Annotated in this window: 395 protein-coding genes, 1 tRNA gene and 3 pseudogenes (1 of these 399 only partly in view); 196 read left to right on the plus strand and 203 right to left on the minus strand. The window is 70.3% G+C overall.

Annotation, left to right across the window (positions count from 1 at the left end):
* On the plus strand, nt 1-466 hold the end of the coding sequence (locus ACH4YP_RS10810; RefSeq protein WP_361064844.1) for a dihydrolipoamide acetyltransferase family protein. 1,091 nt of this gene lie to the left of the window's left edge; 466 of the gene's 1,557 nt are visible here — the last part of the coding sequence; its start codon lies off the left edge, out of view; the stop codon is at nt 464-466.
* A 131-nt stretch (nt 467-597) separates the two neighbouring features.
* On the opposite strand, the gene ACH4YP_RS10815 is transcribed toward ACH4YP_RS10810, so the two are convergent.
* Nucleotides 598-1,494 (minus strand): D-alanyl-D-alanine carboxypeptidase family protein, encoded by an 897-nt coding sequence (locus tag ACH4YP_RS10815; protein ID WP_398490260.1) that lies wholly within the window; start codon nt 1,492-1,494, stop codon nt 598-600.
* Nucleotides 1,495-1,789: 295 nt separating this feature from the next.
* On the opposite strand from ACH4YP_RS10815, the gene ACH4YP_RS10820 reads away from it, so the two are divergent.
* On the plus strand, nt 1,790-2,440 hold the full coding sequence (locus tag ACH4YP_RS10820; RefSeq protein ID WP_361057631.1) for a GntR family transcriptional regulator: 651 nt from the start codon (nt 1,790-1,792) through the stop codon (nt 2,438-2,440).
* Nucleotides 2,437-3,747: an MFS transporter gene (locus ACH4YP_RS10825; RefSeq protein WP_361057633.1), complete on the plus strand. Its 1,311-nt coding sequence runs from the start codon at nt 2,437-2,439 to the stop codon at nt 3,745-3,747. Before ACH4YP_RS10820 ends, ACH4YP_RS10825 begins: the two co-directional genes overlap by 4 nt.
* A 182-nt stretch (nt 3,748-3,929) precedes the next feature.
* Here ACH4YP_RS10825 and ACH4YP_RS10830 read toward each other — a convergent pair whose 3' ends face one another.
* A complete protein-coding gene (locus ACH4YP_RS10830; protein WP_361057635.1) occupies nt 3,930-4,754 on the minus strand; it encodes a maleylpyruvate isomerase family mycothiol-dependent enzyme in 825 nt (274 codons plus the stop codon).
* 154 nt (nt 4,755-4,908) lie between these two features.
* On the opposite strand from ACH4YP_RS10830, the gene ACH4YP_RS10835 reads away from it, so the two are divergent.
* On the plus strand, nt 4,909-5,703 hold the full coding sequence (locus tag ACH4YP_RS10835; RefSeq protein WP_361057637.1) for a carbon-nitrogen family hydrolase: 795 nt from the start codon (nt 4,909-4,911) through the stop codon (nt 5,701-5,703).
* Nucleotides 5,704-5,742: 39 nt separating this feature from the next.
* Here the strand turns inward: ACH4YP_RS10835 and ACH4YP_RS10840 are convergent, their stop codons facing one another.
* Nucleotides 5,743-6,237 (minus strand): LURP-one-related family protein, encoded by a 495-nt coding sequence (locus tag ACH4YP_RS10840; protein WP_361057639.1) that lies wholly within the window; start codon nt 6,235-6,237, stop codon nt 5,743-5,745.
* The gene (locus ACH4YP_RS10845; RefSeq protein ID WP_398490264.1) at nt 6,234-7,280 is read right to left on the minus strand and encodes a GlxA family transcriptional regulator; all 1,047 of its coding nucleotides are present in this window, start codon (nt 7,278-7,280) and stop codon (nt 6,234-6,236) included. The genes ACH4YP_RS10840 and ACH4YP_RS10845 overlap by 4 nt, the downstream gene beginning before the upstream one ends.
* A gap of 52 nt (nt 7,281-7,332) precedes the next feature.
* On the opposite strand from ACH4YP_RS10845, the gene ACH4YP_RS10850 reads away from it, so the two are divergent.
* Nucleotides 7,333-7,734 carry a cupin domain-containing protein gene (locus tag ACH4YP_RS10850; protein ID WP_361057643.1) on the plus strand — a complete coding sequence of 134 codons (402 nt, stop codon included), beginning with the start codon at nt 7,333-7,335 and terminating at the stop codon, nt 7,732-7,734.
* Between the two features lie 58 nt (nt 7,735-7,792).
* Here ACH4YP_RS10850 and ACH4YP_RS10855 read toward each other — a convergent pair whose 3' ends face one another.
* The 3 genes from ACH4YP_RS10855 to ACH4YP_RS10865 all read right to left on the minus strand — a co-directional run bounded on the left by ACH4YP_RS10855 (nt 7,793) and on the right by ACH4YP_RS10865 (nt 11,926).
* A complete protein-coding gene (locus ACH4YP_RS10855; protein WP_361057645.1) occupies nt 7,793-8,038 on the minus strand; it encodes a hypothetical protein in 246 nt (81 codons plus the stop codon).
* A 134-nt stretch (nt 8,039-8,172) separates the two neighbouring features.
* A complete protein-coding gene (locus ACH4YP_RS10860) occupies nt 8,173-9,471 on the minus strand; it encodes a M18 family aminopeptidase (protein WP_398490266.1) in 1,299 nt (432 codons plus the stop codon).
* 628 nt (nt 9,472-10,099) lie between these two features.
* Nucleotides 10,100-11,926, minus strand: coding sequence for an acyl-CoA dehydrogenase (locus ACH4YP_RS10865; RefSeq protein ID WP_398490268.1), 1,827 nt, complete (start codon nt 11,924-11,926; stop codon nt 10,100-10,102).
* Between the two features lie 285 nt (nt 11,927-12,211).
* Here ACH4YP_RS10865 and ACH4YP_RS10870 point away from each other — a divergent pair, with 285 nt between their 5' ends.
* Together ACH4YP_RS10870 and ACH4YP_RS10875 are read left to right on the plus strand one after the other, a co-directional pair.
* Nucleotides 12,212-12,709: an SseB family protein gene (locus ACH4YP_RS10870; protein WP_055615632.1), complete on the plus strand. Its 498-nt coding sequence runs from the start codon at nt 12,212-12,214 to the stop codon at nt 12,707-12,709.
* Between the two features lie 217 nt (nt 12,710-12,926).
* A complete protein-coding gene (locus ACH4YP_RS10875; RefSeq protein WP_398490270.1) occupies nt 12,927-13,898 on the plus strand; it encodes a pirin family protein in 972 nt (323 codons plus the stop codon).
* A gap of 134 nt (nt 13,899-14,032) precedes the next feature.
* On the opposite strand, the gene ACH4YP_RS10880 is transcribed toward ACH4YP_RS10875, so the two are convergent.
* Together ACH4YP_RS10880 and ACH4YP_RS10885 are read right to left on the minus strand one after the other, a co-directional pair.
* Nucleotides 14,033-14,977, minus strand: coding sequence for a Bro-N domain-containing protein (locus ACH4YP_RS10880; RefSeq protein ID WP_398490272.1), 945 nt, complete (start codon nt 14,975-14,977; stop codon nt 14,033-14,035).
* A gap of 128 nt (nt 14,978-15,105) precedes the next feature.
* Nucleotides 15,106-16,497, minus strand: coding sequence for a cytochrome P450 (locus ACH4YP_RS10885; RefSeq protein ID WP_398490274.1), 1,392 nt, complete (start codon nt 16,495-16,497; stop codon nt 15,106-15,108).
* Nucleotides 16,498-16,588: 91 nt separating this feature from the next.
* Between ACH4YP_RS10885 and ACH4YP_RS10890 the strand changes: the two genes are divergently transcribed.
* Nucleotides 16,589-17,743: an AI-2E family transporter gene (locus ACH4YP_RS10890; protein WP_361057657.1), complete on the plus strand. Its 1,155-nt coding sequence runs from the start codon at nt 16,589-16,591 to the stop codon at nt 17,741-17,743.
* Here ACH4YP_RS10890 and ACH4YP_RS10895 read toward each other — a convergent pair.
* Nucleotides 17,629-19,860: a SpoIIE family protein phosphatase gene (locus tag ACH4YP_RS10895; RefSeq protein WP_361057658.1), complete on the minus strand. Its 2,232-nt coding sequence runs from the start codon at nt 19,858-19,860 to the stop codon at nt 17,629-17,631. The two genes, ACH4YP_RS10890 and ACH4YP_RS10895, sit on opposite strands and share 115 nt — an antisense overlap.
* 179 nt (nt 19,861-20,039) lie before the next feature.
* On the opposite strand from ACH4YP_RS10895, the gene aspS reads away from it, so the two are divergent.
* Nucleotides 20,040-21,803, plus strand: a complete 1,764-nt coding sequence (gene aspS / locus ACH4YP_RS10900) for an aspartate--tRNA ligase (RefSeq protein WP_361057660.1) — start codon at nt 20,040-20,042, stop codon at nt 21,801-21,803.
* Between the two features lie 99 nt (nt 21,804-21,902).
* On the opposite strand, the gene ACH4YP_RS10905 is transcribed toward aspS, so the two are convergent.
* A complete protein-coding gene (locus tag ACH4YP_RS10905) occupies nt 21,903-22,208 on the minus strand; it encodes a hypothetical protein (protein WP_398490277.1) in 306 nt (101 codons plus the stop codon).
* 369 nt (nt 22,209-22,577) lie between these two features.
* On the opposite strand from ACH4YP_RS10905, the gene ACH4YP_RS10910 reads away from it, so the two are divergent.
* From ACH4YP_RS10910 to ACH4YP_RS10960, 11 genes are all read left to right on the plus strand, one after another.
* Nucleotides 22,578-22,748, plus strand: coding sequence for a hypothetical protein (locus ACH4YP_RS10910; RefSeq protein ID WP_157881425.1), 171 nt, complete (start codon nt 22,578-22,580; stop codon nt 22,746-22,748).
* A 77-nt stretch (nt 22,749-22,825) separates the two neighbouring features.
* Nucleotides 22,826-23,116, plus strand: a complete 291-nt coding sequence (locus ACH4YP_RS10915) for a hypothetical protein (RefSeq protein WP_398490279.1) — start codon at nt 22,826-22,828, stop codon at nt 23,114-23,116.
* Between the two features lies 1 nt (nt 23,117).
* Complete coding sequence (locus tag ACH4YP_RS10920) at nt 23,118-24,914, plus strand: B12-binding domain-containing radical SAM protein (RefSeq protein ID WP_398490281.1); 1,797 nt, start codon at nt 23,118-23,120, stop codon at nt 24,912-24,914.
* A complete protein-coding gene (locus ACH4YP_RS10925) occupies nt 24,911-25,807 on the plus strand; it encodes a DUF692 family multinuclear iron-containing protein (protein ID WP_361057668.1) in 897 nt (298 codons plus the stop codon). The genes ACH4YP_RS10920 and ACH4YP_RS10925 overlap by 4 nt, the downstream gene beginning before the upstream one ends.
* The gene (locus ACH4YP_RS10930; RefSeq protein ID WP_361057670.1) at nt 25,804-26,613 is read left to right on the plus strand and encodes a hypothetical protein; all 810 of its coding nucleotides are present in this window, start codon (nt 25,804-25,806) and stop codon (nt 26,611-26,613) included. The genes ACH4YP_RS10925 and ACH4YP_RS10930 overlap by 4 nt, the downstream gene beginning before the upstream one ends.
* A complete protein-coding gene (locus ACH4YP_RS10935) occupies nt 26,610-27,968 on the plus strand; it encodes an MFS transporter (protein WP_361057672.1) in 1,359 nt (452 codons plus the stop codon). The genes ACH4YP_RS10930 and ACH4YP_RS10935 overlap by 4 nt, the downstream gene beginning before the upstream one ends.
* Nucleotides 27,965-29,458 carry a hypothetical protein gene (locus ACH4YP_RS10940; RefSeq protein ID WP_361057674.1) on the plus strand — a complete coding sequence of 498 codons (1,494 nt, stop codon included), beginning with the start codon at nt 27,965-27,967 and terminating at the stop codon, nt 29,456-29,458. Before ACH4YP_RS10935 ends, ACH4YP_RS10940 begins: the two co-directional genes overlap by 4 nt.
* Nucleotides 29,455-30,417, plus strand: coding sequence for a JmjC domain-containing protein (locus ACH4YP_RS10945; RefSeq protein WP_361057676.1), 963 nt, complete (start codon nt 29,455-29,457; stop codon nt 30,415-30,417). The genes ACH4YP_RS10940 and ACH4YP_RS10945 overlap by 4 nt, the downstream gene beginning before the upstream one ends.
* 101 nt (nt 30,418-30,518) lie before the next feature.
* Nucleotides 30,519-31,502 carry an intradiol ring-cleavage dioxygenase gene (locus ACH4YP_RS10950; protein ID WP_361057678.1) on the plus strand — a complete coding sequence of 328 codons (984 nt, stop codon included), beginning with the start codon at nt 30,519-30,521 and terminating at the stop codon, nt 31,500-31,502.
* Nucleotides 31,503-31,682: 180 nt separating this feature from the next.
* A complete protein-coding gene (locus ACH4YP_RS10955) occupies nt 31,683-33,089 on the plus strand; it encodes an MFS transporter (protein ID WP_361057680.1) in 1,407 nt (468 codons plus the stop codon).
* 174 nt (nt 33,090-33,263) lie between these two features.
* Nucleotides 33,264-33,686 (plus strand): hypothetical protein, encoded by a 423-nt coding sequence (locus ACH4YP_RS10960; RefSeq protein ID WP_361057682.1) that lies wholly within the window; start codon nt 33,264-33,266, stop codon nt 33,684-33,686.
* A gap of 78 nt (nt 33,687-33,764) precedes the next feature.
* Here ACH4YP_RS10960 and ACH4YP_RS10965 read toward each other — a convergent pair whose 3' ends face one another.
* Nucleotides 33,765-34,226 (minus strand): ATP-binding protein, encoded by a 462-nt coding sequence (locus ACH4YP_RS10965; RefSeq protein WP_361057684.1) that lies wholly within the window; start codon nt 34,224-34,226, stop codon nt 33,765-33,767.
* 255 nt (nt 34,227-34,481) lie between these two features.
* On the opposite strand from ACH4YP_RS10965, the gene ACH4YP_RS10970 reads away from it, so the two are divergent.
* The 3 genes from ACH4YP_RS10970 to ACH4YP_RS10980 are packed head-to-tail and all read left to right on the plus strand — an operon-like array spanning nt 34,482 to nt 35,695.
* Nucleotides 34,482-35,324, plus strand: a complete 843-nt coding sequence (locus ACH4YP_RS10970; protein WP_361057686.1) for a helix-turn-helix transcriptional regulator — start codon at nt 34,482-34,484, stop codon at nt 35,322-35,324.
* 3 nt (nt 35,325-35,327) lie between these two features.
* The gene (locus ACH4YP_RS10975) at nt 35,328-35,507 is read left to right on the plus strand and encodes a DUF397 domain-containing protein (RefSeq protein WP_361057688.1); all 180 of its coding nucleotides are present in this window, start codon (nt 35,328-35,330) and stop codon (nt 35,505-35,507) included.
* 2 nt (nt 35,508-35,509) lie between these two features.
* Entirely contained in the window at nt 35,510-35,695 is a 186-nt protein-coding gene (locus ACH4YP_RS10980; protein WP_398490287.1) for a hypothetical protein, read from the plus strand.
* A gap of 67 nt (nt 35,696-35,762) precedes the next feature.
* Here ACH4YP_RS10980 and ACH4YP_RS10985 read toward each other — a convergent pair whose 3' ends face one another.
* Entirely contained in the window at nt 35,763-36,248 is a 486-nt protein-coding gene (locus ACH4YP_RS10985; RefSeq protein ID WP_361057692.1) for a hypothetical protein, read from the minus strand.
* A gap of 476 nt (nt 36,249-36,724) precedes the next feature.
* Here ACH4YP_RS10985 and ACH4YP_RS10990 point away from each other — a divergent pair, with 476 nt between their 5' ends.
* On the plus strand, nt 36,725-37,411 hold the full coding sequence (locus tag ACH4YP_RS10990) for a hypothetical protein (RefSeq protein ID WP_361057694.1): 687 nt from the start codon (nt 36,725-36,727) through the stop codon (nt 37,409-37,411).
* A 262-nt stretch (nt 37,412-37,673) separates the two neighbouring features.
* On the opposite strand, the gene ACH4YP_RS10995 is transcribed toward ACH4YP_RS10990, so the two are convergent.
* A complete protein-coding gene (locus tag ACH4YP_RS10995; RefSeq protein WP_361057696.1) occupies nt 37,674-38,372 on the minus strand; it encodes a response regulator transcription factor in 699 nt (232 codons plus the stop codon).
* 351 nt (nt 38,373-38,723) lie between these two features.
* Between ACH4YP_RS10995 and ACH4YP_RS11000 the strand changes: the two genes are divergently transcribed.
* Nucleotides 38,724-39,533, plus strand: coding sequence for a DUF3152 domain-containing protein (locus ACH4YP_RS11000; RefSeq protein WP_398490290.1), 810 nt, complete (start codon nt 38,724-38,726; stop codon nt 39,531-39,533).
* A 119-nt stretch (nt 39,534-39,652) separates the two neighbouring features.
* Nucleotides 39,653-40,996, plus strand: a complete 1,344-nt coding sequence (locus ACH4YP_RS11005; RefSeq protein ID WP_398490292.1) for a polysaccharide lyase family 1 protein — start codon at nt 39,653-39,655, stop codon at nt 40,994-40,996.
* Nucleotides 40,997-41,051: 55 nt separating this feature from the next.
* Here the strand turns inward: ACH4YP_RS11005 and ACH4YP_RS11010 are convergent, their stop codons facing one another.
* The gene (locus ACH4YP_RS11010) at nt 41,052-41,240 is read right to left on the minus strand and encodes a DUF397 domain-containing protein (protein ID WP_361057700.1); all 189 of its coding nucleotides are present in this window, start codon (nt 41,238-41,240) and stop codon (nt 41,052-41,054) included.
* A 158-nt stretch (nt 41,241-41,398) separates the two neighbouring features.
* Here ACH4YP_RS11010 and ACH4YP_RS11015 point away from each other — a divergent pair, with 158 nt between their 5' ends.
* Together ACH4YP_RS11015 and ACH4YP_RS11020 are read left to right on the plus strand one after the other, a co-directional pair.
* Nucleotides 41,399-42,556, plus strand: coding sequence for a transposase (locus ACH4YP_RS11015; RefSeq protein ID WP_361057702.1), 1,158 nt, complete (start codon nt 41,399-41,401; stop codon nt 42,554-42,556).
* A gap of 123 nt (nt 42,557-42,679) precedes the next feature.
* A pseudogene (locus ACH4YP_RS11020) lies at nt 42,680-42,973 on the plus strand (hypothetical protein); the annotation flags it as partial.
* 40 nt (nt 42,974-43,013) lie between these two features.
* Here the strand turns inward: ACH4YP_RS11020 and map are convergent.
* Nucleotides 43,014-43,781: a type I methionyl aminopeptidase gene (gene map, locus ACH4YP_RS11025; protein WP_361057704.1), complete on the minus strand. Its 768-nt coding sequence runs from the start codon at nt 43,779-43,781 to the stop codon at nt 43,014-43,016.
* Between the two features lie 198 nt (nt 43,782-43,979).
* Here map and ACH4YP_RS11030 point away from each other — a divergent pair, with 198 nt between their 5' ends.
* The 4 genes from ACH4YP_RS11030 to ACH4YP_RS11045 all read left to right on the plus strand — a co-directional run bounded on the left by ACH4YP_RS11030 (nt 43,980) and on the right by ACH4YP_RS11045 (nt 48,923).
* Nucleotides 43,980-44,732, plus strand: a complete 753-nt coding sequence (locus ACH4YP_RS11030; RefSeq protein WP_361057706.1) for a class E sortase — start codon at nt 43,980-43,982, stop codon at nt 44,730-44,732.
* A gap of 67 nt (nt 44,733-44,799) precedes the next feature.
* Nucleotides 44,800-45,519 (plus strand): Crp/Fnr family transcriptional regulator, encoded by a 720-nt coding sequence (locus tag ACH4YP_RS11035; RefSeq protein WP_361057708.1) that lies wholly within the window; start codon nt 44,800-44,802, stop codon nt 45,517-45,519.
* Nucleotides 45,520-45,624: 105 nt separating this feature from the next.
* Nucleotides 45,625-46,728 carry a hypothetical protein gene (locus ACH4YP_RS11040; protein ID WP_361057710.1) on the plus strand — a complete coding sequence of 368 codons (1,104 nt, stop codon included), beginning with the start codon at nt 45,625-45,627 and terminating at the stop codon, nt 46,726-46,728.
* A complete protein-coding gene (locus tag ACH4YP_RS11045) occupies nt 46,725-48,923 on the plus strand; it encodes a hypothetical protein (protein WP_398490296.1) in 2,199 nt (732 codons plus the stop codon). Before ACH4YP_RS11040 ends, ACH4YP_RS11045 begins: the two co-directional genes overlap by 4 nt.
* A 73-nt stretch (nt 48,924-48,996) precedes the next feature.
* Here ACH4YP_RS11045 and metG read toward each other — a convergent pair whose 3' ends face one another.
* Both metG and ACH4YP_RS11055 read right to left on the minus strand, forming a co-directional pair.
* Nucleotides 48,997-50,724 carry a methionine--tRNA ligase gene (gene metG, locus ACH4YP_RS11050; protein WP_398490298.1) on the minus strand — a complete coding sequence of 576 codons (1,728 nt, stop codon included), beginning with the start codon at nt 50,722-50,724 and terminating at the stop codon, nt 48,997-48,999.
* A 208-nt stretch (nt 50,725-50,932) separates the two neighbouring features.
* Nucleotides 50,933-52,738 carry a VWA domain-containing protein gene (locus ACH4YP_RS11055; protein WP_398490300.1) on the minus strand — a complete coding sequence of 602 codons (1,806 nt, stop codon included), beginning with the start codon at nt 52,736-52,738 and terminating at the stop codon, nt 50,933-50,935.
* A gap of 246 nt (nt 52,739-52,984) precedes the next feature.
* Here ACH4YP_RS11055 and ACH4YP_RS11060 point away from each other — a divergent pair, with 246 nt between their 5' ends.
* On the plus strand, nt 52,985-55,057 hold the full coding sequence (locus ACH4YP_RS11060) for a PhoX family protein (RefSeq protein ID WP_361057718.1): 2,073 nt from the start codon (nt 52,985-52,987) through the stop codon (nt 55,055-55,057).
* A 116-nt stretch (nt 55,058-55,173) separates the two neighbouring features.
* Here ACH4YP_RS11060 and ACH4YP_RS11065 read toward each other — a convergent pair whose 3' ends face one another.
* Entirely contained in the window at nt 55,174-56,097 is a 924-nt protein-coding gene (locus ACH4YP_RS11065) for a LysR family transcriptional regulator (protein WP_361057720.1), read from the minus strand.
* Nucleotides 56,098-56,324: 227 nt separating this feature from the next.
* On the opposite strand from ACH4YP_RS11065, the gene snpA reads away from it, so the two are divergent.
* Complete coding sequence (gene snpA, locus ACH4YP_RS11070; RefSeq protein WP_398490302.1) at nt 56,325-56,993, plus strand: snapalysin; 669 nt, start codon at nt 56,325-56,327, stop codon at nt 56,991-56,993.
* A gap of 90 nt (nt 56,994-57,083) precedes the next feature.
* Here snpA and ACH4YP_RS11075 read toward each other — a convergent pair whose 3' ends face one another.
* On the minus strand, nt 57,084-58,178 hold the full coding sequence (locus ACH4YP_RS11075) for an endonuclease/exonuclease/phosphatase family protein (RefSeq protein WP_398490304.1): 1,095 nt from the start codon (nt 58,176-58,178) through the stop codon (nt 57,084-57,086).
* A gap of 119 nt (nt 58,179-58,297) precedes the next feature.
* On the minus strand, nt 58,298-59,074 hold the full coding sequence (locus tag ACH4YP_RS11080) for an alpha/beta fold hydrolase (protein WP_398490306.1): 777 nt from the start codon (nt 59,072-59,074) through the stop codon (nt 58,298-58,300).
* Between the two features lie 77 nt (nt 59,075-59,151).
* Here ACH4YP_RS11080 and ACH4YP_RS11085 point away from each other — a divergent pair, with 77 nt between their 5' ends.
* The gene (locus tag ACH4YP_RS11085; RefSeq protein WP_398490308.1) at nt 59,152-60,474 is read left to right on the plus strand and encodes a PLP-dependent aminotransferase family protein; all 1,323 of its coding nucleotides are present in this window, start codon (nt 59,152-59,154) and stop codon (nt 60,472-60,474) included.
* On the opposite strand, the gene ACH4YP_RS11090 is transcribed toward ACH4YP_RS11085, so the two are convergent.
* The 5 genes from ACH4YP_RS11090 to ACH4YP_RS11110 form a co-directional block, all read right to left on the minus strand.
* Nucleotides 60,389-61,273, minus strand: a complete 885-nt coding sequence (locus tag ACH4YP_RS11090) for a hypothetical protein (protein ID WP_361057730.1) — start codon at nt 61,271-61,273, stop codon at nt 60,389-60,391. The genes ACH4YP_RS11085 and ACH4YP_RS11090 overlap by 86 nt on opposite strands.
* Nucleotides 61,274-61,385: 112 nt before the next feature.
* A complete protein-coding gene (tnpB, locus tag ACH4YP_RS11095; RefSeq protein WP_398490311.1) occupies nt 61,386-62,936 on the minus strand; it encodes an IS607 family element RNA-guided endonuclease TnpB in 1,551 nt (516 codons plus the stop codon).
* Nucleotides 62,933-63,517 (minus strand): IS607 family transposase, encoded by a 585-nt coding sequence (locus ACH4YP_RS11100; RefSeq protein ID WP_361057733.1) that lies wholly within the window; start codon nt 63,515-63,517, stop codon nt 62,933-62,935. The genes tnpB and ACH4YP_RS11100 overlap by 4 nt, the downstream gene beginning before the upstream one ends.
* A 94-nt stretch (nt 63,518-63,611) precedes the next feature.
* Complete coding sequence (locus tag ACH4YP_RS11105; protein ID WP_361057735.1) at nt 63,612-64,472, minus strand: ABC transporter permease; 861 nt, start codon at nt 64,470-64,472, stop codon at nt 63,612-63,614.
* On the minus strand, nt 64,469-65,524 hold the full coding sequence (locus ACH4YP_RS11110; RefSeq protein WP_326729494.1) for an ATP-binding cassette domain-containing protein: 1,056 nt from the start codon (nt 65,522-65,524) through the stop codon (nt 64,469-64,471). Before ACH4YP_RS11110 ends, ACH4YP_RS11105 begins: the two co-directional genes overlap by 4 nt.
* Before the next feature lie 377 nt (nt 65,525-65,901).
* Here ACH4YP_RS11110 and ACH4YP_RS11115 point away from each other — a divergent pair, with 377 nt between their 5' ends.
* Nucleotides 65,902-66,150, plus strand: coding sequence for a hypothetical protein (locus ACH4YP_RS11115; protein WP_361057739.1), 249 nt, complete (start codon nt 65,902-65,904; stop codon nt 66,148-66,150).
* Nucleotides 66,151-66,274: 124 nt separating this feature from the next.
* Here ACH4YP_RS11115 and ACH4YP_RS11120 read toward each other — a convergent pair whose 3' ends face one another.
* Nucleotides 66,275-66,670 carry a hypothetical protein gene (locus tag ACH4YP_RS11120; protein WP_361057741.1) on the minus strand — a complete coding sequence of 132 codons (396 nt, stop codon included), beginning with the start codon at nt 66,668-66,670 and terminating at the stop codon, nt 66,275-66,277.
* Between the two features lie 288 nt (nt 66,671-66,958).
* On the opposite strand from ACH4YP_RS11120, the gene ACH4YP_RS11125 reads away from it, so the two are divergent.
* The 3 genes from ACH4YP_RS11125 to ACH4YP_RS11135 all read left to right on the plus strand — a co-directional run bounded on the left by ACH4YP_RS11125 (nt 66,959) and on the right by ACH4YP_RS11135 (nt 70,310).
* Entirely contained in the window at nt 66,959-67,675 is a 717-nt protein-coding gene (locus ACH4YP_RS11125) for a hypothetical protein (protein WP_398490313.1), read from the plus strand.
* Nucleotides 67,676-67,770: 95 nt separating this feature from the next.
* Nucleotides 67,771-68,934: a PP2C family protein-serine/threonine phosphatase gene (locus ACH4YP_RS11130; protein WP_361057745.1), complete on the plus strand. Its 1,164-nt coding sequence runs from the start codon at nt 67,771-67,773 to the stop codon at nt 68,932-68,934.
* A gap of 179 nt (nt 68,935-69,113) precedes the next feature.
* Nucleotides 69,114-70,310 (plus strand): hypothetical protein, encoded by a 1,197-nt coding sequence (locus ACH4YP_RS11135; RefSeq protein ID WP_398490316.1) that lies wholly within the window; start codon nt 69,114-69,116, stop codon nt 70,308-70,310.
* A gap of 59 nt (nt 70,311-70,369) precedes the next feature.
* Here ACH4YP_RS11135 and ACH4YP_RS11140 read toward each other — a convergent pair whose 3' ends face one another.
* Nucleotides 70,370-71,620, minus strand: a complete 1,251-nt coding sequence (locus ACH4YP_RS11140; protein WP_398490318.1) for an amidohydrolase — start codon at nt 71,618-71,620, stop codon at nt 70,370-70,372.
* 86 nt (nt 71,621-71,706) lie between these two features.
* On the opposite strand from ACH4YP_RS11140, the gene ACH4YP_RS11145 reads away from it, so the two are divergent.
* Nucleotides 71,707-72,282: a TIGR03086 family metal-binding protein gene (locus ACH4YP_RS11145; protein ID WP_398490320.1), complete on the plus strand. Its 576-nt coding sequence runs from the start codon at nt 71,707-71,709 to the stop codon at nt 72,280-72,282.
* Between the two features lie 37 nt (nt 72,283-72,319).
* Here the strand turns inward: ACH4YP_RS11145 and ACH4YP_RS11150 are convergent, their stop codons facing one another.
* The 3 genes from ACH4YP_RS11150 to ACH4YP_RS11160 all read right to left on the minus strand — a co-directional run bounded on the left by ACH4YP_RS11150 (nt 72,320) and on the right by ACH4YP_RS11160 (nt 74,896).
* Nucleotides 72,320-73,663: a helix-turn-helix domain-containing protein gene (locus ACH4YP_RS11150; RefSeq protein ID WP_398490322.1), complete on the minus strand. Its 1,344-nt coding sequence runs from the start codon at nt 73,661-73,663 to the stop codon at nt 72,320-72,322.
* A 419-nt stretch (nt 73,664-74,082) separates the two neighbouring features.
* Nucleotides 74,083-74,469 carry a peptidase inhibitor family I36 protein gene (locus tag ACH4YP_RS11155; RefSeq protein ID WP_398490324.1) on the minus strand — a complete coding sequence of 129 codons (387 nt, stop codon included), beginning with the start codon at nt 74,467-74,469 and terminating at the stop codon, nt 74,083-74,085.
* A 49-nt stretch (nt 74,470-74,518) separates the two neighbouring features.
* Nucleotides 74,519-74,896, minus strand: coding sequence for a peptidase inhibitor family I36 protein (locus tag ACH4YP_RS11160; protein ID WP_361057755.1), 378 nt, complete (start codon nt 74,894-74,896; stop codon nt 74,519-74,521).
* Nucleotides 74,897-75,189: 293 nt separating this feature from the next.
* On the opposite strand from ACH4YP_RS11160, the gene ACH4YP_RS11165 reads away from it, so the two are divergent.
* A complete protein-coding gene (locus tag ACH4YP_RS11165) occupies nt 75,190-76,200 on the plus strand; it encodes a winged helix-turn-helix domain-containing protein (RefSeq protein ID WP_361057757.1) in 1,011 nt (336 codons plus the stop codon).
* A gap of 161 nt (nt 76,201-76,361) precedes the next feature.
* Here ACH4YP_RS11165 and ACH4YP_RS11170 read toward each other — a convergent pair whose 3' ends face one another.
* Both ACH4YP_RS11170 and ACH4YP_RS11175 read right to left on the minus strand, forming a co-directional pair.
* Nucleotides 76,362-77,489 carry a MerR family transcriptional regulator gene (locus tag ACH4YP_RS11170; protein WP_398490326.1) on the minus strand — a complete coding sequence of 376 codons (1,128 nt, stop codon included), beginning with the start codon at nt 77,487-77,489 and terminating at the stop codon, nt 76,362-76,364.
* A gap of 92 nt (nt 77,490-77,581) precedes the next feature.
* Entirely contained in the window at nt 77,582-78,196 is a 615-nt protein-coding gene (locus tag ACH4YP_RS11175; RefSeq protein WP_361066978.1) for a Uma2 family endonuclease, read from the minus strand.
* Between the two features lie 211 nt (nt 78,197-78,407).
* Between ACH4YP_RS11175 and ACH4YP_RS11180 the strand changes: the two genes are divergently transcribed.
* Both ACH4YP_RS11180 and ACH4YP_RS11185 read left to right on the plus strand, forming a co-directional pair.
* Nucleotides 78,408-79,445, plus strand: a complete 1,038-nt coding sequence (locus ACH4YP_RS11180) for a permease (RefSeq protein ID WP_398490543.1) — start codon at nt 78,408-78,410, stop codon at nt 79,443-79,445.
* Entirely contained in the window at nt 79,442-80,227 is a 786-nt protein-coding gene (locus ACH4YP_RS11185) for a TIGR03943 family putative permease subunit (protein ID WP_398490329.1), read from the plus strand. The genes ACH4YP_RS11180 and ACH4YP_RS11185 overlap by 4 nt, the downstream gene beginning before the upstream one ends.
* 100 nt (nt 80,228-80,327) lie before the next feature.
* Here ACH4YP_RS11185 and ACH4YP_RS11190 read toward each other — a convergent pair whose 3' ends face one another.
* From ACH4YP_RS11190 to ACH4YP_RS11200, 3 genes are all read right to left on the minus strand, one after another.
* The gene (locus ACH4YP_RS11190; RefSeq protein WP_398490331.1) at nt 80,328-82,193 is read right to left on the minus strand and encodes a SpoIIE family protein phosphatase; all 1,866 of its coding nucleotides are present in this window, start codon (nt 82,191-82,193) and stop codon (nt 80,328-80,330) included.
* Between the two features lie 99 nt (nt 82,194-82,292).
* The gene (locus ACH4YP_RS11195; protein WP_361066970.1) at nt 82,293-84,086 is read right to left on the minus strand and encodes a transglycosylase domain-containing protein; all 1,794 of its coding nucleotides are present in this window, start codon (nt 84,084-84,086) and stop codon (nt 82,293-82,295) included.
* Entirely contained in the window at nt 84,083-85,210 is a 1,128-nt protein-coding gene (locus tag ACH4YP_RS11200) for a sigma factor-like helix-turn-helix DNA-binding protein (protein WP_398490333.1), read from the minus strand. Before ACH4YP_RS11200 ends, ACH4YP_RS11195 begins: the two co-directional genes overlap by 4 nt.
* Before the next feature lie 241 nt (nt 85,211-85,451).
* Between ACH4YP_RS11200 and ACH4YP_RS11205 the strand changes: the two genes are divergently transcribed.
* The 3 genes from ACH4YP_RS11205 to ACH4YP_RS11215 all read left to right on the plus strand — a co-directional run bounded on the left by ACH4YP_RS11205 (nt 85,452) and on the right by ACH4YP_RS11215 (nt 87,830).
* The gene (locus tag ACH4YP_RS11205) at nt 85,452-85,961 is read left to right on the plus strand and encodes a SigE family RNA polymerase sigma factor (RefSeq protein ID WP_361066965.1); all 510 of its coding nucleotides are present in this window, start codon (nt 85,452-85,454) and stop codon (nt 85,959-85,961) included.
* Nucleotides 85,951-86,790 (plus strand): L,D-transpeptidase, encoded by an 840-nt coding sequence (locus ACH4YP_RS11210; protein WP_398490335.1) that lies wholly within the window; start codon nt 85,951-85,953, stop codon nt 86,788-86,790. Before ACH4YP_RS11205 ends, ACH4YP_RS11210 begins: the two co-directional genes overlap by 11 nt.
* A gap of 611 nt (nt 86,791-87,401) precedes the next feature.
* Nucleotides 87,402-87,830 (plus strand): hypothetical protein, encoded by a 429-nt coding sequence (locus ACH4YP_RS11215; RefSeq protein WP_361066959.1) that lies wholly within the window; start codon nt 87,402-87,404, stop codon nt 87,828-87,830.
* Here ACH4YP_RS11215 and ACH4YP_RS11220 read toward each other — a convergent pair.
* Together ACH4YP_RS11220 and ACH4YP_RS11225 are read right to left on the minus strand one after the other, a co-directional pair.
* On the minus strand, nt 87,811-88,236 hold the full coding sequence (locus ACH4YP_RS11220) for a luciferase family protein (protein WP_361066957.1): 426 nt from the start codon (nt 88,234-88,236) through the stop codon (nt 87,811-87,813). The two genes, ACH4YP_RS11215 and ACH4YP_RS11220, sit on opposite strands and share 20 nt — an antisense overlap.
* Before the next feature lie 218 nt (nt 88,237-88,454).
* Entirely contained in the window at nt 88,455-89,360 is a 906-nt protein-coding gene (locus ACH4YP_RS11225; protein ID WP_398490338.1) for a hypothetical protein, read from the minus strand.
* 193 nt (nt 89,361-89,553) lie between these two features.
* Between ACH4YP_RS11225 and ACH4YP_RS11230 the strand changes: the two genes are divergently transcribed.
* The 3 genes from ACH4YP_RS11230 to ACH4YP_RS11240 all read left to right on the plus strand — a co-directional run bounded on the left by ACH4YP_RS11230 (nt 89,554) and on the right by ACH4YP_RS11240 (nt 94,204).
* A complete protein-coding gene (locus ACH4YP_RS11230; protein WP_398490340.1) occupies nt 89,554-91,389 on the plus strand; it encodes a glycoside hydrolase family 15 protein in 1,836 nt (611 codons plus the stop codon).
* Nucleotides 91,390-91,430: 41 nt separating this feature from the next.
* A complete protein-coding gene (locus ACH4YP_RS11235; protein ID WP_398490342.1) occupies nt 91,431-92,426 on the plus strand; it encodes an FkbM family methyltransferase in 996 nt (331 codons plus the stop codon).
* 230 nt (nt 92,427-92,656) lie between these two features.
* Entirely contained in the window at nt 92,657-94,204 is a 1,548-nt protein-coding gene (locus ACH4YP_RS11240) for a protein kinase (protein ID WP_398490343.1), read from the plus strand.
* 50 nt (nt 94,205-94,254) lie between these two features.
* On the opposite strand, the gene ACH4YP_RS11245 is transcribed toward ACH4YP_RS11240, so the two are convergent.
* Nucleotides 94,255-95,346, minus strand: a complete 1,092-nt coding sequence (locus ACH4YP_RS11245; protein ID WP_361066942.1) for a helix-turn-helix domain-containing protein — start codon at nt 95,344-95,346, stop codon at nt 94,255-94,257.
* 458 nt (nt 95,347-95,804) lie between these two features.
* On the opposite strand from ACH4YP_RS11245, the gene ACH4YP_RS11250 reads away from it, so the two are divergent.
* The 4 genes from ACH4YP_RS11250 (at nt 95,805) to ACH4YP_RS11265 (ending at nt 99,730) form a co-directional block, all read left to right on the plus strand.
* Nucleotides 95,805-96,320, plus strand: a complete 516-nt coding sequence (locus ACH4YP_RS11250) for a hypothetical protein (RefSeq protein WP_361066939.1) — start codon at nt 95,805-95,807, stop codon at nt 96,318-96,320.
* 96 nt (nt 96,321-96,416) lie between these two features.
* Nucleotides 96,417-97,835 carry an SPFH domain-containing protein gene (locus ACH4YP_RS11255; protein WP_361066936.1) on the plus strand — a complete coding sequence of 473 codons (1,419 nt, stop codon included), beginning with the start codon at nt 96,417-96,419 and terminating at the stop codon, nt 97,833-97,835.
* A 168-nt stretch (nt 97,836-98,003) separates the two neighbouring features.
* Entirely contained in the window at nt 98,004-98,489 is a 486-nt protein-coding gene (locus tag ACH4YP_RS11260; protein ID WP_143641476.1) for a cation:proton antiporter regulatory subunit, read from the plus strand.
* Between the two features lie 5 nt (nt 98,490-98,494).
* The gene (locus ACH4YP_RS11265) at nt 98,495-99,730 is read left to right on the plus strand and encodes a cation:proton antiporter (protein ID WP_398490544.1); all 1,236 of its coding nucleotides are present in this window, start codon (nt 98,495-98,497) and stop codon (nt 99,728-99,730) included.
* Between the two features lie 94 nt (nt 99,731-99,824).
* Here the strand turns inward: ACH4YP_RS11265 and ACH4YP_RS11270 are convergent, their stop codons facing one another.
* Complete coding sequence (locus ACH4YP_RS11270) at nt 99,825-101,318, minus strand: alpha/beta hydrolase (protein WP_361066934.1); 1,494 nt, start codon at nt 101,316-101,318, stop codon at nt 99,825-99,827.
* A gap of 447 nt (nt 101,319-101,765) precedes the next feature.
* On the opposite strand from ACH4YP_RS11270, the gene ACH4YP_RS11275 reads away from it, so the two are divergent.
* Complete coding sequence (locus ACH4YP_RS11275) at nt 101,766-103,148, plus strand: hemolysin family protein (protein WP_398490346.1); 1,383 nt, start codon at nt 101,766-101,768, stop codon at nt 103,146-103,148.
* 5 nt (nt 103,149-103,153) lie between these two features.
* Complete coding sequence (locus ACH4YP_RS11280; protein WP_398490545.1) at nt 103,154-104,176, plus strand: hemolysin family protein; 1,023 nt, start codon at nt 103,154-103,156, stop codon at nt 104,174-104,176.
* Between the two features lie 196 nt (nt 104,177-104,372).
* On the opposite strand, the gene ACH4YP_RS11285 is transcribed toward ACH4YP_RS11280, so the two are convergent.
* The 3 genes from ACH4YP_RS11285 to ACH4YP_RS11295 form a co-directional block, all read right to left on the minus strand.
* Nucleotides 104,373-105,176, minus strand: a complete 804-nt coding sequence (locus tag ACH4YP_RS11285) for a GAF domain-containing protein (protein WP_398490348.1) — start codon at nt 105,174-105,176, stop codon at nt 104,373-104,375.
* The gene (locus tag ACH4YP_RS11290) at nt 105,173-105,994 is read right to left on the minus strand and encodes an ANTAR domain-containing protein (protein ID WP_398490350.1); all 822 of its coding nucleotides are present in this window, start codon (nt 105,992-105,994) and stop codon (nt 105,173-105,175) included. The genes ACH4YP_RS11285 and ACH4YP_RS11290 overlap by 4 nt, the downstream gene beginning before the upstream one ends.
* Nucleotides 105,995-106,073: 79 nt before the next feature.
* Nucleotides 106,074-106,457: an STAS domain-containing protein gene (locus ACH4YP_RS11295; protein ID WP_398490352.1), complete on the minus strand. Its 384-nt coding sequence runs from the start codon at nt 106,455-106,457 to the stop codon at nt 106,074-106,076.
* 775 nt (nt 106,458-107,232) lie between these two features.
* On the opposite strand from ACH4YP_RS11295, the gene ACH4YP_RS11300 reads away from it, so the two are divergent.
* A complete protein-coding gene (locus tag ACH4YP_RS11300; protein WP_361066920.1) occupies nt 107,233-107,643 on the plus strand; it encodes a DUF5994 family protein in 411 nt (136 codons plus the stop codon).
* Nucleotides 107,644-107,688: 45 nt separating this feature from the next.
* Here the strand turns inward: ACH4YP_RS11300 and ACH4YP_RS11305 are convergent, their stop codons facing one another.
* The 19 genes and pseudogenes from ACH4YP_RS11305 to ACH4YP_RS11395 all read right to left on the minus strand — a co-directional run bounded on the left by ACH4YP_RS11305 (nt 107,689) and on the right by ACH4YP_RS11395 (nt 129,889).
* Nucleotides 107,689-108,324: a hypothetical protein gene (locus tag ACH4YP_RS11305; protein WP_361066917.1), complete on the minus strand. Its 636-nt coding sequence runs from the start codon at nt 108,322-108,324 to the stop codon at nt 107,689-107,691.
* A 614-nt stretch (nt 108,325-108,938) separates the two neighbouring features.
* Entirely contained in the window at nt 108,939-112,025 is a 3,087-nt protein-coding gene (locus ACH4YP_RS11310; protein WP_398490355.1) for a beta-N-acetylglucosaminidase domain-containing protein, read from the minus strand.
* Between the two features lie 84 nt (nt 112,026-112,109).
* Nucleotides 112,110-112,679 (minus strand): GNAT family N-acetyltransferase, encoded by a 570-nt coding sequence (locus tag ACH4YP_RS11315; RefSeq protein ID WP_398490357.1) that lies wholly within the window; start codon nt 112,677-112,679, stop codon nt 112,110-112,112.
* 254 nt (nt 112,680-112,933) lie between these two features.
* Nucleotides 112,934-114,394, minus strand: a complete 1,461-nt coding sequence (locus ACH4YP_RS11320) for a PP2C family protein-serine/threonine phosphatase (protein ID WP_398490359.1) — start codon at nt 114,392-114,394, stop codon at nt 112,934-112,936.
* Entirely contained in the window at nt 114,391-114,966 is a 576-nt protein-coding gene (locus tag ACH4YP_RS11325; protein ID WP_398490561.1) for a hypothetical protein, read from the minus strand. Before ACH4YP_RS11325 ends, ACH4YP_RS11320 begins: the two co-directional genes overlap by 4 nt.
* A gap of 138 nt (nt 114,967-115,104) precedes the next feature.
* Nucleotides 115,105-115,197 (minus strand): annotated as a pseudogene (locus ACH4YP_RS11330) (beta-ketoacyl-ACP reductase); the annotation flags it as partial.
* Nucleotides 115,194-116,783, minus strand: a complete 1,590-nt coding sequence (locus ACH4YP_RS11335) for an MFS transporter (protein WP_398490361.1) — start codon at nt 116,781-116,783, stop codon at nt 115,194-115,196. The gene ACH4YP_RS11335 and the pseudogene ACH4YP_RS11330, both read right to left, overlap by 4 nt.
* Nucleotides 116,780-118,252, minus strand: coding sequence for an adenylosuccinate lyase family protein (locus tag ACH4YP_RS11340; RefSeq protein ID WP_398490363.1), 1,473 nt, complete (start codon nt 118,250-118,252; stop codon nt 116,780-116,782). Before ACH4YP_RS11340 ends, ACH4YP_RS11335 begins: the two co-directional genes overlap by 4 nt.
* Nucleotides 118,253-118,257: 5 nt before the next feature.
* Nucleotides 118,258-120,222, minus strand: a complete 1,965-nt coding sequence (locus tag ACH4YP_RS11345) for an FAD/NAD(P)-binding protein (RefSeq protein ID WP_398490364.1) — start codon at nt 120,220-120,222, stop codon at nt 118,258-118,260.
* Nucleotides 120,219-121,145 (minus strand): NAD-dependent epimerase/dehydratase family protein, encoded by a 927-nt coding sequence (locus ACH4YP_RS11350; RefSeq protein WP_398490365.1) that lies wholly within the window; start codon nt 121,143-121,145, stop codon nt 120,219-120,221. Before ACH4YP_RS11350 ends, ACH4YP_RS11345 begins: the two co-directional genes overlap by 4 nt.
* 3 nt (nt 121,146-121,148) lie before the next feature.
* Nucleotides 121,149-121,754 carry a hypothetical protein gene (locus ACH4YP_RS11355; RefSeq protein ID WP_398490367.1) on the minus strand — a complete coding sequence of 202 codons (606 nt, stop codon included), beginning with the start codon at nt 121,752-121,754 and terminating at the stop codon, nt 121,149-121,151.
* Nucleotides 121,751-123,460 carry a class I adenylate-forming enzyme family protein gene (locus ACH4YP_RS11360; protein WP_398490369.1) on the minus strand — a complete coding sequence of 570 codons (1,710 nt, stop codon included), beginning with the start codon at nt 123,458-123,460 and terminating at the stop codon, nt 121,751-121,753. The genes ACH4YP_RS11355 and ACH4YP_RS11360 overlap by 4 nt, the downstream gene beginning before the upstream one ends.
* Nucleotides 123,447-124,400: a hypothetical protein gene (locus tag ACH4YP_RS11365; protein WP_361064989.1), complete on the minus strand. Its 954-nt coding sequence runs from the start codon at nt 124,398-124,400 to the stop codon at nt 123,447-123,449. The genes ACH4YP_RS11360 and ACH4YP_RS11365 overlap by 14 nt, the downstream gene beginning before the upstream one ends.
* Entirely contained in the window at nt 124,397-125,683 is a 1,287-nt protein-coding gene (locus ACH4YP_RS11370; protein WP_398490372.1) for a beta-ketoacyl-[acyl-carrier-protein] synthase family protein, read from the minus strand. The genes ACH4YP_RS11365 and ACH4YP_RS11370 overlap by 4 nt, the downstream gene beginning before the upstream one ends.
* Nucleotides 125,673-125,993 (minus strand): acyl carrier protein, encoded by a 321-nt coding sequence (locus ACH4YP_RS11375; protein ID WP_361064984.1) that lies wholly within the window; start codon nt 125,991-125,993, stop codon nt 125,673-125,675. The genes ACH4YP_RS11370 and ACH4YP_RS11375 overlap by 11 nt, the downstream gene beginning before the upstream one ends.
* Nucleotides 125,990-126,265 carry a phosphopantetheine-binding protein gene (locus ACH4YP_RS11380; RefSeq protein WP_361064981.1) on the minus strand — a complete coding sequence of 92 codons (276 nt, stop codon included), beginning with the start codon at nt 126,263-126,265 and terminating at the stop codon, nt 125,990-125,992. The genes ACH4YP_RS11375 and ACH4YP_RS11380 overlap by 4 nt, the downstream gene beginning before the upstream one ends.
* Before the next feature lie 56 nt (nt 126,266-126,321).
* Nucleotides 126,322-127,713: a class I adenylate-forming enzyme family protein gene (locus ACH4YP_RS11385; RefSeq protein WP_398490546.1), complete on the minus strand. Its 1,392-nt coding sequence runs from the start codon at nt 127,711-127,713 to the stop codon at nt 126,322-126,324.
* Between the two features lie 77 nt (nt 127,714-127,790).
* On the minus strand, nt 127,791-129,065 hold the full coding sequence (locus ACH4YP_RS11390) for a 3-dehydroquinate synthase II family protein (RefSeq protein ID WP_398490375.1): 1,275 nt from the start codon (nt 129,063-129,065) through the stop codon (nt 127,791-127,793).
* On the minus strand, nt 129,062-129,889 hold the full coding sequence (locus ACH4YP_RS11395; protein ID WP_398490376.1) for a 2-amino-3,7-dideoxy-D-threo-hept-6-ulosonate synthase: 828 nt from the start codon (nt 129,887-129,889) through the stop codon (nt 129,062-129,064). The genes ACH4YP_RS11390 and ACH4YP_RS11395 overlap by 4 nt, the downstream gene beginning before the upstream one ends.
* 554 nt (nt 129,890-130,443) lie before the next feature.
* Here ACH4YP_RS11395 and ACH4YP_RS11400 point away from each other — a divergent pair.
* Nucleotides 130,444-131,835 carry an MFS transporter gene (locus tag ACH4YP_RS11400; protein ID WP_398490377.1) on the plus strand — a complete coding sequence of 464 codons (1,392 nt, stop codon included), beginning with the start codon at nt 130,444-130,446 and terminating at the stop codon, nt 131,833-131,835.
* Between the two features lie 141 nt (nt 131,836-131,976).
* The gene (locus tag ACH4YP_RS11405; protein ID WP_398490378.1) at nt 131,977-133,602 is read left to right on the plus strand and encodes a PH domain-containing protein; all 1,626 of its coding nucleotides are present in this window, start codon (nt 131,977-131,979) and stop codon (nt 133,600-133,602) included.
* Here ACH4YP_RS11405 and ACH4YP_RS11410 read toward each other — a convergent pair.
* The gene (locus ACH4YP_RS11410; protein WP_361064967.1) at nt 133,550-133,888 is read right to left on the minus strand and encodes a MerR family transcriptional regulator; all 339 of its coding nucleotides are present in this window, start codon (nt 133,886-133,888) and stop codon (nt 133,550-133,552) included. The genes ACH4YP_RS11405 and ACH4YP_RS11410 overlap by 53 nt on opposite strands.
* A 524-nt stretch (nt 133,889-134,412) precedes the next feature.
* On the opposite strand from ACH4YP_RS11410, the gene ACH4YP_RS11415 reads away from it, so the two are divergent.
* Nucleotides 134,413-134,853, plus strand: coding sequence for a hypothetical protein (locus ACH4YP_RS11415; RefSeq protein WP_398490379.1), 441 nt, complete (start codon nt 134,413-134,415; stop codon nt 134,851-134,853).
* A gap of 127 nt (nt 134,854-134,980) precedes the next feature.
* On the opposite strand, the gene ACH4YP_RS11420 is transcribed toward ACH4YP_RS11415, so the two are convergent.
* The 4 genes from ACH4YP_RS11420 to ACH4YP_RS11435 form a co-directional block, all read right to left on the minus strand.
* Nucleotides 134,981-135,304 (minus strand): SCO5918 family protein, encoded by a 324-nt coding sequence (locus tag ACH4YP_RS11420; protein WP_361064961.1) that lies wholly within the window; start codon nt 135,302-135,304, stop codon nt 134,981-134,983.
* 202 nt (nt 135,305-135,506) lie between these two features.
* Nucleotides 135,507-137,024 (minus strand): DEAD/DEAH box helicase, encoded by a 1,518-nt coding sequence (locus ACH4YP_RS11425; RefSeq protein WP_398490380.1) that lies wholly within the window; start codon nt 137,022-137,024, stop codon nt 135,507-135,509.
* Nucleotides 137,025-137,343: 319 nt separating this feature from the next.
* Nucleotides 137,344-137,547: a cold-shock protein gene (locus ACH4YP_RS11430; protein ID WP_055611897.1), complete on the minus strand. Its 204-nt coding sequence runs from the start codon at nt 137,545-137,547 to the stop codon at nt 137,344-137,346.
* Nucleotides 137,548-137,853: 306 nt separating this feature from the next.
* Nucleotides 137,854-139,461, minus strand: a complete 1,608-nt coding sequence (locus tag ACH4YP_RS11435) for an alpha/beta hydrolase (protein ID WP_398490381.1) — start codon at nt 139,459-139,461, stop codon at nt 137,854-137,856.
* Nucleotides 139,462-139,884: 423 nt separating this feature from the next.
* Here ACH4YP_RS11435 and ACH4YP_RS11440 point away from each other — a divergent pair, with 423 nt between their 5' ends.
* Complete coding sequence (locus ACH4YP_RS11440) at nt 139,885-140,496, plus strand: phosphoribosylanthranilate isomerase (protein WP_398490382.1); 612 nt, start codon at nt 139,885-139,887, stop codon at nt 140,494-140,496.
* A gap of 454 nt (nt 140,497-140,950) precedes the next feature.
* Here ACH4YP_RS11440 and ACH4YP_RS11445 read toward each other — a convergent pair whose 3' ends face one another.
* Nucleotides 140,951-141,277: an antibiotic biosynthesis monooxygenase gene (locus ACH4YP_RS11445; RefSeq protein ID WP_361064949.1), complete on the minus strand. Its 327-nt coding sequence runs from the start codon at nt 141,275-141,277 to the stop codon at nt 140,951-140,953.
* A gap of 276 nt (nt 141,278-141,553) precedes the next feature.
* Here ACH4YP_RS11445 and ACH4YP_RS11450 point away from each other — a divergent pair, with 276 nt between their 5' ends.
* The 4 genes from ACH4YP_RS11450 to ACH4YP_RS11465 all read left to right on the plus strand — a co-directional run bounded on the left by ACH4YP_RS11450 (nt 141,554) and on the right by ACH4YP_RS11465 (nt 151,046).
* A complete protein-coding gene (locus tag ACH4YP_RS11450; protein ID WP_398490383.1) occupies nt 141,554-144,952 on the plus strand; it encodes a S8 family serine peptidase in 3,399 nt (1,132 codons plus the stop codon).
* 244 nt (nt 144,953-145,196) lie between these two features.
* Nucleotides 145,197-147,728: a SpoIIE family protein phosphatase gene (locus ACH4YP_RS11455; RefSeq protein WP_398490384.1), complete on the plus strand. Its 2,532-nt coding sequence runs from the start codon at nt 145,197-145,199 to the stop codon at nt 147,726-147,728.
* A gap of 103 nt (nt 147,729-147,831) precedes the next feature.
* The gene (locus ACH4YP_RS11460; protein ID WP_361065020.1) at nt 147,832-149,754 is read left to right on the plus strand and encodes a cellulase family glycosylhydrolase; all 1,923 of its coding nucleotides are present in this window, start codon (nt 147,832-147,834) and stop codon (nt 149,752-149,754) included.
* Nucleotides 149,755-149,885: 131 nt separating this feature from the next.
* A complete protein-coding gene (locus tag ACH4YP_RS11465) occupies nt 149,886-151,046 on the plus strand; it encodes a serine hydrolase domain-containing protein (protein ID WP_398490385.1) in 1,161 nt (386 codons plus the stop codon).
* Nucleotides 151,047-151,103: 57 nt separating this feature from the next.
* On the opposite strand, the gene ACH4YP_RS11470 is transcribed toward ACH4YP_RS11465, so the two are convergent.
* The 8 genes from ACH4YP_RS11470 to ACH4YP_RS11505 all read right to left on the minus strand — a co-directional run bounded on the left by ACH4YP_RS11470 (nt 151,104) and on the right by ACH4YP_RS11505 (nt 158,960).
* Nucleotides 151,104-152,255, minus strand: coding sequence for an ABC transporter permease (locus ACH4YP_RS11470; RefSeq protein WP_361070067.1), 1,152 nt, complete (start codon nt 152,253-152,255; stop codon nt 151,104-151,106).
* 248 nt (nt 152,256-152,503) lie between these two features.
* Nucleotides 152,504-153,187 (minus strand): ABC transporter ATP-binding protein, encoded by a 684-nt coding sequence (locus ACH4YP_RS11475; protein ID WP_361070076.1) that lies wholly within the window; start codon nt 153,185-153,187, stop codon nt 152,504-152,506.
* A gap of 152 nt (nt 153,188-153,339) precedes the next feature.
* The gene (locus tag ACH4YP_RS11480; protein ID WP_361070064.1) at nt 153,340-154,941 is read right to left on the minus strand and encodes a peptidoglycan-binding protein; all 1,602 of its coding nucleotides are present in this window, start codon (nt 154,939-154,941) and stop codon (nt 153,340-153,342) included.
* Complete coding sequence (locus tag ACH4YP_RS11485; protein ID WP_361070061.1) at nt 154,938-155,891, minus strand: hypothetical protein; 954 nt, start codon at nt 155,889-155,891, stop codon at nt 154,938-154,940. Before ACH4YP_RS11485 ends, ACH4YP_RS11480 begins: the two co-directional genes overlap by 4 nt.
* 74 nt (nt 155,892-155,965) lie before the next feature.
* The gene (locus ACH4YP_RS11490; RefSeq protein ID WP_361070059.1) at nt 155,966-156,790 is read right to left on the minus strand and encodes a hypothetical protein; all 825 of its coding nucleotides are present in this window, start codon (nt 156,788-156,790) and stop codon (nt 155,966-155,968) included.
* A gap of 2 nt (nt 156,791-156,792) precedes the next feature.
* Nucleotides 156,793-157,401: a SigE family RNA polymerase sigma factor gene (locus ACH4YP_RS11495; RefSeq protein ID WP_361070073.1), complete on the minus strand. Its 609-nt coding sequence runs from the start codon at nt 157,399-157,401 to the stop codon at nt 156,793-156,795.
* Nucleotides 157,402-157,578: 177 nt separating this feature from the next.
* Entirely contained in the window at nt 157,579-157,749 is a 171-nt protein-coding gene (locus ACH4YP_RS11500) for a winged helix-turn-helix transcriptional regulator (RefSeq protein WP_361070056.1), read from the minus strand.
* Between the two features lie 338 nt (nt 157,750-158,087).
* Nucleotides 158,088-158,960, minus strand: coding sequence for a helix-turn-helix transcriptional regulator (locus tag ACH4YP_RS11505; RefSeq protein ID WP_398490547.1), 873 nt, complete (start codon nt 158,958-158,960; stop codon nt 158,088-158,090).
* A gap of 229 nt (nt 158,961-159,189) precedes the next feature.
* Between ACH4YP_RS11505 and ACH4YP_RS11510 the strand changes: the two genes are divergently transcribed.
* Nucleotides 159,190-160,041, plus strand: coding sequence for an aldo/keto reductase (locus ACH4YP_RS11510; RefSeq protein ID WP_361070053.1), 852 nt, complete (start codon nt 159,190-159,192; stop codon nt 160,039-160,041).
* A gap of 145 nt (nt 160,042-160,186) precedes the next feature.
* On the opposite strand, the gene ACH4YP_RS11515 is transcribed toward ACH4YP_RS11510, so the two are convergent.
* Nucleotides 160,187-160,453 (minus strand): hypothetical protein, encoded by a 267-nt coding sequence (locus tag ACH4YP_RS11515; protein ID WP_326729559.1) that lies wholly within the window; start codon nt 160,451-160,453, stop codon nt 160,187-160,189.
* Nucleotides 160,454-160,649: 196 nt separating this feature from the next.
* On the opposite strand from ACH4YP_RS11515, the gene ACH4YP_RS11520 reads away from it, so the two are divergent.
* Both ACH4YP_RS11520 and ACH4YP_RS11525 read left to right on the plus strand, forming a co-directional pair.
* Complete coding sequence (locus ACH4YP_RS11520; RefSeq protein ID WP_361070050.1) at nt 160,650-160,928, plus strand: CopG family transcriptional regulator; 279 nt, start codon at nt 160,650-160,652, stop codon at nt 160,926-160,928.
* Complete coding sequence (locus ACH4YP_RS11525; protein ID WP_398490386.1) at nt 160,925-161,368, plus strand: PIN domain-containing protein; 444 nt, start codon at nt 160,925-160,927, stop codon at nt 161,366-161,368. Before ACH4YP_RS11520 ends, ACH4YP_RS11525 begins: the two co-directional genes overlap by 4 nt.
* 132 nt (nt 161,369-161,500) lie before the next feature.
* Here ACH4YP_RS11525 and ACH4YP_RS11530 read toward each other — a convergent pair whose 3' ends face one another.
* The 3 genes from ACH4YP_RS11530 to ACH4YP_RS11540 all read right to left on the minus strand — a co-directional run bounded on the left by ACH4YP_RS11530 (nt 161,501) and on the right by ACH4YP_RS11540 (nt 162,913).
* Nucleotides 161,501-161,806: a hypothetical protein gene (locus tag ACH4YP_RS11530; protein ID WP_398490387.1), complete on the minus strand. Its 306-nt coding sequence runs from the start codon at nt 161,804-161,806 to the stop codon at nt 161,501-161,503.
* A gap of 496 nt (nt 161,807-162,302) precedes the next feature.
* Nucleotides 162,303-162,557 (minus strand): hypothetical protein, encoded by a 255-nt coding sequence (locus ACH4YP_RS11535; RefSeq protein WP_398490388.1) that lies wholly within the window; start codon nt 162,555-162,557, stop codon nt 162,303-162,305.
* Nucleotides 162,558-162,562: 5 nt separating this feature from the next.
* A complete protein-coding gene (locus tag ACH4YP_RS11540; protein ID WP_398490389.1) occupies nt 162,563-162,913 on the minus strand; it encodes a hypothetical protein in 351 nt (116 codons plus the stop codon).
* Between the two features lie 190 nt (nt 162,914-163,103).
* Here ACH4YP_RS11540 and ACH4YP_RS11545 point away from each other — a divergent pair, with 190 nt between their 5' ends.
* From ACH4YP_RS11545 to ACH4YP_RS11555, 3 genes are all read left to right on the plus strand, one after another.
* Complete coding sequence (locus tag ACH4YP_RS11545) at nt 163,104-163,961, plus strand: hypothetical protein (protein ID WP_398490390.1); 858 nt, start codon at nt 163,104-163,106, stop codon at nt 163,959-163,961.
* A gap of 191 nt (nt 163,962-164,152) precedes the next feature.
* Nucleotides 164,153-165,775, plus strand: a complete 1,623-nt coding sequence (locus ACH4YP_RS11550; protein ID WP_398490391.1) for a hypothetical protein — start codon at nt 164,153-164,155, stop codon at nt 165,773-165,775.
* A gap of 154 nt (nt 165,776-165,929) precedes the next feature.
* Nucleotides 165,930-167,057: a hypothetical protein gene (locus tag ACH4YP_RS11555; RefSeq protein ID WP_398490392.1), complete on the plus strand. Its 1,128-nt coding sequence runs from the start codon at nt 165,930-165,932 to the stop codon at nt 167,055-167,057.
* A 55-nt stretch (nt 167,058-167,112) separates the two neighbouring features.
* On the opposite strand, the gene ACH4YP_RS11560 is transcribed toward ACH4YP_RS11555, so the two are convergent.
* Both ACH4YP_RS11560 and ACH4YP_RS11565 read right to left on the minus strand, forming a co-directional pair.
* Complete coding sequence (locus tag ACH4YP_RS11560; RefSeq protein ID WP_398490393.1) at nt 167,113-167,835, minus strand: 5-formyltetrahydrofolate cyclo-ligase; 723 nt, start codon at nt 167,833-167,835, stop codon at nt 167,113-167,115.
* Between the two features lie 18 nt (nt 167,836-167,853).
* Nucleotides 167,854-169,020: a helix-turn-helix transcriptional regulator gene (locus ACH4YP_RS11565; protein ID WP_398490394.1), complete on the minus strand. Its 1,167-nt coding sequence runs from the start codon at nt 169,018-169,020 to the stop codon at nt 167,854-167,856.
* A gap of 221 nt (nt 169,021-169,241) precedes the next feature.
* Between ACH4YP_RS11565 and ACH4YP_RS11570 the strand changes: the two genes are divergently transcribed.
* The 3 genes from ACH4YP_RS11570 to ACH4YP_RS11580 are packed head-to-tail and all read left to right on the plus strand — an operon-like array spanning nt 169,242 to nt 170,496.
* Nucleotides 169,242-169,565, plus strand: a complete 324-nt coding sequence (locus tag ACH4YP_RS11570) for a recombinase family protein (protein ID WP_398490395.1) — start codon at nt 169,242-169,244, stop codon at nt 169,563-169,565.
* Complete coding sequence (locus ACH4YP_RS11575; protein ID WP_398490396.1) at nt 169,562-169,888, plus strand: recombinase family protein; 327 nt, start codon at nt 169,562-169,564, stop codon at nt 169,886-169,888. Before ACH4YP_RS11570 ends, ACH4YP_RS11575 begins: the two co-directional genes overlap by 4 nt.
* Complete coding sequence (locus tag ACH4YP_RS11580) at nt 169,885-170,496, plus strand: ATP-binding protein (RefSeq protein ID WP_398490397.1); 612 nt, start codon at nt 169,885-169,887, stop codon at nt 170,494-170,496. The genes ACH4YP_RS11575 and ACH4YP_RS11580 overlap by 4 nt, the downstream gene beginning before the upstream one ends.
* An 86-nt stretch (nt 170,497-170,582) precedes the next feature.
* Here ACH4YP_RS11580 and ACH4YP_RS11585 read toward each other — a convergent pair whose 3' ends face one another.
* Entirely contained in the window at nt 170,583-171,608 is a 1,026-nt protein-coding gene (locus tag ACH4YP_RS11585; RefSeq protein WP_398490398.1) for an NAD-dependent epimerase/dehydratase family protein, read from the minus strand.
* A gap of 334 nt (nt 171,609-171,942) precedes the next feature.
* Nucleotides 171,943-172,608, minus strand: coding sequence for a DNA-binding response regulator (locus ACH4YP_RS11590; RefSeq protein WP_361057995.1), 666 nt, complete (start codon nt 172,606-172,608; stop codon nt 171,943-171,945).
* A gap of 67 nt (nt 172,609-172,675) precedes the next feature.
* On the opposite strand from ACH4YP_RS11590, the gene ACH4YP_RS11595 reads away from it, so the two are divergent.
* Entirely contained in the window at nt 172,676-173,524 is an 849-nt protein-coding gene (locus ACH4YP_RS11595; RefSeq protein ID WP_361057997.1) for an oxidoreductase, read from the plus strand.
* Nucleotides 173,525-173,739: 215 nt separating this feature from the next.
* The gene (locus tag ACH4YP_RS11600; RefSeq protein ID WP_361057904.1) at nt 173,740-174,141 is read left to right on the plus strand and encodes a helix-turn-helix domain-containing protein; all 402 of its coding nucleotides are present in this window, start codon (nt 173,740-173,742) and stop codon (nt 174,139-174,141) included.
* A gap of 318 nt (nt 174,142-174,459) precedes the next feature.
* On the opposite strand, the gene ACH4YP_RS11605 is transcribed toward ACH4YP_RS11600, so the two are convergent.
* Nucleotides 174,460-175,476, minus strand: a complete 1,017-nt coding sequence (locus ACH4YP_RS11605; RefSeq protein WP_398490399.1) for a LacI family DNA-binding transcriptional regulator — start codon at nt 175,474-175,476, stop codon at nt 174,460-174,462.
* A gap of 364 nt (nt 175,477-175,840) precedes the next feature.
* Here ACH4YP_RS11605 and ACH4YP_RS11610 point away from each other — a divergent pair, with 364 nt between their 5' ends.
* The 4 genes from ACH4YP_RS11610 (at nt 175,841) to ACH4YP_RS11625 (ending at nt 179,985) form a co-directional block, all read left to right on the plus strand.
* Nucleotides 175,841-176,872: an alpha/beta fold hydrolase gene (locus tag ACH4YP_RS11610; protein WP_398490400.1), complete on the plus strand. Its 1,032-nt coding sequence runs from the start codon at nt 175,841-175,843 to the stop codon at nt 176,870-176,872.
* A 139-nt stretch (nt 176,873-177,011) separates the two neighbouring features.
* Entirely contained in the window at nt 177,012-178,049 is a 1,038-nt protein-coding gene (locus tag ACH4YP_RS11615; protein WP_361057910.1) for a substrate-binding domain-containing protein, read from the plus strand.
* A gap of 32 nt (nt 178,050-178,081) precedes the next feature.
* On the plus strand, nt 178,082-179,197 hold the full coding sequence (locus tag ACH4YP_RS11620; RefSeq protein ID WP_398490401.1) for an ABC transporter permease: 1,116 nt from the start codon (nt 178,082-178,084) through the stop codon (nt 179,195-179,197).
* Nucleotides 179,194-179,985, plus strand: a complete 792-nt coding sequence (locus ACH4YP_RS11625) for an ATP-binding cassette domain-containing protein (RefSeq protein ID WP_361057914.1) — start codon at nt 179,194-179,196, stop codon at nt 179,983-179,985. The genes ACH4YP_RS11620 and ACH4YP_RS11625 overlap by 4 nt, the downstream gene beginning before the upstream one ends.
* Before the next feature lie 263 nt (nt 179,986-180,248).
* On the opposite strand, the gene ACH4YP_RS11630 is transcribed toward ACH4YP_RS11625, so the two are convergent.
* The 4 genes from ACH4YP_RS11630 to ACH4YP_RS11645 all read right to left on the minus strand — a co-directional run bounded on the left by ACH4YP_RS11630 (nt 180,249) and on the right by ACH4YP_RS11645 (nt 189,710).
* Nucleotides 180,249-181,169, minus strand: coding sequence for an AraC family transcriptional regulator (locus ACH4YP_RS11630; protein ID WP_361057916.1), 921 nt, complete (start codon nt 181,167-181,169; stop codon nt 180,249-180,251).
* Nucleotides 181,170-181,414: 245 nt separating this feature from the next.
* Nucleotides 181,415-182,341, minus strand: coding sequence for a hypothetical protein (locus ACH4YP_RS11635; protein WP_398490402.1), 927 nt, complete (start codon nt 182,339-182,341; stop codon nt 181,415-181,417).
* Between the two features lie 2 nt (nt 182,342-182,343).
* Nucleotides 182,344-184,083 (minus strand): sulfite reductase flavoprotein subunit alpha, encoded by a 1,740-nt coding sequence (locus ACH4YP_RS11640; protein WP_398490403.1) that lies wholly within the window; start codon nt 184,081-184,083, stop codon nt 182,344-182,346.
* Nucleotides 184,080-189,710, minus strand: coding sequence for a glutamate synthase-related protein (locus tag ACH4YP_RS11645; RefSeq protein ID WP_398490404.1), 5,631 nt, complete (start codon nt 189,708-189,710; stop codon nt 184,080-184,082). The genes ACH4YP_RS11640 and ACH4YP_RS11645 overlap by 4 nt, the downstream gene beginning before the upstream one ends.
* 475 nt (nt 189,711-190,185) lie before the next feature.
* Between ACH4YP_RS11645 and ACH4YP_RS11650 the strand changes: the two genes are divergently transcribed.
* Nucleotides 190,186-191,430: a hypothetical protein gene (locus tag ACH4YP_RS11650; RefSeq protein ID WP_361057924.1), complete on the plus strand. Its 1,245-nt coding sequence runs from the start codon at nt 190,186-190,188 to the stop codon at nt 191,428-191,430.
* 627 nt (nt 191,431-192,057) lie between these two features.
* On the opposite strand, the gene ACH4YP_RS11655 is transcribed toward ACH4YP_RS11650, so the two are convergent.
* Nucleotides 192,058-194,517 (minus strand): tetratricopeptide repeat protein, encoded by a 2,460-nt coding sequence (locus tag ACH4YP_RS11655; protein ID WP_398490405.1) that lies wholly within the window; start codon nt 194,515-194,517, stop codon nt 192,058-192,060.
* Nucleotides 194,518-194,641: 124 nt separating this feature from the next.
* Here ACH4YP_RS11655 and ACH4YP_RS11660 point away from each other — a divergent pair, with 124 nt between their 5' ends.
* Nucleotides 194,642-197,761, plus strand: coding sequence for a tetratricopeptide repeat protein (locus ACH4YP_RS11660; RefSeq protein WP_361057928.1), 3,120 nt, complete (start codon nt 194,642-194,644; stop codon nt 197,759-197,761).
* 437 nt (nt 197,762-198,198) lie between these two features.
* Here the strand turns inward: ACH4YP_RS11660 and ACH4YP_RS11665 are convergent, their stop codons facing one another.
* Nucleotides 198,199-198,969: a polysaccharide deacetylase family protein gene (locus ACH4YP_RS11665; protein ID WP_361057930.1), complete on the minus strand. Its 771-nt coding sequence runs from the start codon at nt 198,967-198,969 to the stop codon at nt 198,199-198,201.
* A 294-nt stretch (nt 198,970-199,263) separates the two neighbouring features.
* Here ACH4YP_RS11665 and ACH4YP_RS11670 point away from each other — a divergent pair, with 294 nt between their 5' ends.
* A complete protein-coding gene (locus tag ACH4YP_RS11670) occupies nt 199,264-199,710 on the plus strand; it encodes a hypothetical protein (RefSeq protein ID WP_398490406.1) in 447 nt (148 codons plus the stop codon).
* A 56-nt stretch (nt 199,711-199,766) separates the two neighbouring features.
* Nucleotides 199,767-200,324, plus strand: a complete 558-nt coding sequence (locus ACH4YP_RS11675; protein ID WP_361057934.1) for a hypothetical protein — start codon at nt 199,767-199,769, stop codon at nt 200,322-200,324.
* Nucleotides 200,325-200,342: 18 nt separating this feature from the next.
* Here ACH4YP_RS11675 and ACH4YP_RS11680 read toward each other — a convergent pair whose 3' ends face one another.
* Nucleotides 200,343-201,596 (minus strand): Ig-like domain-containing protein, encoded by a 1,254-nt coding sequence (locus ACH4YP_RS11680; protein ID WP_398490407.1) that lies wholly within the window; start codon nt 201,594-201,596, stop codon nt 200,343-200,345.
* Between the two features lie 244 nt (nt 201,597-201,840).
* Between ACH4YP_RS11680 and ACH4YP_RS11685 the strand changes: the two genes are divergently transcribed.
* Genes ACH4YP_RS11685 through ACH4YP_RS11705 form a run of 5 tightly spaced genes read left to right on the plus strand, consistent with a single transcriptional unit; the run spans nt 201,841 to nt 207,562 of the window.
* Nucleotides 201,841-203,043, plus strand: coding sequence for a lipid II:glycine glycyltransferase FemX (locus ACH4YP_RS11685; protein WP_398490408.1), 1,203 nt, complete (start codon nt 201,841-201,843; stop codon nt 203,041-203,043).
* On the plus strand, nt 203,040-204,683 hold the full coding sequence (gene murJ, locus ACH4YP_RS11690) for a murein biosynthesis integral membrane protein MurJ (RefSeq protein ID WP_398490409.1): 1,644 nt from the start codon (nt 203,040-203,042) through the stop codon (nt 204,681-204,683). Before ACH4YP_RS11685 ends, murJ begins: the two co-directional genes overlap by 4 nt.
* A 31-nt stretch (nt 204,684-204,714) precedes the next feature.
* Nucleotides 204,715-205,395 carry a response regulator transcription factor gene (locus ACH4YP_RS11695; protein WP_361057940.1) on the plus strand — a complete coding sequence of 227 codons (681 nt, stop codon included), beginning with the start codon at nt 204,715-204,717 and terminating at the stop codon, nt 205,393-205,395.
* Nucleotides 205,392-206,870 carry an ATP-binding protein gene (locus tag ACH4YP_RS11700; RefSeq protein ID WP_398490410.1) on the plus strand — a complete coding sequence of 493 codons (1,479 nt, stop codon included), beginning with the start codon at nt 205,392-205,394 and terminating at the stop codon, nt 206,868-206,870. Before ACH4YP_RS11695 ends, ACH4YP_RS11700 begins: the two co-directional genes overlap by 4 nt.
* A complete protein-coding gene (locus tag ACH4YP_RS11705) occupies nt 206,867-207,562 on the plus strand; it encodes a hypothetical protein (RefSeq protein ID WP_398490411.1) in 696 nt (231 codons plus the stop codon). Before ACH4YP_RS11700 ends, ACH4YP_RS11705 begins: the two co-directional genes overlap by 4 nt.
* A 7-nt stretch (nt 207,563-207,569) precedes the next feature.
* Here ACH4YP_RS11705 and ACH4YP_RS11710 read toward each other — a convergent pair whose 3' ends face one another.
* Entirely contained in the window at nt 207,570-208,541 is a 972-nt protein-coding gene (locus ACH4YP_RS11710) for an AfsR/SARP family transcriptional regulator (protein ID WP_361057946.1), read from the minus strand.
* 250 nt (nt 208,542-208,791) lie between these two features.
* Between ACH4YP_RS11710 and ACH4YP_RS11715 the strand changes: the two genes are divergently transcribed.
* The gene (locus ACH4YP_RS11715) at nt 208,792-209,232 is read left to right on the plus strand and encodes a hypothetical protein (protein ID WP_361057948.1); all 441 of its coding nucleotides are present in this window, start codon (nt 208,792-208,794) and stop codon (nt 209,230-209,232) included.
* Nucleotides 209,233-209,319: 87 nt separating this feature from the next.
* On the opposite strand, the gene ACH4YP_RS11720 is transcribed toward ACH4YP_RS11715, so the two are convergent.
* A complete protein-coding gene (locus tag ACH4YP_RS11720; RefSeq protein ID WP_361057950.1) occupies nt 209,320-210,171 on the minus strand; it encodes a hypothetical protein in 852 nt (283 codons plus the stop codon).
* 371 nt (nt 210,172-210,542) lie between these two features.
* Between ACH4YP_RS11720 and ACH4YP_RS11725 the strand changes: the two genes are divergently transcribed.
* The 4 genes from ACH4YP_RS11725 to ACH4YP_RS11740 all read left to right on the plus strand — a co-directional run bounded on the left by ACH4YP_RS11725 (nt 210,543) and on the right by ACH4YP_RS11740 (nt 214,369).
* Nucleotides 210,543-212,519, plus strand: a complete 1,977-nt coding sequence (locus ACH4YP_RS11725) for a serine/threonine-protein kinase (RefSeq protein WP_398490412.1) — start codon at nt 210,543-210,545, stop codon at nt 212,517-212,519.
* 33 nt (nt 212,520-212,552) lie between these two features.
* Nucleotides 212,553-213,410, plus strand: coding sequence for an FHA domain-containing protein (locus ACH4YP_RS11730; protein WP_361057954.1), 858 nt, complete (start codon nt 212,553-212,555; stop codon nt 213,408-213,410).
* A gap of 348 nt (nt 213,411-213,758) precedes the next feature.
* On the plus strand, nt 213,759-214,094 hold the full coding sequence (locus ACH4YP_RS11735) for an ArsR family transcriptional regulator (protein WP_361057956.1): 336 nt from the start codon (nt 213,759-213,761) through the stop codon (nt 214,092-214,094).
* Nucleotides 214,091-214,369, plus strand: coding sequence for a hypothetical protein (locus ACH4YP_RS11740; protein ID WP_398490413.1), 279 nt, complete (start codon nt 214,091-214,093; stop codon nt 214,367-214,369). Before ACH4YP_RS11735 ends, ACH4YP_RS11740 begins: the two co-directional genes overlap by 4 nt.
* Before the next feature lie 232 nt (nt 214,370-214,601).
* Here ACH4YP_RS11740 and ACH4YP_RS11745 read toward each other — a convergent pair whose 3' ends face one another.
* Nucleotides 214,602-215,051 (minus strand): DUF5707 domain-containing protein, encoded by a 450-nt coding sequence (locus ACH4YP_RS11745; protein WP_398490414.1) that lies wholly within the window; start codon nt 215,049-215,051, stop codon nt 214,602-214,604.
* 291 nt (nt 215,052-215,342) lie between these two features.
* On the opposite strand from ACH4YP_RS11745, the gene ACH4YP_RS11750 reads away from it, so the two are divergent.
* The 3 genes from ACH4YP_RS11750 to ACH4YP_RS11760 all read left to right on the plus strand — a co-directional run bounded on the left by ACH4YP_RS11750 (nt 215,343) and on the right by ACH4YP_RS11760 (nt 218,844).
* Nucleotides 215,343-217,742 (plus strand): histidine kinase, encoded by a 2,400-nt coding sequence (locus tag ACH4YP_RS11750; protein ID WP_398490415.1) that lies wholly within the window; start codon nt 215,343-215,345, stop codon nt 217,740-217,742.
* Nucleotides 217,739-218,419 (plus strand): response regulator, encoded by a 681-nt coding sequence (locus ACH4YP_RS11755; RefSeq protein ID WP_398490416.1) that lies wholly within the window; start codon nt 217,739-217,741, stop codon nt 218,417-218,419. Before ACH4YP_RS11750 ends, ACH4YP_RS11755 begins: the two co-directional genes overlap by 4 nt.
* A gap of 83 nt (nt 218,420-218,502) precedes the next feature.
* A complete protein-coding gene (locus tag ACH4YP_RS11760; protein WP_361057966.1) occupies nt 218,503-218,844 on the plus strand; it encodes an SCO4225 family membrane protein in 342 nt (113 codons plus the stop codon).
* Nucleotides 218,845-219,084: 240 nt separating this feature from the next.
* Here ACH4YP_RS11760 and ACH4YP_RS11765 read toward each other — a convergent pair whose 3' ends face one another.
* Nucleotides 219,085-220,620, minus strand: a complete 1,536-nt coding sequence (locus ACH4YP_RS11765; RefSeq protein WP_361057968.1) for a carboxylesterase family protein — start codon at nt 220,618-220,620, stop codon at nt 219,085-219,087.
* Between the two features lie 822 nt (nt 220,621-221,442).
* A complete protein-coding gene (locus ACH4YP_RS11770) occupies nt 221,443-222,402 on the minus strand; it encodes a zinc-binding alcohol dehydrogenase family protein (RefSeq protein WP_398490417.1) in 960 nt (319 codons plus the stop codon).
* A gap of 151 nt (nt 222,403-222,553) precedes the next feature.
* Here ACH4YP_RS11770 and ACH4YP_RS11775 point away from each other — a divergent pair, with 151 nt between their 5' ends.
* Complete coding sequence (locus tag ACH4YP_RS11775) at nt 222,554-223,396, plus strand: helix-turn-helix transcriptional regulator (protein WP_398490548.1); 843 nt, start codon at nt 222,554-222,556, stop codon at nt 223,394-223,396.
* 102 nt (nt 223,397-223,498) lie between these two features.
* Here ACH4YP_RS11775 and ACH4YP_RS11780 read toward each other — a convergent pair whose 3' ends face one another.
* The 3 genes from ACH4YP_RS11780 to ACH4YP_RS11790 form a co-directional block, all read right to left on the minus strand.
* The gene (locus ACH4YP_RS11780; RefSeq protein ID WP_361057972.1) at nt 223,499-224,332 is read right to left on the minus strand and encodes a PIG-L family deacetylase; all 834 of its coding nucleotides are present in this window, start codon (nt 224,330-224,332) and stop codon (nt 223,499-223,501) included.
* A 579-nt stretch (nt 224,333-224,911) separates the two neighbouring features.
* Nucleotides 224,912-225,334: a PIN domain nuclease gene (locus tag ACH4YP_RS11785; RefSeq protein ID WP_361057974.1), complete on the minus strand. Its 423-nt coding sequence runs from the start codon at nt 225,332-225,334 to the stop codon at nt 224,912-224,914.
* On the minus strand, nt 225,331-225,546 hold the full coding sequence (locus tag ACH4YP_RS11790) for a type II toxin-antitoxin system VapB family antitoxin (protein WP_361057976.1): 216 nt from the start codon (nt 225,544-225,546) through the stop codon (nt 225,331-225,333). The genes ACH4YP_RS11785 and ACH4YP_RS11790 overlap by 4 nt, the downstream gene beginning before the upstream one ends.
* Before the next feature lie 252 nt (nt 225,547-225,798).
* Between ACH4YP_RS11790 and ACH4YP_RS11795 the strand changes: the two genes are divergently transcribed.
* The gene (locus ACH4YP_RS11795) at nt 225,799-225,969 is read left to right on the plus strand and encodes a hypothetical protein (RefSeq protein ID WP_398490418.1); all 171 of its coding nucleotides are present in this window, start codon (nt 225,799-225,801) and stop codon (nt 225,967-225,969) included.
* Between the two features lie 2,068 nt (nt 225,970-228,037).
* The gene (locus ACH4YP_RS11800; RefSeq protein ID WP_398490419.1) at nt 228,038-228,787 is read left to right on the plus strand and encodes a hypothetical protein; all 750 of its coding nucleotides are present in this window, start codon (nt 228,038-228,040) and stop codon (nt 228,785-228,787) included.
* A gap of 47 nt (nt 228,788-228,834) precedes the next feature.
* Here ACH4YP_RS11800 and ACH4YP_RS11805 read toward each other — a convergent pair whose 3' ends face one another.
* Nucleotides 228,835-229,263, minus strand: coding sequence for a hypothetical protein (locus ACH4YP_RS11805; RefSeq protein WP_361057983.1), 429 nt, complete (start codon nt 229,261-229,263; stop codon nt 228,835-228,837).
* Nucleotides 229,264-229,465: 202 nt separating this feature from the next.
* On the opposite strand from ACH4YP_RS11805, the gene ACH4YP_RS11810 reads away from it, so the two are divergent.
* On the plus strand, nt 229,466-233,182 hold the full coding sequence (locus ACH4YP_RS11810) for a helix-turn-helix domain-containing protein (RefSeq protein WP_398490420.1): 3,717 nt from the start codon (nt 229,466-229,468) through the stop codon (nt 233,180-233,182).
* 743 nt (nt 233,183-233,925) lie between these two features.
* On the opposite strand, the gene ACH4YP_RS11815 is transcribed toward ACH4YP_RS11810, so the two are convergent.
* Nucleotides 233,926-234,819 carry a phosphorothioated DNA-binding restriction endonuclease gene (locus tag ACH4YP_RS11815; protein ID WP_398490421.1) on the minus strand — a complete coding sequence of 298 codons (894 nt, stop codon included), beginning with the start codon at nt 234,817-234,819 and terminating at the stop codon, nt 233,926-233,928.
* Between the two features lie 282 nt (nt 234,820-235,101).
* Here ACH4YP_RS11815 and ACH4YP_RS11820 point away from each other — a divergent pair, with 282 nt between their 5' ends.
* The gene (locus tag ACH4YP_RS11820) at nt 235,102-237,024 is read left to right on the plus strand and encodes an ATP-dependent nuclease (protein ID WP_398490422.1); all 1,923 of its coding nucleotides are present in this window, start codon (nt 235,102-235,104) and stop codon (nt 237,022-237,024) included.
* A gap of 229 nt (nt 237,025-237,253) precedes the next feature.
* Here ACH4YP_RS11820 and ACH4YP_RS11825 read toward each other — a convergent pair whose 3' ends face one another.
* The 3 genes from ACH4YP_RS11825 to ACH4YP_RS11835 all read right to left on the minus strand — a co-directional run bounded on the left by ACH4YP_RS11825 (nt 237,254) and on the right by ACH4YP_RS11835 (nt 244,630).
* Nucleotides 237,254-238,807 carry a TerD family protein gene (locus ACH4YP_RS11825; protein ID WP_398490423.1) on the minus strand — a complete coding sequence of 518 codons (1,554 nt, stop codon included), beginning with the start codon at nt 238,805-238,807 and terminating at the stop codon, nt 237,254-237,256.
* Nucleotides 238,808-239,321: 514 nt separating this feature from the next.
* The gene (locus ACH4YP_RS11830; protein ID WP_398490424.1) at nt 239,322-240,989 is read right to left on the minus strand and encodes a hypothetical protein; all 1,668 of its coding nucleotides are present in this window, start codon (nt 240,987-240,989) and stop codon (nt 239,322-239,324) included.
* Nucleotides 240,986-244,630: an AAA domain-containing protein gene (locus ACH4YP_RS11835; RefSeq protein ID WP_398490425.1), complete on the minus strand. Its 3,645-nt coding sequence runs from the start codon at nt 244,628-244,630 to the stop codon at nt 240,986-240,988. Before ACH4YP_RS11835 ends, ACH4YP_RS11830 begins: the two co-directional genes overlap by 4 nt.
* 943 nt (nt 244,631-245,573) lie before the next feature.
* On the opposite strand from ACH4YP_RS11835, the gene ACH4YP_RS11840 reads away from it, so the two are divergent.
* Nucleotides 245,574-246,527 (plus strand): restriction endonuclease, encoded by a 954-nt coding sequence (locus ACH4YP_RS11840; RefSeq protein WP_398490426.1) that lies wholly within the window; start codon nt 245,574-245,576, stop codon nt 246,525-246,527.
* Nucleotides 246,528-246,548: 21 nt separating this feature from the next.
* Here ACH4YP_RS11840 and ACH4YP_RS11845 read toward each other — a convergent pair whose 3' ends face one another.
* The 7 genes from ACH4YP_RS11845 to ACH4YP_RS11875 all read right to left on the minus strand — a co-directional run bounded on the left by ACH4YP_RS11845 (nt 246,549) and on the right by ACH4YP_RS11875 (nt 254,234).
* Entirely contained in the window at nt 246,549-246,797 is a 249-nt protein-coding gene (locus ACH4YP_RS11845) for a hypothetical protein (protein WP_398490427.1), read from the minus strand.
* A 33-nt stretch (nt 246,798-246,830) separates the two neighbouring features.
* The gene (locus tag ACH4YP_RS11850) at nt 246,831-247,808 is read right to left on the minus strand and encodes a thiopeptide-type bacteriocin biosynthesis protein (RefSeq protein WP_398490428.1); all 978 of its coding nucleotides are present in this window, start codon (nt 247,806-247,808) and stop codon (nt 246,831-246,833) included.
* A 29-nt stretch (nt 247,809-247,837) separates the two neighbouring features.
* Complete coding sequence (locus tag ACH4YP_RS11855; protein WP_398490429.1) at nt 247,838-248,989, minus strand: lanthionine synthetase C family protein; 1,152 nt, start codon at nt 248,987-248,989, stop codon at nt 247,838-247,840.
* Nucleotides 248,986-252,039 (minus strand): lantibiotic dehydratase, encoded by a 3,054-nt coding sequence (locus ACH4YP_RS11860; RefSeq protein ID WP_398490430.1) that lies wholly within the window; start codon nt 252,037-252,039, stop codon nt 248,986-248,988. The genes ACH4YP_RS11855 and ACH4YP_RS11860 overlap by 4 nt, the downstream gene beginning before the upstream one ends.
* 83 nt (nt 252,040-252,122) lie before the next feature.
* Nucleotides 252,123-252,314 (minus strand): FxLD family lanthipeptide, encoded by a 192-nt coding sequence (locus ACH4YP_RS11865; protein ID WP_361057895.1) that lies wholly within the window; start codon nt 252,312-252,314, stop codon nt 252,123-252,125.
* Nucleotides 252,315-252,381: 67 nt separating this feature from the next.
* On the minus strand, nt 252,382-253,611 hold the full coding sequence (gene fxlM / locus ACH4YP_RS11870; RefSeq protein WP_398490431.1) for a methyltransferase, FxLD system: 1,230 nt from the start codon (nt 253,609-253,611) through the stop codon (nt 252,382-252,384).
* 95 nt (nt 253,612-253,706) lie between these two features.
* Entirely contained in the window at nt 253,707-254,234 is a 528-nt protein-coding gene (locus tag ACH4YP_RS11875) for an ATP-binding protein (protein WP_398490432.1), read from the minus strand.
* 521 nt (nt 254,235-254,755) lie between these two features.
* Here ACH4YP_RS11875 and ACH4YP_RS11880 point away from each other — a divergent pair.
* Nucleotides 254,756-256,081, plus strand: a complete 1,326-nt coding sequence (locus ACH4YP_RS11880; RefSeq protein WP_361057901.1) for a DNA-binding protein — start codon at nt 254,756-254,758, stop codon at nt 256,079-256,081.
* A gap of 6 nt (nt 256,082-256,087) precedes the next feature.
* Here ACH4YP_RS11880 and ACH4YP_RS11885 read toward each other — a convergent pair whose 3' ends face one another.
* Nucleotides 256,088-257,113: an NAD-dependent epimerase/dehydratase family protein gene (locus tag ACH4YP_RS11885; protein ID WP_398490433.1), complete on the minus strand. Its 1,026-nt coding sequence runs from the start codon at nt 257,111-257,113 to the stop codon at nt 256,088-256,090.
* 206 nt (nt 257,114-257,319) lie between these two features.
* On the opposite strand from ACH4YP_RS11885, the gene ACH4YP_RS11890 reads away from it, so the two are divergent.
* The 4 genes and pseudogenes from ACH4YP_RS11890 (at nt 257,320) to ACH4YP_RS11905 (ending at nt 258,861) form a co-directional block, all read left to right on the plus strand.
* Nucleotides 257,320-258,000, plus strand: coding sequence for an adenylate kinase (locus tag ACH4YP_RS11890; RefSeq protein ID WP_398490434.1), 681 nt, complete (start codon nt 257,320-257,322; stop codon nt 257,998-258,000).
* Nucleotides 258,001-258,028: 28 nt separating this feature from the next.
* Nucleotides 258,029-258,223 carry a hypothetical protein gene (locus ACH4YP_RS11895; protein WP_398490435.1) on the plus strand — a complete coding sequence of 65 codons (195 nt, stop codon included), beginning with the start codon at nt 258,029-258,031 and terminating at the stop codon, nt 258,221-258,223.
* A gap of 156 nt (nt 258,224-258,379) precedes the next feature.
* A pseudogene (locus tag ACH4YP_RS11900) lies at nt 258,380-258,454 on the plus strand (NUDIX hydrolase); the annotation flags it as partial.
* The gene (locus tag ACH4YP_RS11905) at nt 258,451-258,861 is read left to right on the plus strand and encodes an NUDIX hydrolase (RefSeq protein WP_398490436.1); all 411 of its coding nucleotides are present in this window, start codon (nt 258,451-258,453) and stop codon (nt 258,859-258,861) included. The pseudogene ACH4YP_RS11900 and the gene ACH4YP_RS11905, both read left to right, overlap by 4 nt.
* Before the next feature lie 44 nt (nt 258,862-258,905).
* Here ACH4YP_RS11905 and ACH4YP_RS11910 read toward each other — a convergent pair whose 3' ends face one another.
* The 3 genes from ACH4YP_RS11910 to ACH4YP_RS11920 form a co-directional block, all read right to left on the minus strand.
* The gene (locus tag ACH4YP_RS11910; protein WP_398490437.1) at nt 258,906-259,433 is read right to left on the minus strand and encodes a hypothetical protein; all 528 of its coding nucleotides are present in this window, start codon (nt 259,431-259,433) and stop codon (nt 258,906-258,908) included.
* 393 nt (nt 259,434-259,826) lie between these two features.
* Entirely contained in the window at nt 259,827-260,378 is a 552-nt protein-coding gene (locus ACH4YP_RS11915) for an ImmA/IrrE family metallo-endopeptidase (protein ID WP_159083194.1), read from the minus strand.
* Nucleotides 260,375-260,908 carry a helix-turn-helix domain-containing protein gene (locus ACH4YP_RS11920; protein ID WP_398490438.1) on the minus strand — a complete coding sequence of 178 codons (534 nt, stop codon included), beginning with the start codon at nt 260,906-260,908 and terminating at the stop codon, nt 260,375-260,377. Before ACH4YP_RS11920 ends, ACH4YP_RS11915 begins: the two co-directional genes overlap by 4 nt.
* A gap of 149 nt (nt 260,909-261,057) precedes the next feature.
* Here ACH4YP_RS11920 and ACH4YP_RS11925 point away from each other — a divergent pair, with 149 nt between their 5' ends.
* Genes ACH4YP_RS11925 through ACH4YP_RS11940 form a run of 4 tightly spaced genes read left to right on the plus strand, consistent with a single transcriptional unit; the run spans nt 261,058 to nt 263,749 of the window.
* Nucleotides 261,058-261,321 (plus strand): hypothetical protein, encoded by a 264-nt coding sequence (locus ACH4YP_RS11925; protein ID WP_398490439.1) that lies wholly within the window; start codon nt 261,058-261,060, stop codon nt 261,319-261,321.
* Nucleotides 261,322-261,337: 16 nt separating this feature from the next.
* Nucleotides 261,338-261,781, plus strand: coding sequence for a hypothetical protein (locus ACH4YP_RS11930; RefSeq protein ID WP_398490440.1), 444 nt, complete (start codon nt 261,338-261,340; stop codon nt 261,779-261,781).
* Entirely contained in the window at nt 261,778-262,278 is a 501-nt protein-coding gene (locus tag ACH4YP_RS11935) for a hypothetical protein (RefSeq protein ID WP_398490441.1), read from the plus strand. The genes ACH4YP_RS11930 and ACH4YP_RS11935 overlap by 4 nt, the downstream gene beginning before the upstream one ends.
* A complete protein-coding gene (locus tag ACH4YP_RS11940; RefSeq protein ID WP_398490442.1) occupies nt 262,268-263,749 on the plus strand; it encodes a ThiF family adenylyltransferase in 1,482 nt (493 codons plus the stop codon). The genes ACH4YP_RS11935 and ACH4YP_RS11940 overlap by 11 nt, the downstream gene beginning before the upstream one ends.
* Before the next feature lie 130 nt (nt 263,750-263,879).
* Here ACH4YP_RS11940 and ACH4YP_RS11945 read toward each other — a convergent pair whose 3' ends face one another.
* The 4 genes from ACH4YP_RS11945 to ACH4YP_RS11960 all read right to left on the minus strand — a co-directional run bounded on the left by ACH4YP_RS11945 (nt 263,880) and on the right by ACH4YP_RS11960 (nt 268,477).
* Nucleotides 263,880-265,604 carry a relaxase/mobilization nuclease domain-containing protein gene (locus ACH4YP_RS11945; protein ID WP_398490443.1) on the minus strand — a complete coding sequence of 575 codons (1,725 nt, stop codon included), beginning with the start codon at nt 265,602-265,604 and terminating at the stop codon, nt 263,880-263,882.
* Nucleotides 265,601-265,894: a mobilization protein gene (locus ACH4YP_RS11950; protein WP_398490444.1), complete on the minus strand. Its 294-nt coding sequence runs from the start codon at nt 265,892-265,894 to the stop codon at nt 265,601-265,603. Before ACH4YP_RS11950 ends, ACH4YP_RS11945 begins: the two co-directional genes overlap by 4 nt.
* 961 nt (nt 265,895-266,855) lie before the next feature.
* Nucleotides 266,856-267,560, minus strand: a complete 705-nt coding sequence (locus ACH4YP_RS11955) for an ATP-binding protein (RefSeq protein WP_398490549.1) — start codon at nt 267,558-267,560, stop codon at nt 266,856-266,858.
* The gene (locus tag ACH4YP_RS11960; protein WP_398490445.1) at nt 267,557-268,477 is read right to left on the minus strand and encodes a hypothetical protein; all 921 of its coding nucleotides are present in this window, start codon (nt 268,475-268,477) and stop codon (nt 267,557-267,559) included. The genes ACH4YP_RS11955 and ACH4YP_RS11960 overlap by 4 nt, the downstream gene beginning before the upstream one ends.
* A 513-nt stretch (nt 268,478-268,990) precedes the next feature.
* On the opposite strand from ACH4YP_RS11960, the gene ACH4YP_RS11965 reads away from it, so the two are divergent.
* The 7 genes from ACH4YP_RS11965 (at nt 268,991) to ACH4YP_RS11995 (ending at nt 275,530) form a co-directional block, all read left to right on the plus strand.
* Nucleotides 268,991-269,248, plus strand: coding sequence for a helix-turn-helix domain-containing protein (locus ACH4YP_RS11965; protein WP_398490446.1), 258 nt, complete (start codon nt 268,991-268,993; stop codon nt 269,246-269,248).
* Nucleotides 269,249-269,381: 133 nt separating this feature from the next.
* Nucleotides 269,382-269,594, plus strand: coding sequence for a helix-turn-helix domain-containing protein (locus ACH4YP_RS11970; protein WP_398490447.1), 213 nt, complete (start codon nt 269,382-269,384; stop codon nt 269,592-269,594).
* Entirely contained in the window at nt 269,594-270,742 is a 1,149-nt protein-coding gene (locus ACH4YP_RS11975; RefSeq protein WP_398490448.1) for a tyrosine-type recombinase/integrase, read from the plus strand. The genes ACH4YP_RS11970 and ACH4YP_RS11975 overlap by 1 nt, the downstream gene beginning before the upstream one ends.
* Nucleotides 270,743-270,949: 207 nt before the next feature.
* Nucleotides 270,950-271,591, plus strand: a complete 642-nt coding sequence (locus ACH4YP_RS11980; RefSeq protein ID WP_398490449.1) for a hypothetical protein — start codon at nt 270,950-270,952, stop codon at nt 271,589-271,591.
* A 34-nt stretch (nt 271,592-271,625) separates the two neighbouring features.
* Complete coding sequence (locus tag ACH4YP_RS11985) at nt 271,626-272,780, plus strand: helix-turn-helix domain-containing protein (RefSeq protein WP_398490450.1); 1,155 nt, start codon at nt 271,626-271,628, stop codon at nt 272,778-272,780.
* Between the two features lie 69 nt (nt 272,781-272,849).
* A complete protein-coding gene (locus tag ACH4YP_RS11990) occupies nt 272,850-274,931 on the plus strand; it encodes a GNAT family N-acetyltransferase (RefSeq protein WP_398490451.1) in 2,082 nt (693 codons plus the stop codon).
* Between the two features lie 74 nt (nt 274,932-275,005).
* Nucleotides 275,006-275,530, plus strand: a complete 525-nt coding sequence (locus ACH4YP_RS11995; protein ID WP_398490550.1) for a hypothetical protein — start codon at nt 275,006-275,008, stop codon at nt 275,528-275,530.
* 253 nt (nt 275,531-275,783) lie between these two features.
* Here ACH4YP_RS11995 and ACH4YP_RS12000 read toward each other — a convergent pair.
* Nucleotides 275,784-275,857, minus strand: a tRNA-Gly gene (locus tag ACH4YP_RS12000).
* A 571-nt stretch (nt 275,858-276,428) separates the two neighbouring features.
* Here ACH4YP_RS12000 and dcd point away from each other — a divergent pair.
* The 3 genes from dcd to ACH4YP_RS12015 all read left to right on the plus strand — a co-directional run bounded on the left by dcd (nt 276,429) and on the right by ACH4YP_RS12015 (nt 278,682).
* Nucleotides 276,429-277,004 (plus strand): dCTP deaminase, encoded by a 576-nt coding sequence (gene dcd / locus ACH4YP_RS12005; protein WP_360068004.1) that lies wholly within the window; start codon nt 276,429-276,431, stop codon nt 277,002-277,004.
* Between the two features lie 29 nt (nt 277,005-277,033).
* Nucleotides 277,034-277,531: a phosphoribosyltransferase gene (locus ACH4YP_RS12010; RefSeq protein ID WP_361058003.1), complete on the plus strand. Its 498-nt coding sequence runs from the start codon at nt 277,034-277,036 to the stop codon at nt 277,529-277,531.
* Between the two features lie 170 nt (nt 277,532-277,701).
* Nucleotides 277,702-278,682 (plus strand): hypothetical protein, encoded by a 981-nt coding sequence (locus tag ACH4YP_RS12015; RefSeq protein WP_398490452.1) that lies wholly within the window; start codon nt 277,702-277,704, stop codon nt 278,680-278,682.
* Here the strand turns inward: ACH4YP_RS12015 and ACH4YP_RS12020 are convergent.
* Complete coding sequence (locus tag ACH4YP_RS12020) at nt 278,573-279,811, minus strand: sulfite oxidase (RefSeq protein WP_398490453.1); 1,239 nt, start codon at nt 279,809-279,811, stop codon at nt 278,573-278,575. The genes ACH4YP_RS12015 and ACH4YP_RS12020 overlap by 110 nt on opposite strands.
* A gap of 215 nt (nt 279,812-280,026) precedes the next feature.
* On the opposite strand from ACH4YP_RS12020, the gene ACH4YP_RS12025 reads away from it, so the two are divergent.
* Entirely contained in the window at nt 280,027-281,427 is a 1,401-nt protein-coding gene (locus ACH4YP_RS12025) for an FAD-binding oxidoreductase (RefSeq protein ID WP_398490551.1), read from the plus strand.
* A gap of 42 nt (nt 281,428-281,469) precedes the next feature.
* Here the strand turns inward: ACH4YP_RS12025 and ACH4YP_RS12030 are convergent, their stop codons facing one another.
* From ACH4YP_RS12030 to ACH4YP_RS12045, 4 genes are all read right to left on the minus strand, one after another.
* Nucleotides 281,470-282,504, minus strand: a complete 1,035-nt coding sequence (locus ACH4YP_RS12030) for a Yip1 family protein (protein ID WP_398490454.1) — start codon at nt 282,502-282,504, stop codon at nt 281,470-281,472.
* Between the two features lie 71 nt (nt 282,505-282,575).
* The gene (locus tag ACH4YP_RS12035) at nt 282,576-284,030 is read right to left on the minus strand and encodes an FG-GAP-like repeat-containing protein (protein ID WP_398490455.1); all 1,455 of its coding nucleotides are present in this window, start codon (nt 284,028-284,030) and stop codon (nt 282,576-282,578) included.
* A gap of 148 nt (nt 284,031-284,178) precedes the next feature.
* Nucleotides 284,179-284,574 carry a nuclear transport factor 2 family protein gene (locus ACH4YP_RS12040; protein ID WP_398490456.1) on the minus strand — a complete coding sequence of 132 codons (396 nt, stop codon included), beginning with the start codon at nt 284,572-284,574 and terminating at the stop codon, nt 284,179-284,181.
* A gap of 58 nt (nt 284,575-284,632) precedes the next feature.
* On the minus strand, nt 284,633-285,025 hold the full coding sequence (locus tag ACH4YP_RS12045) for an ATP-binding protein (RefSeq protein WP_361067879.1): 393 nt from the start codon (nt 285,023-285,025) through the stop codon (nt 284,633-284,635).
* 194 nt (nt 285,026-285,219) lie between these two features.
* On the opposite strand from ACH4YP_RS12045, the gene ACH4YP_RS12050 reads away from it, so the two are divergent.
* Complete coding sequence (locus ACH4YP_RS12050) at nt 285,220-286,062, plus strand: helix-turn-helix domain-containing protein (protein WP_398490457.1); 843 nt, start codon at nt 285,220-285,222, stop codon at nt 286,060-286,062.
* Nucleotides 286,063-286,073: 11 nt separating this feature from the next.
* Complete coding sequence (locus ACH4YP_RS12055) at nt 286,074-286,250, plus strand: DUF397 domain-containing protein (RefSeq protein WP_361067873.1); 177 nt, start codon at nt 286,074-286,076, stop codon at nt 286,248-286,250.
* On the opposite strand, the gene ACH4YP_RS12060 is transcribed toward ACH4YP_RS12055, so the two are convergent.
* From ACH4YP_RS12060 to ACH4YP_RS12090, 7 genes are all read right to left on the minus strand, one after another.
* A complete protein-coding gene (locus ACH4YP_RS12060; RefSeq protein ID WP_398490458.1) occupies nt 286,228-286,983 on the minus strand; it encodes a VOC family protein in 756 nt (251 codons plus the stop codon). The two genes, ACH4YP_RS12055 and ACH4YP_RS12060, sit on opposite strands and share 23 nt — an antisense overlap.
* An 81-nt stretch (nt 286,984-287,064) precedes the next feature.
* A complete protein-coding gene (locus tag ACH4YP_RS12065; protein ID WP_361067867.1) occupies nt 287,065-287,595 on the minus strand; it encodes a hypothetical protein in 531 nt (176 codons plus the stop codon).
* 124 nt (nt 287,596-287,719) lie between these two features.
* On the minus strand, nt 287,720-289,180 hold the full coding sequence (locus ACH4YP_RS12070) for an FG-GAP-like repeat-containing protein (RefSeq protein ID WP_398490459.1): 1,461 nt from the start codon (nt 289,178-289,180) through the stop codon (nt 287,720-287,722).
* Nucleotides 289,181-289,360: 180 nt separating this feature from the next.
* A complete protein-coding gene (locus ACH4YP_RS12075) occupies nt 289,361-290,800 on the minus strand; it encodes a VCBS repeat-containing protein (RefSeq protein WP_398490460.1) in 1,440 nt (479 codons plus the stop codon).
* Between the two features lie 11 nt (nt 290,801-290,811).
* On the minus strand, nt 290,812-292,269 hold the full coding sequence (locus ACH4YP_RS12080) for a VCBS repeat-containing protein (protein ID WP_398490461.1): 1,458 nt from the start codon (nt 292,267-292,269) through the stop codon (nt 290,812-290,814).
* Between the two features lie 142 nt (nt 292,270-292,411).
* Nucleotides 292,412-293,890 carry a VCBS repeat-containing protein gene (locus tag ACH4YP_RS12085; RefSeq protein ID WP_361067855.1) on the minus strand — a complete coding sequence of 493 codons (1,479 nt, stop codon included), beginning with the start codon at nt 293,888-293,890 and terminating at the stop codon, nt 292,412-292,414.
* A 189-nt stretch (nt 293,891-294,079) separates the two neighbouring features.
* Nucleotides 294,080-295,384: an FG-GAP repeat domain-containing protein gene (locus ACH4YP_RS12090; protein WP_398490552.1), complete on the minus strand. Its 1,305-nt coding sequence runs from the start codon at nt 295,382-295,384 to the stop codon at nt 294,080-294,082.
* A 169-nt stretch (nt 295,385-295,553) separates the two neighbouring features.
* Here ACH4YP_RS12090 and ACH4YP_RS12095 point away from each other — a divergent pair, with 169 nt between their 5' ends.
* On the plus strand, nt 295,554-295,874 hold the full coding sequence (locus tag ACH4YP_RS12095) for a hypothetical protein (protein ID WP_398490462.1): 321 nt from the start codon (nt 295,554-295,556) through the stop codon (nt 295,872-295,874).
* Nucleotides 295,875-295,965: 91 nt separating this feature from the next.
* Here ACH4YP_RS12095 and ACH4YP_RS12100 read toward each other — a convergent pair whose 3' ends face one another.
* The 12 genes from ACH4YP_RS12100 to ACH4YP_RS12155 all read right to left on the minus strand — a co-directional run bounded on the left by ACH4YP_RS12100 (nt 295,966) and on the right by ACH4YP_RS12155 (nt 310,572).
* Nucleotides 295,966-297,924: an NADase-type glycan-binding domain-containing protein gene (locus ACH4YP_RS12100; protein ID WP_398490463.1), complete on the minus strand. Its 1,959-nt coding sequence runs from the start codon at nt 297,922-297,924 to the stop codon at nt 295,966-295,968.
* Nucleotides 297,921-298,478, minus strand: a complete 558-nt coding sequence (locus tag ACH4YP_RS12105) for a phage tail protein (protein WP_269654298.1) — start codon at nt 298,476-298,478, stop codon at nt 297,921-297,923. Before ACH4YP_RS12105 ends, ACH4YP_RS12100 begins: the two co-directional genes overlap by 4 nt.
* Nucleotides 298,475-300,442, minus strand: coding sequence for a putative baseplate assembly protein (locus ACH4YP_RS12110; protein ID WP_361067843.1), 1,968 nt, complete (start codon nt 300,440-300,442; stop codon nt 298,475-298,477). Before ACH4YP_RS12110 ends, ACH4YP_RS12105 begins: the two co-directional genes overlap by 4 nt.
* Complete coding sequence (locus ACH4YP_RS12115) at nt 300,442-300,873, minus strand: GPW/gp25 family protein (RefSeq protein WP_361067841.1); 432 nt, start codon at nt 300,871-300,873, stop codon at nt 300,442-300,444. Before ACH4YP_RS12115 ends, ACH4YP_RS12110 begins: the two co-directional genes overlap by 1 nt.
* Nucleotides 300,874-300,958: 85 nt before the next feature.
* A complete protein-coding gene (locus ACH4YP_RS12120) occupies nt 300,959-302,836 on the minus strand; it encodes a VgrG-related protein (protein ID WP_361067838.1) in 1,878 nt (625 codons plus the stop codon).
* Nucleotides 302,836-303,558: a LysM peptidoglycan-binding domain-containing protein gene (locus ACH4YP_RS12125; RefSeq protein WP_361067835.1), complete on the minus strand. Its 723-nt coding sequence runs from the start codon at nt 303,556-303,558 to the stop codon at nt 302,836-302,838. The genes ACH4YP_RS12120 and ACH4YP_RS12125 overlap by 1 nt, the downstream gene beginning before the upstream one ends.
* A gap of 14 nt (nt 303,559-303,572) precedes the next feature.
* Nucleotides 303,573-303,998, minus strand: coding sequence for a phage tail protein (locus tag ACH4YP_RS12130; RefSeq protein ID WP_143640083.1), 426 nt, complete (start codon nt 303,996-303,998; stop codon nt 303,573-303,575).
* 68 nt (nt 303,999-304,066) lie between these two features.
* Nucleotides 304,067-307,648 (minus strand): hypothetical protein, encoded by a 3,582-nt coding sequence (locus ACH4YP_RS12135; RefSeq protein WP_398490464.1) that lies wholly within the window; start codon nt 307,646-307,648, stop codon nt 304,067-304,069.
* A gap of 129 nt (nt 307,649-307,777) precedes the next feature.
* Nucleotides 307,778-307,936 carry a DUF6760 family protein gene (locus tag ACH4YP_RS12140; RefSeq protein ID WP_186001281.1) on the minus strand — a complete coding sequence of 53 codons (159 nt, stop codon included), beginning with the start codon at nt 307,934-307,936 and terminating at the stop codon, nt 307,778-307,780.
* A complete protein-coding gene (locus ACH4YP_RS12145) occupies nt 307,933-308,448 on the minus strand; it encodes a hypothetical protein (protein WP_398490465.1) in 516 nt (171 codons plus the stop codon). The genes ACH4YP_RS12140 and ACH4YP_RS12145 overlap by 4 nt, the downstream gene beginning before the upstream one ends.
* Complete coding sequence (locus ACH4YP_RS12150; protein ID WP_361067823.1) at nt 308,448-308,891, minus strand: phage tail protein; 444 nt, start codon at nt 308,889-308,891, stop codon at nt 308,448-308,450. Before ACH4YP_RS12150 ends, ACH4YP_RS12145 begins: the two co-directional genes overlap by 1 nt.
* Before the next feature lie 103 nt (nt 308,892-308,994).
* Nucleotides 308,995-310,572, minus strand: coding sequence for a phage tail sheath subtilisin-like domain-containing protein (locus ACH4YP_RS12155; protein ID WP_361067820.1), 1,578 nt, complete (start codon nt 310,570-310,572; stop codon nt 308,995-308,997).
* Between the two features lie 246 nt (nt 310,573-310,818).
* Between ACH4YP_RS12155 and ACH4YP_RS12160 the strand changes: the two genes are divergently transcribed.
* From ACH4YP_RS12160 to ACH4YP_RS12170, 3 genes are all read left to right on the plus strand, one after another.
* Nucleotides 310,819-312,066: a DUF4157 domain-containing protein gene (locus ACH4YP_RS12160; RefSeq protein ID WP_398490466.1), complete on the plus strand. Its 1,248-nt coding sequence runs from the start codon at nt 310,819-310,821 to the stop codon at nt 312,064-312,066.
* A gap of 125 nt (nt 312,067-312,191) precedes the next feature.
* Complete coding sequence (locus ACH4YP_RS12165; protein ID WP_398490467.1) at nt 312,192-313,604, plus strand: RICIN domain-containing protein; 1,413 nt, start codon at nt 312,192-312,194, stop codon at nt 313,602-313,604.
* A gap of 2 nt (nt 313,605-313,606) precedes the next feature.
* Nucleotides 313,607-315,046: a hydrolase gene (locus ACH4YP_RS12170; protein ID WP_398490468.1), complete on the plus strand. Its 1,440-nt coding sequence runs from the start codon at nt 313,607-313,609 to the stop codon at nt 315,044-315,046.
* 12 nt (nt 315,047-315,058) lie between these two features.
* Here ACH4YP_RS12170 and ACH4YP_RS12175 read toward each other — a convergent pair whose 3' ends face one another.
* From ACH4YP_RS12175 to ACH4YP_RS12185, 3 genes are all read right to left on the minus strand, one after another.
* Entirely contained in the window at nt 315,059-317,128 is a 2,070-nt protein-coding gene (locus tag ACH4YP_RS12175; RefSeq protein ID WP_398490469.1) for an ATP-binding protein, read from the minus strand.
* Nucleotides 317,125-317,796, minus strand: coding sequence for a DUF4255 domain-containing protein (locus ACH4YP_RS12180; protein ID WP_398490470.1), 672 nt, complete (start codon nt 317,794-317,796; stop codon nt 317,125-317,127). Before ACH4YP_RS12180 ends, ACH4YP_RS12175 begins: the two co-directional genes overlap by 4 nt.
* A 196-nt stretch (nt 317,797-317,992) precedes the next feature.
* Entirely contained in the window at nt 317,993-318,661 is a 669-nt protein-coding gene (locus ACH4YP_RS12185) for a response regulator transcription factor (RefSeq protein WP_361060837.1), read from the minus strand.
* Between the two features lie 264 nt (nt 318,662-318,925).
* Between ACH4YP_RS12185 and ACH4YP_RS12190 the strand changes: the two genes are divergently transcribed.
* On the plus strand, nt 318,926-321,892 hold the full coding sequence (locus ACH4YP_RS12190; protein WP_398490471.1) for an AAA family ATPase: 2,967 nt from the start codon (nt 318,926-318,928) through the stop codon (nt 321,890-321,892).
* 12 nt (nt 321,893-321,904) lie between these two features.
* Here ACH4YP_RS12190 and ACH4YP_RS12195 read toward each other — a convergent pair whose 3' ends face one another.
* The 6 genes from ACH4YP_RS12195 to ACH4YP_RS12220 all read right to left on the minus strand — a co-directional run bounded on the left by ACH4YP_RS12195 (nt 321,905) and on the right by ACH4YP_RS12220 (nt 331,769).
* Complete coding sequence (locus tag ACH4YP_RS12195) at nt 321,905-325,276, minus strand: S8 family serine peptidase (RefSeq protein WP_398490472.1); 3,372 nt, start codon at nt 325,274-325,276, stop codon at nt 321,905-321,907.
* 108 nt (nt 325,277-325,384) lie between these two features.
* Complete coding sequence (locus ACH4YP_RS12200; protein WP_398490473.1) at nt 325,385-326,407, minus strand: ABC transporter; 1,023 nt, start codon at nt 326,405-326,407, stop codon at nt 325,385-325,387.
* Nucleotides 326,404-327,360, minus strand: a complete 957-nt coding sequence (locus ACH4YP_RS12205) for an ABC transporter ATP-binding protein (RefSeq protein ID WP_398490474.1) — start codon at nt 327,358-327,360, stop codon at nt 326,404-326,406. Before ACH4YP_RS12205 ends, ACH4YP_RS12200 begins: the two co-directional genes overlap by 4 nt.
* The gene (locus ACH4YP_RS12210) at nt 327,357-327,770 is read right to left on the minus strand and encodes a GntR family transcriptional regulator (RefSeq protein WP_361060832.1); all 414 of its coding nucleotides are present in this window, start codon (nt 327,768-327,770) and stop codon (nt 327,357-327,359) included. The genes ACH4YP_RS12205 and ACH4YP_RS12210 overlap by 4 nt, the downstream gene beginning before the upstream one ends.
* Before the next feature lie 189 nt (nt 327,771-327,959).
* Nucleotides 327,960-329,327, minus strand: coding sequence for a hypothetical protein (locus tag ACH4YP_RS12215; RefSeq protein WP_398490475.1), 1,368 nt, complete (start codon nt 329,325-329,327; stop codon nt 327,960-327,962).
* 126 nt (nt 329,328-329,453) lie between these two features.
* Nucleotides 329,454-331,769, minus strand: coding sequence for a heterodisulfide reductase-related iron-sulfur binding cluster (locus tag ACH4YP_RS12220; protein WP_398490476.1), 2,316 nt, complete (start codon nt 331,767-331,769; stop codon nt 329,454-329,456).
* Between the two features lie 440 nt (nt 331,770-332,209).
* Here ACH4YP_RS12220 and dnaK point away from each other — a divergent pair, with 440 nt between their 5' ends.
* The 5 genes from dnaK (at nt 332,210) to ACH4YP_RS12245 (ending at nt 337,329) form a co-directional block, all read left to right on the plus strand.
* Nucleotides 332,210-334,075 (plus strand): molecular chaperone DnaK, encoded by a 1,866-nt coding sequence (gene dnaK / locus ACH4YP_RS12225; protein WP_055615524.1) that lies wholly within the window; start codon nt 332,210-332,212, stop codon nt 334,073-334,075.
* Nucleotides 334,072-334,740 (plus strand): nucleotide exchange factor GrpE, encoded by a 669-nt coding sequence (gene grpE / locus ACH4YP_RS12230; RefSeq protein ID WP_361060825.1) that lies wholly within the window; start codon nt 334,072-334,074, stop codon nt 334,738-334,740. The genes dnaK and grpE overlap by 4 nt, the downstream gene beginning before the upstream one ends.
* 87 nt (nt 334,741-334,827) lie before the next feature.
* Nucleotides 334,828-336,024, plus strand: a complete 1,197-nt coding sequence (gene dnaJ / locus ACH4YP_RS12235) for a molecular chaperone DnaJ (RefSeq protein WP_143640121.1) — start codon at nt 334,828-334,830, stop codon at nt 336,022-336,024.
* Nucleotides 336,025-336,031: 7 nt separating this feature from the next.
* Nucleotides 336,032-336,499: a heat shock protein transcriptional repressor HspR gene (locus ACH4YP_RS12240; protein WP_361060823.1), complete on the plus strand. Its 468-nt coding sequence runs from the start codon at nt 336,032-336,034 to the stop codon at nt 336,497-336,499.
* A gap of 314 nt (nt 336,500-336,813) precedes the next feature.
* On the plus strand, nt 336,814-337,329 hold the full coding sequence (locus ACH4YP_RS12245) for a hypothetical protein (protein WP_361060821.1): 516 nt from the start codon (nt 336,814-336,816) through the stop codon (nt 337,327-337,329).
* Between the two features lie 28 nt (nt 337,330-337,357).
* Here the strand turns inward: ACH4YP_RS12245 and ACH4YP_RS12250 are convergent, their stop codons facing one another.
* Genes ACH4YP_RS12250 through ACH4YP_RS12260 form a run of 3 tightly spaced genes read right to left on the minus strand, consistent with a single transcriptional unit; the run spans nt 337,358 to nt 339,184 of the window.
* Nucleotides 337,358-338,098 carry a class I SAM-dependent methyltransferase gene (locus ACH4YP_RS12250; protein WP_398490477.1) on the minus strand — a complete coding sequence of 247 codons (741 nt, stop codon included), beginning with the start codon at nt 338,096-338,098 and terminating at the stop codon, nt 337,358-337,360.
* The gene (locus ACH4YP_RS12255; RefSeq protein WP_361060817.1) at nt 338,098-338,292 is read right to left on the minus strand and encodes a DUF397 domain-containing protein; all 195 of its coding nucleotides are present in this window, start codon (nt 338,290-338,292) and stop codon (nt 338,098-338,100) included. The genes ACH4YP_RS12250 and ACH4YP_RS12255 overlap by 1 nt, the downstream gene beginning before the upstream one ends.
* Nucleotides 338,293-338,302: 10 nt before the next feature.
* Nucleotides 338,303-339,184: a helix-turn-helix domain-containing protein gene (locus tag ACH4YP_RS12260; protein WP_398490478.1), complete on the minus strand. Its 882-nt coding sequence runs from the start codon at nt 339,182-339,184 to the stop codon at nt 338,303-338,305.
* 258 nt (nt 339,185-339,442) lie between these two features.
* Between ACH4YP_RS12260 and ACH4YP_RS12265 the strand changes: the two genes are divergently transcribed.
* Nucleotides 339,443-339,874, plus strand: coding sequence for an ATP-binding protein (locus ACH4YP_RS12265; protein WP_398490479.1), 432 nt, complete (start codon nt 339,443-339,445; stop codon nt 339,872-339,874).
* A gap of 130 nt (nt 339,875-340,004) precedes the next feature.
* Nucleotides 340,005-340,670: a Uma2 family endonuclease gene (locus tag ACH4YP_RS12270; RefSeq protein WP_361060813.1), complete on the plus strand. Its 666-nt coding sequence runs from the start codon at nt 340,005-340,007 to the stop codon at nt 340,668-340,670.
* A gap of 5 nt (nt 340,671-340,675) precedes the next feature.
* Here the strand turns inward: ACH4YP_RS12270 and ACH4YP_RS12275 are convergent, their stop codons facing one another.
* The 3 genes from ACH4YP_RS12275 to ACH4YP_RS12285 form a co-directional block, all read right to left on the minus strand.
* The gene (locus ACH4YP_RS12275) at nt 340,676-340,930 is read right to left on the minus strand and encodes a hypothetical protein (RefSeq protein ID WP_055618386.1); all 255 of its coding nucleotides are present in this window, start codon (nt 340,928-340,930) and stop codon (nt 340,676-340,678) included.
* Nucleotides 340,931-341,135: 205 nt separating this feature from the next.
* Nucleotides 341,136-341,420: a hypothetical protein gene (locus ACH4YP_RS12280; protein ID WP_361060811.1), complete on the minus strand. Its 285-nt coding sequence runs from the start codon at nt 341,418-341,420 to the stop codon at nt 341,136-341,138.
* Between the two features lie 43 nt (nt 341,421-341,463).
* Entirely contained in the window at nt 341,464-342,042 is a 579-nt protein-coding gene (locus ACH4YP_RS12285; RefSeq protein ID WP_361060810.1) for a hypothetical protein, read from the minus strand.
* A 29-nt stretch (nt 342,043-342,071) separates the two neighbouring features.
* Here ACH4YP_RS12285 and ACH4YP_RS12290 point away from each other — a divergent pair, with 29 nt between their 5' ends.
* Together ACH4YP_RS12290 and ACH4YP_RS12295 are read left to right on the plus strand one after the other, a co-directional pair.
* On the plus strand, nt 342,072-342,656 hold the full coding sequence (locus ACH4YP_RS12290; protein WP_361060808.1) for a hypothetical protein: 585 nt from the start codon (nt 342,072-342,074) through the stop codon (nt 342,654-342,656).
* A gap of 79 nt (nt 342,657-342,735) precedes the next feature.
* Nucleotides 342,736-342,924: a hypothetical protein gene (locus tag ACH4YP_RS12295; RefSeq protein WP_361060806.1), complete on the plus strand. Its 189-nt coding sequence runs from the start codon at nt 342,736-342,738 to the stop codon at nt 342,922-342,924.
* A gap of 447 nt (nt 342,925-343,371) precedes the next feature.
* Here ACH4YP_RS12295 and ACH4YP_RS12300 read toward each other — a convergent pair whose 3' ends face one another.
* The 5 genes from ACH4YP_RS12300 to ACH4YP_RS12320 form a co-directional block, all read right to left on the minus strand.
* Nucleotides 343,372-343,662, minus strand: a complete 291-nt coding sequence (locus tag ACH4YP_RS12300) for a hypothetical protein (RefSeq protein ID WP_398490480.1) — start codon at nt 343,660-343,662, stop codon at nt 343,372-343,374.
* 158 nt (nt 343,663-343,820) lie between these two features.
* Nucleotides 343,821-344,417: a phage tail protein gene (locus ACH4YP_RS12305; protein WP_398490481.1), complete on the minus strand. Its 597-nt coding sequence runs from the start codon at nt 344,415-344,417 to the stop codon at nt 343,821-343,823.
* Between the two features lie 70 nt (nt 344,418-344,487).
* The gene (locus ACH4YP_RS12310; protein WP_361060800.1) at nt 344,488-344,889 is read right to left on the minus strand and encodes a hypothetical protein; all 402 of its coding nucleotides are present in this window, start codon (nt 344,887-344,889) and stop codon (nt 344,488-344,490) included.
* A 301-nt stretch (nt 344,890-345,190) separates the two neighbouring features.
* On the minus strand, nt 345,191-345,403 hold the full coding sequence (locus ACH4YP_RS12315) for a helix-turn-helix domain-containing protein (protein WP_361060798.1): 213 nt from the start codon (nt 345,401-345,403) through the stop codon (nt 345,191-345,193).
* Nucleotides 345,400-345,912, minus strand: coding sequence for a hypothetical protein (locus tag ACH4YP_RS12320; RefSeq protein ID WP_361060796.1), 513 nt, complete (start codon nt 345,910-345,912; stop codon nt 345,400-345,402). The genes ACH4YP_RS12315 and ACH4YP_RS12320 overlap by 4 nt, the downstream gene beginning before the upstream one ends.
* 373 nt (nt 345,913-346,285) lie before the next feature.
* On the opposite strand from ACH4YP_RS12320, the gene ACH4YP_RS12325 reads away from it, so the two are divergent.
* Both ACH4YP_RS12325 and ACH4YP_RS12330 read left to right on the plus strand, forming a co-directional pair.
* Nucleotides 346,286-346,735: a helix-turn-helix transcriptional regulator gene (locus ACH4YP_RS12325; RefSeq protein WP_361060794.1), complete on the plus strand. Its 450-nt coding sequence runs from the start codon at nt 346,286-346,288 to the stop codon at nt 346,733-346,735.
* A 71-nt stretch (nt 346,736-346,806) separates the two neighbouring features.
* Nucleotides 346,807-347,196 (plus strand): hypothetical protein, encoded by a 390-nt coding sequence (locus tag ACH4YP_RS12330; protein WP_398490482.1) that lies wholly within the window; start codon nt 346,807-346,809, stop codon nt 347,194-347,196.
* A gap of 219 nt (nt 347,197-347,415) precedes the next feature.
* On the opposite strand, the gene ACH4YP_RS12335 is transcribed toward ACH4YP_RS12330, so the two are convergent.
* A complete protein-coding gene (locus ACH4YP_RS12335) occupies nt 347,416-347,928 on the minus strand; it encodes a hypothetical protein (RefSeq protein ID WP_398490483.1) in 513 nt (170 codons plus the stop codon).
* 417 nt (nt 347,929-348,345) lie between these two features.
* Here ACH4YP_RS12335 and ACH4YP_RS12340 point away from each other — a divergent pair, with 417 nt between their 5' ends.
* Nucleotides 348,346-349,410 carry a substrate-binding domain-containing protein gene (locus tag ACH4YP_RS12340; RefSeq protein WP_361060855.1) on the plus strand — a complete coding sequence of 355 codons (1,065 nt, stop codon included), beginning with the start codon at nt 348,346-348,348 and terminating at the stop codon, nt 349,408-349,410.
* A 96-nt stretch (nt 349,411-349,506) separates the two neighbouring features.
* Here the strand turns inward: ACH4YP_RS12340 and ACH4YP_RS12345 are convergent, their stop codons facing one another.
* The 9 genes from ACH4YP_RS12345 to ACH4YP_RS12385 form a co-directional block, all read right to left on the minus strand.
* Nucleotides 349,507-350,349 (minus strand): transglutaminase family protein, encoded by an 843-nt coding sequence (locus ACH4YP_RS12345; protein WP_361060853.1) that lies wholly within the window; start codon nt 350,347-350,349, stop codon nt 349,507-349,509.
* 44 nt (nt 350,350-350,393) lie between these two features.
* A complete protein-coding gene (locus ACH4YP_RS12350) occupies nt 350,394-351,326 on the minus strand; it encodes an alpha-E domain-containing protein (protein WP_361060788.1) in 933 nt (310 codons plus the stop codon).
* A gap of 80 nt (nt 351,327-351,406) precedes the next feature.
* Nucleotides 351,407-352,951: a circularly permuted type 2 ATP-grasp protein gene (locus tag ACH4YP_RS12355; protein WP_361060786.1), complete on the minus strand. Its 1,545-nt coding sequence runs from the start codon at nt 352,949-352,951 to the stop codon at nt 351,407-351,409.
* Between the two features lie 224 nt (nt 352,952-353,175).
* On the minus strand, nt 353,176-353,439 hold the full coding sequence (locus ACH4YP_RS12360; protein ID WP_398490553.1) for a Scr1 family TA system antitoxin-like transcriptional regulator: 264 nt from the start codon (nt 353,437-353,439) through the stop codon (nt 353,176-353,178).
* A complete protein-coding gene (locus ACH4YP_RS12365; RefSeq protein WP_398490484.1) occupies nt 353,417-353,623 on the minus strand; it encodes a Scr1 family TA system antitoxin-like transcriptional regulator in 207 nt (68 codons plus the stop codon). The genes ACH4YP_RS12360 and ACH4YP_RS12365 overlap by 23 nt, the downstream gene beginning before the upstream one ends.
* 31 nt (nt 353,624-353,654) lie before the next feature.
* Nucleotides 353,655-354,086, minus strand: a complete 432-nt coding sequence (locus tag ACH4YP_RS12370; RefSeq protein WP_361060784.1) for a hypothetical protein — start codon at nt 354,084-354,086, stop codon at nt 353,655-353,657.
* A gap of 1 nt (nt 354,087) precedes the next feature.
* The gene (locus ACH4YP_RS12375) at nt 354,088-358,080 is read right to left on the minus strand and encodes an SGNH/GDSL hydrolase family protein (protein ID WP_361060782.1); all 3,993 of its coding nucleotides are present in this window, start codon (nt 358,078-358,080) and stop codon (nt 354,088-354,090) included.
* A gap of 348 nt (nt 358,081-358,428) precedes the next feature.
* The gene (locus ACH4YP_RS12380; RefSeq protein ID WP_361060780.1) at nt 358,429-359,115 is read right to left on the minus strand and encodes a hypothetical protein; all 687 of its coding nucleotides are present in this window, start codon (nt 359,113-359,115) and stop codon (nt 358,429-358,431) included.
* A 247-nt stretch (nt 359,116-359,362) separates the two neighbouring features.
* A complete protein-coding gene (locus ACH4YP_RS12385) occupies nt 359,363-359,740 on the minus strand; it encodes a hypothetical protein (protein WP_398490485.1) in 378 nt (125 codons plus the stop codon).
* A gap of 778 nt (nt 359,741-360,518) precedes the next feature.
* On the opposite strand from ACH4YP_RS12385, the gene ACH4YP_RS12390 reads away from it, so the two are divergent.
* Nucleotides 360,519-361,562 carry a helix-turn-helix transcriptional regulator gene (locus tag ACH4YP_RS12390; protein ID WP_361060776.1) on the plus strand — a complete coding sequence of 348 codons (1,044 nt, stop codon included), beginning with the start codon at nt 360,519-360,521 and terminating at the stop codon, nt 361,560-361,562.
* On the opposite strand, the gene ACH4YP_RS12395 is transcribed toward ACH4YP_RS12390, so the two are convergent.
* From ACH4YP_RS12395 to ACH4YP_RS12405, 3 genes are read right to left on the minus strand one after another with little or no spacing between them, the layout of a single operon-like run.
* On the minus strand, nt 361,516-362,502 hold the full coding sequence (locus ACH4YP_RS12395) for a helix-turn-helix transcriptional regulator (RefSeq protein ID WP_361060774.1): 987 nt from the start codon (nt 362,500-362,502) through the stop codon (nt 361,516-361,518). The genes ACH4YP_RS12390 and ACH4YP_RS12395 overlap by 47 nt on opposite strands.
* The gene (locus ACH4YP_RS12400) at nt 362,499-363,494 is read right to left on the minus strand and encodes a LuxR C-terminal-related transcriptional regulator (RefSeq protein WP_398490486.1); all 996 of its coding nucleotides are present in this window, start codon (nt 363,492-363,494) and stop codon (nt 362,499-362,501) included. Before ACH4YP_RS12400 ends, ACH4YP_RS12395 begins: the two co-directional genes overlap by 4 nt.
* Nucleotide 363,495: 1 nt before the next feature.
* Nucleotides 363,496-364,506: a helix-turn-helix transcriptional regulator gene (locus tag ACH4YP_RS12405; RefSeq protein ID WP_361060770.1), complete on the minus strand. Its 1,011-nt coding sequence runs from the start codon at nt 364,504-364,506 to the stop codon at nt 363,496-363,498.
* A 294-nt stretch (nt 364,507-364,800) separates the two neighbouring features.
* Here ACH4YP_RS12405 and ACH4YP_RS12410 point away from each other — a divergent pair, with 294 nt between their 5' ends.
* Nucleotides 364,801-365,136, plus strand: coding sequence for a hypothetical protein (locus ACH4YP_RS12410; RefSeq protein WP_361060768.1), 336 nt, complete (start codon nt 364,801-364,803; stop codon nt 365,134-365,136).
* 227 nt (nt 365,137-365,363) lie between these two features.
* On the opposite strand, the gene ACH4YP_RS12415 is transcribed toward ACH4YP_RS12410, so the two are convergent.
* The gene (locus tag ACH4YP_RS12415; RefSeq protein ID WP_361060766.1) at nt 365,364-365,777 is read right to left on the minus strand and encodes a TIGR03618 family F420-dependent PPOX class oxidoreductase; all 414 of its coding nucleotides are present in this window, start codon (nt 365,775-365,777) and stop codon (nt 365,364-365,366) included.
* A gap of 132 nt (nt 365,778-365,909) precedes the next feature.
* Here ACH4YP_RS12415 and clpB point away from each other — a divergent pair, with 132 nt between their 5' ends.
* A complete protein-coding gene (gene clpB / locus ACH4YP_RS12420) occupies nt 365,910-368,519 on the plus strand; it encodes an ATP-dependent chaperone ClpB (RefSeq protein ID WP_398490554.1) in 2,610 nt (869 codons plus the stop codon).
* A gap of 118 nt (nt 368,520-368,637) precedes the next feature.
* Here the strand turns inward: clpB and ACH4YP_RS12425 are convergent, their stop codons facing one another.
* Nucleotides 368,638-369,156 (minus strand): DUF2617 family protein, encoded by a 519-nt coding sequence (locus ACH4YP_RS12425; protein WP_189843293.1) that lies wholly within the window; start codon nt 369,154-369,156, stop codon nt 368,638-368,640.
* Between the two features lie 930 nt (nt 369,157-370,086).
* On the opposite strand from ACH4YP_RS12425, the gene ACH4YP_RS12430 reads away from it, so the two are divergent.
* From ACH4YP_RS12430 to ACH4YP_RS12440, 3 genes are all read left to right on the plus strand, one after another.
* Nucleotides 370,087-371,304: a pyridoxal phosphate-dependent aminotransferase gene (locus ACH4YP_RS12430; protein WP_398490487.1), complete on the plus strand. Its 1,218-nt coding sequence runs from the start codon at nt 370,087-370,089 to the stop codon at nt 371,302-371,304.
* Nucleotides 371,305-371,557: 253 nt separating this feature from the next.
* Nucleotides 371,558-371,815, plus strand: a complete 258-nt coding sequence (locus ACH4YP_RS12435) for a hypothetical protein (RefSeq protein ID WP_361070121.1) — start codon at nt 371,558-371,560, stop codon at nt 371,813-371,815.
* A gap of 8 nt (nt 371,816-371,823) precedes the next feature.
* Entirely contained in the window at nt 371,824-372,192 is a 369-nt protein-coding gene (locus ACH4YP_RS12440; RefSeq protein WP_398490555.1) for a hypothetical protein, read from the plus strand.
* A 24-nt stretch (nt 372,193-372,216) separates the two neighbouring features.
* On the opposite strand, the gene ACH4YP_RS12445 is transcribed toward ACH4YP_RS12440, so the two are convergent.
* Entirely contained in the window at nt 372,217-373,146 is a 930-nt protein-coding gene (locus ACH4YP_RS12445; RefSeq protein WP_398490488.1) for a hypothetical protein, read from the minus strand.
* A gap of 620 nt (nt 373,147-373,766) precedes the next feature.
* Here ACH4YP_RS12445 and ACH4YP_RS12450 point away from each other — a divergent pair.
* Complete coding sequence (locus tag ACH4YP_RS12450; protein WP_361070112.1) at nt 373,767-374,870, plus strand: hypothetical protein; 1,104 nt, start codon at nt 373,767-373,769, stop codon at nt 374,868-374,870.
* 45 nt (nt 374,871-374,915) lie between these two features.
* Here the strand turns inward: ACH4YP_RS12450 and ACH4YP_RS12455 are convergent, their stop codons facing one another.
* Nucleotides 374,916-375,443, minus strand: coding sequence for a YbjN domain-containing protein (locus ACH4YP_RS12455; protein ID WP_361070109.1), 528 nt, complete (start codon nt 375,441-375,443; stop codon nt 374,916-374,918).
* Nucleotides 375,444-375,785: 342 nt separating this feature from the next.
* Here ACH4YP_RS12455 and ACH4YP_RS12460 point away from each other — a divergent pair, with 342 nt between their 5' ends.
* The 9 genes from ACH4YP_RS12460 to kynU all read left to right on the plus strand — a co-directional run bounded on the left by ACH4YP_RS12460 (nt 375,786) and on the right by kynU (nt 385,650).
* On the plus strand, nt 375,786-377,426 hold the full coding sequence (locus ACH4YP_RS12460; RefSeq protein WP_361070107.1) for a polyamine aminopropyltransferase: 1,641 nt from the start codon (nt 375,786-375,788) through the stop codon (nt 377,424-377,426).
* 121 nt (nt 377,427-377,547) lie between these two features.
* On the plus strand, nt 377,548-378,456 hold the full coding sequence (locus tag ACH4YP_RS12465) for an SRPBCC domain-containing protein (RefSeq protein WP_398490489.1): 909 nt from the start codon (nt 377,548-377,550) through the stop codon (nt 378,454-378,456).
* Between the two features lie 225 nt (nt 378,457-378,681).
* Nucleotides 378,682-379,479: an aldose 1-epimerase gene (locus ACH4YP_RS12470; RefSeq protein WP_361070100.1), complete on the plus strand. Its 798-nt coding sequence runs from the start codon at nt 378,682-378,684 to the stop codon at nt 379,477-379,479.
* A 10-nt stretch (nt 379,480-379,489) separates the two neighbouring features.
* Complete coding sequence (gene pyrE / locus ACH4YP_RS12475) at nt 379,490-380,041, plus strand: orotate phosphoribosyltransferase (protein WP_361070097.1); 552 nt, start codon at nt 379,490-379,492, stop codon at nt 380,039-380,041.
* A 194-nt stretch (nt 380,042-380,235) separates the two neighbouring features.
* Nucleotides 380,236-381,258 (plus strand): class II fructose-bisphosphate aldolase, encoded by a 1,023-nt coding sequence (gene fbaA, locus ACH4YP_RS12480; RefSeq protein ID WP_217458291.1) that lies wholly within the window; start codon nt 380,236-380,238, stop codon nt 381,256-381,258.
* Between the two features lie 76 nt (nt 381,259-381,334).
* On the plus strand, nt 381,335-382,828 hold the full coding sequence (locus tag ACH4YP_RS12485) for an MFS transporter (protein ID WP_361070094.1): 1,494 nt from the start codon (nt 381,335-381,337) through the stop codon (nt 382,826-382,828).
* 168 nt (nt 382,829-382,996) lie between these two features.
* Entirely contained in the window at nt 382,997-383,410 is a 414-nt protein-coding gene (locus ACH4YP_RS12490) for a DUF3151 domain-containing protein (protein ID WP_361070091.1), read from the plus strand.
* A gap of 178 nt (nt 383,411-383,588) precedes the next feature.
* Complete coding sequence (locus tag ACH4YP_RS12495; protein WP_398490490.1) at nt 383,589-384,452, plus strand: tryptophan 2,3-dioxygenase family protein; 864 nt, start codon at nt 383,589-383,591, stop codon at nt 384,450-384,452.
* A complete protein-coding gene (kynU, locus tag ACH4YP_RS12500) occupies nt 384,445-385,650 on the plus strand; it encodes a kynureninase (RefSeq protein WP_398490491.1) in 1,206 nt (401 codons plus the stop codon). The genes ACH4YP_RS12495 and kynU overlap by 8 nt, the downstream gene beginning before the upstream one ends.
* Before the next feature lie 311 nt (nt 385,651-385,961).
* Here kynU and ACH4YP_RS12505 read toward each other — a convergent pair whose 3' ends face one another.
* Nucleotides 385,962-386,570 carry a TetR/AcrR family transcriptional regulator gene (locus tag ACH4YP_RS12505; protein ID WP_361070082.1) on the minus strand — a complete coding sequence of 203 codons (609 nt, stop codon included), beginning with the start codon at nt 386,568-386,570 and terminating at the stop codon, nt 385,962-385,964.
* A 307-nt stretch (nt 386,571-386,877) separates the two neighbouring features.
* Here ACH4YP_RS12505 and ACH4YP_RS12510 point away from each other — a divergent pair, with 307 nt between their 5' ends.
* The 8 genes from ACH4YP_RS12510 (at nt 386,878) to ACH4YP_RS12545 (ending at nt 396,192) form a co-directional block, all read left to right on the plus strand.
* Nucleotides 386,878-387,744: an alpha/beta hydrolase gene (locus ACH4YP_RS12510; protein ID WP_361070079.1), complete on the plus strand. Its 867-nt coding sequence runs from the start codon at nt 386,878-386,880 to the stop codon at nt 387,742-387,744.
* A gap of 501 nt (nt 387,745-388,245) precedes the next feature.
* Nucleotides 388,246-389,307 (plus strand): alpha/beta hydrolase, encoded by a 1,062-nt coding sequence (locus tag ACH4YP_RS12515; protein WP_398490492.1) that lies wholly within the window; start codon nt 388,246-388,248, stop codon nt 389,305-389,307.
* A complete protein-coding gene (locus ACH4YP_RS12520) occupies nt 389,300-390,499 on the plus strand; it encodes an acyltransferase (protein ID WP_398490493.1) in 1,200 nt (399 codons plus the stop codon). Before ACH4YP_RS12515 ends, ACH4YP_RS12520 begins: the two co-directional genes overlap by 8 nt.
* Nucleotides 390,500-390,698: 199 nt before the next feature.
* Nucleotides 390,699-392,057 carry a sensor histidine kinase gene (locus ACH4YP_RS12525; protein WP_398490556.1) on the plus strand — a complete coding sequence of 453 codons (1,359 nt, stop codon included), beginning with the start codon at nt 390,699-390,701 and terminating at the stop codon, nt 392,055-392,057.
* Nucleotides 392,054-392,728, plus strand: coding sequence for a response regulator transcription factor (locus tag ACH4YP_RS12530; RefSeq protein WP_361070915.1), 675 nt, complete (start codon nt 392,054-392,056; stop codon nt 392,726-392,728). Before ACH4YP_RS12525 ends, ACH4YP_RS12530 begins: the two co-directional genes overlap by 4 nt.
* A 130-nt stretch (nt 392,729-392,858) precedes the next feature.
* Nucleotides 392,859-394,205 (plus strand): histidine kinase, encoded by a 1,347-nt coding sequence (locus ACH4YP_RS12535; RefSeq protein ID WP_361070917.1) that lies wholly within the window; start codon nt 392,859-392,861, stop codon nt 394,203-394,205.
* Nucleotides 394,202-394,867, plus strand: a complete 666-nt coding sequence (locus tag ACH4YP_RS12540; RefSeq protein WP_361070920.1) for a response regulator transcription factor — start codon at nt 394,202-394,204, stop codon at nt 394,865-394,867. Before ACH4YP_RS12535 ends, ACH4YP_RS12540 begins: the two co-directional genes overlap by 4 nt.
* A gap of 104 nt (nt 394,868-394,971) precedes the next feature.
* Complete coding sequence (locus ACH4YP_RS12545; RefSeq protein WP_398490494.1) at nt 394,972-396,192, plus strand: cytochrome P450; 1,221 nt, start codon at nt 394,972-394,974, stop codon at nt 396,190-396,192.
* 87 nt (nt 396,193-396,279) lie between these two features.
* Here the strand turns inward: ACH4YP_RS12545 and ACH4YP_RS12550 are convergent, their stop codons facing one another.
* On the minus strand, nt 396,280-397,917 hold the full coding sequence (locus tag ACH4YP_RS12550; protein WP_398490495.1) for an ABC transporter permease: 1,638 nt from the start codon (nt 397,915-397,917) through the stop codon (nt 396,280-396,282).
* A complete protein-coding gene (locus ACH4YP_RS12555) occupies nt 397,914-398,822 on the minus strand; it encodes an ATP-binding cassette domain-containing protein (RefSeq protein ID WP_398490496.1) in 909 nt (302 codons plus the stop codon). Before ACH4YP_RS12555 ends, ACH4YP_RS12550 begins: the two co-directional genes overlap by 4 nt.
* Before the next feature lie 104 nt (nt 398,823-398,926).
* On the opposite strand from ACH4YP_RS12555, the gene ACH4YP_RS12560 reads away from it, so the two are divergent.
* Nucleotides 398,927-399,424, plus strand: a complete 498-nt coding sequence (locus ACH4YP_RS12560; RefSeq protein WP_361070932.1) for a MarR family transcriptional regulator — start codon at nt 398,927-398,929, stop codon at nt 399,422-399,424.
* Nucleotides 399,425-399,527: 103 nt separating this feature from the next.
* On the opposite strand, the gene ACH4YP_RS12565 is transcribed toward ACH4YP_RS12560, so the two are convergent.
* Entirely contained in the window at nt 399,528-401,057 is a 1,530-nt protein-coding gene (locus tag ACH4YP_RS12565; RefSeq protein WP_361070935.1) for an APC family permease, read from the minus strand.
* Nucleotides 401,058-401,344: 287 nt separating this feature from the next.
* Between ACH4YP_RS12565 and ACH4YP_RS12570 the strand changes: the two genes are divergently transcribed.
* Together ACH4YP_RS12570 and eutC are read left to right on the plus strand one after the other, a co-directional pair.
* Nucleotides 401,345-402,739 (plus strand): ethanolamine ammonia-lyase subunit EutB, encoded by a 1,395-nt coding sequence (locus ACH4YP_RS12570; RefSeq protein WP_398490497.1) that lies wholly within the window; start codon nt 401,345-401,347, stop codon nt 402,737-402,739.
* A 35-nt stretch (nt 402,740-402,774) separates the two neighbouring features.
* Complete coding sequence (gene eutC / locus ACH4YP_RS12575; RefSeq protein WP_398490557.1) at nt 402,775-403,563, plus strand: ethanolamine ammonia-lyase subunit EutC; 789 nt, start codon at nt 402,775-402,777, stop codon at nt 403,561-403,563.
* Between the two features lie 179 nt (nt 403,564-403,742).
* Here the strand turns inward: eutC and ACH4YP_RS12580 are convergent, their stop codons facing one another.
* Entirely contained in the window at nt 403,743-404,804 is a 1,062-nt protein-coding gene (locus tag ACH4YP_RS12580; RefSeq protein ID WP_398490498.1) for a diacylglycerol kinase, read from the minus strand.
* Nucleotides 404,805-405,003: 199 nt separating this feature from the next.
* Between ACH4YP_RS12580 and ACH4YP_RS12585 the strand changes: the two genes are divergently transcribed.
* Nucleotides 405,004-406,287: an adenylosuccinate synthase gene (locus ACH4YP_RS12585; RefSeq protein ID WP_361071692.1), complete on the plus strand. Its 1,284-nt coding sequence runs from the start codon at nt 405,004-405,006 to the stop codon at nt 406,285-406,287.
* Between the two features lie 92 nt (nt 406,288-406,379).
* Here the strand turns inward: ACH4YP_RS12585 and ACH4YP_RS12590 are convergent, their stop codons facing one another.
* The 3 genes from ACH4YP_RS12590 to ACH4YP_RS12600 all read right to left on the minus strand — a co-directional run bounded on the left by ACH4YP_RS12590 (nt 406,380) and on the right by ACH4YP_RS12600 (nt 408,600).
* Nucleotides 406,380-407,192: a hypothetical protein gene (locus ACH4YP_RS12590; RefSeq protein WP_398490499.1), complete on the minus strand. Its 813-nt coding sequence runs from the start codon at nt 407,190-407,192 to the stop codon at nt 406,380-406,382.
* A 326-nt stretch (nt 407,193-407,518) separates the two neighbouring features.
* On the minus strand, nt 407,519-407,767 hold the full coding sequence (locus ACH4YP_RS12595) for a DUF397 domain-containing protein (protein WP_398490500.1): 249 nt from the start codon (nt 407,765-407,767) through the stop codon (nt 407,519-407,521).
* Nucleotides 407,764-408,600 carry a DUF5753 domain-containing protein gene (locus ACH4YP_RS12600; protein ID WP_398490501.1) on the minus strand — a complete coding sequence of 279 codons (837 nt, stop codon included), beginning with the start codon at nt 408,598-408,600 and terminating at the stop codon, nt 407,764-407,766. The genes ACH4YP_RS12595 and ACH4YP_RS12600 overlap by 4 nt, the downstream gene beginning before the upstream one ends.
* A 123-nt stretch (nt 408,601-408,723) precedes the next feature.
* Here ACH4YP_RS12600 and ACH4YP_RS12605 point away from each other — a divergent pair, with 123 nt between their 5' ends.
* From ACH4YP_RS12605 to ACH4YP_RS12615, 3 genes are all read left to right on the plus strand, one after another.
* Nucleotides 408,724-409,164: a hypothetical protein gene (locus tag ACH4YP_RS12605; protein WP_398490502.1), complete on the plus strand. Its 441-nt coding sequence runs from the start codon at nt 408,724-408,726 to the stop codon at nt 409,162-409,164.
* A 56-nt stretch (nt 409,165-409,220) separates the two neighbouring features.
* Nucleotides 409,221-409,511, plus strand: a complete 291-nt coding sequence (locus ACH4YP_RS12610; protein WP_143640208.1) for a hypothetical protein — start codon at nt 409,221-409,223, stop codon at nt 409,509-409,511.
* A gap of 124 nt (nt 409,512-409,635) precedes the next feature.
* Entirely contained in the window at nt 409,636-410,076 is a 441-nt protein-coding gene (locus ACH4YP_RS12615) for a hypothetical protein (protein WP_398490503.1), read from the plus strand.
* Nucleotides 410,077-410,122: 46 nt separating this feature from the next.
* Here the strand turns inward: ACH4YP_RS12615 and ACH4YP_RS12620 are convergent, their stop codons facing one another.
* The 3 genes from ACH4YP_RS12620 to ACH4YP_RS12630 all read right to left on the minus strand — a co-directional run bounded on the left by ACH4YP_RS12620 (nt 410,123) and on the right by ACH4YP_RS12630 (nt 413,161).
* The gene (locus ACH4YP_RS12620) at nt 410,123-410,773 is read right to left on the minus strand and encodes a hypothetical protein (protein WP_361071671.1); all 651 of its coding nucleotides are present in this window, start codon (nt 410,771-410,773) and stop codon (nt 410,123-410,125) included.
* 193 nt (nt 410,774-410,966) lie between these two features.
* Entirely contained in the window at nt 410,967-411,704 is a 738-nt protein-coding gene (locus ACH4YP_RS12625; RefSeq protein ID WP_398490504.1) for a GntR family transcriptional regulator, read from the minus strand.
* 101 nt (nt 411,705-411,805) lie between these two features.
* Entirely contained in the window at nt 411,806-413,161 is a 1,356-nt protein-coding gene (locus ACH4YP_RS12630) for an aspartate aminotransferase family protein (RefSeq protein WP_398490505.1), read from the minus strand.
* A 224-nt stretch (nt 413,162-413,385) separates the two neighbouring features.
* Between ACH4YP_RS12630 and ACH4YP_RS12635 the strand changes: the two genes are divergently transcribed.
* From ACH4YP_RS12635 to ACH4YP_RS12650, 4 genes are all read left to right on the plus strand, one after another.
* A complete protein-coding gene (locus ACH4YP_RS12635) occupies nt 413,386-413,997 on the plus strand; it encodes a DJ-1/PfpI family protein (RefSeq protein ID WP_398490506.1) in 612 nt (203 codons plus the stop codon).
* 59 nt (nt 413,998-414,056) lie between these two features.
* On the plus strand, nt 414,057-414,569 hold the full coding sequence (locus tag ACH4YP_RS12640) for a MarR family winged helix-turn-helix transcriptional regulator (protein ID WP_398490558.1): 513 nt from the start codon (nt 414,057-414,059) through the stop codon (nt 414,567-414,569).
* Nucleotides 414,570-414,647: 78 nt separating this feature from the next.
* Nucleotides 414,648-416,804: a serine/threonine-protein kinase gene (locus tag ACH4YP_RS12645; protein ID WP_398490507.1), complete on the plus strand. Its 2,157-nt coding sequence runs from the start codon at nt 414,648-414,650 to the stop codon at nt 416,802-416,804.
* A gap of 114 nt (nt 416,805-416,918) precedes the next feature.
* The gene (locus ACH4YP_RS12650; RefSeq protein ID WP_398490508.1) at nt 416,919-418,421 is read left to right on the plus strand and encodes a M20/M25/M40 family metallo-hydrolase; all 1,503 of its coding nucleotides are present in this window, start codon (nt 416,919-416,921) and stop codon (nt 418,419-418,421) included.
* 226 nt (nt 418,422-418,647) lie between these two features.
* Here the strand turns inward: ACH4YP_RS12650 and ACH4YP_RS12655 are convergent, their stop codons facing one another.
* Nucleotides 418,648-419,496, minus strand: coding sequence for an SLATT domain-containing protein (locus ACH4YP_RS12655; protein ID WP_398490509.1), 849 nt, complete (start codon nt 419,494-419,496; stop codon nt 418,648-418,650).
* A 326-nt stretch (nt 419,497-419,822) separates the two neighbouring features.
* Here ACH4YP_RS12655 and ACH4YP_RS12660 point away from each other — a divergent pair, with 326 nt between their 5' ends.
* From ACH4YP_RS12660 to ACH4YP_RS12685, 6 genes are all read left to right on the plus strand, one after another.
* Nucleotides 419,823-420,182 (plus strand): YbaB/EbfC family nucleoid-associated protein, encoded by a 360-nt coding sequence (locus tag ACH4YP_RS12660; RefSeq protein ID WP_361056241.1) that lies wholly within the window; start codon nt 419,823-419,825, stop codon nt 420,180-420,182.
* A 145-nt stretch (nt 420,183-420,327) separates the two neighbouring features.
* Nucleotides 420,328-420,927 carry a recombination mediator RecR gene (gene recR, locus ACH4YP_RS12665; RefSeq protein WP_095853428.1) on the plus strand — a complete coding sequence of 200 codons (600 nt, stop codon included), beginning with the start codon at nt 420,328-420,330 and terminating at the stop codon, nt 420,925-420,927.
* Between the two features lie 125 nt (nt 420,928-421,052).
* Nucleotides 421,053-421,712, plus strand: coding sequence for a DUF5063 domain-containing protein (locus ACH4YP_RS12670; protein ID WP_361056244.1), 660 nt, complete (start codon nt 421,053-421,055; stop codon nt 421,710-421,712).
* Between the two features lie 286 nt (nt 421,713-421,998).
* Complete coding sequence (locus ACH4YP_RS12675) at nt 421,999-423,018, plus strand: helix-turn-helix domain-containing protein (protein WP_398490510.1); 1,020 nt, start codon at nt 421,999-422,001, stop codon at nt 423,016-423,018.
* A gap of 82 nt (nt 423,019-423,100) precedes the next feature.
* A complete protein-coding gene (locus tag ACH4YP_RS12680; RefSeq protein WP_398490511.1) occupies nt 423,101-424,093 on the plus strand; it encodes a helix-turn-helix domain-containing protein in 993 nt (330 codons plus the stop codon).
* A gap of 545 nt (nt 424,094-424,638) precedes the next feature.
* Nucleotides 424,639-425,040 carry a hypothetical protein gene (locus tag ACH4YP_RS12685; RefSeq protein WP_361056253.1) on the plus strand — a complete coding sequence of 134 codons (402 nt, stop codon included), beginning with the start codon at nt 424,639-424,641 and terminating at the stop codon, nt 425,038-425,040.
* A 188-nt stretch (nt 425,041-425,228) separates the two neighbouring features.
* Here the strand turns inward: ACH4YP_RS12685 and ACH4YP_RS12690 are convergent, their stop codons facing one another.
* Entirely contained in the window at nt 425,229-425,651 is a 423-nt protein-coding gene (locus tag ACH4YP_RS12690) for a hypothetical protein (RefSeq protein WP_398490512.1), read from the minus strand.
* A gap of 84 nt (nt 425,652-425,735) precedes the next feature.
* Here ACH4YP_RS12690 and ACH4YP_RS12695 point away from each other — a divergent pair, with 84 nt between their 5' ends.
* From ACH4YP_RS12695 to ACH4YP_RS12710, 4 genes are all read left to right on the plus strand, one after another.
* Entirely contained in the window at nt 425,736-426,548 is an 813-nt protein-coding gene (locus ACH4YP_RS12695; RefSeq protein ID WP_398490559.1) for a helix-turn-helix domain-containing protein, read from the plus strand.
* Nucleotides 426,545-426,733, plus strand: a complete 189-nt coding sequence (locus ACH4YP_RS12700; protein WP_398490513.1) for a DUF397 domain-containing protein — start codon at nt 426,545-426,547, stop codon at nt 426,731-426,733. The genes ACH4YP_RS12695 and ACH4YP_RS12700 overlap by 4 nt, the downstream gene beginning before the upstream one ends.
* A 287-nt stretch (nt 426,734-427,020) precedes the next feature.
* Entirely contained in the window at nt 427,021-428,097 is a 1,077-nt protein-coding gene (locus ACH4YP_RS12705) for a hypothetical protein (RefSeq protein WP_398490560.1), read from the plus strand.
* Nucleotides 428,098-428,206: 109 nt separating this feature from the next.
* A complete protein-coding gene (locus ACH4YP_RS12710) occupies nt 428,207-428,785 on the plus strand; it encodes a Uma2 family endonuclease (RefSeq protein WP_269651754.1) in 579 nt (192 codons plus the stop codon).
* A 20-nt stretch (nt 428,786-428,805) separates the two neighbouring features.
* Here the strand turns inward: ACH4YP_RS12710 and ACH4YP_RS12715 are convergent, their stop codons facing one another.
* Nucleotides 428,806-429,537 carry a sulfite exporter TauE/SafE family protein gene (locus tag ACH4YP_RS12715; RefSeq protein WP_398490514.1) on the minus strand — a complete coding sequence of 244 codons (732 nt, stop codon included), beginning with the start codon at nt 429,535-429,537 and terminating at the stop codon, nt 428,806-428,808.
* Between the two features lie 167 nt (nt 429,538-429,704).
* Here ACH4YP_RS12715 and ACH4YP_RS12720 point away from each other — a divergent pair, with 167 nt between their 5' ends.
* Entirely contained in the window at nt 429,705-430,229 is a 525-nt protein-coding gene (locus ACH4YP_RS12720) for an SgcJ/EcaC family oxidoreductase (protein WP_398490515.1), read from the plus strand.
* Here the strand turns inward: ACH4YP_RS12720 and ACH4YP_RS12725 are convergent.
* The gene (locus tag ACH4YP_RS12725) at nt 430,192-431,571 is read right to left on the minus strand and encodes a sensor histidine kinase (protein WP_398490516.1); all 1,380 of its coding nucleotides are present in this window, start codon (nt 431,569-431,571) and stop codon (nt 430,192-430,194) included. The genes ACH4YP_RS12720 and ACH4YP_RS12725 overlap by 38 nt on opposite strands.
* On the minus strand, nt 431,568-432,308 hold the full coding sequence (locus tag ACH4YP_RS12730) for a response regulator transcription factor (protein ID WP_361056277.1): 741 nt from the start codon (nt 432,306-432,308) through the stop codon (nt 431,568-431,570). The genes ACH4YP_RS12725 and ACH4YP_RS12730 overlap by 4 nt, the downstream gene beginning before the upstream one ends.
* A 286-nt stretch (nt 432,309-432,594) precedes the next feature.
* Between ACH4YP_RS12730 and ACH4YP_RS12735 the strand changes: the two genes are divergently transcribed.
* The 4 genes from ACH4YP_RS12735 (at nt 432,595) to ACH4YP_RS12750 (ending at nt 437,401) form a co-directional block, all read left to right on the plus strand.
* Nucleotides 432,595-433,869: an aspartate kinase gene (locus ACH4YP_RS12735; protein ID WP_055613483.1), complete on the plus strand. Its 1,275-nt coding sequence runs from the start codon at nt 432,595-432,597 to the stop codon at nt 433,867-433,869.
* On the plus strand, nt 433,869-434,954 hold the full coding sequence (locus ACH4YP_RS12740; RefSeq protein WP_398490517.1) for an aspartate-semialdehyde dehydrogenase: 1,086 nt from the start codon (nt 433,869-433,871) through the stop codon (nt 434,952-434,954). Before ACH4YP_RS12735 ends, ACH4YP_RS12740 begins: the two co-directional genes overlap by 1 nt.
* A 417-nt stretch (nt 434,955-435,371) precedes the next feature.
* On the plus strand, nt 435,372-436,040 hold the full coding sequence (locus ACH4YP_RS12745; RefSeq protein WP_143640240.1) for a SigE family RNA polymerase sigma factor: 669 nt from the start codon (nt 435,372-435,374) through the stop codon (nt 436,038-436,040).
* Entirely contained in the window at nt 436,037-437,401 is a 1,365-nt protein-coding gene (locus ACH4YP_RS12750; protein WP_398490518.1) for a hypothetical protein, read from the plus strand. The genes ACH4YP_RS12745 and ACH4YP_RS12750 overlap by 4 nt, the downstream gene beginning before the upstream one ends.
* 174 nt (nt 437,402-437,575) lie before the next feature.
* Here ACH4YP_RS12750 and ACH4YP_RS12755 read toward each other — a convergent pair whose 3' ends face one another.
* Nucleotides 437,576-438,418, minus strand: coding sequence for an SURF1 family protein (locus tag ACH4YP_RS12755; RefSeq protein ID WP_361056288.1), 843 nt, complete (start codon nt 438,416-438,418; stop codon nt 437,576-437,578).
* Nucleotides 438,419-438,501: 83 nt separating this feature from the next.
* The gene (locus ACH4YP_RS12760) at nt 438,502-440,343 is read right to left on the minus strand and encodes a S9 family peptidase (RefSeq protein WP_398490519.1); all 1,842 of its coding nucleotides are present in this window, start codon (nt 440,341-440,343) and stop codon (nt 438,502-438,504) included.
* A gap of 150 nt (nt 440,344-440,493) precedes the next feature.
* On the opposite strand from ACH4YP_RS12760, the gene ACH4YP_RS12765 reads away from it, so the two are divergent.
* Nucleotides 440,494-440,907 carry a nuclear transport factor 2 family protein gene (locus ACH4YP_RS12765; RefSeq protein WP_398490520.1) on the plus strand — a complete coding sequence of 138 codons (414 nt, stop codon included), beginning with the start codon at nt 440,494-440,496 and terminating at the stop codon, nt 440,905-440,907.
* A 25-nt stretch (nt 440,908-440,932) separates the two neighbouring features.
* Here the strand turns inward: ACH4YP_RS12765 and ACH4YP_RS12770 are convergent, their stop codons facing one another.
* Together ACH4YP_RS12770 and ACH4YP_RS12775 are read right to left on the minus strand one after the other, a co-directional pair.
* Entirely contained in the window at nt 440,933-441,331 is a 399-nt protein-coding gene (locus ACH4YP_RS12770; RefSeq protein ID WP_398490521.1) for a DUF6191 domain-containing protein, read from the minus strand.
* Between the two features lie 59 nt (nt 441,332-441,390).
* Nucleotides 441,391-443,553, minus strand: coding sequence for an NAD-binding protein (locus ACH4YP_RS12775; protein WP_398490522.1), 2,163 nt, complete (start codon nt 443,551-443,553; stop codon nt 441,391-441,393).
* Nucleotides 443,554-443,741: 188 nt separating this feature from the next.
* Between ACH4YP_RS12775 and ACH4YP_RS12780 the strand changes: the two genes are divergently transcribed.
* From ACH4YP_RS12780 to ACH4YP_RS12795, 4 genes are all read left to right on the plus strand, one after another.
* Nucleotides 443,742-444,242, plus strand: coding sequence for a spore germination protein GerW family protein (locus tag ACH4YP_RS12780; protein ID WP_361056303.1), 501 nt, complete (start codon nt 443,742-443,744; stop codon nt 444,240-444,242).
* Nucleotides 444,243-444,421: 179 nt separating this feature from the next.
* Nucleotides 444,422-445,432, plus strand: coding sequence for a permease (locus ACH4YP_RS12785; RefSeq protein ID WP_398490523.1), 1,011 nt, complete (start codon nt 444,422-444,424; stop codon nt 445,430-445,432).
* Entirely contained in the window at nt 445,429-446,415 is a 987-nt protein-coding gene (locus ACH4YP_RS12790) for a TIGR03943 family putative permease subunit (protein ID WP_398490524.1), read from the plus strand. Before ACH4YP_RS12785 ends, ACH4YP_RS12790 begins: the two co-directional genes overlap by 4 nt.
* A gap of 141 nt (nt 446,416-446,556) precedes the next feature.
* Nucleotides 446,557-447,531, plus strand: a complete 975-nt coding sequence (locus tag ACH4YP_RS12795) for an SMP-30/gluconolactonase/LRE family protein (RefSeq protein WP_398490525.1) — start codon at nt 446,557-446,559, stop codon at nt 447,529-447,531.
* Nucleotides 447,532-447,815: 284 nt separating this feature from the next.
* On the opposite strand, the gene ACH4YP_RS12800 is transcribed toward ACH4YP_RS12795, so the two are convergent.
* Nucleotides 447,816-448,004, minus strand: coding sequence for a hypothetical protein (locus ACH4YP_RS12800; RefSeq protein ID WP_398490526.1), 189 nt, complete (start codon nt 448,002-448,004; stop codon nt 447,816-447,818).
* Nucleotides 448,005-448,227: the final 223 nt, after the last annotated feature.

Genomic DNA, 448,227 nt, shown 5'->3' on the forward strand with positions numbered 1-448,227 from the left:
CGCCTCGTGGGACGAGGCCAACCAGGAGATCGTCCAGAAGCACTATGTGAACCTGGGCATCGCCGCCGCCACGCCCCGCGGCCTGATCGTCCCGAACATCAAGGACGCCCACGCCAAGACCCTGCCCCAGCTCGCCGAATCACTCGGGGAACTGGTCGCCACCGCCCGCGACGGCAGGACGTCACCGGCGGCGATGCAGGGCGGCACGGTGACGATCACGAACGTCGGTGTGTTCGGCGTCGACACGGGCACGCCGATTCTCAACCCCGGCGAGTCCGCGATCCTCGCCGTCGGCTCGATCAAGCTGCAGCCGTGGGTCCACAAGGGCAAGGTCAAGCCCCGGCAGGTCACCACGTTGGCGTTGTCCTTCGACCATCGGCTGGTCGACGGGGAGCTCGGCTCCAAGGTGCTCGCGGATGTGGCGGCGATCCTGGAGCAGCCCAAGCGATTGATCACCTGGGGGTAGTGGCCTGGCTGCGGGTTGGGTCGGCGGGGGCTGGTCGCGCAGTTCCCCGAGCCCCTGAAAGCAAAAAGATTGCGCAGTTCCCCGCGCCCCTTCTCAGGGGCGCGGGGAACTACGCAATGACAGCGACCCGCCTACTTCTTGAAGGCGTAGTCCATCAGCTTCTTCGCGTCGGACTCGCGGGCGGAGATCGACGACGAGGCGAGCACGGTGCCGATCACCGTCTTCCCGTTGCGGGTCGCGGCGAAGACCAGGCAGTACTTGGCCTCGGGGCCGGAGCCGGTCTTCACGCCGATGGCGCCGCTGTAGCTGCTGAGCAGACCGTTGGTGTTGTTCCAGGCAGCCATCGTGCGGGTGCCGCCGGTCTTCGTCACGGTCTTCGCCGTGTACTTCTTCGTCTTCACGATCGCGCGGAAGTTGCCGTTCTTCATCGCGCTGCTGGCGATCTTCGTGAGGTCGCGCGGCGTCGAGTAGTTCGAGCCGCTGCCGATGCCGTCGAACGAGTCGAACTTCGTGTTCGTCAGACCGAGGTCCTTGGCCTGCTTGTTCATCTTGCCGATGAACGACTTCACGCGGGCGGCACGCGTCGAGCCGGCGCCGAACTTGTCGGCGAGCGCGTACGCGGCGTCGCAGCCGGACGGCAGCATCAGCCCGTACAGCAGCTGGCGGACAGTGACCTTGTCGCCGACGATCAGCCGGGCGGAGGAGGCTGTGTTGGCGACGATGTAGTCGCTGTACGCCTTCTGGATGGTGACCTTGGCGTCCAGGTTGAGGTTCGGCTGCGACAGCACGACCTTCGCGGTCATGATCTTCGTGGTGGAGCCGGTGGAACGGCGGGTGTCCGCGGCCTTGGTATAGAGCGTCTTGGCCGTGCCGTTGTTCATCACGTAGCCGCCCTTGGCGACGACCGTGGGGGTCGCGAGGGCCTGCGCGGGCGCCGCTGTGAGGGCCCCGGTCGCGAGCACGGCTCCGGTGGTGACGACCACTGCGGCAGCTCTACGAATCCGTGCGCCCTTTATGACGGTTATCAAGTCGATTACCCCGATTAGGTTGAAGGCACCGAAGGTGCCAAATGCCCCAGGATGGCGGTCACTTGAGAGTGGCGCCTTCTCGTGTGACATGTGAGTAGCACAAAAGGATGTGCGGTTCCTGAACTGGGGTGCCCTTTTTTACCGGCCACTTGCCCGGCCCGTCCCTCGGCTGGCCCGTCACTTGACCCCTCGCCCGGCTTCCCGCTCGTCCGGCTTCCGGCTCGTCCGGCTTCCCGCTCGTCCGAATCCTGGACGGCCCGCGACCATGCGTACGTGTTGTATCTATGATGTCGCCATGTCTTTGGCAGTGAAGCAACCCCCCGCCGCCGAACGCGTCTACGCGCACGTCAAGCAGGCCGTGCTGGAGCGTCGTTACGAGGGCGGGACCCTGCTCACCGAGGGCGAACTGGCCGACGCGGTCGGGGTCTCGCGGACGCCCGTGCGTGAGGCGCTGCTCAAGCTGGAGGTCGAGGGACTGATCCGGCTCTACCCGAAGAAGGGCGCCCTCGTGCTGCCCGTCTCCGCGCAGGAGATCGCGGACGTCGTGGAGACCCGGCAGCTCGTCGAGGAGCACGCCATCCGCAAGGCGGTCCCGGCCTCCCCCGCGCTGATCGAGCGCCTCACCGAACTCCTCGCGGAGCAGAAGGAGCAGGCAGCCGCCGGTGACCTGTCCGGAGCCGCCGTCACCGACCGCTGCTTCCACGCCGAGATCGTCCGCAGCGGGGGCAATCAGATCCTCTCCCGCCTCTACGACCAGCTGCGCGACCGCCAGTTGAGGATGGGCGTCGCCGTGATGCACGCCCACCCCGACCGGATCACCAAGACACTCACCGAGCACCAGGAGATCCTCGACGCGCTGCGCTCCGGCGACGCGGAGGCGGCCGTCGCCCTGGTCCACCGCCACGTCAGCTGGTTCTCCAACCTGGCGCGGGGGGACGTCCGATGAGCTCGTCCTCCTCCTCGGCGCTCACCCTGCCCGGTGATCCGCCCGGCGGCCGTCGCGCGGTCACGGTCTGGTCGGTCGGCGTCTCCGTCTACTTCGTCGCGGTCATCTTCCGTACGTCGCTGGGGGTGGCCGGCCTCGACGCCGCCGACCGCTTCCACGTCAACGCCTCCGCGCTCTCGACCTTCTCGATCCTGCAGCTCCTCGTCTACGCGGGCATGCAGATACCCGTCGGCCTGATGGTCGACCGGCTCGGCACCAAGAAGGTGCTGACCCTCGGCGTCGTCCTGTTCACGCTCGGGCAGCTGGGCTTCGCGCTCTCCCCCTCGTACGGGATGGCGCTCGCCTCGCGCGCGCTGCTCGGGTGCGGTGACGCGATGACGTTCATCAGCGTGCTGCGCCTCGGCTCGCGCTGGTTCCCGGCCCGGCGCGGGCCGATGGTCGCGCAGCTCGCCGGCCTCGTGGGCATGGCGGGCAACCTCGTCTCGACGCTCGTCATCGCCCGGCTGCTGCACGGCGTCGGCTGGACGGCCGCCTTCGCGGGCAGCTCGGTCGCAGGCGTGGTCGTCCTCGTCCTGATGCTGCTGTTCCTCAAGGACCACCCCGAGGGACACGAGCCGGAGCCTTTTCCGCACCGGGGAGCGGCGTACGTGCGCCGCCAGATCGCGGCGTCCTGGCGGGAGCCCGGCACCCGGCTCGGGCTGTGGGTGCACTTCACGACGCAGTTCCCGGCGATGGTGTTCCTGCTGCTGTGGGGGCTGCCGTTCCTCGTCGAGGCCCAGGGTCTGTCACGGGCGGCGGCCGGCGAACTCCTCACGCTGGTCGTGCTCTCCAACATGCTCATCGGCCTCGTGTACGGGCAGATCGTCGCCCGGCACCATGCGGCGCGGCTGCCGCTGGCGCTCGGTACGGTGCTTTCGACGGCCGTCGTGTGGGGGGCGACGCTCGCCTATCCCGCCGACCGGGCGCCGGTGTGGCTGCTGGTCGTGCTGTGCGTGGTCCTCGGTGCGTGCGGGCCCGCGTCGATGCTCGGGTTCGACTTCGCGCGGCCCGCGAATCCGCCGGAGCGTCAGGGGACTGCCTCCGGCATCACCAACATGGGCGGTTTCGTCGCCTCGATGACGACGTTGTTCGCGATCGGGGTGCTGCTGGATGCCACCGGGGGTGACTACTCGGTCGCGTTCTCCGTGGTGTTCGTTCTGCAGGCGTTCGGGGTGAGTCAGATACTGCGGTTGAGGAAGCAGGCGGCTCGGCGGGAGAAGGAGCGGTTGGTCGCGAGTCGGGTGGAGACGGTTCACGTTCCGGCGTAGGGCGGTCCGGCCGCCCGGTCTGGCCTGGCCCGGCGGGGGTGGGGCGGGGTGGGTTTTCTCGCCCCCGCCGCCCCTTCCCGTCCCGACCCTGGGGCTCCGCCCCAGACCCCGCTCCTCAAACGCCGGAGGGGCTGGGGTTCGATGCCGGAGGGGCTGAATTCGGCGCTGGACGAGCCCTGCAATCAGGGCGTGACCGCGAAGTTCCTCAGGATCGCTGCCGTCAGTTCCGGGTCGCCCTCGGTCTTGAGGCGGTCTGCCACCGCTTCCGGGGTTACGCGGCCGCAGGCCAGGCGGAAGTAGGTTTCCCAGTCGAGGGTGAGGGTGGCGGCGGGGCCGAGGGAGGGGGCGCCGTCTATCGAGCCGTTGCCCTCGGCGTCGACGCGGACCGTGCGGAGGAATTCGAGGGGGCCGTGTACGTCGAAGACGACCGCCGAGTTGGGTGGGGCGCCGGCGTCCTTGGCGACGACCTTCGGGAGCCTGCTGAGCAGCACGTCACGGGCGACGTACGCGCCGGGGGAGTCGAGGTTGCCCGGCCGGCCGAGGGCGGTGCGCAGGTCCTGCTCGTGCACCCAGAGGTCGAACGACCGGTTGCGCATGGCCTCTTCGAGCGTGACCTCGGTGCTGAGCGGGGCGCGCACGAGGGCGTCCGGCTGCCGCGACTCGTTCCGCAGCTGGCGGTTGCGGCGGATGATCGTGTACTCCAGCTCGGAGGTCATCTCCGGGGCGGTGTGGTGACGGCGTACGTCGACCTGCATCTCCATGTACCGCTGGTGTTCGTTCGTCACGTGGTACAGGTCGCGGGGGAGCGTGTGGATCGGCCGGGGGTCACCCAGCATCTCGCAGTCGAGGCCGATGACATGCGAGACGAGGTCGCGCACCGACCAGCCGGGGCATGGAGTCCGCCGGTTCCATTCCCCCTCCACCAGCGGCGACACCAGTTCGGATATCGCGTCGATGGAGGCGGTCCAGGCGTCGGCGTAGGACTGAAGGCTGGGATGCAGACTCACGGAACGGGACCCCTCGGGCGGTTGGACGCGGGCAGTGCACAGTCAGCGGGTGTCTTGGGACGCTAAGTTACGCTGCTGTGAGGCACCCCGGCAGTGCTTTCGTGTGACGATCGTAGGCCCGTATCAAAGGCTCGAATGCCAGGACGGTGGTAGTGTGCGCGCCTCCCTGCTCCAGATCGCTGTGGACGAGGGCGAATCGATCCACTCCCGCAGGGAGCGTGTCGCCTCGCTGGTACGGGAACAGGCCGGTGCCGACCTGGTGGTGCTGCCCGAACTGTGGACGACGGGGGCCTTCGCCTTCGAGTCGTTCGGTGCCGAGGCGGAGCCGCTCGAAGGGCCCACGTACGAGGTGATGGCCAAGGCGGCGAGCGACGCGGGCGTGTGGTTGCACGCGGGTTCGATTCCCGAGCGGGATCCTGAGGGGCCGCTCTACAACACCTCCCTCGTCTTCTCCCCCGCCGGTGAACTGGCCGCCGCCTATCGGAAGATCCATCGGTTCGGTTTCGACAAGGGCGAGGCCGTGTTGATGGGCGCGGGGGCGGAACTGGTTACCGTGCGGCTGCCCGAGACCGTGCTCGGGCTCGCCACCTGTTACGACCTTCGCTTTCCCGAGCTGTTCCGTGGGCTCGTCGACGCGGGCGCCGAGACCCTGGTGATTCCGGCGGGCTGGCCCGAGCGTCGCCGGGCGCACTGGACGCTGCTGGCCCAGGCGCGGGCGGTCGAGAACCAGGCGTTCGTCCTTGCCTGTGGAACGGCCGGGACGCACGCGGGGGTTCCGCAGGCCGGTCACTCGATCGTGGTCGATCCGTGGGGTGAGGTGCTTGCGGAGGCGGGTTCGGGTGAGGAGGTCCTCTCCGTGGAGTTCGATCCCGCGAAGGTCGGTGCGACTCGGGGGCAGTTTCCGGTGCTGAGGGATCGGGTGCTCGGGGTTGAGCGTCCTCGGGGGTAGCCGCCTGGCGGGGGCGGCGGCGGGGGCGAGGAAGAGTCGTCAGTCGGAGTCCCGTTCCCTTTCTGCCAGGTGGATTACGCATACCGCCACCGCGATCAGCAGGGCGGGATCCGCGTCGTCGCGTACGACCTCGACGCCGTAGGTCTCGCGGACCCGCAGCCACCGGCGGGAGATGTGGGCGAGGAGTTCGCCGTCGTACTCGACGACGAACTCGCGGTCGAGGATCTTGCCGCTGACGTCGAGTTCGGTCCCGTCGGCGAGGGCGACTCGGTAGTGGTTGCGGAGGAGTGACAGCCGCTTGCGGCGGATGGTCGCCAGGGGCTCACCAGCCCGCTCGATGACCATCGTGTCCCGCAGGGCGAGCATCTTCTTGTGGATGTCGATCAGCACCCGCCCCTGCGCGTCCTTCAGCTCGAAGGTGTCCCGCAGCCGCATCGCCTTGCCGTCGACGAGGAAGGCCTTGCGGCCGTGCTCGTCCTCGATCCAGTAGTCGTCGCCGATGCCCAGGAGCCGGTCGCGTACGAGGAATTTCATGCTCTTAGCGGTTCCCCGGCAGCAGGTCCGAAACGCCGTCGGTAGGCCGATGGGCTGAGCCCGGTCTCGCGGCGCAGCCTCGCCCGCAGGTTGGCGGCGGTGCCGAGACCGCTGCGTTCCGCGACGACGTCCAGTCGTTCCTCGCCGCGTTCGATGAGCCGGCAGGCCAGCGTCACCCGTTCGCCCGTCAGCCACGCCAGCGGGGTCGTGCCCAGCTGGGCACGGAAGCGGCGGTGGAGCGTGGCGGGCGACACGGCCGCGTGCGTCGCGAGGTCCGCGACCGTCAGCGGTTCGCCGATCCGGGCCTGCGCCCAGGCCAGCAGCGGTGCCAGCGACTCGTCCCGTACGTCGGGAAGGGGGCGTTCGACGAACTGCCGCTGCCCGCCGTCGCGATGGGACGCGAAGACGAGCCGCCGGGACACGGCGTTCGCGATCTCGGCGCCGTGATCGCGGCGCACGATGTGCAGCCCGAGGTCGAGCGCGGCCGCGCTGCCCGCCGCGGTCAGCACGTCCCCCTCGTCGACGAAGAGCACGTCCGGCTCCAGGAGGACCTTCGGGTGGAGCTCCCGGAACAGGTCGGCCCAGCGCCAGTGGGTGGTGGCCCGGCGCCCGTCCAGGATTCCGGCCTCGGCGAGCGCGAAGCTCCCGGTGCACAGGCTCACGACGCGGGCCCCGCGGGCGTGGGTGCGCCGGACGGCGTCGAGCACGGCCTCGACGCGCGGCACGACGTTGTCGGGGCGGCCCGGGACGACGAGGGTGTCCGCACCGTCCACCGCGTCGAGCCCGGGCACGCCGCTCAGCGTGAAGAAGCCGTGGTTCATGCGGACGCCGGGCGTGGGGGTGCACAGCGTCAGCTCGTACAGCGGCTCAGGGAGGCCCAGTTCGGGTCGGGGCAGTCCGAACAGCTCGGTCGTGACGCCGACTTCGAAGGGGTTGGTGCCCTCGTCGACGATCACGGCGACGCGGTGCGGCCGGCGTCCCGGAGACGAGGGCGGAGCAAGCAGCGCAGGCGGAGTCGGGTGCTGCGAGGATTCTTGCGGCATGTGCGATTTCTAGCACTCGTGCGCCCGGGCCGTCCCGCCGCACGATGAGCCCATGGCCCAGAACAGCGAACCCGTCTCCCTCGCCGCCGCCCTCGCCTCCTTCGACGACCTGTGGAGCCCGCGCATCGTCACCGCCGTCAACGACTACGACGTACGCCTCGCGAAGGTCGAGGGCGAGCATGTCTGGCACACCCACGACCACACCGACGAGTTCTTCCTGGTCGTGGAGGGCGAACTGCGCATCGCCCTGCGCGAGTCCGGCGGTGAGCGCACGGTGGTCCTGCCCAAGGGCTCGCTCTTCACGGTCCCGCGCGGCACCGAGCACAAGCCGAGTTCACCCTCCGGCGCGGCGATCCTCGTCATCGAACCCACCGGCACGCTGTCGGTCGGGGACCGTCACGAGGAGGTCCCCGACCACGTGGACGCCACCACCGGGCACGTGCTGAACAGCTGATCCGTACGGCGGTCGGATGCCGTGACCGTCGGCGGTCGGATGTCGTGGCCGTCGGTGATCAGGCGCCGTAACCGTCGCTGTAGCCGCTGCGGTTGCGGTGCTGTTCCTCTTCGACCGGGGCGCCCGGTCGCACCACGACCCGGCGACGCCTGGCGATGCTGCTGAACGTCGCCACACCGATCAGCCCGACGATCATGAAGATGATGCCGACCAGGTCGAGGTTGACCCCCTGCATGTCCCAGTCGGTCGCGAACGTGAGGATCGCCCCTGCGGCGATCAGAATGATGCACCCGCCCAGGCCCATGGGTGTCGCCTCCTGTTGAAACACAGTTCGTTCCGGGCCCGGAGACCGTGCGGTTCCCGGGTCCGGGGCGAGTACCCGGAAGCCGTACCTCCATGCAGCCGACCCTCCCCGCCCGGGCGACTCCCCGGCCGGGCCTAGCCCTCCAGGAACCCCACCAGTGAGTTCGCCAGCAGGAACGGGTCGGTGGCGCCGCAGAGTTCGCGGGCGCTGTGCATCGAGAGGATGGCCACGCCGATGTCGACCGTCTTGATGCCGTGGCGGGCCGCGGTGATGGGGCCGATGGTGGTGCCGCAGGGCATGGAGTTGTTGGAGACGAAGGTCTGGAAGGGCACGTCGGCCTTCTCGCAGGCGGCGGCCCACACAGCGCGGCCCGAACCGTCCGTCGCGTAGCGGTTGTTGACGTTCACCTTGAGGATCGGGCCGCCGCCCGCGCGCGGGTGGTGCGTCGGGTCGTGCCGCTCGGCGTAGTTCGGGTGGACGGCGTGACCGGTGTCGGAGGAGAGGCAGACCGTGCCGGCGAAGGCGCGGGCCCTGTCCTCGTACGAGCCGCCGCGCGCGAACACCGAACGCTCCAGCACGCTGCCGAGCAGCGGCCCGTCCGCTCCCGTGTCCGACTGCGAGCCGTTCTCCTCGTGGTCGAACGCCGCGAGGACCGGGATGTAGGAGAGGGACGCGTCGGGCGTCGCCACGGCCGCCAGTGCCGCCGTACCGGCGTGCACGGACAGCAGGTTGTCCATGCGCGGGCCCGCGAGCAGCTCCCTGTCGCGGCCCAGGTAGGCGGGCGGTTCGATGGAGTGCACCATCAGGTCCCAGCCGGTGGTCTCGCCCGCGGCCAGCCCCGACTCCTCCTCCAGGAAGCGGATCAGGTCGCCGTCGCGCACGTCGTTGCCCAGGCCCCAGATGGGCTGCAGATGCCGCTGCTTGTCGAGCTTGAGGCCGTCCGAGGTGACGGACCGGTCCAGGTGGATGGCGAGTTGGGGCACGCGCAGCAGCGGCCGGTCGATGTTCACCAGACGAGTCGAGCCGTCCCGGAGCGACAGCCGTCCGGCGAGGCCCAGGTCCCGGTCGAGCCAGGAGTTGAGCAGCGGGCCGCCGTAGACCTCGACCGCGACCTGGCGCCAGCCGTGCGCACCGCTGTCCGGGCGCGGTTTCACCCGCAGGTTGGGGGAGTCGGTGTGCGCCCCGACGACGCGGAAGGCGGTGTGCGGCTCGGCGCCCTCCGGCACGTACCAGGCGATGATCGCGCCCCCGCGCAGCACGTACTTTCCACCGCTCGTCCCGTCCCACGCGTCGGTCTCCGCGACCTGCCGGAAGCCCGCCTTCTCCAGCCGCTCGGCCGCGTTCGCCACGGCGTGGTACGGGGACGGACTCGCCGCCAGGAAGGACATGAGGTCGTCGGTGTGGCCGCGGTCGAAGCGTGGGGGTGTGCGCATGGGTTCACCTTAACGACGTACGAGGGCCCGTTCCCGGGGATGGGAACGGGCCCTCGTGAGGGGTGTGTACAGACCGTGAGACGGGTGGGGATGATCCGCCGCGAAGCCGACGGAAGACGACGGATCGCACTCCCGCGGGCGTCGGTTGGACGCTCCCCGGGGCGCCGGCCGGATGGTGTCGCGGGGGTCGGCCGGGCGGTGGAGCGAGTGCCGGCCGCCTGGTGTCGCGAGGGCCGGCCGGGCGTTCCCGCGGGCACCGGTCGGATGACGTCGCGGGTCCCGGCCGGACGCTCTGCAGGTGCTGACCAGGTGCTGACCAGGTGCTGACCAGGTGCTGACCAGGTGCTGACCAGGTGCTGACCAGGCGGTGTCGCCAGGGTCAGCTGGATGGTGTCGCGGGCCCCGGCAGGGTGGTGCCGCGAGGGTTGGCCGTGCGGCGTCACGAGAGTCGACCAGGCGCCTCGAAGCGACCAGGCGCCTCGAAGGCGGCCGGGCGCCTCGCAGAGGGGCGGGTGCCTCGTAGACGGTCGGCCGACTCGAAGGTTTCCGGACCCGGCGCCCACAGACGTGTGGGCGCCGGGACGGAAGACGCCCCCTCGTGGGCGGGTGGGCGGAAGACGCCCAAGAGCTAGAAGGCGGACTCGTCCAGCTCCATCAGGTCCAGCTCGACGCCCTCGGCGAGCTTGCGCGCGCCGGTGACGCCCGGCAGGACGTTCGCCGCGAAGAACTTCGCCGCGGCGATCTTGCCGGTGTAGAACGGCCGGTCCTTCGCCGAGGCCGTCTCCAGCTTCTCGGCGGCGACGGCGGCACCCTTCAGGAGCAGGTAGCCGACGACCACGTCACCCGACGCCATCAGCAGGCGGGTGCTGTTGAGCCCGACCTTGTAGATGTTCTTGACGTCCTGCTCGGTCGCCGCGAGGTCGGTGAGCATCAGGCCGACGATGGCCTCCAGCTCGACGGCCGCCTTGGCGAGGTGCTCGCGGGCGCCGGACAGCTCCTCGCCGCCGGTGCCGAGCGCGAGGAACTTCTTGATGTCCTCGGCGAGGGAGTTGAGGGCCGCGCCCTGGTTGCGGACGATCTTCCGGAAGAAGAAGTCCTGGCCCTGGATCGCGGTCGTGCCCTCGTACAGGGTGTCGATCTTGGCGTCCCGGATGTACTGCTCGATCGGGTACTCCTGGAGGAACCCGGAGCCGCCGAAGGTCTGCAGGGACTGGGCCAGCTGCTCGTAGCCCTTCTCGGAGCCGTAGCCCTTCACGATCGGCAGGAGCAGGTCGTTGAGGGCCTCAAGGGTGGACGCGTCCTCGCCCTCGGCCTCCTTGACCTGGATCTCGTCCTGGAGCGCGGCGGTGTGCAGCACCAGGGCGCGCATGCCCTCCGCGTACGCCTTCTGCGTCATCAGCGAGCGGCGTACGTCCGGGTGGTGCGTGATGGTGACCTTGGGCGCGGTCTTGTCCATGAACTGCGCGAGGTCGGGGCCCTGGACGCGCTCCTTGGCGTACTCAAGGGCGTTGAGGTAACCCGTCGACAGCGTCGAGATGGCCTTCGTGCCGACCATCATGCGGGCGAACTCGATGATGCGGAACATCTGGCGGATGCCGTCGTGCTTGTCGCCGATGAGCCAGCCCTTGGCCGGGTGGCGGTCGCCGAACGTCATCTCGCAGGTGTTGGAGGCCTTGAGGCCCATCTTGTGCTCGACGTTCGTCGCGTACGCGCCGTTGCGCTCGCCCAGCTCGCCGGTCTCGAAGTCGAACTCGTACTTCGGGACGAGGAAGAGGGACAGGCCCTTGGTGCCGGGGCCGGCACCCTCGGGACGGGCGAGGACGTAGTGGAGGATGTTCTCCGACATGTCGTGCTCACCGGACGTGATGAAGCGCTTGACGCCCTCGATGTGCCAGGAGCCGTCCTCCTGCTCGACCGCCTTGGTACGCCCCGCGCCCACGTCCGAGCCGGCGTCCGGCTCGGTGAGGACCATGGTGGAGCCCCACTGCTTGTCCACGGCGATCTTCGCGATGTGCTTCTGGACGTCGTTTCCCTCTTCGAAGAGGATGCCCGCGAACGCGGGGCCCGAGCAGTACATCCAGACCGCCGGGTTCGCGCCGAGGATCAGCTCCGCGTACGCCCAGATCAGGGAGCGGGGGGCGGTGGTGCCGCCGATCTCCTCGGGCAGGCCGAGCCGCCAGTACTCGGAGTCCATGAAGGCCTGGTAGGACTTCTTGAAGGACGCCGGGACGGGTGCCGTGTTCGTCGCCGGGTCGAAGACGGGCGGGTTGCGGTCGGCGTCCGTGAAGGACTCCGCCAGCTCGTTCTCCGAGAGGCGGGTCAGCTCTTCGAGGATGCTCTTGGCGGTCTCGGTGTCCATCTCCGCGAACGGGCCGGTGCCGTACAGCTTGTCGCGCCCGAGCACCTCGAAGAGGTTGAACTCGATGTCGCGGAGATTCGACTTGTAGTGCCCCATGGCGACGGCTCCGTTAAGGGATCGGGGAGGTGGTGAGTCCTCGGTGACGAGTCCTCGCACCCGGTTCGAGTCTTTTGAGTCTGGCGCGCATCTGGTTCGCGTACCAACTAGTAGCTACGATGATGCTACCCGTCGGTAATAAGAATCAACCCCTGATTGCCCAAGTGTGAGCAGGGTCTACATTTCGGGGTCCACCTTCGGGTGGGAGTGCACGGCTCCGCCACCTGTTCGAGGAAATCCGCCGGGGACGACCGGGCGGGCCGCCCCGCCAGTACTCTTGCCCCCATGTACGGCTACGACCAGAACGTGGGACCGGGGCAGCAGCAGTACGCGCAGTCCCAGCCACCGCCGCAGCAGCAGATGCCCGGTGGCGTCGGCGGGGTCGGCGGATACGGCCAGCAGCCGCCGCTCTACCCCGAGCCGTCGCCGCCGTCGCTCGCCGACGCGGTGCGCGCGTTCACCACGGGGTCGCTGACCCCCGAGGACTTCCAGCAGGTCTTCGCCACCTCCAAGGTCTACTGCCCGCGCGGTGACAACCCCGGTTTCCTGGCGCTGCACAACACCCAGCAGCCCGTGATCCCGATGTTCACCTCGCTCAAGGAACTGCGCCGGTACGCCGGCAAGGAGTCCAAGTACTTCGTGGTCATCGGCGCCGAGGTGATCGACCTGCTCCCCACCGGCTACGGCTTCGTCCTCGACATGGAGGGCGAGCACCGCATCGTCTTCGACGCGAAGGCGGTCGAGCAGATGGTCGACTTCGCCATGCGCCGGATGTACGGCTGACCGCGCCTGCTCCACAGGCGGCCGTCAGAGACCGCCGCGGGCAGGGGGCAAGCGCGTACTGCCCAGTAGGGCCGGCCCGCATCACCGGCCCGCACGACCAGCCGGCACGACCCGCTCCACGAACGACGCCCGGAGGGAATGTCCTCCGGGCGTTCTGCGTTCCGGGTGGCAGGAAGTTCGAGATTCAACTAAACTTCGAGCACAAGGAGGTACCGACATGCCTGCAGTGACCGTCGAGAACCCGCTGACCCTGCCCCGTGTGGCCGCGTCGACCGAGGCCGTGGCACGTCCTGTGCTCACCGTGACCACCGCGCCGAGCGGCTTCGAGGGCGAGGGTTTCCCGGTCCGCCGCGCGTTCGCCGGGATCAACTACCGTCATCTCGACCCGTTCATCATGATGGACCAGATGGGTGAGGTGGAGTACGCGCCGGGCGAGCCCAAGGGCACCCCCTGGCACCCCCACCGCGGCTTCGAGACCGTGACCTACATCATTGACGGCGTCTTCGACCACCAGGACTCGAACGGTGGCGGCGGCACCATCACCAACGGCGACACCCAGTGGATGACCGCGGGCTCGGGCCTCCTGCACATCGAGGCGCCGCCGGAGGCGCTCGTCGTGTCGGGCGGTCTCTTCCACGGGCTCCAGCTGTGGGTGAACCTGCCGGCCAAGGACAAGATGATGGCGCCGCGCTACCAGGACATCCGCGGCGGCTCGGTCCAGCTGCTCAGCACGCCCGACGGCGGCGCGCTCCTGCGCGTCATCGCCGGTGAGCTGGACGGCCACCAGGGTCCCGGCATCACGCACACGCCGATCACCATGATCCACGCGACCGTGACACCCGGCGCCGAGCTCACGCTCCCGTGGCGCGAGGACTTCAACGCCCTCGCGTACGTGATGGCGGGCCGCGGCAGTGTCGGTGCGGACCGTCGCCCGGTCCACACCGGGCAGACGACCGTCTTCGGCGCGGGTTCCTCGCTGACCGTCCGCGCGGACGAGCAGCAGGACGCCAACACCCCGGACCTGGAGGTCGTCATCCTCGGCGGACAGCCGATCCGGGAGCCGATGGCCCACTACGGCCCGTTCGTGATGAACACCCGCGAGGAACTCCAGCAGGCCTTCGACGACTTCCAGAAGGGGCGCCTCGGCACGATCCCGGCGGTGCACGGGATGAGCGAGGGCGGGCTGTAGGCGCCGTTTGACGCCAGGTCCGCGATCGGTCGCGGGGTCCGGTACGGTATGGAAAGGCCCGAAGCCGCAACTTCATTTTGCGACTTCGGGCCTGTTTCGTTGTGTCCCTGGTACAGCACTACGGGACAACGGCACTACGGCAGCACGTAGACCGGGGCTCCGTCCGGCGCACAGCCCGTCTGCCGCACACACCCCCGCTTGAGCAGCATCCGCACGCAGTCATGGACGCGCTCCTGCGGCAGCCCCGTACGGGTGGCGATCTCCTCCAGCCGGTAACGGGCACCGCCGCGCAGGAGCGCCGGGGCCAGGTAGGCCGCCACCGCGTGGACGTCTCCCGTGACGACGAGATTCTTCGCCTTCCAGGTGGCGAGGAGCTGCTGGGATGTCACTTCGAGCTCCGGCGGCGCGGTGGGGCGAGGACGGCCATGGGGAGGCTTGAGTGCCTCGGCGATCTGCTGCAGTGCCTCGGCCATTACGTTCTGGCTGCGGCTGATCTGCCGCAGCAGTTCGCTGCGCTCCTCCTGGAAGGCGAGCAGCAGCTCATCCGCCCGGATGTTCCGCTCTTCGAGCCGCACGATGGCGTCGGCGATCTGCCGGGGCATGGTGTATGCGAGGGCGCCGTCGGGTGTGGGTTGGACGGGGGCCGGTTCCAGAGAGTAGGAACCGGTGTGCTGGAGGGTCTCGATGACCTCGGCGACCCATGCCTTGAAAGGCTCACACTCGGGCTTCGTGCACCCGTTGACAAGTGCGACGAGCCCCTTCAGGTTCACCATCTTCATCGACTTTTGCAGCCGGTGACCTGCGAGTTTGCTCAAGGTGTCTGCTGTGTAGACGCCTTGAGCAAACTCACTCAGACGCTTCTGGCAGTTTGCGGCAACGTGCATCTGCAGGGCTTGACGGGTGTTTGCGTATCCCAGGTTCCCGGCTACGTCCGTCGCCGGGAACCAGTGTTCCCCGTCCGGCGTCGTCAGTCTGCGCATGCGCGCCCCCGTCGCCGCGAACACGAAGTCGTTGATGTCGATCGCGTCCTGTCGCGGTGCCGCCGCACTGTCCGGCCGCATGTTGTTCTGCTCGTACATCGAGCATCACCTCCGCCTCGGAAAGTAGGCACACGGAGGCGCAACTCATGTCCACAGCAAGGATGTTCACCCGATAGGGGGGAGGGGTATCGATTCTGTCGCCCGTTTCCGAGCGGCACCGCGTGCCGTTACCCGCGGGCCCGTAGCCGTACCCGTGCGGGACCCGTCGCCTGGAGGGTGATTCCCGCTGTCAGGGGGACCTCCGTGTCCAGCGCCTCCAGCTCGTAGGAGCGGAGGAGGGTCGCCAGGGCCAGTACGGACTCCAGCATCGAGAAGTGCTGGCCGATGCAGGCGCGCGGGCCGCCGCCGAAGGGGAACCAGGCGTAGCGGTGGCGGGCCGCCTCCCGCTCGGGGGTGAAGCGGTCGGGGTCGAAGCGTTCCGGGTCGTCCCACAGGTCCGGGTGGCGGTGGGTGACCCAGGGCAGGACCAGGACGTCCGCGCCCGCCGGGATCAGGTGCCCGTCGACCTCCGCGGCCTCGACGGACCGCCGGCCGACCACCGGAGCGGCCGGATACAGCCGCATGGACTCCTTCAGAACCCTTGAAAGGTACGGGAGTTCGTCCAGGTCGGCGGCCGAGGGTGACCGCCCCGACGGCAGTCGGTCGGCCTCCTCGTGGGCCCGCTTCTGGGCCTGCGGGTGGCGGGCGAGGAGATGAAGCGCGAAGGCCATGGAGGTCGCGGTCGTCTCGTGGCCGGCGACCAGGAAGACCAGCACCTGGTCGCGGAGTTCGGCCGCGTCGAGGCTGCCGTCCTCCTCGCTGCTCGCCCGGGAGAGAAGGGAGAGCAGGTCGTCGCCGCCGGCGGAGGCGGTTGTGGCGGAGGCGGGTTCGGCCGTCGCGTCGGCCGCCCTGCGCTCCGCGATGATCCGGTCGCAGACCGCGTACACCGCCCGGGACGCCGCCTCGGCCCGGCGGTTGGACGGGAGGGGCCAGGAGCGCGGCGGGTTGACGGGGGAGTAGCCGCGCCGCGTGACGTACTCGCTGACCACGGGGAAGTTGTCGTGGATGACGTCGACCGCGGCCTCGACGTCCGCGCCGAACAGGATGCGCGAGACCGTGCGCAGCGCGAGCCGGTCCATCTCCGGGACCACGTCGACCACGCCGTCGGGCGCGTCCCGCCAGCGCTCCACCGTGCCGTCTGCCTCCAGCGTCACCGCCCCTGCGTAGCCGTCCACCTGCCGTTTCGTGAACAGCGGCTGGATCAGCCGGCGTTGGCGCAGGTAGTCGGCGTCCTGCGCGGTGAGCAGGCCGTTGCCGGCGGACTGCCGCAGCTCCTCGTAGAACCGGTTGTCCTTGCGGAAGTTGGCCGCCTGCGAGGCAAGGATCTGCTGCACGCCCTCCGCCGAGAAGACGCAGTGCAGCACGGTGCGGGCTCCCGGTGGGCCCGCGGAGAGACGCACCACGTCGCCGTGGTCCCGCCGGGCGCGGAGGAAGGCCTCCAGCGAGTCGCGCCGGAGGTCGAGTGCCGAGCCGAGCAGGGGGAGGCCTTTGGGCCCTGGTATCTCAGTGATGGCGGCCATGGCTCGCATCATCGCGCACCGGTCCCCCGACAGGTCCCCCTTTCAGCCCTCCCGGAGCGCCACCCCGTCTGACGCGTGGTCAGGTGGAGGCGTGCAGCCCCTGCTTCCGGAATCCGCCCGGCTCCTGCCCGAACCCGTGCGCCGGGTGGCCGCCTGGTGTGTCGTCGTGCTGCTGGTCACCGGGGTCGTGGTGATCGGTGTGCGGCTGTGCGTCGAGTTCAGGACCGCGGTGGTGCCGGTGCTGCTCGCGCTGCTCGGGACGGCGCTGCTCGGGCCGCTGTACCGGCGGCTGGTGCGGGCGAAGGTGAACCGGTCGATCGCGGCCGGCGTGACCTGCGCCGCCGTGCTCGCCGTCGTCGGCGGGGCCACGTACATCGTGGTGGCCGCGCTGATCGACACCGGTGACGAGATCACCACCTCGCTCAAGCAGGCCGCCGAGTCGCTGTCCGAGCACTTCGGGGCGGCCGGCACCTCGCTCGACGACCTCGCCTCCAACGCCAGGGAGCTGCTGGGCAAGTTCGGCGGGACGGCGGCGTCCGGGGTGATCAGCGGGATCAGCGTCGTGGGCGAGGCCATCGCCATGGCCGTGCTCGCGCTGCTGCTCGTCTTCTTCTTCCTGCGGGACTCGCACCGGGCGGCCGGGACCCTGCGCTCGCTGGTGCCGCAGGGCTCGGGCGACATGACCGAGGCGATGGCGCGGCGGGCGTACCAGGCCGTCGAGGGCTTCATGCGCGGGACGACGTTCATCGCGCTCATCGACGCGATCTGCATCACCGTGGGCCTGCTCGTGCTGCGGGTGCCGGGGGCGGTCGGGCTCGGCGCGCTCGTGTTCGTCGGCGCGTACATCCCGTACCTGGGCGCCTTCCTCTCCGGCGCGGTGGCGATTCTCGTGGCCCTCGCGGACCGCGGTTTCGTGATCGCGCTGTGGGCGCTGGGAGTCGTCCTGGCCGTGCAGGTCCTGGAAGGGCATGTGCTCCAGCCGATGATCCAGAGCAGGACCGTGCAGATGCACCCCGCCGTCGTCATGCTCGCGATCACCGCGGGCGCGTCGGTGGCGGGCATCCTCGGAATGCTGCTGGCGGTGCCCCTGACGGCGGCGGCGTTCGGGGTGATCGCGGAACTGCGGGGGCGTTACGCGTCTCCGGAGGCCTCGGTGACGTCGGAGACATCGGTGACCCCGGAAAAGCCGGGAACCCCGGGTTCGGCCTCGCCGCCCGGTTCCTCCTCGCCCGGCCCCACCTCATAGAGCTCGAACCAGATGCTCTTGCCCTCGCCCCGCGGGTCCACCCCCCACGCGTCCGCGAGGAGCTCCATCAGCATCAAACCCCGGCCGGAGGAGGCCAGTTCGCCGGGATGCCGCTTGTGGGGCAGGTCGTCGCTCCCGTCCGTCACCTGGATCCGTATCCGACGGGCCCCCGCCACGCCCGTCATCTCGGCGACGAGCAGCGCGTCGGCGTCGGTGTGGACGAGGACGTTCGTGACCATCTCGGAGACCAGCAGGACCGCCGAGTCGACCTGGTCGGCGGAGGCCCAGTCGTGCAGGAACTCCCGCAGCTGCTGCCGGGCTCCCGCGACCCGCTGGTGCTCGGCCTGGGCGACGGTCACCATCGTGCGGCGCGTGGAAGGCCGCTCGGTCACGGTGTCGTCGGGGCCGCTGTGCTCCCCCGCCCTGCTCAGCAGCAGCACCGCTATGTCGTCCTCGCGGCGGTCCACCAGCGGCCCGGTCGTGTGATGCGAGGAGGGCCCGTGCACGGCCTGGACCAGTGCGTCGGCGAGCGCCTCCATGTCGCCGTCGTGGCTCTCCAGGATCTTGCGGATCCGCCGCCAGCCGGTGTCCAGGTCGTGCCCGCCGGTCTCGATGAGCCCGTCCGTGCAGATCAGCATGGTCTCGCCGGGCTCCAGGACGAGCCGCGTCGTCGGATAGTCGGCGTCCGGGTCGATGCCGAGCGGCAGCCCGCCCGCGGTCGGCCGGGTCAGCACGGTCCCGTCGGCCATGCGTATCGCCGGGTCCGGATGCCCGGCCCTGGCTATCTCCAGGACCCCGCTCTCCGGATCGACCTCCACGTACAGGCAGGTCGCGAAGCGCAGGTCCGCGACCTCCTCGTCGTAGGTGATCCCGTACAGGAAGCGTGAGGCGCGCGAGAGGACCGCGTCCGGGCGGTGTCCCTCGGAGGCGTACGCCCGCAGCGCGATCCGGAGCTGGCCCATCAGCCCGGCGGCGCGTACGTCATGGCCCTGGACGTCGCCGATGACAAGGGCGAAGCGGCCACCCCCGGGGCTGTTCCGGGAGGTGCCGCCGGGCAGCGGGATCATGTCGTACCAGTCGCCGCCCACCTGGAGCCCGCCGCCGGTGGGCACATAGCGGGCCGCGACGCTCATGCCCGGGATCTGCGGCCCCAGGGTGGGCAGCATCGAGCGCTGGAGGCCGTCCGTGAGCTCGCGCTCGGACTCGGCGACCCCGGCCCGCGAGAGGGCCTGCGCCAGCATCCGCGCCACCGTCGTCAGCACGGAACGCTCGTCGGGCGTGAACGTGACGGGGTACGTGAAGGCCGCCATCCACGCGCCCATCGTGCGGCCCGCGAACGTGAGCGGCAGGAACGCCCAGGACTGGCGGTCGAAGTGTTGGGCGAGCGGCCAGGCGGCCGGATAGCGGTCGCGGTAGTGGTCGGGCGAGGAGAGATAGACGGCACGGCCGGTACGGACGACCTCCGCGGCCGGATAGTCCGTGTCCAGCGGCATCTGGGTGAACGGCTCCTCGTCCTCGGGGCTGTGCCCGTGGTGGCCGATGACCGTCAGCCGGTCGCCCTCCGCGCCGAAGACCGCGAGCCCGTCCGGTGAGAAACCGGGCATTGACAGGCCCGCCGCGACCCGCAGCACCTCCGCCGTGGAACGTGCCTCGGCCAGTGCCCGCCCCGCGTCCAGCAGGAACGCCTCGCGCGAGCGTCTCCAGTCGCCCGTGACCGGCGTACGCGCGGCGGCTCCGGGCGGCGGTTCGGTGACCTCCTGCATGGTGCCGATCAGCTGGTACGACCCGGTGCCCGGGTCGATCGACGGCTTGGAACGGCTGCGTACGGTACGGATCACATGGCCCTGCTCGTCCATGACCCTCAGCCGCAGCTCGGCGAGGGTGCCCTCGGAGGCGGCGAGCTGGACCACCCCGTTGACCTCGTTCCAGTCGACGGGGTGGAAACGGGCCCGTACGCCTGCCTCCGTGAGCACGGTCGGCTCCGCGGGCAGGCCGAGGAGCCGGGAGGCCTCGGCGTCGAGGGTTACCTTCCCGGCGGCGTCGTCCCACCTCCACAGGCCGGTGGCGAGGGTGGCGAGGACGTCCCCCACTGAGGGAAGGGGATCACCGATGCGCATTGCCCCACTGTATGAAGAGGTGAACACAAGCTGCCACCGAGGCAGGTGGGACGCGGGGTGAGCGCCGCGTGGCAGCGGGTGGCGGAACTATTGCGAACAGCGATCTTGGGGTGGCCGGTAGGCTTGCGGTGTTTCACGTGAAACAACGCCCCCGACCGCGAAGACTGGATGAAACGACGATGCATCGGTACAGGTCCCACACCTGCGGCGAGCTCCGCGCCTCTGACGTCGGCAGCGACGTCCGGCTGAGCGGCTGGCTGCACAATCGCCGAGACCTGGGCGGCATCCTCTTCATCGATCTGCGCGACCACTACGGCATCACGCAGCTCGTCGCCCGCCCCGGCACCCCCGCGTACGAGGCCCTGGACAAGCTCTCCAAGGAGTCCACGGTCCGCATCGACGGCAAGGTCGTCTCGCGTGGCACGGAGAACGTGAACGCGGAGCTGCCGACCGGCGAGATCGAGGTCGAGGTCGGCGAGGTCGAGCTGCTCGGCGCGGCCGCCCCGCTGCCCTTCACGATCAATGCCGAGGACGGTGTGAACGAGGAGCGGCGTCTGGAGTACCGCTTCCTCGACCTGCGCCGCGAGCGCATGCACCGCAACATCCTGCTGCGTACGTCGGTCATCTCCGCCATCCGTCACAAGATGACGGCGCTGGGCTTCAACGAGATGGCGACCCCGATCCTCAGCGCCACCTCCCCCGAGGGCGCGCGCGACTTCGTGGTCCCGTCCCGTCTGAACCCGGGCAGGTTCTACGCCCTCCCCCAGGCGCCGCAGCAGTTCAAGCAGCTGCTGATGATCTCGGGCTTCGACCGGTACTTCCAGATCGCGCCCTGCTTCCGTGACGAGGACGCGCGCGCCGACCGTTCGCCGGGCGAGTTCTACCAGCTCGACGTGGAGATGTCCTTCGTCGAGCAGGAGGACGTGTTCCAGCCCATCGAGAAGCTCATGACCGAGCTGTTCGAGGAGTTCGGCAAGGGCCGTCATGTGACGTCCCCGTTCCCGCGCATCCCGTTCCGCGAGGCGATGCTGAAGTACGGCTCGGACAAGCCGGACCTGCGGGCCCAGCTGGAGCTCACCGACATCACCGACGTCTTCGAGGGCTCGGAGTTCAAGGCCTTCGCGGGCAAGCACGTACGCGCCCTGGCGGTGCCGGACGTGGCCGCGCAGTCCCGGAAGTTCTTCGACCAGCTCGGTGACTACGCGGTCTCGCAGGGCGCGAAGGGCCTGGCCTGGGTGCGGGTGGCCGAGGACGGTTCGCTGACGGGCCCGATCGCGAAGTTCCTGACCGAGGAGAACGTCGCCGAGCTGACGAAGCGCCTGTCGCTCGCGGCCGGCCACGCCGTCTTCTTCGGCGCGGGCGAGTTCGACGAGGTCTCCAAGATCATGGGCGCGGTCCGCGTCGAGGCCGCCAAGCGCGCCGGGCACTTCGAGGACGGCGTCTTCCGGTTCTGCTGGATCGTCGACTTCCCGATGTACGAGAAGGACGAGGACACCGGGAAGATCGACTTCTCGCACAACCCGTTCTCGATGCCGCAGGGCGGTCTTGAGGCCCTGCAGACCCAGGACCCGCTGGACATCCTGGGCTGGCAGTACGACATCGTCTGCAACGGCGTCGAGCTGTCCTCCGGTGCCATCCGGAACCACGAGCCGGAGATCATGCTCAAGGCCTTCGAGATCGCGGGCTACGACCGTGAGACCGTCGAGGAGCAGTTCGCGGGCATGCTCCGCGCCTTCCGCTTCGGCGCCCCGCCGCACGGCGGGATCGCCCCGGGCGTCGACCGCATCGTGATGCTCCTCGCCGACGAGCCGAACATCCGGGAGACCATCGCGTTCCCGCTGAACGGCAACGCGCAGGACCTGATGATGGGCGCGCCGACGGAGCTGGATGAGACGCGACTGCGTGAGCTGCACCTCTCGGTGCGGAAGCCTCAGCCGAAGTAGGGCCCTGCGGGCCCCGCTCTCAGGTGGTTTGCGGGCCCGGCTCTCGGGCCGGGCCCGCCCACGCGGCGGAGCCGCATGCTGCAACAGCCCCGCGCCCTTTCAGGGGCGCCCCTCGTCTGGACTTTCATCGTGGTCCGGGAGGGGCGGGAGTCGCAGGTCGCCCCGTACCGGGCCCTCGTCGTCGTGGCCGCGGGCGTAGCGGTGCACGCGTACCTGGAGGTTCATGCGCCGGGACTCCTTGCTGAGCCGGCGCCGCTCGCGTCGGCCGGCCTCGTCGTCGTCCAGCTCGTTGTACCGTCGGCGGGTCTCCCAGAACGAGCGCTCCTGGGCGGCCGCCGCCTCCCCGGGCGTGACATCCTCCGGGTCCTCCGAGTCGTTCCGGCTCCCGCCGGATTCGTCTGTCATGTGTCACAGAGTGGCATGAAGCGACGGTCACGGAGAGTAAATTTCCGGATGCTGCCATGTGGGTGACGAGGTTTGTTCCCGCGCCGTAGAGATCCGGACAGCGCAGGCGTGCCGCAGTCGTGATCTTCCCGGGAGTGTCGTGCTTCCTCCCTGGTCGGCGCCACCTTGCGCGGCTTGCTCCCGCAGAGAACGCGCCCTGCTTCACGCTCCTCAACTCTCCCTCGCGCTACGTCACTTACTGGCCATTTGCCTGTTTGACGATGAAGCGTCCCGGCCCACACGCTCCTTGGGCACGCGGTCTCCCTGTTGCTCAGGGTGACTCCGGATGGGCCCCAGGCTGCCCGGGGCCGGACGAGAGGAAGACCAACGATGGCCCGTAGCGCGGAGAAGCAGCAGAAGCCGGTCCGCAAGTCGCTGACCGAGCGCACCCACGACGAGCTGGAGATCGCAGGGTTCGACGAGGTCGATACCCCCGAGGCCGACATCGTCAGCCTCGGCGGCGCCAGCTACACCAAGATGCTCGGCAAGATCTACGCCTGACCGCTCCCCCCGGGGCTCCGGCGTGCGATGCGCCGGGGCCCCGACATCCGTCGCGCCGGACCCCGGAGAGCCCGTCGATGCTGAGCATCACCTCGGAACTGCCCTACTTGGACCAGGCCGGTCACGTCTACGTGCCGCTCGCCGGACCGGCACGGTCCTGTCTGAAGCTCAACCGTCACGCGTCCCGCGTCTGGCGCGAGGCCCTGCGCCGGCCCGTGGACCTCGACACCCTGCCCGAGCCCGACCGGGACTTCCTCCTCGGCCTCACCCGGAACGGCGTCCTGCACACCGCGCCCGCGCCGACGTCCGCCACAGGACCGGCGTCAGCCTCGGTGCCCGCGCCCGTGTCCCCGTCCGAGGGAGTCTGAGATGGGCACGCTGACACGGCCGGCCATCGCCTTCGTCAATCCCTCGGTCGGCTTCTCTGACCGCCGCAAGTCCAAGCCGATCGGGCTGGCCTACATCATGGCCTACCTGGAGAAATCCGGATTCCCCAGCTCGGGCTTCGACTTCGGGGACTCCGAGGACGACGCCGTCGAACTCGCCGCGCACTACGGCCTCGACCGCTTCGACGTCGTCGGATTCTCCGTCTACAACGAGTCGTTCCGTGCGGCGGTCGCCATGGCCGAGTGGATCAAGAACCGTAGACCGGAGTGCCTGATCGTCCTCGGCGGCCCGCACGCCACCGCCGTGCACGAGCACATCCTGCGCCGCTACCCCTGCGTCGACGTCGTGGTCCGGCGCGAGGGAGAGGAGGCCATGCTCGATCTCGTACGCGGCCTGGACGTCGGCGTGAAGGCGGATGGGGATGTGGATGGGGACATGGTTGGGGACGTGGGCGACCGGGCCGGGCTGACCGGGATCAAGGGCACCACATGGCGGGCGCCCGACGGGGCCGGCCTCCTGGTCAACGAGGACCGGGACCTCGTCCCCGACCTCGACCAGATCCCGTTCCCCGACGCCGAGTTCACCTCGCACTCCGGCTACCCCGACCTCACGTACTACGACGAGGTGCAGGGCCGGCTGAAGGCCGCGCTGACGATCTGCAGCAGCCGCAGTTGCCCGTACAACTGCTCGTTCTGCGGTGTGCTGACCATCGGCCGCAAGTACCGCTCGCGCGAGGCGGAGCGGGTCGTCGCCGAACTGCTCCACTTCCGGGAGCGGCACGGCGTCAACTACGAGCACGTGTACTTCAGCGACGCCAACTTCTTCGTCTCGCCGACCCGTGCCCTGGAGGTCGCCGAGGCGCTGTACGAGGCCGATCCGCAGGTCACCTTCAGCTTCGGCACCCGGGTCAACCAGATCCTCAAGGCCGCCGAGGTACTGCCCCGGCTCAAGGAGTGCGGGCTGCGGTTCATCGAGCTCGGCATCGAGTCCGCCTCGGAACCGGTCCTCGAACGGCTCGCCAAGCATGTGAAACCCGAGGTCAACGTCGCCGCCGTACGGCTGCTGCGGCGCCTCGGCATCGAGATCTCCCTCGACTTCATCATGCTGGACCCGGCCACCACCCTGCCCGACATCCGCGCCAACCTGGAGTTCCTGCGCGAGGCCGGCTTCTACGACTACGTGCCGCACGACCACCTCTACACCGCGCTCGTGCTCTACGAGGGCACGCCGATCCGCGACTTCTACGCCCGGCGGTTCGGCGTCGTCTTCGACCCGGACGATCTGCCCAGCCCTTTCACGCTCTTCGAACTGCCCGAGGTACAGCGGCTCAGCGACACGCTGCGGGCCTTCCGCAAGCGGTGGCAGGACCGGATCGACGGCGCCCTTGCACAGGGGGAGCTCGCGCTCGCGTCCATGGCCGACGGCTCGGATGACTCGTACGACTCGGGCCTGACCCGCGCTTCGCACGCCCGGCTGCAACTCGACGTCGTGTCGCTGCGGCACGCGCCCAACCTCTTCATGGAACGGCTCCTGGAGGACGCCGAAGCCGGATTCCCGCGGCTGGACGAGGACGGAGACGGGGAGAGGCTCGACGCGCTGCTGCCCCTGCTCGGCCACGACCACGTCCGTTTGCACGAACTGATCGAACGTACGGAGGCCGCGGCGCGGGAGGCGGGCTTCGCGCAGGCCCCAGGCGCCGGCGCCGTCGGCCCGCACGGGAGGGACCAGCGCATGGGAGAGACCGGGGCATGGAGTGCATGGGAGGCACCGACCACATGACCACAGCAGCAGTCGGCACAGGGTCCCCGATCCCCGAGCTGGGTCCGCCCGGTGTCCACGGGATCTGCTTCAGCTGCGACTCGATCAAGGACATGGACATCGCCGAGGAGACGGCGACCAGACTCGGCTCCACGGCCACCTGGTACAGCGTCGGTGTCCTCGCCACGGACCAGGAACTCGCCCTGCGGTGCGCGGAGTTCTGCCGTCGGCACGGGCTGCACGCGCTGTTCCACCCGCTGGACCTGGACGTGTGCGGCACCGACCCGCTCGACGACCGTCTGCTGCGCCTGCTCGGCGAGCGGGCCGACGAACTGGACTCGCCCTGGCTCAACATCGACCTCGCCATGTGGGTCCGTGAGGGGGAGACCCTGCTGGAGTCCCTGGTGCCCATGCCGCTCGTCGACGAGGCCGTCGACTGGGCGGTGGACCGGATCAAGCACGCCCAGGACGTCATCGGCCGCCCGCTGACCATCGAGAACGCGCCCTACCCGTTCGTGGTCGGCGACCGGGACGTCCTCACCCTGATGACGCGGATCGCGGAGCGGGCCGACTGCCTGATGACCATCGATGTCGGCCACCTCTACGGACTGCGGGTCCAGCGGGGCCTGCCACCGGTGCTGCCGAGCGACGACGACATCGCCTGGGACCGGGTCGTCGAGGCGCACATGAGCGGCACGTTCGTCCGCCGCTTCGAGGGCGGCGTACGTCTTGTCGACGACAAGCACGACTGGCCGGTCAGCGACGAGGTGTGGGAACTGGCCGACGCGCTGCTCCCCCGCGCTCCCCACCTGCGGTCGGTGATGGCCGAGGCGGAGGGAATGTCCGCCGACGAACTGACCGACGGCGTACGGCGCTTCGCCCGCCGGGCCGACCACTGGTGGAGTGCCTCATGACCGTCGATGCCATCTCTGGAGCCGTTCTCGACTACGTCCGGGTGACCGACACGACCTGGCGCGTTCTCAACGCGACCCCGAGGCGGCGGGCCGAACTGCTCGCCGAACTGCCTCCGGCCGAGCGTGCCGTCGTCGCCGAGGGCACCAGGGGACCGGGCTTCGACATGGAGCAGGCACGGCGCCGCAAGACCGTCGCCAACGTGCTGAACGTCAGCTTCCCGGTCACCTTCTTCGCGTACTACGGCCGGACCGGCGCGGAAGGCCTGCACACCTTCCTGGACAGCGAGTTCTGGCAGCGGCGGCCCGCCCAGCCCGGTTCCGTGTTCCCGCCCGCGGCCACCGCGTCAGCCGCCTTCGGCGGGTTCCTGCGGTCCACCGACTGGATCGCCCGGCAGGAGGACTGGGTCGGCGAGGCCTTCGCCTTCGAGGACGCCTACCTCTTCGGCCGGGCCACGGTCGACACGCGCCCGAGCCTCGGAGACTCCCCGGGCCGCCCTCGTCTGGTGCCCGGCGCCTGGACCGCCGAGGCCTCGTTCGACGTCCCCGAGTACGGCGGGCAGCTGCGCGAGCGGGGCACCGTGGATCCATGGACCGAGGCGTTGCTGCTGGTCAAACGCCGTCCCGCGCCCCTGGCCGTCCTCTCGGTCCCGGCCGGCGAACGCATCCGCCGGGTACGGCTCACGGGTGACACCGTCGCCGCGCTGCGCTGGCTGTGGGACGCCGACGTACCGGTGCCCGAGGACGTCACCGGGACGCCCACCTACGCCAAGGCGGTCGGCGCGGGACTGGTGGACGGGGCCGGATGAACCGTGTGGGCCGCGTGCGCCGCGGCTATCTGCTGGTCTCCGGTCTCGACTACTTCGCCGACATGCTCCTCACGGTCACATCGGTCCTGCTGCTGCAGTCGCTGGGCATGGGGTCGGGAGCGGTGTTCGCGCTGATCGCCGCGGTGTGGATCGTCGAAGGGGTCTCCGAGATCCCCACCGGCATCCTGGCCGACCTGCTCGGCCGGCGCGTCTCGGTCGCGATCAGTTTCGTCCTGCGGGCGGTCGGCTACAGCGCCCTGTTCTTCAGCGGCAGTGTGTACGTCGCCGCCGCCGGAGTCCTGCTCTCCGCGCTGGGCGGCACCTTCGCGTCCGGGGCCCTGGAGGCCTGGGCCGTGGACGAGACCGGGGCCAAGGACCCGCGCGGCCTGGACCGGCTCTTCGCCCAGGGAAGGATCGCCGAGAACGCAGGCCTGGTCCTCGGCACCCTGACCGGCGCCGCACTGGGCACGCTGGACCTGGCGCTGCCCCAGATCGTCGCGGGTCTGACCTGCGCACTGGCGGCCGTACTGTCCCTGCGGCTCATGACCGGGCACCCGGACCCGGACCGCTTCCCGGACCGCTTCCCGGATCCGGACGGCCCCCCGGCCCCGGGAAACCGGGAAGCCTTCGCGCCACGTCTCCGGGAGTCGTTCGGCGAGGTCATGACCGGGACCCGGCTCACCCTGCGCGGCGACAGGGTACTGATCGCCCTGATCGTCGCCGCCGCACTCCTGTGGCTGTTCCGGGGCATCCCCGGCGTTCAGTGGACGGTCGTGTACGAGGGACTCGTCGGCGGAAACCTGCTGGTGCTCGGCGCGATGCGCAGCGTCGGCTCCCTGCTGGAGATCCCGCTCCTCGGCTGGACCCTGAGCCTGCAGAAACGCCGGGCGTCCGCACGCCGTACGGTCATCGTCACGGCGTCCACGGCCGGCGCCCTCGCACTCGTCTGCGCAGCCGCCGCGAAGGAACCGGCTCTCTCGATCGTCTGCTATGTGTGCTTCTCCACGGCGTTCGGCCTGTGCATGCCCGGTGTGCGGGCGGCCATGAACGAACGGATCGACAGCGGACACCGCGCCACCGTCCTGTCCGTGGCCTCGCTGTTCAACAGCCTGTTCACCGGCGGCGGCCTGATCCTGACCGGACTCGCCGTCGGCGACCTCGGCAGCACCGCCCTGGCCTGGCCGCTCGCCGCCGCCGGATTCGGCGTCGCGGGCCTGTGGGTGGCGTCCCTGGCCGTACGCCCGGGGACGGCACCGCCCACCGGTCTGCCGCAGCCGACGACCTCAACGACCGAGCCGGCTGGGCCAGTTGGGCCGACCGGGCCGGCCGGGCCCCAGGAGGTGCCCGCGCCATGACCGCCGCCACACCAGCCACACCAGCCACACCTGCTGCATCTGCTGCATCTGCTGCACCTGAAGCCTCCGCCACATCCGCCGTATACGTCGAGGACCTGCTCGCCGATCTCCAGCTGGAGCGCGCCGGGCTTCCCGGCCGCGGCCCGGTACCGGCGGCCCGCCGCGCCCGGCAGGCCGCCGGTGAGCTGGCCGACCTGGGACTCTCCCGGTTCGTCGCCGAGCTCCTGGGCGGGACGGCACCCGTGCCCGCCCCCAGGGCCGTACTCGACCTGGAGGCGGACGAGGACGGCCGACGGGCCTCGTACGGGATCTGGTGCGCCGAGGCCCGTCAACTGACCGACGAGGTCTGGCGGTGGCTCGCCGAGCGGCGTCGCGTCGCCGGTGAACTCCCCTGGTGGTGCGGTGAGTCGGCGCTCCCGCTGCCCCACGACTCCGTACGGCGGCTCGCCGAGGTGAGTGCCCCGGTGCGGGACCTGTCGGACATCGCCGAGGCCTGGGCCCGCCCGGCCGGACTGCGCGGCAGCGCCACAGCCGAGTACAACTGGCGCTGGCTGCTGCTCGGCGAGGGCGTGCTCGGGCCGTCCCTCCCCGGCGGTGTGTCCAATGGTGTGCTGCCCCCGCTGAACGAGCTGATCACCCTGCTCGTCGGTCGGGCGCGAGGGCGCGGGCTGCTGCCGTCCGCCCACCGGGTGAAGGTGTTGCGGCGCCCGAACACCCCGTCCATGGTGATGCCCGTACGGCTGCCCGGTTCCTCGCTGCTGTCCCTGCCGACCGCGGTCACTCCGGTGACGGTCCAGTACCTGCAGCACGAGCTGGCCCATCTCGCCGAGCACGCGCTGCGTCCGGCCGACGCCCCGCTCGTCGAACGGTGGACGTTCGATCCGCTGCGGTCGGAGGGCTGGGCCCTGCTGCTGGAGCACCTGGCGGGATCGGCCCCGTCTCTCGCCCGGCTGGGGATCGACGAGGAGACCGCCGCGGTCCTCGCCCGTTTCTACGCCCAGGAGGAGCGCTTCAGCCGCGGCCTGATGGCGGCCGACCTGGCGCTCGACGCTGACCTCGCGGGCTGTCGTACGTCGGCCGAGGCACTGGACGCCGCGTCGGCCGTAGCCACCGGCACCGGACTGGCGTGGGCTCCGGAACTCCTCCTGCTGCGGCAGACCCGCGTCCTGCACTGGCGCTCCTACCTCGCGGGTTACGCCTGGCGGGACACCGTCCGCGCCGAACTCGCCTCCCGCTTCGGCGACGGCGACGGCGACGGCGACGGCCAAGGAGAAGGAGAAGGAGAAGGCGAGTGCGGCTGGGCAGACCGGGACGACGCCTGGGCGCTGCTCCGGAGTGCGCTGGCCCGGACCGGCCCGGCAGCAGGATCCGCCGCGGGATTCCTGGACGCGCTGAGGCTTCCCGAGCCGACCCCACCACAGGCCCCCGGCACCCACGCCGCACGCCCCGGCACCACCCCACGCCCCCGACCCCACGAGGAGGCTCGATGACGACGACCGAGGCTGCGAGCAAGACGGTGACCGAGGCAGCGAGCAAGACGGTGACCGGCGGCCCAGTGGCGACGGCGACCACCGGCCCCCCGGACGGGCTCCGGCTGCTCTGCCGTGACCCCCGTACCGCCGACGACCTGCCCTGGGGCGAGGCCCACGCCGTCTTCGACGCGGCGCCGGATCTCGCCGCGATCGTGTCCCGGCAGGACCTGGAGGACTGGCTGGACTGCGGCCTGCTCCACTACCCGGTGCTGAACGCGATGCGCGGCGGCACCCCCGTGCCGCCCGAGGCGCTGACCCGGGTCATGCACGTGTCCGGCGACCCCCGGGCGGGCTACGTGGACGGGGCGAAGGTCCGCTTCCAGCTGGCCGCCGGGGCCACCGTGGTCGTACAGAACCTGCACGAGTGGCACCGCCCCGCACAGCACCTGTGCCGTCGCCTGGCACAGCTGTTCTCGGCCAAAGCCGGAGCCGTGGCGTTCTGGACGCGGGCGGGGGAGGACGGCCTGCGCGTCCACCGCGACGACGGCCACCTGTTCGTCGTGCAGATCGCCGGGACCAAGCGCTGGTACCTGTACGACACCCCGCGCGACGCGGCCGACTGGAGCCCCGGATACGTCGAGGACCTGGAGAGCGCCCGGACCGTCGACCTGCGGCCCGGCCAGGTGCTGTACCTGCCCGAGGGCATCGCCCACCACACCCGCACCCTCGACACGGAGTCCGTGCACGTCACCGTCGCGATCAGGGAACCCCGGCTGCGGGACACGGCCGAACTGGCCGTACGCGCCTGCCTCGCGCGCATCCCGGACCACGCCACGCTCTCCGGGACCGATGCCGAGCGGGAGCGGACCGCCGACGAGCTGCTCACCCGCCTCGCCGAAGCGCTCGGACGCGTGGACCGGGCCGCCCTGGTCCGCGACCTGTCCCGCCGCGCGTCCGAGACCCGCGGCAGCCGCTGAGCCGCAGGGTTCGATCGATTCGAGCCACGTTCCGCATGGACACAGCAACCCACAGTCGGTGCCCACGCCCTTGACAGTCTTCTTACCTAACTTCCCTGTTCATGACGGGAATCCAAGGAAACCAAGCAGCCCAGGGTCCGAAACACAAGCGGAACGTGACGCGCCGCAAGGTCGTCGTGGCAGGTGGCGCGGCGGTCGCCGCGGTGGGCGTGGGCGGCACGATCGCCGCGACCGCGAACGCCGGCCAGACGAAGAAGGGCGCCTCGCCGACCGCCTCCTCCACCTCCTCGGAGACGTGTTACAAGCTCACGTCGGAGACCACCGAGGGCCCGTACTACATCGACGCGGACAAGCTCCGCCAGGACATCACCGAGGACCGGGAGGGCATCGCGCTGACCCTCCGCCTCAAGGTGATCGACAACGAGACCTGCAAGCCGATCAGAAACGCCGCCGTCGACATCTGGCACTGTGACGCGCTGGGCCTGTACTCCGGCTACGAGGACCTCTCCTCCGGTGGCGGCGGTGGCGGCACCCCGCCCAGCGGAACGCCGACCGACGTTCCGTCCGGCACGCCGACCGGCTCCCCGCCCGCGGGCGGCGGCGGTGGCGGCCACGAGGAGCCGACCGACGACAAGCGCTATCTGCGCGGCACGTGGAAGACGGACAAGCAGGGTTTCGTCACCTTCAAGACGATCTTCCCGGGCTGGTACCGGGGCCGCTGCGTCCACATCCACACCAAGGTGCACGTCAGCGGCACCTGGACGGACGCCGGCTACGAGGGCGGGAACACCTGCCACACCGGCCAGTTCTTCTTCGACGAGGAGTCCGTCCTCGCCTCGGCGGAGGTCGAGCCGTACTCCACGAGCACCACCGAGCGGACCACGCTCACCGAGGACACCATCTACGACCAGTCCGGCACGGCCGGCGGTCTCCTCAAGCTCAAGTACAAGAAGAACGGCATCGCGAAGGGCGTACTCGGCACCATCACGATGGGCGTCGACCCGGACGCGACCCACACGGGCACGGACGACGCGGTGCAGCCGGGCGCGTCGGCGACCACGTCGGCCTCGGCCTCGGCGAGCTGATGGCAGGGCGGGCCCGGAGGAGTGGGACCCCGGGCCCGCCGCCCTCGCCGCACACGCTAGTTCATATACATGATTGCAAGTCCAACCCATTGACCCGGAAGTTTCGCCTCCGCTACGTTCCCCAGGTTCCCGCGTACGTGATCGCGGTTCACGTACATGTGCGACCTAGGGGAGACAACGATGTCAGAAGTCGTGATACCCGACGCCGAGCGCCGGGCGGTCAGCAAGTTCCTGCGCCGCATGCTGCCCATCCTGGTCCTGATGCTGCTGGTCAATCAGATGGACCGGACGAATGTCGGCTTCGTCCAGGACGAGCTGAGGGCCGACGTCGGGGTGAGCGCCACCGCGTACGGTCTCGGCGCGGGCCTGTTCTTCATCGGCTACGCCCTGTTCGAGGTGCCGAGCAACATGCTCCTGGAGCGGTTCGGCGCCCGGGTCTGGCTGACCCGGATCATGATCACCTGGGGTGCGGTGATCGTGGCGATGTGCTTCATCCACAACGTGACGATGTTCTACGCGCTCCGTTTCCTGCTCGGGGTCGCGGAGGCCGGCTTCTTCCCCGGCGTGCTCCTCTACTTCACGCAGTGGCTGCCGGACTCCAGCCGTGGGCGGGCGAGCGCGATCTTCCTGGGCGGCTCGGCGACGGCGTACATCGTGACGGGGCCGATCACCGGTGCGCTGCTGGAGCTGCACGGGGCGGGCGGATTCGCCGGCTGGCGCTGGATGTTCGCGCTCGAAGGCGCCTTCTCGATCGTCGTCGGGATCGTCGCCGGTTTCTTCCTGGTCTCCCGTATCGAGGACGCCCGCTGGCTCACGCGCGAGGAGAAGGACGCGCTGAGCGCGGCGGTGGCCCGTGACGAGGAGGTCCGCAGCCGGGCGCCGAAGGTGTCGCGGATCAGGCTGATCCTCCACCCGCAGGTCGCCGTGCTGACCTCCGTCTTCTTCGCGATGGCCCTCACGGGCTACGCGATCACGTTCTGGCTGCCGAGTCTGGTGGACGACATCGGCGGACTCTCGCCCTTCCAGGTGGGGCTGCTGTCGGCGATCCCGTGGATCTGTGCCGTGATCGCGATGTACTCGATGGCCCACTTCACCGACCGGGCCCGGGACCGGCGCCCGTACCTTGCCGCCGCCCTGGTCCTGTCGGCCACGGGTACGTTCCTGGCGACCCTGGGTTCCCCCTGGTTCGGGCTCGCCGCCATCACGCTCGCCGCGGTCGGCGGGAAGTGCGCGGCCACCCTGTTCTGGCCGATGGCGCAGTCGGGCCTCGACCTCAAGATCGCGGCGCCGGGTCTGGCCGTGGTCAACTCCATCGGAAACCTCGGCGGTTTCGTCTCCCCCACCCTCTTCGGCTACCTCAAGGACTCGACCGGCAGCACGAACGGCGGCCTCTACACGCTGTCGGCGGCGTCCATCCTCGCGGTGATCGGGGTGGCACTGATCCGCAGGAACGGCGCGGGTACGGAGACCGGTTCGGGCTCGGGTCCGGGCTCTGACTCGGATTCTGACTCGGATTCTGACTCGGGCTCCGGTTCGGGTGGGACCGGCCTGGTGAAGGGGCAGGTGGCGACGGGCGAGGCACGCTGAGATCCGTTCGGTCATGTCGGCGGTCATGGATCGGCGATTCGTGGGCAAACGTCATCAGGTGGCGCACAGGCTTCTCGTCGGAGACGCACAGCGGCGGGGAGTCTCATGGGACATGCGGGATGAAATGCTCCCGCAGGAGACCGGCAGCGCCGGAGGAGACCACCGGAGGACATCATGGGACTCGCCGTGCCGCTCGCACTGCTGCTGATCGTCGGGGCGGTGACCGCGGTCGTCGTGCAGCGGCGGTCGAAGGGCGCGGGCGCCATGTCCGACCTGGACGCGGAGGCCGAGGCCAACCGCTGGGTGGTCCGGCTGGGCGGCAGCCTGTCCGCCTTCACCGCCGGGGCCCGCGCCGACCGGACCGCGGCCCGCGAACTGTCGGCCGCCGCCGAACGCCACCGCACGGCCCGCCATCAACTGGCCACCGCCCACACCCCCGCCGAGTACGCGGTGGTGACACGCACGGCCCTGGAGGGCATGCACCACATCCGCGCGGCCCGCAGGGCGCTGGGCCTCACCGCGCCCCCGGGCCAGTCACCTGCGGAACTGCCGTCCCGGGACCGACGCCGACGCGAAAGAGATCACGTCCGGACGTGACGAGATTCCTTGGCTGCCGTGAAGCAGACCTACGGCTGCTGGGCACGGTCACCTCCCAGGCACCCCTCGTCCCGGTGCTCACGCCGTCCGAGCCAGCTCGCACCACACGAACTTGCCGTTGGTGTGCGGCAGTTGGGCGGCGGCGCCCAGGGAGTACCAGCCCCACTTGTCCGTGCACTCCTCCACGAGGGTGAGGCCGCGGCCCGATTCGAGAGCCGGGTTCGGCGTGGCCGCCAGGTCTGTGGGCGCGGGAGGTCTGGGATCCGTGTCCCATGCGCCGAAACGGAGAACCGGCGCCACCCAGCGAAGCCTTATGGCCGCGGGGCCCTTCGTGTGCTGTACGGCGTTGGTCACGAGCTCCGTCGCGACCAGCTCGGCCATCTCCGTGAGGTGCGGCAGGCCGTGGAGGGCGAGGGCCAGGCGGAGCGTGCGGCGACAGATCGTGACGGCCCGGGGGTCGTTGGGCAGGGAGAGGGTGTACTGCCACGGTTCGCCGCCGAGGGGTTCCTCGGGCGGGGACGCGGACGCGGATGCGGGCATGCCGAACTCCTGGTCAGGGAGGGAGGGTTACGGGGAGAGGGAGGGCTGCGGTTGTCGGGCGGTGGCTGTGTCGCTCCCGTCGTGGCATGGCGGGGCGGTGCGCTTCCGGGGCCCCGGAGTTCCGCAGTGTGTGCGTCGCGTCACCGACGGTAGGGCCAAATGTTTCGCCCAGGCAAGTCGTTCGCGTAACCTGACACCCGATCGGGGGCGCTCAACCCCGTCTGAGGACCGTGTTGTTCAGGAAGTGGGGGCAGCGTGCCCGCGAGGATTCAGCCGACCGCTCGCCAAGTTCGCCTTGGCGCTGAGCTGCGGAAACTGCGGGAGGCGGCGGGACTGACGTCCCGGCAGGCAGCCGCGTTGCTGGGGACGAACCCGGCTCAGATGAGTCAGATCGAAGCAGGCAACGCGGGAGTCAGCGGAGAGCGGGTGCGCAAGCTCGGGGTGCAGTACGACTGCGCCGACACCGAGTTGATCGGCGCCCTGGTGGAGATGGCGACAGACCGTACGCGTGGGTGGTGGGAGGAGTATCGAGGTGTACTGCCCGCCGTCTTCCAGGACTTGGCAGAGCTGGAACACCACGCCGCCTTCATGCGGGTGGTCGGTACCGTCCACGTGCCCGGACTGCTTCAGACCGAGGAGTACGCGCGGGCGGTGTTCGCGTACGTGGTGCCGGAACTCCCCGAGAATGAGGTGGAGTTGCGTGTGCAGCACCGGATGCGTCGCCGACAGATCCTCTCAGGAGTCCCTTACGAAGCGGTGCTCCACGAGTCCGTACTGCGTACGCGCGTTGCCGATCGCCGGGGTGCCCGTGCTCAACTCGACGAGTTGCTCAGCCAGTCGGAGCGGTCGAACGTGAGTGTGCGGGTGATCCCGTTCGACGCCGATGGGTTTGCCGGGGCGGGCGCGATGATGCTCTACGCCGGTGGGCGGGTACCGGCGTTGGACACCGTGCAGCGGGACGCCCCGTACGGCTCGATGTTCCTGGACGCTTCCGCTCGACTGCTGGCCATGCGAACGCTCTTCCGTAGGGTGGAGTCGGCAGCCCTGACGCCTGCCCAGTCCCGGGACTACATCAGCCGACTGACGAAGGAGCTGTGAGACGTGATCCAGTGGCAGAAGTCCTCGTTCTCCGGTGGTGGAGACGGCAACGAGTGCGTCGAACTCGCCCCCGGTGAAAGCTCGTTGCTCCTCCGCGAAAGCGATGAACCCGCCCGAATACTCCCCGTCAGCCCCACCGGTCTCGCCGCCCTCCTGCACCACCTCCGGGCGAACCGCCCCTGACCGTGCACGACGACGAGGAGTTCACGTACGCCCTGGAAGCCGTCCTGCGAGACCTCCGCGCGCAGTGTTCCGTACAGCCGGACATCCGCAAGGACGGCGACGAGCCGAACCGGGTCATGCTCCACGCCCCCGACGGCTCCGGCCAGGGCGTGCGGCCGAGCGTCTCGGCGAGGTCGAGGCAGACGTAAACGCTCACGGCGAGGCCGCTGATCGTGCCACGTGCGCGACATGCCGGTCGGCGGGCCCGGCACCGGATCAGGTCTCGTACAGGCCGTCCCAGGGTGGGCCGAAGCCCAGTCGGTCCGGGTAGAGCTCGGCCCAGGGCTCTCCTTCGTCCTCGCCGGTCAGCATGGCGAACAGCACGCCGTCGACGGTGAGTCGGAACGGGCGGATCGCGATGTCCGTGTAGCGGCGCCGGGGGAGGCTCCTGAGGAGTTTGGCCAGGTGGGCCTGGGCCCGGGCGAGCGCTGAGTCCGGGGCGTACTGACCCTGCGGGGCGCGCTGCTGGTCGGCCCAGGTGCCGGCGCACCAGATGTCCGAGTCCCGGTAACGGCCCTCGGCGTCGAAGGTGTGGAGCACCGCGTAGAGACGCTTGTGCTCTTCCCAGCCGTCGTCGGGCCGGTACCCCTCGGGGAACGCGTACGTGATCGACCCCAGGAACTGCCCCTCCGCGTAGTGACCGATGGCCTCGGTGCGGTGGCGCGGCTCGTAGGCGATCGGGATGACCTCGGGGACTGCCATGGCGAAACCATACGGATGAAACGTGGACATGCCACAGGCGGGGCCACCGTAACAGTCCTCGGAGTCAGCCCGGAGTCCGCCCGGGGTCGGACCGGACTCCGGCGGGACTCCGGTCCGACGCCGGGCGGATGTGAGGTGTGTTCGAGATGTTCGCCTTGTTCGACTTGTTTCCGGCGGTCGTGCCTCACGATCGCGCCGAGGCAGATCGGCGGCCTCACGGCAACACAACCGTCGGCGACTCGCCCCGGGAGACCGTCCGTACGCGACCCCGTCCGCCTTGGCGTGGCTTGGCGCGTGCCCGGTTTCCGATTCGCTTTCGCGCAGGAACCCATTGGAGTTTCGCGTGTCGGCTGATGTGTTGATCGTACGAGGAAGTCCTTCAGTCGTTGCGTCTGCGACCCGATGTTTGCAGGGGAAGCTCGAACTCGCTTCCGGTGCTCTCGCACACCTGTACATTCGGATCAAAGGAGCAATGCATGAGTCCTGTACTCAGGGCCAAGTCCTCTCTGAGCCCGCTTGCCGCTCGTGGCGCGTGGCTGACCGGCGGGGCTGTCGCCTCCCTCGCTCTCGTGTTCGCCGGCGTCGCGACCCCCGCATCGGCCTCGGTCACACCGGCCGCCGACAGCGTCGTCGCCGACCCGTCGAACGACGACTGCAAGAAGGAGAACGGGCACCACGACTACCCCGTCGAGGGGAAGGCTCAGACCCCCGACGGCGCGCGCCACGACAAGTGCGAGGACAAGGACAAGGACCGCGACCGGGACAAGTGCTCGGACATCGACTCGATCATGAACCCCCTGCGGGGCATGGAGCTCAGCGCGGTGCTGACTGACGGAAAGGCGTACGCCGGAGTGCGGGACCAGTCCCCGTTCGGCGAGTACGAGTGGGACGAGATCAGTGACGAGGACAACTTCCCCAAGAACGCCTGCTCCATCACCATCAGCGTCTCGACCGCCGGAAACGACGCCTGGATCAAGGTGCTGACCACGAAGGGCCGCGTCTACGAGACGCACGGCAACAGGGACAACGAGGAGTTCATCTGGGACGAGGAGTGGGAGCGGCTGACCACGCCGAACGACCACGTCGACGTCACGAACACCACGCGTGAGAAGGGCGACCTGGCGACCCCGGTCGACCCGAACAGCGTTCCGCAGGGTTCCTGACACCTGCCTGGTTCGCCGCGCGCGCAGGGCTACAGCCGGGCGCGCGCGGCACCCCGGCACTCCGGCACCTCGATCCGGCCTCCGGCCCCTGGAACAGCAGTACCACCCGCGGTTCCGATGTCGAAGGCGCCGGGGACCTGGCTGCGTACGCCGAGCAGGGTGTCCCGCCTGACGAAGTAGAGCGGGTGCGTCGAGCCGCCGTCCCCGGCCCGCCCGCGCGTTCAAGTACGTATCCAGGTCCAGGTACGCATCCGGCTACCGCTCAGCGGGACTGGAACCGGTAGCCGAAGCCGCGGACGGTCTGGATGTAGCGCGGCTGTCCCGCGGGCTCGCCCATCTTGGTGCGCAGCCGCTTGACGCACGCGTCCACGAGCCGGGAGTCGCCGTGGTAGCTGTGCTCCCAGACCGCCTCCAGCAGCTGCTGCCGGGAGAACACCTGGCCGGGCGAGGCGGAGAGGGTCAGCAGGAGCCGCAGTTCGGAAGGGGCGAGGGCGACCGGCGCACCCCGCCGGGTGATGGCCAACCCGGCCCGGTCTATGGTCAGTTCGCCGTCGTCGCCGTGGGTCTCGATCTTCGGTATGCCGTCGGGGTTCGGCGTGCCGCCGACCCGGCGCAGGACCGCGCGGATACGGGCTTCGAGCACGCGGGCCTGCACCGGCTTGACGACGTAGTCGTCCGCCCCGGCCTCAAGGCCGACCACGATGTCCGTGTCGTCGCCCCGGGCGGTCGCCATGACGATCGGCACCTGGTCCTCGGTACGGATCCGGCGGCACACCTCAAGTCCGCTGAGGCCGGGCAGCATCAGGTCGAGCACGACGACGTCCGGCCGGAAGGTCCGCAGCAGGGCCAGTCCCTCCTCGCCGGTTCCGGCGGTGGTGACGTCGTGCCCCTGGCGGCGCAGTGCGAGCCGGACGCCCTCCCGTACGGCGCGGTCGTCTTCGATCAGCAGGACGCGTGGCATGTGCTCAGTATCCGTACGGCTCAGGGCGGTTGAGGCAGGTCCGGGAGTCGTTGGGGGAACTGTTACGGGACGATCACATTGGCCGGACGAGTGATCGACCGTTATTGACTCGTTATCGTATGAGTGATATCCCATCACATGCCGTACTCACTCTTGATGACCATGAACACGACTGCTCGTCGCGCGAAGCCGTCCTCGACCCGGGGGGCCTCCGCCTCCCGACCGTCCCGGCGTCGTCGCACAGGCTCCGCGGCATCCGGTGCGCCGGGGGGCTCCGGCAGGCGTTCGGGCAGGCGCGGCCGGAAGGGCAAGGGTCCGTTACTCGGCGGCCTGGCGGCGCTGGTCGCATTTGTGATCGCCGCCGCCGTGGCCGTGAACTGGACGGGGTCCTCGTCCTCCGACGCCGCCGACGGATCCGTCTCCGCCTCGCCGTCCGGCCGGGCGACGGACCGGACACCGGAACCGAGCGGCGGGAAGGAGTCCGGCGCGGCGAGTGAGAAGCCTGGTGGGAAGGGCGGTGGGAAGGCCGACACAGAGCCGTCCGACAAGGGCACCCCCTCCTCTTCCTCGTCCTCCTCCGCGACGCCCAAGATCCCTGCCTCGGGTCCGGGCACGTTCACCACCGCCGGCGGCGGGAGCGGGACCGTCGGAAAGGGCGGCCGGGTCCTGAGCTACCAGGTCGTCGTCGAGGACGGCCTCACGCAGTCGGCCACCGACGTCGCCAAGCAGGTGGAGGGCATACTCGCCGACCCGCGCGGCTGGACGGCCGACGGCAGGTCGGGGTTCAAGCGCGTCTCCGGCGGCACGTCCGACTTCGTCGTACGGCTCGCCACGCCGGGAACGGTGGACACCATCTGCGGCAGGTACGGCCTGAACACGGGCGGTGAGGTCAACTGCAACGTGGGCAAGGACGTCGTCGTCAACCTCAAGCGGTGGCTGCTGGCGACCCCGGTCTACGCCGCCGACGTGGACGCCTACCGCGCGCTGATCATCAACCACGAGGTCGGCCACTTCCTCGGCCACGGCCATGTGACCTGCCCCGGAGCGGGCAAGCCGGCCCCGGCGATGATGCAGCAGATCAAGGGGATGCTCGGCTGCGAGCCCAACGTCTGGCCGTACGACGCCAAGGGGCAGCTCGTCACGGGCCCGGCTGTGCCCTGACGGCCGAAGAAACTCACGGCAACCTTTCCGGTCCCCGCGACCACAGATGAGTCGGAACCCCTTTCACAGGGGCTCCACACAACGCACGTGCCCCACAAGAACCACGTAAGGACTCATCCGTGGCATCCCCCTCCCACCGCAGGTCCCTCCGTAAGCGGCGCACCGCGCTCTTCTCCGCCGCTGCCGTGGCGGCCGCGGGTCTCGGCGCCGTCCCCTTCGTGATGAACGCGAACGCGGGTGCCGTCGACCTGGCGCACCAGGCCCTGCCCGCCAAGGACGGCTGGGCGGCGTCCGGTTCGGGCACGACCGGCGGTTCGAAGGCCGACTCCGCGCACACCTTCACCGTCGGCACCCGCGCCCAGCTGGTGAAGGCGCTCGGCTCGGCGACCGACTCCACGCCGAGGATCATCAAGGTCAAGGGCACGATCGACGCCAACACCGACGACGCGGGCAAGAAGCTGACCTGCGCGGACTACGCCTCCGGCACGGGCTATTCACTGTCCGCGTACCTGAAGGCGTTCGACCCGGCCACGTACGGCAAGAAGGCGCCCGCGGGCACGCAGGAGAAGGCCCGCGCGGCCGCCCAGACCAAGCAGAAGAAGAACATCGTCTTCCGGGTCCCGGCCAACACCACCGTCGTGGGCGTCCCGGGGACCAAGGCCGGGATCACCGGCGGCAGTCTGCAGGTGCAGGACGTCGACAACGTCATCATCCGCAACCTCTCGCTCACCGCCACCGAGGACTGCTTCCCGCAGTGGGATCCGACGGACGGTTCCTCGGGCGAGTGGAACTCCAACTACGACTCGGTGTCGCTGCGCGGGGCGACCCATGTCTGGGCGGACCACAACACGTTCAGCGACGCGCCGTTCTTCGACAAGTCGGAGCAGACGTACTTCGGCCGCAAGTACCAGATCCACGACGGCGCTCTCGACATCACCAACGGCTCGGACCTGGTGACCGTCGAGCGCAACCAGTTCACCGACCACGACAAGACGATGCTGATCGGCAGCAGCGACACCGACAGCGTCGGCAAGCTGCGCGTCTCCATCCACCACAACGTGTGGAAGGGCATCACCCAGCGCGCCCCGCTGGCCCGCATCGGCCAGATCCACCTCTACAACAACGTCTACGACACGACGACCCTCAACGGTTACGCCCCCAAGTACAGCCTCGACTCCCGCGCCAAGGCCCAGGTCGTCGCCGAGCACAACAACTGGACCATCCCGTCCGGCGCGAAGGTCGCGGCACTCCTGAGCGGCGACGGCACGGGCTCGGTCGCCGGCACCGGCAACCTCGTCAACGGCAAGTCCACGGACCTCGTCGCCGCGTACAACTCGGCGAACTCGAAGAAGCTGAAGACGACGGTCAACTGGAAGCCGACCCTGACGGCAGGCCTCCAGACCTCGGCGAGCGGCCTGCCGGCGGAGCTGCTGGGTTCGACGGGTGCGGGGGTTCTTTCCTGACCCCGCCCCACTGAAGGCATGTGAGCGGCCCGGGACTTGACGTCCCGGGCCACTTTCATACGCGGCCGAGGCGTACGCAGCGGAGGAGGTGGGAGAAGGACGTGGGAGTGGTGACGAGATGTATGGAGGGCTCGTCGCTCTCGCGGAGGTGGATGGTGCCGGGGATCGAGGCGAGTTCGACGCAGTTGTTGCCATCGCCGCCGCCGGAGAACGACGACTTCTGCCAGTTCTGGGGCGTGGTCATGGTGTCAATCCCCTGGTTGCGTAGAGACGTTGGTTATGCGGCCCGGTCTTCCTGGTCGGTCCGGGAGATGCGAACAACCGCCCTATGGGTCACTGGAAGTGGTGATCTGTCGAGGGTGTGCGTTCGTGTGTGTGGTGGTCGTACTACGGTCCGATGTCATGAAGCTGGTGGTGCAGGTGAAGCTGTTGCCGTCGCCGGAGCAGGCGGCGGCGCTGTTGGCGACCCTGCGTGCCTGCAACCGGGCCGCCGACCATGTCTCGCAGGTTGCGTTCGCGTCGGGTGTGAAGGATCGCAACGGCCTGCAGAAGCTGGTCTACGCGGATATCAAGGCCGCGTTCGGGCTGTCGGCGCAGCCCGCGGTGCGGGTGGTGAAGAAGGTCGTCGACGCTTACGGCGCGCTCGCGGCCAGCCTGAAAGCCGGGAGGCTGGGCGGTCCGGGGTCCAAGCGGTACCGCAGCGCCGTCGGTTCGCCGGTCGGTTTCCGGCCGGAGGCCGCGCAGCCGTTCGACGACCGGTGCCTGTCCTGGCAGACGGACGCGCGCACGGTGTCGATCTGGACGGTGGACGGGCGGATGCGGGGCATTCGCTACACCGGCTCGCCGGACCAGCTCAAGACCCTGGCCGAGTACCGCAGGGGCGAGAGTGACCTGGTCCGGCGGGGCGGGAAGTGGTTTCTGATCGCGACGTGCGACCTGCCCGATCCGGAGGTGTACGAGCCGGTCGACTGGATCGGTGTGGACCGGGGCATCGTCAACCTCGCCACCACCAGCGACGGCAGCAATTACCAGGGCCGCCGTCTGAACCGTTACCGGCGCTGGCAGGCCCGCAAACGTGCCGAACTCCAGGCCAGGCGCACCCGTTCGGCAACCCGCCGTCTGGGTGCTCGTGCGAAGAAGGAGCAGCGTCATGCCACGGATGTGAACCATCGGATCAGCAAGGAGATCGTGTCCGTCGCCAAACGCACCGGTCGTGGGATCGCCGTCGAGCAGCTCGACGGGATCCGCGAGCGGGTACGGCTTCGCCGCGACCAGCGGGCCACGCTCTCCTCCTGGCCGTTCCACCAGCTCGGACAGCATCTCGCCTACAAGGCCCGCCGGGCCGGGGTGCCGTTCCTGGAAGTGGATCCGGCCTACACCTCGCAGCGCTGCCCGCGCTGCGGGCACACCGAGCGGGCCAACCGGTCCACACGGGACCATTTTTCCTGTCGTTGGTGCGGCCTCGCTGGGCCCGCCGATGTCGTCGCCGGGGTCAACGTGCGCAACCGCGCACGCTCGGCGTGGGTGTTCGTCACCACACCCGTCCCCGCACCGGCCTGAACCCGGCCGGACCGTGGGGAGATGCGACCCGTGACCGTCCCGTCGTAGGGGGCAGTCGGGAGCGCGACAAGGTGTGAACGACCGAGTGCACAAGCTCGGCCGTTCACGGCCGAGAAGGTGACCGAGTCGTGCCTGGCCGACCCCCAGGCGCAGCAGATCTGGAGGGACCTGATGACGGCGATCAACTACTTCTTCCGGCACGAGGTTGCCGAGAAGGTGCGGGAAGAGGGCAGGGAGGAAGGCAGGCTTGAATACCGAGCCGAGATGCCCCTGAACATTCTTGAGTGGCGGGGCATCGAGGTTCCGGATTCGGTGCGCGAGCGTGTGTGCGCCTGCAAGGACCTGGAGCAGCTCGAACTCTGGGCGCGGCGGGCGGTGCACGCGACCGAGGCGGGGCAGCTCTTCGAGGAGGGCTGACGCCGACCTCGGCATTGGTGGTCGGCGCTCGCAGGCCTTGTCAGGGCAGGGTGAGGATGCGGGGGCCGGAGTCGGTGATGGCGATGGTGTGTTCGATGTGGGCGGCCTGGCTGCCGTCGATCGTGCGCAGGGTCCAGCCGTCGGGGTCGGTGCGGTAGTCGTTGTGTCCGCCGGCCATGAGCATGGGCTCGATGGCGAGGGCGAGGCCGTGGCGCAGGGGGAAGCCGCGGCCGGGGCGGCCGTGGTTGGGGACGTGGGGGTCCTCGTGCATCTGGCGGCCGATGCCGTGGCCGCCGAAGTCGGCCGGCATGCCGCAGGCGGCCTTGCGGGCGACCGTGCTGATGGCGTGGGAGATGTCGCCGATGCGGTGGCCGACGGTGGCGGCGGCGATGCCGGCGTCGAGGGCCTGCTGGGTGGCGGCGATGAGTTCGAGGTCGGCGGGGCGAGGGGTGCCGACGGTGAAGCTGATCGCGGCGTCGCCGGTCCAGCCGTCGAGTTCGGCTCCGCAGTCGATGCTGACCAGGTCGCCGTCGCGCAGGCGGTAGTCGCCGGGGATGCCGTGCGAGACGGCGTCGTTCACGGAGGCGCAGAGCACGGCGGGGAAGGGGACCGGGGCGAAGGAGGGCTGGTAGCCCAGGAACGGAGAGCTCGCCCCGGCCTCGGCGAGCACGGTGCGGGCGGCTTCGTCGAGCTCGCGCAGGCGAACTCCCACAGCCGCCGCCGCGCGGGCGGCCGCGAGTGCGTGGGCCACGACGCGCCCCGCTTCCCGCATCGCCTCCAGTGCCTTGTCCGACTTGATCTCCACCATGTCCCGTGACTCCCTGCCGTGCGACGCCATGCGCCGCTGCCCAGTACTTCCCAATACTTATACCGGTATTAGTATCACGGTCTCGTGCGGGAACGCCCGGGCCCGTCCCGTCGTTCTTGTCTTTGAGTCGGGCTGCCGCCGCGCGTGGTGGTACGACCCGAACCCGGCTACCCAACCCGGCTACCGATCCCGAGTGCCATGTCCCGTTCCCGAGCAGTTTCCCGAGCACTCTCCGGCGCACTCACGGGTGCTGTCGTCGTGCTGCTCATGGGGTGCTCCAGCGAGACCGTGCCGACGGGGACCTCGGCCAAGCCTCCACGGGACACCCCGACGTCGGCCACTGCTACGACGGCTCCCGCGACCCCGGCTCCCACGGCCCCGGCTCCCGCCACCCCGTCCTCCGCGAGCCCGTCACCTCCGGAGAGCGACACCCGGACCCGGGCCGCCCGGCTCGCCATCCCGGCGATCGGGCTCAAGGACCTGCGCGTGGTCCCGTACGAGGGGACGACCGACGACTGGCCGGGCACCCGGATCCAGAACGGCGGCGCCGGGGCCAGCCCGTACGGGAGCCGTGGCGGGGTCGGGCCCGGTGAGGTCGGCAACTACCTCGTCACGGCCCACCGTCTCTCCGCCGGCGGCCCGCTGCGCGACCTCCCGTCCCTCGACGAGGGCGACTCGGTCGTCGTCACGTCCGGCGGCACGGTGTACGAGTACGAGATCACCGGCACCAGGGAGACCTCCTTCCGCTCCGAGCGCTCGCTCGCCGAACAGCGGGCGGCGGTACCGGGCTTCCCGGGCCGGAGCCCCACCCGGGCCATGATCACCATCTCCACGTGCGCGACACCCGAGGACAACGCGGCCGGGAACCTCTGGCGCGACGACCGGGGCAATCCCGAACACCGCATCGACAAGATCGGCGTACTGACCGAGCGGGGCGGCGGGACGCCGTAGCCTCCTCGGGACACTGAAGTCCCCGTCAAGGTGGTCGGCCCGGAACCGACCGCGTACGGAGGTGAATGTGAGGGAGCACAGCCCCTTCACGGGGGAGGAGTTGCGGCACATCCGCGATGCGGGGCGGCGGCGGGACTGGGAGCGCGGGGAGCCGCTGATGCACGAGGGGTCCCCGCCGGACAACGTCGTCCTGATCGAGGACGGCCTCGTGAAGATCACGACGGAGACTCCGAACGGCTACACCAGCGTGCTCGCCATCCGCGGTCCCGGCGAACTGCTGGGGGAACTGTCCTGCGTCGACGGCGGTCTGCGGTCGGCCACCGCCACCGCGCTCCGGAACGGCCGGGGAGTGGTCGTGACGGCCGAGCGGTTCCGGCAACTGCTGGCACAGCGGGGGCCGTTGGCCCTCGCGGTGCTGCGCAGCGTCGCCGGGCGGCTGCGCCAGTCCGACCGGCAGCGCGGCGAGTACGGCGCCTATCCGGCCGGAACACGCATCGCCCGGGTGCTCGCGGACCTCGCGATACGCCACGGCGAGCCCGTGCCAGGCCCAGGTCCGGGTCCAGGCCCAGGTCCGTCCGGCGCCGGCGCCGATGCCGGATCCGTCTCCGGACCCGTCTCCGTCTCCGTACGGATCACCCAGAGGGAACTGGCGGGCGCTGCCGGTACCTCGCGCGAGTCCGTGGCCCGCACCGTGCGCGCCCTGCAGCAGGACGGACTGGTCAGCGTCGGCCGGGGGCGCGTGGTGATGCGGGATGCGCGGGCGCTGCTGAGGTGGCGAGGCGAGTGAAGATCCGGTAACGGCGTGGGCGAAGTGGCCGCGGGCGCCTCAGGAGAGCCGACAGAGTGTCAACTGACACTGTAGGCAAGGTAGTTGTGCGGTATCCAGTTACGCATGTTGAGTTCCACAGCGCGTCATTCGGCGCGGTATTCCCTGATCGTCATCCTCGATATCGAGGGCTTCGGACGACGGACGGACCCGGATCAGACCTGGCTCCGTGAGCGGCTGCGGGCCGTCGTGACCAGGTCGCTCCAAGCCGCCCGCATCGAGGAGCCGCCGTCCGAGGACCGCGGCGACGCCGTGCTCCTGATTCTCCCCGGCACGGTGTCCAAGACCGACCTCCTGGGAGGTTTCGTACGCACGCTCGTGGGCGAATTGCGCGAGCACGCCCGCAGCCACACCGGGGACAGGGAGATGAGGCTCCGCGCGGCCTTCCACGCGGGCGAGGTGGCCCGCCACGGCACGGGCTGGGTCGGTGCGGACCTCAACACCGCCTTCCGCATCGCGGACATGGAGCCGCTGCGGCAGGCGCTGGCCGGGGCTCCCGGGGCGGTCCTGTCCCTCGCCGTGTCCCACGTGCTGCACCAGGGAGTGATCCGGCACCGTCATCCGGGCCTGGCGGACGCCGAATTCGCCCCTGCCGTGCTGTCCGCGAAGGAGCTCCGGGACGAGAAGGTGTGGATCAGGGTTCCCGGCCGGCCGGTGCCCCCGGGCCTGCACGCCGCGTCCGGGGCTCACGGTCACGGACCGCGTGCCGTGTCGCGGGAGCCGTCGGTACCACCGGTGCCGACCATGCCTCCGCCGGTTCCGCCCATGCCTCCGCGACCGTCGGCCGGCAGCGGCAACCTCGGCATCAGCGCGACGAACGTCACGGTCACCGGCGTGGGCGTGAACCACGGCGCGGTCAGCCAGTCCTGGACCTCCACCACCGGCCCGGACGCCGACGGAGCGGCCGGCCTCCTTCGCGAACTGTCCCGGCTGCGCACCGACTTGAAGGAAGCCCGCCGACGCGACCAGATCGACGACTTCACGTTCCAGGCCGCCGACGAGGAACTCCAGACCGCGGAGCGGAACGCCGAGACCCGTCACGAGGAGGGCCGGGGCCGACTGCTGCGCGCGCTGATGAGCCTGCGGGGCATCGTCGCGGACACCGCCGCGCTCGCCGGCCTCGTGGCGACCGTCACCCAACTCATACAGCTCGTGAAAGGCCAGGCATGACACCGGGGAACCAGGGAATCCAGGCACTGGACGTCAACGTCCAAGGTGTCGGGGTCAACCACGGTCAGGTCAACCAGTACGTCATCGGGGAGGACGCCACCGCCGAGGAGAAGCTCCAACAGGGCGTACGGAGCCTGCGGGCGGGGATGCGGGGAAGGGCCGAGCAGCTGATCGCCAAGGCGGTCGAGTGCAGCGACACACCTTCGCCGGAAAGGCTGTACTACTGGGCGCTGTCCATCGTGAGCCGCCGTTCCCCGGAGGACCTCACGGACGAGGACTGGCACAAGCTGCGCCATGCCCTGGACCTGCTCAGGGACGACCCCGGAGAGTACGGCGCGGCGGGCCGGGCCCTGCACGAGCTGATGAGGACATCGGTCAGCCCTCCTCGGGCCGGCGAAGCAGGAAACCGCCTGGATGCCACGCTGCTCCTGGAGGACGTCCCGGGCGACGAGATCCGCGCCGAGCTCAAGGACCATCTGAGATACCTCCTGCGCGGCATCGAACGGGACTGCCTGGACGCCGAGGAAGCGGGGGAGCTGGGCGAACGGCTCGCGAAGAACCGCAAGGAGAAGGTGCCGCTCTTCTTCACTCCGGACCCCGAGCTGAACTGCCCCCTCCCGCCCCTGGATCCGAAGTTCGATCCGGCGATCGCCGGCCTTCTCGGTGGTATGGGCGCGACGCTCGGAGTCCTGCTGCTGATCATGCAGATCCCGGACGACCTCCTCGACAACGAGAAGGCCGTCGCCTGGCTCGCGTTCACGACGGGGTGCCTGGCGCTGGCGTTCGGCGTACCCGAATGGCTGCGGTCGACTGTTCGAAACGCTCGGAGCGGCGAGTGGCAGGCCGATCCCGACGGCAAGGTCGTGTTCGACCAGGAGCACAACCCGTTCCGTCGGCACGGGGCACGACTGGGCGCGGTGCTCATCCACAACAAACAGTGGCGTGAGGAGCGGGAACAACGGGCCAAGGAACGGCGGAGGACGAAGAAGGCGAAGTTCCGCCGTACCGTCGAGGCCATCGTGCAGGACCGGTTCCTGGACTACGAGCCGAAGGGCTCCGAGAACGCCAAGCAGTGGCGGCGGCACACGGAGCGCCCACGGCAGGACCTCATCGACGACCTCACCCATCGCCACTGGCGGACCGGTGCTCCCGGTGCGCTCGACTGGCTGATCCAACTGCGCGCCAAGGAGATAGGGGGACGGCACGTCGACCCCGCGCAGGTGCGGTTCGAGGAGGGCTTCCGGCGCGTCAGGGGCCTCTGCGCGCTCATCGGGGTCGTCCTGCTCGCCGTCACCGTCGTCCGCGTCATCCCGACCCGGGATCCGGGCATGGGACTCTGCGCCGCCGCCCTGCTGGTGGGAGGCGCGTCGGGCATCTCACTGTCCGTCTACCACTACGCCCGCCTCCGGACGTACCGACGCGACAGGGAGCAGTACGAGGCCGATCTGCTGGAGCGTGGGAGATGGCAGAGCGAGCTCACGCGGGGCCGCCCGGGCGACGGGCAGATGGCCCGCTGGTACGACCTGGACCAGCGGTACCTGCGCAGGGAGGTCCTCGCCGAACACCGTATGGAGCACCGCGACATCCTCTTCAGCTTCTTCCTGGTGGAAGGCGTCCCGGGGTGCGTCCGGGCCAAGGTCAAGAACGGTCCGCCGCGCTACTCGCAGTACCGGCAGACGTTCTACGTCCTGACGTCCAGCGGGGTGTGGGTGAGCGCCTGGAACGTGGACTTCGCCACCGGTGAGCACGACGGCCGGCAGGACACGGTGTTCCGCTACGACGCCATCAGTTCGGTGACGGTGGAGTCGGTCGGCGTCCGCTTCGGCGACTCCCTGCGGGAGATCGTCTCCGTCTCCGAGGACGGAGCACTGCGTGACGTCGCGGACGAGGACAGCCTCGTACTCCACGAAGCGCTGCGGCTCGCCCTGCACAACGGGCACCGGCTGACCGCGCTGCTGGAGAACTACGAGCAGCTGTTCGATTCCGACCACGAGGACCGCGTACAGCTGCGCCGACTCGCTCTGGAGTCGTCCGGCATCACGGCCGGGTTCCGGATCCTGACCGCGCTGGCCACCGAGGGCAGACAGTGGTTCGCCCAACGCCGGCAGCGCTCCTACCAGGCCTTCGTCGGCTCCGGCCCCCTGGACGGCGACCATCCGGTCGCCGAGCCGCCCGTCCTGCTGCTGTCCGAGTAGGACGGGGCGCGGTGGCCGGCCTGCCACGGGGGACAGGCCGGCCACCTCGGCTCAGACAAACCCTAGGGCTGCCCTAGGCCGCGGGTTCGCCGCCGAAGCGCTCCTTGTACGTTTCCAGGTCCTCGTCCGTGATCTTGGCGAAGAGGACCGGGGGGACCGTGAAGGGGGTGCCCGCGGGGAGGAAGTCCAGGGACTTCACCTCGTCTGCCGTCACCCAGGTCGCCGTGTCGTCCGGCAGGGCGAACGCCGAGCGCATCGCCTTGGAGGAGGCGGGGATGAACGGTTCGGAGATCACCGAGTAGAGGTGGATGAGGTTCATCGCGACGCGGAGGGTGAGGGCCGCGCCGTCCGGGTTGGTCTTGATCTCCAGCCAGGGGGCCTTCTCCTCCAGGTAGGAGTTGCCGGCCGACCACAGGGCGCGCAGGGCGGCCGCGGCCTTGCGGAACTGGAGGGCCTCCATCTGGGTCTCGTACTCCGAGAGAAGGGCCGCGATCTCCTCGCCCAGCTTCGTCTCGGGCGCACCCGCCGCCTCGCCCGCCGGGACCTCCTCGCCGAAGCGCTTCCTGGAGAAGGACAGGACCCGGTTGACGAAGTTGCCGAGGGTGTCCGCCAGGTCCTTGTTCACCGTGGACGTGAAGTGCTCCCACGTGAAGGACGAGTCGTCCGACTCCGGGGCGTTGGCGATCAGGAAGTAGCGCCAGTAGTCCGCGGGGAGGATGTCCAGGGCCTGGTCGGTGAAGACGCCGCGCTTCTGGGACGTGGAGAACTTTCCGCCGTAGTACGTCAGCCAGTTGAAGGCCTTGAGCTGGTCGACCTTCTTCCACGGTTCCCGTACGCCCATCTCCGTGGCCGGGAACATCACGCTGTGGAAGGGGACGTTGTCCTTCGCCATGAACTCGGTGTAGCGCACGTCGGAGGCGCCCGCCGGCTCGTACCACCACGACTTCCAGTCGCGGTTCTCCTCCGGGGCCGTGTCCGCCCACTCCTTCGTCGCCCCGATGTACTCGACAGGCGCGTCGAACCAGACGTAGAAGACCTTGCCCTCGGCGGCCAGCGTCGGCCAGGTGTCGGCCGGGACCGGCACGCCCCAGTCCAGGTCACGGGTGATCGCACGGTCGTGCAGGCCCTCGGTCAGCCACTTGCGGGCGATGGAGGAGGCGAGCTGCGGCCACTCGTCCGAGACCTGGTCGATCCACGTCTCCACCTCGCCCTGGAGCTTCGACTGCAGGAGGAAGAGGTGCTTCGTCTCCCGGACCTCCAGCTCCGTCGAACCGGAGATCGCCGAGCGGGGGTCGATCAGGTCGGTCGGGTCCAGGACGCGGGTGCAGTTCTCGCACTGGTCGCCGCGGGCCTTGTCGTAGCCGCAGTGGGGGCAGGTGCCCTCGACATAGCGGTCCGGGAGGAAGCGGCCGTCCACCGGGGAGTACACCTGGCGGATCGCGCGCTCCTCGATGAAGCCGTTCTCGTTCAGGCGGCGGGCGAAGTGCTGGGTGATCTCGCGGTTCTGGGGGGACGAGCTGCGGCCGAAGTAGTCGAAGGCCAGCTCGAAGCCGTCGTAGACCGCCTTCTGGGCGTCGTGGGCCTGGGCGCAGAACTCGTCGATCGGGAGGCCCTGCTCCTTCGCCGCCAGTTCGGCCGGGGTGCCGTGCTCGTCCGTCGCGCAGATGTAGAGGACGTCGTGGCCGCGCTGGCGGAGGTACCTGGCGTACACGTCCGCCGGGAGCATGGACCCCACCATGTTGCCCAGGTGCTTGATCCCGTTGATGTACGGAAGGGCGCTGGTGATGAGGTGTCGAGCCATTGCGGGCTGCTCCCGGGTTGTTGCGTGGAGTGACGGTTTCGGTGGGTGACGCTTCGATCGTCGACCGTCTTACGAACCTTGAAATCGTAGCCGACATGGGTGGGCCGCCCGCTCCCCCTTTTATGGGGTGGGAGACGGGCGGCCCGGTGTTGCTGTTCCTGGGTTTTTCCTTGGTGCTCCTGGGTTGTTCCTGTGGGGCTGCGTGGGTCTACGGGCGCCAGTTCGCCAGTACGCCCTCGTAGACCTCCGTGTCCGTGAGCTCGCGCGGGGTCGGGCCCGCGTGGAAGAAGGCGGTGTTGTCCGTCTTCAGCTTGCGGAGGTAGTCGAAGGCCTTGTTGTCCTGCTCGCCGAACGCGACGAACGAGAAGAAGACGCCGGGGTGGTTCTTCGCCGCGTCCGTGAGGGACTGGGTCGCGGGGGTCTTGGCGTCCGGGGCGCCGTCCGTCTGGAAGATCACGAGGGCCGGGGCCGTGGGGGCGTCCGACTTCTCGTGGTGGGTGAGCACTTCCTGTACGGCGGCGTGGTAGCTCGTACGTCCCATGCGGCCGAGGCCGGCGTGGAGTTCGTCGATCTTGTTCTCGTGGTCGGGGAGGGCGAGCTCGCCGGTGCCGTCCAGTTCGGTGGAGAAGAAGACGACGTGGACCGTGGCGGCGGGGTCCAGATGGGCCGCCAGGGCGAGGGTCTGCTCGCCGAGGGCCTGGGCGGAGCCGTCCTTGTAGTACGGGCGCATGCTCGCGGAGCGGTCCAGGACGAGGTAGACCTTGGCCCGGGTGCCGGTGAGGTCGTGCTTTTCGAGGGTGGCGGTGGCCGCGTTGTAGGCGGTGAGGAGACCGGGGGCGTGGTCCTTGACCCGGGCGAGGGTGGTGGCGGAAGCGAGCCGTTCGGACTGGGCTCCACCTTCGTCCGCGTCCGGCTCCGCCGCGAGGGGGGCCGGGGTGGGCTCGACGGCGACCTCGGGTGCCGACCCTGCGGACTCGGCTTCGCCGTCGTCCGCGCCGGTCTTCCCGCCCGCATCGCCCGCACCGCCCGTGACGCCTTCGTCGTCGGCCGCGGGGGCGTCCGCCTGCGCGGCGACGGGCTCGGCCTCGGGGGCGACCTCGGCAACCACGGCCTCGGGTTCGGGCTCGACGACCGGCTCGGGCTCCGGGGTCACGTCGGCGACAACGGGCTCCGGCTCGGGCTCGGCTTCGACGGCGGGCTCGGCCTCGACCTTGGCCGCCGGCTCGGCGTCGACCACGGGCTCGGGCTTGGCTTCCGCCTCAGCCTCAGCCTCCGCCTCCGGTTCCGCCTTCACGACGGGCTCGGGCTTCACCTCGGCCTCGGGCTCGATGACCGGCTCGGGCTCGACCACGGGGTCGGCCTTGGCTTCGACGACGGGCTCGGGTTCGACGACGGGCTCAGGCGCGACGGGCTCGGCCTTGGCCTCCACGACCGGCTCGGGCTCGGGGTCGACGACCGGCTCGGCCTTCGTCTCCGGCTCAGGCTTGGTCTCGGCGACCGGCTCGGCCTCTGCCACCGGCTCGGCTTCGACGACCGGCTCGGCCTCAACGACCGGTTCGGGCTCGATGACCGGCTCGGCCTTGGCCACCGGCTCGGCGACCGGCTCGGCCTCGACGGTCGACGCGGCCTCGACCGTCGGCTCTGCCACCGGCTTGGCCTCTGTCACCGGTTCGGTGGTCTCGGTCTTCTTGACCGGCTCGGCCTTGGTTTCCGGTTCGACCGTCGGAGACGCCTGCTTCGGGACCGTCACATTGTCGAAGGCCGCCGAAACCAGGTCCTCGACCACTGAGGCCTTGGGCTCGGTGGCGGGGGCCGGCACCGAGACCTCCGGCCGAGTCGACTCAGCCGGCTCGGCCGGTGAGCTCGGCTCGGTCGCCGCAGGCGCGGGCTCGGGAGCCGTCTCCTGTCGGGCCGCCGGCACGCTCGGCTCGGCGGCAGGGGTGGCGGCAGCAGCGGCAGCGTCCCCCTTGCGTGACTTTCCGAACGCATTCCGCAGGCGGGTGAGAATGCCCATGTGCGCAACCCTTCGCATGAGTTGGTTCCGTCAATCCCTGGCCAGGACGGACACGTAAGGTTAGCGGCAGGATTTGTAGATCTTGGGCAGGGTCGTTCATGGCCTCCAAGTTAGGTTCCCCTTACCTTCCCTTTGCCTCGACTCCCCTGCGGACGCCGGGGGTTCACCCCGCGTTCACCTCGTGGCTGCGCCCCCGCACGGGCGTGCCCATAGCGTCACGCCGGACACAGACATAGGGGAGGGAACGTGCGCAACCTGCTGCCGTTGATCGGCTCGACCGGCTCACACCCGGGCGGCCGTTCCGAGATGACCTGTCGTTACCGCTGCGGTGACGCCTGCTTTCACCCGGCGCCCAACACCAGCGCCAACGAATACGTCGGCGACGTCATCGCCGGAGCGATCGGCCGCCGTTCCATGATGCGCGCGGCTGCCGCCGTGACCGTCACCGCCGCCGCCGGGGGCGCTGTCGTCGGCGCGGGCGCGACCCCCGCCGCCGCCCAGGCGCCCGAGGGCACGCCCGCCGCCTTCACCGGCGGCAAGGCGGCCCGCGGCCTGCGCTTCACCCCCGTCGCGCCGAACACCGCCGACGCGGTGACCGTCCCGGAGGGCTACGGCCAGAACGTCGTCATCCGCTGGGGCGAGCCCATCCTGCGCGGCGCCCCCGCCTTCGACCCGGACAAGCAGACCGCCAAGGCGCAGGCGGGCCAGTTCGGCTACAACTGCGACTTCCTCGCCCTGCTCCCGCTGCCGGGCGAGCGCGGTCGCCAGCTGCTCGTGGCGAACCACGAGTACACGGACGAAATCCTGATGTTCAAGGGCTACGACCCCGCCAACCCCACCCGCGAGCAGGCGGAGATCGCCTGGGCCGCCCACGGTCTGGGCGTCGTCGTGGTCGAGGAGGACCGCAGGAGCGGCAGGCTCACCGCGGTACCCCGCCACCACCTCAACCGCCGCGTCACCGCGACCACCGAGTTCCGGGTGACCGGTCCGGCGGCCGGCTCGAAGCTCCTGCGGACCTCCGCCGACCCGACCGGCAAGAAGGTCCTCGGCACGCTCAACAACTGCGCCGGCGGCGAGACCCCCTGGGGCACGACGCTGCACGGCGAGGAGAACTTCAACCAGTACTTCGCCAACGCGAGCCGCACGACGGACGCCCGCTACGGCATCGGCACCGGCGCCACCGAGCGCAAGTGGGAGCGTTTCGACAAGCGCTTCGACGTCGCCCAGGAGCCGAACGAGGTGCACCGCTTCGGCTACATCGTCGAGCTGGACCCGTACGACCCCACCTCGACGCCCCGCAAGCGCACCGCGCTCGGCCGGTTCAAGCACGAGGGCGCGACCATCCGCCTCACGGAGGACGGCCGCCCGGTCGCCTACTCCGGTGACGACGAGCGCTTCGACTACATGTACAAGTTCGTCGGCAGCAAGCGGATGCGCCACGGCAACAGCCGCTCCGCCCGCGAGCACAACCTGACCCTCCTCGACGAGGGCACCCTGTACGTCGCCAAGCTCACCGGCGACTCCCCGGCGGCCGAGATCGACGGCACGGGCAAGCTCCCGGCGGACGGCGAGTTCGACGGCGGCGGTACGTGGATCCCGCTGGCCACCGCCACCGCCAAGGGAGCCGTCTCGCACGTCGAGGGCATGACCGCCGAGGAGGTGTACGTCTTCACGCGCCTCGCCGGTGACAAGGTGGGCGCCACGAAGATGGACCGCCCCGAGGACATCCAGCCCTCGCCGCACACCGGCAAGGTCTACGTCGCCCTCACCAACAACACCAACCGCGGTGTCGGCTCCAACGCCAAGGCGGACGAGGCCAACCCGCGCAACGCCAACAAGCACGGGCACGTCCTGGAGCTCACCGAGCGTCGGGGCCGCGCCGACTCCACGAGCTTCGCCTGGTCGCTGTTCCTCGTCGCGGGCGACCCGAAGGACCCGGCCACGTACTTCGCGGGCTTCCCGAAGGACAGGGTCAGCCAGATCTCCTGCCCGGACAACGTGGCCTTCGACCCGCACGGCAACCTGTGGATCTCCACGGACGGCGCCCAGCTCGGCTCCCACGACGGCCTGTTCGGCGTGGCGACGAAGGGCGACCGGCGCGGTGAGCTGAAGCAGTTCCTCACCGTGCCGAAGGGCGCCGAGACCTGCGGCCCCATCGTCCAGGACCGCCGCGTCCTCGTGGCGGTCCAGCACCCGGGCGAGATCACCGGCGCGACCGTCGAGAACCCGGCAAGCGTCTGGCCCGACGGCCCCGGCAAGATCGTCCGCCCGTCGGTGGTGGCGGTCTGGCGCAAGGACGGCCGCGACATCGGCGTTTGATACGAGGGATGGGGGCGCCCTGTCCGAGATAGGGCGCCCCTAGCCCCTAGGGGCGCGGGGCTGTATCAATTTGCGGCTCCGCCGCGTGGGCGCACCCAGCCCCGACCGACCCGCACCTACACACCCACCCGATCCAGCCACCCCCGATACCCGGGCGCCTCCCGGGCAACCTCCGCGTACGCCTCCCACAGCCCGGGAAACACGGAGTCCAACTCCCCCTCCGTACGCGCCGCGAGCAGAAGCCGTACGCCCAGCGGATCCCCCTGAATCCGCCGGACCGCCATCTTCGGCCCGGGCTGGCACGTCGGCTGGCACACCGTGATGACCTCACCGGTCGAGACCAGGGACGCGGCCGTGTGGTAATCCCCGTGCAGCACACGGGGACTGAGCCCCGCCGCCCGCAGCATCCGATGCACCGCGTCCCACTCGCCGTCCACCGTGGGATCGATCATCCAGCGGTCCCCGGCCAGGTCGGAGAGCTGAACCTCCGAGCGGGCGGCCGCCGGATGATCCGCGGGCAGGGAGACGAACTGCGGCTCGCGTTCGACCAGGACGCGCAGGGCCAGCCCCTCCGGCACCCGCAGCGGACAGCCCTCCACCTCGTGCACGTAGGCGACGTCGAGCCGGCCATCGGCGAGCATGCGCAGCAGCGCGTTCGGGGAGACGTCCATCTGCAGGACCGGCTCCCGCTGCCGCGCGCGGAGCCGGCGCAGCCAGCCCGCGAGGGCGCGGCTGGCGGTGGAGCCGATGCGGAGCTGGGGGCCGTCGTCGTCCGTCGCGGCGGCCCGTGCCTCCGCGACGAGGGCGCGCATCTCGGCCACCAGCGGGCGGGCGCGGCCGAGAACGATGCGGCCGAGCGGGGTCGGCCGGCAGCCGGTGCGTTCGCGGAGGAAGAGCGGGCCGCCGAGCTCCTGCTCGATGCGCTTGAGCTGGGTGCTCAACGAGGGCTGGGCCACGCCGAGTTGCCGGGCCGCCCGGTGCAGGCTGCCGGTGTCGGCGATGGCGCACAGTGCGCGGAGGTGCCTCACCTCGAGCTCCATGCGGTGAGCCTAGGACGGTCACACGAGCCGCACCAGACGCACAAACCCCAACCGAAGGGGGCGAGTTGGGTCGGCTGAGCGGCGCTAAATGATCAGTAGGCGACTGTTGGTGATCATTCCTGACCGGGTGATAGCCGCGTCCTATCTCCGATTGCCATCATCACAGCCGTCCCACAGACGCAGACACTCACCGATGACGACTTCACCCCCCACTCAAGGAGTCATCGATGCGACTGTCCACCCGTCTGTCCACACCCGTTCTCTCGGCCGCGGTCGGGCTCGGTCTCACGGCCGCCGTGCTCGGGGCCGTACCGGCCTCCGCGGCGCCCGCGCCCGTCGCCCCGGCCGCCCCCTTCGCGGGTTACGACGGTTCCGGCGAGGAGGCCAAGGCCAACAAGGCGTTCTTCGACGCGGTCCTGAAGTCCGTGGCCGAGAAGCGCGCCGCGAACCCGAAGGCCGCCGCCGTCACCGTCGTCTACAACGCGTCCTCCGCGCCCTCCTTCAGCGCCGAGATAGCCCGCAGCACCCAGATCTGGAACGGCTCCGTCTCGAACGTGAAGCTCCAGTCGGGCTCCAACGCCGACTTCACGTACCGCGAGGGCAACGACTCCCGCGGTTCGTACGCCTCGACGGACGGGCACGGCAGCGGCTACATCTTCCTCGACTACGCGCAGAACGAGCGGTACGACTCCACGCGCGTGACCGCCCACGAGACCGGGCACGTGCTCGGGCTGCCCGACCACTACAGCGGGCCGTGCAGCGAGCTGATGTCCGGCGGCGGGCCCGGTACGTCCTGCACGAACGCGAACCCGAACGCGGCCGAGCGGGCCCGTGTCGACCAGCTGTGGGTCAACGGCCTCGCGAAGGCACTGGCGAAGGTGAACCAGGACCGGTAGGTCCTCCCTGGATGCACCACCCCACCCCCCACTGACGTGGGCCGTCCCTCCTGCACAGGGGCGGCCCGCGTCGCCTTTCCTCCCCTGCCTCTACGTGCTTTCGAAGAGGGTCAGGTCCACGACCAGCGCCCGGTGGTCCGTGTTTCCGAGGTCCAGGAAGCGGGCCCTGTTCGCCGAGAAGTCCCGGGACACGAGGACGTGGTCGATCTGGGCGCCGAGGGGCGGTGCCGTTCTGGCCGGCCAGGTCGGTGTACGGGCGTCGCCGGTGAGGCGGGCGGCGTCCCCGAAGCCGGCGTCCAGGATCCGGCGGAAGGCCGCGTGGTCCTGGGAGGCGTTGAAGTCGCCCGCGAGGACGGTGGGCCGGGCGCGGTTCGCGGCCGCGTAGTCGCGGAGGCCGGACAGTTCCTCGCGCCAGGTGGACAGGTGCGTCGGCAGCGGGGGCATGGGATGGGCCAGCTGGAGCCGGATCTCGTGGCCCTTCACATCGGCCGTGGCACCGGGCATGCCCATCGTCGCGGGGATGCCCGCGGCCGGCTTCAGCGGATGGCGGCTGAGGATGACCGAACCGTCGGAGCCCGCGCCCTCGACCGCCTGCCGATAGGGATAGGACCCCTTGCCCACGGCACCGCTACCGGCGTCCTCCCCGTTCTCTCCGCCTTCCTTGTCCCCGTTGTTCCCCTTGTTCCCCGTGTCCTTGTCCCTGCCGAAGGCCTGCTCCAGCTTCTCCTCGCACCCGTACTCGCATTCCTGGACGAAGACGAGGTCGGGGCGCTGGTCCTTGACCGCGTCGATCAGTTCGTCCGTGGCCTGGCCGAACTCGACGTTCGAGGTGAGTACGCGGAGTTCGGCGACCGGGGCGCCCTTGGGCTGCGAGCTCTTTCCGTACGGCTCGATGTACCAGGCGAGCGCGGCGAGCACGGCCACGCTCCAGACGAGGCCGAGGCGCCAGCGGGTGAGGGCGGCGAAGAGGAGGGCGACGGTGGTCGGGGCGAGGAGCCAGGGCAGGAACGCGAGCAGTTGGGGTACGGGAGTGATGCCGTCGGTGTCCGCGATGCGGCACCCGACGACTGTGCTCACACCGGCGAGCAGGAGCGCGGCGAACCAGGCGCCGGCCCGGGTGCCGCCGTGGCGGCTCACCGGGGCGTCGTCGGTCCACTCGTCCGCCTCAGCCGTTGCGCCGCGCAAATTTGCCCCCTTCCGTTTGCTGGATCCTCTCTCAAAGACGGGGGACGAGGGGGGACGGTTGAGGACTGCTGCCGGGTGCGGGTGCGTCGTGGCTGGTCGCGACCCCCACGCACCCGCGCTCAAAGACGACGCAGAAGCGCGGCCACGGCCGCGTTGAACTGCTCCGGCTGCTCAAGGTTCGGCATGTGGGCCGCTCGTGGGACGACCTGGAGCGCGGAGCCCGGGATCGCCGCGTGCATCGACCGGGCGTCCGACACCGGCGTGTACTCGTCGTCCTCGCCGACCACCACCAGGGTCGGAACGGTGACGCGGGTCAGCAGTTCGCGATAGTCGGGGCGCTCCGCCCGCCCCCGCAGGGCCGCCGCGGCGCCCTCGGGGGACGTGGACGTCATCATGCGGTGCACGTGGGCCGCCACGTCCGGGTGGGCGTACGGGGCGACCATCCTGTGCAGAACCTCGTCGGCGTACGGGCGCATGCCCTCGCGGAGGAGGCGGTCGGCCATGTCGTTGCGGGACTTCCTGCCGGCCGGGGTCTCGGCCGCCGGGAACATGTCCGCCAGGACCAGCGCCCGCACGCGCTCGGGGAACTGCCGATAGCACTCCATGACGATCTGGCCGCCCATGGAGAGCCCGGCCAGCGCGAACTCGCGTACGCCCAGGTCGTCGAGGAGGGCCGCGATGTCCTCGGCGAAGGTGGCGAGCGGGGTCACCCCGGGCACCACCGGGGACCTGCCGTAACCGCGCAGGTCGGGGGCGATCACCCGGCGGTCCTGGGAGAAGGCGGCCACCTGCGGGGCCCACATGGTGCGGTCGAAGGGGTGGCCGTGGATCAGGACAAGGGGCACGGAGGTTGAGGCATGCGCGCCTTTGTCCTCGTACAGGAGGAAGGGAGCCATGTTCAGGACCATAGATTCTGGGAACTCCTCGGTGCAATAAGATCTTTGCCCTCGGTGCAATCCAGAAAGGGGTGGGCGTGGAGGACTATCGGCGTATCGCCGACCGGCTGGCCGAGGAGATCCTCACGGGGCGGCTGAAGGCCGGCGAACGGCTGCCGCCGCAGCGGGTGTTCGCCCGGCGGCGGCGCATCGCGGGGTCCACCGCCGGGCGCGTGTACGGGGAGTTGGTGCGGCGGGGCCTGGTCGTCGGGGAGGTCGGGCGCGGCACCTTCGTACGGGCGGCACCGGTGCCGTCGGGGCGGGCCCTCGCCGAGCCGGCGACCACGGCGGCGGTCAACCTGGAGCTCAACTACCCATCCGTGGAAGGGCAGTCGGAGCTGCTGGCCGGCGGACTCGTGCCGCTGCTGCGGGCCGATGTGCTGGAGGAGGTGACCCGTCCCGTGCCCGCCACCGGGACCGCCGCCGCGCGCGAGGCCGTCGCCGGGCTGCTGGCCGGATCGGGGTGGCGGCCCCACCCGGAGCAGCTCCTCTTCGCCGGGAACGCGCGGCAGGCCATCGCGGGCGCGCTCGCCTCGCTGGTACGGCCCGGCGGGCGCGTGGGGGTGGAAGCACTGACGTATCCGCTGGTCAAGGAGATCGCGGCGCGGATCGGGTGCGTGCTCGTACCGCTGGAGACGGACGGGGAAGGGCTGCTGCCCGGGGCCGTCGCCGCCGCGCACCACTCCGCGCCGCTCTCCGCCCTGTACGTCCAGCCGACCCTGCACAATCCCACCTCGGCGACGATGGGGGACGCGCGCAAGCGTGAACTCGCCGAGGTGGTGCGGGAGTTGGGGCTGCCGGTGGTGGAGGACCGGATCTGGTCGTTCCTCCACGAGGAGGGCGTGCCGTTCGCCGCGTACGCCCCCGAGCGCGTCCATGTCGTCGACGGGCTGTCCAAGCGGGTCGCGCCCGGGCTGACCGTCGGCTTCCTCGTCGTGCCCGAGGGCCGTGTCGAGGCGGCGGCGGAGGCGCTGCGGTCGGGCGGGTGGACGGCGGGACGGTTCGCGCTGGAGGCGGGGACGCGGTGGATCCAGGACGGGGTGGTGGACCGGCTCGTCGCCGACCGGCGGGCGGACGCCGCCCGGCGGCAGCGGGTCGTCGCGGAACTGCTCGACGGCTTCGCCGTACGCGCCGATCCGGCCGCGTACTACGCCTGGTGGGAGCTGCCGTCGCCGTGGCGCGCGGACACCTTCGCGGCGGCCGCGGCGGCGCGCGGGATCGCGGTGACGCCGGGGTCCGCCTTCGCGGTGGGGGCGCAGGGGGCGCCGGACGCCGTCAGGCTCGGGCTCGCGTCGGTTCCGGTGCCGGTGCTGGGGCAGGCGCTGCGGACACTGCGCGACGTCGCGCGTGGTGGTCCATGAGCCAGGTCGCGGCGGCGACGGTGAGGCCGAGGGCCAGGATGAACCAGGTGGCCGTGCGAAGGGTCGAGGTCAGCGCGTCGTAGACCGTGCCCGCCGCCGCCCGCGAGACATGGGTGGGGAGGTCGGAGAGCGTCAGGGCGCGGCCGATGACCGTGGCCAGCGCCAGCAGGGCGGCGCCCAGGGCCATGCCCAGTGCCGTGGCCGTGACGGCCTGGCGGCGGCGTACGGCCAGCAGGATGCCGCCGACCGCCAGGGCGACCGCCGCGAGAGGGAGCCAGAAGCCCGCGATCTCCAGCACGTGGAACCCCTTCCGGAGCGTGCTCAGCTCCTGGGCCTCAAGGACCGTGACCTCGGTGTGCTCGATCGGGATGCGGCTCGCCAACGGCACCCGGTCGTAGGAGAGCTGGGACTTCAGCTGCTGGGTGACGGGTGCCAGGTCGAGCGTGACGGCACCCTCGCTGCCGCTGCGCAGGGCCCGCAGGACGGCGTCGTGCGCGGCCCGGTTCGCCGTGTTCCAGGCCGCGCGGAAGGCCTCTGTACCGGTGAAGGACCGCACCGCCCTGCGCACGTACGCGCGGACCTCGCCCTCCAGCGGTCCGACCTCGATCTGGTTCATGACCCCGTCGGCGACCGAGTCGGCGATCGCGCTCTGTACGTCGGGGCCGGCGGCCAGCGGCGCCATCGTGTCGACGTACCGTCCGGTGTCGCCGATCTCGTACTTCGCCCATGCCGAAAGCCCGCCCAGCGGCACGAGGACGCAGGCGAGCACGATCAGCAGCGCCGAGAGGACTTTCCGCACCTCTCAAGGAAGAACCCCGGCCGTGCCCTCCGCCATCGGGGCAGGGCCGGGGTGACTGCATCCGGGCCTGGATTGCGTTCTTCCGGGGGACATCGGGCCGTTGCTTCGAGTCTCAGCGACTCTCAGTATTCCGGGCGTTTCCGCCCGGAAGGTTCGTGACGGTGTCACCAGAGCGCGAGTTGCTCGCGCCTGGTGTCCTGTCGACGATCTCTCGTTTCCGTCCCCTGGCGGGTGTTGCGCCAGCCGCCCGCGTGCCTGTCCCCTTGCGGGTTCGGGCGGTGCGGGTCTTCTGCTTGGCTCCACGAGGCTTCGGCACCACCACAAGGGTGGGGCCCGGGTCTCCGGCCACTCCGATACCCGTTTCACGGTTGGCCGCCGCGAGGGCGGCCAGGTTGTGGCCTGCGTTCGCGTCCCGGTCCAGGACGAATCCGCAGGCGTCGCACTCGAAGACACGCACGCCGAGGGGCAGCTTGGCTTTCACCACACCGCAGCGGGAGCAGGTCTTCGAGGAGGGCATCCAGCGGTCGGCGACGATCAGACGTCCACCGTGGCGCTGGGTCTTGTAGGTGAGCTGGCGTCGCAGTTCCCCGAACGCCGCGTCGGAGATACGGCGGGACAGACGCCGGTTGCGGACCATGCCTTTGATGTTGAGGTCCTCGACCACGACGGTGCCGTACTCGGCAGGGATACGTGCGGTGGCCTGGTGGAGATGGTTCTCCCGCAGGTTCGCCACCCGGTGGTGCACCCGGTTGCGGACCGCGTTGGCTTTCTCCCAGCGGCGGGACGGGGCCTGTCCGGTGCGCCGGTCCGGGCCGCGTCGGCGGGAAGCGGTCCGCGATGCCTTCCGGAGCTGCGTGAGGGCCTGGTCGTAGTGCTTGGGGTTCGCAACCTCGCGGACTTCACCGGCCGAGTCCGCCATGACCAGGAGAGTCTTCACACCGAGGTCGATCCCGACCGCCGTGCCGGGCCGGGTGGCAGGGACGATAATGTGGCGTTCCTCGGTCTGCAGGACCGCGAACCAGCGGCCCCGATCGAACCGCACCGTCACCGACAGAATCCGCATCCCGCCTTCGGCGATCGCGTCCACGAGAGGCTGGGCGTCCTCGTGGAGGCGGATCCGGCCGAGGCGGGGCAGGACGATATGCCGCCGGTCGTCGAGGCGGATGGTGCCGGTGGTGAACTTGCACGCCGGACGGGCCTTTCGCTTCGACTTGAAACGGGGCCTGCCCATCCGGGCGCCCTTGCGCTCGCCGCGCCGGGACTTGGCGTAGTTGTCGAACGCGGCGGCAGCGTTCGCGAGGCCGGTGTTGTAGGCCTCCTTCGAGTTCTCCGCCCACCACTGCCGCAGGAACGGGTCGGTGTGTTTGGCCTCGTTGAACGCCTTCCGCAACGACGGCAGTGACCACGACCGCCACGGAACCCGTTCTGCTTCGGGGATGCCGTAGGTTTCCTCAGCCGCGCGCTGCGACCAACTCGCCAGGACATGCCGCACCGCCCAGTTGTAGGCGACCCGCGCCGCCCCGCAGTGCGAGGCCAGAGCCTGCAGTGCGGACGCGCCCGGATCAAGGGCGAGTCTGTGGCCCACTACGTGGAAGCCGGGCCGCGCCTCGAACCCCCGGCGCTTCCTCTTCTTCCCGCTCCCGGCAGGCTCCGCCCCGCTCACCCGGTCGTCTCCGCCGCCGGGGCGGTGGCCTCAGCGACAGCGCGGGCAGCACGGTCCTTCGCAGCCCGCTGCCCGTACAGTCGGGCACACATCGAGGTGAGGACTTCGGTGATGTCCCAGACCAGGTCGCTGGTCGTCTCCTGCGGATCGAGCACCACCAGGCGCCGGCCGGAAGCCGACAACGCCGATTCCAGATGCTCGACGCCGAAGCGGGCTAGCCGGTCGCGATGCTCCACGACGATGACGGCAACGGCCGGGTCCGACAGGACACGGTGCAGCTTCCGCCGCTCCCCGTTCAGTCCCGACCCGACCTCGGTCACAACCTCGGCAACGGCGAGCCCCAGCCCGCCTGCTCCCTGGACGACACGGGAGACCTGCCGGTCAAGATCCGCCTTCTGGTCGCCGGACGAAACGCGGCAATACGCCACCGTCCGCCCGACAATCCCGGGAGAGGACTCTTCCACCAGCCACATACCGGACGGCGTCTGCACGACAGGGACCGGCATACGGCCCTCCTTCGCCCAGGTCCACGCGGTCTGGTAGTGCACGCCGTTGCGTGCCGCCCACTCGGAAAGCTTCACACCAACAGGATAAAGACTGATGAAGGCAGATAACTACTGATAAGAAATACGACTGTTGTTCACCCCCTGGGACGGCGTGTGGTGGTGTCCCGCGCTACTTGCGGTTGTAGAGCCGCATCGTCACCGGGCCGAAGACCGCGACGAACAGTCCGGCCCAGCCCAGCGACCACGCGATCTCCGCGGCCGGCCAGGAGCCGTCCATCAGGCCGCGCACCGCCGAGGACAGATGCGTGATCGGGTTGTTGTTGACGAAGGCCTGCAGCCAGCCCGGCATCGTCTCGGGGCGGACGAAGATGTCGCTCAGGAAGGTCAGCGGGAACAGGATCATCATGCTGACGCCCATCACCGACTTCTCCGTGCGCAGCAGCAGGCCGAACATGGTCCACACCCAGGAGAAGGCGAAGGAGAAGATGATCAGGAGGAGCACCCCGCCGAGCACTCCCTGCACGCCGCCGTCCGGGCGGAAGCCCATGATCAGGCCCACCGACAGCATCACGACCGACGCCATCGCGTAGCGCAGGGCGTCCCCGAGCAGATAGCCGACCAGCGTCGACGGACGCCAGATGGGCAGCGAGCGGAAGCGGTCGAAGACACCCTTCTCGATGTCGATGTTGACCGCGAGGCCCGTGTACATCGTGATCATCGTGACGGACATGACGAGGATGCCGGGCAGCAGGTACTGGATGTACTCGCGCGGGGAGCCCGCCAGGGCGCCGCCGAACAGATACGTGTACATCAGCACCAGCATGATCGGGAACGCCGTCACGTCGAAGAGCTGCTCGGGCACGTGCTTGATCTTGAGCATCGCCCGCCAGCCGAAGGTGAGGGATGTCCGGATCGCGTTCGGCCGCGGCGGGCGCTCGGTGGCGACGAGCAGCGCGGCCAGGCTCTCGGTACTGACCGGCGCGAGGTCGGCGGTGTCTGTGCCGTTGGTGGGCTTGGTCGCGGTGCTCATGCCGTGGCCTCTTTCGTCTGCTGCTGTGTCTGCTTCGTCGGCGGCTGGGGTGAGGTCTCCGCGTGGTCGGACTTGCCGGTGAGGGCGAGGAACACCTCGTCCAGGCTCGGCTGGCCCAGGGAGAAGTTGTCGACGGTGATGCCCGCGTGGGCCAGCTCGGCGAGGGCGCGGGACGCCTTCTCCGCGGCCCCGGCCCCGTTCGACGAACCGTTTCCGACCCGGGCCGTCAGCGCCACCGGGTCCGGCTCCAGCTGGATGTCCGCGTCGAGGGCCTGCCTCAGCAGCCGCTCGGCGTCCGGCCGCTGGTGCGCGTCCCGCAGCCGTACGTGCACGGCTCCCGCGCCGACCGATGCCTTCAGCTCGCCCTTGGTGCCCTCGGCGATGACCTTGCCCTTGTCGATGACGGCGATCCGGGCCGCCAACTGGTCGGCCTCGTCCAGGTACTGGGTGGTGAGCAGGACCGTGGTCCCCTGGGCGACGACCGCCCGCACGATCTCCCACACCTGGTTGCGGCTGCGCGGGTCGAGGCCCGTCGTCGGCTCGTCAAGGAACAGCAGGTCGGGGGTGTTGAGGATGGACGCGGCGATGTCGATACGGCGCCGCATGCCGCCCGAGTAGTTCTTCACCTGGCGGGCCGCCGCCTCCGACAGACCGAAGGCGTCGAGGAGCTGGGCCGCGCGGTCGTACGAGGCCTTCTTGCTGTGGCCCGTCAGCCGGGCCAGCAGCACGAGGTTCTCCGTGCCGGTCAGATCCTCGTCGACCGAGGCGTACTGCCCGGTGAGGCTCACCCTGGTCCGTACGGCGTCCGCCTCCCGTACGACGTCGTGGCCGAAGACGTGGGCCTCGCCGCCGTCGGGGCGCAGCAGGGTCGCCAGCATGCGCACGGTCGTCGTCTTGCCTGCTCCGTTCGGACCGAGCAGGCCGTACACCGTGCCGGCCTCGATACGCAGGTCCACGCCGTCGACGGCGCGGTTGTCGCCGAAGGTCTTCACCAGACCCGCCGTCTCGATGGCCGGCCCGGCCCACTGGTCGGTGCGGTTCTTGCTGGTCATGTCGGTCCGCCCATCCGCGTCGTTCTCTCGGGTCGCTCTTGGTGTCGGGTCGCTCTTGGTGTTTCGAGGTCCTTCTTCGAGGTCTTCGAGTGCGCTCGCGCCGCTTCCGTAGCTCTCAGGGTGCGTCCGCGGGGCTCGAAGGGCATCGGTCGGGCGACGCAGTCCTCGATCGGTCTTGAGATGCAGACCCCGCGACGCACGAAAACTCATCGGCGCGGAGGCAGGAGATTTTCACGCGGTACGCGGGCGACGGATCCGGGCGGGTCCCCGTGGTCTCCGTGCTCGGTCTCCGCGGTCCTCCCTGGGCTCCGGTGGAGGGTTCACCCGAACGGGTGTTACCTGGTTCTGGGGACGGAGGGGGAGAAGGAGGCCGATCCATGGGCATCACTCCGGCCCTGAGGACCCTTGCGACCGCCCTGGTGGGCGGCGGTGTGCGGACGGTGGCCGCCGCCGGTACGGCGACGGCGGGCAGTTCGATTCCCGGCGGTTCGTCGGCGGGCGACTCGTTCGTGGACATCGGCGGGGCGGGGATGCCGCGGCGCTCCGGCCCCCGCGAGAGCCGGAGCCTCTCCGGCTCCTTGGACACCTCGGACTCGGGCTGGGAGTGGGTGCCCGGCAGGCGGTGAGTCCGAGGAGAACGGGTGGCCCGGGACGGGGAGATGTGGGTGAGGCCCGGGCCACCCGCACACGTACAGCGGCCTGTGCCCGACTGGCACAGACCGCTGTACGTCGTGTTCGTCGTGCGCCGGTTCAGTCCTCCGTCGTGTAGTAGCGGTAGAACACCACCGCGAACACGGCCGCGGCGATCACGAGGGAGTGGCCCGCGGACTTGAGGATGCTGGCGTCCGTGAGGCTGTAGAGGAAGCCGAACGCGATGCCCGCGAACACCGCCCACGCGAGAGCCCGGGCCTCCCGGGGAAGGCGTGGGGCGACGGTGTGGATGCCATGGGCGACCGCGGCGAACACGACCGCCGAGACCACGCCCAGGAGGACGTTCCAGCCGGTGATCGGGCCCGAGTGCCGATCGATGCCGGACGTCCAGAAGCCGTAGACGATGCCGCCGAGCGCCGGGATCGCGAGTTTCGCGGAGAGCGCCATTCCTGTGGCGGTGGGTGTGCGACGTGGTGCGGGTGCCGCGTGAGTCATCGGGCACTCCTCTCTTTCGCCCCTGCCTTCCAGAGCACACCTGGGCGACGCCCGTGGCAAGTCGTGTGCCATGTGCGGGTGCGCGGGGGCTGGTCGCGCGGTTCCGGGCGCCCCTGAAAGCGGGGCCGCATACCCGTTCCACCCATTCCTCTGCCGCATGGCTCCCATGCGATCCAGTCGCTGGTGGAATGTGCCGCCTCGCCCTAGCGTCGACGGGGCGGCCGTGCACGGGCCGCTCCGATCACCGCGGGGGGTCTGACTTCCCCATGCCGGACGAGGGGAAGTGCCGTGTCCCGAAGGACGCAGCAGCTCAGACGGACGACGAGTACGCGGGGGCACGACGGTGACCGCCCGAGCCCGCCCGCTCGCCGCCCCGACCGCCAGGACCCGACGACGAACCGGCCAGGGCGTGTCCGCGTACCGCTGCTGCTCACGGTCGTCACGGCTGTGCTGCTCAGCGCCTGCGCGGGAGCCGACTCCGACCCGGCCGAGGGCGGCGCCACACCGGCCGCACGACCGACCCCGACGGCGACCTCGTCTCCGACCCCGCCCCCGTCTCCGGCCGCAGCGCCCACACCGACCACCGCCGCCGAGATCGCCGAGGCCGTCGACGACTGGTACGTGTACGGAGGCGAGACGGCGATGGTCAGCTTGACCAAGGAAGCGGTGAAGGCTCAAGCGGGCCGCCCCAGTGCCGAAACGAACGTGGTGACACTGGACTTCGGCGGTCTCATGGTGGCGCTCGACACGGCCCGGGTGTTCGGTTCCCTCCCCGACCCCTGGACCCGGACGGCCTGGTCGGCCGCCATCGAGCACCTTGACCAGGGCGCGCGCGAGGTCCTCGATTCGGCGCCGGAGGACAGCCTGATCCAGTCGCCCGCGGAGGCCGGACAGGCGCTGCGGGGGTGGCACACGTTCGACAAGAGCCTCAAGGCCGCCCAGGCGCGACTCCACCGCGTCTTCGGCCTGCAGCCGTCTCCGGACCCGTGGGCAGCGACGAGTTAGCACCCGCACCCGCACCCGCACCCAAAAACGAGCCGGCGGCGGCCAAGTAGGACAGTCGGCGTGCGCCGGGCGCGCGGGCGTGCTTCGCTGGGCGGGTGAGCGGCGCGGATCCGGGCAGCCGCGCCCGGCGGCAGCAGCTTCTCCGGGTACGCGGCCTCAGTGTGGCCTGGGTACCACCCCTGCTCCTGCTCGTGGCCATCGCGGTGGTCGACTGGAACACCTCGGGCGAGTTCCGGGTCATCTCCTGGATCGTCCTCGTCCCCGGCATCGCCGCGGCGATCTGCGGCGTCCGGGGAACGGCCGCCTTCGCCGTGCTCGCGCTCTTCACCTACATCGAGGTCGACGCCTCCTGGCCGCACCAGGACCAGACCGGCCTGCCGGACTTCATCCTGGTCGCCGTGGGCGGTGCCCTGGCGACCCTGGCATGTGCCGTACGGGTCCGGGAGGAGCGGCGGATGCTGCACATGCGGGACGTGGCCGAAACGACCCGCCGTACCGTGCTGCGCCCCCTCCCCACCCCGTGGGGCGGGCTCGACCACGCGGCCGTGTACCTCGCCGCCGACAGCGAGGCCCGCGTCGGCGGCGACTTCTACGACATCCAGCCCGGCCCGTACGGCACCCGGGTCCTCCTCGGGGACGTCCAGGGCAAGGGCCTGCCCGCGGTCGCGGCGGCCGCCGCCCTGCTGGGCACGTTCCGCGAGTCCGCGTACCACGAGGCGTCCCTGACCGTCGTCGCCGAACGGCTGGAGGTACGGATGGGCCGTCACCGCCAGTACGTCACGGACCTCGGCGAGGACCTGGACGGCGACCCGGCGCGGGGCGTGGAGCGCTTCGCGACCGCGGTCCTCGTCGCCTTCCCGCCCCCGGGCTCTCCCGCGGGCCACGTCGAGGTCGTCAACTTCGGCCACGAACCCCCGCTGGTGGCGGGCCCGCGCGGCGTACGCGTCCTGCCGCCCGGCGACGGCCTGCCGCTCGGTCTCTCCGGGCTGGTGGGGTCCGGCGCGGGTGTCCCGCCCGTCCGCAGGGTCCCCCTGGCCGCCGACGAGACCCTCCTCCTCGTCACCGACGGTGTGACGGAGGCCCGGGACGCCGACGGCGTCTTCTTCCCCCTCCACGAACGCGTGACCCTCGCCGTCTCCACCGACCCCACGACCGCCCACCCCCACCGCCTCGTGGAACTGGTCCGCGAAGGCACCCTCCACCACACGGCCCACGTGGCGGACGACACGACGATCTTCGCGGTACGGCCGGTCCCGTAGGGGGCGCGGGGCTGTGACATCGGGCGGCTCCGCCGCGTGGGCACGACAAGCTCTCACTCACCCACAGAGGCCGAACAAACCGCCACCACCCACCCCCTATCACCCCCACCCCAACACCCTTTGCACCCGCACCGGTTACCGTGCTGACCGTGGTGATCCAAGGGCAGGAGACAACGGCGATGCCAGGAACCGTATTGCTGCTCGCGGCGTCGCCGACGGGCAGGGGCTGCCTCGTGGACGCCGCGTCCGTACTTCCCGTACTCGCCGCCGTCGCCCCCTCCGTGCTCTCCGGCACGGACACGGCGAACGTCGTCGAACTGGCCGACCCCCTGGAACCGCAGGCCGTCCTCACCCGTCTGCGCGCCGCCGCGACGGCCCCCGGACCGTTCACGGTCTTCCTCACCGGCCAGCTCCAACTCGACCGCCGCCAACGGCTTCCGCACCTCGCGCTGGCCCGTACGACCGCCGCGACCGTCCGCTACACCGGCTTCCCGTGGCACTGGATCCGCGAGGAGATCCGGCTGCGCGCACCGGGCAGCACGGCGGTCGTCGTCGACCTGCACGCGGACGCGGAGACCTGGCAGCACCTGGCCACCCAGCCGCTCACCGTGGGGCCGGGCGCCCTGCTGTACGGCCGGATCGCCCCGCCTCCCCCGCGACGGGCGGTGGCGTCGCCCACGTACATGAAGTCCGTGGCCACGATCCTGCGCAGCGGTCACCGTCCCCCGCTCGCGCACCTCCACCAGCAGGCGCTGACACGGTCGTCGGGGGAGGACCCGGAGGCGGCCCGCCGGGACATCGTGCTGGCGGTCGACCCCACGCAGCCCACGCCGCCCATGCAGCCGCCCATGCGGCCCGTCCCTGGGTTCCGGCCCGCGCCCCCTCCCGCATCCGCGCCCGTCCCGGTGTTCGTACCGGCCCCCGCCTCCCCCGCGACTCCTCCGCCCCCGCCCTCCGACCCCCACGCCGAGATCACCGCCGCCGTCGAGAGCGGGAGGCACGCCGAGGCCGCGGAGCTGGCCGGGCGGCAGGAGCGGGAAGCGCTGGGCGCGCACGGGCCCGGGGCCGACGAGGTCGTGCACTGGATGGAGGTACGGGCGGATCTGGCCATGTTCGCGGGGGACGCGGAGCTCAGCTGCCGGATCTGGCTGGCCGTGGCCGACGTACGGCTGACCGCCGGGCAGGAGCCGCGCGCCCCCGGTGTCGAGGCGGCCGTGGACCGGGCGCATCACCAGTGGGGCCGGATCGACGACTCCGCGCGGGCCCGTGAGCTAGGGCCCGCCCTGGCCGACCTGCGCCTGCGCGTGCCGGGGCGCCGGCAGGGGGCACTGGACGACGTCCAACGGCACCTCAGCCGGCTTCAGGCACAGGTGTAACACCTGCCACCGGTGCTACCGGTGTCACCGGTCCTACTGGGCAAAGCACCGGGGCCGGTTCACCGAGGGGACAGCATCTCCAGGGCCCCCGACACCAGCGTCCGTACGCCAGGACCGACCGTCGCCAGGTCGGGGGCGAAGTGCGGGCTGTGGTTGCTGGGCACGGCCGAGAGCTGTTCCATCAGGTTGCCGCCGGCCGCGCTCCCCGCGGCGTCCCACACCTCGGCGGGCGTGCTCGTCACGAACCAGTACGCGTACGGGAGTCCGCCGTCGGCGAGGAGCGGGAAGTCCTCGCTGCCCATGACGGGCCCGAAGTCGAGGACCGCGCCCGCGCCGAACACCTCGCCGTGCACGGCGGCCACCCGGCGGTCGGTGTCGGCGTCGTTCACGGTCATCGGGAAGCTGCCGCCGACCGTCACGGTGGGCTCGCGCGGGCAGCCCGCCGCCGCGCACTCGCCCGCCGCGATCCGCCGGACCGCGGCCAGCATCCGCTCCCGCACCTCGGCGGACTGCGTACGGAGGTTGAGGGCGATGTGGGCCTCGGACGGGATGATGTTGTGGCGCGTGCCCGCCTCGATCCGGCCGACCGTGAGCACGGCGGGATCGCGGGCGGCTGTCTCCCGCGAGACGACCGTCTGGAGCCTCGTCACGATGTACGCGGCCGTCACCACCGGGTCCACGGTCGCCTCGGGCCGCGAGCCGTGCCCGCCCACCCCGTGCACGACGATGTCGACGTCCGTCGAGGCCGACATGATCAGCCCGGGCGAGTGCGCGTACAGCCCGGCGGGACCGGGGGCCGCGTGCTGGGCGAGCAGGACGTCGGGGCGCGGAAAGCGTTCGTACAGGCCGTCGTTCACCATCGCGGCGGCGCCCTCGCCGGTCTCCTCGGCGGGCTGGCCGACGACCAGCAGCGTGCCGTTCCAGGTGTCGCGCCCGGCGGCGAGCGCGTCGGCGGCGCCGGTGAGCCAGGTGACGTGCAGATCGTGACCGCAGGCGTGCATGACCCCGGGCACCCGGGACGAGTACGGCAGTCCGGTCTCCTCGGCGACCGGCAGCGCGTCCATGTCACCGCGCAGCAGGACGGTCGGCCCGTCGCCGTTGCGCAGCATCCCGACGACTCCGGTGCCGCCGACACCGTCCACGGTCTCGTACCCGGCCGCCCGCAGCCGCCCGGCGAGCACCCCGGCCGTGCGGTGCTCTCTCTTCGACAGCTCGGGATTGCGGTGCAGGTCCCGGTAGAGGTCCTCCAGAGCGGGGACCGGGAGGCCGGCGGTGAGATCCAGCGCGGTGCGTGCGGCGGGAGAGGTCACCGGGTCAGGGTAAGTCCGTACGCCGTCGTGTGGGCGTGACGTGTTTCTTCAAGACCGTCGTGTGCGGGCGCTCCTAGACTCCGGCCATGGATGAGATCGAGCTGCTTTCGGGTGTTCTGTCCAAGACCGGTGACCTCGTCGAGGGTGTCGGGTCCGGGCGGCTGGGTGCTGCGACGCCCTGTGAGGACTATGACGTCGAGAGGCTGGTCGATCATCTCGTCGGCTGGCTGCTGCTGTTCGAAGCCCGCTGTCACGGCCGCGAGTTCGACGCCGACCCCGCGCGGTACCGGTCGGGGCCGGACCCCGCCGGTGAGTTCCGGGCCGCGGCGGCCGGGCTGGTCGCCGGGTGGGAGAAGTACGGCTTCGACCGCGAGGTGGGCGTGACCGGCGACGGCAAGCTGCCCGCCGCCATGGTGCTCAACATGACGCTCATGGAGTACACGGTCCACGGCTGGGACCTGGCGGTGGCCACCGGGCAGCCGGTCCCCTTCACGGAGAAGGAGGCGGCCGAGATCCTGGCCCGCGCCGAGGTCACCCTCCCGCCCCAGTACCGGGGCGAGGGCATGCCCTTCGGCGACATCGTCCCGGTGGCGGAGGACGCCCCGGCCGCGGACCGCCTGGCGGGTTTCCTGGGCCGGGACCCGGCGGCCTGGACCCGGTAGAGGGGCGCCGGGCTGTGCGGGGCGGTTCAGGTGCTCGTCAGAGCGGCGGGTGCGCCGGCGCCGGACCCAGTGTCGTGGTGCCCGGGGCGGTCCGGTGCCCCAGCCCCGTGCGGTACGCGTCCAGCGCCGCGTCGATCCGCCCCGTACGCCGCAGCAGATCCCCCAGCAGCCGGCACAGGTCGGCCAAGTCGCCTGCGGCGCCCGCCCGTTCGAGGAGGCTGAGCGCGCGCACGTAGTGCTCCTCGGCGGTCTCCGTGTCCCGGGTGTCCTCCGCGATGATGCCGAGCAGCCGGTGCGCCGCCGCGGAGTGGACGGCCCCGCGCTCCGAACTCAGGTCCCCGAGCACGTCGTGGAGCAGGGCCGCCGCCTCGTCCGACTTCCCGCGCCGGTGCAGCACGTCCGCCAGTTCCACGGCGACCTGGCTGGTGTAGAGCGTGGCGCGCTGCGCGGAGTGCATGGCCTGCGCCTCGCGCAACTCGCTCTCCGCGCGCTCCATGTCGCCGTTCTGCGCGTGCATGTACCCGCGCATCCAGTGGCAGTTGGCGAGCTCCGTACGGATCTGGAGCTGGCGGTACAGCTCCGCCGCCTTGCCCAGGGAGGCGTCCGCCTCGGCGATGCGGCCCTCGGCGATCATCGTGCGGGCGACGGACCGGTGCATTCGGGCCAGCAGCGCGGGGTCGCCGACCTGGGGGGCCAGCGCGAGCGCGTACTCCGCCGCCTGTGCGGCCCGCGCGTGCGCTCCCATGTCCATGTACGGGGCGATGACCGCCGCGTAGAGCAGCAGCAGGGCGTCCGGATCGTGCAGCCCGCCGCGGTTCAGCTCGTCGATCGTGGATTCCAACAGGTAGCAGGAGTACCGGAGTTCACCCGCGAGGTAGTGCGAGACCGCCCGGCCGCGCAGGGCCGGGACGCGGACGGGCAGCGGGGCGTCGGCGAGTCGTTTCTCCGACTCCTCGAAACGCAGCCGGGCCGTCCCCAAGTCCCCGGTGGCCAGGGCGCATTCGCCGAGGCCGAGGAGCGCGGCCGCGCACTCGGCGTTCAGCCCGTGCGACTCCGCCTCGGCGAGCAGCGCGGCGTACTGCTCGGCGGCGACCTCCGCCTCACCGGTCGCCAGCGTCCGCTGGGCGTCGGTGAGCCGCAGCCGCAGGTCCGTGGCGAGGTGTGCGGGCCGCCCGGTGGCGAGCTCCTCGTAGGCGACGCCGAGCCGCTCCGCGATGTGCCGCAGCGCCTCCTCGGAGGGCCGGACGCGGCCCGCCTCCAGCGTGGAGACGTACGCGGGTGTGTAGGCGGGTTCCGCCAACTGCTTCTGTGTCAGCCCGCGTTCCGTACGCAGCTGCTGCACTCTGCGCCCGATGATTCCCGGGTCGTCGCGCTCGGCCATGGCGTAAGCATGCCAGTAAGTCGACTTACACCCGCACGCTATTCAACTTCCCGTTGTAAGAGGGCAGTTAAGGCGGGCGGGCAGGCGGCCGATCGGCTCAATGCGGCCCTTGCCCTTGGGGTCGAGCACGCCCTAGGTTAAGCGGCGCGTTAAGCGCACGATGACGCAGACTTAATACGCTGGCCTACGTTGACGATGCGAGGTTGCCGCCGTGTTCCGACGCATTGCCACGCGCTACTTCCCGGCCCGGTTCCTCACCGCGCTGGGAGCCGCTGTGATCGCGTTCGCCGCGCTGATCAGCGCGGCGGAGGCGGGGCCCCACTAGGGTCCCGCCCTGCCCCTCGAAGGCAGGGGCCGCGCCCCTGCCTTCAAGCCCCCGTCGGCCCCGTCGGCCCCCGTCGGCCCGCCGTGTCAGTGCGTCAGCACTCGCCTCGCCAGACCACGCGGGTGATGGTGAGGCCCGCCTCGGCGTTGGCCTTGTACTTGCCGGGGCCCGGGTTGTAGTGGAAGCAGTCGGTCGACGGCCCCCCGCCCAGGAGCGACGTCACGTCCACGTGGTCCGCGCCCGGGAAGACGGTTCCGTTGTTGAAGATGGAGCCGACTGCGAGGTTGCCGGACCAGTTGCCCGCGGTCTTCAGGACGAGCCGTCCCGTCTGGTCGGGGCCGCTGTAGGCGCAGAAGTTGCCCTTCCCGCAGCCGGGCGGGTTCGCCTCGGCCGACGCGGTCGGGGACACGGCGAAGACACCGAGGAAGGCGGCCGCGACGGTTCCGGCGCCCAGGGTGACGAGTCGCTTTCCGGTCAGCATGATGAGAACTCCTCCGTGGTCAGCGCTCGTGTGGTCAGCACTCGCGTCGTCAGCACTCGCCGCGCCATACGACCTTGGTGATGTGGACGCCCTCGGCCGCGTTCACCTTGTAGGCGCCCGGGCCCGGGTTGTAGTGCAGACAGGCCGTCTCCCCGCCGCCGCCGGGCGACGTGTACGTCACGTCGACGTGGTCGGCGCCCGGAAAGGCGACCCCGTTGTTGAACACCGAACGGACGGCGACGTTCCCGGACCAGTTCCCCTTGGTCTTGAGGACGAGTTGGCCCGTCTGGTTCTCTCCGCTGTAGGCGCAGAAGTACTCCTTCTCGCACCCGGGCGGATCGGCTTCGGCCGAAGCGCTCGGCGCGGTGGCCAGCACGGCAGTGAAAGCCGCGGCCGCCACCGCCCCGAAAGCGGCACGTTTGCGCATGTCGTTCTTCCCCCTTGGCCGTTGTGAAGATCTTGGTCGCGTACGCCTCTTCAGGCTGCCCGGTACCGGCTGTTCCCGCCAGGTGTTTCGGCGCGCGCCGAAAAGGGCTGGTGGAGGGCTGGAACGGTGGTGCGTGCGAGCCCCTCGCGGCCGTGTGGCGTGCGGCGATACGGGGAATGGTGATGGCGAGTCGGCGCGAAGGGATACTTCGTGATCTTCGAATACAAGGGAACATCTCACGCCGATGCCTGAGTCGACCGCCCCACCGACTGTGAGAGTTTGCCGTGCTCCGAGTGCATTTCACGTGCGAAGACCTGCTCAGAACCCGGGTCGCCGCCGCGCCGGACCCGTTGTGGGAGACCGTGCTCAGCGCGAACCTGCTGGCGACGCGTCAGGGCGGGGCCGTCTTCGGCGCGTGGCGCGCTCAGGCACGGGCCGGGCTGCGGCGGCTGCCCCGCCACCAGCTGCACCTGGTGAGGACGTTGGCGCCGCCCCGGGGCAGCTTCCCCGACTTCCTGAATCCGGCGGAGGCCGCCCAGGGGATGTCGGAGGGGGTGCGGGCGATTCTGTCCACGCCCCGCCGGCGGCTGGCCGAGGAGATGAGCGTGCTCAGCGCGGCGCCGTCGTGGCTGCGTCCGCTCGCGGACGGTGAGCCCGCGGCCCTGGAGCACCTCGGGCAGGCGCTGCACGGTTACTTCCACGCGGCCCTGACCCCGTACTGGTCCGCGGTGCGGGCGCAGATCGAGGCCGACCGGGCGGTGCGGGCGCGGGAGATGCTGAGCGGCGGTGTCGAGGCGCTGCTGTCGAGCCTGGGTCCGTCATTTCGCTGGCGGCCGCCCCATCTGGAGGCGGAGTACCCGCTCGACCGTGAACTGCGCCTGGACGGAAGGGGGTTGCTCCTGGTGCCGTCCGTCTTCTGCTGGCAGGCACCGATCACCCTGACCGACCCGCGCCTGCCGCCCGTGCTGGTCTATCCGGTCGCCCGGACCCACCACTGGTGGCTGCCCCAGCAGTCGGGTGCCGGGCCCCGCACGCTCGGCAGACTCATCGGCCAGGGGCGGGCCGCCGTCCTCCAGGCGCTGGAGGACGGCGGCACGACGAGCGAGGTGGCCCGGCGCGCGGGGGTGACCTCCGCGACGGTCAGCGAACACGTCAGGATCCTGCGGGAGGCGGGCCTGACCGCGTCGGTCCGCGACCGGAACACCGTGCTGCACGTCCCCACCCCGCTCGGCCTCAGCCTGCTGACGGCGAACCGGTCCGGTGAGGCGCGACAGCGGGGCACGGAGGCCGAGGAAACGGCCTAGGGCCCTTCTGATGGATCTCCGCGGCGTCGCGACGCCCGGCACGCACGCTCGCCGCACGGCGCGAAGGGCCAGGTGGCTCCGCCACATGACCCTCCACACCGCACGCCGATCGCACGCACCGACCGCCGCTCCTTCTCCCACGGAGATCCATCAGAAGGGCCCTAGTTGTCCAGGCGGACCGGCATCAGCAGCGAGAAGGTGTCCTCGGTGTCGGGCCGGCGGATCGCCAGGGGAGCCGTGGGGGCGCCGAACTCCAGCACCAGCCGGTCGCGGGCCCCGGCGGCGAGCGCGTGCAGCAGGAACCCGCGATTGACGGCGACGTGGTTCCGGCCGACCGTCCCCGCTTCCCTCGCTTCCCCCTCCTCCCCTTCCTCACCGTCCGCGCAGACGGTCACCGTGCCGTCGGCCGCGGGCTTGAGCACGCTGAGGTCGCAGGGCTCGCCGTCCGGCCCGGGCGCCTCGCTCGTACGGACGGGGCCGGTCTCCAGCGCCTCACGGAACGCCCGTACGTCGATGACCACGCGGCGCCCGGCCGGCAGGCGGACGAGGCGACGGTAGTCGGGGAAGTCGTGGTCGAGGCACTGCCCGGCCGCCTGCCGGTCCCCGGCGTCCAGCGTCACCCGGGAACCGTCCACGGAGAGCTCGACAGGTCCGTCTCCGTCCTCACCGCTCAGCAGCGCCCGCATCGCGTCGGCGAGCGGGGCGGGCACGACGACCTGTTCACGTGCCCCGTCGTGCCCGGTGACGCGAGCCTGCGCGACGGCCATCCGGTACCGGTCGGTGGCCACGACCCGAAGCGCCTCGCCCTCGACGTCGAACAGGACGCCGCCGAGCATCGGCAGCTCCGGGTCGGTACCGGCGGCGAAGCGGACGGCGTCCAGCGCGGCGGCCAGTTCGGCCGCGGGGACGGTCAGCCGGACGGCGGCGGTGCGGAGCGATGTCATGGGTTTCTCCCTGCCTTCGAGTAGCGCTCGGACCGCGGAGAACTCGCTGCGGGCATCGGACAACCCCAGTTCGAGCCGGCGCAGATGCGCCTGAAGCAGCTTCCGTACGAGATCGGTGTCCGCGCCGGACCAGCCGGCCAGCACCAGCCGGATGTCGGGCAGGGGCATACCGGCCCGGCGCAGCCGCGTCAGCAGCCGCGCCTCCTCGCACTGCTCGGGGCCGTACCAGCGGTAGCCGCTCACCGGATCCACCCAGGCGGGGACCAGCACCCCGGCCCGGTCGTAGAACCGCAGGGCACTCACACTCAGCCCGCTGTCCCGGGCCAGCTCCCCGATACTGCGCATCTCGCTCTCCACATCCGGAACTCTGGGCCCTGCACAAGGTCGAGGGTCAATCCCGACCGGCAGGCACCCGCCGCGAGACGGATGACCAGGGGCTAGGCCTCGTCGGGTTCGGGCGCGAGCATCATGTCCTTGCGGGAGTAGAGCGGCAGTCCGCTGGTGTCGAGCTTCCAGGTGCCCACGTCGGTGGTGATGGCGAGCGGGGTCCCGTAGGGCTGTTTGTGGAGGCGGTTGCCGTATGCGGGACGTCCTCCGGAGGTGTCAATGTCCCACTGGTAGGTCCAGGTGCCGTCGCGGGGGTCGAGGATCAGATAGTGCTCGATGCCCATGGCTGGGTAGTCGCGGCTCTTGGCCTCGTAGTCGTTGGCGGGGTTCGACGGCGAGACGATCTCGATGGCGAGCAGGATCTCGTGCGGGTCCAGCGGATCGTCGGTCAGCATCGCCTCGCGCGTGGTGACGATGAGGTCGGGGATCCGGAGCTTGCCGAGGGCGCCGTCGTCGGTGTCGGTGGCCTCGAAGGCACCGATGCCCTCGGGCAGCTGTGAGACGAGTTGGTCGCGCACGTCGGAGGCGGTGACCTGGTGACGCGGGCGCGGGCTCATCATTATGATGAACGTCCCGTCGCTGATCTCGGGGTAGGTGAAGCCGCGTGGCGGCGTCAGATGGGCGCGCAGCTCACGCAGATGCCGATAGATGGCCTGCTGAGACATGGCCCACTCCTTGCTTCCCGTCATTCCACCAAGCTATCGCCGATCGTGTCGCGAACGGCTGACAGTCACCTGCTGGGTAAAACGAGGACCCCGCACAGAAGCACCGGTTAGCCTGCGCAGACGTACGTGCATACATACGTACGAACGAGTACATGGGGGGCGGGAAGCAAGGCGCGTGGTGGCAAGGGGCGTGGAGACCAGGGGCACGGACCTGGGCGGCGCGGACACGGGCGGTGCCGAGAACCGCCCCAGTGCCGCCGACGGGATACGGCTCGTGGTCCGGGTGCTGGTGTACGTGGTGGTCGGTGGGGTCGCGCTGGTCGTGATCGCCACCGTCGGATCCGTGCTCGGGCCGATGGTCGCGCTCGACATCGCCACGCCCGCCATGGCCGCCTGGTGGACCGTGTTCACGGCGGTCGCGGTGCAGGGCATCCCCTTCCTCCTCCTCGGCACGGTGGTGTCGGCGGCGATCGGGGCGTTCGTGCCGGAGCGGGTCTTCAGACGCGTACTGCCGAAGAACCCGGCGCTCGCCGTGCCCGTCGCGGGGGTGGCCGGGGCCGTGCTGCCCGGCTGCGAGTGCGCGTCCGTCCCCGTGGCCGACAGCCTGATGCGGCGCGGGGTCGCACCGGCGGCGGCGCTGGCGTTCCTCCTCTCGGCCCCCGCCATCAACCCGGTCGTACTCGTCGCCACCTCCATCGCCTTCCCGGGGAACCCGGCCATGGTCGGCGCCCGGCTCGTCGCCTCGCTCGCCACCGCCGTGGTGATGGGGTGGCTGTGGGTGCGGTTCGGGAGGGAGGAGTGGCTGCCGACGCGGCGTACGCCGGAGGTGGGAGCCGGAGCGGCCACCGGCGGCTGGCGGGGCTTCCGGGACGGGCTGCAGCACGACTTCCTGCAGGCCGGAGGCTTTCTGGTGCTGGGCGCGGCGGCCGCGGCGACGTTCAACATCCTCGTTCCGCGGTCCCTGCTGGACGTGTTCACCGGTTCGCCCTGGCTCTCCGTCCTGCTGCTCGCCGTCCTCGCCGTGGTGCTGTGCGTGTGTTCCGAGGCGGACGCCTTCGTGGCCGCCTCACTGACCGGCTTCTCGCCGACGGCCCGGCTCGCCTTCATGGTCGTCGGCCCGATGGTCGACCTGAAGCTCATCGCCCTCCAGGCGGGGACCTTCGGGCGGGCGTTCGCTGTCCGGTTCTCGGCCGTCACGTGGGTGGTGGCCGTGGTGAGCAGTGGGGTGGTGGGCTGGTGGCTGCTGTGACGACCCGACCGCGTACGCGTCTGCGGCCGCGTCCGCAAGGGGTGCTGCTCATCCTGTGCGGCGCAGCACTCCTGCGGATCGCCCTCTTCAGCGAGCTGTACCTGCGTTATGTGAAGGAGGGCCTGCGCCCGTACCTGGTGGTCTCGGGCGTGGCACTGATCGCGCTGGGCCTGGTGGGCATGATCCGCCGCGACGAGGACGCCCACGAGGACGAGGACGCCCACGAGGCCCACGAGGCCCACGAGGAGCATGGCCGGGAAGCCCGAGCCGGGCATGGCCATGACCACACCCGCAACCCGCGCATCGCCTGGCTCCTCACCGCCCCCGCCCTCGCCCTCCTCCTCTTCCCGCCGCCCGCCCTCGGCTCGTACAGCGCCGGACGCGAGGAGGCCAGGGCCGCCGCCCAGGGCACCGGCACCTTCCCCGAACTGCCTGCCGGGGACCCCGTCGACCTGACGCTCGGCGCGTTCGCCTCCCGAGCGGAGTGGGACACCGGGGCGTCCATGAAGGACCGCACGGTCCGCCTCACCGGCTTCGTGACCCGCGACGACGACGGCACCTGGTACATCGCCCGGCTCCTCGTCACCTGCTGCGCCGCCGACGCGCAGGCGCTGAAGGTCGAGATCCGCGGCGCGGACGCACCCGCCGCCGACGCGTGGGTGACCGTCACGGGCACCTGGCACCCGACGGGCAAGCCGGGCTCGGACACCGCGCGCCCCGTCCTGGACGCCGCGTCCGTGAAACAGGTCCCGGCACCTTCGGATCCGTACGAGAAGCGTTGACCGGTCGTGCGGCTCCGCGGGGCCGGTCGTGCCCACGCGGAGGAGGCGCACATGTCACGGCCCCGCGCCCCTGAAGGGACTGCGCCTCCTCCACTGCGGCTCAACGCGCCGCTGAACCCGGCCCCGGTCCAGGGCCCGGCCTCTTCGTCCACCCCGGTGGCAACCAGCCCAGTCGGTCCGGCTCGCTCGTCGGTGGTCTGGTGCGGGCCAGGAGGATGGCGACGTCGTCCTCCGAGGCGGCGGGGTCGAGGTGGGCGATGACGGTGTCGAGGAGGGTCGGGAGGGGTTCCGTCGGGCTGATGGGGAGGGTGGCGAGGGCGTGGAGGCCTGTTTCGATGTCGCGGTCGCGGCGTTCGACCAGGCCGTCGGTGCACAGGAGGAGGACGGAGCCCGGGGGGAGGGGGACCGTGGTGGCCGCGAAGGAGCCGAGGCCCACGCCCAGGGGTGGGGCGACGGGGAGGTTGAGGAGGGTGCGGGTGCCGTCGGGGGTGACGAGGAGCGGGGGGATGTGGCCCGCGTTGGAGAACGTGACGCGTTCCCGGCGGGGGTCCAGGAGGGCGATGAGGCAGGTTGCCACCCGGTCCAACTCCAGGGTCAGCGCGGTGCGTTCGGCCTGGAGGAGGATGAAGTCGGGGCTGCTGCCCTGGATGGCCAGGGTGCGCAGGACCGAGCGGTACTCGCTCATCGCCGCCGCCGCGCGGACTCCGTGGCCCATGACGTCCCCGACCACCAGCAGCGTGCGGTCGTGGGGGAGCGCGAGCGTGTCGAACCAGTCGCCGCCCACCTCCGCCCCCGAGCCCGCCGGCAGATAGCGGCCCAGGGTCTCCACGCCCGGGCCCGTGACCGTGGGCGCGTTCAGGAAGGCGCGCTGCATCTCCAGGGCCGTCTCGTGTTCCCGCGTGTAGCGGACCGCGTGGGCGATGCCGGTGGCGGCCCGGTCGGTGAGGTCGCCGAGCAACGCGGTGTCCGCGTCGGTCAGTCGGGGTGAGTCCCCCGCCCGGAACACCATCACCGCGCCCACCAGCTCCTCGTGGACCGCGAGCGGGAGGAAGATCCCCGAGTGCGCGCCCATCCGCAGGTAGTGCTCCTTGCGCTCGAACGACGGCAAGAACTGGCGCATCGCCTCGTCGTCGGGGTGGCTGAGGACCAGCGGACGCTGGTCGGTCAGGACATGCGCCATCGGGGAGCCGGCCCGGTGCACCACGAACTCGTCGAGCCGGCCGAGCGGGGAGGACACCTCCGCCAGGTCGGGGGTGGTGGCCAGCGCGATGCGGCGCAGGCGCAGCGGGTACCGCTCCGAGGGCACCCGGGGCGTGCCCTCCGGGTCGACCACGTCCACCGCCGCGTAGTCCGCGAAGCGTGGGACCAGCAGGTCGGCGAGCGCCTGGCAGGCCTGGCGGAGGTCGAGTGTCGCGCCGGTGGTGCGGTTCGCCTCGTCCAGCAGGGCCATCCGGTTGCCCGCCCGTACGAGGTGCTCGCGGCCGCGCAGCGCGTCGGTGACCTCAAGGACGACGGCCGCCACCCCGATGGTCTCGCCGGACGACGCCGACAGCCGGTGGTAGGCGCCAAGCCACCACCGGTTGTCCCCCGCCCCGTCGGCCGGGGTCTGCCCGCCCACCGTGACGACCTGCGGCACCCCCGTGCGCAGCACCTGTTCGAGGAGCTGCTCCGACGACTCCAGGTCCGGCAGGAGGTCCGGCAGCCGGCGGCCGATGTGGTCGGCGGCCGGGACGCCGTTGAGGAGGGCCAGCGCGTCGTTGACGTAGAGGTAGCGCAGGTTCCGGTCCAGGACGGCGATACCGGCCGGGCAGCCGTCGAGGATCCGCCGGGCCAGGGTCAGTTCCGACAGCAGCCGCTCCGCGTGCTCCCCCACCCCCTCGGCACGGTCCACCGCGTTCGCGACAGCCGCCAACTCCTCCTGGGTGAGCAGGACGCGCGGCGTGGGCTGAACCTGGTCACCGGGCACCCTCCCACGGCACCACGCCCCCGCCCCACCCACCAACGGGCGGGGCCGTCCGGGTGACGCCGGGCGCGGCACCGGGAACGGCGACGGCTCCCGTCACCGTCACCGTCCCGGTGTCGGCTTCAGGCTCAGGTCGCCCTCGCCCTCGCCCTTGTCCTCGCCCTTGTCCTCCGGAGATGCCTCCGGCGCAGGATCCTCCGTCCCGGGGGAACCCGCCAGCCGCCACACCTCCGCCGCTTCCTCTGCCGCGTACTCGGCGGGTGCGTACTCGCCGGTCAGGCCCGCGACCCGGGCCGGCTTGCCGTCGCGTTCGGCGAACAGGGCGACGGTGAGGGCGAGCCGCGGCGAGTACACGCTCTGCCAGACCGTCCGCGCCCCCGGCCCGCTGCCCGCGCCCGCCGCATGGCTGGTCACCGGCAGGAACGCGGCCTCAGCCCCCGTCGCGACCGGCTTGACCGCGGTACCCGGAGAGTCCGGAGCGAGCGAAGCGCTCATCTGCTCGGTGGCCACCGCGACCTCCTTCTCGCCCATCGCGGTACGCGTCTTCGGGCGCGCGGTGTGCACCGTACGGCCCGCCCGGGTGATCTTCATGACCGTGTACGGCTTCGCGTACGTGCCGCCGGCGGCCACGGTCGCGTACGCCGAGTTCAGTCGCAGCGGTGTCGGGGCCGTCTCCTTGGGCAGCCCGGTCAGCGGTTCGCCCAGCCGGATGCCCGCGACCGTGAACGGCTCGGTCGCCGTACCCGCCTCGACCGCCCCGTCGACGGCGTCGTTGAACGGCTGGTGTGCGTAGTCCGCGCCGCCGTACAGCACGCGGACCGCGCCGTCGCCGGGGACGGTCGCGACGACCGCGGTGTGCAGCCGCACCCCCTTCGCGTCCGCGGGCGTACGGCTCCGGACCCGTTCCGCCGTCTCGTCCTGGAGGCCGAGGTCGAAGGTGGTGTGCACCTTGTAGCCGCCGCGCGCCAGCTGGTCCTCGGTGATGCCGAGCCGGTCGGCGGCCTCGGCGGACGCCGCGTCGATCAGGTACTGACGCCCGCCGTCCGTGTCGCCCGGCGGGTAGTAGCGGAACGCCGGGAAGCGGGCCTCCGTCCGCTCGCGGTCACTGATCGCGCCCGAGGCCGCCATGGCGTCCAGCACCCAGACCCAGCGGCGCTCCAGCGTCCTGGTCACCTTCGCGTCGGCGCCGACCCGCTCGTAGTACGAGGGGAGGTTGACGATCCCGGCGAGTGCGGCGCCCTGGGACACCGTCAAGTCCTTCGCGCCGACGCCGAAGTAGTTCCGCGCCGCCGATTCGACACCGGCCGCGCCGCGGCCGAAGTACACCGTGTTGAGGTAGCCCTCCAGGATCTCGTCCTTGGACCGTGTGCGGTCGAGCTTCACGGAGATCAGCGCCTCGCGCGCCTTACGGCTCAGCGACTGCTCCGGGGTCAGCAGGGCGTTCTTCACGTACTGCTGCGTGATGGTGGAGCCGCCCTGCCGCTCGCCGCCCGTCACGGCCGCGAGCGCCGCCCGCAGGATCGCGGTCGGGGCGACCCCCGAGTCCGTACGGAAGGAGCGGTTCTCCGCGGCGATCACGGCGTCCTGGACGTGCCGGGGCACCTGCTTGAGGGAGATGTCCTGGCGGTCGACGGGCCCGCGTCGGCCCAGGTAGTCGCCCTCGGCGTCCACGAAGACCGTGCTCTGGGTGACCGTCTCCGGGTGCGGTTCGGGGATCCCGGTCATCTGGTACGCGACGACGAGCGCGGCGCAGGCCGTGAGGAACAGGACGAGAACGGCGGCCAGTACGCGGCGCAGACGGCGGGTGCGGGTGCGGCGGAGGTAGGTCCGCAGGGTGCGGAGGTAAGTGCGCGGGGACTGGAGGCGGGGCCGCCGGACGCGGTGGCCGGTACTCATGAGGAGGGGCCCGTCTGTGCGAGGAGCTTGCCGGTGGAGTCGTAGGCCTTCACGGTGATCGCCCTCAACTGGCCCTCGATGTCCGGGAGTCTGGTGTCCGCGTACCAGACGGACCAGCCGGGGCTGCCCGCCAGGGTGAGGATCCGGGCGCTGAACGTGCCGTCGGGGGTGGTGAGTTGGACACGGGCGGGTTCACGGACGCCCTGGAGGACGCCGGAGTGGAAGCTGCGAGGCCCCGAGGTGGCGTCCGACTCCAGGCTGATGGTGGGGCCCTTTCCCTTGTCGGCCGGCAGGAACTGGTTCGGCGCCTTCGGCGTCGACCAGTGCTTGCCGTCCTTGGTGAGCCAGAGCTCGACACCGGACGCGGCGGCGACCCGTTCGCCCGCGGTCACTACCCGAACCTCCGCCATCGCGACGGGAGTCGAGCTCTTGCCGCCGCCGGAGTCCGTGCCGCGCACGGCACCCACGACCAGCGGCACGAGCAGCAGGGCGCAGACGGTCGTGACCACGGCCGCCGTACGGCGGCGGCTCCGCCGGCCGTTGCGTCCCGCCTCCTCGACGGCCGGGAGAACGGTGGGAGGGAGAACGGCGGTCGCGGCGCCGGGCGTCGGGGTGCCGGGACGCGGGGCGGCGCCGGGCGCGGACAGGCTTCCGGGGTGCGGCGGGGCGCCGTACGCCGGGTGGGCACGCAGAGCCTTCAGCGCCCGGCGGCCGTGCGCCTTGACCGCGCCCCGCGAGGAGTTGAGCAGCGCGGCGATCTCGCGATGGCTCAGACCGTCCCAGTGGTACAGGACGGCGACGGCCCGGCGGCGGGGCGGGAGAGCCGCCAACACCTCCATGAGCGGGTCGAGTCGGCCGGCCGCGTACGACTCAGGGGCACGCCGGGAGCCGATGAACGGCCGTGCCCGGCTGCGCAGGAAGCCCTGTACGAGAGCCCGCCGGACGTAGAATTCCGCGTCGTCGCGGGGAGTTCTCCGCCGCGCGGACACCTCCGCGAGTGCCGCTCTCGCGAGTCTCTCCGCGCGGGCGGAGTTCCCCGTGAGCAGACAGGCCGTACGCGTCAGCCGGGGCCAGTACTCCCCGGCACGGGCGGTGAATTCGTCGTCCATGGTCAGTCGGCGCACTGTCCGTGCGCCACTCCCTCCGGCTCAGCCGTGCGTGGTGCTTGTGCTTCGATGTACGCGGTGTCCGTAACCTCCGTGCCGTCTGAGACGTCTGTGATGTCAGTGACGTATGAGACCTGTACGCATCGGGGAGGCGTCCAGGTTGCACAGGCATCCGAAAACGATGGCGAGGACGACTGCGACGACGGGAACTGCGACGACGAAGACTGCGATGTACACGGCAGGGGGCGGGGCAGGGGGTATGACCGAGGAGGAGTTCGACGGGTTCTACGCCGCGGCGTTCCCCCGGCTGACCGGGCAGCTCTACGCCTTCACCGGGGACCACGGCGAGGCGCAGGACGTCGTCCAGGAGGCGTTCGTCCGTGCCTGGGACCGGCGGCGGGAGTTCCTCGCCGAGGGGGCGCCCGAGGCGTGGGTCCGTACGGTCGCGATGCGGCTCGCGGTGAGCCGGTGGCGGCGGGCGCGGCGCTGGCTGGAACTGGTGCGCCGCAATCCGCCGCTTGAGCACACACCCGGTCCCGGTCCCGAACGGGCCGCGCTGGTAGGGGCGTTGAGGGAACTGCCCGAGGCGCAGCGCATGGCAGTCGTTCTGCACCATCTGTGCGACTTGAGTGTCGAGCAGGTAGCCTCCGAGACCGGTGCGCCCGTGGGGACGGTCAAGGCCCGGCTGTCCCGTGGCCGGGCGGCGCTGGCGCGGCGGCTCGGCGAGGCCGACGAACTGGGTGAGAGGGAGGACGACCGTGTCCGATGAGCCCACGCCCGGCACCCCGCACGAGTCCGACGACCTCGACGCCCGCCCCGGAGGCACCCGACTGGCCACCGCGCTGCGCGAGTTGGCCCACTCCCACGAGACGCCCGTACCGGTTCCGGGCACGGAGATCCGTCGCCGCGCGGGGCGTCGCCGGCGCCGGCGGCAGGTCTCGTTCGCCGCGGCCGGCGCCGCGGCCGCCGGCGCCCTCGCACTGGTCCTGACCGTGGCCCTCACGGGCGGGCAGGACACCGGATCGACCCCGCCCGCCGCGAGCTACACCACGCCCACACCCCCGGCCACCGCGGAGCCCCCTGCCGAGCTCAGTCCGGCGGGCGTCGCCGCCACCGTCGATCTCGGCCGGCGTGAGATGTCCGTCGAGGGCCGGATCCTGCCCATCTCCTCCGGGGCGCTCAAGACGCCGACGCCGACCGGGATGATGACCGTCACCGCCAAGTACCGGGCGGCGACGGTGCCCGGCGACTCGGCGGGCTGGAACGGGTACGACGTCAAGGCGACCTGGGTGATGAGGCTGCGCGCCCCCGACGACCGTACGAACTACCTCCTCGCCCTCACCTGGGACGAGCAGGCGCCCGGCAACTACGACCGCACCGGCGGTGTGATCGGCCTGCGGCGCGACGACGCGAGGTGGCTGTACGAGGCGCTGAAGCCGGGATCGGTGGTCGAGGTGGTGGGGACGCCCCGGGAGGAGACGTCCGAAGGGACGACGGGTGCGGGCGCCCAGGAGGCCACACCGACGGAGGCCCAGGAGGCCACACCGACGGAGGCCCAAGAGGCGACCCCGCCGGTGACCGACGGCGCGATGCCCTGAGGCCCGCGGGCGGCAGGGCGGACCCATGACAGCCCCTCCGGGTGAGGGCCGACGACGCACGCTCACGGCGCCGGCGCGGGAGCACCGGCGCCGGGACGGTGTCCGAGGCGCGAGGCCACTGGACGCGCGGCCGGCCCGAGAGCCCGGGGGAGGGTGCGAGGCGCATCGCACGCGGCCGACGAGATGTTCGACAGCCTGGACCCGGCTGACCGGCGTGCTGGTGATGGTGTCCTGCTACGCCGCGTTGATCGCGGGCGTCCTTCCGCTGCCGACGGACGCGGACGTACGGGATCTCCGGCTCGCCCTGGTCGGCTGCGCCATGATCTGCGTGCTGCTGTGGATCACGGCATCGGTTCGCGCGCCGCGTGCGGACACGGTCGTCCTCGACAAGCCCGGCCGGCGTGACCGCCGCCCGTCCCGGGTCCTGCCCGTGCTGCTCGCCCTCCTCATCCCGCCGGCGAGCGGTGCGGCACTGGTCCAGGCGGTCGGTCCGGACGGCGAGGAGGGCCGCTGGACGTCGGAGGTCCACGCCGCGGGCGGGGGCGCGTACGAGATCCCCGTCGACAAGGTACTGACCCGAGCCGCGGCCGACCGGGGTCGACATCAACGATGTGCACGAGCACGCGGCGGACGTCGCGGTGACGCTCCCGTTCGACCACGGCGCCCGCAGTGTCACCGTCCGAGGGGCGAAGACGGTCGGCAAGCCGGTCGAGGGCGACACGGTGGCTGTCGTATACGCTCCCGGCCGTCCGGAGCTCGGCGCGCGTCACGACGACCACGGCTTCTTCACCAGCGGCTTCGCGCTCCTCTGGATCTGGGCGCTGACGTTCTTCGTGAGTGCCTTCGCCGCGGGGATCTTCGCGATGAGCCCCGGCTCGGTCCACTCCCGGCGCAGGTTCAGCGCGCACGGCCACGGGGTGGCGGCACTGTTTCCGCTCGCCCTTGCGGCTCGCACTGACGTGGGTCCTGAAGAGAACGTAGGCCGTGCTCTTGGTGATCTTGCCCTCGGTGGCCCTGCTCTCAGTGGGCGTGCGGCATGAGGCGGTCGACCATGCGACGGGCCGCTCCGGGGCGTGGCCCGGGGACGACCGGTGGCCGCTCCCAGTCGCACGGTGGTGACGGACGGCGGGGCGTGACCGCGCCGTGCTCCTTCAGCGCGACGCTCACGAGGCCCAGCAGGAGCTGGACGTCGGCGTCGCAGTCGAGGAGCACGGTGATCCAGGACGCGCCGGGGCGGACCCTGATAGCGGTGGCGTGCGCGAGCTGGGGCAGCAGGCGCTCGACGGCCGTGCGGGTGAGGTAGAGGTCGGCGGAGTCGTCGGAGTGGAAGTGGACGATCTCGTGTCCCGCCGAAGCGAAGGCATGCCCAACGGCGCACCGGGGCGGGCCACTTACCAGGTTCGGCCAGGTCTCCAGGAGAGCCATGGCGCGATGGGCCGCGGTCATGACCCCATCCTCGCGCACGCTTCACCTGGAGGACCACCCCCATCCACTTGCGACTACTCCCCCCGCACGCCTGGTCACCCGATGACCTGGTCGCGAGGCACGAGGCCCGAAGGACAGAGCACGACGAGTTCCTGGGCACTCCCTGGACGTCACCGCGGACGCGGACGTCGCCTTCGCCCACACCCTGCTTCGCTGCGGCACCCCGCAGGCCCGGAGGCTCAGCCCTCCGCGTCAGCCCTCCGCGTCACCCCTCCTCGTTCACCCGGACGAGCCGTCGGCTTCTTCCCGGCGAGTACGTCCTGCAGCCGCTGCGTGCCGAGTTGGGCGGCCTGCCGGGTGGAGTTGGCGTCGGTGCCGTCGAGGCCGCCGTTGGTGAGGGAGAGGGCGCTGTCGCCGACCCGTACGGCGGCGAAGTCCAGGGTGAGCACGGCGGGTGCGCCCGCCGACTCGCCGTACACCCTCACGCGCAGGCTCTCGCGGGCCTCGCCCACGCCGGGCAGGGGCGAGGCGACGACCTGGACCGTCAGCTCCCCGCCCTTGACGTCCGTGGCCGTGAACTGGCCGCACTTGCCCGGCACGGCCTTCAGCCAGGCCAGCGACGCGTCCAGTGCCGCCCGGTCGTAGGCCCCGACCTGGTAGCGCACCTGCGCCCCGTTGTCGGTGTCGTCCAGGCCCCTGACCGCGCGGGCCCCGGCCGGCTCGCCCAGCAGGTCCTCCGCGTACAGGCCGTCGAGCAGCCGCTGGCAGTCCGCGTTGTCCGTCCTGCCCTTGAGGAGCGCGTCCCGCCAGGTCGCCCCGCCCTGGGTCGGTTTCCAGTCCCCGCCCAGGTCCTTGCCGGAGATCAGCGCCGACTTCACCTGCGCCTCGGTGAGGGTGGGGGCGACCGTGACCGAGGGCGACGGCGACGGGGCCTGCTCGGCCACGGGCGACGCGGCGACCGCCGCGTCGCCCTCCGCCGCCGCCCCGGAACCGGCGCCGTCGCCGGCCGAGCACCCGGCCGTCGTCAGCAGCGCGGCCACCGCCAGGGCCGGGACGAACGCGAGGGCCGTACGGCGACGGGGGCGGGAGAGGCGGAGCGGGCGCAGCAGGCCGGGCGAGCCGGGTGGGCCGGGCGGACGGGTCATCGCGGAATGCCTCCTACGGCTCCGGCGGGCGCGGGATCTCCACCCCACCGCACCACCCGCCGCCAGGGCCCACCAGCGCACCGGTCCGACCGGGTGAGGCAATCCGCCCGTTCGAGATGCCCGGTTCGAGATGGCCGGTTCGAGATGCCCGGTTCGAGATGCCCCCGGCCTCCGCCGCGCGGACACTGGCACCATGCCGGGAAGGATCGAGGACTACGCCCTCGTCGGAGACCTGCTCACCGCCGCCCTCGTCGGACGCGACGGCAGCCTCGACTGGCTGTGCCTGCCGCGCTTCGACTCGCCCGCCTGTTTCGCGGCACTGCTGGGCGACGAGAACAACGGCCGCTGGCTGATCGCCCCGCCGGACGCCGACACCGACGAGGGCGTGACGGTCCGCCGCCGCTACCGCGGCGACTCCCTCGTCCTGGAGACCGAGTGGGAGACCGCCACCGGCCGGGCCACCGTCGTCGACTTCATGCCGCGCCGCGACGGCGCCCCCTGCGTCGTACGCATCGTCGAGGGCCACTCCGGCACGGTCGACCTGCGCATGGACCTGCGGCTGCGCTTCGAGTACGGCAGCGTCGTGCCCTGGATGCACCGCGTGGACGGGCAGCTGACGGGCATCGCGGGCCCGGAGTCGGTCTGGCTGACCACGCCCGTCGCGCTGACCGGACAGGGCGAGGCCCACACCGCCGACTTCACCGTCACCGCGGGCGAACGGATCCCCTCCGTCCTGACCTGGCAGCCCTCCCACCTGCCCGCCCCCGACCCCGTGGACCCCTTCGACGCGCTGCGCCGCACCGAGGAGTACTGGGAGCAGTGGCTGCGCCCCTTCTCGTACGACGGCACCTACCGTGACGCGGTCGTCCGTTCCCTCATCACCCTCAAGGCCCTCACGTACGAGCCGACCGGCGGCATCGTCGCCGCCCCCACCACCTCCCTCCCCGAGCAGCCCGGCGGCGTCCGCAACTGGGACTACCGCTACTGCTGGCTGCGCGATGCCGGAATGACCCTGGAGGCCCTGCTGCGCAGCGGCTTCACCGCCGAGGCGCAGGCCTGGCGCGGCTGGCTGGAACGGGCGGTGGCGGGCCGGCCCAAGGACATCCAGATCATGTACGGCATCGGCGGCGAACGCCGGCTCACCGAGTGGACGGCCGACTGGCTCCCCGGGTACGAGAACTCCCGCCCGGTCCGCATCGGCAACGGCGCCGCGGCCCAGCAACAGCTCGACGTACCGGGCGAGTTGATGGAGACCCTCGCCCTCACCCTGCGCTGCGGACTGCGTCCCGAACGGCATCTCCTCTCCCTCCAGCAGGCCCTGCTGGACCATCTGGAGGAGGTGTGGTCCCGCCCCGACCAGGGCCTGTGGGAGACGCGCGGCGAACCCCGCCATCACGTCCACTCCAAGGTCATGTGCTGGGTGGCCTTCGACCGGGCGGTCCGCCTGGCCGAGGAGCACGGGCGCCCGGGACCGGTCGCGCACTGGCGCGAGGTCCGGGACCGTATCCACCGGGAGGTCTGCGAGCGGGGCTTCGACCCGGCCCGCGCCACCTTCACCCAGTCCTACGGCTCCCGCGCGCTCGACGCCGCGCTGCTGCTCATCCCGGGGACCGGCTTCCTGCCGCCGGACGACCCGCGAGTGATCGGCACGGTCGCCGCCGTGGAGCGGGAACTAGCGACCGACGACGGCCTGGTCAGCCGCTACTCGACGGGTGCCGGAGGAGCCGGTGGCACCGGCGGGGCCGAGGCCCCCGACGGCCTCACCGGTGGCGAGGGAGCCTTCCTGGCCTGTTCCTTCTGGCTGGCGGACGCCCTGCTCCTGACCGGCCGCGAGGACGACGCCCGACGGCTCTTCGAGCGCCTGCTGCCCCTGCGCAACGACGTCGGCCTCCTGGCCGAGGAGTACGACCCCCTCGCCCGCCGCCAGCTGGGCAATTTCCCCCAGGCGTTCACGCACGTTCCGCTGATCCGCGTGGCGTACGAACTGGACGGGCACGCGACCCACCACGGACGAAAACTTGTTCCGTAAAGTACCGGTGAATCCAGGGCGTCTTCTGCGAGGCTGACGGGATGCAGACCCTTTACAGAAGACTGCTCACGTTCCTTCCCCGTATAGGTGTGAAGGTCCTCGATCTCGGCCCCGGCGCCGCCGTCGTGTTCCGGCGGGGTGATCGGACCGGCGTCGCTGTGGGACAGAGCGCCCATCTGGTGACCGAAGGCAAGGGACGGTACGCCGTCACCCCTGTGGGTTCCGATACGTGGCTGGTGGCGCGCGGGGCCAAGGGGCGGAAGGCGACGAGCGTCCCCTTCGGTGCCACCGGCGCGCGGCTCCTCCTCGACCAGCCCGTGTCGGCCGAGGCGGAGCGTGAGTTCCAGCTCGGGGCCGCCCACTATCTCGGTGCCCAGCATGTGGCCGCGCTGCTGGAGCTGAACCGCGTGAACTGCGTGTTCGACGTCGGCGCCAATATCGGGCAGTACGGCAAGGGGCTCCGGCGGTTCGGCTACAAGGGGCGCATCGTCTCCTTCGAGCCGGTCTCCGTCACCTTCGAGAAGCTGCGGCAGGCCGCCGAGAGCGACCCCGACTGGCAGGTCTACAACTTCGCGCTCGGGCGCGAGGAGGCCGTGCAGTCCATCCATATCGACTGGAAGTCCATGAACTCCCTGCTGCCGCCGAGCGAGTACGGCAAGGAGCGGTACAAGCGGTTCTCCAAGGGGCGTACCGAGGAGATCGAGATCCGGCGGCTCGACGACGTGATGCAGAAGGCGTTGGAGGGGGTCGAGGATCCCCGGCCGTATCTGAAGATGGACACGCAGGGCTTCGACATGGAGGTGTTCGCCGGGGCGGGGGACCGGATCTCCGAGTTCGTGGGGATGCAGTCCGAGGTCGCGGCGCTGGCGTTGTACGAGGGGAGTCCTCTTATGGGGGAGGCCATCGCCGCGTACGAGGCCGCCGGGTTCGGTGTCACCGGGATGTACCCCGTCACCCGGGATCCTGCCACCGGGCGGGTCGTGGAGTTCGACTGCGTGATGGTCCGGCCCGGGGCAACTGAGTCCGCCGATGGTTGAGTTGGGCTGAGCGCGCCCACGACGGAGGTCCCCCCCCCCGCAAGTGAGGCCGAGAGTGGAGCAGGAGCCGCCGGTGTCACGGCCCCGCGCCCCTGACGGGGCGTTGGGGGTGGTCCCGAGTCGGTAGGCTGAGGCCTGCTGCGGATCCCCCCATCTGCGCTTCTGCGTCGCATGAAGTGCCGTTCGCGGTCGTCGTGTTGGCCTTCTGCGTTGTTGAGGATGATTCGCTGGTGCTCGTCGCGGAGCGGTATCGGTTGCACGGGTCCATTGGCCGCGGCGGTATGGGGGAGGTGTGGCAGGCCACCGACGAGGTGCTCGGGCGTGAGGTGGCGGTCAAGCTGCTGCTCGGGGACGAGGCCGACAGCGCGGCGGCCGCGCGGTTCCGGCTGGAGGCGCAGACGGCGGCCCGGCTGAGCCACCCCTACGTCGTCGCCGTGTTCGACTTCGGCGCCTGGGACGACCGCTTCTACCTGGTCATGGAACTCGTCGAGGGCCGGAGCCTCGCCCAGGAGCTGACCGCGGCGGGCAGCCTGGGGACCGAGCGGGTCGCCACCGTCGCCGCCCAGGCCGCGGCCGGACTCGCCGCCGCGCACCGGGAAGGGATCGTGCACCGGGACATCAAGCCCGGCAACCTCCTCTCGGACGCCCAGGGCACCGTGAAGATCGGTGACTTCGGCATCGCCCGCTTCGTCGACGACCCGGCGTCCGCGCTCACCACGGCCGGCCAGATCGTCGGCACCAGCCTCTATCTCGCCCCCGAACGCGCCCTCGGCAGACCGGCGTCGGCCGCCTCCGACGTCTACTCACTGGGCTGCGTGCTGTACCAACTCCTCACCGGGCGCCCGCCGTTCCACGCCGAGACCGCGACGGTCACCCTGCACCAGCACATCGACATGGCCCCGGTGCCGCCCCGCGAGCACGGTGTCCAACTGCCGCCCGCCTTCGAGAACTACCTCCTCGGCCTCCTCGCCAAGCAGCCCGAGGACCGGCCCACGGCCCAGGAGGTCGCGGACTGGTTCGGCACGGGGGCGTGGCGGGGGCTGGCCGAGCCGCTGCCCGTGGCGTCGGACACGAGGCCCACCTCGCCCTCCTCCTCTCCGCAGTACGCCTCCCGGCCGCCGCAGTCGGGTTCCGCCGAGACCGGGCCTCCGACGATGTACCGGCTGCCGTCGACCGCGGCCCAGCCCGCACAGCCCGTCCGCTCCGCGCAGCCCGCCCGTTCCGCCCACCAGGCCCACACCCCTCACGCCACCCACGCCCACGCGGCCAACTCCGCGCCCTCGCGCCGCGCGCGGTCGGGCGGGGCGAGATCGGGCGGGGCCGCGAGATCGGGCGGTGGGGTCGGTGCGATGGCCCGCCGCCGGCCCCGGGTGTTCGGCATCCTCGCCGGTGCGGTGCTGTTCGTGCTGGCCGTGCTCGCCGGCATGAAGATGTTCTCGCCGGACACCACCTCGGCGGAGACCGGGAACGGGCTGAAGGACGGTTCGTCGTCCACCGGCCCCGAGAAGACCGGGGTGCCCGCCGCCGGAACCGTGGCCCGGACCGGGGCGCCCGACTCCACCCCCGGGCCCGGTGTCAACGCGGAGCTTCCCGCTTCCCCCTCCTTCACGGAAACCCCGGCCGTCACGACGAGTCCGACCGTGACCGAGGAGGAGAAGGTGAAGGAGGAGAAGGAGCAGGACCCGCCGAAGCAGCAGGAGCAGCCGCTGCCGCAGTACGGCGGCGGCGGGGACGGCGATGACGACGACGGGTACGGCGACGGGTACGGCGACGACTAGCGGTCCCGCTCCGGCCGGCAGCCCTTCTCCGGCTGGAAGTCCTTCGTCGGCTAGAAGTCCTTCTCCGGCCAGTCGAGCAGCCGCGCCCCGATGACCGCCGTCTGCAGTGTGTACCGGTGCACCGGATCGGCCGGATTCGCGCCGGTCAGCTTGTGGATGCGGTCCAGCCGGTAGGTGAGCGCGCGGACGCTGAGCGACAGCCGCCGGGCCGCCTCCGCGGCGACGCAGCCGGAGTCGAAGTACGCGGTGAGGGTGTCGAGCAGTGGCTCCGCCCCGCCGCGGGCCTGCCGCAACGGTCCGAGCGCGCTGAGGACCAGATCGGCCATGGCCTGCCGGTCCCGGGTGAGCACGGGGTAGACGAGCAGGTCGGCGGCGCGCAGCACGGGTGTGTCGAACTCCAGGCGGTCGGCCAGGTCGAGGGCGTTCAGCGCCTCTTCGTACGACTGGACGACGCCGCCGGGCCCCGGCTGGGAGCGGCCGATGGCGACGCGCCCGCCGTCGGTGGCCGCGTACGCCTGCTTGGCGAAGAAGTCGAGCACGTCGTCCTGGTCGCCGGGCGCGATGCACACCAGACGCCCGTCCTTGGTGGTCACGAGGATGCTGCGGTCGCCGAACCGGCTGATCAGGGAGCGCTCCACATCGCGGGGCACGGCGTCCCCCTCGTCGTACGCGGCCTGCCCCTGGGCCACGGCGACGGCGTGCGCGTGCGAGAGGCGCAGCCCGAAGCGTTCGGCGCGTTCGGCCAGCAGGCCGAGGTCGCTGCGGCCGTGCAGGAGGTCGTCGATGAACTCCCGGCGGGCGGCCTCCTCCTGGCGTACGGCGAGGAGTTGGGCCCGCTCGTAGCCCTCGGCGAAGGCGTCGACGGCCTGCTCGACGGCGGCGAGTGTGCTCTCGCCCGCGGTGGCGGGCCAGTGGAGGCGGGCGGCGGCCAGGTGGGCGCCGACGAGGGCGCGCAGTCCGTAGCCCGCCTCGGCGGCCCGCTCGCCCAGGACGCGGCGGGAGTCGAGTTCGTCGCGGGTCAGCCGGCGGCCGGTCGCGGAGGCGTCGGCGAGGATGCGCGCATACCCCTCCAGATACTCCTCGGGTATGTCCCGCCCCGCCGCCATCCGCACCCCCGTCTTCCTGATGAGCCGTTGACGCATTTCTAGCGCATACGGGCGGAGCTCGGTCCCGTGAGGGAGGGGCTCACTGCCGGAAGGCGGCAGGTCCATGCGTGATCTCGGTTCCCCTCACCACGGAGGACGTTCGAAGGATGTCGGGAGGAAGTTCGTCGGCGGGCAAGAGATGGGGCCCCGGTGCCGGTCGTCTCACGACGATGTGTCCGGCACCGGGGCCCTTATCCGTCCCCCGTGCTCCCCGTTTCTGCCGGACCATCGTGACCCGGGACGGGAGTCCGCCGCATTGCCGGTTTCCGGCAATCTTTACGCGTCCTTGATGCCGGAGGACGGCGAAGCGCTCGAACACGAGTGCCGCGTACGGTGTCGGCACGTCGTCAAGAACGCGTAAAGACTGCCAGGTCACGGCAATGTGTACACGTGTACGAAGCTGGCACAATGCCCGTTGACCGAGGTGACCGGCGCAGGTGGGGGGAGGTGGACCGGTGGCTCTGTTTCTTGGTCTCGGCATCGCGGGGATCGTCCTGCTGCTCCTGACGCTGGTCTTCGACGGCGTACTCGAAGGGCTTTTCGGCGGGACGAGTTTCCTGGACGGGCTCTTCGACGGTCTGCTGTCGTTGCCGGTCATCGCCGGGTTCGTCTCGATGCTCGGCTTCGGCGGGGCGCTCGTGCTCGGCACGACGGGGCTCGGCGCCGGACCCGCCACCGCGGTGGGCATCGGCGCGGGAGCGGGGGCGGGCTGGCTGACCTGGCGGTTCAGCCGGGCCCTGATGCGGGACGAGCCGTCCGCCACTCCGCGCGGCACCGACCTCGTGGGCAGCTCGGGCTCGGTGGTCACGCCGATCCCGGCCGGAGGCTACGGCGAGGTGCTCGTGTATCTCGCGGGCCAGCCGGTGAAGCTGGCGGCGAAGAGCCCCGAGCCGGTGGCCCGGGGCGCCGAGATCTGGGTCGAGGAGTCGCTGTCACCGACGTCGGTGGCGGTCAGGCCGGTCCAGCGCTGAGGCCCTGTCGGTCCCGCGACCCGTAACCCGTAACGCTCGTACCACTCGTAACTCGTACTGAACTGCCGCCCGGGGGGTGGCAGGGGGGAATCCACCATGAGTCCAGTTCTCGTCGCGGTCGTGGGAGTCGTCGTACTCCTCGTGCTGCTCGCGCTCGTCGTCGTCACCCGTTACAAGGTGGCCGGGCCCAGCCAGGCGTTCATCGTCACCGGCCGGCGCGGCAAGAAGTCCACCGACCCGGACACCGGCCGGGTGTTCACCGACAACAGCGGCCAGAAGGTCGTGGTCGGCGGCGGTGTCTTCGTCGTGCCGTTCGTCCAGCAGAAGTTCACCCTGGACCTGTCCTCGCGGCACATCCCGATCTCGGTGCGCGGCGCGGTCACGCTGCGCGGCGTCAAGGCGAACCTCGAAGGCGTCGCCATCGTCAAGGTCGGCGGCACCGAGGACTCCATCCGCGCCGCGGCCCAGCGGTTCCTGATGCAGCAGGACGGCATCGTCGGCTTCACCCAGGAGGTGCTGTCCGGCGCGCTGCGTTCGATCGTGGGCCGGATGTCGGTGGAGGACATCATCCGGGACCGTGCCGCGTTCGCCGGGCAGGTCGCGGAGGAGGCCGAGGCGAGCCTGTCCGGGCAGGGCCTGGTGCTCGACGCCTTCCAGATCCAGGACATCACCACCGAGGGCTCCTACCTGGAGGACCTCGGCCGGCCGGAGGCCGCCCGCGCCAAGCAGGAGGCCGACATCGCCGAGGCGGTGGCCCGGCGGGCCGCCGAGCAGGCCCGGCTGAAGGCCGAGGAGGAGATCGCGATCGCCCAGCGGACCTTCGCCCTCAAGACCGCGGAGATCAAGGCCGAGACGGACGAGGCGGCGGCCCGTGCCGCGGCGGCCGGCCCGCTGGCCGAGGCCGCCCGCTCGCAGGAGGTTCTCGCCGAGCAGGAGAAGGTCGCCCAGCGGCAGGCCGCGCTGACCGACCGCGAGCTGGACACCAAGGTCCGCAAGCCCGCCGACGCCGCCCGCTACCAGGCCGAGCAGGAGGCCGAGGCCCGGCGTATCGCCCAGGTCAAGGAGGCCGAGGCGGACGCCCAGCGCTCCAGGCTGACCGGTGAGGGCGAGAAGGCGCACCGCGCCGCGCTCGCCGACGCCGTACGCATCGAGGGTGAGGCGGAGGCCGCGGCGATCGGTGCCAAGGGTTCCGCCGAGGCCGAGGCCATGCGCAAGAAGGCCGACGCGTTCGCCCAGTACGGCGACGCGGCCGTACTGCAGATGCTCGTCGAGGTGCTCCCGCAGGTCGTCGCCAAGGCGTCCGAGCCGCTCAGCGCCATCGACAAGATGACGGTGATCTCGACGGACGGGGCGAGCCAGTTGTCCCGCACTGTCGCGGACAACGTCGCCCAGGGGGTCGAACTCCTCAGCTCCACCACGGGGGTCGACCTCGCCGAGCTGCTCAAGGGCATCACGGCCCCGAAGCCGGCCGCTGCCGTGGTCGAGGCCAACGGGAAGATCGAAGTGAGTGAGTGAGGGACCGCGGGAGGGACTGACCGACTGACGGTTCGGATCGTCGGGTTCGGCCGCGGGTGGGTGAGGTGGTCGGGGGCCGGTCGTGCACGAATTCACGCCGGCCCCCGGCCCCCACCCCCTCGATAGGGTGAACGCACACCGAGATCGACACCGGACAGGGGAACAGTCATGGGCACTCCACGCCTGAGCAGTACGCCGTTGCCGGGGATCGGTGTGCGGTACGACCTGACGACGCGCGAACAGCGCCGCCTGTCGGTGGTCGCGCACCGGGACGGCGGCCGGACACTGAGCGCGTACCGGACGGACGACCCGGACGCCTGCGCCCTCTCCGTGCGGCTCTCCGCGGGAGAGTCGGCGGCGCTCATCGACGCGCTGATGCCCGCGCACCACAGCCCGAACCTGCTCTCCACCACCGAACTGGGCCTGGTCGCCGAGCGGATCGAGCTGTCGTCGACCTCGCACTGGAACGGCCGCGTCCTCGGCGACACCCGGATGCGCACCGAGACCGGCGCCTCGATCGTGGCCGTGCTGCGCCGGGCCGAGGCCATCCCGTCCCCCACTCCGGACTTCCGCCTGGCGGGCGGCGACACCCTGATCGTGATCGGCACCCGTGAGGGCGTCGAGACGGCGGCGACGATACTCGGAAGGGAGTGAGCACAGTGCACTCGTCCGCGACGTTCCTGATCGAGTTCGGTGCGATCATCCTGGGTCTGGGGCTGCTCGGCCGGTTCGCCGGACGGTTCCAGTTCTCGCCCATACCCCTCTACCTGCTGGCCGGACTCGCGTTCGGCGAGGGCGGGCTGCTGCCCCTGGGCACCAGCGAGGAGTTCGTCGCGATCGGCGCCGAGATCGGCGTCATCCTGCTGCTGCTCATGCTCGGCCTCGAATACACCGCCACCGACCTCGTCTCCAACCTCAAGACCCAGTACCCCGCAGGACTCGTCGACGCCGCCCTCAACGCCCTGCCCGGCGCCGCCATGGCCCTCCTGCTGGGCTGGGGCCCGGTCGCCGCCGTCGTCCTGGCAGGCGTCACCTGGATCTCCTCCTCCGGCGTCATCGCCAAGGTCCTCGGCGACCTCGGGCGCCTGGGCAACCGCGAAACCCCCGTCATCCTGAGCATCCTGGTCCTCGAAGACCTCTCCATGGCCGTCTACCTCCCCATCATCACCGCCCTCCTCGCCGGAGCGGGCCTCGCGGCGGGCAGCGCCACCCTGGCCATCGCGCTCGGCGTCGCCGGCCTCGTCCTGGTGGTCGCGGTCCGCTACGGACGCCACATCTCCCGCTTCGTCTCCAGCGACGACCCCGAAAAACTCCTGCTCGTCGTACTCGGCCTGACCCTGCTGGTCGCGGGCGTCGCCCAGCAGCTGCAGGTCTCCGCCGCCGTCGGCGCGTTCCTGGTCGGCATCGCACTGTCCGGCGAGGTCGCCGAGGGCGCCCACGGCCTGCTCTCCCCACTGCGCGACCTCTTCGCCGCCGTCTTCTTCGTCTTCTTCGGCCTGCACACCGACCCCGCCAGCATCCCGCCCGTCCTGCTGCCCGCCCTCGCCCTGGCCCTCGTCACCGCCGCCACGAAGATCACCACCGGCTACTGGGCCGCCAAACGCGCCGGGATCTCCGCCAAGGGCCGCTGGCGGGCCGGCGGCACCCTGGTCGCCCGCGGCGAGTTCTCCATCGTCATCGCCGGACTCGCCGTCACCTCCGGCATCGAACCGCGACTCGGGCCGCTGGCCACGGCGTACGTTCTGATCCTGGTGATCGTCGGTCCGCTGACCGCGCGCTTCACCGAGCCGGTGGCCACGCGGCTGACCCGCCACCGCGGGCCCGCTGCCGCGGGGGTTGAGGCTGCGCCGGACCGGGACCTGGTCCCGAGCCCTGACGCTCCGCTGGAGAAGTAGCGTCGAGACGGACGGACGACCACGGCAACGAGCGCGGCGGCGAGGGCGAACCGGGCGGCCGAACACGCTGAGCGGTCGGCGCCCGGTCGGGGCCTCAGTCGCAGTAGGTGTCCTCGTCCGGCCGCTCCCCCGTGGCCAGGAAGCGGGAGACCGTGGCGTCCCCGCACGCGTTGCCGTTGCTGAGGTAGGAGTTGTGGCCCGTGGCGTTCACGGTCACCATCGTGGCCCGCTTGCCGAGGGCGGCACGGAGCTTCAGGGCACCGCGCAGCGGGGTCGCCACGTCCCGCTCGTTCTGGACGAGGAGGATGGTGGACGGGCCGCGGTCGGTGATCCGTACCGGGGCCTCCTTCGGCCGGTACGGCCAGGCTGCGCAGAGCATGGCGTTTCTCGGCATCCCGGCCGTCAGCGGGTACGCGGCCCGGCTCTCGTCGACTCCCTTCTGGTACACGGCGGTCGACTTCGGCCATGCCACGTCGTTGCAGAGGGTGCCGGCGCCGACCCCGGCGACGTTCTGCAGGACCGACTCGGGCGGTGACTGCGGTGCGGGCGGGACCTTCCCCTTCCGCGCGGCCAGGATCAACTCGGCGAGCTCCGGGAAGTCGTCGGGGTCGTAGAGCACGTCCAGCATGGTCTGGCGCAGCACGTTGCCGTTCAGCTCGGCCGGGTTGGCGCCGGGCCAGGGGATCGGCTCCCGGTCGAGGTGCGCGGCGAGCCGCAGGAACATCGGCCGTACCTCGTCCGCCGTGTCGGCCAGGCGGTACGGATTCCCGGGAGCCGAGGCCCACTTGGCGAACTCGGGGAAGACGTCCTCGACCCCCTGCTCGTGCCCGGCGAGCCAGGCGCGTGAGACCTTCGTGGGGTCCGGGTCGTCGTTGCTGTCGAGCACGATGCGGTCGGTGCGGTGGGGGAACAGCTGGCTGTAGACCGCGCCGACGTACGTCCCGTACGAGGTGCCCCAGGCGGAGAGCTTCCGCTCGCCGAGGGCCGCCCGGACGCGGTCGATGTCGCGGGCGTTGTTGGCGGTGCTGAGGTGACGGATCAGTTCGCCGCCGTTGCGTGTGCAGGCGTCGGACATGCGCCGGGCGGTGACCATGTTCTCGGTGACCGACCCGTCCGGGGCGGGCCACGGCCGGAGTTTCGACAGGGCCAGGTCGCCGGTTTCGAGACCGCAGCCGACCGGCGCGGAGCGGCCGAGTCCTCGCGGGTCGAACCCGATCAGGTCGTACGCGTCCCGCACGTCCTGGGGGAGCTTCTGGCCTTTCCCCGAAGGGCTGTCGAGACTGGACCCGCCCGGTCCGCCGGGTATCAGCAGCAGGGCCCCACGGCGTGCGGCGGGCTTCTCGCTCGGGATGCGGGAGACGGCGATGCCGATCTTCCTGCCGTCCGGTTCGGAGTAGTCCATCGGCACCTGGACGGTCGCGCACTCCTGCCGGGGGTCGAGCCCGCTCCCCTCGCACTTCGCCCATGCGAGGGGCTGGGGAGAGGAGGAGGAAGCGGGCGTCGAGGCCGTCGCGGCGAGGGGTGCGGCAAGGCTCAGGACGGTGGCGGAGGCGGCGAGCAGTGCCGCGTTTCGTCTGGTCTTCGTCATGGGAAGAGCCTCGCGAATCCTGACCGTTCGTCACATGGCGCCAACAGGCCTATGCGCAGGGGGGTTTACCGGAAGTGGTCCCTCGGACCCCCGGCGGTCAGCAGTCGCGGAACTCCGGAAACGGCGTTCCAGGGCGGCCCGGATCGTGTCGCCCGGTCGGCCCACGCGGTGGCGTTGCGCTGTTCCGGACGGCCCGGCTCCCTGGCGTTCGCCGCATGGTCGCATCCGACGCGCATCGACTCCTGCGGGCGGCGTACCGCTGCGCCCCGGCTCTCCCGAGAAGCTACTTTGCGATTCCTTTACACTGGGTGGGACGTGTCCGGTCAGGGCACGTCATACGACCTTGAGTGCGAGAAGGAGCGAAGGTTCCGCGATGGGTGAACCTCCCAGTACCAGCCGTGCCATTCCCGGCCCGAGACATATGTGTGACGGGGCGGGGGTGGCACGGTGACCGAGATCCTGCTGCTCCTGCTCGCCCTGCTGCTCACGCTCGCCTGTGCCGTCTTCGTGGCGGCCGAGTTCTCGCTCACCACCGTCGAGCGCGGTGACCTGGAGCGGGCCGCCGAGGCGGGCGAGCGGGGCGCCGACGGCGCGCTGAAGGCCGTACGGCGGCTGACCCTCCAGCTGTCCGGGGCCCAGCTGGGCATCACCGTCACCTCGCTGGTGATCGGCATGCTCGCCGAGCCGTCGCTCGCCGCGCTGCTGAAGGGACCGCTGGAATCGGCCGGCCTGGGCGGCGCCGCCTCGACCGTGGCGACCGTGCTCGGTGTGGTCGTCTCCACCGTCGTCCTGATGGTGATCGGCGAGCTGGTGCCGAAGAACTGGGCGATCTCGCGCCCGCTGGCGGTCGCCAAGGTGGTCGCGGGCCCACAGCGCGGGTTCACGGCCGCGTTCGGCCCGTTCATCCACCACCTCAACGACACCGCGAACCGTTTCGTGCGCCGCATGGGCCTGGAGCCCGCCGAGGAGCTGGCCTCCGCCCGCGGCCCCGAGGAACTCGTCGCGCTGGCCCAGCACTCGGCCGCCCAGGGCGCCCTTGAACCGGACTCGGCGGAGCTCTTCGTCCGCACACTGCACCTGAGCGAGCTGACCGCGGAGAACGTGATGACCCCGCGCGTCGACGTACGGGCCCTTGAGGCGCGCGCCACGGCCGCCGACGCCGCCAACCTCACCCACGCGACCGGCCTGTCCCGCTTCCCGGTCTACCGCGACAGCCTGGACGAGGTCGTCGGCACGGTCCACATCCGTGACGTACTGGCCCTGGAGCCGGACAAGCGGGCCGTCACCCCCGTCACCGAGCTGGCCACGGCCCCGCTGCTGGTGCCCGACAGCCTGCCCGCCGACCGCCTCCTGGAGCGGATGCGGGCGAGCCGCACCATGGCCGTCGTCATCGACGAGTACGGCGGCACGGCCGGCGTGGCGACGGTCGAGGACATCGTCGAGGAGGTCGTCGGCGAGGTGCGCGACGAGCACGACCCCGTCGAGGTGCCCGACCTGCTGCCCGCCCCCGCGTCGCCGGACGGCCGCGCGGTCTGGGAGGCGGACGGAGGCGTACGGATCGACGAGCTCGCCGGGATAGGCCTGCGGGCGCCGGAGGGTCCGTACGAGACCGTCGCAGGGCTGGTCGCCACGCGGCTCGCGCGGATCCCGGCCGAGGGCGACGCGCTGGACCTCGACGGCTGGCGCCTCGACGTCCTCGACGTGGAGCACCACCGCGCCGACCGCGTCCGCATCACCGAACCGGCCGCCGCCGTCCGTGAGCCGGCTCCCCACCCGGTTCACGGGTCCGTCCGCGAGTCGGCCCGCCGGATCGTGGAGGAGTCCCGATGAGCACGATGACCACCCTCCAACTGGCCATCGGCGCCCTGACGCTGGTGACCAACGCGTTCTTCGTCGGCGCCGAGTTCGCCCTGATCTCCGTTCGCCGGAGCCAGATCGAACCGCGTGCCCAGGAGGGCAACAAGCGGGCCCGGATGACCCTTTGGGGCCTGAGGCGCATCTCCGCGATGATGGCGACGGCCCAACTGGGCATCACCGTCTCGTCGTTGGTGCTGGGCGCGGTCGCCGAACCGGCCATCGCGCATCTGCTGGAGCCGGCCTTCGAGGCGGCCAGTGTCCCGGACGCCTTCGTCCACCCGATCGCCTTCGTGATCGCGCTCACCGTGGCGACGTATCTGCACATGCTGATCGGCGAGATGATCCCGAAGAACCTGGCGCTCGCCGCGCCGGTGCCCGCCGCGCTGCTGCTCGGCCCGCCCCTGGTGGCCCTCACCCGGGCGCTGAAGCCGGTGATCTTCGGTATCAACGCCTTCGCCAACGTCCTGCTGAAGCTGCTGCGGGTCGAGGCCAGGGACGAGGTGGAGTCGGTCTTCACCGACGACCAGCTCGCCCGCATGGTCGTCGACTCCAGCCAGGCCGGGCTGTTGTCGTCCGCGGACGGCGAACGGCTGCGCGACGCCCTGGAGCTGGGCACCCGCCCGGTCGGCGAGATCCTCGTGCCGGCCCAGCGGATGCGTACGGTCGAACACACCGTCACCCCGGCACGGCTGGAGCGCGCCGCCGCCGAGGCCGGCTTCTCCCGCTTCCCGGTGACCGGCGAGGACGGCACGGTCCTCGGGTACCTCCACATCAAGGACACCCTCGGCGTCACCGACCGGGACCGGCCGTTCCCGCGTACCGCGCTGCACGCGGTCACGCGCGTCCGTATCGACACCCCGCTCGACGACACCCTCACCGCCCTGCGCGCCAACGACAGCCATCTGGCCGCGGTCACCGGTGAGTCGGGCAAGGTCCTCGGCTTCGTCACGATGGAGGACGTGCTGTCGGAACTGGTGGGGCCGACCCCGGCGGGGGTCTGATCCGACAGGACCCGGCCGGCGGTCCGACCGGCCCCGACCGGCCCCGGCCGGGCCCGACCGGTCGCGGGGCACGGCCTCTCCCTCTCGGCGCCCGAAGCCCAATGGGACACGCGCCGCCCGGTGTTCGACACGGTCAAGGCGGGCTTCCGCGTCGGCCGACGACCCGTTCGGCTGTCCCGTCGTCCAGGTCGTCCCGTCATCCCGGGCGGTTCTCCGGCGGTGCGGGGGCGGGTGCGGGAGCCGTTGCCGTTGCTGTTGCCGTTGCCGGGGCGGGAATGGCCGCGGTGTCGAAGTCCCCCGCGATGATCCGCGCGGCGAGTTCCGCGAGGCGCAACTGACGGGATCGCGCGTACGAGCGGAACGCGGCGAAGGCGTCGTCCACCGAGGTGTTCCAGCGCTCCGCCAGTACTCCCTTGACCTGTTCGACCAGGATGCGGCTGGTGAGCGCGGTCGCCAGCTGGCTGTTCTCGATGTGCGACTGCTCCAGCGTGCGCTGCTGGAGGATCGCGATGGTGGCCACGTCGGCGAGCGCCTGGGCGAGCGCGATGTCGGCGTCGCCGAGGCGGTGCGGTGTGCTCTGGAAGAGGTTGAGCGCGCCGACGACCCGGTTGCGCAGGCGCAGCGGGAGCGCGTGCGTGGTCACGTAACCCGTCTCGCGGGCCCGGCCGGCGAAGCGCGGCCAGGCCGTCGTCGTCTCCGGCCGCGTCAGGTCGATGTTCGTACGGGCCGTGCCGGTGCGGTAGCACTCCACGCACGGGCCCTGGTCGTGCTGGAGCGCGAACAGCTCCAGCAGCCGGGCGTGCTCGTCCGACGCGGCGATGATCTGCAGCTCGCCGTGCGCGTCCACGAGCAGGATGCCCGCCGCCGAGACGTCCAGCAGTTCGACGCAGCGCGTGGACAGGCGTTGCAGCAGGTCGATGACGTCGAAGTCCTCGACGAGGGAGTCCGCGACCTCCACGAAGATCTCGGCCAGACGTTGTTCGCGAGCCATGCCGATCATCCCTTTCCGTCGCCGGGCGAGTACGGCCCGTTCATGTCGTCGTCGGAGCCGTCGCCGAAGCCGTTGCCGGAGGCGTCGTTGCTGGTGTCGTTGTCGGTGTCATGGGTGGTGTCGTCGTTGGCGTTGAAGCGGACTCTGCGGGCGACCACGTCGTCCGCGATCTCTCCGAGGGGGCGCTCGCTGCCGTAGGCGCGGGCCCGCAGGCGCAGGAGGGCCTCCTCCATCGGCACACCGAGCTGGACGCTGATCATTCCCGTGGCCTGGTGCACCGCCGCGCGGTGCAGTCCCGTCGGCCGGTCCAGGAACATGCCGAGGACCGGGCCGCCGTTCCCGTTCTCGCGCCACTGCCCTCGCCCGTCCCTGTCCCCGTCCAGGAGCGCGCCGGTCAGCGCGGCGGCCAGAGCCGTCGCGTCCGCGCCCTGCTGGACTGTCATCGTGCGGTCGCCGTCGCAGAGCACGGTCAGTACGCCGACCCGGATGGCCCCGATGCCCAGCGGGAAGCAGCACACCCCGTGGACGCCCAGATCCCGTGCGGGCGGCAGCAGCGCGGGCCACCGGTCCGGGCGTACGCGGTCCAGGTCCGGCTCCATGACGGGTGACCCGGTGCGCACCGCGTCCGGGCCGGGGCCCTCGCCGAGCGTGAACTGGAGCTCCTCGAAACGCGCGCTCACCTCAGGGTGGCACCAGAGCGGCTCGGCCATGCGGCCGTTGCCCACGAGCAGCGACAGCGCGACGCCCTCGGCGCCCAGCGCCAGCGCGCACGCCCGCGCCGGATCACCGCGCCCGCCGAGGCGCAGCGACCGGAGAACGTCGGCCATGCCGTCGCTGATCACCGGTATCCGTTCCGCCGCGGCCGGGAGTCTCGAAGCGAGACACCGACCGGCCGGCCTCGTAACCCTACGCGGACCGGTCCGCCGTCGCGCTCCACTGGTCCCGGCCGTCGGCGGGCACGCCCCGCCAGGCGTCCTGGGCACTCGCGTACCGGGGGAAGAGCTCCACGACCGCGGCGGCCCGGAACACCAGACCTATGCACGGGCGGGCGTAGACGACCCGGGTCCAGCCGCACCGCGACCGGCAGTCGTCCCAGGCCGCGCACAGCGGGTCCAGGGCGCTGCCGTCCATGAACGTCAGACCGCTCAGGTCGACGATGAGGAAGAGGCGTCCGGTGCCGCGGCGCACGTCCTCCAGGTCACGGGTGAAACCCGGGGCGGTCGACAGGTCCAGCTCGCCACTCGCCCCGACCACACGGCACTCGTCGAACAGGCTGGGATACGGGCCCATGTGCCCCATCTCCTCTGGTCCTCCGGGCGCAGAGCCTCAGTTGCGCGGAACGGGACTACACGGTGAGGGCCGGGGACACGGGCTGCCGTACGGCGAGCGTACTGCCGGAAAGGCTGCGCCCGTTGAGCCTCTTCCGGTATCCGTCGGGTGGGCTCTCGAAGAGGCCGAACTTGGCCGGTACCCGACCGGTTACCGACGGCTCGGTGCCGAAGCGGCCAGGTCCGCGCGGAAGTTGACGGGGTCCGGTACCTCGCAAACCGTACGGTCTCGGCAGCCTCGTTTGCCTGGGGTCAAGGTACGGTGGGGGAACCGAGGGCATGTCGTACACCGGTGTTCGAGTCGGTCTCGTCCTCGGCGCACGCCGACGCCGGGCCGATCAGTGCCCGGGACAGGGTCCGCCCCATGGCCGGTTGAAGTCGTTCACGTCCGCCGGTCGAGTCCCGGCGCCGGGACGGCACCACCACCCTGACCGCATGCTCCGCGTCGGCGAGTCACCGAACCACTGAGCCGCTGAACCACCGAGCCACTGAGTCACCGGACCACTGAGCCACCGATTCAGTGAGCCGCCGAACCACCGAGTGACCGAACCACCGAGTCACCGATTCGCCGTCTCAGGGAAGCACGAAGGCACCGGGGCATCGAGGCCAAGGAGCCACCTGTCACCCGGCTCGACCGAGCCGCAGGAGAAGAGAGCCCGTTCCGTCGAGCGGTCCGCCGTGTCCGCCGCGAACGAACCACCGGCACGCCGCAGTCGTGCCCCAGACAGGAGCGCTCCATGACCACCGTCCCCGTCCTCGAACCCCTGCCTTCCCAGCCCCTGGCCCGCCTCCGCCTGGCCCCGCACAGCGCCCTGCCCCGCCGTATCGACGGGGCGTGGTGGCCCCACTCGCGCGATCTGCTGGCCGAACTCCCGCTGCTGATCGGCGCCCTGCCCCGTACGTGGGGGCAGATCACCGGTGTCACCGTGAACACGGCGATGTGGGCGGCCTCGCCCGGCCGGATGCTCGTCGCCAACCACGTCGTACGGCTGAGCCGGTCCTCCGGGGCGCACGGCCGGCACACCGTCTGCCTGGTCAGTCCGGGCCGGGGACGCTGGGACCTGCTGGTCGTACCCCCGGAGGTCGACGTGGCGGACGCGGAGCCGCTGATGGCGGCCGCGGCGGCGGGCGTGCGCCCGGCTCGCTGACGGGACCGCGGCGGACCACGGCGGATCACCGTGGACCGCCGCGGATCACCGAATCGGCCTGCGGATCCACACCTCGCGGCCGTAGGACGGGGAGTGAGGGGCGAGGACGCCCAGCTTCGACCAGCCCCAGGCGCGCACGGTCTCCTGGGCGGCGTTCACCGGACGGCCGCCGCTGCCACCGCTCCCGCGGTGACCGGCCCCTCCGCCCTCTCCGCCGGTGCTTCCTTCGTAGCCTTCTTCGTCGTCGGGTCCCTCCAGGTCCACGGCCGCGATGACGAGATCGGCGTCGAGCCGGGCCAGCAGCCGTTCGCTCAGGAGGGTCGCGACGCCGAGCCGGCGGTGGGCCGGCAGCACCATGAGCTCGGCGAGCAGGAAGGTACGGCCCGAGGCGGTGAGTTCCTCGATGTCCGTGGGCAGTTCGCCACGGAAGTCCGACCACCACTCGCCGGTCCGCTCCACCTGGAACCCGTACGCGCAGCCGGCCAGCCCGCCCGCGTCGGCGACCACCATGTCGAAGCCGATCTGCTGCACATGGTGCTCGAACCGGTCCAGGAAGCCCTGACGGTCGCGGTATTCGGCCCCCGCGGCCCCCCGGTAGGCCGAGACGTGCAGGTCAGCGACGCCTGCCCGCTGCTGCTCGGCCTGCCACCGGGACAGCCTGCGCAAGTACACCTCGGTCATACGGGTCCTCCCCAGGCCGCGGGACGGTCATCCCCCGATTCGGCATCATCACAGCAGGAGCCGCCGGGGTAAACGGGGCGTCGGGATCAGCCGGGTACCGCCCGGCACGCAGGTGGCAGCGCTCGTAGGGGGCGTACGGGCCGTACGCACGGGGGGCTATCCAGAACAGGCCGCCGGGCCTAGGCTCGGAGCCCAGTGAGGAGTGAGGCTCTTTCGGGAGCCGTCACAGCATCGAAGCCGCGTTCACCGGCTTCTCGCGCGCCCCTTGTCCCCGGGCGCATCCGCCCCCTGACCCCGGGCGTCAGGACGAGGCGGCGGTCTCCACCGCCGAGGCAACTTCCGTATCCCCGCCGCTCCTTCGCGGCCGGGCCCTTGACCACGTGTCCCTTTCGGCTCCCGCCACGGCGCACTCCCGCGTGCCGCGGCGACCCATGAGGGATCCCATGCCCTGCGACTCGCCGACCGGGGGGTGGCGCGACAGGGCGGTGCGGTCGCCGCCGGTACACCACCGGCGGCGACCGCCACACCACGCCTGACGGGCGGAGGGCGGGCGTACGAGGAGGACGGCGAGGACACCTTCCCGATGCCGCCCTCCCCCGCGCTCCGGGTCCCGACTAACCGACCGGTACCGGGGTCACCACCGCGGCCAGCGGATACGCGCCCGTTCCGAGGGCGGTGCCGACCGTGCCGCTCGCCGTCGTGACCGGCACGAGTTCACCGGCGTCGGCGGTCGTGACGTACGCCGTGCTCCCGTTCCAGTCGAGGGCGACGTCGAACGCGGACCTGCCGACGGTGACCGGGCTGCCGGGGGCGCCGGTGACCGTGTCGACGGGGGTGACCTTGTCGCCCGTGCTCGCGCTGACCCACAGGGTGCGTCCGTCCGGGGAGAGGGCGAGACCGTACGCCTGCTGTCCGTTCACGAGGAGCGTGGGGCGGGCGTCGTCGGTGGCGGTGTCGATCGGAGTGACCGTGGAACCACCGGAGTTGGACACGTAGACGGTCCTCCCGTCGGGCGCCGCGACGACGTTGAAGGGGTTCGGCCCGACGGGGATCGCCGTACCGGCCCTGCCCGCGGGGAGAGTTACGGGTGTGACCGTGCTGTCGTGGATGTTCGCCACGTACAGCGTGGACCCGTCCGGTGTGATCGCCATGTTCTCCGGACCGTCGCCCACCGCGATCTTCGCGCCCGCCGTGCCGGTCGCGAGGTCCACGGGCTGGACGGCGTCGTCGGAGTAGTCGGCGACCCAGAGGGTCTTCCCGTCCGGGGTGAGGGCGAGTCCGGCGGGCACGTCGCCGACCGCGATGGTGGCGGTCACCTTGCCCGTCGGTACGTCGATGACGCTGACCGAGTCGGACCCCTGGTTGGCGGCGTACGCGGTCCGTCCGTCCGCGCTGACGACGACCTCGCCGGGATTTCTGCCGACGGCGATCTCGGCCGACGCCCCGGTCGCCAGATCGACCGAACTGACCGACGCCCCACTGAAGTTGGCGGTCAGGGCGCGCTCGCTGCCGCCGTCGTCCGTCACCCGTACGGGAATGGCCCGGCCGACGAGCCCGTCCCCGCCGACGACGGCGGACCGCACCCCGCTCGCCGCCCCGTTCGCCGCCGTGAAGGTCACGGTGGCGGTTGCCGAGCCGCCCGCGGGAACGGTGACGGACCCCGAGGACGGGGAGACGGAGAGACCGTCGGGAGCCGCGATCCTCCAGGAGACGGTGCGGTCGGCCGTCGAACGGCTGTCGGCCACGGTGAGGGTGCTCGTGCCGCTCGCGCCCGGGGCCAGCGACAGCGACGACGGCTGGAAGGAGGCGTCCGGGCCGGGATCGGGAGCGGCCCGCAGCGTGGCGTCGTACAGGAACTGCTCCATGACACCGGGCGCGACCTGCTGCGGAACTGCGTCCAACTCCTTGCGCTGGGCCTGGAGTCGACCGTAGAGCGTCCGTACGGCGTCATCGTCCCCGGCCGCCTGCGCGACCATCAGCCGTACGGCCGTGCCGCCGGCGGTGCCGTAGGCGCCGAGCTTGTCCAGCCAGGGCGAAGTCTCGTCCAGGAAACCGGAGTTGCCGAGGCGGGCGCGGAGTTCGCCGGGAGCGGCGGCCATGGCGGTGAAGTAGGCGCGGAGCTTCCGGGCGGCGGCCGACAGCCCGTCCCCGCTGTCCAGCGCCTTCGTGAACGCGTCGATGAGCGGGGTGAGGGTGGGCGATTCGACTGGACTCAGCCGGGAGGAGTAGCTGTTCTCGGCGAAGATCCGCAGGGCCGGGGCCGCGCGCCCGCCGAGATCGGCGACCGAGGCGAGGAAGGAGGCCCTCGGGTCGTACGCGTCCGGGTTCCAGGCGAAGTCGGCGGAGGTGAAGAGAGCGAGCTTGCTGGCCTCGGCCTGGACCATGGGATTGGCGGTGATACCGGTGACGACGTCGGCCACACCCGCCTCCCGCCCCGTGTACGGGCCGAGCAGCAGCCGGCTCGTGGCGTAGTCGTTGACGGGGTAGTTGTCCCAGAGCAGAACCGGATGCCCGAACAACTCCCTTGCCCTGCGCGCCTGTTCGGCACTGATGGTGGGCGCGATGACACCGTCACCGGTCCACTCGACGACGACCGACGGGTCCAGCTTCTCCCGCAGGGCGGTCTTGTACGGGGAGTCGGCGAGGTCGGAGTACTCGGTCGGCACCATCTCCAACGGCGCGACGTCGGAATGGGCTTCGACGAAGCGGCCGACGACCGAGTTGAGCAGCGAGGCCTGTGCGCTCCCCGCCGCGCCGCCCCCGCTGCCGTACGCCTCCTCGTCCTCGGCGCAGTTCCAGTCGGTGTAACTGATGTCGTCCAGCGGCACGGCGAACGACCGCACGCCGATGGCGTACAGCGACTCGAACTTCGCCACGAGTGCCTTCGTGTCGGCGGGCGAGGAGTAGCAGACGGACAGGCCGGGCGAGAGGGCGTAGGTGAAGCGGACGTGGTTCGCGGCGGCGCGGTCGACGAGCTCCTTGAGCTGCGCGAGGCGTTCGGCGGGGTACTCGTCCCGCCACCTCGCCCGCAGATACGGGTCGTCCTTGGGCGAGTAGACGTACACGTTCTGCTTGGTACGCCCGTAGAAGTCCAGCTGGGACAGCCGGTCCCGCTGCGACCAGGGCGCCCCGTAGAACCCTTCGACCACCCCGCGGAGGGCGGCGGCGGGCCAGTCGCGGACGGTGACGTCGGGAACGGCTTTCCTCGCCCCGACCAACTGCCGGAAGGTCTGCGCGGCGTAGTACGTGCCGGTGACGTCCACCCCGGACAACGCGACCCGCCCCCGCCCGGCGGCAACCGCGTACCCTCCGGCCGGCAGTCCCCGGGGCGACTCGGCCCCGAGCCGCTCCAACACGTGTGCGGTGGCGGGGTTTTCGCGGGGCCCACCGACGTAGACGGTGAGCTCGGCGTCCGGCACGGCCCGACCCGCCACGACGGTCCGGATGGCCCGGGCCCCGGCGCCCCGCAGCACCCTCTCGACGAGCTTGCGCGCGGCGGGGTCGGTCCGACGGCCGACGACTGTGACGACGCGCTCGGGCACACGCCGGGAATCGCGACCGGCCTTGAACTCCTGTGGCTTCGGCCAGACTTGGGGGAGATGGGCGCTGGAGTCGGCGCGCTCGGCTGCGATGGCGGGGGCGGCTGGAGGGACGCCCAGCACGCCCAGGGCCAGGCCGGCGAGAAGCCCGACCGTGACCATCCTGGATCTCCGCTTCCGGTTCACTATTTTATCCATCGGCGAAAATGGTGGTGGATGGATTCACCGAGGGCAAGACCGCGTGGCCTAGGTGCCGATGGGCGGCTCGGTCGGCGGGTGCAGTTGGGCGAACTCCTCGGCGAGGATGCCCAGGAGGACGAGATCGTGGTGCCGGCCGGCGAGGAACACATGATCGCGGAGCCGCCCCTCCTCCACGAAACCGAGCCGACGATGGAGCGCCAACGACCCCTGGTTGTAGGCGAGGACCCGCGCTTCGCACTTGTGGTGGCGCCGCTCGGCGAACATGAACCGCAGCAGCATCACCACGGCTTCCGCCGCGTAGCCCTTGCGCCGGTGATCGGCGCCGACCGTGATGCCGTACTCGAACCGTCCCGCCTGCGGATCGGCGTCGTTGGAGGAGACGGCACCGACCATCTCCCCGGTGTCGAGAGCCTCGATCACCAGCCGGAAACAGTCACCATCGGGCTCGACCGCGGCCTGCTCCTTCGCCCAGGCGCGATACCCCTCGCCGGAACGGGGCGGCCGCACCGCATCCCCCAACCGCTCCTCATCCACGGCGAGCCGCATGAACCCGGTCCAGTCCTCGGGCTCGATCCCACGCAGCCGTATCCGGGTGCCTGTCCAGAAGGATGTCATCCACCATTGGATCAAGAGCAGGCACCGGGAGTCCAGGCCGAACAGTCTCGAACCGTGCTTTACCGAGAAGGCTTCAGTGCCATTCCTCGATTATTGCCCGAGGGGCGCGAGTGAGGGGTCCGAGTGAGGGGACCCCGCCGGTCAGGTGGTTCAAGCCGTGGAGGCGAGCGTCAAAGTCACGGCGTACCGCTTCTCGAATGTCCGCTTGGCCGCTTGAGCATGTCGTGTGGGCCGGTGGACCGGGTCGGAACAGGTCACAGTCGGATCACCACCAGTGCCGTGTCGTCGTCCGGGCCTCGGCGTGGGGCGGGGACCAGGTCGGTGAGGATGGCGTCCGCGAGGGGCTCGGGGGGCAGGGTGTGGTGGTGTTTGAGGCTGTGGGTGAGGCGGTGGAGGCCGTGGTCGATGTCTTCGCCGCGGCGTTCGATGAGGCCGTCGGTGTAGAGGACGAGGGTGGCGCCGGGGGTGTAGGACACCGTCGCCTGGGTGCGGAGGATGGTGTCGTCGCAGGCCGCCAGGGGCGGGTCGGTGGCCGTGTCCAGGAGGTCGACCGTTCCGTCGGGGTGGGCCAGGAGCGGGGGCGGGTGGCCGGCGCAGCTGTACGTGACCGTGTGGGCGGCCCGGTCGATCACGGCCTGGACGGCTGTCGTGGCGAGCGCGCCCTCGACGGTCTGCGCGTGCTGCGCGAGGGTCGTGAGCGCGTCCGCGGGCCGGCCGGTCGCGCGGATCGTGGCGCTCAGGGCGCTGCGCAGCTGGCCCATGACACCGGCCGCCTCCAGGCCGTGCCCGACGACGTCGCCGACCGCCGCGGCCAGCCGGTCCTCGTCGAGGTCGATCAGGTCGTACCAGTCGCCGCAGACGTTGAGGAAACTGGCCGCGGGCTGGTAGCGGACGGCGGCGAAGTCGTGCCGCGGCAGCGCGGTGCCGGGCAGCATGGCCCGCTGCAGCGTGACGGCGACCTCGTGCGTGCGGGCGTGCGCCTTGCGCAGCTCCTCGTTGAGTTCCTGCAGTTCCTGGGAGCGGGTCAGGAGGTCGGCGGTCATCGCGTCCTCCTGACTGAGCGTGGTGGGGGAGGCGCGCTGGGTGCCCGGCTTCCGGGCGGCGGCCTGGCGGGCACGGACCAGGGCCGTGACCTCCTCGACGCGGTGGGCGATGAGCGACACCCGTCCGTCCGCGTCGAGGACCGGGATGTTGACCGTGCTCCAGTAACGCTCCTCGAACACGCCGGGCCGGTCGGGCACCTCGACGTCGTACTTCTGCAGGGCCATGGTGTCCCGCTCGCCGGTGGCCAGCAGCCGTTCGAGCGACGTACGCAGGGTCCGGGCGCCGGTGGCCTCCTCGGAGGGGCTGTCGGGAAACACGTCGAAGATGAACCGGCCGACGAGCTCCTCCAGGCCACGGCCCGACACCTGCACATAGGCCCGGTTCGCGGAGATGATCGTCAGGTCGGGCGCGAGCAGCATGACCGGGCTGGGCAGGGCCTGGAAGACCTTCCCGAAGTCGATGTCGATGTCGATGCCGATGCCGCTCTCGCTGTCGGCTTCGGGAGAGGACGCGGGGGAGGGGGAGGGGGAGGGGGAGGGGGAGCTTGAGCTGGGCTGGGGGGACTCTGGATCGAGGTCCGCCGCGGTTTGCGCTTCCGCTTCCGCAGCGGCGTCCGAGTCCGTCCTGATGCCCGGGCTCTCTCTCCCACCAGGCGCATCACTGTCGCTCATGCCACCATGTCTACTCCCTCCCCCGGCTCCGTGCGACCCGGTCCCGGAACGGGCCCCTGCGCACTGACGTCAGGCGCGCAGGCGTGCGATTCGGCCATGGTGCGCCGCATCGGCCCGGCACCCCTGCTGGAGCCCTGGTGTCGTGGGCCCCGGCGGCGGCGGGGGCGCACCTCTGCGGAGCGCGCGACGAGCGTCGGCGGTGACTGTCGGCGTGCCCGGTCGGCGGGCTGGATCAGGCGGGTCGCCACGATGGTCAGGATCAGCAGCACACTGGCCACCAAGGCGCCGGTCCTGTCGGTCACCGCCCTGTGACCGGGTGACCGGGTGACCGGATGAACGGGTGACCGGGCCGGGTGACCGGGCCGGGCGAGCGCGTCCTCTTCGACCAGCGGAATCAGCGGCATCAGCGGAATCAGCGGCACCAGTGGCACCGGCGGAGGGCCGATCCCGTCGTCCTCCCGGGCTTCCGCGGCAGCCCGTGCCCCGTCGGTCGCCGGGGCGCCGTGCACGGCGTGTTCCGCGGTGATGAGTTCCGTGGCGGTCGCGGAGGCGCCGGACTCCGGAGGGATCACCAGGACGTCCCAGCGGCCGGTGGTGGGTGTGGGAGAACAGCGGGATCTCGTGGGGGGTCGGCTCCGTGGTGAACCAGCCCTCTTCTCCGGGCGGGCGAGGCGGCCGGCCGGGGTCTGCCGCGGCAGGTTCCCGCGCTGCTCCTCGGTGAGCGCGCGGCTCGTGTCCGTCTCGGTCGGACCGGGCGCGACCACGTTGCAGGTGATGTCCCGGGGCCCGAGTTCGTGGGTCAGCGACCGGGCGAGACCGACCGGACCCGCCTTCGACGCCGCGTGGTCGGTCTGTTCCGTGTCCGCAGTCCCACGACGGCCACGGCGAAGCCGACGAGGGCCAGTACGGCGGTCCAGAACGTGGCCGCGTACATGGCGTCGAGGAAGGCGCGGTCGGCGGTGGCCGCCAGTTCCGGCAGCCGGAGTGAACCGGCCAGTGAGCGGGCCGCCTCGGCGGAGGTGCGGGCCTGTTCCTCGGCTTCCGGCGTCAACCCACGCTCCCCGCCCGGGAGTTCGGCGTCCGCCATCCGCTCCCGGTACACCCCGGAGAGGATCGAACCGGTCATCGCCACCCCGAGCGTCCCGCCCACCTGCCGGGTGACGCTGTTGACGGCCGATCCGGCGCCCGCGAGACGCGGCGGCACCCCGCTCATCATCACGGCCGTGACCGGCGTACCGACCAGGCCCATCCCGAACCCCTGCACCCACAGCAGCGCGGCGACGGTCAGGATCGGGGTCCGTCCGTCGAACCACAGATAGCCGACGTACGTGGCAGCCGTGGCCAGGACCCCCGCCGCGACCGTCCACCGGGCCGAGAGCAGCCGGCTCAGCGCGGGGGACGCCTGACTGCCGAGGACGATGCCGACGGCCGCGGCGATCATGACCGTTCCGGCGTCGGCGGGGGAGAGCCCGCGCGGCCCCTGCAAGTAGAAGGCCGCGTAGAAGAGATGCCCGGCCAGCGCCATGAACGCGATCAGCAGCACCACGCTCCCGGCCGTGAACCCGGGCTGCCGGAAGAGCCGTAGGTCCAGGCTGGGGGCGGGCGAACTGCGCTGCCCGGCCACGAAGAGGGCGAGGAACGCGCAGCCCAGGAGGAGGGGGAGGAGTACGTGTGGGCCGTACCAGGTCCGTCCGTTGCCGAGTTCGATGATCCCGTAGACCACTCCGCCGAGACCGAGCACCGACAGGGCGAGACCCGGCAGATCGAGCACCCTGCGCCGGGGACCCTTCAACTCCGGTACGACGGCGACCACTCCGGCCATGCACAGGGCCACGATCGGCACGTTGACCAGGAACACCGAGCCCCACCAGAAGTGGCTGAGCAGCGCCCCGCCCACGACCGGGCCGACGGCCACCCCGAGGCCGCTGGAGGAGCTCCAGATCGCGATCGCCCGGGTGCGTTTCTCCTCCGGGGTGCTCTGCACGATGACCGACAGGGTCGCGGGCATCAGCAGCGCGCTGCCCGCACCCATGGCGGCCCGCGCCACGATCAGCCACGCGGGACTGGTCGCGAAGGCGCCCGCGCCGGAGGCCGCGCCGAACAGCGCGAGCCCGGCGAGGAGCGTGTTCCGGGGGCCGAAACGGTCGGCCAGCGCGCCGCCCGCGAAGAGCGTGCCGGCGAAGACCAGGGTGTAGGCGCTCGCCACCCACTCCAGCTCGGCGGGGGTCGCGCCCAGGCCGTCGACCGGGTCGGCGAGCGTGGTGACGGCGACGTTGAGGACCGAGGTGTCCAGCCAGATCAGCATCTGGGCGCAGACCACGACGAGGAGGACCGGCCAGGACCGGGACGGGACGACTCCCTTCTCCTCCACCCGGTTCACGGCGGTCATCGGCTGCCTCCCCTGTCGTCGAGATCCGCGTAGCTGCGCAGCGCCCGGTCGACCAATGCGTCGGCCGCGCCCGTGTAGTGGGCCGGGTCGAGCAGGTTCGACAGCCGTGCAGGGGTGAACTGGGCCGAGAGTTCGGGGTGTTGGGCCAGCACCTCGGCGAGGGGGCGCCCGGTGTCGGCCGCCTCGGCCGACGCGGCGGTCAGCAGCTTCTTCGCGCGCACCTTGCCGAGCGCCGGGGCCAGCACCACCGTCAGCCGCTCGGTGACGAGCGCGCCCCCGGTCAGTTCGAGGTTGGCCAGCATCCGCTCCGGGTGGACGACCAGCCCCTCGGCGAGCTCGACGGCGGTGTGCGCGGCCCCGCCCGCCAGCCGCAACGCCTCCCGCAGCGGCTGCCATTCGGCGTGCCACGCCCCGGCGGGCCGCTCGTCCTCGGCCAGCAGACACTGGGCCAGTACGAGGGCATGGGCGGGCACCTGACGGGCGGCCGACACGATCAGCGTGGCGAGCGCGGGGTTGCGCTTCTGCGGCATCGCCGAGGAGGCCCCGCGCCCGGCCGCCGCGGGCTCGGACACCTCACCGATCTCGGTACGGGACAGCGTCTGCACGTCGAGCGCGAACTTGCCGAGCGCGCCGGTGACCAGCTGGAGCACCGCCCCCACCTCCGCGACGGGCGTGCGCACGGTGTGCCAGGGCAGCACCGGCTCGGCCAGCCCCAGCGCCTCGGCGAACGGGCGGAGCAACTCGACTCCGCCCTCGCCGCCGATGCCGACCGGGTTCCGGCCTTCGCTCCCGTCCCCGCCCTCGCCACCTGCTGGGTTCCCGTCCTCCCCGCGGTCCAGCAGGGCGTACTCGCGGTACGCGGCGAGCGTCCCGGCCGCTCCCCCGAGCTGGGCCGGGAGCGCGGAGGCGACCGCCCGCACCCGGACCAGGGCGTCGCCGACCAACTGGAGCCAGCCCGCCGCCTTGAGACCGAAGGTGGTGGGCACCGCGTGCTGGGCCAGGGTGCGACCGGCGAGCACGGTGTGGCGGTGGGTGTCGGCCAGCGCGGCCAGGGCTGCGCCGGTGCGTTCCAGGTCGGCGGCGATCAGACCGAGCACCCGGCGGGCGACCAGCATGGCCGCCGAGTCGAGGATGTCCTGGCTGGTCGACCCCCGGTGTACGTACTCGGCGGCGGCCGTGTCCTTGGCGGCGACCACCTCGGTGAACGCCGTCACCAGCGCGACCACCGGGTTGGCCGCGGCCCGGGCCGCGTGGGCCAGGGCGACCAGGTCCAGCCGGTCCGCGCGGGCCACCGAGGCGATCGCCTCCACCGCGGCGGCGGGTGTCAGTCCGACCGCGAACTGGGCCCGGGCCAGGGCCACTTCGGCGTCCAGCATGGCCTGCAGCCACGCCTCGTCGGTCACCTCGGCCGCCGCGGGCGTACCCGCCCAGGTGGGGGCGAGCAGGCCGGCGTCGGTACCCACGGACATCACCTTCACGCTTCTCGACCTTCTTCGCCTGATATTTGACGTATCGTCACATCCCGTGGGAGTGGCGGTACTTCGGCCTCCGGCAGCATCAGCGCCGCCCGCGCGATCGCGTCCGAGTCCTCCAGCGTCACCGAGCCGACGCCCGGCCGGATGCCGACCGCCGTCACCCAGCGCACCCCCTCCGTCGGCACCCCGAAGGCGAACCGCCGCGGGTGTGCCCGGCCCGCCGCGTCGACCAGCCGGGGCGGATTCCTCGTCACCGCGAGCCCACCCGTCTCCCGGCCGCCCAGCCGGTACGGGGCGCAGTCACCGGCCGCCAGCAGCCCCCGTAACAGGGGATCGGCGCTCCGCCGCACATCGACGACGGGCAGCCGCGCCTCGACGAGTGCGCGGACCGGCACCGGGGGCTCGGGCACCTGCTCCGCGTCCACGAGGAAACCGCCGTCGCGCGCGGAGGGCCGTACGCGCATCCCCGGGCCGAGTACGTGCACCACCTCGGCCTCGATCAGCGCGATCAGCTGCTCGATGCGGAAGGCGGGCGGGCCGATCGACGTGTAGGCGTTCAACGGCGTGTACCAGCCGTCCAGTTCGGCCCGGTACGACGTGCCGGACACCCCACCGTGGTCGACGACGAGCCGTATCTCGTTGCGCAGGTCCCGCAGGGCGTCCAGCGCGGCCTTCACCGGTCCGGTCACATTGCCCAGCCGGGCCTCGGCGACATCCCGCCGCAGATACTCAAGGAGCCAGTGCCGGAAGTCGTCACGGCCGGTGAAGTCCCGTTCTCCATAGGGCCGTTCGATCCGCCGCCAGTCCCACGGCTCGGCGGGCGGCACCCCGTACCGGTCGGTCCATGCCTCGTCGTGGACGGTCCGCACCTCGCGGTCGATCAGCGGCCAGATGTCGTCGCGGAAGGAGACGGGGTGCCCGTCGTTCGCGCGCCGCCGCAGCCCGGCGATGACCTCCGGGGTCAGAAAGCGGGGGTGGTGGCGGCCGAGCGCGCCCTTCTCGTTCTCGCCGCGTGCGTGGTACGGCACCCCGCGCCGCGAACCGGCGTACAGCACGGGCTCGTTGCCGCTCGGCAGGTACACCAGGCCGGACTGGCTCTCCTTGAACGTGCCGCCGCGGCCCTCGGTGAGCAGCGCCACGCAGTCGAAGAAGTTCAGCCCCAGGCCGCGCAGGGCGACCGGCGTGCCCGGTGCGATCCGGCTCAGGTCGGCGTCGGCAGGGTTGGCGGGCCGTACGTAGAGCGAGCCGTTCCGTTCGGCGAACGAGCCCAGCGCACGCTCCTCCGGGCTCGGCGTCAGGTCACCGTGGCCGAGCGCCAGCACCACCGAGTCCAGCCCGGCCAGTTGATCACCACCTGCCAGGGTCACCGTCTGCCGCCCGTCCGGGGTGTCCGCCAGCGCGACCGCGGTCGTCCGGTGCGTGTGGACGGTCACCCCGGGAGGGGCGGTGCGTAAGAGATGCCGGAAGACCCACTCCAGGTAGTGGCCGTGGAAGGCCCGGGTCGGATAGGTGTCCGGGCCGAGCCGCCGCGCCTCCTCCAGGACCCGGTCCGGGTACGCCTCGGCCGAGGGCTCCCCTTCGCCGCCGATCGCGCGCGCCCACTCGTACAGGCTCGGCCCCGGCACCGACGGCCCCGCACAGGCCACGCTGTCGTCGGTGAACAGGGTCACCTGGGAGGCGACCGTGTTCATCAGCAGCTCGCCCGGCTGGTCGGTACGCCACACCGCGCCCGCGCCGGGCGGGTACGGGTCGACGAGGTGGACGGTGACCGGCCGGGCCGGCGCGACGGCCCGGCCCGCGTCCGGCCGGGCGGCCATGTCCGCCTCCGCCTCAGATTCCGCCTCCGCCTCCGCCTCCGCTTCTGCTTCCGCGTCCGCGTTGGCGCAGATCCGCTCCAGGACCGAGAGGCCGCGCGGACCGGCACCGATCACGCACACGGTGAGGGCGTCACCGGGCCCGGTCACTCCCGGCCCAGCCCGTCGCGCCAGCTCGGCCGCAGCGGCTTCCAGCCCAGTTCCGTACGGGCCCGGTCGTTCGCCGCGCCCCGCGCCGCGGTGAGCTGGTGGGTCATGAACCAGCCGAGGAGCCGGGGAGCGAGTGCCGCCGGAATCGTCCGCGGGGGCGGGCCGCCCAGCGTGCGGGCGAAATGCGGCAGCCACTGCGCGGCCGGGGCCGGATCGTCGTCGGTCACGTGGAAGACGCCGGTGGCAGCCGACTCGACCGCCGCCACGGCCGCCCCCACCGCGTCCACCACATGCACGAACGAGGTGATCCCGGCCCCGTCCCCGGGCAGCGGGAACCTCCCGGCCAACACCCGTTGACCGGTCCCGCCGATACGGGCGTACCCGGTCCCGGGCCCGTACAGGGTGCCGTACCGCAGCACCACGCCCGCGAGGTCGGGGCCGCCGTCCAGGACCTGCCGTTCCAGCTCGGCGACGGCCCGTACGGTGGCGGCCCAACCGGCGTCCGGGGCATCCACGTACAGCGGCGCGTCCTCGTCGAGGACCGGGTCCCCGGCCGGGGCGGCGGCGAAGGCGACGGACTGCGCGACCAGCCGCCGGGCGCCGGCCGCACGGGCCGCCGCGACGAGATTGGCGGTCCCCTCGGTCCGCAGCCGCGCGGTCAGCGCGAAGGCCTCAACGGGGTCGGTGGGCAGCAACCGCAACGCCGTCAGCTGGTGGACGACCACCTCGGGCCGGGTGGCCGACACCGCGGACAGCATGCCTTCCCGGTCCAGGGCGTCGGCGACCACGACCGCGTCCGCCTCCGGAGCCCGGGCCCGGGACTCCTCCCGTACCAGCGCGCTCACCTCATGGCCCCGCGCCCGCAGCGCGCCCACCAGCGGATGTCCGATCACACCTGTGGCCCCGGCGACAAGTACGCGCACGGTTCAGCCCTCCGTGGTGGTGGCGGAGGAAACGGGAGCGGGGGGAGTGACAGGCGTGGCGACCCGCATCAGCAGACGGCACGCCTTGTCGCCGTCGCGCAGACAGCTCTCGGCCCGGTTCTCCGTCAGGGTCACGCCGAGCCCCTCGGACCAGCCCGCGTGGATGTCGGTGCACGGGCACCGGTAGCCCTCCAGCGAACCGGCCATCCGGACCATGGTGATGGCGAAGTTCCGCCGCAGCGTGAGCACGATCAGGCCGTCGTCCTCGGTCACCTCCTCGACCTCGGTGGAGGCGTTGCGCAGCTCCCGCAGGAACATCCGGTCGCCGCACTCGTCGTAGCGGCGGCGCAGCTCTTCCAGGGATTTGCCGTTGTCGCCGCTGCCACCCTTTTCACCGCTGTCGCCGCTGTCCGGGAGCGGTCCGGACCTGCGGGTTACGCGCTGTCCGACGTGCAGGGCGACCTTGCGGAGCGCCTCGGCGTTGATCTCGTTCGCGGCCTGCTGCCCGAAGCGGCTCGCCACCCCCTGGTACCAGTGGGCGTCGTGCTGCCACCACAGCCGGTACGCCTCCACCGTCTGCGCGCGCTGGTTGACCTCGTCGGCACTCACACCTGCCCCCTGGCGGCGAACCGGTCGCGCATCACGCGTTTGAGGACCTTGCCGGTGGCCCCCTTGGCCACGTCGTCGGGCTTCATCCGCAGGGCGCGGGTGACCGGGGGGAACCCGGCGGCGGAGAGCACGGCGTTGACCCGCCCGATCCACAACTCGTCCCCGTCGCCGCTCTCTTCGTCGGCGCCCTCGTCGTCCGCGCTCTCCTCGTCGGCGAGTTGGAGCAGCGCGTACGCCTCGGCCTCCCCGTCGCCGTCCCAGTCGGCCCGTACGCCCTCGGGTGCGACCCCGACGACCGTGCAGTCGGCCAGCTCGGGCAGTTCCCGCAGCAGGAGTTCCTCGGTGCGGGTGCTGAAGAGGATCCCGTCGCGGGTGCGGACGGCGTCCGGTGCCCGGTCCAGGTGGTAGAAGTTGCCCTCCTCGTCCTGCTGCGCGAGGTCCCCGGTGAGCCAGTAGCCGCCCAGCCGCATCCGGTTCCAGGTCAGCGAGTCGTTCCAGTAACCGGGCGTGAGTGTCGGCGACTTGAGGCCGAGGCGGCCGATCCGCCCGGGCGGCAGCGGGGTGCCGTCCTCGGCGAGCACGGCGGCCTCGGCGAAGCTGATGGGCTTGCCGACACAGCGCGAGTACGCGGACGTGTCCTTGGTGTGCCGGTTGTGGAAGACCGAGTACCCGGCCTCCGAGGAGCCGAGCCCGTCCACGAAGACGGAGCCCTCGACGTGTACGAGCCGCAGGTCCTTGCCCATCGTCCGGTGGCTGCCGTGCTGGACGAGGGCCCGGATGTGCGCCTCGTGGGCCGCGTCCCCGGTGTTGAACCACACCTGCACGCTCGACAGATCACGGTCCGCGAGCGTCTCGGCGGCCATCTCGCCGAAGGTCCCGGCGAAGGCGAGGACGGTGGTGGGCCCGAACTCCTCGATGGCATCCAGCACTTGGGCGCCGCGCTGGCTGGAGAGCAGCTTGATGTCCGTACGCAGCAGCAGGCAGTACAGCAGTGTCGCCACCATGGCGTTGTGCGCGCCCGGCAGCCCCACCAGGGTGCGGGCCATGTCGGTGCCGGTGGAGTAGCGCAGCCGGTGCACCTGCGCGTACATCAGCGTCCGGTGCGTGTGCGGAACTCCCTTGGGCATACCGGTGGTTCCGGAGGAGTGCGAGATGAGCACCGGGTCGGTGGGGTCGTGCCGGTACGGATAGGAGGACGGGAGCAACTCGCGGTGCTCCGGGCGGATGTCGGCGGCGGTGACGCAGAAGCCGAGCCGGTCCGCCCCTTCTGCCCCCTCCACCGGCGACAGCACGTCATGGTGCTCGCGGTCGGTGAAGGCGCCGACCGCGCCCTGCCGTCGTACGTACTCCCGGGCGGTCTCCGGGGGCAGATTGCCGTTGACGAACGAGGGGACGGCGCCGAGGGCCGTCAGCGCCAGGAAGTTCACCGCGAACTCGGTGCTGGAGTAGGAGTGGACGGCGACCGGGTCGCGGGGCCGCACACCCTGGGCGGCGTACCGGCCGGCGTACGTCTCGACCACCTCGTTCAGCTGCCCGAGCGTCAGCGTCTCGGGCCGGCCGCCGTCCGGCGCCCGCCAGCCGCCGTCCGTCCACAGCACGGGTTCGTCGAGCGGCCGGCCGTACGCGGTCAGGCGCTCCAGTACGTTGCCGGCGCCGAGTTCGGTGTCGGAGCAGATCCGCGCCCGCTCCTGTCTACTGATGAGCATGGGTCTCCGTCTCGTTCCTTGCGTCGGTCGTTGCCTCTGTATCGGCGGTGAGGAGGAACGCGGGCGCGCGCGAGCCGGTCACCAGGAGGTGACTCCCGCCCTCCCGCAGTAGCCGCTGGTGGGCGGCGGCCAGGTCGAACAGGCTCTGGATGTCGCCGGGCCGCCGGGCAACGTCAGTGCCGCTGTGGGTTTCGGTTTCGTTGTCGTACGCCTCGGCCGACCGGATCGAGACCGGTGCTCCGGTGCCGGGGCGGCCGAGCAGGACCGCCGCCGCGAGTCCGGCGGACGCGGGAAGTGCCGGGGCCAAGTGGCCGTGACCGTCGGCCAGTTCCTCGTGCACGGCGGTCAGCCGCTCGCTGCCGCCCAGCTCCACGCCCACCACCAGGACCCGGTCCACCTCCGGGTCCTCCAGGAGGAGATCCGCCATGGAGAGCAGTTCGGTCACCGGGTCGTCGAGGGTGGAGAGGCTGAACATCTGGCCGGTGATCCCGAACTCCCGGCTCAGACAGCCGAGTACGGAGTTGGGGGTGGCCTGCATGAACAGCAGCGGGTTGTGGACCCGCCCGGAGACCATGCGCCGGCTGGCCACGTCCGCGGTGGTGGTGTCACCGGCCGTACTCGCCAGTGCCACCGCGGTACGCGAGCCTCCCCCACTCTCGGCTCCGCTCGACCGGGAGGTGCCCCCATCGGGCCGTTCGGCGAGGCACTGCCGGGCGGCCTCGTACGCCAGCGGGCTGAAGGCCGACTCCACGAAGCCGGGAAGCCTCGGCAGCGGGATGTCGTCGTCCCGCCCGGTGCCGTGGGTGGCGGTGGCGGTGGTGAGGATGCCGAGGGGTGAACGTAGCGTGGTTTTACGGGAGTTCGCGGTGGCAGTCGTGGTGTTCCCGTTCCTGGTCTTGGTGTTCCCGTTCCTGGTCGTCGTGTTCTGTGTCGGGGTCACGGCCGCTCCAGAACGAGTGCGGTGTTGGCGCCCCCGAAGGCGGCGTTGACGGTGAGGGCCCGGCGGGGGTCGGCCCGGCGCGGCTCGTTCGGCACGTAGTCGAGGTCGCACTCCGGGTCGGGCGCGGTGAATCCGGCGGTCGGCGGCAGTACGCCGTCCGTCAGGGCCAGCATCGTGATGACGAACTCCACGACGCCCGCCGCCTCCAGGAGATGGCCGGTGGTGCTCTTGGTCGAGCTGACCGGTATCGACTCGGCCCGCTCGGGGAAGGCGGCCCGCAGCCCGCGGGTCTCGGCCCCGTCGTTGTACTTGGTGCCGGTGCCATGGGCGTTGACGTAGTCGAGGGCGGTCCCGTCCGGGTCGCCGGCGAGCCGCATCGCCTGCCGGGCCGCGCGGGCGAGTCCGACACCTTCCGGGTGCGGCTGGGCGATGTGGTGGGCGTCCGAGGCCGCGCCCCAGCCCACCACGTTCGCCAGCGGCCGGGCACCGCGGCGCCGGGCATGCTCCGCGGACTCCAGCACGACGGCGGCCACACCGTCGCCGAGCAGCAGCCCACTGCGGTCGGCGCTGAACGGCCGCACCATCCCGTCACGCGACAGCGCCCGCCCGGAGTCGAACTTCCCGAACGTCTCCTCCTCCACCAGATAGCCGCCCGCGCAGACGGCCACGTCGATCCGCCCGGAGGAGATCAGCCGGCAGGCGTGGATGATCGCGGCGGCGGAGGCGACACAGGCGTTGGTGAAGGTGAGCCGGGGCCCGGTCAACCCGAGCTCCCCGGCGAGGAGTTCGGTCAGCCGAGCGGGCACGGCGTCGGCGACTCGCTTGGTGGCGGTGGAGGTGGAGGTGGCGGTGGCGGGCGTGGCATCGGCAACTCGCTCCATTCCGGTGGAGGTCCCGCGCGCGGGCGCCTCTTCGGGGGCGCGACCAGCCACATCCGACCCGCGGCCCGCATCCGACCCGGCGCCCCGCCAATACCGCGTCACGCTCGTGTGATCCCCGGCCACACCGAGCAGTACGGCAGCCTCCGTCCCCGGGGCGAGCCCCGCCATGGAAAGGGCTTCGGCGCCGCACTCGGCGAGGGCATACCGCAGGGCCCAGCCCTCGACACCGCCGGGCCCATCGGCCGCGGCCCCCGCCATCGCCGTACGGTAGGGCTCGGTGTCGAACCGGGTCGTGGCCGTGAACGACGGAACCCCCGCGAACACCCCCCGCCGCAAGGCGTCGGCCCCCGTACCGAACGCGGTACGCACACCGAACCCGGTGACGGTCACGTCACCGCTCATCGGGGCCGCCCCCTTCCGGGCGGTCCGTCTGGGCGGCGCGCAGATAGTCGGCGAGCCGCCGCAGCGAGGTGAACCCGGCGATGTCCTCGTAGCTGGGCTCCACGACCAGCCCGTACCGCTCCTCCACCACGTGCAGCAGCCACACCAACCCCAGGGAGTCCAGGATCAGTTCGGTGTCCTCACCGAGTTCGTCGGGCACGCCGGGGAAGATCTTGCGGTCCGCCAGCAGTTCGCGGACGGTGTCGGTGGTGAGGGGGGAGAGCGCGGGTTCCCCCTCGCGTGCGTCGCTCGCCGTGGCCCCCGTACTCATGCCTTGGCACCGCGTCGGACGATCTCGGCGACGAGGGAGCCGAGGGTCAGGGTGGCCAGGGGTTCGATGTCGGTGTCCGGTATCTCCACACCGAACCGCGACTCCAGCCGCAACGTGAGCTCGATCAGACTCAACGAGTCCAGATCCAGCCCACCGACGGTCACCGGACTCTCGTCCGTGATGCCGTCACGGCTCATCAGGATGTTCATCTCGTCGATGACGGTGCCCAGCACGAACTCACGGATCTCGTCTTCCAACGTTGACGTACTCATGATCAGAAAACTCCAGTGAAGGAAAATCCAGTGAACGAAAATGGGGGGCGCCCACTTCAGGGGCGCGGGGCGCGTTCACGCAACAGCGTCGGCTGGCGCACGAGCTTCCCGTTGGACGTACGAGGCAACGCGTCCAACAGCCGTACCACCCGCGGCAACTTGTAGTCGGCGAGCCGCTCCCGACACCACCGCAGCAACTCCTCGGCGGTAGGCCCCTCGCCTGCGGCCGAACCGGCGGCGGCGGAGGTCACGACGTACGCCTCGGTCACACCCTCGTGAACCACGATCGCCTGCTCAACCGCGGGATGCCCCCGCAGCACGTTCTCGACCTCGGTGAGGTCGACCTTGAGACCGCCGATCACGACGAGGGAGTCGGCACGGCCGTGCACCCGCACGGCCCCGGTGCCGTCCACCGTCGCCCGGTCCCGCGTACGCAGCCAGCCGTCCGCGTACTGCGTACCGCCGGAGTCGAAGAGGTACGGCGACTCGTCGAGGGCGACGTCCAGTTCGCCCTGCCGTACCCGTACGACCATGCCGGGCGCGGCCGGGCCGACCGACGGCCGCAGCGTGCCGCCGACGTCCATGGCGACGACGCCGCTCTCGGTGGTGCCGTAGGACTCGCCGACCGGCACCCCGTACCGCTCGGTGAACCGGGCGGCGACGTCCGGCGGCATCAGTTCGCCGCCCGACACCGCGACCCGCAGGTCGGGAAGTTCGGGGGGATCGCCGGCGGCGGCGAGCAGTTCGTAGTGCATCGGCACCCCGAACAGGGCGGTGACCCGGTGGTCCACCGCGGTCCGCAGGAGGTCGCGGGCCGAGATCCGGGGCGCGAAGACGACGGAGACGCCGGCCGCCAGTGAGTGCAGCAGCCCGGCGACCAGGCCGAAACTGTGCGCCGTCGAACTGAGCAGCAGTACGCGGTCGCCCTCGCCCGGCATCCCGGTGATCCCGGCGAAGCGGTCCACCTCGGCGGCGAGCGACGCGGCGGTCCTGCCGATCACCTTGGGCCGCCCGGTGGAGCCCGAGCTGAACTGGACCAGTCGGTGCCCGGTGGTGGCCGGCCGGCCCGTTCCACGGCACTCGGTGACGACCTCGTACTCGGGCCGGAAGCCGAACGTCGCCTGGACGTTGGAGCCCGCCCGGACCATGAACTGCGGCCGGCAGGACGTGCAGAGCGCCGCCACCTCGGCCGGTTTGAGCCGGAAGTCGAAGAGCATGACCTGTGCGCCAAGGCGCCACAGCGCGAGCAGCACCTCGACCTGGGTGAAGCTGGGCGGAGTCCGCAGCCCCACGGCGCTGCCCGGCCCGATGCCGAACCCGGCGAACACGGCGGCCTGCTTGGCCACCCGCTCCCGTAACTCGCCCCGGCTGACGGTCTCCTGTTGATGTGTCAGATACGGCAGGGTGTCGTCCCGCGAGTCGAACAGCCGCCGGACGAGGGAACCCATCCCGCCCGTCCCGTCGTCGTCCACGGGACCGCTGGACAGGTCGCCGGCTCTCAGGGGGTCTCTCAGGCCGCCGGCCATCAGACCTCCTTGCAGAACTCGCCGATGGGCAGGCCCACATGGCGCTTGTCCGTGGCCAGATAGCCGAGCAGTTCGTCGCCCGTCCGCAGTTCGGTGACGTTGAGGACCTTCCCGCCCGGGCCGAGCACCCGTACGTGCCAGTCGTCCTGCACGGTCAGACTGACCAGCCGTCCGTCCTCGGCGTGGGTACGGATCTCCAGGAGCGGCCGGGACTCCAGCTTGGCGCGGCCGACCACGACCCGCCGGGTGCGGCCGTCGGCGCCGACCCCGAGCAGGACGCTGCCGGAACCCACCTCGCTGAGGTAGCTGGTGCGGTTGTCGGGCCCGAGCGTGTACGAGTGCAGGGCACCGGCGTTGACCCGGAACGGCCTGGTCGGCATGTACGGCAGCGGGTGGGTCTCGCTGCAGCAGAGCACGAACCCGGAGGAGTACGAGCCGACGAGGATGCCCTCGTCCTCCTCGAAGTGCGAGCAGGTGTCCACGCAGACCCGGTCGCCGAGTCCGACGTGCCGGATGCTCTCCACGGTCAGTGTGGACAGCTCCAGTTGGGGTGTGGTGGCCTCCAACAGCCCTGCCAGCGCGAACACTTCGTCGGCGCTGCGGGGCGTGAACAGGATGCCGTCCGAGCCGCGTTCGAGGACGTCGAAGACGATGGCCGCCTCCTCCAGACCGTCCACGACGGTCACCAGTTTACCCTCGGCCGACTCGGCCGCGGCGAGCACGATCTCCAACGGGATCTTGGTCGGGTCCGCGAAGTGGATGACGGTGTACGGCAACGCCATGGCGCCCGCGCAGGACAGGGTCAGGGTGCGGTCGTCCCGTACGTCGACGAACCCGGCGGCGGGCGTGCCACCAGCGGCACGGTTGTCCGCGGCGAGGGCGTCCAGCTCCTCCTGGGTGCCGAACTTCCGCAGGTGGAGGTCTATTCCGGTGCTGGCACCGGCACCGGCACCGGCGCTGGTGACGGCCGGGGAACTGCCCTTCCCGGAGGGGAGGTTGGCACTCTTCACCTCCTTCTCGCTGAGCTTGTCTCCGGGCTTGTCGCTGGACCTGTCGCTGGACCTGTCACCGCCGGGCTTCTTCGCGGCGGCCGCGCCCGTAGCCGTAGCCGGAGCATCGGTGACCAGCACCCGGGTCACCGTCGGCGGCAGCGTCCCGAGCAACTCGGCGTCGGTGGCCACGACTCCGGCCATGCGGCTGTGGACGGCCGCGTCCACCACCGCCTGGAGCTGCGGACGGGGGACCTCACGGAGATCGATCCATGCGAACCTCATGCGACTCCTGCCACGATCGTCGAATAGTTAGTCATGCGCATGTCATCTGTGATGCCGTTGCCGCCGGGCACACCGTGGACGACCGCCGCGAGCCGGGACACCAGCGCGGCGGGCGAGGGGGCCGAGAAGATCCGGCGGCCGATGGCCAGCCCCCGGCAGCCGGTGGCCATCACGGCGGCGCCGTACTCGACCAGGTCGGAGCCGTCCGGCGGACCGCCGGCGGCGAGGACGGGGATGGGGCTGTTGGCCACGACCTCGGCCATCCGGTCGATCGGCAGGGCGACGGAGGTCTTCACCATGTCCGCGCCCAGGTCGGCGGCGACGTTGGCCAGATGGGCGAGGAGGCCGGGGTCGCGAGGGTCCTCGATGCGGGGGCCGCGGGGGTAGACCATCGCGATCAGCGGCATGCCCCACGCGTCGCAGGAACGGGCCACCGCCCCCAGGTCGGCGAGCTGCTGGGCCTCGGTGTCCGAGCCGATGTTCACATGGACGCTGACCGCGTCGGCGCCGAGCCGCAGCGCCTCCTCGACGTCGGCGACCAGCACCTTGGCGTGGACGTCGGCGGAGCGGGCGGTGCTGGCGCTCAGGTGCACCACCAGGGCGCAGTTCTTCAGGATGTCCGGCGGCAAGGCGCTCGCCCGCCCCTTGTGGACGATGATCCCGTCGGCCCCGCCGGCCACCAGTGCGCGCAGCAGGTCGTCCCACTTGTCGGCGGGGACGATCGGGCCGTCCGAAACGCTGTGGTCGAGCGGGACGAGCAGGTGCCGGTCGTCACCCGCGAGCGAAAGTCTTCTCAAGCGTAATAGCTTGCCAGTTTTCAGCATGGGTAATGCGCCTTCCCAGCCCGGAGGCCGCATTTAAGAAAGCCGAACCGCGACATCCTGTTGCGGTCTCCATGTCCGAAAAACGATGGTCGTAGAACTTTCAAGTTCAGTCGGCCATCAGCATTCACGCGTAATCGCCCGTTGGCAAGGCGTGATCATCGGCGAATTTTTATTCGGGGTCGGGAATTAATATTGACAGTGATTTGACAGGTATGGCGGGGTTGACGCCACCGGAGGGTGCTGTTCGTGGGGTGTTGTGTGGCAAATGCCAAGGTGGCGGGTGTGGTGTGCTCTATGCGCATTGAGGAGGTCTGCCCCCGCGCGTGACCGCATCGGACGCTTTCCCACGGATGTACGGATGTCACGTGTAAATGGCAGACAATTCTCGCGCGTGTTCGGTTATTCGGACGTGTGGTTTTTCTTTCGGGCTTCCTTGTCGAAATTGAATTTTCGGGCTTAGGGTGTCAGGCGCGCTCCGGAACGTGTTTCATGCGAGGCCGTCCCCCCATCTGCACCCGGACCGTACGGACCGGGCGTACCGGAAGTGACTCCCCATGCCCGAATTACCGTTCAAGACCGCTCCCGAGACCGCCGGCCCCAGACCGGCCGCGTCCCCACCGCCGGCGGCGAAGACCGCCGAGCCGTCCGCCGGGAGGGCCGAGGCCCCGCGGGTCGCCGTCGCCAGCCTGGTCGGCACCACGATCGAGTACTACGACTTCGCGGTGTACGGCACCGCGAGCGCACTCGTCCTCGGCCCCGCCTTCTTCCCCTCGGGCAACGCCACCGTCTCCTCCCTGGCCGCGTTCCTCACGTTCGCCGCGGCCTTCCTCTCCCGCCCCCTGGGCGTCGTCCTGTTCGGCACGATCGGTGACCGGCTGGGCCGCCGAAAGGCCCTGGTCGCCTCGCTCCTGCTGATGGGCGTGGCCACGGTCGGCGTAGGACTGCTCCCCACGTACGAGAGTGCCGGACTCCTCGCCCCCGTACTGCTGGTGACGCTCCGTCTGCTCCAGGGCGTCAGCATGGGCGGCGAGTGGGGCGGCGCGGTGCTCCTCGCCGCGGAACACGCACCGCCCGGCCGCCGCGCGCTGTACGCGTCCATCCCGCAGGCCGGCCCCTCGCTCGGCTTCCTGCTCTCCACCGCCGTCATCCTGCCCACCCTGAACATCGTGGGCCGGGACGGTTTCGTCGACTGGGCCTGGCGCATCCCGTTCCTGCTCAGCACCGTGCTCGTGGTGATCGGCCTGTGGGTGCGTACGACGGTCTCGGAGTCACCGGTGTTCGACGCGACGACGGACCGCAGGACGCGGCCGCCGGCCGAACCCGTGACGTCCTCCCGCTTTCCACTGGTCACACTGCTCAAGCGGTACCCCGGCCGGGTGCTGCTCGGCACGGGCGCGGCGATCGGCGGCTCGGCCGTCTACTACCTGACGATCGTCTACAGCATTTCGTACGGGCCCAAGGAACTCGGCATCCCCCAGAACACCATGCTGACGGCCGCGAGTATCGGCGCGGCGGCCGGAATCGCCATCACCCTCCCGGTCGCCAGGCTGTCCGACCGGATCGGCCGCCGCCCGGTGATGCTGACCGGGGCCGTCGGCTGCGTGGTGTGGGCGATACCCATGTACGCCTCGCTCAGCTCACGCAACGGCCTGGTGATCACCGGCGCCTACACGGTCGGCCTGATGCTCCTCGCGCTGATGTTCTCCCCGGTGGCGGCCTTCCTCCCGGAGCTGTTCCCGGCCCGGCTGCGCTACACCGGCGCCTCCGCGGCCTTCATCCTCGCCAACACCCTCGGCGGCGGCTTCGCCCCACTGGTCGCCACCTGGCTGAACACCCACTGGGAATCCCCCCTGGTCCTCGGCTTCTACACCGGCACCCTCTGCCTACTGAGCCTCCTGTGCCTACTGGCCCTCCCGGAGACCCGAGACCTGGAGTTCGACAGCTGACGGGACCCCGGTCAGGGGCCCCGACCGGTGGGGCCGGCCCCAGTTCACGGTGGGCGGCCCCGGGTCGGCAGTGTCGGCGGGGCGAATGCTGCCGTGTCCGGCAAAGGCGCGTGCCCGGCGGGCGGTGACAGGGTGTCGGACATGGCCGACGTGCGGGAAGTGAGTTGCCGCCCCTTCGGAGGACGTGTCCTGTGGTTCTTCGTCGGGCTGGGGGTGGCCGGGGCGGGTGCGGCCGCGGTGCGTCTGGCGTACGGGGGACCGGATGCGGGGCTGGGCGTCGGCCTGCTTCTCGGGCTGGTGGGCGCCTGGGCGTTGTACAAGGCGACCGCGCGGGTACGCGCCGACACGTACGGCGTGCACTCCTGGACGCTGCTGCGCCGCCGGAGCGTGCGCTGGGGAGACATCGCCGGCGTCCGCGTACGCCTGAAGTACGCGCACACTTCGCGGGTCCAGGACACCCGTGGCGTCAGCCTGTTGCTGCGTGACGGACGCAGGCTGCTCCTGCCGCAGCCGCGGAGCTGGTCCCACGACGACCCGGACTTCGACGCGAAGGTGGACGCGTTCCGTGCGCTGCACCGGCTCCACGGAACACCGGAGTCGGGCCACGTCGCCGTCGTCTCGTACCGCACCGCCGGGCGCGGGTGGGCCGGGTCGCTGGCGTTGTGCGTGCTGCTGCTCGGGGGCGCGGGCCTGGCCGCCTGGTCCGTGCCGGACGCCGCGTCGGGGGAGCGGGCATGGCGTTCGGCCACCCCGTGCACCGCCGGGACACCCGCCGCGGAGCGCGACGAGTGCCTGACCACCCTGACCGCCGTGATCGCACGGACCGACGCCACCCGGTCCAGGAACAAGAGCAGTTGGCTGTACTTCGTCGGCGGCCGGCCGATGGACCGGCTCGCGGTTTCGTCGGACGGCGCGGAGATGTTCCGCCCCGGCGACAGCGTCGAACTGACCGTCTGGCGCGGTGAGGTGAGGGAGGTCGTCGGCGAGCGTCACGTGTACCGACTGCACGTCACCGCCTCCGGAGAGCTGGCCGTCGTCGCTGCCGTGTGCCTGCTCGGCGCGGGCTACCCCGCCGCCCGGGTGCTGCTCCGCCTGCGCGGGCGCCGGCTGCCCGACGACGAGGTCCTCCCGTCGGCCCTGCCGTTCGCGGGCGCCCTCGTCGGCACGGCCCTGTGGCTGCTGCCGCTCGCCCACCTCCACCCCACGACCCTGCTCACCGATCCCGTGGCGATCACCTGGGCGGTCACGGGCTCGGCGGCCACACTCGCCTTCCTCGTCCGGGCGTGGCGTGCCACCCGCATCCGTACGCCCGGGGAGAACGAAGCGACCGGAGTCACGGGAGTGACAGGAACGGGAGCGACAGGAGGGGACAGCGGGTTCGCCGAGGTGCCGGACCCGGAGGACGACGTGTTCCTGGCCGCCCGCTTCCTGGATCACACCGACTACAACCCGTACGGCTTCGGCACCCATGTCGTCCTCGGCGGCGGGCCGCTCGCGGTGACGCCCCACCCCGGCCCGGGCAGGTTCGCGGCGAAGCCGGTCCCGGTGGAGCGGCTCGTGGTCACGGAGGTGCGGCGCGTCCGGGGCAGCGACGGCGACACCGTCCCCAGCGGCTGGCACATCGCCGAACTCGACGACGAGGGCACCCTCGTCCGTCTCGCGGCGGCCCCGGCCGACCTGACCCGCGTACTCCACGAACTGGCCTCCGACCCGCTCAGGCGGGAGTCTCAGGTGCCCCGTTCGCGGCGCGGCGGTACTCGGCGTTGATGCGCTGTGCTTCCTCTAGCTGGTCCTCGAGGATGACGATGCGGCAGGCTGCTTCGACAGGGGTTCCCTGGTCGACGAGTTCGCGGGCGCGCGCGGCGATCCGTAGCTGGTAGCGGGAGTACCGCCGGTGCCCGCCCTCGGAGCGGAGCGGAGTGATCAGCCGTGCCTCGCCGATGGCCCGGAGGAAACCCGGGGTGGTGCCGAGCATCTCGGCTGCCCGGCCCATCGTGTACGCGGGGTAGTCGTCGTCTTCCAGACGACCGCTGAGCGGAGTATCTGCTGTCATGTCACCTCGTTGACCAACGCGTCGAGGGGCCCTGGCGCCGAACGGCACCAGGGCCCCGAAGGAAATTGAACACCATCTGTCGGCTCTACTGCTGCGCCGACCTTCTGATTCCGCAGTCCGGCCCGGTAGACGGGCGGGTGTGCGGGGATCGCGAATGCGTGACCGTGGACCACCTTCCAATCCGGGGTCTTGCGGTACCCGGCCGGATGATGCCCTGGCCGGGCGATCCTGATGGCGTCTGCTCCTTCCCTTCTTACTCGGGACCTGTGGTGAAACTGTCGTCCTCTACCCGCCAGTTCGTGTCTGCCGGGTCTCTCTCGACCTTGTCTACGAGAGAAACCTTAGCCACGACGTAGGCCAATGTCTACTCTGGCGAGAATAGATTTCGGTTCGCTTGAGGCGTAGGTATTCTGCGCTCCAGGGTGACGGCCGGTAACACCGGGTGACGCCCTGGCGGGACCGGGTGGCGTCGGGCGGGGCCGGGCGGGCGAGGCGGGCCGAGCCGCTGAATAGACTCGGCTTCCATGACGAAACCCGACCGGCTCCTCGTGGACATCTCCGCCCTCGTGGAGTCCGGGCAGAGCAATCAGATGTCGCTGACCGTGGTGGTCGGCGGTGCCGTCATCACCGGCCGGCTCGCTCCAGAAGCCGTGTGGCGGGAGCGGGTGTCGGAGGTCCTGAACGATTCGGACCGGCTGGGCCCGTTCTCCGCGGTCTTCGGCGCCGAGCCGACAGCGGGCGGCCCCGAGAACGGCCCCGAGAACGGTCCCGAGAACAGCACCGAGAACGGTCCCGAGGGCGGCGACCGCGGCGGCCACGGCGAGCCACCCGCGTATCTGCACTTCCACCTCGCCCGGATCCTCCAGGGCAACATCGGGATTCCCGAGACGGGCGGGATGTACCGCGTCGCGATCGAGGACGTCAGCGCCTGGACCGTGGGCGACGTCAGCTACTCCGACCACTGAACCGCCGTACCCGACCCGCTCCGGACAGCGATGAGGGCCCTGCCGACGCGCGTCGGCAGGGCCCTCATCGCTGTTCCCCGGTGTCAGCCGGGGAGTGGTACGTACTGGTGCCGGCTTTCGCCGGTCGTCACAGGCCCAGGGGGGCCGGGGCCGGGCTGCCGAGCAGCGCCGACGCGGTCTGGAGCGGTGTGGCGGCGGCCGGGGCGGGCTCGGGCGCGGGGCCGGCGTGGCAGGTGAAGCCGAGCCGGGTCATGGCCCGTACGACCTCTCCGCTGGTGAAGTCACGGCGGTCCTGCCGGGTGATGACCTCGCCCACCTGCTTGACGGGGTAGTGGCGGCGGCCGATGATCACGGACTCGCCCGTGATTTCCTCGGGCTTGACGCCCTTCATCGAGTCCAGGACCCCGCTCTTGTCGAGGTCGAACGGGAACCGGGCGATGACGCAGCGCATGATGCCTCACAGGGAAGGGAGGGGTGGGACGGAGGAGAGGAAAGCAGAGAGGGACCCGGGCCGGCCGGGTGCGGATCAGCGGGAGAGCGCCAGGACGCCGGACGACGCCCGGCCCGCTCCCCCACTGCCCTTCGAGAGTACGCACCGGACGCCGACCGGTGCGCCGCACCCCGGGTGAGCGACGGGAAGGTGAGAGCGGGACCTAGGCCGCCGCACCGGTGGCGGACGGTCGCTGGGGCGTGCGGCGGCCCTCGCCGGTGGGGCGGCCCTTGCCGCCCGTACGGCCGCGACGGCCCCGGGACGAGGAGGAGGCGCCGCGCCGCGGACGGTCCGCGACCGGAGCGGTGATGACGACCGGGACGCCCGAGGGGGCCTGGGCGCCCGTGATGCGGTTCAACTCCGCTTCGCCGGAACGCACTTGAGTGGTCTGCGGGGTGATGCCCGCGGCGGCCATCAGCCGGCTCATGTCGCGGCGCTGGTTGGGCGTCACCAGCGTGACGACACTGCCGGACTCGCCCGCGCGGGCCGTACGGCCGCCGCGGTGCAGGTAGTCCTTGTGGTCGCTGGGCGGGTCGACGTTCACGACCAGGTCGAGGTTGTCGACGTGGATGCCGCGAGCCGCGACGTTGGTCGCCACCAGCACCGTGACATGCCCGGTCTTGAACTGGGTCAGGGTCCGCGTGCGCTGCGGCTGGGACTTGCCGCCGTGCAGGGCCGCCGCCCGGACACCGCTGTTCAGCAGGTGCTCGGTCAGCCGGTCCACCGCGTGCTTGGTGTCCAGGAACATGAGGACCCGGCCCTCGCGCGCCGCGATCTCGGTGGTCGTGCGGTGCTTGTCCGCGCCGTGCACGTGGAGGACGTGGTGCTCCATCGTGGTGACCGCGCCCTGGGACGGGTCGACGGAGTGGACCACCGGGTCGGAGAGGTAGCGGCGGACCAGCAGGTCGACGTTGCGGTCGAGCGTGGCCGAGAACAGCATCCGCTGACCCTCGGGCCGCACCTGGTTGAGCAGTTCGGTGACCTGGGGCATGAAGCCCATGTCGGCCATCTGGTCGGCCTCGTCGAGGACGGTGATGGCGACCTGGCCCAGCCGGCAGTCGCCGCGCTCGATGAGGTCCTTGAGCCGGCCCGGCGTCGCGACGACGACCTCGGCACCGGCACGCAGCGCACCGGCCTGCCGGCCGATCGGCATCCCGCCGACCACGGTGGCGAGCCGCAGCGACAGGGAGCGGGCGTACGGGGTGAGTGCGTCGGTGACCTGCTGGGCCAGCTCGCGGGTGGGTACGAGGACGAGGGCCAGCGGCTGCCTCGGCTCGGCGCGCAGGCCCGCCGTACGGGCGAGGAGCGCGAGACCGAAGGCGAGGGTCTTGCCCGATCCGGTGCGGCCACGGCCGAGTACGTCACGTCCCGCGAGGGAGTTCGGCAGGGTCGCCCCCTGGATCGGGAACGGCACGGTCACGCCCTCCCGGCCGAGAGCGGCCAGCAGCTGCTCCGGCATGTCGAGCTCGGCGAACGCCTCGACGGCGGGCAGCGCGGGGGTGGTCGTCACCGGCAGTGCGAACTCGCCCTGCGGCGCGGACCGTTGACGGCTGCTGTAGCCCTCGGAGCGGCGCGAGCCACCGGAGTAGCCGCCGCCCCTTCCGGAGCCCGAGCCGCCCGTGCGGGTGGATCCTCCCGAACGGGTGCGGGAGAAGCGGTCGTTCGTGCGTGTGCGGTTCATGCGGAACCTTCCTTGATGAGGCACGTATCAAGGAATTCCCGCAGCAAATGAGCAGCGCAGAGAATTGCAAGAACGAGCCGGAGGAAATGGGGGGCCGAATCGGATCGGCGGGGAATGCTCGCGGGATACGTCGCTGAAGTGACAGGCGATATTCCGGCGGTGTGGCCGGGTATTCCGTGTGGGAGGGTCCGGCAGTATGTCAACCGGAGCGTCGGTCCGAGCATTCCCGGGGAGCGGTCGGGAGCGGGTTTTCTGGAAAGCAGCGAGCTGGGGCCCGCACCCCAAGGTGCGGGCCCCAGCTGCGAAGTACGCGTCAGCGTCAGGCGGGAACGATGTTCTCGGCCGTCGGGCCCTTCTGGCCCTGGGCGATGTCGAAGGTGACCTTCTGGCCCTCCTGCAGCTCGCGGAAGCCCTGGGCGGCGATGTTCGAGTAGTGGGCGAAGACGTCAGCGCCGCCGCCGTCCTGCTCGATGAAGCCGAAGCCCTTTTCCGCGTTGAACCACTTCACGGTGCCTGCAGCCATGTTGAATCTCCTTACGGGGGTGCGTCGAAATCCACAACTTGTGAACTTCGAGTCGCTGTGATGATCGCCCCGTGTTAAAGATTTCGGGAACCACAACTGCAACTGAGATCGAGAGTAGCACGCTGCGGTCGGGCGTGTGCGGAGGATAATTCTGCTCTGCCTGTCGAGGAAGGAATGTTCATCGCGCGTCGTGTTCATTTCTTACTTCGCGGGCACAGATATTGACGCGCCTGGGGCGCCGGGCCGGGAGGGGCCCGACGCCCCAGGCGTCGATCGGTGTCGGTCGGAGTACGTGCGTCGGGTGGCTCAGCGCAGCGAGCCGAGCCGGTCCAGGCGCTCGTTGACGCCGTTGCGGAGCTCACCCAGCGTCGTGCCGGGCGGGGCCACCTTGGGCGTGACGGTCGGCGGCTGGGTCTCGTCCGCGCAGGTCGTGCCCTTGGCCGGGACCTTCAGGTCCACCAGGTAGCCCGTGACCGCGTCCGTGGCGCAGACGCTCCGCCCGAAGGCGGTGTGCCCCTCCGCCTTGAACGTGAGCAGCGAGGCGTTGTCGAGCTGCCGCGACAGCGCCACCGCGTCCTGGTAGGGGGTGTCCGGGTCGCCGGTGGTGCCGAGGACGAGGATCGGCTTGGAGCCCTTGGCGCGGTAGGAGCCGTCGTAGCGGCTGACGCGCTCGCCGGGCCACTGGGTGCAGGCCGTGGCGTGCTGGTGGTCGTAGGTCGGCGGGCCGAAGGCCATGGCCGGGCCGAGCAGCGGCGCCGCCTTGGCGTAGGCGGTGACGTTCCGCTTCAGCAGGGCCCGGTCGCGCGGGTAGTCCTTGTCGACGCACTCGACGACCACGTTCGGGACCAGGAAGTCGAAGCTGCCCGGGGACGGCGGACGCAGCAGGAACGAGGTGTTGTCGCGCTGCTGGGCCTTGCGCAGGGCCTCGCCGAACGCGGGCCAGATGACCTTGCCCTCGTTGATGTTGAACATCAGCCGGTAGACCAGGGTGTAGCCGTTGGCCAGCCCGCCGCTCGCGGTCGGCACCGGGCTGGCGTCCAGGTCGCGCTTGAGCTTCTCGAACGCCGCGCGGGGGTCGCCGTCCCCGAACCCGCAGGTGGCCTGGTCGGCCTTGCACCAGTCGAGGAAGCGGCCCATCGCGCCGTCCAGGGCCAGGTACTGGGGCTTGTCGTAGGAGTACGGCCGGTTGGCGTAGTGCACCGGGTCGTACGCCCCGTCGAGCGCCAGGGCGCGCACCCGCTTCGGGAAGAGCGCGGCATAGACCGTACCGATGTACGTGCCGAACGACCGGCCGTAGTAGGTGAGTTGCTCCTCGCCCAGGGCCTGGCGCAGCAGGTCGATGTCACGGGCGACGTACTCGGTGCCGACGAACGGCAGCAGGTCGGCCGACTTGTCCGTGCAGGCCTGGTTGAACTCGGCGGCCTCGCGCAGGGCCGGGCCGAAGGCGTCGGGGCCCGGGGCGCCCTTCGCGTCGGTGACGGCCTTGGTGTACCGCGTGTCGTCCCAGCATTCGAGCGCCGAGCTGCGCGCGACGCCTCGTACGTCGTAGCCGAAGACGTCGAAGGAGTCGCGCAGGGCGGCGGGCAGGTCACCGTAGTTGCCGCGGACGAAGTCCACGCCGGAGTTGCCCGGGCCGCCGGGCTGCATGAAGAGGGTGCCCTTGCGCTTCGACTGATCGGCCGCCTTCTTGCGGATGACCGCCAGGGTGATCTTGCGGCCCTCGGGCGCCCGGTAGTCCAGCGGCACGTCGGCGTTGGCGCATTCGAAGCCGCCCTGGCAGTCGGTCCAGGAGAGGGACGGTACGGGCGGCGCCGGCAGCGAGGCCGTCGATGTCGTCGCTGTGGTCGATGTCGTCGGGTCCGTCTGGGCGGCCGTCGCCGGGGCCCCCGACCCGGCGACGACGAGTGCGGTCACCGCGGCCGCGGCGATCCTCAGGCGCGTGAGCCCCTTCCGCGCCCCGGCAGCGGACTCGCGTCTCGGCCGACGCGTCGAGCGGCCGTCCCGGCCGGGCAAGACATGATCGTGCGTTGTCACTGAGTGTTTCCCCTCGAACTGGTGTGACACCAAGAGCCCACTGGTCAATGTGAGTTCGGAGAATTTCTAGCTCAACCGGACAGGGAATGGCCAGAAAAGCCGCCCATGTCGCCGCCGTTCAGCGGGATCTACACAACCGGCGGTGGCTGCCCCGGTACGGGACGGGCCCGGGACACCGGCTCCTGGACACCGGCCCGGTCCGGTCCCGGACACCGGCCTGGCCCTGGACGGGCCTTGGGCACCGGACCGCCCCGGCCCTGGACACGGCGGCCGGACCCGCCCCGGATACGGCAGGCTGAGGGGGTGAGCAGCTCCCTTTTCATCAAGATCTGTGGCCTGAAGACCGAGCGGGACGTGGACACGGCCGTCGAGGCGGGTGCCGACGCGATCGGCTTCGTCTTCTCGGCCAGCCCGCGCCGCGTCGACGCGGCCACGGCGGCGCGGCTGTGCGCCCGTGTGCCGGAGAACGTCCTGACGGTCGGCGTCTTCCGCGACGAGCCCCTGCGGGACGTACAGTCCCTGGCCACCGACTCGGGGATCCGGGCCGTCCAACTGCACGGGCCCGAGGACCGCGGCTACTACGACGACCTCGCGACGGGCGGCTGGACGCTGATCCGCGCCGCGGCGTTCGGCGAACCCGCACCGCGCCACGGGGACATGGGCGAGGACATCCTCCTCCTCGACGCGCCCGTGCCGGGCTCCGGCATCGCCTGGGACTGGTCGAGCAAGCCCCTCGCCGGGCCGGGAGAGAAATGGCTCCTCGCCGGCGGCCTCACCCCCGACAACGTCCGCGCGGCTATCGACGCCACCTCCCCCTGGGGCGTCGACGTGTCCAGCGGCGTGGAGCAAAGCCGGGGAGTCAAGGACCCCGCCCTCATCACCGCGTTCATCGGGGCGGCCCGCAACCGACCCTGACTCGGGCTGCCCGCAACAGGTCCTGATTCGGGCGGCCCGCGACCTGCCCTGACCCGCAGTCGGCCCCGAATCGCGTCGGCCCACAACCGGCCCTGGCCTGCGGTGTCCGTAACCGGCTCTGACCAGGGCCGCCTGCAACCGGCTCTGGCTTGGGCCGCGCCGCCTGCGGTCGGCCTTGACCGCGTTGCCCGTAACGGGGGCCTGGGCCCACGTCGCCCGCAAGCGACCCTGACTTGGGCCGCCCGCGACCGACTCCGACGTGCGTCGCCCGCAGTCGGCCTCGACCGCGTTGCCCGCAACGGATCCTGGTCCGCGTTGCCCGTAACCGGCTCTGACCCGGGCCGCCCGCAACGGACCCCGACCCGCGCCGCCCGCAAGGGCCCCCGCGCCGCCGCCCGCGGCAGGGCAACCGGCCCCGAACCGAGCCCCGCCGCTGCCCCTGCCCCTGCCCGCGTCAGCCCTGCCTGGGCGCGGCCTGCTGTACCACCTCGAAGGTCCACAGGGTTGAGTCCGTCGCGGCGGGCTTCGGGCGGTCGGTGCCGGGGGCTGCGTCGCGGTGGGCGGCCTGGCCGCGTCCGGACATCCAGTTCTGGAAGTCCTCCTCCGCGCGCCAGCGGGTGTAGACGAGGTAGGTGTCGGTGCCCTCCACCGGACGCAGCAGCTCGAACCACTCGAACCCGTCCGAGCTGTCCACCGTCCCGGCACGAGCGGCGAACCGCTTCTCCAGCGTCTCGCGCTGCTCCTCGGGAACCGTGAGTACGTTGATCTTGACGATGCTCATGCCCCCATTCTCCAGCAGCCGTCACGGCGGCCGGTGGCGGGCCGCGCCCACCCTCAGCGCCCACGCCCCGTGCGCGACCCCAGCAGCCTCCTGACTCATCGTCAGAAATAAATCGGATGTCTTTACAACCAGACGACAACTCGCCCCGTCTCTATGGCGAGTCGTTGGGCCTACGGGTGAGGCCCCGGGGTTTCCGGTGTCGCGGGACGACTCCGTCCGATGGTCCAAGTGTCAGGAGTTCAGGTGGAGTTGCGTGCAAGACCCCTACGTTCCGTCATGGCGGCAGGGGCGGTTTCGACGGCCCTGCTGCTCGCCGGTTTCCCGGGCGGGGCGGCCCAGGCCGCGCCCTCCGATGACCCGGCCGACGGGCGTTCCGGGGCGGTGGCCGAGGGTACGAGCGGCCCCGGCAAGGCCCAGAAGGTGCGGACGGTGACGCTGGTCACCGGCGACCGGGTCCGGCTGGACGGCGCCGGAAAGGTCATCGGCGTGGAGCGGGCGAAGGGCCGGGAGCGGGTTCCCTTCTCGGTCCGGGTGGTCGACGGGCACACCCAGGTGGTGCCGGGCGACGCCCAGTTGCTGCTCGCGCAGGGCAAGCTGGACGCCCGGCTGTTCGACGTGACCCAGCTGCTGTTGGACGGCTACGACGACGGCGGCCGGTCGGACCTGCCGCTGATCGTCACGTTCCGGGGCAAGAAGGCGCCCTCGATGAGCCCGTTCACCGGGGCCGGGGTGAAGATGGGCCGGGCGCTTCCGGTCGTCAACGGCAAGTCGATGCGCACCGTGAAGAAGCGCGGTGCCGAGTTCTGGGACGCCGTGACCGGCACCGCCGGCAAGGGCGACGGAACAACGGAGTTCACCGACTCGACCGCGGTCGAGAAAGTGTGGCTGGACGGCAGGCGCAAGGTGAGCCTCGACAAGAGCGTGCCGCAGATCGGCACGCCGACCGCCTGGGCCGCCGGATACGACGGCACCGGCATCAAGGTCGCCGTGCTCGACACCGGCATCGACACGACCCACCCCGACCTGGCGAGCCAGGTGACCGCCCAGCAGGACTTCACCGGCTCCGCCTCCGGTACCGCCGACAAGAACGGCCACGGCACGCACGTGGCGTCCACCGTGTCCGGCACGGGCGCCAAGGACGGCGGCAAGTACAAGGGTGTCGCCCCGGGCGCGAAGATCCTGAACGGCAAGGTTCTCGGCGACGACGGCTCGGGCTCCGACTCCGGGGTCATCGCGGGCATGGAGTGGGCGGTGGCCCAGGGGGCCGACGTCGTCAACCTCAGCCTCGGCGACGTAGACACGCCCGGCATCGACCCGATGGAGGAGACGGTCAACCGGCTCTCCGCCGAGACCGACACCCTCTTCGTCATCGCGGCCGGCAACGAGGGTGCTGAGGGCGAGCGCGGTGAGAGCACGGTCGGCTCGCCCGGCAGCGCGGACGCCGCGCTCACCGTCGGCGCGGTCGACAAGGCGGACGCGCTCGCCGACTTCTCCAGCCGCGGCCCGCGCATCGGTGACAGCGGGGTCAAGCCCGACCTGACCGCGCCCGGTGTCGACATCACGGCCGCCTCGGCCCCTGGCAGCCTCCTGGAGGGGGAGTACCCCTCCGACATACCCGGCTATCTCACCATCAGCGGCACCTCCATGGCGGCCCCGCATGTCGCGGGCGCCGCCGCGCTCCTGGCCCAGCAGCATCCCGACTGGACGGGTGAGCGTCTCAAGGCGGTCCTGACGGGTTCGGCCAAGCCGGGCGCGTACAGCTCCTTCCAGCAGGGCACCGGCCGCACCGACCTGGTCCGGGCACTGGACCAGAGCGTCGTCACCGAACAGCAGCCGCTCGACTTCGGTTTCCAGCAGTGGCCGCACGGCGACGACACCCCGACGACCAAGCAGGTGACGTACCGCAACCTCGGTACGGAGCCGGTCACCCTCGATCTGTCCGTCGACGCCCGCTCGGTGGACGGCAAGCCCGCCGACCAGGGCATGTTCGCCGTGTCGCCGCAGCAGGTCACCGTCCCGGCGGGCGGCACCGCGAACGCCTCCGTCACCGCCGACACCCGCGCCGGCAGCGCCGACGGCAGCTTCGGCGGCTCGGTGCAGGCCACTTCCGCCGACGGCAAGGTGCAGGTGCGTACCGCTGTCGGTGTGAAACGCGAGGCCGAGTCGTACGACCTGACGATCAAGCACATCGACGGGAACGGCGCGGCGACCGGCGACGCCGTCACCGCCGTCTCCGACCTCAACCGCGAGTTCTACGCCGAATACGCCGACGAGCAGGACGGCGAGCTCACGGTGCGGCTGCCGAAGGGCGACTACGCCCTCAACGGGATGATCCACCCGTCCGCCGAATCGGCCATCCTGGTGCAGCCGAAGCTGACCCTGGACCGGGACACCACCTTCACGGTCGACGCCCGGCAGGCGCGGCCGGTGGACATCACCGTGCCCGACCCGGCGGCCGAGAACACCGAAGCCACGGTCCACTTCACCTACGCCAGGGGCGAGGGCCTGCGCCCGCGCATAATGCAGTTCGACCTGCCCACGTTCAAGGGCACGACCTTCGGACAGCTCGGGCCCGATGTGTCCGCCGACGTGGCGCCCGCCGTGTTCGCCGGCGACTGGACCCGTAAGGACGCCGAGGGCCGGCCGGTCACCTACCACCTGGGCTGGAACCGCCCCGATGGCCTGGACGGCTTCGCCGCCAAGGTCCGGAAGAACCAGCTCGCCAAGATCGATCTCCAGGCCGGCGCGCCCGTCGCGGGGAGGCGCGTCGAGGTCGATGTGTCTCCGTACACCGCCGACGGGAACATGATCTTCGGTACGGAAAACCTGCGCACCGGACTGCCGCTGCGTGCCACGGACTACGTCCTCGGCAACGACGTCAAGTGGTCCTTCCGCGTCTGGCAGATGGCCGGCGAGGGCGAGGAGAGGCGCTCCGAGGCCTTCCAGACGCGGATGCCGAGGACCTGGCAGGCCGGTCACAGCTACACCGAGCGGTTCAACGTCGGCGTCTTCGGCCCGACCCTGCCCGCCGCCGGTGACCTCGGACCGGAGCGGGGAGAGCCCGGCATCATCCGGAACGGAAACGTCATCAAGGCCTTCCTGCCGCAGTTCGGCGACGGCGACGGACACGCGGGCATCAGCGGCTACACCTCGGTGACCAGCTCGCTCCAGGCCGACGGCAAGGAGATCCCCGACGACTACGGCCCGCCGATCGAGCTCACCGAGTACACCGTTCCCGCCGGGGACAGCGCGTACAAACTGACCGTGGACGCGTCCCGTGATCCCGCGGTGTACCCGGTCAGCACCCGCGTGCGTACCGAGTGGACCTTCCGCTCCGCCACCACCCCCGAGGACGACACGACACCGCTGCCGCTGTCGGTGATCCGCTTCTCACCCGACCTGAGCCTGTCCAGCACGGCGAAGGCCGGCAAGCGGTTCAAGGTGCCCTTCACCGTCCAGGGCGCGGCGGCCGGCCAGCGGCCCGCCAAGCTCGCCTTCGAGGTCTCCTACGACGAAGGCACCACCTGGCAGCCCACCAAGGCCGTCGGCGGCACCCACCTCTCCCTGAAGCACCCGGCGAAGGCGGGCTCCGTCTCGCTGCGCGCCAAACTGACCGACAAGGCCGGCAACACCCTGGTCCAGACGATCGAGCGCGCTTACAACACGACCCTGTGACCCTGCGACCCGCTTGACCTTGTGCCCGGCTTCGCCCGGGGCGGTGACACCACCGCCCCGGGCGAAGCTGTGTGTGAGGCGTTGCGAGGCGTTGTGAGGCTTACGTCGACTGGCGTAAATAAGGTGAAATGTGAAAATACAGGGCAGGCCAAGAGGAGTGGAGTCTCGGGTGCCGAGGTGAAGCGTGCTCGCGCGCTGAGAGTCACGCGAGGTGGAGAGCGCAACGAGAGCGAGATGAGCGGTCATGGAGCGGCGTGCCGTCGACGACCAGGAATCGAGTCCGGGCCACGACGCCGCGGGCGGGGCACTCACGGCGCGCGCCACCGTCGACGAACAGGGCGTCGTGACCGGATGGAACGCCGGCGCGGAGCGGCTGCTCGGTTACTCGCCGGCGCAGATCCTGGGCCGCCCGGCGGCCTCACTGCTCGCCGAGGAGCCCGGGGCGGGCGGTCTTCATCCCCTCCCGCCCCTCCTGGAGCTGCCGAGATGGCACGGCACGCTGGCTCTGCGGCACCGTGACGGCCACCGCGTGGAGGCCATGGTCCTGGCCCACCGCAGGACGCCGGACGGGGCACTGGGTGGTGCGTCGGGCGGTGCGTCGGACGGGGTGCGGGCAGGGGCGTCGGACGGCGGGACGCACGGCTGGCTCCTCGTCTCCGCGGTCGCCGGGGCGGCGCGGCCCCTCACCGACGACGACACCCTCGTGAGGCGGGGTTTTCTCGACTCGCCGTGCTGCTCGACCTCGGTGTACGACACCGACCTGCGCTTTCGCCGGTCCACGCAGTCCGGGCGGGGCGTGCTGGGCATGAGCGACGAAGACCTGCGCGGGCTGAGGCTGACGGACGTGCTCGACGATCCCGTGGCGGAGAAGGTCGAGCGGGCGATGCGGCTGGTCCTGGAGACCGGTGGGACGCAGTACGTCGAGAACCACGCGCTCGCCCCCGGCGAGGCCCGTGACCACGCGTGGTCGGTCCACCTCTACCGCCTGGAGGACCCGGACGGCCGCGTTCTGGGAGTGGCCACCACCGGGCACGACATGACCGAGCAGTACTGGGCCCGCAAGCGCCTCCAGCTGATCGCGGAGGCCGGCACCCGGATCGGCAGCACGCTCGACGTGACGCGGACGGCGCAGGAACTGGCGAACGTGGCGGTTCCGGAGCTCGCCGACTTCGTCAGCGTCGACCTCCTGTCGTCCCTCGACGACCTGCGCGAGCAGCCCCCGGGACCGCTGAGGGCGGGCGACTCCCTCGCGCTGCGGCGCATCGCCCACCAGTCCGTGTTTCCGGACATTCCGGAGGCGGTCGTCGCGGTGGGCGAGGTGGACACGTACCCGGAGGGCTCCCCTCCGACGGAGAGCCTGCGAACGGGACGTGCCGTGCTGCACCGGGTGGACGAGGCGGCGATCTCCGACTGGGTGGCCGAGGACCCGCTCCGGTCCGCCCGGATCCGTGAGTTCGGCTTCCACTCGGTGATGGCCGTGCCCCTGTCGGCGCGCGGTGCCACCCTGGGCGTCGTCGCCCTCGCCCGGCACCGGCGCCCCGACCCGTTCCAGCGGGACGACCTGGTACTGGCCGAGGAACTGGCCGCCCGGGCCGCGGTCTGCATCGACAACGCCCTGCGCTACACCCGCGAACGCGGCACGGCCGTCACCCTGCAGCGCAGCCTGCTGCCGCAGAGCCTGCCCGAGCAGTCCGCGGTGGAGGTCGCCTCCCGCTACCTCCCGGCCGGTGCCCGGGCCGGTGTGGGCGGGGACTGGTTCGACGTGATCCCGCTGTCCGGAGCCAGAGTGGCGCTGGTCGTGGGCGACGTCGTGGGCCACGGCATCCACGCCTCGGCGACCATGGGCCGCCTGCGTACCGCCGTACGCACGCTCGCGGACATCGATCTGCCCCCCGACGAACTGCTCACCCACCTCGACGACCTGGTCGGCCGCCTGGCCACCGAGACGGAGCGCGCCGAGGGCGCGGAGTGGTCCGCCGCCGAGGGAGAGAGCCAGGGAGACGTCGGAGCGACCTGTCTGTACGCCGTGTACGACCCCGTCTCCCGCCGGTGCACCCTCGCCCGGGCCGGACATCCCCCGCCCGCCGTGGTGAGCCCGGACGGCACCGTGGAGCTGCTCGATGTTCCGGCGGGGCCGCCACTGGGCCTGGGCGGGCTGCCCTTCGAGTCCCTCGACACCGAACTGCCGGAGGGAAGCCTGCTCGCCCTCTACACCGACGGCCTGATCGAGTCCCGCGACAGCGACCTCGACGAAGGCACCTCCCGGCTGCGCCGCGCCCTCGCCGCTCCGGCGGTCTCCCTGGAGGCGCTGTGCGACTCGGTCCTGGGAGCCGTGCTCCCCCAGCGGCCCACCGACGACGTGGCCCTGCTCGTCGCCCGCACCCGGGCGCTCGACACCGACCGGGTCGCCGCCTGGGACATCGACCCCGACCCCGCCGCCGTCGGCGAGGCCCGCAAGAACGCGCTCGGCCGACTGGCGGCCTGGGGCCTGTCCGACGCCGCCTTCGTCACCGAGCTGGTCGTCAGCGAACTGGTCACCAACGCCATCCGGCACGCCGCGCCGCCCATCCAGCTGCGCCTCATCCACGACCGGACCCTCATCTGCGAGGTCTCCGACGCCAGCAGCACGGCACCCCACATGCGCCGCGCCCGTACGTACGACGAGGGCGGCCGCGGCCTGCTCCTGGTCGCCCAGCTGACCCAGCGCTGGGGCACCCGCCCCACCTCCACGGGCAAGACCATCTGGGCGGAACAGAGCGTGGACCCGGACCCGTGACCGACGGGGCCCGATACCCGCACCCGTAGGCCTGGACCAATGCCGCCCCTTCCCTCATGATGACGCTGGCATGACAACGACAGTGTCGTCCTCGGGATTCGGGATGGTGACCGTGCGCGGTTCCTTCGTCGGGGCGGCCCTGACCGCCGTACTGCTGCTGGCGCCCCTGACGCCCGTTCCGGCGGGCGCGGCCCCGCGGGAGTCCGCGCCCCGCACCGGGACGGCCGTCGCGGACTGGTCGGCGCCGCTCAGCACGCGGGGCCGCTGGATCGTCGACGCGGACGGCGACCGCTTCAAGCTGCGGTCCGGCAACTGGCATGGCGCCAGCGGTACTTGGAACGGTTCCGGAAGCGTGGACGACGACGCCGACCACCACGCGGGGGAGAACTCCGGCCGGACACCCCTCGGCCTGGACCGGGCCCCCATGGCCGAGATCGTCGCCGGTTTCCGGGAGATCGGGATCAACAGCGTCCGGCTGCCGTTCTCCAACGAGATGGTCCACGACGGCGTACCCGTCAAGGACGACGCGGTCGCCGCGAACCCGTCCCTGCGCGGAAAGACCCCGCTCCAGGTCTACGACGCGGTGGTACGCGAACTCACCGCCGCGGGCCTCGCGGTGATCCTCAACAACCACACCAACACGACCCGTTGGTGCTGCGGGGTCGACGGCAACGAACGCTGGAACGCGAGCCAGTCGACCGCGACCTGGGAGAACGACTGGCTCCTCATGGCCCGCCGCTACAAGGACAACAAACGCGTCGTCGGCGCCGACCTCTACAACGAGGTCCGCCGCAACATCTGGGACGACCCCAACTGGGGTCTCGGCGACGACCACGACTGGTTCGCCGCCTCCCAGCGCGTGGGCGACCGCATCCTGACGGAGGCGAACGCGGACCTCCTCGTCATCGTCGAGGGCATCAACTGGACCGGCATCCCCGTCGACGGCTTCGCACACGAACGCCCCACCCTGGAGCCCGTACGCCGTCTCTCGCACACCCTCGTCGACTCCGGCAAACTCGTGTACTCCGCCCACTTCTACGACTACACGGGCCCGAACCACAGCGGCGCCACGGGCACGGGCGAAACGACCGACCCCCGCTACCGCGACCTGACACCCACCGAACTGACCGCCGTACTGAACCGCCAGGCGTTCTACGTCACCGCGGAACAGGACCAGCACTTCACGGCCCCCGTCTGGATCAGCGAGTTCGGCGTCGGCGGACGCGAGGAGACGGGTGCGAAGCCGCGTGCCTGGTTCGAGAACTTCGTGGACCAACTGATCCGTACCGACGCCGACTTCGCGTACTGGCCGGTCGTCGGCTGGCACGAGAACCGCAGGGGCAACGGCTGGGCCCTGCTGCACTGGGACTCGTCGGGCGACCGCATGGGCGTGTACGACGGTGACGACTGGCGGGCCGCGGCGTGGACCCGGCTCGTCGAGAGCCCCGGGCGCACCGGCCGCGTCGCCCCTGTGGCGGACTGGTCGATGCTCAGCCCCGACCACGCCGACTTCGTCGCCTCACGGCGGATGCGCGCGCTCCCCGACTGGGACTCGGGCGCCCGCAAGGCCGCCTGCCCCGACGGACAGCGCCTCCTCGGCCTCAGCCACACGGGCAACCGGGGCCTGTGCTCCGACGTGACCGCCGGCTCCCTGTGGGCCCCGGCAGGCGGACACGAGGTGGTCAGGGACGAGCGGCACGTCCCGCCGGGCGGTGACTGGGCCTCCGGATACACCAAACTCCAGTGCCCCGACGGCCACTTCCTCACCGGCTACAGCGTTCGCGGCTCCGCCGTCTCGGCCGCCCTGTGCGCGGCGGCCCCGACGGGGAAGCTCGGCACGGCCGGCCGTACGGTCTGGTTCGACCGCGGCGACGACAGGGGTTCCGCGCCCAAGGGCGGCGACTTCGCGAGCGGCCACCACAAGGGCCAGTGCGCGGCCGACGAGTACGCGGCCGGAATCGCGTACACCGGACGCGTCGGCTCGGCACGAACACCGGACGCGCTGTACTGCCGGAGACTGGGCTGACCGGCAAAGGGCTCAAAAGCGCTCAACCGACTCGGGCCGGTCAACCTGCCAGCTCTGCCACGGGGTCCCTCCCGTCGAAGATCCTCTGCAGTCTGCTCTGCAGATCCTCGACGGAAGGGACGTACCGACCGATGCGAGCAACCCGCACCCTGCGTTTCGCACTGGTGGGAGCCGTGGCGCTCACCGCCACGTCGCTCATGGCCTCCGCGGTGGCCGCCCCGGCCTCCGCTCCCGCCCCGGCCGGCGGAGACCACAGCGCGACGCGGAAGGCGATGGACGCCGCCGTGAAGGACGGCGTGCCCGGTGTGGCCGGGCAGGCGAAGGACAAGTACGGGACCTGGAAGGGCACTTCGGGCGTCGGCAACCTCAGAACGAAGCAGCCGCGCTCCGCCCACGACCGCTACCGCGTCGGCAGTGTCACCAAGACCTTCGTCGCCACGGTGCTGCTCCAACTGGAGGCGGAGGGCGAGCTGTCCCTGGACGACAAGGTCGACGAGTGGCTGCCCGGCGTGGTCCGGGGCAACGGCCACGACGGACGGCCGATCACTCTGCGCCAACTCCTCAACCACACCAGCGGCGTCTTCGACTACCGCGACGACAGCGAGTTCGTACGGAAGTACATCGTCAAGGACGCCTTCTTCAGGAACCGCTTCGACACGGTGACCCTCGACCGTCACGTGAAGTACGCCATGGCGAACAGGCCGTACTTCGAGCCGGGCAAGTCGTGGAGGTACTCGAACACCAACTACTCCCTTGCGGCGATGGTGATCGAGAAGGCCACGGGCAGCTCGTACGGGGACGAGGTCCACCGCCGCATCGTCGAACCGCTCGGCCTGCACGCCACGTCCGTCCCCGGTACGGACCCGAGGATGCCCCGGCCGAGCAGCCGGGCCTACGCGAAGCTCGCCGAGTCGACGACCGGCCCGACGTACGACGTCACGGAACTGAACCCCACGCTCGCCGGGGGCGGGGGCGACATGATCTCCGACGCCCATGACCTGAACCGCTTCTACGCGGCCCTGCTCCGCGGCGAGCTGCTGCCAAAGGCGCAGCTCGCCGAGATGAAGACGACCGTCGAGGCCCCCGGCCTGCCCGGCGTCCGCTACGGCCTTGGCCTCGCCGAACGCACGCTGAGCTGCGGCGTCGTGGTCTGGGGCCATCACGGCGGCATCGTCGGCTCGGTCTCGGAGGCGGTCACGACGGCCGACGGCCGCCACTCGCTGGCCTTCAACTTCAACGGGGACTGGTCCGGGGACACCGACGCGGTGATCGAGGCGGAGTTCTGCGACTAGGGCCCTAGGTGTACCGACCGGGCAGCTCGACGCCGGGGTCGGGTGAGGCGTGCGGGGCTACGACGGTGCGCGGAGGGCTTCGGCCGGTTCCATGCGGGCGGCGCGCAGGGACGGGTAGAGGCCGGCGAGCAGGCCGACCAGGGCTCCGGCGAGCGGGGCGCCGAGGGCGAGCCGCAGGTCGAGGACCGGGGTCCAGTCCTTGACGACGGAGACGCCCACCACGACGGCGATGCCCAGGGACGCCCCGATGACGCCGCCCAGCAGGCCGATGGTCGTCGACTCCAGGAGGAACTGGCCGGCGACCTGCCGTCGTGACGCGCCCAGCGCTCGCCGCAGCCCGATCTCCCCGACCCGCTCCATCACCGTCACCAGGGTCACGTTGGCGATGCCGATCGCGCCCACCACGAGCGAGACCAGACCGAGGACGAGGAAGAGACCGTTGACGTCGCTCTGGACGCCGTCGCGGGACTTGGACAGATCGGGCGGCGCCACGACGGTGAGCGCGTCCTCGTGCCCGGGCGCCAGAGCGATCGGCGCCTGGCGCGCAACCTGCCGGGCGGCGCCGAGCGAGGTGTTGACCAGTACGCGCGTGACGTCGCGCAGACCGAGCCGGTCCGCGGCGGTCGTGGGCGGGAGCAGTACGGCCGTGGACAGCTGCCGCTCGCGCTTGATGCCGCCGAGGATGCCGATGACCGTGTACGACTGGCCCCGGAAGAAGATCGCCGGGGCGTCCTCCACCTGCCGGATGCCGAGCAGTTCCGCCGCCTGGTCGCCGAGCACCGCCACCTGGTCGTGCCGGTCGATGTCACCCGTGTCGAAGAACCGCCCGGCGGTCATCGCACCCCGTACGGCGTCCGGCAGGCCGGCCGAGGCGGCGACCACGCCGAGGGTCTGGCTGGAGGTGTCGCCGGGCGCGGTCACGTCGTTGGACCGCACCTGGACGCTGTTGGTCGTGGCGGAGTCGGCCACGGCCGCGACCGACTCCACACCGGCCAGCCGCCGGACCGCGCCGGTTCCCGACCAGTCCACCAGCGGGCCGGTGTCGTCCGAGCCGGGAAGAGCCTGCGGCACGGTCACGGTCACCGAGGTCGCGGTGAGCGCGTCGAACCGGCCGACGATCTGGTTGCCCGCGGTGGAGGCCACGCCGATCGTGATGACGAGCGTGGTGATCCCGAGCACGGTGCCGAGCGTGGTCAGCGCGGACCGCACCGGCCGGGCGAGAACGCCGGCGAGGGATTCCGTCCACAGGTCCCGGGGATCCAGCCAGGGCCGCTCGACCCGCGTCGACCGGGCGGAGCGGGCGGACCGGGCGGAGCGGGCAGGGAGGACGGACCGGATGGACCTGGCCGACCCGCGCCTTCTTTTCTCCCGTTTCTCCCTTGTCTCTCTTGTCTTCCTGGTCCTCTTGGTCTTCCTGGTCTTGTTCGGCTCCGTTGTCTCCGTTGTCTCCGTGGGTATCACCCGGCCTCGGCCTCCGTGGTGAGGCGTCCGTCGGTGATCCGGACGCGGCGGCCGGCCCGGCGGCTGACCGCCTCGTCGTGGGTGATGACGACCAGGGTCACGCCCTGGTCGCACAACTCCTCGAAGAGTTCCAGCACGGAGACCGTGTTCTCGCTGTCCAGGTTGCCGGTCGGCTCGTCGCAGAGCAGCAGCGCCGGGTCACCGAGCAACGCCCGTGCGATGGCGACCCGTTGGCGCTCACCGCCGGACAACCGGTCGGGCCGGAAACCCGAACGGTGACCGAGCCCCACCCGCTCCAGCGCCTCACGGGCCCGGGCGAGCCGGGTGCCGCGCCCGCGACCGGGGCGCGGCCTGCGATAGGCCTCCGACAGCATCACGTTCTCGTCCACCGTCCGGTACGGCAGCAGATGGAAGGCCTGGAACACGAACCCGATCCGGCTGCCGCGCAGCGCGGTCCGTTCGAGGTCGCCGAGCCCGGTGGTCTCCACCCCGTCCAGCCGGTACGAGCCCGAAGTGGGCCGGTCCAGCAGGCCGAGGGTGTTGAGCAGCGTCGACTTGCCGGAGCCGGACGGCCCGACGATGGCCAGGTGCTCCCCGCGCCGCACGGTCAGATTCACGTCGCGCAGCGCGTGCACGGGCGGCTCGGAGTCGAAGGTCCGCCGCACGTCGGTGAGTTCGATGACCGCGGAGGCATCGGGCGGGTCGGGCGTATCGGAGGAGTCCCAGGTATCGACCGAGTCCCGGGCATCGGAGGGGCCGGGGACATAGGAGTCGTACGAGTCATAGGAGTCAGGGGGATGGGAGGGGCCAGGGACATAGGAGGGGTCGGGAGTCACTTGCCCACCACCACCTTGTCGCCCTGCTTGAGTGTGCCGCCGGTCGGCTTCACCTCTACGAGGCCGGCCGCGGAGAGCCCGACGGTCACGGAGACGTCGCGCACCCCGCCGTCGCGCTCGACCTGCACCCGGGCCTTGCCGTCGGCCGAGGTACGGATCGCGGCGAGCGGTACGGTCAGCACCTTGCCGTCCGAGGCGCCGACCCCGATGGTCACCTTCACCGAGGCCTCGGCCTGCCCGGCCAGCGGTCCCGGATCGGGGATGGAGATCCGCAACTGGACCGGACCCGGCGTGCCCGCCCCGGTGGCGCCGTCCGTACCGGACGTGTCGGCCGCATCGGCGTCGGCGGCGCCGTCGGACGCGTCCGAGGCTTCCGCGTCGCGGCCCTCCGACGCTGCTCCGGTGGCCGCCTCGCCGTCGCCGCCCGTCGTACCGGACGACGCGGCGGCGGAACCGATCGCCTCCACCTTGCCCTTCACCTTCTCGCCGCCCGTCGTGGTCACATCGACGGGCATACCGCGCCTCAGCAGTTCGGCGTCCTCACCGGGCACGGCCGCCTCGACGAGCAGCTCGGAGCCGGTCACGGTGCCGACCGGGCCCGAGGGGGCGTCGCCGGTCTTCACGGTCACCTTGTCCAGCCGTACGGGCAGCTTCGGGAAGAAGACGACCTCGCCGGCCGGGACCTTCGTCCCGTAGGTGGCCTGGAAGCTGCTGAGGGCGCTGTTCGCCATGTCCAGGGACTTCTGCGCGGACTTGAGCTGTATCTCCTGGACCTGCCGGTCGGTGCTGGACTGCGTGTCCGTACGAGCCCCCGAACCGGTCTCGGTGCCAGTGCCCGTACCGGTGCCAGTGCCCGTACCGGTGCTCGCCTTCCCGCCCGTCCCCGTCCCGGTCCCCGCTCCGGAGCCGGAGCCCTCGCCGGTGTCGGCACCGTCGCCGTCGCCCGCGTTCCCGCTCCGCGTCGTGAGCAGCGCCTCCTGCGCGCTGGACACCGCCTGCTGGAGCTGGCCCAGCTGCTGCTGGTCCTCCGCGCTCGGCTGCTGGGCCTCGTACCCCTTGTTCCGGTACCAGTTGGTGACCGCCGTGGCCGTGCCCTGGCCGAAGGTGCCGCCGGCCGACCCGGGGTCGAACCCGAGCCGCCGCAACGCCTTCTGGAGCTGCTTCACGTCGTCACCGGTGGCTCCGGGGCCCATCGCGCGGTACATCGGTACGGATCCGGAGAGCGCGAGCACCGGGCGGCCGTTGACCGTCATCAGTACGTCGCCCTCCTTGACCTTCGTACCCGCGACCGGTGCCTTGGTGACCCGCTGCTCCGCGCCCTCGCCGGCCGGGCTCGAGACCGCCCCGGCGCCGACCGGGCCGGCCAGCGAGAGCGGCCGGGGCGAGGAGAACGCCACCGTCCCGGTCGCCACCACGGTCGCGGTGAGCGACCGCCGCTCCACCTCCACGGTCACCGGGCCGGCCTTCGGCGCGTTGTGCGAGGCGGCGGCGTCGGCGGGCGAGCGCACCTGCGTACCGGCGAACCAGCCCCCGGCGCCGACCAGCACCACGGCGCCGACCATGGCGCCCAGCTGTCGGCGGCTGCCGAGTCGCTTCACGCGCCGTCACCCCAGTACGGGTTGGCCTTCTCCTTGGGGAAGTACGCGGCGCGGAACTTCTTGCCGCACTCCAGGTCCTTCAGAGCGATGTCGATGTCCGCGGTGAGCAGCGGCATCGCCTGCTCCTTGGTCCACTTGGGCTTGTCCTCCGGGATCTTGTTGCTGAGGTCGATCCGCACCATGTAGGCCATGCCGGTCGGCTGGGTGGTGGAGACCGGGATGCCCTGCGCCTTCAGACAGGTGGCGTACTGCTGGGCGAGCTGCACCAGTTGGGTGTCGCCGTTGAGCGCCAGCCCGTTCTGGCGGTTCTCCTCGGTCTTGGCGTTCTGCTTCTTCTTCTCCTCCGCGGCGCTCAACGGCGCCCCGTACGCGGCGGTGTTCCCCTCAAGGGTGCAGCCGGCGTCCTTCTCCTCCCCCTTGTTCTTGGCCGGGGGACCGTACAGCGCCGCCTCGTACGCCTTCATCTGTGCCGGGGTCAGACCCTTGGTGTCGTCGTCCACGGGGTCGAGGACCTTTCCGCCGACCTTGCCGCCCGCGTTGCTGAAGGGGACGTTCGGGTCGTCGGGGTACGCGGCCGCCGCGTAGGTCCCGAAGCCGTACTTCTGGCGGTACTTCTTCGCCGCCGCGTAGTCCTTGCCGTCACCGTCGGTGTCGACGTCGGCCGGGGGTGCCTCCGACGCGTGCGGTGTGTAGGTGAACCCCTCCTTCTTCATGCAGGCCGAGATGGCGTTCTCCCGGATGTACTCCTTCTTGGCCTCGGCGTTCACGCCCTCCGGGATGTTGAGCTGCGCGGCACCGTCGACGTTCTTCGTGCCACCACCCGCCGCGGAACTCCCGCCGCTCTTGCCGTCCTCGTCGCCCGAACCGCCGCAGGCGGCCAGCAGGGGGAGCATGCCGACCGCGAGGGCCGTGATCAGGTAACTGCGCAGGGTGTTTTTGGGCATGGCCATGACACCACTCCATTCAGGTCGGGTTCTGTTCTTGCCGGGTCTGGTTGTGTTCTTGCCCGTCGGTTACGGACTTGTCAGCCGCTGGTCTCCTTGACGGCGTCGAAGATCCGGGGGTCGGTGGCCAGCCGGGACAGCGTCTGGCGGACCGAATCCGTGTACTTCTGGCCGCGCCTGCGGTTCTCGCCGGTCTCGCTCGCGATCGCATGCACAGTCCAGCCGCCCGAGGTCACGTAGGCGACGCCCACCGCGTAGTCGTCGTTCGCGTCGCTCTTCGGTTCGGGCAGCTCCTGCTGGGGCAGGTAGTACTCCAGCAGGTTGTCTCCCTCTTTCCTGGGGACGACGTAGCACTTCGTCAGCCGGCCGCCCCATGGGGTCGTGAGTACGCGGCCGACACTGTCCCGGCACTCCACGTCGCCCGACGGGAGCAGGGACTGACCGGTCGTGGACCGCTCGACCGACACGTACAGATAGCTCGGACGACCGGACGTGTCGATCCAGCGGAAGTAGCGCCGCTCCCCGTCCGGACGCTTCGGATCCGCCGGCTCGACCGTGCCGGCCTTCGCCGTGACGACCGACCGCAGCAGCCCCAGCGAGGGGTACCAGACCGACGGCTCCGCGGCAGGCGGCGCGGGTGCGCGTTCCACCGGCGACGGGATCACGGCGGACCCCCCGACGAACACGGCCGCGGCCGCCGCCACGGCGCTCAGCGCCACCCCGATCCGGCGCCGACGGCGGATCCGCCTGCCGCGCACGGTCGCGCCCGGCACCAGATCCGGCATCGGCGGCTCCGCGTCAGGACTCAGCCTGCCCAACGCGTCGACGAGGGCGAACTCGTACGCGTCCCCGCTTCCGCTTTCGTTCCTGTTCCCGCGCCCGCCGGCGCCGGACTCCCCAGCCATGCTCACCACCCCGCCCTCAGATATCCGTTGCCCGGGTCCATACCCGCACCGCCACCGCTACCGCCACCGCTTCCGGGCGACGACGGTGCCAGCGGCGTGTCGCCCAGGATCCGGCGCAGTGCGGCCAGCCCCCGGGAGGTCTGGCTCTTCACCGTGCCGACACTGCATCCCAGTGCCGTCGCGGTCGCCTCCACGCTCTGGTCCTCCCAGAACCGCAGCACCAGCACCGCCCGGCTGCGCGCGGGCACCTGCCGCAGCGCGGCCAGCAGCGTCAGCCGAAGCTCCGGGTCCTGCGCCGGGGCCGCGACGTCGAACTCGTACGCTCTCGGCCGCTCCCACCAGCGCCGCCGCCGGGTCTCGTCCACGAAGGTCCGGAACAGCACCTTGCGGGCGTAGCCGTCGGGGCTGTCCTGCCGTACCCGGCGCCACGCCGCGTACAGCTTCGCGAGCGCCATCTGCGTCAGGTCCTCTGCCAGGTGCCAGTCACCGCACAGCAGATACGCCGTACGGCGCAGTTGCGCCTGGCGGCTGCGCGCGAACTCGTCGAAGTCGAGCCCGGCTTCGACCGCGCCGCCGATGTCGGAGACGTCCTGCTCGTCCGGCGTCCGGATCACAGGCCCCCTCCGCCCGACACCGCGGCGGCGCGCGGTGAGAAGTGCTTCATGCCGTACTTACGGACCGGGAGCCCCGGGAGGTTGTCATGGATTCCAAGAAAGTTTCGCGAGTTCGTGAGTTCGTGAGTTCGCGAAGTTCGTGAGTTCGCGAACTCGTGCTCTCGGCACGTGCGTTCAGGTGTGGCCCTTCGCCGCGTCGTAGTTCCCCCGCGCCCTTTCCACCTGGTCCGTCCGGTCGTTGGTCCACAGCGCCGGCGCGCGGATCCGTACGGCCGCCTCGTGGCCCAGGTCCGTCAGGGAGTACTCGACGTGGGGCGGGACCACCGGCTTGGCGTCGCGGTTCACCGGACCGTCCCGCGCCGGGGGCACAGTTGTCCGGTACTCGGCCGTCCCAGAACCGTACTTCAAAGGACGTACTCACGCTGAGTGACGAAAGCTCCTGGATGGTCGCGTCGCTCGTGCGGCAAGCGGGGGCATGGGGCCCTGCCACTCCCCTGAACGTGACTCCCCGGCGCGGTGCGGCCTGCCGCGCGGGCGGGCGCTGCGCTGCACACGTGCCATGCGTTCCAGTCTTGCAGCCGTGTGACCAGCGGGACAGCCGTGTGGGGCCCGTCATACCCCTTGGAACACGGCTCCTCGCGCAGAGCGGTCCACCGGGACGGGGTGTCTGACGAGCAGGCGGCTCACCGGGTACCTGCTCGCCACCCCGCGGTGCCGTCGCCGGGCCGGGGCGCGGTCAGGTCGAGGAGGCACATGGCGTCGTGGTCGGGGGTGCCGGGTTCGGCGGTGTAGACGCCGAGGCGTTGGCCGGGGGTGTCGTCGAGGTGCATGCTCTGGCCGCTGAGGGTGAGGACGCCGACCTGGGGGTGGTGGAAGGTCTTTTGGATCCGCTTGCGGCCGATGACGTCGTACCGCTCCCAGAGCCTGGCGAAGTCCGGGCTCTTGAGCAGGAGTTCGCCCACGAGATGCGTGAGGTCGGGGGCGTCCGGGGCGGTCCCGGCCAGCCCCCGGAGCCGGGCGACGCAGCCACGGACCAGTTCGTCCCAGTCGTCCTGGAAGAGGGGACGGGCGGTGGGGTGGAGGAAGAGGTAGCGGGCGAGGTTGCGCCGAGTGGCGGGCCAGTCGTCGAGGCCCGAGTACAGGGCGAGGCCGCCGGGGTTCCAGGCGAGCAGGTCCATGCTGCGGCTGATGACGTACGCGGGGCTCGGCCGCAGCGTCTCAAGGACCAGCTTCAGATGTGGGCGCACGGTCCGGCTGGGCGGCGGCGGAGGCCCGGGGGCGTACCGGGCGGCGCGGGCGGCGAGCTCGCGCAGGTGCTGGTGCTCGGTGTCGTCCAGGCGCAGGGCACGGGCGAGGGCGTCGAGGACGGCGGGGCTGGGGCGGGTCTCCTTCCCCCGTTCCAGGCGTACGTAGTAGTCGATGCTGATGCCGGCGAGCGTGGCCAGTTCCTCGCGGCGCAGACCAGGAGTGCGGCGCAGGCCGGTGCCGACGGTGAGACCGACCTGCTCGGGCCGCGTCTGGGTACGGCGGGCACGCAGAAACTGCCCGAGCTCCATGCCACCGCCGCTGCCACTGCTTCCACCACCGACACTGCTGCCGCTGCCGCTCTGCTCGGATGCCATACGGCCAGTGTCACACCGTGCTGACCTGCACGGCAGGCGTGTGGGAGGCCCTGTCATACCCCCGAACACCGCTCCCCGGCTCAGCTCGGCCTGCCACCGCGGAGGGATGTACGCGAGGCTGGATTCCCGTACCTCGATCGCGTACGTGCGAAAGGAAGTCCCCATGCGGTACGTCACCCTCAACAACGGCGTCGAGATGCCGATCCTCGGCTTCGGCGTCTACCAGATCCCGCCGGAGCAGACCGAGAGGGCCGTCACCGACGCCCTCGCCGCCGGTTACCGGCTGCTCGACACAGCCGCGGCGTACGGCAATGAGGAGGCCGTGGGCCGCGCGATCAAGGCGGCCGGCATCCCGCGCGACGACCTCTTCGTCACCACCAAGCTGTGGCTCCAGGACGCGGGCGAGGAGAAGACGAAGCGCGCCTTCGACACGTCGCTGCGCAAACTCGGCCTCGACCACCTCGACCTGTACCTGATCCACCAGCCCTTCAATGATGTCTACGGCTCCTGGCGCGCGATGGAGCAGCTGCACGGCGAGGGTGCCGTCAGGGCGATCGGCGTCGCCAACTTCCACCCCGACCGGCTCGTCGACCTCGCCTCCTTCAACGAGGTCACCCCCGCGGTCGACCAGATCGAGACCCACCCGTTCTTCCAGCGCACCACCGATCAGGAGGTCATGCGCGAGCACGGGGTCCAGCTCCAGTCGTGGGGCGGGTTCGCCGAAGGCCGGGGCAACCTCTTCACCAACCCGCTCCTGAGCGAGATCGCCGAGAAGCACGGCAAGTCCGTGGCGCAGATCGTGCTCCGCTGGCTGACCCAGCGTGACGTCGTGGCGATCCCCAAGTCGGTCCGCGCCGACCGGATGGCGGAGAACATCGACATCTTCGACTTCGAACTCACCGACGACCAGATGTCGGCCGTCGCCACCCTGGACACGGGCAGCTCACTGTTCTTCGACCACCGGGACCCGGCGGTCGTCACCCAGTTCGCGGGCTTCGACCGCAACACCGACTGACCTGAACCGACTGACCTGAGGGGAGGCGGGACTTCACCGTTTCCACGCTCACTGCCGAGCGGCCCGTCATGACGGCTGCTCCGGTGGGACGGGGACGGACCCTGCTCGCGTACTTCTCCCGGCCGGGGAGCTGTCGGCGCAGCCCTTACCGCGTCCGTCGTGAATGCCGGTTCGTCCGCCGGCGCAGGGTGAAGGCGCAGGCAAGCATCCCGAGGCCCCAGGCGATCAGGAGGGCACCCCACAGAGGCATGGTCACCTGCGGGACGAGCAGGCGGATCTCGACGTCCGAGCGGTTCTGGAAGATGAACACCAGAGCGATCGCGCTGATCAGCACGAACGGCGCGAGCCGCCGCACACCGGGCCGCGAAAAGAACGGCGTATGCGCCTTGTGATCTGTACTGGTCTCAGCCATGGGGCCGCCTCTCCGTCACGCACCCCTGCATCCAGCGTCCTCTTCCACGACGTGGTGCGCCACCGAAGGGGTGACGCGGGGGCGGCACGGGGGCGGCGGCACCTCGTGCCGAGCTCGTGAGACATCGACCAGCCGAACAGACACATACGCCAATCTGGTACATATGCCAGTCTGGTACATGGACTACCCTTGGTACATGTCCATGAAGCGCACCAACGTCTATGCCGACCCCGAGGATCTGGCGATCATCAAGGAGGCCGCGAAGCGGCGGGGGACAAGCGAGGCCGAGATCATCCGGCAGGGGATCCACCTCGCGGCGATGGCGAACCGGGTCTGGGACGAGCCGTTGTTCTCGCGGACCTTCGAGGGGGCGGGCCGTACGCCGTCCAAGGCCGAGGTCCGCGACACGGCCGCCGACGCGGTCCGCCGCGAGACCAGCTCCGAGCCCGGCTCCGAGCCCGGAACCGCCACGTGATCATCGTCATCGCGGACACATCCGGACTCCTGGCCGCCCTCGACTCGACCCACCCGGAGCACGCGGCGGCGAACGAGGCAATCATGTCCGCTGGCCTCCTGGTCATGTCACCGCTCCTGCTGGCAGAACTCGATCACGTGGCCACGCGCGAGCTCGGCCGGGCAGCCGCCCTCAGCGCGGTCGACGACCTCCGGCGCTGGATGAGCCGGGGCCGTGTCGTGATGCCCGAGATCACGGAGACCCACCTGGCCGCCGCCCAGTCCGTCCGCGTCCACTACGGCCCACTGGATCTCGATCTCGCCGCCGCGGTGAACGTGGCACTGGCCGCCGACTACGACACCGACGCGATCCTCGCCCTCGACCGCCGCGACTTCCGCGCCGTACGGCCACTCGGCCACCACAAGGCGTTCCGGGTACTGCCGGACGACCTGCCACTCTGAACCGATCACTTCGGCGCCGAAGTGGCCGCTCTCGAAAGGGACTTGGGCCGCTGTCCTGCGGCTGAGTGCAGACCGTGCTGCTGCTGTTCTGCGTACGGCTGGCTGCTGGGCCGATCCAGCTTCAGTGAACAGCTAGTAGCGGAAGCTTGCTTGAGTCCCTCTCACGTGGATAAGGAAGTCATCGATCAGCTCGTCGCCGTTGGCCGGCACCAAGGACAGGTGCAGACCGTCCACGGCTCTCATGGCTTGGTCAACCCGCGGCGGGTCGGGCTCCTCTGCCTCTATCGAGCGTGTCCACTCCTCAAGGATGGGGCGAACGTCCTCCCATGCAGGCGTCCCGCTGAAGTGGCCGCGAAACCACGGCTGGTCGATCTCTTCGAGCGTGAGTGTTCCGAGCAGAGTGTGCGCCTGCATGAGCTGCCAAGATCGATCGGTCATCAGGCCCCTCAAGAGTGATGCGCCAGCACATCTATTGTGCCGATGCATCTGCCTGCGTGACCTTCCGATCCGTTGACCTCTTCGAGGGGGCGTATGACAGCCAGGCGCAACGGCCAAGCGGTGGGGCGGTGGGTGTGGGATTCGGCATGTGGATCTCCGTAGTGATCGGGACCCATGTGTCAACGATGAACCTCAGTTTTAGAGGGATGAGGCGTTTGTGTCTTGTCTCGGTGATGCTTGACGCAGTGGCCTCGCTTGATGCTCGCAACGCTTGCCTCGACTTGCCTGTGCGTATCTGATCGCCGCGTCAGGAAGGCTCGGGCGACTGGACGGACGGCCAGTTGGCTAGTCGGGTGCGGGCTTCCTGCGCAATGACCGGCCACGGGTCATCAACCAAACGCGCTACTGCTGACCGCGACGAGTGAGGATGGCCTGCGACGAGCCTCCGCACAGCGTCATGCGGATCGTCGACCAGCCGTTCCAGTAATTTGGGCGGTCAGCGGTGCTTACTGGCCACCCGGTCTCGGACCCGCCAGTCCGGATCCTTGATCAGCTCAGCGAGGATTTCCGACGGCACCGTCCTGTTATGCGCGGCCCAGAAACGCATGTCGGGATGGTTGCGCACCAGGTCCCACCAGACGGGCAGCGGCATGGTTGCCCACGCTGAGCGGTTGTACTCCGCCGGGTCCTCGCTCTCCCGCAGTCGGATGAACTCCTCCACGGAGGTGATCTCAGGGAAACGGTCCGTCATGGCAGTCAGTAAGCCACGATGCCTAGGCCAGACGTCAAGCAGCACCTGAGGAAACGCCACACCCTCACGTCACGGTGCTCCTGGACGCAGCCCTCCAAGTCACCGCGGATCTTCGCCTTGGTCTTGTCGATCCGCTCGCCGCGCGTGGCGTGTGCCGCGAAAAACACCCGAGCATTCGGGCAGTAGCCGTCGTTCTTGGTGTCGCCCTTCGGTCCGGCCGCCCGCACCGGTTGATAGTCGCCGGGGTACAGCTCCAGGCCGAGCCGATCCATGCAGTCCTGGAAGGTGTTGTCCTCAAGCCGGAGGAGTTGGCCTTCAACGAGCTTCCGCAGCGAGTTGAGATCCACGGCAGCCATTACCGCACAGCTCCCCGTCCTGCGCAGCTAGGTTGCACGGATCAAGTGGCCGGGGCCGGTGTGGGGTTGGTCGAGTTGTTCAGGGCGCAGCACATACGTGCTATCACCGCTCCGTCGCAACTCAGTTGACCTACTTCCGAGTCCTTCCGATCCTGAAACATTCGTCCCCACCAACAATGAGAGGACGATCATGAACGAGGCATGGGTCAACATTGGCTGGGCGAACAACGCAGTCCGGCTCGATCCAAAGAAGGTCCAGGGCTCCAGTGGGCTCGGCGTGATGCAGCTTCGCTTCCACGTCGAAGCATCTTGTCGAGATGAAGCGGCGGCTCAGAAGCCGCTGTGGTTCGAGGGCGGGCTGTTCGCGGAGGGACTTGGAACGTCGAGTGGGTACGTGAGACGGCTTGTGGTCGAAGACTCGCCGGTCACTCTGCATAGCCTGGCAGCTACGACGAACTTCGTCCTGGTGGCCGACATCGACCATCGACAGCTCCAGGTCATCGAGGAACACCGCACAGGCGGCATCAAGTTCCGCTTGCAGCTCACCGGCACGACCATGAACGACGGCAACCTCGAACGCATCGGGGTCGGAAACGTTGAGTATGAGCTCACCCAAAGCGACTGGGCGGCCGTCCTTGAGCAGATGCAGTACCGCCGTCTGCTCCTGATCGAGCTGGACGCACCAGACGCGAACCGGTCGGCAGAGTTCGCCGTCGCCCTCGACTACTACCGTGACGCCGAAAAGCAGTACGTCAAGCACGAGTGGCGCCTGACGGTAGAAGCGCTCCGTCAGACCCTCGCAGCGCTCGTCGGCAAGAAGGCCGACGACGAAGACGAGGCGGCGGACGTTGCAACGGCAGCCAAGGCGCTCCGTAAGGAGTCGATGAACACGGCCGTCGGCTACCTGCCGCGTGCCGAACAGGTACGGCTCGCCCTCAAGTTCATGTGCGACCTGGGCGCGCACCCGGAGGTAGCCGGTACAGAGAAGGACAACGCGTACTCGGCCCTCCTGATGGTGGGTGGACTGCTGCACGGGTGGCAGAGCTAATTCGGAGGAGGAGCGTGCAGTTTCCGGGCTCATAGATCGGGCCGACCAACCCCGCGCTGGCCTAGCGTTCTTGGTGTTGCTGAACCGAAGTACCCCGCAGAGCCCAAGTATGAGCTGCGAAATACGGGGCTGGTCAGCCTCGCTGCGGAAAATTAGTTTCCGGATATGCGGAGTTAGGATAAAATATGCACATGAATGAAAAATCTCCTCTTGAATTTCCTGACCGTCTGGAGTACGTCACAAACAAGCTCGGCACGGAGCCATGGATCACGGTCTACGAGTTCACAAAGGGTGAGTGCGAGGAGGTGAGTTACTACTGTGCGCTTGCCCGGCCTGAGGCTCTAGTGGAATGCCTTGCCAACACGTCATGGGATTTGCTCATCGGCCATGGGACGCCCGGGTTTTCCTTTTACGGTGACGGTAGATGCGAGTACCATCGCTTCGGCGATGACAACGGGGTTGAACCGCTCATCATCGACCGCGATTTCCATGGTCTGAAGCCTTCGTACCTGGAAGTTTCTGAGGAGTTTCGACATTTCCACAATCTCTATGAGGACCGTAAGAAGGGCGTTTTTATTGCTCTAGACGACAACGGCGACGATGTTGAAGTTGTCCGTATGACACCGAAGAAGATTCAAGTTCGGGCGAAGCACCTGAAGGAGTACCTCGCAGCCCGTAGCATGGTGATGCTGCTCTTCTTTGAGTTCGACCGTTGGTCCTCGAAGACGCTGGACGAACTTGGTCTTGAAAAGCAGAATGTGGACGAGCAGGAAGCGAACTACCGATACATTCGGTGGGTAGAAATGATTCCTGGTATCTCCGACCCTGCCCGCCGGACCATGGCTCGTATTACAGGAAAGAAGATCATTGAGGGCTCGGGAAACCCTCTCCCATCGTGGATTCGTGATCGTGATAGCCGAGCGTACGAGCAGTTCATCATCGACGTGGACGAGGAGGGAAATAACGTCTACTTCACCTGTGACGAGGAACAGCTTGCCAACTACTTCGGCAAGAATCCCGAATCGCCCCACTATCTGACACCAGTCTTCTTCAGCAAGGCCGTCATGGCCAAGTATTACAACGATCCTGCGAAGTACCAGGTCGAAGATGGCCAGCTCTACTGCGGTGGATACTGGGGGCTTCGACTCGACAACAATCATCGGGACTATGTCGTCGTCTATCTGGGCGACCTAGGCAAGCTCTCTCAGAAGGAGCAGCTTTACTGGAAGAGCTTTAACGTGGTGCCCGATGGAAACGTAAGTGAGGTTGCGTTCCGACGCGGCATCCTGGGTGAGTGGGCTGCTGCCGACGAACCTGCACTCGCATTTAAGGCCTCCTACGAGCGCTTCCGTACTAGTTGGCGCGAGCGCTTCGGATGGGATCTGTTTAAGCTGCTCAGGCCCGAAGATGAACACAACTGGGCAATTCTGCACGTCCCTGCGAGCGAGAATCAGAAGGAATTCGACGACCAGGTCATGTCACTGTCGAAGGTTCTCGTCGAGCGTTTGAATGAACGTGAGATCGCCAAGCACATTACGGTTGAGCCTAACGACAAGGGCATCACAAAGTTTCAGAAGTACCTTGGCGAGGTCGAGTTCCCAGAACGGCAGGAACTCATCATCCTACTGCGAAACCTCAACGGTCTTCGCAGCGGTCCAGCTCACGTTAGGGGCGGTAAGGAATATCAACGAGCTGCCGAGCATTTTGACCTTGAAGAGAAAGGGTTGTCGAGCGCGTTCTCAGACCTACTCGTAGAAGCAACCGCGCTTATTAACTGTCTTCGAGACTTCATGGTGCCTGACGACCATCAGTGAGTCGTGCTTGGTTAGCTTGAATGACCTAATGCTCCGTCCGTAGATAGGGCGGAGCATTCTGTTGAAATCAATTATTGGGGGATGAGTGAGAGTCTGCTTTCTGATCAACGAAGGTTGGAGCTCGCCGGATGCCGGAACCTGGGGATGGCTCACCATGAGGGAATATCTGGTGCGAGCGTTCATGGAATCCGTTCCACGGCATAGGTGCCATGCCCGCTTTTCCACGGGTACTCTCCCACTGTGGCGGCTTGCTCAAGAGCCGGGCAGCACCGAAGGCGCTGCAAACAGCGTTCTCGGTGAGCACTGGGCAGTCTGGAGCACCTTCCTTGGGCCGGACCTTGCCAAGCACATCGAGTCATTTGATATCGCAGGTATGGTCGTGGAATCTCTGACTCCGTCGGACGCCCGTGCCATGCACATCCGGCTAAAGGAAACTGAGTGGTACTTGGGGGCAATGCAAATTCGTCCGGAGATTCCGGAGCACTGGGCGGTTTTCCTGAAGGGTATCCCCAGCCGGTTTCGGATCTTCGAAGACTCCTTCTACTTGTTTCATAGAGGATATGAGTTGGAAGTCGAGGACACCCGAGACCACGTGGAATATCGCGAGTGGGAGGCTTCCGGCCTCTTCTCCTCCGTTCATTGGGAGGACTCCGGGGTACGGGAGACCATCTTTGATCCGTATGACAACATGCAGCACTTTCGCAGGCTCGGCGAGGCGGACGAACTGCTTCATGGTCAGTTCTCATCCGCGCTGGGTGAAACTCTCATGCGCTGTTCAGACCTGGACCCGAACCTCACTCAACGGCTGCACGCTGCCCTCCAGGCGTTCGAGAGTCACGAGACAGCCGAAGGGCTGGCGCATGTGTCGCTGTCCTGCCGGCGATTCATGGAAAAGCTTGCAGACTGCCTTTACCCTCCGCGTGAAGAAAAAGTCAATGGGCGAAAGGTCGGCCAGACTGAGTACCGAAACCGCCTGTGGGCGTACGTCGCGGAAAACGTCACCTCTGGCACCATGCGAGAACTACTCATCGCAAACGTCGAGGACTTGGGAAAGCGGATCGATAGGCTGGATAACCTGAGCAACAAGGGGCTGCACTCTGACGTTTCGTCCTCAGATGTGAACCGTCTGTTGCTTTCGCTTCTCGTTGTGGCACATGACTTGATCTCGCTTCGACCGCCCGGAGGCGCCTTCTCATACAAACCGTATGAGACCACGATTCGTGTCTTTATGGAGGAGGTACTGCAACAACAGGAGCGTTCGTCGCAGGATGCCGAGGAATAGCACTGAGTCCTTGTTTTGCGTCTCGGGCCAGGGCAGGGACTTCTGACTCCAGGCGCTACTCACCCTGTTGAGCCCTCGCCGCGAGAGCAGGGATCGCTGCGATCTTCTCGGGCGTGAGGTCGTTCCAGACGAGCCCCCGTGGTCGGCGCCGGTTCGGGCACTCGATCACCTCGTCGGGTGTGACGATCAAGTCCACACTGAAGTCGTGCTCTGTCTCGGGGATCTCCTCGTCGACGACCTGGAGCTGGTGAACGGGCGCAACGATGACCGTCTCGTCCGTCACGAGACCCGCCTCGATCAGGAGCGCCACCTCCAGGTCGGAGTACCCCGCGCCCTTGCCGATGCGCGCGCCGGAACGGTTGACCGCGACACTGCCGCAGATCACCACGTCGATGGGCCGCATGTCTTCGACGCCGACTCGGCGAGCCACTTGTGAGGCGCCCTTCTTCTCCGCGGCCTGCTCGACGGGTAGTTCAAGCATCTCGGGGTCCAGCAAGTAGAACGGCTGGAGGCTCGCCATCCTCGGCACGGCCATGTACAGCAGCTTGCCGTCCTCAAGCGCGCGGATACGGACCGGCAGTTGGGCCCAGTCGGGGTTCGCCTTGACAGTCCGGGCCCGCTTCCACACGTCCAACTCGGCCAGGCGCTCAGCTGTCGCCTCCGCGCCGTAGAAGCCGGGGATCTTGCCGTACGAGCCTTCCGGTACCGCGCCCTCACGTTCGAGCAAGCGCCACACCTGGTCGCGGACGGCTTCCTTGTCCTGGTCGATGTTGCTCATGTGCCCCTACCGGTCCCGTCAGATCGCCGCCATGAGGGCGAGAAGACGATCATTGATGTCCTGCACCCACGGTTCGTGTCGCCACTCCCGAAGCTCTCGACCAGCGGCGAAGGCCAGGTTAAGACCCCCGCCACCTCGTGTCAGCTCCACGGCGTCGATCGTCCGATGCATAGTGGCCGCCGCCTCGTCGACCTTGCGTTGGCGAATCAGCGACAGGGTGAGATTCCCGAGCGCGATAGCCTGACTTTTCTTCTTTGCCGCGAGCGCCCTGGCCGTCAAGCGCAGGATGGGCTCGGCCCGCTCGGGCAAGTTCAAGAAGAGGTAGCACGACCCGGACAAGCGGCTGAACTCGTTGATCGTGTAGTACTCGGCCGCTACATCGTCGGGGCTCGCCCGGTCGAGCTGTGCCTCAGCCTTCGTCAGCGCCTCCTCGCAGGCCTTGAGGTCGCCGGTCATGGCGTAGCCCTCGGCCACATGAAGCAAACTCAGCCCGGTAAGGGAAGGGCTGGCGGATCGTGCGACCTCCGCCGCCTGCCCCGCGAGCCTGGCGCCCTTGAGGGGGTTCTTCTCGCCGTAGAGCGCCACGAAGCTCATGCGTAGAGTCGCGTATGCCTCGGCGTACGGATCACGCACTTGACGGGCCGCGGTCACCGCCTCGTTCAGATAGGCGACTGGTGCATCGTGGTCACGCCGTTGGCTCACGTCCCAAACGAGCTGCCCCATGAACGTGGCCGACTCGGCTTCGATCTCGAACAGAGCTTTCCGCACGCGGGGGTTGGTTGCGTTCCCCCGAAGGAACTTCACTTGCCCGTGGACTTGGCCGGCGGGTCCGAGGAGCGCCGTCGAGGGTGCCTTGTCGTACTGCTCGTCGAGCTGACGGATGCGCTCGTGCAGATGGGCGACTGCCACCAGGTCGACTGACGAAGGGTGTTCGAGCACGTAGCTCATACGCTCGCTCTGCTTGGTCTGGATGACCGTCACGTCGTCGAGTAAGGCCTGCAACTGATCGAGCGTCACCTTGAGTGCGGCGGCGAGCTTGCGCCGTGCCCACGGCTGAGGTTCGCTTTCGGCTGTCTCCCAGCGCACGACCGTTGAGCGCTCGACGCCCAACGCCTCAGCGAGCTTCTCTTGGCTGTAGCCCATAGATTTGCGACGCTGAGCAAGCCGTACGCGTTTGGCCGCCATCCCACTTCCCTCCCGGGGCTCGGGGGCGTACTCACCGTAGCCACCCGGGGGCCGTTTACGCAGTTCAAGGCCGCCCTTGCCTCATTTTTGCGTCGTTCTTGCCCCTCTTTCGCTCTGGGTTTCCGCAGGTCAGGGGGCTTTTCTGGCCGTTACTCCAGTCCAGCGGCGCCGAGCCTCAAGCCCGCCGTTGGACCCGGCTTTCAACGGTGAAAGGGGACTTCATGCGACCTGCAATCTATGGCTACATGCGCGTCGTGAGCGTTGACGAAATGGGCGATGAATCCGAACGCATCAAGCTCGAACTTGCCGAGTACGCCCAGCGCGAGGGATTCGCTCTCGAGCAGGTGTTCACCGAATGCATCAGGCGCTCGGAGTCGGCGTTTCACACGATGCTCGATGCGTTGAAGCACCACGACGTCAAGGACATCATCGTCCCCTCGCTGTGGCACTTTGCCCGACTGCCCGGCCTTCAGGAGGCCATGACGCAGCACATCGAGCAGGAAACCGGCGCGCGCATCTGGATCGTCCAGGGGCGGCGTCCGTGACCGACCACGAACGTCCCGTGATCTACGGATACATGCGCGTCCAGCGAAGCCACACAGACGAAGAGCTTCTTGCCCTTGAGCTTGATCTGCGACTTTTCGCCGACTCCGAGGGCTACCGGTACGTCACGACCTTTCAAGAGTTCGAATCCGGCTGCACGAGAGCGTTCGGAGCGTTGGTTGCTGAACTCACTCGTGTCGGTGGCCACCACGTGGTCGTACCGACCATGGATCATCTGGCGCTGCATCCGCTGTTGCAGATTCACCTGCTCATGAAGTTGGAACTGGATGCAGGTGCCGAGGTCTTCGAGGTGCTCCCTTCGTGACCGAGAAACAAGAGGTGCCGCCGAACCGCGATTGGGTCTACACCAGCAGCCTGCAACTGGCCGCCGTACCGTCAGCTGCCAGTTGCTCGCGCATGCTCGTCCGGCTGACCTTGGCGCGGTGGAGCTTGGCCGACTACGTCGAGACGGCGGAACTGGTGATGTCGGAACTCGTCACCAACGCCATGCAGGCGACCGGACTGACTGACCCGGAACCGAAGTCGTGGGAAATTACGGCGGAGCACGTCATCGGAGTGCAGCTTCGCGCCACCGGCACGAGCCTCGTACTTGATGTCTGGGACAGAAGCTCTGATGTACCCGTCGCCAAGAGCCCTGACGATGACGCCGAAGGCGGGCGGGGCTTGCTGCTCATCGGGGCGACCTGCAAGCAGTGGGATGTGTTCCGACCACAGGCCGGAGGAAAAATCGTGTGGGCGGAACTTGAACTGAACAAGGCGGCGAAACCGCCACCGCTCAGCACCAGCCTGCCGGTACGCATCCTCGGAGCCACCAAGCCACCCAAGGGGTCGGTCAACACGATGGCAGAGGAAGCACTGTTGCAACGCTTCCTTGATGCTCTGTACCAGTGGGACGAGTCGTGGCCTGCTTGAAGGACGCAAGTCAACCGTTGGCCGGCCACAGCCCTTGATTTGAAACATCGACCCCCGTACATGAACACCCGGTGACTGACATTGACTCAGGAAGCGGAGGCCAGGGCAGCGAGGATCTTGGTCTCCTTCTCGGGGGCGAGCCCGTGCTCCGCCCAGCGGGGGTGATCCACGGGACGACCGTCGGCGCGCAGCCACGCCCAGGTGTCCGTGATCGTCTCGGCGAGCGGGCGGCACCGCAGTCCGCCCGTCACCGCGTGGTCGGCGTTCACCGACCACACCCCTGTGTGGGTACGCCACAGGGGCAGCTCGGTCCACTGCCGGACCCCGTGCTCGACGAGCAACTCCGGTTCCACCCACACCAGGTGACCGTCCGCCTCGGTGACGGCGAGGCACGCGAGCAGGAAGTCCCCGAAGCTCATCCCCTCAGGGTGGGCCACGTTGAAGGCGCCGCCAGTGGTCGCAGCCGCCTGGTCCGCGGCGAAGGCCGCGACATCTCGCACGTCGACCGGCTGGATGAGCCGGTCGGCCGGAGCCGGCGCCAGCACAGGTCCGCCCCGGCCGGCCCGGTGCAGCCACCACGGCAGCCGACCCACGTACTCACCCGGCCCAAGAATGACCCCGGGCCTCAGAAACACCGCCCGCTTGCCGAACACCTCACGGACCGCGCGCTCCCCGCCGGCCTTCTGAAACCCGTACTTGGTGGGCGAACCGTCCGAGCCTGTATGACCGAAGGAGTCGTCCGCGTCGGACGGGCAGTCCAGCACCTCGGACGACTCGGTCAGGGTCTGGTGCGGCCAACCCGCGTACACCGACACCGTGGAGACGTGCACCCATCGGGACGCCGCATCACGCAGAGCCTGTGCCGCCAGCCGCACATCACGCGGCGGCAGCTCGGAACTCGACGTGTCGATCACGGCATCCCACGGCCCCTGGGAGGCAAGCCGGTTGAGGTCTGTCACCTCGGTACGGTCACCGTGGATCGCGCGCACCTCGGGCACGTCCCGCCCGGACCGGCCGCGGTTGAACGTCGTCACGTCCCAGCCGCGGCGTAGCGCCTCGTCCACGATGCTCTTGCCCAGGAACCACGTACCGCCCAAGACCAGAATCCTCATGCCCAGGATCCTGCCCTTCCCGAGGACTCAGGAGAAGGGACCCCTGCCCAGCGGTGGGGAACCGGCCATGGGACTGGTGAGCTCGAACGTTCAGGCCTCGCGGTGCCGGTCCCGCGACCGTGTCGCGATCTCCTGGGTGACACAACCACGCCAGCAGGCGGCGCCGTCCATGTCCCCAGCGTCCTGATACAGCCAACCGATGAATGCGGCGTACGCGGCGCCGACCCTTAGTGGTCGCCGCTGGAAGTTCTTCGGGGGTTGATGTGACGGCTGGTTATGTGGTCCGGGGTGCTCAGGGCGGGCAGACCGCTAAAGGGTCGCGATCGCTATGGTTCTAGCGGGGTAGCCCCAGCTGGCCTGCACGGAGCCCGGCCTGGAAGCGGGAGTCGGCCTCGAGGTTGGCCATCAGCTCGGCTACACGCCGCCGGTAGGTGCGCAGTGAGACGCCGAGCCGTTTGGCCGCCGATTCGTCGGTGAGGCCCGAACCGAGGGCTCTGAGGATCATGCGGCCGTCGGCGTCGAGATGTGGGACGTCGCTGCGCAGATAGGTCTCGAGATCGACGGCGGCGTCCCAGATCGCCCGGAACAGCGAGTGAACGCCGTCGACCAGGATCTGCGACGTCGTCACGGTGTACTCGCGGCCGGTGGGGGTCTCCTGGCCGGCAAGGATCATCACCCGCCGGTCGATGAGGATGGTCTCGTACGGCAGCGGCGAACGGCTAATCCGAACGAGAGCGCCCTTGCTCCGCACCAGCCGCAGGTGCGCGCGGGCCTCCTCGTCCGCGAGTGCCATCGGGCTGAGCAGCTTCCGAGGGGTGAAGTCAGCGGGATCCGCCGCGCGCATCCGATTCCGGACCGCGGCCCTGGCCCCTGGTTGCGACCAGGTCTTGAGATCCCGGGCGGCGCACAGGAACTCGGTCCGCGCGGACTCGAAAAGATGACCTGCGCGCGCGATCAGCTCTGCGTCTCCTCGCACTGAAAACACCTCTTCGTTCCGCATCCCGCCAGTCTGGCAGCAAGCTGCCACGAGCTCGCTGGGCGTCGTGCCGGCGGACACCATGAGCGTCATGACGATCAAGACTTTCTCCCTCGGCGAAGAGCTGACGATCAACCGGCTCGGCTTCGGCGCGATGCGCCTGGCGATGGGCACCTTCGCCGGTCCGGCGCGAGATCCCGAGACGGGCATCGCGGTGGTCCGCCGGGCCGTGGAGCTGGGCGTGAACCACATCGACACGGCCGGCTTCTACGGCAGGGACGCGGTGTGGGCCAACGAGCTGATCCGTACGGCATTGGCCCCCTACCGTGACGACCTGGTGATCGCGACGAAGGTGGGGCCGTTGCCCGGCCCGAACGGTGTGCCGAGCGGGCAGGCGACGGCTGATCAGCTGCGCGGCCTGGTCGAGGCGGATCTGCGCAGTCTAGGTCTCAACCGGCTCGACCTGGTCTATCTGCGGGTCGGCGGGATGACCGGGCCGGGTGACGAGTCGATCGCCGAACGGTTCGCGGTCCTGGCCGAGCTCCGCGCGCAGGGGCTGATCCGGCACCTGGGCGTCAGTAACGTCGACGCCGCCCAGCTCGCCGAGGCCCGGGCGATCGCGCCCGTCGCGGCGGTGCAGAACCGGCACACCGGTGACACAGGGTTGCTGGCGGAAAGCGATGAAGCGGGCATCGCGTACGTGCCGTACTTCCCGCTCGGCGGCGGAGTCGGCAGCGGCCCGCTCGACGCTGAACGGCTCGGCAAGGTCGCAGCACGCGTGGGCGCGACCACAGCGCAGGTCTCGATTGCCTCGCTGCTGGCGACCTCGCCTACGGTGCTGGCGATTCCGGGCACCGGTTCTCTCGAACACCTGGAGGAGAACCTCGCGGCGAACGATCTCAGTCTCAGTGACGAAGACCTGTCTGACCTGCGAGGCTAACTGGTCGACTCCGGAAGTCAGTTTGCCTGCCGTGCCCGTTGCCGCCGCCCGCCCGATATCCCCGACTGCCGCCGAGCGGCACCGGTTGAAGAAGGCAGCCTGGGGCCACAAGACCGAGCACCGGCTTCGAGTGCGCGCGCAGATCGTGCTGCACGCGGCCCGCCGGCTGCCGAACGCGCGGATCGCCGAGCGGGTCGGCGTGCACGTGGACACCCGTGCGCACCTGGCGGAGCCGCTTCGCCGAGCTGGGCATGCCGGGCCTGGCCGACCGCAAGCGCACCGGACGCCCGCCCTCCTTCACCCCGCTACAGGCCGCCCAAGTCAAGGCCCTCGCCTGCCAACTCCCTGCCGAGACCGGCACGCCGCTCTCCCGCTGGACCACCCCCGAACTGGCCTGCGAGGCCGTCAAGCGCGGCATCGCGCCCTTCCTGTCGGCCTCCACCGTGCGCCGCTGGCTCGCGCGGGACGCCCTCAAGCCCTGGCAACACCACTCCTGGATCTTCATCACCGACCCCCACTTCCGCGCCAAGGCCGCGCGCGTCCTGGATCTATACGCCCGCACCTGGAGCGGCGAGCCCGGTAGTGCCCTTCCAGCTGCGTCTGGAAGTAGTCGATGAGGGCCGGGTCGACGTGCTGGGGAGCGACCGGTCCGGCTACGAGCGCCTCAGCGGTGACGGAGGTGAACGCGCGGCGCTTCACTCGCCCCCTCATGACGCTCGGGGCGGATCCAGCCGGGCGGAGTGGTGAAGCCCAGGTCTTCTGGCCAACGGCCGAGGGCGTCGTGGAGTGTTCCAGGAGGAGGCGGCGCGGGACCCGTGGTCCGGCACGAACCGGCCGCGCGGTGGCCGTGTTCCACGAGCACAACGGGCGCAACGCGCTCAACGTACCCCTCGACAACTACCCGGCAACCGCCCCCCGACACCGAAGCGCTCCGCTCACCCGCGGCCCGGCGGCCCGTCGGGCAAGTGTGAGGCGGTCGTGGAGCGTACGACGAGTCGGGGTGCGAGTTGTACGGGGCGGGCCGGGCGGGTGGTGTCCTCGATCCGGGCGGTCAGCATGGTCACCGCGGTTGCCCCCATGTCGTGGCGGGGGGTGTCGATGGTGGTCAGGTCGATATAGCCGAACTGGCTGAGGTCGGTGTTGTCGAAGCCGACGAGCGACAGGTTCTCCGGCGCGCTCATGGCTCGGTGCTTGAGGGCTGCGAGGGCGCCGAGGGCGGAAAGGTCGTTGGCCGCGAAGACGGCGGTGGGAGGGTGCGGGCCGGCGAGCAGGGTCTCCGTCGCCTCCCTGCCGCCGTGCTCGGTGTAGTCACCGCGGACGATGCGGGTGCGGGCGGACAGGCCGTGCTCCGTCATGGTGTCGATGTACGCCTGGCGGTGACTGCGGGCACCGGGGCCGGTCCCGCCGTCGATGTGGGCGATGTCCTCATGGCCGAGGCCGACGAGATGCTCGACGGCGAGATGCGTGCCGTGCCGGATGTCGACCGCCACCGAGTCGACGCCCCGTACGTGACGGCCCACGACGACCAGCGGCACACGTTCGGCGAGTTCACGCAGGTCCTTCGCGGACAGGCGGGGTCCGACGAGGACGATGCCGTCCACCCGATGCTCAAGCAGCCCGTTCACGGCCCGCTGCTCGGTCTCCGTGGTCAGCAGTTCTCCCCCTGTGAGGAGCACCCCGTACCCGGCACGCTCGGCATGTTCCTGGACGCCGGTGAAGATCTCCGTGTACACGGGATTGCGCAGCTCGACCAGGACGACCCCCACCGTCATGGTGCGCCGGCTGGCGAGCTGGGAGGCATGGGCGTTGGGGCGGTAGCCCAGCTCGGCCGCTGCCTTCAGAACCGCTTCCCGGCGCTGGGCGGAGACGCTCGGCGAGTTCCGCATCACCAGGCTGGCCAGGGACCGGGAGACGCCTGCTCGGGTCGCGACATCCTCCAGCGTTACCGACACGCAACCTCCCGGACCTCTTGACGTGGCTATTGGAGCGCTCCAAACTCTAGCCCATTGGAGCGCTCCAATGAGAACCCGTTTCCGGTGTCATGGCACCGCTCGGCCGGTTACCGCCGGCCGGCTCGGGGTGGGGCGTCAACGCCCTCACTGGCGAAGGACGTCCACGACGGGACAGAGGAACGATCTTTCTCTCCCGAGACGTACCTGCGCCCCGCCCCTTACGCCGTCTCGTCCGCGACCGGCGGAGATCCTCGCGGGAACCCTCGCGGGAACCTTCGCGGGGATCCACGCGGGGATCCACCGCCGTCCGCCTCGACCGGCATTCGGAGACGTCCGCGACCCACGACTTCGCACCGTTCGGTCGGTGCCTGAGAAACAGGGAGACCGCATGCCGTACGCCGACCTGGGGCGCGTCCGTCTGTGCTACGAGGTGAGTGGCCCCAAGGACGGTGAACCGCTCCTGCTCATCCACGGCCTCGGGGCTCAGCTGATCGCCTGGTACCCCGGTTTCTGCCGTGCCCTGGAGGCGGCCGGCTTTCGTTTGATCCGGTTCGACAACAGGGATGTCGGTCTTTCGTCGAAGTGTGACGACGAGCCGGACTACTCCCTGCGGGACATGGCCTGTGACGTGGTGGGACTCCTGGACGCGTTGGACCTGACGTCCGCGCACGTGGTCGGCCAGTCCATGGGAGGCATGATCGCTCAGGAACTGGCGATCTCCGAACCGGAGCGAGTGCGCAGTCTGTGCTCGATCTACTCGGCTCCCGGCGCCGAGTTCCTGACGGACGACGAGGCGTTCTGGTCGGTCCTGCACCGCCCGACGCCGCAGGACCGCGAACGAGCGATCGGCCAGTGGATCGAGACCGAGAAGCTCTCCGGCCTGGACGGCTTCGACGACGCGTGGCTGCGCGCCTTCGCCACCGAGATATACGACCGCAACTACTGCGCCCAGGGTCTGCAGCGACAGGCGCGGGCCATGCTGAACGCCCCGGACCGGCACGCGGCGCTCGCCCGGCTGACCATGCCTGTGGCCGTGATCCACGGCCGGGACGACCAGATCATCAGCTACCGCGGCGGTATCGCGACGGCCGGCGCGGTCCCCGGCGCCGAGCTCCATCTCTACGCCGGCATGGGTCATCAGGTGACGCCACGCCTGTGGGACGACTTCGTGCGGGTGATCACCCGCAACGCCGAACGTGCCGCCGCATACGACGCATACGACCGATCGAGCCCGACGGCGGTAACCGCGGGCTCCCGGCCGGGAGTTCACACCGCCGACAGCGACAGCGACAGCGTCAGCGACGTCGGCCTCCATGCCGACTCCCGTGTCCGGTCCCGAACCGACTCCCGTACTGACTCCCGTACGGCAGGGACCTCCGCCGCCTCGACGACGTAGCGACAGCGATCCGAGGACCACAACCACCCCTATCCCTACCCCTACCCCTGGGGCCGATGAGCCCAGGGACAACCGAACGACAAGGTGCCGCGCGGCTGTTCGTCCCGAGCGCCGTCGGCCTCAATGAGGAGGCTCACGCATGTCACATGTCCTGGGAACCACAAGAGGGGCGCGGCGCCGGGTCGCGCTTGCCGCCGCGTTGACGTCCGTGGCGCTGTTCGCGACCGCCTGTACCGGGGCCGAGGCCTCGGGCGGGGGCGCGGGCGGAGGGCTGGCCGACGGGTTCGGCTCTCGCGCGAAGAACCGTTCGATGGACTTCTTCCTGTTCTACGACCCCGCGAGCGAGCCCACGTACGCGCAGATCGCGAACGGGGCCAAGGACGCGGCCAAGCTCGCCCACATTGATCTGACACAGCAGAACGCCGGCGGCGACGTCTCGCGGCAGGTGGAGCTGGTCGAGACCGCGATAGCGACCAAGCCCGCGGCCATGTTCATGGTCTTCCAGGATCCCTCCTGGAACGACGCGGCGTGCAAGGCGCACGACGCCGGCATCAAGGTGTACGCCTACGGTGTGCCGCCGTCGGGGAAGGCCGTCGGGTGCGTGGACGCCTTCGTCGGCCAGGACTTCACCGTGGCCGGCAAGGTCATCGGTGAACGGCTCCTGAAGGAGACCGGCCTCAAGGCCGGCGACAAGGTGCTGTGCCCCGTGGAGGACCCGACCGCGCCGTACGCGGTTCAGCGCGCGGCCGGAGTGAACGCGGCGCTGAAGAAGGCGGGCGCCAAGTGCACGATGCTGCGCACCTCGGGCGCCGACGAGCAGGCACTCAACGCCATGACCACCTGGCTGGGGGCCAACAAGGACGTCAAGGCGATCGTGCCCCTCGGCGGCACCCCGCACCGCAACGCGGTGGCGGCGGAGGACTCGGTGGGGGTCAAGGCGCCGGTCATCGGCTTCGACACCTCCCCCCAGGTCATCGACGGGATCAAGGCCGGTCGCATCATCGCGACCGCGGACCAGCAGCCGTACGTCCAGGGCTTCCAGTCGGTGATGCAGGCCGCGCTCAACCTGGACTTCGGGCTGTCGCCGGCCGACGTCAACTCCGGCGGCAACGCACTGATCGACAAGTCGAGTGTCGGCGACCTGGAGGCCAAGAGCCTGCGCGGCGTGCGCTCGTGAACGACCGCGACAGAAGGGAGAGGTGAGGAGCGATGACCACCAAGGCACAGCAGGAGCCGGGCGCCCTCGATCAGGCCACGGACCGGGCCACGGACCGGGCCACGCTCGCGCTGGAGGAACGGACGACGATACGACGCCTGGCCGACAACCGGCCGACGACCAGGGCCGGGCGGTTGAAGGAGAACCTCTACTACCTGAGGGGAAGGGGCGCCTTCGAGATCAGCATCGTCTACGTCCTGTTCCTCGTCGTGGCCGTGGTGACCGCCGCGGTGAACCCGGCCTTCCCGTTCCTCAGCGAGAGCAACCTGTCGGGCGTGCTGACCCAGAGCATCCCGGTCCTGGGCATCCTCGCCGTCGGCGTCGGCGTGCTGATGGTCGCCGGAGAGTTCGATCTCTCCATCGGTGCGGCGATCGGTCTGACCGCCATCGTCTTCATCCGGATGTCGAACAGCTTCGGCTGGCCCACCGCGTTCGTCGTGGCGGTCGCGTGCGGCATGGCCGTGGCGCTCGTCAACGGCCTGATCGTGGTCTACACCGGCATCCCTTCCTTCATCGCGACGCTCGGCCTCTCCTTCTTCTGGACCGGCGTCAGCATCTACATCAACGGGGTGACCCCGGCGATCCTCGACCCCGGCGTACGCACGGAGACGATGAACAAGATCTTCGTCGGCGACTTCGGGTTCTTCCACGCGCAGCTCCTCTGGCTGGTGCTGGTCGCGGTGGTGTCGTGGCTGCTCCTGCACCGGCATCGCTGGGGGAACAAGGTGTACGCGGTCGGCGGGAACAGGGCGGCGGCAGCCGCGGTGGCGATCAAGCCGAACGCCGTGCGGCTGCAGGCGTACGCCTTCCTGGGCGTCATGACCGGGATCGCGGGCGTGCTGATCGCCGTGCGCACCTCGACGATGCAGCCCGGCACCACCGAGGAGTACCTCTTCATGGCGGTCGCCGCGGCGGTGGTGGGGGGCTGCTCGCTCACCGGTGGCCGAGGGACCGTCATCGGGATGATCGTGGGAGCCGCCCTCATCCGCACCATCGAGGACGTGCTGATCCTGGCCAAGGCGCCCGGCTTCTACGTCCAGTTGTTCGTCGGCCTCTGCATCGTGGGCGCCGCGATCGTCAACAGGTTCATGGAGGGCAGGGCCAAATGAACACCACCGACGGAGAGCTCCTCCGCCTCGACGGAGTGACCAAGACCTACGGACCCAACACCGTGCTCGACGACGTGTCGTTCACGGTCGGCCGCGGCGAGGTCGTGGGGTTGCTGGGAGACAACGGCGCGGGCAAGTCGACCCTGGTCAAGATCATGTCCGGCGTCGTGCCCATGTCGAGCGGCGGCTACTACTGGGAAGGCGAGAAGCTCCACAACGTGACCCGTCCGGAGACGGAGCGACTGGGTGTGGAGACCATCTTCCAGGACTCCGCTCTGGTGCCGTCGATGTCGATCACCCGCAACATCTTCGCCGGCAGGGAGATCACCAACCGGCTCGGCTTCCTCAAACTGAGGCAGATGGACCGGATCACCACCGAGATCCTCGACACCGTGGTGAGCATCGAGGGAATCAAGAGCGCCAACCAGCTCGTCGGTTCGCTGTCCGGCGGCCAGTCCCAGGCGGTGGCGATCGCACGGGCGGTTCACTTCAAACGCAGCCTGCTCATCCTGGACGAGCCGACGAGCGCCCTGGCCGTGCGAGCCACGGAGGCACTGCTGAACTACCTGGTCCATCTCAAGGGCGAGGGCGTCAGCTCGGTGCTGGTCACGCACAACCTCCACCACGCGTACAAGGTCTGTGACCGCCATGTCGTCATGAACCACGGCAGGAAGATCCTCGACGTCAGGCGCGAGGACACCAGTGTCGACGAGCTCACAGCCGCCGTTGTGGAGGGCTCCGAAGGCGTCCGGCGACTCCGCGGGGGCACACCACTCGCGGAGGTGTGAACGCACCACGGCGCCCGTACGCGCGAGCCGGTCGACCCTGCCCCTTACCCCTTACCCCTTACGTCAGGGCCGAGAGGGTCGAGGCCGGGGCCGGACGAAGGGGATCGGCAGACTGCAGCGGCCGGCGGAGGCGCCGCCGGCTGTCCCCGGCCGTGCGTGGCAGCCCCCACGCGGCGTCCCCCGCGCCCTCGAACACGCCCACGCGGCCGGCCGGACAGTCCCCCGTGCCATCCGACCGGCCATCGGTTGTACGAATCGGGACGTTATCGGGAGGTGATCGGTCCGGTCTTGGACGAATTTGACCTCGGGGAGAGAGCCAGTGCCCCCTCCACCCGGCGGGCGGCCACCATCTGTCCGGGGGTGGTGCCGGCGATGGCGCGGAACTCGCGGTTGAGGTGGGCCTGGTCGTAGAAGCCGCAGGCCGTCGAGATCTCGGTGAGGCTCGCGGCCCCGTGGTTGAGCATCGCCATGGCGCGGCGGAAACGCAGCACCCGGGCGGACGCCTTCGGTGCCAGCCCGATCTGCTGGGTGAACCGCCGGACCAAGTACCCCTGGCTCCAGCCCACTTCGGCGGCGATACGGGAGATCGGGATCGCCCCCGCGCTGCCGGAGAGCAGCCGCCAGGCGTGGCGTACCTCGGGTGAGGGCTCCGGGCCGTACCCGAGCCGGTCCAGCAACGCCTCGTCCAGCAGGTCGAACCTGGCCGACCAGTCCTGGGTGGAGGCCAGTTGTTCCACCAGCATCGCGGCCTCGGGCCCCAGAACGTCCCGGATCTCGATGGCCAGGTTCGTCAGCTCGCTCATCGGCATGCCGAACAGCCGGTAGGCGCCCAGCGGTGTGAACTCGACCCGGATCGCCTCCTGGCCGCCGGGATGCACACAGATCGCGGGCCGGTCCTCCAGCCCCACCACCAGCGACCCGATGCTCCCGCTGTCCCCGCCCGGTACACCCAGCCGCCGGACCTGGGAGAACGGCTCCGCGAGGCTGATCAGCAGGGTCGCGTGCCCGGCCGGCACCAACCGCGCCTCGTACGGCGTGGTCATCGCTTCCCAGTAGCCGACGTAACTGCGCAGGAACGGCCGCAACCCCGGATGCCAGGGCCGCGTGACCCGCCACAGACCACCGATCCGCGCGACGTCGACCGCGCCCGTACGCAGCGTGCCGCTCCGTGCGCCTTGAAGCACCAAGGGCTCCCCTCACCCGAGGGACCGCCCTGAGCAGACCGCCTGGCAGCTCCGCAGTACCCTCGTCCGCTGTTCGGTGTAGCAGCCGATCGTCCCGCGTGCTTCACAGTACCCATGTCACCCCACCCAACTCGCGTGCTACGAGGTGAAGTTGAAATGCGGATGGCTGGATGGCATGGGATGGGACGGATCCGACGAGCTCCCCGGGCCGAGGAACACCCCGACCTCGCCGGACAGGCGCCAGGCTAGGCGTCGGGCAGTGACGCCGTGAGGTGTTCCCACGCCGCGTGTACGTCCTCGCCGACCATCCCGAACTGTGTGATGACCGCGACGCAGCGGCCGTCCTCGTCGTCGAGTTCGATCGCCGAGGTCGGGCCGTGGGCCGCCGTGGAGCGGACGAGGTGGCAGGCCCGGACGGCCGTGAGGTCGATCTCCACCGAGCTGTCGGCGACCGCCGCGAACACCCGGCCGCCGACGGTCCGGTCGGTGACGTGCACACGGCCGCTGCAGGCCTGCATGGCCGCCGGGGCGAACACCGCGACGCCGATCGGCAGTCCGACCGAGCAGACGTGGTCGAGGACGGCCGGTACGACGCCGGCCTCGATCTCCCGGTGTTCGCCGCCGTAGCGGTGGAACGCCCCGCGCCGGGCGATCCCGCCGTCCGCCAACACCGCGTCCAGTTGCGCCAGTTGGTCGCCGTTCTCCCACTCCGATACGTACTCCGATGCGTACTCCGGTACGTCGGGGGGTACGGACGGGCCGGCGGGCCGCCCTCTCGCCGGGACCGTGGGCGTGAGTCCGACCAGTAGCCGGTCCCCCTCGGAGAGCAGCCGGCCCTGGTGCACGGTCCGGCCCTCCGTGTCGAGCAGCCGCAGGGCGACCGCGCCCGTGTCCTCGTCCCGCGCGACCACCGCCGTGTCGACACGGTCGCCGTCGAGGCGCAGCGCGATGGAGCCCGGACGGACGGCGAACGCCTCGCCGCGCAGGCTCGGGACCGCGTAGCTGCCGGCCTGGTCGATCCGGGCGACCGGTCCCCCGGTGACCGCCTGCACGTACTGGAAGAGCGTCAGACACCGCGCCAGCTCCGGCATCCGCGCGTCGATCAGCCGTGCGGTGGCGTTCCGCCTGCCGCAGCAGCCCTCGAACGCGCACCAACTGTCGTGGTTCACCATGCTCAGTACACGTCCCGTACGTAGCGCTTCGCCCGCCGCAGCTCCGCGAGGTACTCCGCCGCGTCGTCGTCCCCGCGTCCGCGCTGCTCGGCGATGACGCCCAGCAGGGCCGCCTCGACGTCCTTCGCCATCCGGGAGGCGTCACCGCAGACGTAGACGTGCGCGCCCTCCTCCAGCCAGCCGTACAGCTCGCGCGACCGCTCCCGCATCCGCGTCTGCACGTACACCTTCTCGGCCTGGTCGCGCGAGAACGCGAGGTCCAGTTCGGTGAGTACGCCGTCCTTCCGCAGCCGGGTCAGCTCGTCCTCGTACACGAAGTCCGTCTCGCGGTGGCGGTCGCCGTAGAACAGCCAGTTGCGCCCGGTGGCGCCCCGTGCCGCGCGTTCGTGCAGGAAGCCGCGGAAGGGGGCGACGCCCGTGCCGGGGCCGATCATGACCATCGGGGCGTCGTCGTCCGCCGGGACGCCGAAGGAGGCGTTCGGCTGCACGAACACCCCGACGGCTCCGTCCTCGCCGACCCGGTCCGCGAGGTACGTCGACGCGACGCCCTCGTACGCCCGGCTTCCCGTGCCGTACCGGACGGACGCGACCGTGAGGTGGACGCTGCCCGGGTGGGCGAGCGGGCTCGACGAGATCGAGTACTGCCGTGCCTGCAACGGCCGCAGCAGCGGCAGGAGTTCGGCCAGGCGCGGCGCGGCGGCGGGCCCCGCGTCGCGGAGCAGGTCGAGCACGTCCCGGCCCCAGAGCCACGAGTCGAGGTCGGAGCGGTCGCCGTGTGCGACGACCGCGGCGAGTTCGCTCGACGGCGCCCGCTCGACGAGGTCCGCGATCAACTCCTTCGACGGGGTGCGGATTTCGCGTTCGGCGCGCAGTGCCTCGGCCGCCTCCTCGTCGCCGCTCGCACCCAGGTGCGTAAGGAGCGCTCCGACCAGCGCGTCGTCGTTCAGCGGTACGACGGCCAGCGCGTCCCCGGCCTCGTACGTCATGCCGCTGTCGCCGAGGTCGAACTCGTAGTGGCGGATCTCCTTGGCGCTGCGCGGGGAGGACAGCAGCCTGTTCACCGCCAGCCGGGAACGGTACGGCGTGCGCTTGTTCCAGGGGGAGCGGGTGCGGGGGACCACGGGAGCCTCGGTGACCGTCGTGGTCGCCGTCGCGCCGGTCTCGGCCACCAGCCGCTCCAGCACCGCCGCCGTCCACTGGGCCGCAGGCTCCTCGAAGTCGACGTCGCAGTCGGCGCGTTCGTGCAGCCGGCCGGCTCCGAGCTGTTCCAGGCGGGTGTCGATGAGCTTCGCCGCCTGGCAGAAGTCGTCGTAGCCGCGGTCGCCGAGCCCGAGGACCGCGTACCGCAGACCCTCAAGCCGCGGTGCCGTGTCGGACTGGAGTGCCTCCCAGAACAGCATGGCGTTGTCGGGCATCTCGCCCTCGCCGTACGTCGAGGTGACCACCAACACGTGGGACATGACGGCGAGTTGCTCGGGCGTGACGGCGTCGAGCGCGGTGGCCCGGCCGCCGAGGCCGCGTGCGCGGGCCCCGGCGACGAGTTCGTCGGCGAGGAACTCGGCGTTCCCGGTCTGCGTGCCGAACAGCACGTCGACCGTGGCCGTGGGCGCGTCGGCCGCCGCGTCGTCCCGGCGTCCGGCCGCCGCGATACCCGCGATGAACCCGGCGAGCCAGGACTCCTGCTGGGCGGAGAACGGCGCGTCGGCCGGGATGAGGGACCCGGTCGGGGGCATGAGGGTCATGCGGTCACCGTCTCGGTCGGGGCCTGCGGGATGTGGGTGTGGCGTGCGGCGATGTCCTCCAGCGCCGCGTTCGCGAGCAACTCGTCGAAGCGGGCCGCACGCACCCGGCCGACGTTCTTCGTGGTCTGGTGGATGATCCAGCCGTAGGTGCCGGGGGCGTCCACGCTGAGGTTGTTGCGCTGCCTCAGCGCGCGCTTGTAGTCGTCGAGGCGCTTGCTCGCGATGAGCGTGGCCAGCTCGTCGTCGTCGAACCGCTCCAGCGTGCCGCGCAGGTACTTCACCACGCGCTGCTTGACGAAGAAGTCCTCGGTCAGGACGAGGTTGCGGACGGCCTCGGCGACCCGGGGGTCGTCCGGGCCACTCGCTCCGGGCACCCGTCGCAGCGCCAGGTCCTGCGCGACGCCGAGCACCGTGTACGACGACAGCAGCGAGAACATGTCGTCGCTGCCCTGGTCGCCGAACGCCGGGGCACGGCCGCCGAGTACGGTACGGCGGTCGCGGTAGTCGACCTTGAACGCGCGCAGCTTGTCGGTGGCGATCGAGGTCGCCAGCTCGTCGAGCAACTCGCCACGGGTCGCCGCCGCGAGGATTTCACCGGCGTCCTGGTACAGGAGCAGCGCGCGGGGCATCCCGCAGTACACGTACCGCCGTTCGCTCTCCCAGTCCTCCAACAGCCTTGCCGCGAGCGGGGAGTTGGTGGCCTCCACATGCCAGGCCAGCAGCAGTCGTACGGCCGCCTCGTGGAAGTCGCCGTGCGCGGTGTCGGTCACCGGGAACACGAGCAGCGAGTCGGCGCTCACCCGGCCGCCGAGCTCGCCCGAGGGGTCGTACTGGTAGAGGAACCCGCCGCTCATGCCGTTGCCGAGGCCCTTGCCGAAGCCGCCGAGGTTGAGGACCGTACCGCCGGTCATGTACTCGCAGCCGAAGTCGCCGAGGCCCTCGACGACGGCGGTCGCGCCCGAGTTGCGCACGGCGAACCGGTCACCGGCCTCCCCCTGTACGAACGTACGGCCGCCGGTCGCGCCGAACAGCGCGAAGTTCCCGACGAGCACGTTGCCGCCGAGCTCGGAACTGCCGCCGCCCGGGGCGCGCACGACGATCCGGCCGCCGCTCTGGCTCTTGCCGACGCCGTCGTTGGCGGTGCCGGTGTGTTCGAGGGTGATGCCGTCGTTGCAGAAGACGCCGTACGACTGACCGGCGGACCCGGTGGTACGGATCCGTACGGCGTCGTCGACGAGGCGGCGACGGCCGCGGTCGTCGGTGGTGAACGCGGGCCCATCAATGGCGAGTTGGTGATTGAGCAGGCGCTCCACGTCGATGGAGAGCTGCCCGCCGACCGACTTGTCGCTGTTGCGGAGGTGGACCCCCTCGACGAGCAGCGCCGGTTCGCGCCGGTCGACGAGCGCCGCGCGGACGCGCTCGATGAGGGCGTCGTCGGTGGTGAAGTCCTTCTCCAGGTACTCCGGGTCGGCCACGGCCTCCTCGGGTACGCGCGCCAGCAGCCGGCGGACGTCGAGGCGTCCCACGCTCGCCGGGTGGTCGAGGAGTTGCAGCAGATCCGTACGCCCACGGGCCTCGCGCAGCGACCGCAGCCCGAGCCGGGCCAGGATCTGCCGGACGTCGTGCGCGATGTTGAGCAGGTACTGGGCCAGTGCGCGCGGATCGCCCTCGAAGGCCTCGGAGTTGGTGGTGAGTCCGGCGGGGCACTTCACGTTGCAGTTCTTCGCCATGACACAGCCGAGCATCATCAGCGCGGTCGTCCCGAACTCGAAGCTGTCGCCCCCGAGCAGCGCCGAGGTGACGACGTCGCCGCCGGTCTGGTGCGCGCCGGAACAGCGCAGGACGACCTTCTGCCGCAGCCCGTTGGCGACGAGCGCCTGGTGCACCTCGGCGACACCGATCTCCGCCGAACGGCCCGCGTACTTGAGGCTGGTGACGGCCGCGGCACCCGTACCGCCGGTGTTCCCGGCGACGTTGATGACATCCGCGCCCGCCTTGGCGACACCGACCGCGATGGTGCCGATGCCCTCCGAGGACACCAGCTTCACGATCACCCGCACCCGCGCGGCCTTGCAGTCGTGGATGAGCTGCGCCAGGTCCTCGATGGAGTACGTGTCGTGGTGCGGGGGAGGGGAGATGAGCTCGATGCCCGGGGTGCCGCCACGCGCGGCGGCGATATCGACCGTCACCTTCGGCGCGGGCAGCTGACCGCCCTCGCCCGGCTTCGCGCCCTGCCCGATCTTGATCTCCAGCTCCTCCAGCATCGGGTCGGCGAGATAGCCCGCCCAGATGCCGAACCGCCCCGACGCGAACTGCTTGATCCGGGAGCCGCGGATGGTGCCGTACCTGGTGTGGTGCTCGCCGCCCTCGCCGCTGTTCGACATCGCGCCGACCATGTTCGTGCCGTGCGCGACGGCCTCGTGCGCGGTCGCCACGAGCGCGCCGTGGCTCATCGCGCCGGAGGCGAGGGCACGGGTGATCTCGTGGGCGGGCTGTACGTCGGTGAGTTGGACACTGTCGGGGGCGTTGTCGAGGAGGGTGAGGAGGCGGGCGGCGGTGCCGGTGGCGGTGACGAGGACGCCGTCCGCGTCCGCCCGGAGCGTCTCGACCTCGCCCGGGTGCGCGAGTGCGAGGCCGTCGGCGAGGGCGGTGTGCCGCGCGGCGTCCCCGTCGAGGCTCAGCCGGACGGTCACCGTTCCCGGGGACCGGTCCACGACGGCCGCGACCACGCCCCGAACCGTGACGCTCGCGTTGCCGCGCGTGGAGAACCGGCCCAGCTCACGGGCGAAGTCCTCCGGGGTGCGCAGCCCGGTGACGTCCGCGGGCAGCGCGAGTACGTCACGCAGCGCGGCCGGCCGGCGCGACCGCTCCTCGTGCGTGGTCCGCAGGAAGGCGCGGTACCCCGGCGTGATCCGGAAAGCGTCGATCTCGGCGTCGCTGAGGGCGTCGTACCCGGTGTTGCGGTAGGCGGCGTCGGTGATGCCGAACGCGTCGTCGAGCTGGCCGAGGGTGAGGAGGCGGAGCGCGTCCGAGTCACCTTGCCTGTCCTGCCCGTTCGACTCTCCCTGCCTGTCCTGCGCGCCCTGGGTGCCCTGCCCGCCCTGTCGGCCGAACTCCGGTCGTTCCTCGGTCATGTCGCCGAAGCCGCGTACGGCCGTGACGCCGAAGGAGTGCCCGGCGCCGTCCGAGCGCTCCTTGAACAGGCCGAGCAGCGGGATCTGCTGCTCGGTCCCGACGGTGCGGGCCCGCTCGTGCCACTGGGTCGCGGCCTGCGCGATGCGGGCGAACCCGACACCGCCGACCGGGGCCTCCATGTGCGGGAAGGCCCGCGCGAACACGTCGTCGCGGGTGTCGAGGTAGTTCGGCTCGAAGAACGCGCCGCCGATGTAGCTCTCGGCGGTGCACAGTCCGACGCGGCCCATGGTCTTGGCGAGCGCCTTCTCGGCCGCCTTGCGGAACCGTGCCAACGCCCGGTCGGTCCCGGTGACTTCGCCCGCGGGGGCGGGATCGCTCGGGTGCTTCTCCTCCGCCCGCAGCCGTGCGCTGAGGCTGTAGACGGCCGAGGCGCCGAAGCCGAGCGCGGTGGCGACGTGGTGCGAGGACGGCAGCTGCCCGCTCTCCGCGACGACCGAGACGCGCAGCCGCAGCCCGGTCTCGATGAGGCGCTGGTTCACGGCGGCGACGGCGAGGACGACGGGCAGCGGCGCGCGCGTGGACGAGATGGCCCGATCGGTGAGGACGGCGATGCCACCGCCCGCCGTGGCGAACCGTTCGACGTCGTCGCAGAGCCGCTCCAGCGCCGCCCGGAGCGCGTCGGCGTTCGCGGTCTCGTCCCCGGACACCGGGTCGTAGAGCATGTCGAACCGCTCCAGCGGAACGATCCGCTGGTCGCGCAGCCGGACCATGTCGAGGTGCCCCAACACCGGTGAGGAAACGACGAGTTGACGCCCGCCGGCGCTCCCCGTGCCATCCGGCTTGGGTCCGAGCGCGACCCGCATGCTCATGCCGTCGGCCTCGCGGATGCTGTCCAGCGGCGGGTTCGTGACCTGGGCGAAGCGCTGCGAGAAGTACTTCGCCATGCCGCCCTCGGTGTCGCTGAGCGCGTTGATGGCGTTGCCGTACCCCATCGCGGAGATCCGCTCCGCCCCGTTGGCGAGCATCGGGTCGAGCATGAACCGGAAGCTCTCCTGGTTCAGCGCGTACGCCACGTACCGGCCGGCGAGCGTGAGATCACCGTCGTAGCCGAGGGTGGTGGTGCCGCGGTAGTAGTCGGGCGCGGGCAGGTCGTCGAGGTTCACCCGTGCGGCGTCGAGGAGTTGGGAGTACGGCCGCCGCGCGGCGAGTGCGTCGAGGACCTCGCGCGTACGCATCAGCCGCCCGCCGCGGTGGTCGACGACGAGCATGCCGCCGGCCTCGATACGCCCGCGGTGCACGACCTCCTCGTCGGGGAAGGCGACCTGCCCGGCCTCCGACGCCACGATGAGGTACTCGGCGGTCTCGACGGTACGCAGTGGACGCAGGCCGAGCCGGTCGAGGCGGGCGCCGATGACGTCCCCGTCGCTGAAGATGACGGCGGCGGGCCCGTCGTTCTTCTCCTCGTAGAGGGAGAAGTATTCGAGCATGTCCCGGACGGCGACGGGCAGGGTCCGGTCGTTCTCCCAGGCGGGCGGCATGAGCGACACGACGGCCTCGACGAGGTCCAGCCCGTCGTCGAACACCCGGCTCTGCAGGGTCTGGTCGAGGCGGCTGGAGTCGGACTGCCCGGGCGGCCGCACGATGCTCCGGGTGCGGGCCCGCGCGAGGGCCTCGTCGCTCAGCCGGTTCTTCCGGTCGGTGTTGAGCTCGCCGTTGTGCGCCATGAGGCGGAACGGCTGGGCCATGGTCGGATGCGGTTCGGTGTTGGTGGAGAACCGGGTGTGGAAGTACAGCGACCGCACGGAGTGCCGCGGATCGTTCAGGTCCCTGAAGTACTCGATGACCTCACCGGAGTTGAGCCGCCCCTTGAGCACCTGGGTCCGCGCGCTCAGCGACAGCGGGTACAGCCCGGCGTAGGTGTCGTCGGCGTAGGCGACGGCCTCGACGGCGAGCAGGGCGCGGTTGGCAGCGGTGTCGACGTCGGCACGGGCCCAGTGCTCCGGCGCCCGGAACACCCACTGCACGATGGGCAGTTGGTGCTGCTCGGCGGCGGGCCGGGCGACGCCGTGGTCCACGGGTACGTCCCGCACGAGCAGTACGTCGAAGCCCTGCTCGGCGATGCTGCGGCCGACGAGTTCGACGGCGGCGTCGCGACGCCGGGCGCCGTCGGTCGCGGCGCCGCGGGTCGTGTCGGCGCCTGTCGTGTCGGCGTCGGTCGGCACGAAGCAGTTGGCGACGCCGAAGTACCCGGCGCGCAGCTCCTCGCCGGTGATCGCGCCGAAGAACTCCACCGACAGGTCGACGCTCACGCCCCCGCCGTCGCCGACACCCTCGGCGGAGGTGCCGCCACGGTGCGGGATGGCGCGGAGCGCTTCGTCGCCCTTGCGGATCACGTCGTGGCTCGGTGCCCCGTCGAGGCGGGTGACGAAGCCGACGCCACAGGCACTGTGCTCGCGGGCAGGGTCGTACAGACCGAAGGTCGGGCGCTTCAAGTGCGGGTCCTCTGAGCGGTTTCCGGCTGGGGGTGCCTCCCAGGCCCTCAAGGCACTGGGGGAGGACGGCCAGGCTGCGTCGGTGAAGCGCTCGCCGCGGGCGGACCGGTGTGACGGCCGGGGCCCTGAGTGGTGCGAATGGGTACAGTAAGGCTTACCTAACTTCAACCGCAAGTGTCCGCCGGGCTCGGACGTGCGTGTTCGCGGCGGACGGCGACGGCGGTCGGACCGCCGTCGGGCCGCGGCACCGGTCTCGTCGACGGTGGTGGACGCCGTCAGCAGCCGCAGGGCGTGGGCGACACGCCGGAGCAGGCCCACGACCGTCCTCGACCGCCCGCCCCCGGACCCGACAACTCCCTGCCATGTGCCACACGCCAGGGCAAGGGTGTTGCAAGAGGCATGCAAGGAAAGCGTCGTGTGCCCAGGGAACCCCCTTCCCGTCTGGTGTACGCAGCGACGAGCTACGGGGGATCGCGTGTCTGTCAGAACGACGAAATCAGCACTGATCGAGCAGGGGCACTGGCTGACGGTACGGGACTGCAAGAGGGTCCTGGTGGTCGTGCACACAGTGACCTTCGCCCAACGACTGCGGGAGGTCTTCGAGCTGCTGGAGACCGACCTGCGCATTCAGCTGGTCTTCACGGTCGCACCACATGCCTTCGGCAACGGGGCCACCGAGTTCCTGCGGAGCCTGGGCATCACCACGGTGCCCTGGGAGGAGGCCCTACGGGCCGAGTTCGACCTCGCGCTGGCGGCGGGCTCGCGCGGAGTGCACGAACTGAGGACTCCGGTCGTACGGATATCGCACGGGGCAGGGCAGATCAAACTGCTCACCGACGTCACCACGCTGGCACCGGGAGAGCGGAGGTCGCCCGGGATGCTGAGCCGCCAGCACCTGCTGCACGAGGGGCGGTTGGTTCCGGCGGCGATCGTCTATGCCCATGACCGGGATCTGGCGGAGCTCGCCCTGTGCTGCCCGGAGGCGCTTCCGGTGGCTCATGTGATGGGCGATCCCTGCGTCGACCGGATCATGGCCGGCAGGCCCGGGCGAGAGTCCTACCGCCGTGCGCTGGGGATCGAGGACGGACAGCGGCTGGTGGTCGTCACGTCCACTTGGGGCCCGGCCTCGACCTTCGGGCGGCTCGACTCCCTGCTGCCGCAGCTGCTGAGCCAGCTGCCGGGCGACGGCTACCGTGTCGCGATGCTGGTCCATCCCAATGTGTTCGCGGGGCACGGCATGAGGCAGGTGCACGGCTGGCTGTCCTGCTGCCAGGGCCGGGGGATCGCGGTCGTCCCCCCGGAGGCCGACTGGCAGGCGCTGCTGATCGCGGCCGACGTGATCCTCGGAGACCACGGATCGCTGACCGCGTACGGGACTCTCACGGATGCGACGATGCTGCTGACGGCCGGACCCCGACGTGAGGTGTCGGCCTGTTCCCCGGCGGCTCTGCTGACCGCCGTCGCGCCCGTGGTCTCTCCGATGTACCCGCTGGCGGAGCAGCTGGAGTACGCGGCACAGCTGCACCGGCCGGGACAGTACGACCATGTCGCCGCCTCGCTGTCGTCGGTTCCGGGTCAGTTCCACCGGCGGATGCGTTCGGTCGTCTACCGCATGCTCGGGCTGGGAGAACCCGCCCGTCCGCCGTTCGTCGCGCCGCCCCAGTCTCCGCCGTCACTGACGCGGTGGGAGATCCCCGCCCACAGCGGGGCCGCGCTGTGAGCGACCGGCGCGCGATCCCGGAGCCGGACGCCGCGTGGGCCACGGTGTGCTTCAGTGCGGAACGGGCCGGTGGGGTGACCGATGCGGTACGCCGCGGTGACGGCTTGGACGACCGGTCGTTCCTTGTCGTCTGGCGTTCGGATGCGGCCCACGGTTCGGCTCTCGTGCGATCCGATCCGTTGCCCTCGTCCGCGGGACGGTATCCGTACCCGTTCTCCTGCGGGCACGCGCCCGGCCCGCTTCCTTGCGATGTGCTCCTGTGGGTGGACGCGGACAGCCCGGAACGGACGCGGCTCATGGAACACGCCGATGTACTCGTGAACCACGTGCCGCTGCCGCCCGAGCCGGCTCACCGACGGGTGCTCGCGTTGCTGGCGGACCACCCTGGATGCCTTGTCGCCGCCGTACCCGACACGGGCACGACGTGTGTCGTCGGGGTACGGGACCGGACGGGTGCTGTGTCGTTCGTTCGGCCGGAGCAGGGCGGGTCCGGTGCCCCGGTCCGACCGCACGCGGTCGTCTCGGTCGTCCATGCCTGGGTGGTGTCCGGGAGATCGCCCCACGTGCTGCGTTCCCTCGCCCCGATGCCACGTCGCTGACCGGTGGGACGGCCGGCCGCGGCGGCGATCACAGCTGCCGCAGCCGGTCGTCCAGGCGTTGCGCGTCCTCGGGGCTCAGGCGTCGGAAGAGATCCCGGGCGGCCTCGTAGCGGCGTATCGATTCCGCATGATCACCACGTGACTCGGCGGCTTGGCCGAGCCATTCCAGGCAGCGTGCCTCCCAGTGCTCCGAGCGGGCATCGCCCGCTCGGAAGCGCGCCAGCGCCTCCCGTAATCGCCGGATGCCGCCGTCGCGGTCCTCGCCGCGCTCCAGGACATGGCCGAGAAGGGCCAGGACGCGGGTCGCCTCGTACGTCTCTCCCAGCGCGTCCAGTTCGGTGCCGGCCCGGCGCAGTTGCCCGGCGGCCGTGGCCAGGTCACCGCCGGCCAGAGCGGTCTCGCCGAGGCGCCGCCGGGAGAGGGCGGCCCCGCGCAGGTAACCGATCGACTCCCTCAGCCGCAGGGCGTGCTCGAAGTGGTCGCGCGCCTCGTCGAGCCGGTGGGTCAAGAGGCTGATGTGTCCCAGTCCGCTCATGGCTTGCGCCTGTTGGCGCACGTCGTCGTCGGACACGGCCATCTCCAGTGCCTGCCGGTACCAGTCGGCCGCCTCCGGGTACCGGCCGGCGTTGCGCAAGCCGATCGCGCCGGAGGTGAGCATGCGCCCCTCACCTTGCCTGGATCCGCTCAGTCGCGCCCCTTCGAGACCGAGGCGGTGCGCCTCGATCCACATCTCGGACGGACGCAACCGGATGAAAAGGGGCCACATGAGGTCCGTCAGACGCCAACAGGAGGAGTGCCAGCCGGCCCGGGCCGAGTGCCGTACGGCGCCCATCAGGCCGTTGCGGTGAGTGTCCAGCCAGCCGAGCGCCTCCTCGGGACCGTCGAGCACGGTCGGAGGCGTTGTTCGCGTGAGGTGATCGTGCCCCGGCAGCCGGTGGCTGGGGGTGAGGATGCTCTCCGCCGAAGCCGCGGTGGACAGGCACCAGTCGACGAAGCCGCGCAGTGTGCGCTCGTGCCGGCCGGGGCTCTCCAGTTCTTCGCCGAGCCGACGGGCGTGAGGCTGGACGAGGTCGTGGAATCGAAAGGTGCCCGGACCCGTCTCCTCCAGGAGGTTCGCCTCCACGAGCGCGTTGACGGTGGTGTCGGCGATGTCGGGGGCGTGCCCGGGGGCACGCGGTCCCTCCCCCTCGACCGCGAGGGCGGTCAGCAACGAGAGGTCGTGGCGGTCCGCGGGCAGCAGTCCCATGCGGCGGTACAGCGCACGGCTCTCGTTCGGCAGGACGTCGTACGACATGTCGAGCGCCGTACGTATCACGGCCTCTCCGTCGATGCGCAGCGTGCCGACGGCATCCTGACCACGGGACAGACTGTCGGCCAGGGCGGACACGGAACGGTGAGGGCTCAGGGCGAGCTGGGCGGATGCCAGGGCCACTGCCAGGGGCAGTCGGCCGCACAGTCTGACCACCTCACGCGCAGCGGTCGGCTCGCGCGCCACGCGTGTCCCACCGCCGACGGCGAGAAGCTCGACGGCCGACTCGGCGGGGAGTCCCGCCAACCGGTGTACGGACGCGCCGTCGACACGCAGCCCGGTCAGGTTGCTTCTGCTGGTCACCACGGTGAGGCCGGTCGGTGTACTGAGCAGGAGCGGGCGTACCTGAGCAGCCGTGAACCCACTGTCCAGCAGGACGGCCAGCCGCAGCCCCGAGGTCATCGAACGCCACAGCGCACTCCGCTGCGCGATCCCGGCAGGCACCGATGACGCGCCGAGCGCGACCAGGAAGGCTTCCAGAACGACAGCCGGGGAGACGGGCCCGCTTTCCCCGTCGGTGGTCGGTCCGCCCAGGTCGGCGTAGAGCTGGCCGTCGGGAAAGCTGCCGGCGTGCTCGAACAGCCAGTGGGTGGCGAGGGTGGTCTTCCCGATGCCCGCGAGCCCGCTGACGACCAGTACCTGGGGTGCGTGCGGTGGCCGCTGGGTACGCAGGGCGTTCAGAGCCCGGCGGTCGGCCTCCCGGTCGATGAACCGCGCGGTCACCGGCGGCAGTTGACGGGGCACCGGGAGGAGGGGCCGGGGTGCGGGGGAGGGCGGGTGGAAGTGGATGCCCCCGTGGACGTCCCGTGCCTGCACGCTGGGGCCGTGGAGCGCGGCATCGCCACTGATGACGTTGGTGGTCGCCGCGGGTGTGGGGCTGGGTGGCGTGCGGGCCGGGCCAGGATGGCGGCGTAACCACTCGGTCAGCGCGTGCCGTGTCGCTGTGTCGCGTGAGGCCAACTCGCGGAGTTCCAGGGCAAGTTCTCGCCTGAGCGCCGCATCGGCCGGCTGTGCCCCGGTGGCCTGCGGGGGCCAGAGCCGGGCCACCGACGGGTCCGCGCGGGACGCGGTGTCCACCACCCGGGCCAGATCGCGCCACGCGGGGGATTCCGGATCGGCGTCGCAGACGGCGATGGCCGACAGCAGCGCCTCCGGTCCGTCCGAGGAGAAAGCACGCACGTCCACAACTCCTTTCGGTTCCCGGGAGTCACTCCCCGCTCCGGACAAGACGTGAACCAATGCGGCTACTTATCGGTCAATCTTGAGCGCATAGCGTCCTCTTATGGTCGGTGATGCCAGGTCCATGACACTCTCGAATGCTCGGCAATCACAGGCCCTACCGGCGGGGAGGACGCTGGTGGAGTTCGAGATCAGGCTTTCGGGATCGGTGGAGATTCGGGCAGCGGGCCGCCGTAGTGATCTCGGATCGACAAAAACGACGGTCACGCTCGCGGCTCTCGCCTGGGACGCGGGCCGTACGGTGAGCGTGGACACCCTGATCCACCGCATCTGGGACGAGCATCCGCCCGGCAAGCCCAGGGAGGCGCTGTACGCCCACATCTCGCGGATCCGGGGTTCCCTGCGGATCGCCGGGGGAGACGCGCCCGCGATCGTCAGCCGCACCAACTCGTATTCGCTGGAGGTCGACCCGGACCGGGTCGACCTGCGCTGCTACACGAGCTGCGTCGAGCGAGCCCGTCCCCTCAGGGACAGCGGGGACGGGGAAGGCGCACTGCGCCTGCTGGACCGGGCGGAGAGTCTCTGGCACGGTGAACCGCTGACCGGGATCACCGGATCATGGGCCGAGCACCTGCGCGCAGCCATCGGCGAGACCGGTCTTGTCGCCGCGATGACGAGAGCCGAGATCCTCCTCGACGGAGGGAGGTTCACCGACGCGGTTCCTGTGCTCCTGCCACTGGCCGAGGCACATCCCGTGGACGAGGCCCTGGCCGAACGACTGGTCGTCGCCCTGTACGGCAGTAACCGGACGGCTGAGGCGACCAGACTGCTCCAGCGGACGCGGCAGCGAGTCGTCCGTGACATCGGTCTCGACGCCGGCCGTGGGCTGCACCGGGTCCACCAGGGAATCCTGGCGGGGACCCCTGCGGCGGCCCTGCTCCCCCGCGCCGGAGCGGACGAGAAGGCGGCTCCGCGGCCGGCGCATCGGGTTCCGGACAATCTGCCGCGCGACGTTCCGTGGGTCGGGAGGCGCCACGAACTGCGGCGGCTCACCGCGGCGCTCTGCGAGGGACGGGGAGCCTCGGACGTCGTGACCGTCGAGGCGATTCATGGAATGGGAGGCGTGGGGAAGAGTGCCCTGGCTGTCCATCTGGCGCATCGATTACGGGACCGGTTCCCGGACGGGCGCATCTTCCTTCACCTGGGCGGGTGTTCCGCCGACCGCACCCCGCCGACTCCCGTACGGGCTCTCACCGAACTGCTGCGGCTGCTGGGCCTGGCCGCCAAGGAACTGCCGCGCGAACTCGATGAGTTGGTCGCACTGTGGCGCTCGGTGGCGCGTGACCGCCGGATGCTGGTGATCCTGGACGACGCGACCTCCTCCGCCCAGATCCGCCCCCTGCTTCCGGGCGCTTCCCCGACGGCGGTTCTCGTGACCAGCCGCCGACGGCTGCCCGAACTGCCCGGAGTGCGGCCGGTCTCTCTCGACGCGCTGCCTCCCGAGGACGCGGCGGCGCTCTTCTCGCAGAGACTGGGGAGAGGGCGCCAGACCGATCCGTCGGACGTGGCGAAGATCGTCCGGATCTGCGGGAGCCTCCCGCTGGCCATCGAGATCGCCGCGAGCCGGTTGCTGGCCCGCGCCTCGTGGACCACGTCGGACCTGTTGCGCCAACTGGCCGGCAGCGGTGGCCATCTGGCCCAACTGCACGACGTGGACAGGGCGTTGGCTCCTGTCTTCGCAGCCTCGTACGACGCGCTGAACGCCGGGCAGCAGCTCGTCTTCCGCCGCGTCGGGCTGCATGTGGGGGTGGCGTTCGGGCCTCGGGCGATCGCCGCGCTCACAGGATTCTCCCTGGACACGGCCGAATGTGTACTCGAGGAACTTCTGGCTCATCACCTTGTGTCCGAGCCCACTCCACATCGTTTCGTGATGCACCAACTTCTGCGCGACTATGCGCGGTCGCTGATCGAGGCCGGCGACGTCGATTCCGAGAGCGATGTCCGACAGGCCGAACAGCGGCTGGCGGATCACTATGTTCACACCGCGGACCGGGCCGACCGGCTGGCCTATCCCTTCCGCTCGCGCACGGAACTCGATGCCGGAGAATCCGCCGCTCCGCCGTGTCCGGAAATCGTCGACGCGCAGTCGGCAGAACAGTGGCTGATCGCCGAATCGGCAAATCTTCTTGACACCCTGAACTGGTTTGTAAATCGTGGCTCGGAACGTCAACTCGCCATGTCGGTCCACGTGTTGGCGGGATTCCTGGACATGGAGGGGCACCTTGCCGCGGCCGAGCCGTTGCTGCGACGCGCCGCGGCGCATTGGAGCGCTGCAGGTGACAGCGTGGCCGAGGCGCGAGCCCTGCTCGACCTCTGCGCCGTGTACACCCACGGTTCCCGCTACGACGAGGCGATCTCGGCCGCGCGCGAGGCGCTCGACATCGCGCGTTCCCTGCGGGACCGGGTGCTGCAGAGCGAGTGCATCCACCAGCTCTCGATCTCCCTGTGGCAGACGGGTCAGTACACGCTGGCCAGATCGCTTCAGAAGGACTCTCTTGATTTTCTACTGCAAACAGGAAATCGACTCGGGATCGCGCGTTGTCGAAACTTGCTGGGAATAACCCACCTCCACCTGGCGGAGAACGAAGAGGCGTTGGCTTGCTTTACCTCGGCTCTGGCCGATTTCACAGATATAGGAGATGAGCGGGGAAGGTATAGCGCACTGAACAACGCGGCGGAACTCTACAAAAGAACAGGACGTCTTGAGGCCGCGGAATCCGCTTACCGTCAGGCGATGGTCGTGGCGGATCGGATGGGAAATCCGAGGGACAGGGCCACACTCCGGATGAATGTGGCATCGGTCATGGACGCGCTCGGCCGGACCGATGAGGCCCTCGCGTTGTACGGCACGGTGCTACCGGTGCTGCAGGGCGTAGGCGATCGGCGCGCGGAGGCGATCGCGCTCACCCGAATCGGCAGGGCACACCGTGCGGCCGGCCGCACGGAGGAGGCCCTACGGCAACATGTCGCCGCACTTGAGGTGGCACGTGCCATTCACGCGGCGGGTGAAGAGGCCGACGTGCTCTACGACCTCGCCCTGGCCGAACGGGATGCGGGCCGCACGGCTCAGGCCGTGGCTCACCTGGAGTCCAGCGTGGAGGTCTGCCGGCGTACAGGGGCCACCGCCGAGGAGGCCCGTGCCGCGGAGGTGCTGGCCGAGCTTCGGGGCGAAGCCACTGCGTAGGCAATTGAGGGTCGGCGGGGCCGAGGCGTAGGGATACACGCGTAAACCGGCGCAGAGTTCAACTGGGTTGCCGTCGGCGTGCCAAGATTCCAGGGTTAGCCGCTATTCTTCTCGGCGTACGAGGCACTGGCGCCGCCGTTCCTGGTCGGAGTTCTGCCTCGCTCGCGTTTCAGGCGTTGTCCGTCGCTTCGTGAAAGACCGAAAGGTGCAAGGCTTCGTGAGATACCTGCTTGCCGCCGTGACACTGACATGCATCGCATATGCAATCAACAGCGTCCCCGGCTCGACCTACTTGATCATATGAACGACCCGGTGTCCGGTACCGAGGCGCCGGCAACAGGTACCGGACACCGGTGCGGGCACGGATCCGATCTCGGTGAACCTTCTCGCGGCTGAGACAGGCGCTTCTCTGAACGCCGCACGGCCGGGGCCGGAGCTCAGCGCACCGGAAACCCGAACGAGTAACCCCGCTCATCCAGTCGGGGAAGGATCCGGCGCAGGGCCTCGACCGTCTGGGAGCGGTCGCCGCCCGCGTCGTGGAAGAGGAGTGTCGGTCCGTTCGGGACCTCGCGTTCGACGGTGGCGACGATGGCGTCCGTGCCCGGCCGCTCGAAGTCCTTGCTGTCGACGTTCCAGCCCAGCGGGCGCATGCCGCGGGAGGCGGCGAGCGTGCGGCTGTAAGGGGTGAAGGCCCCGCCGGGCGCCCGGTAGTACATCGGGCGTACGCCCCCGGACGCCTCGGTGATCATGCGCTCGGCGTCGAGGATCTGCTTCGACTGGTAGGCCTGGGTGTTCTTGTCCATGGTGGTGTCGTGCGACACCGAGTGGTCGCACAGCCGGTGCCCGGCCGCGACCACCTTCTTCACGAGGTCCGGGTGGGCCTTCGCCTGCGTCCCCACCATGCAGAACGTGGCCTTCACCTTGTACTGCCGCAGTACGTCGAGGACTTGGGGCGTCCAGACGGGGTCGGGGCCGTCGTCGATGGTGATGTTGACACCGCGCGCGCCCTTGTCCGAGGCGTGCGCGATGGCCACCGCGACCGGCTTGACGTCACTGCCCGGCCTGGCCGTCGCGGGCGTCTTCGACGAACCGCCCACGGCACCGGCCTGCGCGGACCACGCCGAGGCACCCCCGGCGAGCAACGCCACCCCGAGCGCCGCGCCGAGCACCTTGCCGTACCAACCCCGCCCGCCGCCGTGCCGCGCCATGTCCGCCCCGCTTTCCCGCAGTTGCCCGCCGATGCCCTGGTCGACCCGCGACCATCAGGGAGGACGAGGATCGGCGGCCACCGGATGCGTCCGTTACCGATCAAGGACAATCCCGGAGTGGTTCCCGGACAACCGGGCCACCGGCGGGCGGAATCGAGCCGGTCGGCCCGGTCCCGCCCGCCGGTGGCCCATTGCTGACGCCCGTGCCGGCGGAACCGTTTCATCAGGACGCCGTGTCCTCCTCCGCGGATGGTGGTTCCACGCCGCGGAACCACCCGTGACAGGGGGCCGGCCATGGGGCAGGTACGCGAGGGGGCACGTTTAGGGGCTTGGGCCGTCGCAGGAGTCATCGGCCTGGCGGTGGTGTACGTGATCGGGGTGTTCGCCTTCGGTGGCGCGGGGTGGATCACCGCCCCGTTCCGCGGTGAGGCGGACGAGCGCAACAACACGGTCGGCTCGGGCGAGTTCCGGCAGGCCACGTACGAGGAGTTCTTCGATCTGTGCGAGGCCGTGCAGAACGCCGAAGGGACGATCCAGGTGCTCCAGGAGGAGCGGAAGGCCGCTTCGGAGACCCGCAGGACGCAGATCGACCAGTCGGTCACCGCGCTGAGGGCCACGCGGATCGAGTCGGTCAACGACTACAACTCGAAGGCCGCCCAGGAACACCGCGCGCCCTTCCGCGACAAGGACCTGGCGTACCGGCTTGACGCCGGCGCCGAGCGCACGACATGCACCAACTGATCCCGTCTCATCCCCGTCCCGTCCCCGCCTCGTCCAAGGGAAGAGGGCAGCACCGCATGAGGAAGTTCGCACGCACGGCCCTGGCACCCGTCGTCGCGCTCGTCGTGGGCCTCGCCCTGACGTCCTGCACCGACTCCAGCCAGGACAAGGAGAACAAGGCCAAGCAGAAGGGCTACGACCACCTGGTGGCCCAGCAGCCGGCGGGCCGCATGGAGTACTCGCCGACCCGCGAGGCGATCAACCAGTGGGTCAAGACGTGGGGGAAGCGGGGCAAACTCTCGTACGTCTACATCCAGAACGCCAGAGGCGAGTACGGGTACTTCGTCATGAAGGGCCTGCCCGTGCCGCGCTGCAAGATGCTCACTCCGACGGAGAAGGTGGAGCACTCCGACAGCGGAGTCGCGGTCCTCGCGCAGCCCGGTATGGACGGCACGTACACGACGGGGTCCACCTGCAACGCGTACTACGGCTTCGACGCCACGACGGGCGCGTACATGGAGTTCACGGTCGGCACGAACCAGTCCTTCTTCCTGTTCGACAAGCCCATGACGATGCCGGAGTACGCCAGCGCCAAGCAGCTGGGGCCGACCTCGGTGAAGGACGTCAAGAAGTAACCCCGGTCGGGCCGCCCCTCAGCGCAGCGCGCTCTTCCGCTGCCAGTCGGTCCACGAGAGGTTCCACGCGCCGAAGCCGTTCCCGGGCGCGACCACGCCCTTGGTGTCCTTGCCGGTGATCTCGAACGGGTCGCCGGGCCGCACCTGTCCGTAGAACCAGGCCGCGTTCGCGTCGCTCATCCCTATGCAGCCGGAACTCTGGTTGGAGTTGCCGAAGTAGCGGGCGTTCCACGGCGCGGCGTGGGCGTACATGCCCGACCAGGTCAGCCGCATCGAGTGCTTCACCATCTTGTCGTAGGCGTTGCCCAGGCCCACGGTCTCGGAGTTCATGTTGATCGTGCCCTCCTTGGCCATGAGCACGGCGGTTCCGCGCCAGGAGCGCTTGTCACCGCCGGGCGTGCCGCCGGAGACCGGTATGCGCCGGACCGTCTTGCCGTCGCGTACGAGGGTGAGCTGGTGGCGGTCGAGGTCGACCTTGGCGATCTGCCGGGCGCTGATGGTGAAGGTGGACTCGTAGTCGCGTACGAACCAGCCGCCGGCCGCGCCCGAGTCGGTGCCGTTCAGCTCGGCGTTCAGCGTGACCTTGGTGCCGGGCTTCCAGTACGTCTTGGGCCGCCAGTCCACCCGGTCCCGGCCCGACCAGTCGGTCAGCCAGCCCCAGGAGCCCTCGGTGTCGTTCGAGGTGGTGATCCTCAGCTGCTTCTCGACCTCGGCGCGGTTCTTCACCGGGTTGTCGAAGACCAGGGAGACCGGCTGGGCGATGCCGACGGTGGAGGCGGAGCCCGGCCGCCAGTCGACCTTGTTGACCTTGTCCGCCTCGGCCGTGGTGAAGGCTGCCTTGGTGCTCTTGGCGGTTCCGCCCTCGGACTTGGCCGCCGCCGTCACCGTGTACGCCGCGCCGGGTACGGACTTGCGGGCGGAGACCCATGACCGGCCGTCGGCGGCGACCTTGCCGGCGAGCTTGTGGCCCTCGGCGTCGGTGACCGTCACCGAGGTGAGTGTGCCGCCCGCGGCCGTGACCCGCACGGGCTCGCCCGCAGGGACCCGTTCTCCCGTGGGCGTGACGGTGACCGTGACAGGGCGGTCGTCGGAGTTCGGCTCGGCGTCCACCTTGCTGTCCTGGGCGCCGGAGGATCCGCTCGACGAGCAGGCGGCGAGCGGCGCCAGCAGGGCGGCCGTGGCGGCGGCCACGACGACGGCCCGGACGCGGGCCCGGACGTTGGCAGGGGCATTGGCATGGGCGAGTACGCGGGTGCGGGGCGACCGGGACATCGGAACCTCCGGGAAGGCGGGAACGGGGTGGGCCAGAGTCGGCGATGTCGTGACTGTAGAGCCGGAAAACCCGAGGTCAGCAGCCGTGGAGCAATGTGACGGCGACTGGTGAGGAACGGTCATGGTCCGGTCACATTCGCCGGACGGAGCCGTCATGGACCGCTGTGAGCATCCTTTGCGACCCCGCGAAAAGGCCCGCGAAATGGCCCGCGAGAAGGCCCGGGGAGAAGGAGAGGAACGGACTGTGTCAGCGCTGCTCGTGCTGCCCGGCCGCGTGCCCCGGCAACGGAACCCGGGCGTGGCCCTGCGAAACATCACCGCGGAGACCTACCGCGCCTTCCTCGCGTCCCCCGCCGGCGCCGCCCTCGGCGCCGGCTTCCTCCAGTGCCCGTCCTGGGCCGACGTCAAGGAGGGCTGGCGCGGCCAACTGCTCGGCTGGGGGCCGGATCCGGAGGCGGGTGAACTGACCGGCGTGGCCCTGGTGTTGCTGCGGCAGTTCCCCGGCACACGGAAGTACTTCGCCTACCTTCCCGAAGGGCCCGTCGCCGACTGGAACGACCCCGACGTCGACGGCTGGCTCGGTCCGCTCCTCGAACACCTGCGCCGCGCGGGCGCCTTCGCCGTACGTATCGGCCCGTCGCCCGCCTACCGGCGCTGGGACGCCACCCTGCTCAAGCCGCTCGCCGGCCCGGGCCGGCGCCTGGGCGACGTACTCGCCACTGAGGTCGACCCGCTCGGCACCGCCGTCGCCGAGCGGCTGCGTGCCCGGGGCTGGCGCCGCTGCGGTGGTGACGGGACCGGAACCGGAGCCGACGGAGATGCCCAGCCCCGGCACGTCTTCCAGGTGCCGCTCGCCGGTCGCACCCCGGAGGACCTGTGGCCCGGGCTCAACCAGGAGTGGCGGCGCAACGTGCGCCGGGCCCGGAGGGAGGGTGTGGAGGTGGTGGTGGGCAGTGCGGCCGAACTCCCCGAGTTCCACCGGCTGTTGGGCATCACCGAGCGACGCGACGGGTTCCGGCTCGGCCGCTCGCTCGCCTACTACGAGCGCCAGTACGCGGCCCTCAACGCCGAGGAACCGGGCCGGATGAAGCTGTACCTCGCCCGGCACCGGGGCGAGATCCTGGCCGCCCACACGATGATCACGGTGGGCCGCCGGGCCTGGTACCAGACCGGCGCCTCGGCCGACCACCGCCGCGAGGTCCGGCCCTCCAACGCCCTGCAGTGGCGGATGCTGCTGGACGCCCACGCGCTGGGCGCCGACGTCTACGACATGCGCGGGGTACCCTCCACACTCGATCCTGAGGAACGTACGTACGGACTGCTGCGGTGGAAGCTCGGCACCGGCGGACAGGTTGTCGAGACGTTGGGGGAGTGGGAGAAACCATTGGGCGGCAGCGCCAACCACGCGTTCTACCGCGCCTTCCAGGCGTACCTGAACCGCCGATGACGCAGACGACGCCGCCGAACTCGGCGAACCCGACGACTGGGACCACCACCGCACCGATGAAGACGGCGGCCCGCGGCAGTGCCGTCATGGCCGCCGGATCCATCGTCTCCCGGGCCACCGGTTTCGCCCGCTCCGCCGTGGTCGCGGCGGCGCTCGGCACCATCGGGCCGACCGCCGACGGGTACGCGGTCGGCAACGCCCTGCCCACCATCGTCTACATGCTGCTCCTCGGCGGCGCGCTGAACGCCGTCTTCGTGCCCGAGCTGGTCAAGGCCGCCAAGGAGCACGACGACGGGGGCGCCGCGTACACCGACCGGCTCGTCACCGTCTGCGTACTCGCCCTGCTGGCGATCACCGCGACCGCGGTGTGGGCGGCGCCCGCGATCGTGGACGCGTACACCGACTACACGGGCCCGCAGGCGGCCATGACCACCGCGCTCGCCCGCTACTGCCTGCCCCAGATCTTCTTCCTCGGACTGTTCACACTGCTCGGGCAAGTACTCAACGCACGCGGCAGGTTCGGCGCGATGATGTGGGCGCCGGTTCTCAACAACCTTGTCGTCATGACCGTGTTCGGGCTGTACCTGGCGCTGGCCATGGGCGGCGGCGACACGCTCACCGCGACCGAGACCGCCGTGCTCGGCTGGGGCACGACCGCCGGTATCGCCGTCCAGGCACTCGCCCTCCTCCCGGCGCTGCGCGCGGCCCGCTTCCGCTGGCGGCCCCGCTTCGACTGGCGCGGCAGCGGACTCACCCGCCCCCTGCGCGCGGCCGGCTGGCTGGTGCTCCTTGTCCTGGCCAACCAGGCCGCGTACTGGGTCACCACCCGCCTCGCCACCACCGCGGGCCTCGACGGCGGCCCCGGCTACGGCGCGTACAACAACGCCTATGCGCTGTGGGTCGTACCGCACGGCATCATCACCGTCTCCGTCGTGACCGCGCTGATGCCCCGGATGAGCGCCGCCGCGGCCGACGGGGACACCGACGCCGTGCGCCGCGACGTCTCCCACGCCCTGCGCGTCTGCGCGTCCGCCGTCGTACCCGCCGCCTGCGCGCTGTTGGCCCTGGCCCAGCCGGTGATGGCCCTCGTCTTCGGGTACGGCAGGACAGGCGCCGACGACACGGCCGCCATGGCCGGGATCCTGATGGCCTTCGCGCCGGGACTGATCGCCCTGTCCGGCCAGTACGTCCTGTCCCGCGCCTTCTACGCGCTCTCCGACACCCGTACGCCGTTCCTGCTCAACCTCGTGATCGTCGCCCTCAACGCGGGCCTGTCCCTGGCCGCCGCACACCTGCTGCCGGCGCGCTGGGCCGTGACGGGCATGGCGGCGGGGTACTCCCTGGCGCTGTGCGTGGGCATGGCGGTGACCGGCCTGGTGCTGAGCCGTCGGCTCGCCGTCGCCCGACCCCTGCGCTCGTCCGCCGTCGGCGCGCACGCGCGGCTGCTGCTCGCCGCCGTCCCCGCCACCGCGCTCGGCCACCTCGCGGCCGTGGGCTCGGTACGGGCCGGTGCCCTGGTCGCCGCAACTGCCGGGGCGGTCGTCGTCGTCCTCGTCTTCGCCCTGCTCGCCCGCCCGCTGCGGCTCGCCGAACTCGACGCGCTGCTGACCGGCGTACGCCGCGGACGCACCCGGACCTGACCACCCCCCTGGCACCTAGGGAGAACCGCCGATGCCCCGCGTGCTCCTCATCGAGGACGACCCTTCCGTACGCGAGGGGGTCGAACTCGGTCTGCGCCGCCGCGGCCACGACGTACGGACGGCCGCGACCGGCGAGGCCGGCCTCGCCGCGATGACCGAATTCCGCCCCGATCTGCTGCTGTTGGACCTGATGCTGCCCGGCATGAACGGCGTACAGGTCTGCCGGCAGGTCCGCGAGCAGAGCCAGCTGCCGATCATCATGCTCACCGCGCGCGGCGACGACTTCGACGTGGTCGTCGGCCTGGAGGCCGGTGCCGACGACTACATCGTCAAGCCCGCCCGCCCCGAGGTGATCGAGGCCCGGATCCGTGCCGTGCTGCGCCGCCTTGACGACAGTCCGGGCCGTCCGGCCGTCGTGGTCCACGGAGAACTCACCGTCGACCGGGTCGGGCTGACCGTCACCAAGGCGGGCCGGCCGCTCGCGCTCGCCCCCTCGGAACTCAAGCTCCTGCTGCACCTCTCCGCCGCCCCCGAGCAGGTGTTCAGCAGGCAGCAACTCCTTGAGCACGTCTGGGGGCACAGCTTCCACGCCGACGCCCGGCTGGTCGACGCGTGTGTCGCCCGGCTGCGCGGCAAGATCGAGGACGAGGTCGGCAGCCCCCGCTACGTCCAGACACTGCGGGGCTTCGGCTACCGCTTCGGGCCGCTGTGAGCAGCGGCAGAGGCGGCGACCGGGCGAGGGTCAGGGCGTTCGGGCTGCGTACGCGGCTGCTGCTCGCCTTCCTGCTGGTCGCGGCCGTCAGCGCCTGCACGACGGCCGCGCTGACCTACCGCGAGGCCCGCAACTCGCTCCTTGAGACCGCCCAGGACACGGCGGTCACCTCGTTCCGTGACCACGTCCAGCAGACGGGCTTCTCCCTGCCCGTGCAGAAGGAGGGCCTGGAGGAGGTCCTGCGCGACATCGCCCGCAAGGGCAAGCCCCACCCCTGGGTGGTGTTCGCCGAGTACGGATCGATCCGCGCCTCCTCGGGCGAGAACCCCGTCTCCACCGTCATCACCCCCGAACTGCGCCGCGCCGCACGGGCCGACGCGCACGGCAGCTTCGAGCGGGTCGTCAAGGACGGCGTCCCCTACCTGACCATCGCCATGCCCACCGTCTTCAAGGCCAGCCCGGACAGCCTGCTGCCCAGCGGACTCGTCCTGTACGCCGTCATGCGGATGACCGACGAGCAGGTCAACGTCGACGCCCTCCTCATGGCCGGCCGGGACGGCGCCCTGCCCGGCCTCGCCGTCGCGCTGATCCCCGGCCTGATCGCCGCACGCAGCGTGCTGCGCCCGGTACGGAAACTGCGCGAGGCCGCCCGGAACATGGGCAGCGGCAGACTCGACACCAGGATCCCGGTGCGCGGCAGCGACGAACTGGCCGACCTGGCACACACCTTCAACGACTCGGCGGGCCAACTGGAGCAGTCCGTACGCGAGTTGCGCGAGGCCGAGGAACGCGCCCGCCGCTTCGCCTCCGACGTCTCGCACGAACTGCGCACCCCGCTCGCCGGAATGCTCGCCGTCACCGAGGTCCTCGACGAGGACGCGGACGGCCTGGACGCCGACACCGCCCGGGCGGTCCGGCTGGTCAGCGCGGAGACCGGGAAGCTCGCCGTGCTCGTCGAGGACCTGATGGAGATCTCCCGCTTCGACGCCCGCGCGGCCGAACTGAACGCCGACGAGGTCGACGTGGCCGAGGCCATCCGCCAGACCCTCGACAACCGGCACTGGACCGACGACCGGATCCGCACCGAACTCCCCGACGGCATCCGGGCCCGGCTCGACCCGCGCCGCTTCGACGTCGTGATCGCCAACCTCGTCGGCAACGCCCTGCGGCACGGCGGCGCGCCCGTCACCGTACGTCTGCGCACAGAGGCACGCTCCCCGGGCCCGCCCGTGCTGATCACCGACGTCGTGGACAGCGGACCCGGCATCCGCCCCGAGGCGCTCCCGCACATCTTCGACCGCTTCTACAAGGCCGACGCGGCCCGCACCCGCTCGGCGGGCAGCGGCCTGGGACTGGCGATCACCCTGGAGAACGTGAAGCTGCACGGCGGAACGATCCACGCCGGGAACCGCCCCGGGGGCGGTGCCGTCTTCGCCGTCGAGATACCGCTTCACGTGGAGGGGACCGGCGGATGAGGGGTGCGCGGAGGCGCCGACGTGCGTCGGCCGTCGCCTTCGCCGTCACGGCCGCCGTACCGCTGCTCGGTGGCTGCGGAATCCGGGAGACCGACGTCATCGAGGCGGGCGGTCCCGCCAGCGTCCAGGCCTTCTTCGACCGCGAGTCGGAGATGCTGCTCTTCTTCCGTTCCCCCGACGGAGGGCTGAGCCCCGTGATCCGGACGACCCGGCCCTCGGCCGGTTTCGGCGACGGCTACGAGGAGTCGGGCTCCGGGAACCAGAACTCCCGTGGCACGGTGGGGCCGGTGCCGACGGAGAAGGTCGTCCTGGCGCTGCTCGCCGGTCCGCGGAAGGTGGACCGGGCCGCGGGCCTGGGCACCGCCCTCCCCAAGGCCCGCCCCGGCGGGACCGTCAAGGTCGAGTCCCCCTCGGCCGGCCGGGTCACGACCCGCCTGCCTCTCGACCTGACGGGCCTGAACAGCACTGCTCTAAGCCAGCTGACCTGCACGATCGCCTACAGCCAGGACGCCGACGGCCAGGTCGTCGTGGAACTGACGGGCCAGGACGGGACATCGAGATCCGGCACCTGCGGACTCGCCCCCGGCAGCACCGGCGACACCGGCGACGTACCCGCGGAGACCGGGACCCGGGCAGGGACCACCTCACGCGCCCGGCCCGCCCCGTCCGGCACGTTTGGCACGACGGGCTGAGAACGCGTCACAAGGGAGCAGTCGGCCGTTCACGGCCAGGGACCGCTTCGGCCTCCGGGGACTCCAGGGACGACGGCCCGGCCTTCGCGGCGGCCACGGGTGCTGTCATCGCGGGCGGGGGCCCCGCCACCACAGGCGTCGCCCCCGCCGTCACCGGTGTCGATCCCGGGAGCGGCTCCCACCCCACCGCTCCGGCCGGCCCGGCGGTGAGGGCCGGGTCGCCGTTGAGGATCCGCTGGTGCAGGGCCGACAGCTCTCGGCCGGGGTCCAGGCCCAGTTCGTCCACGAGCCGTGCCCGGGCCTGGTCGTAGGCGCCGAGCGCGTCGGCGCGGCGCCCGGTCCGGTGCAGGGCGAGCATGAGGAGTGCCCACAGCCGTTCCCTCAGCGGCTGTTCCACGACCAGGGCGCGCAGTTCGCCGATCACCTCGGCGTGCTCCCCGCACGCCAGCCTCGCCCGCAGCCAGTCCTCGACCACGGCGGGCCGGACCTCCTCCAGCCGGGCCAGGTCGGCCTCTCCGGAGCCGTACAGCAGCACGTTCTCCAACGGCTGACCACGCCACAGCCGCAGCGCCCGGCCGAAGTACGGTGCCGCGTCCGCGGGACACCGCTGCCGCAGTGCGTGTCTGCCCTGCGCCACCAGCTCCTCGAAGACGGTCAGATCCAACTCGCCCGGGAGCACGGTCAGTTGATAGCCGCCCGGCCGCGTCCCCAGCCGTACGGCCCCGCCGGGGGAGTCCGCTCCGCCCTCCGCGGCGGACAGCAGCCGGCGCAGCCCGGTCACATGCGTCCGCAGATTGGCCACGGCCGACGTGGGCGAGCTCTGACCCCATACGACGTTGACGAGCCGGCGCACGCTCACGACCTGGTTGGCGGAGAGCAACAACCCCGCCAGCAGCGACCGTTGTCGTGCCGCCCGCAGAGGGATGACCTCACCCCCGCCGCCCCGTAGCTCCAACGGCCCCAGCAACCGAAACTCCACGGTGCCCCCTGACAGCCATGAATCCCGCGCCCCGGCTCCCAGCGTGACAGCACAGCCGCTGCCGACCTCACCGACCTGCGCTCGGTCACCCCAATGGTCCAGCGCGGGCGCCTCGGGACCGTGCGCCACGGCGCACACGCTCCGTATGCCACCTGTGCACTCTCTGTATCCATCCTCGGTGTGCTCTGTGGCTGTTCTGTATGCCGTTCCTCGCATGCTTGATGCCCGAGGACTTCCAAGGAGGGCTTTCATGCGATTCGGACTGATGCGCAGGGCGGGAGCGGTGGTCGCCGCTTCGGTCGCGGTGCTGGCCCTGACCGTTTCCACGGCGGACGCCACCGCCTTCAACGGGCGGGAAGCGGCGCGGCCGTCGGCGGCACCGGCCGTGCTGCCTGCGGGCAGCTTCGACGGCAAGTGGATCATGGATCAGAGCAACGCCCCGCACGTGAGCCTCTTCCTGGGCGCTCCCGACGGTGCCGGCAACTTCACCGGATTCGCCTCCTGGGAGGGCAACAGCGGGGACATCAACGGCACAATCACCGGAGACGACGTCGTCTTCTTCATCCACTGGAGCTTCGGGCACACCGGTCGTTACAACGGCCACCGCGGCCCGGACGACAGGTGGTCCGGCGTGACCGTCGACATCAACGACCCGGGCAGCCAGGCTACTTGGCTCGCTCGCCGGGGCTAGAGCCCGCACCCTCCTACCGCGAAGAACCCCAGGTCGTCGACCTGGGGTTCGTCACTCGGTGCCGGCGCGTTCCGGCCGGCCCGCGGTTCAGTGGTCGTCGGTGATGGTGGTCGCGATGCCGTTGCTGATCACGACCTCGGCGGAGAAGCCCTTCTTGGCGGCCGCCTCCAGCTGGGCCTCGGTGCACTCGACGCCGCCCTCGCCGCCCGGCCCGGTGTTCACGGCGTCGCAGATGTCGTCGTAGCCCATGATCTTGGTGTCGTCGGCGACGAGGAACTGCTGCTCGGTGCCCTTCATGTCGGAGACGGTGTACTTGCCCGGCGCCAGGAAGGAGACGTTGCCGAACCAGGTTCCGTTGACGCCCTTGCCCTTGTTGACGCCCTCGACGACCGACTCGTCGCGGCCGGAGGACGAGTCGGAGTCCGACCCGGAGGAGCCGGAACCGGAGGAGTCCGAACCGGAGCCGGAGCCCGCGTCCTGCTGGGCGGCGCGGCGCTCGGTCACCAGGGTCGCGGCGCCGTTCTTCATCTCCACGTCGGCGTTCACGGCGCCCTTCTTGAGGGCCGCCTCCAACTGGTCGAGCGTGCACGGCGCGTCCACCTTGGAGCCGGCGTCGCCGCATATGGTGCCGACGCCGTAGACCTCGGTGTCGTCGGCGACCCAGAACTGCTGGTCCTCCTTGCCCGGAACGGACACGATGTACTTGCCCGGGGCGAGATAGGTGACCTTGCCGTTCTTGAACGAGCCGCTGACGCCCTTCGAGTTCTTGGCGTTCTTGGCGTCGGACGCCTTGTCCGCGGCCACCGGGCTCGCGGTACCCGTCGGGCTCTTGCCGGACGAGCTGTCGTCGGTGCCGTTCTGGCAGGCCGTCATCAGCAGTCCGGCGGTGAGCGTGGCGGCGGTGGCGACGACGGCCCGGCGCAGGCGGCGGTTCAGCACGGGAGGTTCCTTCCGAGGGGCGGGGGGTGGCGGAGAGCCGGTGGCGTGTCCGCCGTTTCCCGCTCTGTGATCACTATGAGGCCTCCCTGGTCCCGCAGGTCACGCCTGTCCTCGCTTCAGAACAGCGCGGTCACACAGCCGTGACACAGCAACACATCGGCCGCGTACGCCACTTGGCGCCGTCGGCGGCTGGCGTTCCCGGGGGCCGGGGGCGGCCGGCCGCGTGCTCCCCGCGATCCGTGAACCCGGCGGGCTGTGGGGATTCTGGGCGGGTCCGCGCGAAGTCCGGTGAAGCGGATCACCGCCAAGTCCGTGCTGAGTACACTCCGTCACCTGGCAGAACGGACGGTTGTGGGGCGAGGGGTGGCGCGGTGCTGGTGACGCCGGAGGCCGGGGACAGGATCGCCGACCGGTATCTCTTGCGGGAGCCCATCGGCAGAGGCGGGATGGGCGTCGTCTGGCTGGCCTGGGACGAGCGGCTCGAACGGCGGGTCGCGGTCAAGTGCGCCCGCCTGGACGACGACCGGGCCGCGCGACGCCTCATGGGCGAGGCGCGCAACGCCGGGCGGCTGCACCACCCGAACATCGTGGGCGTCTTCGACTTCGTCGACGAGGGCGCCACCTGCTGGATCATCATGGAGTACGTCCCCTCGCGCAGCCTCGCCCAGATCGTGACGGAGAACGGCACGCTCACGCCCGAGGAGGCCGGATCGATCGGCTGCCAGATCGCGGCAGCGCTGGCGAAGTCCCACAACGAGGGCGTGGTGCACGGCGACGTGACGCCGGAGAACATCCTCGTCACCGACGAGGGCATCGCGAGACTGACCGACTTCGGGATCTCGCGGGCGCTGTGGAGCGACGTCACCCACAGCACGACGGGCGGTGTGCGCGGCAAACCCCGTTATCTGGCCCCGGAGTTGGCCAAGGGGAAGCCCGCGGGCGAGAAGTCCGACGTGTTCTCCCTGGGCGCCTCACTGTTCGCGGCGGTAGAGGGCCGCTCGCCGTACGGGGAGGCCGAACACCTCATGGCGTATCTGGCCCGGGCCGTCGAGGGACACATCGAGCCCGCGCACCGGGCCGGCCCGCTGGACGGGCCGCTCACCGCCCTGCTGGAGGTGGAGCCCCGGCGCCGGCCCGACGCCGCCATGGCACAGCGGCTGCTGACGCGCGCCGCACCCCCGCCCCCGCACGTACAGGAGCAGTTGCACGACAGCGGTACGCGGGGAGGTCACGGGGACCTCGGGTCCGGCACGCTCCGGCTGCCGCGACTCCCGCGCCGCGCGCGGGACTTCACGCCCTTCATGCTTCAGCCGCCACGGCCCGTACGCCGAAGCCGCCGCCGCCCTTTGGCGATCACGGCGGTGGCGCTGGTCGCGGCGGGCGCGATCACGGCCGGGCTCGTCCTCTTCGGACCGTGGGCCTCGAAGGACGAGGGCGACAAGGGCGGCCGTACCGGCGAGGCCGACGCGAAACCGCCGGCCACGGCGCGGGCCGGTGCCATCGGCGACGAGCGCACGGCGGACCCCTGCGGGCTGCTCGGCGCGGCCTCGCTGAGCCGCTTCGGCGGCACCGCGCTGGACCCCGACCACGGGGAGATCGACCGGTGCGACGTCCTGGTGCGCAACAACAGCGGTGACGACAACGCGGACGTCGAGGTCAACCTCGACTCGGACCGGGACGACTTCGTCGACGTCGTGTCCACCCGGCTGGTCGGCAGCCTCACGGTCGTGACGCTCAAGCGTGACGGGAGAGTCTGCGAACGGGCGGTCCTGACCACCGACGGCAAGCAGATCCGCGTCATCGGCAAGCAGCTCAACAAGGTGGCGCCCGACCCGTGCCAGCTGGCCGACGCCGCCTCCGACCGCGTCGTCGGTGTGCTGGCCGAGGGCCCGGTGCCCCGCCGTTCGTCGCCGCCGGCCGCGAACTCCCTGGCCCGGCTCGACACCTGCACGCTGCTCGGCGCCACCGAGCTCAAGCGGCTTCCGGGCGTCAAGGTGGACAACCGGGACCGCGGCTTCGGTTCCTGGAACTGCGACTGGTCGAGCGACGACGGCGACCGCGCGGTGGAGATCCAGTTCAGCCGGGACAACTCCCTGGACGCCGACGACGGAACGCCGGTGAACGTCGCCGGAACGAAGAGCTACTTCATCGCGGACGAGGCCGAGGACGACAGCTGCACCGTACGGACCCCGCACCGCACCTACCGGAACTCGGCCGGCGACCCCACCACCGAACTCTTCCAGCTGACCGTGTACGCCCCGCGGTCGACCGACCAACTCTGCGACACCGCAACGGAGTTCGCCGCTGTCGTCGTACGGAACATCGCGAAGCGACTGCCGGGGACGTGAGGGGACGTCAGGGGACGTCAGGGGGGACGTGACATGACCGAGCCGGGAATGGCGCGGAGAGGGCCGCGGGAGCGACGGCCGGGGGAGCGGCGTCCGGCGCAGCGGGGAATGCCCGCTCCGGGTGGCCGGTTCCTGCCCGCCACCCACGGGAGCCTCGCCCGGGGCGCGTCCGCGCCGCTGCCCGGCACCCTCTTCGCCCTCGCGCTGACCGGCGGCATGACGCTGGGCCCTGGGGACGGACGTGAGGTCCTCTTCGGCCGCAACCGGCCCGAGGTGCACGTGTGCATCGGTGAGGACGACCCCCAGCTCAGCCGCCACCAGGGCACGCTCACCCACCGGGACGGCCGCTGGTGGGTGAGCAACGCCGGGCGGCTGCCAATCCGCTGCGCCGGGGCCCGCCTGCTGTTCCGGGGCGAGGAGCCACTGCCGCTCGACTCCGGGTACACCCCGCTGTTCGTCGGCGGTTCCCGTGGCCGCGAGCACCTGCTGGAGGTCTTCGTCACCGGTCCCGAGGGCGAGCGGCCCCTGCCGCGGCACGGGGACGTCACCCGCCCGCCCCGGGTGTGGGTGCTGACCGAGCAGGAGAAGCTCGCCCTCGTGGTGCTCGGCCGGCGCTACCTGCTGCACGAACCCCGGCCGCAGCCGCTGACCTGGCGGCAGACCGCCGCCGAGCTCGCCGAGTCGCAGCCGTACGCGGGCTGGACGGACAAGCGCGTCGAGCACCTGGTCAACGGCGTACGCACCCGGCTGTCCCGCGACGGCGTGCCCTGGCTGACCCGCGAGGAACTCGGCGAGCCGGTGGGCAACGCCCTCAACGACAACCTGATCCGGGCACTCCTGACCACGACCACACTCGTACCGACGGACCTGACACTGATCGACTCTGCCTGAGCGGTCACCGCGGTCACTGCGGCCGCCCGCCGGGTGCCGGGAAGCACGGGACCGACCGCGCACGCGCCGGGGTCCCCACCCAGGGGTGGCACCGGCTCGTCCGCGGTCGCGCGGAGGTGCTCGATGGCGGTGTCGAGCGCTGCCTTGTCGGCGCGGGTGTGCCCCGCGCTGTTCCGGCAGCCGGACGACAGCAGTGCCGTACCGCTGGAAGGGCGTCCGGGCCGTGGCCACACACGGCCCGGACGCCCTTCGTCGTTGTGGCCTGTCTGTTGCACATGCCTACTCCGCAAGGCAGTTGACAACTCTTCATGGCACCTGCAAGGATTTGTTTGCAGGTAGAGGAGGGGCATGGAGCTTTCCGAAGTGACGGGTGATCGCCTGGTGCAGATCCTGGCCACGCTCGCCAACCCGCACCGGGTGCGCATCCTGGCGGCCCTGGCGGGCGGTCAGGACTACGTGAGCCGGCTGGCGCGCGAGCTGGGGATCAGCCGTGCGCTGCTCCAGGTCCACCTGCGCAAGCTGGAAACGGCGGGGCTGGTCACGTCGAGGCTCGTGTTGTCCGAAGACGGCAAGGCCATGAAGTACTACGACATCGTGCCGTTCTCGCTGCACCTCACACCCGAGGCCCTCGTGGCGGCCGCACTCTCTCTCACCACTGACCGAAGCCAAGGAGACCATCAATGAACCCCGTGCAGCTGGCCGCCGACGAAGGCATGATCTGGTCCTTCGGGTCCATGGGATTCATCCTCGCGTGCGCACTGCTGGTGATCTGGCCGACGATCGCCGTGTGGCGTGCCAAGTCCCAGGTGTCCAGGGAGAGCGACTACAGGAGCATCGCGGAGAAGGCGGTGCTGACCCAGCAGGACATGGAGCGCGAGCTGGTCGAGGTGCGGCTCCAGCTCAACGACATGAGTGACCGGGTGAAGTCCGTCGAGCGGGTGCTCAAGGACGTCGAGTGACCCGGCGCCACCCCGTTCTCCGCCCGTAGGGCTCGGCCCGCAGGCCCGCACCGCTCCCGGAGAGCGGTCTCCGCCCGCCGGAAGCCGGTGGCGACCTGGTGCTGGCGAACAGCGGCATCGTGGTCCGGCTGGTTCCGATTTATCGCCATGGTCGGATCTCCTCGCAGGTTCGGTCTGCCGCAGGCCGCGCTTCCGGCAGACCGCCTCACTGAACGACGGTTCGACCGGCGTGTCAGCGTGTGAGGTCGAACGTGGCGGCGCGGGGCACGAACGTCGTGTCCCCGTCCTCGGCCGTCGCCAGTGCCGAGACGTACCAGGTGCCCTCGGCCAGTTCGGCCGCCTCCCGCTTCGTGACCTTCAGGGTGTAGGTGCAGCGGGTGGTCTCGTCCGAGGTGCTCCGGCACTTGGCGCTCTCCACCGAGCGAAGGTCCGCCTCGGTCAGGTCGATCTTCGAACTCTCGGGCCAGACAATGACCTTGAGGCCCCGGATGCCCGAGTCGTCGCTCACGTCCACGGTGTAGGCCAACGAGCCCGCGCTGCCGTCGGACGGAGCCGTGTAGCGAGCCGAGCCGCGGTCCAGGGTCGGCGCCGTGGGGCTCGCCGCCAGGGCGGGGCCGCAGGCGGTCAGTCCGCCGAGAGTCGCGGCGCCGATGAGTGACGAGAAGAGAATGCGCTTGGACATGGGAGATCCCCCTGAATTCGTTGGAAAGTTGGGCCGGATACGCGGAAGAGCACGGAAGAACCGCTGGTAGAGCCGCTGGTGGAGCCGGTCTTGGAAGTGGTCGTAGAAGCGGTGGCCGACCGCGTTCTCGATGTGATCGAGCTTATGGCCGGGGGTATGGCGCCGTCCTCGCGCTGCGGGACGATTGGCGCGTCGAACCACAGGTAGAGACTCTGCAACCCAGGTAAGAGGCCGGAATCCGCCTCAAGCCGGAGTCGGGCCGTTCACCTGCGGCCATAGCCTTGATCCGCCATGAATCGAACCGACGACCGGCTGCTCCCGGTCCTGCTGATCTGTGCCCAGGCCGTGGTGTGGCCCGGGGCGCCGCTGGTGCGCGGGGCCGTCCCGGCCCCCACCACGGCCTCCCTTCTCGTGGCGGCCCTGGTCGCCGCAGTGGTGACGGCCGCGCTCGCCCTGCGCCGTACCCGCCCGGTGGTCACCCTCGTCGTGGTCGCCGCCGCCTGTGCGGTGGGTGCCGGGCCGCTGCCCGCCGGGGCGATGGCGGTGCTCGGGACCGCGGGTGTCGCGCTGGCTCTGTTCACCGTGGCGACCGAGGGCGACACCTTCACCACCGTGTTGTGCGTGGTGGCGCTCGCCGTCTGGCAGCTCCGGCAGGGCATCAGCCTGCACGGGCTCAGCGACCGCGACGGGCTCGACCTCGTCCTGACCGCTCTGCTGTACACCGCCGCGTGCGGCGCCGGCCTGCTCGTACGGCGAACCCGTCGCGCACGGCGAGCCGCCGAACAACTGCTGAAGCGGGCCGAGTCCGAGCGCCACCGGCTCCCGGCGGTCGAACGGCGGCGTATGGAAAGGGAGTTGCACGACATCAGCGCCCACCATCTGACGGCCGTGGTGGTCACTGCGGGAGCGGCCCTCGGGTTGGGCGACCGCCGTCCCGAACTGGCCGAGGAGGCACTGGAGTTCGCGGTCGGGACCGGCCGCGAGGTCACCCGCGCGCTCGGCGCGGTACGAGCGCCGGCGCCCTCCCGCGGAGATGTGCCAGCACCGGAGGAACGGCTGCTGGACCTGGTCGCCGGGTTCCGGCGCCTGGACCAGCGGGTGGACTGCGAGATCGACCCCCTGCCGGACGGCGCCGTCGCGGACGCGGCGTACGGCATCGTGCGCGAGGCGCTGACCAACGTGGCACGGTATGCCCCCGACGCGCATACGAGGGTGCTCTGCCGGTACGGCGACACCCGCACCGACGTCCTGGTCACGAGCACGGCCCCGCCGGCCGGCGCCGTGGCGCACGGTGCGGGACTCGGCGGCGGACGCGGGCAGGGCTTCCTGCGCTCCCGGGCACGGGAGGCGGGCGGCACGGTGCACAGCGGCCCGACGGCGGAGGGCGGTTGGGAGGTACGGGCGGTACTGCCCGGTCGGACGGCCACGACGGTGGAGCCGTCGGCGCCGAGGAGCTACCGCGCGGCGCAGCTGGTGGCGGCGGCAGGCCTGGTCCTGCAACCGCTGCTCCCCACGCTGATCATCCGGGCCGAGGACGCATCGAGCGCGACGCGGGTGTCCGCGGGTGTCTTCTTCGCCCTGCTGGCGGCGGGCCAGGCGGTGGCCCTGCTGTGGCTGCGGAGGGCTCCGCGGACGGCGTACGGGATGCTGCTGGGGCTGGCGCTGCTGTGGCCGGTGGCGATGGCGGTGGGGAACTACAGCGGCCCCGTCCTCCTCCCGCCCGCGCTGAGCCTGTTGGCCACGTGCGCGGCCCTCGCGATGCAACCGACCCGAACGACAACGCCCCGAAAGGAACGCGGAGTTGTATCGAAACGCGGCTCCGCCGCGAGGGAGGTCCCCCATGAGCGGGGGAGCGACCATCCCCCACCGGCCCGCGACCACGTCACGACCGTTCTCCTCATCACGGTGCTGGTGCACGCCGCGGCCGCCACCGCCGCGGTTCTGGACCGGGGCACGGCCGCTCCCCTCTGGACGGTCGTCGCGGGAACCACGGTCGGCGCAACCCTCACAGGCACCGCGGCTCACCTGGCCGGAGGCCTGCGCACCCGGCGCCGGCAAGCCGACCGCCGCGCCCACGACGAACGCCTCGCCGCCTGGACCGGGGAGGCCGTCCGCGACGCCTGGACCGAGCGCCGCCGCATCGCCGCCGGTCTCGAAACCACGGTGCTGGCCCGCACCGCCGACATGGTCGCCGAGGCGGAGGCAGGCCGGCTCGACGCGACGGCGGCCCGCGCCCGCGAGGCCCTGGCCGCGATGCGCGCCCTGCTCGACACCGTCCCGGTGGGCGAGAGCGGGCCCGAACTGCGGCCGCAGCCCACCCTCCAGGCGCTCGACCTGCTCGCCCACCAACTCCGGGCCACCGGCCGGGACATCGAGATACGGCTGACCGACCGCGTGCCGGAACAACTGCCCACCGCCGTCGACCTGGCCGCCTACCGCGCCGCCGAGACGGTGCTCGCGGCCGGCGGCGAGGAGCCCGCGATACTCGAACTCGACGTGGACGACGATACGTTGACACTCACAGCCACCGGGGTGCCCCGCGCCGCCGACCCGGCCGTACGGGAGCGGCTGACCACGCGGATCGCGGCGCTCGGCGGCACCCTGACCACCGGCCCGCAGGGGACGGTCCGCCTCCGGCTGCCGCTCGCCGACGCGCCGGACACCCCGGACAACGAAGAGAGACACCGATGAGCCTCAACGTGCTGGTCGTCGACGACCAGGGCATCGTACGGGCGGGGTTCGCCGCCGTGATCGACGCCGAGGAGGACATGACGGTCGTCGGCGAGGCCGCCGACGGCGCCGCCGCGGTGCGGCTCGCCGACGAACTGGCTCCCGACGTCGTCGTCATGGACGTACGCATGCCCGAACTGGACGGCATCGCCGCCACCCGCATCATCACCGGACGCCAGGACGCGCCCCGCGTCCTCGTCCTGACCACCTTCGACCTCGACGCGTACGTCTTCGACGCGCTGCGCGCCGGCGCCTCGGGCTTCCTCCTCAAGGACGTGCACCCCTCCCAACTGCTGCAGGGCATCCGGGAGGTGGCGGCCGGCGAGAGCGTGCTCGCCCCGTCCGCGACCCGCCGCCTCATCGGCCACTACGCGTCCGGACCACCCGCCGCCGTCCCGGCCGGGAGCGCCCCCGAACTGGACAGCCTGACCGGCAGCCAGCGGGGCGTCCTCACCCTGGTCGCGGCCGGACTCACCAACACGGAGATCGCCGAGCAACTCGGCATCACCGTAGGCACCGTGAAGTCCCACGTGAACGCGCTGCTCCGCAAACTCGGCCTGCGCGACCGCGTACAGGCGACGATCCTCGCGTACGACCTCGGCCTCGCCCGCCCGAACCCGCCCGGCACCCACCTCTGACCACCACCTCTGACCACCACCTCTGACCAGCACCTCTGACCCCCGCGGCCGACCACCCGGTCGCAACAAAGGAGTCCATCCCCATGACCGGCACCGATAGCGATACCGATACCGATTCCGGTCGATCCGTCCTCCGCCGACTGCGCGACCACGTCGGCGCCGTCGGCCTCGCCTACCTCGGCGTCTGTGCCGTCCTGCTCGTATGGGCGCTGGTGGTGACCGCCGGCGAAAGCACGGACGCGTCCGTGGCCGGCGTCATCCCGCTCCTCGCCACCGCCCCCGCCAGCCTCGTACTCCTCGTGCTGCCGGACAACAGCCTCATACTCATCCCCGCCATCGCTCTCGGGGCGGCGGTCAACGCCGCGATCATCGGCTGGTGCACCCGCGCACTGCGCCGCGGCGGTCGCACGGACCAAATGGACTGAGCGGAATCGACGAAGTCCGGTGCGGCGCAGCCGCGACCTCCATGGGCGCTTTTCAGGTGTTCACGAAGATGCGGTCCAAGTGGTGGTGGAGGACCCTGACTGCCGCCTCCGGCTCGCGCTGGCCCACGAGGACGCTGGTTCCCATGGCCGCTGCCGCTGCCGCAGCGGCAGCGGCGTCCGGCCCCAGGCTGCGGCTGTCGGAACACGACAGCCGCAGCCCAGGACGTGGACAGCCGGGCGTCAGGACGTGGGAACGCCTGCCTGGGCGGCGAGGCGGTCCGGGTTGGTGGTGAGGCCGTCGTAGCGGATGCTGTTCCAGAACGAACACTGGTGCCGGTCCGCGTACACCTTGGACTTCAGGGCCCGGCTGTCATCGCCGGGGAGCAGGGACATGTACTTGCCGCTGCGGTACGACGGCCAGGCCGCCAGCCCCGCGGTCGTGGGGTTCGCGTGCTTCACGAACGCACCCCAGTAGCGCACCATCGCCGTCGACAACTGCTGTTGCTCCGGAGTCAGCAACTTCGAGGTCTCCATGGGCCACAGGTAGCCGAGCTCGCTGGCATGGGGGGCGCCGGAGTCGAAGCCGGCCGGGGTCTTCGCGAGCGTCGGCGGGTGCGGGTCGTCGAACTCGTAGAAATACGTCCTCGGTTGCCGAGTGGCGAACTGAGCCGTGAGGTTCTGGTACTGGCAGCCGCCCAGCCCGTAGAAGACGCTGCTGTCGCCCCACAACGCGCTGATGGCGTACGTCGCGGCGTACGGACTGTCGTAGGCGCTGTAGGGGTAGCGCGCGAGTACGGCGTCGGCCTGCCTTCCGAACTCCAGCCCGACCGCCCGCTCGTACTGGTCCTTCGTCGCCTTCGCGAACGGAAGTGCCCATTGGCGCACCTCGTCGCGGGTGCTGCCGATGAGGAGGGGGACGTTGTGGATCCGGCCGGTTCGTACGGCGACGCTCGGCGCGAGGGGCAGTTCGGGAACCCCGGAGACGGGAAGGGGACCGGTCAGGATGCCGCCGACGAATCCGCCGCCGGCGGCCAGCAGTTCGTTCGCCGGTTTGGCCCGCAGACAGGACACGCTGGTCGCCGGAACGGAACAGCCCGCTGCCGCGGCGTAGTCCTTGCCCTTGGCAGTGGACTGGGCGACCGTGAGGCTCGGGCACCCGCCGCTCTGGATGATCGCACCGGCGAACAGGCCGCGCGCCGGCGGCGAGGACAGCAGAGCGCAGACGGAGTGGCCGCCGGCCGATTCACCCGCGATGGTCACGCGGCCCGCGTCCCCGCCGAAGGTACCTATGTTGCGCTGCGTCCAGCGAAGCGCCGCCTCCTGGTCGAGCAGGCCGTAGTTGCCCGCACCCTGTTTGCTCAGCCCGGGCATGCCGAGGAAACCGAACACGCCCAGCCGGTAGTTGATCGTGACGACCACGACGTTGTCGGTCTTCGCGATCTGCGAGCCGTCGTAGAGGTCACCCGCACCGCCGGAGAAGCCCCCGCCGTGGATCCAGAACAGCACCGGCAGCGGGCGGTTCGTTCGCCGTTCGGGGGCGTAGACGTTGAGATACAGGCAGTCCTCGCTCATGCCGGGGCCGGTGCCGGCGGACGACTGCAGGCAGCGCGAGCCGTATGCGGTGGCCGACCGCGGGCTCGACCAGGCGGAAGCGGGCGCGGGAGGCTGCCAGCGTTTGTTGCCGACCGGTGGCGCGGCGTACGGGATGCCGAGGAACCGGTCGACGCCGTCCGCCGTGGCCCCCGCGACCGTGCCTTTGTCGGTGGAGATCGTCAAGGAGCGAGGGGCCGCGGATGAAGGGACCGCCGATGCGACGGTCAGCAGGACGAGCAGACTCACAAGAGCCGCAAGTTGTCGTCGGACGATGGAGCGCACTGAACCTCCCGAGAGGCAGGAACGAGCGGGAAGGCCACATGCTCCGTCTCGGACTACGGGCGTGCAACGCCGCCAGTCCGCTCAACGGACTCCGTGGGGCGGCGGCCCGGTCCACGTCCTCGGCGGTGCCCCGGGCCACATCTCAGCGGCTTCTTGGGGCCGCCGGGGAGGAAGTCCCGTACCTGTGCCGTGAGTTCGTGGTTCCGCAGGTTCGTGGTTCCGCAGGTTCGTGGTCATGATGTGCGGCTCTCCTCGGTCGTCGTCCGGCAGGTCGGTTCAGGAGCATCAGTGCCATCGCGGCGGCCGTGGCCGGCCCGCCGATCCGGGCGAACGGCCGCGGAGCCAAGGCCCAAGGCACCGCCCCGAACCGGGCCACGGCCCACAGCGCGACCACGGCGACGGCGCCCACCGTCCAGCCGTACGACGCCGGTTGCCCGTACCCCTGCCCGTGTCCGAGGTCGTGCCCCATGCCCCCGCCGAGCACCGCCCGCCACCGCACGACATGCGGCCCGGCTCGGGAAGCGACGGCGCTTGCTGAACCGAACAGCCTCTGACCTGGCTGTATACGCTCCGGCTCTGGCTCTGGCTCGGCGCTCGGAAGCGCGGGATCGCACTGTTGCCGACCGTGGTCCACCGGTGTACCGGTCTCATGGGCACGCGTGTACCGGTCTGCTGGGCACGCGACGGGCACGCCGTCGATCGGGCCGACCGGACGCCACTCCGTCATACGGAGCTGCGCGGCACCGTCACCACGTGCTTGCCCACGACGCCGCCGCGCTCGAACGCCTGCTGGGCCACGGCGATGTCCGCGAGCGGGTACACGCTGTCGATCACCGGGCGCAGCGAGCCCGACGCGACATGGTCGGCCAGGTCGCGCAGCACGGCGGTCTCGGGGTTGGCGCTGAAGGTACGGATGCGGCGGGAGCCGTGCACGCTCGACGCGGCGATCGCGCCCAGGGCCGACGCGGACAGCCCGACGGTGACCATCCGGCCGCCCTTGGCCAACCGGCTCCGGTAGCAGTGCAGTTCAGTGCCGACGGTGTCGACGATGACGTCGAAGGGCCCGATCTGGTCCGAGGTGGTGGAGCCGTAGTCCAGGACCTCGTCGGCGCCGAGGTCGGTAAGGAGTTCGGCGTGCCGGTCGCGGGCCAGCGCGGTCACATGGCCGCCCATGGCGTGCGCCAGTTGGACGGCGGCCGTGCCGACCCCGCCGGCCGCGCCCCGCACGAGGACCCGTTCCCCGCCCGCGAGTTGCACACTGTCGCGCAGCGCGATCAGCGCCGTGGCGCCCGTGACCACCAGGGAGGCCGCCTCGACCGACGAGAGGTCGGCCGGGGCGGGCGCGACACGGTTCGCGGAGACCACGACGTACTCGGCCGCCCCGGCGATGGCGTGCCGCTGCCGGGGATGCACCATGCCCCACACCCGGTCCCCGACGCGGTGGTTCTCGACACCGGCGCCGGTCGCGGCGACGGTGCCCGCGAAGTCCAGGCCCACACCGATCGGGAAGCGGCGTCCCGACATCATCTTCACTTCGCCCGAGCGGACGACCACGTCGTGTCCGTTCACGCTGGTCGCCTCGACCGACACCAGCACTTCACCCGCGCCGGGAGCGGGGCGCTCCACGTCGTTGATCCGCAGTACGTCCGAGGTACCGAAACTCATGATCTGAACGGCCTTCATGGCGCTGTCCTTCCGTGACCGGTTGTGGTGTGTCCGATGGTGGACCCCGCACGCGGAATCACGGTCGTTCTCCTTTTCCTGGGTCTGGCAGACCCACCCTCGCGGGCCGCGCCGGCCGCATACTGGCGTCGTGACCGACTCCTCCCACGCCATGAGCGACGATCCCCGACGCGAACTCGCCGACTTCCTGCGCACCCGCCGAACCCGGCTGCGCCCGCAGGACGTCGGCCTGGAGCCCGGCCCGCGACGGCGTGTCGCCGGGCTGCGGCGGGAGGAACTGGCGCTACTGGCCGGGGTGAGTTCGGACTACTACCAGCGCATGGAGCAGGGACGCGACGTACGGCCCTCCGAACAGGTCCTCGACGCCGTCGCCCGCGCCCTCAACTTCTCCGCCGAGGAGACCCGCCACCTGCACAGCCTCGCCGTCGCCGCGCGTTCCCCGGCCCAACTGCCGCGTTCGTACGAGCCGGAGGAGGTACCGGACACCACGGTACGACTGCTGCGTACGATGCCCTCGCCCGCGCTGGTCGTGGGCCGTTTCCTGGACGTGCTGGCCTGGAACCCGCTCGGCGGCGCCCTGTTGGGGGACTTCACCCGGCAGCCGCAGAGGGAGCGGAACCTGCTGGCGCTGTTCCTGCGCCCCGAGGCCGACCCGGCGTGCCCGAACCGGGCGGCCACCGTCGCGGAGCTGGTCGGGATGCTGCGTACGCAGGTCGCCGCCGATCCCGGCCACCCGCGCGCGGTGGAGCTGGTGGGTGAACTCGCGGTCCGCAGCGACGAGTTCGCGGCGCTGTGGGCCCTCCACGACGTCGAGGAACCGACCCGCGGCCAGATGCGCCTCAACCACCCCCGGGTCGGCGAACTGAACCTGGACTGGGACGCCTACCCGATACCGGGCAACCCCGGCCCCGTGCTCCTGGTCTGCACCGCCCCCGAGGACACCCCCGACGCCGAAAGACTCCAACAGCTCGCCGGCCTGCTGGGCACCCCTTGACCCACCACTCTTTGGCCTGCGGATGACTTCCTTGCTTCGCCGCCGACGCGCGCCCGCGCCGTGCGGTCGATGCGCCTTACCGGCCCAGGACGGACGGGCGGATCAGCGTAGTCCGGCGAAGAGATCGTTCTCGGGTATGGCCGCGCCGGTGGTGTCCTGGACACGTACGAAGGTCTCCGTGCCCATCAGCTCGCCGAACCTCTCCTTGCCCATCTTGAGGAAGAAGATGTTCTCGCCCTGACTGGCGTGCGCGGCCAGCGCGTCGAACTTCTGGCCGCTGAAGGCGAGGGTGTCCACCCACGTGGTGATCTCGTCGTCGGGGAGGCCGATCTCGGCCATCGCGGCGGCCTCGGCGGGATCCGGCTCCGGCATGTCCGGATGAAGCTCGCGCATGATCTCGCCGAACCGCTGCATGCCCGAGCGGGGCATCGTCGTCCAGTACACCTTCGGTGTCAGCGCGGTCATCTCCAGCGCCGCCATCGTGATGCGGTGGGCCTGGATGTGGTCGGGGTGTCCGTAGAAGCCGTTCTCGTCGTAGGTGACGACCACATCGGGCCGGTAGTGCCGCATGAGTTCCGCGAGCCGGGCGGCGCCTTCCTGCACGGGGGTCCGCCAGAAGGATCCGGGGGCGTCGTTGCTCGGCCAGCCCACCATCCCGGAGTCGGCGTAGTCCAGCATCTCCAGGTCGCTGATCTTCAGGACGTCACAGCTCTCCTGAAGTTCTTGACGGCGCATCGAGGCGACGGCCGCCGGATCGTGGCCGGGATCGCCCGGCTTGACACCCCCCGGTCCGTCACCGCAACCGCCGTCGGTACACGTCACGAGAACCGTGCGGACGCCTTCCGCCGCGTACCGCGCGAGGACCCCGCCGGTTCCGGTGGCCTCGTCGTCGGGGTGGGCGTGCACGGCCATGAGCGTCAAGGGTCGGTCAGACATGAAGCGATCCTCCTGCATAAATACGTCACGGTCCGGGTGCGCGGCGGGCGTACCGCGATCCCGGGGGCGGGACCCGCGTGGGCGGACGACCTTGTGGTCTCCGTGCTCCCCGCCCGTGCGGATCCGGTCCCTCGATCGATGCAACCCGGCCGCCCGGTCCGGCTGTTCCCGGCACGGCCGTTCGACCTCGACTCAGGGCACGCGGAGGGCACGGACCCCTCGAATCGGTCCAGAAAACAAGGAAGCCCCCAGGCCGCTGACCTGGGGGAGAATTCTGGAGCGGGTGACGAGAATCGAACTCGCACTCTCAGCTTGGGAAGCTACGGCGCTTGGAAGGTCATGCGATCGTTGACCTGCGCATATGTGGCGTAGCGGCCGCCTCACGAGAGCTGGTTCGCACCGCTGCTGACCGTGGTTGTCCGCTCTTACGGGCACGCTATGGGCACGGCTCCGGAGCGCGGTGTGCCGAGCGCCCGAGTGAACGAGTCCCGTGCCCGGCTCGGTCGGCTTGCATGTCCGCCTCGGGGAGCGCTTCGCGAGTGCAGAGCCATCCGGCGAAGCGTCCCGCCTGCGCCTGGCTCACTTGCCGGCATCAGGGCCGTACCACTGGAGTGCCTGGCCAGTGACCGTGGCGATGCACTCGAAGTCCCGGTCGCGGTGCAGCAGAGTGAGCCCCTGCAACTCGGCCGTGGCGGCCACGACGAGATCGACGGCCCCGGCGCTGCGGTGCTGTCCGCGCTGGGTGAGAAGCTCCTGGACCCGCCAGGCGCGGTCGTAGGCGCGGTCGTCGACCGGCACCCAGCCGAAGAGCAGGCGCATGTCTTCGATGCCTTGTGCGCGGTCGGCGGGGGAACGCGCACTGTAGAAGAACTCCAGCTCGGTGATGGGGCAGGTGGCGATGAGACCGGCGGCTGCCGCCTGGTCCCATCCGTACTGCTCGGCGTCGCCGCGCAGCAGTCGGGCGAGCGCACTGGTGTCGATCAGGTATTGCGCGGCGTTCACCGGCGGTAGTTCCGCTTGTCCTCGAAGAGGCCGAGGTCGAAGGCGCCCTCTTCCGCCGACGCCCGTAGGCGGGTGAGCGCCAAAGCCCGCCGCCGGTTCTCCAGCACCTCGCGGAGCGCGGTGTTCACCGTCTCCTTCTTAGTGCTGGTCCCGAGTGCCTTGGCCACGTCCGCTACCAGCTGGTCGTCGAGGTCGATCACAGTTCGGCTCATCGACTACACCTCCATGGATATCAATAGTGCCACCCATTATATCTATAACTGTGCATGAGGTGGTGCGGCGAAGCGGCGGGGCTCGGTTCGGGACGCTACCGAGAACTCAGCTCGGTCCTTCAGTTACCGCGCTCTGTCCACAACCCTCGCCGTCTCGTCTCAACTCGTCCAGCGTGCGTTCATGTCCACGAAAGTGGGCCTTGGCCGGCCGGCAGCCGACCGCCCTAGACCCACCAAGACGGGAGACCTGTCATGTCTCGACGCCCGCTGACCCGCCGTGAGTGGCTGACCCTGATGGGAATCATTCTCGGCAGTCTCGTGTCCGCCATCGTTGGAGCGGCCGCCGACGTGATGCCGAGCGTCTGGCTCACACTGCTTGCCGCGCAGGCAACTCAGGGGCCCGCGTCCAGCTCGCCCGTATGAGAGAGCAGAGCGGGGACACAGCCGGCGCCGAAGTGTTGGTCCTGCAGGCGGCCGCCGCCGGCGACAGGTGTGTGCTCGATGAGTTCGTACGGCGCAGGGAAGACAGCGGTGACAGCGAAGGCGCGGAACGCCTGGCCTCGACCGGAGACGGCGAGGTACTGCTGAATCTGGCCCTACGGTGGGAGTCGGACGGCAGAACACAGGATGCGGAGCGGCTCTATCAACGCGCGGCGGATTCAGGACAGACAAGGGCACTAGGGGAGTTGGCCCGTCTGAATCAACAGGTCGGTGACAGCGACGCGGCGGAGAAGCACGCCCGCGCCGCGGCATGGGCGGGGCATGTGGACGTGCTTTCGGACCTCGCGGACTGTGGGCCCAAGAGGGACTGCGGGACGACGCCGAGCGGCTGTACAGAGTCGCAGTCGACTCGGGTCACGGTAGCGCGTTGCTTCATTGGGCAGAGCTGCGCAGTCAGATGGACGCACGGTGGGAGCGCCTTGCGCGCTATGGTCTCGCCTCTGACGGTGACATGTCGGAACCCTGGAGCTTCGCGTCCTTGGGGACGCCGAAATCCGTTCATAGGGAACGGGGAGGGTCTTCTCAAGAATTCGAAAGCGTCAGGGCCTGCCTCGGTGACATGGCATGAGCTCACCAGACGGAGATGCCCGAGTGCCTGCATTTTCTCCTGGGTGCTGACGATCGACAGCCGGAAGCCACTGCCGGGCTCGACGCGACCGTACGCAAGGCACGCCAGAAAGCTGCTGCCATACCGGAACCGCAGCAAAAAGGCCCAGATCTCTGACCTGGGCCTTCTCCACGGAGCGGGTGACGAGAATCGAACTCGCACTCTCAGCTTGGGAAGCTACGGCGCTTGGGCGGGCCATACGGCTCTGACCTGCTGAGATGCCTTCTCCTTGAGGTGGTCGTGGGTGCCGGATTGCACCGCCGTTCACCGTGGGTTTCCGCTCTTACGGGCACGTGGAGGGCACGGCGCCGTGGAGGGGGAGAGCACGGGGCTCTGCACGCCTCATTACGCCCGGGCGCCATGGCGTCACCGGTTGCCTTGGGTATGCCGTTGCGTGTGCACATGCGGATTCCGGTCGTGGGGCCGCGTCCTCCTCCGTTCGGTATAGCCCGTCGGACCTCGCCTGCCGTCGCCTACGGTGCTTACTCTCCCCTGGGCGGGAGCTGCGGGATCCACAGTCATGCGCCCTGTTCCGAGGCGGGGTGAGTCCGACCTGGTCGGCGGGGACGTGCAGGAGCTTCCCGGTCGGGGGGTTCCAGAACACGACTTGGCCGTCGGCAATACCGAACGAGATTTACGGTTCGCCCGCTCTCAGGACGCTGGGCTTCTCGGTCAGTTCGTTCCTCGGGCACGGTGGGAACGACGCACGTCCACTCCGAACTGATGCCGAAGTGCGGAGCTCGGTGCCTCGGACGGCCGCATGCTTCAGCTTGTTGGCAGCTGACTCTGGTGATCTCAGCGTTGTCGAGACGGTCATGGTCAGAGCCACGGCCAGGGCGACCGCGGCGAATACCCCGGCGGCGATGCTGCGGGGGCGGATGAAATGGAGGTAGCGCAGGATGCCCCAGCCGGCGGCAATGAACAGGATGGCTCCGAGGGACGGCCAGCTGTACAAGCGCGCGGCTCCCGGCGTGAGCCGCGGTCATGCCTCCGTGCGCCGTGTGATCGCGCGCGGCACACGGCGTGATCTGGTCAACCGATGGCCACAGTGACAGAGTGATCAGAACACTTCGCATTCTGGTGTTGGTGCTGCTATCGGCGCTGGCGGCTGTGGTACCTGTGGAGGCTGCCCCGGCCGGACTGCCTGGCGGCAAGACCAACTTCGTCGTCTCCACGGGCTATTTCAGGGACGGTGCTGCCCACGACAACTGGGTCCGTCTCGGGACGTACGTCTTCGACCGGGCGAGCGGGCGGGTTACGGCGCGGATGTATCGCTGGGACCAGAGACATCCGGTCGGAAGGGAGAGGGCCGGGGGCACCCCCGACAGCGGCTGTGCCCCCGTGGGCAGGTGGGACTCGCCAGGACGGCGACGATGCCCGGTCATGACGGCGGAGGGCTTCCGAGGGGCGCCGAACGAGGTCCGTACCGGTGGCTACCTCCTGCGCTCGGGCTCGGGGAGTGACGCCGGCCGGGACGTCGTCTCGATCTCCTGGGGCGGCGGTATTGCGCCGGAGGAGTGGTATGTCGTCCCGGGTGAAGGGCTGGTCCGTCTGGAGTTCAAGGGCGGGGGCGGCGCGACGAAGGGCTACGGCTACGGCAGTGACGCCCCACTCGACAGCGGGCGGCCCATGTCCTCTGTGCACGACCACCCCGAGACCCCGCCGCTCAAGCTGGACACCATCGGATGGACCCACGACAAGGCCGGCCCGCCTCTCACCGGCCCCTTCCACCACCGGAAGTTCTCCCCATGTACCGAGACGACCCGGTGCATGACCCTGACCGCGAAGTCCTCGGGGAAGGCATGCCGCGCCGACGGCGGCTGCCCGCGGTACGGCACCGGCGGTACCGCCACGGGCAGGACCGACAGTACGATCCAGAACTACCTCGCCCGGGTGGGCCCGCAGGACCGCCGTGACACCTTCTGGCACTGGTGCACCTGTTTGGCGATGGAGCACAAGCAGTTGTGCCACCGGGGCAATTCGCACGTGAAGCCGATGCTCCAGATCCTTGACGACGCCGGTGCCTTCCGCGGTTGGGTCGGGGTCGAGGCGTCCTTCTACCCTGGCACTGAGCCCAAGCACGGCCCTCGATGGCACGACATGCTGGGCGTCTTCCGGATGGCGGACTCCTAGTGAGCGACGGCCCGGACACGCCGCCGTGGCGTGTCCGGGCCGATGCCTCAGGCCACCCAGTAGCTCCAGGTGACCGTGGTCCAGCTGCCCGTCGGGTCCACGGCCCGCATGGTGATGCCGGCTGTCTTGGGCTTGTTGCCTGCCGAGAACACTGCCTGGGCGGAACCGCCTGCCCTCAGCTCGATGCACCTGCCCGAGCACACGTCGATCGGGGTGTCGTCGTCCGTGGCGTGGATGACAACGTACAGCGACTTCCCGGCCGGCACAGGGATGTCGCTCGCGACGCGGTTGCGCTGGTCGGCGCGGATGTTGGTCTTCTGGCGTACGGGTGCCTGGGCGGCGACCGAGGTGACATCGGTCTGGGAGGCGGCCCCGGTGGCAGGGGTCGCCAGTGACACGGCGGGCAGCGCCAGGGTCGTGACGAGAGCGGCCGCGGTGGCCGCGGTGAACAGACCGGTCCGGATCTTTGCCTTCATGGAACGGCTTCCTTTCGTGCAGGGCGCGTCGCCGCGCCGCAAGAGGGTGATGGGGATGCGGGGTCACTGTCGGGATCGTCACTCGATGTGTTGATCCGGCCCGCTGACATCAACCTGCCCGGTCGAGCGGCGGCACGCTAGGAGGACCGCGTATCCCTTCCGCCCGAGGACTGGAATACGCCTTGTGAGCAGGGAGAACGGGATGCAGCAGGAGACGGGGCCGGAGGACTTCGCGGCGGCGATGCGCCGCCTGCGGACCGAACGCGGACTGTCACTGGCCGAGCTGGCGATCGCGACCCGGTACAGCAAGAGCCACCTGTCCAACGTCGAGCACGGCCGTAAGCGCCCGCACCGCGATCTCGCCGAGCTACTCGACCGCGTACTGAAGGCGGGAGGCGAGCTGCGTCGTCTGTGTGAAGCGCCCGCACCCCGTCCGGGCCAGCGGACCGGGCCGTGCCCCTACCGTGGACTCGCCGTGTTCGAGCAGGGCGACGCCCGCTGGTTCTTCGGGCGTGAGAAGGCCACCGCGCTCCTGGCGGGCCGGGTGCGACGGGCGGCGCGGGACGGTGGCCCTGTTGTGGTCGTCGGCGCCTCGGGGGCAGGTAAGTCCTCGCTGCTGCGGGCCGGGATGCTGTGCCGGGCGGCGGAGGGAGCCCTGGGTGGCGGGGACTGGCAGGGTGTGGTGGTCACCCCTGGACCCCGACCTGTCCAGGCCCTGGCCGACGCCCTCGCCCCAGCAACGCACTGCAGCAAGGAGGTCATCGCCGAGCGGATCCGGGTCGGCGATCCACCGCCGGGTATGGACCGGATCCTGCTGGTCGTGGACCAGTTGGAGGAGGCGTTCAGCCTCTGCGAGGACCCTGCGGAGCGCACCGCCTTCCTCGACGCGTTGTGCGCCGTACCGCTAGGCGTCCTCGCGGTGCGCGCCGACTACGTCGACCACTGCCTCACCCACCCCGGCCTGGTGGCCGCGCTGCAGCGGCCCGTCGCACTCGGCGGCATGAGCCGCAGCGAACTCACCGAGGCGATCGAGCGGCCCGCCGAGCTCGCCGGGCTTGCTGTGGAGCCCGGCCTGGTGGACGTCCTCCTGCACGATCTGGATCCCGGCGGCCACGGATACGATCCCGGTGCCCTCCCCTTGCTCTCTCACGCGCTGCTCACCACCTGGCAGCAGCGCACCGGCAAGCGCCTGACCATCGCCGGGTACCACCGCACCGGCGGCATCCGGGGCGCCGTCGCCGAGACCGCCGAACGCACCTACCTCGACCTCTCCGGCGAGGACCGGGCCGCCGCCCGGTGCCTGATGCTGCGTCTGGTGCAGGTCGGGGAGGAAGGGTCGGATACTCGCCGCCGCGCCGACCGTGGCCACCTGGGCACGGAGGAGGAGCGGGCACTGGCCGCCTTCACCCAGGCCCGGCTGCTCACCGTGGACGGCACCGCAGTGGAGATCTCCCACGAGGCGCTGCTACGGGCCTGGCCCCGACTGGCCGGCTGGATCGACGCCGACCGGGACGGCATCCGCACCCATCAGAGACTGGCCGAGGCAGCCAGGACCTGGAAGGAGGCCGACCGCGCTCCCGAACTGCTGCTGCAGGGCGCCGGGCTGGCCGTCGCCGTGCAGTGGGCGGCCGACCGTCCCCATCAGGCCGAGGAGATCGAAAGGGAATTCCTGGCCGCGAGCACCCGTGAGGCACGCAGGGGACTGCGCCGACTGCGCCGCGCCCTCGCCGCCCTGGTCGGCCTGACGGTACTGCTGATGGCGGTTGCCGGGTTCGCCGTCGACCGAGGGCTCACGGCGGCCGGCCAGGCGCGGCAGGCCACGGCCCGGGCCATGGCCGAGAGAACCACCGTGCTCCGCGCCACGGATCCGGCCCTCGCCGCGACGCTCGCTCTGGCCGCCTATCGCACCGACCCCGGTGAGGAACAGGCACGGCAGGCGCTGCTGAGCAGTTCCGGGAGGCCCTATCCGCAAGTGATCACCGGCAACGGGGCAGCGGTGTCCGCCTTCGCCGCCGGACGCCAGGGCAGCGCCGCCGAGCGCCTCTTCGCGACGGGCTCCCGCCAGGGACTGGTGCGGCTGTGGCGGCTGCACGACGGCACTCCCCGGCCGAGCGCCGAGCTGAGTCTTGGCAGCGACCATCCCGTCTTCGGCCTCGGCTTCACCCACGACGGGCGTGCCCTGGTCATCGCCAACTCCCAAGAGGTCCGCGTCTGGTGGCTGCGGGGAACCAGACGCCCGCTGCCCGGTCCGCGGCTTCACTCCTCCGGCGATGTCCGCGACGCCCGCATGTCGCCTGACGGGCGCCTGTTCGCCGCCGCATACCACGACGGCACACTGCGCCTGTGGGACCTCACCGACCCTCACCATCCCGGACCGGTACGGGAACTGACTGCCGACCGCAGGCGCCTGGTGTCGGTGTCGTTCAGCCGCGCCGCCTCCCGCATCGCCACCGGCGACAGCGACGGCGCCGCCGTCATCTGGGCGCACACCGCGCACGGCAGCTACCGCGCCGTCGACGTCGAGCCGTTCACCCAACCGGTAGTCGAGGCGGCTCTCGCCCCCGACGGCAGACACCTCGCGGTCAGTCTCACCAATGGGACTCTGTGGCTGTGCGACCTCGACAGCCGCGGTGCCTGCCCGAGGCCGCGCATCGCCCCACACGGGGGCAACTACGCCGCCGGGCTCGCCTACAGTCCGGACGGCACCCGACTCGCCGAGGGCGACGCCCTCGGCCCGCTCCGGCTGCGCGACCCGCGCACCGGCCACGTCCAGCTCACCCTCCTCAGCCCGCGCCCCCTCCAGTCCCTGACCTGGGCACCCGACCGGCCCGTCCTGCTCACCGGCTCCGCAGACGGCGGCGCCGCCCACCTCTGGTATTTCCCGCTGCCCTTGCTCCTCGGCCACACGAACGACCTCACCAGCATCGCCGTACGCACCGAACACGGCCTCGCCGCCACGGCAAGCCACGACAACACCGTGCGTCTCTGGTCGATCCGCGACCCGGACCACCCCGTGGCCCGAAGTGTGCTGCCCCACCACGGCCCAGTGACAGCCGTGGCCCTCGCCCCCGACGGCCGTCGCGTGGCCACGGGCACCAAGGACGGCAACGTCCACCTCTGGGACACCGCCGACCCCACGGGCCCCCTGCACACCGACCACCGACTACGCGACCGGGTCTCGTCCCTCGCCTTCACCCCGGACGGCCGTCGACTGGCCGCCGCCTCCACCAGCGGCAGCACCGCTCTGTGGGACCTGACAGGCAAACAGGACCACCTCACCCGCCGGGCGTTGTTCACCGACGCAAAGGTCACCGGGGTCAGCGACGTCGCCTTCGCCGCCGGCGGGCGTCTGCTCGTCACGGCGGACAGCGACCAGCGGGCCCGGATCTGGGACGCCCGAGCCCAGGGAACCGTACGCAGCCCGCTCCACCGACTGCCCGGTCACGACTCCCTCGTGACCACGGTCGCGACTGGCGGACCACTCCTGGCGACCGGGGCCAAGGACGACACCGTCCGGCTGTGGCGATTCGACCTACGGCACCCCTTGCGCCGCCCGGCCCCAGCGTCCGGCGCACTCCGCCCCCACACAGCCCACCTCGTGGGACTCGCCTTCACCGCCGACGGCCACACCCTTCTGAGCGCGGCGCAGGACGGCACCGCCATCGTGTGGAACACCACGCAGCCCCAACGCCCCACCGTCACCAACACCCTGCACAGCCCAGGCGAGACCTTCACCGACGCCGCGATCTCCGCCGACGGAGACCAGGTGTGGACCACCGCCGGCTTCACCGGACGCCGCTGGGCCACGGATCCGGAGCACACGGCGGACCTCATGTGCGCGAGGGCAGACACGCTGCCCGGCCGGCGTGAATGGGAAAGCCGACTACCGGACTTCGCATACCGGCCGCTGTGCGGATAACGGCCCCTGCGGCTGCGTGGCAGCTCTAGAACTCCTGCGCCCGGCAGAGTGTCCCGTGCGGGCAACCAGCCGTGCTTCAGGGGTCGTGTCCCGCCTCGTGGCGTAAGCGACCTTGCTCGACGCGTTCCGGTAAGCCGCGCGTCGGCCATCTGATGGGCAACGGCTACCGCGTCGCGCGCGGCTGACCTGCCGTCAGCGCCATCGGCGGCCCTGGATCACGTCAGTGTCGCGATGACCTGCGCATTCCGAGCACTTGATCGGCTACACCACCTGGCGGGACGCGATCACGGCGACAGCAAAAAGGCCCGGGTCACTGACCTGGGCCTTTGTCATGGAGCGGGTGACGAGAATCGAACTCGCACTCTCAGCTTGGGAAGCTACGGCGCTTGGGCGGCCGGATAGCTTCTGACCTGGGCATATGCGGCCGGGCGTGGCGCTCGAAGGTGCAGGATCGCACCGCCGTTGACCGTGGTTGACCGGTCTTACGGGCACGCTATGGGCACGCCGTCCGATCGGAGTCGCCGGGAGCCCCTCTTGGTGGCTGAGGAGTTGCCGAGCCCTGGAAGTGAGCGCTGGGCGGAAGGGCGCCATTGCAGGAGCGGACGGAGGAGGGTTCAACGGCGGCCGAACAACTCGGGGCGGAGAGGGGTCGGCAACGCGGGCCTGCTCGGGGTGGACACCGCCGAGGCGGGAAGGCAGGCCGACTTCAGGGAGGGGGGTCGAGAGGAGGTGTCGGTCATCCGTCAGGCCGTAGTGGCGGGGCGTGGCGTGCCGTGGAAGACCTGGCTGGTGTGCCAGGCGCGGTGGTCGGCTCCGACAGGGTGTGCGCCTGGCTGTGGGCCGATGAGCGGACGGCCGGCGAGGGCGACGACGTGTTCGCGGGCGGCGGGGCTGTGGCCGACGAAGTGCTGGGAGACGAGTATGCGGTGGCCGTCGTCGACTCCGAGGACGCCCTTGTCGAAGAGCTTGTGGTGCAGCGAGCAGAGGCACAGCCCGTTGTCGACCTTGTCCGGTCCTCCGAAGGCCCACCAGCGTACGTGTGCGGCTTCCAGCCCGACCGGGACTGTGCCGATCCTGCCGTCGTAGCCGCAGAAGGCGCACCGGTACTCGTAGGCGGTGAGCACCAGTTCGCGCATGCGCCGGTCCCGCTGTCTGCGGGCGGGCACGAGGTGCGCGGTCTCCGCCGGCTCCAGTTCCAGGCCGATGGCTTCGCACAACTCGCTGTGGAGCGAGGGCGGGAAGTGCAGGTCGAGCAGTAACCGCGCCATCCGTCCCAGCAGTTCGGGTTCGCCGCGCAGCGCGGTTCTGAGTTCCGGTGCGAGCCGGCCGGTGGCGCCCGTCTCCCGGAGGACCCGCACGCCGGTCCCGGGGCTGCCATGCCCGTGGTCGGTGCGCACTTCCCACACCCCGTCGCTGACGAGATGGTGGAACGGGTAGGCGGGCGTTGTCTTGTTGGGCGGGCCGTACTCGGTCAGCAGGCTCTGCAGGTCCTTCTCCACCGCGCTGTAGCGGAGTTCGCTGTCGGCGTCCTGCTGGAATCGGCCGAGGGCGTGCAGGAGCAGCAGTGGCTTGTGCGGGGCGCGCGTTCCGCTCCTGGTCCACTGCCTGAGCTTCGCGATCCGCCCGAGCCAGTCCATGGCCGGTGATCGTAGTGAGGTTTTGAGTTGAGTGTGTCGGAGTCTCGATCGAGCGTCGCTGGAGCACGTGGGCCGAGGCCGCGGCGGGGGAGGAGGCCAAGCCGGTGTACGCGCTGTAGATATCGGTGATCGTCGCGGGACTTCATGGCAGGAACGGTGCTCGATTCCGAGGAATCACCTATCAGGGGAAATCAACTGATGGGCTGTCAGGCGCGCTGCTAGCGTCACGATCGTCACGTGGGCACTCATATGCCCCTCCCGCCTCAAGCGCACAGGACGACCGTGAAGATCAAACGCGTTCGCATCGAGAACTTCTGCTGTCTGCACAAGGTGGACGTGTCCTTCGAAGACATCACCTCCTTCATCGGGCCGACCGGGGTTGGCAAGTCCACCGTGCTGCGTGCGCTCGACTGGTTCTTCAACGGAGAGAAGGGTGTCGCCCTCAGCGACGACGACATCCACTCGGCGGCCGAGGGAGGCCGAATCTCCGTGGAGGTGGAGTTCGACGGACTCACCGATCACGATCGCCAGACTCTCGGGCGGTACGCGCCCGACGGCGTCGCGAGCGTGAGCATCTGGCGTACCTGGCAGAACGGCGAGGACAAGATCACGGGCAAGGCGCTCGCGTACGGGCCGTTCGAGGAGGTGCGCAAGAACGAGAAGGCCATGGAACTGCGGCGTGCCTATGACCAGTTGAGGGAGAGCGATACGAGCCTGGGGCTGTCGGCCGCCGGGACCAAGGACAAGGTCCTGGAGGCGATGCGCACGTGGGAGTTGGCCAATCGCGACCGTCTCACCGAGGCCGAGGTCGAGGACACGCACTTCTTCGGCTTTGCCGGGCAGAGCAGGCTCGCCCAGCTGATCGACTTCGTGTTCGTCTCCGCTGATCTGCGGGCGTACGAGGAGGCCGACGATCAGAAGGCGACCGCGCTCGGCCGCATCCTCGACCATGCCGTGGACCGCTCACAGGCCAACGAGCAACTCGGCGAGATCGAGGAGAACGCTCATCTGGCCCGGCAGGAAGTGCACAGCAAGGTGTACGGCCCTGTGCTGGACGAGGTGTCGGCCGCGCTGTCGGCGGAGGTCGCCAAGTTCACCACTGGACGCAAGGTGGTCGTGACCCCCACGGTGCAGGCTCCGAGGCCCGCCCGAACAACCTTCCAGGTGAGCATCCGGGACGGTGCTGCTCATACCTCGGTGCACCGGCAAGGTCACGGTTTCCAGCGTGCCCTGATCATCGCGGCGCTGAAGTACCTCGCCGATCGCAGGCGTTCGGCCGACGGCATGCGGACGCTGTGCCTGGCCATCGAGGAGCCTGAGCTTTTCCAGCACCCTCCCCAGGCGCGGACCTTCGCGAAGGTGCTCCGCGAACTGGTCGCCACCTCGCCGCAGGCGCGTACTCAGGTCATGTACGCCACCCACAACCCGGTGTTCATCGATCCGAAGGGGTATCACCAGATTCGGCGCCTGGGTCGCGCTGCCGGCGAGGGGCACCCCGTCACCGAAGTGTGGCAGGCCACGGAGGAGGACCTGTGCGGGGCCTTGGACGGGCTCGTCGACAAGAAGGTGATCAGGAGCAGGACCGAGGGCACGCTGAGCGGCTCGCTGGCGGAGGGCTTCTTCGCCCATGCCGTGGTGTTGGTCGAGGGGCGCGGGGACGAGGGAGTGATCACCGGTTGCGCGGACCGGTCAGGGATCAACCTGGGCGCGGAGGGCATCAGCGTCATCGAGGTCCATGGCAAGGACAACCTCATGATCTCTGACGCACTCTTCAGCGCCCTGGGCGTGCCCTGCTACGTCGTGTTCGACGGCGACGCCGGTATGGAGGAGCGTAAGCGGGCGTCGGTGCAACTCCTCCTCCCGCAGCAACGGCAGGACAAGGAGCAGGAGTTCGAGCGTCAGGCACGGAACAACCGGACCAAGAACGCGAATCTTCTCCGGTACCTGGGTACGACGCCCGATCCCCAGCCCGCCGACGACTCGACCGGCCGCTACACCGTGTTCGAGGACACCCTGGAGACCCATCTCGACCAGCACTGGCCGACCTGGGACGAGCGCAGGCGGGAACTCGTTCGTGCCGGCGAGGGCGTCGACGGGAAGAACGCGGCGACATATCTGGAGACGACCCGAACGGTCGTTACGGAGCCCCCGTTCTTGCTGCACGCCTTGCTGGAGAACGTCCGTTCGCTGACCGGGCGACGGTAGTCAGTAGGCTCCCTTACGCGGGCTCGCGGTTCCAGGCCGGCTACAGACCCGACGCGGTGGCGGGGTGCCGACTTGGCCGTAATCGTGACGGAGTCCACCTGCGACCAAAGCCGTAAGGACAGCAGGTGAGGACCCGGCGGGGACCACGAGATTTCAACCAGTGAGGGCCTGCGCCCAAGCTGTAACCAAAAGTTGTGCCGTTTTCCCAGGTCAGCGGCTGGATGCCCGGTCACGCCACGTCGACCCCATAAGCGCGTGCCAGCCCGTCGAGTCCTTCGGCCCAGCCTTGGCCGATCGCTCGCATCTTCCATGTGGGCTGGCCGTTCGTGGTGTGCCGGTAGAGCTCGGCGATGACCATGGCGCGGATGCTGGGGTCGGAGGGTGGCTGGAAGGTCCAGGCGGCTCCGGTGGCACAGTCCATGGACAGCGATGCGTACGTGAGTGCTCCGCAGGTCAGGCCGGTGTCGACGTCCATGTTGATCGCGACCGCGATGCGATGGATCTGTGCGGGCAGGGCAGCGAGGTGCACGGCGGCTCGTTCGACGGTGTGCTGACCCTCGGCTTGCTTTCCCAGAAGGCGGGCGGCGCCCTGGGCGCCGGAGGGTTGGTTGTAGAAGACGAAGTCCTCGTCGGAGGTCACCCGGCTTTGGTCATCGGTGAGGAACAGGGTGAGGTCCGCGTCGGCACCGGCGAAGGTGAAGGCGAACCGCAGCCCGTGCCAGGCCCCCTCGGGGAGAGTGAGTGTCTGCCCTGGGACGAGGGTCGCGGGCGGGGTGCCCGGAATCGGGACGGGTGCTACGGCCGCCAGCGGCTGTGGCGGGGCGGCGTCGCTCCTCCACTGTGCGAAGGGCCGGATCTGGTAGTGGTTGAGGGCCGGTTCGCCGTGGGCGGCCGGGACGTTGACACGGAGGTCGTTGTCCAGGCCGGCCAGCGTGGCGTCGCCGGAAGCGCTGTCGTCCTGAGCGTGGTCGAGCAGGTTCTGCAGGCCGGGCAGGCGACTGGTATCCAGGGGTTTGATGGTGCCCGACGGGTTCCCGGAAGCCGTTGTGGTGACCGAGCAGGCGACGTCCTGGCCGAGGTCGAGGAACCGCAGCGCGTCTTCCGTCTCCCGCCATGGGACTGATTCGATCGCCTGGCGCGTCCATCGGCCGTACGCCACGAACCCAAGCCGTTGCGTGTCGGGCAGCCGCGTGAGCACGACCAGGTCGATGGCGGTGATCGCCGGCGCGGTGGCGAAGCCCTCCTTGAGCGTGGCGACGATGTTGGAGCCCATGGAGGTCAGCCACCACAGGGTGCGGTCTCGTTTGGTGAGGGTCTTGAGGGTGGGGCGTCCGCTGGGGGTGACGCCAGGTGTCTGGCCGGGCAGCGAATCGATGTCCTGGTGCCGCATGACCACCGACAGCACTGCACCGTCGACTCCTACGGCGCAACCCGCGGCCGGGTTGTCGGAGAAGGCGTAGTTGACCGCTTCGCAGACGGTCTCCTCGTCGTTGGCCATGAGGGCCCGCCACCACTGATCGGCCTCGGCGGTGAGCTGTCCGTGGACGGTACGGAGGCGAGCTTGCTCGGAGGCCAGGTAAGCCGGTGCGTCTTCTTCGGCCTTTCGCTTGGCAGCCGCTCGCTCGGCACGTGCGAACACGCCGAGACCGGTGAGGTGAAAGGACTGGGCTTCTGACAGTGCCCAGGGCAGGCCGAGTTGGGGAGGCCCCGGCACCGCAGGCGGATGGACCGGCGGGAAGTTCTGCAGGTGCACGCTGGTCGTCTGCTGCCGTAGCTCTCGCAACTGGGCGATTGCGGCATCCCGTTCAGCTTCTTGCTGGGCCCGTTCGGCTTGGCGCCGAACACGGTCCAGTTGGGCCGCGGACGGGGCGACGGTTCGGGAACGCGTGGTGCGGCTCGTGCTGGTGCGGCGACGCCCTCCGCTGAGTGAGCTGGAAGCGTAGAACGGGCCCAGACCGGACGAGACCCGGGTGCCCCCGCTGCCCATGCTGATGCGTGCCGCCCGGGGGCCGACGGAAGTCCGTACCCCTCGCGTCGAAACGCGCACGCTCATCCCCGGCACACCCACGCGAAAGCCGAAGCTCATGACGTCTCCCCTTTCCCTGCGAGGCAGGAGTCTCTCACCGCTCAGGAGCCGCCAGACAAAAGCGGGGCTCGCTGTGAGTAAGGCCGTAACACAGCGTCCGACCAGGGGCTGCAGGTGGGGGCGCGACGATATAGCGGCCAGCCAGGTCGGTGAGACTTTTCGGGGAACCCGCGCCAGGAGCCTCTCGCTGCCGTGATGGCGGCGCGGGAGATCACTCTCTAGGCATGGCCAAAGCCTCCGGGCGACGGATCACCGCCGAGATGCCGCGGATGCCCACTGCAGACCCGTTCTCGTGCCGACATGCGCCACCAATCCGCAGGGCGTTGCCTTCAGAACCCTGCGGGACCTGGGCGTGCTCGTCGTCCACGATCAGCTCGGCGAGGACCTGATCCTGATCCTTCAAGTGGTCTCCCCGAGCCGCGGAGACTGCGGTGTTGTCCTGGCAGCGGTCCGCCACGCGTCGCCATCGGTCGGCGGAATCCGGATCACCGCTCCACATCCATAGACCTGCGGCTGCCCTTGCCACTTGAGCCATGAACTCGGTTCCGCCCACGTGGACTGAGCGTGCCTGCAATGAGCCCGGCGACCCGGCCCATGCGTAGTCACCGATGACCGCTTCGAGGGCACCGTCCTTCCCATCGAAGATCAGGAGGCCAGCGCCGCTGCCTGTCGGCTCCTTGGCTGGTTTCACGAGATCCCGGCCCACACGTTGCGCAGCGTGGTAGCCGATCCGGTTCAGTAGGTCGACGACGGCCTGGGGGGTGGTTCCCTCGTCCGTGTCGCCGTAGAGGACATCCACGCGTACCCCCCGCGACACCGCGGCCTGGATCGCGTTGCCGAGCTTCGACAGGCTCTCCGCGTTCACCGTGGGCGAGGCGATCAGGACGTGCTTCGCTGCCGTGGCCAGCGCCTCGGTGATCAGGAGTTGGTGGGAATCCTCGCCGGACACTTCCGAGAACAAGGTGGCTTTGATCGATTGTTCCGAGAAACCGTCACCGCCGTTTCCGAGAGGATCGGCTTCGTTCAGCCAGGGGAAAGTGGCGTCTGTCTGGGGGAGCGTCGAGGCCCCGACCGCGGAGGCCGGGGATCTCCGCCCCGCGATGCTCAGCGGTGTCGGGCGGTGCGCCTGGCCGGTGGCGGGCGGCGGAGCCAGTACCAGGGGTGATTCTTTCCCGGCGGTCTGCGGCGCCGGCTGGAGGTTCGGGGCGGCGTCCAGCTCCTCCTGCCTGGCCTGCGCTACGGCTAGGATTTCGGCCGACAGCGCCTGATGCCAGCCCCGAGGAAGTCCCGTGATGGCTTGGTCGGCGAGATCGACGCGCACAGGGAGGTAGCGGCCGGTTGTCACGAGCCTGGGCCGTCCGATGCTGCGCACCCACTCGTCGCTGGCGCGCGGCAGCAGCTTCTGAACCTGGGACTCGTCCAGAGCACTGCCTCGGATACGCAAGGGCGTGGACGGGTTGAGGTCCAGCCGCGCCTCCTGCTTCGAGACGGTCGGCACTTCACCACGCCTGGCCAGCTGTCCTGCAGTGCGATCGCAGACGACCGTGCAGGGCGGGGCTGGAGCCACGACGACCGATGCCGGGTCCTTTCCCGACGAGCATGCCTGCTGCCCTTCGTCGGTGAGGACGAAAGTGGCTTCCCGGCCGCTGGTGACGGCGAACCAGCCAGCACCGACCAGAGTCACTACGGCTTCGACCATCAGTCGTTCGTGGACCCGGAAGGTGTCGCACAGCGAGGTCAGGGTTGCGCCCTGGTGGGGGGCGACACCAGCGTGTGCGGCGATCACTTCCAGGACCCGCCTCTCCAGACGGCTGTACGGGCGGCCCCGGGCCACGCTGAAGTTGACGCTGAACATGCTCACAGGTACGAGGACGATCAAGAGTTCTCCCTGAGGTCAGCCGGGATACGCACAGCCCTGCCGTCCAGGAACCATTCGTCGAGCAGGGTGACAATCTTCTTGAAGGACCACAGGGGCTGGGACTCATCCGCGAGAGGTACTGCCTGAACCTGGTGGAGGAAGAAGTCCCAGGACCCGACGAGGATCAGCATGCGCTCCGCCCGAGAGAGGAGCACGTTCATCCGGCCCGGGTCATCGAGGAACCCCAGGCCGCGGCCGATTTCCTCCTCGTTGTTGCGGACCAGGCTGATGGCGACGATGTCCGCCTGGTTGCCCTGGAAGGAGTCGACGGTGTGGGTGGGGAACCGGTTGCCGTCGATCGCTTCGGCTTTGAGACCGAGCTGGACCTGTAGTCCGGCAGGCAGGATCGTGCCCCGCAACTGCTGGCTGAGCAGGCTCACCTGCCGGGAGTACGGGGCCAGCACCGCGAGCTTGCCCTGGCATCCGCCATCCGGTCCCAGATCCCGGAGGAAGTTGGCGAGCGCGCGCGCCTCCGCTGGATTGGTGTACGGCGACTGCCCGCTGTTCGGGCCGACCTCGCGGGTAGTGGCGTCCTTGCGGCACCACGGTACGTCGAGCCAGACCACGGCCCGGTCACGGATGCCGTGCGGGGTGTGGAAGCCGTGACGCACGCGCTCCACCGGTTCGTCCTTCTCGTCTAGGGTGCGGTTCACCAGTCGCCCCTGGTAGTACGCCTCGGAGATGAGGCGGCCGATGTCTGGGTGCATGCGGTGCTGGCCGATCAACTGCCCCGCAGACGCTCCCTTCGCTTCGGTGTCCGTGACGAGACGGTCGGCACCTGTGGCCACGGCGCAGTACTCGTACAGGCGGTGGAAGGTCCTCAGCCACTCCTTGGCGTACTCGCGGAACTCGTCTCGGTCTGTCCGGCTGCGCCGTTCCCATGAGTCGAGCCATTCGTGGTCGAGCAGGCCGGACGCCCTCACTTTGAGGCGGCTGAGGGTCTGCGCCACCGGGTCCAGCTTCTCGATTCCCTGCTGGTAGTCCTCGTACCGGTAGGGATCCAGTTGCTTGTGGTCGCCGATCAGCAACCAGCGATGACCTGCCTGCAGTGGCAGCGCGAGGTCGAACGCGTGCGCCTTGCCCGCCTCCTCGACGATTGACCAGTCGAACGCCTGGCCTGCGGCGAGGGCGACCAAGTCGCCGGCACTGGTGGTGCAGTACGTGAGGTTCGCGCCGCGTTTGACCAGTTCGACGAAGTCCGACGAGCGGCGGCCGAGATCCCCTTGCTCCTGCATCATGTTGATCTCACTGACCATGGCCTTCGCGTCCTCCAGCCAGGCGAGCTGAACCTCGCTGGGGGAACTCGTGGCACTGAGTTGGGAGATGCTGCGTTGGAGCACTTGCCTGGCCACGCCCTCGACACCGTCCTCCGGCAGTGCGGTTCCGGCCTTGTGGGGTCCTCGCAGCCGGATCTGCAGTGGCCTGTCAGTTTCGGGTACGTCCTGGAACGCCTCACCCACCTTCGACCTGAGCACGTCGACGGCTCCGTGGGCCTGGGCCGTGACCAGTACCTGGACGACGGGATCCTCTGCGAGGATCTCACGCAGCAGCCAGGCGACGAGGGTGGTCTTGCCTGTACCGGGCGGCCCTTGCAACGTGTAGATGGGTCGCACCCGGAGGATGTCCTCGATGCTGGCGCGTTTGGGCTCGTCGACCCGTTCGTGGTCAAGTTCGACTGGAAGCTCGGAAGCGCCTGTGTCCATGCGGACGTGGCTCGGGGTGGCCAACGACCGCAAGAGGTATCCATGCTGGTCGAGGGCATCGATGGCCTTCTTTCGACGCCGGAACAGGCTGATCTGTCCGGGCATGCCGGCGCTGCGGAGGAATCCCTCCGTCTCCAGCTTTACGCGACCCTTGCTTAGGCCGGGGCGGCTGAGCGTGACGAACTCGGTTGCTTGGTCCATGGCATCGACCTGCCACACGTTGCCGTCGTCGTCGGAATGGGGATCCCGCGGCGGGAGTTTCAAACGGGCGCCGTCGCGGGCTCCCGACAGGATGACCTTGGACCGGTCGCTGCCCCGAACTTCCTTCTGCAAGAAGTCGATCAAGTCCACTTGGAACGCTTCGAAGACTTCGTGTCCTTCCGGGCGCGCGCGCTCCTTGACCACGGCCCACTCCACCCCGTCCTCCAGCCACGGGCCGCGGACGACCTCGTACGGGAAGATTTGTGAGTCGAGGAGAAGCAGCTCGATCTGGTTACTCACACGGACGAACTCGTGGAAGCGACTGAGCTCGCGTGAGATCTGCGCACTGCGGTCGATCTTCGGCAGCACGGGCTCCCATGACGTGGCGTTCTGCGCGATCGTACGGTCGCGGGCCACCTCGTCCCTGGCATAGGCGAACACGCGGCCGGGCGGGAGTTCGCGGAAGCTGTCGTCGCCCTCGCTGAAGAGCAGTGGCTGGGCGGACCGGCAGTCCGCGACCTGCCAGCTGGACGTTCCGTCCTTCCCCCGGTGCATCGTAATCTTCAGACTGAGCCTGCCGCCGACGAGGATGAAGTACGGCCTGCCCGGGACGGCGTACAAAAGAGGCTTCTGCAGGTCCTGGCGGACGAACTCGCATGCCTCCTTTCGGTGGACCGGATCCCCGGGGATAAAGGTCCCCATGGTGTCGAGCCGCAAGTGGTCGCGCAGCCCGCTCTCCATCAGGTGATCGATGAACTCCAGCCGCCGCAGATCGAGGGCAAGGACGTACTGCACGTCCTCCTGCTGGGTGCGCAGGGGGTTTGCCAGGGCCCGCGCGATGTCCTGGATCCGACTGATGATGTCGTACGGCGCGGTCAGGCGCTCCAGTGGATCTGCGGCGACGAGGTCCAGCAGCAGCTTGCGCTCGGCCTCGGTCAGCTCGTGCTTGGCGGTGTCGATGGCCTTGAGTACCCGTGCGTGACGCTCGGGCGGGGCATTAGTGGTGAAGCGTTCGAGGTCGAGCAGCAGCCGTGCGCAGAGGATGCCAAGGGCGAACCAGTCGTCGTCCTGCCGCCAGGCGGTTAAGCCTCCCACAGTGCGCTCCGGCGGAACCGGCCAGCCGTCAGGAGGCTGGGTCCCCACCGGCCGACCTAGTTTGACGGACCATTCGAAGCCGCCGAGCCGAAGGGATTCGGCGCCGAGGTCCTCGTCGAAGAAGATGGAATCGAGGTCCACGCCCCGGTGCAGGACCTGTCGCTCGTGTAGAAGGTTCAGCCCCGTGGCGACGCGCCGCAGGCCGCCCCACAACTGTTCGCGCGCGGCCGTTCCCCGGTTCGAGAGCCACGGGTAGCGGGCGCGGTGCTGCAACGCGTCGGCGACGCGCTTGTAGCCCGGTGCCTCCAGGACCATGACGAAGCACTGGTGGTCCCGGTCGAGGCCGGCGTCCTTGAGTACGACCAGTGCGTCGTCCGATCTCGGGCTGCTCGCGACCTTGTACAGGGTGCGCAGTTCCTGGTCCCACAGGGCGCGTTGCACCCGGTCCGGCTGCTCGCCCTCATACGTCCACGTCTTGAGCAGGTACGTGTAGCCGTCGCTGAACGCCTCCCAGATCTGGGATTCGCCATCACCTGTATGTGGACCCCCGGTGATTTCGTACCTGTTCCGCAGAAGCAACGTCCCGACGGTGGGAGTCGTCATCCATCCACCTTCATGAGCTGGAGAGAACGGCTGAGCAGACACTGCGGCGGCCCGATCCGGCTGCCGGATGGAAGGTGATCCTACTCACGTTCACTGAACCACTGTGGCCGGTTCCGGACGTATTGCTCGTGCAACTTGGCTATAGCTTGAGGCAATTGCTATATGCGGCGATGGTGCGCGGGCGTCCTCGAGGACCGTGTCGGCCACTGGATCCAGCCCTGTGTCCGTGTCTGTGTCCGTGAGGGTCACGCGCTCTCGCCGTTCGTCGTGGCGCTGTCCGTGGCGAGTTGGCCGAGCATCGCGGAGAGCTTTCCCTGCACCTCAATGACAGTGCGGGTCTTGCCCAACTCGGTTTCCAGCCGGGCGACCTGGGGTTGCAGGCGGGTGATCTCCTTGTCCCTCGGGTCGGCCTTTGGTCACTCCGCCGGCGCGGCGAGCGCCGCCTCGGCGCCCTTGTCCCGTTGCTGCCGCCAAGTCGTGATCAGTGACGAGTGCAAGCCCTCCCTGCGCAGCAAGGGCCCCTTGCCCTGCTTAGCCAAGGTCTCGTACTCGGCCAGGATCTTCGCCTTGCACTCCGGCGCGGCCCGGGCGATCGGGGTGTCACCTGCGGATCCGGGTTCCCGTGGCTGTTGGTGCTGGCCACCGCGGGCACTCCTCCTTCTCCGCCCTCGACTGAGCGAATCGGTAACTTTGCCCGACTTATCACGCTTTGATAGAGGGGGATGCGCGTCTGTGACGACAAGAGTCTTCGGGTGGCGGTGACGGTTTCGGTGTCGGCTGGGGAGGGGCTTGAACCTCGGCTGGGGCATCTCGCGAGCTGCTTTCCCGATAGCCCGTCATGCGGTCGCTGACCGCCTACGGCCACTGAGCCGCCTTGGGCCTAGGATCATGTCCGGAACACTGCTGGGGGTCTGCTAAAGGATTGCGGAGGAGACCGGTACGCATGTGGTTCGGGAACCCCGGTCACGTCAGCGACTTCACGGTTCGCTCGACGGCGGAGAAAGCCCTTGCGAGCATGCCTGGCGGTCAGCGCGCTGTATGGACGAAAGCCATGGAGGAGGCGCGCGAGGACATCCTCGGCAGCGGAACCGTGCTGGAGTCGAAGCAGTACACAGGCACGTACGATCACCGGTACGACTCGTGGGACATGCCTGTCGAGTTGGGTATCGGTATCTCGGCTGTCGATGACGGCAAAGCCACCGTGAGGCTCGTTCAGTATCGTATCGGGGAATTCGACACCACCTGCCAGGTCGTGTCCTATGTCAACGGCAGTCGGCTGTTCCACACCGTGACTGTGGGCGAGATCCTGCCCGCAGGGGCCCGGACCAACTACAGCTCGGACGATTACACGCGCCGACTCCGTGAGGCGGATGACGCTTACCGCGCTCTTAAAACGGTCTTTGAGACCTCCGACGGCCGTGCGGAGCGGTATCAGGATCTTCTTCGATTGACTGCGTTCCTGAAGGAGCAGGCGCGTGCCCTGGAGAAGCCCGCGCCTGCTCTTGCCGCGTCGCGCGTGGCACCCGACTGGTTTGCCTTGTCTCCTGCCGAGTTCGAGCATGCCGTCGCTGATTTGTGTCGTAAGGACGGCTGTACCCGTGTGCAGATAACCGGTGGGGCTGGCGACCTCGGGGCGGACGTCATCGCCTACGCCCCTGACGGGCGCAAGATTGTGATCCAGTGCAAGCAATATCGGGGCAAGGTTGCCAGCCCTGATCTGCAGAAGTTCGCCGGCACTGTGTTTCACGTCCACCATGCGGACATGGCTTTGCTCGTGACCACCGGAGGCATCACCGTCCCCGCAGCGAGACTGGCCAAGGCTGCCGGCATCCAGATCGTCCATGCCGATCGTCTAGACCGGTGGGCCGATGGTAGTGGCCAGCCTCCTTGGGTGTGAGTGCCGTCCTGCCATGTCGGCCTACCGATGGATCCTGGACGGCACGGTCGGCGTGAGCCGCGTGCCGGTCGCCTCGGGATACGACATCGGGCTCTCCGCCGCGTCGAAGGACTGAACTCCCGGTGCCTCGTGCTCGGTTTCGAGGATCTCCCGCGCGTGCATATTGGTGGAGCACCGGTCGACTTCCGCAATGCCCACCCAGAGGCTGCCTTCGCCGTCGGCTACTGCTTGCTTGCACGCGTCGCAGATGGCGATCAGTTCATACACCACGGTCGGTCCTTGAGGAGGTCTCGTCGCGACGGGCTAGCTTCCGAGGATGGTCTCTCGTGCCGCCCGTGACCAGATGGCCTGCTGACGCGTGGTGAAGCCCATGCGGTTCCAGTGGAACAGGATGTGGCGGGCGAGGATGCCGCGTGTGCCGAGGACGAGTTGTCCTTCGCGGCCGGCGTTCCCGAGGGCCTGGCCGCCGCGCTCGATCGCGTCGGCCCACTCGGCGAGGGGAGCCAGAGGGTTGCCGCCGGTGAGGGCAGTTGTGGTGTCGGCCGTCAGGAGCTTGCGCACCGTGCCGCTCATGGCGGTCACCCGCTCCGGCGGAACATCGTCGGGGAGAGGGCGCTTGGCTTCGACGTGCGCCCACACGTCGCCCTGCTCGCTCCATTCCTGGTCGGCGGCGCGCAGAAACAGGGCGGTGATGATCAGCGAGGTCGTCTTCGCGTCGGGCGGGAAGCTGTCTTCTGCTGCCGGACCATGCAGGTAGTCGAGAACTCCCACGCTGTCCGCATGGAACAAGGCGTGGGTGATCCTCATCCCGTCAGTGCCGCCGAAGGCCACCGTCTCGGCCTTGTACGGCGACGGCCACCAGCGCTTGACCACGCCCCACGACACCGCGCTGTCGAGAGCCGCATGGATGGGCTCCGATGCGCAGTCGCCCATCGGTTGCGGGCCGGGAACGACACGGAGACGCCAGCATGGGAACTTGCGGACGAACCACCAGGCGCCGATGGCCCCGATGTCGCAGGCTTCGCGTAGAGACGGCAGCAGGTAGACGAGGAAGGCGCGTTGGGCGGTCGGGTAGTCGGTGAACTCGATGTTCACCTGCTGCCAGTCGGAGGTGAACGATCGTGCGTCGAGTGCTGTTCGTCCAGCGGCGCAGTACAGCTTGACGGTTTCGGCCAGGTGTTCCGGTGAGGAGTGCAGCCGGGCGGCGACCGTCTCGATCGGCGTGCCGGCCAAGACGGCGTGGACGGCTCGTTCTGCCGTTCTGGTGTCGTGCAGGTCCACCTCTTCCTCCTTTCGGGGTCTCTGTCATGTCAGGCGAGAAGCAGGCAGGCATCCCAGTCTCTGGCCGGTACCTCGTCGGTTTCGATGCCTTGGAAGGCGAGCGCGGCTCCGGCCGTGCCTTCGAGGAACCCGGCTTCCGTAGGTGTCTCGGCGGCGAGGAAAAGTTCGGTGAGATGCGGCAGGAAGCTGGTGAAGGCGGCAGGTTCGTCGGCATCCTGGGCGACGCGCTGAACTACCCGTATGAGGCCGCCGATGCCGTGGCACAGGCCCCGACCGGTGAGTTGGTCGAGTTGGAGAGGGTCGGCCAGGCAGTGCAGGAGTGCTCGTTCGGCAATGCGTTTGCGGTTGGTGTCGCCGAGGGCGATGGCGGTGAGTTGCTGGGCGCGGGTGAGGCCGGGGGTGCCGTAGCACCAGGATGGTGCGGCCGGGTGCGTGGGGCTCAGGGTGGTGTCGGTGGTCCAGCGTGGCCATCGGGTGCCTCGGTGGTCGTCGACGCGTATGTGGTCCAGCCAGTGGCAGATGCGCAGCATCGCCTCCTGGTGGCCGGGCACGGTGGTGCCGCGCAGGTGGGCGAGTGCGAGGAGGGCCAGGGGCCCGGTGATGCCGTGGGCCAGCCCGGCGTTGGCGTGGCCGTCGGGGGTGGGTGCGCTGAGGCTGACGGGGCTGTGCCCCACCCACCAGCCGGGCCGTGGGCGTCCGCCGGGGCCGGGGAGCGGCTCGGTCAGGCGCACCAGGTATTCCAGGACGCCTTTGAGTTCTGGGCCGTCGGGGGTGCGGCGTACGAGGAGGGCTCCGAGGCCGGTGAGGCCGCGCAGTAGGTCGTACTCGGCGAAGCTGGTGGGTCGGCCCTGATCGATACGGGTGTGGGCGGCCTCCAGGCGGCTTCGGGTGTGCGTTGCCACGATGCGGTCGAGGGTGTTGAGGGCGCCGGCGTATTGGTTGCCGTCGGCGGCGGTTATGTGCAAGGCGTACGCCATCGCGGGTGCGCCGAGGAACAGGCCCGCTTGGCCGCCGTCGATCAGTGGGCCGACGGCGGCGAGTCGACGGTGGACGGCCTGCCACGATCCACGGCCTTGGCGGGCGTGTTCGATGTGGAGCAGGGCGATACCCAGGGGGCCGTGGGCGAGGGACTGCCGGAAGGCGGTGTCCTGCTCGGGGATGGGTCTGACGCCGGTGGTCACCGTGGTGCTCCTTCGGTGCGGGCGCTCCAGGACAGGGCGGCGGTGCGGGCCAGATGGCGGCAGATGGTCTCGTTGTCGGGATCGATGCCGGCTGCCCGGTTGTGGTGCATGTGCAGCAGAGACGGCAGTACGTCGGTGGGTTCGGCGCCGTGGTCGGTGAGGGCGGTCCGGTACGTCTCCAGTGCGGCGCGGCGACTGGCCCAGGCAGTGACGACGCGTTCGCCGCCTGGCAGGGCTCGTAGCGCGGTGAAGTCGCTGTCCGGGGCGGTCAGTTGTATGGCCAGTGCTTGGAGATCACGCGAAGGCATCTCGCCTTCCCCTTTGAGTAGGTGCTCGGTCAGCCAGCGGCGCCCGGCCGCCGGGCTGCCGGTGAACGTGGCGGCGATGTCCACGAAACTGGCCGCGGTGACGGCTGGCTGCAGGTGGGGAAGCAGGCCGAGCGTCCATTGGGCGATAGCGGCGGTGGAGTCGGCAGCGAAAGCACGCTCGGCGGCGGCCAGGGTGTCGCCTGTGCCGTAGCGACCGGTTTCCGGTTCGTCGGTGTCCCACTGGATGCTGCGGATCAGTCCGGTGTTGCGGAGTTCCGCCGCCCAGGCTCCGACGTGCTGCGCGGCGGTGCCGAAGGCATCGGGGGCCGGCAGTCGGAGGCGCAGACGCAGATGGGTGTCCGGATCGCTGTAGCGCGTGTACCACCACAACGGCTCGCCGCCTGCCCAGTCCTGGAACAGACCGGGCAGGTGTGTGGTCAGGATCTCCGGGACGCGTTTGGGGTGGCAGTAGATCTTCAGGTACGCCCATGGGGAGGTGCCCGGCAGACGCCCGCTGTCGCGCCGTACGACCGAAGTCGTTCGGGGGTGGTGCACTGCAGGCGGGAGGCTTGAGGCGAACGGCATGGTGATTTCGTGGGCGTGGCCGAGCCAGCCGTGTGCCTCGTCCTCGGGTGCCTCGTGCAGTGTCGCGGTGCCGGTGCGCTCCAACTCCACGCACAGGAGGTGTTGGTGGGTGGGGTGGTCGAGGTCGAGGCGGAGGCGCTGGTCGTCGGAGCCGAGGAAGACGGTGCGGGTTACGCCGTAGCGGCAGCGCCAGTTGGTGAGGCGGTGTAGCCGGCCGGGATTGTCGTTGTGGCCGAGGTCGCTTAGTCGCAGGCGCCAGCAGGCGGGCGAGAGGATGGTGCGGCCGGTGCGGACTTCGGGCAGGAAGGGGAGTCGGGCGGCGGCTCCCCAGGCGAAGGGGGTCAGCACGGCTGTGTGAGAGCGGTGCACCTCGGTGATGAAGCGGACCAACGGATGGGTGGCGTTGGTGAGTTCGACGGCGTTCATCATCGACGGCTCGATGAGTTTGCCGGTGGACAGCGAAGCCAGGTAGAGGCGCTTCGAGTCCGCGGTTACCGCGAGGTCGTCCAGGTCGAGTGTGGCGGCGGGGTTGTGTTCGCCCAGCGACAGCAGGTGGGGTGTGACGGCGAGGGCGCGGCTGACGTTCTGGGTGCGGTGGCGCAGCGGCGGGCTGGAGACCTGCGCTCGCTCCGCGTCGGCGGTGAGCGTGGGCATGGCCGCGTACGCGGCCGTCATGCGGTGGCGGTCGGCTGACTCCAGCATGGCCAGGAACCGGCCTGTCGTCGTGCCCGCCGCCTGAGACAGGCCCGCGATGCTCAGCGCGAACTGCCCCTGCTGCAGGGCATCCAGGGAGGTGGCGAGCACGGAGAAGCACAACTCGACATGGGCAGGGACCTGATTGACCTCATCGACGGCGAGCGCGGCAAGATCCTCTTCCGTCAGGACCACATTGCGTACCTGGTTCGCCGCCGCATGTTGGGCGAGGGACAGGAGGTGTTCGTCCCGGCGGGTTGTGCCTTGGACGGGGCGCTTGTGGACGGAGCCGCGGTAGCCCGCCGGAAAACCGAGGCCGATGTCTGGATCGGTGAGGTCGCGGACCGGGACGAGGGCGCCCATGCTGTAGCGCTCCAGGAAACGGGCGCGGTAGTCCTGCCAGGCCGGGGGCCCAGCCGGGAACGGCGAGATACGGGCCATGACTTGAAGGGCGTGTTCTGCTTCTCGGGCGACCTCGGCGGGCAGGACGACATCGCAGTCGGGCAGTAGATTCACCACCAGGGTCCGCTCGGTGACGCCGGGCAGGGCTGTCATGCGCTGGATGGCCTCGGTGCGTAGAGCCCGCTGTTCGTCGGCCGGGGCATGGTCGTGCCGGATCAGAAGCTGATGGATCTGCCGGAGTTGTCCAGCTGTTGCTGCCTGGGACTCGGTGCTGACGGCTGCCAGTTCTGCCAGTTCGGCCACCAGGTGCCCGAGGGCGTCGTCACAGGTCATGGGCGCCTGCAGGCTGGTGATGAGGGTTTGGTGTGCGACGAGGCTACGCACCATGTCCTCGATCACCAAGGTGGGTGTGTCTGAGTAGCCGGAGTGCAGTTTGGCGACGATGTCGTCGAACGTGATCGGCGAACGGGCGAGTTCGAGGACTGCCTCTGCAGCGGGTGTGCGGCGCAGGGTGACCTCGGCCGGATTGTCCTTGCCCGGCTGATGCGGTACGGCGATCCGGGTGCCCCGGACGATGCAGGTGGGATCGGCGATCACGGGCAGGCGTCGCAGCAGATCGGGGTTCTGCTCCAGGGCGGTGACGATCTCGCTGAGCCACTCGGCGTCGGCTCGGGCGAAAGCCCGGTGTCCGGCGCCCCATTGGACCTGAGCCCGGTTCCCGAGGTGTACGGGCGCGGGGCCGGCGAACAGGCCGAAGGGAGTGGCACGGTGCTGCATCCGCAGCAGGTAGCGAACCAGGGAGATGACCGTACGCCGGACGGTCCGGGGCCGCAGGCTACGGCGGTCGAGCACCTCGTGCACGGCCTCGACCAGAAGCGGGCTGGCGACCTCGATGGCAGCCGCCGTGGCATCGTCCCTCCAGACCTCGCCGATCCACTCCCGCCAGCGCTTCACATCGCTGGAGGAACTGCCGTCCAGGTCAGGCCAGGGAGGCACCTGGGCCGCCAGCGGCCGGGCGGCTGCCCTGATCAGAATCGCGTCAACGGCCTTGTACATCCCCATCCCATCCCCGTGGCTCCTTCGTCCGTCGTCCTGGGAGATGCGGGGCCGGGCCGAGGACGTCGGCCCGGCCCCGCACCGGTTGGTCAGCCTCCGATGCAGGTGCTGTTGGAACAGGCGGACTGGCAGGTCGCCCCGCAGCCGTCGCCGGTGTCGTTCAGAAGACCCGGCACGACCGGGGCGGACGCGATGGTCTCGATGTCGAGGTCGAAGTCCGTGTCGGCGGCGGCCGTGAAGTCCGTGGCGGCCTTGAGCGCGGTGCTGCCCTGCTGTGCCATCTCGAATTCCTCCTGTAGAGCTGGGTGGGATGTGCCTTGCTGTCCTGGCCGGTGGGTGCTGTCGGCGCTACGGCCAGGTGATCAGGACCCGCGTGTGGGGCCGGTCGACGACCCGGCCCTCGGGAAGCTGCCCGTCCGGCGTGGACGCCGGGTAGACCTCGACCTGTGCCCGGTTGTGGCGGTGCTCGCCGTCCCAGACCCGGATCTCCTCCACCAGGCGCTCGGCGACCTTCTGGCCGTGCGAGCCGTGTCCGATGGCGCCGAGCTCGAATCGGTCCGGGTTGTCCGTACGACGCACGGTGCGGTAGGCGAAGCTGTCCGCGTCGACCAGCGTGGGCACCCCGAGCGGCGAGGCGGAGGCGACCAGGCCGCGTTCGCGGGCAGCCTGTGTCGCGGCCAGAAGCGGCAGGTTGTCCAGCGCGGTCGTCAGCCACAGGTCCAGGTGCTCGCTGGACTCGTCACCGGCGAGCGCCACCCCGGACCAGGCTTCGGCGCGAGGGCTGCGCAGGGCGGCTCGCAGCCCGTCGGCATGGGGCTCGGGGTGGCCGTCCAGCCGCAGCCCGACCTCTTCGCCCTCGGTGTCGTGCAGGAGGACCAGGCGGACCCGGTTCTCGCCGACGCCCTGCATGGGCACGAAACCGCACAGCTCGACGCTGTCGCTCACCAGCCGGTCGCCGTGGCGGACGAGCGCGACGGTACGGGTCATGCCGCGCATCCGCAGGGGCACGACGACACGGCCGCCGTCGACGAGTTGTCCGGTCCAGGCCGGCGGGATGTCGGCGGCCTGGACGGTGACGATGACACGGTCGTACGGCGCGTGCTCGGCCATGCCGTATTCGCCGTCGGCGGTGATGACGCGCACCTGCTGGTCGTAGCCGGTGTCGGCCAGGAACTTCTCGGCGCGTGCGGTGACGTCGGGGTCGATGTCCACGGTGACGACGAGGCCCTCGGGGCCGACGATCTCGGCGAGGTAGGCGGCGTTGACGCCGCCGGAGCCGATCTCCAGGACGCGCATGCCGGGCCGGATGCCGGCCTGTTCGATCTGCATGGCCTGGATGCGGGCGGCGGACACCGAGCTGATGGCCACGCCGTCGGCGTCCTTCTTCGTGATCGCGGCGTTCTCGGCCTGGTACACCGCAGCCATGTCATCGTCGGGGGTGGCCAGATGTCGGGGGACCTTGCGGAACGCGGCCACCACGTGCGGGCTTCGGGCTGCATCGAGCGCGATCAGTTTCCGGACCATCGCGTCGCGCAATTGCTGGTCGGACGCGGGGGCTCCGTCGTCAGGGGCGGTCATGTCGGGGACGTTGTTCACGGGCTCCCTCTTTCTCGGCTGTGCCCGCCGAGCAGCGGCGTGCGCGTATGCGGTGCGGTTTCCGATGCTTGCTGTGGCTATGGCCTTGGCGAGGGTTTGCAGAGGGGCGCCGCCAGCCACATTTGTGTGACGAGCCCGAGAAGCCGCAGTCGGCGTTCGAGTTCGTCGGTGAGGCGGGTGGCCGTGGGACTCAGCGACCAGCTGCACCACACCCATTTACCGCGACTGTTCCCCCGCCTGCGGTATCCCCAGTCGTCCGAGAACGCCTCCACCAGGGCTAACCCGCGGCCGGACTCGTCGTCGGCCGACTCGCGGCACGGCACCGGAAGGGCGGGAGAGACGTCAGCGACCTCGACGAGAACCGTCTCGTCGCGCTGTTGCAGCACCATCACGATCGGTCCTGAGGCGTGCTGCAGGGCATTGGTCACGAGCTCTGACGCGACGAGCACCATGTCGTCCGTCAGGTTGTTGTCCAGGCCCCATGCGGCCAGCGCGTCGTGCACGGTCCTGCGCGCCCTGGACACGGCTTCCGGGCTGGGCTCCAGAAGCGTCGCGATCGCGCGCAGGATGCGGCCGACCGACGGCCGCGATTCGGTGGCCGTCATCATTCCCACCTGCGCAATGCGTCCTGGACCCGCCGTACGATTCCGGTGCTGTTGTTGAAACGGCTGGCCGAGGCGTGATCGGCGCTTTTACTGGCCGGAGTCGCCCACGGCTGCATGCGCAGGGGAGCGGGACAGGCCCGGCCACCCGGACGTAGAGGAAGCGGCCGTCTGCCCTGGAGGGCCAGTGGGGGGCTTTCCTGCATCACGGCGAGGCTCCTTGCGAAGGGACGGACAAGACCGAGCGGGATCTCAACCACCGTGTACGTTGCCGGTGATGGCTCCTCGCACTCGGTGACGGCGACCAGAGTGGGACTGATGCGGATCTCACCGCCATGGCCCAACAGATAGCGTCCGGCGCTCTTCCGGGTGACAAATGTCGCGCGGGGGTAGCGTCGAAGTGTCGTCTGAGCCAAGGGCGTTGCATGCGGAGCAGGTGACGGGATCCCCTGCATGCGAGGGAGCCGCAGGCCCAAGGCCGACGGCGGATGGTCAGTGGTCTTCTTGGCAGAGAGGGGCTGAAGATGGATGAACGTCCCAGGACGCTGCTCAAGGCTCTGGTGGCCCAACGCCACTGGCGCTACAGCGACTTCTTGGCCCACTTCACCCGCACCGCCGAGAAGGTCGTCAAGAAGGGCACGGCGAACCCGACGATCTCCGAGGCACAGTTCCGCCGCTGGACCGCAGGAACCATCCGGACCCTGCCCAGCCCGGACGCCTGCCGGGTACTGGAGGAGATGTTCGGCGTCACTGCCGCCGCCCTGTTCCAGGCGCCTCCCTCGCCCGAGTCACCCGCACCCGCGTTCAGCCTGAAAGACGAGATCGACATGACCGCACGCGACGCATCCAGCGAGGCCGGTGCCGCCGCCTCCGCGTCCATCTCCGACACCACCCTCGACCAGCTGCGAGACGACGTCGCCGAACTCGCCCGCCGCTACCACTCCTTCTCGGCATTCGAAGTCCTCCAGACCGCACGCAGGCTGAGGGAGGAGGCCGAACAGCACCGCGACCGCACCCAGGTGCCCGCCCAGCAACAGGACCTGCTGATCATCGCCGGCCAAGCCTGCGCACTGCTGTCCGCGGCGGCCTTCGACCTCGGATCCCTCGATGGCGCCACCCGCCTCGCCCGCGCCTCCGCCCTGTACGGCGAGACCGCCCGCTTCACACCGCTGCGGGCTTTCGCCGGAGGCGCTCTCGCCTACATCGCCTACTTCTCCGGCCGCCCTGCCGAGGCAGCCCAGATCGCGCAACGCGCGCAGATGTTCACCGGTCTCGGCGACGTCGCGCACCGCCGCCTGGCGGCCATCGAGGCACGCGCGCACGGCCACCGAGGTGATACCGCCTCCGCGCAGCGGGCCCTCGATGCCTCTCGTCGGGAGGGACGCGGTGAGACCGACGACCTGCACGACGGCGTGGCCGGCGAATTCGGCTTCCCCGGCGAGCGGTTGGCCATGTCCAACGCCTCGACCTGCCTGCTCCTCGGCGACGGTGAACAGGCCGAGGCCGCAGCCCGCACCGCCCTGGAGTTGGCGACCAGCAAGCCCGAGGCACACCGCTCCGCACGCGTCGTGGGTGGCGCCGCCGCAGACCTGGCCGCCGCCCGGCTGCTGAGCGGCGATCTCGACGGAGCCGCCGAAGCCCTCGAACGCGTCTGGATCGTGCCAGGTGAGCAACGCGCCACCGGCCTGCTGACCCGCACTGCGCGCATCCGCCGGGCCTTGACCGACGAACGCTTCCGCCGAACGCCCCTCGCCGACGAAATCGGCCAGCGACTGGAGCACTTCAGCCGACTCGCAGCTCAGCACCAGCTTGGTGCGGGCGCCGGAGCGGTGACCGTCCTGGAGGGGTGAGGGGACTCAGGAATCGGAGGCCAGGGCAGCGAGGATCCTGGCCTCCTTCTCGGGGGCGAGCCCGTGCTCCGCCCAGCGGGGGTGATCCACAGGGCGACCGTCGGCGCGCAGCCACGCCCAGGTGTCCGTGATCGTCTCGGCGAGCGGGCGGCACCGCAGTCCGCCCGTCACCGCGTGGTCGGCGTTCACCGACCACACCCCTGTGTGGGTACGCCACAGGGGCAGCTCGGTCCACTGCCGGACCCCGTGCTCGACGAGCAACTCCGGTTCCACCCACACCAGGTGACCGTCCGCCTCGGTGACGGCGAGGCACGCGAGCAGGAAGTCCCCGAAGCTCATCCCCTCAGGGTGGGCCACGTTGAAGGCGCCGCCAGTGGTCGCAGCCGCCTGGTCCGCGGCGAAGGCCGCGACATCTCGCACGTCGACCGGCTGGATGAGCCGGTCGGCCGGAGCCGGCGCCAGCACAGGTCCGCCCCGGCCGGCCCGGTGCAGCCACCACGGCAGCCGACCCACGTACTCACCCGGCCCAAGAATGACCCCGGGCCTCAGAAACACCGCCCGCTTGCCGAACACCTCACGGACCGCGCGCTCCCCGCCGGCCTTCTGAAACCCGTACTTGGTGGGCGAACCGTCCGAGCCTGTATGACCGAAGGAGTCGTCCGCGTCGGACGGGCAGTCCAGCACCTCGGACGACTCGGTCAGGGTCTGGTGCGGCCAACCCGCGTACACCGACACCGTGGAGACGTGCACCCATCGGGACGCCGCATCACGCAGAGCCTGTGCCGCCAGCCGCACATCACGCGGCGGCAGCTCGGAACTCGACGTGTCGATCACGGCATCCCACGGCCCCTGGGAGGCAAGCCGGTTGAGGTCTGTCACCTCGGTACGGTCACCGTGGATCGCGCGCACCTCGGGCACGTCCCGCCCGGACCGGCCGCGGTTGAACGTCGTCACGTCCCAGCCGCGGCGTAGCGCCTCGTCCACGATGCTCTTGCCCAGGAACCACGTACCGCCCAAGACCAGAATCCTCATGCCCAGAATCCTGCCCTTCCCGCAGACCCAGGAGAAGAGACCCCTGTCGACGGTCTCGTACTTCCCCGCTCTAGCGATGTCCCATGGTGTGGTCATTCCTCACCGCCAGGGGGCGGCTTACCGGATAGGCAATGACATCGGTGCGCGGCGATCATGTGTCCCAGAGACAGCTTGTTGGCCACGCATGACGAAGGGACACTACATCGATGCGCATCCTCCTGATCGGGGCGCCCGGAGCCGGCAAGGGCACGCAGGCAGTGCGCCTTGCCGCGCATCTGTCGATCCAGCACATCTCCACCGGTAGCCTGTTCCGCGAGCACATCGACCAGGGCACCGAGCTCGGGCAGAACGCCCACACGTACATTCGCGCCGGCCTTCTGGCACCGGACGAGGTCACCGTCGGGGTGGTCAAAGAGCGCCTTGCCCGTCCGGACACCGAGCGCGGATTCCTGCTGGACGGCTTCCCTCGCAATCTTGCCCAGGCGGAGGCGCTGGACGGCATCCTGGCCGACTCGAAGTCGAGGCTGGATGCGGTGCTAAACCTGGAGATTCCTGAGGCCCAGGTTGTCAGGCGGATCGCTGGACGACGGTTGTGCCGTCAGGACCGCGAACACATCTTCCACGTCGACTACGGCCCGCCTGAAGTGGCAGGAGCCTGCGATGTCTGCGGCGGTGAGCTGTACCAGCGCGATGACGACCGCGAGGCAACCGTTCGTAAGCGACTGGAGGTCTATCGCAGCGAGACGGCGCCGGTCATCAACCACTACCAAGCCCAGGGGCTGGTGACCACGATCTCGGCCCTTGGCCAGGTCCAGGAGGTCTTGGACCGCGCTCTGGTCGCGATCGGCCACGGCCAGGTCGATGCATCCGGCGCGTCGAGTTGCTGACCTCTCCGCTGGGAAGGTGCGGGCTGCTGTGCCCTCGCCGGAAGCCACCGCGTCGGAGGCAGTGAGCGGGCTGCTCACTGAGCGCGGACGGGGCCTGCACATCGTGAACGAGCTGACCCAGGGGCAGTGGGGGTTCCAGGTCACGAACTGCGGGACCAAGGCGGCCTGGGTGGTGCTGGCCGAGGCTTCGGCTGTGACAGCTACCCGAGGCGGTCAGACCTGACGAACGTGCCGATGCGGCAGATGCTCCCGCAAGGTCGTCGAGAAGGTCGGTGATCGCGTAGTGGCGATCGTCGATCTCGTCAGCCGACACCATGGGTGGCCCTTCAGCGGTCGGCTCTTGGCCAGCGGCGACCGGCGCCTGCGTACTTCCCGTTGAAACGCGGTGACCCGCTTCATCCCCGTCGATACGATCTTTCCGCCCGTACTCGCTGTGCTGGAGGAGCGGACATGATGCAGCAGAATGGAGACGAGCGGCCGGGCATCGCCGCGGCCATCGTCATCCACAACAACCGCGTGCTCATGGTGCGGCGCCGGGTCAGCGAGGGCCAGCTCTCTTGGCAGTTCCCCGCAGGCGAGGTCGAGCCAGGCGAGGCACGTGAAGACGCCGCCGTGCGCGAAACGAAGGAAGAGACCGGTCTGGACGTGGCCGCCGTCAAGCTCATTGGCGAGCGGATCCACCCGAAGACGGGTCGGCTGATGTCGTACACGGTCTGCAAGGTCGTGGGTGGTACGGCGTACGTCGCGGACACCGAGGAGCTGGCCGAGCTCGCGTGGGTGGCCCTCGCCGATATCCCCACCTACGTGCCGTACGGGCTCTTCGAGCCGGTGCAGCAGCACCTCGACGCCACGCTGAGGTGATTCACCGAACCAGGTATGGGTTGGCAACCTGGATGGCCGGGAAGCTACCCCTCGCTCACCTGTGAGTGGAGACGCTCGTTCTCCCTCTCCAGTGCGGCTACACGTTGCTCAAGCTCCGCACGGGTCGGCCTCTTTGGCGGCGGAGAAGCCGCTGGCTTCGGAGGAGAGGGCGGTTGGCCGGCCAGCCCGATGGGCTCGAAGGCCACGATCGCTGATGGGTCCTTCCCGCACTCTGGGCACTGCATTGACGACGAGCCGTGCAGCGTGGGCTTGCCATTCTCACGATGCCGCCGAGTCTCGACGATGTGGCCGCAACTGAGCCGTACGCGCCACCGCATGATGTCGCGCTCAGGCGTCTGGCAGCTACGAAGCATGTCCAGTACCTTTTCCACGACAGCACGGCGACCTGCTGCGAGCACAGGGTCTGCCCGCTCTTTGGCCTTCTCCTCAGCGGCCTGCTTCTCCACCCAACGTCTGATGTCCTCCGACTGCTTCTGCTGTCGGTGATCGGCTCGGGTGAGCTGGTAGTTCTCCAGCGGACAGCCGTAGCTCTCGTACTCCACCTCCCGCATGGCCGAAACCATAGCTCTGGGCAGTGGGAGGCTCAGGCAGAGTTCGCTCCCGATCAGCCGGGGTGCCGCCCTGAGCAGAGCTGACAGCCGACGAGCGTGAAACGGCTGTACGCGACCGAGTGGACTCCGTGACCAGTCCAGAGCCCACTTGGCCACCGTCGATCCTCGAAACAAGCAGCGCAGCCGTATGCGATCTCGGGAGCTACCCCATGGTGGGACCGCCTGGCGCCCGCTGAGTATCGACGGACCGTCACACCGCTCGTACGCGCGCGTCGTTCATCGCTCGCGGCCGCCCGGCATGCGCCACAGAGCCCGCCAACCGAAGTACTTGCCCGCTCCCGCGCCACGTCCCGGCGGTAAGCGGCAGACCGACAGCGCCTACCTCCGGCGCCGTCAGCGGCCTCGGACCTGTTTGGCCACCCCAGTGGTGTTGTACCGGTACCGGGCCATCTCCTCGGTCACTCCGTAGTGCTCGGCGATCTGCGCCGGCCCCCACTGGCGGCGTACTGCGCCGAGCAGCAGGGGGCGGGGAAGCATGAGTGTTCCGCCAAAGGCAGTGGCTTGTTCTTCCTCGTCGGGGCGGCAGGTCCTGAAGGGCATGCCATTGACTTCGCGGATCTCGGTGAGGTCATGCTTCAGGACGAGGTGGGAGAGCTCGTGGGCCACGTCGCTGGCCCTGCGACCCGGGGTTCGGAGCGGGTTGGTGACGACGATGTTCCTGCCGGAGACCTGGAAGGTCGCGGCGGAGAAGGCGTACGCCTGGACTCGTTCGAGTTCTTCGAGGCGGGTGTGGCTGACGAGCTTCTCGGCGCTGACGATCTTGACCTTGAGGTGGTCGGCGAGGTCGTCGACGTTCAGGGCATCGGTGTCGCTGAGATCGAGTTCGCGGCGCAGTCGGAGGGCTTCTCGTTCGGCGTTGGCCTTGAAGCCTCGGGGGAGGGTCACAGTTCGCCTGCTTCGACGAGTCGTTCGAGTTCGGTGTTCATGTCGGTGAGCAGGTCGGCGAGCCGCTGGGGGACGCCAGGACGCAGCACCGAGGCAGCCCGGAGGTGGCAGGCAAGGGCGGGTACGACGGGGACCGCCTCCTTCGCGAGGGCGTCGTAGAGGTCGCGCAGAACAGAGCTGATCTTGTTCGCTGCGTCGCCGGTGAGCCGAGGGTCTGCGTGGAGGTGGGTGATGGCCTGGTCGAGGGGCGAGATCTGGCGGGTGGCGGTCGAGGTGAAGAAGCGGCTCGGGGAGACGCCGAGCCAGGCGCAGAGGCGGGTGAAGGTGGCGAGGTCGGGCTGGGCGCCGGCTTCGACCCGGGTGAGGGTGCTGAAGCTGACGCCTGCTTCGGCGGCGGCCTGCCGGAGGGAGAGGGGGCCGCGGTGTTCCTTCAGGAGGCGTCCGAGTTCGGCGATGTCGAACTGTTCGACAGCGTCCGGTCCGGTCGTTTCGGGGTCCGGGAGAGGGAGCTGGCTCCGGTCGGGGCTCATGCGAGCAGCGTAGCGCGCAGTAATACGGCGATGAAGCTTGACTGCATCGACCTGACGTGATCACACTGGACTCACTACAGAAGCAGTGATGCTTTACTGAATCAGTAGAGCGCTCCTTCACCAACCCTCGAATGACCCAGGAGATCGGTATGCCCCAGACCCACGACATCAAGATCACGGTGACCTCCGCCCTCGCCGAGCACCCGTACCAGCACGACTACGCCTCGCAGGTGACCGCCACGAGCGTCCTGTCCGACACCCTCACCGCCTTCGGTTTCGCCAGCGACGGCACCACCCGCTACTACCTGTTCCACAACGGGCACGAGGTCCCGCCCGAGGCAACGGTGGGCGAGCTGGCCGGGCACGCCAAGGCCCTGCACCTGAAGCTGCGCACCGAGACCACCAACGGCTAGAGCCCGGGAGTCAGGCGTGGATCTCGAGAGCCGTCTGCGGCTGGCGGGCGACGTCCCGGCGGTCGAGGAGTTCCTCTCCTCGGCCGCCGGCCGCCTCCACCACCGCGACCAGGACCCCGACGGCCTGTTCTGGGCCGAGGTGCAACCGAACAGCGGTGAGCGCGCAGCGTTCATCGCCCGGATCGAGTGGACGGTCTACCCGGACCGGCCGCCCTCTCTCGTCTTCGTCGAGTCGATCGGCGTCTCCGGAGTCGGAGCGCCCAGTGCCTGGCCGGGAGCGGATGGCTACCGCTACGGCTCGAACGACGTGTGCAAGCCGTTCACCGCCGAAGGCCAAAGGCTCCACGCCGAGTGGAGCAGCGGGCCGCACTCCTGGCGGAGCACCGGCAATCCCTTCCTGTACGTGGTGGAGAACGTGCAGGACGACATCGATCGCGTTGACGGGAGGCGTGCCGGATGACCACCGACACGAGGAAGCTGGTGCTGCCAGCCGGCGCGGTCGACCCGGTGCTCCATCAGATTCGGTGCCACGGGCTGGCCGACCAGGAGACCGGCGCGCTGCTGCTGACCGGGCGGTCGGACATGCACGTGCGGGTCGTGGCGGTGGCCGGGACGGCGGGGATAGTGCGGGGTCCAGGGCTGTTCACGGTGAGCGCGGTCGCGTACGACCGGCTGTTCACCTTCGCCGAGGAACGGTCCCACCGGGTGCGGGCGATGATCCATTCGCACCCCGAGAAGGCTTTCCTGTCGCGGACCGACCGCGCGTACTCGTTGCGGGTGCCGGGGTTCGTCAGCGCTGTCGTCCCGACCTACGCAGCGCCGCCCGCCGACCCGGCGTCGTGGGGGTGGTGGCGTTTCGAGCAGGACTGGGTGCCCTGCACCGCTCCTGTTGTCGACCCGGCGCTGTCCCTGGCGCGCACGGTGATGTTCGATGAGGAGGGCGTCCGTGAGTACTGACTACAGCCGCAGCGTACGCCTGGGCGGCCTGGCCGCCGGCGTGGAAGACACCACCCTGCGGGAGCGGATGGAGGGCATCCTGATCCACCTGACGGCGGACGGGCACCTGCCTGCGGCCGCCGAGACTCTCGAAGTACTGGTGGCGGACCTGCGCCGGTGGCCGGTCCGGCTGAGTCTGGACCCCGGCCGCGGACCGGGACGGCTCGACGACGAACTCATCCGCAGGCTGGTGGAAACGGCGGCCGGGATCGATCCGGACCGGCCGCTTCGCATCAGCGAGGCCCGGAGCAGGGCGCCGTTGCATCTGCACGTGGGAACCGCACCACCGCTGGGTACTACGGTGGCCGGTGCGCCGGACGGGCACGGGGTCCGTCTGCGGCACACCGGTCATCCTTTCCCCCGGCTCAACGCGCCCGGCACCGGGCTGGGCGTGGTCCTCACTGCGGCGATGCTGGCCGGTGAGGCGTTCAAGGTCGTTGCCGGGCTGCCGGAGGGGAAGTTCCAGGTGACCCCGGTGGTGGACTTCTGCCCCGTCCTCCCCGGTGAGCAACCCGGGATCGTCGTCGCCCCGCTGCCCGCGCTGGAGCAGGTGCTGCTGGGCGGAGGCGGTGCGATCGGCACCGGCATCGCCCTGATCCTTGACCTGCTGCAGGTCTCCGGCGAGTTGACGGTGGTGGACAGGGAGGTCTTCGAGAAACCGAACGTCACCTCGTACAGCATCGGTACCCTGGCCGACGCGGCTGCGGGCCTGCCGAAGGTGCGGTTGATCGACGCACGCCTACGGCGGATCGAGGTGACCCCGTTCCACGGGACGATCCAGGCTTCCATCGAGGCCGTCGATGCGGGCACCCTGCCGTGGCCCCGGATCGTCCTCGGCGGACTGGACAGCGTCGATGCCCGGCACGACCTGCAGCGGCTGCAGGCCGATCTCACCCTGGACGGCAGCACCGGCGGCCCGGTCGGCACCACTGTCGCCCTGCACGAGGCACTGCCCACCGGCCCCTGCCTGCGCTGCTACTTCAAGGCCAACCACATCGGGAAGAGCGCGGAGCAACGACTGCATGAACTGACCGGGCTCCCGCTATCCCGAATCGCCTGCGGGCAGGAGCCGCTGACCGAACAGGACCTGGAATGCCTGGACAATCAACAGCGGGAGCTCGTAGGGCAGTTCCTCGGACGGCCGGTGTGCGGGCTGATCAACTCGGCTGAGCTGACCGGTAGAACGGACGACGGGTTCCGTCCTTCGGCCGCGTTCGTGGCCCAGCAGGCGGCCTGCCTGGTCGTCGGCGCCTGGATCGCACGCAGCACGGGCCTGGTCAGCGGGCCTCCACGACGCATCGAGTACGACACCCGCTTCGGCCCCCGGCCCGACCAGATGATCGACCACCGGCTTCCCACCCCCGGGTGCGTGTGCCAGAAGGACGCTGCTCTCATCAACCTCATCCGAGAAGCCCGACGCACCCGCCCTTGACGCCCGGCTGGAGGTGGCAGCAAGGAGCGGAGTGAGCAGGTGGTGACGGGCCCGACCATGGTGCGGTCGGGCCCGTCATCTGTTTACCGGGAGCTATTCAGGCACCCTCAACGCGTTCGTCGTGCCGTTATCAACGACGTCGTGCCCGCGATGCCGGTGATATCGGCATTGTCTGCGCGGCAGACATGTGATCGTTGGGGCGGTTGGCCCGGGTGGCTTCCTGGGCTGGGGCGTACAACGGGAGATCCGCGGTGCGGCGCAGACGCCAGACGAGAACGTCGCTGACGGAATCGGCGGTGTCCAGTTCCCGGCCGGCGGCGGCCTCGGCGAGCAGAGCGCGGGGATTGTGGCCGGCGCGTTCGGCGTCGGCGAGGGTGGCGGCCAGGGCGTCCCAGCCGGGCTCGGCCAGGACGGTCTCTGCTAGCTCGGGCAAGGCGGCGCGCACGGTGGTGGCGTGGTGACGGCGCAGGGGCGGGGCGATACGGCGGCCACGTTCGCGCAGCACGGCGAGGGGCTTGGCGGCTGCCTGCTGGTAGGCGGTCCGCAGGTGCGCGGCAGCCCGGCGCGCGGCCTCGGCCTGCTGGGCGTGCTGACGCTGGGAGTGCCAGTGGGCGGTGGCGATGGCGAGGAAGACCAGCGTGTCCAGGACCAGCGCGGTGCCGGCCCCGTCCTCGCCCCGCCCGAACGCGGGCCCGCTGTACACCAGGTCGCGGGCTGCCCGGCGCAGGTCCTGCGCGTGGCGGAACTCAGCTCGGGTATGGGAGCGGGAGGCCCGCTCGAACTCCCAGGCTGCCCGGCGTAGTTCGTCACGGGTGTGCAGTGCCGAGGTCTTGGCGAGAGCGTCGAGGACCTCGCCGGTGGCAGAAATCTGGGCGGCAGCCGCGCCGTCGTCGCCGCTGCGGTCGAGGACGAGCAGTGCCGCCCAGGCCGCGTGAGCGGTGGTGCGCCGTGCCACGGCGGGTGCCGAGACCGCGGTGGGGCGTTCCGGCCGCTGGCTGTCGGTGGTCTCCGGTGAGGCGGAGTCGGTGGTGAAGCGTGCCTGGATACGGGGCAGGGACAGGTCGGGGGCGAGCGTGGAACCGGCGTAGAAGATCGGTTCCTTCTCCCCGTTGCGGTCACTGGGCAAGGCGACCGTGTAGCCCTTCAGGTCACCGGAGGGCAGCACTTTGGTGCGTACGAGCAGCCCGGCGTCCTTGAGACGGTCGAGGAACTCGTCCGTGGAGGCGGCACCGGCCACCGCGCGGCGCACGGTCTCGCGCAGCTCCTCGCGCGCAGCGCGGTCCCAGCCCAGGCGATCGGCTTTGTGCCGCTCGGCGCTGGTGGTGCGCTTCGCCGCAGTGCCGTCGCCGGGGGCAACACGATGGAGGTCGTAGTCGGCTTCGATGAGGCGGGCTTCGGCTTGGGCGCGTTTGCCGGAGCGGTGGTGGTCGGGGCGGCGGCCGTCTTCGCGGACGAGGGTGGCGATGATGTGGATGTGGTCGTCGGCGTGGCGGACGGCGGCCCAGCGGCAGCCGGCGCCGTCGCCGGGGTCGATGCCGGTGGCCGCGACAATGCGGCGGGCGATGTCGGCCCACTGGTCGTCGGTCAGGATCGGGTCGTCGGGGGCGGCGCGCACCGAGCAGTGCCACACGTGCTGCTCGGGTTGCTGGTCTGCGTCGAGCAGGTGGAGGGGCTGGTCGAGGAGGTGAGCGAGGTCCTTCTTCGTGGCCGAGGGGGCGCGGCCGGGGTCGGGGGCCAGGTGGTCGAAGGAGGCGACCAGGTGCGGGTCGACGTGTTCCTCGTGCGTGCCCTTGCCGTAGAGGTAGTGGAGCAGGCCGAGGGTGCTGCTGCCCTGCCGGTGGATGCTGGGGATCAAGCCGCCTCACCCTCCTGCTCCTGGCGGTTGGCGACCCGGTCGACGGCCTTCTTCGCAGCATTGGCCGCGCGGTGGACGTCGGCGAGCACCTCCTTGAGATAGGGCACTTCGCCGCCGGAGTTGAGCGCCTTGGCCACCTGGTTGAGGTTGCTGCCAGCCCAGCCGAGCTGCCGACGCATGGCGAACAGCTCCGTGAGCACATCGCGTTCGGTGGCGATGGTGATGGCGGTGCGGGACTGGTCGCGGGCGGCGGCAAGAGCGGAGTGCGCGAGGAAGCCGGCCACACTCATGCCGACGGCATCGGCGCCAGCCTGGATGATGGCGTGCTCGTGATCGCTGAGGCGGACGCTCTGAGCGGGACGCTGCTTCTTCTCGCGCAGACGCGCCTTCCCCTTTGATCTTGGTCCGGCGCGTACGGCCGGCCTTGCCCGGCTGCGATCCGCCCTCGGTCGCAGCCTCCCCGCCCGGCGCCCCCTGGCGCCGGACGGGCCCCGCCACCCCCGGGGCGGGGTCGGGTTCGGGCGCTCCCCCTGCGGGGGAGTGTCCGAACCTCCAACTTGCTGTGCCGTTGTCTGGGGTAGTGGTCGTCTCCTGCTGTGCGGTGGGGCGGTTGTCGTGCTGGTTGTGCACGCTCGGTTCTCCGTGGGGTCTGCGTGATGAGGGGTGGTCGTGCTGTTTGGCCAGGGCGGGCCGTCGTTCCGGGCGGGTGAGGAGCGCGGAACGCGCCGGATCTGCTCTCGGCCGGTCGCCGGGGACGGTCCGGGAGCGTGGGTCGGATGGGGACCAGTGGACGGGGCTCCTGGGGACGGTCCCGAGCGGTGTGATCCACGGTCCCGGGTTCGTTGGGGACCACGCTGGGACGTTCGTTGGGGACGGTCCCCCTGACGTCGAGTCAGGGGGACCGTCCCCGTGTCACCGCACGAGACGGTCCCCAAGGTGTCAGGGCCGGTTGGGGACCGGTCCCCGCAGTTGGGGACCGTTGTGGGGACCGGCCTCATAGCGTCCTGAGCAGGGGTTTCCCAGAGCGAACCGGTCCCGTCCCGCCACTGTCCATGTCGGTCCCCGACGGCACTGCTGTAGCGGTCCCCGATCTGGTTGTGTTCGGTCCCCGGTCTGGCGTGGTGCTCGTCGATACGGTCCCCGTTTGCCGCGTACGACGGAGGGGCCGGGGACCGGCGGATGTCTGACCGGGGTGGTGCCACGTCGCTGCCCGACGATGCGAGGTAGAGGTGGGGAGGATGCGCGGGCCGGTCAGGCGGTGGGTGCGGTGCGGCGTCGTCGGTCGGGGCCGGTGAGGACGACGCGTTCGGTCATCTCGGCGAGGCGTGAGGTGACGCGGTCGCCGAGCGCGGTGCGGAGCTCGGGGATCGGGAGGTTGGTGGTGATGAGGGTGGGGAGCATGTGCTCGTACCGGTGGTTGATCAGCCGGTAGGTGAGTTCCTCGGTCCACTCGCTGGTTTTGGCCGCGCCGAGGTCGTCCAGGAGCAGCAGCGGGCAGCGGGCCAGCGTCTGGAGGTCGCGTTCGGCGTCGTGGCCGTTGCGGGGGCGTAGGCGTGCGTAGAGGTCGGCGGTGGTGGTGGCTTCCCAGCGCAGGCGGACGCCTCGGCTGAGGAGGGCGCGGACGGCGCCGTATGCCTGGTAGGTCTTGCCGGTGCCGGTGGGGCCGGCGATCAGTAGCGACGGGCCTTCGGCGATGCCTGGTCCGCCGGGTCCGGGGCGTCCTGCTCCGGAGATCTGGTCGGCCCAGGCGGTGATCTGGGGGTGGTCGGCCAGGGCGCGGCGGTAGCGGGCGGGGATGCGGGCGTCCGCGAGTTCCAGGGCGGTGACGGGCTCGGCCGGCGACTCCTCGGCAGCGGTGGCGGCGGTGGCGTCGATACCGCGGCGGGCCAGGATGCTGTTGAGCCGGTCGGCGAGCGGGCCGACGCACTGGGGTTCGCGGGTGAGGGTGGCGGTCAGAGCTCATCTCCGTAGGCGGCGGCGACATCGGTGGGGTTGGTCCACGGACGGTGCACGGCAGGGGTGTTGGGCGTGGCGTTCATGACCTCGTTCACGAGGCTGGGCAGGGAGCTGGGGTGCATGCCCTTGGCCCGGTGGCGTTCGAGCGCGGCTCGGAGGTGGGCGGGAGCCACGCCCTCGTCGAGCAGCTTGCGCACCTGTCGGCCCAGATGGCCCAGGAAGTCGCCCGGCGGGCGGTGGTTGCACGCGGCGACGTACTCGGTGATGAGCTGCTGCGCCGAGACCGTGTCGGGCGCTGGGGCGCTTGCGCCCCCCGAAGGAGTACTTCCTAGATCCATGATCTTAGGTCCTAGATCCGGGCAGTGAGGCTTCACCGACGGCTCCGGGAGTCCTCCATGAGATCTCACGGAGGATGGCGTGAATCCGTTCTGACCTGCGGATTCGCCTTCGGCTCCCGGATTCGGTGCGGGCTCGCGTATCGCCGGTGTGCCCTCACGGAGGGCTCCGGGAGGCAGCGGTGAGGATTCCGTGACGCCGACTCTTGTGACGCTCGGCGCGGCTCCGGCCCGAGCGTCGTGGTGCGGGCAGCCGGGGAGGCGGCTCACGCTGGGCCGGTTGATCTTCTGATGTTGGTGCCAGGTGACGATGTGCAGGTACCGCTTGTCGTCCGGCCCCGTGTAGCGGCAGATCAGACCGGCGTCGGAGAGCTGAGCGAGGTCCGTCTCGACGTCGGACGGGGTGTGCTCAGGGCGAAGGACCCACAACTGGCCCGCGACGATCGCGGCGTGATCGCGGTGGCGGCCCTGGTCGTCGGCCTGGGTGAGCAGGCCGAGGAAGGTGCGCTCCGCGGTCAGGGAGACGGCGGCCAGGGACTCGGAGACGAAGGCTTCGGGCTTGATGGTGCGGATTCGTGCCAAGAGGGGGCGGTCCTCACTCGGTTGCAGGTGGGCGGGCACCCACGGCTCACCGTCGATCGTGGCGGTACGGGCGTCAGGGGCAGGGGAGTTGGCCGACCGGCGGCGCGGGGCGCGCTGGTGGCCGCTCGCGCTTTCCGGGGGTGTCGTCAACATAGGCACACCCAAGCCGCGCAAGTCCAGCCCCATCCCGCGCAATCTCTTACGGCAGAAAGGCTGCCGAAAAAGCAGGCGGTAAAGGGGGGTCCTAAAACTGTAGGACACGATCGGCCGTTGACGAAATAGTTGCCCTGGACGCCGGGCCAGAAGCATCACATCGGGAAGCCGTTGACGTGCCGCCGACGGGGAAGCTACAACACAACACCCCACGTCAGGGCACCCTCAGGACGTCGTCGACCTGTCGGTCCTCGGCCCTTCCCGCTCCCGGGAGACCGCTTCGCGGCGAACCGCGAGAGCGGAACATAGACCACGATCGCCGGTTAACCAAACCGGCGAATGGACGCTTCAATTGGAGCCATGCCAGCACGCTCATTGGAAATCGGACCCGCAGGAATACGCGCGGCCCGCACCATCGAAATCCTCCGCACCGAACGCGGTTTGTCGCAACGCCAGTTGGCCGGCCGTGTGACCGCGCTCGGTCACCCGATGTCCAACGCCATGCTGTCCCGCATCGAACGCGCCCAGCGCCGATGCGACGTCGACGACCTCATCGCGATCGCCGAAGCGCTTCACGTCTCAGCGCCCGTGCTCCTGCACGGCCGGCCCGTCGTCTGAACCGCCGGCGGCCCTACCGAGCTCGTCTCTCCCATCCCGCACCTGAGTGAGGACCCACCACCCTTGCGCCTTCCCGCAATACCCCCTGCCCTCGTCCGTCCCCAGCGCTCCGCCGCGGAGGAGGTGATCCTGAATGGCTGACCGCCTCCTGACAGTGGCCGAGGCCGCCGAACAACTCGGCACGGGCGAGCGCTTCATCCGCCGGCTGATCGCCGAGCGCCGTATCCGCTACGTCAAGATCGGCCACCCCGTCCGCATCCCCGAGAGCGCGGTCGCCGAGTACGTCGATGCGCACACCGTCGAGCCGGTCCGCCGCATCCGTGCCCGTTACGGGAAGGCGGCCTGATGGCGGGACGTAAGCCGCAGCGACGGCGCGAGTTCGGCACGGTGCGCAAGCTCGCCTCAGGCCGGTGGCAGGCCCGCTACCTCGGCCCGGACGGACAGCGGCACACCGCACCGGAGACGTTCGAAACCCGGAGCGACGCCCAGGACTGGCTCAACCTGGTTCGCGCCGACATCGAGCGCAACCACTGGCGCGACCCGGACGCCGGCGCGGTCAACTTCAAGAAGTACGCACTCCGTTGGGCGGAGGAGCGCGGCCTGGCCCCGACCACGCTCGACCGCTACGACGGCCTGATGCGCCTGCACATCCTGCCGACCTTCGGCGGCAAGAATCTGGACGAGATCGCGCCGTCCTCCGTCCGCACGTGGCGAGCCGAGCGGCTGAAGGCGACGGGTGCCACCACGGTCGCCAAGTCGTACCGTCTGCTGAAGGCCATCCTGCAGACGGCGGTCGACGACGACCTCCTGCCCAACAACCCGTGTCGTATCAAGGGCGCAGGCAAGGAGGAGGCCGACGAGCGCCCCACCGCCACCATCGAGCAGGTATTCGACCTCGCCGATGGCATGGGCCCGCGCTGGCGCTTGATGGTCCTGCTCGGCGCCTTCGCCTCGCTCCGCCCGGAGGAGCTGGCCGAACTGCGCCGTCACAGTGTCGATATCGACGAATGCTCCCTTCGCGTCACGCAGGCTTCCCCGGAGCTGACCAACGGTAGGCGCGTTACCGGCGACCCCAAGACCCGGGCGGGCAAGCGCACCGTCTACTTGCCCGACTTCATGCTCCCGGAGCTACGCCGGCACCTGCAGTGGTTCGCGGAGAAGGAGCCTGACGGCCTCCTCTTCGTCGGCGAGAAAGGCGCCCCCTTCCGTCGCTCGACCTTCGGTCGGAAGTGGCGCAAGGCGCGTACCAAGGTCGGCATGCCGAAGAATTTCCGTTTCTACGACCTCCGCCACACCGGTAACACCCTCGCCGCCGACACCGGCGCCAAGCTGAAGGACCTCATGGTCCGCGCCGGCCAGTCCTCGGAACGGGCCCAGCTGATCTACCAGCACTCGACAGCGAAGCATCAGCGCAGGCTCGCCCAGGGCATCGATGCCGAGGTGCGTGCCCAACTGCGCGAAGCAGAGACAGTCGAGAGCGTCCGTGAGGCGTAATGCTCCGCTTTCATCACTGGAGTCGGCCGCTCAGCTCGGCCGGCTCCAGTGATGACCGAGCGGCTGATTTCAGCGCAATGGGTCCGCTGGTGCCCTGCACCAAGACGTGGGAGTCACTGACCTGCCTTATTTCTTGATTTTCAACCTCATATGAGGGAGGATTTCCGGAAGTCGAGGTGGCTCGTCGAGAGGCTGAACATGACTGTCGTGCATGCGGAGGATCTGCGGGCCCGTAACCGACTGGCCGAGCTTGGACTGTCGGTCGAAGGGATCGAAGACGCGCTGCGGCGTGCCGAGGCCGAGCGCAACTTCTGCACGCCGTTGGACCCTGTTTCGTTGCCCGGCAACATCTTCTGGGGCCGGACGGTCCGCTTCTTGCGCGAGACGTACATCCCGGACGGATGGACCAGCGCCAGCCCCAGCAACGTACCGCTGCTCGTCGCGCCGTCCGGTGACTTCGCAATCACGGCTTCCAGCGGCAGCCCGGAGACCGGGTACGCAGCACTCATCCCTTCCACTCGCTACTCGAAGGGCAACGCGGTGATGAAGCGGGTGGAGACCAACCGGCAGATGTTGCTGTTCGGCGAGCCTGAGGCGCCGCGTGAGCAGCAAGATGCCGGCGACGGTATCCCTACCTGGTTCCTGCTCTACCACCACGCGAAGACTGACCAGGGAACCCGGCTCCACGCGGAGCTGTCCTTCCCGAACGATCCCGGAAACCGTGGCAAGATCAGCAGCTGGCACGAGCGGATCATCCTCCCCTGGATCGACTTCGACGGCTTCACTCCCTTCGTCGACGACGCCGACGACCAGGGCGGCATCGACATCCCCATCGAACGTCGGGCCTGACCGGCCCGCCCTAACCTCCCCATTGGCTCCTCCCATGACCACCGCATCTCGGCTCGTCCTGGCGCGAAAGCGCCGAGGACTCACTGTCACTCGCCTCGCCCAGCTCGTCAGCCTGACCCCGCGCAGGTTGTCCGACTACGAGAACGGGCGGGCTGCCCCCAGCCAGCCGTCGCTGGATGCGATTGCGGCGGCGCTGGAGTTCCCTCCTTCCTTCTTCAGTGCCGAAGAGGTCGCCGACCTGACGGTCGACTCGGTGAGCTTCCGAGCCCTGAGCAAGATGACCGCATCCCAGCGGGACATCGCCCTCAGTTCTGGGCGGCTGGCGCGTGTGCTGCAGGACTGGATTGGCGCACACTTCCGCCTGCCGACTCCCGACATTCCGTCGCTGACTTCATTCAGTCGGCTCGGCCCGGACGAGGACCAGATCCCGCATCCAGGGGAGGCGGCAGGTACAGACTGGCCCGCAGAGGAAGCCGCCGCACTGGTGCGAGCCCGTTGGGGACTTGGAAACGCCCCGATGCCGAATGTTGTGCACCAGCTTGAGGCACATGGCGTTCGTGTCTTCTCGCTCTCACGAGCCTGCCCGGAGGTCGACGCGTTTTCCTTCTGGGACCGGGGGATCCCTTTCGTGCTGCTGAGCACGGAGAAGACTGCGGAACGCGGGCGCTTCGACGCTGCCCATGAACTCGGGCACTTGGTTCTGCACGGCGAAGAACAGATGCCACACGGGCCCCAGGCCGAAGCCGAGGCCCACAGATTTGCGGCCGCGTTCCTTATGCCGCGAGCCGACGTTCTCGCCCACGCACCACGGGGGGCGAGCACCAACTGGATCCTGCAGGCCAAGCGACGCTGGAAAGTCGCCGCCATGGCCCTTGCCCACCGGTTGCACGAACTAGGTCTGACCACCGAGTGGCAGTACCGAACCCACTGCGTGGAACTCGGCCGGCTCGGCTACCGCAAGTCGGAGCCCCGGAGTGGGGTTGCCCGCGAGACCTCGCAAGTGTTGGGCAAGGTGTTCACCGTCCTACGCAGCGAAGGCACACGTCCTGTGGACGTGGCCCGACAGCTACATCTGCACTCGGCCGATCTCAACGATCTGATCTTCGGCTTGGTGGTCACTGCGCAGGAAGGTGAGGGGCAGCGGGGTACCGAGTCTGAGGTCAGGCCGAGACTCTCTGTGGTCCGCTGACAATTAGCAGCATTGCTGGACGATCTCAACTACGTGGCGCCATAAGGGAAATGGGGTCAGACTTGGGCGGTGCAGACCCCTGAGGCCACAAACGGCGCCGCAATACGCATCAGCCCCGTCAGCCCCCAGAACACCGAGCTTCTGGCTTCCATAGTCGCGCTGGGCGACCGGTTCAGGAGCAAGCTCGGCTTCCTGCCTCCAGCGGTCTACGAACAGGCTGCTGGAGGAGACACTCTGTTGGCTGCCGTAGCAGGCTCAGACCTCGTCGGCTATGCCCTGTACGGGCTCCCAGGACAGCGCATCCGCCTGACTCACCTCTGCGTCGATCCCGGTAGGCAGCGCGGCGGAGTGGCCCGACTTCTTGTGGACGAGATCACTCGCCGTCACCAAGACAGGCTCGGCATCATCCTGAGGTGCCGTAAGGACTACGGCTACGAGCAGATGTGGACGCGGCTAGGCTTCGAGCCCCGCGATGAGGTCGACGGCCGCGGCAAGAACCCCAAACCACTTGTGGTGTGGTGGCGTGACCACGGCCACGCGGATCTGTTGACCGACCTGGAGTCGACGGCCCTCCTCACCGTCGCTATGGACTGCAACGTGTTCGCCGACCTTCACGCATCGAATAACCGGACTGGTTCGCAGGAGACCCAGGCTCTTGGGGCGGAGTGGTTGACCGGGCTTGTCGATTTGGTCGTCATGCCTGAGCTTGTGGCCGAGATCAACCAGATTCCGCAGCAGACCGAGCGGCGCAGTCAGTTGCGCGTTTCCAGCACATACAAACGACCTAGACCCGACAGACAGCTGGCAGACCAGCTCGTACCTAAATTGATCACTGCTGCCAAGGAGAAGCTGGGCATCACACTGCCCGCCAAGCCGAATGATCTCTCGGACCTGAGGTATGTGGCGGAGGCCGGCGCGGCCGGCGTTCCGTACGTTGTCACCCGCGACGACGACTTCCTGCGACTTTCCGAGGTTGCCCAGGCGGTCTGCAACGTCCGCATCCTGCGGCCCTCAGACGTCGTTTTGCACCTCGACGAGTTGAGGCGCGCGCAGTTGTATCAGCCCGGCCGCCTTCTCGGCACCTCCTACACGACGAGGGCTGTTGCGGCAGGCAGGGAGCAGGAGCAGCTGATCTTTCTGAACAAGCCTGGCGGCGAGCGCCTGAACACCTTCAGGGCGCGACTACGTGAGCTTGCGGCCCAGCCAGGTAGGTGGGACCGCCAGCAGATTGTGGACGACCATGGACAGCTCTTCGCCACGTATTGTCATGGCCAAGGAGAGGAGCAGCTCCAAGTCCCGCTGCTACGCGTCGTCGACGGACATGCGCTGAGCGAGACCATCGCCCGGCAAATCCTTTTTCTGCTGCGCCAACACTGCCGGGCCGTCGGCGCCCAGGCGTTGCGACTGACTGACCCACATCTGCCGTCCACGGTACGTGCCGCAGCACAGGAGGACGGGTTTCAGCCCCTCGGAGACGACCTGATCGCCTTCGTTCTGGACAAGGTCACGGACACGAAGGCCGTCGATGAGCATGCGGCTGCCCTCGCTGGCCAACTCGGTCTTGAGCTGCCCCGCCTGCAAGCCCCTCTGCCTGCGGCTGCGGCATCCGCTGTCGAGCGGGCCTGGTGGCCACTGAAGATCACTGACGCGGAGCTGCCGACCTTCCTCGTGCCGATCAAGCCGAAATATGCGTACGACCTCTTCGGCGTTCCTGAGGGACTGCTGGCCCGCAACGACGAGCTAGGACTGAGCCGCGAGCACGTCTACTACCGCGCTGCTCGCTCCAGCGGTGAGAAGGTCCCGTCCCGCATCCTGTGGTACGCCAGCGCCGACCCGACACTCACTCTGTCGTCGGTCATCGCTTGCTCACGGTTCGATGCCACCGTCGTTGATGACATCTCCGAACTCCACCAGCGCTTCCAACACTTGGGCGTGTGGAACCTCGCGGACGTCCTCAAGCATTGCGAGGGCCACGACCAAGCTCGGGCGATTCGCTTCTCCGACACGGAGATCTTTTCGAACTTCGTTCCGTATAAGCGACTTAAACAGCTAGCCCGCCGCCAGAGTCACACCCTCAACGTACAGTCGGTCTTCAAGATCTCGTCCGCCCTGTTCCAAGCCATCTACGAGGAAGGTCGATCCGCACGGTGACCGACTCAGAACGTGCCCTCCTGCTATCCCTGCACCCACGCTTCGCGACCTCCATCCTCGATGGGCGCAAGTCGGTGGAGCTCCGTCGTCAGAGAGTGGCAGTCCCGCCTGGCACGCCGGTCGTCCTCTATGCCACTTCGCCGGTCATGGCGCTGGTCGGTACTGCTCGTGTCGCTCGCGTGGATACCGCCTTGCCTGCCGAGGTGTGGAAGCAGCACCGTGCTGAAACAGGGATCAGTCGCGCTGAGTACGACACCTACATGGACGGCGCAGCCCAGGCATCAGCCCTTCTGCTGGAGTCTCCCGAACGGCTTCAGGAACCGGTGCCGCTGGCCCATCTGCGGGCCGGCGGCACTTTCCACCCACCGCAGAGCTACCGCTACATCGCCGAGGATGCTCTCCGGGACCTGGTCGCTGGGCATGCCATGGCCAACGCACTACTCGATCAACTCTCTGGAACAGCGCCGAGCGCTTCTGCCGCTCCCACGCCACCTGTCGTGGGCGGCGCCGTGCGAGGTTCTCTGCGGTCGACCTCGGGCGGCCCGAATGGACATTCGGTACTCCGCTCCTCTGCACTCCTGGTCGGGCCGGCGTCGTAGAGCGCGGGCCGTCGGGCCCGCGAACTGGTCTTTTGCGTATGCGACTTCACCCGAGGGGTGTCACCCTGTGGCTCAGGTCACATCAAATGCGTCTCGCTATTTGAGACGTTCAGGGTTTGAGATGCCAAGAGTGGCACCAGGGCGCCCCTGGGGTGGTCACCCAACTGCGACTTAGGGTACGCGGAGGGCATGACCCCCTCGGATTGGACTAGACAACAAACAAACCCCAGATCGCTGACCTGGGGTTTCGATCTGGAGCGGGTGACGAGAATCGAACTCGCACTCTCAGCTTGGGAAGCTGATGTTCTACCACTAAACTACACCCGCGTAAGACGCCGGTTCGGACGGTTTGGACCGGTGTCGGAAACGCGGATTCACCATACCTCATGCCAGGCCCCCGGCGCTGAAGCCGTGGGGCCCGGTGCTGTTTCGGGGGGTGGACGGGGCTGCGGGGCGCGGGAGTTGGGGCGTACGGTGGAGGGGTTGAAGAGGGGCTGCGCGGGATCGGAGTGCCGCCTGGAGGGTCGCCCGCTTCGTCCCGTAATGTGGCGCTTCCTCGTCAGGCAGACGCAGCTCTTGGGGAAGGGACTCTGAGGACTTGATGGAACGCAGCACCGTCGTCCGTTGTGCCGAAGGGCACGTGTTCAGCACCGCCTCGCTTCCGATGCAGCAGGCCGATCGGCTCGGCCCCGGCCGGCTGATCCGTTGCCCACGCTGTGCCAGGCTCCGCAATGTCGTACCTGTGGAGTACGAGAGGCGCTGAGCGCCGGGCCATACGAAGCGCGCAGTACCCACGTAGCAGTACGTGGTACTGCGCGCTCACCTCGTTAGTGACCGCCCGGGTCCGCCACGATCACCGGATTGTGGCGGGCCCGGGCGCTCTGCGTATCCTCGGGGCGTGCTTCTCTCTGACAAGGACATCCGGGCCGAGATCGACGCCGGGCGTGTACGGATCGACCCCTACGACGAATCCATGGTGCAGCCGTCGAGCGTCGACGTGCGGCTCGACCGCTACTTCCGGGTGTTCGAGAACCACCGCTATCCCCATATCGATCCGTCCATCGAGCAGGCGGATCTCACGCGGCTCGTCGAGCCCGAGGGGGACGAGCCGTTCATCCTCCATCCCGGGGAGTTCGTCCTCGCCAGTACGTACGAGGTCATCAGCCTGCCCGATGATCTGGCGTCGCGGCTCGAGGGCAAGAGCTCGCTCGGGCGGCTCGGGCTCGTCACGCACTCCACCGCCGGGTTCATCGACCCCGGTTTCTCCGGGCACGTGACCCTTGAGCTGTCCAATCTCGCCACCCTCCCCATCAAGCTCTGGCCGGGCATGAAGATCGGGCAGCTGTGCCTGTTCCAGCTCAGCTCGTCGGCCGAGTTCCCGTACGGCAGCGACCGGTACGGGTCCCGCTACCAGGGGCAGCGCGGGCCGACCGCCTCACGCTCCTTCCTCAACTTCCATCGGACCCAGGTGTGAGTGGCGGCGGCATGAGCGACGCGAGTGACGTGAGTGACCTGCGCGAGAACCTCAGCTACGAACGTTTCGGCACCGCCGTCCGCGAGCTCGCCCAGACCATCGCCGACGACGGGTACGAGCCCGACATCGTGCTCAGCATCGCCCGCGGGGGCGTCTTCGTCGCCGGCGGGCTCGCCTACGCCCTCGACTGCAAGAACATCCACCTTGTGAATGTGGAGTTCTATACCGGGGTGGGGACCACGTTGGACATGCCGGTCATGCTCGCGCCCGTTCCCAACGCCATCGACTTCTCCGACAAGAAGGTGCTGATCACGGACGACGTCGCCGACACCGGCAAGACGTTGAAGCTCGTGTACGACTTCTGCGTCGACGCCGTCGCTGAGGTGCGGTCCGCCGTCATCTACGAGAAGTCGCAGTCGCTCGTGAAGTGCGAGTACGTGTGGAAGCGCACGGACGAGTGGATCAATTTCCCGTGGAGTGTCGAGCCGCCCGTGGTGAAGAGGGCCGGGCAGGTTCTCGACGCGTAGCCGTTCCGCCGGGGTGCCCGTTGTTCGTCTGTGCCGCTCAGGGCTTGTCGCCCTGGGCGGTTTTTCCTGTCGTTAAAAAAACGCTTGCGTTTCGTTAATGGCCCCCGTAGCGTTCGGCTCGTGTACGAAACCGTTTCGTATCGATCGCGGGTGCAGGGGGGCGGGTCACGATGGTGAGCAGTCCTGTGGTTCTCGCACTCGCGCTCTCCCTGGTCTCAGCGTTCTGTTACGCGGCGGCCGCCGTGGTTCAGGAGCGGACCGCGGCCGGTACGGCCGACCTGCGCGGCACGCTCGCCCGCGGCTCGTGGTGGGGGGCCGTCGGGCTCAACGCCTCCGGCGCGCTGCTACACGTGGTCGCGCTGCGGTACGGGCCGTTGACCCTCGTGCAGCCGCTCGGGGCGCTGACCCTCGTGGTGGCGGTGCCTCTTGGTTCGCTCGCCGCCCGGCGGCGGACCTCGGGTGCGCAGTGGCGCGGCATGGCCCTGACTCTTGTCGGGCTGACCGCGCTGCTGGCGGCCACCGCCTCCGGGCACGCGCCGGACGACACTCTGGGGACCGGCGAGGTTCTCGGGGTCGCGCTCGTCGCCTTCGGCGTCATCGCGGTGATCGTCCGCTTCGCCTCGGGTGGTTCCGCCCTAGGTGGTCTCGCCTTCGCCGCGGCCTCCGGTGTCGCCTCCGGGGTCGGCTCCACGCTGGCGCAGAAGCTCGCCGTCGGGCCGACGCCGTCCTGGAACGTGGCGGTGGTCGCGGTCCTCACCGTCGCGTTCGCATCGGGCGGGCTGCTGCTCTCCCAGAAGGCGTACCGCAGTGGCCTCGGCGGTCCGCTGGCCCTGCTCACCCTCGTCAACCCGGTCGCCGCGTCCGTCATCGGCATCGGCCTGCTCGGCGAGGGCTTCCAGTACGGCACGACCGGCACCCTGATCGCCCTCGCCGGTGCCGTGGCGGCTGCCCGGGGTGTGGTTCTCCTCAGTCGTCCGCAGCCCCACCGTGACCGGCCCGAGCCCCACCACGACCGTCCCGGCCGGCGTGCCCTCGCCACCGTCACGCCGAGCGGGAGTGTGTGGCTGACGGCCCGTCAACCTCCGCGCACAGTACGGGAATCCGCTGCACCAGGTTGTTTCCGAAGCCTCCCCGGTTCCAGGGCTGCGTGACCGGCTGGGTGTTGCCCGCGGAGTCTGTGGCCCGGGCCGTCAGGACGTGGGTGCCGGGGGTCGCCGTCCAGGGCGCCTCCCAGTGGCGCCAGGACCAGGCGTGGCCCGGACGGCCGTCCGGCGGGTCGAGTTCCGCCTCCTGCCAGGAGCGGCCGTCGTCCGTGCTGACCTCGACCTTCGTCACCGGGGCGTGGCCCGACCAGGCGCGGCCCTCCAGCCGCCGTGGACCGGGGCGTACGACCCTCGTGCGGGACATGAAGTCCGGGAAGCCGGGCGGGAGCATCAGCGCGCGCGGGGCGATGCGGGTGACCGGGTCGCCGGGCTCGTCGGGGGCCTGGCGGAAGCGGTACGCCACCGACTGCTGGAAGCCGGTGAACGGGGTGTCGGTGAGTGTGATGTCCCGCAGCCACTTCACATTCCCCATGCCGTACCAGCCGGGGACCACCAGCCGGAGCGGATACCCGTGCTGCGGTGGCAGCGGGGCGCCGTTCATCTCGTACGCCACCAGGGCCTCCCGGTCGGCGGCGGTGGCGTCCTTGAGCGTCAGGCTGCGGCGGTAGTCCTGCTCGACGCCGCGTTCCACGCCGTGGTCGGCGCCCGTGAAGACCGCCTCGACGGCGTCCGGCCCGACCCCGGCCTCGGCGAGCAGCGTCCGCAGGGGTACGCCGGTCCAGTCCGCCGTGCCGACCGCCTCGACGAGCCAGGGCTGGCTCACGGGGCGCGGGGTGAGGCGGGCCCGGCCGTTGCCCGCGCACTCCATGGTCACGCGGTGGGTGACGGGCGGGAGGGAGTACAGGGCGGACAGGTCCAGGACCAGGGGCTCCCGGACCAGGCCGCCCACCGTGAGCGTCCAGGTGTCGGCTTCGGCGGGCGGGATGTAGGGGATGTCGTAGTGGACCAGTACGTAGTGCAGGCCGGGCGGGGTCACGTCATGGCGCAGCGCCTCCAGGAGAAGGCCGTGGTTGCGGGCCGCGAGGGCCAGCTCCTCGTGGCTGATGTCCTCGTCGGGTCCGGCCACGCGGCCCGGTGTACTGACCTCGGCCAGTGAGCCGGCCCCGCGCGTCCGTCCATGTCCGTCCGTGCCGCGGTCCGGGCTGCCGTCCGTGCCGCTGTCGCTGCCGCCGTCCATGGCTCCATGGTGCTCCCCTCTCTCGGCCCGGGCACCCCGCCCGCGATTGCCAGTCCCGGCGAGCGGCGAGACCCTTGACATATCGGCCCTGGGGCGGATGAAACGTGCGATCGCGGACGGACCGTACCTACCGGGCCTCGCGGAGGAGAGCGATCGTCATGGGCGGCAGCACCGGCAGCAGCACGGGCAACACCAGCAGCGGCGGCACGGGCGTCATGGACGGTACGGTCCTGGAGGCGATGCGGACCGGACTGCGCGGGCCGGTCATCGCACCTGAGGATTCGGCGGCGTACGACGAGGCCCGGGCGATCTACAACGCGATGATCGACCGGCGGCCGGCCGCCTTCGTGCGGTGCGCGGACGCCGGGGACGTGATGAACGCGGTCGACTTCGTCCGCGACCACGGGCTCGAACTCGCCGTGCGCGGCGGCGGACACAGCGGCCCGGGACTGTGCCTGGTGGACGGCGGCGTCACCCTCGACCTGTCACCGATGCGGTGGGTACGCGTCGACCCGGTCGCGAGGACCGCGCAGGTCGGCGGTGGCAGCACGCTCGGCGACCTGGACCACGCGGCGCACGCCTTCGGCCTCGCCACCCCCGCCGGGATCATGTCGACGACGGGCGTCGGCGGCCTGACCCTCGGTGGCGGACACGGCCACCTCACCCGCAAGTACGGGCTCACGATCGACAACCTGATCTCCGCGGACGTCGTGCTCGCCGACGGCAGCTTCGTCACGGCGAGCGAGACCTCGTACCCGGATCTCTTCTGGGCGCTGCGCGGCGGAGGCGGGAACTTCGGGATCGTCACGTCCTTCACCTACCGGCTGCACCCGGTGCACTCCGTGGGCGTCGGCATCACGGTCTGGCCGGTCGATCACACGCGTGAAGTGCTGCGCTGGTACCGGGAGTTCCTGCCGCAGGCGCCCGAGGACCTGAGCGGTTTCTACGCGGTGCTCGCCGTGCCGCCGGGGCCGCCGTTCCCCGAGGAGCTGCACGGGCACAGGATGTGCGCCGTCGTGTGGTGCTGGACCGGTGACCTGGCGCTGCTGGACGAGACGCTCGCGGTGGTGAACGACGCCGGGCGGCCGGCCTTCCACTTCACCAGCCCGATGCCGTACCCGGCGCTGCAGACCATGTTCGACGAGCTGATCCCCAAGGGCCTGCAGTGGTACTGGAGCGGCGACTTCTTCGACCGGATCACCGACGAGGCCGTGGACATCCACCTCAAGTACGGGGAGAACCTGCCGACCGACCTGTCGACCATGCACCTCTACCCGGTCGACGGGGCCGCCTCCCGGGTCGGCTCCTTCGACACGGCGTGGGCCTACCGCGACGCCGTCTGGTCGGGCGTCTTCGCGGGCATCGACCCGGACCCGGACAACGCCGGGCTCATCAAGCAGTGGTGCACGGACTACCGCGAGGAGCTGCACCCGTACTCGATGGGCGGTGCGTACGTGAACTTCATCGGGCCGGGTGAGGGCCAGGAGCGGGTCAGGGCCACCTACCGCGACCACTACGACCGGCTCGCCGAGGTGAAGCGGACGTACGACCCGCACAACCTCTTCCACGCCAACCAGAACATCGAGCCGGCGCACTGGCCCCGGGGCGACGCCTAGGACGACGCCCGGGAGCCGCTCGGAGGGTGCCTGAAACGGTGCCTAGAACGTACCGAGCTTGATGATCGACAGCAGGGCGATCAGCTGGATGGCCGACGCTCCGAGGGCCTTGGGCCACGGCAGGTCGTGCGACTTCTTGACCATCAGCGTGAAGAGCAGACCGGCCGCGACCCAGGTCGCCCAGCCCAGCAGCTGCACGAACGGCGCGTCGCCGCCCGCGAACATCGCGACGACCAGTCGCGGCGCGTCCGTGAGCGACATGATCAGCATGGAGAGGCCGACCGTGGGCTGCCAGGCGCCGTCGCCGCCGAGCTGGCGGGCGAGGGTGTGCGTGACCACGCCCAGGATGAACGCGCTGAGGACGATCGCGATCGCCGTCGTCAGGACGATGGGTACCGCGTTGGACAGGGTGGCGTTTATGGCGTCCGCGCGGGCGCCGTCGAAGCCGAAGACCGCCAGCAGGCCGTAGAGGAACGTCACGACGAGGGCGGGGCCCCACATCGTGTAGTCGCGCATCTGCAGGAAGGTCTGGTTCGGGCGCATGACGACGCCGGTCAGCAGTTCCTTCCAGTGCAGCCGCGGGCCCACCGGGGGCGCGGTCGTCTGGCCCGCGTGGTACGTCCCGCCCGGGTTGTACGGGTCCTCGCCGACGGAGAACGCCGTGGTGTGACCCGGCTGGTTCGCCGCGTACGGGTCCGGGCTCTGGCCCTGACCCTGACCCTGACCGTGATGGTCGTGGTCGCCGAAGTACTCCGGCTCACCGTGCCCGTTCGCCTGGGGCCACTGCTGCGGCCCGTTGCCACCGCCACCGCCGCCATTGCCGTACCGCGGCTGCTGCTGATGCTGCTGCGGGTACGGCTGAGGCGCGGGGGGATAGCCGTACGACGGGCCGCCCTGGGGGGCCTGCTGTCCGTAAGGCTGCTGCCGCGCCTGTTGCTGCGGTTGCGCCTGCTGCGTGCGGTTGTCCCGGCCGCGTCCGATCCTGAATCCAGCCACGTAATCGAACGTACCTGGTCCCGCCCAGTGACGTGCCGGGCCCGGGGCAACGGGCCCGGCTTTGCTGCTGAGCTGTGACATCCCCTAAGGGACTTCTAAGGGACTTCCCAGAGGACTTTCATGGGTCCTTCGGGGATATTCTCGGGGACTTTTCAGTGGCTGCTCAGGGTTTGGCCGTACGCGAGTCCGCCGGCCACCGCCGGGAGGGCGAGCCGCGCGGGCGTGACCGTGTAGGAGCCGTCGGCGCTCGCGCGGGGGAGCACCCATACGCCGCCGGACCTCGCGTTCTCACCGGGGGAGCCGACCGCGATGTCCGCCCTGCCGTCGTGATCGTAGTCACCGGTCGCGACGGCGGCACCGAAGGCGTCGCCCGCCTCCGCGACGCCCGGGACGCGCGCGGTGTCCTGGTTGTACGCGACGGAGTGGCCCTCCCCGTGGGCGTCGACGAGGCCGGTCGCGCCGCCGAACAGGAGGGTCGCGGCGCCCGCGCCCGCCCGGGTGCCGATCGCCTCGCCGGGGGCGCCCGCGACCAGGTCGTCGCGGCCGTCGCGGTTCACGTCCGCGACGGCCAGGGAGGCGCCGAAGCGGTCGCCGGTCTCGGCGACGCCCGGCACACCGACCGTGTCCTGGGCGAGGGTCTGCGCGCGGTGCCCGAAGGAGCCGTCCGGGCCGCTGCCGTAGTGGATGTGGATGCCGCCGCCCTTCGCGAACTTTTCCGGGCCGCACGGGTCGTCGATGTTCTCGTCGGCGATCTCGCGGCACTCGCCGAGGGCCAGGTCGTCGTTGCCGTCGCCGTCGAAGTCACCGGCGGCGAGGGCCGAGACACCGGCGTTGTCGGTGTTCCAGGTGTTGGCCATGCCCTCCTCCGCCGCGTCCCAGGCCCACAGCCGTACGTGCGACTGGGTGAACGGGGCGTCGACCGTCCAGTACGCCAGGGCCAGGTCCGCCGTGCCGTCGGCGGTGAAGTCGCCGGTGGCGAGGATCGGGGCGCGGCCGCCCATGGGGGCGTCGAGGACGGTGGTGAGGATGCCGTCGGCGGTCCGCAGCACGACCCTGTCCCGGCCGCCGATCACGATGTCCCTGCTGCCGTCCCCGGTCAGATCGGCCGCCGCGACCGACCCGCCGTACGCCGCCGACGCCGCCGGGCCGGTGAGGGCCGTGGACCCGTGGCTCGGGCCGCCCTTCGCGCCGCCCACGACGGTGACCATGCCCGCGTCCACACCACGGTCGGTGACGTCCTCGCCGGGGGCGCCGACGAGCAGCTCCGCGATGCCGTCGCCGTTGAGGTCCTCCAGCACCACGGAGGCGCCGAACCGGTCGCCCTTCTCCGGGCTGCCGGGCACCTCGGCGGTGGCCTGGCTGACCCGGATGCTGCCGCGGGAGCCCAGCCCCTTCGGACCGCCCCACACGACGTTGACGTACCCGGCCTTCGCCTTGCCGCCGACGGCTCCGTTCGGCACTCCGACGGCGAGGTCCGCGTAGCCGTCGCCGTTGAAGTCGCTTGTGGTGGGGGAGGGTTGGGCCGCGACCGCGGTGGGCGCGAGCGTCAGGCCCGCGGTGACCGCCGCGGCTACGGTGGCGGCGAGTGCGTACGTCCGTATGTGCACGGGGGCTCCAGGGTGGTGACCGGGAACTGCGGTTCACCTGTGTGACACCTGGAGGTCGCCAGGGGTTGTGGCCGCGGGCGCGTTCCTTGCCGCGTGCGCGTTCGCTGGGGCGTGTGCGTTCGCTCGGGCGTGTGCGTTCGGTGGCGCGTCAGGCCCAGAACTCGGCTTCCTTCTCCATGTCCTCCTGGCATTCGTCGATGTCCGTCATCTTGTCCCCGACGATCCGGAAGATGAGGCAGCCGTTCTGCTCGATCCGCTTGCCGTTGCGTTCGGCCGTGTAGCGGTGCATCGAGACCGCGTGGCCCCGGCCGTCGACGAGTATGTGGCTCAGCTCGACCTGGAAGGTCCCGTCGGTCTCCGCGAAGAGCCGGCCGTACAGCTCCATGACCGCGTTCTGCCCTTTGTAGTCGCCGGAGAGCATGTGACTACCGGGTACGTGGTGCGTACAGTCCGATGCCATCATGCCGCGCAGGGTGTCCATGTCACCCCTGGTGAAAGCGTCATAGCCCTTGCGGACGAGCATTGCGTGCGGGTGTTCAGCCATCGTGATCGCCGCCTTTCCTTTGCCTGGCGTCTTATGGCCGACGTTTCGATTATCCGCGCTATTCGGCTTTCGTGCCGAGTTCGCACCATACGTACTTGCCCGCCGTGCCGTTGACCTGGAACCAGCCCCAGTCGTCGGCGTACGCGCGCACGATCCGCAGGCCGCGGCCCGTCTCGTCGTCCTGCGGCTTCTCGGTCGGCGGGGCGGGGTCCGTGTCCCACGCGCCGAGCCGGAACGAGGTCCCCGACCGTCTGAGCTTCAGGGCGGCGGGGCCCTCGGTGTGCCGGATGGCGTTCCCGAGGAGCTCGGAGGCGAGCAGCTCCGCCGGTTCGACGAGGGTGGGGAGGTGGTGGCTGGTGAGGATGTCGCGGAGGGCGCGGCGGCAGATGCCTACGGCTCGGGGGTCGTGGGGGATGTAGAGGGTGTACTCCCAGGGGGCGGGCGTGGGCATACGGGTCTCCTGGTGGGGGGTGGTGGGGGACCGGAGTGGTGGCTCTGTCGGGCCCGGCATGGCATGACATGGCGGGGGATGCACTTCCGCTCCGAGGAGTGTTCGTTGCGTCACTTACGGTAGGGGTGATGTATCACCCCGGTCAAGGTGAACTGGAATACTCGGAGTCCCAACTGCCGGGAAGGAAGGGCCGTATGCCTGCAAGAAGCATCGTCACCGCGCGCCAGCAACGGCTCGGTGCGGAGCTGCGAAAGCTCCGGGAGCGGGCGGGGCTGACCGCAAGGGAGGCGGCGCAGGCGTCCGGGATCGCCGAGAGCAAGATCTCCATGACCGAGGCGGGCCGCGTCGGGGTGAGCGCGGAGCGGGTGCGGCATCTGGCCGACCAGTACGCGTGTGATGACGCCGCCCTTGTCGAGGCGCTGGTGGCCATGGCGGCCGAGAAGGGGCGCGGCTGGTGGGAAGACTGTCGGGGGAAGGTGCCGGCTGGGTACCTGAACGTGGCCGAACTGGAGCATCACGCGGCCGAGTTGAGGACGTTCCAGACCGTGCACATGCCCGGGCTGTTGCAGACGGAGGGGCAGATGCGGGGCATCTTCGCCTCGTCGGTGCCGTTGCTCTCCGAAGAGCAGCGCGAAGCACGGGTGCGCTATCGGCTGCGGCGCCAGGAGGTCCTGGGTGAGGTCGCCTACGAAGCCGTGATTCACGAAGCCGCGCTGCGGATCCGAGCTGCAGACAGCAAGGTTGCCCGGAGCCAGTTGCTGCACGTCCTGGAGCAGTCGGAACGACCCCAAGTGACCGTGCGCGTTGTGCCGTTCGACGTGGACGGATTTGCTGGGATCAGCGCCCCGCTGGTGTACGCGAGTGGCCCCGTTCCGCAGTTGGACACCGTCCTGGTGGACACCAAGCACGGGGGTGCCTACCTGGACGCGGAGGCTCAGCTCAACCGCTATCGGGCGATGCTTCGCACGATCGAGAAGGTGGCCCTGGGCGTCGTAGAGTCAAGGGATTTCATCCACCACCTCCTTCAGCGGATGTGAAAGGCCTCGACATGGCACAGGAAGCCTGGCAGAAGTCCTCCTTCTCCGGCGGGGGTGACAGTGACGACTGCGTGGAACTCGCCGCACGCCAAGACGCCCTCCTCCTCCGCGAAAGCGACGAGCCCGACACCGTCATAGCCGCCACCGGGGCCGGGCTCGCCGCCCTCATACGGCACCTTCGCCCGTAGGGCCCGTAGGCGGCAGTGATCCCTCCAACTCCCCCGCCACAGCAAGGGTGTTGGCGAGGCGGGCGCGCTCGGCGGCCCCCAGCGGGACACCGTCGACCTCGGTCAGGAGTGCGCGGGCCAGGGGTGGGTCCTCCAGTCGGAGTGCCAGTTCCGCGCGGTAGACGAGGGCCTCGACCAGCTCGACGGGGTGGGCGGCTTCGCGGTCGCGCGTGAGTGCCGTGTCCAGGAAGCGGGCGGCCTCGGGGGTGTCTCCCTTGGAGTCGCCGAGGACGATCGAGTACTCCAGGGCCTTGGCGAGCCTGCCCTTGGGGTGCGGGGTCCCGGTGGGCGTCTCCTCGTCCTCCGTCGCCGGGAAGAAGCGGATCCAGTTGCCGCCCGGGTCGACGACGCTGAAGCCGGACCTCTTGCCGGTGTTCTTGCGCTGGCGGGGGCTGGTCATGCGGGGGATGCCGGAGATGAGCACCTTGCCGTAGGCCGCCCGCATGGCCTCGGCGAAGGCCCGGTGGAGGGCCCCGGTGTCGGGGACGATCACCACGCACGAGCCGTACGACTGCTCGGGGTCGAAGCCCTCGATGCCGGCGAAGTGCAGTTGGAGGTCCTCGCGTTGGACGCAGACGTAGGGGTTGGGGCGGGTCTGCCGGTAGGTCGTGGTGAAGCCCAACGTGCCGTAGAACTCGGTGATCTCGTCGATCGACCGGCAGGGCAGCAGGGGGATGGTTACCTCGTTGGCCATGCGGCTCCCTCGGGAAGTCACGGTAGTCAAACTTGATGACTCCGAGGGTAGCCGCAGCGCGGCCGATGGTGGGCGGTCGGTTCAGCAGCCGTTGGCGGACACGGTGACCTCGGTGTATGCCGGGTCGTCCTCACCGAAGGCGTTGTTGGCGTAGGAGTTCTGCTCGGCGCGCAGGGTGTAGGTCCCGGGTCCCTGGCAGTCGTACGCCACGTAGGCGTCGTGGGGGCCGTCCGTGATGGACGAGTAGTTGAACCGTCCGTCGGCCAGCTGCTTCCCGTCCTTGCTCAGCGTGTAGATCGCTCTGACGGTGCAGCTCTCGTAGTGCCACGTATAGGCGGTGGTCTTGTCCTGGATCTGGCACTCGGCCCAGAAGTACATCGCGGGCTTGCCGTCCTTGACCCGCAGGCAGGATTCCGCCTTCATCCACCGCCGCTTGTACTTGCTGTAGTTCTTTACCGTTTGACACGCGCTCGGGGGTGCGGCCGTAGTGGCCTTCGCGGGCGCTGCGGTGGCCTTGGCGGATGCCGATGCGGCGGGTGCCGGCATGACGATCAGCGCGATGCTCGCTGCGGCGGAGAGGCCGAGTCGTCCGATCTCGAACAGAGTTTTCATAGATCGAATACTGGGCTGCGCCGACACGACTACCGACGCGAACCGCGTGGTGGCCACCCGGTTGGCCGCCCGCCTACTACCTCTTGCGGTCGGCCGACCAGGGGATCACCTTCTGAAGCACCGTTTAGTCAGCCAGCTCGGCCCAGAAGTTGGTGAGAGTGGTCTGGCCCAGGCTCGCGAGCGTCAGGACCTTGGAGCCGGTGCCCGTGGGGCCCGATGCGGTGCCCGGGAGGAGGTGCAGGCGCTGCGGTGTCGACGGGGCCGCGGCGAGCAGTTCGGCGCGGCCGTCGCGGGTGTAGTCGCGGAGGCTGACCGAGTGGCCGAAGGCGGCCCGCTCGCCGGGTTCGCCCTCGATGCCCGCGGTGTTGTAGTCGTAGGCGCGGGCGTTCTTGCCGGTGAGGCCGGAGGCGCTGCCGCGCAGGACGGTGACCGCGCCGGCGGCCATGCGGGGCGGCGGGCCGCCCGCCTTGACGGAGACGCCCGCGTCGGCGGAGGTCGGCGCGGCGATGATCTCGCCGGGGGTGCCCACGGCGAGGTCGGCGTAGCCGTCGCCGTTGGTGTCGGCGGCCGAGACGTCGCCGCCGAAGTCGTCGCCGGTCTCCGGGGTGCCGGGCACGCCGGACGTGGCCTGGGTGATGGTCCTCACCGAGCCGCTGGGGCCCGTCGAGGTGCCGGGCAGGACGTACACGGCGCCGCCGGTGCCCGCGCGCTCGGCACCGATCGCCAGGTCGCCGTATCCGTTCTTGTCGAAGTCGGCGATCGCCGCGCCGCTCGACACGAGGGTCGTGGAGGACGGGAGCTTGACGGTCTTGGTCCGCTTCGGGGTGCCGGAGCCGCCCTTGTAGAACCAGACGGTGTCCCGAAACGCCCCGACGGCCGTGTCCCATTCACTGCCGAGGACCGCGAAGTCGACGGTGCCGTCCTTGGTGACCTTCCCGGCGACCACGGTCTCCGGAGTGATCTCCTCGCCGCCGCGCGGGTCGAAGTCGGTCACCTTGCCGTGGGAGCCGGACGTGGTGAACGGGCCGCGCATGAACAGGATGTTCTCGGAGTCGACGGCGACCACGTCCGGCTTGCCGTCCGCGTTGAAGTCGCCGACCGCGATGTCCTTGGCGAAGGCGCGGTCCTTGTAGAGGGGGTTCATGTACGAACTGCCGCGGGTGAGACCGGACTTGGAGCCCCACAGCACGGTGAACGCGCCGGAGCGGCCGTCGTTGGTCTCGCCGATCGCGGTGGCGACGACGTCCGCGTACCCGTCCCCGTTCAGGTCGGCCGTCGTGACGTCCGTACCGAAGTAGTCGTTCGTCTCCGCCGCGCCGGGGATGCCCGGGCTGTTCTGGGTGACGACCGTGCGTCTGGACGGGTCCAGGCCCTTGGCCGTGCCCCATATGACGACGACCGCGCCCGCGTTCTCCGCTTCGCCGACCTTGGCACCGCGGTCGCCGACGGCGAGGTCGCGGTATCCGTCGCCGTTGAAGTCGTCGACGTACTTGGCGGCGGCCGCGGAGGCCGGGGCGGCCAGGGCGAGCGGGGTCAGGCCGGAGACGAGCAGGGTGGCGGCCAGGAGGCAGGTGCGCTTTCGCAAGAGATCTCCAAGAGTGACGGAAGGTGTGCCCGGCTTCGGATGTATGGCTGGTTCAGGACATATGGCCGGTGCACAGGAGACCTCTGGAGGTGCGCGAGGGTTGTACACATCTGGCGAACATGTGTGCGTTCGTAGGGCGTGCCCCGACCGAGTCCTCGTCGGGGCGCACCGGTGCCGGGATCAGGGTGCGAGCACCGAGGACCAGTTGGTGTAGTGCTCCTTGGGGAGCCCCACCGTGTTGCCCATGACGCTGTACGAGTTCCTGAGGGCCGGGCCGCTCGCGGTGCCCTTGAACACCCAGATGCCACCTGTGCTGTTGTTCTCGCCGGACGCGCCGATCACGAGGTCGGGCCTGCCGTCCTTGGTGAGATCCGCGAGGCGCACGGTCGAGCCGAAGGTGTCACCCTTCTCGGTGGCTCCCGGGACGGCGGCGGAGTTCTGGGTGATCGTGGTGGAACCGGCGCCCGTGGGCCCGCCCGCCCGGCCGGGGACGAGGATCACCGACCCGGCGTCCCGGACGGAGCCGAGGTTCTCGCCGGGTACGCCCACCGCGATGTCGCCGAAGCCGTCGCCGTTGACGTCCGCGACGCTCACGTCGGCGCCGAAGTAGTCGTTGGACTCCGCGGCGCCCGGTACGCCCGGGGTGTCCTGGTGGATCAGGATCGGCTCGGCGGCCGGGTCGACACCGCGGGCTCCGCCCGGCCAGACCGCGATCTGGCCGCCCTTGTGGCCGGTGCCCTCCTGCGGCGTCCCGTCGATGACCGTGTCGGAGGGGTCGCCGACGACCAGGTCGCCGTAGCCGTCGCCGTTCACGTCGCCGACGGCCACGTTGTCGCCGTCGGTGGACAGCGGAGGCTGCCGTGTCGACGGGGCGACGTACACACCCCCGGAGGGGTGGTCGGACAGGCCCACGCTGACGGCGATCTCCTCGGGGCGTCCGCTGCCGTCGAGGTCGCCCAGGGCCGTGTCATCGAGCGAGGGGGTGTCCGTCCCCAGGCTGTGGGCGGCCGGCTTGCCGGTCCGGGTGAACGGGCCGGTCATGCCGATGCTCGCGCACCAGCCCGCCACGGAGACCCGGGGGCGCCCGGGGGCGGCCTTCGGATTGACCGCCGCGATTCCGGTGCCGTACGAGCAGCCGCTGGTGTCCCCGTCCGCGGACGGGCTCGGCGTCGGCAGGACCGCGCTGTTCTTGAGGCCCTGGGCGCCGCCCCACAGGACGGTGACGCTGCCACGGGTGCGCGCTCCGGTCACGTCCTCGTAGGGCGCTCCGACGAGCAGGTCCGCGTAGCCGTCGACGTCGAGGTCGGCGGAGGACACCGAGTGGCCGAAGGCGTCGTACGCCTCCGCCGCGCCCTCGACTCCACTGCTGTTCTGGGAGATCAGCTGCTTCTTGCCCTTGCCGGGTCCGGACGCCGAGCCGTACAGGACGACGACGGCGCCTGCCCCCGACCTGCCCGAGACGGTGGCGTCCGGGGCGCCCACGACGAGGTCCCGGTAACCGTCCCCGTTGAAGTCGTCCGCGAACTTCGCCGGAGCGGCGAAGGCTTCGGGTGCCAGGGCCAGCGGGGTGACCCCCGCCGCCAGGAGGGCGGTGAGGGTCAGTGTGGTGCGGATACGCATGTGGTGTCCCCTCAGTTGGTGAGGCCCGCGCCGAACGCGCCGTACGTGTAGGGCAGGTTGAACGCGCCGGGGCCGAAGCCGCGATCGCCGTTCGGGGAGATGCCCGTGCCGTCGGAGAGCATCGCGGTGACCGCGCCGACGCCCTCGCCCTCGAAGGAGGCCGAGACCGTGTAGTCGGCCTTGCCGTCGGCCGTGACGTCGGTGAGGAGGACGTCGGAGCCGAAGTAGTCCATGGGCTCGGCGCTGCCGGGGACGCCGGAGGAGGCCTGGGAGAGGGTGCGGGCGCCGGTCTCGGAGACGCCGTCCGCCGAGCCCTGGAGGAGGACCGTGGAGCCGGTGTCCTCGATGGTCTCGATGTCCTCGAAGATGACACCGACGGCCAGTTCGCCGTAGCCGTCGCCGTTCACGTCACCGATGGAGAGCGCGCTGCCGAAGCCGTCGCGCTCCTCGTCCGCGCCGGGCACGCCCGGGGAGTCCTGGGTGAGTTCGGCCATGGGCGCGTCGCCGTTGACCGGGCCGCCCGCCGAACCGCGGATCACCGTCACCTTGCCGCCGAGGCTGCCGGAGTGGTCGTCCTCCGCGGTGAAGACGTTGCCGAGGGCGATCTCGCCGTAGCCGTCCCCGTCGATGTCACCGATCGCGATGCTGGTGCCGCCACCAAGGCCGCGTGGCACGGAGGTCTCCAGACCGGCGGACGTGCCGAGGTACGCGACCCCCTTGGACCAGCTGTTGGGGCCGTCCCCGGTCAGCTCGGTCCGGTACGTCAGCACGAGGTCGGCCTTCCCGTCACCGTTCGTGTCACCGGCCTTGATCGCGTCGGCACCGTACGGGGTGGTCTCGGGCAGCGCGATCCGCTGCGCGGTGCCGGTCGTGCCGGAGCGGGTGAAGCCGCCCTTGACGACGTACGCGTGCGAGGCGGTAGTGCCCGCGGCCAGGTCGGCCCTGCCGTCGCCGTCGAAGTCGCCCGCCGTCAGGACGCGGCCGAACTCGTCGTGCGTGGTGGCCGCCGGGTCCTTCACCGTCGTACCGCCCGCGACACCGCTCGTGCCGCCCCACAGGACGGCGACCGTGCCGCCGTCGACGTCGCTCTCGACGTCCTCGCCGGACGCGCCGACCGCCAGGTCCGCGTAGCCGTCGCCGTCGAAGTCCGCGACCGCGAGCGCCGAACCGAAGGTGTCCTCGGCCTCCGGGGTGCCGGGCACACCGGCCGAACTCTGGTCGATCACCGTGTGGTTGGCCGGGTCGAGCCCGGTCGCGCTGCCGTAGACGACGGCCACGTACCCGGCCATGACCTGGTCGCCGACCTTCGCGTACGGCGCGGCGAAGGCCACGTCACCGAAGCCGTCCCCGTTGAAGTCGCCCTTCAGACCCGAGGGAGCGGCGGAGGCGGTCGCGGGGAGCGCCACCAGCAGCCCGGTGCTGAGGGCGGTGGTGAGCGTCGTGGCGATGAGGAGGGAGCGCTTGCGCAAGGGAGGTCTCCGGTAGTGGCAAGGCGAGGGCAAGTGGTGTCTGAGTCCCGGCGACACGCCGTGCATGCGGCGTGTCGCCGGGACTGAGCGGACACTTACCGCCTCGGCGGGGGGCGTCGGGTGGTGAGAGGGCTGGGCGGGGTCAGTCTGCGAAGTTGACGCCGAATGACGGGGTGCCCGTTGTCGACACACCCGCGCTGCTCGGCGAGACGGACCGCGAGCCGGTCGTGGTGATCTTCGCGCCGTTCGACGGCAGGTACAGCACCGCGCCGTTGCCCGCGTTCTCGTACGAGCCGGCCAGCAGGTCGGCCTTCCCGTCGCCGTTGACGTCGTCGAGCTTCACGTCCGCGCCGAGCTTGTCGTTCTTCTCGTCGCTGCCGGGCACACCCGCGGTGCTCTGCGCGAAGTACTGCGTACCGGAAGCGGTGTTGAGGCCGTTCGCCGAGCCGTACAGGACGGTGACCGCGCCCGTGTCCTTGACGGAGTTCAGGTCCTCGCCCGCGGAGCTGACGACGATGTCCTGGTAGCCGTCGCCGTTGATGTCGCCGAGGTCCAGCTCGTAGCCGAAGAGGTCGTCCTTCTCCGAGGCGCCGGGGACGTTGCCCGAGTTCTGGGTGATGCCCGTGGTCGAGCCCGGGCCGCCCGCGGTGCCGTAGGTGATGTTCACCTTGCCGCCGAGGGCCGAGTCCGGGATGGTCGTGCCGTCGGGCGTCGTGCCGTTCCAGTACGCGCCGGAGACGATGTCGCCGTAACCGTCGCCGTTGACGTCGCCGATCGCGGTGATCGCGCCCGACTTCACGATCTGCGCCGAGGAGACGGCGAGGCCGCTCGCGGTGCCGGGCACGTAGTAGTTCCTGGCCCAGCCGTAGTCGGTCCCGGTCTCGAAGCCGTCGACGACCAGGTCGGTCCTCTTGTCGCCGTTGACGTCGCCCGCGGTGAGGTTGATCGGGCCACGGGCGTCGCCGCCCGACTGGATCGGGGGCTTGAGCGTGGACCGGCCGCCCACCGCGGTGCCGGACGCGCTGATGCCGCCCTTGTAGACGTAGACCGTGCTGGAGGAGTTGCCGACGGCCAGGTCGGCCTTGCCGTCGCCGTCGAAGTCGCCGGCGGCGAGGTTCTTGCCCCAGTAGTCGTGCGCGCCGACCGCCGGGTCGGCGACGGTGACGCCCTTGCCGGTCAGGCCGCTCGCGGAGCCCCACAGCACGGCGAGGGTGCCGCCGTTGGTGTCGCTGCCGACCTTCTCCAGCGGGGAGGACACGGCGAGGTCGTCGTAGCCGTCGCCGTTGAAGTCGGCGTACGCGGTCTCCGCGCCGAAGGCGTCCCCGGCCTCGGCGGTGCCGGGGACACCGGCGCTGTTCTGGCTGAGCGTGGTCCGCTTGGCGGCGGACACTCCGGTGGCGGTGCCGTACAGGGTGACGAGCTGGCCCGCGGTCTTGCGGCCGTTCACATAGGCGCCCGAGGCCGAGAAGGCCACGTCGCCGACGCCGTCGCCGTTGAAGTCGGCGTGCGGCACGGTCGTCGAGTCGGCGGCCGTTGCCGTCACCGCCGAGAAGGTGAGCAGACCCCCCGTCAGCGCGGCGACGGACGCCGTCGCGAGGGTGAGTCGCAGATGCTTGTGCATGCCGGATTCTCCTGCTGCATGCGGGGGCGCCTGGCAGGGCGCCCGCAGTCAATGGGGTGCGTACCGCTCGCATTCGCCCGGAGTTTTCCTGGGCTTTACGGGCAGTTGGCGATCAGAAGACCCATGAGGAGGGGGCAGGGTTGTACGGGAGGCGGGAGTTTTTTCGAGTGACTCACGAAGGGTGTTCCCTCAGCTGTCCATACCCAGGAACTCCGAGGTGGAGAAGGTGAGTTCGGGGTCTCGTGTGAGGAGGCCCTTCTTCATTCCCGCGTACACGGCGATCGTGTCCTTCGTGTCGCCGCGGTACGTGCGCACGACCAGGTCGGCCCGCCCGTCCCCGTCGAAGTCGGCGACCTTCAGCACGCGGGTGGTCCCCCGGGCGGGCGGCGGCACGGTGACCATCCCGGCCTTGGACAGACCCGTCGTACGGCCCTTGAGGATCCGCAACTCCGAGCCGCTGGAGACGAGTTCGCTCAGCCCGTCCCCGTCGAAGTCCCCGGAGTCCAGGACGGTACCGGCGATGTCGAGCCGACCGCGCAGGGTGCCCGGAACGTCGTAGCGCAGCGCGGTCCCGGTCATCGAACCGATCGCCGCGTCGAGCCCCTTGCCCTTCCCGAACCGGCCGAACGCGACGTCGACACCGCTCGGGAGCGCGATCGCGGTACCGGCGGGCCCGGTCGGTCCGCCCGGGAGCAGAGAGGAGGCGGACGCCGAGGCGGCGGAACCCTCGGCGGTACGGACGAGCAGGTCGTCGTAGCCGTCACCGTCGACGTCCACGGCCGGTGGTGCGGGTACGTTCCCGGGCGAGGCGAGCGGCGCACCGGCCGCCTTCGGGGCGCCCTTGCGCGTGAACGGCCCGCGCAGATAGCTGAGTCGGCCGTCGGAGGCGTGCACGACGAGATCGTCGGCCTTGTCCTTGTTGAAGTCCCCGCACACCGGCTGGTCCGGCCAGTCGTTGCCGAAACGTGCCTGCGGGGGAATCACCAGCTTCACCGCCTTGCCGGCCAGTCCCCGGGCCGAGCCGAAGAGGATCTGCAGCGGGACCGGCGGCTGTCCCTGCCCGTCGTACGGCGGGTCGGTCGAGACGACGAGGTCCGTGTACCCGTCCCGGTCGAGGTCGCAGCTCGCCTCGGCGTCGAAGACGGCGGGCAACTGCCCCTTGGCGGCGGCTGCGTTGCGGGCGGCGCTCAGCAACTGCCGGGCGCCGGGGGCGAGTCCGCGCGCCGATCCGTAGACGATGCCGATTCCGGCGTCGTCGCCGTGGCTGTCGCGCTTGACGAGATCGTTGAGAACGAGGTCCGGGTGTCCGTCCCCGTTGAAGTCGTCGGCCGCCTTGCTGCCTCTGCCGAGCGGCACGGGGAGCCGGGCGGGGGCCTTGGCGACGGTGAGGGAGTCGTTCCTTCCCGCCGAGTCCCCGTCGCTCTTGCCGGAGGTCGGGCCGCATCCGACGGCGAGGCCGCCGCCGAGGACGCATACGGTCAGGGCCGCCACCATCCGCGTACTCACTCTTCGCCCACGCACCGTGAACCTCATCCGACCCGGAAACAACAACGCCGGTCATCATGCACTTGTTCGAGCCGAGGGTAAACGGTGGTAACACGCCATCGGCCCGGGAAGTGTGGCCGAACCTCACCGTCGGCCTCGTGGCGTGAATACTGGGCGCATGCGGAAGTCCCTGCCGGCCGTGCTGGGCGTGAACCTGTTGCTGGGGGTACCCGGCGTCGTTCCGGTGTGGCTGGTGTCGTACTTCGCGGTCAACTGGCCGCTCAAGGCACTCGGTTGGACCGTCGGCGAGCCCACGGAGAACGACGGCGTGCTGCCCTGGCTGCTGGTCGGCGGGCCGGTGCTGCTGCTGTTCGGCCTGGTCTGGTGGCTCGCCAACCGCCCGCTGCGACGCGGGTCGGCCCTGGGACCCCGCGTGTACTGGCCGGTCGGTGTCCTGATGACCCTGGTGCCGTCGTTCGCGCTCATGGTTGTTCGGTGAGAGTGGGAAACGTGACGGGTGCTTCACGGCTTGGGCCGTGGAACCCGGCTTTGGGCCGTAGAGCATGTTCCACGGCCCAAAGCCGGGTTCGTCAGGAGCTGTTGCTGTTCGAGCGGGTGAAGAACTCGATCTCCGCGATGGACACCTGCTTCTTGGCGTCGGCGGCGTAGGCCGACTTCACGGTGAAGCGCACCGCGGTGACCGCCCCGACCCGGAACTTGCGCCGCTGGCCGCCCGCGCTCTGGTCCAGGTTGATGATCCGGGTGGTCTTCTTGCCGTCGGCGGTGGTGATCCTGGCCTCGATGCGGTGCGGGAGGGCCGACTGCGAGAGCTTGTCCGGCTGGGTCGACACACCGGAGGTGATGACCAGGTCCAGCAGCCGGGTCGGCTGGGCGAACCGGGCCTCCAGCCACTGCCCCTCGCCGGACCCCGAGAGACCCGGCCCCCACCAGGTGTTGCTGAGCTTGTCGAAGGCGAGTTGCGCACCGTGTCCGGAGTACGAGCGCGACGCCTTGACACTGTCCGGACCCACCGCGGCGCGCTTGGCGAAGTGATCGCGGGTCGCGTCGACCCCGGAGCCGATGTTGAGCACGAGCGTGACGATCAGGGCGAGTACGAGGCCGCCGACGACCCAGTTCATGACGGCCCCGAAACCGCGGCGCAGCCGGGGGCGGTCGCCGGCCCACGGGGTCTGCGCGACGCCGAAGCCCGGTATCCGGCGCCACCAGGGCTGCCGGCCCGGGGCCGTCGGCCCGTCGCCGGACATCGGCATGGCGCAGCGGCCGCAGTAGTGCCGGTCGGGGAGGTTGGGGGTCGCGCACCAGGGGCAGGGGGTGCCGCCCTGCGGGCCGAACTCGGGCCCCGGGGCGCGGACTTGGGGGCGGTTGGCGACCGGGCGGCCGGGCAGTACGGGCGCGACGGCGGGGGACGCGGGCGCGCGGGGCTCGGGGTCGCTCACCGGGATGAGGAGAGACCTGGCCCGTTCGGCGGTGGAGTCGGAGGAGCCGGCGGCGCCTGTGGAGCCGGAGAGACCTGTGGAGTGGCTGGAGTGGGTGGAGTCGGTGGACGGGTGGTGGCCCCGGCTCGCGGTGGTCGGCACCGGCTCGATGTCGGCGGTGTCGGCCATGTCGTCGGGGTGGATTTCCGGGCGGGTGTCCGGTCGGGCGTTGTCCCGCGCGCCGGGGGAGAGGTCGAGGGAGCTGTAGGAGGCCGGGGCGGCGGGGGAGTTCGTGTCCCACTCCTGGAATCCCGTCGGCTCCGCACCGGTGGACGCCGCGTGGGCGGAGTCCGGCTCGGTGGAGGGGTGGTCGTACCGCGGCGGGGAGGACGGCGCGGCGCCGGAGCCCACGGGCGCGGCGGGCGACTGCCATGTCCCGGCGTGCCCGGAGCCGTTGGCGCCGTCCGATTGCCATGTCCCGGCGTGCCGGGAGCCGTCGGTGCCGTCCGATTGCCGTGCCCGGGCCTGCCCGGAGCCGTCGGTGCCGTCCGCCTGCCGTGTCCGGGCCCGCTCGGAGCCCTCCGCGGTGTTCGGCTGATGGGGCCCGGCCGCCCGCTCGGAGTCGGGCGTGGTGTCCGTGCGTCGTGCCCCGGACCAGTCGGCGGCGGCCTCGCCGTCGCCGGACCGGCCGGTGGAGCGGTCGGAGTCCTCGTCGTCAGGCCGGGGACCTGCGTTCCGCGCCAGGCGGACACCGGTACTCGGCCCGGCGGCTCCGGCCTGCGGCCACCCGGCCTCGTCATCTCCCCGTCGGCCACCGCCCGGTCCGGGCGTTGCCGCGACGGCCGGGTCGTGGGCCGTACGGGCAGTGCCCGTTCCGGCCCCGGGGTGGGCGAACGCGTCCCATCCCGGCTGGTCGCCCGAGCCACCGGCCCCGGCGGCGGCCTCCGCGCGCACGGGGTCCCTGCGAGCCGCGTCGGCCCGGTCCGGGCCGCCGGACCAGCCGAGTACCGCACCGCAGGAGTCGCAGAAGGACTGGCCGGGCTCCGCCCGGGTGCCGCATTCGGCGCAGCTGCGGGCGGGCTCCCGTCCTGTGCCGGAGTTCTGGCTGGTCATCTCTCGGGAGTCCTTTCGGCGGCGGTCACCTGGACCGTGTACGGCATGTGGGCGGGGCGGGCGGCCGCCACGAGGCTGTCGAGGCGGTGCTCGTCGGCCCGGGTCGGGTCGGGCAGGCGGAGCGTGACGTGCAGGCGCGGGCTGCGGTCGCCGGGAACCGGGCCGAGGGGCCGGGCGTTCCAGGCGGCGCCGCCGCTCTCGGTGATCTCCGGGGTCACACCGAAGACCAGGCGTATCGCCTCGGACAGACCGCGGCTGGTGCCCCGTACCCGGTGCAGATACGCGGCGGCGGCGACGGCCGCGCGCAGCCGGTCGTCGGGCTCGGTGCCGTCGGTCTCCGCGCCGACCCAGCCCGCCAGCCACCGGGTGAAGTCCACCGGGGCCAGGGCCGGGGTGAAGTAGGAGTCCAGGCAGTCGAGGACGGCCAGGATCGGCGCGAGCACGTCGTCGAGCCCGCCGACGAACCGCTGGGCCAGATCGTCGTCGGCGAACACGGCGGGCAGCGTCATGCCGATGGGCGCGGAGGAGCCGAGGCCGTCGATGGAGCCCCTCACGGCCGGTCCCCGATCACGCGCACCCGGTGGTCGAAGGAGAAGACCAGGGACGGGGGCTGGAGGTCGATGCGGTTGGTCGCCTCGCCGCGTTTGCCGGTCAGGGGGTCGGCCGGGTGGAGCTGGACCTCGTCGACCAGCTCGACACCGGGTACGCGCTGGAGCACGGCGAAGACCTCGCCGGACTGCACGGGACGCCCGAAGGGCCAGCCCTGCCCGTCGGCACCGCCGGTCAGCGGGTCGAGGTGGCGGTAGAGGGCGTCGTGCGCCTGACGGCGGACCCGGTCCGTGTCGGTGCCGCGGAACGCGTGCACCGTGGCGACCACCGTGACGCCCTGGTAGAAGGGCGGGCCGACCGCCAACCGCGTACCGATGAGGCGGCGTTCGTCCAGGTAGTGGGTGATGCGGCGCAACAGCGCGTCGCCGGGCACCAGTTGCTCGAAGCGCAGCCGGCCGCCGGGGTCGGGCACGGCCTGGGGAACCACCAACACCCGTACCGCGTACGCCCCGTGCTCGCCCTCGTCGCCCTCAAGGCAGGTGATCCGGGCCGTCTCGGGGGCGGCCCGGCGGGCGAGCTCCTCGTAGTCGCGCAGGGTCACCGCCCGCTCCTGGGCGCGCAGGGTGATGGGCGCCCTGGTCTTCGCCTCCTCCACCGTCTCGCCGTCGACCCCGCCGCGCGCGGCCTCCCGGTTGACGACCTCGGAGACGTACGGGACGGACGTGCGCAGCACCTGGACGGCGCCGCGGGCGACGTTCCCGGTCCGGCCGCCGCCGGTGCGGTAGCGCAGGGCGCGGATGACGGCGCCCTTGGGGGCCACCGCCCCGTACTGGCGCAGGGTGCCGTCGGGTTCCCGTACCGCCGGGCCGAAGGCGATGTCACCGGTGGAGGCGTCCAGGGTGATGTGCCGGTCGTGCGGGGTGGAGGCGGCGAAGGACGGCACTGTTTCCCAATCGGACCAGCCGGTCCCGCCGTCGTGCTCGGCGGTCTGCAGCACCACCGGAGGGGTGTCGCCGACCACGGGGGCGTGGGCGAGGCGCAGCCGCTGCCCGGGCAGACCGGTGGACTCGCCGAGCGCCTCGTCGTACACCGTCTCGGCGTGCACGGCCGTGGTGGTGCCGCCGAGGGTGAACGCCTCCGCGGAGCGGACGGTCGGGGAGGTGGTGTAGAAGGGCTGGTCGGGCAGGGGTTCGGTGACCCGGCAGCGCAGCCAGCCGGCCTCCTGCCCGCCGGTGCGGGACAGGGTGTGCCCGCCGGGGATGTGCAGGACGACCTCGCCGGGCCGGTTCAGGCCGCCGGTGCCGTCCCGGTCGACCTCGCACTCGGTCCAGCCGTCCTCGGTCCATGCCTCCCAGACCAGCGGCGGCTGCCGCGGGTCCACGCCGACGCCGTCGACCCGGCTGTCCAGCTCCATCCCGACCGCGCAGTGCGGCACGGCGGCGCTGAGCCCGAGCAGCATGCAGTCCCCGGGCCGCGGGGCCTCGGAGAAGCACATGACGTCCTTGCCCTCGGCGAGGTCGGCGGTCCGGTCGGCGACGGGCTCACCGCTCCGCTGGACCACGAGATGCCTCAACTCGCAGGGCACGACGGTCAGTTCGTGCTCGGTCGCGAAGACCGCGGCCTGCTCGCTCTCGGTGCGGGTGGTGGCGACCTCGGTGCCCACCGGCAGGAGGATCGGCTCCTCCTGCGGCGCGGAGAGCCAGAACGTGACGTCCGTACGGGCCGCGGAGGGCGGGAAGAGGGTGATGCCCACCAGATCCAGGAACGCCAGGTGGTTCTTCTCCGGCACCCGGTTGAGCCGGTAGACGATCTGGTCGGCCATGTGGGCGACCGTCTCCACCAGGGTGACGCCCGGGTCGGAGACGTTGTGGTCGGTCCACTCCGGGGCGCGCTGCTGGATGTAGCGCTTGGCGTCGTCGACGAACTGCTGGAAGCGGCGGTCGTCGAGGTTCGGGGAGGGCAGGGCCATCAGCGGTCGCTTTCGGGAGCCGGGTCCGGCTCGTCGTGGGAGGGGATGACGTAGAACGGGAAGACCAGGCTGCGCGGGTTGTTGGTGCCGCGGATCGAGTAGCGGACGTCGATGAAGAGCACGCCCTGCTCGGTCTCGCCGCCGGCGGTCACCTCGACGTCGCTCACCTCGATACGCGGCTCCCAGCGGTCGAGGCTCGTGTACACCTCGTGCTGGATGCGGCCGGCGGTGGCCTCGTTGACCGGCGCGAACACCAGGTCGTGGATGGCGCAGCCGAACTCCGGGCGCATCGGCCGCTCGCCCGGCGCGGTGGCCAGTACGAGCCGGATGGCCTCCTCGATCTCGCGCTCCCCGCTGACCAGGGCGATGCCCCCGGTGGGGCCGATGCGCAGCGGGAAGGCCCAGCCGGATCCGACGAACTGCTCGGCCATCAGTGGGCCACCCGCCTTCTCCTGGTCGTCTCGGTCCTGCTTCTTGTGTTTCTTTCCTGCGCGGACGGGGCGTACGTCTCGGCCGTCACGGGATCGGGTACGGCTTCTTGTTGACCGTCACGATGCCCATGAGGTCGACGTTGACGGCCCGGATGCCCACCTGGCCGACGGAGCTGACCTGGACGGTCCCGACCGCCTTGAGGCTGAGGGCACCCACCGCGTCCACCGCCACGGCCCCGCCGAGCGACTTGACGTTGACGTTCCTGCCCTGGATGTTGAGCAGTCCGCCGCTCTTGATGGTCAGCCTGCGCCGCGCGCTCAGAGTCAGGTCGGTGCCCGCCTCCACCGACACCGATCTGCTGCCCGTGATGCTCACCGTGCCCTTGCTGTCCACGGTGATCTCGGTCTTGGTGCGGTCGAGGTTGATGGTCAGTCTGCCGTCACCGCTGGCGACGCGTACGCCCTGGTTACGGGCGCCGGTGGTCTGGCTGAGCAGGTCGACGCGGTTGCCCTGCCGGTCGGACAGGGTGTGCCGGATCGCCTTCTTCCGCAGCCCGTCGTGCAGCGGGACGTCCGTGACCGGGGTCGGCTCGTCCTTGCCGTTGTAGAGGCCGCCGATGACGAAGGGGTGGTCCAGCGCGCCCCGGTCGAAGGCGACGAGGACCTCGTCGTCCACGTCCAGCGGGAAGATCCCGCCGCCGCCCTTGCCGCCCAGCTGCGTGACCCGGGTCCAGTCGCTCTCGTACTGGTCGTCGAGCCAGGGGAACTGGAGCTTGACCCGCCCCTGCTTGTCCGGGTCCTGGACGTTGGTGACGATGGCGTTGGCCACGCCGGGCATGCGGGGTTCGGCGGCCGAACCGCCCCCGGAGGCGAGCCCGTACAGCGAGCGCCACTGGCGTCCGCTGAAGGTCACCCAGCTCTCGTAGTGCTGCCCGTCGCCGAAGACGTGCCGTACGGACGTGGCGGTGTACTTGCCCTGGAAGGGTTCCCCGACGTCGGACAGCGTGACCGGGACGCCGGGCCGCAGCTTGGGGTTGCCGCGCACGGCGACCTCCAGCTCGGCGAACGAGGAGGTCACGTCGTCGGAGAGGGACTCCGCGGCGAACTTGACCTCGGCCTGCTTGTCGTAGGGCGTGCCCGTCTCGACGAGCGTGGAGGTCTTGAACTTCTTGGCGGCCTCGCCCGGGGCGGTGCCGATGCTGACACCGGGGTTCTTGGTGGCGAGCGACATGGAGGTGAGCTTCTTCTTCGTGGTGATGTCCCAGCCGCGCGCCTGGACCTTGCCGACCTGGTCGGCGGCGGTGACGGCGGCCCGCAGCCGCAGGATGTCCCGGCGGGCCTGGAGGACGAACGGGCTCTTGTCCCCGTCCGTACCGACCGCGGGCGCCCCGGAGGCCGGCTTGGGCTTGGCGAACTCGAACTTCCCCTTCGCGTTCACCGACATGACCACGCCGTTCTCGTCGGCGAGCCGGGAGAGGAAGTCCCAGTCGGTGACGTTGGCCTGGCTGATGAACTCGTACACGGTCTTCGTCGCACCGATCGAACCGAGCTGGAGACCGTCCTCCTTGGCCAGCTTGCGGGCGATGTCCGCGGCGCTCTGGTTCTTGTACGCGGCCACCCGGCGGCGGCGCACCAGGCGGTGCCCGGCGTCGTAGCCGCGGACGACGGTGAAGGTGCCGGTGCCGTCGTAGTCCGCCTCCAGGCCGGTGACCTCGCCGGTCAGCAGCGGATCGGCGGCACCCTGGCCGTCGGCGATCGGGGTGAGCACGACCTTGGACCCGAACCTGATGCCCAGCTTGGCGAGGACCTCCCGGTCCTGGTCCCGGAAGGTCAGCCGGAACGCGGCGGGCACGCCCGCGCCCTGGTCGACCCAGCCGTCGACGAGCATCGGGGCGTAGTCGTCCGGGAGCGGTTTGCCGTCGATGGTCACCTGGATGAGCGTGGAGTACGCGGGCTGCACCATCAGGAACGCACCTCCTCGGCCGAGGGCATCAGGAGTTCGGTGCCCGTCCGCAGATCGGCCGGGTTGTCGATGCCGTTGACCTCGGCGATGGCACGCCACGCGGCGGCGTCGCCGTACTCGCGCCAGGCCAGCGACTGCAGCGAGTCGCCCGCGACGACGCGGTGCACGCGCTGCGCGGTGAGCGCGCCCGAGGTCGGGTTCTGCCCCTTGGCCTTGCTGGGGATCTCGTGCAGCGTCACCTGGCAGGTCGCCCGGATCGGCACACCGGTCGTCCCGAACAGCGAGTAGTTCGCCTCCACGGAACTCACGTACGCCGTGAAGCGGGCCGTGGAGAACGACCCCCACTGGAACACCACCCAGGGCGGCGAGGGCTGCTTGGCGGCGATGCTCTTCGTCGTCGTCTCGCAGCAGCCCATCAGGGACTCCACCTTCTTCAGCACGGAGCTGCTGTTCGGCCGGAGGGACGAGTCCAGGAAGATCTCGACCGTCATCTCCCGGGGCTCCGGCCCCATGAACTCCGGGACGTTGCCGTCGCGTACGGCCGCGGTGGGCGTCGTCTTCCACTGGGCGCGGCGGCTCAGCGTCAGTTGCGCCGGATTGAAGTCCAGCTTGAACGTCTTGATCAGAGCGCCCGGGGTGGTGCTGGTGCCGACCGGCGGCTCGTGGATGGCCAGTGTGGCGCGTACGAGGCTCTTGCCCGCGCCCTTGCTTCCCTTTGCCATGTGCGTGCCGCCCCTCAGTCCGTGAACCCGTGGTGGGTGATTTCCAGGACCTCCGTGGCGACGGCCGGGCTGGCCGGGTCCAGGGAGGGGCCCTGCCAGCTGACCGGGAGTACGTCGATCAGCCCCCAGCGGGCCACCTCCGAACCGTCCGCCCGCAACGCGGCGATCTGCGCGGTCGGCCGCTTGACGCCGGTGGTCACGGAGGAGATCCAGGCCGCGACCTTGGTGGTGTCCGGGGTCAGCGGGCGGGTCAGCCGGATGTTGGAGAAGGTGACACGCGACGGCAGCTGCCACACGAACCCGTTGTTGCCGCCCTCCTGGTGCTGCTCGATCTCCACCGCGGACGAGAGCCCTTCGCACCCGTTGAAGTAACCCAGGCTCTCGCCGTCGATGGTCAGGGTGAAGAAGATGGTGGAGCCCGGGTCGAGATCGCGGGACATCGGGGGCGGCCTTTCTGCGGACGTCGGTGGTGCGGGGTGTTGAGAGCCGGATATCGGGTGGCGGGCAGTCAGCGGCGGGGGTCGCGGAGCTTGCCGATCCGCTCCCGGTCGAGCCGCAGTTCGGTGCGGACCAGCCGGGTGATCCGGCCGATCAGCCTGTGGGTCAGCTCGTCGAGCTGGAAGTCGGTCAGGGAACGGGGGTCGAACTGGCCTTTGGCGACCGGGTCGGACTCGGACCGGGACTCGCCGGAGTCGTGCGTCGCCGGTGTGCCACTGGAGGAGCCGGACCCGGACGAGCCCTGCGAGGACGTCGCGTGGGCCGAGACGGCCGAAACGGCCGTGGTGGTCTTGGCGGACGTCGGCAGGGGCGGACCACTTCTGTTCCGCTGTACGGGGACGGGGGCGGGGGCTGCTGTTGTGGCGACGCTGCTTCCGGGTGCGCTGCCGGGTGCCCTGGGCGTGGCAGCGGGGTGCCGTTGGACAACTGGCTGGGCCGGCAGGGCGTTTGGCCGCGCGACCGCCCTGGGGGTGACGACGGGCGGGGTGGTACCGGAACCCGACGTGGCGGCCGAGAGGAGTGGCACGGCACGGCCGACGGGAGCGCTGGGCGCCACGGCCCGCTGTACCGCCGGCCCGGCGCCCGGGGACGAGAGCCGACGCAGCGGGACGGCCACGGGGGTTGCCCGGTGCGGGCCGACCGGGGGTGCCGCGGGCGTCGGGGCGGGGGCCAGGGCACGAGCGGGGGTCAGACCACGGCCCGGAGCGCCCGCGGGTGCGGGCCCGCTGCTCTGGGCCGAGTTGATCGACGTGGCGCGTTGTACGACCGGGGCGCCGGCGGCCGGGGCCCGCAGAGGCACGGCCGGAGCGCGGTGGGGCACTGCCGCCTGTGCGGGAGCCGGAGTTCCGTGGATCCGGGTTGCCACCGGTGGTCCGGCCGTACGGTCCGGTGCCTGTCCCTGGAGCGCCGTCGCCGCACGCTGGACGGTGGTGGGCGGCCCGGCAACGCTCGAACTGCCGTGAGAGGTACGCCCGGAGAGGGATTCCGCGCCCGGGGGCGGGGCGGAGAGGGGAGCGCCGAGCAGGGGGCGCTGGCGGGGGGCGGCCGTGGTGGCGCGCTGGACCGGGGTGTGCGCGGGCGTGGCCGTACCGACGGCCGGTGAGGCGGGGGGTGTCGAAGCGCGGGGCCGGTCTGCCGGGCTCGTGGGTGCGGTCGGCGGAGCCGAAGGGTTCGGGGACGCGGGGGTGCCCGAGGCGACGGGGAGCTGCGTCGCCGGTCCCGGGAGCGCGGTCGTCGGACCGTTGGTGGACACGTTCCCCGAGGTCGGCGCACCGAGGCCCAGGCGCCGGGCCGGGGCGGAGGCGCTCCGCTGCACCGGGCGCGGGCCCGCGCCGGACTGCGTGCTCGGCGGCACCGGCCTGGTCGTGGGGGTGGTGGGCCCACCCCGACTCGGGCCCGTAGCAGCCGAGTTGGCGGAGGGGGCCTTTCCTGCCCGCGAGCCCGGGGCCACCGGGTTGCCGGGGCTGGGCGTCCGGCTGTCGGCAGGGGCCCCGGCGGCCGGACCGACCGGGTGAGTTGCCGCCGGGCCGTCGTGGGCGGGGCCGGCCGTCGGACGGGCGGGGCCGGTGGCGGCCGGTGTGACGGACGTGCCGCTGGAACTGGCCGTCGCCCGTTGGACGTTGACAGTCGGGGTGCTGGAACGGGCCGCCGTGCCACCGGAGTTGGCGGCCGCATCCCTGGGCAGATTTGCCGTTCCGGCGGAGGCGGTTGGCGTGCTGCTCGAACTAGTGGTCATGGGTTGGGTGTTGGCGGCAGCGCTGCTGGAACGGGTCGCCATTCCATCTGAGTTGGGTGCTGCGTTGCCGGGGCCGGTTGCTGTTCCGGCGGGGGCAGTCGGCGTACCGCTGGAACTGGTGCTCGCCCGCTGGATGTTGGCGGCCGCACCGCTGGAACGGGCCGTCGTGCCACCGGAGTCGGCCGCCGTGTTCCTGGGGCCGGTCGCCGTTCCGGCGGAGGAGGTCGAAGGGCTGCCGGAACCGCTCGTCGCCCGTTGGGTGTTGGCAGCCGCGGTGCCGGAACCGGCCGCCGTGCCGCTGGAGTTGGGTGCGTCCTTCCTGGGCCCATTTACCGTTCCAGCGGCGGGAGTTGGTGTGGCGCGGGGCGCGGCGGGAGCTCGCTGGACGCCGGGCGCCGCGTCCCCGTGGTGCGCCGCACCGCTCGGTCCGGTCGCCGTGCGGCTGGGGCCGTCCCCGGTCCCGCTGGGGCCGGTGGTCGTCCCGGCGGGGCGAGTCGGCATGCTGCTGGAGTCGGCCGCCGCCCGCTGGACGCGGACCGCCGAGTTGTCGGTACCGGCGGCCGTCGTCGCAGGACCGGTGGTCGTCGCGGCGGGCTCGGACGTCGTGCCGCTGGGGCCGGCCGCCGCCCGTTGGACGTTGACCACGGCGTTGCCGGGCCTGGCGGGTGCGGGGCCAGGACCGGTGGTTGTTCCGGCGCGTTCCGGGGCCGCACCACGGGGGTCGGCAGCCGCTCGCTGGACGTCGGCCACCGCCTTGCCGGGCCCGGTGGTGGGCATGGCGTCCGGGACGGCGGACGCCGCGCTGCTCGCCGTACCGGCGGAGGAGGGGGCCACCGCCTCGGTGCCGGCGCCGGTCGGACGGGTGCCGGTGCGGGGTGTCGCACCGGTGGAACCGGCCGTCCGGTCAGCCGGGTTGGCCGCCGGTCCGCCTGGGCGAGTTGCCCGGGCGCCGGGGTCGGCCGTCGGACGGACAGGCCCGGGCACCGGGTTGCCGGGACCCGCCGTGGCCGGAGCGGCGGCCGTGCCGCTGGAACTGGCCGTCGCCCGTTGGACGTTGACGGCCGCGCCGCCGGAGTGAGGCGCCGGGTTGCCGGCACCGCTCGCCGTACCGGTGGTGGCCGGTGTGACGGCCGTGTCGCCGGAACTGGCCTTCGCCCGTTGGACGTTGACCGCCGGGCCCCCGGAGCGGGTCGCCGGGTTGCCGGGACCGCTCGCCGCACCGCCACGGGACGCCTGGCTGCCACCCGGGCCGGTCGGAGTCGGGTTGCCGGAGGCGGCCGGTGTGTCGACCGGGCCGGCCTCCGGGGGCCGCGCGCCATCGGTCGCCGCCCCCGCGGAGGGAGCGCTCGTGGCCTCCCGTCGGGCCACGGGCAGAGCCCGTCGCTGCACCGCAGGCGTGGCGGGGGCCCTGGTCAGCGGGTTCGGCCGGTGGGCCCGGGGCGGTACGGGTGTCACCCGGGGGCCCGCCGGGCGGGACGCCGTGACCGGACGCGGCGCGCGCTGTACTGGTACCGGCACCGCGTCGTCGCGCACGCCGCCCGGGGCCTCGGGCTCGTCGGACCGTACCGGCGGAAGGGTGTGCGAGGGCGGTTCGAGTCCGGGGACCGGCCTCGCCGACGTGGTGAGCGCGTTCCTGACCAGCCCGCCCGGCGCTCCGTCGAGGACGGCGTGGGACAGGGTCCCGGTGAAGGAGGGGTTCTGCCAGGTGCTCAGCCGTCCGCCGAACCCGGAGTCCGCGACACCGGTCCGCCCGACGGCGGCCCGCTGGATCGGCGGCAACCCCACCCAGCCGGCCACCGAGGCCGCCCCGGCCCCCATGGCCGTACCCGCACTCGTATCCGTACGAGCCGCACTCACGTCCGTACTGGACGCGCCCTCACCCGTACGAGAGGAACCGTCCTCAGGAGAGGAACTGCCCTTCCCTGAAGCCGAGTTCGCTGCGGAAGCCGCCGCCCCGCCCCTCAGCCGGTCGAAGAACCCCATCCCTCAGCCCTCCGCCCCGCCCCGCGTCACCAGGGACGCGATCTGTTCCGTGAAGCGCCGGCGGTCCTGGTGTTCGAGATCCAGGATCTCCTCCAGGCTCCAGTGGAAGTGGTAGGCGACGTACGCGATCTCCTCGTGCAGCCGGTCGGTCGCGTACGTCACGATTCCCCCAGGCGGCTCCCGCCGAGTTCGACCTCGAAGGGCTCCGAGCAGTGCGGGCACTCCACGGCGGCGCGGGTGTGGCCCTCGGCGTTGACCTGACGGTAGAAGTCCTGAAGGAACGCCAGGTCGGAGGCGAACATGTTCTCCACCACCCCGTCGTGCACCGACGCAAGCGTGCCGAGGCTGGTGATGACCCGGCCCAGCAGGACCACCGACAGATACGCCGGGTTCTCCTGGACACGGACGTCCCGCAGCGGGATCAGCTCGTCCCGGGCCGTGGCCAGGCGCATCACGCCGTCCCGGTGGACGGTGCCCGACGCGTCGACGTAGCCGCGCGGCAGCTCGAAGGGGAACTCCGTCCGCAGCTGCTGCGGCACCGACACGGGAGCGGGCGCAGGCGCGGGTGCCGGGGCAGGCGCAGCGGTCTGCCCCGGCACCTGCCCCGCCACCGGCTCCGGTGCGGGTGCGTCCACGACCGGGCCCGCGCCCGCCCTGGCAGCCGTACGCCGCATTACTCGATGACCAGTTCTTCGAAGACGATGGTCACGGTCTCGGTGAGCGCGGAGGCCTCGCCGGCCTTCAGGGCGCTGGCGTCGATCTTGCTGCACCAGGCCTGGCGCATGTTGTACCGCTTCACCGGATTGTTCTGGTAGTCCATCATGATGATGGAGGCGTTCTTGCGGGCCGTGCTCATCTGGCCGGCGATCGAGTCGTTGATCCACGTCGTGAACGCCGGGGACTGGGTCATTCCGCGCACCACGGTGCACTGCCCGTCCTTCTGCACGCCCGGCATGAGGCTGACCTCGGGCCTGCCCTGCGCCGAGTTCGACAGGTGTTTGATGACGTCCTGTTCGATGCTGAGGCCGTTGACCTCCGCGAGGTACTCGACCATCACGCCGTCGATCTGCAGACCGAAATTATGTGAGGTAAGGGCGTCACCCGGGCTGAGACTCATCTGTTCTCTGTCCTTCTGAGGGTTCTGGGCAATGGCGTACGAGGAGACGTACGGGCCGGTGTACGAGGGGACTTGCGAGGGTTACGGGAGCGGGCGGGACGGCCTACTCCTCCAACTCCCCGCTGCCGCTGGAGAACTGGGCCAGCCGGAAGATCACGAACTCGGCGGGCTTGACGGGCGCGATGCCGATCTCGCAGATCACGCGGCCGACGTCGACCGACTCCGGGGGGTTGGTCTCGTCGTCGCACTTGACGTAGAACGCCTCCTCCGGCCGCTGGCCGAAGAGGGCGCCGCTGCGCCACTCGTTGACGAGGAACGCCGAGACGTTGCGCCGGATCCTGGCCCACAGGTTGTGGTCGTTCGGCTCGAACACCACCCACTGGGTGCCGAGCAGGATCGACTCCTCCAGGTAGTTGAAGTACCGGCGGATGTTGAGGTAGCGCCAGGCCGGGTCGGAGGACATTGTGCGGGCGCCCCAGACGCGGATGCCGCGGCCCGGGAAGGCGCGGATGCAGTTGACGCCGATGGGGTTGAGCAGGTCCTGCTCGCCGCGGGTGATCTGGAGCTCCAGGTCCACCGCGCCCCGTACGACCTCGTTGGCGGGCGCCTTGTGCACACCGCGCTCGAAGTCGTTGCGGGCCCAGATGCCGGAGACGTGGCCGCTCGGCGGGATCACCCGGGACTGGCCGGTCGCCGGGTCGAAGACCTTGACCCAGGGGTAGTACAGGGCCGCGTACTTGGAGTCGTAGCCCGCGGTCTCCTGGCGCCAGACGCGGATCTGACGGGCGTTCAGGCCCGGCGGCGGGTCGATGACGGCGACGCGGTCGCCCATCAGCTCGCAGTGCGCGATGAGGCCGAGCTGGACGGCTTTCACGGCCTCCAGGTCGATCGCGCCGCGCTGGTAGGCGGCCATCAGGTCGGGGACGGCGACCATGGAGATCTCGTCCACGGCCTCCAGGCCGCCGAAGCCGGTGCGGTCGGCGGAGTCGCCGAGGTAGTGGGCCGGGCCGGGGTGGGAGTCGCTCGCCTTGGTGGGGGCGACGGGCGCGGGGGCGGCGGGGGCCGCCAGGGCCACGGTCTGGTTGTCGGGGCGCGCGAGCTGCGCGGCGGGCGCCGACTCCTGCACGGTGATGAGCTTGGAGCGCTCCTTCACCTGCGTGACGACGTAGTTGCGGCCGCCCTTCTTGGCGCTCACGTCGAACGTCTCGACGGGCTTGTCGCCCTCCTTGACGATCAGCTTGAAGCGCTCGGCGGGGCCCTCGCCCTCGGCGTCGGCGACCTCGACGCTGAGCGAGCCGCCCGCGACGGCGGTCACGCTGAAGGTGCCGAGCTGCTTGGGCTCGCCCGCCGGGAGCGCCGCCGGGGCCGAGGAGCCGGAGACCGCGGCCGGGGCGCCGTTCGCCGCCGCGCCCTCGGCGGTGCCGCCGACACGGACGACGTACGCGGCGCTGCCGCCGTTGTTGAAGAACCCGTAGACCGAGTGCGCGAGGTAGTAGCCGTCGGTGAAGTCGCCGAAGGCCGCGACGTACTGGGACCAGTTGGTCACCAGGGTCGGCTCGTTCAGCGGCCCGGTCGGCGCGAGTCCGACGAAGGCCGCGACCGACGTGCCCACTCCCTCGATGGGACGCGAGCCGCTGGCCACCTCCTCGACGTATACGCCGGGCGACAGGTAGGACGGCATGCTCTGCTCTCCTCGGGGTACGAGACAGGACACCTCCCACCCTCACGCGCGAAGCGCGTCCTCCGAAACGTCCTCCGGGGCCTGTTCGAGGGCACCGCTGTTGCCCGGAGGGGCAATGCCGACGCGGGCGTGAAGGTCGGCTGCCCTCATGACTGCCCTGGAGTACCTTCCGTGACCGCGGTGTCGTCGAGTAGGCCTTGAGACCGGTGCACCGCCTCCGTGTACCCGTCTTCGAGGGGAGCCCCCGTGCGCGCGCAGGACCAGGAGACCGACAGGACCCGTGGCCGGGCCGGCGCGACCCGCCCGCCCGGGCGCGTCCCCGCGCCGGGGCCTGCCTCCAGGCTCCTCGCGCTGCAGCGCGCCGCGGGCAACGCGGCCGTGGCCCGCGCGGTTGAGGCGGAGCGGCACGAGCACGGCGCGAACTGCGGGCACGGGCCGGAGGTCCAGCGGTCGGCGGCGGTGCAGCGGTCGACCGTGCACGAGGTCCTGCGCTCTCCGGGGCAGGCCCTGGACACCGGGCTGCGCACCGAGATGGAAGGCCGGTACGGCGGCGGCGTCGACTTCAGCGGCGTGCGCGTGCACACCGACGCGGTGGCCCAGCGGTCCGCGGCGGAAATCGGCGCGAAGGCCTACACGTCCGGGGCTCACGTGGTCTGGAACGGCCAGGACAAACCCACCCTCGCCCACGAGTTGAAGCACTACCTCCAGCAGAGCGAGGGCTCCGTTCCCGGCACCGACAACGGCTCCGGGATCAAGGTGTCCAGCCCCGGCGACTGGGCCGAGCGGGAGGCGGAGGAGACCGCCCGACAGGTGATGTCCGCTCCGGTCCAGCGGGCCGAGCGGGAACCGCAGGCCGCGGACCGGGCGGGCGGGGTCGTGAACGGGAGTGCCGCCGGCCGGAATCAGGGCGACAGGAGTGCCGTCGTCCAGCGCGCGGGCGGCGACTGGAAGAACAAGAAGACGAAGGCGGAACTGAAGAACACCAAGGCGAGCACATCCGGCTCCGCCATCGTGGACACGCTGCACCACATCGTGCCGAAGTCGGATCTGGCACGTCTGAGCGGCCTGCTCACGTCCGCCCAACGGCAGCTCGTCGCCGCTCAGCTCGCCCCCCTCGCGCCGTCGGCGTCCTTCCCCACCGGCGCGGTCTCGGAGCAGGCGTTGAGCAAGGCCCTGGCCAACGTGCCCGCGAACTACGTCATCGGGCCGCGCCCGGAGCAGCGCACCGACGATCCGGGGAGCAGCGGCCCCGACCTCAACCGCAAGGGCGGCTCCACCACCCCGCGCTCGGCAGAGCTCCAGAAGGTGTACGACTTCATCACCACCCACAAGTCCGCGGCGCAGGGCTCCATCTCCACTACAACGCTGCAGACGGACTTCATCAATTCGCTCAAGACCGCCTGTACCGCCCATGGAATGGCCGTCGGCCTGGACTCGACCCGGGCCGGCTGGACGCAGGACGCCGCGTCCGGCCAGTGGACCCGTGAGAGCTGACGGTTCCGGCGGCCGGGGGACCGGGCGGGCCACGACTGCCCGGTCCGCGCACGGTGGCCTTTCGGGCAGAGAGTGTGCGCTTCCTCCTCCTGACCGGGCGTCCGCCCTCCCGCTAGCGTCCTGATGTGAGCCTTTGGACTTCCCTCGAACCCGCCTCCACCACGGTGGACCCCGGCGGGAGTACGACCGTACGGCTGCGGCTGCGCAACACCGGTGACGTGGTCGACGAGTACCGCTTCGAGCCGGTCGGTGACATCGCGCCCTGGACCGTCGTGGAGCCGCAGACGCTCCGGCTGTATCCCGGCACCACCGGCACGGTGGAGCTGACGTTCGCGCCGCCGCGTACGCCGGACGCGACCGCGGGGCCGAATCCGTACGCGGTGCGGATCACGCCGACCGAGCATCCGGAGGCGGTGACCGTCCCCGAGGGCAACTTGACGATCACTCCTTTCACGGAGGTGCGCGCGGAGTTGGTGCCGCCGACGGTGAAGGGGCGTTTCCGGGGGCGGCCCAAACTCGCTGTCGACAATGTCGGGAACACGAAGGTCACCGCGTCGGTCAGTGGCAGTGACAACGGTGATCAGCTCTCGTACGACCTGTATCCGAGCAATGTGCAGATCGAGCCGGGGCGTGCCGCCTTCGTGAAGGCCACACTCAAGCCCCGGCAGATCATCTGGTTCGGGTCGAAGGAGGAGCGGCCGTACAAGTTCGCCGTGCAGCGGTCGGGGGTCGCGCCGCTGGATGTTGAAGGGACGTACGTTCAGCGGGGGTTCCTGCCGCGCTGGCTGGCCACCTTCCTGGGCATCTTCATGGCGCTCGCGATCACCTTCGTGATGCTGTGGATCGCCTACAAGCCCCAGGTCCGCAGCGAGGCCAAGGAACTCCAGGAAGCCGGCGTCAGCACGCTGGCACCCAGCCCCTCGGCGGAACCTGTCGCCCCCTCGGCACCGCCGTCGGACTCGGCACCGGTCGCGTCCGCGCCGGCGGACAACGGCGGAGGTGGAGGCGGGGACGTGCCTGCGCCCGAGCAGACCAAGGAGAAGCCCAAGAGCCTGCTGCCCGCGAACAACGTCGCCCTGAAGAACCTGTCCACCAAGCTGTGTGCCGACATCCCCGGCGAGAGCGTGGGCAAGAGGGACGGCCGGGTCCAGCAGTTCTCCTGCGATGCGACCGCCGCCGACAACCAGCTCTGGAACCTGGAGGTGAAGGTCGGCAAGGGCGGCCCGGGCGGTACGGATCTCTTCCAGATCCGCAACGTCAAGGACAAGTTGTGCATGGATCTGCCGAACTACGGGGCGGTTCCCATCAGGACGAAGGTCACGGAGTTCACCTGTGACGGCACGACCAGCGACAACCAGTTGTGGTGGCTCGCCAAGCAGGAGAGCGGCGCCTACTGGATCCGCAACTTCAAGAGCGACAACAAGTGCCTCGAAGTCGCGGGCAGCGACGACCTCCGCAACGAGGTAACCCTGATGATCTTCAACTGCACCGTCACCGATGACCAGGAGTGGCAGATCATCCAACCCGATGAGGACTGATCGTGAGCCTTTGGACCTCCCTGGAACCCGCCTCCGCGACCGTGGACCCGGGTGGCGGTACGACGGTGAGGCTGCGGCTGCGCAACACCGGTGACGTGGTCGACGAGTACCGCTTCGAGCCGGTCGGCGACATCGCGCCCTGGACCGTCGTGGAGCCGCAGACGCTCCGGCTGTATCCGGGGACGACGGGCACGGTGGAGCTGACGTTCGCGCCGCCGCGTACGCCGGATGCGACCGCGGGGCCGAATCCGTACGCGGTGCGGATCACGCCGACCGAGCATCCGGAGGCGGTGACCGTCCCCGAGGGCAACTTGACGATCACTCCTTTCACGGAGGTGCGCGCGGAGTTGGTTCCGCCCACCGTCAAGGGGAGGTTCCGGGGGCGGCCGAAGCTGGCCGTCGACAACCTCGGCAACACGAAGCTCACCGCCTCGGTCAGTGGCAGTGACAACGGCGACCAGTTGTCGTACGACATCCACCCGAGCAATGTGCAGATCGAGCCCGGCCGTGCGGCGTTCGTGAAGGCGACGCTGAAGCCCCGGCAGATCATCTGGTTCGGGTCGAAGGAGGAGCGGCCGTACAAGTTCGCCGTACAGCGGTCGGGAGTCGCGCCGCTGGATGTCGAGGGGACGTACGTTCAGCGCGGGTTCCTGCCGCGCTGGCTGGCGACCTTCCTGGGTGTGTTCTTGGCGCTGGCGATCACCTTCGTGATGCTGTGGATCGCCTACAAGCCGCAGGTCCGCAGTGAGGCCAAGGAGAGGCTCGACGAGGCCGGTGTCAGCACGCTGGCGCCCAGCGCCTCGGCGACACCGCCTCCCCCGCCCACTCCCTCCGTGCCCGCCACGACACCCCCGCCCGCGGCACAGTCGCCGGGTGCTGGGGGAGGCGGCGGTGGCGGTGGCGGTGCGGGAGACGGTTCCGGGGAGGAGAAGAAGGCTCCGGAGAAGACCGCGGCCACCGCCGTGCAGGCGCTCGCCGCGGACGACCCGGGCGGGCGGCACATCTGCTACCGGGCCTTTGTGACGGGCAAGGGCTGGACGGACGCGGTGTGCGACGGCCAGACGGCCGGCACGGAGGGCGAGAACAAGCCGATCAAGGCCCTCAACGTCGCGGTCTCCGGCGCCAAGCGCACGGGCAGCGCCGCCTTCGTCCACGACCCGGGGTCGACCAATGGCAACGGCGACTACAACGGGAAGCCGTGGTCGTTCGCGCCCGACGGCATCGACAACTACTTCGGCAGCACCAAGGCGGACGCTCCGAACATGCTGGGCTTCACCATCAACGTCGACGACGGCGGCGGCTCCGTCTGCCAGACCACCCACGTCCGCAACCAGGGCTGGCACGGCATGGGGTGCGACAAGCCCGGCGAAGGAGAGGGTTACATCTTCGGTGGCACCCTCAGCAACGACCTGTGGCTCGAAGCGGTCAGGCTCACCGTGTGAGCGGGGTGACGGCTACCAGTTGCCCTCTCCGGGTACCAGCCGCCCCGCCTTGCGGTATTCCCGCTCGGCGCCCTCGCGCAGGTCGGCGGTGGTGACGTGCGCACCGCGCCCCGCGGCGGAGTAGGCGGCGGTGACGACCGCGCTGCGGATCGAGCCGCCGGCCATCTCGAAGTCGCGGGCGACCGCCGCCGGTTCGATGTCCTCGGCGCACGGGACATGGGCGAGGCTGTGCCGCCACAGGGCCCGGCGCTGCTCGGCGTCCGGGAACGGGAAGTCGACCACCAGGTCCAGGCGCCGGGTGAACGCCTCGTCGATGTTGGCCCGCAGGTTGGTGGTGAGCAGGGCGATGCCGTCGAAGGACTCCAGGCGCTGGAGCAGGTACGCGCTCTCCATGTTGGCGTGCTTGTCGTGCGAGTCCTTGACCTCCGAGCGCTTGCCGAACACGGCGTCCGCCTCGTCGAAGAGCAGCACGGCGTCCGTGCGGTCGGCCTCGGTGAAGATCCGTTCGAGGTTCTTCTCGGTCTCGCCCACGTACTTGTCGACGATCGAGGAGAGTTGCACGACGTAGAGGTCCAGGCCGAGTTCGGCGGCGACGACCTCGGCGGACAGCGTCTTGCCGGTGCCGGACTCACCCGCGAAGAGCCCGAGGACACCGTGGCCCCGGCCGCCTCCGGCACTGAGCCGCCAGTCGCCGAGCACCTGGTCGCGGTGGCGGGCGCGCAGGGCGAGTTCGTGCAGCTGGGCGAGGGGCCGGTCCGGCAGGACGAGGTCGTCCCAGCCGACGTCGGGCCGGATCCGGCGGGCGTGCCGCTCAAGCCCGGACGCGGACTGCTGCCGCGCGGCGAGCCGCAGATGGGCGGCGGTCACCGGGGTGCCGTCGAACACCGCGAGGTCCCGGGCCGCGCGGGCCGCCCGCTCGATACGGTCCCCGCCGAGCCGGTACGGGGCCACGGTGGCGGCCAGGTCGAAACCCGGACCCTCCGCCCCGGCGCCGAGCGCGGCCGACCAGGCGTCCACCGCGCCCGCGTGCGGCCGGGGCGCGTCGAGGACCAGCGGGTCGCGGTCGCACCACTGGGGGTCGTACGGCCGGGCCCCGACGAGCACCACGGGTACGCCGGCCTCCGTCAGCGCCCGCAGCAGCGGGCCGGGCTTCTCCGGCAGCGGTGACACGACGAGCGCCCGGTCGCGCAGCCGGGCTTCGCGGAGCACCCGGGGGAGGACGTCGGAGAGGAGTTCGGGGAGCGGCTCCCCGGCCGCCGCGGGCGTGAAGTGCAGGGCCTCGACACCCGCCGCGCGCAGGGCGGCCGCGGCGCACACGAGCCCGTCGCCCTCGCGGTGCTCGCGGAGATAGACGGTGCGTGGGCCGACGGCCAGCCGGGCCGCGAGCCTTGCGGTGAACTCGTCGTGGGAGTGCGAGGCCGAGGACAGGGGCAGAGGTACGGCCGAGGGCGAGTCGAGCGGGTGGAGGCTGCCGGCGAGTTCGGCGTCCGGGGTGTCGTCGCCGAGCAGGTGGGCGACGAGCCGGTCCGGTACCCGCAACGAGCGGCTGAGGAAGGGGCGTTCGGGTTCCTCGACGGCCAGCAGTCCGAGCGCGCTCAGCGGCGCCGAGGGGTGGAACCGGGCCCGCGCCTCGGCGAGGTGCACGGGCAGCCCGCACAGGTCCAGTGCCAGCCCGGTGGTGGCCCGGCGCCTGCTGACGTCGTCGTTGAGATATCCGTACAGCGGCTCGAAGGAGCGGTCCAGGTCGGGCGCGAGGGCGATGAGCAGGATCCGCGTGTCCAGCTCTGCCAGCCCGAGGCGCACCGCGAGCCGCTCCAGCCGGGTGGCCGGGGCGGACTCCGTGCCCCCGGCGACGGCTGTGTCCTCGAAGCCGGCCGCGTTCTCGAACACGTCGGCGTACGGCACCGCCGGCGGCCCCAGCAGCTGCCGTACCGCCTCGTCGGAGAGGTACAGCCCGCGCAGCGGATCGTCCGCCGTGGGGTCGACGGCGCCGCGGCTCGCGACCAACTCGGCTATCCGGTCGCGCAGTCGGGCGATGCTGACGAGGAGTGCGTCGGACGTGGAGGACGCGTACGTGGTCACTGCTTCGGCTCTCCGGTGTCCGACGCGTCCGAGGTGCCCGGCGTGGGTACCGGCTGCCGTGGCCGGTGGGTGCGCTCCTGCGAGCCGTCCAGCGTGCCGTCCATGCCGCGTACGCGGACCACGCCCTCCGTGACCGGGGGACCGACGTCGTACTCGGGGAAGGCCGGGAAGGGCGCGGTGACCACGAGGTCGAGGGACGGCTTTAGTTCGCCGCCCAGCGCCGACCAGATCTCGGCCAGGGAACGGGACTCGGTGTGCAGCCCCGCCACCGTGAGCGGGACGGACAGGCCCAGCGCGCCGAGCGCGCCCGGGAGTTCGTCGGCGGCCAGGAGTTCGTGCGGCAGCATCGTGGTCAGTACCGCCGAGAGCAGCCGGTGTTCGTCCTGGGGCTGTTTGGTCCAAGCGGTGACCAGGTACGACAGCCGGAACCAGCGGGGCGGCTGACGGCGGCGCACGATCACGTCGCGTTCGTCGCGGACGGAGACCTGGCCGCGCTGGCGCCGGGAGACGTCCTCGCGGATGTCGTACAGGTAGGCGTTGACGGCGGGCGCGTTGCGCCGGGCCGCCCAGTCGCGGGTCGGGGCCTCGAAGGAGATCTCGATGCCGGAACCGGCGAGCGCGCCGCCCCCGAGCAGCCGCTTGAGGACCTCGTCCACCTCGTGGATCACCGTCGTGCTCCTGCCCTGCCGTGCCCTGCCGTGCCTGTGCCGTGTTCGCCGCCGGAAGCCCCGCCGTCCCGGGCCGGCACCGGTACCGCTGTCCTGGCCGATCGTCTCCCGCGGGCCGTCGGCTTCGCAGGCACGCCGGGGACGACCGCCGTGCAGACCGGGCTGCCCAACCGCGCCTGTTCGATTGCCCGTTCGGTCAGATGTAGCCTTCCCGAAGGGCATGGGCCACGGCGTGCGCCCGGTTGCGCAGATGCAGCCGGGTGGTGAGCCCGTGCATCACGTTCTTGACGGTCCGTTCGGAGTAGGACAGCTTGCTGGCGATCTCTCCGGTATCGAGCCCCTCGGCGACCAGCCTCAGCACGTCCACCTCACGAGGCGCGAGTCCCGAGGGGGGAGCGCCGGGATGGCCGGTCGCGGTGCGGTGCAGCGTCCTGACCTGGCTGATCAGCCGGCCGAGCAGATCGGCGGGCAGGTCGCCGTCGCCGCGGGAGGCCGCGAGGACGGCCTGCACCAGCCGGTGCGCGGTGGCCTCGTGGCGCCACACGATGGCCCCGGCGCCCGACTCGATGGCGTCGAGGAGTTCGCTCTCGCGGATCGCGCTCACCACGAGGACGGCACGGGAGCCCTCGCTGCGCACGAGCCTGCGCAGCCGGGAGAGCGTGGTCTCGTCCAGTGTGTCGTTGACCAGCAGAGCGACGATGTCCGGTCCGGTCTCGGTCTCCTCACGGAGGTCGAGCACCGAGTGCTGCCGCAGCTGGCCGAGCACTCCCTCCCGGGAGATCGGGTCCCAGGCGTGCACCGCCACCGGTATGCGGGATCCGGGCCCGTCCGTGCCGGGAGCTGTGGTTCCGAATGAATTGCGCAACCGTTTCCCCTATGTTCACGTACCCATCACCTCTGTGGGGTCAGTGACGGGCGTGCACCCATCACACTTCTGCGACGCGTGTGGTCGGCGCAATCGTGGATCACCACGAGACACACCACGAGATCGGCGGCACCGGGGTCCGCTCCCGCGGGTCGTGTCGAGCGCGAGGCGGCGCAGGCGGCCGTGGGTCATGTCACGCAACGGTGGCCTCGCTCCCCGCCGTCCCACACAGCGGAACGCACGACGGCCACGAGGGAGGCAGGGATGTCCGTAGCGTTGCGGGAGCGCCGGGAGGAACTGGAGCTGGTGGCCGCCGAGGCCGAGCGCGCCCGAGCCGGAGCCGGCCGTCTCGTCCTGCTGCGCGGCGCCACCGGCACCGGCCGTACCGCGCTCCTGGAAGCCGTCGCCGAGCAGGCGGAGGCGGCCGGCATGCGCGTACTGCGGGCCCGCTGTTCGCCGGACCAGACCTCCGTACCGTTCGGCGCCGTCTTCCAACTCCTCGCGCACGGACCCGGGTTCGACTCGGCGGCCGGAGAGGAGCCGGATCCGCCCGGCACCCCGCCCCACCGGGGCAGGTCCGCGCGGCTGTGGCGTCTGCTGCGCGGTTACGCCGATGACGCGCCGCTCCTCGTGGCCGTGGACGACGTGCACCTCGCCGACGGGTCCTCGCGTCGCTGGCTGGTCGAGGCCGTGCGGCGCATCGACCGATTACGCGTACTGATGGTGGTGACCGAGCGCAGCCAGTACGACATCGATCCGCCGGCCGACGGGCTGGTGCACACGCTCTCCCCCGCCCTCGTCCGCACTCGCACGCTGGCGCCGCTGAGCGCCGACTCCGCGGCGGAGCTGGTCCGTTCGGCCCTGGGCCGGCCCGCCCCGGCCGACTGGGTGGACGACTGCGTACGGGCGGGCGCGGGCAGTCCGCTGCTGCTGCGCGCCCTGCTGGACGACATCGGGGGCACTGCCCCGGAGGCCGTCCCCGCGGCCCTTCCGGACAGTTGCGCGGCGCTCTACCCCGGCTCCTACGCGGCCGCCGTCTCCTGGTGGCTGGACAGCGCCGGGCCCACGACCACCGAGGTCGCCCGTGCGCTCGCCGCCCTGGACGACGACGAGGAGGACGACGAGAAGGACGGGGACGGCGAGGGCGGCCGGGGCGGCTACGGGGACGCCGACGCCGGGCTGCTCGCCAGGATGGCGGGCGCCGACCCCGCCCGCGTACCGGGCTGGCTCACCGCGATGACCGGCCTCGGGCTGCTGCGCCCCGGCCCCGGCGGGCGGCCCCGCTATGCCCATCCGCTGCTGCGGGACGCGGTGCTGAGCAGCTGGTCGGGCGCCCTGCGGCAGCTGGCGCACCACCGGGCGGCCGAGGCGATGCTGCGTCGCGGCGACCGCGCCGAGACGGTGGCCGGGCAGCTGCTGCGGTCCGCCCCGGTCGGCGAGGCGTGGGCGACGGGTGTCCTGGTGGACGCCGCGGACCGGGCCGTCCGGGACGACCGCAGTGACGACGCCCTGGCGTTCCTGCGCCGCGCCCTCGACGAGCCGATGCCGGACGCCCGCCGGAGCGTGGTCCTCACCGAACTGGGCTCGCTGGAGTACGCCACCGTACGGTCGACGGCCGGGATACCGCGGCTCGCCGAGGCGATGCGGCTGCCGGGGCTGCCCCGCGACCGGGTGCGCGCGGCGGTGGCGCTGGGCACGGCGCTGGCCCGGCGGGGTGAGGCGCGCGCCGCGGTCGACGTGCTGCGCGGCCTTGAGGACGAGCATCTGACGGGCCATCCGGACCTGGTCCGCACGGTGCACACCGCCTCGGCGCTGCTGTCCGACCACGACCCGGGGACACGGCGGGAGGTGTACCGCTGGCTGCGTGAGACCGCCGAGCGCTCACCGCAGCTGGTCGGCACGGCCGGGCAGGCGCTGCTCGTGCGGTACGAGTCGACGGCCGGGCTGACCTCGGCGGCCTCGGCGATGCGCCGGATCCGCGCCCTGCTGGCGCGGCCGGCCGACCCGCTCGCGGAGGGGTTCCTGCTGGGCACGGCCGCCGCGGTCGCCCAGTGGGCCGATCAGCTCGACGAGGCCGAACGGCTCGTACGGCGCGGTCTGGCCGGGCAGCGCCCGTCGCTGCTGCACCCGATGCACCTGGCACTGCTGAACGTACGGGTCGACATCGCCGCCGCCCGCGGCGCGTACGCCGAACTGCTTGCCGATCCAAGGGTGTTGAGCCCCGTCGTAGGCCGGCCGGATCCGGCCAACGCGCAGGCCCACGCGCTGATCGCGCTCGTCGAGACGGGCCGCACGGAGGAGGCCACCCGTCTCGCGGACGGCTTCGACCTCCAGAACCCGTACGAATCCTGGGAGTTGAACCGCTTCCTGTACGCGCGCGGTGTGCTGCGCGCGGCCACCGGCGATCCGGCGGGCGCGCTCGGCGACTTCCTGGAGTGCGGGCGCCACCAGTCGGCGCGGGACGTGGCGAGCCCGGTCGTCACCCCCTGGCGTACCGCGTCGGCGGAGTGCCAGCTGGCGCTCGGCCGGCCCCGCCAGGCCCTGGCCCTGGCCGAGGAGGAACTGCGCCTCGCCACGGTGTGGAACACGCCCCGTGTCCTGGGCCGGGCCCTGCGCGTCCTCGGCACGGCGACCGGCGGCCGACGCGGCCTAGAGCTGACGGAACGGGCGGTACGGGTCCTGCGGCGGGGAGCCGGCGGGGACGGGGCGCCGGACGGGACACCCGAGGCGGCTTCCGAGTCGACATCCGAGCCGGCATCCGGGGAGGCCTCCGACGGCGGTGGCGGGACCGTGGCCCCGGGCGGAGAGCCGGTCGACACGGAGCTGATTCCGGCGCTGATCGCACAGGGGCGCCGGCTCACCGCCGCCGGGGAGCGGGCGCGGGCCCGCGAGGCGCTCCGTGAGGCGGCCGAACGCGCCGAACGGCTGGGCGCGGTCCGGATGCGGGCGATGGCGGAGGCCGCCCTGCGCGAGGGCGGCGCCCGCCGCGCGGCGACGGCACGGACGGGGTCCGGGTCGCTCACCGCCAGCGAGCGCCGGATCGCGGAACTCGCCGCGCAGAGCCGTACGAACGTGGAGATAGCGGAGCTGCTGCACCTGGCCCGGCGTACCGTCGAGACCCATCTGACCAGTGCCTACCGCAAGTTGGGCATACGCCGCAGAGCGGAACTCGGCGCCGCGCTCACGGACGCCGGGTCCCGCTCGGGCCCGCCCGAGGAGAAACGGGCATAGGCAGTGCGTGCCCTACTTGGTGGTGCGATAGGCGCTGTAGATCGTCTGGTTCAGGGTGTTGCCGTCGGCGTCGGTGAGGGTGGCGCGCAGTGAGACCGTGCCGGGCTTGGCCGGGCTGCGCAGCTTGAGGTGCTTGCCGTCCACGGAACTGGCCTTCTTCCAGGTCTTGCCTCCGTCGTAGGAGACGGCGAAGGCGAGCTTGCGCAGCGAGGCGACCTCGGTGGCCGCGCCCTCAAGGGTGAAGGGCACGGTGAGGGTCGTCCTGGCCTTGGCGGTACTGGCCGTCGTCAGCTTCGGAGCGAAGCGGACGACCGTCAGCGGCAGCCGCTCGGGCGTGTCACCCGCGGCATGCGCCGAGGCGAAGGTCCAGGCCGCGGCGACCCGGGTGCTGACCGCGGACTGCGACGGGTCGCGGGAGACGTCCACGGCGAGGCGGTAGTTCCGCTTGCCGGCGGGCAGGGTGTACGAGGAGTCGGCGTCCAGCTCGTCGTTCAGCGCGAAGATCTTCTTGCCGTCGGCGTACAGCGAACTGGCGGCCTTGGTGAAGAGGGAGGACCCCAGGTTGCCCCCGCCGTCGGAGAACAGCGGCAGGTACGCCGAGAAGCTGTCGCCGGAGCGCACCGCGCCCGGCCGGTCGATACCGGTGGACAGCGGGCCCGAGGGCAGGTGCGGGCCGAAGACACCGGTGTTGAAGCGCAGGGTGTACTCCTTGCCCGCCGCGAAGGTTTTGGGCGGGCTCGCCTGGTTGTTCTCCACGGGCGTTTCGTCGTCGGCACCGGACGCGCTGTGTTGGTTCGCCTGGTAGAACCACTTGACGCCGTCGGGCAGCACGTAGTCGGTGCCGGTCGTCGGCAGAGCGGCCTCGGTCGGGAACGGGTTGTAGTAGCCGCCGGGCGTCAGCGGCACCACGACGAGGTGTGTGCGCTTGCCCTTGGCGGGCGCCCCGACGACCACCTTGACCTTGGCGAGCTGTGAGCGCTTGACGTTCTGCGTGAAGCCCGACAGGTCGCCCGTACGGTTCCAGGCCAGCCGGTAGTTGACGGCCTTGTCCGTCCACGTGCCGTGGTAGGTCGCGGACGCCTCGCGGGCCGACACGGGTGCGCCGAACTGCGCGACGCGGAAGTTGCCCAGGGCGGTGGCGGTGTAGATGCCGCTGTAGGGCTCGTTGTTGACGTTGAGGTGGTAGTAGAACACGGCACCTCTGGGCTTGGCCTTGCCGTCCGGCACGGTGACCCGTACGGGCTTGGCGGTACGGGCGTCCATGACCAGGGTGGTGTCCTTGGTCAGCGCGAACCTGGGCCGCAGCAGCAGGGACCAGCCGATGTCGCCGGTGGGGAGGGTGCCTTCGAGGGAGTAGAGCCCCTTCGGGAGGCGGACGGTGGCCTCGCCGTCGGACTTGTCGAGGATGTCCTGCCAGAGGTCGTTGTCCAGGCCGAACAGGGTTGTCACGCCCTCGCCGTCGGCCTTGCCCTTGAGGTCGAGGTGCTTGATGGTCAGGTTGTACGACTCGATCTCGCGGTCGACGCCGATGGCGGTCCGTACGGTGCTGCCGCCACCGGCGGCCGTCACCGACCCGCCGAAGGCGCCCTCGGCCGTCCCCACCCGCGTGTCGGCGGTCACGGTGGCGGTCGCCTCGCCGCCCGCCGGGACGGTGAGTTGCTTCGGCGAGACCGTGAACAGACCCTCGGCGGCGGGCTTTCCGTCGTTGCCGTAGGCCTCGGTGGTCAGGTCCAGGGTGAGCGGCCCGGTGCCCGCGTTGCGGTAGGTGACCGTTTTGGCCACGGGCTTGTCGTCGGTGTGCGGGTACTGCTGGGTGCCGAAGCCCAGTGAGGTCGGGCTGCTGGTGAGCTGCTGGGCGATCGCGGCGGCGACGTCCACCCGGCCGGTGCCCTGCGTGTACGCGGAGGTGGCTGCGAGCGGCTTCGCGGAGGCGGTGAGGGCGGCCTTGATCCGCTCACCGGTCCAGTCGGGGTGCTGTTGGGCCAGGATCGCGGCGGCGCCCGCCACGTGCGGGGTGGCCATCGACGTACCGCTCAGGGAGACATAGCCGTCGGCGGCGGGGTCGCCCATGAAGCCTTCGGCGGCCTTGGCGGCGACGATGCCCACGCCCGGCGCGGTGATGTCGGGCTTGAGGGAGCCGTCGGCCGTGGGACCGCGGCTGGAGAACTCGGCGATGGCGTCCTGCCGGTCGACCGCTCCGACGGTGAGCGCGGCGGCGGAGCTGCCGGGGGTGCCGATGGTGCCCTCGTCGGGACCCTCGTTGCCGGCGGCTATCACGAACAGGGCGCCGGAACCGGCCGACAGGTCGGCCACGGCCTGCTCGACGGGGTCGATGCCGGGGGCGTCGGTGCCGCCCAGGCTCATGTTGACGACCTTGGCACCCTGCGCGACGGCCCACTGCATACCGGCGATGACACCGGAGTCCTCGCCCGAGCCTTCGTCGTCGAGCACCTTGCCGACCAGGAGCCGGGCGCCGGGTGCGACTCCCGCGTACTTGGTGCCCGCGGGAGACGCGGCCCCGGAGCCCGCGATCGTCGAGGCCACGTGCGTGCCGTGGCCCGCGCGGTCGACGGTGTCCGCGGCGGCGGAGAAGTTCTTCTCCGCGTCGATACGGTCCTTCAGGTCCGGATGCGTCGCGTCGATGCCGGTGTCGAGGACGGCGACCTTGACACCCTTGCCGTCGTATCCCGCCGAGTGGGCAGCGGGCGCGCCGATCTGCGGCACGCTCCTGTCCAGGCTCGCCTTCACCTTGCCGTCCAGCCAGATCTTCCTGACCTTCGAGGAGCCGGTGCCAGTGGTGAGCGTCTCCCACAGCGCGGAGCCCTCGGACTTACGGGCGCGTACGGCGTCGCCGTTGATGCTCGGCAGGTCCCGGCGGACCGTGGCGCCCGAACTCCGGAACGTACCCTCCGACACGGACGTGCCCTTGTCGTACGTGACGATCAGCGGCACGTCGGAGCGGCGGGCGTCGTCGTAGCGCCCGCCGACCAGCCGCTTCACGTCGAACAGCCGCCGGTCCACCGTGCCGTTCGCGATCAGCTTCTCGGCGTCGCGCGGCACGACATACGCGTGAGACGCGGCCTGCTGGATGCGGAAGGCGATCCCCTCGCGGCCCTCGGCGGCCACCACACCGGTGACCTTGCCCTTGGCGTCCAGGGCCACCTTGTCGCCGGTCACGAGCGTGACCGTCCTGGCGGAGGCGGAGGCGGAGGAGGAGGCGGGGACGGGGGTTTCGGCGGGGGCGGCCTGGGCGCTGCCGGAAGACGCGCCCGCCAGCAGCCCGGCGCCGAGCGCCGCCGCGAGGGCGGCCGCTGCCGGTGCGGTCGTGACCGCTCGTTTCCTGTGGTGGCGCGACTGCTGGTGCGCCTGCTTGTGCGGCTTCAACTCAAGCCTTTCGTAAGGGCTTTGGGCAGCATTGGGGCACGGCGGAGCGGCGGTTCGGCCGCTCGGCCGTGTACGAAGTGGAGGATCGGGTCAGGCGATGGCGCTCGGTCAGACGAGGCGCTTACGACCCCAGAGGATGACGAACGCCGCGATGCCGGCGGTCAGGGCCAGCAGGATCGAGGCGCCGAGCCACTGCATGGAGGACATCTGGGAGATCGGGATGTACTCGACGTTCCAGCCGACGACCTGTGCCTTCTCCAGGCAGGCGTTGGCGGCCTTCTCCGACTCCACGTTGCAACTGCCGTAGCCGATGAGGTCGCCGGACGCGGTGAGGTAGGACTGGTCCAGGACATGGGCGCCGTCGGGCAGCTTCGGGAACTTCTCCGCCCCGACACCGTTGCTGGTCGTGGCGGTGATGACGTCCCCGAGGGACATCCGGAAGTGCGACCACACCAGCTGCACGGCGACGGCGAAGCCGAGGGTGACGGCCATGGACAGCAGGGTCCGGCGCAGCAGCATGCCGATCGCGATACCGCCGACGACGGTGAGCAGGGCGAGCGCCACGGGCACGGGTCCACTGCTGTCGAAGGCGAGTCCGTCGGACCAGGCCAGCACGTACGACGACGACTTGACCGGCGACCACCACCAGGTGAACACGGCGGAGGCCGCCGCGGTGGACACCGCGACCACGAGTGCGGTCACCCCGAGCTTGGTGGCGAGCCAGCGGACGCGGCTGGTGGACTGCGAGTTGACCAGCTTGACGGTGCCGTTCTCCAGGTCCCCGGCGAGCAGCGGCGCGCCCAGGAAGACACCGATCAGGAGGGGCGCGTAGCCGAGCAGCTGGCCGGAAATCCTGAGCGGCGCCTGGTCGAACTTCTCCTCCCAGTCGGACTTCGCGTCCGGCCAGCCGTAGCCGTCGAGGTACGTCACCATCTGCTGGCGCCAGTAGACCATCACCGCGACGGCGATCGCGGCGGTGATCAGCAGGGTCCAGTAGGCGCCGCGGTGCTGACGCCAGACGAGCCAGTTCATGCCGCTGAGCCGCAGGCCACGGCCACGGTCGGCCCGGGGGTGGGCGGATTCGGCGGGGGCGGGGCTGCCGGTGCTGCCGGTGCTGGTCATGGTGCTCATGCCGCCACCGCCTGCGGGGCGACGTAGGAGCTGGGACTGATCAGGGGTGGTGCCTCGGGGGAGCGCAGATAGGCGAGCAGGAGTTCCTCCAGGTCCGGGGTGCTCGCCTGCCACGGGCCGCCGCTGAGCGGCCCGTCGGGGCGGACCAGCGCGGTGAACTGCCGTCCGCTGGTGCGGGTTTCGACCACCGTGTGGTACGCCAGCTCCGCGGGCGTCCGCCCGTCGGAGTGGACCCCGGTGAGCACGGCGTGGGCGGTGCGGAGTTCGTCGACCTCACCGGCGAGCCGCAGCCCACCTTCGGTGATGACCAGCAGGTAGTCGCAGGTGTTCTCCAGCTCGGCGATCATGTGGGTGGACATCAGCACGGTGGTGCCGCGCTCGGCGGCCTCGGCCAGCAGGGTGCTCATCAGCTCGTGGCGCACCAGCGGGTCGAGGTCGGACATCGGCTCATCGAGGAGCAGCAGGTCGGGGCGCTTGCCGAAGGCGACGGCGAACGCCACCCGGGTGCGCTGGCCGCCGGAGAGGGTGCCGATCTTCGCCTCGAAGGGCACGTTGCCCGCGCGGACGATGTTCTCGGCGGCCCGCTGGTCCCAGCCGGGGTTCAGCTCACGGCCGAGGCGCAGGGCCTCGGCGACGGTGAAGCGCTTGAACAGCGGCTTCTCCTGGGCGAGGAACGCCGTACGCCGACTGGCCTCCGCGGACTGCGGGGCCGCGCCGAACACCCGCAGGGTGCCGGTGGTCGGCGCCAGCAGGTTGGCGGCGATGGACATCAGCGTGGTCTTGCCGGCGCCGTTGGGTCCCACCAGGCCGCAGATCCGCCCGGCCGGCAGCCGGAAGGAGCAGTCCCGCAGGGCCCAGCCCCGGCGGTACTTCCTGCCGACCGCGTGGGCCTCTATCGCGGACTCGCCAGTGAGGTCCCCGTGCCCCCAGTAACCCGTCCCGTTGCTCATCATCCGTGCCCCCTGCTTCCGGCGGCCGCCCTGGTCCCGGCGTACCGCTCCTCCATCACGGACGTGACCAGCGCGGTCACGTCCTCCTGCTCCAGACCCGCTTCGTGGGCCCGGTCCATCCATGCCTCCAGCTCGCCCCGCAGTGGTGAATCGGCCCCCGCCTGAGGAAGGGCCAGCGACTGGCGGACGAAGGTGCCCAGACCCGGTCGCAGTTCCACCAGGCCCTCCCGGTCCAGCTCGCGGTAGGCCTTGAGCGTGGTGTTCGGGTTGACCGCGGAGGTCGCCGCGACGTCCTTGGCCGTCGGCAACTGGTCCCCGGGCACGAGTACGCCCAGACGCAGGGCCTGCTTGGTCTGCTGGACGATCTGCTGATAGGCGGCCACCCCGCTCCGCCTGTCGATCCGGAACTCCAACCTCCGTCACCACCCTTTAGCTAATGAACTAGTGGATTGATGATGGAGATGATGGAGCACAGATCGCGTACCTGTCAAAGCCCCCAGGCCACCGACATGCGTAGGCCCTCCCGCACACCGATCTGCGGGAGGGCCTACGCGAATCTCTGGGGGACGGGGACGGGGACGGGGACGGGGACGGGGACGGAGTCAGCCCGTGCCGGTGAACCGCCCGTCGTCGAACGTCACCAGGTCCTTGCCGTCGCCGTCGACGACCCAGATGTACGTGGGTCCCCGCTCGGGCGTCGTCCGGCGCAGGACGACCTCGGCGCGACCGTCCCCGTCGAAGTCGCGTACGGCGGCGATGTGGGCGTACCGCTCGGGCTTCTTGAGGTCGCGCTTCGCGCCCGGGACCCGGGCGGGACCGAAGCGGTCGAGGGCGCTGGTCCGCACGTCGGAGCGGCTGCCCAGCAGGCCGCGGACCACGGTGACCTTCGCGGGCAACGGAAGCCCGCCCGACAGGTCGTCGACCAGCAGTTCGTCGCGGCCGTCACCGTCCAGGTCGCCGGTGACGAGGTCGCCGACCAGGTCCAGTTCGTACGGGCGTGACGGACCGCCGTCGCCCGGGAAGACGGTGAAGGTGCCGTTCGCACCGGGTGCCTCGCCGTCGGCCTCGTAGTTGCGGCTGCCGTCGTCCCCGATGACGACGTCGCCCTTCTCGTCCCCGTCGAAGTCGCCGAGGGCGACCGCGCTGCCCGTCCCCAACTGCCGTGCCCGCGTGGCGAATCCGGCCGGTCCGTCGCCCGCGTGGAGCAGGGCGGCCGGGGCCTGTCCGCCGTCGGTGGCACCCGGGTCGACCGCGGCGACCAGGTCCGCGGTCCGGTCGCCGTCGGCGTCACCGGCGTGGAGCGTGTACGGGGCCGTCGCGTAGAGGCCGGTGACGGGGCCGGGGCGCCCGCCACCGGTACGGGCCGGCTCGCCACTCCGGTCGAACGGGCCGTACCGGATGCGGAATTGAGGCCTGTCGACGGTGTCCTCCACGGCGGGCAGGTCGAGCAGTCCGTCGCCGTCGAAGTCGCCGGGGGTGCCGGTGACCGCGGGCAGGGTCGTGTCCGGGGTCTTCGGGTCGGGGCCGGTCGGACCGCTCCAGACGACATGCTCGCCGAACTTGAGGTCCGCGTACCCGTCGGCGTCGAGATCGGCGAGGACCGGGTAGGAGGGCAGGGGCGTGTCCGACTCCGCCGGGACAGCGGGGTCTTCGGGCTTCAGGACCGTCCGCGTGGCCGGGTCGAGGCCCTCGGCGGAGCCGTAGACGATGACGACGGAGTTCCGCTCGGCGTCTCCGCCGCCGCCCCCTTCGGACGAGGTGAGGTACGCGAGGTCGGGATGGCCGTCACCGTTCACGTCGTCGGGGACCTTGCCGCCCGTGCCCCGGGGGACGGGGGAGGCGGGGATGGGCGGCGCCGGGGCCGTCGTGGCGGGGGAGGCCTCGCCCCTGCCCCGGTCCGTGTCGTCCTCGCCGGCCCCGTCGTCCCCGCATCCGGCGGCGCACAGCACCACGGCACACACGCCTGCCACTGCTCCTCGTAAAGCCCTCATCCGACGACAACACCCCATGTCCCGGGGCTGAACCAGGACATGGGGTGCTTCGTTACGGGGATGTGCCACTCGGGCCACCGGCCGGTTCGCCGGCCGGGGCTCCGGTCACTTCACCGGCTGCGGCTCCGGCGCGCTCTCCGACTCGGCCTCGCCCGCCGGGGGCTCGTCGTCGACCGGGGTCTTCACGGAGTCGAGCAGCAGCTGGGCCACGTCGACGACCGTGATGGACTCCTTCGCCTTGCCGCCCGCGACGGAGTCGCTATCGGCTGCAGCCTTCTTGCCGTTGACCGAGTCGGTCAGCATGACCAGGCAGAACGGGCAAGCAGTCGAAATGATGTCGGGGTTGAGGGAAAGCGCCTCGTCCACGCGCTCGTTGTTGATGCGCTTGCCGATCCGCTCCTCCATCCACATCCGCGCGCCACCGGCGCCGCAGCAGAAACCGCGCTCCTTGTGGCGGTGCATCTCCTGCTGGCGCAGGCCCGGGACGGCCGACATGATCTCGCGCGGGGGCGTGTAGATCTTGTTGTGACGGCCCAGGTAGCAGGGGTCGTGGTAGGTGATGAGGCCCTCGACCGGGGTCACCGGGACCAGCTTGCCCTCGTCGATCAGGTGCTGGAGCAGCTGGGTGTGGTGGATGACCTCGTAGTCGCCGCCGAGCTGCGGGTACTCGTTGCCCAGGGTGTTGAGGCAGTGCGGGCAGGTCGCGACGATCTTCTTGGCGGACTTGGGCTTCTTCGACTCGGCGGTGAAGTTGCCCTCGTCGTCCATCTCCTCGCCGAAGGCCATGTTCAGCGCGGAGACGTTCTCCATGCCGAGCTCCTGGAAGAGGGGCTCGTTGCCCAGGCGGCGGGCGGAGTCACCGGTGCACTTCTCGTCGCCGCCCATGATCGCGAACTTGACGCCCGCGATGTGCAGCAGCTCGGCGAAGGCCTTGGTGGTCTTCTTGGCGCGGTCCTCAAGGGCACCCGCACAGCCGACCCAGTACAGGTAGTCGACCTCGGACAGGTCCTCGATGTCCTTGCCGACGACCGGGATCTCGAAGTCGACCTCCTTGGTCCACTCCAGGCGCTGCTTCTTCGCCAGACCCCAGGGGTTGCCCTTCTTCTCCAGGTTCTTGAGCATCGTGCCCGCCTCGGACGGGAACGCGGACTCGATCATCACCTGGTAGCGGCGCATGTCGACGATGTGGTCGACGTGCTCGATGTCGACGGGGCACTGCTCGACACAGGCGCCGCAGGTGGTGCAGGACCACAGCACGTCGGGGTCGATGACGCCGTTCTCTTCGAGGGTCCCGATGAGGGGCCGCTCGGCCTCCGCGAGGGCGGCGGCGGGCACGTCCTTGAGCTGCTCCGCGGACGCCTTCTCGTTGCCCTCCATGTCCTTGCCGCCACCGGCGAGCAGGTAGGGGGCCTTGGCGTGGGCGTGGTCCCGCAGCGACATGATCAGCAGCTTCGGGGAGAGCGGCTTCCCGGTGTTCCAGGCGGGGCACTGCGACTGACAGCGCCCGCACTCGGTGCACGTGGAGAAGTCGAGGATGCCCTTCCAGGAGAACTGCTCGACCTGGGACACCCCGAAGACGTCGTCGTCGCCCGGATCGGTGAAGTCGATCGGCTCGCCGCCCGACGTCATCGGCAGCAGGGCGCCCAGCGCGGTGCCGCCCTCGGCGTTCCGCTTGAACCAGATGTTCGGGAAGCCGAGGAAGCGGTGCCAGGCGACACCCATGTTGGTGTTCAGCGCGACGGTGATCATCCAGATCAGCGAGGTGCCGATCTTGATCATCGCGACGAGGTAGACGAGGTTCTGGAGCACGCCGAGGGAGAGCCCCTTGAAGGCGAGGACCAGGGGGTACGAGGCGAAGTACGCGGCCTCGTAGTGCTCGACGTGGTGGACCGCGCCCTCAAGACCGCGCAGGGTGTAGATGGCGAGGCCGATGGTGAGGATGACGTACTCGACGAAGTACGCCTGCCAGGCCTTCGAGCCCGCGAAACGGGACTTGCGGCCGGCCCGGGAAGGCAGGTTCAGCAGCCGGATCGCGATGAGCACGACGATGCCGACGATCGTCATCACGCCGATGAACTCGGTGTACATCTCGAACGGCAGGAAGCCGCCGATGACGGGCAGCACCCAGTCCGCCTCGAAGAGCTGGCCGTAGGCCTGCGCGAGGGTCGGCGGCAGCGTCAGGAAGCCGATCGCGACGAACCAGTGGGCGAAGCCGACGATGCCCCAGCGGTTCATCCGGGTGTGACCCAGGAATTCCTTCACCAGGGTGATCGTGCGAGCCTTGGGGTTGTCGGTCCGGCTGCCCGCAGGCACCGGCTGGCCCAGCTTCACGAACCGGTAGATCTGCGCGACGGCTCGGGCGATGAGCGCAACGCCGACCACGGTCAGGACCAGCGACACGATGATCGCGGCGAGTTGCATTTCGGGACTCCTCGGGCCTGCGAGGTTCTCTTCGGGGCGGGTCTCCCGGTACCCCGAAGATTGATTACTAAGCGGTAACTTATGCAGTCCTCTGAGACTACCCACTCCTGTGTCCGCACTGTAGTCAGGGGTGCGGTGATCTGCGTCGCTGAGGCTTGCCTGAGTGAACCAGGTGTTGGTCGACCTGTGCCCTGTGTCGGGGCTCCGCGGGGGGCTGCGCCCCTTTAGGGGCGCGGGGCGGTGACACTATGCGGCTCCGCCGCGTGGGCGCGGCCAGCACCGGCCGACCCGCACCCACCAGCCGACCCGCAGGTCAGGGCTCAATTGCGCGTAAGGGTGAGATAAGAGTTGAGCCCCCACGACTCACCTCTGTTGACCCAGCGGTGAGCGTCGTGCACACTTGAGCCTGTTCCACTCAAGTCATTGCTGGAGGAATTGAAATGGCACGTGCGGTCGGCATCGACCTGGGCACGACTAACTCCGTCGTCAGCGTTCTGGAGGGCGGTGAGCCCACCGTCATCACCAACGCCGAGGGCGCCAGGACCACGCCGTCCGTCGTCGCCTTCGCCAAGAACGGTGAGGTGCTCGTCGGAGAGGTCGCCAAGCGCCAGGCGGTCACGAACGTGGACCGGACCATCCGCTCTGTGAAGCGTCACATGGGCACGGACTGGTCCATCGAGCTCGACGGTAAGAACTTCAACCCGCAGCAGATGAGCGCCTTCATCCTGCAGAAGCTGAAGCGCGACGCCGAGGCGTACCTGGGCGAGAAGGTCGCGGACGCGGTCATCACCGTCCCGGCGTACTTCAACGACTCCGAGCGCCAGGCGACGAAGGAGGCCGGCGAGATCGCGGGCCTGAACGTCCTGCGCATCGTGAACGAGCCCACCGCGGCGGCCCTCGCGTACGGCCTCGACAAGGACGACCAGACGATCCTCGTCTTCGACCTCGGTGGCGGCACGTTCGACGTGTCCCTCCTGGAGATCGGCGACGGCGTCGTCGAGGTGAAGGCCACGAACGGCGACAACCACCTCGGTGGTGACGACTGGGACCAGCGCGTCATGGACTACCTGGTCAAGCAGTTCTCCGCGGGCCACGGCGTGGACCTGGGCAAGGACAAGATGGCCCTCCAGCGCCTCCGCGAGGCCGCCGAGAAGGCCAAGATCGAGCTGTCCAGCTCCACCGAGACCTCGATCAACCTGCCCTACATCACGGCGTCCGCCGAGGGCCCGCTGCACCTGGACGAGAAGCTCACGCGCGCCCAGTTCCAGCAGCTGACGGCCGACCTGCTTGAGCGCTGCAAGACGCCGTTCCACAACGTCATCAAGGACGCGGGCATCCAGCTCAGCGAGATCGACCACGTCGTTCTCGTCGGTGGCTCCACCCGTATGCCCGCCGTCGCCGAGCTCGTCAAGGAGCTGACCGGCGGCCAGGACGCCAACAAGGGTGTGAACCCGGACGAGGTCGTCGCCATCGGCGCCGCCCTCCAGGCCGGTGTCCTCAAGGGCGAGGTCAAGGACGTCCTGCTCCTCGACGTGACCCCGCTGTCCCTCGGTATCGAGACCAAGGGAGGGATCATGACCAAGCTCATCGAGCGCAACACCACGATCCCGACCAAGCGGTCCGAGATCTTCACGACGGCCGAGGACAACCAGCCGTCCGTGCAGATCCAGGTCTACCAGGGCGAGCGCGAGATCGCGGCGTACAACAAGAAGCTCGGGATGTTCGAGCTGACCGGTCTGCCGCCGGCCCCGCGCGGGGTCCCGCAGATCGAGGTCGCCTTCGACATCGACGCCAACGGCATCATGCACGTGACCGCGAAGGACCTGGGCACGGGCAAGGAGCAGAAGATGACCGTCACCGGCGGCTCCTCGCTGCCGAAGGACGAGGTCGACCGCATGCGCCAGGAGGCCGAGCAGTACGCGGACGAGGACCACCGTCGCCGCGAGGCCGCCGAGTCCCGCAACCAGGGCGAGCAGCTCGTCTACCAGACGGAGAAGTTCCTCAAGGACAACGAGGACAAGGTCCCCGGTGACGTCAAGACCGAGGTCGAGACGAGCATCGAGGAGCTGAAGACCGCGCTCAAGGGCGAGGACACCACCGAGATCCGTACGGCCACCGAGAAGGTCGCCGCCGTCTCCCAGAAGCTCGGCCAGGCGATGTACGCGGACGCCCAGGCTTCGCAGGGTGCCGCGGGCGCCGAGGCCCCGGGTGCCGACGAGGGCGCCGGTGCCAAGGCCGCCGACGACGACGTCGTGGACGCCGAGATCGTCGACGAGGACCGTGACCGCAAGGACGGTGCCGCGTGACAGAGGAGACCCCGGGCTTCGACGAGCAGCCCGACGTCCCCTCCGGCGCCACCCCTGAAGACGCCGAGCCGAAGCCTGCCCCCTCCGCGGAGGAGGGGGCGGCCCAGGCCGGGGACGCGGCAGCGACAGCACAGATCGCGGGCCTCACCGCCCAGCTGGACCAGGTGCGCACGGCGCTCGGCGAGCGCACGGCGGACGTCCAGCGGCTCCAGGCCGAGTACCAGAACTACCGCCGCCGGGTCGAGCGCGACCGGATCGCGGTCAAGGAGATCGCCATCGCGAACCTCCTGACCGAGCTCCTGCCCGTGCTCGACGACATCGGCCGCGCGCGGGACCACGGCGAACTGGTCGGCGGCTTCAAGTCGGTGGCCGAGTCGCTGGAGACCGTCGCGGCGAAGATGGGCCTGCAGCAGTTCGGCAAGGACGGCGAGCCCTTCGACCCGATGATCCACGAAGCCCTGATGCACAGTTACGCACCGGACGTCACCGAGACGACGTGCGTGGCGATTCTGCAGCCGGGGTATCGCTTCGGCGAGCGCACCATCCGCCCCGCGCGGGTGGCCGTCGCCGAGCCGCAGCCGGGCGCGCAGCCGGTCAAGGGCGACGAGACGGACGGGACCCAGGCGGCCGACGACAAGGAGAGCGGTGGCCCGGACGAGGGCTGACGTGAAACAGGGCGTACGCGCGCCCGTATGCACCACGAACACCAAGCGCGTACGTGATGGTGACGTGCGGAAGGAGGGGCGTCGAGGATGAGCACCAAGGACTTCATCGAGAAGGACTACTACAAGGTCCTCGGCGTCCCCAAGGACGCCACCGAGGCCGAGATCAAGAAGGCGTACCGGAAGCTCGCCCGCGAGTACCACCCGGACGCCAACAAGGGGAACGCGAAGGCCGAGGACCGCTTCAAGGAGATCTCCGAGGCGAACGACATCCTCGGGGACCCCAAGAAGCGCAAGGAGTACGACGAGGCCCGCGCCCTCTTCGGCAACGGCGGGTTCCGGCCGGGACCCGGCGCCGGAGGCGGCAACTTCAACTTCGACCTGGGCGACCTCTTCGGAGGCGGCCCGGGTCAGGGCGGAGCGGGTGGCCAGGGCGGCGCCGGCGGCTTCGGCGGTGGTATCGGTGACGTGTTCGGCGGGCTGTTCAACCGCGGTGGCGCCACCACCGGCACGCGTACGCAGCCGCGGCGCGGCCAGGACATCGACACCGAGGTCACGCTCAGCTTCACGGAGGCGGTGGACGGGGCGACGGTTCCCCTCCGCATGACCTCGCAGTCCCCCTGCAAGGCCTGTTCGGGCACCGGCGACAAGAACGGCACACCGCGCGTGTGCCCGACCTGCGTCGGCACCGGCCAGGTGGCGCGGGGCTCGGGCGGCGGCTTCTCGTTGACCGACCCGTGCCCGGACTGCAAGGGCCGCGGCCTGATCGCGGAGCACGCGTGCCTGGTCTGCAGCGGCTCGGGGCGCGCTAAGTCGTCCCGCACCATGCAGGTCCGTATCCCGGCCGGGGTGTCGGACAGCCAGCGCATCCGGCTCCGCGGCAAGGGCGCACCGGGCGAGCGGGGCGGGCCCGCGGGCGATCTGTACGTCACGGTGCATGTGGACGCGCACCCGGTCTTCGGCCGCAAGGGCGACAACCTCACCGTCACCGTGCCCGTCACCTTCACGGAGGCGGCGCTCGGCGGCGAGGTCCGCGTGCCCACGCTCGGGGGGCCTCCGGTCACCCTGAAGCTGCCCCCGGGCACACCCAACGGCCGTACGATGCGCGCCCGCGGCAAGGGCGCGGTCCGCAAGGACGGCACCCGCGGGGACCTGTTGGTCACCGTCGAGGTGAGTGTTCCCACGGACGTGACGGGGAAGGCTCGTGACGCGCTAGAGGCGTATCGCGAGGCCACCGCGGACGAGGATCCGCGGGCGGAGCTGTTCCAGGCCGCGAAGGGAGCATGAGGACACCATGGACGCAACCGGACGCCGTCGACAGAGTTCCTATTCCGCATATGAGCTGACGGAAGAAACACCGGTGTACGTCATCTCGGTGGCCGCCCAGCTCTCCGGCCTGCACCCGCAGACCCTCCGCCAGTACGACCGCCTCGGCCTGGTCTCCCCGGACCGCACGGCCGGGCGCGGCCGGCGCTACTCGGCCCGCGACATCGAACTGCTGCGCACCGTCCAGCAGTTGTCGCAGGACGAGGGCATCAACCTCGCCGGCATCAAGCGCATCATCGAGCTGGAGAACCAGGTCGCCGCGCTCCAGTCCCGCGTCGCGGAGATGGAATCGGCCCTGGACGGCGCGGCGGCGGCCATGCAGCAGCGCGAGGCCGCCGTCCACGCCTCGTACCGCCGCGACCTGGTCCCGTACCAGGAGGTCCAGCACACGAGCGCGCTGGTGGTGTGGCGCCCCAAGCGACAGCAGTCGGACTGACGCGGACCGACACCACGCCGGCCACAGGACGGCGCCCGCCCCGGACCTCGGGGCGGGCGCCGTCGCGTGTGCGAGGCGGTAAGTGTCTGTTCAGTCCCAGCGACACGCCGCATGCACGGCGTGTCGCTGGGACTCGGACGCCACTTGCCTTCGAAGCGGATGGTGGTGAAGGGGGCGCCGCGCGGGGAAGGCGAACTCCGGGCCCCTCCTCTGTGTTGCGATCATGTACTGGACTACTGATCTACTGACCTACCGATCGACGGACCGACGGATCGACGGATCCGATGGATTCACGGGGGGAATGGAGCTTTTCCATGGCCATGGTGGGGCTGTTCTGGATCGCCGAGGGCGATGTGTATGTGGGGGCGAAACCGTCCGGGCGTGCCCCGGGGGTGCGGCTGACGCCGGAGGGGGTCGTGTCGCTCGGTGACGGCAGCTCGGACCTGTGGCCGTGGGACGAGGTGTGTGGGCTGACCGTCGGGGATGTCCCGCTGAAAACCCTCAAGCGTCGGATCAGCGTGATGCTGGACATGGTGCTGACCGTGACCAGCCTCGGCGACACCGACACACCGCCCATGATGAGCGTCATCGTCGAAACCGCCGACGGGACCACCGACTTGACCGTGTACGCGGCGGCGTCCACCTACTCCCAGGAGGAGTACGACCTCTCGCTGTCCCTCCTGTCCCACCTGACGGCGGGCGAGGCCACCCTGCGGGCGACGCTGGCCGCCATGGCGCAGTGGGGCCGGGTGCAGGAGGACGGGTCGCCCCGGGCGGCGGAGCGGGAGAGGCTGCTGCGGGAGTGGGTGGGGGTCGGCAGCCTCTCGTGAGCGAGCGGGCGAGCGGGCGGGCCCGGCATCAGGCGGGGCCGGCTCCCGGTCGTAGCGCGACGAAGACGAACTCCCGGCCCGGGCGGTCGGGAGCGTCGCGGACGTCCTCGACGACGTACCCCTGCGCGGCCAAGTCCGCCTCGATCTCGTCGCGTTCACGGAAACGGAGGGTCGATTCCGAGATCAGCACCTCTCCGTCCGCGGCGAACACGTAGCTGCTGCGGAACGTCACCAGCGGCCCGTCGACCTCGACCAGCTCGTCCCAGGTCTCGACCGCACCGACGCCCGGAATCTCCGTAACCCCGTACGACGACTCGCGGTTCCACTTCTCCCAGGCACGCCGAGCCGGATCCCGGGTCTCGAAGACGAAATGCCCGCCGGGCCGCAGGGCTTCGTAGGCGCCCCGCAGGGACTTCCGCCACGCCTGGGGATCGACGATCTGCTGGGCGGCGTTCGCCGTCATGGTCGCCAGGTCGGCCTGGAGCGGCGGGAGGGTGGTGGCATCACCATGGATCCAGCGCACCCTTTCACTGCCGGGCTTGCCCCGGGCCACATCGAGGGACGCCAGCGCCGGATCGACACCGACGACCTCGATCCCACGATCGGCGAGCAGCAACGCGAACACACCGGTCCCACAGCCGATGTCCAGCACGCGCCGCGCCCCGAACTCCTCCGCGATACGGACGTACGCGTCGAGGTCGCTCCGATCGGGATCGAGCGGGTCGTAGACAGCGGCAAGCCGCGGATGCCCGAAGGCCTCGCCCGCCATCAGGAGCGGGGGCGCCCGGCAGTACGGGCGTGGTGCAGCAGCCCTGCGAGGCCCTGCGGGGCGGTGGCGAGGATGATGTCCGGGGTGTCGCTCTCGCGGAGGCGGAGGGTTCCGTCTGGGGCGGTGGCTATGTTGAGGCAGTTGCCTTCGGGGCCACCGCTGAAGGATGACTTCTGCCAGGTCAGCTCAGACATGCGGGCCTCCCTAAAGGGTGTAGAGGAGATGCTGGATGAGAGCCAGCGAGTCCTTCACCGAGTGTGCTTCGGGGGCCAACGATACGTCGATGGGGGCGAGGGCGCTCTCGGTGAGGTGATCGAACAGCGCGGTGTACTCCAGCAGTTGGTCCTGGTCCGTCAAGTAGCGGGAGCCCAGAGGCGCTTCGAGCAGGACGGTGCCCAACTTCGGGTTGGCGGGCACGAAGTGGGCGAAGTTCCCGCTGAGCGCCGCGTAGGCCTGGGCGCTGAACGGGTAGATCTGGATCGTCACCTGAGGCAGCCGAGCCAGCTCGACGAGGCGCAGCAACTGCTCTCGTACGACGTCGACGCCCCCGAACCGCATGTGCAGCGCCGCTTCGTGGATGACGGCATGCACTGACGGCGGGTTGTCGAGCGTGAGGATGCGCTGGCGTTCCATACGGAACCTCAGGGCCTCCTCGATGTTGTCGAACCCCAGTTTGGGGCTGCTGAAGATGGCGCGCGCGTACTCGGCGGTCTGGAACAGCCCTGGGATGAACAGCGGTTCGTGGGTCCGGATGCTCACCGCCGCCGATTCCAGCTCGGCCAGGTCGAGCGCGCCAGGGCCTCTGCGTTTCTTATGCGCACTCCACCAGCCTTTGCCGCTGGCTTCGGACGTGGCGACCAGCGCCGCGACATAGGGCTCGTCCGCGCACCCGTACACCCGGCACAGGTCGCGGAGTCGTTCCGTGAGGATCGAGGTGCGGCCCAGCTCGATGTGGCTGAGCTGGCCACGGCTCATGCCAATGCGTTCGCTTGCCTCCCCGGCGCTCAATCCTGCCTGTTCGCGCAGTTGTTTGAGTTCGAGGCCGAGTCGGCGCTGACGTTCGCTGATGGCGGTCCGCAGTCCCACGTACATCTCCTTGATGGCGTGCCCAGAGTCTGCCGCCTGCAAGGGAGTTGGTCCACCGCTTCGAGTGACTTGGTTGCGCATAAGAACCCAGAAGCTCTACCGTCGGTGTTGGAGCAGTTACTCACTGAAGCCGTCCAACTCCCCCTGCCCACAAGCCGACAGAGCACCCGCCCCTCCACCCAGGAGCGCTCGGGCAAAGCCATCGTCGGGCGCGGGGCCGATCGCCACCCCCCCCACCTCCGACTGGAGCCGACGCCCATGAACCCCGCCCGCCGCGCCGCCCACCGCCCCGCGCAACTCGCGTACGAATACAGCCTGTTCGCCCCCGCGGACGCCACCGCACCCCGCGTCTGCCGGGACTTCGTACGGGCCGTCCTGTTCACGCACGACTGCGAAACCCTCGTCATGCCCGCCGCCCTGTGCACCTCGGAGCTCGTCACGAACGTCCACCTGCACACCAAGGGCGCCGCCATGCTCCGGGTCCGCCTGAATCCGGCCCGGCTCCATGTGAGCGTCTTCGACGAGAGCCCCGATCCACCGGTCGTGGCGCACCCGGCCGCGGGGGTCGTCGCCTGCTGGGGGCGAGGGCTCGCCCTGGTCGAGGAGGTGGCGGACACATGGGGCGTCGCGGACGGGAGGACGGGGCGGTACGCGAAGGGGGTTTGGTTCGAGCTGTGGCCGGCGGGGTGAGTCGTTTCTGCTTCATCTGTTCGAGTGAACAGCGAACGTTTCCGCAGGTGAGCCCATGTGGCTGCCTACCGTGACGGCGTTGCTTGTGCCGCAAGCACGCCCAGCCCACACTTGAGGAGGTGACGCCACGATGACCGCTCTTGCACACGAGAGGCCCGAGACCATGACCGAGATCAGGACCGAGCCTCAGCACCTACCCGAGAACGGGCCCGGCCTCGACGAGGTCGTGTGGCAGGCATGGGAGGCCATGGAACTCCCCGAGGGCTACCGCGCTGAGATCATCGAGGGAGCCATCGAGGTGTCGCCCACCGGCCGTTATTCGCACAGCGAGATCATCTTCCAGCTCAAAGAGGCTCTGGGGGAGTTCCTCAGAGGCGGGGATTTCGCTGTCCGGAACGACACGAACATCTTTCACCAGGGCAGTGCGTGGGTCCCCGACCTGTTTGTCACAGCCAGGGATACGGAACGATACGTAACGGATGACGGCCTTGGCCTGGCCTCTGGTGCGGTCCGTCTGGTCGTCGAAGTGGTATCTCCCGGAAAGCACAATCAGGACCGCGACCGAGTGAAGAAGCGCCGGGAGTACGCCCGGGCGGAAATTCCGGTGTACGTGATCATCGACGACTACGACAACAAGGGCACCGTCACCGTCCTCACTGAGCCTCAGCCCGAGAAGGCCGACTGGGTCGGCGTCCACCGGGTCCCCTACGGCACCGAGGTCACCATCCCCGAAGGTCCCGCCAAGGGGTTCGTCGTCACGGAGGCGATCACGGGACCTGCGCGGGCCAAGAAGTAGAGCGCCTATCGGCCCAGGGTCTGCCAGACCGTCAGCGCCAGGGCCAGGCACGACGTGGCCGCCGCAAGAGACGGCAGGGGCCAGCGGGTGCGTTCCAGGGCCTCGATGCGGGTCTCGTGTTCGTCGAGGGTCTTGTCGGTCTGGTCGGCACGTTGGAGGAGAAGGGCGAGGTCGCCCCGGGTGGTGGCGAACCCGACGTCGACCGAGCGACGCAGCCGCTCCAGCTCCAGAACGACCTCCTCCGTCTCAGTCGCTGTCATCCCGCACCTCCCGGCGATCGTCCGTATCCGTATCCGTATCCCTATCGGCGTCGGTATCGGTCATCGTGCTGCTCCTCGTGCTCCTCGTGCTCTTCGGTGTTGCCCGGTCTCTTCGGTGTTGCTCGGTGCTTGTCGGCGCGCGTCGCTCGTCAGTCCCTCGGCGCGCGCAGTCTGTCCCAGATGGTGCGACCTGCGATGACGTCCTCTAGTTCACGGGGGTGACGGTCAGGAACCGGAAGGCGAACGTGGCCGTTCCCGCGGTGCACTTGTAGGCGGGGACCGCCGTGTACGCGCTGTTCGGGGTGAGGCCGCCGACCAGGTACTGGGTACTCGCCGAGACCTGGCCCGTGCCGGTGGAGATGGCCGAACGGCGCTCGTCGGCGGCCAGTACGACCGTCGAACCCGAACCGGCCTTGACGTTCGCCGACATGAGGCACGTACCGGTGGTGCCGCTGCTGTTGATGCGCGCGCCCACCGACACCAGCAACAAGACTCATGGATTTCTCGCAGTTCTTGTCGTCGGAAGCCGGCGGTCATCCGCCGATGATGGTCGCGAGTGTGCGGACCGCACCCGAAAGGCCGCTCAGTGTCGGCGACACGGAGAGGGACTCCGCCCTGAGGCGACGGATCGCGAGCCGCTCACTTTCGAGACGCTCTCTCGATTCCCGCGCCTCTCCCCGCAGACCGTCGATCCTGCGATGCGCCCGCGCTGTCTCCCTTTTGGTGGCGGGGAGCTCGGTGTTCAGACGAATGATGACGGGATGGATACGGCGTACGTACTGCTCGTATTCGTTCCTGAGATTTTTGATTTGCCCATCGAGGCCGTCAGGGTCCTTCCTGTCCAGCTTCAACCGTGCGTTTTCGAGCTGCTGTCGCAGGTCGAACTCGAAGTTGGCCAGTTTCACCCCACTGGTGACCAGATTGGCCTCGGCCGATACCAGCCCCGCCGAGAGTGAGGCTCCGGTCACCGACGCCGAGGCGCCGGTGGCCGATGCGGCGGCGCCCACCGACTCCGCCTTCGCGCCGCCCCGCTCAACCTTCGTCGTGAACGTCTGAAAACTCGCTTCGAGCTGTGTCACTCGTTGTTCGAGTGCCTTAGGCTGATCGACCATGTTGTCTCCTGGAGGGGGTCGATGGGTTCGTGGTGAGTAGCGGCGATGACGGTTCGGAGTTCGCGGGTCGTGGCGAACATGTGCTTGACGTCCCGGACAACCTGCCCGGTCGGCGCGTGATCCTGGAGGCGTGGACCGGATTACTCTCCCGCGGTTATCAGATGTACGGAGTGCGGGAGAACGGTCATCAGCGGAAAGAGGAATTCCTCGGGAGGTCAGGGCTGGGGCGAGGGCGGGCCCACTGTCTGTTTACCGCGGGGATATATTCCGGTATCCGCTTCGACGGAGGGGTGCGCAGTCCGGGGCGCTGGAATATCCGATTCCTCTCCCTGGATTCCCTGCCCGAACTGGCCGCGGAGAATACGGCGGAAGCTTCGCGGTTCTTCTCCGTCAGCACACCTGGTGTCGAACTCTCCGTCCAATTCGGATCGGCCGGCGGCGTCCTTGCCCTTTACAGCGCCGAGGGCAAGGAACGACAGGTGCTGACAAAATACGATGGACGTTTCGAGGATGTCGTCACCGTTCCCCGCACCGGGCTTCTCGCGGTCGAGGGTGTCGGTCTCTCGTGGGGGATGATGACGGCCTGGTCGCTGAAGATACGGAAAACCGCGTAGAGGTGCCGCCCCGGGTCTCGAAGCCCGAGTCTTGATAGGATCTGCCCGTGAATTTACGGAAGCTGAATGGGTCGCGAGCATGCCGCGGAAGTTCGGCGACCGTCAGTTTTCCGTGGGAGAAGCCGTATCCATTGATTACGACCCCGGATATCCTGCTTTCTTCTACCCCGCAGGAGAGTACCCCCTGGTCCGGCTGTGGCCGATCGTCCTTTTCGCGGCCGTGGCGGGGTTCGCCACCACGGGCTTCGGCATCGCGGCTCTCATGTGATGCCGAGGGGTGTGGGCGCACACCTCCGACCGTCGGTCCGGAGGACCGGGTGTCAGAGGAAGAAGCGCATGAGTTCTTCCGCCGTCGGTGTCGCCGTTCGTTTCTCGGAGCCGGCGGGTTCGGCGGGTTCACTTCCCGGCCGGGGTACCGGCTGTGGATATTCCAGCGGTTCGCTGTCCTCGTCCCGGTTGACCGTCGCGAACATCCAGCTCGCCTCGGCGAGTTGGTCGACGACGGTGGCGAGCAGGTGGTCGGTGACCGACCAGTCCGCCGACTCGCCGTGCAGTTCGCGGGCCGTCGCGCTGTCCCGCGGAAGGTGCTGGAGCAGTACCGAAAGCCGCCGCGACGACAGCTGCCCCCGGTGCCAGTCCAGCAGGTCGACCCCGTAGTGGCGGAGCAGGTCCGCCTCCAGGGCCTCGGCGTGCTCTTCTACGAGCTCGCCGAGGCTCAGTCTTCCCCCAGGCCCAGCCCCGTCTCCTTGCCGTAGGCCTCCAGGACGGCGGCGATGTCCTGCATGGTGACGTCGTGCCGCTCGAAGCGGGTGAACTGCTTCTCGCCCAGCAGGAGTCGGAGCAGCCCGTCCACGTCGTTGTCGTCGAGGTCGCGGAGTGTGCGGGCCGTGGTGCGGGTCAGCTCGGTCGGCAGCTCGAAGCTGTCGTCGTCGAGTTCGAAGGTCCAGGCCCGGCCGAGCGCCTCCAGGCGCTGCGCGCGGGCCGCGTTGACGTTGAATCCGGCCATGGGTGAACTCCCTTGCGGGCAGAGGTGTATGAGGGGGAGGGGAACGGATGGCGTACGGAGAGGGGCCGGGGCGGCGGGTGGGGGAGCCCGCCGCCCCGGGTGACGAGCCCGAACAGGGCTGTCACAGAAGGCGGATCAGAGGGTGGACGGGCGGTCCGTCACAGAGCCGCGTACGCCTTGTCCTTCATGATCCACTTGGCCAGTTCACGCTTGGCGGTCTCCGCCTCCAGCGCGGTGAAGGTGACCCCGAGCTTCACGGAACCGGTCCGCGTGAAGCCCATCTCCTCGGTCTCGGTGACCTGCCCGCGCGGGAGGACGAAGCGGTACACGGCGTCCGTGCCGTCCGTGAACTCGATGCCGAGGGCCCGCTCGTCCTTGGCGGGCGTACTCGGGATCAGGAACTCGTACGTGTCCACCACCGCGGTACCGCCCACCGAGGTCTGGGTGATGTCGGTGGCCGGGATGCCCATGAAGAAGGAGAGCGTGCTCTTGTTCATCTGGAGCAGCTGGAACTTCACGGTCAGGTCGCGGTCGGAGTAGATGAATCGGCCCGGGCTCGCCGACTGCCAGGTGTCGACCGGGTCGATCTTGTCCTTCTTGTTGAGCTTGATGCCGTCGACGGAGGTGTATCCCAGCTCGACCCAGCCGGTCGGCCAGACGTCGTCGGACTTGGCCGGCGCGGTGGTCCCGGCGGGGGCCACCAGGACCCGGCCGGGACCGGCGACACGGATTTCCTTGCCGTTGTTCGTTGCCATGCGAACGCCTCTTTCAGTCAAGGGACCTGAGCGGTCCTGCGGTGAAGGGCGGTGCGGTGGGGCGCGGGGCTCAGCCGAGCCGCAGCAGCAGCCGGATCGTGGAGCGGTAGCGGTTCGCCGCCGACCGCGTGTAGTCGGGGAGCCAGCGGGGCCCGTCGGCCTCGGAGACATCGACGACGGCCGCGGAGCCGTACACCGTGTCGGCCAGTTCCAGGACGCAGGCACGGGCGGACAGCGCCACGGTGTGTGCCGTGGGCTTGTCCGGGCCGTACGCCTCCAGGTCGAGCAGCGGCTGGTCGAGATGCTGGTCGTCGACCCAGGCGCCGCCCATGTGGGAGACGAGGACCACCTTCTGGGTGCCGTCGAACCCGGCCGGCGGGCGGCTGTCGACGATGACACCGGTCAGCTCGGCCCGGTTCTTGAGGAAGTCGACGACCAGCTGCTCGGCGTCGGGGAAGGTCAGGATGGCCACATGGACGCTCCCTTCGGGAGACGGGTTTCCGGGGATCTCCGGGCGGCCTGGCCCGGGAGTTTCCGGGCAACACGAAGCGGCAGGTCCGCCGCCCTTCCTTCGGGCGCAGCTCTGCCGCTGCACCCACTGTGACACCGGTCGGGGAAACATGCAACTGGCTTATGCCGGACGGCTATTCGGGCCGTACGCATGAGGGGTCCCGCCGCGTGGTGCGGCGGGACCCCTCGCGCGTACGGCGGGATCGGCGGGATGAGTGCGATCAGTGAGGTCGGCGGGATCGGCGGTGGTGGTGCCGGGCGGATCAGTGGTCGTGGTGCCGGGTGAGGTGTGTCGTCCGCTCGGCCGCGAAGACGTCCTCCAAGCGGAAGAGACGGCGGCGGCCGTGTGTGCCCGCGGGCCGCAGATGGCCGCGCTGTACCCACTTGCGGATGGTCGCGGCGGTGACGCCGGCCTCGTCGGCGGCCAACTCGGCGGTGATCAAAGGGGTGTTGACGGCGTTCGTGGTTCCGGTCATGAGTGCTCGGCCTCCAGTACCCGGCCGCACACGGGATTGACGCATCTGATCTCGGCCCGCTCGGGTAACGCCCGCAGTGAGACGCAGTCGCAGACGGGGCAGCGGCCGGGCAGCCGTACGAGCTGCTCCGGGTCGCCGAGCGCGCGGGCGCAGCGTGCGGCCATCCGCCGGGTCTCGTCCTCGACGTGCGGGGCGAGCAGCGGGTCGGCGGCGATGCGGTCCAGCAGTCCGGCGATACGGCGCAGCCGTACCGGCACGGAGGCCGGGGGCACCGGCCGCAGGCCGAGTCGTTCACGTACGGCCTCCTCCAGTTCGACGACTCCGTCGGTGATGTCCCGTACGGCGTCGGAGACGTAGAGGCGGACCGGGGCGGTCGTACCGCCGACGGGTCCGTTGTCCCGACGCTCACGCAGGCCTCCGTGGGCCACCGGGGCCAACTCGTCGACGAGGTCCGGGAAGCGGCGGACGAGCGAGGCGATCCAGACGGCTCCACCGTGGTCTTCGCTCATCGGGTGACCTCGCACGGCCGACGGACCGGGCGCCGACGCTGATCGCAGGCGCGCGATGCCGGTTCGAGCGCGGGAGAACGCCAGGTCGAGGGTGTGGTCGTGGTGGCGGCTCCGGGTGGTTGGTCGGGCACGTGCAGCCCCTCCCCATCTATGGGAACATATGTTCGACAGTTGCGAACGAGCGGACAGAGTCGCATGTTGCGAGCGCGTACGCAAGTGATTACGTTCCGTGGAGGTGGATGTGACGGTGGGCTCTCAACTACCCCTGAGCTGCGGGAAGTTGCCGAATCTCCACAGTTACGCGCGGGCGCGCACACATGTTGGTGCGTGTGCGATCGGTACGCTGCCTCGGCGACGAGGGGAGAGCGGACTCATGGCTTCGAGCTCACGGGCCGGTGCCCGCGCCGACCACAACTTCCGGGCCGCCGGCCTCGACGACTTCGCCGGCTGGATCGAGGGACTGCTGCGCGCCCGGGGCTACGACATCGACAGCCCGCGCGGGGGCGGCCGTTCGAAGCTCGCGGACGACGCCGGGGTGCACCGGGCCGCCGTGAGCCGGCTGCTCCAGCGGCAGTCGATGCCCGACCTGGAGACGATGCGGCGTATCGCGGCCGTACTCGGCGTGCCGCTGCGGGAGATGCTCATCCGCTCGGGCCGGCTCACAGAGGACGACCTGCCGGTGTCGGACGACGGACGCCCCGCGGGCGGTGGGGACCGCCCCTGGCTGAGCGTCGAGGAGGCCGCTCTGCGCATGGGTGTCCCGCCCGAACTGCGGGAGCTGTTCGCCAAGGTGGCCCAGCAGTTCCTGCCGGAGGGCGGCTGACGGCGGAGGGGCCGGGGCCGGAGTACTCGGGCCATTGGCCTGTGGGGACGGGGGCCTTGAGGGAGTGCGGCATGGGAAATCCAGGAGGCGGCCCGGACGACGAGGCGGAACGCGTCTCCCGCCTGGTGGGCGAACTGCTCATCGGGCTCGGCGAGAAGGTCCGGTCGGCGGGACCGGACTCCGTCCGCGTCCTCACCGAGGAAGAACTCCAACGGCATCAGCTGAACTGGTTCCGCGCGGGCTGGGAGGAACATGCGCGGGCGACGGGCGGGGAGGGGGACCCGGGGGGATCGGCGCGTGGGGAGGGGCCGGCGCCTTGGGAGGGCGAGGCCCGGTCCGGCTCCGACGTCTCGGGGCGTCCCGACGTCTCCGGGTATCCCGACTCCGAGCACTTTCCGGTCCCGCCCTCGGCCCGTCTCCTCCGTTTCCCGGAACGCCCACCGGATGGCGAGGGTGGGTGATCCGTGTTTTTCGCCCCCGCCGCCCCTACCCTCCCCCACTCTCGGCTTCTCCCCCAGCCTCCGGCCGGGAGGTGCCCCCAGAGCGGGGGGACCCCCATCGTCCCTTACTCAGGGGCTCCGCCCCCGAACCCCCGCTCCTCAAACGCCCGAGGGGCTGAATACTGCGCAGTTCCCCGCGCCCCTGACGGGGCACGCCCCTCCCTACCGTGAACCCCCTTGTCAGGGAGCCGGGTTGGCGGGGGCCGGGCGGCACACCGACGGCTCGTCGAAGATCTCGGCGAGGTCGCAGGCCAGATCGTCGTCCCAGTCGGCGGCGTCGGCGCCGGTCCAGTCCTCCACCGCGGTGACGCCCTGCTCCTTCTTCTCCGACGGCGCCACCTGCGCGACCTGTGCCGCCTGCGCCAGCTGTTCCACGGGCGGCTTCGGCGGGGCCTGGAGCCAGCTGTCGAGGTCGCGCTCCGTGTAGCTCTCGACGCAGGCGACGATCGCCTCGCGGAGAGTGCCGGTATCGGTGAGCCCGGCGAGCGCGGGCCAGGCGGCGGCACACGGGTCCGGGGCGGGCTCGGGTACGGGCAGGGGAGCGGCGGATGCCACGGCACCGGCGCCGACCGCCATGCCCCCCGAGTCGGTCGTGGCCATCGCGGCCACCGCGGCCGTCGCGGGCGTACCGGCCGTCACGGCCAGGCAGCCTGCCGCCAGAAGAGGTATGAGGCATCGGGAGAGCGTGCGCATGGGGACTCCAGAGTGAGTGGGACACGAGCGGGACGAGCTGCCTGGTTCCGGCGACTGCTCCCGGCACCTCCTCCCAGCAACTTCCGAGAGCCGCGCCACCGCAATCCGTACGCGGCCGAACAGGTGCCCGTACTGACCCGGACGTGGTGTTCTGGCCGCTTCCACCCAGGTCCGCCCCACTCTCGACCCCCTCGTACGGCCGGCCCGTGGACCCCTGCCCGACGGATTTCCCCCACATCACCCCGGTCTCTCCACAGGTTTCCGTTGCGATCTCGTTAGCAGTTACTCCTTGACGGGCCGGGAACCCCCACGTTGGCTTTTGTCACCTGGGCCCGCACGGTTGCGCCCTCGTCCGGAAGGCACCCGAAAGTGAACAGCGCCATACGTCGTACCGCCGTAGCCGTCTCGGCTTCCACGATGACCCTCATGCTCGCCGCGTGCGGAGCACTGGACGGGAGCAGTGACGGCGGCGACGCGAGCCCGACCAAGGGCGACGACATCACGGTGGGGCTGCTGCTGCCGGAGAAGTCGAACTCGCGCTACGAGAAGTTCGACTACCCGATCATCAAGGAGAAGGTCTCCGCGCTGACCGACGGCAAGGGGAAGGTCGTCTACGAGAACGCCGACCAGGACGCCGCCGAGCAGAACAAGCAGCTCGCGCGGATGGTGGACGACAAGGTCGACGTACTCCTCGTGGACGCGGTGGACTCCAAGGCCATCGCCGCCGGGGTGGAGCGGGCCAAGGAGGCGGGGATTCCCGTCATCGCGTACGACAGGCTGGCCGAGGGGCCGATCGACGCGTACGTCTCGTTCGACAACGAGGCGGTCGGGCAGGTGCAGGGCCGGGCCCTCGCCGACGAGCTCGACGGCGGCAAGACGCAGAAGATCGTCATGATGAACGGCGCGGTGACGGACCCGAACGCCGCCCAGTTCAAGGAGGGCGCCCTCGGTGAACTCAAGGGCAAGGTGACGATCGCCAAGTCGTACGACACCAAGGATTGGAAGCCGGCCAACGCGCGGGCCAACATGATGGCCGCGATCTCCTCCCTCGGCGCCGACAACATCGCCGGGGTGTACTCCGCCAACGACGGCATGGCCGGCGGCATCATCTCCGCGCTGAAGGCGGCCGGGGTCACCGAACTGCCGCCGATCACCGGCCAGGACGCGGAGCTGGACGCGGTGCAGCGCGTCGTCATCGGCGACCAGTTCATGAGCGTCTACAAGCCGTACCCGCAGGAGGCCGAGACCGCCGCCGAGATGGCCGTGGCCGTCGTCCGCGGCTTCGGCATCGAGTTCGACTCGCTGACCCCCGACAAGGCCACCAGCCCCACGAAGAAGAACATCCCGGCCAACCTCCTGCCGGTCTCCGCCCTGACCAAGGACACCGTCAAGTCGACGGTCATCCAGGACGGCATCTACACGGCCGACCAGATCTGCACAGCCAGGTACAAGGCGGCCTGCGACTCCCTCGGCATCAAGTAACTTCGTCAGGCGCATGGTCGACGCGCGTAACCGGGACGACCCGGGACCTTTCCCGCAGCTACGGGAAGACGCCCTGGACCCACGGGAACCGGGAGTTCACGCCACCCTGGTGAACTCCACCGTCACCTCCGGCGGGCCCCCGGCCACCCCTCGGTAGATGCCCTTGTGCGGGGTCACGTCGTCGTAGTCGCGGCCTCGGCCGACCACGACGTGGGACTCGTTGGCGCGGGTGCGGTTGGTGGGGTCGTGGCCGGTCCAGTCGCCGGCCCAGTACTCGATCCAGGCGTGGCTCTGGCCGGCGACGGGGCGGTGCAGTTCCGCGTCCCGTTCGGGGTGCAGGTAGCCGGACACGTAGCGGGTCGGCAGGCCCAGGGCCCGCAGCAGCCCGGCCGTCAGGTGGGCGATGTCCTGGCAGACGCCCGCACCCTGGTCCCAGGCCTCGGCGGGGCTGGTGTTCACGCCGGTGGAGCCCGGGATGTACGAGACCCGGTCGGCGACCAGGTCCGAGACCGCGACCGCCGTCTCGTGCGGGTCCAGGCCCGCGGCCGCCGCGCGGGCCCGCTCGACCAGTTCCTCCGGGACGGCCGTACGGGAGGTCTGGACGGAGTGTTCCAGCAGGCGGGAGTTGGCCACCCGCTCGGCCACCTCCGCCCAGGCCGGGGCCGACGGCAGGTCGGCCGGCGGTGACGTCTCCACCAGGCTCACCGCCGTGATCGTCAGATCCTCGTGCGGCTCCATCAGGTCGAAGCCGGTGACCTGGGTGCCCCAGTAGTCCCAGTAGGACCAGGTCGGCGTGGACGGGTTGACCAGGACGCGGGCGTCCAGCGTCGTCTGGCCCGGCAGCGTCAGCGGGGTCATGCGGACCTCGTTGTGGGAGCGGACCGCGGCCTGCGCGTACGAGACGCGGGTGATGTGCCGGATGCGGAGCCGACGGGTCATCGCCGCGCTCGTGTTGGAGTTCGTACTCGCGTTCGCGTTCATGCTCACGCTCCTTCCTGGGCCCACTCGACGGGCCCCTGGTACGGGAAGAACCTCTCCGCGACCGCCTCGGCGGAGGCCATGCAGGACGTCTGCAACTCCCGCAGCAGGGAGGGGAGTACGTCCTCCAGGGCTGTCGAGTCCAGGTATTCGAGGCGGGTGCGCATCCTGCCGATCGGGCGCCGCGCCGGGTCCTGGCGCGGGCGGCCGAGCGCCGCCAGGCACTCCTCCGCCGTGGTCAGCGCGTGCAGCACCGAACGCGGGAACTCCCGGTCCATGATGAGGAATTCGGCCACCCGGGCGGTGTCCCCGAAACCGCCGTACACCCGTGCGTACGCCTCGTCCGCCCCGCTCGCGCTGAGCAGCGTCGGCCAGTCGGGGGCGTGCGCCGCGTCCAACACCCGTACGGACAGCAGCCGTACGGTCATGTCCACCCGCTCCAGGCTCCTGCCGAGCACCACGAAACGCCAGCTGTCGTCCCGGCTCATCGTCGAGTCGGCGAGCCCGAAGAAGAGCGCGGCCCGCCGGCGGACCAGGTCCAGATAGGCGTACGGGCCGGTGCGGCGGGCCGCCAGCCGCTGGTCGGCGAGGGCGTGCCAGGTGGAGTTGAGGCACTCCCACATCTCGGAGGACACCGCCTCGCGGGCGCTGCGGGCGTTCAGCCGGGCGGCGCCCAGCGCACCCTCGATGGAGCAGGTCGAACGGGCGTCGAAGGCCAGCTGGTCCAGGACCTGTTGCATGTCGACGGCGTCGGTGCCCGCGTCGACGCCGAGGATCGCGTACAGCGAACGGCAGGCCATGTCCTCGTCCCGCCAGGGGTCTTCGAGGAGCCGGTGCAGATACGCGTCGAGGATGCGGCCGGTGGCGTCGGCCCGTTCGACATAGCGGCCCGTCCAGGTCAGCGCCTCGGCGATGCGGGAGAGGATCACGTCGTTCACGGCCGTACCTCCTGCTCCTTGGGCGGCTTCAGCCGCTCGTCCGGCTTGAGCTGCTTGTGCGGACACTTCATACGTGCTCGTCACTGCTGCTGCGCCCCTTCCTGAGGGACGAGGCGGTCGCCGTCGGGGCCGAGCTGCCGCGGGGCGACCTCGGGCAGGGGTCCGGTCGGCTCCGCCACCGGACCCTCCGCCGGGCCCTCCGCGAGCACCCAGGTGTCCTTGGAGCCGCCGCCCTGGCTGGAGTTGACGATGAGGTTGCCCTCCTGGAGCGCGACCCGGGTGAGCCCGCCGGGCAGCACCCACACATCGCTGCCGTCGTTCACGGCGAACGGCCGGAGATCGATGTGCCGCGGCGCCATCCGCTCGCCCGCGAGGGTGGGGGAGGTGGACAGGGCCACCGGCCGCTGGGCGATCCACCCGCGAGGATCGGCGACGACCTCTTTGCGTACGCGATCGAGCGTCTGCCGGTCCGCGTGCGGTCCGATGACGATGCCCTGCCCGCCGGCCCCGTCGACGGGCTTCACGACGAGCTGGTCGAGCTGGTCGAGGACTGCTTCCAACTGCCCAGGTTCATCGGGGCGAAACGATTCGACATTGGGGAGGACCGGTTCCTCGGACAGGTAGTACCGGATGAGATCGGGAACGTACGTGTAGAGGAGCTTGTCGTCCGCGATGCCGTTGCCCACCGCGTTCGAGAGTGTGACGTTCCCGGCCTGGGCGGCGTTCATGATGCCGGGGCAGCCGATCACCGAGTCGGGCCGGAAGTGCAGCGGATCGAGGAAGTCGTCGTCGAGCCGCCGGTATACGACATGGACGGGCATCTCGCCGCGCGTGGTCCGCATCCACACCCGGTTCCCGCGGCAGACCAGATCGTGCCCCTCCACCAGCTGCACGCCCATCAGCCGTGCCAGCAGGGCGTGTTCGAAGTAGGCGGCGTTGCTGGGGCCCGGGGTGAGCACGACGACGCGCGGGTCGCCGACCCCGTCGGGCGCCGCCGCGCGCAGTGCCGCGAGCAGCCGCTGCCCGTACCCGTCGACCGGCAGCACATGCTGCTCGGCGAAGAGCGAGGGGAAGATCCGGGTCATCGCCCGCCGGTTCTCGATGACGTACGAGACCCCGGACGGCACCCGGACGTTGTCCTCCAGGACCCGGAAGTCGCCCGCCTCGTCCCGTACGAGATCGATGCCGGCGACGTGGACGCGTACCCCTCCCGGAGGCTCCACGCCGTGCGCGGCCCGGTGGAAGTGGGGCGAGTTGAGGAGGAGCCGCCAGGGCACGACCCCGTCCTCGAAGGCCCGGCACGGCCCGTACGCGTCGGCGAGGTAGGCCTCCAGAGCCCTGACCCGTTGAGAGACCCCGCGCTGGATGAGATCCCATTCCAGCGCGTCCAGCACGCGCGGCACGAGGTCCAGCGGCCAGGGCCGCTCCTCCCCCGCGAACGCGTACGTCACGCCGCGGTCCGTGAACGACCGGGCCATCTGATCGGCCCTGAACCGAAGTTCGGCCGGTTCCATCGGTTGAAGCGCCGCCAGCACCGGCTCATAGGCGGCCCTGACCTCACCCGGCCGCTCAAACATCTCGTCCCACGCGTCGGCCAACGCGTATGCGTCAAATATGTCCGCCATGGCCTGACGTTAAGTGCGGTACGTAACGTGCCGATCACTCGACGATTTCCGGCAGCTCACGTGGCGTGTCACGGTCACGCGGGGGTGGGCGGGGCTGCCTTGAGACGGTGGAGGAGCGCGGCGAGTCCCGGCGGTGCGCTGGTGAGTACGGTGCGGGGGCGACGTATATGCAGTTCACCTGATCCTCGCTGAACGATGACTTCTGCCAGGTGGGTTCGGGCATGTCAGGCTTCCTGAAGGCTGAAGAGCACGTGCTGGAGCAGTCCCAGGGAATCGCGGGACTCATGCGTGGACGCGGACACTCCTGGGTCCAAAGGCGGGAGGGACGCGGCACGCAGTCGGTCGAAGCGCGTTCGATACTTCAGGATCGCGTCCTCCTCGTGAATGAAGAGCGCAGCCGCGGGGTTGTCCACGAGGACAGTGTCCGGCGCCGAGCCGTGGGACTCGATGAGCGGAAGCGGGGTGCTACAGGCGGACAGGGCGCTCAGCGGTGAACGGCAGCACCTGGACGGTCACATGGTGGAGTTCCGCCGTGTGGATCAGGTGCAGGAGCTGCCTGCGCATGACCGTCATTCCACCGAACCGCATGTGTAGAGCGGCTTCGTGGATCACCGGCCGCCCGATCTGGCTGGAGCGAAGCGGCAGGGTGGCTCTGCTCGTTCCGCGACGCACGTCAGGCGCTCACGGTCCAGAGCGCATTTGCTCACGAGGCGCCTGGTTCGCGGAGGTTGGCAGGACAGTGGGCAAGCCGTACGCGACCAACAAGTGTCCGGTCGGTGAGGGGCTGAGAGAGCGTGAACCGGTAGCAGGTCGCGGCTTCACCACTCGTGGTGTAGGCAACCGTGATCTGGGTGGCTGAGGCGTCGCGTGTTCTGCCCCAGTCAGCTTCTCCGGCCGCGTGAGCGATCTCTTTGTCCGTGAGAGCGCCGTCTCGTACGGCCTCTTGGAGTTGGTACTGGGTAAGCCCGGCTTTCTTGGCGAGGACTTCGTCGTCCGGCGGTGCCGGACGGTCGAAGAATCCCTGCACGGCGAGGGGCACCAGGATCGCGGCCGCGGCAAGCAGCAAGGCGATGACGAGCAGGGCTACGCACCCGGCCGTGATCGGCCGGGTGCGGTTGCCGGATTCCAGGGTCACCTCATGATCCTTTGTAACCGATCTCGCTCAGCCGCCGGCTCATCACCGCGGCGTATCCAGTGGTGCCGGCATTTTTGGGATGGAAGGACTCTCGGCTGATGCAGGTGTCGCCTGCTACCCCCCACAGGCAGGATGACGGGACGGCGGCCGGATCACCCTTGTGGAAGTCGCCATCGCCGTTGGGGCCGATGACGATCTTGTTGATCCATTCCGGGTCGTCACAGCCGCTGTGCCCGACGAAGGCGTTGACCGGGTCAGCGTAGTCAACCTTGACCTTGGAAGCACCGGTTCGCAGAGCGTCGGTCATGGTCTTCTGCTCGCCGTCGGCGTAGTTGACCAGTTCGGCCAGGGCCTGGACCTCGGTCATGTCGTAGAACCAGGAGCCGGTGCACTTGACGGTTCGGCTGAGCAACTCCGGGTAGCCCATCAGGACGATCTGAGCGTTCGGCGCCGTGAACGCGATGTCCTCCAAGACGTCTTTGAGGTCGGGGATCATCCGGTCGACAATCGTCTTGTACTTGGAGAGGAAGCCGGAGTCGTTGGCGCAGTTCCCCAGACCTCCGCACTCCTGCATGGCACGGGCGAAGCCGCCTTCGTCATTGCCGCCCAGGGACAGCATGACCAGGGTGGTGTCAGCGCTGAGCACGCCGGAGTCGATCTGTGTGACCTCGTGGAACTGGCCCTCGAGGTGACGTTGAGGACTGTTGCCCGACGGTACGTAGGCGACATTCTTCGTCATGGCGCCCGAGCAGGCGACGAAGCCGAGTTCGGCTTGTGTCCCCCGGCTGTCGGCGATCGTTCCGAGCGACTCGGTGGTGCCGGGCAGAACCAGCTTTCGGGCCCAGGCGTTGTTGCTCCGGCGGCAGCCATTCCATTGCGCGGTGCCGTGGTCCTTGTTGCTCTCGGGGGAGTAGGCGCCCGCTCCCTCTCCGGCGGTGTAGGAGTCGCCGAGCACAGCCACGACGTGCTTGGGCTTGGCGCCGATCGGCTGGAACGCGACAGCGTCCCAAGCGACGTCCTCGTCACCGGTCCCGTCGAGAGTCTGGCTGGTCAGCTCCACGCGGGGCTTGCCGTTGACCTTGTAGACGCCCAGGGACACCCAGGAGTTGGCTTTGTGTTTCTGGCCGATGGTGCGGTGCCGGGAGACCTGGCCGCTGCCGGTGTCGATGTCGTACCTGGCCTGCTGGGTGTGGGCGCCGTGGTCGGGGACGTGGACCATGATGCGCACCCATTCGTTCAGGTCGCGTTCGAGGGTCCAGGTGCCGGTTGTCTTGAGCCGGGTGCCGTCGGTGCTGGCGGCTTGGCGGGTGTGGGTGAACCAGAAGTGGTCGCCGTATCCGGCGCCGATCTGATGCAAATCGATCTTTCCGGGGTAGGTGCCATTCGAGTTCGTAAAATTGAACTCGAATTTTCCGGCGGAGGTTGAGGCCCCGCAGGTGTGTCCTGGCTGGCCGGCTGGTGTGGTGCCTTGCTTGATGTCGTCGACGACGAGGGTGCCGGCGGGCAGGCCGGACGAACAGCGGGGCGGGTAGGAGGAGTTCTCGTTGGGCTGCTCCGGGTAGTCGGCGTTGTTGAAGCGGTGGACGGGGTTTCCGCACTGGGCGGTGGAGCTGCAGTCCTTCCACTTCACGTCGTCGTGCCACCAGCACTTGAGATACAGCGGGTCGGACTCGTTCGGGTCCCCGGGCAGTGTGCACGGGCCCTGCCCCGTCTGGTTCGACGTCCCTTCGTGGATCTTGTCGTTGTCGCAGTCGTTCGCCTCGGTGCAGAACAGGGCGATCGGAGGCTTGGCCGTCGTGCGGTCCTGGTTGCTGTTCCACCATGCGGCCCGGTATCCCGCCTGCATGTCGCCCGGTTTGAACATCGCGGAGATCGGCCGGGCGGCCCACCCGATGACCTTCTCCTGGTAGGGCCAGTCCTGGGGGTGCGCGGCGTGCGAGTAGTCGTCACCGCCGGTCGAGTTCTCCAGGAAGGGGGTGCGGTTCTCCTTCCACAGCGGGTTGGCGGGGTTGTTCGTCCAGCCCACGCCCCACTTGCCGCCGTTGTTGCCCGCTTCGGACTGGGGGTAGAAACCGGAGTTGTAGGCCCACAGGGCGAAGAACCAGTTCTCGATGTACTTCGGCTTGCCGTCGTTGACGGTCATGCCGGCCTTGCGGGTCTGGTTCCACTTCGAGGCGAGGATGTCCGCGCCGTAGGCGATGTTCGCCGTGTAGTCGAGTGCCGCTCCCTCCTTCTGCGCGCCTGTCAGGTTGGTGTCGGCCTTGCGCATGCCGTCGGTGACCTGGGTGATGCCGTAACCGCAGTCGGCCTTGGCCCAGTTGATGCCCCACGGGTCGCCCTGGTTGCCGTCGGCGGCGTACTTGATCCCGTAGTAGTTGCCGATCAGCGGGTTGCCGGTCACGCCCGGCACCACGGTCCGTGTGGCCTGCCACATGTTGGATTCCTGGGCGGTGATCCCGAGCATGATCTGGGACGGGATGTGCCACTCGTCCGGGCGGTCGGGGACCCCGTTCGGATCGCCCTCCAGCGTGCGCAGTGGGAACAGGACCTGCGGCGAGTAGCCGCTCATGCCGGTGCCGTTCCAGTTCGAGGGCCGGGTGACCCAGGTGTCCAGGCTGTCGATGACCGCCTGGTTCACGGCCCACTCGACCTGCCGGGGGGTCGGCTGCAGGGCCTGCTTGGCGACGCTGCCGCGCGGTACGGCACAGGTGCGTTCGTCCTCGACGGGGTCGCTCGGCGAGGCCGCTGCCGCGCTCCGCTGCGCTTTCGGCGTGCCGGCCCCGGCCGTGAGGGCGGGCGAGGTGTTCTTGCCCTGCGGTATCCGGGCGTCGGACACCGGCTTGTCTCCCGGGGACGCCGTGAGCTTCGCGGTGCGGCCGGTGGCAAGCGTGAGGATGCTTGTTGACACGGGGCGGACCGACAACGCGTCCGCGCCCTGTGGGGGCTTCTTGGTGTCCTGCCAGCGGGAGACGATGACCGCCTGGCCGCGGGTGCTGGCGGTCGCGTCCTTCGCGACACCGGGGTTCTTGACCGCGCCGGGCAGCGTACGGGACGTCTTCGCCTTGCCGGTGATGAACACGGTGCCCGCGGCCGAGGAGGTCAGGTCCACGTCCGTGAACCGGCCCGTGGCCAGTGTCGAAGTCCGCCCGGCGTGCACGCGTTTGACGGTGCCGCGGTCGTTGGCCGTGTGGTCGAGGAACACCAGGCCGCCGTCGCGGTCGGTGCGGAGCTGGAAGGGCACTCCGGACGTCGTGGCCAGCGGGGTGCGCTGCCCGCGCGCGCCGATTGCCACCACCCGGTAGCCGTCGGCGGCGGCGATGCCGTCCCGGTACGGGACCGCGGACGTCACCTGGCCCTTCAGCTTGAGCGGCTTGCCGGCCTTGCCCGCCTCGGCGTCGATGGTGACCAGCCGGGTCGCGTTCTCCTTGGCCGTGTCGTCGGCGAACTGTGACACCACGGCGTCCTCGCCGCGGCCGCAGCCGGGCGAGAAGTACGCGAGCGACGACTGCACCGCAAGTTTGGTCACCTTGCCGCTGGTCAGATCGACGACAGCGGTGAAGGCTCCCCTGGTCATCAGCTCGGGCTTGTTGGTGAAGGTGCGGGGCGCGTAGACGACGACGGCGTGTTTGCCGGAGGCAGTGACGCAGGCGTTGCCGATCCACGCGTCCGTCTCGAGCCCGGGCTCGGACAGGGACGCCGCGGTCTTCCACTGGTATCCGTCGTCCTTGTCGGCGGTGAGGAGGTGAAAGCCCTGAGCGTCGGAGCTGGTCGTCCACGCGCGGTCCGCTGACGCGCGCCAGTCCTTGCCGAGCAGCCTGGACCGTTGTTCCGCGGGGACCGCGGCAGGGTCCGGTGCTGCGGTCGCCGCCTTCTCCGTTTGCTGCTTCGCCGGTTGGGGATCAGGTTCGTCGGCTACGGCGACGGTCTGTATGAGGCCGGTGAGGACCGCGGTGGCCGCGAGGCCCGCAACTCCTGAGCGGACAGGTCTGAGCACTCTCAACGGGAGAACACCCCTTCGAGTCGATGGATTCGGGCAGCGCGCAGGAGACCGCCGCAGCTCCGTACAGGGGGAGTCGGTGCTGCGGCGGTCGGCTGGAGGGCGGTGCGCGTCAGGCGCCGGTGGCACCGTGGTCCGTGCGCAGGTTCCTGGCTCTGTTCGTCTGCAGGCGGGCAGGCCGGCTGCCGTGGGCTGTCACGGCGCCTCTCTCCGCATGCGGGAGGCAGGGTTCGCTTCGGCGATGGCGGCGTTGCCTGTGCATGGTGAGGTCCCGGCGTTCACGGAAGTCCTGCGGACTCCGGTTCGCCTGCTCCTGGCTGAGGTACAGCAGCCGCACGCCGGCCGTCACTGCCGTGCGGCGTATGCCTTCGCTTGGGCGACTGCGGCCTGGGTGCCGTCCTGGATCTTGTCCAGAGCGGCTTGGTTCTTCTTGATGGCAGCCTCCTGGAGAACAACCTCCGCGTCGAACCAGGTCTTTTCGACGTTGTGTTCGTCCCGGCAGGCGACGTCCGCAGTTGCGGTGGCGACCTCGGCGGCCGAGATGTCGGACGGGTCGGAGAACTGAGGATCGTCGTTGGCATCCATGGGCTTCGTGTACGAGTAGCCCTTGTCCTCCATGCATGACGACCACTTGGTGAAGGACGCGGCCACGGCCGGGTCTTCCATGGCGGCGCGGTAGGTGTCACCGTCGATCTGCGCCACAAGGTCGGCCGTTTGCACGGTCGGGACGTCGCCGCTCGCCTGCTGGGCGCACTGGCGCACCTGGCCATCGTCAGCCCCGGACTCGTCCACCGCGCCCTCAGCCATGGCCGCGTCGTACGCCTCCTGCTCCGCAGGGGCAGGGTGGTACCCGTTCTTGGCTGCCAGTGCGGCGTCGTGGATGCCGTAGCGCCAGTCGGTCAGGGTCTTGCCGCCGATGCTGGGCAGATCAGGGGCAGGACTCCACTGAGCGAATCCCGCGTCCTCCATACAGGCATCGATGAGATCGTCCCGGAGCCCGGCGACCATCCGGGTCTGGGCCGTGGTGGGCATGTACGCCGCAATGGGAAGCTGCCACGTCGCCGGGTTGTCCGGGTCCGCTGCAGGCGCATTCGGAGCCTGAGGCTGCCTGGCCGCGGGCGCCGGCACGGTGCCGTCTTTCCGGGCGGCCGGGTCAGAGGATGAACCGATCACTGCGACGGCGCACACGGCCCCGGCCGCAAGGAGCGGAATTCCCACCCGCACTGCCGCTCTCCTGGAAGTCACTGATTTCCCCCTCGCTTGGATGAATCCTGCTTCTCTAAACCCACCGGAACGAGGCGTTCTCGTTGTAGACGTACCGGAAACGGTCGATGTGCTGGTACGGGGCCATCTTGTCCCGGACACCCTTGTACCCGCTGTTGAAACAGACTTCCGCCGTGTACTTGTAGTGGTCGTTCTCACCCGAGGCGGCATTGTTCTTGACCCGCAGCCCGGAACCGGGCCAATAGCCGCTGGCGCCGGCAATGGTGCAGAAGCGGAGCGGCTGGGAGCTGGGGTCGTCTCCGCCCACACGCAGAGCGCCGAAGTCGTACACGCTGTACCCGACGTTTCTGTACGCACCTCCCTGGCCCGAGTTGTAGTAGAGGTGCAATTTGAACCCTGAAACCGAGGGGCGCTTGCACACCTCCATGCTCATCAGATTCTCCTCATCCGAAGCCTGCGCACTCGGTGCGGCGGCGACGGACATGACGAGTAGCGTGGCAGCGCCGACCAGTACGCCAAATTTCTTTTGCATCTCTCTCCTACTCGTTCTTGCGCGTTTATGCCAACCGCGAATGATCACGCAAGATGTTCACTCTCCTGCGTGATCAACTATTCCTGTCCAGCGGGAGAGACCGTCCACCTACCAGCTGGAATTTCGGCTCTCGTTTTCACTGCACGGTGTGGATTTCGCTCGGGTACGGCAGGCCCTTCATCGAGGTGAACCTTGTGCCCTGTTTCAATGTGGTCCCGGCCCGGCAGGAAACGTTCTCCCGTGGGGGTTTCGGCGACGGGCCGAGTCGTATTCCCGTGAGCATCAACGATCGCATCGGCGCCTGCGAGAACACCACCCTCATCTTGTTGCGTCAGGAGGGGGTGCATAAGTTACTTACCTTAAAAATAAGGTCATTCAGTTCACAACGGGCTGTCTGGTAGCGCGTGGAGTTGCAACCGGAAGAGCAGCTCGGTCCGGATGTATTCGTGGCCATCTCGCGGCTGTCGAGAGTGCAGCTGACTGGTGCAGGGCCAAGGGCCTGCTGGGCAGGTATGCCGCTCCAGCCATCAGCTTGTTGCAACGAGCCATGCTGGGGTGGGGACAAAGGCATATCAACTGTGGCGATAGGGGGTACGGGTGCGTCGAAGCCTTGTTGCGGAGGCGGTGGCAGCCGCGCATAGTTGCGCTCCGGAAGAGGCTTGAACCGGGGGTTGAGGAGATGGCCGGGCACGGGAAGGAAGCGCATCCGCACGGTGCTGACCGCCTGTGCGAGGCGGGGGACCGGGTGTACTCCCGGGCGGTACGACGCGGCCGGGTGTCCCGCGACGACGCCGAGACCGTGCCCTGCCTGGTCGAGCTGGCGCTGCTGCATCCCGACCCCGACGACATGGGCTGGCTGGTGCCGACCTCGCCGCAGGAGGTCATGACACGCCTGCTGCGGGAGATGCACGAGCACGTCGTCGCGACGCAGTCGCGCATGGGCTCGGCGGTGTCCGCCTTCGAGTGGTACGCGACCCTCGGCGGCAACGTCCATTCGCGCACCGAGGGCGTGGCGATCCGGGTGCTCGACGGACTGCCCCGGATCCGGGCCGCGATGGACGGGGCGACCGAGGCATGCACGACCGAGGTACTTGCCGTCCAGCCGGGCGGAATCCGCCGCGAGGACGAACTCTCCGAGGGCCTGCCCCGGGCGATGGCGCTGCGCCGCCGGGGCGTGCGCATGCGCGACCTGTACACACACGTGGCCCGGCACGGGCAGGGCCTGCTCAACTACATGGAGTTGATGGGCGACGCGGCCGAGGCCCGCACCCTCGACGAGGTCACCGAGCGGCTCATCATCTTCGACCGCACGGTCGCCTTCATCCCGGCGAGCGCCGACCGCACGATCGCGCTGGAGTTGCGTCACCCGGCGCTGGTGGACTACCTGGTCACCGTCTTCGAACGGCTCTGGCGCCTGGCGATCCCCCTCACCGCGCCCCTCCCGGACACGGGCATCGAGGGCATCACGCACCGGGAGCGTTCGATCGCGGCCCTGCTCGCGGAGGGCCACCAGGACGCGGTGGTCGCGGAGCGGCTGGGCATCAGCGTCCGTACGTGCCGCGCCCACATAGCCCGCCTCTCGGAAACCCTGGGCGCCGCCAGCCGCACCCAACTGGGCGTGCGCATAGCCCAGGCCGGCCTCGACGGCCCGCCCCGCGACCCGGAACTCCAGCCCCTCACGGCTCCCGGTCCCGGGATTCCAGAATCCCCGACCGACCGATGAGGTAGCCGAGTTGGGCGCGGCTCTCGCTGCCGAGGGTGGCGGCGAGCTTGGCGATGTGGACGCGGGCGGTGCGGATGTTCAGCCCGAGCCGGTCCGCGATGGCCGCGTCGGTGTGGCCTTCGATGAGGAGTGCGGCGATGGCGTGCTGGCGGGGGGTGACGCCGTTGAGGGACGGGCGGTGTACGGCTTCGGGGTACATGGGGGTGGCGAGGCGCCAGAGCCGGTCGAAGGTCGTCACGAGGTAGGCGACCAGCGCGGGATGGCGGACTTCCAGGGCGAGGGTGCCGTCCTTGTTGGCGGGGATGAAGGCGACCTCACGGTCGACGGCGATGAGGCGGTCGGTGACCTCGTCGAGAGACCGGGCCTGCGTATCCCCTCTGAGCCGTTCGTAGCGGGAGAGGATGAGGGGCAGATGGCGTGTGGTGTGCTGATACAGGGTGCGTATACGGCAGCCCCGGTCGAGCAGGGCCTGGTCGCGAGCCATGGCGACGGCCTGAGCCACCTCGCCGCGCCGGTCGCTGTAGTGGGTGTTGGGCTGGATGCAGAGCACTTCCCGCGTCGCGGTGTCCACGGCCTCGGTGATGGCCCGGTTGATCTGCTCCGTACCGCTGTGGACCCTGATCGGGGCGTCCGCACCTGAGGTGTGACGGCCGTCGAGGCGCATCAGTGGTTCGAACGCTTCGGCCAGTCGCTCCTCGCGCCGTCGTTCGTCGGCGATGCGGTCCTCGGCGTTGCGCAGCAGCCGGTGGAGAGCGACTGCCGGTGCGACGGGGACCAGTTGATTCGGGTCCTTGACGGACGGCTGCAGCAACCCGATCTCGACGAGGCAGGGGGCTTCGTCCGCATCGCGTACGTGCCCTTCTCGAAGAGCACGCTCGTACGCTGCCGCGCCTGCCTCGCAGAGCTCCTCCGCCCCGTGGTTCCGGTGCTCCGTGGTCACTCCACGGCTCCCTTGTGTTTCAGGATCCCCGACTCGGCGATGAGGTAGCCGAGTTGGGCGCGGCTCTCGCTGCCGAGGGTGGCGGCGAGTTTGGCGATGTGGACGCGGGCGGTGCGGATGTTGAGGCCGAGGCGGTCGGCGATGGCCGCGTCGGTGTGGCCCTCGATGAGAAGCGCGGCGATGGCGTGCTGGCGGGGGGTGATGCCGTTGAGGGATGGGCGGTGTGCCGCTTCGGGGTACATGGGGGTGGCGAGGCGCCAGAGGCGGTCGAAGGTGGTGACGAAGAAGGTGAGCAGGGCCGGAGTGCGGACTTCCAGTGCGGCCGTACGGTCCTTGCTTGCCGCGACGAACGCCACAGCGCGGTCGATGACGAGTAGCCGCTCGGTCACTTCGTCGAGGGTGCGAGCTTCCACATCGCCCCGGAGCAGTTCGTAGCGGGCGATCACCGGAGGCGTATGGCGGACGGGGTGCTGGTAGAGGGTGCGGATACGGGCGCCCCGGTCAAGCAGTGCCTGGTCGCGTTCCAGGGAGGCGCCCAGGGTTTTGGAGGCCAGGCCGTTGTGCGGCTGGATTGCGAGGAGCTCATCGCTCGCTTTGGCCAGGGCTTCCGTGATGGCCAGGTCGATCTGTCCTTTGCCATGGAGACCCCTGATCGTGGGAGTGTCTGTCACTGCTGTATGGCTGCCCTCGATACGCAACAGTGGTTCGAAGGCCTCGGCCAGCCGAGCCTCCCGCCGCCGTTCCTCCGCGATCCGCTCGTCGAACGCCCGAAGGAGCCGGGGCAGAACGACGGTCGGCGCCGTGGGCACCAGACGCTTCTCGTCGTCCATGTCGGGGTGCAACAGTCCTAGATCCAGCAAGCATGGTGCAGTCTCGCCATCGTCCCTGCGCACACTGCCCTTGCGCAGGGCACGGGCGTACAGGCCCATGCCTGCTTCGCACAGATCCTCGTCTCCGTGCGCGTGGAGGCCATGGCTCTCTCTGGCGGACATGTCAGTGATCCTGCTCCAGAAGCCCCGACTGCGCTATGAGAAAGCCGAGTTGGGCCCGGCTGCCGCTGCCCAGAGCGGTGGCCAGTTTGGCTATGTGGGCGCGACAGGTGCGGACGTTCATGCCGAGGCGGCGGGCGATGGCCTCATCGACATGCCCCTCCACGAGGAGCTTGGCTATCGAGCGCTGGACGCCGGTTATGCCGTCGCGGGAGGGCTCGTAGGGGACTTCGTCACGTAGGGGCGTCGCTCGCTGCCACAGGTGCTCGAAGACCTTGATCAGGTACTTCACCAGCCCTGGATGACGGAGTTCCAGGGCCACCGGCAGATCGTCCCGGGCCGGTACGAACGCGACCGTCTCGTCGCAGATTATGAGCCGCCCGATGAGCTCTTCGAGCGTGCGGATCTCGACCTTGCCGGCGGACATCTCATCGACGTACGCCATCGTGCCGAGGCTGTGTCTGACGGTGTGCTGATACAGGGTGCGCATGCTCACGCCGCGGTCCATCAGGGGGCGGTCGCGCTCCAGGGCCTGGTTGAGGATGTGCTCGCTGCGCCCGCCTCCGGGCTGCACGGTGAGCACCTCGGTACGGGCTTCGGACGTGGCCAGGTTGAGCGCGGCGTTGATCCGGTTGTTGCCCTCCAGCACGGTGATCGCGTGGGTGGGCGCCGGAGCCAGCGCGCTGAGGGCCATGAATGGCTCAAACGATTCGGTCAGTTCGATGGACTGCCGTCGTCGGTCGAGGATCTCCCGTTCGAGCGGGTGGAGACGCTGGGCGAGCGCGACGGAGGGGGGAACCGGCCGCAGCCAGTTGGCGTCGTCGGGATCGGGATGCAGCAGGGCGAATTCCAAGAGGCAAGGGGTTGCCTCGGCCTCGGCGCGGGCGATGCGTCCGGCGCTCAACGCGCTGGCGTAAAGCTGCGCTCCCTCCTCGCACAGCTCTGTGAGCGTATGGGGATGTGTCGGTTGTGAGTACTTTGTTGCCAAATCTCCACCCCCCAGGGTCCTGAACATGCAGGAACATGATGCATCGCCCCTGTGGCATCTACGTGCCTGAATGAGCCATCGTCGTTCCTGGCACGGGGGGAAGGGAACTCATCACGTGAGGACGAAGCCGACTATGTACAGGAGATTGCTTCGCTCGGCGCTTGCCGTTGCTTTCTCTGCGGCCGTGGTCTTCGGTGCGGTCAGCGCCGCGGCGGCGCCGGGCGAGAGCGGAAGCGCTGGCGAGGACGACACCGGGTGGGGCGCGCCGCCGCCCCCCGACACCGGTTGGGGTTCCCCCAGGCCCCAGACCGCCCTGGTCTCATGACCACCCCTCCCGACGACCGCTCCTTCCGCCGAGAAATGGCCACCGCGTACCGCTCCGGCTGGCACTTCATCGACCTGGCCACTGCTGTCCCCCACAGCGGTGACTCGTTGATGGTGACGGTGTTCGGGGAGCCGGTCGTGGTGACCCGGGACGACGACGACGACCTGCGGGCGTACCGGTGTCTGCGACGGCCTCGGGGGGCGCCGCAGCCGGTACGGTGCGCCATTCGGTACGGAATGATCTTTGTGAACCTCGACCAGCGCGACCACCGGCTGGTCGAGCCGGAAGCCCCGGACGTACGAGCCATCTCAGCCACCCCCCGCAGTGCCTGACGCGATTCCCCCGTCGTTGTAAATCGCTCAGGCGCTTCCCCCCCGCAGCGGCGTCACCGTGACCTGAACACGGTGACGCCGCTGCAGTTTCCAGGCATATTTCAGGGCATCCACCAGTTTTCACAAGGGCTGAAATCAGCCTGGTACAGAACTGGTGTACCGCTGTGCGCTCACCTCGCACAGGTCTCCCGTCAGCCATCCCGTCGGCCGCCTCGTCGGCCGTCCCGTCAGCCGTGCCCCAGTGCCGACGTCAGGGTGATCTCGACGACCACCCGGGACGGGTTGGGGGACGGGGTCCGGTCATAGCGCTCGGCGTACCGCCGTTCCGCCTCCGCGACCCGCGCGGGATCCGTGGAGACGGTCGCACGCCCCTCCAGCGTCGCCCACCGCCGCCCGTCCACCTGGCAGACCGCGACCGGGATGCCGTCGGGCCCGCCGGCCAGCACGTTCCGCACCTTCGTGCTGGACTTGTTCGCGATCACCCGAGCGAGACCGGCCCCGGGATCGTATGTAACCCCGACGGGCACCACATGCGGCGTGCCGTCGGGGCGGAGGGTGGTCAGGGTGCACAGGTGACGTTCCCGCCAGAAACCGAGGTACGAGTCGTCGGGATCGTGCGGGTTCACGGGGTACGAGGCCATGGACCGGAACTTAGCCGCTGACCCTCGCCCGCACCTTCTTGAGCGGAATAGACTCAACTTTGTGTACGTTGGTTGGGTCAGGCCGACCTGGAGCACATGTAGGTGCAGGAGCACGAGGAGGAGAACGGACACGTGGACGCCGAGCTGACCAACAGGAGCCGGGACGCGATCAACGCGGCCAGCAACCGGGCCGTGACCGGGGGTCACGCCGACCTCACCCCCGCCCACCTGCTCCTCGCGCTGCTTGAGGGGCAGGAGAACGAGAACATCACCGACCTGCTCGCGGCCGTCGAGGCCGACCAGGCCGGCGTACGGACCGGCGCGGAGCGCGTACTGAGCGCGTTGCCCAGCGTGACGGGCTCCACCGTCGCCCCGCCCCAGCCCAACCGCGAACTGCTCGCCGTCATCGCCGACGCCTCCGAGCGCGCCAAGGAGCTGGGCGACGAGTACCTCTCCACCGAGCACCTGCTCATGGGGATCGCGGCGAAGGGCGGCCAGAGCGGGGACGTACTCTCCCAGCAGGGGGCCAGTGCGAAAAAGCTGCTTGAGGCCTTCCAGAAGAGCAGGGGAGGGCGCCGGGTGACCACCCCGGATCCCGAGGGCCAGTACAAGGCACTCGAAAAGTTCGGTACGGACTTCACCGCGGCCGCGCGTGAGGGGAAGCTCGACCCCGTCATCGGCCGTGACCAGGAAATTCGCCGGGTCGTCCAGGTGCTGTCCCGGCGCACCAAGAACAACCCCGTCCTCATCGGTGAGCCCGGCGTCGGCAAGACCGCCGTCGTCGAGGGGCTCGCGCAGCGGATCGTCAAGGGCGATGTGCCCGAGTCCCTCAAGAACAAGCGGCTCGTCTCGCTCGACCTGGGCGCGATGGTGGCCGGCGCCAAGTACCGCGGTGAGTTCGAGGAGCGCCTGAAGACGGTCCTGGCCGAGATCAAGGACTCGGACGGGCAGATCATCACCTTCATCGACGAGCTGCACACCGTCGTGGGCGCGGGAGCCGGCGGCGACTCCTCCATGGACGCCGGCAACATGCTGAAGCCGATGCTCGCCCGCGGTGAGCTGCGCATGGTCGGTGCGACGACGCTGGACGAGTACCGCGAGCGGATCGAGAAGGACCCCGCCCTGGAGCGCCGCTTCCAGCAGGTGCTGGTCGCCGAGCCGACCGTCGAGGACACCATCGCGATCCTGCGCGGACTCAAGGGACGGTACGAGGCCCACCACAAGGTCGTGATCGCGGACAGCGCGCTCGTCGCCGCCGCCACGCTCTCCGACCGGTACATCACCTCCCGCTTCCTGCCCGACAAGGCCATCGACCTCGTCGACGAGTCCGCGTCCCGGCTGCGGATGGAGATCGACTCGTCCCCCGTCGAGATCGACGAACTCCAGCGGGCCGTCGACCGGCTCCGCATGGAGGAGTTGGCTCTCGACAAGGAGACCGACCCCGCCTCCAAACAGCGCCTGGAGAAGCTGCGCCGCGACCTCGCCGACAAGGAGGAGGAGCTGCGCGGTCTCACCGCCCGCTGGGAGAAGGAGAAGCAGTCCCTCAACCGCGTCGGTGAGCTGAAGGAGAAGCTCGACGAACTGCGCGGCCAGGCCGAACGGGCCCAGCGCGACGGCGACTTCGACACCGCCTCCAAGCTGCTGTACGGCGAGATCCCCACCCTGGAAAGGGACTTGGAGGAGGCCTCCGAGGCCGAGGAGGAGGCCGCCAAGGGCACGATGGTGAAGGAGGAGGTCGGCCCGGACGACATCGCGGACGTGGTCGGCGCCTGGACCGGCATCCCCGCCGGCCGCCTCCTTGAGGGCGAGACCCAGAAACTCCTGCGCATGGAGGAGGAGTTGGGCCGCCGCCTCATCGGCCAGGCCGAGGCCGTGCAGGCCGTCTCGGACGCCGTACGCCGCACCCGCGCGGGCATCGCCGACCCGGACCGCCCGACCGGCTCGTTCCTCTTCCTCGGCCCCACCGGCGTCGGCAAGACCGAACTCGCCAAGGCCCTCGCGGACTTCCTCTTCGACGACGAGCGGGCCATGATCCGCATCGACATGTCGGAGTACGGGGAGAAGCACAGCGTGGCCCGGCTGGTCGGGGCGCCGCCCGGCTACGTCGGCTACGAGGAGGGCGGCCAGCTGACCGAGGCGGTCCGCCGCCGCCCGTACAGCGTGGTGCTCCTCGACGAGGTGGAGAAGGCGCACCCGGAGGTCTTCGACATCCTGCTCCAGGTGCTGGACGACGGCCGCCTGACGGACGGCCAGGGGCGGACGGTCGACTTCCGCAACACCATCCTGATCCTCACCTCGAACCTCGGCAGCCAGTATCTGGTCGAGCCGCTGACGTCCGCGGAGGAGAAGAAACAGCAGGTCCTGGAGGTCGTACGGGCTTCCTTCAAGCCCGAGTTCCTCAACCGGCTCGACGATCTGGTGGTCTTCTCCGCGCTGAACAAGGCGGAGCTGGAGCGGATCGCCAGGCTCCAGGTCGGCCGGCTCGCGAAGCGGCTCGCCGAGCGGCGGCTGATCCTGGAGGTCACCGACGCCGCGCTGGCCTGGCTCGCCGACGAGGGCAACGACCCGGCGTACGGGGCACGGCCGCTGCGGCGGCTCGTCCAGACCGCCATCGGCGACCGGCTCGCCAAGGAGATCCTCTCCGGCGAGGTCAACGACGGCGACACGGTCCGCGTGGACGCGTTCGGCGAGGGCCTGATCGTGGGCCCCACGACGGCGGCCCCCTCCGGCAAGGAGTTGTAGGGAGCCCGGAGTTCGCCCGCGGGTCGGTTGGGGTTGTTGGCTTTTAGGGGCGCGGGGAACTGCGCGAGCAACCCCTACCGACCCGCACCCGCACAACGACCTCCACCCACTCCACCCCTCACGCCGGCGCAGCCACCCGCACCCCCACCCGCGTGCGGGTGGCGACCAGCTGCCCGTCCTGCGGATACGCATGCCAGGTGCGCCAGTGCACTTGCCCTTCATGCCGCTGCGCGAGCATCGCCGTGAAGGCGTGCGGGCTGCCGGGGAAGACCCCCGCCAGACCATTCGGATGGTCGGCCACCAGCGCGAGCAACTCCTGCGCGCGCCCCGCGAACGAGCCCCGCGACAACGTCTCCACCCGCGCGGCGAACTCGTACTCCCAGTCGCCCACCCGCTTGGCGACGCCGAGCGGCAACGGCGTGCTGCTGCCCGGAATACAGGCGACGGTCTCCGAACAGCTGCCCCGCTCCTCCTCCAATAGCACCTGGTGGGACGCCCCGAGCAGTCTCAACTGGAGTTTCGAACCGGAGAGTTCGAGATCGAGCGTGGCGAGCGCGGGCAGCGGTTCGCGACCGAGGGCCCAGGCGAGATCGGCCGCGCGCGTGTCGGTGTAGGCGGTGTTGAGGGTCGTGAGCATGGGTCGGCTCCGCTGCACGCAAAAGGGTGGGGTTGGTGTCTGTGAAGGGCGAGGGGGTGTCGGTCCGTCGCACCCCGGTCGGCGCCGGGCGGGGACAAGGCCCGGGCGGCCAGGTCAGAAGGATGTTCCGGGGTCTGCGTCGGCGATTACGAGGGAATCATGAACGGCGCGTCCGCCACAGCGTTTTTACCCAACTTCGTAGGGTTTCCATCCCCCCGAGGGCTCCACAGCTCAACTGTTCAACCAGGAAGTGCGCCATTGGCTCACACGTGCGCCTTCGCGCCCCCCGCTCTCTCAACGCCCCTCAACGTCCCTCAACGCTCCTCGACACCCGCCCGGCTCTCCTCGCACGGCGAAGCGCCCCACCCGGAGTCGCCTCCCGGCACACGGCGAAGCGCCCGTCGGGAGGCGACTCCCGACGGGCGCTCGTGGTGCTGGACGGCCCGGACGCGGTTCCCCGTCCGGAGCTCAGCTGCCCCGTGTCAGCTGCCTCCGCCGCATCCGCCCCCACCGCCCCCGCCCCCGCAGGACGACCCGCCTCCGCAGGACGAACCGCCACCGCAGGAAGAACTCCCCGTCGAACAACCGCCGCCCGAGCCCGAACCGGAGCCCGAGCCCGAGCCGCCGGCCCACCAGCTGTGCCTGGACCGGCGCGAACGCCTCGTGTTGCTGCGCCCCGCCGCGGACACGACGGCCACGAATGCCACCGCGATGACTGCCACCAGGATGATGCCTCCGATCATGGCGCCACCCTCCTTCCGTTCCCCCGAAGCGGCCCCCCGTGGGCTCTGCTTCTTGCCTGTGCTTCTGTGTGTTTTTGTGCCTGTTCCTCTTGCTGCTTCTCTGCGTGTGCTTCTTGTGTGAAGGGGGGATGCCCCCGCGCCTGACGAACCAAAGCAGAGTTGAGCAACTCCAGAGGTTGAGCGCAGGATGACGGTCATGACCTCCAGCGCACGCCGTCCGCTTCTCAACCGCCGCCTCGCCGAGTTCGGCACGACGATCTTCGCCGAGATGTCGGCCCTGGCCCTGAGTACCGGCTCGATCAACCTCGGCCAGGGCTTCCCCGACACCGACGGCCCCGAGGAGATCCGCGAGGCGGCGGTACGGGCGCTGCGCGACGGCCGCGGCAACCAGTACCCGCCGGGCCCGGGCGTGCCCGAGCTGCGCACCGCGATCACCGCGCACCAGGAGCGCCGCTACGGCCTCACGTTCGACCCGGACACCGAGGTCCTGGTCACGGCGGGCGCCACGGAGGCCATCGCCGCGGCCATGCTGGCCCTCCTCGAACCGGGCGACGAGGTGATCGCCCTGGAGCCGTACTACGACTCGTACGCGGCGTGCGTCGCGATGGCGGGGGCCACGCGCGTGCCGGTCACCCTGCGCCCGCATGAGGACACCCGCGACGGGGTCGTACGCCGGCGCTTCCGCCTGGACCTGGACGAGCTGCGCGACGCGGTCACGGACAACACCCGGCTGCTGCTGATCAACACCCCGCACAACCCGACCGGCACGGTCCTCACCCGCGAGGAGCTCACCGCGATCGCCGAGCTGGCCGTCGAACGGGACCTGCTGGTCGTCACCGACGAGGTGTACGAGCACCTGGTCTTCGACGAGGCCGAACACATCCCGCTCGCGACCCTGCCCGGGATGCGCGGGCGCACGGTCACCATCGGGAGCGCGGGCAAGAGCTTCTCGTTCACCGGCTGGAAGGTCGGCTGGGTGACGGCCGCGCCCGACCTGGTGGCGGCGGTCCGCTCGGCCAAGCAGTTCCTGACGTACGTGGCCTCCGGGCCCTTCCAGTACGCGGTCGCCGAGGCGCTGGCGCTGCCCGACACGTACTTCGAGGCGTTCCGCGCGGACATGCGGGCCAAGCGGGATCTGCTCGGCGCGGGGCTCGCGGAGGCGGGCTTCGAGGTGTTCAGGCCGGCCGGCACGTACTTCATCACCACCGACATCCGGCCGCTCGGCGAGAGCGACGGCTTCGCGTTCTGCCGCGCCCTGCCCGAACGCGCGGGCGTGGTCGCCATCCCGAACGCCGTCTTCTACGACCACCGCGAGGCCGGCGCCCCCTTCGTCCGCTTCGCCTTCTGCAAGCAGACCCCGGTCCTGGAGGAGGCGGTGAACCGCCTCAAGACGCTGGCGGGGTGAGCCGGGCGGGCGGAGGGGAGGAACGGGCTCGGCGGCTGTGACGCACTCGCCGAGATCGCCTGTGCCCTCGTCAAGGACACCCAGGGGGAACGCGAGTCGGTCGAACTCGTCCTCAAGCAGATGGAGATCGTGGCCGCCCTGTGGGCGCCTGGGGCCAAGTAGAGGATGGTCGTATGCCGGACGGGTTAGAGTGACGCCACGGGTACGGGTACGTACCCGTACCCTGGCTGGTCGGTGAAAGGGAACCCGCATCATGTCCGACGCCAACGTCCGTATCCCCGCCGATGCCCGCAATCGGCTTGCCGAGATAGCTGCTGGGGAAGGGCTCTCCCTCCGCTCCTACCTGGCCCGGCTCGCCGAGACCCTGCTCACTCCGGCCGAGCGGGCCGAGCGGGCGGAGAAGGCACGGGCAGTGCTGCGGGAGTGGAACGGCTACGACCCCGACGAGCGTGAGCAGGCCGAGCTGGACGCCGAGTTGGACCGCCGTATGGCCGAGGCGGGTGCCCCGTGACGCGTGACGTGCATGTCTTCCTCGACGAGAGCGCGATAGTGGCCGCAGGGAGGGGCAACGTCCTGGCCTCCCGGTTGATTCATCGAGCTCACGCCGAGCCGGACTGGTTCCTGTACGCCACCGTGTGTGCCCTGGTCGAGGCGGACCGGGCCCGGCCGGGCACAGCGGAGCACATCGCCGCCCTGCCCGGAATCACGATCGTCGACCTGGACCTGCCGGCCGCCCTCTCACTGGCCCGCGCGACGACATGGGCCGACGCGCACACCCTCCACGCCGCCCAGCCCAGCCCCGACCGGCCGGATGGTGCGGTGATCGCGACCGCCAGGCCGCACGCGTGGAAGGAGCATCCGGTGCGCACCCTCGATCTCAGCCCCTGACCTCAAGAGGCAAGGACCACCGGCTCAGCCGGCCGCGCGGAGATGGTCCCCGGCTCGGCAGTCCCGGCAACGGCCGGGTTCCGTCGCGCGGAAGCCCCGGTCGCAGCCGTCGCAGTTGCGCATGGGCGCGATCGCCGGACGTACGGCGGGTTCCGCGCCTCTGGCCGGTGCGGACAGGGGCGTCTCCTTGAGCCGGTAGGCGAGGATGCCGGCCGGGCGGATCAGGGGGCCTGCCGGGAGCCCTGCGGTGAGGTGGTCCGTGACCTGCGTGGGCATCAGGCCTGCCGCGAGCCATTGAGAGACGGCCGGTGCGAGCCGTACCGCTTCCCGCGCGGACAGGACGAGACGGGGGTCGACCCTGCGCAGGCCGGCGAGAACGGCGATGGCCCGAGGGTCGGCGTCGGCGAGCGCGATCGGTGTCTCCGCCTCGGCTTGTACCGCCGCGGCCACCGTTTCCTCGGCGGCCACCGTCTCCTCCGCAGTCACCGTTTCCTCCACGGCCGCGGACGTGGGTGTGACCGTCGCGGGGGCGGGCTGCTTCCGGGGGCGGCGGGGCTTGGGTCGCTCGGGAGGGCCGCCCGGGTCCGGATCCAGGTCCGGATCGCCGCCGGGGACGTCGTAGAAGAACGTCCGGGTACGGACCTGCCCGGTGGGCGTGCGCTCGCGGCGGCGCTCCAAGTACCCGGCGGCTTCCAGTTCCCTGAGCGCCCGTGAGATCAGGATCTCGCCCTCGGTGAAGTGCTCGCACAGGGCGGCGATGGTCACGGGAGTGCCGGTGGGCAGGGAGAGGATGTACACCGCCACGCCGATCGTGACCGCGCTGCCGCGTTGCTGGGCGAGGGCGTTGGAGATCACCGTGAAGTCGGCCGTGAGGCGGGTGCGTACGTGGATCACGCCGGACGTCGGAGCTCCGGCGTCGGCGCGCAGGCGCGCGTTAGACTGCGAGTCAGCCATCGGGAAGCCACTTACTTCCTGGTTGGTCAGGCCCTCGTTCGGGATGCCAGTCCCGGCCGGGGGCCGTATCTGTTTGCGGTTGTCGCGGCGAACGTAACCGCCCTCATCCCGCGCCTGCAAGCCGGTCACTCGGACGGGTGACGCGGGCCTCCCGGCCAGGGAGGGTGGGCGGGTGGGTAGTTCTTTCCCCTGGTTCTTTGGGGAGGTCAGTGGCCTGCCGGACCCTCGCGGACAAGGGCCCGGTGAGCCCGGAACACGGACGGCGGCCGGGGCCCGGCCGCCTCAGGGACGGTGGTGCCCGGCCTCAACTCGCCTACGAGGGTGGCCCAATCCATCCAGCGACATCCGGAAACGGCACGGCAGGAGTTCGCTGTCACGGCGGCACGCCGGAATGACGGAAAAGCGGGCGAATCCGCACTCGCCCAGCCGCGAGTTGCCCGCACAATCGTAATAATTTGTCGCAAAGTTCGCGTGTGACCCAAGTAAGTACCCAAGCAAGTGCCCTCGTGCCTTCTCCGTGCCCTGCCGCGACGGAATCCGCCACGGGCTCCGCCACGGAATCCGTCACAGAGTCCGCCACCGAAGGCCGTGCCCGGCCGCGTCCGTCCCCCGTGGCGGCGATGGGTACCGCTCTCGGGCTGTTCGTCGTCGCCCGGCTGCTGGGTGCCGCCGCGGTGGCCATGGTCGCCTGGGCTACCGGTGGGCATCCGGTGCTGCTGCTCGGCCGGTCGTGGGACTCCATCTGGTATCTGCGGATCGCCGGGGACGGCTACGGGCGCAGCCTGCACTTCCGCCCCACCGTCGTCCACAGCGACCTGGCGTTCTTCCCGCTCTACCCGGGACTGCTGCGGGCCGTCACCGAGCTGACCCCGCTCAGCGGCCCCGGCGCCGGCCTGCTGGTCTCGTGGACGGCCGCCGCGGTCGCCGCCTGCGGGATCTACGCGATCGGGGCCCGGCTGCACGACCGCACCGTCGCCACCGCCCTGGTCCTCCTCTGGGGCCTGATGCCGCACTCCGTCGTGCTGTCGATGGCGTACACGGAACCGGTCCTCACCGCCTTCGCCGCCTGGTCGCTGTACGCCGTGCTCACCGGCCGCTGGGTGTGGGCGGGCGCCCTCGCGGCCTGCGCGGGGCTGGCCCGGCCGAACGGCTTCGCCGTGGCGGCGGCGGTGCTCGCGGCGGCGGCGTACGAGATCCTCAGGCGGCGCGGAAAGGTTTCCCACAGGCTGTGGACGGGCGCGGCGCTCGCACCGCTCGGGTGGGCGGGGTTCTTCCTGTGGGTGGGGCGGCGCAAGGGCGATCTGCTCGGCGGGTACTTCGAGGTGCAGCGGCTGTGGGGCTCACGCTTCGACTTCGGCCTCGGCGCGCTGCGCTTCGTCAAGCATCTGCTGCTGCAGGGCGACCGGCTGGTCTTCCCCATGTCGATGGTGATCGTCGCGGCGGGCCTGCTGCTGTACGGGCTGCTGATCGCCGACCGCGCGCCCCTGCCGCTGCTGGTCTACGCGGGCGCGCTGCTGCTCGTCGCCGTCGGCGGCGCCGGTTTCTTCGAGTGCAAGCCGCGGTTCCTGCTGCCGGCGTTCCCGCTGCTGCTGCCACTGGCGTGCGCGCTGGTACGGACGGCGAGAGCCCGGCCGTGGCACGCGACCCTGGTGGTCGGCGCCCTGGCCGGGCTCTCGTTCGCGTACGGGGCGTACCTCGTCGTGCTCGCCCACAAGCCGCTGTGAGCCGCCGCGAGGCCGTGGCCCGCGGGGCTCGCGCCCGAGTGAGGCCTACTCGTCCTCTTCGGGCTTGTCGGCCTCGTCGATCTCCTGCTCCAGGCCGAGCTGCTCGACGAGCCACTTGTCGAACTCGATGGCGGCGCGCACCCAGCTGACCGTGGACGACACGAAGTGCTCCAGGCTGACGCCCGTGCCGATCAGCATCTGCGCCTCGCCGATCAGGCGGACGGTGCCGTCGTCGTGCGTGTGGCTGTAGACCTTCGGCCACAGCGTGCGCCGGTTCCAGTCGTCGATCGACTCAAGGAGCTGGGGCTTCTCGTCGATCTGGTGCGGGCGGTCGTAGAACGTCCGCACCGAGAAGACCTGCTGGTCGTCTTCGCCCCGGAACATGAAATACGTGCGGAACTGCTCCCACGGCGCCGCGAGGTCACCCTCGTCGTCGACGACATACTTCAGCTCCATTTGGTCCAGGAGCTGCTTCACAAGGTCCTGATCAGGGACGACGGGGCCCGCCGGTCCGCCGGAGTTCGGCTCGGGCTGGCCCCCGAAGTTCGGAATCGAGGACGGGTCGATAGACATTCGGTGGGTACTCCTGAGGATTGCACGTGGTTACCTGACTTCGACCCTAGCCGTGATCGGCGTTCAGTAGTCCTTTGGCCCCAGGAGAATCGGACAGAGGCGCGGGGCAGGTCCCGTAGGGGGCGCGAGGCAGGTCCCGTAAGGGGCCCGAGGCTGTGACATTCCGCGGCTCCGCCGCGTGCCGCGCGACCGGCTCCCGCTGACCCGCACCCGACAACCGGACCGAACAGAACCACCCCGTTCACGGCCCGTACGCGCCCTGGCCAAAGTATGCGTTCAGGCCCGAGTTTCCACACGTGTGGGTGACAGGACGCTGTTGTTCGGTGACGTACCGTTCGCTGGGTGATCGAGCCGCACGCCCCCGCCCAGCCCGGCACGGCCACGGACCGGCCAGGCACGGCAAAGGCCCCGCCGCCCCGGAGCGGCCAGGGCCCGGCGTGCCTGCCGGTCACACCGGCCACCGGTCGGTTCCTCGTCCTCGCCGGCGTCTTCATCTGCGCGGCCTGCGGACTCGTGTACGAACTCGAACTCGTCGCCCTCGCCTCGTACCTGATCGGCGACTCGGTCACCCAGGCCTCCGTCGTGCTGTCCGTGATGGTCTTCGCGATGGGCCTCGGCTCGCTCGTCGCGAAGCGCCTGCGCTGCCGCGCCGCGGCCGGCTTCGGAGCCGTCGAGGCCCTGCTCGCGCTCGTCGGCGGCTGCAGCGCGATGGCCCTGTACGCCGTCTTCGCCTGGACCGGAGACTGGGGCGGCGCCTGGGAGGGCGGCTCCAGCTACGTCCTCGTCGGCTTCTCCCTCGCCATCGGACTGCTCATCGGCGCCGAGGTCCCCCTGCTGATGGAGCTGATCCAGCGCATCCGCAGACAGGACGCGGGCGGCGCGGTCGCGGACCTGTTCGCCGCGGACTACGTGGGCGCGCTGGCCGGCGGACTCGCCTTTCCCTTCCTCCTCCTGCCGCTGCTCGGCCAGTTGACCGCGACGCTGATCACCGGAACCGTCAACGCGATCGCGGGCGGCGCCCTCGTCCTCGGCCTGTTCCGGCACGACCTGACCCGGCGGGGCCGCTGGCTGCTCGTCATCGCCAACCTCGTCGTGCTCGCGCTGCTCGGCTCGGCCGCCGTCCTGGTGGACGACTTCGAACGGGCCGCGCGGCACGCGGTGTACGGCAAGGACGTACGCGTGGCGATGCACACCGACGTCCAGGAGGTCGTCCTCACCGGCGGCACGGACGGCCGTCCCCTGGACCTCTACCTCGACGGACGCCTGCGGGTCAGCGGCAGCGACGAACACCGCTACCACGAGGCCCTCGTCCACCCCGCGATGAACGGCACGCACGCGCGCGTGCTCGTCCTCGGCGGCGGCGACGGGCTCGCCGTGCGCGAGGTGCTCCGGCACAGCGGCGTACGGCGGGTCGACGTCGTCGAACTCGACACCCGGCTCGTGGAGCTGGCCCGCACCGACCGGGCGCTGTCCGAACTGAACGGACACGTCTACGGGGACCCGAGGGTGCGGGTGGTCGCCGCGGACGCCTTCGGCTGGCTGCGGCGGGCTCCGCGCGGCGCGTACGACGTCATGGTCTCCGATCTGCCCGATCCCGGGATGACATCCAGTACGAAGCTGTACTCGCAGGAGTTCTACGGGCTCGCCCGGGGTGTGCTCGCGGGCGGCGGGCGGCTCGTCGTGCACGCGGGGCCCGTGGCGTCGCGGCCGCGGGCCTTCTGGACGGTCGACGCGACGGTACGGGCGGCCGGACTGCGGACCGCCCCGTACTCCGTGGCCGGACGCGACTCGGCGGCGGCGAGCGGGTCCCGGGCCCCGCACGACTGGGGGTTCGTCCTCGCCTCCCGCGCCCGGCCCCAGCTGCGTACGCCGCCGGGCACGCCGTACGTACCGTCCCTGCGGGCGGGCGCGCGGGCGGCCGAACGCACCCGGCTCACCGGCCTCCCGCCGTCCACGCTGGTGCACCCGAGGTACGCGGACTGACTCCGACCGACGCCGGACTGATCACGACATTGACTCCGACCGAGTCGCTCTGCCGAGGGATCCGGGGGAATCCCCTCATACAGAGGTGCGGTACGGGTCGTGCTGGGTAGGCTCGGCCGACATGGAGCATGAGGTGTTCGTTCCGGTTCCCGTCGAGTCGCTGCGCGAGGCTCTCGCCGATCCCGCCCGGGTGGCCCGGGCCGTGCCCGGCCTCCAGCAGGACGCGGGGACACCGCCCGTCTCCGGCCGCCTGAAGGTACGCGTCGGCGGGCACGCCATCACGTATCGCGGGGCGCTCACCGTCTCCCCGCAGGACGACGGCACGTACGCCGTGGAGGCCGACGCCACCGAGGCCCGCGGCAGCGGCACGGTGAAGCTGGCCCTGACCTTGGCACTGCGCTCGCGGGAGGGCGACCCGAGTGGCTCGACCGTCACCTTCACCGGTACGGCGTCGGCCGACGGCCGGGTCACGGAGCTCCCGGCGGACGCGGTGACCTCGGCGACGACCCGTTTGCTGAACCGCTTCGCGGAGGGGCTGGCCGCGCCGGACGGGGCCGCGGCTGCTTCCGGCGGTTCTACGGGAACGACGACGGAGGCGGCCCCCGAGCCCGAGGGGTCCGTCCCTGAGCCTGAGCCCGAGCCCGAGGCGGCGGCCCCGGAGCCTTCGCCGACTGAGGAGCCCTCGCCCGCCGAGCCGACCCCTGCCGCCGAGGAGCCCTCCTCGATCCACGAGGCCGAGGTTCCGCCTCCCTCCCCCGAACCGTTCGCCGAGGAGGACTTCGAGGGCGGTTTCGAGGACGACGCGGTCCCGGCGCCGGACGCACCCGCCGAGGCGGCGCACGCCCGGCGCACGATGATCGGCCGCAGCGCGGAGGAGGTGGACCACGCGCCTCCGCGGGGTCGTTACGCCCCGGTCCCGGCGCCCGAGTCGACGGGGACCGGCGCGGCCCTCCGCTGGGCGGCCCCCGCGGCGGCCTTCCTGCTGGCCTCGGCGGTAGTACTGGGCAGAGCCCTCCGCAAACGCCGGTAGATGTCTCAGGTGCGGCTGGGTGCGGGCCGGCCGCGCGGTTCCCCGCGCCCCTAAAAGCGGGGCTGCACCCCTGGCTTTCGTCTTTCAGGGGCGCGGGGCTGTGACATATGCGGCTCCGCCGCGTGGGCGCACTCGGCCCACGCCCACCCGCCCCCACCAACCCGCAGCCAAGCCACGCCCCAAGTCCCCCAAACCCAGCGGAGCGCGGAGCGCTAGGGTTCCCGCGTGAGTAACGAAGACATCACGCTGACCGCGGCCGACGCGGAGGTGACCGTCCAGCCCGGCAACGGCGGACGAATCGGCGGACTGAGGGTCGACGGAGTCGAACTGCTCCGCCAGGGCCAGAAGTTCGGCTGCTTCCCGATGGTCCCCTGGTGCGGCCGCACCAGGGACGGCCGCTTCCTGAACGGCGCCACCCCCCACCAACTGCCCCTCAACTCCCCACCCCACGCCATCCACGGCACCGCCCGGGACGCCGCCTGGCACACGGCCCGCACGAGCGGGAACGAGGCCGTCATCACGTACGACCTCGTCGACCCCTGGCCGTACACCGGCCGTGTCACCCAGGTCGTCGCCCTGACCGCCGACAGCCTGACGCTGACCATGTCGGTGGAGACGTACGACGACTCCTTCCCGGCGCAGATCGGCTGGCACCCCTGGTTCAACCGCAACCTGGGCGGCGAGGGCACCGAGGACGTGCGGGTCGACTTCACCGCCGCCTGGCAGGAGGAGCGCGGCGACGACCACCTGCCCACCGGCCGCCGTAACGACCCGAAGCCCGGCCCCTGGGACGACTGCTTCGGGATGCCGGACGGAGTCGACGTCACCCTCACCTGGCCGGGCCGGCTGGAGCTGAACGTCGCGAGCCGCGAGCAGTGGGTCGTCGTGTACGACGAGCAGGAGGCCGCCGTCTGCGTGGAGCCGCAGACCGGCCCGCCCAACGGCCTCAACACCCTGCCCCGCCTGGTCACCCCCATCGATCCGCTCGAAGCCACCACCACCTGGACCTGGCGCCGCCTCTAAGCTGAGCCGCATGAGTGACGACGTACGCGGCGAGCTGCTGCAGCAGATCAAGGACAAGGCCGTGGTGCACGGCAAGGTGACCCTCTCCTCGGGTCTGGAGGCGGACTACTACGTCGACCTGCGGCGGGTCACCCTGGACGGCGAGGCCGCCCCGCTGGTCGGCCAGGTGCTCCTCGACCTGACGGCGGACCTCGAATTCGACGCGGTCGGCGGCCTCACCATGGGCGCCGACCCGGTGGCCGGCGCCATGCTGCACGCCGCCTCAGCGCGGGGCCGCCGCCTCGACGCCTTCGTCGTACGCAAGGCGGCCAAGGCGCACGGCATGCAGCGCAGGGTCGAGGGCCCGGAGATCGCGGGGCGCCGCGTGCTCGTCGTCGAGGACACCTCCACCACCGGCGGCTCCCCGCTCGCCGCGGTCGAGGCCGTGCGCGAGGCCGGTGCCGAGGTGGTCGGCGTCGCGACCATCGTCGACCGGGCCACCGGTGCCGCCGAGAAGATCGAGCAGGGCGCGGGCGTCCCGTACCTCTTCGCGTACTCGAAGGACGAACTGGGCCTGGACTGAGCCCGGTTCCGAGCCCCGGTCCCACCCCCGGCCGACCTCCGGTCCGAGCCCGCGCCGGGAGTTGTCCACAGGCTGGGCACGGAGGCCGGAGCATCCGGTCAAGTCTGGAAAGATGGGGACGACGATGACGTCATTCCCTAGGTCAGGGCCGTAAGCAGCAGAACGCCACCCGCACATACACAAGGAGCGGACAGATGCCGATCGCAACCCCCGAGGTCTACAACGAGATGCTCGACCGGGCGAAGGCAGGCAAGTTCGCCTACCCGGCCATCAACGTGACCTCGTCCCAGACCCTGCACGCTGCGCTGCGCGGCTTCGCGGAGGCCGAGAGCGACGGCATCATCCAGATCTCCACCGGTGGTGCGGAGTTCCTGGGCGGCCAGCACAACAAGGACATGGTGACCGGTTCGGTCGCCCTGGCCGAGTTCGCGCACATCGTCGCCAAGAAGTACGACATCACGGTCGCCCTGCACACGGACCACTGCCCCAAGGACAAGCTCGACGGGTACGTACGCCCGCTGATCGCGGTCTCCGAGGAGCGCGTGGCCCGCGGCGAGAACCCGCTGTTCCAGTCCCACATGTGGGACGGCTCGGCGGAGACGCTGGCCGACAACCTGGCCATCGGCCAGGAGCTGCTCGCCCGCGCCGTCGCCGCGAAGATCATCCTTGAGGTCGAGATCACCCCGACCGGCGGCGAGGAGGACGGCGTCTCGCACGAGATCAACGACTCCCTCTACACGACGGTCGACGACGCCATTCGTACGGCGGAGGCCCTGGGCCTCGGCGAGAAGGGCCGCTACCTGCTGGCCGCGTCCTTCGGCAACGTGCACGGTGTCTACAAGCCGGGCAACGTCGTGCTCCGCCCCGAGCTCCTCAAGGAGCTGAACGAGGGCGTGGGCGCCAAGTACGGCAAGCCCTCCCCGTTCGACTTCGTCTTCCACGGCGGCTCCGGCTCCACGGCCGAGGAGATCGCCACCGCGCTGGAGAACGGCGTCGTGAAGATGAACCTCGACACGGACACGCAGTACGCGTTCACGCGCCCGGTCGCGGACCACATGTTCCGCAACTACGACGGCGTCCTGAAGGTCGACGGCGAGGTCGGCAACAAGAAGACGTACGACCCCCGCACCTGGGGCAAGCTCGCCGAGGCGTCGATGGCCGCCCGCGTCACGGAGGCCTGCGGCAACCTGCGCTCCACGGGCACGAAGATCAAGTAACCCCGTCTCGTACGGCCCGGGCCCGGTTCTCCCTTCGGAGAGCCGGGCCCCGCCGTATGTCCGTATGCTCCGGTGTATGGCTGCCCCGCCCAAGGAGTCCCCGGCCGTCAGAATGTCGTCCCCCGCCGGGAAGTGGATCCTGCTGACGACCGTGCTCGGGTCGAGCATGGCGATGCTGGACTCGACGGTCGTGAACGTCGCGCTGCCGACCATCGGCCGCGACCTCGACTCGGACCTGGCGGGCCTCCAGTGGACCGTCAACGCGTACATGCTGACCCTCGCGGGCCTGATCCTGTTGGGCGGAGCCCTCGGTGACCGCTTCGGGCGGCGGAAGGTGTTCGTCGTCGGGGTGGTGTGGTTCGCGGCGGCGTCCCTGCTCTGCGGGCTCGCGCCCAGCGCGGGTGTCCTCGTCGCGGCCCGCGCGCTGCAGGGCATCGGCGGCGCGCTGCTCACGCCCGGTTCGCTCGCGCTGATCCAGGCGTCGTTCCACCCGGAGGACCGGGCGCGGGCCGTCGGCCTGTGGTCGGGCTTCGGCGGCATCGGCGCGGCGGTCGGCCCGTTCCTGGGCGGCTGGCTGGTGGACGGTCCCGGCTGGCGCTGGGTGTTCCTCCTCAACGTCCCGCTCGCGCTGCTCTGCGCCCCGATCGCCCTGCGCCACGTACCGGAGTCGAAGGACGACCGGGTCCACGGGCGCGGCTTCGACGTGCTCGGCGCGGCCCTCGGCGCGCTGGCGCTGGCCCTGGTGACGTACGCCCTGATCGAGGCGTCCGCCGGATCGATGTCCGTCGTCGCCGTGACGGCGGCCGCGGGGGTCGCGGCGGGCGTCGCCTTCGTGATGGTGGAGCGGCGGCGGGCCGATCCGATGATGCCGCTCGACATCTTCGCGTCCCGCCAGTTCACGGCGGTCAACGTCGTCACCCTGTGTGTGTACGCGGCCTTCGCGGGCTTCTTCTTCCTCTCCGCGCTCCAGCTCCAGGTCGTGGCCGGGTACTCGGCCCTGGGCGCCGGCACGGCCCTGCTGCCGACGACGGTCCTGATGCTGTTCCTGTCGGCCCGCTCCGGCGAACTCGCCCAGCGCATCGGCCCCCGCATCCCGCTCACCGTGGGCCCGCTGCTCTGCGCGACCGGGATGCTGCTGATGCTGCGGGTGGGCACCGACGCCTCGTACGTGTCCGACGTGCTGCCCGCCGTCCTGGTGCTGGGCCTCGGCATGGTGACGCTGGTCGCGCCCCTCACCGCGACCGTGCTCGCCTCCGTGGACGTCGGCCGGGCGGGCCTGGCGAGCGGTATCAACAACGCGGCGGCCCGCGCGGCCGGTCTCGTCGCCGTGGCCGCGCTGCCGCTGCTCGCCGGGATGGGCGAGGAGGCGTACCGGTCGGCGGACGCCTTCGACGACGCGTTCCGCCGGGCGATGCCCCTGTGCGCGGGCATCCTGGCCGTGGGCGCGGTGATCGCCTTCGCGACCGTACGCAAGCCTCCGCCGGGCTGCCTGCGCCCGGAATGCCTCACGCACGGCAGCGTGACGGCCCCACCGCTGGAGCCGAACCAGTCGCGGGGGCGGCTGGAATAGACACGTCTGCGGCAGACCGGCCGCCGGTCGTCGGGGACCTGGACCAGACGGTCCGCCGGTCGTGGGGCGCCTCGGAGTGGGTGCGGCGAGTGGCCGAGGTGTTCGCGGGGGGAGTAAAGCGGGCCCGCGATGTTCGCGCGGGCGTCACGGGCAGGCAAACTGGAACCCATGGCCATTCACGAGAACCTCATCGGGGGACCGCCCCCGACCCACCTGCCCGACGACCCGGAGCCGCGCGAGCTCCTGGCGAACGGCACACCGCCCGCCGATGTCGCCGCCAAGTACCCCACCTCCTCGCTCGCCTGGGCCCAACTGGCCGACGAGGCCTACGAGCGCGGCAGCGTCGTCGAGTCGTACGCGTACGCCCGTACCGGCTACCACCGCGGCCTGGACTCCCTGCGGCGCAACGGCTGGAAGGGCCACGGCCCGGTGCCCTGGGACCACGAGCCGAACCGCGGCTTCCTGCGCGCCCTGCACGGCCTCGCCCGCGCCGCGCAGTCGATCGGCGAGCAGGAGGAGTACGAGCGCTGCTCGCAGTTCCTGAAGGACTCCTCCCCGGCGGCGGCCCAGACCCTGGGCTGAGCCGACAGGGCTCGTGACCGGCCCCGAACGGTCGCGTTTGTGCAGGTCCGCCTGGTGTGACCAGGCGGACCTTGCGGATTCGGGGCACGATTGTGGAGGATGCCCGTGGGGACCGGGGCCACCGTGTCGAATTCGGCAGGGGCGGACCGCTACCCGGAGTACACAACAGGAGACAGCGATGTCCCACCAGGCTCAGCCCCAAGAGGCTTCGGAGCCCGAGACCCCGCATCTCGCCCCAAAACTAAATTGGAGCAGCCAGGGCACGACTCCGTACGAGGACTACGTCCAGGCGGACGTCCTCACCCACCTCCAGCACACCCTCTCCGACGACCCCGGAGAGATGGTCTTCCTGGTGACCACCCAGGTCATGGAGCTGTGGTTCACCGTCATCGTCCACGAGTGGGAGACCGCGGCGAAGGCGCTGCGCGAGGACCGGGTGCCGGTCGCGGTGGCGGCCCTGAAGCGGTCGGTACGGGAGCTGGAGGCGCTGACCGCCTCCTGGAAGCCCCTCGGCCAGCTCACTCCGGGCCAGTTCAACTCGTACCGCAGCGCCCTCGGCGAGGGCTCCGGCTTCCAGTCGGCCATGTACCGCCGTATGGAGTTCCTGCTCGGCGAGAAGTCCTCGTCCATGCTCGTGCCGCACCGGGGCGCGCCCCGCGTGCACGCCGAGCTGGAGAAGGCCCTGCACGAACCGAGCCTGTACGACGAGGTGTTGAGGCTGCTCGCACGACGCGGCCACGCGATTCCGTCCTCGGTCGTCGACCGTGACGTGTCCCTGCGCTACGACCCGTCGCCCGAGGTCGAGACCGTCTGGGCGGACCTGTACTCGGGCGACGAGGACGCCGAACTCGCCCGGCTGGGCGAGGCGTTGACCGATGTCGCCGAGCTGGTGTGGCGCTGGCGCAACGATCACCTGGTGGCCACCCGGCGGGCCATGGGGTCGAAGACCGGCACGGGCGGCTCCGCCGGGGTGGCCTGGCTGGAGAAGCGGGCACAGAAGAACGTGTTCCCCGAGCTGTGGACGGCGCGGTCCCATGTCTGAGCCCCAGATGCGGCCGAAGGCCGAGAAGCTGGACGCGACGGACGAACTGGCCGTTCTGCGCGCCCAGTTCGTCCTCGACGACGCGGTGTACCTGGACGGAAACTCGCTGGGCGCGCTGCCGCGCTCGGTCCCCGGCCGCGTCGAGGACGTCGTACGCCGCCAGTGGGGTTCGCTGCGGATCCGGTCCTGGGACGAGAGCGGCTGGTGGACCGCGCCGGAGCGGATCGGCGACCGGATCGCTCCGCTGGTGGGCGCGGCGCCGGGGCAGATCGTGGTCGGCGACTCCACAAGTGTCAACGTCTTCAAGGCGGTTGTGGGCGCGGTACGGCTGGCGGACGGCGGTTCGGAGGGGCGGAGCGGCCGGGACGAGGTCCTGGTGGACGCGACGACGTTCCCCACGGACGGCTACATCGCCGCCTCCGCCGCCCGCCTCACGGGCTGCACGCTACGTCCGGTGACGCCGGAAGAGGTGCCGGACGCCCTGAGCGAACGCACGGCGGCGGTACTGCTCAACCACGTCGACTACCGCACAGGCCGCCTGCACGACCTGCCGTCCCTGACGGCGTCGATCCACGCGGTGGGCGCGGTCGCGATCTGGGACCTGTGCCACAGCGCGGGTGCCCTGCCCGTGAACCTCGACGAACACGGCGTGGACCTGGCGGTCGGCTGCACCTACAAGTACCTGAACGGCGGCCCGGGTTCACCCGCGTACCTCTACGTCCGCGAGGCCCACCAACCGCGCTTCGACTCACCCCTCCCGGGCTGGAACTCCCACGCCGACCCCTTCGGCATGACCCCGGACTACACCCCGGCCCCCGGCGCCCTCCGCGGTCGCGTCGGCACCCCCGACATCCTCTCCATGCTCGCCCTGGAGGCGGCACTGGAGGTCTGGGACGACGTATCGATCGAGGAGGTCCGCACCAAGTCCCTCGCCCTGACGGACTTCTTCCTGGAATGCGTCGAGGCGTACGTCCCCGAGGGCGCGGTGGAGTCGATAACTCCCTCAGCCCACCCGGAACGCGGCAGCCAGGTGGCCCTCCGCTGCACCGACGCGGGCAACGTCATGCGCCGCCTGATCGACAGGGGTGTCATAGGCGACTTCCGCGAACCGGACGTCCTGCGCTTCGGCTTCACCCCGTTGTACGTGGGGTTCGGGGATGTGGAGAGGGCGGCGGGGGTTCTGGGGGAGATGTTCTAGCAACTGACCGGTTCGGTGCTCGATCCCTTCGGCGGGCCTGGTGCCTGAGCTTTCGGCTGGTCGGGGTTCGAGCTACCGACTCGGCCGACGCCTGATTTTCAGCCCGTCCGGTGTTTGAGGACGAGGCCGTTCAGGCCGATCTCAACCCACCCACCCACGGTCAACCCACCCACCCCGCCAGCCCGTCCGGCGTTTGAGGACGAGCGCGTCAGCGCGACGCGGGGGTCTGGGGGCGCAGCCCTCAGAAAGGGACGGGAATGGGTAGGGGCGGCGGGGGCGAAAGAAACGCCGAGGTCGCCCCCTGCACAGATTCACGCCCCCACAACAAACACCCCGGCCCGCGCCGCGGCAACGGCGGCCTCCGCCGCCCGGTCGGCCGCCGCCACACCGGGCGCCGCCCCCGTCGTGAGCAACGTGTAGTAGAGGGGCGCGGAGACGGCCCGTACGACCTCGGACGCGTCCGTGCCTGGCGGCAACTCCCCCCGGGCAACGGCCTGTTCGACACAAGGAGCCCACTCGGCGACCCGCACCTCATAGAACCGCCGCAACGCCTCCGCCGTACGCCCGTCCCCCGTCGCGGCAGCGATCACGGCCCGGAACAACGCCCCCTGCCGCGGATCGGCCAACGTCCGCCGGACAAGCCGCGCATTGGCCCGGAGATCACCGAGCACAGACCCCGTCTCCGTACGCGGCAACGACTCCTCCGCCATCTCGGCGAGCAGATCCGCGACGAGCCCCGTCACGCTCCCCCACCGCCGGTACACCGTGGTCTTGCCCACCTCGGCCCGTCGCGCGACATCCGCCAGATCGAGATGCGTGAACCCCTGCTCGACGAGTACGTCCCCGGCGGCCCGCAGCACGGCGGCCCGCACCCGCGCGGTACGCCCCCCGGGACGGACGGTGCCGGGTTCGGCGGACATGGAGGGCTCCTTCATGGACGTACGGTGGCCGCGGTCGAGACGCTTGCCCGAGGCGTTTGGCGGAGGCGGTTGGCGGAGGGGTTCGGCAGAGGGGTTCGGCGGAGGCGCGTGGAAACCGCGTGAGGGAGCGCACCCCACCACCAGCGTAACGAAACAATAGAACCATTTGCCCCTCACTGAGGGTCACAGCCGCGTGTTGAGGCACGTCACCGGCCTGATACCGTCCCGCCAACGGTCCGCCCGCCGGAGCGTGTTGACAGGCGGGCCGCGCAGGTGAACACACGCCGCACCGCTGAGAGGTTGGAGCATGCCGGACGACGCCCGCGACGCCGCGGAGGAGGAGTCGGCCTTCTCGCATCCGCCCGTCGACCCCGACAGCACCATCGCGTACGGCGACCACCCCGACCAGGTCGTCGACTTCTACGCGCCACGCGGCGGCGAGGAACAGGCCCCGCTCGTCGTCGTCCTGCACGGCGGCGCCTGGCGGGCACCGTACGACCGCCGGCACATCACGCCGTTCGCGGACTTCCTGGCCAGGCGGGGCTTCGCCGTGGCCAACGTCGAGTACCGGCGCGGCGGCACCATCCCGGCGCAGGGCGGCGACGGGCCTGTCGCGGGACGCTGGCCGGACACGTTCGACGACGTGGCGGCGGCGCTCGACGCGATGCCGGGACTCCTGCGTGAGGCCCTGCCGCAGGCCGACCCGCGCCGCATGGTGGTCACCGGGCACTCGGCGGGCGGCCAGCTGGCTCTCTGGGCGGCGGCCCGCCACCTGCTGCCGGCCGACGCACCGTGGCGCACGGACCGCCCCGCCCCGCTGCGGGGCGTCGTCGCACTCGCCCCGATCGCCGACTTCACGGTCGCGGAGAAACTGGACGTCTGCTCCGGCGCGGCCCGCCAACTCCTGGGCGGGGAAGCGAAGTTCGGGGAGCGTCGGCCGTACGCCGATCCGGCCCTGCTCCTCCCGACGGGCATCGCCACGACCCTGGTCCAGGGTCGCGAGGACGTCGTCGTACCGCAGGCGGTCGCCGAGGCATACGCGGACGCGGCGGCCAGGGCCGGCGAGGTGGTCGGCCTGACGCTCCTGGAGGACGTCGGCCACTTCCCCCTGATCGACCCGGCGGCGGACGCGTGCGCGGTGGTGGCGGAGGAGATCGCCCAGCTGGCCTGGTAGAAGCGCGCCCCTGCCCCGTAAGGACGCTGTCGCCGAATTCCCTGCGAGGCGGTAAGTGTCTGCTCAGTCCCAGCGACACGCCGCATGCACGGCGTGTCGCTGGGACTCAGACGTCACTTGTCCTCGCCTTGGCGGGATTCGCCAGCAGCATCCTTTAGGAGGGGGGTGGCGCAGCCTCGCCCCTTCAGGGGCGCGGGGAAGTGTGCGCTCAGCCCCTACGCTCCGGCAGACGAGCCGCGACGGGTGCGGTGCCGGTGCAGGAGCACTGGCGGTACGGGTGAGGGTCCGGTGCCGGAGCGCTGCCGCTACCGGTGCGGGGCCCGTTCCGGAGCGGGGCGGGGCCACTGGCGGTGCGGCCCAAGGCGTCCCGGTGATACCCGTAATACCTGAGAGCTACCTCGTAGTTGAGCTCCCTGGCGGGACGCCGACCACAAGCCCAGATCCGTAACTTCCTTCTCAGTTGGGCCCGATGGACGGGCGAACTGGGACGGGGGCACGGTGATGGGTCTACGGGGGAGGGCGAACACGGGGCGGTCCGCGGTGCGACCGGGACGGACGCAGCGATCGGGCCAGGCAGACCGGCTGGGTCGGGCAGATCGGCCAGCCCCTCAGACCAGACGCCCCCGATGGCCCCGCGCCCGCCGCGGGCTGCTCGTCGCTCTGATCGCGGGCGCGGTCGTCGCCCCGCTCTCCGCCGCGGCCGCCCATCCGGAGATACCGGCACCGGCCCCGGCCCGCACCGGCACGGTGACCCCGACCACGCTGGACAGCGCCTACGCGGCGAACCGGGCGAACGCAGCCGAGGCCTCGCGCATGGCCGCGGCCCACGGCGACCGCAGCCGGGCGGCCGCCGTCCGCTCCATGGCGGACCCCTCGCGCCGCTTCCTCACCTTCGACGCCCGCGGCTCCGGCCGAGCCGCCGAGGTCTTCGGCGACCTGGCGAAGGCCGACCACGTGGCGGTCCTGGTGCCCGGCTCAGACACGAGCCTGGACACCTACGACCGCTTCCGCGAAGGAGCCCTCGCCCTGCACCAGCGGCTCGGCCCCCGCGCCGCGGTGGTCGCCTGGCTCGGCTACGAGACGCCGGGCACGATCAGCCCCGACGTCCTCACCACGGGCCTGGCCAAGAAAGCCGCACCCGAACTCCGTGAGTTCATAGGCGAGTTGAGGCGGGTGAACAGACACGCGGGGCTCACCCTGCTGTGCCACTCGTACGGGACGGTCGTGGGCGCCCGCGCGGCGAGCGGCCTCGACATCTCGGACCTGGTGCTCACAGGCAGCCCGGGCACAGGCGTGGACTCGGCCGCCGGCCTGCACACGAAGGCACGCGTCTGGGCCGGCCGCGGCGGCGGCGACTGGATCGCGGACGTCCCGCACACCAGAGCCGACCTCTTCGGCACGACGGTCGGCTTCGGCACCGACCCCGTGTCCCCGGCCTTCGGCGCCCGAGTCTTCGCGGCGGGCGACGGCGGCCACAGCGACTACCTCAAGCCGGGCTCGGTGTCCTTGGCCAACATCGCCCGGATCGTGCTCGGCGAGACATCGGAGATGACCCATGGATGAGGTGATACGCCGACTGCGCCTCGGCGCCGAGCGGATCGACGCGGCGACACCGGCGGACCGGGACCGTTCCGTCGACGCCCTGCGCGCCTTCGCGATACTCGGCGTCGTGCTCGGCCACTGGCTCGTCACGGCCCTGGTCGCGGACGGCGACAGGCTGCGTACGTCGAGCCCGCTGGCGCACATGCCCTGGCTCGCGCCCATCTCGTGGGTCCTCCAGACGCTCGCCGTGTTCTTCCTGGTGGGCGGGCACGTGGCGACCAAGAGCTACGCGTCGGCGCGGTCGCGCGGGACGACGTACGGACGCTGGCTCGGTACGCGCCTGTCCCGCCTCTTCAAGCCGGTGGCGGCCGTCCTCGGGCTGTGGACCGTGGCCACGGTCGGCCTCCTCGTGACGGGCGCGGACCTGGAGACGGTCCACGCGCTGCTGAAGCTGGTCCTGTCCCCTCTCTGGTTCCTGCTGGTCTTCGCCGCGCTGACGGCGGCGACCCCACTGGTGACCCGGGTGAACCCGTTGTGGCCGCTGGCCGTTGTTCTCCATGTGGACCTCATCCGCTTCGGATTCGGCGGCCCGGCCTGGCTGGGCTGGGTCAATGTGGCGGCGGGCTGGCTCGTGCCGTACACGCTGGGCGCGGCCTGGACGCGGGGCGAGCTGACCCGGCGTTCGGGCTGGGTGCTGCTGGCGGGCGGCGCGGCGGTGACCGCTGGACTGGTGGCGTGGGGCGGCTATCCGGCGTCGATGGTCGGCGTCCCCGGTGCCTCCGTGTCCAACCTCGACCCGCCGAGTCTGGCCGTGGTCACCTTCGGCCTGGCCCAGTGCGGGCTGGCGCTGCTGCTGCGCGAGCGGCTGCGCCGGGCGATGCGCCGGCCGGTGCTCTGGGCCTGGGTAGCCTTCGTCAACCTCTCCGCGATGACGATCTTTCTGTGGCACCAGACGGCACTGATGTCGGTCACCGCCACGGGCCTCCTCGCGGGCAGGCTCCCGGGCCTGCACACCACTCCGGACGACCTCACCTGGGTGGCGTTCCGACTCGCCTGGCTCCCGGTCTTCGCCCTCGCCCTGGCCGTGTGCCGGGCGGCCTTTCGTTCCTACGAGCAGGGGCACCGCGGTCGCGGCCGTCGTACCCGTCGTCCGTCACGCGTCGTCCGCACCCACCGCGTCGCCGTGGAGGCCAACGAGGTCCGGCGTGCCTAGGGTTGACGGCGTGGACGACGCCAAGGACGCCCGGACAGAGGACGACACCACCTCGGCCCCGCCCCTGCCCCCACCCCCGGAGAACCGCCCCGCCGTGCCACTGCCCGCCCGCTTCGAGCACTCCACAGGCCCCACCAGCCCCGACCCCAGCAGCCTCACCGGTCCTGCCGGTCCTGCCGGTCCTGCCGGTCCCGCCCGGGTGCGTCGCGCCCGCGGCTCCCTGCCCGCCCTTCTCGCGGGCCTCTCGTCCGGCAGAGCGCCCCTGCCTCCGCTGTCCCGGCCCCGTTGGCTGCGCCGGCTGCCGCACGTTGTGATCTGCCTGATCGCCGTCGTCGTCGGGTTCGGCGGCACCGACGAGATGAGCACCAATTATCGGCTGGGCATCGAGTTCGGTCTGCTGGCCGGGGCGGCGCAGGGCGTGGCGCTCGTACTCGCCCTGTGGCGGCCCTTCCCGGCGTGGTGGGTGTCGCTGTCCGCGATGTTCATCACCGCCGTGGCCGCCCGGTCGAACATGTCGGACATGGTGCCCCCGGGCCCCCACTGGCCGTGGATAGGGACCACGATCGCCGCGCACGCCCTGATCCTCTTCCTGCTCGCGCTGCGGATGCCCGCCCGCGTGGCCCTCGGCGTGCTGGCGGTGACCGGGCTGGTCACGGCCTTCGTCCAGGGCGTCCTCGGCGGCGGTCCGTACTCGGGGACGGGCATGCTGGCCGTCTCGGTGTTCGCCGTCGCCGTTCTCCTCGGCACCGCCCTGCGCGGCAGCCGCGAGGCACGGACCCAGCTGGTCGAGCAGGAGTACCTGACGGCGGAGGAGCGTTCCCGCCGCACCCTGCTGGAGGAGCGCAACCGCATCGCCCGCGAGCTGCACGACGTGGTCGCCCACCACATGTCGGTCATCTCCATCCAGGCCCAAGTGGCCCCGCACCTGGTGGAGAACCCATCCGACGAGCTCAAGGAGAACCTCGACGGCATCCGGCAGAACGCCCTGGAGGCGCTCACCGAGCTGCGCAGGGTCCTCGGCGTGCTGCGCTCGGAGAACCCCGACGACGCGTACGGTCTCGGCGCCGGCGCCGGTGCCGCGCCCGACGCCCCCCAGCCCAGGCTCGACCGTCTCGACGCCCTCGTCGAGAACACCCGCGCCGCCGGGCTGGAGGTGACCACGGAGATCACCGGCGAGCAGCTCCCGCTGCCGCCCGGCGTGGAGCTGTCCGCGTACCGGATCGTCCAGGAGGCGCTGAGCAACGCGCTGCGGCACGCGCCCGGTTCGGTGGTGCGGGTGGAGCTCACGCACTTCCCGCGCGGCCTGCAGATCCGGGTCGTCAACTCCTCGCCGAGCCGGCCCGCCCCGCCGTCACCGGGCGCCGGACACGGTCTGCTCGGGATGCGGGAGCGGGCGACGATGCTCGGTGGGACCCTCATGGCCATGGAGACGGCCTGCGGCGGGTTCACGGTGGCGGCCTTCCTGCCGCGTTCGGCGGCCACCGCCTCCCGCCCGCTCCGTCCCGGCGACTCGACCGGCCCCACCGGCCCACCAGACCCCACAGGAGACACTCCATGACGAGCGGCAGCATCCGCGTACTCATCGCCGACGACCAGCAGATGGTCAGGCAGGGCTTCACGGTGCTGCTCAACACCCAGCCCGACATCGACGTGGTCGGCCAGGCGGTCGACGGGCTGGACGCCATCGCCAAGGTCGCCGAACTCGCCCCGGACGTCGTCCTGATGGACATCCGCATGCCCGAACTCGGCGGCATCGAGGCCACCCGCCGCATCACCGACAAGACCCCGGAGATCAGAGTCCTGGTGCTGACCACCTTCGACCTCGACGAGTACGTGTACGAGGCGCTGCGCGCGGGAGCCTCCGGCTTTCTGCTGAAGGACGCGTCCGCCGACCAGCTCGCCGAGGCGGTCCGGGTGGTGGCCGCCGGCGACGCCCTGCTCGCGCCCGGCATCACCCGTCGCCTCATCGCGGAGTTCTCCCGGCTGGACTCCACGCCCCGAGCCCCGCTCAAGCAGCGCGTCGGCGAGCTGACCGAGCGCGAGACGGAGGTGCTCGCCCTCATCGCGCAGGGCCTGTCGAACGCGGAGATCGCCGAGCGGCTCTTCGTCGCCGAGCAGACCGTGAAGACCCATGTGGGCCGCATCCTCGTGAAGCTGGGCCTACGGGACCGCACCCAGGCGGCGGTGTTCGCGTACGAGTGCGGGCTGGTGCGCCCCAGTGGCTACTGAGCGCCCCGGCGGCCACGGGCGGCGCTGCCCGCGGGACACCCGGTCGTACCCGTAGTACCTGAGAGGGAGGCCGAATGACCCCTCTCACTGCTGACGACCGCTACGCAGGTCTCCGCCTACCGTTCTGTATGTGACCGAGACGACCCAGACGCAGACGACACCACCAAGCGGTGGCCGGCCGCGCAGCCCCGAGTTCCAGCTGGCGATGGACGCGTCGCGGGGGCTGCGACAGGACCTCTTCCACGACGCCTTCGCCTTCCGCCCGCTTCCGAGGATGCGTGTGGACGGCCCTCTCACCCGGCGGCTGCCGCCGCGCCTGCGCGAGCAGGCCACCCGGACCCCGCATGTCCTGGTGGCGCTGGCCGGTGGGGTGGCGCTGCTCATCTCCCTCGCGGGCAACGGCGGCGGTGATCTCGTCCAGCTCCTGACCGGCCTCCTCGCACTGGGCACGATCCTGCTGACCCTGCTCAGGCCGGTCGGCGCCTTCTGGGTCTCCCTCGCGGCGACACCGGTCACGGCCGTGTTCGGCGACAACTGGGGGAGCGACTGGCCCTGGCTGCCCGGCGCCTTCGCGACCCAGTTGATCGTGCTCACGGTCGTGGCGCTGAGGACCAGACCCCGCACGGCGGCCTGGATGTGGGCGCTGACCGCGGCGTACGGCCTCTTCACGGAGGTCTTCTTCGGAGGCAGCCACTACTACACGAACACCATGCCCTTCCTGTTCGTGAGCGCGCTGGCACTGCTGGTCGTCACGGTGTGGCATGTGCGGCACGACGCCGTGCGGAAGGTGACCGCCCAGGAGACGGTGACCGCGCACGAGCGCTCCAAGCGCACCCTTCTCGAAGAGCGCACGACGATCGCCCGCGAGCTGCACGACGTGGTCGCCCACCACATGTCGGTGGTCGCCATCCAGGCGGAGGCCGCCCCCTACCGCGTGGAGAACCCACCGCCGGAGCTGGAGTACGCCTTCTCGGTGATCAGGGAGAACGCGGTCATAGCCCTCTCCGAGATGCGCCGAGTCCTCGGTGTCGTACGGGCCGAGGACTACGAGGCTCCGGACGCCCCGCAGCCCACGCTCGCGGACCTGGACCGGCTCCTGGAGAACGTGCGGGACGCGGGACTCGCCGTGGACAAGACGGTCACCGGGGCGGTGCGCGAACTCCCGCAGGGCGTCGAGCTGTCCGCGTACCGAATAGTCCAGGAGGCGCTGAGCAACAGCCTGCGGCACGCGCCGGGCGGCGCCGCCAAGGTGGAGATCGGCTATGTGCTCGGCGGACTCGGACTGCGCGTCGTGAACGGTCCGGCGACCGGCCTGGTCAAGCCCTCACCGGGCGCCGGGCACGGCATCACGGGAATGCGGGAGAGGGTGTCGATGCTGGACGGGGAGATGACGGCGGCGGCGACGGACGACGGGGGCTACGAGGTCGCGGTCTTCCTTCCGGTCCCGAGGACCGCACCGACGGAGGACTCCGAATGACCATCCGCGTACTGATCGCCGACGACCAGATGATGGTCCGCGAGGGCTTCTCGGTGCTGCTCGGCGCGATGCCGGACATCGAGGTCGTAGGCGAGGCGGTCAACGGCCGCGAGGCCGTGGACCGGGTCCGGGAGCTGGCGCCGGACGTGGTCCTGATGGACATCCGGATGCCCGAGATGAACGGCATAGAGGCGACCCGCGAGATCGTCGCGGCGAACGGCGCGTCGAAGGTGCTCGTCCTGACGACGTTCGACCTCGACGAGTACGTGTACCAGGCGCTGCGCGCCGGAGCGTCCGGCTTCCTCCTGAAGGACGCCTCCGCCCGGCAGCTCGCGGACGGGGTGCGGGTGGTCGCGGCCGGCGAGGCACTGCTGGCCCCCTCGGTGACGAAGCGGCTGATCACGGAGTTCTCGAAGCTGGCCGAGGCGCCCCGCCTGTCGCCCACCGCCCAGGCGGCCTACGGAGACCTGACCGAGCGCGAGACGGAGGTCCTGGTCCTCATCGCCCAGGGCCTGTCCAACGCCGAGATAGCCACCCGCCTGGTGGTGGCCGAGTCCACCATCAAGACCCATGTGAGCCGCATCCTGGTCAAGCTGGGCCTGCGGGACCGCACACAGGCGGCGGTGTTCGCCTACGAGGCCCGCCTGGTGACACCGGGCTGACGGAAGCGCCCTTCCTTCAGGGGCGCGGGGCTGTGCCATCAGGCGGCCCCGCAGAAGAGGAACGGCCCTGGTCAGACAGGGACACCTCCGGTTAGCGTCCGTTCATGGCAGCTACCAGACCTTCGTCGGCGTTCGACCCCTGGGACCAGGACTTCCTGGCCGATCCGTACCCCGCGTACGCGGACCTCCGTGCCCAGGGCCGGGTCCACTACTACGAGCCCACCAACCAGTGGCTGGTCCCGCACCACGCGGACGTGTCGGCGCTGCTCAGGGACCGGCGCCTGGGCCGGACGTACCAGCACCGGTTCACGCACGAGGACTTCGGGCGTACGGCACCGCCGGCCGAGCACGAGCCGTTCCATGTGCTGAACGACCACGGGATGCTCGACCTTGAGCCCCCGGACCACACGCGGATCCGGCGGCTGGTGTCGAAGGCGTTCACCCCGCGGACGGTGGAGCGGCTGCGGCCGTACGTGGACCGGCTGGCGTCCGAACTGGTCGGCGAGCTGGTCGCGGCCGGCGGCGGTGACCTGCTGACGGTCGTCGCCGAACCACTGCCGGTGGCGGTCATCGCGGAGATGCTGGGGATCCCGGAGTCCGAACGGGCGCAGTTGCGGCCCTGGTCGGCGGACATCTGCGGGATGTACGAGCTGAGTCCGTCGCAGGAGACGGCGGAGAAGGCGGTGCGGGCGTCGGTCGAGTTCACCGAGTTCCTGCGGGAGCTGATCGAGGTCCGGCGCAAGGAGCCGGGGGACGACCTGGTCTCGGGGCTGATCGCGGCGTACGACGAGGGGGACCGGCTCAGTGAGCAGGAGATGATCTCGACGTGCGTGCTCCTGCTGAACGCGGGCCACGAGGCGACGGTGAACGCCACGGTGAACGGGTGGTGGGCGCTGTTCCGGAACCCCGGTCAACTGGCGGCGCTCCGGGCGGACCGGGGGCTGGTGGGTACGGCGGTGGAGGAGCTGATGCGGTACGACACGCCGTTGCAGCTGTTCGAGCGGTGGGTGCTCGACGAGATCGAGGTGGACGGGACGGTGATTCCCCGGGGGAGCGAGGTTGCGTTGCTGTTCGGCTCCGCCAACCATGACCCGGCGGTGTTCGCCGAGCCGGAGGCGCTGGATCTGTCCCGGCCGGAGAATCCGCACATCTCCTTCAGCGCGGGGATCCACTACTGCATCGGGGCGCCGCTCGCCCGGATCGAACTGGCCGCGTCCATGGGGGCGTTGCTGGACCAGGCTCCCGCGCTCAGGCTCGCCACCGAGCCCGAGCGGAAGCCGAACTTCGTGATCCGGGGGTTGGAGGGGCTGCTTGTCGAGGTGTGACGGATGGGGACGGTCGGTCCGGTGGTGACGTGCGGGTGGGGGCTGGTCGCGCAGTTCCCCGCGCCGCTGGAAGACGGGCGCTCCCCGTCAGCCGGTAGTCAGGTCCCTGCGCCTCAGCGCACCCAGCCCCACCCCCACCAGCGCAATCGCGATCCCCGTGAGCACCAGCATCGGTGTCCAGGCCATCTCCCCGCCCGGCAGCTTCGGGAGGTGGCCGAAGGGGGAGAGGTCCAGGAGCGTGTCCGGGAGGTCCAGGGCCGGGCCGATCCAGCCCAGGAGGAGGACCGCGCCGGCGGCGCCCCACGCACCCGGCGCCACCGTCGGAGACACCCCGTGGAGAAGGACGGCCAGGCCGCCGATGGTCCAGATCGCGGGGAGTTGGACCAGGCAGGCGCCCAGGACGGAGGGGAGGTTCTGGCCGTAGCCGAGGGCGAGACCCAGGCCGCCGACCAGCATGATCAGGGTCGCCCCGCCGAAGGCGATCAGCAGGTGGCCGGACGCCCAGCGCAACCGCCCTACGGCGTTGGCGAGGATCGGCTCGGCACGCTGGGAGGTCTCCTCGGCGTGCAGCCGCAGTACGGACTGGACGACGTACAGCGCGGCGACCATCCCGAGCATGCCGACCATCGTGGCGAGGAACGCGTCCGTGATCCCGGACTGGCCGCCCATGCGCTCGATGATCTCGCGGGTCCGTTCGTTGTCGCCGACCAGATCCGTGGCGCCCGTGGTGATCCCGCCGAAGGCGACACCGGCGGCGAGGAAGCCCAGGCTCCAGCCGAGCACGCTGCCGCGCTGCAGCCGCCAGGCCAGTGCCCAGGCCGTACCGAGGCGGCCGGAGGCGGGGCCGGGCCTGGTCGGCAGGAAGCTCATGCCGACGTCACGGCGGCCGGTCAGGTCGTACGCGATCAGGCCCTGGAGTGCCACGGCGGCGACGAAGAGGAGCAGCACCCACCACCGTTCGTCGGCGAAGGACCGCAGGTTCTCCAGCCAGCCGACGGGGGACAGCCAGGTCAGTACCGACGAGCCGTCGCTCACCGACGAGTCGCCGGCCGCACGCAGTACGAACGCCGCGCCCAGCAGGCCGCCCGTCAGGCCCTTCGCGAGCCTGGCGCTCTCCGTGAGCTGGGCGACGATCGCCGCCATCGTCGCGAAGACCATGCCGACCCCGGCCGTGCCGAGTCCGAGCGCCAGCGCGCCCGAGGAGCCCTGTCCCGCGAGGCCGCCCGTGATGATCAGCGCGAGGGCCGAGTTCGCGACGAGGGCGGCGAGGAGTGCGGCGGTCAGCGGCGCGCGACGGCCCACCATGCCCGCCGAGACCATCTCCTGGCGGCCGCTCTCCTCCTCGTCCCGGGTGTGCCGCACGACGACGAGCAGGCTCATGATCCCGGCGAACACGCCCGCGTACGTTCCGATGCGCCACGCCACGAGGCCGCCGAGGGAGTCGCCGAACACCGGCCCGTACATGGCGCGCAGGGAGCTGTTGGTCAGCATCTGGCGGGCCACGTCGGCGCGTTCGGCGGCCGTGGAGTAGACGCTCTCCAGCGAGCCGGGCATGGAGACCACCATCAGGGCGATCACCGCGACCCACAGCGGGACCATCACCCGGTCGCGGCGCAGCGCGAGCCTCAACAGCGTCCAGGTACCGGCCAGTTGACGTGCCCCACCCGTTCGTACGCCGAACCTCGTACCCGAAGTGCCCGAAGTACCCGAAGCCACGGCGGTCATCGCGACACCGCCTCCGCCCGTGCGTCCTCCTGGTAGTGCCGCAGGAACAGCTCCTCCAGGGTCGGTGGCGTCGAGGTCAGGGACCGTACGCCCGACTCGGTGAGTGAGCGCAGTACGGCGTTCAGCTTGTCGCTCTCCACCTGGAGTTTGACCCTGCTGCCCTGGACGTCGAGGTCATGGACGCCGGGCAGGGCAGCCAATCCGTTGGGCGGGCCCGCGAGTTCGGCGGTGACGCTGGTGCGGGTCAGATGGCGCAGCTGGGTGAGCGAACCGCTCTCCACGGTCCGGCCCTTGCGGATGATGCTGACGCGGTCGCACAGCTCCTCCACCTCGCTGAGGATGTGCGAGGAGAGCAGGATGGTGCGGCCCCGGTCGCGTTCGGCCTCGACGCAGGACTGGAAGACCTCCTCCATGAGCGGGTCGAGGCCCGACGTCGGCTCGTCCAGGATCAGCAGGTCCACGTCCGAGGCGAAGGCGGCGACGAGGGCGACCTTCTGCCGGTTGCCCTTGGAGTACGTGCGCCCCTTTTTGGTCGGGTCGAGTTCGAACCGCTCGATCAGGTCCGCCCGGCGTGCCTTGTCGAGGCCGCCGCGCAGCCGCCCGTACAGGTCGATGACCTCGCCGCCGGAGAGGTTGCGCCACAGCGTCACGTCGCCGGGGACGTACGCGATCCGGCGGTGCAGTTCGACGGCGTCGGTCCACGGGTCCCCGCCCAGCAGCTGGGCGGCGCCGGAGTCGGCGCGCAGGAGGCCCAGCAGGACGCGGATGGTGGTGGACTTCCCGGCGCCGTTCGGGCCGAGGAAGCCGTGGACCTCGCCGGTCTCGACTTCGAGGTCGAGACCGTCCAGGGCGTGCGTGCTGCCGAACGACTTGTGCAGTCCGGAGACGGTGATTGCCTTCGTCATGGTTCAGAACGTACGCTTCTTTCAGAAATTTGTGAAGTTAAGGAAGCGTAAAAAGGGCCGATACACTCGGGGGTCGGTGCGCGAGCAGGGGAGATGATCGAACGATGGCGGAGCCGAGTGCGGTGGGGCGGGACCCGGAGGCGGTGTCGAAGTTCGTCGAGGGCTTCGCTGCGCAGCTCGTCGAGGCCGGTATGCAGCGGATGGCCGCCCGGGTCTTCGCCGCGCTGCTCGCGTCCGACTCCGGCGCCATGACCTCGGCCGAACTGGGCGAACAGCTCCAGGTCAGCCCCGCCGCGGTCTCCGGCGCGGTGCGCTATCTCGCCCAGGTCCACATGGTGTCGCGGGAGCGCGAACCCGGCTCGCGGCGCGAGCGGTACCGGGTGCACAGCGACCAGTGGTACGAGGCGCTGACCAGCCGTGACGCCGTACTCAAGCGTTGGGAGCACACCCTGCGCGAGGGCGTCGACAGCCTCGGGACGACGACCCCCGGCGGACAGCGGATCGCCGAGACGCTGGCCTTCTTCGAGTATCTGCAGGGCGAGCTCGGCCAGCTGATGGAGCGGTGGCGGGAACACCGGGACAAGACGTTCGACCAGGGCTGACGTACGGCACCCGGCCGAAGGCCCACCGCGAACATCACCACGAACGGCGCCGCGAACACCACCGCGAACGGCGCCCCGAACACCACCGCCAACTCCCTTGCGGCTACCGCTCCTTCGTCTCCTCCAGGACCGTCCTGCCCAGCAGCGCGTACCCCTCCGGACGCCGCCTCTTCAGGTACTGGGCGTACGCCGCCCCGCCCACGCCGATCAGCGCGACGATCCACGGTGTGGCCTTCAGGACGATCGAGCCGGACTCGGGTCCTGCCGCGACACCCATGTTGGAGACCAGCAGGACCACCACCGCGAGCATCGCGAGGCCGCCGACGAGCGGGGCGGTGAAGGTCCTGAACCAGTGCCGGGACTCGGGGTGGTTCTTGCGGAAGTACGCCAGCACAGCGAAGGAGCACACGGCCTGCACCACCAGGATGGCCATCGTGCCGAGGATGGCGAGCAGGACGTACGTACCGGTGTATGGGTCCTTGCCGGCCGCCCAGAACGCCGCGAGCAGCACCGCGCTGACGATCGTCTGGACGAGGCCCGCGACGTGCGGGGAGCCGTGCTCGGGGTGGGTGCGACCGATGGTGCGCTGCAGTGACGGCAGCACCCCTTCGCGGCCGAGGGCGTAGAGATAGCGGGCGGCGCAGTTGTGGAAGGCCATGCCGCAGGCCAGCGAGCCGGTGATCATCAGCCACTGCATGACGATGACGGCCCAGTGGCCTACGTACTGCTCGGTGGGGTTGAAGAAGAGGGCGAGCGGGTTGGAGGACGAGGCCGCCTCGACGGCCGCCGCCTCGCCGTTGCCCGTGATGGCCATCCAGGACACGAAGACGTAGAAGACACCGACGCCGAGCACCGAGATCATCGTGGCCTTGGGGATGATCTTCTTCGGGTCGCGGGACTCCTCGCCGTACATGGCCGTCGACTCGAAGCCGACCCACGACCAGAAGGCGAAGAAGAGTCCGAGACCGGCCGATGTCCCCTGGAAGGCGTTGACCGGGTTGACCGGGCCGAACGTGAAGCCGTCCGGGCCGCCGCCGTGCAGGGCGACGGAGATCGCCATCGCCGCGAGGATGGTGACCTCGGTGGCCAGCAGCACCACGAGCAGCTTCTCGGCGACCGACACTCCGAACCACGTGCCCATAGCGTTGATCGCGAGCATCAGGATCGCGAACGCCCACCACGGGACGTCCACCCCCGTCTGGTCGTGCAGCGTCGTCGTGGCGAAGGTCGAGAAGATGCCGATCAGGGCCGGCTCGAAGACGACGTACGCGAAGGTCGCGAGGAGCCCGGAGGCCAGGCCGACGGTCCGGCCGAGGCCGAACGAGATGAAGCCGTAGAAGGCGCCCGTGGACGTGATGTGCTTCGCCATCGAGGTGAAGCCGACCGCAAAGATCGCCAGGACGACCATTGCGACGAGATAGCTCGCGGGGGCTCCGATGCCGTTTCCGGAGGAGACCATGAAGGGCACGTTGCCCGTCATCGCGGTGATCGGCGCGGCCGTGGCGACGGCCATGAAGACCACGCCCAGCAGGCCGATCGCGTTCGGCTTGAGCCGGTGGACGGTGGCGTCGGTGGTGTCCTCGCCCGCCGTGCCCGCCGCCGCCTCGGGGGCTGCGCCCTCCTGTACCGCCATCGGGTGGCCCCTCTCCATCGTTGCTCGCGGTCGCCCGCTCGTCTTCGCGCTCGTCTTGGCGCTCGTGTTCGCGTTCGTGTCCGCACTCGTGTCCGAGCTCGTGTCCGCACTCGTCCTCGGTCGACCGGAATGCTGCACGGAAAATGAGTCGTGTCCCCGGTCCGGGCGTTAAATGTTTGTCAACCAGACCTTTAGAACTCCTGTGGATCGCCCCGACAGCGAACGTCTGCGTTAACTCTCCGTCCGGCCATGGACCGCCGGTGCCCACGCTTCGTACCGTCCCCGGCATGAGCACGTACACCTCCACCCTCGGCGGCCGCACCCACCGCTTCGACGGCCTCGCCCGGCTGCTCGCCGCCGCGAGCCCCGAACGCTCCGGCGACCGCCTCGCCGGGCTCGCCGCCGAGTCGGCGCAGGCGCGGGTCGCGGCCCGCTGGGCGCTGGCGGACGTGCCGCTCGCACGGTTCCTCGCCGAGCCCGTGATCCCGTACGAGGACGACGACGTCACCCGGCTCATCGTGGACACCCATGACGCGGTGGCCTTCGCGCCGGTCGCCGGTCTCACGGTCGGGGAGTTCCGGGAGTGGCTGCTCTCGGACGCGGCGGACGCGAGTGCCCTGACCGCGCTGGCCCCCGGCCTGACGCCCGAGATGACGGCGGCAGTCTCCAAGCTCATGGGCAACGCGGACCTGGTCGCGGTCGCCCGCAAGGTCCGGGTCGTCACGGCGTTCCGCTCGACGATCGGCCTGCCCGGCCGGCTCGCGACCCGCCTCCAGCCCAACCACCCCACCGACGACCCGGCGGGCGTCGCCGCGGCGCTCCTCGACGGGCTCCTCCTCGGCTCCGGCGACGCGGTCATCGGCATCAACCCGGCGACGGACAGCCCCAGGGCCGTACGGGACCTGCTGGAACTCCTCGACGACGTGATCCGCCGGTACGCGATCCCCACCCAGTCCTGCGTGCTCAGCCACGTCACGACGAGCATCGACCTGATGGCCGCCGGGGCACCGGTCGACCTCGTCTTCCAGTCCATCGCCGGTACGCAGGCCGCGAACGCGTCCTTCGGCGTCACCCTCGGCCTCCTCGACGAGGCGTACGAGGCGGCGCGCGCCCTGGGCCGCGGCACGGTCGGGTCCAACGCCCTGTACTTCGAGACCGGCCAGGGCAGCGCGCTCTCCGCCGACGCGCACCACGGGGTCGACCAGCAGACGGTCGAGGCGCGCGCGTACGCGGTGGCCCGCCGCTACGAGCCTCTGCTGGTCAACACGGTGGTGGGCTTCATCGGCCCGGAGTACCTGTACGACGGCCGCCAGATCCTCCGCGCCGCCCTGGAGGACCACTTCTGCGGCAAGCTGCTCGGCCTGCCCATGGGCCTGGACATCTGCTACACCAACCACGCCGACGCGGACGACGACGACATCGCCACGATGCTGACCATGCTGGGCGTGGCCGGGGCGTCCTTCGTCATCTGCACACCGGGCGGCGACGACATCATGCTCAACTACCAATCCGCCTCCTACCACGACGCGTTGTACCTGCGTGAGGTCCTGGGGCTGCGCCCGGCACCGGAGTTCGAGGCGTGGCTCGACGGGATCGGCCTGCTCGACGAACGAGGCGGAATACGGCCCGTCGCCGACACCGCCCACCCCCTGATGGCCATCGGCAAGGAGCTGGCAGCATGACGGACCGTCAACTGGCGACACTGGTAAGGGCATTGATGGCACCCGAGCCGTTGGAATCCTCGGATGCCGCGCTGTGGACGGGGCTGCGGCGGCACACCCAGGCGCGGATCGGGCTGGGCCGGGCCGGCTCCGCCCTGCCGACGCGCCACCGCCTCGAACTCCAGGCCGCCCACGCGGCGGCGCGGGACGCGGTGCACTCGCCGTTCGACCCGGACGTGGTGGCGTCCGCGCTGCCGGGTGTGCCGACGGTACGGGTCCGGAGCGCGGCTCCCGACCGGCTGACGTACCTCCAGCGGCCCGACCTGGGCCGCAGGCTCGACGACATCGACCGGGCGCACCTGCCGCGTGACACCTGTGGTGCCTGGGACGACTGGGACGTCGTCTTCGTCGTCGCGGACGGGCTGTCGAGCCGGGCCGTCCATGACCACGCGGCGCCGGTGATCCGCGCGACGACGGCACGGCTGCCTGCCGGATGGCGGGTCGCGCCGGTGGTCCTGGCCGAGCAGGCCCGGGTGGCGCTCGGTGACGACGTCGCCCACGCGCTGGGTGCCGCCATGGTCGTCGTCCTCGTCGGCGAACGGCCCGGGATGTCGGCGGCGGACTCCCTGGGCGCGTACCTCACGTACGCGCCCCGCCCCGGCCACACCACGGACGCCGACCGCAACTGTCTCTCCAACATCCGGCCGCCACTGGGCCTGTCCTACGACACGGCTGCCGCCAAGCTGACGTCCCTGATGACCCGAGCGCGGGAGCTGGGCCGCACGGGGGTGTCCTTGAAGGACGACTTGGAGGGTGGGGTGGTGGGGTTGCCGGTGGCGGGGTAGGGCGTTTTTCGCCCCCGCCGCCCCTACCCGTTCCCTTCCCCTGGGGGCTGACGCCCCCAGACCCCCGCTGAACTTCAGCCCCTCCGGCGTTTGAGGAGCGGGGGTTCGGGGGCCGGCCCCCGAAAAGGGACGGGAATGGGTAGGGGCGGCGGGGGCGAAAACCCCTCCCGGCTCCCCCGTCACCCCGGCAACGTCAACCCCCACGCCCCCTCCCGAACCGTCCACGTCCGCGTCCGCACAGGCCCCCCGACCACCGCATCCGCGCGATAGCGGAAGTCCGACCCCGACACGGTGATCGTCCGAGCCACGGCCTCCAGCAGAGCCGCCTCCGCCCCCACCGAAGCGGGCCGCACCTCGACCCGCGCACCCCCGCCCACCCCACCCGGTATGACGGACACGGACTCCAGCGGCTGGTCGAGGTCGACGAGGGTCACCCCGTCGACCTCGATCCGCAACCTCGTCGGCCCGGTCACCGCGGGGGCGGGCACCCGGGCGGGCCGGGCGGCGAGGGTCCGTACGAGGGACTGGCAGGTACGAAGCCAGTGATGGTGATGCCCGCCGCCATCCTCCGAAGCGCTCCCCGAGCCGGAGTCGGACCCGGAACCCGACCCCAGGCCCAAACCGAACCCCAAACCCAGCCGCGAGCCGCCCCCGGACCCGGAACCAGACCCATTGCCAGAGCCAGAGCCAGAGCCAGAGCCAGAGCCAGAGCCAGAACCGGACCCGTTCCCCGAGCCCAAGCCCCCGGCCACCCCACCCGAGTCCACCCCAGCCCCAGTCGCCGCCACCCCCCACCGACCCCCCGCCAAAGGCGGAATCCGCAACGCCCCCAGCACCACCCCGTCACTGTCGTCCACCAGGAGATCGAGCCGCCGCTCGGACCCGTCGAGCACGGCACGGGCCGCCGCGACGGCCCCTATGGGCACGCCCAGCGCCCGCGCGAGCGACAGCGCCCCGCCGCTCACGCCCACCGGCACGAGGGACAGCGCACATCCGGCCAGTTCCCGCCGGCGGTACAAAACGGATACCGCGCGCAAAAGTGCCCGGTCGTCCCCGATCACGACGGGCCGTCGTGATCCTCTCCGGGCAAGTGCCCGATCGAATTCCTCGGGCCCGTCAGGAAGGCACACTTTCGTCGTCGCACCCGCGCTGAGCACGTCTTTTGCGATCCGTACCGCCTCACCGTCACCGTGACGGGCGACCGGGTCGATGACCACAAGGAGCTGGTCGGAAGTCGACACCTCGGTCCTGCCTCGCTTCCTCGGGTAGCATCTTTGTGCAAGAGCCCCTTGCGCTATTGCGCCAGGGGCTTCGTCTATTCCGGGGCATCCGGTCCGACGGTCGCGGCCAAAGGTGGTCGCCGGCGTACGCAGCCGTACCAGAACCAGCCGCGTACGTCCCCGACCTTGGACATGCCCCGCCCGGAAGGGGTGTACGCGCGTGCCCGCACTTGTGCTGCTCGGTGCTCAGTGGGGTGACGAAGGCAAGGGAAAGGCCACCGACCTGCTCGGTGGTTCCGTGGACTATGTGGTGCGCTACCAGGGCGGCAACAACGCCGGCCATACGGTAGTCGTGGGCGATCAGAAGTACGCCCTCCACCTCCTCCCTTCCGGAATCCTCTCGCCGGGGTGTACTCCGGTCATCGGCAACGGAGTCGTCGTCGACCCGTCGGTCCTGTTCTCCGAGCTGAACGGACTGAACGAGCGAGGCGTCGACACCTCCAAACTCCTCATCAGCGGAAACGCGCACATCATCACGCCGTACAACGTGACGGTGGACAAGGTGACGGAACGCTTCCTCGGGAAGCGGAAGATCGGCACGACCGGCCGCGGTATCGGCCCGACGTACGCGGACAAGATCAACCGCGTCGGCATCCGCGTCCAGGACCTGTACGACGAGTCGATCCTGATGCAGAAGGTCGAGGCGGCCCTCGACGGCAAGAACCAGCTCCTCACGAAGGTCTTCAACCGACGCGGCATCGAGTCGGAGCAGGTCGTCGAGGAACTGCTGACGTACGCGGAGAAGCTGCGCCCGTACGTCGCCGACACGGTCCTCGTGCTCAACAAGGCGCTCGAAGACGACAAGGTGGTCCTCTTCGAGGGCGGCCAGGGCACGCTGCTGGACATCGACCACGGCACGTACCCCTTCGTGACGTCCAGCAACCCGACCGCCGGTGGCGCCTGCACCGGCTCGGGTGTCGGCCCCACGAAGATCAGCCGGGTCATCGGCATTCTGAAGGCGTACACGACCCGGGTCGGCGCGGGCCCGTTCCCGACCGAGCTCTTCGACGAGGACGGCGAGGCGCTGCGCCGCATCGGCCACGAGCGCGGTGTCACCACCGGCCGTGACCGTCGCTGCGGCTGGTTCGACGCGGTCATCGCGCGGTACGCGACGCGCGTCAACGGCCTGACGGACTTCTTCCTCACCAAGCTCGACGTCCTGACCGGCTGGGAGGAGATCCCGGTCTGCGTGGCGTACGAGATCGACGGCAAGCGCGTCGAGGAACTCCCGTACTCCCAGACCGACTTCCACCACGCGAAGCCGATCTACGAGACCCTGCCGGGCTGGTCGGAGGACATCACGAAGGCCAAGACCTTCGCGGACCTCCCGAAGAACGCGCAGGACTACGTCAAGGCCCTGGAAGAGATGTCCGGCGCCCCGATCTCCGCGATCGGCGTCGGCCCCGGCCGCGACGAGACGATCGAGATCAACTCGTTCATCTAGTACGGCTCGTTCATCTGGTGCGGACCGAAAGGAGGGGCGCCCCGACAAGCTGTCGGGGCGCCCCTCCTTGTGTTCTCGTCGCGTCGGATGCCCTACGCTTCCGGCGGCGCCGGCCGTGTCCGCGTGCCGGCCGTCAGGGTCGTCAGGACTCGGCGCTTGATCTCGGCGCGTTGCGAGCTGGAGGCGAGTGACCTGGGCAGGAAGCCGTCGTGCTCCTCGTGAGGGCGCAGCTCGGCGCGGATCAAGGCGTACTCGGCCGGGTGCCTTTCGGCAAGGCGATGGCTCGCCGTTGCCTTGGCTTCGGCAAGGGCGATCACGTGCGGGCTTTCGCGCTCCCGTTCGCGTAGCGCCTGGGTGATCTGGCGCGCGTACCGCTTGTACTCCAGGCGCCGCTGCTGGATGGCCGCGAGAAAACGCCGGGCATTGAGAACCCCGGTCGCTTCGTCCTGGGGGAGGGCGTAGAAATCGTCCGGGAGTGTTCCCAGCGCGTGAGGGGTCTGCGCGCGAGCCGGCCCCGCGGTCATGGCCCCCAGTTCCCTCAGGGCGTTCTCCCACCGGCCCAGCATCAGAGGATGGCGCAGCTCCATGGTGCGCTCGTCCTGGTTCTTGGCGTCGTCGGCCGTGGCGAGCCTCACGGCGGCATCGCCGGCGGTGAGCAGCGCGTCGACCTCCAGCGTGCGCGGCGCGGCGATCCGGCCGCGGGCGCAGGCGTACTCGATCTGCTCGTGCACATCGCGGAACGAGGGTTCCTCGGGTGTCTCGTCCAGGCTCAGGCGGGCGCGTTCGTGCCGAAGAAGATCCGCGTACTCGTCCGGGAACGCCGTCCTCAGCCAGACCTGAGCGGTGAGATGGGAGTTCGTTCCGATCTTGCGTTCCGTGCTGTTGTTGAAGTCGTTGCGGCGCAACTTCTTGGCCAGCAGGCTGGCCTCGTTGCCGCGGTGGCGGACCTGGCGCAGAGCAGGGCGTCCTGCCAGTCCAGTCGCCAGTCCGCTTTGCGCAGCAGGCGACGGGTGCGCTGGGGCACGAAGCCGTTGGTGGCGTCCGCGAGGGCCACGGTGACGAGGTTGTCGAAGCTGTCGGTGATCAGCTGTATGAGCCGGTCCTCCGGAACGCGCGATACGTCGGCGACTCGCAGCCTGTCCCCCATGCCCACCCGTCCTTCGGCACGCCCTGACGCTGTCCGGTGCGGCAGCGTAGTGCTCGGGGGGAGCGGGGGTACGGCTTACGCCACCTACGTCACCCGGACTGCTGAGGTGAAGACGGCCCAGGCTTCACCGGAGACGGTGACGTCCGGGCCGCCGGGGTTCTTGGAGTCACGGACGTGGATGGCACGGGGGTGGAGGGCGACTTCGACGCACTGGCCGCCACTGTCGCTGCTGTACGACGACTTGCGCCAGGCGTAAGCGACCTCCAGGCAGTCGCCGCCTCCGCCGTCGCTGTAGCTCGACTTGAACCACAGCATCGTTCCGCTGCCGGTCATCCTGCTTCTCCTGCCAACCGCTCGATGAGGCCGAGCGATTCGTCGGGGCTCAGCGCCTGTGCGCGGATCTTCGCATAGCGATGCGCCAATTGGGACACCTCCGCCGGATCGTTGATCAGGATGCCCTGGTCCTCGATCTCCATGTAGACGACGTGCTCGTGCTCCTGGGTCTCGACGAGCTTCATGGCGCCGCGGTCGCCCGCGTACGTGCCGCGAAGTCCGCGGTCCAAGGGCAGCACTTGTACGCACACATTGTCCCTCCGCGCGTCCTCGGCGAGCGAGCGCAGCTGTCCGCGCAAGGTCTCCCAGCTGCCGAACGGCCGTCGCAGCACGCTCTCTTCGAGGATCAGCTCGATCATCGGAGCCGGGTTCCGCTCGAAGAGTCTCCTGCGGGCCAGCCGCGCTTCGACCAGCTCCTCGCGCTTCTGCTCGGACACCGGCGGATAGCTGCCACCGATCAGCGCTCGCGCGTACTCCTCGGTCTGGAACAGGCCGTCGACGACCAGCGTCATGTACGACGACAGCGTGACCGCCCCTGCCTCCAGCTCCGAGAAACCACGGAACCTGGCCGGGTACTTCTCCAGCAGCATCCACTTGCGTGCCTTGCCGAAGACGCCGAGGCCGCCGCCGATCGACTCCTCCAGCTTGACGAGCATCTGATCGCTCGCGGGCTGGGCGCATGTCTCCATCGCGCTGACCGCCGACGCCGTGTACCCGATCTTCCTGCCCAACTGCTCCTGTGAGAGCTGCTGTTGCTCGCGCAGCCCCTTCGCGAGGGCGGCAACCAGATGTGCCGTACCGCCCGCCTCCGCCTTGTTCTCAGCCCGCGCCATACGGTCACTCCTGGACTCAACCGAACTCAACTGATCTCAACCCGACAGCACCTGCCCCGACCGTGACCGACCGGCGACGCAGAGTCATGGAAAACGCTAGCGGTGCCTGCGAAAACTGTCCCCATGGACACAGAAAGTCACGAACTAAACCTCGACGAACCCCCACTCGCCCCTGATTGGGTCCCCCTCACCGGCCTCCAACTCCGCAGAGCAGGCGTCCAGTTCGACGCCGTGCGCGTCGACGGAATCCGCGGCCGACACCTCGCGGACGCGCTCGCGCGGATGACGGGTGGCAGCCCGGGGCCGGTCGTCGAGGAGGCCAACGCACGCCGGGCCGTGTACTTCCTGGTCCCTGCCGGCAGCACGGCGCACCGCGTCTGGCCCGACGGAGTCACCCGGCTCACCGCGGGCCCGGACCATGTCTCGTACATCCCGGTTCCGGCGCTCGACGGGCGGACCTGGCCGTTGAGTTGGCGGTACCGGCCGGTGGCCCCCGAGCACCTGGTTCACCCGGTGCTCCTGCGTGCCGCGCTCAAGGAGCAAGAGTGGGCGTACCTCACATAGCGGGCATACGCTGAGAGTGCAAACGTGCGTGCGTCGATCAGAAGAAGGTGAGCGCGATGCGCGTCATGCTCAAGGCCACTCTGGACACGGAGAAGTCGAACGAAGCGATCCGCAGCGGGAAGATGCCGGAGCTGATCAAGGAGATCCTGGACCATCTCAAGCCCGAGGCGGCGTACTTCGCACCCCTGGGCGGGCGGCGTACCTGCCTCCTGTTCTTCGACATGAAGGACAGCTCGGAGCTGCCCCCTGTCGGTGAGCCGTTCCTCACCCAGTTCAACGCCGAGGTCGAGGTCTGCCCGATCATGAACGGCGAGGACCTCCAGAAGGGCCTGTCCGAGCTGCGCTGACCCGCCGGGGCCTCCGTGGTACAGCCTGCTGCACCACGGACTCGGGGGACCGCTCCCTCGCGGTGGCGCGAGTGCGACGGAATCGTGGACGGCATCACCAGCCGATCCAGGAAGGGCCGATTCCATGGCCGCGAACCGTCGCCCCGTACGCCGTACCGTCACCGTCGTCACCACCCTGGCAGCCGTCACGCTCGCTGCCGGGCTGCTCACCGGATGCGAGGACGACGACCTCGACAACTCGTTGAGCTGCCTCAGCAACGCCGACACGATCGCCGACAGTCTCAAGGCGATCCACGAGGCCGGTGCGGACGCGGTGAGGGATCACGCGCGGACCGACTCGTCCATCGACACCATCGAGAAGAACCTCGACAAGATCAACGACAGGATGGACGGAGACGGGACGGACGGAGACAGGGCCAACGACGACAAGGTCGGCAAGGCGGTCGACGACCTCGATGACGCCATCAAGGACTACAACAAGGCCATCCAGGACGGCGACACCAGCCCGGACACCGGCCGGATCGACGCCGCCGCCGACGAACTGGCCGACGTCTGCACGTCCTGACACCCGTCATGGCATCCACACCAGCGGGCCCGAACGACAGACGGCGCTAGCTGAAGATGATCATCGAGCCCTGCGCCAGACTCCGTGTCGCCGCCGCGTGCAGCCCCAGCCACACATGTCGTTCGCGGGCGAACGGGCTCGCGTCGAAGGGGGCGGGGGCGGCCGGTTCCTCCAGCTCGGTGGGTGCCATGGGAGGCTGCGGCGCGACGGGCGGCACGGCGGGGTCGATGCCGATCGTCGGGGCCACGAACTCCAGCTCCCGCAGCAGGGCCTGGGACGAGCCCAGGGGGCCCCCGCCCGCGAGGAGTTCGTCGCTGGACAGCGGGTGCGGGAAGTCCACGGGTACGTACGCGCCCGCGTGGTCGTAGTGCCAGACCAGGTGCGACTGCTGGGCCGTCGCGTCGAACATCTCCAGCAACTGCTCGTAGTCGCCGCCCAGTTCGTCGACCGGCTCCACCGCGAGCCCGCACACCTGCAGCAGGTACGCGCGGCGCAGGAAGTGCAGCGCGTCGTAGTCGAAGCCCGCGACCGGGGCCACATCGCCGGAGAGGCCCGGCATGTAGGCGTAGACCGGCACCGGCGGAAGTCCGGCCTCGCCCAGAACCTTGTCGTAGAGCGCGAGTTCCTCGGCGAAGGGGTTGTCGGGGGTGTGGCACAACACGTCGACGAGCGGGACCAGCCACAGGTCACAGGCCAACTGAGAGCTCCTCGCGTAGCACGGTGGTCAAGAAAGCGTAGTCGGTGCAAGCGCGGTCAGCCCCCGCCGTGAACGTCGAATACCCCACACCTGGCGGCCCCACCCCCGCACCCGCCACTTCCGGCCCCGGATCTTCGGCCCGCGCGCAGCCGCAGCCGCGCAGCCGCAGCCTCGTGGCCCCGGCCCCTCGGGCCTAGTCCGCCACCAACTGTTCGATCAGCGCCAGCGAGTGCGCGTCGTACGCCGTCACGATCGTGTGTGCGGCCGGGGCGTCGCGCTCGGTGAGGGCGTCCACCAGGGCCGTGTGCTCGGACCACAGACGGCCGCGCAGGTCGTCGACCCGGCGCAGGTGCTGGACCGCGCACACCCAGGACTGGACGCGCAGCCGGTGCAGGAAGTCCGCGAGGTAGCGGTTGCCGAACAGCCCGCTGAGTTCGCGCCAGAAGCGCAGGTCGTAGCCGATGAGGATGTTGAGGTCACCGGCGGCGGCCGCCCGCTGGGCCTCCTCGCCGCGCCGCCGCACGCCGGCGAGCGCGGCACCGGTGCGCGGGTCGTCGATCCGGGTGGCGAGCGCGACGCGGGCGCCCCGCGTGGTGGTGGCCTCCGCGTCCAGCAGGCCCCGGAAGATGCTGTCCGTGACCAGGCTGCGGGCCTCGATCATGCCCCGGTAGTCGTCCAGCGAGTACTCGTGGACGCGGAAGCCGCGGTGCTGGTCCGCGTCCAGGAGGCCCTGGGCCGACAGGTCGACGAGGGCCTCGCGGACGGGGGTCGCGGAGACGCCGTACTGCTCGGCGATCTCCTTGACCGTGAACTCCTGGCCCGGCTTGAGGCGTCCGGCCAGCACCTCGTCGCGGAGCGCGTCCGCGATCTGCTGCCGCAGGGTGCTGCGGGTGACGGCGCCATTGCCGCTGCCGGTGCCGGTGCGGGGCATCGTCCGGTTCCTTCCCCGATCGGGTAAGTACTCGCTCATGTCTACGAGCCAGTCACCTTACGCGTTCGGGAAAGGGCCATCCGGACCACACCTCTCCCGCGCTACACCGTGTACTCGTCCGCCACCGAGAGCGCCTCGTCGAGCGCGGCCAGACCCTCCTTGGCCTCCGCCTCCGTGATGTTGCACGGGGGAACGACATGGGTGCGGTTCATGTTGATGAAGGGCCACAGACCGTGCGCCTTCGCCGCGGCACCGAACGCCGCCATGGGCGCGTTCGCCGCACCGGACGCGTTGTACGGCACCAGCGGCTCCCGCGTCTCCCTGTCCCGTACGAGTTCCAGGGCCCAGAAGACACCCGTGCCGCGGACCTCGCCGACGCTCGGGTGGCGTTCGGCCAGCTCGCGCAGCCCGGGACCGAGCACGGCCGCGCCGATCCGGGTGGCCTGGCCGAGGACGTCCTCCTCCTCCATCACGCCGAGGGTCGCGACGGCGGCGGCACAGGCGAGGGGGTGCCCGGAGTAGGTGAGCCCGCCCGGGTAGGGGCGCTTCGCGAACGTCTCGGCGACGGCCGGCGAGATCGCGACACCGCCCAGCGGCACGTACCCGGAGTTCACTCCCTTCGCGAACGTCATCAGGTCCGGTACGACCCCGTAGTGGTCCGCGGCGAACCAGTGCCCGGTCCGTCCGAAGCCGGCCATGACCTCGTCCAGGACGAAGACGATCCCGTACTCGTCGCAGAGCGCGCGGACGCCCTCCAGATATCCCGGCGGCGGCATCATGATCCCGGCCGTACCCGGAATCGTCTCCAGGATGATCGCGGCGATGGTCGCCGGTCCCTCGAAGGCGATGGTGTCGGCAAGGTGCTGGAGCGCGCGCTCGCACTCCTGCCGCTCGGTCTCCGCGTGGAAGGGCGAGCGGTACAGGAACGGCGCCCAGAAGTGCACGACCCCGGCCGCCCCGCTGTCGCTCGGCCAGCGGCGCGGGTCACCGGTGAGGTTGATCGCGGCGGCGGTCCCACCGTGGTACGAGCGGTAGGCGGAGAGCACCTTCGGGCGGCCGGTGTGCAACTTGGCCATGCGCGTGGCGTTCTCGACGGCCTCGGCGCCCCCGTTGGTGAAGAAGATCTTGTCCAGATCCCCGGGCGTCCGCTCGGCGATCAGCCGTGCCGCCTCCGACCGGGCCTCGACGGCGAAGGCCGGCGCGAACGTCGTCATGCTCGCGGCCTGCTCCTGGATCGCGGCGACGACCTTCGGGTGCTGGTAGCCGATGTTGGTGAAGACGAGCCCGCTGGAGAAGTCCAGATACCGCCTGCCGTCGTAGTCCCAGAAGTACGCCCCCTCCGCCCCGGCGACGGCGAGCGGGTCGATGAGCTCCTGCGCCGACCAGGAGTGGAACACATGCGCACGGTCCGCGGCCTTCACGGCGGCGCCGGCCTGGGGATTGGGCTGAGGGGTCATGCGGCCGAGAGTAGGTCCGCGGTGCGGGGGCGCGACATCGGCGTCCTGTCTGCGGTGCGGCCGGGAACGCGACAGGTTGTCGTGTGTAGGGACGCCCGCCCCGGTCCCACCGAAGTCCCGCCGACGGTCGGAGCGGCCATTGACAGCATCCTGTCGTGATGACAGCATGCTTACATAATCACCCGCAGGGCCGAACGACCGACCGGCACGACCGAGGAGGAACCATGGGCAGCAGCAACCGCAAGCCGGTACACCTTGCCGTCTACGACACGCTTGCCGACTGGGAGACCGGCCACACGACCGCGTACCTCGCACGGGCCGGCTGCGAGATCCGGACGGTCGGAGCGTCTCCCGACCCCGTGAGGTCCATCGGCGGGCTGCGGATCCAGCCCGACATCGCGCTCGACGACCTGCGGCCCGAGGACAGCTCGCTGCTGATCCTGCCGGGAGCCGATCTGTGGGACACCAGCGGCGATCTGGCCCCCTTCGCCCGCAAGGCGCGCGAGTTCCTGGACGCCGACGTGCCCGTCGCCGCGATCTGCGGGGCCACGGCAGGGCTCGCCCGCGAGGGGCTGCTCGACGACCGGGCCCACACCAGTGCCGTCTCCTTCTATCTGGCGGCCACGGGGTACAAGGGCGGCGAGCGGTACGCCGACACCGACGCCGTCACGGACGGCAAGCTGATCACCGCCGGTCCCACCGAGCCCGTCGCGTTCGCGCGGGAGGTGTTCGGGCTGCTCGGGGTGTACGAGGGAGAGGTGCTCGACGCCTGGTACCGGCTGTTCCACGACTCGGACGCGGAGGCGTACGCGGTGCTTGAGGCGGCCGGCCAGTGACCGAGGCGGGCGAGGCGAGTGGCGTGGATGGGGCGAGCGGGGCGGGCGGGGCGGGCGGGGTGCGGCAGGACCTGCTCAGCCGGAGCGCGCTCGGGGTCTTCCGGCTGAACGGCCAGTTCATGGGTGTGGCAGAGGAGTTGGCCCGCCCCGCCGGGATCACCGCCGCCTGGTGGCAGGTGCTCGGGGCCGTACTGAAGGAGCCGCTGCCCGTCTCCGGGATCGCCCGTGTCATGGGCATCACCCGGCAGAGCGTGCAGCGGATCGCCGATCTGCTGGTCGAGCGGGGTCTCGCGGAGTACGTGCCCAACCCCGCCCACCGCCGGGCCAAGCTCCTCCGCCCGACGGGGGAGGGCCTCGCAGCCGTGCGGCGGATCACCCCCGGCCACGCGGCCTTTGCGGACCGCCTCGCGGAGACCCTCGGTGAGGCCGAACTGGCCGAGACCGTACGGGTGCTGGAGCGCCTCATCGGTGTGATGGAGACGGTCACGGAAGCGGGAGCGGAGTCGGTCGCGAGCGCGGAGGCGGGTGCGCGAACCGTGACAGAAACGGCATCCGCTGTTACGGAACCGTAGACACCGCTCCGGCCACCTGCCCGTTCGGCCGCACTATCCTCGGGCTGTCGCACAAGTACGGGGGAGGGCGGCATACCGATGGAGAAGCTCGGGCCCGCCGATCCACAGCGGATCGGCGCGTACAGACTGCTGGCACGGCTCGGTGCCGGCGGTATGGGGCAGGTGTTCCTGGCGCGTTCCGACCGGGGGCGGACGGTCGCGGTCAAGCTCGTACGCCAGGAACTCGCCGAGCAGGAGGAGTTCCGCGCGCGCTTCCGGCAGGAGGTGGGGGCGGCCCGGCGGGTGGGCGGGCACTGGACGGCACCGGTCCTCGACGCCGACACGGAGGCGGCGATCCCCTGGGTCGCCACGGGCTATGTGGCGGGGCCCTCGCTCGAAACGGTCGTCGGGCACGACCACGGCGCGCTCCCGGAGCGTTCCGTACGGATCCTCGCGGCCGGCCTCGCGCACGCGCTCAAGGACATCCACGCGGCGGAGCTGATCCACCGCGACCTCAAGCCGTCGAACGTCCTCGTCACGATCGACGGCCCGCGCGTCATCGACTTCGGTATCGCGCGCGCCCTGGAGACGGTGACCGACGGCGGCCTCACACGCACGGGCGCGCTCGTCGGCTCGCCCGGTTTCATGGCCCCCGAGCAGGTCCGCGGCGACCGCATCACGCCCGCGTGCGACGTCTTCTGCCTGGGCTCGGTCCTGTCGTACGCGGCCACGGGGGACCTGCCGTTCGGTACGGCCAACAGCGGCGTGCACGCCCTGATGTTCCGCATCGCCCAGGAGGAGCCGGACCTGGAGGGCGTCCCCGAGGGCATCGCCGACCTCGTCCGCCAGTGCCTGCGCAAGGACCCCGCCTCCCGCCCGAGCCTCGACGACATCCTGGAGCGCACGGGCGCGGAGGACACCGTCACGGACGGCCGCAGCCGTGACCCGTGGCTGCCGGGGATGCTGGTGGCCCAACTGGGGCGGCACGCGGTGCAGTTGCTCGACACGGAGGACCCGGAGAGTCCGGAGGGTTCGCAGGAGGGTGAGGGTGAGGGTGAGGGTGCGGCCGGGGGGTCGGAAGTCTCTCGCCCCCGCCGCCCCTACCCGTCCTTTCCCTCTGGGGCTTCGCCCCAGGCCCCGTCGGGGGCCGGCCCCCGAACCCCCGCTCCTCAAACGCCGGAGGGGTTGATTCCAGCCCGTCGTGGGGGTCCCCCCGATCGAGCGAAGCCGAGAGTGGGGGAGTTTGAGGACGAGGCCGTTCAGGCCGATGGGGGGTCTGGGGGCGCAGCCCCCGGGGACGGGAAGGGTAGGGGCGGCGGGGGCGAAGAACCTCCGGGCCCTCCCGAGGCTTCTCCCGAACACGCCCCCACCCCACCCCCACCCGGCCCGCCGGGAGGCGCCCCCTTCGACCACCTCCCCACCATGACCACGGGCCTGCCCGGGACACCCCCACCGACCGCCCCACCGGGAGGACCCCCGGGCGGCCCACCCGTCCACCCGGCCTACGGCTACCCCCAGCAACACCCCCAGCCCGTCGGCTACGGCTACCCGCACTACCAACAGCAGCCCGCCGGCTACCCACCCCCTCCGGGCTCGACCCCGCCCTACGGCCCCACGCCCCCCTACGGCCCAACACCCCCGTACGGCCCGGGAGTCGCCCCACACCCGGGGCCGCCGCCGCAGGGAAAAGGCGGCCGCTCCACCGCGGTCCTGATCGTCGTCGCGCTGATCGTCGCGCTCGGCGCAGGCGCGTCCGTGTACACGCTGATGAAGGGCGACGGGGACAACCGCGCGGGCGGCGACCCCACCACGTCCCCGACGGCGGCCGCGCCCGCCCCGGGCCCGGCCACCGAGGGCACCACGCAGCCGCCGACCACGCCGGAGGAGACGCCGACGGACGGCGCGATCCCCGTCAAGTACCTCGGCACGTGGACCGCGTCCATCGACAACGCCACGGGCCACAACACCCGCGAACTCACCATCCAGCAGGGCGAGGTGGGCGACACGGTCCTCTCGCTCACGGCGGACGGCCCGGCCGGCAGCGGCACGTACCACTGTGTGTTCCGGGCGGAGCTCTCCGAGGCCCCGAGCACCGGCGGTCCGCTCCTGATCGGCGCGTCCGAGGTCACGGTCGGTCAGCCGGCCACGTCCTGCAGCCCGGGCGGGGCAACGGAGTTGACCGTCCTCCCCGACGGCAGCCTCCGCCGGGTGAACACGAGCAACGGCGACGAACTGACGTACACGAAACAGGGCTGAGCCAGGAGCGGGAGGGGGCGGCCCGGTGACCGGCCTCGGCCGCCGTCACGATGGCGGCACGGGGTGACGGCAGGGACCCTTGTGTGCGCCGGACACGCGCACAACCATGGATCCATGTCATCCACCCCCACCTCATCCCCCACGCCACCCCCCGTCCCGCACATACGCCCCAGCAGAAGAACCGTCCTGGCCGCGACGGCGGCCGCCGGAGCCGTCACGGTGGGGCCGTCCGCGGCGCCGGCGGCGTCCGCTCCGGCCATGCCGACGGCCGAGCTGGTGGACACGCCCGCGAGGCCCGCGACGGCGGCCGAGGTCCAACGGCGGGGCCCGGCCACCGCGCAGACCCCCTCCCGCGAACTACGCGCCCTGCTACGGGAGATCGACCCCGACCGCATCGAGGCGACGGTCCGCAAGCTCGTCTCCTTCGGCACCCGGCACACCCTCTCCACCCAGGACGACCCCGACCGCGGCATCGGCGCGGCCCGCGACTGGATCCTCGCCGAGATGCGCTCGTACGCGGCCGGGTCCGGCGGCCGGATGACGGCCGAACTCCAGTCGTACGTCCAGGAACCCGCGTCCCGCATCCCGACCGCGACCCGCATCACGAACGTGGTGGCGACCCTGCGGGGCTCGGTCACCCCGGAGCGGGTGTACGTCGTCTCCGGCCACTACGACTCCCGCGTCACCGACGTCATGGACGCCACCTCGGACGCCCCGGGCGCGGACGACGACGCGTCGGGCGTCGCCGTGGCGATGGAACTGGCGCGGGTGATGGCGAAGCGCCGCCCGGCCTCGACGATCGTGTTCGCGGCGGTCGCGGGGGAGGAGCAGGGGCTGTACGGGGCCGCGCACATGGCGTCCCGGTTCAAGGCGGCCGGCACGGACGTGCAGGCCATGTTCACGAACGACATCGTGGGCAGTTCGAGGGCGGACGACGGGACGAAGGACCCGTACACGATCCGTCTCTTCGCCGAGGGCGTGCCCACGTCGGAGACCCCGGAGCAGGCGGCGACGCGCCGTTCGGTGGGCGGCGAGAACGATTCCCCGTCACGGCAGTTGGCCCGCTTCGTCCGCGACACCGGGGACAACTCGGCGACCGGCATGCACGTACGGGTCGTCTACCGCCGGGACCGTTACCGCCGGGGCGGCGACCACATCCCCTTCCTCGAACAGGGCTACGCGGCCGCCCGGTTCACCGAGCCCGCCGAGGACTTCGCCCACCAGCACCAGGACGTGCGGGAGGAGGGCGGCAAGCAGTACGGGGACCTGCCGGAGTTCTGCGACTTCCCCTTCACGGCGCGGGTCGCGCGGGTCAACGCGGCGGCGCTCTGGACCCTGGCCCAGGCTCCGGCGGCGCCTCGCGACGCGCGGATCCAGACAGCCGCGCTCACGAACTCCACTGAGCTGACGTGGAAGCGGGGCTCCGAGCCCGACCTCGCCGGCTACGAGATCGTCTGGCGCGAGACCACGGCCCCCGAGTGGACCCACGTCATCCCGGTCGGCGACGCGACCTCCCACGAGATCGACCTGTCCAAGGACAACGTGTTCTTCGGCGTGCGGGGGGTCAACCGGGCGGGGTTGCGGGGACCGGTGGCTTTCCCGTTGCCGCAGGTATAGGTCTTTTCCTCATGTATAGGTGCGGGCCCGGTTGTGGCTGGTCGCGCAGTTCCCCGCGCCCCTTTTAGGGGCGCGGGGAACTGCGCAGTCTTTTGGGGGTTCGGGGGCGGAGCCCCTGAGTAAGGGACGATGGGGGTCCCCCCGCTCTGGGGGCACCTCCCGGCCGGAGGCTGGGGGAGAAGCCGAGAGTGGGGGAGGGTAGGGGCGGCGGGGGCGAGGAAAACCCCTACCGGGGCTCGGGCGGTCGCTGGCGCGGCATGTTCGGGCGGGTGCCCGGGGGCAGCGGGGGCCGCCCCGGCGGAGCCGCGTCCACACGGGCGGCCCCGCCCACCCCCGCCTGGAGCGCAAGCGGCCCCGCCCCCGTCCGAAACTCCACCATCCAGTCCGCCGTCTCCACCCGCACAAGCTCGGTCACATCCTCCGAGAACCGCCGAAGCACACCGAGACACCGCTCGGCAGCCTCCCCCGCGGTCCCCTCGGTGGGCCCGAGCACCTCCCGCACACACTCGGACGCCCAGTCGAACTGAAGTACCTGCAACCGCCGCTGCACGGCCTGAGCCGTGGCCACATCCCTTATCCACCCGGCGGTCACCCCGAAGAAGCGGTCCCCCGCCACACAGGCGACCCCGACGAGCATCCCCAGATACCCCCAGACGGCACCCCCGCCCACCACCCCGGTGACATCGAGCAGCGGCAACGCGGCCCCGGCCAGAGCCCCCACCGCGGCCCCCGCCCGCAACGCCCGCGCTCCCCGCCGCTTCCACACCCGCTCGGCGAGATACCAGGAGGCCGTGGTCAGCGCCCCCGTCTCCACCCACCGGTACAGCTCGTGGAGCCGCTCGGCCGGCTCGCCCCAGTCCCCTAGAGGGAACGTACGCCCCATGAGATCGCTGGGTCTGGGCCCGCCGGGCCCGAGCGCGCCCCGGCCGGGAACACCGCGTCGTGGACCGCTCCGCCCGGGTCCGCCGGGCCCGAAGCCTCCCGGCCCCGGCCTCAGGCCACCGGCCCGCGCACCATCACCCCGGCCGTCCCCGTCCTGGGCCGACCCCTCGGGCTGCATGTCCGGCTGGCTCACCCGACGCTCCCTACTCGTGACGTTGCGTGACGGTAACGTGGCGCAAGGTTCACGAGATGCTGCTGCGCCGCACCCTTACTACCTCCCAATGGGTGGCGATGGACCCGGTTTCGGGGGTTTTCCGCTCGGACGTGGGCGTTGATCAGGTATAGGCCAATCCGTCATCTCACTCGAAAGAGTGCTGGAGCGACGGCCCGGCAGACCACGTAGGCTCGTCCCAAGGCGGGAAAACCCCGCCGGACAGCCGTACTCAAGCGGTACGGGCGGTCGTACTCGCGGCCGTCCCGCAAGCCGTACTCACAGCCGTACGAAACCAGGAGCTGATCGTGATTCCCGGTGGTGGCCAGCCCAATATGCAGCAGCTGCTCCAGCAGGCCCAGAAGATGCAGCAGGACCTCGCGAACGCGCAGGAGGAGCTGGCGCGGACGGAGGTCGACGGACAGGCGGGCGGCGGCCTGGTGAAGGCGACGGTGACGGGTTCCGGCGAGCTGCGTGGCCTGGTCATCGACCCCAAGGCCGTGGACCCCGAGGCTGCATCCCCTGAAGAGACGGCCGAGACCCTCGCGGACCTGATCGTCGCGGCGGTCCAGGCGGCCAACGAGAACGCCCAGACCCTCCAGCAGCAGAAGCTCGGCCCGCTGGCCCAGGGCCTGGGTGGCGGCGGCATCCCCGGCCTGCCGTTCTAAGTCAACCCGGCGGTCCCTTCTAAGACGGCCGACCGCCAACTACCGTACGTACCAAGAGGGCGAGCACGACTACGGTACGTACCGAGCGGGCCGAAGAACCAGCCGAAGCACCAGCTGAGAACGAGCAGGGACAGGAAGGCAATCCGTGTACGAAGGCGTGGTCCAGGACCTCATCGACGAACTGGGGCGGCTCCCCGGCGTCGGTCCCAAGAGCGCGCAGCGGATCGCCTTCCACATCCTCCAGGCCGAGCCGACGGACGTACGCCGTCTCGCTCAGTGCCTGATGGAGGTCAAGGCGAAGGTCCGCTTCTGCGCCACCTGCGGGAACGTGGCGCAGGAGGAGCTGTGCAACATCTGCCGCGACCCGCGCCGCGACCTCACGGTCATCTGTGTGGTCGAGGAGCCCAAGGACGTCGTCGCCGTCGAGCGGACGCGCGAGTTCCGGGGCAAGTACCACGTCCTGGGCGGTGCGATCAGCCCGATCGAGGGTGTGGGCCCCGACGACCTGCGCATAAGGGAACTGCTCGCGCGCCTGGCGGACGGCACGGTCACGGAGCTCATCCTGGCCACGGACCCGAACCTGGAGGGCGAGGCCACGGCCACGTACCTCGCCCGCATGATCAAGCCCATGGGCCTCAGGGTCACCCGCCTCGCCAGCGGGCTGCCGGTGGGCGGTGACCTCGAGTACGCCGACGAGGTCACTCTGGGGCGTGCCTTCGAGGGAAGGCGGCTGCTGGATGTCTGAACGAGTGGTTGACGTACGAGACGTACGAGACGTACGAGACGCACGGGACGAAGCTCTTCTCGATGTCCTTCTCGACGCCGTTGTCGATGTTCCTGTCGATGTTCTTGAGGAAGGCCGGCTTCTAGATGTCTGACGCCACGCTGCACGCGACCGCTCAGGACCCCGATGACTTCGCGGTCCAGATCGCCGACCAGGTCGAGAGCTTCCTCGTCGCGGTCACAGAGGTGGCGAAGGGCGACGAGCCGGACTCGGCGGTCCCCTTCCTCCTCCTGGAGGTCTCCCAGCTCCTGCTGGCCGGCGGCCGACTGGGCGCGCACGAGGACATCGTCCCCGACGAGCGCTACGAGCCCGACCTCGGCCCCGAGCCGGACGTCGACGACATCCGCGAGCGCCTCGCGGAGATGCTCGACCCGGTCGACGTCTACTCCGAGGTCTTCGACCCGTACGAGCCCCGCAAGCCCCCGGTCCCGGCCCGTATCTCCGACGACCTGGCCGACGTCATGGCGGACCTCCGGCACGGCATGGCCCACTACCGCGCGGGCCGCACCACCGAGGCCATGTGGTGGTGGCAGTTCTCCTACTTCTCCAACTGGGGCTCCACCGCCTCGGCCACCCTCCGCGCCCTCCAGTCCCTGGTAGCCCACGTCCGCCTGAACCAGCCCCTGGAGGAACTGGACGGCCTCGACACCGACCAGGACCTCAGCGAGGAAGCCCTCGCGGAGGCGGCCGGCAAGGTGATGGCGGAGGAGATCGCGGGCCCGCTGGGCCTGCGCGAGGTCAAGTAACGCCGGGTCGACGGGAGTTGAAGCGACCAATCCAGTGGTCGTTTCATGAGTCCCGTCGACCCTCTGTCAACTCGCTCCGCGTCTCGGGGCGCCTCAGCCGGCCCTGGTCCCGGGTGTCCTCCCGCAGGTGGTCGTAGCGGGTGGACCACTTGACGGCGGCCCGGCTGGACGCGCCCCGATCCCCCGGCTGCGCCCGCGCCGCCCATCGCGCCCTCCCGCTCCTCAACAGAGCGCGCCGCCTGCCCTTCGCGCGTTGATGAGGACATGATGGGAGGGGGGTGGTCAGGTGATCGAGACGGTGTTGCGCAGTGAGGACCTGCCGGTAGGCGATCGGTTCGAGTGGTGGCGGGAGTTCACCTCACACTCGCTCGCGCCCACGGAGATCACCAGCGACCATGCCGATGACTTCCGGGCCTGCGCCCGGCAGTTGGACCTCGGGGCCGTTCAGGTGGCAGTGCTGTCCTATCCGTCCTTGCGCTCGCGTCGCTCGCCCGCGTTGGTTCGTCGGTCCGACCCGGAGCTGTATCACCTGGCCCTGACCCTGCGAGGGAGACAGAGCATCTCCCACTGCGGGCGTGACGCCTTGGTGGGGGTTGGCGACCTGCTGCTGTACGACACGACGCACCCATGGGACGCCTCGGCTTTCCCCGACAACGACGGTCCGGTCGAGGGGATCGTCGTGAACGTGCCCCGTGCGGCGATTCCTCTTCCGGCGGCGAAGGTGGACCGCCTCCTCGGAGCGTTGTTACCGGGCGATACCGGCATGGGGGCTCTCCTCGCACAGTTCTTGACCCGACTGGCACCTGAGTCCGACACCTGCCGGCCGCAGGACGCCATACGTCTGGGCGGGCTCACCGTGGACCTGATCACCGCGTTCCTCGCGCACCACACGGACACCGAAGACGGCGTTCCACCCGAGAGCCGCCACCAGACGCTGATGGTCGGCATCCACTCCTTCATCGAACGCAACCTGGGCGACCCGCACTTGTCGCCCGGCGCAGTCGCCGGCTCCCACCACATCTCCGTGCGGTTCCTGCACAAGCTGTTCCAGGCGCAGGGCGTCACCGTGAACGCCTGGATCCGGCAAAGACGCCTGGAACGCTGCCGCCGGGACCTCGCCGATCCCCAACTGGCCGACAAGACCATCGGCTTCCTGGCCACACGCTGGGGCTTCGTCCACGCTTCCGAATTCACCCGCGCATTCCGCAGGGCCTACGGAATCCCGCCGAGCACCTACCGACAAGAAGTACTCCACAGCCAACAGTGCACCGACGGCCAACTCCGGCTGGGGGACCTGGCGATCTGATGCCCGGGCAATCGGGGTGCCTGGGGCGTCCCTGAACGGGGCTGCGGGAACTGGGGCCCGCAGGAGAGAGGACTGGCGGGACATGATGTGGACGGCGTATTCGACGGAACACCTGTCGGGGACCGAACGATTCGACCACTGGGAGACGATGATCTCCCAGGCCCACTTCCGCACCACGATAGCCAGCGATCACCTGGATGACTTCCTCGCCAGCTCCCAGGCACTGAACCTCGGCGACATCCAGACCTTCGCACAGAGCTACCCACCCCTGGACGCACGCCGGACCCCTGCACAGATCCGGCGCGGCGATCCGGAAGTCTTCCAGCTCTGGCTCACCGTCCGAGGCGAGGTCGGGCTCAGCCAAGCGGGCCGACACACCGAAGTGGGCGAGGGCGATCTGGTGCTCTACGACTCCTCCCGGCCCTGCCAGGCCCAAACCGCCACCCGTGACCGCCCGGACGTCTCCTCACTCATCCTCCAGATACCCCGGGCCAGACTGCCCCTGCACTCCAACACCCTCGACCAGCTCACCCTGACCCGCATCCAGGGACAGACGGGCATCAGCGCACTGTTCCGCCACTACCTCACCGATCTGATGAACCACGCGCCGCAGTACGAGGAATGCGACGCGCTCCGCCTGGCCAACGTCACCCTGGACCTGCTGAGCGCCATGCTCGCCGAGGCCGCCCGGACCGAGGACCTCCTGTCGCCGGAAACGCAGCAAACCGTCCTGCGCACACGGATCAACGCGTTCATCCAGCAACACCTCGGGGATCCCGGCCTCACACCGGCTGCTGTCGCCGCCGCCCACCAGATCTCCGTCCGCTACCTCCACCGGCTCTACCAGGGCGAGGGGACGACGATCGCCGACGGCATACGCCGCAGCAGACTGCGACGCATCCACCGCGACCTGGTCGACCCCCGCCTTACCGCCCGGTCCATCAGCTCGATCGCCGCACGCTGGGGATTCCCCGAGCCGACACACTTCAGCCGCGCCTTCAAGACGCTGTACGGCATCACACCGCGCGACCACCGGCACCAGGCCCAGCACGGCGGGGCGCAGGCCGTGCGCTGAGTGCCAACAGCCGTGCACACGATGCCAACAACCCCATGAACTTATCCGGCATGCTCACGCCAGAAGCGAAGGATCAGTCGCCCTCGGGAGTTCTTCATGAGCATGTCGGTCACGCGTACGTTCGTCGGTGCGGCGGCTTTGGCCGCAGCTGTCGTCCTCGGAGGCGCCGGCTCCGCGAGCGCGTGGTACGGGGACTTCCACAAAACGGTCGACCACGCGAATCAGTTCGGTGGCTGGATCGACGGGAACGGCCCGGACAGCTACCGAGCCATCGGCGTATGCAAGGACGGGTCGTCCAGGACGGGTGTGACCCGGTGGGCCGGAGACCGTAGGGGATCCTTTGTCACCTGCAGTTCAGGGTTCTCCTGGCGGACCATGGAACACGTGTGAGGGGCAGCAGCCCCAGGCCCCGTCCTGTGACCGGACCGCAGGCGGCACCTTCTCTGTCCACGTGCCCGGCCGCACCACGCGACCCGGCAGCGCACTGCCCTCCGAGGTCCCGCTGTGATCGCACACCCACGTCATCCACAGAGAGGCACCGCCACATGTCGAGCACCACAGCACAGCACCGCCCGGTCCGAACGGCCGCGAACCTCCTGCTCGCCGTCCTCATGGCGTTCGGCTTCAGTGCCACGCTCGCGCCGTCCGCGCAGGCCGCCCCCCAGGCGGAGTGCTGGACCCCTACGGCCAACGGGGAAGGCCGCGGCTTCATGCTCGGCAACGCCAACCTCAAGACCGGCCCCTACTCGGACGGCTGTGCCAACAGGGGGTACGCCAACAGCGGCGAGAGGATCTACCTCCACTGCTACAAGGTGAACTCCCACAACAACCTGTGGTGGTGGGTCCGGACAAGCAGCAACAGCTACGGCTGGACCTCGGACGCCAACTTCTGGACCGACTCGGTGGACGAGAACGGCGACGGACAGGTCATCTACTTCGAGTGCTGAGACCCACCCGGTACGGAGGCCGTCCCCGCTGAGCACCCCGGTGCGCAGGGGCGGCCTTCCCCCGTGCTTCCTCTCCAGCCCGCCGGCCGGGTCGGCAGGCGTCCGGCCCCTGCCCGAAACCGGCCGCCGGGCCGGAGCCACCGTGAGAAAGCGCCCCTAGCGCGGCTCAGCCCACATGCCCGCGAGCGTCAGCTCTCCTGCGCGGCGATGCTCCGGGCGAGCGTCGCGTGCAGCCGGTCCGGGTTCACGTACGGCGTGGTCGGCGTCGGTTCGCTGTACCACTGCAACGGCCAGGTGTTGCCGTCCAGCGCCGGAATGCCGATGTACGTGACCGTGCGGCTCCGGGCCCCGCCGAACCGCTGCACCCCCAACGGCCACGTGTGTGCCCTCGCGGCCCCCGGTGCGAGCAGGAAGTACATCCAGCGGAACCCGACCGCCTCGCAGACGACGGGCCCCGCGTCCCCGTCCGCCGCCTCGACGAGGTCCGCGGCGGTCTGCTCCCCGCGTACGCCCTGGACCCGGATCGTGTCGAAGTGGATGCCGGACAGGCGGAGTTGGTGTCCGGCGACGGGGACCCACTCGGGGCGGTAGTGGGGGATCGTGTTCGTCATGGTCACACGGTGACGGTCATCCCGCTACGCTCGGTAGTGACCGAGGAGATACGCGCCGGGGTGTATCAGCCGGAGGTGGCCGCAGTGTCAGTCCAGTACAACTCCTCTACGCCGTCGCCGCTCAACTGGCGATACAGCGGCAACCAGTTGAAACGCTGGCGCACCAAGGCGAACGTGACCCGCGAGGAACTGGCCGCCGCCGCCAACTACTCCCCGGACACCATCAAGTCCATGGAGCAGGGCGTACGCATGCCGACGCCGCGCGTCCTGGACGCGGCGGACGAGTTGTGTCATGCGGAGGGGTTGCTGAGCGCGGCCAAGGACTACCTGAGGCGGGAGAAGTTTCCGGCGAGGGCGCAGGACTACATGGAGTACGAGCGCGAGGCGATCAACCTCTGGTGGTACGAAGTCGCCCTGATCCCAGGGCTCTTGCAGACCGAGACCTATGCACGGTCACTGATCGGCGACCATACCCCGCCCCTCGATGAGGACACCGTCGAAGAGCGGGTTCTGGCGAGGCTGGAGCGCCAGGGCCTCCACACGCGCAAGCCGTTGGCGGCTTGCAGCTATGCGCTCTACGAGGCGGCATTGCGCGGCCCGTACGTCGACAAGGAGCAGCTGTTGCACCTCTTGGAGATGGCCAAGCTGCGCAACGTCGCGATCCAGGTGCTGCCCTACGGCCGGGCGGTGGCTGTCGCCCTCCTCGGCCCGATGGTGCTCCTGGAGAACCGGGATCACGAGCGCTTCGCTTATACGGAGGCGCCGTCGACGAGTCAGTTGACCTCTGACCCGGAAGTGGTCAGTGCGCATACTGAGCGGCTTAGCATGATCCGCATGCTGGCCCTCGGCCCTGACGAGTCGGCCCGCTTCATCGAGGGGATGGTGGATGAGCTATGAACGACGAGTTGAAGTGGTCCAAGTCCAGCTACAGCGACTCTGAAGGCGGCGCGTGCGTCGAAGTCGCCCTCACCCCCACCACAACCCACATACGTGACACCAAACTGGCCGCCAACGGCCCGGAGTTGAAGGTACGAGCCCCCGCGTGGTCCGCCTTCGTTTCCGCAGTTCAGCCCGGGGCTTGAGCCCCGGGACCCGAGCTCTTCCCATGGGTTCTGGGTTTTGGGTTTTGATGGCGGGAGCCAACCAACCAACCAACTCTGTACGTGAGTTGAGCGCGCGTAACTCGTAAGGGTGACGATCCGTGATCGGCTTGCTTCGGAACGTGAAGTCACTCTAGGTTCGCGGCAAAAGATCGGCCTCGGCCCGGTGCTGTAACACCGGAATCCGAGGCCTGGACCTACGCATCGAAGAGGACTCGATCGTGGCTTACGCCCAGCCTAGCCCCGCCCTGCCGCGTTCCACCCACCCCATGGCCAAAACGGGTTACGGAAAACGCGCTGTGGGTGACGAACCCCCGCACGCGGACGCGGACTTCGCGCATCTGTGCCCCCGGGATGCCGAGTTCGCCGTATTCATCGATCACCTCGACGACGGCTACGCCATGGGCCACAAGGTGATCGCGGCCGAGCACCCCCGCTACGGCCAGCAGGCGAGCCGTACGTCCCTCAGGAGCCTCACCGAGGTCGGCCACCTGCGCTGGATCAAGGAACACATCACCGTCGAGGACAACTCGATGCGATGGGTGACGCGGACGTACTGGTCGCGTACGCCCAGGTCCGTGGAGTGGTGGACGGAGTTCGCGCGGGCGCGTCACGGCAAGGACGTCACGCAGAACCACCAGCCGGGCCTGGCCCGCACCGAGGCCCCCGCTCCGGCCCCGCAGTCGGTCTCGGAAGCCGAGAAGCCCGAGCAGGCAGAACGAGCCGAACAGCCCGACTCCGCTCCCGAGCCCAGCGCCGCCTACCGCGCACTCGCCGGGCTCCGCGTCGCAGACCCCCGTATGCCCCTGTCCGAAGCCGAGTGCCGAACGCTCGAACCTCTCGCCGCCGAGTGGCTGTCGCGAGGCGCCACCCCGGCCGACATGATCCGCGCGCTGACCGACGGGTTGCCGCCGGCCGTCACGAACCCTGGCGGGTTCGTCCGTACCCGATTGGAGAGCAAGATGCCCCCGCAGAAGAACGATTCCACCGAGACCGGATCCGGTCGTCCCCTCCGCGCCAAGGTGACCCGCGTGATCATGGCGTGCGCCACCTGTGACGCCGACGAGCGGACGGCGAAGATCGTCCGGGGCGTGTGCGAGGACTGTCTCGCCGAGGAGGCGGAGCTGGGGATGACGCAGGAGGACGTCAAGAAGGGCTTCGAGGAGATCGCCCACATGGGCACCGCGACCGCTCGTCTCCTCAAGGAGAAGTTCGAGCGCCGTACGGGCGGGCCCGTGCCCGATACCTTCCGCTCGGTGTCGATGGAGGACCGCGTCCACTACCACTACCGGGACAACCGCGACCGCATCGCGAACGGCCTCCCGCCGAGGCGCTGGAAGCCGTGACGGCCGAGAGCGGGCACGGGCAGATCTGCAGGCCATCGAGAGAGGACGGCGGCGTATGAGCGTGCAGGACGTGCCGGTCGGGGCACCATGGAGTCAAGGAGGCGACGCCATGACCCCCATGACCGCAGACCGGCCCCAGATGTCCGTCGAGGAGTTCGAGGAGCTGGAGCGTCATGCGCCCGAGAGCGTGTGGCTGGAGTTCATCAACGGGAAGGTCGTGGTCAAGCCCATGGCGGACGGCAATCACCGCGAGATCATCGCGTGGCTGCAACGGCTCTGCATGCAACATCGCCCCGACCTCTGGCTGCATGCGGAGAGCGGTCTCAAGACGGAGCGGTATCGCAAGGGGCGGGCCCGCGCGGATGGAGTGCTCGTCCCGGTGGGTGGTCTCAAGGGGCAGGGTGAGTGGTCGGAGGCCGAGGCCGCTCTGCTGGCCGTGGAGGTCACGTCGTACGACTCCGACACTCACCAGCGTGACCGCGTGGAGAAGCCCGACGGTTACGCGGCCGCAGGCATTCCGGTATACCTCCTCATCGACCGTGACGACTGCTCGGTCACCGTCTTCACCGATCCGGAGGACGGCCGCTACCGCCGTCAGGTGAAGGAGTCCTTCGGGGCATCTGTCAAGATCCCGGCTCCTGTCGGCTTCACCCTGGAGACCGAACAGCTCAAGGAGTTCGTGGACTGAGGCATCCGAAAGCCACAGCTCTACAACCCCCACAACCCCTTCCCCAAAGTCACAACCCCGCCCACCAACGCCAGCGACAGCACCAGCAGGCGGGCCTGTTTCTCCGGTACCCGTCCCGCGAGCCATCTGCCGATCGAGCCGCCCGCCACCATGCCCGCCACGACCAATCCCCACTCCGGCGGGCCGAGTTGTGGCACTCCGTTCGCGGCGACCGAGAACGCGTTCACCACCACGCCGTAGAACAGCGCGTTGGGCACGAACTCCCGTACCGTCCAGCCCGCGTTGAGGGCGTACAGGGATATCGGGGGGCCGCCGACGCCCGCCGCGGAGTTCATGAAGCCGCCGACCGCGCCCGCGGCGACCGCGCCGCCGTGTCCGCGCAGGGACGGTACCCGGGCGCCCCGCATGACGAGGAGGACGGCGACCGTCACCAGGGCGCCCATGAAGGCGAGCAGGACGGGCTCGGGGAGCCGGCGGGCCAGCCAGGTGCCGAGCGGGACCGTGCAGGCCGCCGCGGCGCACAGCGGCACCATCGCGCGCAGCCGGACCTCGCGCAGGCCGCTCGCGAGGCCGACCACGCAGATGACGCCCGTGGCACAGTTGGCGAGGACGACGCCCTGCGCCGGGCCGAGCAGCAGCACCAGCGCGGGAACGGCGACGAGCGCGAAGCCCATGCCGGTGAGCCACTGCACACAGGAACCGAGCAGCACGATGCCGCTCAGTAGCAGACCGGGCTCCCAGCCCCCTGCCATGGACAGCCCTCCCCGGACGTAATCGCGCTCTCACCTGCGGGTCTTCCCGAATTGTATGAACCCTGGCCGTGTGCTGCACGTGTGCTGGACGGGGCTTAACCGGTGTGAAGCGAAGGTTGGATCACTCCCCCAGGGGAGCAAGTCCACCCCACCACACAGGAGTTGTGATGAAGCGTCACATAGGGACCCGCGCAGCGATCGTCACCGTCGCCCTCGTGGCCGCCGGAGCCGTCACCGTCGGGGTCAGCCAGGCCGCCCCGGAGCACCAGTCGAAGCCCTCCGCGACCAAGCACGCGAAGAAGGCTTCCAAGGCGGAGATCGCCGCGCTGTTCGACGGCTGGAACCAGGCCCTGCAGACCGGGGACTCGAAGAAGGTCGCCGCCCGCTACGCCTCGGACGCCGTACTCCTGCCCACCGCCTCGCCCAAGATCCGTACGAACCACGCCGAGATCGTCGACTACTTCGACCACTTCCTGCTGAACAAGCCCAAGGGCACGAAGATCAAGTCCGTGATCAACGTCCTGGACAGCGACTCGGCGCTCGACGCGGGGCTGTACGTCTTCAACCTGACCGACCCGAAGACCGGTGAGAAGAAGAACGTCGAGGCCCGCTACACGTACGAGTACGAGAAGCGCGGTGGCAAGTGGCTGATCGTCAACCACCACTCCTCGGTGCTGCCCGCCGCAAGCTGAACCGGACGCACAGCCCCCCACCAGGGGCGTCCCGCAGCGCCACCGCACCGCCGTCATCGGTGACCAGCTGCTTGACGATGGCCAGGCCGAGCCCCGAGCCGGCCCGGCCCGTCAGGCCCTGGCCGCGCCAGAAGCGGTCGAAGGCGCGGGACTTCTCCGCGTCGGACATGCCGGGCCCCTGGTCCAGCACCGACAGCACCACCTCGTCGGGGTGGGACGACACCTCCACGGTGATCGTCCCGCCGTCCGGTGAGACCTCCAGAGCATTCGAAAGCACGTTGTCCAGTACCTGGTCCAGATGACCGGGACTGGCCAGCACAAGCGGCCGGCCGCCGGCAACTCCCCCCAGAGCGATGGTGACTCCACGCTCGTCGGCGGCCGGTCTCCACACCGAGAAGCGCTCCTCGATCACGTCGAGCAGCGACAGCGATTCGGCCGCGGACACCTTCGCCTCCGCGCGCGCGAGCACCAGCAGCCCGTTCACCAGGCGGCTCATCCGCACCACCTCGGAGGTGGCCTGCTCCACGTCCTCCCGTACGAACTCGTCGTCGGTCCCGTCCGCGATGTTGTCCAGGGAGAGGCGCAGTGCCGTCAGCGGCGTACGCAGCTGGTGGGAGGCGTCGGCGACGAAGATCCGCTGGGCGGCGACCAGGCTGTCGAGGCGTTCGCCGGCCGAGTTGAGCGTGCGGGCCAGCTGCTGGGTCTCGTGCGGGCCCTCCACCGGCGAGCGTGCCGTGAGGTCGCCGTCGCTGAACCGGGTCGCCATGTCGTTGAGCTGGCGCAGCGGGCGGGTGAGGCGGCGGGCCACGAAGGCGCCGATGAAGGCGGCCACGGCCAGCACACCGACCGCGAGTACGGCCCGGAAGCCCCAGATGCTCCACAGCCGGCTGCTGAGGTCGGTGGTCGCGTACTTGATGCGTACCGCGCCCACGACCCGGTTCTCGTCGTCCGCGGCCTTGGCGGGCACGGTCACCACGAGGTGCTTTCCCCAGACGAAGGTGGAGCCCCAGTCGATCGTCCGCCTGTTGTCGTTCAGGGCCCGCGTGAGCGCCGTGTCGTCCGCGGGGAGGGGGAGCGAGGCCACGGCCGTGCCGGAGGAGCTGACCACCTGGACCGTGCCGGGGGTGTCCTCGGAGTAGGCCCCGGCCATCCGCGCGAGCGCCTGCCGCGAGGACGCGTCCCCCTCGCCCAGCAGCAGCGCCATGGTGGTGGCCTCGCGTCTCACCGACTCCTCGGTGTCCCCGCGCAGCTGCGAGGTCAGCGTGAAGGCCACCGGCACGGTGAAGGCGGCCAGCGCGATGGCCACCAGGAGTACGTAACTGACGATCAGCTGCCGGATCATGAGGCGGTGTCACCCTCGCCGGCGCCGGCGCCGCTCGTGCCGCCGTCGTCCCGGTCGCCGTCCTTGTCGATCTCCAGGCGGAAGCCGACCCCGCGGACCGCCTCGATCGTGATCGCGCCCGCGAGCTTCCGCCGCAGCGCCGCCACATGGACGTCCAGCGTCTTGGTCGGCCCGAACCAGTTCGCGTCCCAGACCGCTTCCATGATCTGTTCGCGCGACATCAGCGCGCCCGGCTCCTCGGTGAGGAAGGCCAGCAGGTCGTACTCCTTGGGCGCGAGGGCGACCTCCTCGTCGTTCAGCCGGACACGGGCCGCCTTGCGGTCGATGGTCAGCCGGGACCCGTACCGGTCGGGGCCCGCCGCCGCGGCCTCCGCCGCCGTACGCGGCTGGGCGCGACGCATCACCGCCCTTATCCGCGCGATGACCTCGCGCACTCCGAAGGGCTTGGTGACATAGTCGTCGGCGCCGAGTTCCAGGCCGACCACCCGGTCCGTCTCGTCGCTGCGCGCGCTGATGACGATGATCGGCACGTCCCCGCGCTCGCGCAGCGCCTTGCAGACGTCGAGCCCGTCGGTGTCGGGCAGACCGAGATCGAGCAGCACGACGTCGTACGGATCCTCGTGGGCCAGGGCGTCACCGCCCGTGGCGACCCAGGCCACCTCGAAGCCGTAACGCAGCAGCCCGCGCCGGAGCGACTGGGCTACCGGCTCGTCGTCTTCCACCAGGAGTACGCGCACAAGCGGAACCTTAGTACTTGAAATTTAACGCGACGGCTCGTGAGTGTGACGCGGCGCACTTTCCGAGTGAGGTGCGCCCGGGCAGGGCAGATGCGGTCCTGGAGCGGCCGGAGGGCCGGTGGACGGAAGCCGACCGATCGGACGACCGAAAGCCGGACGGACCCGGGTGATCAACTCGTGAGCGGGACATCTCACGATGCGATATCACCGGGGTGGAATTCGGCCGCTCGTTAGACTGAGCCGACCGCAGTCGTGCGGTACGAGACGGATTGAGCGAGGAGCGCACGTGGGCCTTGTCGTGCAGAAGTACGGAGGTTCCTCCGTAGCCGATGCCGAGGGCATCAAGCGTGTCGCCAAGCGGATCGTCGACGCCAAGAAGAACGGCCATCAGGTCGTTGTCGTGGTGTCGGCGATGGGTGACACGACGGATGAGCTGATCGATCTCGCCGAGCAGGTATCCCCGATCCCTGCCGGGCGTGAGTTCGACATGCTGCTGACCGCGGGAGAGCGGATCTCCATGGCCCTGCTGGCCATGGCGATCAAGAACCTGGGCCACGAGGCCCAGAGCTTCACCGGCAGCCAGGCAGGCGTGATCACCGACTCCGTCCACAACAAAGCGCGCATCATCGATGTCACGCCCGGCCGTATCAGGACCGCGCTGGACGAGGGCAACATCGCCATCGTCGCCGGGTTCCAGGGCGTGAGCCAGGACAAGAAGGACATCACCACGCTGGGGCGCGGCGGGTCCGACACGACCGCCGTCGCGCTGGCCGCCGCCCTCGACGCAGAGGTCTGCGAGATCTACACGGACGTCGACGGTGTGTTCACCGCCGACCCGCGCGTGGTGAAGAAGGCCCGGAAGATCGACTGGATCTCCTCCGAGGACATGCTGGAGCTCGCGGCCTCCGGCTCCAAGGTGCTGCTGCACCGCTGCGTCGAGTACGCACGCCGATACAACATCCCGATCCACGTCCGCTCGTCCTTCTCGGGACTGCCGGGCACCTGGGTCAGCAACGAGAATCCGCAAGGGGACGCGCAGGTGGAGCACGCCATCATCTCCGGAGTCGCGCACGACATCTCCGAAGCAAAGATCACGGTCGTCGGCGTCCCGGACAAGCCGGGTGAGGCCGCGGTGATCTTCCGCGCCATCGCGGACGCCCAGATCAACATCGACATGATCGTGCAGAACGTGTCGGCGGCCTCCACGGGCCTCACCGACATCTCCTTCACCCTCCCCAAGACCGAGGGCCACAAGGCCATCGAGGCCCTGGAGAAGGCGAAGAGCGCGATCGGCTTCGACTCGCTGCGCTACGACGACCAGATCGGCAAGATCTCCCTGGTCGGCGCGGGTATGAAGACGAACCCGGGCGTCACCGCCTCGTTCTTCCAGGCGCTGTCCGACGCGGGCGTCAACATCGAGCTCATCTCGACCTCCGAGATCCGCATCTCGGTGGTGACCCGCCAGGACGACGTCAACGAGGCAGTGCGCGCCGTGCACAGCGCCTTCGGGCTCGACTCCGACAGCGACGAGGCAGTCGTCTACGGAGGCACCGGCCGCTGATGGCCAGGACTGTGGGACCCGGGACCGTGCGACCCGGGTCCGTGGGGCCGACGCTCGCGGTCGTGGGAGCGACCGGGGCCGTCGGCACTGTCATGCTCCAGATCCTGTCCCAGCACGCGGACATCTGGGGCGAGATCCGCCTGATCGCCTCCCCCCGCTCGGCCGGCCGCAAGCTGGCCGTGCGCGGCGAGGAGGTCGAGGTGGTGGCCCTGACGGAGGAGGCATTCGACGGGGTCGACGTCGCCATGTTCGACGTACCCGACGAGGTCGCCGAGCGCTGGGCGCCGCTGGCCGCGTCCAAGGGTGCGATCGTCGTCGACAACTCCGGGGCCTTCCGGATGGACCCCGAGGTGCCGCTGGTGGTGCCCGAGGTCAATCCGCACGCCGCCCGGGTGCGCCCGCGCGGCATCATCGCGAACCCCAACTGCACGACCCTGTCCATGATCGTGGCCCTGGGCGCGCTGCACGCCGAGTTCGGCCTGCGCGAGCTGGTGGTCTCCTCGTACCAGGCGGTGAGCGGGGCCGGGCGCCGCGGGGTCGACACCCTGCGCCAGCAGCTCGCGCTCGTCGCCGGTACGGAACTGGGGACGACCCCCGGTGACGTACGCAGGGCGGTGGGGGACAACACCGGCCCCTTCCCGGAGCCGGTGGCGCTCAACGTGGTGCCGTGGGCCGGGACCCTGCGGGAGGACGGCTGGTCCTCCGAGGAGATGAAGGTGCGGGACGAGACCCGCAAGATCCTCGGACTGCCGAAGCTGCCTGTCGCCGTCACGTGCGTACGGGTGCCGGTCGTCACCACCCACTCGCTGACCGTCCACGCCCGCTTCCAGGGCGAGGTGACGGTGGACCGGGCGCGGGAGATCATCGCCACGGCCCCCGGCGTCGTGCTCTTCGACAATCCGGCGGCGGGGGAGTTCCCGACGCCGGTCGACGTGGTGGGCACGGATCCCACGTGGGTGGGCCGGGTGCGGCGGGCGCTCGACGATCCGACGGCGCTGGAGCTCTTCGTGTGCGGGGACAACCTGCGCAAGGGGTCCGCGCTGAACACGGCCCAGATCGCGGAGCTGGTGGCGGCCGAGCTGTGACGGCCCACCGGGCTCCGAGGGCATCCGAGAGGCTTCATGGGGCTTCACGGGGCTCACGGGGCTTCAGGGGGCTTCACGGGGATCGGGCCGGAAAATTTCTGGTCGAAAGTTGAATCGTTTGTAGGATCTGTGTGACTTTCATGGTCGGATAATGGTCCGGACCACTTGAATCGAGGCTTCTGGCGACCGAGGCTTCTGGCGTTCGAAGATTTTCCTCCCCGTTCTCCGCAACCACGCGGAGGGCGGGGAGCGTCTTTGCGGTCGCCCTTCAGGGGCGTCGGACGCCACGTTCATATGGGGCATAGGGGATGAGCTTTTACGTATGAGGGCACTTGACGCACTGTCTGGCGTGCAGCCTGACGCAAAAGTGATGCCTGTCGCGTACAACCCCAATGGGGGGACGCGTGTCCAACTGGCGTGGCTGAGGTACTCGAATTCACTGCGGCGGCGCGGGGCACGACCCTGCGCCCGCCCCGCCGACCCCGCATGTCCGGCGCGTCCGGCGGCGGCATGCCGGTGATCGCCCCCATGCCCGCAGCGCGGCCGACCCGCATACCGAACCAGCGCGAGGGCGCCGACGAAACCCTGGCGGCCGGCACCACCGTCGACCATCTCACCGAGACCTATCGCGCCCACTACAGATCGCTCCTCGGTCTCGCGGCGCTCCTCCTCGACGACACCGCCTCCTGCGAGGACGTCGTCCAGGAGGCCTTCATCCGGGTGCACTCGGCGCGCAAGCGCGTGCGTGACAAGGAGAAGACGCTCGCCTATCTGCGGCAGACCGTCGTCAACCTGTCACGTTCGGCCCTGCGCCGGCGCATCCTCGGTCTGAAGCTCCTCTCCAAGCCGATGCCCGACATGGCGAGCGCGGAGGAGGGCGCGTACGACCTGCTGGAGCGCGACGCCCTGATCAAGGCGATGAAGGGGCTCCAGAGGCGCCAGCGCGAGGTCCTCGTCCTTCGGTACTTCGCGGACATGACCGAGGCGCAGGTCGCCGAGACGCTCGGCATCTCGCTGGGTTCGGTGAAGGCGTACGGCTCGCGCGGCATCGCGGCGCTCCGTGTCGCCATGGAGGCCCCGGCATGAGCGCGAAAGACGAGCGGGCACGCCATGATGAGTACGGTCGCGGCTACGGCGACGACAACGAGCATGACCAGCACGCTGGGAACGGAATCGTGAATCACGGCCCCTCGGGGAACTCGGGCCCGGAAGAATCGGGTGTCTCGGACACGGACGGCCGCTCGGCGGACCGCCCGTCGGGTGCTTCGCCGCGCTCGGCGCACTCGTCGCATCCGGCGAGCCCTTCGGGCGTGCCGGGCCGGCCGGACCCTGTGGACCAGTCGGACCCTGGGGTCCGCTCCACTCCTTCGGACCAGTCGGACCAGTCGGACGTGGAGGCTGTCGCGGGCCCGGAGTCGGGGGACTCGGGCGGATTCGGCGCCGACGGTCTCGCTCCGGGGGTGCTCGGGTCCGACGAACTGGCCCTGCGGCGGCTCCTGCACCAGGCCGTCGAGGAGATCGAGCCGACCGACGGCACGCTGGACCATCTGCGGCGCGCGGTACCGGCCAGGCGGGCACGCAAGCGTCAGGCCGTCGTCGGCATGGCCGCCGCCGCACTCTTCATCGGCACGGCCGTCCCGGCCCTCATCCATGTCTCGAACTCCACCGGCCCCAATGCCGACCCGTCCATCGCGGCCAACGCCTCGCAGACCCAGGGCGGCACGAACGAGGGCAAGCAGGCCGGCACGGGGGGCGGCTCCGGCGGCCCCTCGGGCAAGGACAACGACAAGGACAAGGGCGGCAAGACGGACAAGCCCGACAAGGGCAAGGGGTCCAGCAGCGGCACCACCGGCGCCGAACCGTCGGCCTCCTCCGCGAACGTGCCCGCCTGTACGTCCATGCAGCTCGGCGGCGCCACCGGGAGCGCCGGCTCCCCCGACGCCAGCGGCGCGGTCTACGGCTCCTTCCGGGTCACCAACGTCTCCACCGCCAGCTGTACGGTCTCCGGCGACGGCTCGGTCGCGCTGGCCGCCCAGGGTGCGGCGAGCCCGTCCTCGATCGGCACGGCCCTCCACGCGACGGGTGACGCGGCGGCAGGCCTGCCCGACCAGTCCACGTACGCCGCCGCGCTGGTGCTCTCGCCGGGCTCGGCCTACGAGGTCGAGTTCGCCTGGGTGCCGTCGAGCACCTGTCCGACCACCGGTGACACCGGCGGCGGGGAGCCCTCGCCCGACCCGTCGCCGAGCGTCAGCACCGGCGCCAGCGGCGGTACCGCCTCGGAGGGCAGCAGCGGCGTGAGCTCGCAGCTCATGCAGGAGGACGGCGTCGCCGACGGAAGCGTCCTCGTCTCCTACTCGGCGGAGGGCGGCGGCCCGACGGTCTCCACGACCGTGTCCAACGCGTGCGCCGGGACGGTCTACCGGACCGGGGTGCTGGGCGGGGCCTGAGGTCGCGGGGCCTGAGGTCTGGGGATCCCTTGGGGCCTGGGCTGTTCGCTGGGTGCGGGTGCGGGTGCGATTGAGTTGTGGCTGGTCGCGCCGTTCCCGGCGGCTCTAAAAGATTGCGCCGTTCCCCGCGCCCCTGGTTGATCAGCCGGGGCGGTTGATTCCGGTCAAGCCCTGTCAGGCCGTCGGAGAGGCCGACACCTTTGTGTTGTCGGCAGTGTCGGTGTCGCTGTCCTGGCCCGAGGGAGCACCCTCGCCGTCGCTCTCGACAAGGCCCAGCTCCGCGTCCTGCGCGAACTCCACCTCGCGCCGCATCAGCCGGAACCACATGAAGACCACGAAGCCCGCGAAGACGAACCACTCGCCGGTGTAGCCCAGGTTCTGGAACGCCTTCAGGTCCAGGCCCGTGTCCGCCGGAGCCGCCGCGGGCACCGCCTTCATCCCCGCGTCGGCCTTGGCGAGAGTGACCCAGGCGTCGTACACGTCGTACGGCACGAGGTTCACCAGCGCCGCCGAGCTGATCGCGCCGGTCTGGCCGGCGGGGAGCCCACCGGCCGCGGGCACACCGTTCGAACCGGGTGTCTCCGACGCCTGCAGCGCGCCGGTCACGGTGACCTCACCGGCCGGAGCGGCCGGGGCCTTCGCGGGGTCAGCGGTTCCGGGGAGCCAGCCCCGGACCACCGGCAGGGCCTTGCCGTCGTCGGTGCGCAGCAACGTCAGCACGTAGAAGCCGCTCTTGTCGTCCAGCTCCCGGCCCGGCACGAGCAACTGCTTCCCGTACCGGCCCGTCGCCGTGGTCTGCTTGCCCGACGTCTGCTTGTCCACGGGCAGCAGCTCGGCGAGCGGCCGGGCCGGATCCGTCTTGGCCGCCGTGGCCTGCTCGTCGGCGTTCCGCTGGTCCTGGACCCGGTCCTCGAACCGGCTCAACTGCCATGACCCCATGAAGATGCAGAAGGGGATGGCCAACAGCACGAAGACGTTGATCCCCCACCAGCGGGGCGTCAGCAGGAACCGGTACACAACCCCAAAGGTACGGGGCCCTCGCGGGGGGCTCGGCCGAGGGGTGCCTCTCGGCCGACCCGCCCGCGAGGGACCCGGTGCGCTCACCTGCCCAGGTGTCGCTCCGCGAAGTCCAGCTCCAGACGTACCTGCTTGATCCGCTCGTCCACGACCAGCGAACCGTGCCCCGCGTCGTAGCGGTACACCTCGTGGACGGCGTCGCGTGCGGCGAGTCTGGTCACGTAGTTCTCGACCTGACGGATCGGGCAGCGCGGGTCGTTGACCCCGGCGGAGATGTAGACCGGGGCCTTCACCGCGTCGACGTACGTCAGCGGGGACGACGCCTCGAAGCGCTCCGGGACCTCCTCCGGGGTGCCGCCGAGCAGCGTGCGGTCCATCGCCTTCAGGGCCTCCATCTCGTCGTGGTACGCCGTCACGTAGTCCGCGACCGGCACCGCGGCGATGCCGAGCGCCCACGCCTCGGGCTGCATACCGACACCGAGCAGCGTGAGATAGCCGCCCCAGGAGCCGCCGGTGAGGATCAGCCGCTCCGGGTCGGCGAGACCGGCCGAGACCGCCCACTCCCGTACGGCCTCGATGTCCTCCAGCTCGATCAGGCCGACCCGGTGCTTGAGCGCGTCCGTCCACTCACGCCCGTAGCCCGTGGAGCCGCGGTAGTTGACCCGGACCACCATGTACCCGTGGTCCACCCAGGCCGCCGGGCCCGCCGCGAACGAGTCGCTGTCGTGCCAGGTCGGGCCGCCGTGGATGTCGAAGACGGTCGGCAGCGGACCCGTCACCCCGGCCGGCCGCTGGACGAGGGCGTGGATACGGCCGCCGGGACCGGTCACCCACTCGTCCTGGACGGACACCGACGCCGGGGCCTTCATACCGGGCGGGTCGAGGACGACCTCGCCGGACGTCGAGCGGACCACCGGCGGCTCGGCCGCAGACGACCACAGGTACTCCACGCTGCCGTCCGGGCGGGCCGTCGCTCCCGACACCGTGCCCTTCGGCGTGGGCACCTGCTCCAGGCCGCGGGTCGCCAGGTCGTACCGCCACAGCTCGCTGCGGGCCTCGAAGCTGTTCACCACGAGCAGCGCGGAACCGTCCGGATACCACTCGGCGCTCAGGTCGCCGTCCAGACGGGCGGCCAGCGCCAGGTCCGTCTCCTCGCCGGACGCCGCGTCCCACACCATCGGCTCCCAGCGGCCGCGCCGCTGATGGCCGACGAGCAGCCGGGTGTCCCCGTCGACCGGGGCGAAGCCGAGCACCTCCAGGCCGAGCTCGGCCGTGCCGCCCTTGGTGTCGTCGAGCTCCGCGACCGCCGAGCCGTCCATCCGCAGCACCCGCACCGCCGAGTGCATCGCGTCACCGTGCTCGGTGTGCTCGATGGCGATCAGTGATCCGTCGTGCGAGAGATCGCCGACACTCGCCGACTCGCGGTGCCGGTAGACCTCGACGGGGTCCTCGCCGATCCGGCTGACGTAGATCGTCGAGCCGTCCTCGTCGGTCGACCTGCCGACGATCGCCGTCCGTCCGTCCCGGCCGAGTGCGAGCCCCGCGGGATAGGAGGGGGCGAGCCCGGGAGCCGCGGCCTCGTCGGGAACGGGTGTGCCGTCCTCGCCGGCCGACCCGGCGAAGGGCTGTCGTCGCCAGACCCCGAACTCGTCGCCGTCCTTGTCGTCGAACCACCAGATCCACTCGCCGTCCGGCGACATCACGCCGTCCGTCGTCCCGTTGGGCCGGTCCGTGACCTGGCGTTGGTCACCCGTCTCGCGGTCCCACGCGTACAACTCGTACGTCCCTGTCGCGTTCGACACGAACAAGGACCGGTGCGGCGCGTCCTCCGCCCAGTCGGGCAAGGACACCCGCGGCGCCCGGAAGCGCTTCTCCCAGTCCGGCATGCTTCCCTCGTGCGGGACGGACCCGTTGCTCTCAGTCATGGCCCCATACTGCCCGCACTGGACGACATTGCGCTCCCGAGGCCCTCAGCCTGTGGAAAACTCTGCCGATCGAGCCCACCGCGACAGGGGCAATGTCCGGGTCCGTGCAGGTCAGGGCCGATTGTCAGTGGCCGGGTGCACTATGGCGCCATGACCTCATCGACCGATCCGCGCACAACAGATCCGCACACGACAGATCTGCGCGAAACAGTGGAGAGCTTCTGGGCCGCGGCCGAGGACAGGAACTGGACGGCTTTCGCGGACACCCTCGCCGAGGACGTCGTCTACACCCTGCCCCAGACGCGCGAGCGCGTCAGCGGGCGGGAGAGCTTTGTCCGGTTCAACCGGGAGTATCCGGGCGACTGGCACCTGCGGGTCGAGCGCATAGTCGCCGAGCCCGGCCAGGTCGTCACCTGGGTCCACTTCACGGTGGGCCTGGAGGAGATGTACGGGATCTCGTTCTTCACGGGTGACGCGGAGGGCCGCGTCCTGACGATGACGGACTTCTGGCCCGAGCCGTACGAACCCCCGGCGGGGCGGGAGCACTTGGTGGAGCGGTACTGAGCGTGGAGCACCACCGAGTGGAGCACTACTGAGGCGAGCCGTCTCCGTTGTTCCGGGCTGGGGCTGGGGCTGGGGCTGGGGCTGGGGCTGGGGCTGGGGCTGGGGCTGGGGCCGGCGTCCGTATCACCAGCACCGCGATCCCGCTGTCCAGGTCGACGCGTGTCCGGTGCGGGGGCGCCCCGTCCTCCTCGTCGTTCCGGAGCACGAGAGCGGACTCCCGCTCCCTGAGTTCGTTCTGCTTGCCCGGTGACAGCGCGCCGTGCAACTGCTCGAAGCCGGTGGCCGACACCTGCCCGACCCGCGCCCCGTTGCGCCAGGGCAACACCCCGGCCCGCCCGGCCCGCAACATCAACTGATCGACGAACGCGACGACCGTCAGCAGGATGACCAGCCCGGGGAGGGAGGCGAACACGGCGAATTCCATCGGCCCATTGTGGGGCGGGGCGTGCCCCGGGGACAGACCCGGGACCTGCGCAACAGGCCCTACGCGCCTGTACGTCCCCGGGGGCGTCGTCCCAGCAGTTCGGCGAGGCCCCGGCGGGTGGCCGCGATGACGACGCGGTCCTCGGAGCCGAGCACGTAGGTGGGAGGCAGGTCCCAGACCAGGCCCGACGGGCGCTCGGGCGAGCCAGGGGAGGGGGCCGGGGTGGTGGCCAGGTCGGGCCGGCGTTCCTCCGGGGAGGCGCTGTCCAGGGCCAGCACCCGCCACGCTCCCGCGCGGAACGCCTCGGCGACCGTACGGCCCTCCAGGTGCGGATGCCCGGCGACGTCCAGGGCGGCGAAGAGCAGGACCCGGCGTTCGACCGGGATCGCGCCCAGGATCTGGCGGCCCATCATCGCTCCGGCGAAGGCGGGCGCGGCCAGATGGGAGACGCTGCGGCTGCGGGTGAGCGCGTGCGGGTGGGTGGCGCGCAGGGTGCGGTAGACGGCGGTGGCGAAGTCGTCGTCGTACAGCCGCAGCACGACGCGCAGATCGGGCCGCACCGACCTGGCGTACAGGGAGGCTTCCAGGTTGGTGGTGTCCGCGCTGGTCAGGGCGAGCAGGGCGTGCGCGCGGTGGATCTTGGCGGCTTCCAGGACGCCTTCCTGGGTGACGTCACCGAGGACGACGGGCACACGCAGCCGGCGTGCCAGCGCGAGCCCGCGTGCCTCGGGGTCGGCCTCGACACACACGACGGGGATGTGGAGTTCGCGCAGGCGGGCGAGGACACGGGTGCCGATCTTGCCGAGTCCGAGGAGTACGACGTGATCGGAGAGCCCCCGGGGCGGCTTGCGCAGCGCGGTCCCGCTGCGGAACGTACCGAGGCCCTCAAGCACGGCGGCGAGGAGCACGGGGAGCAGCAGCAACCCGACGAGACCGGAGAGGAGTTGGAGGATCTGGCGACCGAGGGGGCCTTCGAGCGCGGGTTCGTTGATGGCGAAGAGATCGAGGAGGGTCAGGTAGGTGGCGTGCAGCGGATGGTCGCCCGTCGTCACCATGGACGCGACGGCGAGCGCCACCACACAGGCCACCAGGCCCGCGAACGACCAGCGCAGCCGCCGGGAGAACAGCCTGCCGAAGGGCAGGACACTGCGTCCGGCGGGGAGCGGGGGACCGGAGTACGACACCGTCTCCAGGACGATGGTGCCGCGGCCGGTCGCGGCGGCCACGGAGCGTTCGTCGGGCAGGAGCCGCGGCCCGTTCTCACCGCTGCTCTCCGAACCGTCCGCGCCGGCCGGGTCGTTGGTCGTGGCCGAGAGCAGGGCCAGCGTGCACAGGCCCGGGTCGGCGACCTCCCCGGGGCCCGGCGGATGCCGTTCCACGGCCCGGAGCATCAGCCCGTCGGTCTGTACGACCTTGCTGGTCCCGGCCACCGCGGTCGCCGCCAGCGCGGGCGCGGCGGTGTCCGCGTCGGAGAGCACGGTTGTGGAGGCGTCGAGGAGTACGGGTCCAGGCCCGGATCTGGACCCGGGCCCGGACCTGGGTCGGCTGCCGTCCTCTCCGGCGTTCGTTCCGGCATCCGTTCCGGCATCCGTTCCGGCGCCCTCCCCGGCGTCCGCCATACCCGCCATGGCCAGGGCGGAGGCCTGGTCGAGGAGGGCCTCGATGTGCTGGCCGAGACGGCGGTTGTAGAGCCGCACGACCAGACGCAGACGGGGGTTGAGGCGGCGGGCCATCAGCGCGGCGCGGATGTTCGTCTCGTCGTCGTCATGGACGAGCGCCAGCGCGGCGGCATGCTCGACACCGGCTTCGGCGAGCACGGCCTCGGTCAGGACGGGGGCCTCCAACACGCGGGCGGGGCGCGGCTCCTCGGAGGTGGCGGAGGAGGTGGCGGACCGATTCGCCGACGTGGCGCCGCGGGGAGACGTGGTGGCGCCGCGGGTCAAGGAGACTGCGGCTCGGCCGGCCGCGCCGTCACCGCCGTTCCCGTTCCCGCCGGTGCCACCGCCGTTGCCGATGCCGCCGCCGATACCGCCGTTGGCCGTCGCCCGGGTCACCGCCGCCGACACGCGGTCGAGCAGCGCCGAGGCACGGGCCCGCCCGACGACCGGAGGCCGTACGGTTCCCTCGTCCGACGGTACGACCAGCGTCACCCGTTCCCCGTAGACACCACGCAACTCGGCCGCCAGCCGGTGCGCGAGGGCATCGTCCCCGCACACCACCATGTGCGCACCGCGATCGTCCGACCCGCTCTGATTAGGAAGGCTCGCCACAACAGCACAGAGTGCCTCACCGGCACGGACGGTTGCACAGGGGCCTGCCGCAAGGGAGTTGAGGCAGGGGTTCCGAGGGACACTGGCCGCCCGAACCGCCGTACGGCCAGACCGTACTGCCAGAAGGATGGTGACGAGTGATGCCCAACGACGAGCCCGTACAGCCGGTGGAGTCCGCGGAATCGGGGGAATCGGGGGAGCCGGTGAAGCCCGTGGAGACCGCACCGGCGCAGCCGCCCGAGGGCGTCCCCGCGGATGTCCTTGCGGACGTCCCCAAAGGCAACCCGGCTGTCGTGCTGCTGGAGCGGCTGGCCGAGAAGCTGGGCGGGCGTGCCTCGGTGTCCGCCGTCTACGGCGAACCCGTGACCAGGGACGGCGTCACGGTCATCCCCGTCGCCAAGGTCGGGTTCGGCTTCGGGGCCGGAGTGGGCCGCGAGGCAGGCGCCGCGAAAACCGGCGAGGGCGGTGGCGGTGGTGGCGGCGTGGGCGCGAAGCCCATCGGCTTCATCGAGATCCAGGAGGGCTTCGCCACGTACCGCCCGATCCGCGATCCCTGGGTCGATGTCTTCGTCCCGCTGGCGGTGGTCGCACTCGGCAGTGCGCTTCCCGGGATCATCGGGGCGCTGCGCCGCAGGAAGTGATGGCTCGGGCACGCCTTGGCCGGAAGGGGGGCGTGCCTGGCCGGAACACTCGTGTGTGCTGGCCGGAACAGGGGCGCGTCCGGCCGGAACATCAGGATGAGAAGCTGTGCCGGAACGGGCGTACTGAAGGTGGAGGGCAAGCCACCGCGAAGCCCTTCCCTACCGGAGGTACCTCTCCCGTGACCACGACCGACACAGCGCCGCCCGGGATCGAGGACCGCGAGACGGACGAGCGGAAGGGCTGGCAGTTCAACTCGCCCCTCGTCCTGGTCATGCTGCTGCTCGTGGGGATCGTGCTCCAGGGCCCGATCCGCGGCGCGCTGTCCGCGCCGGTGATGCAGAGCTGGATGACCGTGTTCGTCGCGGTGATGGTGCAGGCGCTGCCCTTCCTCGTACTCGGCGTACTGCTGTCGGCGGTCATCGCGGTGTTCGTGCCGCCGTCGTTCTTCGCCCGCGCGCTGCCGAGCCGTCCCGCTCTCGCGGTGCCGGTCGCGGGGATGGCCGGGGCGGTGCTGCCGGGCTGCGAGTGCGCGTCCGTACCGGTGGCCGGGGCGTTGGTGCGCCGGGGTGTCACGCCCGCGGCGGCGCTGGCGTTCCTGCTGTCCGCGCCGGCGATCAACCCGATCGTGCTGACCGCGACGGCCGTCGCGTTCCCCGGGAAACCGCAGATGGTCGTGGCCCGTTTCGTGGCGAGCCTGCTGGTGGCCTGCACGATGGGCTGGCTGTGGCAACGGCTCGGCCGCGCCGACTGGTTGCGCCCACCGACCCGCCCGGCGTCCGACGGCCTCGGCAAGGGCGCGGCGTTCTGGGGATCCGTACGGCACGACGTGATGCACGCGGGCGGCTTCCTGGTCGTGGGCGCGATGGCCGCGGCCACGCTCAAGGCCGTGGTCCCGGAGGAGTGGCTGAGCCTCGCGGCCGACAACCCGGTGGTGTCGGTCCTCGCTCTGGCGGTCCTGGCCGTCCTGCTCTCCATCTGCTCCGAGGCGGACGCGTTCGTGGCGGCGTCCCTGACCCAGTTCTCGCTGACGGCCCGGCTGACGTTCCTGGTGGTCGGCCCGATGATCGACCTCAAGCTCTTCGCGATGCAGACGGCCACGTTCGGCCGGGAGTTCGCCCTGCGCTTCGCGCCCGCCACCTTCGCCCTGGCCGTCCTGGTCTCGGCCCTGGTCGGGGCGGTGCTGCTGTGAACCGCCAGGCCCAGGCAGCCGTCCTCTTCCTCACCGGCGGCGCGATCCTGCACGCCGCCCTCACCGACCTCTATCTGCGGTACGTGAAGGCCGGGTTGCAGCCGCTGCTGGTGGCGGCGGGGGTGGTCCTGATCGCCACGGCGGCGGCGACGGTCTGGTACGAGCGGCAGGCGGCACGTACGTCCGCCGGGAACGAGGGCCGGGCGGATCGTACGCCCACCGGGAACGGACGCCGGTCCGCGCGAACGCCCGCCGGGAACGGGCCGGAGCACGAGCACGAGCACCACCACGGGGCGGCCGCAGATACGGATACGGATATAGCCAGGGCCGTGGACACGGGCACGGGTATAGCCACGGCCGTGGACGCGGCGGCTGAAGCCCCGCCCCGCACAGACGGCCCGGCTCAAGTCGGCACCCCCGCGGACCCTCATGACCACGACCACGACCATGATCATGGCGACGCCCACGTACACCACGAACCCCGTATCTCCTGGCTCCTGGTCCTCCCCCTCCTAGCCCTCATCCTCGTGGCCCCGCCGGCCCTCGGTTCCTACAGCGCGATGCGCACCGGCACGGCCCTGCAGAAGCAGCCGTGGGGCTTCGCGGACCTCCCGGCCGGTGACACGGTCCGGCTGAACCTCGTCGACTACGCGGGCCGGGCGGCGTACGACCACGGCCGTTCGCTCGACCACCGCCACATCAAGATCGCCGGCCTGCTGGCCCTGGACCGCGACGGCACCCCGTACCTGGTCCGTATGGCACTCAGTTGCTGTGCCGCCGACGCCCAGCCGGTGAAGATCGGCCTGACCGGCCGGATCCCTCCCGTCCTGCGACCGGACAGCTGGCTGGAGGTCACCGGCACGTACACCGCCAAGCAGACCAAGGACCCGGTGAACGACGGCATCATCCCGTTCCTCGACGTCACCGAGGTGAAACCGGTCAAGGCCCCGCGAGACCCGTACGACGAGAGCTGGAACGGCTGACCGGGCGCAGGCCCCCGACGACGTCGTGGAACCTGTCGATCCTCTGTCGAAAGCCGGTGTACGGGGGAAGTGGCGCCCAAGTGTGGGACAGGATGAGCGAGTTGAAGGCTCTCACCCCACTCTTCCCGGAGGCCCGCAACCATGACCCGCAGTCACCCGCACGCGCACTCGCTCCCCCACCCTTCCCGCCGCGCCCTCCTGGGCGGCGCAGCCCTCACCGCGTTCGCGGTGGCGACGGGTGCGGGCGCGGGTACGGCGAACGCAGCCACCGCCACCGGCGGCGGAACGTGGCCGACCGAGTTCCCCCTCCCCGACGGCTTCCTCCCGGAGGGGATAGCCATCGGCAGAAAGCCGTACGCGTACATGGGCTCGCGCGCCAACGGCGCCCTCTTCCGCACCGACCTGCGCACCGGCGAAGGCAGGATCCTCTTCGCGGGCGGCACCGGCCTGGTGGCCGTCGGCCTGAAGCTCGACCACGACGGCCTCCTGTACGTGGCAGGCAACACAGGTGTGGCGCGTACCCATGACTCCCGCACGGGCGAAGTGGTCGCAACACACCAACTGACGGAACCGACCGGCCACTTCATCAACGACGTCACGCTCCTCGGCGACCGCGCCTGGTTCACCGACTCACGCGCCGCCGCGCTCTACGGAGTACCGCGGGGCCGAGCCGGAACCGTACGGACCCTGCCGCTGACCGGCGACTGGGTTCAGCTCCCGGACGTCAACAACGCGAACGGCGTCGTCGGCACGCCCGACGGCCGCGCCCTGATCGTCGTCAAGAGCACCCCGGGCGAGCTCCACAACGTGAACCTCAGGACGGGCCACACCACCAAAATCACCCTGGTCGGCGCGACAGACGTCGTGAACGGCGACGGCCTCTTCCGCACAGGCCGCACGCTGTACGTGGTCCAGAACCGCCTGAACCTCATCAGCGTGTTCCACCTCGACGCCAAGGCCACGACAGCCACCCTGACCGGCACGATCACGGACCCCCGCTTCGACATCCCCACAACCGCGGCCCGCTTCGGCAACCGCCTCTACCTCGTCAACGCCCGCTTCACGAGCCCACAGACACCGGAAACGACGTTCACGGGCGTGGCGGTCCCGATCTGACCCGCCGACTCGCACCGGCCCGCGCCCTGAGCGGCTCCTCCCAAGAGGGGCTGGGCGCGGGACCGATGCCGCTCTGCCGGCTCGCTCTGCCCAGGTTTTGAGGTCCGGCCTCATCCCTGTCAGGTCGATCACTGGGAGCTATCGACGTCGCTCAAATCGCCCTGCGCCTTGGCGAGCTGTCCGCTGAGGGGCCGCGCCGATCGCCTCTGCTCGCCCCTGGTGGTGTCAGCCGCTGATGTCAGCCGCCCTATGCCGTCTTGACAAGGAGTGATGGTTGGCTGGAGCTACTTGGGTGGGCTCACAGGCACGGGTGCCTTGAAATTCTTGAACGTCACGACGTTGCGCGCTGAGTTGCCGGACACCTCCAGCGACTGCTCGAAGCGCACTACGCGGCCAGATTCGTTGACCCACACGTCGCAGGCGAAATCCTTGGTGCCGGTCGCGCGCATCTTGTCGTACAGCCGACGGTCCACCGTCCGGAGCTGGTCCTGGGTGAGACTCCCGGAGAGTCGGTACGCCGGGACTCCGCCTGCCTCCTCTTGACCCTTTCGGGCCTCCGGCCCAAGGTCCAAGAGCAGCTGTGCGTAAGCACCGTAGTCAGCTAGTGCTGTGACCGTGTTGGTTCGCCGGGTTTGTCAGGCTGCGGTGGTGAGGGGGCGTCCGCCCCAGCGGATGCCTTTCTCGCTGCGGATGCGG

The organism is Streptomyces sp. NPDC020747 (assembly GCF_044334695.1).
Lineage (GTDB): Bacteria > Actinomycetota > Actinomycetes > Streptomycetales > Streptomycetaceae > Streptomyces.

Excerpts from the sequence above, each read along its gene's own strand:
- ACH4YP_RS12495 (WP_398490490.1), top strand. The coding sequence starts at position 383,589 with ATGTCCCACCAGGCTCAGCCCCAAGAGGCTTCGGAGCCCGAGACCCCG.
- ACH4YP_RS11530 (WP_398490387.1), bottom strand. The coding sequence starts at position 161,806 with ATGACCGATCGATCTTGGCAGCTCATGCAGGCGCACACTCTGCTCGGA.
- ACH4YP_RS12595 (WP_398490500.1), bottom strand. The coding sequence starts at position 407,767 with ATGACCGGCAGCGGAACGATGCTGTGGTTCAAGTCGAGCTACAGCGAC.
- ACH4YP_RS12320 (WP_361060796.1), bottom strand. The coding sequence starts at position 345,912 with ATGAGCGAAGACCACGGTGGAGCCGTCTGGATCGCCTCGCTCGTCCGC.
- ACH4YP_RS12485 (WP_361070094.1), top strand. The coding sequence starts at position 381,335 with ATGGCTGCCCCGCCCAAGGAGTCCCCGGCCGTCAGAATGTCGTCCCCC.
- ACH4YP_RS11230 (WP_398490340.1), top strand. The coding sequence starts at position 89,554 with ATGCCGGGAAGGATCGAGGACTACGCCCTCGTCGGAGACCTGCTCACC.
- ACH4YP_RS11885 (WP_398490433.1), bottom strand. The coding sequence starts at position 257,113 with ATGAGGATTCTGGTCTTGGGCGGTACGTGGTTCCTGGGCAAGAGCATC.
- ACH4YP_RS12050 (WP_398490457.1), top strand. The coding sequence starts at position 285,220 with ATGCCTGCAAGAAGCATCGTCACCGCGCGCCAGCAACGGCTCGGTGCG.
- ACH4YP_RS12325 (WP_361060794.1), top strand. The coding sequence starts at position 346,286 with ATGGCTTCGAGCTCACGGGCCGGTGCCCGCGCCGACCACAACTTCCGG.
- ACH4YP_RS12545 (WP_398490494.1), top strand. The coding sequence starts at position 394,972 with ATGGCAGCTACCAGACCTTCGTCGGCGTTCGACCCCTGGGACCAGGAC.
- ACH4YP_RS11135 (WP_398490316.1), top strand. The coding sequence starts at position 69,114 with ATGCCAGGAACCGTATTGCTGCTCGCGGCGTCGCCGACGGGCAGGGGC.
- ACH4YP_RS12115 (WP_361067841.1), bottom strand. The coding sequence starts at position 300,873 with ATGGCCGAGCAGTTCGTCGGATCCGGCTGGGCCTTCCCGCTGCGCATC.
- ACH4YP_RS12190 (WP_398490471.1), top strand. The coding sequence starts at position 318,926 with ATGTCCGTAGCGTTGCGGGAGCGCCGGGAGGAACTGGAGCTGGTGGCC.
- ACH4YP_RS11455 (WP_398490384.1), top strand. The coding sequence starts at position 145,197 with ATGGAGCGGCGTGCCGTCGACGACCAGGAATCGAGTCCGGGCCACGAC.
- ACH4YP_RS11395 (WP_398490376.1), bottom strand. The coding sequence starts at position 129,889 with ATGCTGAAAACTGGCAAGCTATTACGCTTGAGAAGACTTTCGCTCGCG.
- murJ (WP_398490409.1), top strand. The coding sequence starts at position 203,040 with ATGACGCAGACGACGCCGCCGAACTCGGCGAACCCGACGACTGGGACC.
- ACH4YP_RS11290 (WP_398490350.1), bottom strand. The coding sequence starts at position 105,994 with ATGGCCGACGTTCTCCGGTCGCTGCGCCTCGGCGGGCGCGGTGATCCG.
- ACH4YP_RS12710 (WP_269651754.1), top strand. The coding sequence starts at position 428,207 with ATGACCCCCATGACCGCAGACCGGCCCCAGATGTCCGTCGAGGAGTTC.
- ACH4YP_RS11880 (WP_361057901.1), top strand. The coding sequence starts at position 254,756 with ATGGATGAACGTCCCAGGACGCTGCTCAAGGCTCTGGTGGCCCAACGC.
- ACH4YP_RS10935 (WP_361057672.1), top strand. The coding sequence starts at position 26,610 with ATGAACCGTGTGGGCCGCGTGCGCCGCGGCTATCTGCTGGTCTCCGGT.
- ACH4YP_RS11040 (WP_361057710.1), top strand. The coding sequence starts at position 45,625 with ATGTTGAGTTCCACAGCGCGTCATTCGGCGCGGTATTCCCTGATCGTC.
- ACH4YP_RS11270 (WP_361066934.1), bottom strand. The coding sequence starts at position 101,318 with ATGACGAAGACCAGACGAAACGCGGCACTGCTCGCCGCCTCCGCCACC.
- ACH4YP_RS12145 (WP_398490465.1), bottom strand. The coding sequence starts at position 308,448 with ATGCGGCGTACGGCTGCCAGGGCGGGCGCGGGCCCGGTCGTGGACGCA.
- ACH4YP_RS11305 (WP_361066917.1), bottom strand. The coding sequence starts at position 108,324 with ATGACCGAGGTGTACTTGCGCAGGCTGTCCCGGTGGCAGGCCGAGCAG.
- ACH4YP_RS11780 (WP_361057972.1), bottom strand. The coding sequence starts at position 224,332 with ATGTCTGACCGACCCTTGACGCTCATGGCCGTGCACGCCCACCCCGAC.
- ACH4YP_RS12090 (WP_398490552.1), bottom strand. The coding sequence starts at position 295,384 with ATGGTGGCGGCCCTGACCGTATGCGTCCTCGGCGGCGGCCTCGCCGTC.
- ACH4YP_RS10955 (WP_361057680.1), top strand. The coding sequence starts at position 31,683 with ATGTCAGAAGTCGTGATACCCGACGCCGAGCGCCGGGCGGTCAGCAAG.
- ACH4YP_RS11760 (WP_361057966.1), top strand. The coding sequence starts at position 218,503 with ATGACCGGCACCGATAGCGATACCGATACCGATTCCGGTCGATCCGTC.
- ACH4YP_RS12605 (WP_398490502.1), top strand. The coding sequence starts at position 408,724 with ATGGACACAGAAAGTCACGAACTAAACCTCGACGAACCCCCACTCGCC.
- ACH4YP_RS10940 (WP_361057674.1), top strand. The coding sequence starts at position 27,965 with ATGACCGCCGCCACACCAGCCACACCAGCCACACCTGCTGCATCTGCT.
- ACH4YP_RS12065 (WP_361067867.1), bottom strand. The coding sequence starts at position 287,595 with ATGAAAACTCTGTTCGAGATCGGACGACTCGGCCTCTCCGCCGCAGCG.
- ACH4YP_RS11800 (WP_398490419.1), top strand. The coding sequence starts at position 228,038 with ATGACGGCGGAGGGCTTCCGAGGGGCGCCGAACGAGGTCCGTACCGGT.
- fxlM (WP_398490431.1), bottom strand. The coding sequence starts at position 253,611 with ATGACCGCCCCTGACGACGGAGCCCCCGCGTCCGACCAGCAATTGCGC.
- ACH4YP_RS11450 (WP_398490383.1), top strand. The coding sequence starts at position 141,554 with ATGGCGGCAGGGGCGGTTTCGACGGCCCTGCTGCTCGCCGGTTTCCCG.
- ACH4YP_RS11625 (WP_361057914.1), top strand. The coding sequence starts at position 179,194 with ATGAACACCACCGACGGAGAGCTCCTCCGCCTCGACGGAGTGACCAAG.
- ACH4YP_RS12300 (WP_398490480.1), bottom strand. The coding sequence starts at position 343,662 with ATGGCCGGATTCAACGTCAACGCGGCCCGCGCGCAGCGCCTGGAGGCG.
- ACH4YP_RS11195 (WP_361066970.1), bottom strand. The coding sequence starts at position 84,086 with ATGAGTACCGGCCACCGCGTCCGGCGGCCCCGCCTCCAGTCCCCGCGC.
- ACH4YP_RS11535 (WP_398490388.1), bottom strand. The coding sequence starts at position 162,557 with ATGACGGACCGTTTCCCTGAGATCACCTCCGTGGAGGAGTTCATCCGA.
- ACH4YP_RS11555 (WP_398490392.1), top strand. The coding sequence starts at position 165,930 with ATGAGGGAATATCTGGTGCGAGCGTTCATGGAATCCGTTCCACGGCAT.
- ACH4YP_RS10950 (WP_361057678.1), top strand. The coding sequence starts at position 30,519 with ATGACGGGAATCCAAGGAAACCAAGCAGCCCAGGGTCCGAAACACAAG.
- ACH4YP_RS11790 (WP_361057976.1), bottom strand. The coding sequence starts at position 225,546 with ATGAGCCGAACTGTGATCGACCTCGACGACCAGCTGGTAGCGGACGTG.
- ACH4YP_RS11660 (WP_361057928.1), top strand. The coding sequence starts at position 194,642 with ATGACACTCTCGAATGCTCGGCAATCACAGGCCCTACCGGCGGGGAGG.
- ACH4YP_RS11065 (WP_361057720.1), bottom strand. The coding sequence starts at position 56,097 with ATGGAGCTCGAGGTGAGGCACCTCCGCGCACTGTGCGCCATCGCCGAC.
- ACH4YP_RS11465 (WP_398490385.1), top strand. The coding sequence starts at position 149,886 with ATGCGAGCAACCCGCACCCTGCGTTTCGCACTGGTGGGAGCCGTGGCG.
- ACH4YP_RS12630 (WP_398490505.1), bottom strand. The coding sequence starts at position 413,161 with ATGACCCCTCAGCCCAATCCCCAGGCCGGCGCCGCCGTGAAGGCCGCG.
- ACH4YP_RS11110 (WP_326729494.1), bottom strand. The coding sequence starts at position 65,524 with ATGACCAGCAAGAACCGCACCGACCAGTGGGCCGGGCCGGCCATCGAG.
- eutC (WP_398490557.1), top strand. The coding sequence starts at position 402,775 with ATGGCACCCGAGCCGTTGGAATCCTCGGATGCCGCGCTGTGGACGGGG.
- ACH4YP_RS11890 (WP_398490434.1), top strand. The coding sequence starts at position 257,320 with ATGCGCATCCTCCTGATCGGGGCGCCCGGAGCCGGCAAGGGCACGCAG.
- ACH4YP_RS11635 (WP_398490402.1), bottom strand. The coding sequence starts at position 182,341 with ATGGTGAACCACGACAGTTGGTGCGCGTTCGAGGGCTGCTGCGGCAGG.
- ACH4YP_RS12330 (WP_398490482.1), top strand. The coding sequence starts at position 346,807 with ATGGGAAATCCAGGAGGCGGCCCGGACGACGAGGCGGAACGCGTCTCC.
- ACH4YP_RS12770 (WP_398490521.1), bottom strand. The coding sequence starts at position 441,331 with ATGGAATTCGCCGTGTTCGCCTCCCTCCCCGGGCTGGTCATCCTGCTG.
- ACH4YP_RS11540 (WP_398490389.1), bottom strand. The coding sequence starts at position 162,913 with ATGGCTGCCGTGGATCTCAACTCGCTGCGGAAGCTCGTTGAAGGCCAA.
- ACH4YP_RS11835 (WP_398490425.1), bottom strand. The coding sequence starts at position 244,630 with ATGACGACTCCCACCGTCGGGACGTTGCTTCTGCGGAACAGGTACGAA.
- ACH4YP_RS12490 (WP_361070091.1), top strand. The coding sequence starts at position 382,997 with ATGGCCATTCACGAGAACCTCATCGGGGGACCGCCCCCGACCCACCTG.
- ACH4YP_RS11770 (WP_398490417.1), bottom strand. The coding sequence starts at position 222,402 with ATGAAGGCCGTTCAGATCATGAGTTTCGGTACCTCGGACGTACTGCGG.
- ACH4YP_RS12465 (WP_398490489.1), top strand. The coding sequence starts at position 377,548 with ATGGAGCATGAGGTGTTCGTTCCGGTTCCCGTCGAGTCGCTGCGCGAG.
- ACH4YP_RS11695 (WP_361057940.1), top strand. The coding sequence starts at position 204,715 with ATGCCCCGCGTGCTCCTCATCGAGGACGACCCTTCCGTACGCGAGGGG.
- ACH4YP_RS11705 (WP_398490411.1), top strand. The coding sequence starts at position 206,867 with ATGAGGGGTGCGCGGAGGCGCCGACGTGCGTCGGCCGTCGCCTTCGCC.
- ACH4YP_RS11745 (WP_398490414.1), bottom strand. The coding sequence starts at position 215,051 with ATGTCCAAGCGCATTCTCTTCTCGTCACTCATCGGCGCCGCGACTCTC.
- ACH4YP_RS11805 (WP_361057983.1), bottom strand. The coding sequence starts at position 229,263 with ATGAAGGCAAAGATCCGGACCGGTCTGTTCACCGCGGCCACCGCGGCC.
- ACH4YP_RS11565 (WP_398490394.1), bottom strand. The coding sequence starts at position 169,020 with ATGGCGGCCAAACGCGTACGGCTTGCTCAGCGTCGCAAATCTATGGGC.
- ACH4YP_RS11680 (WP_398490407.1), bottom strand. The coding sequence starts at position 201,596 with ATGTCCCGGTCGCCCCGCACCCGCGTACTCGCCCATGCCAATGCCCCT.
- ACH4YP_RS12110 (WP_361067843.1), bottom strand. The coding sequence starts at position 300,442 with ATGGCCCTGCCCTCCCCGAACCTCGACGACCGCCGCTTCCAGCAGTTC.
- ACH4YP_RS12425 (WP_189843293.1), bottom strand. The coding sequence starts at position 369,156 with ATGCTCACGACCCTCAACACCGCCTACACCGACACGCGCGCGGCCGAT.
- ACH4YP_RS12510 (WP_361070079.1), top strand. The coding sequence starts at position 386,878 with ATGCCGGACGACGCCCGCGACGCCGCGGAGGAGGAGTCGGCCTTCTCG.
- ACH4YP_RS12125 (WP_361067835.1), bottom strand. The coding sequence starts at position 303,558 with ATGGCAAAGGGAAGCAAGGGCGCGGGCAAGAGCCTCGTACGCGCCACA.
- kynU (WP_398490491.1), top strand. The coding sequence starts at position 384,445 with ATGTCTGAGCCCCAGATGCGGCCGAAGGCCGAGAAGCTGGACGCGACG.
- ACH4YP_RS12340 (WP_361060855.1), top strand. The coding sequence starts at position 348,346 with ATGACCCTCATGCTCGCCGCGTGCGGAGCACTGGACGGGAGCAGTGAC.
- ACH4YP_RS11570 (WP_398490395.1), top strand. The coding sequence starts at position 169,242 with ATGCGACCTGCAATCTATGGCTACATGCGCGTCGTGAGCGTTGACGAA.
- ACH4YP_RS11585 (WP_398490398.1), bottom strand. The coding sequence starts at position 171,608 with ATGAGGATTCTGGTCTTGGGCGGTACGTGGTTCCTGGGCAAGAGCATC.
- ACH4YP_RS11420 (WP_361064961.1), bottom strand. The coding sequence starts at position 135,304 with ATGCGCTGCGTCATCGCCCGGTTCCCGTTCGACCTCGACAAGAGCGGG.
- ACH4YP_RS11375 (WP_361064984.1), bottom strand. The coding sequence starts at position 125,993 with ATGAGTACGGGGGCCACGGCGAGCGACGCACGCGAGGGGGAACCCGCG.
- ACH4YP_RS12555 (WP_398490496.1), bottom strand. The coding sequence starts at position 398,822 with ATGACGAAGGCAATCACCGTCTCCGGACTGCACAAGTCGTTCGGCAGC.
- ACH4YP_RS12255 (WP_361060817.1), bottom strand. The coding sequence starts at position 338,292 with ATGTCTGAGCTGACCTGGCAGAAGTCATCCTTCAGCGGTGGCCCCGAA.
- ACH4YP_RS12540 (WP_361070920.1), top strand. The coding sequence starts at position 394,202 with ATGACCATCCGCGTACTGATCGCCGACGACCAGATGATGGTCCGCGAG.
- ACH4YP_RS11735 (WP_361057956.1), top strand. The coding sequence starts at position 213,759 with ATGGAGCTTTCCGAAGTGACGGGTGATCGCCTGGTGCAGATCCTGGCC.
- ACH4YP_RS12600 (WP_398490501.1), bottom strand. The coding sequence starts at position 408,600 with ATGGCGCGGGCTGAGAACAAGGCGGAGGCGGGCGGTACGGCACATCTG.
- ACH4YP_RS12040 (WP_398490456.1), bottom strand. The coding sequence starts at position 284,574 with ATGGCTGAACACCCGCACGCAATGCTCGTCCGCAAGGGCTATGACGCT.
- ACH4YP_RS11740 (WP_398490413.1), top strand. The coding sequence starts at position 214,091 with ATGAACCCCGTGCAGCTGGCCGCCGACGAAGGCATGATCTGGTCCTTC.
- ACH4YP_RS11460 (WP_361065020.1), top strand. The coding sequence starts at position 147,832 with ATGGTGACCGTGCGCGGTTCCTTCGTCGGGGCGGCCCTGACCGCCGTA.
- ACH4YP_RS10985 (WP_361057692.1), bottom strand. The coding sequence starts at position 36,248 with ATGGCAGTCCCCGAGGTCATCCCGATCGCCTACGAGCCGCGCCACCGC.
- ACH4YP_RS11015 (WP_361057702.1), top strand. The coding sequence starts at position 41,399 with ATGAAGCTGGTGGTGCAGGTGAAGCTGTTGCCGTCGCCGGAGCAGGCG.
- ACH4YP_RS12060 (WP_398490458.1), bottom strand. The coding sequence starts at position 286,983 with ATGGCCAACGAGGTAACCATCCCCCTGCTGCCCTGCCGGTCGATCGAC.
- ACH4YP_RS10870 (WP_055615632.1), top strand. The coding sequence starts at position 12,212 with ATGTACGGCTACGACCAGAACGTGGGACCGGGGCAGCAGCAGTACGCG.
- dnaJ (WP_143640121.1), top strand. The coding sequence starts at position 334,828 with ATGAGCACCAAGGACTTCATCGAGAAGGACTACTACAAGGTCCTCGGC.
- ACH4YP_RS12305 (WP_398490481.1), bottom strand. The coding sequence starts at position 344,417 with ATGGCAACGAACAACGGCAAGGAAATCCGTGTCGCCGGTCCCGGCCGG.
- ACH4YP_RS12505 (WP_361070082.1), bottom strand. The coding sequence starts at position 386,570 with ATGTCCGCCGAACCCGGCACCGTCCGTCCCGGGGGGCGTACCGCGCGG.
- ACH4YP_RS12405 (WP_361060770.1), bottom strand. The coding sequence starts at position 364,506 with ATGTTCAGGACCCTGGGGGGTGGAGATTTGGCAACAAAGTACTCACAA.
- ACH4YP_RS10930 (WP_361057670.1), top strand. The coding sequence starts at position 25,804 with ATGACCGTCGATGCCATCTCTGGAGCCGTTCTCGACTACGTCCGGGTG.
- ACH4YP_RS11285 (WP_398490348.1), bottom strand. The coding sequence starts at position 105,176 with ATGATCGGCATGGCTCGCGAACAACGTCTGGCCGAGATCTTCGTGGAG.
- ACH4YP_RS10850 (WP_361057643.1), top strand. The coding sequence starts at position 7,333 with ATGGCCCAGAACAGCGAACCCGTCTCCCTCGCCGCCGCCCTCGCCTCC.
- ACH4YP_RS11970 (WP_398490447.1), top strand. The coding sequence starts at position 269,382 with ATGGCTGACCGCCTCCTGACAGTGGCCGAGGCCGCCGAACAACTCGGC.
- ACH4YP_RS11550 (WP_398490391.1), top strand. The coding sequence starts at position 164,153 with ATGAATGAAAAATCTCCTCTTGAATTTCCTGACCGTCTGGAGTACGTC.
- ACH4YP_RS11225 (WP_398490338.1), bottom strand. The coding sequence starts at position 89,360 with ATGACCCGTCCGCCCGGCCCACCCGGCTCGCCCGGCCTGCTGCGCCCG.
- ACH4YP_RS12515 (WP_398490492.1), top strand. The coding sequence starts at position 388,246 with ATGGGTCTACGGGGGAGGGCGAACACGGGGCGGTCCGCGGTGCGACCG.
- ACH4YP_RS11485 (WP_361070061.1), bottom strand. The coding sequence starts at position 155,891 with ATGGCCATGCCCAAAAACACCCTGCGCAGTTACCTGATCACGGCCCTC.
- ACH4YP_RS11865 (WP_361057895.1), bottom strand. The coding sequence starts at position 252,314 with ATGGCACAGCAGGGCAGCACCGCGCTCAAGGCCGCCACGGACTTCACG.
- ACH4YP_RS12285 (WP_361060810.1), bottom strand. The coding sequence starts at position 342,042 with ATGGTCGATCAGCCTAAGGCACTCGAACAACGAGTGACACAGCTCGAA.
- ACH4YP_RS12390 (WP_361060776.1), top strand. The coding sequence starts at position 360,519 with ATGGCCGGGCACGGGAAGGAAGCGCATCCGCACGGTGCTGACCGCCTG.
- ACH4YP_RS11840 (WP_398490426.1), top strand. The coding sequence starts at position 245,574 with ATGTGGTTCGGGAACCCCGGTCACGTCAGCGACTTCACGGTTCGCTCG.
- ACH4YP_RS12700 (WP_398490513.1), top strand. The coding sequence starts at position 426,545 with ATGAACGACGAGTTGAAGTGGTCCAAGTCCAGCTACAGCGACTCTGAA.
- ACH4YP_RS12085 (WP_361067855.1), bottom strand. The coding sequence starts at position 293,890 with ATGCACAAGCATCTGCGACTCACCCTCGCGACGGCGTCCGTCGCCGCG.
- ACH4YP_RS10860 (WP_398490266.1), bottom strand. The coding sequence starts at position 9,471 with ATGCGCACACCCCCACGCTTCGACCGCGGCCACACCGACGACCTCATG.
- ACH4YP_RS12690 (WP_398490512.1), bottom strand. The coding sequence starts at position 425,651 with ATGACGAACACGATCCCCCACTACCGCCCCGAGTGGGTCCCCGTCGCC.
- ACH4YP_RS12650 (WP_398490508.1), top strand. The coding sequence starts at position 416,919 with ATGTCATCCACCCCCACCTCATCCCCCACGCCACCCCCCGTCCCGCAC.
- ACH4YP_RS11425 (WP_398490380.1), bottom strand. The coding sequence starts at position 137,024 with ATGAACCGCACACGCACGAACGACCGCTTCTCCCGCACCCGTTCGGGA.
- ACH4YP_RS12795 (WP_398490525.1), top strand. The coding sequence starts at position 446,557 with ATGACCCGCAGTCACCCGCACGCGCACTCGCTCCCCCACCCTTCCCGC.
- ACH4YP_RS12205 (WP_398490474.1), bottom strand. The coding sequence starts at position 327,360 with ATGATGAGCAACGGGACGGGTTACTGGGGGCACGGGGACCTCACTGGC.
- ACH4YP_RS10895 (WP_361057658.1), bottom strand. The coding sequence starts at position 19,860 with ATGCGCATCGGTGATCCCCTTCCCTCAGTGGGGGACGTCCTCGCCACC.
- ACH4YP_RS11205 (WP_361066965.1), top strand. The coding sequence starts at position 85,452 with ATGACCGAGGAGGAGTTCGACGGGTTCTACGCCGCGGCGTTCCCCCGG.
- fbaA (WP_217458291.1), top strand. The coding sequence starts at position 380,236 with ATGCCGATCGCAACCCCCGAGGTCTACAACGAGATGCTCGACCGGGCG.
- ACH4YP_RS11950 (WP_398490444.1), bottom strand. The coding sequence starts at position 265,894 with ATGAGTGTGGCCGGCTTCCTCGCGCACTCCGCTCTTGCCGCCGCCCGC.
- ACH4YP_RS10820 (WP_361057631.1), top strand. The coding sequence starts at position 1,790 with ATGTCTTTGGCAGTGAAGCAACCCCCCGCCGCCGAACGCGTCTACGCG.
- ACH4YP_RS11390 (WP_398490375.1), bottom strand. The coding sequence starts at position 129,065 with ATGAGGTTCGCATGGATCGATCTCCGTGAGGTCCCCCGTCCGCAGCTC.
- ACH4YP_RS12345 (WP_361060853.1), bottom strand. The coding sequence starts at position 350,349 with ATGACCCGTCGGCTCCGCATCCGGCACATCACCCGCGTCTCGTACGCG.
- ACH4YP_RS11280 (WP_398490545.1), top strand. The coding sequence starts at position 103,154 with ATGACCACCCTCCAACTGGCCATCGGCGCCCTGACGCTGGTGACCAAC.
- ACH4YP_RS12400 (WP_398490486.1), bottom strand. The coding sequence starts at position 363,494 with ATGTCCGCCAGAGAGAGCCATGGCCTCCACGCGCACGGAGACGAGGAT.
- ACH4YP_RS11115 (WP_361057739.1), top strand. The coding sequence starts at position 65,902 with ATGGGCATCACTCCGGCCCTGAGGACCCTTGCGACCGCCCTGGTGGGC.
- ACH4YP_RS12265 (WP_398490479.1), top strand. The coding sequence starts at position 339,443 with ATGAACCCCGCCCGCCGCGCCGCCCACCGCCCCGCGCAACTCGCGTAC.
- ACH4YP_RS11300 (WP_361066920.1), top strand. The coding sequence starts at position 107,233 with ATGACCACCGTCCCCGTCCTCGAACCCCTGCCTTCCCAGCCCCTGGCC.
- ACH4YP_RS12740 (WP_398490517.1), top strand. The coding sequence starts at position 433,869 with ATGGCCAGGACTGTGGGACCCGGGACCGTGCGACCCGGGTCCGTGGGG.
- ACH4YP_RS10905 (WP_398490277.1), bottom strand. The coding sequence starts at position 22,208 with ATGACAGACGAATCCGGCGGGAGCCGGAACGACTCGGAGGACCCGGAG.
- ACH4YP_RS11975 (WP_398490448.1), top strand. The coding sequence starts at position 269,594 with ATGGCGGGACGTAAGCCGCAGCGACGGCGCGAGTTCGGCACGGTGCGC.
- ACH4YP_RS10885 (WP_398490274.1), bottom strand. The coding sequence starts at position 16,497 with ATGGCCGCCATCACTGAGATACCAGGGCCCAAAGGCCTCCCCCTGCTC.
- metG (WP_398490298.1), bottom strand. The coding sequence starts at position 50,724 with ATGGCTCGACACCTCATCACCAGCGCCCTTCCGTACATCAACGGGATC.
- pyrE (WP_361070097.1), top strand. The coding sequence starts at position 379,490 with ATGAGTGACGACGTACGCGGCGAGCTGCTGCAGCAGATCAAGGACAAG.
- ACH4YP_RS11370 (WP_398490372.1), bottom strand. The coding sequence starts at position 125,683 with ATGAGCGGTGACGTGACCGTCACCGGGTTCGGTGTGCGTACCGCGTTC.
- ACH4YP_RS12750 (WP_398490518.1), top strand. The coding sequence starts at position 436,037 with ATGAGCGCGAAAGACGAGCGGGCACGCCATGATGAGTACGGTCGCGGC.
- ACH4YP_RS11175 (WP_361066978.1), bottom strand. The coding sequence starts at position 78,196 with ATGTCTCAGCAGGCCATCTATCGGCATCTGCGTGAGCTGCGCGCCCAT.
- ACH4YP_RS11925 (WP_398490439.1), top strand. The coding sequence starts at position 261,058 with ATGCCCCAGACCCACGACATCAAGATCACGGTGACCTCCGCCCTCGCC.
- ACH4YP_RS11410 (WP_361064967.1), bottom strand. The coding sequence starts at position 133,888 with ATGACAGCAGATACTCCGCTCAGCGGTCGTCTGGAAGACGACGACTAC.
- ACH4YP_RS12635 (WP_398490506.1), top strand. The coding sequence starts at position 413,386 with ATGGGCAGCAGCAACCGCAAGCCGGTACACCTTGCCGTCTACGACACG.
- ACH4YP_RS11155 (WP_398490324.1), bottom strand. The coding sequence starts at position 74,469 with ATGCTGACCGGAAAGCGACTCGTCACCCTGGGCGCCGGAACCGTCGCG.
- ACH4YP_RS10915 (WP_398490279.1), top strand. The coding sequence starts at position 22,826 with ATGCTGAGCATCACCTCGGAACTGCCCTACTTGGACCAGGCCGGTCAC.
- ACH4YP_RS11520 (WP_361070050.1), top strand. The coding sequence starts at position 160,650 with ATGTCCATGAAGCGCACCAACGTCTATGCCGACCCCGAGGATCTGGCG.
- ACH4YP_RS11445 (WP_361064949.1), bottom strand. The coding sequence starts at position 141,277 with ATGAGCATCGTCAAGATCAACGTACTCACGGTTCCCGAGGAGCAGCGC.
- ACH4YP_RS12520 (WP_398490493.1), top strand. The coding sequence starts at position 389,300 with ATGGATGAGGTGATACGCCGACTGCGCCTCGGCGCCGAGCGGATCGAC.
- ACH4YP_RS12720 (WP_398490515.1), top strand. The coding sequence starts at position 429,705 with ATGAAGCGTCACATAGGGACCCGCGCAGCGATCGTCACCGTCGCCCTC.
- ACH4YP_RS10825 (WP_361057633.1), top strand. The coding sequence starts at position 2,437 with ATGAGCTCGTCCTCCTCCTCGGCGCTCACCCTGCCCGGTGATCCGCCC.
- ACH4YP_RS12645 (WP_398490507.1), top strand. The coding sequence starts at position 414,648 with ATGGAGAAGCTCGGGCCCGCCGATCCACAGCGGATCGGCGCGTACAGA.
- ACH4YP_RS12295 (WP_361060806.1), top strand. The coding sequence starts at position 342,736 with ATGCCGCGGAAGTTCGGCGACCGTCAGTTTTCCGTGGGAGAAGCCGTA.
- ACH4YP_RS11315 (WP_398490357.1), bottom strand. The coding sequence starts at position 112,679 with ATGACATCCTTCTGGACAGGCACCCGGATACGGCTGCGTGGGATCGAG.
- ACH4YP_RS11320 (WP_398490359.1), bottom strand. The coding sequence starts at position 114,394 with ATGAGCGACAGTGATGCGCCTGGTGGGAGAGAGAGCCCGGGCATCAGG.
- ACH4YP_RS11415 (WP_398490379.1), top strand. The coding sequence starts at position 134,413 with ATGACGAAACCCGACCGGCTCCTCGTGGACATCTCCGCCCTCGTGGAG.
- ACH4YP_RS12270 (WP_361060813.1), top strand. The coding sequence starts at position 340,005 with ATGACCGCTCTTGCACACGAGAGGCCCGAGACCATGACCGAGATCAGG.
- ACH4YP_RS11515 (WP_326729559.1), bottom strand. The coding sequence starts at position 160,453 with ATGGCTGAGACCAGTACAGATCACAAGGCGCATACGCCGTTCTTTTCG.
- ACH4YP_RS11715 (WP_361057948.1), top strand. The coding sequence starts at position 208,792 with ATGCGATTCGGACTGATGCGCAGGGCGGGAGCGGTGGTCGCCGCTTCG.
- ACH4YP_RS12355 (WP_361060786.1), bottom strand. The coding sequence starts at position 352,951 with ATGGCGGACATATTTGACGCATACGCGTTGGCCGACGCGTGGGACGAG.
- ACH4YP_RS11875 (WP_398490432.1), bottom strand. The coding sequence starts at position 254,234 with ATGACGGCCACCGAATCGCGGCCGTCGGTCGGCCGCATCCTGCGCGCG.
- map (WP_361057704.1), bottom strand. The coding sequence starts at position 43,781 with ATGGTGGAGATCAAGTCGGACAAGGCACTGGAGGCGATGCGGGAAGCG.
- ACH4YP_RS12410 (WP_361060768.1), top strand. The coding sequence starts at position 364,801 with ATGACCACCCCTCCCGACGACCGCTCCTTCCGCCGAGAAATGGCCACC.
- ACH4YP_RS10965 (WP_361057684.1), bottom strand. The coding sequence starts at position 34,226 with ATGCCCGCATCCGCGTCCGCGTCCCCGCCCGAGGAACCCCTCGGCGGC.
- dnaK (WP_055615524.1), top strand. The coding sequence starts at position 332,210 with ATGGCACGTGCGGTCGGCATCGACCTGGGCACGACTAACTCCGTCGTC.
- ACH4YP_RS12560 (WP_361070932.1), top strand. The coding sequence starts at position 398,927 with ATGGCGGAGCCGAGTGCGGTGGGGCGGGACCCGGAGGCGGTGTCGAAG.
- ACH4YP_RS11545 (WP_398490390.1), top strand. The coding sequence starts at position 163,104 with ATGAACGAGGCATGGGTCAACATTGGCTGGGCGAACAACGCAGTCCGG.
- ACH4YP_RS12030 (WP_398490454.1), bottom strand. The coding sequence starts at position 282,504 with ATGTCACAGCTCAGCAGCAAAGCCGGGCCCGTTGCCCCGGGCCCGGCA.
- ACH4YP_RS11810 (WP_398490420.1), top strand. The coding sequence starts at position 229,466 with ATGCAGCAGGAGACGGGGCCGGAGGACTTCGCGGCGGCGATGCGCCGC.
- ACH4YP_RS11105 (WP_361057735.1), bottom strand. The coding sequence starts at position 64,472 with ATGAGCACCGCGACCAAGCCCACCAACGGCACAGACACCGCCGACCTC.
- ACH4YP_RS12020 (WP_398490453.1), bottom strand. The coding sequence starts at position 279,811 with ATGGACGGCGGCAGCGACAGCGGCACGGACGGCAGCCCGGACCGCGGC.
- ACH4YP_RS10845 (WP_398490264.1), bottom strand. The coding sequence starts at position 7,280 with ATGCCGCAAGAATCCTCGCAGCACCCGACTCCGCCTGCGCTGCTTGCT.
- ACH4YP_RS12025 (WP_398490551.1), top strand. The coding sequence starts at position 280,027 with ATGGACGGTACGGTCCTGGAGGCGATGCGGACCGGACTGCGCGGGCCG.
- ACH4YP_RS11385 (WP_398490546.1), bottom strand. The coding sequence starts at position 127,713 with ATGGGTTCCCTCGTCCGGCGGCTGTTCGACTCGCGGGACGACACCCTG.
- ACH4YP_RS12725 (WP_398490516.1), bottom strand. The coding sequence starts at position 431,571 with ATGATCCGGCAGCTGATCGTCAGTTACGTACTCCTGGTGGCCATCGCG.
- ACH4YP_RS12765 (WP_398490520.1), top strand. The coding sequence starts at position 440,494 with ATGACCTCATCGACCGATCCGCGCACAACAGATCCGCACACGACAGAT.
- ACH4YP_RS11260 (WP_143641476.1), top strand. The coding sequence starts at position 98,004 with ATGGGCACTCCACGCCTGAGCAGTACGCCGTTGCCGGGGATCGGTGTG.
- ACH4YP_RS11505 (WP_398490547.1), bottom strand. The coding sequence starts at position 158,960 with ATGGAGCTCGGGCAGTTTCTGCGTGCCCGCCGTACCCAGACGCGGCCC.
- ACH4YP_RS11730 (WP_361057954.1), top strand. The coding sequence starts at position 212,553 with ATGACCGAGCCGGGAATGGCGCGGAGAGGGCCGCGGGAGCGACGGCCG.
- ACH4YP_RS12245 (WP_361060821.1), top strand. The coding sequence starts at position 336,814 with ATGGCCATGGTGGGGCTGTTCTGGATCGCCGAGGGCGATGTGTATGTG.
- ACH4YP_RS12670 (WP_361056244.1), top strand. The coding sequence starts at position 421,053 with ATGTCTGACGCCACGCTGCACGCGACCGCTCAGGACCCCGATGACTTC.
- ACH4YP_RS11360 (WP_398490369.1), bottom strand. The coding sequence starts at position 123,460 with ATGCTCATCAGTAGACAGGAGCGGGCGCGGATCTGCTCCGACACCGAA.
- ACH4YP_RS12055 (WP_361067873.1), top strand. The coding sequence starts at position 286,074 with ATGGCACAGGAAGCCTGGCAGAAGTCCTCCTTCTCCGGCGGGGGTGAC.
- ACH4YP_RS12780 (WP_361056303.1), top strand. The coding sequence starts at position 443,742 with ATGCCCAACGACGAGCCCGTACAGCCGGTGGAGTCCGCGGAATCGGGG.
- ACH4YP_RS10880 (WP_398490272.1), bottom strand. The coding sequence starts at position 14,977 with ATGTACGAGCAGAACAACATGCGGCCGGACAGTGCGGCGGCACCGCGA.
- ACH4YP_RS11405 (WP_398490378.1), top strand. The coding sequence starts at position 131,977 with ATGGCCGACGTGCGGGAAGTGAGTTGCCGCCCCTTCGGAGGACGTGTC.
- ACH4YP_RS11985 (WP_398490450.1), top strand. The coding sequence starts at position 271,626 with ATGACCACCGCATCTCGGCTCGTCCTGGCGCGAAAGCGCCGAGGACTC.
- ACH4YP_RS11775 (WP_398490548.1), top strand. The coding sequence starts at position 222,554 with ATGAGCGACGATCCCCGACGCGAACTCGCCGACTTCCTGCGCACCCGC.
- ACH4YP_RS11170 (WP_398490326.1), bottom strand. The coding sequence starts at position 77,489 with ATGCGCAGTATCGGGGAGCTGGCCCGGGACAGCGGGCTGAGTGTGAGT.
- ACH4YP_RS11340 (WP_398490363.1), bottom strand. The coding sequence starts at position 118,252 with ATGTCCGTGGGTACCGACGCCGGCCTGCTCGCCCCCACCTGGGCGGGT.
- ACH4YP_RS11080 (WP_398490306.1), bottom strand. The coding sequence starts at position 59,074 with ATGGCTCCCTTCCTCCTGTACGAGGACAAAGGCGCGCATGCCTCAACC.
- ACH4YP_RS11750 (WP_398490415.1), top strand. The coding sequence starts at position 215,343 with ATGAATCGAACCGACGACCGGCTGCTCCCGGTCCTGCTGATCTGTGCC.
- ACH4YP_RS12335 (WP_398490483.1), bottom strand. The coding sequence starts at position 347,928 with ATGCGCACGCTCTCCCGATGCCTCATACCTCTTCTGGCGGCAGGCTGC.
- ACH4YP_RS11010 (WP_361057700.1), bottom strand. The coding sequence starts at position 41,240 with ATGACCACGCCCCAGAACTGGCAGAAGTCGTCGTTCTCCGGCGGCGGC.
- ACH4YP_RS12095 (WP_398490462.1), top strand. The coding sequence starts at position 295,554 with ATGCGGAAGTCCCTGCCGGCCGTGCTGGGCGTGAACCTGTTGCTGGGG.
- ACH4YP_RS11595 (WP_361057997.1), top strand. The coding sequence starts at position 172,676 with ATGACGATCAAGACTTTCTCCCTCGGCGAAGAGCTGACGATCAACCGG.
- ACH4YP_RS11310 (WP_398490355.1), bottom strand. The coding sequence starts at position 112,025 with ATGGTCACGGTCGGGCTTCTCGCCGGCCTGGCCCTGGGCGTGCTGGGC.
- ACH4YP_RS11910 (WP_398490437.1), bottom strand. The coding sequence starts at position 259,433 with ATGCGGGAGGTGGAGTACGAGAGCTACGGCTGTCCGCTGGAGAACTAC.
- ACH4YP_RS12075 (WP_398490460.1), bottom strand. The coding sequence starts at position 290,800 with ATGCGTATCCGCACCACACTGACCCTCACCGCCCTCCTGGCGGCGGGG.
- ACH4YP_RS11245 (WP_361066942.1), bottom strand. The coding sequence starts at position 95,346 with ATGCGTCAACGGCTCATCAGGAAGACGGGGGTGCGGATGGCGGCGGGG.
- ACH4YP_RS12775 (WP_398490522.1), bottom strand. The coding sequence starts at position 443,553 with ATGGTGGTGTGCGGGGACGATGCCCTCGCGCACCGGCTGGCGGCCGAG.
- snpA (WP_398490302.1), top strand. The coding sequence starts at position 56,325 with ATGCGACTGTCCACCCGTCTGTCCACACCCGTTCTCTCGGCCGCGGTC.
- ACH4YP_RS11120 (WP_361057741.1), bottom strand. The coding sequence starts at position 66,670 with ATGACTCACGCGGCACCCGCACCACGTCGCACACCCACCGCCACAGGA.
- ACH4YP_RS11400 (WP_398490377.1), top strand. The coding sequence starts at position 130,444 with ATGCCCGAATTACCGTTCAAGACCGCTCCCGAGACCGCCGGCCCCAGA.
- ACH4YP_RS11665 (WP_361057930.1), bottom strand. The coding sequence starts at position 198,969 with ATGGCGCGGCACGGCGGCGGGCGGGGTTGGTACGGCAAGGTGCTCGGC.
- ACH4YP_RS12240 (WP_361060823.1), top strand. The coding sequence starts at position 336,032 with ATGGACGCAACCGGACGCCGTCGACAGAGTTCCTATTCCGCATATGAG.
- ACH4YP_RS10910 (WP_157881425.1), top strand. The coding sequence starts at position 22,578 with ATGGCCCGTAGCGCGGAGAAGCAGCAGAAGCCGGTCCGCAAGTCGCTG.
- ACH4YP_RS11295 (WP_398490352.1), bottom strand. The coding sequence starts at position 106,457 with ATGGGCCCGTATCCCAGCCTGTTCGACGAGTGCCGTGTGGTCGGGGCG.
- ACH4YP_RS11255 (WP_361066936.1), top strand. The coding sequence starts at position 96,417 with ATGAGTCCAGTTCTCGTCGCGGTCGTGGGAGTCGTCGTACTCCTCGTG.
- ACH4YP_RS12120 (WP_361067838.1), bottom strand. The coding sequence starts at position 302,836 with ATGGTGCAGCCCGCGTACTCCACGCTCATCCAGGTGACCATCGACGGC.
- ACH4YP_RS11220 (WP_361066957.1), bottom strand. The coding sequence starts at position 88,236 with ATGACCGCGGCCCATCGCGCCATGGCTCTCCTGGAGACCTGGCCGAAC.
- ACH4YP_RS10990 (WP_361057694.1), top strand. The coding sequence starts at position 36,725 with ATGAGTCCTGTACTCAGGGCCAAGTCCTCTCTGAGCCCGCTTGCCGCT.
- ACH4YP_RS10920 (WP_398490281.1), top strand. The coding sequence starts at position 23,118 with ATGGGCACGCTGACACGGCCGGCCATCGCCTTCGTCAATCCCTCGGTC.
- ACH4YP_RS11860 (WP_398490430.1), bottom strand. The coding sequence starts at position 252,039 with ATGGGGATGTACAAGGCCGTTGACGCGATTCTGATCAGGGCAGCCGCC.
- ACH4YP_RS10875 (WP_398490270.1), top strand. The coding sequence starts at position 12,927 with ATGCCTGCAGTGACCGTCGAGAACCCGCTGACCCTGCCCCGTGTGGCC.
- ACH4YP_RS12250 (WP_398490477.1), bottom strand. The coding sequence starts at position 338,098 with ATGGCGGGCGAGGCCTTCGGGCATCCGCGGCTTGCCGCTGTCTACGAC.
- ACH4YP_RS10995 (WP_361057696.1), bottom strand. The coding sequence starts at position 38,372 with ATGCCACGCGTCCTGCTGATCGAAGACGACCGCGCCGTACGGGAGGGC.
- ACH4YP_RS12015 (WP_398490452.1), top strand. The coding sequence starts at position 277,702 with ATGGTGAGCAGTCCTGTGGTTCTCGCACTCGCGCTCTCCCTGGTCTCA.
- ACH4YP_RS12045 (WP_361067879.1), bottom strand. The coding sequence starts at position 285,025 with ATGCCCACGCCCGCCCCCTGGGAGTACACCCTCTACATCCCCCACGAC.
- ACH4YP_RS12680 (WP_398490511.1), top strand. The coding sequence starts at position 423,101 with ATGATGTGGACGGCGTATTCGACGGAACACCTGTCGGGGACCGAACGA.
- ACH4YP_RS12385 (WP_398490485.1), bottom strand. The coding sequence starts at position 359,740 with ATGAGCATGGAGGTGTGCAAGCGCCCCTCGGTTTCAGGGTTCAAATTG.
- ACH4YP_RS11430 (WP_055611897.1), bottom strand. The coding sequence starts at position 137,547 with ATGGCTGCAGGCACCGTGAAGTGGTTCAACGCGGAAAAGGGCTTCGGC.
- ACH4YP_RS12130 (WP_143640083.1), bottom strand. The coding sequence starts at position 303,998 with ATGTCCCGCGATCTCGACCCGGGCTCCACCATCTTCTTCACCCTGACC.
- ACH4YP_RS12445 (WP_398490488.1), bottom strand. The coding sequence starts at position 373,146 with ATGGCTGACTCGCAGTCTAACGCGCGCCTGCGCGCCGACGCCGGAGCT.
- ACH4YP_RS12550 (WP_398490495.1), bottom strand. The coding sequence starts at position 397,917 with ATGACCGCCGTGGCTTCGGGTACTTCGGGCACTTCGGGTACGAGGTTC.
- ACH4YP_RS11795 (WP_398490418.1), top strand. The coding sequence starts at position 225,799 with ATGTCTCGACGCCCGCTGACCCGCCGTGAGTGGCTGACCCTGATGGGA.
- ACH4YP_RS10855 (WP_361057645.1), bottom strand. The coding sequence starts at position 8,038 with ATGGGCCTGGGCGGGTGCATCATTCTGATCGCCGCAGGGGCGATCCTC.
- ACH4YP_RS12685 (WP_361056253.1), top strand. The coding sequence starts at position 424,639 with ATGTCGAGCACCACAGCACAGCACCGCCCGGTCCGAACGGCCGCGAAC.
- ACH4YP_RS12450 (WP_361070112.1), top strand. The coding sequence starts at position 373,767 with ATGGGTACCGCTCTCGGGCTGTTCGTCGTCGCCCGGCTGCTGGGTGCC.
- ACH4YP_RS10840 (WP_361057639.1), bottom strand. The coding sequence starts at position 6,237 with ATGAAATTCCTCGTACGCGACCGGCTCCTGGGCATCGGCGACGACTAC.
- ACH4YP_RS12455 (WP_361070109.1), bottom strand. The coding sequence starts at position 375,443 with ATGTCTATCGACCCGTCCTCGATTCCGAACTTCGGGGGCCAGCCCGAG.
- ACH4YP_RS12565 (WP_361070935.1), bottom strand. The coding sequence starts at position 401,057 with ATGGCGGTACAGGAGGGCGCAGCCCCCGAGGCGGCGGCGGGCACGGCG.
- ACH4YP_RS12220 (WP_398490476.1), bottom strand. The coding sequence starts at position 331,769 with ATGCAACTCGCCGCGATCATCGTGTCGCTGGTCCTGACCGTGGTCGGC.
- ACH4YP_RS12625 (WP_398490504.1), bottom strand. The coding sequence starts at position 411,704 with ATGCCCCGCACCGGCACCGGCAGCGGCAATGGCGCCGTCACCCGCAGC.
- ACH4YP_RS12380 (WP_361060780.1), bottom strand. The coding sequence starts at position 359,115 with ATGCCCACCACGGCCCAGACCCGGATGGTCGCCGGGCTCCGGGACGAT.
- ACH4YP_RS12155 (WP_361067820.1), bottom strand. The coding sequence starts at position 310,572 with ATGCCGTCCTACCTGTCGCCCGGCGTATACGTCGAGGAGGTGGCCAGC.
- ACH4YP_RS11920 (WP_398490438.1), bottom strand. The coding sequence starts at position 260,908 with ATGAGCCCCGACCGGAGCCAGCTCCCTCTCCCGGACCCCGAAACGACC.
- ACH4YP_RS11670 (WP_398490406.1), top strand. The coding sequence starts at position 199,264 with ATGGGGCAGGTACGCGAGGGGGCACGTTTAGGGGCTTGGGCCGTCGCA.
- ACH4YP_RS12435 (WP_361070121.1), top strand. The coding sequence starts at position 371,558 with ATGTCCGACGCCAACGTCCGTATCCCCGCCGATGCCCGCAATCGGCTT.
- ACH4YP_RS11055 (WP_398490300.1), bottom strand. The coding sequence starts at position 52,738 with ATGGGCATTCTCACCCGCCTGCGGAATGCGTTCGGAAAGTCACGCAAG.
- ACH4YP_RS12430 (WP_398490487.1), top strand. The coding sequence starts at position 370,087 with ATGACGGTCATGACCTCCAGCGCACGCCGTCCGCTTCTCAACCGCCGC.
- ACH4YP_RS11560 (WP_398490393.1), bottom strand. The coding sequence starts at position 167,835 with ATGAGCAACATCGACCAGGACAAGGAAGCCGTCCGCGACCAGGTGTGG.
- ACH4YP_RS12570 (WP_398490497.1), top strand. The coding sequence starts at position 401,345 with ATGAGCACGTACACCTCCACCCTCGGCGGCCGCACCCACCGCTTCGAC.
- ACH4YP_RS11815 (WP_398490421.1), bottom strand. The coding sequence starts at position 234,819 with ATGGACTGGCTCGGGCGGATCGCGAAGCTCAGGCAGTGGACCAGGAGC.
- ACH4YP_RS11380 (WP_361064981.1), bottom strand. The coding sequence starts at position 126,265 with ATGAGTACGTCAACGTTGGAAGACGAGATCCGTGAGTTCGTGCTGGGC.
- ACH4YP_RS11510 (WP_361070053.1), top strand. The coding sequence starts at position 159,190 with ATGCGGTACGTCACCCTCAACAACGGCGTCGAGATGCCGATCCTCGGC.
- ACH4YP_RS11965 (WP_398490446.1), top strand. The coding sequence starts at position 268,991 with ATGCCAGCACGCTCATTGGAAATCGGACCCGCAGGAATACGCGCGGCC.
- ACH4YP_RS12615 (WP_398490503.1), top strand. The coding sequence starts at position 409,636 with ATGGCCGCGAACCGTCGCCCCGTACGCCGTACCGTCACCGTCGTCACC.
- ACH4YP_RS11905 (WP_398490436.1), top strand. The coding sequence starts at position 258,451 with ATGATGCAGCAGAATGGAGACGAGCGGCCGGGCATCGCCGCGGCCATC.
- ACH4YP_RS12200 (WP_398490473.1), bottom strand. The coding sequence starts at position 326,407 with ATGAGCACCATGACCAGCACCGGCAGCACCGGCAGCCCCGCCCCCGCC.
- ACH4YP_RS12315 (WP_361060798.1), bottom strand. The coding sequence starts at position 345,403 with ATGACCGGAACCACGAACGCCGTCAACACCCCTTTGATCACCGCCGAG.
- ACH4YP_RS11030 (WP_361057706.1), top strand. The coding sequence starts at position 43,980 with ATGTCCCGTTCCCGAGCAGTTTCCCGAGCACTCTCCGGCGCACTCACG.
- ACH4YP_RS12275 (WP_055618386.1), bottom strand. The coding sequence starts at position 340,930 with ATGACAGCGACTGAGACGGAGGAGGTCGTTCTGGAGCTGGAGCGGCTG.
- ACH4YP_RS12715 (WP_398490514.1), bottom strand. The coding sequence starts at position 429,537 with ATGGCAGGGGGCTGGGAGCCCGGTCTGCTACTGAGCGGCATCGTGCTG.
- ACH4YP_RS11675 (WP_361057934.1), top strand. The coding sequence starts at position 199,767 with ATGAGGAAGTTCGCACGCACGGCCCTGGCACCCGTCGTCGCGCTCGTC.
- ACH4YP_RS12100 (WP_398490463.1), bottom strand. The coding sequence starts at position 297,924 with ATGACCAGCCAGAACTCCGGCACAGGACGGGAGCCCGCCCGCAGCTGC.
- ACH4YP_RS11755 (WP_398490416.1), top strand. The coding sequence starts at position 217,739 with ATGAGCCTCAACGTGCTGGTCGTCGACGACCAGGGCATCGTACGGGCG.
- ACH4YP_RS11590 (WP_361057995.1), bottom strand. The coding sequence starts at position 172,608 with ATGCGGAACGAAGAGGTGTTTTCAGTGCGAGGAGACGCAGAGCTGATC.
- ACH4YP_RS11620 (WP_398490401.1), top strand. The coding sequence starts at position 178,082 with ATGACCACCAAGGCACAGCAGGAGCCGGGCGCCCTCGATCAGGCCACG.
- ACH4YP_RS12610 (WP_143640208.1), top strand. The coding sequence starts at position 409,221 with ATGCGCGTCATGCTCAAGGCCACTCTGGACACGGAGAAGTCGAACGAA.
- ACH4YP_RS12760 (WP_398490519.1), bottom strand. The coding sequence starts at position 440,343 with ATGACTGAGAGCAACGGGTCCGTCCCGCACGAGGGAAGCATGCCGGAC.
- aspS (WP_361057660.1), top strand. The coding sequence starts at position 20,040 with ATGCATCGGTACAGGTCCCACACCTGCGGCGAGCTCCGCGCCTCTGAC.
- ACH4YP_RS11145 (WP_398490320.1), top strand. The coding sequence starts at position 71,707 with ATGGATGAGATCGAGCTGCTTTCGGGTGTTCTGTCCAAGACCGGTGAC.
- ACH4YP_RS11160 (WP_361057755.1), bottom strand. The coding sequence starts at position 74,896 with ATGCGCAAACGTGCCGCTTTCGGGGCGGTGGCGGCCGCGGCTTTCACT.
- ACH4YP_RS11935 (WP_398490441.1), top strand. The coding sequence starts at position 261,778 with ATGACCACCGACACGAGGAAGCTGGTGCTGCCAGCCGGCGCGGTCGAC.
- ACH4YP_RS10945 (WP_361057676.1), top strand. The coding sequence starts at position 29,455 with ATGACGACGACCGAGGCTGCGAGCAAGACGGTGACCGAGGCAGCGAGC.
- ACH4YP_RS11615 (WP_361057910.1), top strand. The coding sequence starts at position 177,012 with ATGTCACATGTCCTGGGAACCACAAGAGGGGCGCGGCGCCGGGTCGCG.
- ACH4YP_RS11150 (WP_398490322.1), bottom strand. The coding sequence starts at position 73,663 with ATGGCCGAGCGCGACGACCCGGGAATCATCGGGCGCAGAGTGCAGCAG.
- ACH4YP_RS11490 (WP_361070059.1), bottom strand. The coding sequence starts at position 156,790 with ATGGCTGGGGAGTCCGGCGCCGGCGGGCGCGGGAACAGGAACGAAAGC.
- ACH4YP_RS11335 (WP_398490361.1), bottom strand. The coding sequence starts at position 116,783 with ATGACCGCCGTGAACCGGGTGGAGGAGAAGGGAGTCGTCCCGTCCCGG.
- ACH4YP_RS10960 (WP_361057682.1), top strand. The coding sequence starts at position 33,264 with ATGGGACTCGCCGTGCCGCTCGCACTGCTGCTGATCGTCGGGGCGGTG.
- ACH4YP_RS11640 (WP_398490403.1), bottom strand. The coding sequence starts at position 184,083 with ATGACCCTCATGCCCCCGACCGGGTCCCTCATCCCGGCCGACGCGCCG.
- ACH4YP_RS12705 (WP_398490560.1), top strand. The coding sequence starts at position 427,021 with ATGGCCAAAACGGGTTACGGAAAACGCGCTGTGGGTGACGAACCCCCG.
- ACH4YP_RS12150 (WP_361067823.1), bottom strand. The coding sequence starts at position 308,891 with ATGAGTCTCAGCCCGGGTGACGCCCTTACCTCACATAATTTCGGTCTG.
- ACH4YP_RS11235 (WP_398490342.1), top strand. The coding sequence starts at position 91,431 with ATGCAGACCCTTTACAGAAGACTGCTCACGTTCCTTCCCCGTATAGGT.
- ACH4YP_RS12415 (WP_361060766.1), bottom strand. The coding sequence starts at position 365,777 with ATGGCCTCGTACCCCGTGAACCCGCACGATCCCGACGACTCGTACCTC.
- ACH4YP_RS12530 (WP_361070915.1), top strand. The coding sequence starts at position 392,054 with ATGACGAGCGGCAGCATCCGCGTACTCATCGCCGACGACCAGCAGATG.
- ACH4YP_RS11045 (WP_398490296.1), top strand. The coding sequence starts at position 46,725 with ATGACACCGGGGAACCAGGGAATCCAGGCACTGGACGTCAACGTCCAA.
- ACH4YP_RS10865 (WP_398490268.1), bottom strand. The coding sequence starts at position 11,926 with ATGGGGCACTACAAGTCGAATCTCCGCGACATCGAGTTCAACCTCTTC.
- ACH4YP_RS10925 (WP_361057668.1), top strand. The coding sequence starts at position 24,911 with ATGACCACAGCAGCAGTCGGCACAGGGTCCCCGATCCCCGAGCTGGGT.